Annotated in this window: 302 protein-coding genes, 3 tRNA genes and 5 pseudogenes (1 of these 310 only partly in view); 165 read left to right on the top strand and 145 right to left on the bottom strand. The window is 62.8% G+C overall.

Annotation, left to right across the window (positions count from 1 at the left end):
- Positions 1-1,470 (bottom strand): retention module-containing protein (locus tag FW796_RS16795; protein WP_446439597.1); only part of this gene is annotated, 1,470 nt, incomplete at its 3' end.
- Between the two features lie 363 nt (positions 1,471-1,833).
- On the opposite strand from FW796_RS16795, the gene FW796_RS16790 reads away from it, so the two are divergent.
- From FW796_RS16790 to FW796_RS16725, 14 genes are all read left to right on the top strand, one after another.
- The gene (locus FW796_RS16790) at positions 1,834-3,186 is read left to right on the top strand and encodes a TolC family outer membrane protein (protein WP_346634007.1); all 1,353 of its coding nucleotides are present in this window, start codon (positions 1,834-1,836) and stop codon (positions 3,184-3,186) included.
- Positions 3,187-3,223: 37 nt separating this feature from the next.
- Positions 3,224-5,380, top strand: a complete 2,157-nt coding sequence (locus FW796_RS16785) for a type I secretion system permease/ATPase (protein ID WP_404938003.1) — start codon at positions 3,224-3,226, stop codon at positions 5,378-5,380.
- Entirely contained in the window at positions 5,370-6,737 is a 1,368-nt protein-coding gene (locus tag FW796_RS16780) for an HlyD family type I secretion periplasmic adaptor subunit (RefSeq protein ID WP_346634009.1), read from the top strand. The genes FW796_RS16785 and FW796_RS16780 overlap by 11 nt, the downstream gene beginning before the upstream one ends.
- A gap of 326 nt (positions 6,738-7,063) precedes the next feature.
- The gene (locus FW796_RS16775) at positions 7,064-7,951 is read left to right on the top strand and encodes a TauD/TfdA dioxygenase family protein (protein ID WP_446439596.1); all 888 of its coding nucleotides are present in this window, start codon (positions 7,064-7,066) and stop codon (positions 7,949-7,951) included.
- 26 nt (positions 7,952-7,977) lie between these two features.
- Positions 7,978-9,015: an ABC transporter substrate-binding protein gene (locus FW796_RS16770; protein WP_404938005.1), complete on the top strand. Its 1,038-nt coding sequence runs from the start codon at positions 7,978-7,980 to the stop codon at positions 9,013-9,015.
- 5 nt (positions 9,016-9,020) lie between these two features.
- On the top strand, positions 9,021-9,881 hold the full coding sequence (locus FW796_RS16765) for an ABC transporter ATP-binding protein (RefSeq protein WP_346634011.1): 861 nt from the start codon (positions 9,021-9,023) through the stop codon (positions 9,879-9,881).
- 33 nt (positions 9,882-9,914) lie between these two features.
- Positions 9,915-10,781 (top strand): ABC transporter permease, encoded by an 867-nt coding sequence (locus FW796_RS16760; RefSeq protein ID WP_446439595.1) that lies wholly within the window; start codon positions 9,915-9,917, stop codon positions 10,779-10,781.
- Between the two features lie 219 nt (positions 10,782-11,000).
- Complete coding sequence (locus tag FW796_RS16755) at positions 11,001-11,927, top strand: LysR family transcriptional regulator (RefSeq protein WP_346634013.1); 927 nt, start codon at positions 11,001-11,003, stop codon at positions 11,925-11,927.
- Between the two features lie 177 nt (positions 11,928-12,104).
- Entirely contained in the window at positions 12,105-13,649 is a 1,545-nt protein-coding gene (locus FW796_RS16750) for an MFS transporter (protein WP_446439594.1), read from the top strand.
- Between the two features lie 14 nt (positions 13,650-13,663).
- The gene (locus FW796_RS16745; RefSeq protein WP_404938007.1) at positions 13,664-14,734 is read left to right on the top strand and encodes an HlyD family secretion protein; all 1,071 of its coding nucleotides are present in this window, start codon (positions 13,664-13,666) and stop codon (positions 14,732-14,734) included.
- Complete coding sequence (locus FW796_RS16740) at positions 14,731-16,320, top strand: efflux transporter outer membrane subunit (protein WP_446439593.1); 1,590 nt, start codon at positions 14,731-14,733, stop codon at positions 16,318-16,320. The genes FW796_RS16745 and FW796_RS16740 overlap by 4 nt, the downstream gene beginning before the upstream one ends.
- Before the next feature lie 70 nt (positions 16,321-16,390).
- Positions 16,391-16,900 (top strand): sigma-70 family RNA polymerase sigma factor, encoded by a 510-nt coding sequence (locus tag FW796_RS16735; RefSeq protein ID WP_346634016.1) that lies wholly within the window; start codon positions 16,391-16,393, stop codon positions 16,898-16,900.
- Complete coding sequence (locus tag FW796_RS16730; RefSeq protein WP_404938009.1) at positions 16,897-17,850, top strand: FecR domain-containing protein; 954 nt, start codon at positions 16,897-16,899, stop codon at positions 17,848-17,850. Before FW796_RS16735 ends, FW796_RS16730 begins: the two co-directional genes overlap by 4 nt.
- A 97-nt stretch (positions 17,851-17,947) precedes the next feature.
- Positions 17,948-20,413 carry a TonB-dependent siderophore receptor gene (locus tag FW796_RS16725; protein ID WP_404938010.1) on the top strand — a complete coding sequence of 822 codons (2,466 nt, stop codon included), beginning with the start codon at positions 17,948-17,950 and terminating at the stop codon, positions 20,411-20,413.
- A gap of 11 nt (positions 20,414-20,424) precedes the next feature.
- Here the strand turns inward: FW796_RS16725 and FW796_RS16720 are convergent.
- The 3 genes and pseudogenes from FW796_RS16720 to FW796_RS16710 all read right to left on the bottom strand — a co-directional run bounded on the left by FW796_RS16720 (position 20,425) and on the right by FW796_RS16710 (position 23,919).
- Positions 20,425-20,737: pseudogene (locus FW796_RS16720) on the bottom strand (hypothetical protein).
- A 237-nt stretch (positions 20,738-20,974) separates the two neighbouring features.
- Positions 20,975-21,763: a DUF3142 domain-containing protein gene (locus FW796_RS16715; protein WP_404938011.1), complete on the bottom strand. Its 789-nt coding sequence runs from the start codon at positions 21,761-21,763 to the stop codon at positions 20,975-20,977.
- Positions 21,733-23,919: an outer membrane assembly lipoprotein YfiO gene (locus tag FW796_RS16710; protein ID WP_346634020.1), complete on the bottom strand. Its 2,187-nt coding sequence runs from the start codon at positions 23,917-23,919 to the stop codon at positions 21,733-21,735. The genes FW796_RS16715 and FW796_RS16710 overlap by 31 nt, the downstream gene beginning before the upstream one ends.
- 200 nt (positions 23,920-24,119) lie before the next feature.
- Here FW796_RS16710 and FW796_RS16705 point away from each other — a divergent pair, with 200 nt between their 5' ends.
- From FW796_RS16705 to FW796_RS16695, 3 genes are all read left to right on the top strand, one after another.
- The gene (locus tag FW796_RS16705) at positions 24,120-25,736 is read left to right on the top strand and encodes a glycosyltransferase family 39 protein (RefSeq protein ID WP_346634021.1); all 1,617 of its coding nucleotides are present in this window, start codon (positions 24,120-24,122) and stop codon (positions 25,734-25,736) included.
- Positions 25,737-25,843: 107 nt separating this feature from the next.
- A complete protein-coding gene (locus tag FW796_RS16700) occupies positions 25,844-26,305 on the top strand; it encodes an aminoacyl-tRNA deacylase (protein WP_346634022.1) in 462 nt (153 codons plus the stop codon).
- 14 nt (positions 26,306-26,319) lie between these two features.
- Entirely contained in the window at positions 26,320-26,565 is a 246-nt protein-coding gene (locus FW796_RS16695; protein ID WP_123725423.1) for a DUF2789 domain-containing protein, read from the top strand.
- 42 nt (positions 26,566-26,607) lie between these two features.
- On the opposite strand, the pseudogene FW796_RS16690 reads toward FW796_RS16695, so the two are convergent.
- Positions 26,608-26,887, bottom strand: a pseudogene (locus tag FW796_RS16690) (antitoxin of toxin-antitoxin stability system).
- Positions 26,888-27,084: 197 nt separating this feature from the next.
- Here FW796_RS16690 and FW796_RS16685 point away from each other — a divergent pair.
- The 7 genes from FW796_RS16685 to FW796_RS16655 all read left to right on the top strand — a co-directional run bounded on the left by FW796_RS16685 (position 27,085) and on the right by FW796_RS16655 (position 34,576).
- A complete protein-coding gene (locus FW796_RS16685; protein WP_346634024.1) occupies positions 27,085-27,513 on the top strand; it encodes a MarR family winged helix-turn-helix transcriptional regulator in 429 nt (142 codons plus the stop codon).
- Positions 27,510-29,597 (top strand): FUSC family protein, encoded by a 2,088-nt coding sequence (locus FW796_RS16680; protein WP_446439592.1) that lies wholly within the window; start codon positions 27,510-27,512, stop codon positions 29,595-29,597. Before FW796_RS16685 ends, FW796_RS16680 begins: the two co-directional genes overlap by 4 nt.
- Entirely contained in the window at positions 29,594-29,803 is a 210-nt protein-coding gene (locus FW796_RS16675) for a DUF1656 domain-containing protein (RefSeq protein WP_011058538.1), read from the top strand. Before FW796_RS16680 ends, FW796_RS16675 begins: the two co-directional genes overlap by 4 nt.
- Positions 29,800-30,690 carry an HlyD family secretion protein gene (locus FW796_RS16670; protein WP_346634026.1) on the top strand — a complete coding sequence of 297 codons (891 nt, stop codon included), beginning with the start codon at positions 29,800-29,802 and terminating at the stop codon, positions 30,688-30,690. The genes FW796_RS16675 and FW796_RS16670 overlap by 4 nt, the downstream gene beginning before the upstream one ends.
- Entirely contained in the window at positions 30,687-32,135 is a 1,449-nt protein-coding gene (locus FW796_RS16665) for an efflux transporter outer membrane subunit (protein ID WP_346634027.1), read from the top strand. Before FW796_RS16670 ends, FW796_RS16665 begins: the two co-directional genes overlap by 4 nt.
- A gap of 93 nt (positions 32,136-32,228) precedes the next feature.
- Positions 32,229-32,864, top strand: a complete 636-nt coding sequence (locus tag FW796_RS16660; RefSeq protein ID WP_346634028.1) for an NADH:ubiquinone oxidoreductase subunit N — start codon at positions 32,229-32,231, stop codon at positions 32,862-32,864.
- Between the two features lie 209 nt (positions 32,865-33,073).
- Positions 33,074-34,576 (top strand): YdgA family protein, encoded by a 1,503-nt coding sequence (locus tag FW796_RS16655; RefSeq protein WP_446439591.1) that lies wholly within the window; start codon positions 33,074-33,076, stop codon positions 34,574-34,576.
- A gap of 173 nt (positions 34,577-34,749) precedes the next feature.
- Here the strand turns inward: FW796_RS16655 and FW796_RS16650 are convergent, their stop codons facing one another.
- Positions 34,750-35,343, bottom strand: a complete 594-nt coding sequence (locus FW796_RS16650) for a DUF4291 domain-containing protein (protein WP_446439590.1) — start codon at positions 35,341-35,343, stop codon at positions 34,750-34,752.
- Positions 35,344-35,391: 48 nt separating this feature from the next.
- Positions 35,392-35,661, bottom strand: a complete 270-nt coding sequence (locus FW796_RS16645; protein WP_446439589.1) for a hypothetical protein — start codon at positions 35,659-35,661, stop codon at positions 35,392-35,394.
- Between the two features lie 418 nt (positions 35,662-36,079).
- Here FW796_RS16645 and FW796_RS16640 point away from each other — a divergent pair, with 418 nt between their 5' ends.
- The 7 genes from FW796_RS16640 (at position 36,080) to FW796_RS16610 (ending at position 40,795) form a co-directional block, all read left to right on the top strand.
- Positions 36,080-36,358 (top strand): BrnT family toxin, encoded by a 279-nt coding sequence (locus tag FW796_RS16640; protein WP_346634031.1) that lies wholly within the window; start codon positions 36,080-36,082, stop codon positions 36,356-36,358.
- A complete protein-coding gene (locus FW796_RS16635) occupies positions 36,336-36,599 on the top strand; it encodes a BrnA antitoxin family protein (RefSeq protein ID WP_404938017.1) in 264 nt (87 codons plus the stop codon). The genes FW796_RS16640 and FW796_RS16635 overlap by 23 nt, the downstream gene beginning before the upstream one ends.
- A 220-nt stretch (positions 36,600-36,819) precedes the next feature.
- Positions 36,820-37,380, top strand: a complete 561-nt coding sequence (locus FW796_RS16630) for a YbhB/YbcL family Raf kinase inhibitor-like protein (protein ID WP_446439588.1) — start codon at positions 36,820-36,822, stop codon at positions 37,378-37,380.
- 88 nt (positions 37,381-37,468) lie between these two features.
- Positions 37,469-39,238, top strand: coding sequence for a vWA domain-containing protein (locus tag FW796_RS16625; protein WP_404938018.1), 1,770 nt, complete (start codon positions 37,469-37,471; stop codon positions 39,236-39,238).
- A gap of 37 nt (positions 39,239-39,275) precedes the next feature.
- Entirely contained in the window at positions 39,276-39,857 is a 582-nt protein-coding gene (locus FW796_RS16620) for an RNA polymerase sigma factor (protein ID WP_346634035.1), read from the top strand.
- The gene (locus tag FW796_RS16615) at positions 39,854-40,534 is read left to right on the top strand and encodes a hypothetical protein (RefSeq protein ID WP_446439587.1); all 681 of its coding nucleotides are present in this window, start codon (positions 39,854-39,856) and stop codon (positions 40,532-40,534) included. The genes FW796_RS16620 and FW796_RS16615 overlap by 4 nt, the downstream gene beginning before the upstream one ends.
- Positions 40,535-40,606: 72 nt before the next feature.
- Positions 40,607-40,795, top strand: coding sequence for a hypothetical protein (locus tag FW796_RS16610; protein ID WP_346634037.1), 189 nt, complete (start codon positions 40,607-40,609; stop codon positions 40,793-40,795).
- 18 nt (positions 40,796-40,813) lie between these two features.
- Here the strand turns inward: FW796_RS16610 and FW796_RS16605 are convergent, their stop codons facing one another.
- The 3 genes from FW796_RS16605 to FW796_RS16595 form a co-directional block, all read right to left on the bottom strand.
- Positions 40,814-41,278, bottom strand: a complete 465-nt coding sequence (locus tag FW796_RS16605) for a hypothetical protein (RefSeq protein ID WP_346634038.1) — start codon at positions 41,276-41,278, stop codon at positions 40,814-40,816.
- Positions 41,262-42,113 carry a hypothetical protein gene (locus FW796_RS16600; protein ID WP_446439586.1) on the bottom strand — a complete coding sequence of 284 codons (852 nt, stop codon included), beginning with the start codon at positions 42,111-42,113 and terminating at the stop codon, positions 41,262-41,264. Before FW796_RS16600 ends, FW796_RS16605 begins: the two co-directional genes overlap by 17 nt.
- Before the next feature lie 175 nt (positions 42,114-42,288).
- A tRNA-Arg gene (locus FW796_RS16595) sits at positions 42,289-42,365 on the bottom strand.
- A gap of 188 nt (positions 42,366-42,553) precedes the next feature.
- Here FW796_RS16595 and FW796_RS16590 point away from each other — a divergent pair.
- The 9 genes from FW796_RS16590 (at position 42,554) to FW796_RS16550 (ending at position 50,215) form a co-directional block, all read left to right on the top strand.
- Positions 42,554-43,096: an RNA polymerase sigma factor gene (locus tag FW796_RS16590; protein ID WP_346634040.1), complete on the top strand. Its 543-nt coding sequence runs from the start codon at positions 42,554-42,556 to the stop codon at positions 43,094-43,096.
- A 118-nt stretch (positions 43,097-43,214) separates the two neighbouring features.
- A complete protein-coding gene (locus FW796_RS16585) occupies positions 43,215-43,442 on the top strand; it encodes a RebB family R body protein (protein ID WP_011058560.1) in 228 nt (75 codons plus the stop codon).
- A gap of 24 nt (positions 43,443-43,466) precedes the next feature.
- Entirely contained in the window at positions 43,467-44,129 is a 663-nt protein-coding gene (locus FW796_RS16580; protein ID WP_346634041.1) for a hypothetical protein, read from the top strand.
- Positions 44,130-44,275: 146 nt separating this feature from the next.
- Positions 44,276-44,785, top strand: a complete 510-nt coding sequence (locus tag FW796_RS16575; protein WP_346634042.1) for a hypothetical protein — start codon at positions 44,276-44,278, stop codon at positions 44,783-44,785.
- A 112-nt stretch (positions 44,786-44,897) separates the two neighbouring features.
- Entirely contained in the window at positions 44,898-45,212 is a 315-nt protein-coding gene (locus FW796_RS16570) for a RebB family R body protein (RefSeq protein WP_025128569.1), read from the top strand.
- A 55-nt stretch (positions 45,213-45,267) separates the two neighbouring features.
- Positions 45,268-45,582 (top strand): RebB family R body protein, encoded by a 315-nt coding sequence (locus FW796_RS16565; protein WP_092318458.1) that lies wholly within the window; start codon positions 45,268-45,270, stop codon positions 45,580-45,582.
- Positions 45,583-45,960: 378 nt separating this feature from the next.
- A complete protein-coding gene (gabD, locus tag FW796_RS16560; protein ID WP_102882696.1) occupies positions 45,961-47,403 on the top strand; it encodes an NADP-dependent succinate-semialdehyde dehydrogenase in 1,443 nt (480 codons plus the stop codon).
- Positions 47,404-47,580: 177 nt separating this feature from the next.
- Positions 47,581-48,858: a 4-aminobutyrate--2-oxoglutarate transaminase gene (gene gabT, locus FW796_RS16555; RefSeq protein WP_346634043.1), complete on the top strand. Its 1,278-nt coding sequence runs from the start codon at positions 47,581-47,583 to the stop codon at positions 48,856-48,858.
- A 142-nt stretch (positions 48,859-49,000) separates the two neighbouring features.
- Positions 49,001-50,215: a response regulator gene (locus FW796_RS16550; protein WP_346634044.1), complete on the top strand. Its 1,215-nt coding sequence runs from the start codon at positions 49,001-49,003 to the stop codon at positions 50,213-50,215.
- Positions 50,216-50,313: 98 nt separating this feature from the next.
- Here the strand turns inward: FW796_RS16550 and FW796_RS16545 are convergent, their stop codons facing one another.
- Together FW796_RS16545 and desA are read right to left on the bottom strand one after the other, a co-directional pair.
- Positions 50,314-51,306, bottom strand: coding sequence for a GGDEF domain-containing protein (locus tag FW796_RS16545; RefSeq protein WP_346634045.1), 993 nt, complete (start codon positions 51,304-51,306; stop codon positions 50,314-50,316).
- A gap of 187 nt (positions 51,307-51,493) precedes the next feature.
- Positions 51,494-52,678 (bottom strand): delta-9 fatty acid desaturase DesA, encoded by a 1,185-nt coding sequence (gene desA / locus FW796_RS16540; protein WP_346634046.1) that lies wholly within the window; start codon positions 52,676-52,678, stop codon positions 51,494-51,496.
- 146 nt (positions 52,679-52,824) lie between these two features.
- Here desA and dibA point away from each other — a divergent pair, with 146 nt between their 5' ends.
- From dibA to FW796_RS16495, 9 genes are all read left to right on the top strand, one after another.
- Positions 52,825-54,744 (top strand): phosphodiesterase DibA, encoded by a 1,920-nt coding sequence (gene dibA, locus FW796_RS16535; protein ID WP_346634047.1) that lies wholly within the window; start codon positions 52,825-52,827, stop codon positions 54,742-54,744.
- A gap of 198 nt (positions 54,745-54,942) precedes the next feature.
- Positions 54,943-55,125, top strand: a complete 183-nt coding sequence (oscA, locus tag FW796_RS16530; protein ID WP_022643503.1) for a sulfur starvation response protein OscA — start codon at positions 54,943-54,945, stop codon at positions 55,123-55,125.
- Positions 55,126-55,282: 157 nt separating this feature from the next.
- Positions 55,283-56,293, top strand: coding sequence for a sulfate ABC transporter substrate-binding protein (locus FW796_RS16525; protein WP_346634048.1), 1,011 nt, complete (start codon positions 55,283-55,285; stop codon positions 56,291-56,293).
- A 155-nt stretch (positions 56,294-56,448) separates the two neighbouring features.
- Positions 56,449-57,267, top strand: a complete 819-nt coding sequence (gene cysT, locus FW796_RS16520; protein WP_346634049.1) for a sulfate ABC transporter permease subunit CysT — start codon at positions 56,449-56,451, stop codon at positions 57,265-57,267.
- A gap of 12 nt (positions 57,268-57,279) precedes the next feature.
- Entirely contained in the window at positions 57,280-58,152 is an 873-nt protein-coding gene (gene cysW, locus FW796_RS16515) for a sulfate ABC transporter permease subunit CysW (protein WP_346634050.1), read from the top strand.
- A 3-nt stretch (positions 58,153-58,155) separates the two neighbouring features.
- Positions 58,156-59,145 (top strand): sulfate/molybdate ABC transporter ATP-binding protein, encoded by a 990-nt coding sequence (locus FW796_RS16510; protein WP_346634051.1) that lies wholly within the window; start codon positions 58,156-58,158, stop codon positions 59,143-59,145.
- Positions 59,146-59,455: 310 nt separating this feature from the next.
- A complete protein-coding gene (locus tag FW796_RS16505) occupies positions 59,456-60,832 on the top strand; it encodes a cytochrome C (RefSeq protein ID WP_346634052.1) in 1,377 nt (458 codons plus the stop codon).
- Positions 60,829-61,341: a sorbitol dehydrogenase gene (locus FW796_RS16500; protein WP_346634053.1), complete on the top strand. Its 513-nt coding sequence runs from the start codon at positions 60,829-60,831 to the stop codon at positions 61,339-61,341. Before FW796_RS16505 ends, FW796_RS16500 begins: the two co-directional genes overlap by 4 nt.
- Positions 61,338-63,575 (top strand): GMC family oxidoreductase, encoded by a 2,238-nt coding sequence (locus FW796_RS16495; RefSeq protein WP_346634054.1) that lies wholly within the window; start codon positions 61,338-61,340, stop codon positions 63,573-63,575. The genes FW796_RS16500 and FW796_RS16495 overlap by 4 nt, the downstream gene beginning before the upstream one ends.
- Positions 63,576-63,619: 44 nt before the next feature.
- Here FW796_RS16495 and FW796_RS16490 read toward each other — a convergent pair whose 3' ends face one another.
- Positions 63,620-64,144: an Mpo1 family 2-hydroxy fatty acid dioxygenase gene (locus FW796_RS16490; protein ID WP_346634055.1), complete on the bottom strand. Its 525-nt coding sequence runs from the start codon at positions 64,142-64,144 to the stop codon at positions 63,620-63,622.
- Positions 64,145-64,246: 102 nt separating this feature from the next.
- On the opposite strand from FW796_RS16490, the gene FW796_RS16485 reads away from it, so the two are divergent.
- Positions 64,247-64,936: a Crp/Fnr family transcriptional regulator gene (locus FW796_RS16485; protein WP_346634056.1), complete on the top strand. Its 690-nt coding sequence runs from the start codon at positions 64,247-64,249 to the stop codon at positions 64,934-64,936.
- 147 nt (positions 64,937-65,083) lie between these two features.
- On the opposite strand, the gene uraH is transcribed toward FW796_RS16485, so the two are convergent.
- Both uraH and FW796_RS16475 read right to left on the bottom strand, forming a co-directional pair.
- Positions 65,084-65,494: a hydroxyisourate hydrolase gene (uraH, locus tag FW796_RS16480; protein ID WP_346634057.1), complete on the bottom strand. Its 411-nt coding sequence runs from the start codon at positions 65,492-65,494 to the stop codon at positions 65,084-65,086.
- Positions 65,495-65,542: 48 nt separating this feature from the next.
- Positions 65,543-66,034 (bottom strand): GlcG/HbpS family heme-binding protein, encoded by a 492-nt coding sequence (locus FW796_RS16475; RefSeq protein ID WP_346634058.1) that lies wholly within the window; start codon positions 66,032-66,034, stop codon positions 65,543-65,545.
- Between the two features lie 135 nt (positions 66,035-66,169).
- Between FW796_RS16475 and FW796_RS16470 the strand changes: the two genes are divergently transcribed.
- Positions 66,170-66,850, top strand: coding sequence for a heavy metal response regulator transcription factor (locus tag FW796_RS16470; protein ID WP_110722539.1), 681 nt, complete (start codon positions 66,170-66,172; stop codon positions 66,848-66,850).
- On the top strand, positions 66,837-68,225 hold the full coding sequence (locus FW796_RS16465; RefSeq protein WP_446439585.1) for a heavy metal sensor histidine kinase: 1,389 nt from the start codon (positions 66,837-66,839) through the stop codon (positions 68,223-68,225). The genes FW796_RS16470 and FW796_RS16465 overlap by 14 nt, the downstream gene beginning before the upstream one ends.
- Positions 68,226-68,236: 11 nt before the next feature.
- Here FW796_RS16465 and FW796_RS16460 read toward each other — a convergent pair whose 3' ends face one another.
- The 3 genes from FW796_RS16460 to FW796_RS16450 form a co-directional block, all read right to left on the bottom strand.
- Entirely contained in the window at positions 68,237-69,457 is a 1,221-nt protein-coding gene (locus FW796_RS16460; RefSeq protein WP_446439584.1) for a type II toxin-antitoxin system HipA family toxin, read from the bottom strand.
- On the bottom strand, positions 69,450-69,698 hold the full coding sequence (locus FW796_RS16455; RefSeq protein ID WP_346634061.1) for a helix-turn-helix domain-containing protein: 249 nt from the start codon (positions 69,696-69,698) through the stop codon (positions 69,450-69,452). The genes FW796_RS16460 and FW796_RS16455 overlap by 8 nt, the downstream gene beginning before the upstream one ends.
- 154 nt (positions 69,699-69,852) lie before the next feature.
- Positions 69,853-70,857, bottom strand: coding sequence for an AraC family transcriptional regulator (locus tag FW796_RS16450; RefSeq protein WP_346634062.1), 1,005 nt, complete (start codon positions 70,855-70,857; stop codon positions 69,853-69,855).
- A gap of 99 nt (positions 70,858-70,956) precedes the next feature.
- On the opposite strand from FW796_RS16450, the gene FW796_RS16445 reads away from it, so the two are divergent.
- Positions 70,957-72,030, top strand: a complete 1,074-nt coding sequence (locus tag FW796_RS16445) for a fatty acid desaturase (protein WP_446439583.1) — start codon at positions 70,957-70,959, stop codon at positions 72,028-72,030.
- Positions 72,031-72,142: 112 nt separating this feature from the next.
- On the top strand, positions 72,143-72,589 hold the full coding sequence (locus tag FW796_RS16440; RefSeq protein WP_346634064.1) for a hypothetical protein: 447 nt from the start codon (positions 72,143-72,145) through the stop codon (positions 72,587-72,589).
- An 82-nt stretch (positions 72,590-72,671) separates the two neighbouring features.
- Here the strand turns inward: FW796_RS16440 and FW796_RS16435 are convergent, their stop codons facing one another.
- Genes FW796_RS16435 through FW796_RS16425 form a run of 3 tightly spaced genes read right to left on the bottom strand, consistent with a single transcriptional unit; the run spans position 72,672 to position 76,704 of the window.
- Positions 72,672-74,282: an arylsulfatase gene (locus FW796_RS16435; protein WP_446439582.1), complete on the bottom strand. Its 1,611-nt coding sequence runs from the start codon at positions 74,280-74,282 to the stop codon at positions 72,672-72,674.
- 14 nt (positions 74,283-74,296) lie between these two features.
- A complete protein-coding gene (locus tag FW796_RS16430) occupies positions 74,297-75,112 on the bottom strand; it encodes an ABC transporter ATP-binding protein (protein WP_446439581.1) in 816 nt (271 codons plus the stop codon).
- Entirely contained in the window at positions 75,109-76,704 is a 1,596-nt protein-coding gene (locus tag FW796_RS16425; RefSeq protein WP_346634067.1) for an ABC transporter permease, read from the bottom strand. Before FW796_RS16425 ends, FW796_RS16430 begins: the two co-directional genes overlap by 4 nt.
- A gap of 386 nt (positions 76,705-77,090) precedes the next feature.
- On the opposite strand from FW796_RS16425, the gene FW796_RS16420 reads away from it, so the two are divergent.
- Entirely contained in the window at positions 77,091-78,113 is a 1,023-nt protein-coding gene (locus tag FW796_RS16420) for an ABC transporter substrate-binding protein (RefSeq protein WP_346634069.1), read from the top strand.
- Positions 78,114-78,181: 68 nt separating this feature from the next.
- Here the strand turns inward: FW796_RS16420 and FW796_RS16415 are convergent, their stop codons facing one another.
- Positions 78,182-79,102, bottom strand: coding sequence for a LysR family transcriptional regulator (locus tag FW796_RS16415; RefSeq protein WP_253130215.1), 921 nt, complete (start codon positions 79,100-79,102; stop codon positions 78,182-78,184).
- 183 nt (positions 79,103-79,285) lie between these two features.
- Between FW796_RS16415 and FW796_RS16410 the strand changes: the two genes are divergently transcribed.
- Positions 79,286-80,191, top strand: coding sequence for a TauD/TfdA dioxygenase family protein (locus tag FW796_RS16410; RefSeq protein ID WP_446439580.1), 906 nt, complete (start codon positions 79,286-79,288; stop codon positions 80,189-80,191).
- Between the two features lie 141 nt (positions 80,192-80,332).
- Here the strand turns inward: FW796_RS16410 and FW796_RS16405 are convergent, their stop codons facing one another.
- The gene (locus FW796_RS16405; protein ID WP_446439579.1) at positions 80,333-81,949 is read right to left on the bottom strand and encodes an alkaline phosphatase family protein; all 1,617 of its coding nucleotides are present in this window, start codon (positions 81,947-81,949) and stop codon (positions 80,333-80,335) included.
- Between the two features lie 240 nt (positions 81,950-82,189).
- A complete protein-coding gene (locus tag FW796_RS16400; protein ID WP_346634072.1) occupies positions 82,190-83,134 on the bottom strand; it encodes a LysR family transcriptional regulator in 945 nt (314 codons plus the stop codon).
- A 154-nt stretch (positions 83,135-83,288) separates the two neighbouring features.
- Here FW796_RS16400 and FW796_RS16395 point away from each other — a divergent pair, with 154 nt between their 5' ends.
- Positions 83,289-85,661 carry a TonB-dependent receptor gene (locus FW796_RS16395; protein ID WP_346634073.1) on the top strand — a complete coding sequence of 791 codons (2,373 nt, stop codon included), beginning with the start codon at positions 83,289-83,291 and terminating at the stop codon, positions 85,659-85,661.
- 66 nt (positions 85,662-85,727) lie between these two features.
- A complete protein-coding gene (locus FW796_RS16390; protein WP_346634074.1) occupies positions 85,728-87,077 on the top strand; it encodes an aryl-sulfate sulfotransferase in 1,350 nt (449 codons plus the stop codon).
- 102 nt (positions 87,078-87,179) lie between these two features.
- Here the strand turns inward: FW796_RS16390 and FW796_RS16385 are convergent, their stop codons facing one another.
- The 9 genes from FW796_RS16385 to FW796_RS16345 all read right to left on the bottom strand — a co-directional run bounded on the left by FW796_RS16385 (position 87,180) and on the right by FW796_RS16345 (position 93,070).
- Positions 87,180-87,521: a hypothetical protein gene (locus FW796_RS16385; RefSeq protein ID WP_446439578.1), complete on the bottom strand. Its 342-nt coding sequence runs from the start codon at positions 87,519-87,521 to the stop codon at positions 87,180-87,182.
- Positions 87,518-87,955, bottom strand: a complete 438-nt coding sequence (locus FW796_RS16380) for an SMI1/KNR4 family protein (RefSeq protein WP_404938031.1) — start codon at positions 87,953-87,955, stop codon at positions 87,518-87,520. Before FW796_RS16380 ends, FW796_RS16385 begins: the two co-directional genes overlap by 4 nt.
- 95 nt (positions 87,956-88,050) lie before the next feature.
- Positions 88,051-88,716: a hypothetical protein gene (locus tag FW796_RS16375; protein ID WP_346634077.1), complete on the bottom strand. Its 666-nt coding sequence runs from the start codon at positions 88,714-88,716 to the stop codon at positions 88,051-88,053.
- Between the two features lie 75 nt (positions 88,717-88,791).
- Positions 88,792-89,007: a helix-turn-helix domain-containing protein gene (locus tag FW796_RS16370; RefSeq protein ID WP_016963103.1), complete on the bottom strand. Its 216-nt coding sequence runs from the start codon at positions 89,005-89,007 to the stop codon at positions 88,792-88,794.
- 9 nt (positions 89,008-89,016) lie between these two features.
- Entirely contained in the window at positions 89,017-89,595 is a 579-nt protein-coding gene (locus FW796_RS16365; protein ID WP_123725363.1) for a hypothetical protein, read from the bottom strand.
- A 508-nt stretch (positions 89,596-90,103) separates the two neighbouring features.
- The gene (locus FW796_RS16360) at positions 90,104-90,580 is read right to left on the bottom strand and encodes a DUF6392 family protein (protein WP_346634078.1); all 477 of its coding nucleotides are present in this window, start codon (positions 90,578-90,580) and stop codon (positions 90,104-90,106) included.
- Positions 90,581-90,730: 150 nt separating this feature from the next.
- Positions 90,731-91,936: a CynX/NimT family MFS transporter gene (locus tag FW796_RS16355; RefSeq protein ID WP_346634079.1), complete on the bottom strand. Its 1,206-nt coding sequence runs from the start codon at positions 91,934-91,936 to the stop codon at positions 90,731-90,733.
- Entirely contained in the window at positions 91,923-92,384 is a 462-nt protein-coding gene (locus tag FW796_RS16350; protein ID WP_346634080.1) for a nucleoside deaminase, read from the bottom strand. Before FW796_RS16350 ends, FW796_RS16355 begins: the two co-directional genes overlap by 14 nt.
- Before the next feature lie 23 nt (positions 92,385-92,407).
- Positions 92,408-93,070, bottom strand: coding sequence for an ankyrin repeat domain-containing protein (locus FW796_RS16345; RefSeq protein WP_446439577.1), 663 nt, complete (start codon positions 93,068-93,070; stop codon positions 92,408-92,410).
- A 108-nt stretch (positions 93,071-93,178) separates the two neighbouring features.
- Between FW796_RS16345 and FW796_RS16340 the strand changes: the two genes are divergently transcribed.
- The 12 genes from FW796_RS16340 to FW796_RS16285 all read left to right on the top strand — a co-directional run bounded on the left by FW796_RS16340 (position 93,179) and on the right by FW796_RS16285 (position 103,472).
- The gene (locus tag FW796_RS16340; protein WP_404938034.1) at positions 93,179-94,033 is read left to right on the top strand and encodes a LysR family transcriptional regulator; all 855 of its coding nucleotides are present in this window, start codon (positions 93,179-93,181) and stop codon (positions 94,031-94,033) included.
- A gap of 197 nt (positions 94,034-94,230) precedes the next feature.
- The gene (locus FW796_RS16335; RefSeq protein WP_016963092.1) at positions 94,231-94,554 is read left to right on the top strand and encodes a hypothetical protein; all 324 of its coding nucleotides are present in this window, start codon (positions 94,231-94,233) and stop codon (positions 94,552-94,554) included.
- A gap of 416 nt (positions 94,555-94,970) precedes the next feature.
- Positions 94,971-95,786 carry an energy transducer TonB gene (locus tag FW796_RS16330; protein WP_265531645.1) on the top strand — a complete coding sequence of 272 codons (816 nt, stop codon included), beginning with the start codon at positions 94,971-94,973 and terminating at the stop codon, positions 95,784-95,786.
- A 55-nt stretch (positions 95,787-95,841) separates the two neighbouring features.
- Positions 95,842-96,567, top strand: coding sequence for a MotA/TolQ/ExbB proton channel family protein (locus FW796_RS16325; protein ID WP_123725356.1), 726 nt, complete (start codon positions 95,842-95,844; stop codon positions 96,565-96,567).
- A 1-nt stretch (position 96,568) separates the two neighbouring features.
- The gene (locus FW796_RS16320; protein ID WP_346634083.1) at positions 96,569-96,970 is read left to right on the top strand and encodes an ExbD/TolR family protein; all 402 of its coding nucleotides are present in this window, start codon (positions 96,569-96,571) and stop codon (positions 96,968-96,970) included.
- 390 nt (positions 96,971-97,360) lie between these two features.
- On the top strand, positions 97,361-97,942 hold the full coding sequence (locus tag FW796_RS16315; protein WP_253166919.1) for an alpha/beta hydrolase: 582 nt from the start codon (positions 97,361-97,363) through the stop codon (positions 97,940-97,942).
- Between the two features lie 58 nt (positions 97,943-98,000).
- Positions 98,001-98,933: a sigma 54-interacting transcriptional regulator gene (locus tag FW796_RS16310; RefSeq protein ID WP_346634084.1), complete on the top strand. Its 933-nt coding sequence runs from the start codon at positions 98,001-98,003 to the stop codon at positions 98,931-98,933.
- 317 nt (positions 98,934-99,250) lie between these two features.
- On the top strand, positions 99,251-100,033 hold the full coding sequence (locus tag FW796_RS16305; protein WP_346634085.1) for a MetQ/NlpA family ABC transporter substrate-binding protein: 783 nt from the start codon (positions 99,251-99,253) through the stop codon (positions 100,031-100,033).
- Between the two features lie 473 nt (positions 100,034-100,506).
- Positions 100,507-101,172, top strand: a complete 666-nt coding sequence (locus FW796_RS16300; RefSeq protein WP_011058611.1) for an amino acid ABC transporter permease — start codon at positions 100,507-100,509, stop codon at positions 101,170-101,172.
- Positions 101,153-101,812 (top strand): amino acid ABC transporter permease, encoded by a 660-nt coding sequence (locus FW796_RS16295; protein ID WP_346634086.1) that lies wholly within the window; start codon positions 101,153-101,155, stop codon positions 101,810-101,812. The genes FW796_RS16300 and FW796_RS16295 overlap by 20 nt, the downstream gene beginning before the upstream one ends.
- A complete protein-coding gene (locus FW796_RS16290) occupies positions 101,809-102,591 on the top strand; it encodes an amino acid ABC transporter ATP-binding protein (protein WP_253166916.1) in 783 nt (260 codons plus the stop codon). Before FW796_RS16295 ends, FW796_RS16290 begins: the two co-directional genes overlap by 4 nt.
- On the top strand, positions 102,588-103,472 hold the full coding sequence (locus tag FW796_RS16285) for a transporter substrate-binding domain-containing protein (protein WP_346634087.1): 885 nt from the start codon (positions 102,588-102,590) through the stop codon (positions 103,470-103,472). The genes FW796_RS16290 and FW796_RS16285 overlap by 4 nt, the downstream gene beginning before the upstream one ends.
- 244 nt (positions 103,473-103,716) lie before the next feature.
- Here the strand turns inward: FW796_RS16285 and FW796_RS16280 are convergent, their stop codons facing one another.
- On the bottom strand, positions 103,717-104,877 hold the full coding sequence (locus FW796_RS16280; RefSeq protein ID WP_346634088.1) for an AAA family ATPase: 1,161 nt from the start codon (positions 104,875-104,877) through the stop codon (positions 103,717-103,719).
- A gap of 259 nt (positions 104,878-105,136) precedes the next feature.
- Here FW796_RS16280 and FW796_RS16275 point away from each other — a divergent pair, with 259 nt between their 5' ends.
- The 3 genes from FW796_RS16275 to FW796_RS16265 are packed head-to-tail and all read left to right on the top strand — an operon-like array spanning position 105,137 to position 110,381.
- Complete coding sequence (locus FW796_RS16275) at positions 105,137-106,231, top strand: efflux RND transporter periplasmic adaptor subunit (protein WP_446439576.1); 1,095 nt, start codon at positions 105,137-105,139, stop codon at positions 106,229-106,231.
- Positions 106,228-107,298: an efflux RND transporter periplasmic adaptor subunit gene (locus FW796_RS16270; RefSeq protein ID WP_346634090.1), complete on the top strand. Its 1,071-nt coding sequence runs from the start codon at positions 106,228-106,230 to the stop codon at positions 107,296-107,298. Before FW796_RS16275 ends, FW796_RS16270 begins: the two co-directional genes overlap by 4 nt.
- Entirely contained in the window at positions 107,295-110,381 is a 3,087-nt protein-coding gene (locus FW796_RS16265) for an efflux RND transporter permease subunit (protein ID WP_404938035.1), read from the top strand. Before FW796_RS16270 ends, FW796_RS16265 begins: the two co-directional genes overlap by 4 nt.
- Positions 110,382-110,589: 208 nt before the next feature.
- On the opposite strand, the gene FW796_RS16260 is transcribed toward FW796_RS16265, so the two are convergent.
- From FW796_RS16260 to FW796_RS16205, 12 genes are all read right to left on the bottom strand, one after another.
- The gene (locus tag FW796_RS16260; RefSeq protein WP_446439575.1) at positions 110,590-111,216 is read right to left on the bottom strand and encodes a class I SAM-dependent methyltransferase; all 627 of its coding nucleotides are present in this window, start codon (positions 111,214-111,216) and stop codon (positions 110,590-110,592) included.
- A gap of 154 nt (positions 111,217-111,370) precedes the next feature.
- Positions 111,371-112,015: a methionine ABC transporter permease gene (locus FW796_RS16255; protein ID WP_404938036.1), complete on the bottom strand. Its 645-nt coding sequence runs from the start codon at positions 112,013-112,015 to the stop codon at positions 111,371-111,373.
- On the bottom strand, positions 112,005-113,129 hold the full coding sequence (locus FW796_RS16250) for a methionine ABC transporter ATP-binding protein (protein WP_346634094.1): 1,125 nt from the start codon (positions 113,127-113,129) through the stop codon (positions 112,005-112,007). The genes FW796_RS16255 and FW796_RS16250 overlap by 11 nt, the downstream gene beginning before the upstream one ends.
- Position 113,130: 1 nt before the next feature.
- The gene (locus FW796_RS16245) at positions 113,131-113,940 is read right to left on the bottom strand and encodes a MetQ/NlpA family ABC transporter substrate-binding protein (RefSeq protein ID WP_446439574.1); all 810 of its coding nucleotides are present in this window, start codon (positions 113,938-113,940) and stop codon (positions 113,131-113,133) included.
- A gap of 113 nt (positions 113,941-114,053) precedes the next feature.
- The gene (locus FW796_RS16240) at positions 114,054-115,421 is read right to left on the bottom strand and encodes an LLM class flavin-dependent oxidoreductase (RefSeq protein WP_346634096.1); all 1,368 of its coding nucleotides are present in this window, start codon (positions 115,419-115,421) and stop codon (positions 114,054-114,056) included.
- Positions 115,421-116,620 carry an SfnB family sulfur acquisition oxidoreductase gene (locus FW796_RS16235; protein WP_346634097.1) on the bottom strand — a complete coding sequence of 400 codons (1,200 nt, stop codon included), beginning with the start codon at positions 116,618-116,620 and terminating at the stop codon, positions 115,421-115,423. The genes FW796_RS16240 and FW796_RS16235 overlap by 1 nt, the downstream gene beginning before the upstream one ends.
- A 39-nt stretch (positions 116,621-116,659) precedes the next feature.
- Positions 116,660-117,901: an SfnB family sulfur acquisition oxidoreductase gene (locus FW796_RS16230; protein ID WP_446439573.1), complete on the bottom strand. Its 1,242-nt coding sequence runs from the start codon at positions 117,899-117,901 to the stop codon at positions 116,660-116,662.
- Between the two features lie 374 nt (positions 117,902-118,275).
- Entirely contained in the window at positions 118,276-118,656 is a 381-nt protein-coding gene (locus FW796_RS16225; protein WP_346634099.1) for a DUF2750 domain-containing protein, read from the bottom strand.
- A gap of 55 nt (positions 118,657-118,711) precedes the next feature.
- Complete coding sequence (gene tcyN / locus FW796_RS16220) at positions 118,712-119,464, bottom strand: L-cystine ABC transporter ATP-binding protein TcyN (RefSeq protein WP_346634100.1); 753 nt, start codon at positions 119,462-119,464, stop codon at positions 118,712-118,714.
- Between the two features lie 4 nt (positions 119,465-119,468).
- Positions 119,469-120,134, bottom strand: a complete 666-nt coding sequence (gene tcyL / locus FW796_RS16215; RefSeq protein WP_123724242.1) for a cystine ABC transporter permease — start codon at positions 120,132-120,134, stop codon at positions 119,469-119,471.
- The gene (tcyJ, locus tag FW796_RS16210; protein WP_346634101.1) at positions 120,134-120,931 is read right to left on the bottom strand and encodes a cystine ABC transporter substrate-binding protein; all 798 of its coding nucleotides are present in this window, start codon (positions 120,929-120,931) and stop codon (positions 120,134-120,136) included. Before tcyJ ends, tcyL begins: the two co-directional genes overlap by 1 nt.
- A 481-nt stretch (positions 120,932-121,412) precedes the next feature.
- A complete protein-coding gene (locus tag FW796_RS16205) occupies positions 121,413-122,408 on the bottom strand; it encodes a D-cysteine desulfhydrase (protein WP_346634102.1) in 996 nt (331 codons plus the stop codon).
- 189 nt (positions 122,409-122,597) lie between these two features.
- Here FW796_RS16205 and epsC point away from each other — a divergent pair, with 189 nt between their 5' ends.
- Together epsC and betT are read left to right on the top strand one after the other, a co-directional pair.
- On the top strand, positions 122,598-123,524 hold the full coding sequence (gene epsC, locus FW796_RS16200; RefSeq protein ID WP_041115170.1) for a serine O-acetyltransferase EpsC: 927 nt from the start codon (positions 122,598-122,600) through the stop codon (positions 123,522-123,524).
- Positions 123,525-123,912: 388 nt separating this feature from the next.
- Positions 123,913-125,874 carry a choline transporter BetT gene (betT, locus tag FW796_RS16195; protein WP_185073422.1) on the top strand — a complete coding sequence of 654 codons (1,962 nt, stop codon included), beginning with the start codon at positions 123,913-123,915 and terminating at the stop codon, positions 125,872-125,874.
- Between the two features lie 9 nt (positions 125,875-125,883).
- Here the strand turns inward: betT and FW796_RS16190 are convergent, their stop codons facing one another.
- On the bottom strand, positions 125,884-126,141 hold the full coding sequence (locus FW796_RS16190; protein ID WP_346634103.1) for a hypothetical protein: 258 nt from the start codon (positions 126,139-126,141) through the stop codon (positions 125,884-125,886).
- 294 nt (positions 126,142-126,435) lie between these two features.
- Between FW796_RS16190 and FW796_RS16185 the strand changes: the two are divergent.
- Positions 126,436-126,684, top strand: a pseudogene (locus FW796_RS16185) (type II toxin-antitoxin system HicB family antitoxin); the annotation flags it as partial.
- 2 nt (positions 126,685-126,686) lie between these two features.
- On the opposite strand, the gene FW796_RS16180 reads toward FW796_RS16185, so the two are convergent.
- Complete coding sequence (locus FW796_RS16180) at positions 126,687-127,733, bottom strand: LacI family DNA-binding transcriptional regulator (protein WP_446439572.1); 1,047 nt, start codon at positions 127,731-127,733, stop codon at positions 126,687-126,689.
- Positions 127,734-127,938: 205 nt separating this feature from the next.
- Between FW796_RS16180 and FW796_RS16175 the strand changes: the two genes are divergently transcribed.
- The 3 genes from FW796_RS16175 (at position 127,939) to mgrA (ending at position 132,990) form a co-directional block, all read left to right on the top strand.
- The gene (locus tag FW796_RS16175) at positions 127,939-130,197 is read left to right on the top strand and encodes a TonB-dependent receptor (RefSeq protein WP_346634105.1); all 2,259 of its coding nucleotides are present in this window, start codon (positions 127,939-127,941) and stop codon (positions 130,195-130,197) included.
- Positions 130,198-130,470: 273 nt separating this feature from the next.
- Positions 130,471-131,799: an LLM class flavin-dependent oxidoreductase gene (locus FW796_RS16170; protein ID WP_446439571.1), complete on the top strand. Its 1,329-nt coding sequence runs from the start codon at positions 130,471-130,473 to the stop codon at positions 131,797-131,799.
- A 153-nt stretch (positions 131,800-131,952) separates the two neighbouring features.
- A complete protein-coding gene (mgrA, locus tag FW796_RS16165) occupies positions 131,953-132,990 on the top strand; it encodes an L-glyceraldehyde 3-phosphate reductase (RefSeq protein ID WP_346634107.1) in 1,038 nt (345 codons plus the stop codon).
- Positions 132,991-133,093: 103 nt separating this feature from the next.
- On the opposite strand, the gene FW796_RS16160 is transcribed toward mgrA, so the two are convergent.
- The gene (locus FW796_RS16160) at positions 133,094-134,293 is read right to left on the bottom strand and encodes an HlyD family secretion protein (protein ID WP_404938039.1); all 1,200 of its coding nucleotides are present in this window, start codon (positions 134,291-134,293) and stop codon (positions 133,094-133,096) included.
- A gap of 77 nt (positions 134,294-134,370) precedes the next feature.
- Here FW796_RS16160 and FW796_RS16155 point away from each other — a divergent pair, with 77 nt between their 5' ends.
- Positions 134,371-135,966 (top strand): DHA2 family efflux MFS transporter permease subunit, encoded by a 1,596-nt coding sequence (locus FW796_RS16155; RefSeq protein ID WP_446439570.1) that lies wholly within the window; start codon positions 134,371-134,373, stop codon positions 135,964-135,966.
- Between the two features lie 19 nt (positions 135,967-135,985).
- Here the strand turns inward: FW796_RS16155 and FW796_RS16150 are convergent, their stop codons facing one another.
- Positions 135,986-137,032, bottom strand: a complete 1,047-nt coding sequence (locus FW796_RS16150; RefSeq protein ID WP_346634110.1) for a GlxA family transcriptional regulator — start codon at positions 137,030-137,032, stop codon at positions 135,986-135,988.
- A gap of 292 nt (positions 137,033-137,324) precedes the next feature.
- Here FW796_RS16150 and FW796_RS16145 point away from each other — a divergent pair, with 292 nt between their 5' ends.
- The 8 genes from FW796_RS16145 to lpdA are packed head-to-tail and all read left to right on the top strand — an operon-like array spanning position 137,325 to position 146,109.
- Positions 137,325-139,196, top strand: coding sequence for a fatty acyl-AMP ligase (locus FW796_RS16145; protein ID WP_404938041.1), 1,872 nt, complete (start codon positions 137,325-137,327; stop codon positions 139,194-139,196).
- On the top strand, positions 139,193-140,101 hold the full coding sequence (locus FW796_RS16140) for an acyl-CoA desaturase (protein WP_346634112.1): 909 nt from the start codon (positions 139,193-139,195) through the stop codon (positions 140,099-140,101). Before FW796_RS16145 ends, FW796_RS16140 begins: the two co-directional genes overlap by 4 nt.
- Before the next feature lie 31 nt (positions 140,102-140,132).
- Positions 140,133-141,089 carry an acyl-CoA desaturase gene (locus tag FW796_RS16135; protein ID WP_346634113.1) on the top strand — a complete coding sequence of 319 codons (957 nt, stop codon included), beginning with the start codon at positions 140,133-140,135 and terminating at the stop codon, positions 141,087-141,089.
- A gap of 51 nt (positions 141,090-141,140) precedes the next feature.
- On the top strand, positions 141,141-141,461 hold the full coding sequence (locus FW796_RS16130) for an acyl carrier protein (RefSeq protein ID WP_123724225.1): 321 nt from the start codon (positions 141,141-141,143) through the stop codon (positions 141,459-141,461).
- Positions 141,462-141,479: 18 nt separating this feature from the next.
- A complete protein-coding gene (locus FW796_RS16125) occupies positions 141,480-143,459 on the top strand; it encodes an alpha/beta fold hydrolase (protein ID WP_346634114.1) in 1,980 nt (659 codons plus the stop codon).
- Positions 143,460-143,496: 37 nt separating this feature from the next.
- Positions 143,497-143,694, top strand: a complete 198-nt coding sequence (locus FW796_RS16120) for a rubredoxin (protein WP_123724223.1) — start codon at positions 143,497-143,499, stop codon at positions 143,692-143,694.
- Between the two features lie 37 nt (positions 143,695-143,731).
- Positions 143,732-144,658, top strand: coding sequence for an alpha/beta hydrolase (locus FW796_RS16115; protein ID WP_446439569.1), 927 nt, complete (start codon positions 143,732-143,734; stop codon positions 144,656-144,658).
- Positions 144,655-146,109 (top strand): dihydrolipoyl dehydrogenase, encoded by a 1,455-nt coding sequence (gene lpdA / locus FW796_RS16110; RefSeq protein ID WP_346634116.1) that lies wholly within the window; start codon positions 144,655-144,657, stop codon positions 146,107-146,109. Before FW796_RS16115 ends, lpdA begins: the two co-directional genes overlap by 4 nt.
- Before the next feature lie 59 nt (positions 146,110-146,168).
- Here lpdA and tauD read toward each other — a convergent pair whose 3' ends face one another.
- The 7 genes from tauD to FW796_RS16075 all read right to left on the bottom strand — a co-directional run bounded on the left by tauD (position 146,169) and on the right by FW796_RS16075 (position 154,454).
- A complete protein-coding gene (tauD, locus tag FW796_RS16105) occupies positions 146,169-147,008 on the bottom strand; it encodes a taurine dioxygenase (protein ID WP_446439568.1) in 840 nt (279 codons plus the stop codon).
- 141 nt (positions 147,009-147,149) lie between these two features.
- Positions 147,150-147,989: a taurine ABC transporter permease TauC gene (tauC, locus tag FW796_RS16100; protein ID WP_404938044.1), complete on the bottom strand. Its 840-nt coding sequence runs from the start codon at positions 147,987-147,989 to the stop codon at positions 147,150-147,152.
- Positions 147,986-148,780, bottom strand: a complete 795-nt coding sequence (gene tauB / locus FW796_RS16095; protein WP_346634119.1) for a taurine ABC transporter ATP-binding subunit — start codon at positions 148,778-148,780, stop codon at positions 147,986-147,988. Before tauB ends, tauC begins: the two co-directional genes overlap by 4 nt.
- Before the next feature lie 27 nt (positions 148,781-148,807).
- On the bottom strand, positions 148,808-149,785 hold the full coding sequence (gene tauA / locus FW796_RS16090) for a taurine ABC transporter substrate-binding protein (RefSeq protein WP_404938045.1): 978 nt from the start codon (positions 149,783-149,785) through the stop codon (positions 148,808-148,810).
- A 161-nt stretch (positions 149,786-149,946) separates the two neighbouring features.
- Positions 149,947-151,530, bottom strand: a complete 1,584-nt coding sequence (gshA, locus tag FW796_RS16085; RefSeq protein WP_346634121.1) for a glutamate--cysteine ligase — start codon at positions 151,528-151,530, stop codon at positions 149,947-149,949.
- A 216-nt stretch (positions 151,531-151,746) separates the two neighbouring features.
- Complete coding sequence (locus tag FW796_RS16080; RefSeq protein ID WP_011058654.1) at positions 151,747-152,130, bottom strand: PaaI family thioesterase; 384 nt, start codon at positions 152,128-152,130, stop codon at positions 151,747-151,749.
- Positions 152,130-154,454 (bottom strand): Tex family protein, encoded by a 2,325-nt coding sequence (locus tag FW796_RS16075; protein ID WP_346634122.1) that lies wholly within the window; start codon positions 154,452-154,454, stop codon positions 152,130-152,132. Before FW796_RS16075 ends, FW796_RS16080 begins: the two co-directional genes overlap by 1 nt.
- A 360-nt stretch (positions 154,455-154,814) precedes the next feature.
- Here FW796_RS16075 and ompR point away from each other — a divergent pair, with 360 nt between their 5' ends.
- On the top strand, positions 154,815-155,555 hold the full coding sequence (gene ompR, locus FW796_RS16070; RefSeq protein ID WP_016966992.1) for an osmolarity response regulator transcription factor OmpR: 741 nt from the start codon (positions 154,815-154,817) through the stop codon (positions 155,553-155,555).
- 105 nt (positions 155,556-155,660) lie between these two features.
- The gene (locus FW796_RS16065; protein WP_123724213.1) at positions 155,661-156,974 is read left to right on the top strand and encodes an ATP-binding protein; all 1,314 of its coding nucleotides are present in this window, start codon (positions 155,661-155,663) and stop codon (positions 156,972-156,974) included.
- Between the two features lie 75 nt (positions 156,975-157,049).
- On the opposite strand, the gene rimK is transcribed toward FW796_RS16065, so the two are convergent.
- The 3 genes from rimK to rimA are packed head-to-tail and all read right to left on the bottom strand — an operon-like array spanning position 157,050 to position 159,231.
- Positions 157,050-157,955 (bottom strand): 30S ribosomal protein S6--L-glutamate ligase, encoded by a 906-nt coding sequence (rimK, locus tag FW796_RS16060; protein ID WP_007931744.1) that lies wholly within the window; start codon positions 157,953-157,955, stop codon positions 157,050-157,052.
- Positions 157,952-158,434 (bottom strand): retropepsin-like aspartic endopeptidase RimB, encoded by a 483-nt coding sequence (rimB, locus tag FW796_RS16055; RefSeq protein ID WP_007931742.1) that lies wholly within the window; start codon positions 158,432-158,434, stop codon positions 157,952-157,954. The genes rimK and rimB overlap by 4 nt, the downstream gene beginning before the upstream one ends.
- 17 nt (positions 158,435-158,451) lie before the next feature.
- Positions 158,452-159,231: a S6 modification regulatory phosphodiesterase RimA gene (gene rimA / locus FW796_RS16050; RefSeq protein WP_346634123.1), complete on the bottom strand. Its 780-nt coding sequence runs from the start codon at positions 159,229-159,231 to the stop codon at positions 158,452-158,454.
- A gap of 115 nt (positions 159,232-159,346) precedes the next feature.
- Here rimA and FW796_RS16045 point away from each other — a divergent pair, with 115 nt between their 5' ends.
- On the top strand, positions 159,347-159,751 hold the full coding sequence (locus FW796_RS16045; protein WP_016966989.1) for an RNA-binding S4 domain-containing protein: 405 nt from the start codon (positions 159,347-159,349) through the stop codon (positions 159,749-159,751).
- Positions 159,752-159,827: 76 nt separating this feature from the next.
- On the opposite strand, the gene FW796_RS16040 is transcribed toward FW796_RS16045, so the two are convergent.
- A complete protein-coding gene (locus FW796_RS16040) occupies positions 159,828-160,640 on the bottom strand; it encodes a phosphatase PAP2 family protein (RefSeq protein ID WP_346634124.1) in 813 nt (270 codons plus the stop codon).
- Between the two features lie 99 nt (positions 160,641-160,739).
- Here FW796_RS16040 and hslO point away from each other — a divergent pair, with 99 nt between their 5' ends.
- Positions 160,740-161,642: an Hsp33 family molecular chaperone HslO gene (gene hslO / locus FW796_RS16035; protein ID WP_404938046.1), complete on the top strand. Its 903-nt coding sequence runs from the start codon at positions 160,740-160,742 to the stop codon at positions 161,640-161,642.
- A gap of 179 nt (positions 161,643-161,821) precedes the next feature.
- Positions 161,822-163,363: a phosphoenolpyruvate carboxykinase gene (locus FW796_RS16030; protein ID WP_446439567.1), complete on the top strand. Its 1,542-nt coding sequence runs from the start codon at positions 161,822-161,824 to the stop codon at positions 163,361-163,363.
- A gap of 62 nt (positions 163,364-163,425) precedes the next feature.
- On the opposite strand, the gene FW796_RS16025 is transcribed toward FW796_RS16030, so the two are convergent.
- From FW796_RS16025 to FW796_RS16010, 4 genes are all read right to left on the bottom strand, one after another.
- Positions 163,426-164,280 (bottom strand): DMT family transporter, encoded by an 855-nt coding sequence (locus FW796_RS16025; RefSeq protein ID WP_346634212.1) that lies wholly within the window; start codon positions 164,278-164,280, stop codon positions 163,426-163,428.
- 62 nt (positions 164,281-164,342) lie between these two features.
- Positions 164,343-165,614, bottom strand: coding sequence for a type II toxin-antitoxin system HipA family toxin (locus FW796_RS16020; RefSeq protein WP_103740882.1), 1,272 nt, complete (start codon positions 165,612-165,614; stop codon positions 164,343-164,345).
- On the bottom strand, positions 165,611-166,105 hold the full coding sequence (locus tag FW796_RS16015; protein ID WP_404938049.1) for a helix-turn-helix domain-containing protein: 495 nt from the start codon (positions 166,103-166,105) through the stop codon (positions 165,611-165,613). Before FW796_RS16015 ends, FW796_RS16020 begins: the two co-directional genes overlap by 4 nt.
- A 135-nt stretch (positions 166,106-166,240) precedes the next feature.
- The gene (locus FW796_RS16010) at positions 166,241-166,594 is read right to left on the bottom strand and encodes a DUF1493 family protein (RefSeq protein ID WP_446439566.1); all 354 of its coding nucleotides are present in this window, start codon (positions 166,592-166,594) and stop codon (positions 166,241-166,243) included.
- 233 nt (positions 166,595-166,827) lie between these two features.
- On the opposite strand from FW796_RS16010, the gene FW796_RS16005 reads away from it, so the two are divergent.
- The 4 genes from FW796_RS16005 (at position 166,828) to FW796_RS15990 (ending at position 171,801) form a co-directional block, all read left to right on the top strand.
- On the top strand, positions 166,828-168,000 hold the full coding sequence (locus FW796_RS16005) for a tetratricopeptide repeat protein (protein WP_446439565.1): 1,173 nt from the start codon (positions 166,828-166,830) through the stop codon (positions 167,998-168,000).
- Positions 168,001-168,067: 67 nt separating this feature from the next.
- Positions 168,068-169,198 (top strand): polysaccharide deacetylase family protein, encoded by a 1,131-nt coding sequence (locus FW796_RS16000; RefSeq protein ID WP_446439564.1) that lies wholly within the window; start codon positions 168,068-168,070, stop codon positions 169,196-169,198.
- A 120-nt stretch (positions 169,199-169,318) separates the two neighbouring features.
- Positions 169,319-171,253, top strand: coding sequence for a RecQ family ATP-dependent DNA helicase (locus FW796_RS15995; protein ID WP_446439563.1), 1,935 nt, complete (start codon positions 169,319-169,321; stop codon positions 171,251-171,253).
- A 113-nt stretch (positions 171,254-171,366) separates the two neighbouring features.
- Positions 171,367-171,801, top strand: coding sequence for an acyl-CoA thioesterase (locus FW796_RS15990; protein ID WP_123724201.1), 435 nt, complete (start codon positions 171,367-171,369; stop codon positions 171,799-171,801).
- Positions 171,802-171,822: 21 nt separating this feature from the next.
- Here FW796_RS15990 and FW796_RS15985 read toward each other — a convergent pair whose 3' ends face one another.
- The 3 genes from FW796_RS15985 to FW796_RS15975 form a co-directional block, all read right to left on the bottom strand.
- On the bottom strand, positions 171,823-172,296 hold the full coding sequence (locus FW796_RS15985; RefSeq protein WP_123724200.1) for a YMGG-like glycine zipper-containing protein: 474 nt from the start codon (positions 172,294-172,296) through the stop codon (positions 171,823-171,825).
- Positions 172,297-172,595: 299 nt separating this feature from the next.
- Positions 172,596-174,944 (bottom strand): FdhF/YdeP family oxidoreductase, encoded by a 2,349-nt coding sequence (locus FW796_RS15980; RefSeq protein ID WP_446439562.1) that lies wholly within the window; start codon positions 174,942-174,944, stop codon positions 172,596-172,598.
- A gap of 280 nt (positions 174,945-175,224) precedes the next feature.
- On the bottom strand, positions 175,225-176,112 hold the full coding sequence (locus tag FW796_RS15975) for a LysR family transcriptional regulator (RefSeq protein WP_346634133.1): 888 nt from the start codon (positions 176,110-176,112) through the stop codon (positions 175,225-175,227).
- A 136-nt stretch (positions 176,113-176,248) separates the two neighbouring features.
- Here FW796_RS15975 and lysM point away from each other — a divergent pair, with 136 nt between their 5' ends.
- Positions 176,249-176,689, top strand: coding sequence for a peptidoglycan-binding protein LysM (lysM, locus tag FW796_RS15970; protein WP_402893056.1), 441 nt, complete (start codon positions 176,249-176,251; stop codon positions 176,687-176,689).
- A gap of 70 nt (positions 176,690-176,759) precedes the next feature.
- Here lysM and yrfG read toward each other — a convergent pair whose 3' ends face one another.
- Positions 176,760-177,422 (bottom strand): GMP/IMP nucleotidase, encoded by a 663-nt coding sequence (gene yrfG / locus FW796_RS15965; RefSeq protein ID WP_346634135.1) that lies wholly within the window; start codon positions 177,420-177,422, stop codon positions 176,760-176,762.
- Positions 177,423-177,487: 65 nt separating this feature from the next.
- Between yrfG and nudE the strand changes: the two genes are divergently transcribed.
- On the top strand, positions 177,488-178,054 hold the full coding sequence (gene nudE, locus FW796_RS15960; protein ID WP_060837055.1) for an ADP compounds hydrolase NudE: 567 nt from the start codon (positions 177,488-177,490) through the stop codon (positions 178,052-178,054).
- Between the two features lie 11 nt (positions 178,055-178,065).
- Complete coding sequence (gene cysQ, locus FW796_RS15955) at positions 178,066-178,893, top strand: 3'(2'),5'-bisphosphate nucleotidase CysQ (protein WP_446439601.1); 828 nt, start codon at positions 178,066-178,068, stop codon at positions 178,891-178,893.
- 142 nt (positions 178,894-179,035) lie between these two features.
- Here the strand turns inward: cysQ and FW796_RS15950 are convergent, their stop codons facing one another.
- From FW796_RS15950 to rfbB, 7 genes are all read right to left on the bottom strand, one after another.
- On the bottom strand, positions 179,036-179,491 hold the full coding sequence (locus tag FW796_RS15950) for a YiiD C-terminal domain-containing protein (protein WP_346634136.1): 456 nt from the start codon (positions 179,489-179,491) through the stop codon (positions 179,036-179,038).
- 37 nt (positions 179,492-179,528) lie between these two features.
- On the bottom strand, positions 179,529-180,935 hold the full coding sequence (locus FW796_RS15945; protein WP_446439561.1) for a sigma-54-dependent transcriptional regulator: 1,407 nt from the start codon (positions 180,933-180,935) through the stop codon (positions 179,529-179,531).
- A 74-nt stretch (positions 180,936-181,009) separates the two neighbouring features.
- Positions 181,010-182,818, bottom strand: coding sequence for a sensor histidine kinase (locus FW796_RS15940; protein ID WP_446439560.1), 1,809 nt, complete (start codon positions 182,816-182,818; stop codon positions 181,010-181,012).
- A gap of 34 nt (positions 182,819-182,852) precedes the next feature.
- Positions 182,853-183,734, bottom strand: a complete 882-nt coding sequence (gene rfbD, locus FW796_RS15935) for a dTDP-4-dehydrorhamnose reductase (RefSeq protein ID WP_446439559.1) — start codon at positions 183,732-183,734, stop codon at positions 182,853-182,855.
- Complete coding sequence (gene rfbC, locus FW796_RS15930; RefSeq protein WP_123724190.1) at positions 183,731-184,276, bottom strand: dTDP-4-dehydrorhamnose 3,5-epimerase; 546 nt, start codon at positions 184,274-184,276, stop codon at positions 183,731-183,733. Before rfbC ends, rfbD begins: the two co-directional genes overlap by 4 nt.
- Positions 184,273-185,148, bottom strand: a complete 876-nt coding sequence (gene rfbA, locus FW796_RS15925; RefSeq protein WP_346634141.1) for a glucose-1-phosphate thymidylyltransferase RfbA — start codon at positions 185,146-185,148, stop codon at positions 184,273-184,275. The genes rfbC and rfbA overlap by 4 nt, the downstream gene beginning before the upstream one ends.
- On the bottom strand, positions 185,145-186,227 hold the full coding sequence (gene rfbB / locus FW796_RS15920; protein WP_346634142.1) for a dTDP-glucose 4,6-dehydratase: 1,083 nt from the start codon (positions 186,225-186,227) through the stop codon (positions 185,145-185,147). Before rfbB ends, rfbA begins: the two co-directional genes overlap by 4 nt.
- A 241-nt stretch (positions 186,228-186,468) precedes the next feature.
- Here rfbB and FW796_RS15915 point away from each other — a divergent pair, with 241 nt between their 5' ends.
- The 4 genes from FW796_RS15915 (at position 186,469) to FW796_RS15900 (ending at position 192,095) form a co-directional block, all read left to right on the top strand.
- Positions 186,469-189,387, top strand: coding sequence for an aminotransferase (locus FW796_RS15915; RefSeq protein WP_446439558.1), 2,919 nt, complete (start codon positions 186,469-186,471; stop codon positions 189,385-189,387).
- A gap of 269 nt (positions 189,388-189,656) precedes the next feature.
- Positions 189,657-190,535, top strand: a complete 879-nt coding sequence (aguB, locus tag FW796_RS15910; protein ID WP_402893077.1) for an N-carbamoylputrescine amidase — start codon at positions 189,657-189,659, stop codon at positions 190,533-190,535.
- 5 nt (positions 190,536-190,540) lie between these two features.
- Positions 190,541-191,647 carry an agmatine deiminase gene (gene aguA / locus FW796_RS15905; RefSeq protein ID WP_346634145.1) on the top strand — a complete coding sequence of 369 codons (1,107 nt, stop codon included), beginning with the start codon at positions 190,541-190,543 and terminating at the stop codon, positions 191,645-191,647.
- A 247-nt stretch (positions 191,648-191,894) separates the two neighbouring features.
- Positions 191,895-192,095, top strand: coding sequence for a hypothetical protein (locus tag FW796_RS15900; protein ID WP_123724184.1), 201 nt, complete (start codon positions 191,895-191,897; stop codon positions 192,093-192,095).
- Positions 192,096-192,155: 60 nt separating this feature from the next.
- Here FW796_RS15900 and FW796_RS15895 read toward each other — a convergent pair whose 3' ends face one another.
- Entirely contained in the window at positions 192,156-194,255 is a 2,100-nt protein-coding gene (locus FW796_RS15895) for a TonB-dependent receptor (protein ID WP_446439557.1), read from the bottom strand.
- 262 nt (positions 194,256-194,517) lie between these two features.
- Here FW796_RS15895 and FW796_RS15890 point away from each other — a divergent pair, with 262 nt between their 5' ends.
- The 6 genes from FW796_RS15890 (at position 194,518) to FW796_RS15865 (ending at position 201,028) form a co-directional block, all read left to right on the top strand.
- Complete coding sequence (locus FW796_RS15890; RefSeq protein ID WP_446439556.1) at positions 194,518-195,213, top strand: DsbA family protein; 696 nt, start codon at positions 194,518-194,520, stop codon at positions 195,211-195,213.
- A 27-nt stretch (positions 195,214-195,240) separates the two neighbouring features.
- Entirely contained in the window at positions 195,241-195,630 is a 390-nt protein-coding gene (locus tag FW796_RS15885) for a nuclear transport factor 2 family protein (protein ID WP_402893089.1), read from the top strand.
- A 239-nt stretch (positions 195,631-195,869) separates the two neighbouring features.
- Positions 195,870-197,156, top strand: a complete 1,287-nt coding sequence (locus FW796_RS15880) for an OprD family porin (protein ID WP_346634149.1) — start codon at positions 195,870-195,872, stop codon at positions 197,154-197,156.
- Positions 197,157-197,491: 335 nt separating this feature from the next.
- Positions 197,492-199,525 carry a multicopper oxidase family protein gene (locus FW796_RS15875; RefSeq protein WP_446439555.1) on the top strand — a complete coding sequence of 678 codons (2,034 nt, stop codon included), beginning with the start codon at positions 197,492-197,494 and terminating at the stop codon, positions 199,523-199,525.
- 136 nt (positions 199,526-199,661) lie between these two features.
- Positions 199,662-200,327: a hypothetical protein gene (locus tag FW796_RS15870; protein WP_446439554.1), complete on the top strand. Its 666-nt coding sequence runs from the start codon at positions 199,662-199,664 to the stop codon at positions 200,325-200,327.
- 5 nt (positions 200,328-200,332) lie between these two features.
- Positions 200,333-201,028 (top strand): tetratricopeptide repeat protein, encoded by a 696-nt coding sequence (locus tag FW796_RS15865; protein ID WP_446439553.1) that lies wholly within the window; start codon positions 200,333-200,335, stop codon positions 201,026-201,028.
- A 68-nt stretch (positions 201,029-201,096) separates the two neighbouring features.
- Here FW796_RS15865 and FW796_RS15860 read toward each other — a convergent pair whose 3' ends face one another.
- The 11 genes from FW796_RS15860 to FW796_RS15810 form a co-directional block, all read right to left on the bottom strand.
- Positions 201,097-202,227 (bottom strand): lysozyme inhibitor LprI family protein, encoded by a 1,131-nt coding sequence (locus FW796_RS15860; protein ID WP_346634153.1) that lies wholly within the window; start codon positions 202,225-202,227, stop codon positions 201,097-201,099.
- A 31-nt stretch (positions 202,228-202,258) separates the two neighbouring features.
- Complete coding sequence (locus FW796_RS15855; protein WP_346634154.1) at positions 202,259-202,645, bottom strand: cytochrome c family protein; 387 nt, start codon at positions 202,643-202,645, stop codon at positions 202,259-202,261.
- Positions 202,646-202,750: 105 nt separating this feature from the next.
- Positions 202,751-203,545, bottom strand: a complete 795-nt coding sequence (locus FW796_RS15850) for a hypothetical protein (protein WP_446439552.1) — start codon at positions 203,543-203,545, stop codon at positions 202,751-202,753.
- A gap of 13 nt (positions 203,546-203,558) precedes the next feature.
- Positions 203,559-204,386 carry an acid phosphatase gene (locus FW796_RS15845; RefSeq protein WP_346634156.1) on the bottom strand — a complete coding sequence of 276 codons (828 nt, stop codon included), beginning with the start codon at positions 204,384-204,386 and terminating at the stop codon, positions 203,559-203,561.
- A gap of 53 nt (positions 204,387-204,439) precedes the next feature.
- Complete coding sequence (locus FW796_RS15840) at positions 204,440-205,273, bottom strand: MipA/OmpV family protein (RefSeq protein WP_446439551.1); 834 nt, start codon at positions 205,271-205,273, stop codon at positions 204,440-204,442.
- Positions 205,274-205,396: 123 nt separating this feature from the next.
- Positions 205,397-206,431, bottom strand: a complete 1,035-nt coding sequence (locus FW796_RS15835) for a DUF1254 domain-containing protein (protein WP_446439550.1) — start codon at positions 206,429-206,431, stop codon at positions 205,397-205,399.
- Positions 206,432-206,603: 172 nt separating this feature from the next.
- Positions 206,604-207,587 carry a helix-turn-helix domain-containing protein gene (locus tag FW796_RS15830; RefSeq protein ID WP_446439549.1) on the bottom strand — a complete coding sequence of 328 codons (984 nt, stop codon included), beginning with the start codon at positions 207,585-207,587 and terminating at the stop codon, positions 206,604-206,606.
- Between the two features lie 438 nt (positions 207,588-208,025).
- Positions 208,026-208,101: transfer RNA gene (locus tag FW796_RS15825), tRNA-Thr, on the bottom strand.
- Positions 208,102-208,317: 216 nt separating this feature from the next.
- Positions 208,318-209,850, bottom strand: a complete 1,533-nt coding sequence (locus FW796_RS15820; protein ID WP_346634159.1) for an aldehyde dehydrogenase family protein — start codon at positions 209,848-209,850, stop codon at positions 208,318-208,320.
- Positions 209,851-209,900: 50 nt separating this feature from the next.
- Positions 209,901-210,245: a cupin domain-containing protein gene (locus tag FW796_RS15815; RefSeq protein ID WP_346634160.1), complete on the bottom strand. Its 345-nt coding sequence runs from the start codon at positions 210,243-210,245 to the stop codon at positions 209,901-209,903.
- Positions 210,242-211,573, bottom strand: a complete 1,332-nt coding sequence (locus FW796_RS15810; protein WP_446439548.1) for a nucleotide disphospho-sugar-binding domain-containing protein — start codon at positions 211,571-211,573, stop codon at positions 210,242-210,244. The genes FW796_RS15815 and FW796_RS15810 overlap by 4 nt, the downstream gene beginning before the upstream one ends.
- A 497-nt stretch (positions 211,574-212,070) precedes the next feature.
- On the opposite strand from FW796_RS15810, the gene FW796_RS15805 reads away from it, so the two are divergent.
- Positions 212,071-212,715 (top strand): amidase, encoded by a 645-nt coding sequence (locus FW796_RS15805; RefSeq protein WP_346634162.1) that lies wholly within the window; start codon positions 212,071-212,073, stop codon positions 212,713-212,715.
- 40 nt (positions 212,716-212,755) lie between these two features.
- On the opposite strand, the gene FW796_RS15800 is transcribed toward FW796_RS15805, so the two are convergent.
- The 9 genes from FW796_RS15800 to FW796_RS15760 all read right to left on the bottom strand — a co-directional run bounded on the left by FW796_RS15800 (position 212,756) and on the right by FW796_RS15760 (position 223,356).
- Complete coding sequence (locus FW796_RS15800) at positions 212,756-212,977, bottom strand: formate dehydrogenase subunit delta (RefSeq protein ID WP_123724168.1); 222 nt, start codon at positions 212,975-212,977, stop codon at positions 212,756-212,758.
- Positions 212,974-215,871 (bottom strand): formate dehydrogenase subunit alpha, encoded by a 2,898-nt coding sequence (gene fdhF / locus FW796_RS15795; RefSeq protein ID WP_446439547.1) that lies wholly within the window; start codon positions 215,869-215,871, stop codon positions 212,974-212,976. The genes FW796_RS15800 and fdhF overlap by 4 nt, the downstream gene beginning before the upstream one ends.
- Positions 215,868-217,427 carry an NADH-ubiquinone oxidoreductase-F iron-sulfur binding region domain-containing protein gene (locus FW796_RS15790; protein ID WP_446439546.1) on the bottom strand — a complete coding sequence of 520 codons (1,560 nt, stop codon included), beginning with the start codon at positions 217,425-217,427 and terminating at the stop codon, positions 215,868-215,870. Before FW796_RS15790 ends, fdhF begins: the two co-directional genes overlap by 4 nt.
- Positions 217,427-217,903, bottom strand: a complete 477-nt coding sequence (locus tag FW796_RS15785) for a formate dehydrogenase subunit gamma (protein WP_123724165.1) — start codon at positions 217,901-217,903, stop codon at positions 217,427-217,429. Before FW796_RS15785 ends, FW796_RS15790 begins: the two co-directional genes overlap by 1 nt.
- A 420-nt stretch (positions 217,904-218,323) precedes the next feature.
- A complete protein-coding gene (locus FW796_RS15780; protein WP_077933215.1) occupies positions 218,324-219,139 on the bottom strand; it encodes an ABC transporter permease in 816 nt (271 codons plus the stop codon).
- A gap of 7 nt (positions 219,140-219,146) precedes the next feature.
- A complete protein-coding gene (locus tag FW796_RS15775) occupies positions 219,147-219,983 on the bottom strand; it encodes an ABC transporter permease (RefSeq protein WP_102882151.1) in 837 nt (278 codons plus the stop codon).
- Between the two features lie 10 nt (positions 219,984-219,993).
- Entirely contained in the window at positions 219,994-221,106 is a 1,113-nt protein-coding gene (locus FW796_RS15770) for an ABC transporter substrate-binding protein (protein WP_346634166.1), read from the bottom strand.
- A gap of 91 nt (positions 221,107-221,197) precedes the next feature.
- Positions 221,198-222,289, bottom strand: a complete 1,092-nt coding sequence (locus FW796_RS15765) for an ABC transporter ATP-binding protein (RefSeq protein WP_346634167.1) — start codon at positions 222,287-222,289, stop codon at positions 221,198-221,200.
- Between the two features lie 149 nt (positions 222,290-222,438).
- Positions 222,439-223,356 (bottom strand): LysR substrate-binding domain-containing protein, encoded by a 918-nt coding sequence (locus FW796_RS15760; RefSeq protein WP_346634168.1) that lies wholly within the window; start codon positions 223,354-223,356, stop codon positions 222,439-222,441.
- 315 nt (positions 223,357-223,671) lie between these two features.
- Between FW796_RS15760 and FW796_RS15755 the strand changes: the two genes are divergently transcribed.
- Positions 223,672-225,255, top strand: a complete 1,584-nt coding sequence (locus tag FW796_RS15755) for an amidohydrolase (RefSeq protein WP_404938066.1) — start codon at positions 223,672-223,674, stop codon at positions 225,253-225,255.
- Positions 225,256-225,638: 383 nt separating this feature from the next.
- Here the strand turns inward: FW796_RS15755 and FW796_RS15750 are convergent, their stop codons facing one another.
- The 6 genes from FW796_RS15750 to FW796_RS15725 form a co-directional block, all read right to left on the bottom strand.
- Positions 225,639-227,270, bottom strand: a complete 1,632-nt coding sequence (locus FW796_RS15750; protein WP_346634170.1) for a BBE domain-containing protein — start codon at positions 227,268-227,270, stop codon at positions 225,639-225,641.
- A gap of 285 nt (positions 227,271-227,555) precedes the next feature.
- Complete coding sequence (locus tag FW796_RS15745) at positions 227,556-228,767, bottom strand: methyltransferase (protein ID WP_346634171.1); 1,212 nt, start codon at positions 228,765-228,767, stop codon at positions 227,556-227,558.
- Between the two features lie 48 nt (positions 228,768-228,815).
- On the bottom strand, positions 228,816-229,505 hold the full coding sequence (locus tag FW796_RS15740) for an ABC transporter permease (protein ID WP_170002027.1): 690 nt from the start codon (positions 229,503-229,505) through the stop codon (positions 228,816-228,818).
- Entirely contained in the window at positions 229,502-230,197 is a 696-nt protein-coding gene (locus FW796_RS15735) for an ABC transporter permease (protein WP_233321811.1), read from the bottom strand. The genes FW796_RS15740 and FW796_RS15735 overlap by 4 nt, the downstream gene beginning before the upstream one ends.
- 65 nt (positions 230,198-230,262) lie before the next feature.
- Positions 230,263-231,015, bottom strand: a complete 753-nt coding sequence (locus FW796_RS15730) for an ABC transporter substrate-binding protein (RefSeq protein ID WP_233321810.1) — start codon at positions 231,013-231,015, stop codon at positions 230,263-230,265.
- Between the two features lie 13 nt (positions 231,016-231,028).
- A complete protein-coding gene (locus FW796_RS15725; protein WP_346634172.1) occupies positions 231,029-231,802 on the bottom strand; it encodes an ABC transporter ATP-binding protein in 774 nt (257 codons plus the stop codon).
- Positions 231,803-232,367: 565 nt separating this feature from the next.
- On the opposite strand from FW796_RS15725, the gene gabP reads away from it, so the two are divergent.
- The 3 genes from gabP to FW796_RS15710 all read left to right on the top strand — a co-directional run bounded on the left by gabP (position 232,368) and on the right by FW796_RS15710 (position 236,665).
- Positions 232,368-233,759 (top strand): GABA permease, encoded by a 1,392-nt coding sequence (gene gabP / locus FW796_RS15720; protein ID WP_346634173.1) that lies wholly within the window; start codon positions 232,368-232,370, stop codon positions 233,757-233,759.
- A gap of 187 nt (positions 233,760-233,946) precedes the next feature.
- A complete protein-coding gene (locus FW796_RS15715) occupies positions 233,947-235,977 on the top strand; it encodes a DKNYY domain-containing protein (RefSeq protein ID WP_446439545.1) in 2,031 nt (676 codons plus the stop codon).
- Between the two features lie 250 nt (positions 235,978-236,227).
- Positions 236,228-236,665, top strand: a complete 438-nt coding sequence (locus FW796_RS15710) for a hypothetical protein (RefSeq protein WP_430962727.1) — start codon at positions 236,228-236,230, stop codon at positions 236,663-236,665.
- Positions 236,666-236,746: 81 nt separating this feature from the next.
- Here the strand turns inward: FW796_RS15710 and FW796_RS15705 are convergent, their stop codons facing one another.
- Both FW796_RS15705 and FW796_RS15700 read right to left on the bottom strand, forming a co-directional pair.
- Positions 236,747-237,157, bottom strand: a complete 411-nt coding sequence (locus FW796_RS15705; protein WP_346634175.1) for a hypothetical protein — start codon at positions 237,155-237,157, stop codon at positions 236,747-236,749.
- Between the two features lie 124 nt (positions 237,158-237,281).
- Positions 237,282-238,256 (bottom strand): alpha/beta hydrolase family protein, encoded by a 975-nt coding sequence (locus tag FW796_RS15700; protein ID WP_404938069.1) that lies wholly within the window; start codon positions 238,254-238,256, stop codon positions 237,282-237,284.
- Positions 238,257-238,457: 201 nt separating this feature from the next.
- Between FW796_RS15700 and FW796_RS15695 the strand changes: the two genes are divergently transcribed.
- The 4 genes from FW796_RS15695 to FW796_RS15680 all read left to right on the top strand — a co-directional run bounded on the left by FW796_RS15695 (position 238,458) and on the right by FW796_RS15680 (position 240,835).
- Positions 238,458-238,778, top strand: coding sequence for an isochorismate lyase (locus FW796_RS15695; protein ID WP_346634177.1), 321 nt, complete (start codon positions 238,458-238,460; stop codon positions 238,776-238,778).
- A 110-nt stretch (positions 238,779-238,888) separates the two neighbouring features.
- Complete coding sequence (locus tag FW796_RS15690; protein WP_446439544.1) at positions 238,889-239,479, top strand: hypothetical protein; 591 nt, start codon at positions 238,889-238,891, stop codon at positions 239,477-239,479.
- 91 nt (positions 239,480-239,570) lie between these two features.
- Positions 239,571-240,611: a DMT family transporter gene (locus tag FW796_RS15685; RefSeq protein ID WP_446439543.1), complete on the top strand. Its 1,041-nt coding sequence runs from the start codon at positions 239,571-239,573 to the stop codon at positions 240,609-240,611.
- 71 nt (positions 240,612-240,682) lie between these two features.
- Positions 240,683-240,835 carry a hypothetical protein gene (locus FW796_RS15680; protein ID WP_446439542.1) on the top strand — a complete coding sequence of 51 codons (153 nt, stop codon included), beginning with the start codon at positions 240,683-240,685 and terminating at the stop codon, positions 240,833-240,835.
- A 73-nt stretch (positions 240,836-240,908) separates the two neighbouring features.
- Here FW796_RS15680 and FW796_RS15675 read toward each other — a convergent pair whose 3' ends face one another.
- From FW796_RS15675 to FW796_RS15655, 5 genes are all read right to left on the bottom strand, one after another.
- Positions 240,909-242,063 (bottom strand): Fic family protein, encoded by a 1,155-nt coding sequence (locus FW796_RS15675; RefSeq protein ID WP_446439541.1) that lies wholly within the window; start codon positions 242,061-242,063, stop codon positions 240,909-240,911.
- Positions 242,064-242,383: 320 nt separating this feature from the next.
- Positions 242,384-242,459: transfer RNA gene (locus FW796_RS15670), tRNA-Phe, on the bottom strand.
- A 105-nt stretch (positions 242,460-242,564) separates the two neighbouring features.
- A complete protein-coding gene (locus tag FW796_RS15665) occupies positions 242,565-242,837 on the bottom strand; it encodes an oxidative damage protection protein (protein WP_446439600.1) in 273 nt (90 codons plus the stop codon).
- Positions 242,838-242,848: 11 nt separating this feature from the next.
- On the bottom strand, positions 242,849-243,916 hold the full coding sequence (gene mutY / locus FW796_RS15660) for an A/G-specific adenine glycosylase (RefSeq protein WP_446439540.1): 1,068 nt from the start codon (positions 243,914-243,916) through the stop codon (positions 242,849-242,851).
- A complete protein-coding gene (locus FW796_RS15655) occupies positions 243,913-246,138 on the bottom strand; it encodes an AsmA family protein (protein ID WP_346634183.1) in 2,226 nt (741 codons plus the stop codon). Before FW796_RS15655 ends, mutY begins: the two co-directional genes overlap by 4 nt.
- A 344-nt stretch (positions 246,139-246,482) precedes the next feature.
- Between FW796_RS15655 and FW796_RS15650 the strand changes: the two genes are divergently transcribed.
- From FW796_RS15650 to FW796_RS15620, 7 genes are all read left to right on the top strand, one after another.
- Positions 246,483-248,144, top strand: coding sequence for an OFA family MFS transporter (locus tag FW796_RS15650; protein WP_346634184.1), 1,662 nt, complete (start codon positions 246,483-246,485; stop codon positions 248,142-248,144).
- 192 nt (positions 248,145-248,336) lie between these two features.
- Complete coding sequence (gene hisB, locus FW796_RS15645) at positions 248,337-248,930, top strand: imidazoleglycerol-phosphate dehydratase HisB (protein WP_011058736.1); 594 nt, start codon at positions 248,337-248,339, stop codon at positions 248,928-248,930.
- The gene (gene hisH / locus FW796_RS15640) at positions 248,930-249,568 is read left to right on the top strand and encodes an imidazole glycerol phosphate synthase subunit HisH (RefSeq protein ID WP_123724144.1); all 639 of its coding nucleotides are present in this window, start codon (positions 248,930-248,932) and stop codon (positions 249,566-249,568) included. Before hisB ends, hisH begins: the two co-directional genes overlap by 1 nt.
- Complete coding sequence (locus tag FW796_RS15635) at positions 249,568-249,828, top strand: DUF2164 domain-containing protein (RefSeq protein ID WP_123724143.1); 261 nt, start codon at positions 249,568-249,570, stop codon at positions 249,826-249,828. The genes hisH and FW796_RS15635 overlap by 1 nt, the downstream gene beginning before the upstream one ends.
- 42 nt (positions 249,829-249,870) lie before the next feature.
- Complete coding sequence (gene hisA, locus FW796_RS15630; protein ID WP_019093879.1) at positions 249,871-250,608, top strand: 1-(5-phosphoribosyl)-5-[(5-phosphoribosylamino)methylideneamino]imidazole-4-carboxamide isomerase; 738 nt, start codon at positions 249,871-249,873, stop codon at positions 250,606-250,608.
- 9 nt (positions 250,609-250,617) lie between these two features.
- Positions 250,618-251,388, top strand: coding sequence for an imidazole glycerol phosphate synthase subunit HisF (gene hisF, locus FW796_RS15625; RefSeq protein WP_015633827.1), 771 nt, complete (start codon positions 250,618-250,620; stop codon positions 251,386-251,388).
- Positions 251,389-251,451: 63 nt separating this feature from the next.
- A complete protein-coding gene (locus FW796_RS15620) occupies positions 251,452-252,207 on the top strand; it encodes a substrate-binding periplasmic protein (RefSeq protein ID WP_446439539.1) in 756 nt (251 codons plus the stop codon).
- Positions 252,208-252,245: 38 nt separating this feature from the next.
- Here FW796_RS15620 and FW796_RS15615 read toward each other — a convergent pair whose 3' ends face one another.
- The 5 genes from FW796_RS15615 to gpmI form a co-directional block, all read right to left on the bottom strand.
- A complete protein-coding gene (locus FW796_RS15615; RefSeq protein ID WP_346634186.1) occupies positions 252,246-253,052 on the bottom strand; it encodes a divergent polysaccharide deacetylase family protein in 807 nt (268 codons plus the stop codon).
- 117 nt (positions 253,053-253,169) lie between these two features.
- Positions 253,170-254,480 (bottom strand): S41 family peptidase, encoded by a 1,311-nt coding sequence (locus tag FW796_RS15610; protein ID WP_110595366.1) that lies wholly within the window; start codon positions 254,478-254,480, stop codon positions 253,170-253,172.
- Positions 254,481-254,511: 31 nt separating this feature from the next.
- Positions 254,512-255,798 (bottom strand): murein hydrolase activator EnvC family protein, encoded by a 1,287-nt coding sequence (locus tag FW796_RS15605; protein WP_446439538.1) that lies wholly within the window; start codon positions 255,796-255,798, stop codon positions 254,512-254,514.
- Between the two features lie 220 nt (positions 255,799-256,018).
- The gene (locus tag FW796_RS15600; RefSeq protein ID WP_346634188.1) at positions 256,019-256,939 is read right to left on the bottom strand and encodes a DUF1460 domain-containing protein; all 921 of its coding nucleotides are present in this window, start codon (positions 256,937-256,939) and stop codon (positions 256,019-256,021) included.
- Positions 256,940-257,124: 185 nt separating this feature from the next.
- Entirely contained in the window at positions 257,125-258,660 is a 1,536-nt protein-coding gene (gpmI, locus tag FW796_RS15595; protein ID WP_346634189.1) for a 2,3-bisphosphoglycerate-independent phosphoglycerate mutase, read from the bottom strand.
- Between the two features lie 165 nt (positions 258,661-258,825).
- Here gpmI and FW796_RS15590 point away from each other — a divergent pair, with 165 nt between their 5' ends.
- From FW796_RS15590 to secB, 3 genes are all read left to right on the top strand, one after another.
- Positions 258,826-259,239, top strand: coding sequence for a rhodanese-like domain-containing protein (locus FW796_RS15590; protein ID WP_346634190.1), 414 nt, complete (start codon positions 258,826-258,828; stop codon positions 259,237-259,239).
- Positions 259,239-259,493 carry a glutaredoxin 3 gene (grxC, locus tag FW796_RS15585; protein WP_102882126.1) on the top strand — a complete coding sequence of 85 codons (255 nt, stop codon included), beginning with the start codon at positions 259,239-259,241 and terminating at the stop codon, positions 259,491-259,493. Before FW796_RS15590 ends, grxC begins: the two co-directional genes overlap by 1 nt.
- Before the next feature lie 184 nt (positions 259,494-259,677).
- Positions 259,678-260,160 (top strand): protein-export chaperone SecB, encoded by a 483-nt coding sequence (secB, locus tag FW796_RS15580; protein WP_016963308.1) that lies wholly within the window; start codon positions 259,678-259,680, stop codon positions 260,158-260,160.
- A gap of 96 nt (positions 260,161-260,256) precedes the next feature.
- Here secB and trmL read toward each other — a convergent pair whose 3' ends face one another.
- Positions 260,257-260,712, bottom strand: a complete 456-nt coding sequence (trmL, locus tag FW796_RS15575; protein WP_011058750.1) for a tRNA (uridine(34)/cytosine(34)/5-carboxymethylaminomethyluridine(34)-2'-O)-methyltransferase TrmL — start codon at positions 260,710-260,712, stop codon at positions 260,257-260,259.
- On the opposite strand from trmL, the gene FW796_RS15570 reads away from it, so the two are divergent.
- Entirely contained in the window at positions 260,711-261,151 is a 441-nt protein-coding gene (locus tag FW796_RS15570; RefSeq protein WP_346634191.1) for a hypothetical protein, read from the top strand. The two genes, trmL and FW796_RS15570, sit on opposite strands and share 2 nt — an antisense overlap.
- A gap of 700 nt (positions 261,152-261,851) precedes the next feature.
- On the opposite strand, the gene ntrC is transcribed toward FW796_RS15570, so the two are convergent.
- Complete coding sequence (ntrC, locus tag FW796_RS15565; RefSeq protein ID WP_346634192.1) at positions 261,852-263,288, bottom strand: nitrogen regulation protein NR(I); 1,437 nt, start codon at positions 263,286-263,288, stop codon at positions 261,852-261,854.
- Positions 263,285-264,370: a nitrogen regulation protein NR(II) gene (gene glnL / locus FW796_RS15560; RefSeq protein WP_346634193.1), complete on the bottom strand. Its 1,086-nt coding sequence runs from the start codon at positions 264,368-264,370 to the stop codon at positions 263,285-263,287. The genes ntrC and glnL overlap by 4 nt, the downstream gene beginning before the upstream one ends.
- Before the next feature lie 370 nt (positions 264,371-264,740).
- On the opposite strand from glnL, the gene FW796_RS15555 reads away from it, so the two are divergent.
- The gene (locus FW796_RS15555) at positions 264,741-265,835 is read left to right on the top strand and encodes a bifunctional transcriptional activator/DNA repair enzyme AdaA (protein WP_446439537.1); all 1,095 of its coding nucleotides are present in this window, start codon (positions 264,741-264,743) and stop codon (positions 265,833-265,835) included.
- On the opposite strand, the gene FW796_RS15550 is transcribed toward FW796_RS15555, so the two are convergent.
- Positions 265,818-267,239: an MFS transporter gene (locus tag FW796_RS15550; protein ID WP_446439536.1), complete on the bottom strand. Its 1,422-nt coding sequence runs from the start codon at positions 267,237-267,239 to the stop codon at positions 265,818-265,820. The two genes, FW796_RS15555 and FW796_RS15550, sit on opposite strands and share 18 nt — an antisense overlap.
- A 155-nt stretch (positions 267,240-267,394) precedes the next feature.
- The gene (locus FW796_RS15545; protein ID WP_346634196.1) at positions 267,395-268,294 is read right to left on the bottom strand and encodes a LysR family transcriptional regulator; all 900 of its coding nucleotides are present in this window, start codon (positions 268,292-268,294) and stop codon (positions 267,395-267,397) included.
- Positions 268,295-268,403: 109 nt separating this feature from the next.
- On the opposite strand from FW796_RS15545, the gene FW796_RS15540 reads away from it, so the two are divergent.
- Both FW796_RS15540 and FW796_RS15535 read left to right on the top strand, forming a co-directional pair.
- Positions 268,404-270,125 (top strand): acyl-CoA dehydrogenase family protein, encoded by a 1,722-nt coding sequence (locus tag FW796_RS15540; RefSeq protein WP_446439535.1) that lies wholly within the window; start codon positions 268,404-268,406, stop codon positions 270,123-270,125.
- A 34-nt stretch (positions 270,126-270,159) separates the two neighbouring features.
- Positions 270,160-271,347 (top strand): CaiB/BaiF CoA transferase family protein, encoded by a 1,188-nt coding sequence (locus FW796_RS15535; RefSeq protein ID WP_446439534.1) that lies wholly within the window; start codon positions 270,160-270,162, stop codon positions 271,345-271,347.
- A gap of 9 nt (positions 271,348-271,356) precedes the next feature.
- On the opposite strand, the gene FW796_RS15530 is transcribed toward FW796_RS15535, so the two are convergent.
- The 3 genes from FW796_RS15530 to glnA all read right to left on the bottom strand — a co-directional run bounded on the left by FW796_RS15530 (position 271,357) and on the right by glnA (position 273,868).
- On the bottom strand, positions 271,357-271,704 hold the full coding sequence (locus tag FW796_RS15530) for a hypothetical protein (RefSeq protein ID WP_346634199.1): 348 nt from the start codon (positions 271,702-271,704) through the stop codon (positions 271,357-271,359).
- A gap of 78 nt (positions 271,705-271,782) precedes the next feature.
- Positions 271,783-272,337 (bottom strand): chorismate mutase, encoded by a 555-nt coding sequence (locus FW796_RS15525; RefSeq protein ID WP_446439533.1) that lies wholly within the window; start codon positions 272,335-272,337, stop codon positions 271,783-271,785.
- A gap of 124 nt (positions 272,338-272,461) precedes the next feature.
- A complete protein-coding gene (gene glnA, locus FW796_RS15520; RefSeq protein WP_016965623.1) occupies positions 272,462-273,868 on the bottom strand; it encodes a glutamate--ammonia ligase in 1,407 nt (468 codons plus the stop codon).
- Between the two features lie 332 nt (positions 273,869-274,200).
- On the opposite strand from glnA, the gene thiI reads away from it, so the two are divergent.
- The gene (gene thiI / locus FW796_RS15515; protein WP_346634201.1) at positions 274,201-275,655 is read left to right on the top strand and encodes a tRNA uracil 4-sulfurtransferase ThiI; all 1,455 of its coding nucleotides are present in this window, start codon (positions 274,201-274,203) and stop codon (positions 275,653-275,655) included.
- Positions 275,656-275,794: 139 nt separating this feature from the next.
- A complete protein-coding gene (gene typA / locus FW796_RS15510) occupies positions 275,795-277,615 on the top strand; it encodes a translational GTPase TypA (RefSeq protein WP_041751915.1) in 1,821 nt (606 codons plus the stop codon).
- Positions 277,616-277,721: 106 nt separating this feature from the next.
- Here typA and FW796_RS15505 read toward each other — a convergent pair whose 3' ends face one another.
- A complete protein-coding gene (locus tag FW796_RS15505) occupies positions 277,722-278,165 on the bottom strand; it encodes a YkgJ family cysteine cluster protein (RefSeq protein ID WP_170002055.1) in 444 nt (147 codons plus the stop codon).
- Between the two features lie 265 nt (positions 278,166-278,430).
- Here FW796_RS15505 and FW796_RS15500 point away from each other — a divergent pair, with 265 nt between their 5' ends.
- The 5 genes from FW796_RS15500 to FW796_RS15480 all read left to right on the top strand — a co-directional run bounded on the left by FW796_RS15500 (position 278,431) and on the right by FW796_RS15480 (position 287,936).
- A complete protein-coding gene (locus FW796_RS15500; RefSeq protein WP_346634202.1) occupies positions 278,431-280,881 on the top strand; it encodes a glycogen/starch/alpha-glucan phosphorylase in 2,451 nt (816 codons plus the stop codon).
- 239 nt (positions 280,882-281,120) lie between these two features.
- Positions 281,121-284,762: a DUF2339 domain-containing protein gene (locus FW796_RS15495; protein WP_446439532.1), complete on the top strand. Its 3,642-nt coding sequence runs from the start codon at positions 281,121-281,123 to the stop codon at positions 284,760-284,762.
- The gene (locus tag FW796_RS15490; protein ID WP_446439531.1) at positions 284,759-286,132 is read left to right on the top strand and encodes a DUF3999 domain-containing protein; all 1,374 of its coding nucleotides are present in this window, start codon (positions 284,759-284,761) and stop codon (positions 286,130-286,132) included. Before FW796_RS15495 ends, FW796_RS15490 begins: the two co-directional genes overlap by 4 nt.
- Positions 286,133-286,319: 187 nt before the next feature.
- The gene (locus tag FW796_RS15485) at positions 286,320-287,330 is read left to right on the top strand and encodes a class 1 fructose-bisphosphatase (RefSeq protein WP_346634205.1); all 1,011 of its coding nucleotides are present in this window, start codon (positions 286,320-286,322) and stop codon (positions 287,328-287,330) included.
- A gap of 3 nt (positions 287,331-287,333) precedes the next feature.
- On the top strand, positions 287,334-287,936 hold the full coding sequence (locus FW796_RS15480) for a DUF924 family protein (RefSeq protein ID WP_346634206.1): 603 nt from the start codon (positions 287,334-287,336) through the stop codon (positions 287,934-287,936).
- A gap of 70 nt (positions 287,937-288,006) precedes the next feature.
- On the opposite strand, the gene FW796_RS15475 is transcribed toward FW796_RS15480, so the two are convergent.
- Entirely contained in the window at positions 288,007-288,771 is a 765-nt protein-coding gene (locus tag FW796_RS15475) for a methyl-accepting chemotaxis protein (protein ID WP_404942744.1), read from the bottom strand.
- A 93-nt stretch (positions 288,772-288,864) separates the two neighbouring features.
- A pseudogene (locus FW796_RS15470) lies at positions 288,865-289,764 on the bottom strand (HAMP domain-containing protein); the annotation flags it as partial.
- Positions 289,765-289,902: 138 nt separating this feature from the next.
- On the opposite strand from FW796_RS15470, the gene FW796_RS15465 reads away from it, so the two are divergent.
- From FW796_RS15465 to FW796_RS15455, 3 genes are read left to right on the top strand one after another with little or no spacing between them, the layout of a single operon-like run.
- Positions 289,903-290,148 (top strand): hypothetical protein, encoded by a 246-nt coding sequence (locus FW796_RS15465; RefSeq protein ID WP_446439530.1) that lies wholly within the window; start codon positions 289,903-289,905, stop codon positions 290,146-290,148.
- A gap of 32 nt (positions 290,149-290,180) precedes the next feature.
- The gene (locus FW796_RS15460) at positions 290,181-290,435 is read left to right on the top strand and encodes a hypothetical protein (protein ID WP_011058771.1); all 255 of its coding nucleotides are present in this window, start codon (positions 290,181-290,183) and stop codon (positions 290,433-290,435) included.
- A gap of 33 nt (positions 290,436-290,468) precedes the next feature.
- A complete protein-coding gene (locus FW796_RS15455; RefSeq protein ID WP_346634209.1) occupies positions 290,469-291,038 on the top strand; it encodes a lipocalin family protein in 570 nt (189 codons plus the stop codon).
- 77 nt (positions 291,039-291,115) lie between these two features.
- Here FW796_RS15455 and FW796_RS15450 read toward each other — a convergent pair whose 3' ends face one another.
- Entirely contained in the window at positions 291,116-292,480 is a 1,365-nt protein-coding gene (locus FW796_RS15450; protein ID WP_446439529.1) for a formimidoylglutamate deiminase, read from the bottom strand.
- Between the two features lie 107 nt (positions 292,481-292,587).
- On the opposite strand from FW796_RS15450, the gene hutC reads away from it, so the two are divergent.
- The 19 genes from hutC to FW796_RS15355 all read left to right on the top strand — a co-directional run bounded on the left by hutC (position 292,588) and on the right by FW796_RS15355 (position 316,351).
- The gene (gene hutC, locus FW796_RS15445; protein WP_123724121.1) at positions 292,588-293,337 is read left to right on the top strand and encodes a histidine utilization repressor; all 750 of its coding nucleotides are present in this window, start codon (positions 292,588-292,590) and stop codon (positions 293,335-293,337) included.
- A complete protein-coding gene (locus tag FW796_RS15440) occupies positions 293,334-293,906 on the top strand; it encodes a HutD/Ves family protein (RefSeq protein ID WP_346634434.1) in 573 nt (190 codons plus the stop codon). Before hutC ends, FW796_RS15440 begins: the two co-directional genes overlap by 4 nt.
- Positions 293,907-294,322: 416 nt before the next feature.
- Positions 294,323-296,005, top strand: coding sequence for a urocanate hydratase (hutU, locus tag FW796_RS15435; protein WP_346634435.1), 1,683 nt, complete (start codon positions 294,323-294,325; stop codon positions 296,003-296,005).
- A gap of 129 nt (positions 296,006-296,134) precedes the next feature.
- A complete protein-coding gene (locus FW796_RS15430) occupies positions 296,135-297,604 on the top strand; it encodes a purine-cytosine permease family protein (RefSeq protein WP_404938085.1) in 1,470 nt (489 codons plus the stop codon).
- Between the two features lie 75 nt (positions 297,605-297,679).
- The gene (locus FW796_RS15425) at positions 297,680-298,645 is read left to right on the top strand and encodes an ABC transporter substrate-binding protein (protein ID WP_404938086.1); all 966 of its coding nucleotides are present in this window, start codon (positions 297,680-297,682) and stop codon (positions 298,643-298,645) included.
- Between the two features lie 72 nt (positions 298,646-298,717).
- The gene (locus FW796_RS15420) at positions 298,718-299,569 is read left to right on the top strand and encodes an ABC transporter permease (RefSeq protein WP_346634438.1); all 852 of its coding nucleotides are present in this window, start codon (positions 298,718-298,720) and stop codon (positions 299,567-299,569) included.
- Positions 299,566-300,396, top strand: a complete 831-nt coding sequence (locus FW796_RS15415) for a quaternary amine ABC transporter ATP-binding protein (protein ID WP_346634439.1) — start codon at positions 299,566-299,568, stop codon at positions 300,394-300,396. The genes FW796_RS15420 and FW796_RS15415 overlap by 4 nt, the downstream gene beginning before the upstream one ends.
- 69 nt (positions 300,397-300,465) lie before the next feature.
- Complete coding sequence (locus FW796_RS15410; protein WP_446439528.1) at positions 300,466-301,989, top strand: HAL/PAL/TAL family ammonia-lyase; 1,524 nt, start codon at positions 300,466-300,468, stop codon at positions 301,987-301,989.
- Positions 301,990-302,105: 116 nt separating this feature from the next.
- The gene (gene hutH / locus FW796_RS15405; RefSeq protein ID WP_346634441.1) at positions 302,106-303,644 is read left to right on the top strand and encodes a histidine ammonia-lyase; all 1,539 of its coding nucleotides are present in this window, start codon (positions 302,106-302,108) and stop codon (positions 303,642-303,644) included.
- A gap of 126 nt (positions 303,645-303,770) precedes the next feature.
- A complete protein-coding gene (locus tag FW796_RS15400; RefSeq protein WP_346634442.1) occupies positions 303,771-305,183 on the top strand; it encodes an amino acid permease in 1,413 nt (470 codons plus the stop codon).
- A 12-nt stretch (positions 305,184-305,195) separates the two neighbouring features.
- The gene (hutI, locus tag FW796_RS15395; protein ID WP_404938088.1) at positions 305,196-306,401 is read left to right on the top strand and encodes an imidazolonepropionase; all 1,206 of its coding nucleotides are present in this window, start codon (positions 305,196-305,198) and stop codon (positions 306,399-306,401) included.
- Positions 306,402-306,411: 10 nt separating this feature from the next.
- Positions 306,412-307,212 (top strand): N-formylglutamate deformylase, encoded by an 801-nt coding sequence (gene hutG, locus FW796_RS15390; protein ID WP_404938089.1) that lies wholly within the window; start codon positions 306,412-306,414, stop codon positions 307,210-307,212.
- 216 nt (positions 307,213-307,428) lie between these two features.
- Positions 307,429-308,400, top strand: a complete 972-nt coding sequence (gene pip, locus FW796_RS15385) for a prolyl aminopeptidase (RefSeq protein ID WP_346634445.1) — start codon at positions 307,429-307,431, stop codon at positions 308,398-308,400.
- Positions 308,397-308,834 (top strand): D-aminoacyl-tRNA deacylase, encoded by a 438-nt coding sequence (gene dtd / locus FW796_RS15380; RefSeq protein WP_346634446.1) that lies wholly within the window; start codon positions 308,397-308,399, stop codon positions 308,832-308,834. Before pip ends, dtd begins: the two co-directional genes overlap by 4 nt.
- Positions 308,835-309,110: 276 nt before the next feature.
- The gene (locus FW796_RS15375) at positions 309,111-310,931 is read left to right on the top strand and encodes a glucan biosynthesis protein G (protein WP_346634447.1); all 1,821 of its coding nucleotides are present in this window, start codon (positions 309,111-309,113) and stop codon (positions 310,929-310,931) included.
- On the top strand, positions 310,924-313,494 hold the full coding sequence (gene mdoH, locus FW796_RS15370) for a glucans biosynthesis glucosyltransferase MdoH (RefSeq protein ID WP_446439527.1): 2,571 nt from the start codon (positions 310,924-310,926) through the stop codon (positions 313,492-313,494). The genes FW796_RS15375 and mdoH overlap by 8 nt, the downstream gene beginning before the upstream one ends.
- 224 nt (positions 313,495-313,718) lie before the next feature.
- The gene (locus tag FW796_RS15365) at positions 313,719-314,516 is read left to right on the top strand and encodes a transporter substrate-binding domain-containing protein (RefSeq protein WP_015633853.1); all 798 of its coding nucleotides are present in this window, start codon (positions 313,719-313,721) and stop codon (positions 314,514-314,516) included.
- A 145-nt stretch (positions 314,517-314,661) separates the two neighbouring features.
- Positions 314,662-315,624, top strand: coding sequence for an amino acid ABC transporter permease (locus FW796_RS15360; protein ID WP_346634449.1), 963 nt, complete (start codon positions 314,662-314,664; stop codon positions 315,622-315,624).
- Positions 315,617-316,351, top strand: coding sequence for an amino acid ABC transporter ATP-binding protein (locus FW796_RS15355; protein WP_446439526.1), 735 nt, complete (start codon positions 315,617-315,619; stop codon positions 316,349-316,351). The genes FW796_RS15360 and FW796_RS15355 overlap by 8 nt, the downstream gene beginning before the upstream one ends.
- A gap of 55 nt (positions 316,352-316,406) precedes the next feature.
- Here FW796_RS15355 and FW796_RS15350 read toward each other — a convergent pair whose 3' ends face one another.
- From FW796_RS15350 to ubiE, 11 genes and pseudogenes are all read right to left on the bottom strand, one after another.
- Positions 316,407-317,120, bottom strand: a complete 714-nt coding sequence (locus FW796_RS15350) for a methyl-accepting chemotaxis protein (protein ID WP_370511284.1) — start codon at positions 317,118-317,120, stop codon at positions 316,407-316,409.
- A gap of 144 nt (positions 317,121-317,264) precedes the next feature.
- Positions 317,265-318,323 (bottom strand): annotated as a pseudogene (locus FW796_RS15345) (methyl-accepting chemotaxis protein); the annotation flags it as partial.
- A gap of 123 nt (positions 318,324-318,446) precedes the next feature.
- Positions 318,447-319,154, bottom strand: a complete 708-nt coding sequence (locus FW796_RS15340; protein WP_123724104.1) for a 16S rRNA (uracil(1498)-N(3))-methyltransferase — start codon at positions 319,152-319,154, stop codon at positions 318,447-318,449.
- Positions 319,151-319,945, bottom strand: coding sequence for a twin-arginine translocase subunit TatC (gene tatC / locus FW796_RS15335; RefSeq protein ID WP_123724103.1), 795 nt, complete (start codon positions 319,943-319,945; stop codon positions 319,151-319,153). Before tatC ends, FW796_RS15340 begins: the two co-directional genes overlap by 4 nt.
- Positions 319,942-320,382 carry a Sec-independent protein translocase protein TatB gene (gene tatB, locus FW796_RS15330; protein ID WP_346634452.1) on the bottom strand — a complete coding sequence of 147 codons (441 nt, stop codon included), beginning with the start codon at positions 320,380-320,382 and terminating at the stop codon, positions 319,942-319,944. Before tatB ends, tatC begins: the two co-directional genes overlap by 4 nt.
- Positions 320,383-320,392: 10 nt before the next feature.
- Entirely contained in the window at positions 320,393-320,674 is a 282-nt protein-coding gene (locus tag FW796_RS15325; RefSeq protein WP_011058797.1) for a twin-arginine translocase TatA/TatE family subunit, read from the bottom strand.
- 25 nt (positions 320,675-320,699) lie between these two features.
- Positions 320,700-321,032 carry a phosphoribosyl-ATP diphosphatase gene (locus FW796_RS15320; RefSeq protein ID WP_011058798.1) on the bottom strand — a complete coding sequence of 111 codons (333 nt, stop codon included), beginning with the start codon at positions 321,030-321,032 and terminating at the stop codon, positions 320,700-320,702.
- A 1-nt stretch (position 321,033) separates the two neighbouring features.
- Complete coding sequence (gene hisI, locus FW796_RS15315; RefSeq protein WP_011058799.1) at positions 321,034-321,426, bottom strand: phosphoribosyl-AMP cyclohydrolase; 393 nt, start codon at positions 321,424-321,426, stop codon at positions 321,034-321,036.
- Between the two features lie 80 nt (positions 321,427-321,506).
- Positions 321,507-323,111 (bottom strand): ubiquinone biosynthesis regulatory protein kinase UbiB, encoded by a 1,605-nt coding sequence (ubiB, locus tag FW796_RS15310; protein WP_346634453.1) that lies wholly within the window; start codon positions 323,109-323,111, stop codon positions 321,507-321,509.
- Entirely contained in the window at positions 323,108-323,731 is a 624-nt protein-coding gene (locus FW796_RS15305; RefSeq protein ID WP_404938092.1) for a ubiquinone biosynthesis accessory factor UbiJ, read from the bottom strand. Before FW796_RS15305 ends, ubiB begins: the two co-directional genes overlap by 4 nt.
- A complete protein-coding gene (gene ubiE / locus FW796_RS15300) occupies positions 323,731-324,501 on the bottom strand; it encodes a bifunctional demethylmenaquinone methyltransferase/2-methoxy-6-polyprenyl-1,4-benzoquinol methylase UbiE (protein ID WP_011058802.1) in 771 nt (256 codons plus the stop codon). Before ubiE ends, FW796_RS15305 begins: the two co-directional genes overlap by 1 nt.
- A gap of 155 nt (positions 324,502-324,656) precedes the next feature.
- On the opposite strand from ubiE, the gene FW796_RS15295 reads away from it, so the two are divergent.
- The 3 genes from FW796_RS15295 (at position 324,657) to FW796_RS15285 (ending at position 326,418) form a co-directional block, all read left to right on the top strand.
- Positions 324,657-324,932, top strand: a complete 276-nt coding sequence (locus FW796_RS15295) for a polyhydroxyalkanoic acid system family protein (protein ID WP_346634455.1) — start codon at positions 324,657-324,659, stop codon at positions 324,930-324,932.
- Between the two features lie 198 nt (positions 324,933-325,130).
- Positions 325,131-325,553 carry a phasin family protein gene (locus FW796_RS15290; RefSeq protein ID WP_102862787.1) on the top strand — a complete coding sequence of 141 codons (423 nt, stop codon included), beginning with the start codon at positions 325,131-325,133 and terminating at the stop codon, positions 325,551-325,553.
- A gap of 10 nt (positions 325,554-325,563) precedes the next feature.
- A complete protein-coding gene (locus FW796_RS15285; RefSeq protein WP_446439525.1) occupies positions 325,564-326,418 on the top strand; it encodes a phasin family protein in 855 nt (284 codons plus the stop codon).
- 67 nt (positions 326,419-326,485) lie between these two features.
- Here the strand turns inward: FW796_RS15285 and FW796_RS15280 are convergent, their stop codons facing one another.
- The 7 genes from FW796_RS15280 to hslV all read right to left on the bottom strand — a co-directional run.
- Entirely contained in the window at positions 326,486-327,106 is a 621-nt protein-coding gene (locus FW796_RS15280) for a TetR/AcrR family transcriptional regulator (protein WP_123725054.1), read from the bottom strand.
- Between the two features lie 64 nt (positions 327,107-327,170).
- Positions 327,171-328,853 (bottom strand): class II poly(R)-hydroxyalkanoic acid synthase, encoded by a 1,683-nt coding sequence (gene phaC, locus FW796_RS15275; RefSeq protein ID WP_346634457.1) that lies wholly within the window; start codon positions 328,851-328,853, stop codon positions 327,171-327,173.
- Positions 328,854-328,961: 108 nt separating this feature from the next.
- Positions 328,962-329,822 carry a poly(3-hydroxyalkanoate) depolymerase gene (gene phaZ, locus FW796_RS15270; RefSeq protein WP_346634458.1) on the bottom strand — a complete coding sequence of 287 codons (861 nt, stop codon included), beginning with the start codon at positions 329,820-329,822 and terminating at the stop codon, positions 328,962-328,964.
- 130 nt (positions 329,823-329,952) lie between these two features.
- Positions 329,953-331,632: a class II poly(R)-hydroxyalkanoic acid synthase gene (phaC, locus tag FW796_RS15265; protein ID WP_346634459.1), complete on the bottom strand. Its 1,680-nt coding sequence runs from the start codon at positions 331,630-331,632 to the stop codon at positions 329,953-329,955.
- A 258-nt stretch (positions 331,633-331,890) separates the two neighbouring features.
- Entirely contained in the window at positions 331,891-332,268 is a 378-nt protein-coding gene (locus FW796_RS15260) for a DUF971 domain-containing protein (protein WP_346634460.1), read from the bottom strand.
- A 94-nt stretch (positions 332,269-332,362) separates the two neighbouring features.
- Complete coding sequence (gene hslU, locus FW796_RS15255; protein ID WP_404938094.1) at positions 332,363-333,700, bottom strand: ATP-dependent protease ATPase subunit HslU; 1,338 nt, start codon at positions 333,698-333,700, stop codon at positions 332,363-332,365.
- A gap of 57 nt (positions 333,701-333,757) precedes the next feature.
- Positions 333,758-333,840, bottom strand: the 3' portion of a protein-coding gene (gene hslV / locus FW796_RS15250) for an ATP-dependent protease subunit HslV (protein ID WP_003186641.1). 448 nt of this gene lie beyond the right edge of the window; the window shows 83 of its 531 coding nt (coding positions 449-531); its start codon lies beyond the right edge, outside the window — the gene reads right to left on this strand; its stop codon occupies positions 333,758-333,760.

Below are 333,840 nucleotides of genomic sequence, written 5' to 3'. Positions count from 1 at the left end.
TGTGGCGGTCAGGCTGACTGTCGAGGTATCGATGGTGTCGGTGACGTCAGTGACGGCAGGGGCTGGATTGGTGACCAGGTTTTCGAAGTTGCCGCCATCGGTCTTGGTGATGGTGACTTCGACCTTGCCCGCGTCCTTATAGACGTCATCAGCCGGGGCCGCGACGGTGGCGGTGCCGGAAGTGGCGCCAGCAGCGATGGTAATCACCGCGCCGTTGCTCAGGGTGACGGTCAGCGCAGTCCCGGCAGGATTGGTCAGGGTCGCGGTGTAGACGATGGAACCGCCTTCGGCCACGGTGCCGGTGGCCGACAGGCTCAGGCCGGTATCGTCAATGGTGTCGGTGACTGTAGTCACGGCCTTGTCGGTGCTGGGCACCAGGCTCTCGAAGTTGCCGCCCTCAGCCTTGGTGATGCCGACCTCGAGGGTGCTGCCGTTCTTGTAGACATCGTTGGCCGGGGCCGCGACGTCGATCGAGCCGCTGGACTTGCCCGCTTCGATGGTGATGACCGAACCGTTGGACAGGGTAATGGTCACCGGCGTCTGCGCCGGGTTGGTCAGGGTGGCGGTGTAGGTGATCTGTCCGCCTTCGGTGACGTTGGCATCGGCTGTCAGGGTGACGGTGGTGGTGTCGATAGTGTCGGTGACCTGGGTCACCGCCGGGGTCGGGTTGACGGTCACCAGCAGGCCGCCGCCGCCAGCAGTGCCGGTCACGCTAACGCTGATCTGGCCGGGGTCGATATAGACGTTGTCATGGGGCGCCAGAGGGACCTGCACGCTGCCAGTGGTTTGGCCGGCGCCGATCACGATGACCGCGCCATTGGACAGGGTGACGGTCAGGTCGGTCAGCGGTGCCTGGGTCAGAGTGGCGGTATACACCAGCACACCACCGGCTTCGGTGATGGTCGGGGTGGCGCCCAGGGTCAGGGTCGCCGGGCGCAGCGAATCACTGCCACTGCCGTTGCCATTGGCCAGGCCATTATTGTTGGTCAGCCCGCCAATGGTGTTGTCCTGGGCCGAATTGGCCAGCCCCAGGCCGGCGGTCGGGAAGCCGATGGTCGGGTCCACCCGGCCTGCAGTTTCCTCAAGCTGGACGAAGCTGTGGCCGCCCCCGGCAGCACCACCCGTACCTGCTGCGGACGGGCCGGCAGCGGTGGCTTCCAGGTCGGTGGTCGGGTCGACACCGGCGGCAATGGCCTGCTGCAGTTCAGCCACCGAGGGCGCGGCTTGCGCGCTGGCCTGGGCCAGGTCGGTGCTGGAGTCCGGGGCGGCACCGCTCCATTGAGTGTCGCGGCCAAGGTCGAGGGTACGCCCGTCGGTCAACTCCAGAGTGACGGCACCCGCCGGGCCGGTATCCACCTGGTCACCCACGAACAGGCGGTCGCCTTCGATGAGTACGCGCCGGATTCCTTCCGGGGAAACTACGAAAACCTGACCGACAATGCTTTTGACGATGGCAACAACACTGCTCATTGGGGACTCTCCGGTGTACCGCTCAGTTGACATCCATGTACCGGCTTGGGCGCGGGCCGCAACTCAGTCTGGAGGTACATTGCTGTGTAATTGGAAACGGGTATTTGACAGTATGGCTGTCAATATTTTGGCTAGATTTTTTCGAGATTAACTTTATGCCAAACTATTGACCTTATGGATGCCATCCTAAACAATCGCCGGATTAATGTCACATTGATATTTATGCAATAACCTGACTTGAAGTATGTGAACCAGTTCTTAGTTTGAGCTTTCCGACGGACGGTCGTTGTGCTTGTAATCATTCGATGTGGCACCACGTTAATGACGTGTTTCTGGACATGCTGTCCGAGGGAAATTCTTACCATGCGTTTTCACCTGTTCAAGGCCCTGCCGTTCGCCTTAGCCGCCAGTTTCGTGCAGGCACAAACACTCCCCGAAGCCATGCAGAAAGCACTGGATGTGCATCCGGAAATACAAGCCGGGGTAAACAGCCGTCTAGCCGCTGACTATCAACTCAAAGCGGCCAAGGGTGGCTATTTGCCGCGCGTCGATATGCTCGCTGGCTACGGCCGTGAAGGCACGGATAACCCTAGTACTCGTGCGGGTACTGGCAGTAATCACTGGGAAACCTTGAACCGCGGAGAGTCAAGTTTACGTCTCCAGCAGATGGTTTTTGACGGTTTTGCCACGTCCAGCGAAGTGGGGCGTCAACAAGCCACCGTCAACTCTCGGGCTTATTCCCTGCTGGGCACTTCCGAGCGCACCGCGCTGACCGTGGCCCAGGTGTACCTGGATGTGTTGACCCGTCGTCAGTTTGTGCAGTTGGCAGAAGACAATCTACGTAATCACGAACGCATCTACGACCAGATCAAACTGCGCACCCAGCGTGGCGTAGGCAGTGGTGCCGACCTTGACCAGGCCGAAGCGCGCATGGCCCAGGCCCGCAACAATCTGATCACCGAGCAGACCAACCTGGCCGATGCCCAGACCAACTACCTGAGTGCTGTGGGAGAGATGCCGGATCAATTGGAGCGACCAGCCAGTTTTATGGCGCTGCTGCCGGCCAACCTCGATGAAGCCCGACGCCAGATGCTGGAAAACAGCCCGATCCTGCGCTCCGCCGAGTCCGATATCGTCGCTGCCGAGAAGCAGTACGACGCCGCCAAGTCGGCTTTCTACCCGCGTTTCGATGCTGAGCTGGGCCGCACCGCCGATAACGACCTCGACGGTCAGAACGGCCATAACAATGAATGGCAGGCCATGCTGCGCATGCGCTTCAACCTGTTCGCCGGCGGCAGCAACAAGGCCGACCTGGAATCCAAGGCCTACCAGTCGAACCAGGCCCTGGATATTCGCAACAACGCCCTGCGGGTTCTGAACGAAGAACTGGGCCTGGCCTGGAACGCCCAGAACAACGCCAACGCCCAGGTGCCGATCGCCCAGCAATATGTCGACCGCAGCACTGCGGTGCGCACCGCTTACCAGAAACAGTTCAGCCTGGGCGAACGTACTCTGCTGGACTTGCTCGACAGTGAAAACGAACTGTTCACCGCTTCCCGGCGTTTGGCCGAGATCCAGAACATTCAGTTATTTACTCAGTATCGAATCAAGGCGACCATGGGCGAGTTGCTCAAGAGCCAGGGAGTGGTCGCACCTATGGCTTCGGTCGTGCAGAACGATGCGAAGCCCAAGGTCCAGCTGCCTGGGATGAATTGAGCTACTTTCATCCTATTGCCAGCCAAGAGTGTCCAGCGTGGAATCAGAAGTCAGTCGTGTGCAACTCAGTCATGATCCGCGCGGCATGCATGACGATCCCTTGCTGGATGGGTTGCTGACCCTTTGCTTCCTGCATCAAAAACCTGCCAGTGCGGCCATGCTGACCACGGGTCTGCCATTGCCGTCACAGCGCTTGAGCGCCGAGCTGCTGCCCCGTGCGGCGGCTCGGGCCGGGCTGCAGGGGCGGGTGTTACGCCGCAAGCTCGAACAGATTCCAACCATCGCGATGCCCGCCCTGCTATTGCTCAAGGACGGCCGCAGCGCCGTGCTCCTGGGCTGGCAGGGCGAGGACCAGGCGCGGCTGCTGCTCAGCGAAAGCGATGGCGGTGAAGTCTGCGTCAATCGCCAATTGCTGGCCGACGACTACAGCGGCCAGGTGTTCTTTGCCCAGCCCCAGCACAAGTTCGATGTCAATCACGGGTCGCTGATTCCCCGGGCCCGCTCCTGGTTCCGCGACACCCTCAAGCGTTCGCGCTGGCTGTATGCCGACGCCATCGCCGCGAGCCTGCTGATCAACATCATCGCCATGGCCGCGCCGCTGTTCGTGATGAACGTCTACGACCGGGTGGTGCCCAACCAGGCCACCTCGACCCTGTGGGTGCTGTCCATTGGCATCATGGGCGCCTACATCTTCGACCTGATCCTCAAGAGTCTGCGCAGCCTGTGCCTGGACCTGGCGGGGAAAAAGACCGACCTGATCATTTCCGCCACGCTGTTCGAGCGCATCGTCGGCATGGCCATGAAGTACCGCCCGGCTCGGGTCGGCAGCTTCGCCCAGAACATCCATGAGTTTCAGAGCCTGCGGGACTTTCTCGCGTCCCTGACCCTCACCAGCCTCATCGACCTGCCGTTTACCCTGCTGATCTTCCTGGTGATCGCCATCCTTGGCGGGCACCTGGTGTGGATCCCGGTGCTGGCGTTCCCCATTGCCCTGGGTATCGGCTACGCCTTGCAGAAGCCCCTGGTGGCGACCATGGAGAAAACCATGGCCCTGGGTGCCGAGCGCCAGTCGAGCCTGATCGAAACCCTGGCCGGGCTGGATGCGGTCAAGGTCAATAACGCCGAAAGCGAGCGTCAGTATCAATGGGAGCAGACCATCGGCACCCTCAGCCGCCTGGAACTGCGGGTGAAGATGCTCTCCAGCCTGGCGATGAACATCACCTTGCTGATCCAGCAACTGGCCGGGGTGGTCATGATCGTCTTCGGCGTGTACCAGATCATCGACGGCAACCTCAGCATGGGCGGGCTGATCGCTTGCTACATGCTCAGCGGCCGGGCCTTGAGCCCACTGGCCTCGCTGTCCGGTTTGCTGACTCGCTACCAGCAGGCCCGCGTCACCATGACCTCGGTGGACCAGATGATGGAACTGCCCCAGGAGCGCAATTTCGACGAGCGCCCTCTGAGTCGCAGCGTGCTGCAGGGCGCCATCGAATGCCGGCAACTGAACTTCACCTACCCGGGTCAGCAGAATCCGGCGCTGAAGAACATCAACCTGGTGATCAAGCCGGGCGAGAAGGTCGGCATCATCGGCCGCAGTGGCTCGGGCAAAAGCTCCCTGGCCAAGCTGCTGGTGGGGCTCTATCAGCCGGACTCCGGTGCCTTGCTGGTGGACGGTGTGGACATCCGCCAGATCGATGTCAGCGAATTGCGCCACAACATTGGCTACGTGCCCCAGGACATCCAGCTGCTGGCCGGCACCCTGCGCGACAACCTGACCTCCGGTGCCCGCTACGTCGAAGACGAGCTGGTGCTGCAAGCCGCCGAACTGGCAGGGGTTCACGAATTCGCCCGGCTGCACCCGCAAGGCTATGAACTGCAGGTGGGCGAACGCGGACAGAACCTCTCCGGTGGCCAGCGACAGAACGTCGCCCTGGCTCGTGCCCTGTTGCTCAACCCGCAGATCCTATTGCTTGACGAGCCCACTAGTGCCATGGACAACACCGGTGAAGAACGCTTGAAACAGCGCCTGGAAGCAGTGGTGCAGAACAAGACCGTGGTCCTGGTCACTCACCGGGCGTCGCTGTTGTCGCTGGTGGACCGGCTGTTGGTGGTGGACCGTGGACAGATCCTGGCCGATGGCCCGAAAGCGGTAGTGATGGAAGCGTTGAAGAAGGGGCAGATCAGTGTTGCTTAAGTCGGGATTCAAGGACTCGATCCGCCGCTATTTCAAAGGCACCGATTCTCTCCAGGGGCAGCCGTTGCCCGAGGTCAACAAGGCCCTGATCGAAGATGCGCCACGGGTCATTCGCCTGACCATCTGGGGCATCATCGCGTTTTTCCTGTTCCTGGTGCTGTGGGCCAACTTCGCGGTCATCGACGAAGTGACCAAAGGCGAGGGCAAGGCCATTCCTTCGTCCAAGGTGCAGAAGATCCAGAACCTGGAAGGCGGGATCGTCTCCGAGCTGTACGTCAAGGAAGGCCAGGTGGTGGAGGCCGGCGCGCCGTTGATCCGCCTGGATGACACGCGCTTCCAGTCCAACGTCGGCGAGACCGAGACCGTGCGCCTGTCCATGTTGCTGCGGGTGGAGCGCCTGAGCGCCGAGGTCGATGACCGTGCGTTGAATTTCCCGGAGCAAGCGCTCAAGGACGCACCGGGCCAGGCCGCCAGCGAAAAATCCCTGTACGAGAGCCGCCGTCAGCAACTGCATGACGAAATCGGCGGCCTCCAGGAACAGCTGATCCAGAAACAGCAGGAACTGCGGGAGTTTACTTCCAAGCAGGCCCAGTACCGTCAGCAACTGGGCTTGCAACGCCAGGAAATTGCCATGTCCGAGCCCCTGGTGGCCCAGGGCGCGGTATCGCCGGTGGAAGTGCTGCGGCTCAAGCGTGCCGAAGTGGAAACCCGTGGCCAGTTGGACGCCACCACCCTGGCGATTCCCCGTGCCGAATCGGCGATCAAGGAAGTGCAGCGCAAGATTGATGAAACCCGCGGCAAGTTCCGCAGCGAGGCCCTGACCCAGCTCAATGAGGCGCGCACCGAACTGAACAAGGCCAGCGCCACCGGCAAGGCACTGGAAGACCGGGTCAGCCGGACCCTGGTCACCTCGCCGGTGCGCGGCATCGTCAAGCAACTGATGGTCAACACCATTGGCGGCGTGATCCAGCCGGGCAGCGACATGGTGGAAATCGTGCCCCTGGACGACACCCTGTTGGTGGAGGCCAAGATCCGTCCCCAGGACATTGCCTTCCTGCACCCGGGCCAGGAAGCGGTGGTCAAGTTCAGCGCCTATGACTACACCATCTATGGCGGCCTCAAGGCCCGCCTGGAACAGATCGGCGCCGACACCATCACCGACGAAGACAAGAAAACCACCTACTACATGATCAAGCTGCGCACCGACCGCAGCCACCTGGGCACCGATGACAAGCCGCTGCTGATCATTCCCGGGATGGTCGCCTCGGTGGACATCATCACCGGCAAGAAGAGCATCCTCAGCTATCTGCTCAAGCCGATCATCCGCGCCCGCGCCGAAGCCCTGCACGAACGCTGATCCGTGTAAAAAGCGACCTTGCCAGCCTTGTAGGAGCTGGCTTGCCGGCGAAGGGGCCCGTGAGAGCGCCTTCGCCGGCAAGCCGGCTCCTACAGTTCGTCTCATCGAGCCGTCGACAGCGCAGCGTCCCCAGGTATCGCACCGCCCGAATCAACATATCGTTATTCGCTAACGGTATTTAAATTCGCTTTCTTATATCTATAAAGTTGACTCCCTGCGTACCTGCCGACCAATCGGCGCGCCGCACGAAATGAACCCACACGGGATCTCCGTGAGTTTCTGATCGACGCGCGCGCCCTGGGCGCGCCTGCGCGGGAGTTTCAGTCATGTCTGCATCAGCCAGTGCCGCGCCCATCGCCGCACAAGCCTTCGAAATCCGTCCCTTCAGTGGCGCCGTGGGCGCCGAGATCATCGGCCTGGATCTGTCCCGGCCGGTCAACGATGGGGACTTCGCCCGCATCCACCGCGCCCACCTGGATCACCATGTGCTGGTGTTCCGTGACCAGCGCATCAGCCCGGAACAGCAGATCGCCTTCAGCCGCCGTTTCGGCGTGCTGCAGATCCATGTGCTCAAGCAGTTCCTGCTGGCCGGGCACCCGGAAATCCTCATCGTTTCCAACATCATCGAGAACGGTCAGTCCATCGGCCTGGGTGACGCCGGCAAGTTCTGGCACTCGGACCTCTCTTACAAGGAACTGCCCAGCCTGGGCTCGATGCTGCATGCCCAGGAGTTACCGGCCGAAGGTGGCGACACCCTGTTCGCCGACATGCACAAAGCCTGGGACAACCTGCCCGAGGCCCTGCGCAAGGCGGTCGAGGGCCGCAGCGCCGCCCACTCCTACACGGCCCGCTACAGCGAGACCAAGTTCGAGGGCAACTGGCGCCCGACCCTGACCCCGGAACAACTGGCCCAGGTCGCCGAGGTGGTGCACCCCATCGTCCGTACCCACCCGGAAAACGGCCGCAAGGCGCTGTTCGTCAGCGAGGGTTTCACCACCCGCATCGTTGGCCTGCCGGAAGACGAAAGCGCCCAATTGCTGGCCGAGTTGTATGCCCACAGCGTGCTGCCGGAAAACATCTACCGCCATCAATGGCAGCCCCACGATCTGGTGTTCTGGGACAACCGCTCGCTGATCCACCTGGCCGCCGGTTGCCCGAGCCATCTGCGCCGCAAGCTGTATCGCACCACCATCCAGGGCGACGCCCCTTACTGATCGCCAGGCACGGCAGGAGAATCATCATGTCTTTATCCATTCCCTTCATTCCCCGCCTCGGCAAACTGGCCACGGCCATCGGCCTGGGTTTCAGCCTGCTGGCCGGCAGCCTGGTCGCCCCTACAGCGGCCCATGCCGAAGGCGAGATCCGCATCGCTGAACAGTTCGGCATCGTCTATTTGCTGCTCAACGTAGTGCGCGACCAGAACCTGATCGAGAAGCACGGCAAGGAAGAGGGCATCGACATCAAGGTCGACTGGACCCAACTGTCCGGCGGCGCAGCGGTCAACGACGCGTTGCTGTCGGGCTCTATCGACATTGCCGGAGCCGGCGTCGGCCCGCTGTTGACCATCTGGGATCGCACCCACGGCCGGCAGAACGTCAAGGCCGTGGCGTCCCTGGGCAACTTCCCCTACTACCTGGTGAGCAACAATCCCAAGGTCAAGACCATCGCCGACTTCACCGAAAAGGACCGCATCGCGGTGCCGGCGGTGGGCGTCTCGGTGCAGTCGCGCTTCCTGCAATACGCTGCGGCCAAGCAATGGGGCGACAAGGAATTCAATCGCCTGGATAAGTACACCATCGCCGTGCCGCACCCGGACGCCACCGCCGCGCTGATTGCCGGCGGCACCGAGCTGACCGGGCACTTCTCCAACCCGCCGTTCCAGGATCAGGCCCTGGAGAACCCCAACGTGCATGTGGTGCTCAATACCTACGACCTGCTGGGCCCGAACTCGCCAACGGTGCTGTTCGCCACCGAGAAATTCCGCAACGACAACCCGAAAACCTACAAGGCCTTCGTCGAAGCCCTGGCTGAAGCTGCCGAGTTCGCCCAGAACGACAAAGGCGCGGCCGCCGACACTTACATCCGCGTGACCAAGGCCAAGATCGACCGCGCCACGCTGCTGAAGATCATCGACAACCCGCAGTTCGAATTCAGCGTGACGCCGAAAAACACCTACCCGCTGGCGGAGTTCCTGTACCGGGTCGGCGCCATCAAGAACAAGCCGGAATCGTGGAAGGACTACTTCTTCCAGGACGCCAAGCCGCTGCAAGGGAGCTGATGGCCATGAACGCCCCTTTGCCAGGCCACACGGCCAGCAACCCCACCGCCACCGCCGAAACGCTGTTGGCGGTGGATCAAGTCAGCCTGGAGTACCGCACCCCGCAGCGCGTGGTACGGGCCACCCACCAGGTGAGTTTCGAGGTTGATCCGGCCGATCGTTTTGTCCTGCTGGGGCCTTCGGGCTGCGGCAAGTCGACCCTGCTCAAGGCGGTGGCCGGGTTCATCCAGCCTTGCGAGGGCGAGATTCGCCTGCAGGGTCGGCGAGTCAGTCAGCCTGGGCCGGATCGCATCGTAGTGTTCCAGGAGTTCGACCAACTGCCGCCCTGGAAAACCGTGAAGCAGAACGTGATGTTTCCGCTGCTGGCGTCGAAAACCCTCGGCCGTCGCGAAGCCGAAGAGCGCGCCCTGCACTACCTGGCCAAGGTCGGCCTGGCGGCTTTCGCCGATGCCTATCCGCACACCCTGTCCGGTGGCATGAAGGCCCGGGTGGCGATTGCCCGCGCCCTGGCCATGCAGCCGAAGATCCTGCTGATGGACGAGCCCTTCGCGGCCCTCGACGCCCTGACCCGGCGCAAGATGCAGGAGGAGTTGCTGCTGCTCTGGGAGGAGGTGCGCTTCACCTTGCTGTTCGTTACCCACTCCATTGAAGAGGCGCTGGTGGTGGGCAATCGCATCCTCCTGCTGTCGCCGCATCCGGGGCGGGTGCGGGCGCAAGTCCACAGCCACCAGTACGACCTGCAAAGCCTTGGCGGCGTGGCGTTCCAGCAGACGGCACAGCGCATTCATCGCTTGTTGTTCGATGAAGGCCAGGGGCCTGAAACCGAAACCGAGCTGGATTTCGCCGATATCCGTATCGCCTATTGAGCCGTCAGGCTGTCGTTGAACGAGGAACGCCCGATGAGCCAGTCATCCCCTGTGCGCGAAGAATTCGAAGTAGTCCTGCAACCCTTGCTGCAAGTCCCGCTGGAACGAGAGCTGCCCCTGGGCCAGCGACTCTGGCAACAGGGCTGGCTGCGCAAGGGCCTGATCCTGATCCTCCTGGCAGTGCTCTGGGAAGCCGTGGCCCGCTACCAGAACAATGACCTGTTGCTGCCCAGCTTTGTGCAGACCGCCGGCGCCCTGTACCAGGGCCTGATCAGTGGTGAACTGCTGGGCAAGGTGGGCATTTCCCTGGTGGTGCTGCTCAAGGGCTACCTGATCGGTATTGTCCTGGCGTTCGCCCTGACCACCCTGGCGGTCTCGACCCAGTTCGGCCGTGACCTGCTGAGCACCCTGACCTCGATGTTCAACCCGCTGCCGGCCATTGCCCTGTTGCCCCTGGCGCTGCTGTGGTTCGGCCTGGGACAGAACAGCCTGATTTTCGTGCTGGTGCATTCGGTGCTCTGGGCCCTGGCCCTGAATACCTACGCCGGGTTTCTCGGGGTTTCCGAAACCCTGCGCATGGCCGGGCGCAACTATGGCCTCAAGGGCCTGCGACTGGTGCTGTTCATCCTGATCCCGGCGGCGCTGCCGTCGATTCTCGCCGGGCTGAAGATCGGTTGGGCCTTCGCCTGGCGCACCTTGATCGCTGCTGAGTTGGTGTTCGGCGCCACCAGCGGCAAGGGCGGCCTGGGCTGGTACATCTTCCAGAACCGCAACGAGCTGTACACCGACAAGGTGTTTGCCGGCTTGGCGGTGGTGATCCTCATCGGCCTGCTGGTGGAGAACCTGATCTTCGACACCCTGGAGCGCGTCACGGTGAAACGCTGGGGCATGCAGCGCTGAATGGCCCCGCCACCGGAACCACCCCCGACCGTAGGAGCTGGCTTGCCAGCGAAGGCGGCCTCAAGGGCGATGCAAGGTTCGAAGACCCCATTCGCCGGCAAGCCGGCTCCTACGCGGGTAGTGGGTTCACGGGTATGGATTGATCTCCCTCATTTTCCTCGGCGCCAAGCCTGCTAGCATTGCGTCCGGATCATCCCTGATCAGTCATGAGTGCTCAGTATGCAACTCCCGGATATGAACCTTCTGGTCGCCCTCGATGCCCTGCTGGACGAGGGCAGTGTGGTCGGCGCCGCGCGGCGCATGAACCTCAGCCCGGCGGCCATGAGCCGTACCCTGACGCGGATTCGCGAAGCCCTGGGTGACCCGGTGCTGGTGCGGGCCGGACGTGGCCTGGTGCCCACCCCCAAGGCTCTGGAGCTGCGTAGTCAGGTGCGTGATCTGGTGGAGCAGGCCGCGCTGTTGTTCCGTTCGGCGGATCAGGTGGACCTGCTTTCGTTGCGACGGCGCTTCAATGTGCGCGCCAACGATTTTTTCGTCGGTGTCTATGGCGGTCGCCTCATCGATACCCTGGAGCGTCAGGCGCCGTTATGCGAACTGCGCTTCGTGCCGGAAGGCGATGGCGATGACGAGGCCCTGCGGGAGGGGCGGATCGACCTGCGGATCAGCAACACCCGGCCCCTGACCCCGGAAGTGAAGGTGCAGAATCTGTTCACTACCGCCTTTGTCGGCCTGGTGCGCGAAGACCATCCACTGTTGGACGAGGACATCACCGCCGAGCGTTTTGCCGCGTTTCCCCATATCAGCATGTCTCGCCGGGGCATCGCCCGTGGCCCTATCGATGCGGCGCTGGCGGAGCAGGGCCTGGAGCGTCGGGTGTCGCTGATTGCCCCGAGCTTTCACGCCGCGATGTTCATGCTGCCGGATTCGGACCTGATCCTGCCGGTGCCTCAGGAAACCCTGCTCAGCGTCTCGCGCCTGGGCCTGCGTCTGCGCTCCTTCGTCCTGCCGATTTCTCTGCCGACCCTGGTCCTGACCCAGGCCTGGCACCCGCGCTACGACAAGGACCCGGCGCACAAATGGTTTCGCGAAACCCTGCGCAGCTCCTGCCAGGCCACCTGGCAAGAAGCCCAGCCGACCTCTTCGTAGGAGCCGGCTTGCCGGCGAATGCGGTCTTGGGGGCCTCTTCGCTGGCAAGCCAGCTCCTACGATTAACAGGGGATGATCGTTGCGTTTGGTGCATTTATAAACTGTCGATAAGTCAGTTTTCGTCAGCACTGGCTGTTCATAAACTGCTCTGGTTTTCTTGTCTGGAGCAGTATTTCCATGAGTTCCCTTGCTGTCGCTGCGCCTGCTTCGGTTGAAGCCGCCAGCAAGCCGGCAGCCATTGCACCACCGATCTTCGGGCCGCGAATCATCATCGGTCTGGTCGGTGTGTTGTTGGCGGTGCTGGTCTCCGGTCTCAACGAGATGGTGACCAAGATCGCCCTGGCGGATATCCGCGGTGCGTTGTTCATCGGATTCGACGAAGGCACCTGGCTGGTGGCGTGCTACACCGCCACCTCGGTGGCGGCCATGGCCTTCGCGCCCTGGTGCTCGGTGACCTTTTCCCTGCGGCGTTTCACCCTGTGTGCCATTGGCCTGTTCACCCTGCTGGGGGTGCTGTGCCCCTTCGCCCCGAACTACCAGAGCCTGTTGCTGCTGCGCACGCTGCAAGGCCTGGCCGGAGGCGCGCTGCCGCCGATGCTGATGACCGTCGCCCTGCGGTTCCTGCCGGCCAACGTCAAGCTCTACGGCCTGGCCGGCTATGCCCTGACAGCCACCTTCGGCCCCAGCCTGGGTACGCCCCTGGCGGCACTGTGGACCGAGTACGTGGGCTGGCGCTGGGCCTTCTGGCAGGTGGTGGCGCCCTGTCTGCTGGCCATGGCGGCGGTGGCTTACGGCCTGCCCCAGGACCCGTTGCGTCTGGAGCGTTTCAAGCAGTTCAACTGGCGTGGGCTGCTGTTGGGCTTCCCGGCGATCTGCATGCTGGTGATCGGCATCCTCCAGGGCAATCGTCTGGACTGGTTCGAGTCGCCGCTGATCAGTGTGCTGCTGGTCGGCGGGCTGGTGTTGCTGGTGCTGTTCATGATCAACGAATGGTCGCAGCCGATTCCCTTCTTCAAGCTGCAGATGCTCGGCATCCGCAACCTGTCCTTCGCCCTGTTGACCCTGGCCGGGGTGCTGGTGGTACTGACCGCGGTGATCATCATCCCATCGGCGTACCTGGCTCAGGTCCAGGGCTATCGCCCGTTGCAGACCGCCCCGGTGATGCTGGTGATGGCCCTGCCGCAACTGCTGGCCCTGCCGCTGGTGGCGGCCCTGTGCAACCTGCGCTGGGTCGACTGCCGCTGGGTGCTGGGGATCGGCCTGGGCATGCTGGTGCTGTCTTGCCTGGGGGGCACGCACCTGACCTCGGCCTGGATTCGTGACGATTTCTATGTGCTGCAACTGCTGCAGATCTTCGGCCAACCGATGGCGGTGCTGCCGTTGCTGATGCTCTCCACCGGCAGCATCACTCCGCTGGAAGGGCCCTTCGCTTCGGCCTGGTTCAACACCGTGAAAGGCCTGGCGGCGGTGATCGCCACCGGGGTGCTGGATGTGCTCACCACTCACCGGTTGCATTTCCACTCGACGATGCTGGTGGACAGCCTGGGCAACTCCCCCCTGGTGGATGACCGGGTAGCCGGGCTGGCCCAGCGCCTGCACCAGCAAGCCGTGGTGCTGACCTCCGCCGATCTCTATTTCTGCATGGCAGGGGTGGCCGCTGCGCTGATCCTGCTGATTTTCTGGCTGCCGACGCGGATCTATCCACCGCGGGCGCCCACTTGAACGAGAAGGTTTTTATGACGATCCAGAGCAAAGACAAAATCGCCGTCGCTGTGGCGACGGTAGCGGCCCTTGGCGTGCTGGCTTATCTGGTGGCGCCGGGTCTGTTTGGCCGCTCCAGCGAGCAAAGCACCAACGACGCCTTCATCGCCGCCGACTACACCCTGGTGGCGCCACGCGTGGCCGGGTTCATCAAGGAAGTGCTGGTGGAGGACAACCAGCAGGTCAAGGCCGGGCAACTGCTGGCGCTGATCGATGACCGTGACCTGCGGGCCGCGGCGCAGGCGGCGGATGCCGAAACCCTGGTGGCCCAGGCCCAGTTGCAGAACGCCCGGGCCACCCTGGACCGGCAGAGTTCGGTGATTGCCCAGGCCCAGGCGGCACTGGGGGCGGCTCGCGCCGAAATGGCCTTTGCCGAGCACGAGCTCAATCGCTACAACCACCTGGCAGGGGTCGGCGCCGGCACCGTGCAGAACGCCCAGCAGGCCAAGACCCGCATCGACCAGGCCAGCGCCCGGCTGGCCACGGCCACTGCGGCCCTGGCAGCGGAGCGCAAGCAGGTGGAGATCCTCACTGCCCAGCGCGACGCGGCCGAAGGCGGCTTGAAGCGGGCCCAGGCCGCCCTGGAAATGGCCAGCTACGAGCTGTCGTATACGCGCATCGTCGCCCCAGTGGATGGCATGGTCGGCGAACGTGCGGTACGGGTCGGCGCCTATGTCACTCCCGGCAGCAAGATCCTCGCCGTGGTGCCCCTGCAGCAGGCCTATGTGCTGGCCAACTTCCAGGAAACCCAGCTCACCGCCATGCACGCCGGGCAGACGGTCGAAGTGCGCGTCGACAGCCTGGGCGGCGAGACCCTGCACGGCCGCGTCGAGAGTCTGGCCCCGGCCACCGGCGTGACGTTCGCGGCGGTGAAACCGGACAACGCCACCGGCAACTTCACCAAGGTGGTGCAGCGCATTCCGGTGAAGATTCTCCTGGACCCCAACCAGCCCATGGCCGAGCGCCTGCGGGTCGGCATGTCGGTGGAAGCCAGCGTGGATACCCACAGCTCTGCCACCAGTGCACGTGAGGTGACCCAGCGATGAGTATCGAACGCAGCTGGCACAGACGCTTCCCGCTGGGTAGCGCAGCTACCGCGGAAGCGATTGATGCGGTGGCCCAGGGCTTCAGTGAAAGCCGCTTTGCGAGTGCTGCGCACTCGAACGGGAGCAAGCTCCCTCGCCACGGGGGCAGGGCGCTGCTGGTGCTTGGCTTGCTGGCGTTGGGCGCCTGCAGCGTCGGCCCGGATTTCCAGCGGCCCCAGGCGACCCAGGTCCAGGCCTGGTCGACACCTGCACAGGCCGCCGCCAGCCAGGCGGTGGACAGCGCCATGCAAGAGCGCTGGTGGGAGGTGTTCAATGATCCGCAACTGTCGGCCCTGAGTCGCCGGGCCCTGAGCGACAACCTCGATCTGCAACTGGCCAGCAGCCGCTTGCAACAGAGCCGGGCGGCGCGCCAGGTGATCACCGCCGAGCGCTACCCGAGCACCTCTGCCAATGGCGGCTACGGGCGCAAGCGCAACAGCGCCGAAGGCTTGAACGACCCGTCGGGGAACAACGGCAGGTCCGCCTTCAATCTCTGGGAAGCCGGCTTCTCGGCTTCCTGGGAACTGGATTTCTGGGGCCGGGTCCGGCGTGAAACCGAAGCGGCCGACGCCACCCTGGAAGTGGCGGAGAACGATCGGCGTGGCGTGCTGTTGTCGGTGCTGGCGGAAACCGCCCAGGACTATATCCAACTGCGTGGCGTGCAGAGCACCCGGGCCGTTACCGAGCAGAACCTCGACGTCGCGCGTCACAGTCTGAAGCTCTCGCAACTGCGCCTGGCCGATGGCGTGGCCACTGATCTGGATGTGGCCGAAGCGGCGGCCCAGGTCGCTACCATCGAGGCCCGGCTGCCGGAGTTGCAGCAGCGCCAGGCGCAGTTGATCAATGCCCTGAGCCTGCTGCTGGGCGAGCCGCCCCAGGCCCTGCACCAGGAGTTGGCCAGTGACGCGCCGGTGCCCCAACCCCCGAGCCAAGTGGCCATCGGCCTGCCGTCGCAGTTGGCCGAACGCCGCCCCGATATCCGTCAGGCCGAGGCCCGGCTGCATGCGGCGACGGCCAGCATTGGCGTAGCCAAGGGGGATTTCTATCCGCGCATTACCTTGTCCGGCAACTTCGGCTCCCAGGCCATGCAATTGGCAGACTTCGGTTCCTGGAGCTCCCGGCAGTTCGGCATCGGCCCGCAGTTCAGCCTGCCGCTGTTCGACGGTGGTCGTTTGCGCGGCATGCTCCAGTTGCGCGAGGCCCAGCAGCAGGAAGCAGCCCTGGCCTATCAGCAGACCGTGCTGCGGGCCTGGCACGAAATCGACGACCAGTTGACTCGCTACAACGCCAGCCAGTTGCGCCGCGACAGCCTGGCCGAAGCGGTGCGGCAAAATCAGATCGCCTTGCGCACCGCGCAGCAGCAATACGTCGAAGGGGTGGTGGATTTCGTCAACGTCCTGACCGTGCAGGGCGCCTTGCTGGCCACCCAGGAGCAACTGGTGGAAAGCTCGGCGGGGGTGTCCCTGTCCATGGTCGGTTTGTACAAGGCGCTGGGGGGAGGCTGGGAGTCGGTGTATCCGCTGCACGCCGCCAGCCCGGTGCGCTGAAAGCCTTTTTGCCTGGATTGAGAAAAAAGTGTAATGATAATTGCTCTCAATCATGTGTGCAGTTTCATTCATGGAAGCAACCACTGACGGTAACGCCCAGCTCCATCGCCTGTATCGAGATCATCACGGCTGGCTGCAGAGTTGGTTGCGCAAGCGCCTGGGCGATCGCGAGCATGCGGCGGATGTGGCGCAGGACACTTTCCTGCGCCTGTTGCTGTCGGGGCGCTTTCCCGGGCACCAGGAAAGCCGCAGTTACCTGGCGCAGATCGCGCGCAACCTGGTGATCGACCAGTGGCGCCGGTTGCGCATCGAGCGCGCTTACCTGGAAAGCATCGCCCACCTGCCGGAACCCCAGACGCCCTCCCTGGAAAGCCGCGCACTGATCCTCGAAACCCTGATGCAGATCGATGCCATGCTCGATCGCATGCCGGACAAGGTGCGCCAGGCCTTTCTCATGTCGCAGTTCGAAGGGTTGGGGTATGCGCAGATTGCCGAGCGCCTGGAGGTTTCCGTGAGTTCGGTGCAGAAGTACATGATCCGTGCGATCCAGGCTTGTTATCAGGTGCTTTACGAAGAATGAAGGTCCATCAGGCACCCATTGCTCCTGCCATCGTCGAGCAGGCCAGTGAATGGCTGATGCTGCATTGGGGCGGTGAGCTCGATGCGCAGCAGCGCGAGGCGTTCGTGGCTTGGCAGCAGGCTGATTCCGAACACCGTCGGGCCTGGCAGCGCTTGCAGCAACTGCAGCAGACCCTGGGCGGGGTGCCGGAGCACAGTGCCCATGTGCTGCTGGCCCAGGCCCCGGACCCGCAACGACGTGCGGCGCTGAAACTGTTGGGCTTGCTGTTGGTGGCCGGGGGCAGCGGTTATCTGGTCCAGGACAGCCAGCCTTGGCGGGCGGCCTTTGCTGGGCAGCGTACGGCCACCGGGGAAATTCGCCACCTGACCCTGAGCGACGGCAGTCGCCTGGACCTCAACAGCGCCAGTGCCGTCGACCTGCTGTTCAGTGCCAGTGAGCGGCGCATCCGCTTGATCCAGGGCGAGATCCTGCTCACCAGCGGGCATGATTCCTCGCGGCCGCTGATCGTCGAAACCGCCGCCGGAGATATCCAGGCCCTGGGCACGCGCTTTGCCGTGCGCGAGCTGGACGGCGGCACTCGGGTCGATCTTTACGAAGGTGCGCTGCGGGTCAGCCCCCGGCATGCCCAGGCTGTGCAACTCAATGCCGGCGAGCGCCTGTGGTTCAGCGCCGGACGGGTTTCGGCGCGGCAAGTGGCTGAAGTCAATGCCAGCAGTTGGAGCCAGGGCCGGCTGATTGCCGAACGCCAGCCCCTGGGGCAGTTCGTCACCGAGCTGGCGCGTTATCGCCCGGGGCTGTTGCGTTGTGACGAGCAGGTGGCCGGCCTGTTGCTCACCGGGGTCTTTCCCCTGGCGGACAGCGACGCGGTACTCGCGGCCCTGGAACGTTCGCTGCCGGTGCGGGCGCACGCGGTGACCCGCTACTGGGTGACCCTCAAGCCGCGGAGCTGATTGCAAAAAAAATTTCTGCGCGATTGTCGATTCTGCCGAGCTGTCCGGGATACCCCATGAAAGCCGATCAAGACGCATTCTCATGGGGAGTTCAGGAATGCCTTACCAGACCACAGCATCCATTTTGACCCTGGGCACCGCCGCCCGCCGCCGCGCCTTTGTCGCGCTGCTGGCCATGGCCCCGGTGTTGCCGGGCATGGCCCAGGCCGACAGCGGCAGCCAGAGCCAGGCGCGGGACTACCAGATTGCCGCCGGCAATCTCGATCAGGTCCTGAATCGTTTCGCCAGTGCCGCGGGGATTCTCCTGTCGGTGGATGCGAGCATGACTGCCGGCAAGCACAGTGCCGGCCTGCATGGGCGTTACGAGGTCGCACAGGGCCTGCAGACGTTGCTGGCCGGCAGTGGTTTGCAGGCGGTGCAGACCGGTGCCAGCTGGGGCCTGCAACCCTTGGCCGAGAACGGCGCGCTGCAGCTGGCGCCAACCCGGATCGGCGCCACGCAGATGACCGAGGATGCCTGGGGCGCGGTACCGGGAATCGTCGCCAAGCGCAGTGCCACAGGGAGCAAGACCGACTCGGCACTGGTGGAGATTCCGCAGACCATCAACGTGATCGGCGCCAAGGAGATCAAGGCTCGCGGCGCTCATAGCGTGACCGAAGCGCTGCTCTACACCCCGGGCATGACCGGTGGTGGCTTTTCCGACCGGGTGAAGATTTTCGACGAGCCGACCTCCCGTGGTTTTTCCCCGACGCCGATGTACCTCGATGGCCTGCACTTGCCCTATGGCGGCGGCAGTACCGGCGGTGCCCTGCAGATCGAGCCCTATGCCCTGGAGCGCATCGAAGTGCTCAAGGGGCCGGCTTCGGTGCTCTACGGGCAGAACCAGCCGGGCGGCATCGTCAACATGGTCAGCAAGCGGCCCACCGAAACCCCGCTGCACCAGCTGGTGCTGGAAGCCGGCAGCTATGACCACAAGAGCATCGCCCTGGACCTGGGTGGCCCGCTGGATGAACAGGGGCAGTTCCTCTATCGCCTGACCGGGCTGGCCAGCGACAGCCAGGACGCCATCGATTACGTCCAGCAGCAGCGGCAGTTCATCGCCCCGAGCCTGACCTGGCGGCCCGATGACGACACCCAGCTGACGCTGTTCGCCCAGTACCAGAAGGACAACGACGTGCCCGAGGCCCAGGGCCTGCCCAGCGTGGGCACGGTGTTCGCCAACCCCAATGGCAAGATCGACCGCGACCTGTTTCTCGGCGAGCCCGGGGTCAATGCCTACGACCGCGACCAGTTCGTCCTCGGCTACGAGTTCTCCCATCGCCTGAACGATGTCTGGACCCTGAAGCAGAACGCCCGCTACGCCGACGTCGATGACCGCTACCGCGCGCCGCTGCACGGCTACAGGTTCGTCACCAATCCCAGGACCGGCCTCAACGATCAGCGCTACATGACCCGCTACGGTGTGGATTGGAAGCAGCACAACAAGGTTTACGGTGTGGATAGCATCGCCCAGGCCGAGTTCAACACCGGACCCTTCAGCCACACCTTGGTGACGGGGCTGGACTATTACCACTTCAACTCGAAGTTCCATGGCAAGTACGACTTCAACCCGCCGATTCTCGACATGTTCACCCCGACTTACGGCCAGTCGCTGAATTTCGGCAATCCTTACCAGTGGGACAACACCATCATCCAGACCGGCCTGTATGTGCAGGATCAGATCAAGTACGAGAAGTGGGTGCTGGTTCTGGGCGGTCGCAACGATTGGGCGGAAACCGATAACAAGACGCCGCTCAACGGTGGTCATACCAATGCCAAGAGCCAGTCCTTCACCGGGCGCGGCGGGCTGGTGTACTTGTTCGACAACGGGCTGGCGCCCTTTGTCAGCTATTCGGAATCCTTCCTGCCGTTGAGTGGCACCAGTCGCCAGGGCGGCGCTTTCGAGCCGTCCAGCGGCAAGCAGTACGAAGTGGGGGTGAAATACCAGCCGCCGGGCCAGGAGAGCTTCGTCCAGGTATCGGCCTACCAACTGGACCAGGAAAACATCCTGACCTCCGACCTGGCCAACCCCGGGTTCAGCGTCCAGAGTGGCGCGGTGCGCTCCCGGGGGATCGAGCTGGAAGCCAAGGCCAGCCTCAGCGAATCGCTGGACGTGATTGCCTCGGCGTCGCGCAACGACATCAAGTACACCAAGGACAACGACGGGCGCGAAGGGCGTCATCCGGCAGGGATGCCGCCGTTGACCGCGTCGCTGTGGCTCAACTACACGATCCTCGGCGACACGCCGCTGGCGGGCCTGGGCGCAGGCGTCGGCACCCGCTACGTCAAGGGCAGCTATGGCACCGATTACGACGGCGCCTTCCAGATCCCGTCCTACACCGTGTACGACGCCAGCCTGTCCTACGACCTGGAGAAATCGCCGTTGCAATGGAAGGGCGTGAAGCTGGCACTGAACGTGAAGAACCTCACCGACAAGACCTACGTCGCCAATTGCACCACCATCTGGGACTGCTATTACGGCGAAGGCCGGACCATGGTGTCGAGTTTGACCTATGACTGGTAAGGGGAGCGGATTCACCAGTAGTCCGGTTTGATCGCGGGCGCCTTGTGGGTCGTGACTCGCTCGGGGAACTGGTGTTTTTGCAGTTCTTCGGCGGTGATGACCCGGCGCATCCAATGGGCCAGTGCTTTCAGTGAGCCGGGTTGCGGACGTTGGTACTCGGGCCTGTGAGGCAGGATGACGCCGAGGGTCAACTCGGCGACTGGCGGGGTTCTCGATCTGCACGATATGGATCAGCAGCCTGGGCAGATCGAGCCATTTGAATCGAGTGTCAGCTAGTAACCCGTAAAACAGGTTGTAGCCGTCGACGAAGAATGCCGTGCGCACTATTCCATTCCCTGGAAACGAAAAAACCGGCCGGAGCCGGTTTTTTCACCCCAACGGCCAGTGAACTTAATCTCTGCGTACGGGGTTGAGTAGTGAGCCCGATCCTATTGCCTGCTTTCGTCGTGGTCAATCCTTGTCCGACGAGAGTGTGGGTCGATCCATGGCTGTGCTGAACATCAACTCCCCGTGAACCGTTTTGCATGAGCAGGCTTTCAGGATCAAGGTTGTCGACGCGTACTACTGTGAACGCGTGTTACGCCGTAGTTGAGGCTCGATTTGAGGATTCTGCAAAAACACCACATACCCCTTGAACCAGGCACTGTCACGCAGCGCCTGGGGCTCTTGCCAGTCACCGCCCTGGATCAGACCGACCTTGTAAGGCAGGCCCATGCGATCCAGGCGCGGCAGGTAGGCTGCGTAGTTGGGAATGCTATGGCGACCCTGGTAGGTCTGCACCACTACTTCATCCACTATGCCCTTGAGCTGGCCGATGGCTTGCGGGTCGGCGTTGCTGCCCCAGTCCATCAGGCCGGTGATGCTCAGGCGGTAGTGCGCCGGCAGGCGCTGGCGCAGGTCGCGCAGGAAACTCACGTAGCGTTCGAGGTCGCGGGTGCTGCTGTCGAAATCGATCTGGATGCCCATTACCGCAGTGCCCGTGGCATGCCAGCGGTGCACCTGGCCAAGCAACTGGCGATACAGCGACTCCGGCCAGGCCAGGGTGTGGGCGCGGTAGACCACCCAGACCTGTTCCTGGGGCAGCTGCGACACCGGCAGGCCCTGGGCGATGAGCTCGACACCGCGCCCGGGATGGCGCCGCGAGCGACTGATCTGCCCCTGGAGGATGTACAGGGTCTTGGCCTGGGCCAGCACTGGCTGGGTCTTGACCCCGCTCCACAGCCAGAAGGCGTCGTAGTGCGCCGCGTCAACGGTGGCGCCTGCCGGTACTGCCCAGTACAGGCACAGTGACAGCAGGCAGCAGGCCAGGCGTTTTGGATTCACCAGTAGTAACGCAGCGACTGGCCCCATTGGGTGTCCCCCAACTTGCCCTTGAGCTGGCGGAACCAGGCCTTGCGCACGGCCGGTTCGACACCGGCGCCGCCACAACGGTTGTTGCCGGAGGAGGCGTAGCAGTAGATCGCCCGGTACAAGGCATAGGCGCGTTCGTCACGGCTGGCCTTGGGGTTGTTGATTACCACCTGATAACCATCGAGTCGCGAGAAGGGCTTGCCTGGGAAGTTGTCTTGGGTGCCGCCCAGGGATTGGGCGTTGGGCGGTGTATCCAGGGGCATCTGGTCGAAGTTGTTCAGGCGCATGAACTCTCCGAGGCAGAGCAGGCCGGCCGGGCTTTTCGGGTCCTGTTGCAGGGCCGCGGCGCTGTCCTTGATGCTCGGGCAGGCATAGCTGCTCTCTTCGCCACTGTCAGGCTTGCCGTACCACTGGAATACCGCCAGTGAGGGGCCATAGTCGAAGAGGTAGCCCAGGCCGCGGCTGAGGGTTTCTTCGGGCAGGGGGCTGGGTTGTTGCTTGAAGTCTTCGCCAAAGGCTGCGTACTGGCCGCGGGTCAGGTCCTTGTACAGCAGCACGAACCAGGCGGTGTTGCGCTCGGTGGCAGAGTCGGCCTGCCGTGCCTGCTGGCGCAGCAGCTTGGGCGAGGCCACCTGGCGCAGGAGAATGTCGCGGACCTGGGTGGTCTTGATCGGTGAGTCGGCGGCAAACACCTTGGCCAGTTGGCCGCTGCGTTCGTAGTTGAAGGCCAGGGCCAGTTCCAGCTGTTCCCGTTGCAGGGGTTGCTTGGCCAGGGGCAGCAGTTGCAGCCACAGCGCTTCGGCGCCTTTCCAGTCCTGTTGGGCCTGCAGGGCCAGGCCGCGCAGGGTCTGCTGGCTGAAGCTCAGGTAGTCCAGTTGCGTCGGCAACTGGGTCGGCAGTTGTTTGAGCGCCGCGGCCGGTTGCTGCTCCACATACAGGCTGAAGGCCGCCAGCAGATAGTCGAACAATGCCGGTTGTCCTTCGAACAGGGCCTTCTGCTGTTGCAGGGCTTCGCGGGTCAATGCCGGAGGCGTCTCAGCGCGCATGCGCATCAGGTCCCTGACCGCCAGCAGCAGCGGGGCCTGGAAGTTGTCGCCGGGAATGCTCAGCAGTTTGTAGTCGACCTCTTCCACCACGTCTTCCAGGCGCATGTTGCGTGGCGTACCCGGAGCCTGGGTCAATTGCTGGGCATAGTCGTCGGCCAGCGCCTGGTAATCCCCCGCCAGCCAGTGCACCCGCCGGATCAGGCCCTTGGCGGACACGGCGTAACGTCCCTGTGGATAAGTTTTCAGGTAGGCCTCGAAACCGCTTCCGGCCTGTTGCAGGACGGCTTTGTCCACATGCTCCAGGCTGACCATGCTCCATTCATCGAAGGCGTTCTGTTGGGCCAGGTTGAGCGTGGTGCGCGGGCCCATGTAGGCCGCAGTTTCGGCCAGCCAGGGCTGGGCATTGTCCTTGAGGGCGGCAAAACCGTTGCCGGCTTCGCTGAAACGGCCACTATAGAAGTCGGCGGCAGCCTGCAGGTAGCGGGCGAACGCCTTGGCCTCTGCCGAGTTCAGGTTGCCCGGCAGCAGCCTGTTCATTTCGCTGGCGTTCCAGTCGCAGCTGGCCAGCAGTTGCACCCGGGCCTCGGCCAGGGCCTGGCGCTCCTCGTCGCTGAGTTGCGTCTTGTTGAGCTGTTCGACAAACGCCAGGGCGCTGGCGTCCGAGTTGCTGCGACAGCGGCTGCCCTCTCCGGACAAAAAAGCGTCGCCGGCGGTGTCCTTGCTATCGCGCCTCAGGCCCAGGGCCTGCAATAGGTTGTCGAGCTGCTCGGTGGCGGGTGCCGGAGTGGCCTTGGACTCGCTACTGGTATCGGGATCTGCCGGGCGCAGGCGATAGGCCGGGAAGGGCACGGGGCCAAAACCCAGGCCCAGGTCATCCTGGGTCAAGGCCCGGGGAGTCAAAGGCAGACTGCCCTGGTCGGCCAGCAGCAGGCGCAGGTTGACCCGGCTGTCGTTGCCCGGGCTGAGAAAAGGCAGGTTGCTGCAGGCATCCAGCTGGTTGGAGTAGAGCTTCCAGCTCGGGAAGCACATGTCATCGGAGCTGGCCTGGGCCAGGGCGGCAAACAAGGTGCCCAGGGCCAGGGTCAATGATGGAAGAAGACCGATACGCATGAATTGTCCTTAATTCGCAAAGCCGCGAGGGAGCACCTTGAAGATGGGCGAATCATACAGAAGGCGCTAGAGGCGCACCTATGCAGTCAGCGAAGATTCCGATGTTTTGCAACGGCTGTCGGGCCTTTGCGGTTTTCCAGGCAAAAGAAGATGCTGTGTCGGTCATTGCAGCCACGTCATGCGGGTGAGGGGAGCAGGGAATGGAATTTCGCAAAGCGCCGGATCTGGTCGGGCGTTTGTCGGAGCAGGCGCACGTGCAGCAGGGCGCAGGGTGGCAGCGGCTGGCTCGTCGGGTGCTGGAGTATGGGTTGCTGCCGATCTTGCTGCTGGCCGCCGGCGTCCGCTTCTATGACCTGACTGCGGCAGCCATCTGGGGCGACGAAGGCTCCAGTCTGTTGCTCAGTCAGTATTCCCTGGTGGAGATCTGGTGGCATGCCGCTCACGATGTCCACCCACCACTGTATTTCATGCTGCTGCATGGCTGGATCGAATTGTTCGGCGACGGCATTTTGTCGGTGCGGATGTTCAGCGCCGTGCCGGGGATTGTCACAGTGGGACTGGGTGTCTGGCTGGTGGCACTGCTGGCTGGCCGACGAGCGGCGATTATCGCCGGGGTGCTCCTGGCGTTGCTGCCCACCGCCGTGCGCTACAGCCAGGAAGTGCGCATGTATGCCCTGCTGGGCATGTTGCTGCTGGGGGCGACCCTGGCCCTGGCGTACTGGGTGCGCCAACCCCGGCGCTGGCGCTACCTGCTGATCTACAGCCTGTTGCTGGCGCTGGCGTTCTACACCCATTACTTCACGGTGCTCTGTGTTCTGGCCCATTGGCTGTACCTGGCGTTATCGGGAGCCCGAGCCGAGGACGGTCGGCGTTTGCTCGGTCGGCCGGTCTGGTGGCTGGCCAATGCCTGCGTCGTGGTGCTGTATCTGCCCTGGGTTCCCGAACTGCTGGAACTGCTGCGGCACCTGGACGAGTTGAAGGCCGGTGGCGATGTCGGTTGGGAGCCTGCGGTGACCTGGTCGTCCCTGCCGGCGATGACCTGGCAGCTGTTGCTCCAGGACGAAGGCGACAGCCTGCCCTGGCCGCTGTTCGTGGGGTTGCCGCTGCTGATGCTGCTGGTCTGCCTGGTGCCGGTGTGGCGTGACCACTCGCGAACCAGGCTGGGCGGGCTGCTGACGAGTTTTACCCTGTTGCCGCTGTTGCTGGTGTTTGCGGTGTCGTTCATTTCCCCGGTGTTCATCGAACGCTACCTGACCGCCTATGCCCTGGGCCTGCCGTTGATCGTGGCGATGGTCATCGACCGCTGGCTGCGAACGGCTCGACTGCTGGCCCTGGCCCTGTTGCTGGTCTTCGTGGGGATCGAAGCCCAGGGGCTGCGAAACAACACCGATGTCGACGTCAACGACCAGATCAGCGTGATGGTGGATTACGTCAACACCCACTACGCCCCGGGCGACCGCATCGTCATCAGCGACATGCTCTGGTACTTGAGCTACGTCTACTACAACCGTACCGACGCCCAGCCGTTGCTGTATACGCCGCCGTTGCCGGGGGGCGCCTCCGGCAGGCCGAACGCCTATGGTTTCGGCACCCTGATCGACCAACCGGATGAGGTCTACCTGGATCAACTGGGCTCGTTGCCAGTGGGCAGCGGCCGGGTCTGGCTGGTGGGTACCGACGATCAACCCGAGGAGTTCGCGCCGTTGCCGGCCGGCTGGCACAAAGTCACCGAGTTCGCCGCTGGCAGCACCCGGGCCCGGCTGTTTGTCATGTGCGCCTCTGTGGCAACGCCTTGCAGCTCGCCCAGAGCGAATTGAATGCCGTTCGGAAGTTGCGCGGTGCGGCAACCCTGGCCCGACCTAGACTCATTTGAGGGAACGTCAACCTGTCGCCTCGAATCGGTTTCGGGGCACCGAGGTGCATCATGCGTATGGCAAGAACCGTGCAACGCAGCCTGGAGCTGGCGCATTGCGAATTTGATCTGGTGACTCACCCTCACTCGGCCAGCAGCCTGGAGACCGCACGCGTGGCGGGGGTTCCCGCGGAGCGGGTGGCCAAGTCGGTGATTCTCGACGATCACCACGGCCACTACCTGATGGCGGTATTGCCCGCCAGCCGTCATCTGGATTTGAGCAAGGTCCGCGGCAGCGGTGAGTGGCAGATCACCCGGGAAAGCACCCTGGCCCATCTGTTCAACGACTGCGAGCGCGGCGCGGTGCCGGCCCTTGGCGAATCCTATGGCCTGGATGTTGTCATCGACCCTTGGCTGACCCGGCAGAAAGACATCTATCTGGAGGCCGGTAATCACCACAACCTGGTGCACATGAGCATGGCTCAGTACCTGAAAATGGTGCCCCACGCTCAGGTTTGCGAAGTTTCTCACTGATCAGGAGCCAGACCATGGAATCACCGACCCACAATCTGCCGGCGCTGTTCAAGCAGCTGGGGCTGGCCGATGACCCGGTGAGCATCGATCGATTCATCGCTACCCATTCCCCGCTGAAACCGGAGTTGCACCTGGCGGACGCGTTCTTCTGGAGCAAGAGCCAGGCCGACTTTCTGCGCGATGAACTGCTCGACGATGCCGATTGGGCGGAGGTGGTGGATCAGTTGGATGTGTTGTTGCGCAGGGGGCGAGGGGGCTAGCTCGGCGGTGGCCATTGGCGAGAAGAGACCCAAAGACGATGTTCATTCGAGCCTCGATGCCCGGGCGCGCCTGGCAGCGAACTCGGCTTCTATTGCTTCATGGCTGGGCCCGTGCTGAGCCTCCATAGAGGCTCGGGCGAGCTGAGCTTTCTGCTGCAAAAAAGCTTCGTACTCCCTGGATTCGTGCTGCTTCTGGACGAAATCGCGCATCATTTCGCGAATGATCTGCGAGGCCGGACGGTGACAGGCTTGTGCTTGCGCCATGAACTGATCCCGCAGTTCAGTTTCGAGTTTCATGGTTAAAGACGGCGTGCTTGGGCATGAGCGATCTCCGCAAAAAGTCATGAAAAAACAGATACCTTTTCAGTATCCGTTTTGGTTAGGGGCGGATCAGCAAAACGCTTGGCCTGGGTAATTGTTACAAAACTTGACTGGATTTAGCCGTGGATGCCATATTGATAGTTAGCAAACTAACAGTGTGCGAACAGTCTTGTGTCCAACTCCCTTGAATCACTCCACATGAACATCAGCAGTGGCATGGTGGTCGCGTCCCGGCATTGGCGGCGGATCTGCCAGACCACCCTGGTCAACTTTGGAATCTCCGAAGCCTGCGCGGTGCCCCTGCTGATGATCGGGCGCCTGGGCGAGGGCGTGCGCCAGGTCACGGTGGCCCAGGCCGCGGGGATGGAAAGCCCATCCCTGGTGCGTTTGCTGGATCAACTGTGCAGCGCCGGCTACGTGTGCCGCAGTGAAGACCCCCACGACCGCCGAGCCAAATGCCTGAGCCTGACCGACACCGGCCGCGAGCTGGTGCAAGCCGTGGAGAGCGAGTTGGTGCGCCTGCGCCATGAAGTCCTCGAAGGCATCAGCGCCAGCGACCTGGAAGCGGCACTGCGGGTGATTCGCGCCTTCGAGTCCGCCAGCCATGTTCCGGTGCTGTCATCTTGAAAGGCTTTTTCACTGGCATGCCCCCCGCGCGCGACTGGTTCTACGGCGTGCGCACCTTCGCTGCTTCGATGATCGCTCTGTACATCGCCATGCTGATGCAGATGCCGCGTCCCTATTGGGCCATGGCCACGGTGTACATCGTCTCCAGCCCCTTTGTCGGCCCCACCAGTTCCAAGGCCTTGTACCGGGCGATCGGTACCTTTCTCGGCGCGGCGGCTGCGGTGCTGCTGGTGCCGATGTTCGTGCAGAGCCCCTATCTGCTGGTGGTGATCATCGCCCTGTGGACCGGGATCCTGTTGTTCCTGTCCATGCACCTGCGCACCGCCAACAACTACGCCCTGATGCTGGCCGGCTACACCCTGCCGCTGATTGCCCTGCCGGTGGTGGACAACCCCTTGGCGGTGTGGGATGTGGCCGAGGCACGAACCGAGGAAATCTTCCTCGGCATCATTTGCGCTGCGGTCATTGGCAGCATGTTCTGGCCCCGGCGGCTGGCCCCGGTGTTCGTCGATTCCGCCGGCAAGTGGTTCGCCGATGCCGCGGTCTACAGCCAGCGCTTCCTGGCGCGCAATGTGCAGCCTGAAGAAGTCAGCGCCCTGCGCACATCGATGGTGGGCACCTTCAACACCCTGGAGTTGATGATCGGCCAGTTGCCCCACGAAGGCGCCCGGCCGCAGACGGTGCGCAACACCAAGGAACTGCGCGGGCGGATGATCAACCTGCTGCCGGTGGTGGATGCTCTGGACGATGCTCTGTACGCCCTGGAACGGCGTACCCCGGAACTGGTTGCGCAGTTCGCCCCCTTGCTGGCCAAGGCCGAGGAATGGCTGCAAGGCACCGCCCGGGATGCCTCAGTGGAACGCTGGCAAGCTCTGCGCGATGAGCTTGAAACCCTGCAACCAAGCCCTGAAGCCCTGGATGACCGGCGCCAGCTGCTGCTGTCCAACGCCCTGTATCGCCTCGGCGAGTGGATCGATCTGTGGCAAGACTGCCGCAGCCTGCAGCACGCCATCCAGAGCGAAAGTCAGGCTCCCTGGCGCGCGGTCTACCGGCATTGGCGCCTGGGCCGGCTGACGCCGTTTCTTGACCGCGGGCTGATGCTGTATTCGGCGGGCTCGACGGTGCTCGCGATCATCGTCGCCTCGGTGCTGTGGATCCTCCTTGGCTGGACCGACGGCGGCAGCGCGGTGATCCTGGCGGCGGTGGCCTGCAGCTTCTTCGCCTCCATGGACGACCCCGCGCCGCAGATCTACCGGTTCTTTTTCTGGACCGCGATGTCGGTGCTGTTCGCCAGCCTCTACCTGTTCCTGATCCTGCCCAACCTGCACGACTTCCCGATGCTGGTGCTGGCCTTTGCCGTGCCCTTCATCTGTGTGGGCACCCTGACGGTACAGCCGCGGTTCTACCTGGGTATGCTCCTGACCATCGTCAACACCTCGTCCTTCATCAGCATCCAGGGCGCCTACGACGCGGACTTTCTGAGCTTCGCCAACTCCAACCTGGCCGGGCCCATGGGCCTGCTCTTTGCCTTTGTCTGGACCCTGATTGCCCGGCCGTTCGGCTCGGAACTGGCGGCCAAGCGCCTGACCCGCTTCAGTTGGCGCGACATTGTCAGCCTCTCCGAGCCGGCAACCCTGGCCGAGCACCGGCACATGGGGGCGCAGATGCTCGACCGGCTGATGCAGCACCTGCCGCGCCTGGCCATGACCGGCCAGGACACCGGTGCCGCCCTGCGGGAGTTGCGTGTTGCGCTCAATGTCCTGGACCTGCAGGCCTATGCGCCGCGGGTGCAGGGGCTGGCTCAGTCCCTGCTGCGCCAGGTGGTGGCCGAGGTCGGCGAATACTTCAAGGCCTGCCTCAAGGCCGGCGAACGCCTGCCCGCCCCCAGTGCGTTGTTGATGACCCTGGACCGCACCCGGCGTGCGCTCAACAGCCAGGGCCTGCAAGGCGACGACGAAACCCGCCTGCACCTGCTGCACGCCCTCAGTGGCCTGCGCCTGGCGCTGCTGCCGGGGGTGGAATTCGTCGCCACCAGCGAGCTTGAAGAACCCCTTCCCCATGGCATCGATGGAGCGCCCCTATGATCGGTGATCTGGATATCAGCGGGGTGTTCCTGCCCACGCTGCTGGTGCTGATGGGCATCACTTATGGCTTGTACCTGTTGGTGCACGGGGTGCTGACGCGCTTGCACTTTTATCGTCTGGTCTGGCACCGGGCGCTGTTCAACGTGGGTCTCTACGCTCTGCTACTGGGCGCCGTGGACTCTCTCAGTCGATACCTGATGACATGAAAAAACCTTTATTGACCATTGGCCGTGTGGTCCTGACGTTACTGGTGGTGACCTTCGCGGTCGTGGTGGTCTGGCGCATGGTGATGTACTACATGTTCGCGCCCTGGACCCGGGATGGGCATATCCGTGCCGACATCGTGCAGATCGCACCAGACGTGTCCGGACTGATCCAGTTGGTGGAAGTGCGCGACAACCAGTTGGTCAAGCGCGGCCAGGTGTTGTTCAGCATCGATCAGGACCGTTTCAAGCTGGCCCTGCGCCAGGCCAAGGCCGCCCTGGCCGACCGTCAGGAAACCCTGGCCCAGGCCCAGCGCGAAGCCAAGCGCAACCGTGGCCTGGGCAATCTGGTGCCGCGCGAGCAACTGGAAGAGAGCCAGTCCCGCGAAGCCCGTGCCCAGTCGGCCCTGGCCGAGGCCCAGGTGGCGGTGGACAGCGCCCAGCTCAACCTCGACCGTTCGGTGGTACGCAGCCCGGTGGACGGCTACGTCAACGACCGCGCACCGCGGACCCAGGAGTTCGTTACCGCCGGTCGCCCGGTGCTCTCGGTGGTGGACAGCAACTCCTTCCATATCGATGGCTATTTCGAAGAGACCAAGCTCGACGGCATCCATGTCGGTCAGGCCGTGGACATCCGCGTGATCGGTGACCGCGCGCGGCTGCGCGGGCATGTGGAAAGCATCGTCGCCGGGATCGAGGACCGCGATCGCAGCAGCGGCTCCAATCTGCTGCCCAACGTCAACCCGGCCTTTAGCTGGGTGCGGCTGGCCCAGCGGATTCCGGTGCGCATCGCTTTCGATGAGGTGCCGGCGGACTTCCGCATGATCGCCGGGCGCACCGCCACGGTGTCGATCCTCGACGACCAGGCCAAGCGGGAGCCCGGGCAATGAACAGCGGCGCACGTTTGGCCCTGGCCGGGCTCGGCCTGCTGCTCTCGGCCTGTCAGATGGTCGGGCCGGATTACCGCCTGCCCAAGGACGCGGCGCTGCAACGCCAGGATCTGCAGGGCGAATTGACCGCCAAAGGTGCCAATGTGGTGTCGGCGCCGGTGCCTGTAGACTGGTGGCGCCTGTATCAGGACCCGCGCCTGGACCAGTTGGTGCAGCAGGCACTGGCCTCCAACACCGATTTGCGGGTGGCGGCGGCCAACCTGGCCCGTGCCCGTGCCCAAGTGGATGAGGCCCAGGCCGCCGGTGGCTGGAGCGGCGGGGTCAAGGCCGGGGTCGAGCGTCTGCAGGAGTCCGGCGAAGCCTTCCTGCTGCCGGAAAAAGTACCGGTGGCCAACGTCGGCAACCTGTCCATCAGCACCTCTTATCAATTCGACCTGTTCGGCACCTTGCAACGGGGCATCGAGGCAGCCAAGGCCAATGCCGATGCCACCCAGGCGGCGGCAGATACGGCGCGTATCACCTTGGTGGCAGACGTGGTACGCGCCTATACCCAGGTCTGCGCGGCCAACGAAGAGCGGGAAATCGCCGAACACTCCCTGAGCCTGCAAGCCCAGAGCACCGAGCTCACCCAGCGCTTGCGCGATGCCGGGCGCGGTGACGAAACCCAGGTCACCCGATCCCAGACCCAGTTCAAGTCCCTGCGCGCCGAACTGCCGCGTTATGAAGCCGCGCGCCAGTCGGGGCTGTTCCGCCTGTCGATGCTGCTGGCCAAACCGGTGGAGCAACTGCCCGCCGGCACCGCCCGTTGCGCCGAGCTGCCCCATATCGCCCAGTTGCTGCCGGTGGGCGACGGCGCGGCACTGCTCAAGCGTCGTCCCGATGTACGCCAGGCCGAGCGCCGGCTGGCCGCCGCCACCGCAGAAATCGGCGTCGCCACCGGAGCTCTTTATCCCGATATCAGCATCGGTGCCACGGTTGGCACCGTGGGCATTCTCGACAACCTCGGCAAGCCTTCCACCAACCGCTGGGGCTTCGGCCCGCTGATCAGCTGGACCGTACCGGCCAACGGCGCCCGTGAACGCATTCATGAGGCCGAAGCGGCGAGCCAGGGCGCCCTGGCCCATTTCGACGGGGTGGTGCTCAACGCCATTCGTGAAACCCAGACCGGCCTGGCCCAGTACAGTGCCCAGCTGCAACGCCGCGATGCCCTGGCGGATGCCGAGCAGTCGGCGCAACTGGCGGCGGACCAGACTCACCGTTTTTTCCAGGCCGGACGCGCTTCCTTCCTCGCCGATCTGCAAGCCACCCGTACCTACACCGATATGCGCGCGCAGCTGGCGGCGGCCAATACTCAGGTGGCGATGAGCCAGATCGATCTGTTCCTGGCCCTGGGCGGCGGTTGGGAAAGCGGACGAACGCAAGGCTCGCAACCCGCGAAACCCTGAGGCCGTTGCTATGCTTTGATCAGTTGGAAACGTCCTGCGTGCAATGGGCTTTCCAGCCGATCAAAGCATGTGATGGTCATGGGGATTCCAATAATGAAAAACCCTTATGCTCCGGGCTTCTGGTGTGCGCTCTGTGCACTGGTGCTGCTGTCTGCCACCTACTTCTACGGCATCATGCTGGCCCATCAGATCGACAAGGCCATGGTGTTCCTCGACAGCGCCAGCGCGCTGATCGCGGTGATGGCCATCGGCGTGGTGGCCTGGGCCTCGTTGCAGAGTCAGAAAATCAAGAAAAGACAGCTCGAACAGAGCAAGACCCTGGTGATGATCTGGGACACCAAGGTGGCTCTGCGCCGGGTTGAAACCGTGTTCGACCGTTACTTCTGGGGGAGCTACTGGCAGCCGGGGCGGACCTTCGCCGAAGTCATGGGCGAACTCACCGGCACCCCTCTGGAAAAGAGCCTGGAAGCCCTGAAAAAGCAGTGCATCCTGCTGGACAAACAGGCCGATGACGGGCGCCATTGGCTGAACAATGCCCGGGAACTGTCGGATGTCGCCACCGCCATGGCGCGGGAGCGTTACCAGCTGGATTTCTGTGATCCCCGTGGCGAGTCCCGTGGCAACAGCCCGGTGATTGACCGGGATTTCGAAGTGCTGGTCTACACCTGGAGCGCCCGTCTCAAGAGCTTCGACCATCAGCTCGATGCCCTGGAAGTCGAATACTCCTGAAACCTGCCTCCCGGCCCTGTAGCCGCTGCCGGTCAGCGGCTGCAGGCCCCGCGTCCCCGCGCTCCACGGTTTTTCACATTCAAAGATTGGGCTCGCGCTAGCCGCCAGTGGTAATCTGCGCCGGTTTTACGCGGAGTCGAGCCGCAACCCGTCATGGGTTCAGGGAAGACGACCACACCTTCAAACAACGGATATTGATCGGGTCAGACATGAATAAATCAGCAGGCGTACTGTTAGGAATCGTCGTCGCGGTAGGTGCCATCAGTGTCGGCGGCGCCTGGTACACCGGCACCAAGCTGGAAGGCGTTGTGCAGCAGCAGATCGTCGAGAGCAACAAAGAGTTGCAGGCGGCGCTGATCGGTTATGACGCCACCGCGACCATCGAACTGGTGTCCCTGGAGCGTGGCCTGTTCAGCAGCACCGCTCACTATCGCCTCAAGGGCCAGGGTGATGTGTTCCAAGGCGATCTGGAATTGCTGGTCACCGATCACATCGAGCACGGCCCACTGCCTTTCTCCCGCCTGGTGCGCCTGAAGTGGCTGCCGGTCATGGCTACCAGCCATTACGAACTGGAGAAGAGCCCGCAGACCGACAAATGGTTTGCCGCCACCAAAGGTGTGGCTCCGTTCAAGGGCGTGGTCAATGTCGGCTACGACCTGTCCGCCGAGGGCACCCTGGATTTCGCTCCGATGGAACTGGCCCTGGATGAGCAGAGCAGCCTGAAGTTCTCCGGCCTGAACTCCACCTTCAGCGTCAGCGACAACCGCCAGAAAGCCAAGGTCGACGGCTACATGGACAGCCTGAGCCTCTCGCTCAGCTCGCCGGACAAGGCCCCGGGCAAGCTGGAAATCAGCGGCTTGACCCTGGCCAGCAACCTGAAAAAGAGCAGCTTCGGCTACTACATGGGCCAGAACACCCTGGAGCTCACCAGCACCAAGGCCACCTTCGGTGACAAGCAATCGGTGCTGACCCTGAAGAACTTCGAACAGAAGACCTTCAGCGAAGAAACCGGCAGCACAGTGGCGGGTCGCGCGGATTACCGAGTGGGCGAAATCGCCTTCGACGGCAAGACCGTGGGTTCGGCCGAGATGCTCTGGAGCATGAAGAACCTCGACAGCCAGGGCATGCTCGATCTGGTCCAGGTCTACCAGACCGTGCTGCAGCCGTATCAGAAGGCGGCCACCGAGGCCACTGCCGAGGGCGAACCGGCTCCGGAACTGCAAATGTCCGACGCCGAGCAGGTCAAGGTACGTGCCGCGGTGAACAAGGTCCTGGAAGCCAAACCACAGATCGCCCTTGAAAGCCTGGCCTTCAAGACCGCCGGTGGTGAAAGCCGTTTCAGCCTGAGCCTGGATCTGGCCAAGCCGCAGAGCCTGGAGCTGCCGCCGGCTGAGCTGGGCAAGCAACTGATCAGTCAGCTGGACGCCAAACTGTCGCTGTCCAAGCCGATGGTGGCGGACGTGGCTGCCTTGCAGGCCCAGGCCGAAGGCCAGACTGATGCCAAGCAGATCGCCGAGCAAAGCGCCGCTACCGCGGAAATGCTCAGCGCCATGGCTCTGGCCACTCAGTTGGCCAAGCTGGAAGGCAATGCGGTGGTGTCGTCGCTGCACTACGCCAATAACGAAGTGAATTTCAACGGCCAGAAGATGACCGTCGAGCAGTTCGTTGGTTTTGTCATGAGCAAAATGGGTGGCGCTGGCGCTCTGCAGTAAGCCCTAGGTGAGGGCGTCTTTGGCGTCCTCCGACCGTAAAGCTCAACGCCCGGCGCTGTTCGACAGCCCGGGCGTTTTGCTGTCTGGAGAGTGGTTGTCATGCGGTGTTTGCGCCTCAGTCCTGAGGATGTACGGCAGGCGTCGCTGATGGTTGAGCTGCCGCCAAGGGCGATTCATTGATACTCGCGGGGAGTGGGATATTCCTGTTCTTGCGGAATCAGGCGGTGGGCGCCGTCCAAATCACCTTGCTGGATGAGCCGATGAATCGAGTGCGCCAGGGGCGTGACATCGGTGATGCGCTTGATCCACTGGTTCACGTACAGCTGCACGGCCTCCTTGCTCAGGCCGATCTGGATCGCTCGGTGTTCCTGTGGCCGCAAGTACAGATCCCGTTCCGGGTCCCATTGAATGCGCACCGGTGACTGGTCTTTCAACTTCAACCACTCTTCCTTGCTCATGGACTCGTCGGCATGGCTCAGGCAGCCGTTCGCCAGTGCCCATTCGAAGCCTTCGCGGCTGATGTCGATGGCCAGGATGCGCGCTTGTCCGGCGTCCTTAAAACCCCAGCCGGCGCGGTACATCATCCACAGGAAGGACGGCTTTATCCAGGTCATGCGCTCCATCTTGAACGGTGGGGAAACGAAGGTGCCGTGGGCCAGGGCGGCGTCGGCGATGCTCTCGGAGTAGGCCTGGTAGACGCGGATGGTGGTGTCGTCGTAGAGCGCGCGGATCTGGCGCTGGGGGAGTTCTGTTGGGGGTTTATGCATGGCATTTCCTTATGAAAAGCGGGCGGCCGGGAAGCCGCCCTGGGGTGTTTAAAGTTCGGCCTGCGGTTGCAGGCGCCGTGATGTCACATCCAGCAGATCACAGCCATCGCGCAGCAGGATGCTGCACACCAGGGTCAGTTCCTGCAAAACCACCGGTTCACTGCGCAGAGTATCGGCGGCGAAGTTCTCCAGCAGTTGGGCGGCGGCGCGGATGCGAAAGGCTGCGGCGTCGTGCAGCACATCGATGGGCGCCTGGGTGTCGATCAGCAGGGAAGGAATCAGGCAGTCGTGGCCGGTTATCGGCATGTAGCGGTTCATTGGCACATCTCGTTTGATTGGTAGAAAGCTACCGTTTAATCGTCGCCAAACGAATGGGTGGCAGCTGTACGCAGGTTGGCGAGCCGGCAACGAGAAACCGGCAGACCCGAAGGTCTCCCGCGCACAGCTGCCATAAAGCAGCGTTGCGGGTGCAAAAGAGCCTGCAAACAAGCAAACAGCTTTCGCATTCGTTATTCCGGTCGCCAAACCAGGTCGCCATATGGGCGACGGCCGGACTATAAGCCGCGGGCTTGCGACGGTGCAAGGCAAGTGTGGTGGCGTCTTTTCCGAGAACGTTGTAGGGCTTTTTTCGTACACATCCATCCCGCTTGCGACTGTATTTCCAGGTGTTTACCCAGGGCGCTTTTGGCTACCGGTCGGCTAGCCTGTATGTACATTTGTAAATACGAAAGTGCTCATGTACTTTGAATGGGACGAGGCCAAGAATCACGCCAACCTCCTCAAGCACGGCATCGATTTCAACGATGCCGTGCTGATGTTCCAGCGCCCGGTGCTGTCCTTGCGCGATGAGCGCCTGGATTATGGCGAGGAACGCTGGATCAGCCTTGGTTGGATCAGGACCCTGGTGGGCGTGGTGGTCCATACCGAGCGGCGGGGTCATGCGGTGCGCATCATCTCGGCGCGTAAAGCCACTAAACGGGAGGCTAAATACTATGTCCAACGGATCGAAAACTGACGGATCGAAAACTGACTGGGATCGCCTGGCGAAAACCGATGACCAGAGCATCGATACTTCAGATATCCCCGAGCTGGATGACGATTTCTTTCGCCGAGCTGAGGTGCATCTGCCGGGCAAGAAGGCCGTGACCATCCGCCTGGACGCCGATGTGCTGGAATGGTTCAAGGGCCAGGGCGCGGGTTACCAGACGCGGATCAACCAATTGCTGCGCCAGTACATGCAGGCCCACCAGGGCTGAGGTCTGCGCATCATTTCAGGAGGCGGGCGGGTGGCCCGCCGCCCTTTCTGGCCGGCGGTGGATTGTGCTCGCTATTGCGATTTCTGTCTGAAATATTCATTTACAATTACCCCATCCTCAAGCTCAATCTCTCCCGCGCCGCGCACAAAGCGGCGCGCTCTTTGGTGCAGGCTATAGTCTTGTGGCCCCCTCGATCTCATCCGCAAAAAGGTGCTTTCGTATGTCTCGCTTTGCCTCCCGCAATACTTGGCTGGCCGCTGGTGCCGTGCTGCTGTGCCTGCAGTTTCCCGTGCAGGCCCAGGAGCGTTTCACCCTGAATATCCCTGGGGTCTCGGATGACCGGCTGTTCACCACCGGCAACGCCAGTGATGCCAAAGGCTGTGGCGGGCACAACAACTCTCCGGCCTTGAACTGGACCGCGGGCCCCAGCGGGACCTTGAGCTATGCCATCGTCATGCACGATCCGGACGGCGCCAAGGGCCAGGGTGTGGATCACTGGGTGCACTACGGCATCAAGCCCACCACTCGGCAGATTCCGGCCGGCGCCGGCACCAAGCCGAATCTGGAAGGGCTGGCCGGGCTCAACAGCCGTAACGGCACCGCCTACATGGGCCCATGCCCGCCAGTGGGCGACAGCGCGCACCATTACATCATCCAGATCTATGCCCTGGACCTGGCGCCGGAAGCCCTGCCTGCCGGGCTGAGCCGGGCCCAGTTGCTGGAGAAGATCAACGGCCACGTGTTGCGTAACAGCAGTGTGGTACGCCGCTACTCCCGTTGAGTGAAATTTTTTTGGGGGCTTAACCCGAATCGCCAAGGGGCTTCGTCTGAAGGGGGGAATGGATCATTTCTTTCCGAGGTCAGCCCCCATGTCCCTTCCTCTGCATTTTCTTCGTCCGGCCGCCCAGGGTTTCGCCGCCGGCCTGTTGCTGGCGGTTGCCGGCTGCGGTGTATCGTCCAAGCCTGAATCCGCCGCAGGGGCTTCGACCCAGGGGGCGCTGCAGGCTGAGCCCGAAGTGCAGTACGAGGCGCAGCACGCCGATGCCGCCATGGCCAAGCGCGTTGCGCATCCCATGAGGTTGTCGGCACCGATGCCGGCGCCCATCGCCGCCGGTGATTCGATCATGGCCGGCTACCGTGACGAGGCCCGTGAGCAGTATCAGAAACTGCCGGACAATCCGATCCACAGCGTTGCCCAAGCACCGGTCTCGACCTTCAGCGCCGACGTCGATACCGGCGCCTATGCCAACGTCCGCCGTTTGCTCAACCAGGGCAGCCTGCCGCCGGAAGGCGCGGTGCGCCTGGAGGAGTTGGTCAATTACTTCCCCTACGATTACGCCCTGCCCAGCGACGGCTCGCCCTTCGGCGTGACCACCGAGCTGGCGCCCTCGCCGTGGAACCCCCACACCCGCTTGCTGCGCATCGGCATCAAGGCTTCGGACCGCGCGGTGGCAGAGTTGGCCCCGGCCAATCTGGTGTTCCTGGTGGATGTCTCCGGCTCCATGGATCGCCGCGAAGGCCTGCCCCTGGTGAAAAGCACCCTCAAGCTGCTGGTGGATCAACTGCGGGATCAGGATCGGGTGTCGCTGGTGGTCTACGCCGGTGAATCGCGGGTGGTGCTGGAGCCCACTTCCGGACGTGACAAAGCGAAGATTCGCACCGCCATCGACCAGCTCACCGCGGGTGGTTCCACGGCGGGCGCCTCGGGTATCCAGCTGGCCTATCAGATGGCCCAGCAGGGTTTTATCCACAAGGGCATCAACCGCATCCTGCTGGCCACCGACGGCGACTTCAACGTCGGCGTCAGCGACTTCGACAGCCTCAAGGCCATGGCCGCCGAGAAGCGCAAGAGCGGCGTATCCCTGACCACCCTGGGTTTCGGTGTGGATAACTACAACGAGCACCTGATGGAGCAACTGGCCGATGCCGGTGACGGCAACTACGCCTACATCGACAACCTGCGCGAAGCGCGCAAGGTGCTGGTGGACCAGCTCAGCTCGACCCTGGCAGTGGTGGCCAAGGACGTGAAACTGCAAGTGGAGTTCAACCCGGCCCAGGTCAGCGAGTACCGCCTGCTGGGGTATGAGAACCGTGCCCTCAAGCGTGAAGACTTCAGCAACGACAAGGTCGACGCCGGGGAAATCGGCGCCGGGCATACGGTTACCGCGCTGTATGAAATCGTCCCAGCGGGCGAGAAGGGCTGGTTGGAGCCGCTGCGTTATACCCAGGCCAAGGCGCCGGAACAGAGTGGCAGGAATGGCGAACTGGCGATGCTGCGGGTGCGCTACAAGGCGCCGGAAGGTGGCAGCAGCCGCTTGATCGAACGGCCGATCAGCGCGCAGCAGCCGGCTAAACTGGCTGAGGCCAGCCCGGACCTGCGCTTCGCCGCTGCGGTGGCGGCGTTTTCCCAGCAACTCAAGGACGGCCGCTACACCGGCAACTTCAGCCTGACCGACACCGCCAAGCTGGCCCGTGGCGCCAAGGGCGACGATCCTTACGGGCTGCGGGGCGAGTTCGTGCAACTGGTGGAACTGGCGCAAAGTCTGCAAACTCAGGCGCCGAAAACCCAGACTGGGAATGCCGCCCAGGTCGAGGCTCAGCCGGTGGACATGAGCCAAGTGCAGAGCCGCCTTGAATAGACCCATAACGAGCAGTGAACAGGAGTTCATCCGCCCTATGTCTGCTCCCCAAGTGTCCACCGATGCCAGCAGCGATGAAGCGCTGCTGGCGCGTTATCGCGCCGGAGAGCCTGCGGCCTTCGAGGTGCTGTACCAGCGCCATCGCCAGGGCCTGTATCGCTTCGTACTGGGCCTGTGCAATAAGGCCGAGCTGGCGGAGGAGATCTACCAGGAAACCTGGCTCAGCCTGATCCGCAGTGCCAGCCAGCCCCAGGGCCGGGCCAGCTTTCGTACCTGGCTGTATCAGATCGCGCGCAACCGGCTGATCGATCACTGGCGCAAGCACGGCCAGCGCAACCCGCTGCACGACAGCTACGACGAACAACTGCATGGCGAAACCGACCACGCTCCCGGTCCCGAACAGCAACTGAGCCTGTGCCGCGACCAGCAACGTATCGAAGCCGCCCTGCAGGATTTGCCCGAAGACCAGCGCGAGGTGTTCCTGCTGCGGGCCCACGGCGACCTGGAACTGCCAGAGATCGCCAGCCTGACCCAAACGCCGCTGGAAACGGTGAAAAGCCGTTTCCGCTATGCGCTGAAAAAATTGCGTCGGCTCCTGGCCGAGGAGGTACTCACATGACTGACGCCCGACAGACCCCATCAGCCGAAGAGCAGATGCTGGCGCATATTCGCGAACACAGTGCCCAAGAACCGCCGGCGCATCTGGACGCCATGATCCTGGCCACCGCGCGCCGCGAAGCCCCCGCGCCCAAACCCAGTCTCTGGCAGCGCTGGGTGCGGGCCTGCCAACGGCCGCGCTATCAACTGGCCTTTGCCAGCCTGTTTGGCGTGGCGCTGGTCATCGGTTTGCTGCGGCCTTCTCCGCAGCACTATCCACAGGAGCAGGCCTTTGTCCCCGAGCCCGCTCCAGCTCCTGCTGCGCCCATGGCGCGCCTGGCTGCGCATTCCACCGAGCTGGCCGGGGCCTTGAGTGCCCCGGCGCCTGCCGCCCCTGCGCCCATGGATCCTGCGGCCCCTGTCGGCAGTTTTACCGCGGCGCCACAGATGGAAGCGTCCAGCGACCAAGCGCCTCCTGCGATGGCCAAGCCCAGGGCCGAGTCGAGCAAGATGGCCAAGCGCATGTCGGCCGCGGTCGAGCCCCGGACGATCCAGCGATTGGATGAGCAGCTGCAGACGGTATTGCGTCTGTGGGATGACGGCCAGAGCCGTGAGGCGGCCGAGCTGCTGCTCCAACTGCATGAAAAGTATCCACAGGAGGATCTGGACGCACGCCTGCAAGCCTTGCGTCGTCAATAAAGTGCGGGGGTTGGCTGTCGTCATGGAAAGCGCGCACTATCTGCCCAGTTTCCAGAAAGTGAGAGGCCGGTCATGGCACCCCGCATCGACCGTATAGCGGCAATGTTGAACTGCCCGATCAAGGGCGCGGATATCCGTCAGGCCATCAAGGAAAGTCGCAAGGACTTCGGCCTTGAAGAGGCTGAAGAGGGCGACGATCTAGAGGCGCCGGACGATGCCGAGCCATTGGAGCAAGATGCTGCAGCCGCCGAGGATGAATGATCCCGGCGGCCGCCGGGTTCAGCTGTAGGGCAAGGCGGGCAGGTCGATGAACTCGGCGCAGGCACCGTCCGCGGTCATGCGCCGGGCCCGTTCCGGCAGCAACCGGGCGTGGTTTTCCACTTGCCAGCGATACCAGCTCAGGCGTTGGACGATGCGCCGCCGGCAAGGCTCCGGCAACTGCGCCAGCAGATCACTGCTGTCGGGCGCCCAGCGGGTCCGGGTCGAGTAATAGCCGAACAGGTTTTCCCGCAGGCCGAAGCAATCCTCGATGGTTTCCACGACGCTGTACACGTAGAGCTCGAAGGCGCTGCTCAGCTGTTGTGCGCCGTCGGCGTGGTCCCGCAGGTAAGCGAAAATCCCCGGCCAGTTGATGCAGTACAGGTGCTCGTCCCAATCGCCGTCCCGAGTCAGGTACGGGCCCTGGCCGCGAAAAAATTGGGGTATCTCCTGACGCTCCAGGGCCTCTTCAAAGTTGCTTTTCATCTGCTGTTCCCTTGACGTCAGTGATGCTCACGGACAGCGCCACGCATTCGATCACGCAGTCCAAACCGATTTCCAGGCGCAGGTGATAACCGGGGTTGAGGCGGGTGAGTTGGGTGCGCATGCCCCCGTCGAACCGGCTGCCACTGGCGGCCAGTTCGCTAATGCCCCGGACGTTGAGCTGCAAGCTGCAATGGGTTGGGGCCTGGCTCGCCGGCCAGTTGCCAGGTACGGACAGCCGCCCCAGGGCTCCGGACAGGCGCAGGCTCAGTTGCTCGCCTTGAAACACTGGGCCTGGGGTATTCAGGTCATAGGGTGTGGCCGCCTCATTGAAGACCGCTCTCCAGGCCTCGCTGTTGTCGATGCTGAACAGCCAGTCACGGGGGCCCCGGTCCCGAGCGGGGATCGCCCGGCACTCTGCCAGTGAAGGTAACTGCGCGCGGGTCAGGTCTTCGTACCACAGCTCCCGGGCCGCGATCAGCAGACGCTGGAAGAAGTCCCGACTGTCGTCGAGCACCCCCGGCCAACTGCTGGGCCATTGATCGTCCTCGTAGTCATCCTCGCTGGGCTCCCAGACCTGTTCGAAGTCGTAGTCCGGATCATCCAGGGCCGCTTGCAGGACCTCTACCAGCAGTTGTCGATGACGGAAATTTTCCTGGGGGTAGTCCCGCGCCAGCACGTAATGGCGGATCAGGTATTCACGGTCTTCGGGATCATTGGGGTTGTAGCGGCTCAGTTCGGCATTGAGTGCCGCAGGCATGTCATAGCCCATGAAGCAGGTGACCCAATGACGTACTGCTGGCTCGAAGGGTGGGTTGAACGGCGGATGGTGCAGCATGGGGACCTCCTGTCCGGGGGGCTGCGAATGTAGCAAGTCGCGCCCCACCGGGACAGCCTCCAATTGCGAGGTGACGTCCTGGATCAGGTGGTTAATGAGGCTTCTGCCGGCAACGCCGGTACAACGGAAACAAAAAAGCCCCAGGTCATCAGACCTGGGGCTTTCTCGTTAAAGCTGGTGCACCCGGCGGGATTCGAACCCACGACCCCTGCCTTCGGAGGGCAGTACTCTATCCAGCTGAGCTACGGATGCAGTGCGGGCGACATCATACCTATGTCGACTCGAGGCGTCCACGCCGGCTTGCATCCCTTTTCCATGGCCCTGTGCAATCCCCGGAAACCCGGGCCGTAGCGGCAGTTTTTCCCGCTGCATCGGCCGTTCGGCCCAGCGCACCCTGCAGCCATATCCGTGCAGTCACGGGGCACAGGGAGGTGCGGGAGATGAATTGTTCCATGCAAGACGGTCTGCAGGCAGCGCTGGCGGACCATCTGTTTGAGGAGAGCTGGAAGGCGGTGCTCCCCGGGTTGCAGCGCCGCGCCCGGAAGCTGGCGCGGGGCAATGCCGATGGCGCCCAGGAGTGGCTGGCGGCCACGGCGATCAAGGCGCTGCTGTTCTTTCGCCGTTCGCCGGAGCGGATTCGCGACCCTCAGGGTTTTCTGTTCCTGATCCTCGATCATGTGTTTGTCGACAGTTGCCGCCGACGGGCTCGGGAGCAGCGCCTATTTGTGGATTTCGCCGATTTCGAAGAGGACCCTCTGCAGCAGTTGGAGGCCCCGCAGATGTCGGTGCTGGAGCAGGTGGAGTTGCTGGAAACCCTGGCCCTGTTGAGTCGACGGGTGGCGCAATTGCCCCTCAAGAAGCGCCGACTGTTTGAACTGAAGTTTGTCGACGATCTGCCCTATCCACACATTGCCGCCGAGCTGGGAATGAACCAGCCCTTGGCGCGCAAGCATGTGCAGCTGTTACGGGCGGCGTTGCGTTGAAGCATCCGCAAGATTCACAGCAGGCCCGCTGGGGCGTTCTTGTTCAGTGAGCCTGTTTTCGACGCTGTAGCCGGCGCCGCCGTCCCTGCGGTGGGCCATTCCATCTAAGGAGAGATGTATGCCAGATCCAATGGTCAACTCGCAGATCACCGATGCCGTCACCCAGACCAACGTCAAGGTGGTGGCCGAAGCCCCGGCCCAGGCCATCGCCTCGTTGTATCAGGTGGCCAGTCACTCGGCGGGCCTGTCGTTGCAGAACGCGGTCAACAGCCAGCAGGCGCTCAATCAGATTTCCAACGCGGTGGTGTCCAAGGCCGTGGCGCTGATCATGGCGATCGGCGAGTAGGGCTGATAGCCCGGGAGAATCGTCATGGCGTGGTTCAAGAAGAAAACCCCACCCGCAGCCGCGGCCGATGAATCCGCGAGCGCGGCTGCCGGGCCCGGTATGGCGGCTGAAACGGCCGCCTCTCAGGCGGCGAGTGAGCCTGCGTCGACGGGCACCGATTCGGCGCCCGACCCTGCGTCAGCACCGCCGCCCGCCGCTGCAGCGCAACCTTCGGTGATGGAGACGATGAACGCGCAGTTGCTGAAGCAGGCCGGCACGCCCAGCACCGACAGCACCGATGCCCTGAACAGTCAGATCGTCCAGGCGGTGCAGTTCACTAATGCCCAGACCTTCAGCTATGCCCCGGCGCAGATCGCGATAGCCCCCGACATGATGATCAGCCAGGCTGCCGGCCTGGTGGCGCAGTCGGCCGCGGGGTATTTCGACGGAGTCAGCAAGCTGGCCCTGGCAGCTCAGGCGGTGCTGCTCAAGCAGATGACCGAGAACATCGTCAAAGAGAACGTGAAAGGCGCCGCCGAGGATGCGCTCGGCGTCCTCGCCACCGATCTGATGGTGGGCGCGGCGGCCGCGGTGGCCGCCGCTGCGGGCGCCATGGAAGCCGAAGCTGCGAGTGTGGCCATCGACAAGATTGACGCGAGTATCGCCAAGTACAGCGCCACCCTGGCCAATCGACCGTCGTCATCCTGAACACGTCCCCCGGGCGCGCAAGGCGCTCGGGGGTGATGTGTCCGAGAGGCGTGTGTCCATGCGTCCTCTCTTGTCACCCCTGGCGTTGAAGTTCGACGGACACGGTGCCCAGCCCTTCAACGTCATTCATCAATAAGGAGCATGAAATGGCGAATGAAGACCCCAAGGCGGTAGCGACGATCCTCAGTTTTGCCGAAACCTATTTGAAGCGCCCGTTGACTGTTGTCGAACGCCAGGTGCTGGAGGCCTTTGTGCAGAACAAGTCGGTGGATCTGGTCCAGGCCTCGCAGAACAGCATTGATCAGGCCCGTCAGCGTGCCCTGGATGTGATTCAGGCGGACGAGCAACGCACCCGGCAGCTGATCGAGCAGTTGGCTGGACCCGCAGCCCCCGGTCCCGACAATCCCCAGACCCGCGACCTGCTGCTTCAGCAATTGCTTAGCGCGGCCGGCTCCCAGGCGCAGGTCCAGGCCGCGGCTTCTGCCCCTGCTCCGGCGTCACCGCCCCCGGCCCCGGCGGATGATCCGGCGCTCAAGGCATTGATCGGCACCCTGGTACAGCAGGAGGTGAAAGCCGCCATCGAAGCGCGAATGGCCGAGCTGGCGCAAAAGGTCGAGGACACCCTCAAGCAAGTGACTGCCGGCAGTGGGCAATAAGCCCCCCCTGAAATAAGCCGAGGGTCCCAGGCCCCACGGTTCACAGCAAAACGACTGCCGCGTTCACTCAATGACACGGAATGCTCCGTGTACTAACAAAGGAAGTTGAGCCATGCCACTTGTAAACGAACAAATCACCGATGCCGTCACCCAGACCAACGTCAAAGTCGTCGCCGAAGCGCCGGCCATGGCGATGGGCACCATCTACCAATCCATGGCCCAGGCCACCGCGATCCTGTTCCAGAACTCGGTCTCGGCGCAGCAGCAACAAAACACCCTGGCCCAGGCCGCGACCAACCAGGGCGTGATGCAGATCTACAGCGTCGACACCACCGCCGGCGCCGCCGCGACCGAGAAGGTTGCCCAGGGCGGGGTCTCCGACAACCTCACCAGCCTGCTGACAGTACTCAAGTCCTTCCAGGGCTGAGTGGCTGAAAGGCTGATCCCCCGTTGAACTTTCCTGCTAAAAAAATGGAGTTTTTATGAGCACAGTCAGTCCGCAAATCACCGATGCCGTCACCCAGACCAACGTCAAGGTCGTTGCCGAAGCACCGGCCATGGCGATGGGTACCGTCTACCAGTCCATGGGCCAATCCGTGGCCATCCTGTTCCAGAACTCGGTTTCGGCCCAGCAGCAGCAAAACACCCTGGCCCAGGCCGCGACCAACCAGGGCGTGATGCAGATCTACAGCGTCGACACCACTGCCGGTGCGTCGGCCACCGAAAAAGTCGCCCAGGGCGGCGTGGCCGACAACCTCACCAGTCTGCTGACGGTGCTCAAGTCGTTCAGTAGCTGATCCTTCCTCTGGCGTCACGCCAACGCCCCCGCGGTCTGCAGGCCCCGGGGGCGTTGTCTTTTGCCCGGCAGCATGGGAGGTTGATGCGGATTTTTTACCGCTAGGCGCCTTTACGTTCTTTTTTTCGAACAGCCTATTGTCCTTTACCCCCGTTGACCCTAGGATTCGTTTGAGATTTCAAACGCTCTTGCCTGGGTGCCCAAGCGCACGTCTATCCTTGTGTGCGACATTTTCGTGCTTTTACCCAGTGAACGATTTTCCTGACGGCAGCTTTGTCCAAGGCTTGCAGACGCGCCAGCGCGGTCCATGCCTGACAGGGCGCCTTTTTTACAATCACAATTCGCCCCGCGTATGCGCGGTGCTGTTAAGGAAGCCGACATGCAGCTCAAAGACGCCCAGTTGTTCCGCCAACAAGCCTTCATCGATGGAGCTTGGGTCGACGCGGACAACGGTCAGACGATCAAGGTCAACAACCCCGCTACCGGTGAAATCCTCGGTACCGTACCCAAGATGGGCGCCGCCGAAACCCGCCGCGCCATCGAAGCCGCCGACAAGGCCCTGCCGGCCTGGCGTGCCCTGACCGCCAAGGAGCGCGCCACCAAGCTGCGCCGCTGGTATGAATTGCTGATCGAAAACCAGGACGACCTGGGTCGCCTGATGACCCTGGAGCAGGGCAAGCCGCTGGCCGAAGCCAAGGGCGAAATCGCCTACGCCGCCTCCTTCATCGAATGGTTCGCCGAAGAAGCCAAGCGCATCTACGGTGACGTGATCCCTGGTCACCAGCCTGACAAGCGCCTGATCGTGATCAAGCAGCCGATCGGCGTGACCGCGGCCATCACCCCGTGGAACTTCCCGGCGGCGATGATCACCCGTAAAGCCGGCCCGGCCCTGGCCGCCGGTTGCACCATGGTCATCAAGCCCGCTTCGCAAACCCCGTTCTCGGCCCTGGCCCTGGTGGAACTGGCGCACCGCGCCGGGATTCCGAAAGGCGTGCTCAGCGTGGTTACCGGCAGTGCCGGCGACATCGGCGGCGAGCTGACCAGCAACCCGATCGTGCGCAAGCTGTCGTTCACCGGCTCCACCGAGATTGGTCGCCAACTGATGGCCGAATGCGCCAAGGACATCAAGAAAGTGTCCCTGGAACTGGGCGGTAACGCGCCGTTCATCGTGTTCGACGACGCCGATCTGGATAAGGCCGTCGAAGGCGCGATCATCTCCAAGTACCGCAACAACGGCCAGACCTGCGTCTGCGCCAACCGCCTGTACATCCAGGACTCGGTCTACGACGCCTTCGCCGAGAAGCTGAAAGTGGCCGTGGCCAAGCTGAAGATCGGTAACGGTCTGGAAGAAGGCACCACCACCGGCCCGCTGATCGATGAAAAAGCCGTGGCCAAGGTCCAGGAACACATCGCCGACGCCCTGAAAAAAGGCGCGACCCTGCTGGCCGGTGGCAAGTCCATGGAAGGCAATTTCTTCGAGCCGACCATTCTGGTCAACGTGCCCAAAGACGCTGCCGTGGCCAAGGAAGAAACCTTCGGCCCGCTGGCGCCGCTATTCCGCTTCAAAGACGAAGCTGAAGTCATCGCCATGTCCAACGACACCGAGTTCGGCCTGGCTTCGTACTTCTATGCCCGCGACCTGGGTCGTGTGTTCCGCGTGGCCGAGGCTCTGGAGTACGGCATGGTCGGGGTCAACACCGGCCTGATCTCCAACGAAGTGGCGCCGTTTGGCGGCATCAAGGCCTCGGGCCTGGGCCGTGAAGGCTCCAAGTACGGCATCGAGGACTACCTGGAAATCAAGTACCTCTGCCTGGGCATCTGATTTCGCTTCAAGCGCAGAGGGCACGAGAGCGCTGTCCCTTTGCGCCGCTGTAAAAAACGTAATTTTCAAGGTGGCCCGGGAAGGCTCCGGCAGTCGATCATCGCATGCTGTCGCAGGCGCTTCCCCGCCCCGCAACCCTTGAATCACACCGCTGTAGCAGCGGTGAATGAGGACACTATGAGCAAGACCAACGCATCCCTGATGAAACGCCGTGAAGCCGCTGTACCGCGCGGTGTTGGCCAGATTCACCCGATCTTCGCCGACAGCGCGAAGAACGCCACCGTCACCGACGTTGAAGGCCGCGAATTCATCGACTTCGCCGGCGGCATCGCCGTGCTGAACACCGGTCACGTACACCCGAAAATCATCGCCGCGGTGACCGAGCAGCTGAACAAGCTGACCCACACCTGCTTCCAGGTCCTGGCCTACGAGCCTTACGTGGAACTGTGCGAGAAAATCAACGCCAAGGTTCCAGGTGACTTCGCCAAGAAAACCCTGCTGGTGACCACCGGTTCCGAAGCCGTGGAAAACGCCGTGAAGATTGCCCGTGCCGCCACTGGCCGCGCCGGCGTGATCGCCTTCACCGGCGCCTACCACGGCCGCACCATGATGACCCTGGGCCTGACCGGCAAAGTCGTGCCGTACTCGGCCGGCATGGGCCTGATGCCAGGCGGCATCTTCCGCGCGCTGTACCCCAACGAACTGCATGGCGTGAGCATCGACGACTCCATCGCCAGCATCGAGCGCATCTTCAAGAACGACGCCGAGCCACGTGATATCGCTGCGATCATCATCGAGCCGGTACAAGGCGAAGGCGGCTTCTACGTCGCGCCCAAAGAGTTCATGAAGCGCCTGCGCGCCCTGTGCGACCAGCACGGCATCCTGCTGATCGCTGACGAAGTGCAGACTGGCGCCGGCCGTACCGGCACCTTCTTCGCCATGGAACAGATGGGCGTTGCCGCCGACCTGACCACCTTCGCCAAATCCATCGCTGGCGGCTTCCCGCTGGCCGGTGTCTGCGGCAAGGCCGAATACATGGACGCCATCGCTCCAGGCGGCCTGGGCGGTACCTACGCCGGTAGCCCGATCGCTTGTGCAGCCGCTCTGGCGGTGATGGAAGTGTTCGAAGAAGAGCACCTGCTGGACCGCTGCAAGGCCGTGGGCGAGCGCCTGGTCAGCGGCTTGAAAGCCATCCAGGCCAAGTACCCGGTGATCGGTGAAGTGCGTGCCCTGGGCGCGATGATCGCGGTCGAGCTGTTCGAGAACGGCGACAGCCACAAGCCGAACGCCGCTGCTGTGGCGCAGGTCGTGGCCAAGGCTCGCGACAAGGGTCTGATCCTGCTGTCGTGCGGCACCTACGGCAACGTACTGCGGGTTCTGGTTCCACTGACCTCGCCGGACGAGCAGTTGGACAAAGGCCTGGCCATCATCGAAGAGTGCTTCGCTGAACTCTGAGTTGACGGTGTTGTGACCTGATCGACAAAAAAACCCGCTTCGGCGGGTTTTTTTCATCCCCAGGCGGTCCATAGGGGATTTGCGCTGTATGGAAGCCCGCGCATTGACTAAGGTGCAAAGGATTGCCTAGGGAGCGTGCTGCATGACCGCTGTTGATTTACCCGCTGTACCTCGTGTGCTGATTGCCGAGGCCGATCCCTGGTCCCGCGATTTGCTCAAGCAAGTGCTACTCAACGTTCGCTGTGACGCACGCCTGGATCTGTGTGCCGACGGTCAGGAAGCCCTGGAACTGTTGAGTGCCAAACCCTATGACCTGATCATTGCCGACTGGGAGTTGCCGGGCATCGACGGTCTCGCCTTGCTGCGCTCCGTGCGCCAGCGCAAGCGCAACCCATTGCAGCCATTCATTTTGCTCAGCGTGCGCAGCGACAGTGCCAGCGTGCGCGAGGCCTTGCCTCTGGCGCCCACTGCCTACCTGACCAAACCCTTGAACATGGAAGGCCTGACCCAGCGTCTGCAGGGGCTGCTGCTGGATGCTGGCCAGGAGGTTTCCTGCGAGGTGCCGACCCTGGCCCCGGGCATGACCCTGTGGACCTTTCTTGAACGCCGTCGCGAGATCGCCGACGGCGCCCCGTTGCTGACCGATGTGCAATTGGCGGTCAAGCGCAGCCTCAACCCCGACGGGCTGGACCTCAAGCTGCTGGAGGAGGAGATCCGCACCGACCCCCAAATCACTGCCGTGCTGATCTGCGCCGCCAACAGTGCCGCGCAACACAACGGTGAAGGCGTACAGACCCTGTCCCAGGCCCTGCACCGGCTGGGTACCGGGCAGAGCATGAACCTGATTCTCGGCCTGGCCCTCAAGCGCAGCGCGCGCCTGAGCGATCCGGCCCTTGCGGACTATGCCGAGCGCTACTGGGAGCTGTCGCTGCACACGGCGGAATATGGTCGGACCCTGGCCCGCCTGTTGGACCTGGATCAGGAGCGTTGCTATTGCGCGGGCCTGTTGCACCGCCTGGGCGACCTGGCGTTGCTGCGCTGTCTGCAAGAGTGGCAGCAGGCCGGTGGCGAACTGGATGAGCAGGAAGAAATCGGTGATGCCCTGGAGCGCTTCGGTGCCGCCTATGGCTCGGCGCTGCGCACCCGCTGGCGCATGCCGCTGGAACTGCGTGAACTGATCGCCTCGATCTACCAGTTGGGCGGCGGCGTCTATTCCCGCGAAGCCCTGGTGATGAACCTGGCGGCGCAACTGGCACGGCTGACCGAACATGAAGGCGTGGAGGAGGTGGCTCGCAGCAAGACGGCGCGTCTGCTGAAAGTCGGCTTGCCTGAGCTTTCCCGCCTGCGCAAAGGCTGAACCGCCGCAGGAACCGGCTTGCCGACGAAGGGGCCTTCGAGCTTTGTGCAAGCCTCAGGAGTGCCTTCGCTGGCAACCCAGCTCCTACGGGATGGCGGTCAGCCGCTGACGATGCGGTTCTTGCCCTGACGCTTGGCTTCGTACATGGCCGTATCGGCGCGGGCGAACAGGCTGTCGAGGCTTTCGTCTTCCCGCCGCAGGCTGGTCAGGCCCTGGCTGACGGTGATGCTGAAGACCTGACCCTGATGGCTGAAGCTCTGGCGCTGAATCTCCCGCTGCAGGCGCTCGGCCACCTGGCGTGCCATGTCCGCGGCGCACCCTGGAAACACCGCAGCAAACTCTTCACCGCCGATGCGTCCGAACAGGTCGCCCCGACGCAGTGCTGCACGTCCGCTCTCGGCAATGCGCTGCAGAACGATGTCGCCTTCGGGATGGCCGTAGGTGTCGTTGACTACCTTGAAGTCATCGATATCCAGCAACAGGAAGGCCAGGGGCGAGCCCTGCAATCGGGCCTGTTCGAACTCGCGGTTGGCACACTCGAAGAAGTGTCGGCGATTGCTGCTCTGGGTCAGCACGTCAGTGGTGGCCAGGCGTTGCAGCTCGGCCTCCAGCTGTTTCTTGTCGGTGATGTCTTCGGCGATGCCCACCACGATCAGGCGCTGGCCGGGCTCGGCATTGCGGTTGATGAAGCACTTGTCGCTGAGCCAGCGCACCTGGCCTTCGGCGTCGATGATGCGGTACTCGCGATCTTCCACCGCGCCCTTTTCCAGCACTTGGGCCAGGCTGCGCTCGGCGTATTCGAGGTCATCGGGATAGATGCTGTTGCGCCATTGGTTGTAGTCCGCCAATAGCAGGCCTGCGGGGCGCCCGAAAATGCGCTCATAGGCCGGGCTGACATAGAGCACCTGGCGATGTTCCCAGTCATAGGCCCAGAGCACCGCGTTGACGCTGACCAGCAAGGAGCTGAACAGCTGCTCGCGCTCGGTCAGGCGAGCGACTTCGCCCTGTGCGTGCATCAGGGCCATTAGGGTTTGCGCGGCCTCGGGCCACTGGGGAAGCGAAGATGGAATGTGTGGGTTCTTATTGACCATCGGCACAGATCTCAAAGGGCGTGCCGCGCCAAGTTCGACAGCGGCTACAACCAAGCCCGCCTGGGTGGCGAAGTGTTGCTTGAGATAGGGGATCGGACGCTAAGTTCCCGGCCGTGACGGCGATACTGCGAGCGCCCGCCAGACGGTCGGAGCCGCCCCTCGCCAGCCTGTGGCGAGGGGCTTTGGCTTAGGCTGCGTTGGGGCGCAGGGAGTAGGTTTTCAGTTGATTGGCGAAGTCCCGCAGGGACTGGATACCGCTGGCCTCGGCCTCGTGGACCCAGTCCTTGATCGCCGCCAGCATGTCGTGGCCGTTGGCGCTGGTCTTGACCCAGATCTGTTGCAGGGCCAGGCGTTTCTCGTAGATCACTTTCAACGCCTGGCTGTGCTCCAGCATGTTCTGGATACGCAGGTGGTGACGGTCTTCCAGCAGGCTGGTTTCCCGGGACAGCAGGCGCTTGGCACGGTGGAACTGGTGGCGTACCGAGTGATCGACCTTGGCCAGCTCCTGCTTCACCAGCGGGCCGATCACCAGCTTGCGGTACTGGGCCATGATCTGGAACCGGTTGTTGAGGATGGCCATGGCGGTGTCCATGTCCAGGTGCCCCTTGCCTTCGACCCGGTGGGCGATGGGGGCCACGCGCTGGACCTTGGCCAGCCCCAGCAGGCTGAACAGCTTGATCCAGGCCCAGCCCATGTCGAACTCCCACTTCTTCACCGAGAGCTTGGCCGAGTTGGGATAGGTGTGATGGTTGTTATGCAGTTCTTCGCCGCCGACGATGATGCCCCAGGGCACCAGGTTGGTGGCGGCGTCGCGGCATTCGAAGTTGCGGTAGCCGACGGCGTGGCCCAGGCCGTTGATCACGCCGGCGGCCCAGAACGGAATCCACATCATCTGAATCGCCCAGATGGTGATGCCGATGGTGCCGAACAGCAGCAGATCGATGACCGCCATCAGCGCGATACCGCCCAGCTTGTAGCGGCTGTACAGGTTGCGTTCGATCCAGTCTTCCGGGCAGTTCTTGCCGTAGATACGCAGGGTTTCCGGGTTCTTGGCTTCTTCGCGATACAGCTCCGCGCCCTTGCGCAGCACCGTGGACAGGCCTTTGATCACCGGGCTGTGGGGGTCGTCGACGGTCTCGCACTTGGCGTGGTGCTTGCGGTGGATGGCGGTCCACTCGCGAGTGTTCTGCGCCGTGGTCAGCCACAGCCAGAAGCGGAAGAAGTGTTTCAGGCCGGCGTTGAGTTCCAGGGAACGGTGCGCGGAATAGCGATGCAGATAGATCGTGACCGCAACGATGGTCACGTGAGTCATCAACAGGGTGACTGCCACCAGTTGCCAGGCGGACAAGCCAAGTAAACCTTCATACCACATAGGCGATAAGGCCCTCGATAAAGAAAAAAACAGCTCAGGCATTATCACTAAGCTCACTGAGAAAACCAGTCGCCCTTTCAGATAAGAGTGGCGGAATGTTTCTTCCTCTATAATCCCAAACTTTTCGTGTGGAAATAGACGGGCTTATGTCGGTTTCTTATCGCAATGGTTTGCGTGCCGCGCTGCTTTACCTGCTGCTGTCATTGGTGTGGCTGCAGTTCAGTGGTTATTTATTGAGCAGTTTCTTCGATGAATTCGCTGACCAGGCCCACTGGCAGATGATCAGTGGTTACGTCTGGGCGGTGGTCAGCGCGGTGCTGATCTTCTTTGCCCGGGCGCGTTTGCTGCGGGTGCTGGGAGCCGACCGCTGGCTGCGCCATCAGCAGAAGGACCGCGAACGCCTGCGTCAGGCCGCAGCGGTATTCGACTGCACCCGCGAGGGCGTGCTGGTGAGCGATACCCAAGGCCAGATCGTCCACGTCAATCGGGCCTTCATCGAGATCACCGGCTATCAGCGCGAAGAAGTGCTGGGTCGCCAGCCGAGCCTGTTCAAGTCCGGTCACCATTCGCCGGACTTCTACAAGGCGATGTTCGACTCGCTGCAGAAAACCGGCGAATGGAGTGGCGAAATCTGGAATCGGCGCAAGAGCGGTGAGATCTACCCGCAATGGCAGAGCATTCGCGCGATCCGCGACGAGCAAGGCGAGCTCACCCACTATGTCGCGGTGTTCTCCGACATCAGTGCCATCAAGGATTCCGAGCACGAACTGGCCCACCTGGCCCACCACGACCCCTTGACCGACCTGCCCAACCGCCTGCTGTTCACCGATCGCGCCGAACAGGCCCTGGCGTCGGCGCAGATCCACAAGCGCGGCTGCGCCATGCTGATGATCGACCTGGATCATTTCAAGATGATCAACGACAGCCTCGGCCACAACGTCGGCGACCAGTTGCTCAAGGCCGTGGCCGGGCGCCTGGGGGCCATGTTCGGCCCGGGCATGACCCTGGCGCGCCTGGGGGGCGACGAGTTCGCAGTGCTGGCGGAAAGCTGCCCGCAACTGGTGCAGGCCGCGGCCCTGGCCCAGCGCATCATCGACGGCCTCAAGGAGCCCTTCCAGCTGGGTGAACAGCAGGTGGTGATCAACGCCAGCATCGGCATCAGCCTGTTCCCCAGTGATGCCCTGAGCGCCAGTCAGTTGCTGCGCAACGCCGACGCGGCGCTGTTCAAGGCCAAGAGTGCCGGGCGCAACGGTTATGCCCTGTACACCGAAGAACTCACCGCCCATGCCCAGCAACGGGTGGAGATTGCCTTCGAACTGCGCCGGGCCCTGGAGCAGCAGGAGCTGCGGGTTTACTACCAGCCCGTGCACGATCTCAAGAGCAGCCGCCTGATCGGCGTCGAGGCCCTGGTGCGCTGGGAACATCCCGAACGCGGCCTGGTGTCGCCGGCGGAATTCATACCGATTGCCGAGCGCACCGGGATGATTGGCGAGATCGACGCCTGGGTCATGCAGCAGGCGTGTCGGCAGATGTGCCAGTGGCAGGCTGAGGGCGTGGTGCTGTCGTTTGTTGCAGTGAATGTCTCGACTCGTCTGTTCGCTCGCAGCGAGCTGTACCAGCAGGTGGCCCAGGTGCTGCACGACACGGGCCTGGATCCGGCCTACCTGGAACTGGAGGTCACCGAGAGTGCGGTCATGGACGATCCCGAAGTGGCACTGGAGCAGATGCACCGCCTGCGTGAACTGGGCATTCGCCTGGCTATCGACGACTTCGGTACGGGCTATTCCTCCTTGCTGCGGCTCAAGCGCCTGCCGGTGCAGAAACTCAAGATCGACCAGGGTTTTGTCGCCGGCCTGCCGTTCGATGAAGACGATGCGGCGATCTCCCGGGTGATCATCGCCCTGGCCCAGAGCATGGGCATGCAGGTTCACGCCGAGGGTATCGAGCAAGCGGAGCAGGCGCGGTTCCTGCTCGAACATGGCTGCGATCTGGGCCAGGGCTACTGGTTCGGAAGGCCGGTGCCCGCTGAACAACTGGTCTGGAGCAACGCTCCGCAGATCCGCTGATGGCCGCCCCTGTAGCCGTTGCGGCGACGGTTGCAGGGGGCTCTTGCGGCGTAAGCCCGTGTCCCGCCAAATAATTTCTTCTGGTTATATAAACATTCTTAAATAGTATTTTTAAGAATATCCGCGCCTATCTACTATTGCTCCCACGCCGCAAGCAGTGCCGCCACTGCCAGGCACATCTCACTCAGGAGCAGCACCATGAGCGCATCTCTACGTAGCGTTGACGGCCAGGACGAAGCAACCATCTTGCGGGAAATTCAAAGCGCCCTGCGCGACCTGCGTTTCGGTGCGGTGGAAATCACCGTGCACAACGCCCAGGTCGTGCAGATCGAACGCAAGGAAAAATTCCGTCTGCAGCAGCCCGGCAACAAACCCAGCTGAACGCCGCATCACCCTCTCGTGATCGAGAGGCCCGACTGGATAACCGGAGGGCGTCATCCATGACCCCCAGCCTGAACCCCAGCGTTCGCCCGCGAATGCGGGACTGATTCGCCATAAGAAAAATGCCAGCACATTAAAAAATTTCGGGAGCTCCATCATGTCGTCGATTCGCCGTTATGCCCTGGCCGCCCTCGCCAGTGCCGTTTTTGCCGGTTCCGCCGTTGCCAAGGATTACGAACTGCTCAACGTGTCCTACGACCCGACCCGCGAGCTGTACCAGGACTACAACGCCGAGTTCACCAGCTTCTGGAAGAAAGAGCATCCCGGCGACAACGTGAAGATCCAGCAATCCCACGGTGGTTCCGGCAAACAGGGCCGGGCGGTGATCGACGGCCTGCGCGCCGACGTGGTGACCCTGGCCCTGGCCGGTGACATCGATGAAATCGCCAAGCTCGGCAAGACCCTGCCGGCGGACTGGCAGAAACGCCTGCCCGACGCCAGCACCCCCTACACCTCGACCATCGTGTTCCTGGTGCGCAAGGGCAATCCCAAAGGCATCAAGGACTGGGGCGACCTGATCAAGAAAGACGTCTCGGTGATCACCCCGAACCCGAAAACCTCCGGCGGCGCCCGCTGGAACTTTCTTGCCGCCTGGGCCTACGGCCTGAAAGCCGGTGGCAGCGAAGCCAAGGCTCAGGAATACGTGAAGGAGCTGTTCAAGCACGTGCCTGTGCTGGATACCGGTGCTCGCGGCTCGACCATCACCTTCGTCAACAACGGTCAGGGCGATGTGCTGCTGGCCTGGGAAAACGAAGCCTTCCTGGCCCTCAAGGAAGACGGCGGCGCCGACAAGTTCGACATCGTCGTGCCTTCGCTGTCGATCCTTGCCGAGCCGCCGGTGGCGGTGGTGGACAAGAACGCCGAGAAGAAAGGCAACACCGAGATCGCCGAGGCCTACCTCAAGCACCTGTACAGCCCGGCCGGCCAGGAAATCGCCGCGAAGAACTTCTACCGTCCCCGGGACAAGGACGTAGCCGCCAAATATGCCCAGCAGTTCCCCAAACTGGACCTGGTGACTATCGACAAGGACTTCGGCGGCTGGAAAACTGCCCAACCGAAATTCTTCAATGACGGTGGTGTCTTCGACCAGATCTACACGGCCCAGTAAACCCGACCCTCCGTAGGAGCTGGCTTGCCAGCGAAGGCGTCCTGAAGGGCAATGCACGACTTGCAGGCCCTTTCGCCGGCAAGCCGGCTCCTACAAGGTAGAGCCCGCATTCAGTTGCGGGTTTTGCGTATCGGTTCCGCTAACCAAGGACTCTTATGTCGCGTCGTATCTCCCCCGTCATACCCGGCTTCGGGCTGACGCTGGGCTACACCTTGGTGTACCTCAGCCTGATTGTGCTCATCCCCCTGGCGGCGATGTTCGTACATGCCGCGCAACTCACCTGGGAACAGTTCTGGGCGATCATTTCGGCGCCACGGGTGCTCGCCGCGCTCAAGCTGAGCTTCGGTACCGCGCTGTATGCGGCCATCATCAACGGCATCATCGGTACCCTGCTGGCCTGGGTCCTGGTGCGTTACACCTTCCCCGGGCGCAAGATCATCGATGCCATGATCGACCTGCCATTCGCCCTGCCCACTGCCGTGGCGGGCATCGCCCTGACTGCGCTCTACGCGCCCACCGGCCTGGTGGGACAGTTCGCTACCGACCTGGGTTTCAAGATTGCCTACACGCCCCTGGGCATCACCCTGGCACTGACCTTCGTCACCCTGCCATTCGTGGTGCGCACGGTGCAGCCGGTGCTGGCGGACATTCCCCGTGAAGTGGAAGAGGCCGCCGCCTGCCTTGGGGCCAAGCCCTGGCAGGTGTTTCGCCATATCCTGGTGCCGGCCCTGCTGCCGGCCTGGCTCACCGGCTTTGCTCTGGCCTTCGCCCGGGGCGTCGGCGAGTACGGCTCGGTGATCTTCATCGCCGGCAACATGCCGATGAAGACCGAAATCCTGCCACTGCTGATCATGGTCAAGCTCGACCAGTACGATTACACCGGCGCCACTTCCATCGGCGTGCTGATGCTGGTGGTTTCCTTTGTCCTGTTGCTGCTGATCAACCTGCTGCAGCGGCGCATCGAACGACCCTAAGGAGGCGCGAACATGTCCCAATCGTCTATTTCTGCAGCGTCCTCCGCCAACGCCGCCCGCCGTGGCAGTGCCACCTCGCGACGGGTGCTGATTGGCCTGGGCTGGCTGATTTTCGCCCTGTTCCTGCTGTTGCCGTTGTTCATCGTGGTGTCCCAGGGCTTGAAGCTGGGCATCGGTGCGTTCTTTGAAGCGATCTTCGAACCCGATGCTTTGTCGGCGTTGAAGCTCACGGTGATCGCGGTACTGATTTCGGTGCCCTTGAACCTGGTGTTCGGGGTCAGTGCCGCCTGGTGCGTGAGCAAGTACTCGTTCCGTGGCAAGAGTATTCTGGTGACCCTGATCGACCTGCCGTTCTCGGTGTCGCCGGTGATCGCCGGCCTGGTCTATGTGCTGATGTTCGGCGCCCAGGGCCTGTTCGGCCCGTGGCTTTCGGATCACGACATCCAGATCGTCTTCGCCTTGCCCGGTATCGTCCTGGCCACCATCTTCGTCACCGTGCCCTTCGTCGCCCGTGAGCTGATCCCGCTGATGCAGGAGCAGGGCACCCAGGAAGAGGAAGCCGCCAGGTTGCTGGGGGCCAATGGCTGGCAGATGTTCTGGCACGTCACCGTGCCCAATATCAAATGGGGCCTGATCTACGGCGTGGTGCTCTGTACCGCCCGGGCCATGGGCGAATTCGGTGCGGTATCGGTGGTGTCCGGGCACATCCGTGGGGTCACCAACACCCTGCCGCTGCACGTGGAAATCCTCTACAACGAGTACAACCACGTGGCCGCCTTCGCCGTCGCCAGCCTGTTGCTGATCCTTGCGCTGTTCATCCTGCTGCTCAAGCAGTGGAGCGAATCCCGAATCAACCGCCTGCGCGCCAGCGCCGCGGAGGAATAAGTCATGTCGATCGAAGTCCGTAACGTCAGCAAGAACTTCAACGCCTTCAAGGCGCTGAACAGCATCAACCTGGATATCCACAGCGGCGAGCTGGTGGCGTTGCTCGGCCCGTCCGGCTGCGGCAAGACCACCCTGCTGCGGATCATCGCCGGCCTGGAAACCCCGGACGACGGCAGCATCGTCTTCCACGGTGAGGACGTTTCCGGCCACGACGTGCGTGATCGCAACGTCGGTTTCGTGTTCCAGCACTACGCCCTGTTCCGCCACATGAGCGTGTTCGACAACGTTGCCTTCGGCTTGCGCATGAAGCCCAAGAACCAGCGTCCCAGCGAGAGCAAGATCGCCGAGAAGGTCCATGAGTTGCTGAACATGGTGCAACTGGACTGGCTTTCCGATCGCTACCCGGAGCAACTGTCCGGCGGCCAGCGCCAGCGTATCGCCCTGGCCCGCGCCCTGGCGGTGGAACCCAAGGTGCTGCTGCTGGACGAACCCTTCGGCGCCCTCGACGCCAAGGTGCGCAAGGAGCTGCGACGCTGGCTGGCGCGGCTGCACGAAGACATCAACCTGACTTCGGTGTTTGTCACCCACGACCAGGAAGAAGCCATGGAGGTGGCGGACCGCATCGTGGTGATGAACAAGGGCGTGATCGAACAGATCGGCTCCCCGGGGGAGGTCTACGAGAACCCGGCCAGCGACTTCGTCTACCACTTCCTCGGTGACTCCAACCGCCTGCACCTGGGGGAGGACAACCACGTGCTGTTCCGTCCCCACGAAGTGTCGCTGTCGCGTTCGGAACTGGAAGACCACCACGCCGCCGAAGTGCGCGACATCCGTCCCCTGGGCGCCACCACCCGGGTCACCCTCAAGGTCGAAGGCCAGAGCGAACTGATCGAAGCCGAAGTGGTGAAAGACCACGACAGCCTGATCGGCCTGGCCCGTGGCGAGACCCTGTTCTTCAAGCCCAAGGTCTGGCAGAAACACTCCAGCCTCTGACTCCAGCCGGCACCTCCTGCGAGCCCCACGTCTCGCAGGGGGCTGGCTTGCCAGCGAAAGCGTCCGCCAGGTTTGCAGCCGGCTTGGGGGCCTCTTCGCCGGCAAGCCGGCTCCTACGGAGAGTGTGTCGCGTATCGACGGCGGGTGATGGCGTTCGGCTATTGCTGCTAGCTCGATTCGATCTATGGCCCGTCCCCTGGCCGCAACATTCCTTATCTACGCTGGAAATGGTGCCAGGAGGGCGCAATTGAAGAGTCCATGAAGGACCGGCGTTCTGTCTCCTGGCCAGCCTGATGCCAAGGAGACAAGCATGAAAAAGGAAGTCTATCGGCCCGGTCCGAGGTTCGGTTGTGCACTATGCGGTGCACTGCTCAGCCCTTTGGCCCTGGCGCTCGCGCCACCTGACCTGTCCTCGCGCATACCCTACGACGTCGCAGTGACCGCCCCTCCCGCACCGACCCTGGAAAGCCTGCAGCGGGATTTTGACGTGCTGTCCTGGCAGACCTTCATCGCCCTCAACTGGCCGGCCCAGGAAGACGGCAGTCCCGGCACTGGCCCCATCGGCAAGGAGGACGGCCCCACCGTCTGGGAAGGCTGGAAAGAGAGCTATCAGATCTTCCGGGCCAAGGGCGAGAAGCCCTTGGCCTGGGATGCCCCGGCGATCCTTCCCAAGCCCTGTGAGGGGCTCAAGTCCGGGCGCCTGCTGCAACAGATGGGCAAGGTCGCGGGTGTCCTCGACGAATTCATCCAGCCGTTCCAGAGCGGCCCGTTGGTGGACCAGAGCGGCACCTACACCCGCAACGAAATCGTGGTCAACCGGCCGATGTTCAACGATATCGTCGACAAGGGCCTGTACAGCGTCCAGGGCCAGCAGGCGTATTTCGCCGCCAGTCCGAACAACCGCGTGGCCTTCAGTTGCAGCTCCAGTCCCCACCAGAAGCTCGGCGCAATCATGGTCAAGGCCTCGTGGAAGGTGCTGGACGGCAACGACCAGCGCAGCCGCTTCCATACGGTGGACGCCCTGGTCTATACCCCCGGCAACAGCGATCCGACCCATGGGCCCATCGTGGAAGAGTCGTGCAAGGCCGAGTCGGTAGGACTGGTGGGCCTGCACATCGTGCACAAGACCGCGCTGGCGCCGCAGTGGGTCTGGTCGACCTTCGAACACGTGGACAACGTGCCGGAAAAAACCACCCCACCGGAGCAGCGCAAAGGTCCGTACCTGTTCTACAACGCTGCCAGCCCGGCCAAGGTCAACGAGCCGCCGCCCCGGCCCTGGAACCCGGCGGTCAAGGCCACTCCGTCGCAGATCGTCCGCGACATCCCGCTGACCGAGGCCGCCAAGGCGCTGAACAGCACCTACCAGGCGCTGCTGCGCACGGCCAATCCTCAGAGTGTCTGGGCCAACTACCAGATGATCGACACTCAATGGCCCGCCGATCCGGCCCCCGACTGCGAGACGCCGTCGCCGACCAATCCCCTGGGCAGCCCAGCCCCGACCTTCCTCGCCAACGCCACCCTGGAAACCTTTATCCAGGGCACGGTGCCCCAGGCGTCCTCCAGTTGCATGGACTGCCACAACAACGCGACGACCCGGGTCACCCAGAACCCCCGCACCACTTTCGCCGACTTCACCTATCTGTTGGAGCGTGCCCAATCCACTGGCGCCGCAGGGAGCAAACCATGAGCACCGAGCGTGAGAACTTTGTCGGCCTGTCCTCGGCGTTGCTGGGGATCGGCACGGCCTTGCTGGCGCCGTCGATCGACCCCATCGACCTGCCCAGCCAGTTTCTGGCCTATATCCGCCCGAAGATGACCGAGGCCCAACTCAATGACCTGCTGAGCCAATACGCCGGCCTGGTGGCCGACCAGCAGAGCCCGGAACAGATCGCCCGGGCGTTGCTGATGAGCAACGGCCAGCCGGCGGCCACACCTGCGGCCAAGGCCTGTCGTTCGATCATGAAAATGTGGCTGCTGGGGGTCTGGTACCAGCCTTATGACGCCAGCAGCTTCAAGGCCGGGCAACAGTGGGTCGTGTCCGACCTGGCGTACCAGCAAAGCTGGGCCTGGAAGGCCGCCCAGGCCCATCCCATGGGCTACAGCCAGTTTCATTTCGGCTACTGGAACGAGACGCCGCCGAGCCTGGAGGCCTTTACCGGTGTGCCCGCCAAGGGGCAGCAAGGAGCTTCGTCATGAGCACAGAACAAGCGGATGTGGTGATAGTCGGCGCCGGCCTGGCCGGCAGCATCATCGCCTATCAACTGGGTCTGGCCGGGATCAAGGTCCTGGTGCTGGAGTCCGGGCCGAGCATTCCGGCCAATCGCACGCAATACATGGAGCGCTTCTACAACGCCACCCTGAAGACCCCGGAGTCGCCCTATCCTCCGGCCAGCAACCTGCAGCCGCAGCTTTATCCGGAACTGCAGCCGGCCCAGCAGAATGCGCCACGGCCGACCATTGCCGACCTGATCAACGGCTGGCAGAACCCACAGACCAGTTACCTGGTGCAGAAAGGCCCGCTGGCCTTCACCAGCACCTATGAGCGTGTGGGCGGCGGCACCACCTGGCACTGGGTCGCCACCTGCCTGCGCATGCTGCCCAATGACTTTCGCCTCAAGTCGCTGTACGGCGTCGGGGTCGACTGGCCCATCGGCTATCAGGATCTGCAAAGCGCCTACTGCCGCGCCGAGGCGGAGATCGGCGTGGCGGCGGATGTGGGTGACCAGGACTACCTGGGCATGACCTTTCCCGAGGACTACCAATTCCCCATGCACAGCATTCCTCTGTCCCTGGTGGACGAGCGTTTCGTCAAGGCGCTCAAGGGCCATTCGTTCGCCGGCATGCCGCTGCTGGTGAGCCCGACGCCGGCCGGGCGCAACTCCGAGCCCTACGCCGGGCGCCGGGTCTGTGCGGGCAATACCAACTGCACGCCGATCTGCCCGATCCAGGCCAAGTACGACGCCACGGTGACCCTGAACAAGGCCTTGGAGACCGGCAATGTTCGGGTGCTGTACAAGAGCGTGGCGAGCAAGGTCCGGGTCGATGGCAAGTCCAGCATCAGCGGTATCGAGTTCATCCAGTACCAGCTGGGGGACGGCCCGCCCACCGCCAATGGCGTGGCCCTCGGGCAGCACTATGTGATCGCCGCCCACGCCATCGAGACCCCCAAGCTGTTGCTCAACTCAGCCTGTCCCGAGGCACCCAATGGCGTGGCCAACAGCAGTGGCCAGGTCGGGCGCAGCCTGTCGGACCACCCGATCTACCTGGCTTGGGGGCTGATGCCGCCGGGGCAGACGGTGTTCCCTTATCGTGGGCCGGTGTCCACGGCGGGCATCGAGAGCCTGCGCGATGGGGCCTTTCGCAGCCGCCGGGCGGCCTGGCGCATTGAGATTGGCAACGAGGGCCTGAACTGGCCGATCGGCGATCCCTACACCACGGTGTGCGACCTGATCGACGGCCAGAACAACAGCCACACCAACCCGTTGCCGGGGGACAAGCATGATCCCCAGGCGTTGTTTGGAGCGGACCTGATCCGTGCCCTCAACGACCGCCTGATCCGCCAGTTCCGCATTGCCTTCCTGGTGGAACAGGTGGAGAAGGATCCGGATCACGCCGACTGCTACATCCTGCCTTCCACCGAGTACAAGGATCGCCTGGGTATCCCCCGTCCGGAGATTCACTACGACCTGTCGGACTACACCAAGGAGGGTTTCAAGCAGGCCCGGCAGGCCGCCACCTACATCATCACCGAGCTGCTGGGGGCTACCGAACTCACTGATCTCAAACCGACACGGGAGAAGAACCCCGGGTTCTTCATCTACGATGAAGAGCCCTACAGCTTCCAGGGGGCCGGGCACCTGATGGGCACTTATCGCATGGGCACCGACCGCAAGTATTCGGTGGTGGACAAGCATCAGCGCAGTTGGGACCACCCCAATCTGTTCCTGGTGGGAGACGGGGTATTTCCCAGCAGCGGCACGTCCAATCCGAGCCTGACCATCGCCGCGCTGTCGTTCCAGGCCGCCGACGTGCTCGCCAACGAGCTCAAGGCCAGTACGCTGACGGTCCAGGCCAATCAGCCTTGGCAAGGCACCGGGGTGCAACTCAATGGGATCAGTGCGCAGCGGGTGCGCTACGTCAGTGGGCACTGGTCCGCCAGTCCGGCGGGGGGCATGGTGGACGGCCAGGGTAATCCGGCCTACATCGCCAAGTCCGGCTATACCTTGCCGGGGGCCAGTGAGGGGGCACTGATCGGCCGCGTCGGGAGCGCAGGCACGCCCTTTCTGATCGGCGATCTGGCGCAGATTCCGGCGGGCCAGCGCGGAGAGTTGCAGCTGTGCATCAATGACGACCTGGACGGACGTTACGGTGTCGGCCTGCAGGACAACCAGGGCGCACTGACGGTGCGAGTGGAGTTTGGCGGTTTGTGACCCATCCTGGCCGGGTGTGCAGTCGGCACGCCTGGCCGGGGACTTCAGATCATGGCTTTTTTCTGGCGCAGGGCCACGGGACCCGAACGCTGCTCGATGGCCTGTTTCAAGTCATGGCGCAGCCCCAGCAGGAACGCCAGTTCGGCCACCACGAACAGTGGGCCGACGATCAGGCCCGACAGATCATCGACAAAGGCCGGCTTGCGACCCTCGTAGTAATGGCCGATGAACTGGATCACCCAGCCGATCACGAACAGGCCCAGGCCGCTGCTCAACCAGAGTCCGGTGCTTTGCGCTGCAAGCGCCTGCCCGGCCCAGACCGACAGGCCCATCAGCACACTCATCAACACCCCCAGGCGCAACTCCAGGCGCAGGTAGAACACGGCCGAGGCCAGGGCCAGCAGCACGGCCGGCGACACCACCATCCCCGCCAGTGGCCAGGTGGGCCGGGACAGCAGCACCGCCACTGCCACCACGATCATGGGAATGCCGATAAAGTGGCTGGCGATATTGCGCGGGTCGCGGTGGTAGGCGGCGTATTGACTGAGATGATCAACGAGGCTTTTCATTGTTGTTCCTCCGTTAGGGTGGCTGGATCATGCCCGGCCACCGATCACGGCACTGTCAGCTAGGCGACAATCACGCCGATGCCTTGAGGAAAAGACCTGTTCATGGACATGCAGCAGTGGCGTGAATGCCTGATGACCGGCCAGTGGTTCAGCCACCTGCCGGATTCCTTACAGAATAGTTTGCTCGCCGGTGCCCGCCTGCGCCGCTTGGCGCCGGGGCAATGCCTGTTCCTGCGGGGTGATCCGCCTTGCGGTTTGTACGCGGTGCTGGAAGGGACGGTACGGGTGGGAGCGGTCAGCGAACAGGGCAAGGAAGCCTTGCTCAGTCTGATGCAAGCGCCCCACTGGTTTGGCGAGATCTGCCTGTTCGACGGCCAGCCGCGCACCCACGATGCCTATGCCGAGGGTGCTTGCACCTTGCTTCAGGTGCCGCAGTCGACCTTGTTGCAACTGCTGGAGCAACAGCCGCAGTACTGGCGCCAGTTTGCCCTGTTGATGAGCCACAAACTGCGCCTGGCCTTCATCAACCTGGAACAGCTGAGCCTGATGCCGGCGCCGGCCCGTGTGGCCAGTCGCCTGCTGGCGATCGCTGCCGGCTATGGCGAAGTGGCCCAGCGCCGCAACCTGCTGCAACTGCCCCAGGAGCAACTGGCGCTGATGCTTTCGCTCTCGCGCCAGACCACCAACCAGATCCTCAAGGACCTGCAGAACCAGGGCATCCTGCGCCTGAGTTATGGCGAGATCGAAATCCTCGACACCGACCGCCTGCGCGCCCTCGCTGGCCCCCCGTAGGCGCGGGCTTGCCAGCGAAGGGGCCCTCAAGACCGCCTTCGCCGGCAAGCCGGCTCCTACAAAATCCCCCGCGATGTCTCTGCCTACCGTAGGAGCTGGCTTGCCAGCGAAGAGGCCCTCAAGACCGCCTTCGCCGGCAGTCAGCTCCTACGAACCACGATAGGTCGAGAATCCATACGGGCTGAGCAACAACGGAATGTGGTAATGCTGCTCGGTCTGCTTGACCTCGAAGATCACCGGAATTTCCGGAAAGAAGGTCTCGCGCTTGGCCTGCTTGAAGTATTCACCGGTCTTGAACACCACCCGATATTCGCCAGCAGTCAGGGCCTGGCCCGCGGGAAACAGCTCGCTGATCCGCCCCTGCTCGTTGGTCACACCGCTGGACAAGGCTTTCCAGTCCTGGCCCACATGCTGCTCCAGGGTCACCTTGACCCCCGGCGAGGGCAAACCGTTCTCCAGGTTGAGCACGTGCACGCTCAAGGGATTGCCCGCCGCCAAGGCCAGGCTCGACAGACCGCAGAGGCCGACAGCGGCCAGGCCATTACGCAAAAAGTTCATGAAAGACTCCTCAGTGCATTGATCAAAAAAACAACAACCCGGCGCGCCTCACAGTGCGGCACGCAAACCGACTTTCTGCGCCGCCTTGAGCGCACATTCCTCGTCCTGCGCGGCCCCCCCGGCACCGGCAATCCCTATCGCGCCCACCAGCTCCTGGCCGGCGAACAACGGAATGCCGCCACCGAGCAACAACAGCTCCGGCAAGGTATTGAGATTGGCCGCGTCGGGGTTATTGCGCGCCCGTTCGGCGAACAGCCGGCTCGGGGTCTTGGTGGACAGCGCGGTATAGGCCTTGCGCTGGCTGGCGACGGTGTTGTGCGGGCCTACGCCATCGCTGCGCAAGGTCACCAGCAGGTTGCCGCCTCGGTCCAGGACCGACACCACGGCCGTGCACTGGGCCAGACTGGCGTCTGCCAACTGACGGGCGGTGGCCAGGTCCAGCTCGGTGTGACGGGGCAGTTCCAGGGCGGCCAGGGCGTTGCCGGCAAGGCCCAGACCAAGGCCCAGACCAAGACTTAGAACAAGGGTTTTGCAGATCATGGGAAGGTTCCGTAAAGACAGGCCGCCACCTTAGCCAGCCGTCCTCGTCAGAACCTCGTCAGTTGGATTACAAGTTTGTAATGGGCAAGCGCGCCACAGGCGCCTAGCCTGTGCCGATCATTCCCGAGGTGCACCATGCGTTTGCTGGTAGTTGAAGACGAAGCCAAAACCGCGAATTTCCTTGCCAAGGGGCTCGGAGAGTCCGGATTCGCCGTGGACGTGGCCCTGAACGGCCTGGACGGGCGCTATTTCATCGAGCAGCAGGAATACGACCTGATCATCCTCGACGTGATGCTCCCCGGCCTCAACGGTTGGCAGTTGCTGCAGTTGATCCGCCAGCGCGGCGCCACCCCGGTGCTGTTCCTCACCGCCAAGGACGCCATCGAAGACCGGGTCCGTGGCCTGGAGCTGGGCGCCGACGACTACCTGCTCAAGCCCTTCGCCTTTGCCGAGCTGCTGGCTCGGGTCCGCACCCTGCTGCGCCGCGGACCGCTGCGTGAAGCCGAATCCTTCAGCATCGCTGACCTGGAGATCGACGTGCTGCGCCGTCGCGTCAGTCGCGGCGGCCAGCGCATCGCCCTGACCAACAAGGAATTCGCCCTGCTGCACCTGTTGGCCAGCCGCCAGGGTGAAGTGCTGTCGCGGACCCTGATCGCTTCCCAGGTGTGGAACCTGAATTTCGACAGCGACACCAACATGGTGGAAGTTGCGGTGCGGCGCCTGCGGGCCAAGGTCGACGATCCCTACATGCCCAAGCTGATCCACACCGTGCGTGGCGTCGGTTACCAGCTGGAAGCCCCGGATGCAGCGCTCTAGTTCCATTGCCTGGCGGTTGGCCCTGTCGTTTGCCGCCGTCTGCGCCCTGGTGCTCAGTGGCATCGGGGTGTTTCTCTACCGCTCCCTGGCCGGGGAGATCGCCTACCGTGACGATCTCGCCCTGATGGGCCGTCTGGAACAGGTACGCGCCTTGCTCCAGGACAGTGACAGCCTCGATGCCCTGCAAGCCCGGCCGCGGCTGTACCAGAACATGCTGGGCAATCAGCAGAGCCTGTTGCTGGTGCTGCGGGCCGATGGCTCGACAGTGATCGGCATCAATCCCCGACAACAGCACTTGCCCGAGTTGAGGCCGATTGCCCAGGAGCTGCGTCCGCAACGCGGGGATGTCAGCCTCTGGGCGGGCACCGATGAGGTCCCGGTGGCCCTGATCGCGGGCCAGGCCAACGGTCCCGAGGGCGAGGCCCTGACCGTGGTGGCCGGCAAGATCCTCAGCGAGCGTGAGCAGATACTCGCCAGTTACCGCCTGCGCTTGTACCTGGCCGTGGGGCTGGGGGCGGTGCTGGCGTTTGCCCTGGGGCTGCTGTTGTTGCGTCGCGGTTTGCTACCCCTGCGCCAGCTCAGCGAATCGGTACGCCAGATCGACCTGCGCAGTCTTGACCGACGCTTGCACACCACCGGCATCCCCGCCGAGTTCCATGAGCCGGTGCAGGCCCTGAATGCCATGCTGGCGCGCCTGGAAGAGAGCTTTCAGCGCCTGTCACAATTCTCCGCGGACCTCGCTCACGAGATCCGTACCCCCTTGCACAACCTGCTGGGCAGCAATGGCCTGGCCCTGAACCAGCCCCGCAGCGCAGCGGAATACCAGGAAGTGCTGGCCTCGAACATGGAAGAATTCGAACGGCTCACGCGCATGGCCCAGAACCTGTTGTTCCTGGCCCGTGCCGAACAGGCCGAGCAGGTGCTGGATCTGCGCCCGCTATCGCTGGCCGGGGTTGGCGCCGAGTTGTGCGACTACTTCGAAGCCCTGGCCGATGACCGACAGATCCGCCTGGAGAACGGCTTTTCCGGTGAACTGCGGGCCGACCAGCAACTGCTGCAACGGGCCCTGGGCAACCTGCTGGCCAATGCCGTGCGGCATGCTGATGCGGATTCTGTGATCCATCTGCGCCGTCGCAACGAACCGGGCTGGTGCTGGCTGCAGGTACACAACCAGGGCCCGGCGATTGCCCCTGAGCATCTGCCCCGGTTGTTCGACCGCTTCTACCGGGTCGATCCGTCCCGGGCCGAACCGGGAGATTCCGGCGGCCTGGGTTTGGCGATCGTGCGCTCGATCATGCTGCTGCATGGCGGCCAGGTGCGGGTGACCAGTGAGGCCCGGGCAACGGTGTTCGAACTGGGTTTCCCCGTTCTTTAACGGTGATCGGATCAGCTCCTCAGACTGCGTACCACACCGGTTTTCCAGGCCGCGCTCATGGCCTCGGCCATGCCCTTGAACGCGGGATGGGCAGCGCTATAGACCTGCATCTCGCCCATCGCCTGTGCCATGCCGTGCTCGACCTGTTGCAACAGTTCATGGCTGCGACCTTCGCTGAGGTTGCAGGCCGTGCGGGCGAAGCGCAGCAGCGCCTTGCGTTTGGGCCAGGCCTTGGAGCCTCCCAGCAATAGCGCCAGGCTGTCCGCCTTGATGTAGACCGAGGTGGTGACCAGATCAAAGGCCGGGGCCAGACTGACGGGTGCATCCACATCCGTGTCGGGGTACAGCACGCCGAAGTTCTTCAGATGAGCATCGCCATTTCTCAGTCCGGCCGACAACGCCACGATCTTGAAGAACGACTCCAGGGCCTGGTTCAGTAGAGGGGGTGAGACAAAGGCCTTGATCTGTTTCGCCGCGCCTTCGTAGGAGCCGTCGTACTTGGCCTTGGCCGGCCAGGCGTTGAGCACGCAGAAATCCTCGAAACCCAGGTAGCCCTGGGCGTTCAGGTCGAAACGTTTGACCACCAGGAACTGGCCATTCTGGCTGAGCTCGATCTGCGGTACTTGCAGGCCGGCATGCAGCGCCGCACGCATGCAGAAGAATTCGTTGGCGGCCAGGTGCGGGTATTGATCCGCGCGAAAAGCCTTCACCAAATGAGTGGCGCCGCGATGGGTCAGGCGTTCGACGCTGTTGGTGCTGTCGCGGATCAGGACTTTGGGCTGCACCCCGGAAACGCCTGAGTACTGGCCATAGGTCGCCAATAGATCCTCGAACAGGCCCTCGGCACCGTCATGCACCAACAGGTCCTCCAGGCTGGTTTCCGGCAGGGGGACCTGGGGTGATGGTGCTGTGCTGATGGCCACCCGGCCCAGTTGGTGCGGCCCCACGATCGATAGCAGGGCGAAATCATCGAAACCCCGCACCGCCTTGCTGAAACGGCGCAGTAGTTCATCACGCAGCGAGCCTTCCGGCAGGTGCATATCGAACACCGGTAGCAGGCCCCGGTCCCAGTCATAGCTCGCCAGGCGTGGCGGCATGGTCAGGGAGATCGCGTCACGGGGCGAGGTGCTTGCACTGTAGGTGAACACCGAATCCGCCTGTGCCTGACCACGGCCGAGGGTGCCCACCATCGTGTTGGCCACACGGATGTGCAGCCGCTGTTCCTCAGTCATGGAAATGCGCCTGTTTCAGGCCGTCCAGGGTCGGGCGTTGCCGAGGGCGGGGCACGGCGCTGAGCTCGTAGCCAAAACCATTGAGAATGGCTTCGACCTTGCGCAGGCCGATTTCCGTAATGGTGTTGTTTTCAATCCCCGAGATGGTGGCGCGGCTCATGCCGTACTGCTCTGCCAACGCTTGCTGCGAAAGTTTTCGCTCTTTGCGCAGGGTTCGGATCAGTTGTCCAAGGCTTTCCATGGGCGCTATTCCGCATCATATACAGTGCTTTTTTAATAAAAATTCTCTAATGCATCATATTTGATGCATTTTTTAGTGTAGGCCAGGTGGGCGTTTCGCGACGACTTTTGTGGGGGACGTTTTCATCGGCCGCTTCGACTGCCGGCGCAGGGGCTCAACGCATCCCATCCCGGAACTGCCCCGGGGTCATTCCGGTCCAGCGCTTGAATGCCCGACTGAAGCTGCTGGCGTCGGCAAAGCCCAGCAGGTAGCTGATCTCGCTCAGGGAGCATTCCAGGTCCCGCAGGTGCAGCAGGGCGAGGTTCTCCCGGCATTCATTGAGCAGGGTGTCGAAACGCGTGCCTTCATCTGCCAGGTGCCGCTGCAGGCTGCGCAAACTCAGGTGCAGGGCCTGGGCCACCCGTTCCGCGGAGGGTTCGCCTTCCGGCAATTGGGCTTCGATCACTCCGCGGACCTTGCGCTCCCAGGTCAGGGGGCGCAGTTGCAACAGGGTGCGCTTGAGCACGGCTTCGTTGTGCTCGGCCAGTTCCGGGTTGGCGTCGTCCAGATGGCTGTCGAAATCATGCAGGCCGAATTCCAGGCAGTCGTCGGCCGCGGCAAATTGCACCGGGCAACGAAACACCTTGTGCCATTGGCTGGGGTCCTCCGGGGCGGGGCGCCGCAGTTGCACGGCGAGTGGCGCGTAGTCGCGACCCAGGCGGTTGCGGCAGGTGCGCACGTAGATCGCGGCAAAGGCGTCGATGGCCTCGAAGGCCGGTTGCGGCGAGCCTTCCGGCACCTTGAGGAAGAACCGGTAGCGGTCCGCTTCCCGGGTCAGGGCCAGTTCCAGGGCGTCGCTGACCACCTGGTGATAACGCACGATGCGCTCGAAGACTTCCCGCAGGCTGCCGCTGGCCACCAGGGCGTAGCCCAGGGCATGGAAGGTGGTGGGGCTGACAAAACGCGAGACTCGCAGGCCAATGGCCGGATCGCCGCTGGCCTTGACTGCGAGATGCCACAGGCGGGTGGTGGCCGACAGCGGGTAGCGGGCGTTGGGGTCGTCCATCAATTGCGGGTCGAGTCCGGCCTCGCGGCACAGCGCGCCGCTGTCGAGGTCGAGGGCGTCCAGTTGCTTGCGCAAGGCGCGGGTCCAGCTGGCAAGGGAAGTGGCTTCGGTCATGCGATTGGCGCGTCCGGTCAACAGGTTGGCGTTTACGGCTAGCGCCCGGAGCCGGGGCCCGGGGCAGGATGCACACATCACTGATCAGAGGATGGAATCATGCAAGGTACTTGCGCAAGCCCCGAACGGATGAACGCACAACAGCGAGCCGCGCATATCCGCCAGGTAGTCTTGGCCCGGGGCGATGAATTGCGCCAGCGCTTCCCCGTGTTGCGGCATCAGGACGCCCTGGGCGCTGGGGTTCTGGTATTTGCCCTGTCCGGGATGCTGGGGGCAGCGGCGCTCTATGTCGGCGGTTACCTGGCCGGTTGGGCCTGCCTGCTGCTCAATGCCTTTTTCGCCTCGCTGACCCACGAGCTGGAACACGACCTGATCCACAGCATGTACTTCCGCAAGCAGCGCCTGCCCCACAACCTGATGCTGGCGCTGGTCTGGCTGGCGCGGCCGAGCACCATCAACCCTTGGGTGCGGCGTCATCTGCACCTGAATCACCACAAGGTGTCGGGCAGCGAAACCGATATCGAGGAGCGCGCCATCACCAACGGCGAGCCCTGGGGCATCGTCCGGCTGCTGATGGTGGGGGACAACATGATGGCGGCTTTCATCCGCCTGCTGCGGGCGCCGGGGGCCAAGCGCAAGCTGGGCATCCTCAGCCGTACCCTGGCGGTGTACGCGCCGCTGGCATTGCTGCATTGGGGCGCCTGGTATGTGTTCCTCGGCTTCCACGGGGCCAATGGCGTCGCCGCGTTGCTCGGCAGCCCGATCCAGTGGTCACAAGACACCTTGGCGCTGATGCACTACATCGATATCGCCGTGGTGGTGATCATCGGTCCCAACGTGCTGCGCACCTTCTGCCTGCATTTCGTCAGCTCCAACATGCACTACTACGGCGATATCGAACCGGGCAACGTGATCCAGCAGACCCAGGTGCTCAACCCCTGGTGGATGTGGCCGCTGCAGGCCTTCTGCTGCAACTTCGGCAGCACCCACGGCATCCATCATTTCGTGGTCAAGGAACCCTTCTACATTCGCCAGCTGACGGCATCGGTGGCACACAAAGTGATGGCCGAGATGGGGGTGCGCTTCAATGATTTTGGCACCTTTGCCCGGGCCAACCGTTTTACCCGTGAGGAGCAGGCGGCGCCGCAAACGGCGCATAAGGCCCGGGCCTGAGTGGGCATACCCTCTTCTGGTTAAATATCCAAGGATCGATAACGTTAAGCCAAGGTAACGTGGCGCCGGGAACAGACCAGTGCCCGTGGATGGGCATCGACAGGGAGAGGGTATGAACAGTGCGGTAAGGCTATTGATTGCCGGTGCCTTGATGAGTGTGGGCAGCCTGTCGCTGGCCGACTCGGTGGCAACTGGCAGCGACGAGGCGCTGGCGCTGAGTATCTTGAAGCATCTGGAAGTGAACGGCTTTCGCAATTCCTTAAGGCCGAGGCACTACCCGGACGGCACCACGCTGGGCCAGACGCCCTATCGGGTCTACGAGAAGGATGCAGGCGCCGAGGGCAGTTACAGCGCGGTAGATGAAGAACAAAGCTGGATCTACAGCGTCAGGGTGATGGAGCGGGGGAGCCAGGGCATCACCATCTGTTTTGTCGACCAGAACCTGCACGGCAGCTACTTGTTCGCTTCGCCGTTGCTGGTCAAGAAAAACCGGGCGGGGCATTACGTCGTGGTCAAGGAGCTGCCGACAACCCCGGCCTGCGCCATCACCCGAGGCTGAGGCCTGCGCCATGGCACAGCCCGCTCCTCCACAAGCGGGCTCCTCCAGGTGCCGGTTCATAGACAAGCCGGTTCCCACAGGGTCAGTCCGGCTGGAACGGCGATTCGCTGAGGATCACCCCGGTTTCATCCACATAGCGCTGCCATTCCTCCAGCAGCGTGCGCAGTTTTTCCGGTTGGCGCTGGGCCAGGTCGTGAATCTCCCCCGGGTCCTGGCCCAGGTCATACAGTTGCCAGGTCGCCGGGCCCACCGGCCCGGGGATGTACACCGCCTTCCACTGGCCCTGGCGAATCGCCCGGCGGCCGAACAGTTCCCAGCCGGTCACCGTGTGTTCGTCATGCACCCGGGCGGTCTCGCCGGAGAGGAAACCCAGCCAGGACTTGCCCCGCAGTGGCGCCACATCGCGCCCGCGCCAGCGCTTGCCGGGGTGGCGCACGCCGGCCAGGTCGAGCAGGGTCGGGGCGATGTCCATCACCGTGCCGAAGCCATGGCTGATCTGCCCCTTGAGCGGCAACTGCGGGTAGTGCAGCAGCGCCGGCACACGAATCCCGCCTTGGGTGGTGAAGGCCTTGAACAGCCGTGACGGCGCCGTGGCGGCCTGAGCCCAGGCCGGGCCGTACCAGACGTAGGAGTTGGCCCGGCCGATGTTCTCCAGGCGGTTGTCGTAGTGCTGGTTGAGGTAGGTCAAAAGCTCCGGGCCGAACTTGGGGAAGGCCTCCAGCAGCGCGCCTTCGGCGCCGTTATCGGACATGAACAGGATCAGGGTGTTGTCCAGCTGCCCCTGCTGGCGCAGGTAATCCACCACTCGGCCGATGTTCCAGTCCATGCGCTCGACCATCGCCGCATACACCTCCATGGCCCGTGCCGAAACCTGCCGCTGTTCATCGCTCAGGGCGTCCCATTCGGCGTTCAGATTGATCAGTGGGTGGGGCTCAACCTCGGCATCGATCAGGCCCAGGGCCCTGAGTCTTTCCAGGCGTTCCAGGCGTAGCACCTCGGGGCCGGCGTCATAGCGGCCACGGTATCTGGCGACGATGTCCTCGGGGGCCTGCAGCGGCCAGTGGGGCGCCGAGAACGGCAGATAGGCGAAGAACGGCCGGCTCTGGTCGCGCTCCTTGAGGTACTGCAAGAGCTTGTCGCCGAAGGCGTCGGAGGAATAGAAATCCGCCGGCAGTTCATCGATGAAACGGTCGTCCTCGATGTACAGCGCCGGAGTGGATTTCAGCAGCCCGGGGGTGTGTTCGTCGTAGGTGGGCTCGAAGCCGTAGTGGTTGGCCGCTCCTGGCAATAGCGAGAACGAACGCTCGAAACCCCGGGCATGGGGCGCGCGCTCTGCGGTCAGCCCCAGGTGCCATTTGCCGCTCATCAGGGTCTGGTAGCCGGCTTCGCGCAGCAGCTCCGGCAGGGCCACCACGCGGTCATTGAGGTAACCCTCGTAGCCCGGCTTGCCGATCAGTTCGGGGGTCAGGGCTTCGGCCATGGTGCCGATCCCGGCGATGTGATGGTCGGTGCCGGTGAGCAGCATGGAGCGGGTCGGCGAGCACGTGGGGGCGGTGTGAAAATCGGTCAGGCGCAGGCCGTTGAAGGCCAGGGCATCGAGGTTCGGCGTGGCGATCTCGCCGCCAAAGGCACCGAGGTCGGAGAAGCCCAGGTCGTCGGCCAGGATCACTAGAAAGTTGGGACGTTGCGGCATCGTGGCACTCCTGTTCAGCAAGCAATGAAGGTCAAGGGCAGGTCGCGGATCTGCACCGGCTGCGGCGCCTGGTAGTGATCATCGCTGGTGAGTTCGTGGAGCAGTTCTTCACGCAGTTGGTGGAAGTCGAAACTGCTGCGTTGGCGTGGGTGCGCCAACGCCACCTGGACCACACGCTTGATCCGTCCCGGGCGCGGCGCCATCACCACCACCCGGTCGGCGAGGAAGATCGCTTCCTCGACATCGTGGGTCACCAGCACCGTGGTGATTCTTGCCCGCTCGCGGATCGCCAGCAGTTCGTCCTGCATCTGCTGGCGGGTCAGGGCATCGAGGGCGCCGAAAGGTTCGTCCAGCAGCAGAATGCGCGGGCTGGCCACCAGCCCACGGGCAATGGCCACCCGTTGCGCCATGCCGCCGGAGAGCTGATGGGGATAGGCCCGGGTAAAGTCCTTGAGCCCTACCAGCTCGATGAAATCATCGATCCGCCGCTGGCGCTCGGCAGCGCTCAGGGGCTCGTTGACCAGGCCCAGGCCGATGTTCTCGGCGACGGTCAGCCAGGGGAACAAACGGTGCTCCTGGAACACGATGCCGCGTTCGCTGCCGATGCCACTGACGGCCTGGCCATCGACCCGGATCTCGCCGCGAAACTCGGTATCCAGGCCGATCAGCAGGCGCAGCAGGGTGGACTTGCCGCAGCCGCTGGAGCCGACGATGGCGACAAATTCGCCGTCGGCGATGTCCAGGTTGAATTCGCGGATCGCCTCCAGCTCGCCACCGACGACGGGGAAGCTCTTGCCCACGTGATTGAAGCTGACCAGGGGTGCGTTCATGCGTGTCTCCAGCGGGTGGCGCGGGTTTCGAGTTGTTGGCCCAGCAGGTTGAGCAGGGCCCCGGTAAGGCCCACCAGCAGCATGCCGGCCATGATCAGGTCCATGCGCAGCAGTTGCTGGGCGCTGATCATCTGGCTGCCGATGCCGCCGTTGGACGGCATGAAGTATTCCGCGCCGATGGTGCCCATCCAGGCGTAGATCAGGCTGATGCGCAGGCCGGCGAAAATCCCCGGCGCCGCGCCGGGCAGCACCAGGCGCCGCAAGCGCTGCCAGAGGTTCAGGCGCAGCACCTGGGCGGCCTCCGCCAGTTGTGGCGAAAGCTGGGCAACGCTGCGCTGGGTGGCAATGAACAACGGGAAGAAGGCAGCCAGGGCGACGAACACCCACTTGGCCAGTTCCCCCAGGCCGAACCAGGCGGTGAGCAACGGCACCCAGGCGAAAATGGCGATCTGGCGAATGGCGGCCAGGGTCGGGCCCAGCAGCCGTTCACTGAGGCGCGACAGCCCCAGCAGCAAGCCAAAGGCCAAGCCCAGTCCGCCACCCAGGGCCAGGCCGCCGAGGGCGCGGCCCAGGCTCAGGCCCATGCCTCCCAGCAAGCTGCCGTCCAGAAGACCGTCGACGGTGGTGGCGAGGACCGCCAGCGGGCTCACCAGGATGTTGGCATCGACCCACTGCCGATCGCTCGCCACTTGCCACAGGGCCAGCAAGGCCAGGGGCAGCAGCCAGGGTTGCAGGCGCTGCCAGCCTGCATAGCGCGGGCCACGGCGCAGTGCAGCGGTGGCCGGGTGCGGCCAGTGCACCAGCTGGCGATCCAGCCAGCCGATGCCGCGGTCCATGAACACCCCCAGCACGCCGATCACCAGGATGCACACGAAGACGATATCCAGCATGAACAGCTGCCGCGCCCAGACCATCAAGTAGCCGATGCCCTCGCTGGAGGCCAGCAGTTCCACCGCCAGCAACGAGGTCCAGCCGGTGGCCAGGGCCAGGCGTACCCCGGCCATGAACGCCGGTAGCGCGGCCGGCAGCACCAGGCGGCGGATCAGCAAGGCCGGGGGCAGGCGCAGCACTGCGGCGGCTTCCCGCAGTTTGGGCTGGGCATCACGCACGCCCACCAGGGTGTGCAGGGTCACGGGGACCACGATGGCCTTGATCAGCACCACCAGCTTGAGCACTTCGCCGATGCCGAAAAACACCATGAACAAGGGAATCCAGGCCAGGGTCGGGATCTGCGCCAGGGCGCCGAAGGTCGGGAACAGCAAACGCTCCAGGCGCCGGCTGAAGCCCAGGGCACCCCCCAGCAGGGCGCCGGCGGCGATGCCTGCCAACAAGCCCCAGGACAGCCGTTGCAGGCTGATTGCCAGATGGCTCCACAGCTCGCCGTGGGCCAGCTCCAGAGCACTGCTCCAGACCAGGGCCGGGGCCGGCAGGATCTGCTCGCTCATCCATTGATTGCGGCTGGCCAGCCACCACAGGACGAACAGGCTCAGGGGCAGCAGCCAGGGCAACAGGCGCTGATGGATTACGGTCCAGCCCGGGCGTCCATCGGACGGCGCCGCCAGGGGCAGGCTGAGCAGGGAAACACGGGCCATGGATGACCTCCGTCGTCGGGTACTGCATGGCGTTGGTCGATGCCGTAGGAGCTGGCTTGCCAGCGAATCAGCCCTTGCGGGCGATGCAGGGTTGGCGGGCCTCGTCGCCGGCAAACCGGCTTCTACGTGATATGCGTTTGCGATCTATTAAAATTTTTATCAATTCTATTAAGAGATAAGAGAAGCCATTTAAGGCTTCTAGCCGACACGCATCCAATGCATTTGAAGAATATTTTTCATGCATTTCATGCATGTCCCCGGGGACGCCCGTGACAACTGGTTTATTCAATATGGTTATTAAAATGTGAATTTATAGTATTTAAATGTTGATCGATTCCGTGCCTACCTTCTGCTCCTCACAGCCTTTGTCAGCAGGAGCCGCACCCATGAACCTTCCCTTCAAACGCGTCATCAGCTTGTTCGCCGCGCCGGCCCTGGCGGGACTGTTGGGCTGCCTGCCGCTGCTGGCCCAGGCCGCCGAGCTCAAGGAAATCCGCATCGCCGTGCCCGACCTCAGCGCCGGCACCCAGCACAGCGGTGGCGGGGTGGTGGATGTGCTGCGCCAGCAACAGATCTTTGAAAAGGCCTTTGCCGACCAGGGCATCAAGATCCAGTGGAATTTCTTCAAGGGCGCCGGGCCCGTGATCAACGAGGCCTTCGCCAACGGTCAGGTCGACCTGGCCTATCTCGGGGATCTGGCGGCCATCATCGGCAAGTCCAATGGCCTGGATACGCGTCTGCTCAGCGCCTCGGCCCGTGGGGTCAAGCACTACCTGGGCGTGGTGCCGGGCTCGGGAATCAAGACCCTGGAAGACCTCAAGGGCAAGCGTGTAGCGGTGTTCCGTGGCACGGCTACCCAGCTCTCGTTCGATGCGGCCCTGGCCAGCCGGGGCTTGAGCGAGAAGGACCTGAAAGTGGTCAACCTCGACTTCAACGCGGCGGTGGCGGCCCTGGCGGCCAAGCAGATCGATGCGTCCTGGGGCAGCACCGGGCTTTCGGCCCTGCGCAGCAAGGGGCTGGCTGAGCTGCCCCTGAGCACCAAGGACCTGGGCGGCGCCGGCAGCGTGCAGAGCGTGCTGGTGGGCGCCGGCAAGTTTGTCGACGAGCATCCAGAGGCCGTGGAAAAACTGCTCAAGGCTCAGCAGCAGGCCGTGCAGTGGCTGACCCAGGACAGCAACAAGGACGCCTATATCCAGCTGGTCTCGGGGCTGGCCAGTTACCCGCCGGTAATCTTGCAGGATGATTTGAAGGATCAGCGCTTGAGCGAGATCTTCCCTTCGACCCTGGACCCGGTGTTCCTTGGCAAACTGCAGGACTCGGTGGATCTGGCGGCCAAGGAACGGTTGATCCGCAAGTCCTTCAAGGTGGATGCCTGGGTTGCACCGCAGTTGGCCGCTGCCGGTCTTTGAGGTCGGCACCATTCGCCGGCAAGCAGGCTCCTGCGTAACTCCGGAGCCGGCTTGCCGGCGAAGCTGTTCTACACGGCGATGGCGTGCCCCTGCCGATCCACCGCCACCAATACCTCGATCAACTTGCGCGCCGCCGGCGACAGGCGGAAACCGCTGCGGCTGACGATGCCGCAGCGGGCATTCAGGCTGTCGATGTTCTGCGGCAGGTTGCGCCAGTGCAGCAACGCCAGCGAACCCTGCTCGATGTCTTCGGCAAAGGCCTCGGCGGTGCCTACGCCGATGGCATTGGACTGACGGACGATCTTCACCAGGGCCGGGAAATGCTCGGTTTCGATAGTGGGTGAAAAATCGATGCGCCCGCTGAGGTTGGCCAGCAGCTTGCGAATCCCCGGGGGGATCAGGGTGGTGGCCAGGGGGTAGTCGAACATGTCGTTGGTGGACAGGCTCTCCTTGGCCAGCAGCGGATGCCCGGGACGGCAGAAGAACACCCCGCGCTTGGGCGTCAGGGGCTGGGTCTGGTAGTTCGGATCGGCCTCGAAATGGCGGATGTCGGCGATAAAGAATTCGATCTCTTCGCGGTTCAGGCTGCGGCTGAGTTTTTCCCAGTTGTCCACGGCAAAGCAGGTGCGCACTTTCGGATGAGCGCTGGTGAACTGCGCCACTGCATCGGGCACCAGCTTCACCGCCGGCGCCGGGCCGCAGCCGAAGCGCACCTCACCGGCATCGAGCTTGGTCATCTGGGTCACTTCACTGCTGAGCAAGGCCGCGCCCTGGACCAGGCTCAAGGCGTGCTGCAGCACCACCTGGCCTTCCGGGGTGGGGCGCAGATCCTTGTTGCCACGGTCCACCAGCACGCAGCCGAACTCCTGCTCCAGGCCCTGGATACTGCGGCTGAACGCCGGTTGTGTGATGCCCATGGCGTCGGCGGCGCGGACAAAACTGCGGTGTTCATTGAGGGCGATGAAGTAACGCAATTGGCGAAGATCCATATGCTTTCCCGGCATCCGAAAAATAGCTCGAAGGCATTTGCGACGAGTGAGGAATGAGGTTTTAAATGCAAGCTCTTATTCCGTCAACGAAGCATGTAGTTATCTATTAGATCTAAATTGAATATAGATAGAGCGTTGTTTCGCGGCGGTTCCAACCGTAAGCAGTCGATGAGGGTGTACCTGATGAGCAATGCCGTCTTAGCCGTTAAACCCGCTGTTCATGCCCTTGATATCCACCCGGTGGCCGGTCGCATCGGCGCCGAGATCCGTGGCGTGCAACTCTCCGGCGAGCTCGACGCCGCCACCGTGGAAGCCATCCAGCAGGCGCTGGTGCAGTACAAGGTGATTTTCTTCCGTGGCCAGACCCACCTCGACGACCAGAGCCAGGAAGCCTTCTCCCACCTGCTGGGCGAGCCCGTGGCCCACCCCACCGTGCCGGTGCGCGACGGTACCCGCTACCTGCTGGAGCTGGACGGTGCCGAGGGCCAGCGCGCCAACTCCTGGCACACCGACGTGACTTTCGTCGACGCCTACCCTAAAGCCTCGATCCTGCGCTCGGTGGTGGCCCCGGCTTCCGGCGGCGACACGGTGTGGGCCAACACCGCCACTGCCTACAACGAACTTTCGGCGGAACTGCGGGAACTGGCGGACAAGCTCTGGGCGGTGCACAGCAACGAATACGACTACGCAGGAGCCAAGCCGGACGTTTCGGCGGAGAAGCTGGAGCGCTATCGCAAAGTGTTCACCTCCACAGTGTTCGAGACCGAGCACCCGATCGTTCGCGTGCACCCCGAGAGCGGCGAAAAGAGTCTGGTGCTGGGGCATTTCGTGAAGCGCATCAAGGGCTATTCCCAGGCTGATTCGGCGCACCTGTTCGGCCTGCTGCAGAGCCACGTCACCCGCTTGGAAAACACCGTACGCTGGCGCTGGAGCGCGGGTGACGTCGCGATCTGGGACAACCGCTCGACCCAGCACTACGCCGTGGACGACTACGGCACCCAGGACCGCATCGTGCGCCGCGTGACCCTCAAGGGCGACGTTCCGGTGGGCGTCCACGGCCAACGCAGCCAGACCCTCAAAGGCCTCTGAGCGCCCCTACGGAAATTTATGCGATGAACCTGCCCGCTGTAGGAGCTGGCTTGCCAGCGAAAGCGCCCCTGAGAGTGCTGCAAGACTTGAGGGCCTCTTCGCCGGCAAGCCGGCTCCTACGGGATGGAAGGTTGCCGGGGGTTACCACACGCCGATCTGCACCAGCTTCTCGCTTTCCGGTTCGCCATAGCGAAAACGCTGGCCGCGCAGGTCGATTTCTTCATGGCTGATGGTGGTGCGGCGTTTCAGGCCGCGCAGCCATTGCAGCAGATACCCCAGGTGTTCCTCACGCACCGCGGCATAGGCCGGGTCGGCCCCCAGGTCATGCAGCTCCTGTGGGTCGTTGTGCAGGTCGAACAGCTGCGGGCGCAAGCCGTCATAGGCCAGGTACTTCCAGCGTTCGCTGCGCACCATGGTCATGCGGCAGCGGTCGATGGGCTGGCCCAGGCGCTCCCGCGCAGGCGCCTGGAAGGCGTAGTCGTATTCGCTGATGGCGTAGCGGCGCCAGTCCGCTTCGGCGCCGTGCAGCAGCGGGATCAGCGAGCGTCCTTCCAGGCGATGTTCGGCCCCCGGCAGCCCCAGGGCATCGAGGAAGGTCGGCAGGGCGTCGATGGTTTCCACCAGGCGTTCATCCACGCTGCCGCGGCTGGTGTCCGCCGCTGTGCGCGGGTCGCGAACGATCAACGGCACGCCCACCGCCGGCTCCAGTAGAAACTCCTTTTCCCCCAGGTAATGGTCGCCGAGGAAGTCGCCGTGATCGCTGGTGAAGACGATCAACGTGTCGTCCCAACGGCCGTTGCTCTGGAGGAAATCGAACAGTCGGCCCAGTTGATCGTCCACCTGCTTGATCAGCCCCATGTAGGTCGGCACCACGTTCAGGCGCACCTCATCCCGGGAAAAGTTCAGGCTTTCCTCATGCTGGCGGAAGGCGGCGTAGACCGGGTGATCGCTGAGTTGCCCGGGCTCGGCGCGCACCGCCGGGATCACCTGCTCCGGGCCATACAGGGCGTGGTAGGGCGCGGGTGCGATATAGGGCCAGTGGGGCTTGATGTAGGACAGGTGCAGGCACCAGGGCCGCTCGCCCTGTTCGCTGATGAAGTCGATGGCGCGGTCGGTGGTGTAGACGGTTTCCGAATGCTCTTGCGCGACTCGGGCCGGCAGGTGGGCGTTGCGCATCTTCCAGCCGCTGAGGATTTGTCCCTGCTCGCCGGCCCCGGCGTTGGCCCAGTCGTGCCAGGGGTTGCGGCCGTCGTAGCCCAGATTGCGCAAGTAGTGGGTGTAGGGCGCCGCATCGCGCTTGTCGTCGAAGATCGGGTCGTCGGGGTAGATGCCGTCGTGGCGCAAGTAGGGCTCGAAGCCGACCTCGTTCAGCGCCTCGGCCTGTGGGCTTTCGGGGTCGATGGCCAGGCGTTGCAGGGCGTCGACATTGGGCGTGGCGTGGGTCTTGCCCACCAGCGCGGTGCGAATGCCGTGGGGCCGCAGGTAGTCGCCCAGGGTCAGCTCCTCCAGGGGCAGGGGCACGGCGTTCCAGGCCACCTGGTGGCTGCTGACATAGCGCCCGGTGTAGGCCGACATGCGCGATGGACCGCAGATGGTGCCCTGGGTGTAGGCGCGGCTGAAGCGCACCCCGGCAGCGGCCAGACGATCGATGTTCGGGGTGTGCAGATGGGGGTGGCCGTAGCAGGACAGGTAATCCCGGCGCAGCTGGTCGCACATGATGTAGAGCACATTGCGCACGGGTGGAAGGGTATTGGACATGGGGTTCACCGAGGGGAAGACAGGCGAGGTTTTTCGCCTCCGGCGGTGGTTTCCGGCAAGCGCATTTGCCGAATAGTTTCGATGCGTTTTATGCAATGCCGACCGGCCCCCCACGCCGTGTGCGGACGGCCTGGCCTTGTAGGAGCTGGCTTGCCAGCGAAGGCGTCCCTGAGAGCGCTGCAAGGCTCAAGGGCCTCTTCGCCGGCAAGCCGGCTCCTACGGTGAGAGCATGCAGGTGGCTCAGACTGCCAGGTTGTCCAGGCTGCACAGGTCCTCGTCCTGTTCGTCGATGGCCTTGATCTCTTCGATCATCGCCGCGGCCAGGGGCGATAGGCGATAGCCGGCGCGGCTGACGATGCCGTAGCGGGTGTAGAGCTCTTCCAGGTCATCGGCCAGGCCGTCGATCTTCAGGCACACCAGTTCGCCCTTGGCGTTGTGCAACGCGTCGCTGTAGGAGCCGACGATGCCGATGGCGTCCGAGCGCATGACCACCCCCAGCAGGCTGTAGCTGTTTTCGCATTCCACATTGGGGGTGAAGTCCGGCTTGCCGCAGAGGTCGACGATGACCTTGCGCAGGTTGGGCGGGCGGATGGTCACCGCCAGTGGGTAGCTCATCAGTTCTCCGGCGCTGACGCTGGCGCGCTGGGCCAGGGGATGCCCGGCACGGCAGCAGAAATGCCATTTGCGTGGGCGCAGGCGCTGGGTCAGGTAGTCCGGATCGGCCTCGAAGTGCCGGGTGTCGGCGACGAAGAACTCGAACTCTTCGCTGAGCAGGCGCTTGCTCAGGCTTTGCCAATCATCCACCTGGAACTGCACCCGGGCCTTGGGGTAACGCCCGATAAAGCTGCCGATGGCTCGGGGAATCAATCCCGAGGCCGGTGCCGGGCCGCAGCCGAAGCGCAGTTCGCCGGCCTCCAGGCCATTGAACTGGCTGATCTCGTTGGCCATCTGCTGGGCCCCGCTGACCAGCCGGCGCGCATGTTCCAGCAGCAACTGGCCCTGTTTGGTGGGCGCCAGGTCCTTGCGCCCGCGATCCACCAACTGGCAACCGACGCTGTGTTCCAGAGCCTGAATGCTGCGGCTGAAGGCTGATTGCGAGAGGTTCACCGCCGCTGCAGCGGCGACAAAGCTGCGCTGTTCAGCGAGGGCGATGAAGTGACGGAGCTGGCGCAGATCGATATGCATTTTTCACATAAAAAATATCGGGGAAATGCATTGGCTATGCATTAGGTCGACTCCTTATAAAGGCAATCTCTTATGCAGTAAATCTTTGTAAAAACATAAATAAATAACTTTAAGGAATATACAAGGCTGTATATTTTCTGACCAGGAGCCGCCCATGAGCCCGTTGTCCCTTGCTTCACCCCTCTCGCACCGGCGGCTCAAGCGCCTGCCCCTGGCGCTGTTGCTGGCCGGCAGCGCGAGCTGGACGCCCAGCTGGGCCGAAGACGCCGCGGCGCCGCAAGCCGCCCCGGCCAAGAGCAGCGCCAACAAGGCCAAGGCCGACGACGGCCAATTGCAGACGGTGACCGTGACCGCCCGGCGTCGCGAGGAAAGCTCGCAGAGCGTGCCCACGCCCATGAGCGTAGTCAGCGGCCAGGCCCTGGAGAGCCAGCGGGTCTATCGCATCCAGGACCTGCAGCAACTGGTGCCCAGCGTCAACGTCGCCTACATGCATGCGCGCCAGTCCAGCGTGTCGATCCGTGGCCTGGGCAACAACCCGGCCAGCGACGGCCTGGAAGGCAGCGTCGGGCTGTACATTGACAACGTCTACCTCGGAAGGCCGGGGATGGCAGTGTTCGACCTGATGGACATCGAACAGCTGGAAGTGCTGCGCGGTCCCCAGGGCACCCTGTTCGGCAAGAACACCACCGCCGGGGTGATCAACATCAGCACCCGGGCGCCGAGCTTCACCCCGGAGCGCAGCATCGAAACCTCCCTCGGCGAGGACGGCTACTTCCAGACCAAGGGCACCATTTCCGGGCCGCTGACCGATGAGCTGGCGGGGCGTTTTTCCGCCTATCGCACCCGCAGCGACGGCGACATCAAGAACGAATTCGACGGCCATGACCTCAACGGCGGATCACGCCAGGGCTTTCGCGGACAGTTGCTGTACAAGCCCAATGACAGCTTCAACCTGCGCTGGATCGGCGACTACAACGAAGAGGACTCCAGTGCCGGCACCCGAGTGCTGTACAGCACCGGGCCGACCATCAATGGCACCAATGTCTATGAGTCGCGTGCGGCGGCGGCCGGGGCGACCCTGGTCAACGGTTCGCACCGCAAGGTCAACCTGGACAACGACCAGCATGTCACGGTGTTCCAGGGCGGCACGTCCCTGGAGGCCAACTGGACCCTGCCCAGCGACTTCACCCTGACTTCGGTCAGCTCCTACCGCTGGTGGAATTTCACCCCGCGCAACGACGATGGCCTCAACGTGGCGGCCACCTACAACGCCGGGGTGTCGGTGGAGGACAAACAGTGGTCCCAGGAATTCCGTCTGGCCTCGCCCACGGGTGGTTTCTTCGACTACGTGCTCGGGGCCTACTACTTCGGCTCCGACCTGGACAACAAATCCTTCGCCTATTACGGACCCAAGGCGGACATCTGGAACGGCACCCCGGCCGGCGCCCTGAGCAACGTCAGCAGCGTCGGCAACGGGCACATCCAGACCAACAGCTTCGCTCTGTTCGCCCAGGGCACCTGGCACCTCACCGAGCGCCTGGATTTCACTGCCGGCCTGCGCGGCACCTACGAGGAAAAAAGTGCCTGGGTCAGCCGCAACGCACCGCTGGGTGGCGCGGCGGTGGCCGGGGCTGCCGCCAACGCTCGCCGCGGGCGCACCGGGGCCTATGACTCCGGCGACCTCAACCAGTACAGCACCAGCCCTTCGGGCCTGCTCAACCTCAGCTACCGCATCACCGACGACTTGCTGGGCTACGCCACCCTGTCCCACGGTGAAAAATCCGGCGGGGTCAACCTGACGGTGGGCTCGGCGCCCACCGCCGGCGCCGATTCGCTGCTGATCGGCACCGAGCGCGCCAACAACGCGGAACTGGGCTTCAAGAGCACCCTGTGGGACCGCCGCCTGCAACTCAACGCCAACCTGTTCTGGACCCAGGTCAATGGCTACCAGACCAACGCCTACGACGATGCCAACCGCGTGCAGTACCTGACCAACGCCGGTTCGGTGCGCTCGCGGGGGGTGGAAGTGGAAAGCACCCTGGTGCCGATTCGTGGCCTGACCCTGAACCTCAACGGCTCCTACAACGACGTGCGTTACCTGTCCTACAAGGACGCGCCATGCCCGCCGGAAGTCAGCCTGCGCCCCGGCGCCCCGGCCTCGTGCGACCTCAGCGGCCACCAGGTGGTGGGCGCCTCGAAATGGATCGGCAACGCCAACGGCGAATACAAGTGGAACCTGGACAACGGCCTGGAAGAGTACGTCACCGCCAGCTACGCGTTCCGCTCCAAGGCCGTGGGCACCGTGGAGGATTCCCAGTACGGGCAGATCCCCAGCTACGCCGTGGTCAACCTCTCCACCGGCCTGCGCGGCAACTACGAACAGGGCCAGTGGGACGTCTCGCTGTGGCTGAAGAACGCCTTCGACAAGACCTACTACACCACCCTCTGGACCGGCGGCAACGGCGGTTACGAAGGCCTGCTGGGCACACCGCGAACCCTGGGCGTCACTGGCCGCTACGACTTCTGAAACCCGGCTTCACGCACCTTGCGCCGGGTTATCCGGCGCCCTTCGACCTGAACAGGAGTGCTCGTCATGCTGCGCGTCAAAACCTCTTTGCCTTTGTTGATCTGCGCCACCTTGCTGGCCTCGGCGGTGCAGGCCGCCCCCAGCGTCTATCCCACCGGAGTGACCCGTTACGACCCGGACAAGGCCTTCAATCAGTACGTGATTTTCAGCGGCGCCGATAAACAGACGCACCTGATCGACATGAACGGCAACGAGGTCAAGAATTGGCCCCAGGCGGGTTTCCCCGCGGCCATCATCGACCCGCAACTGGTGAACGGCGAGCGCGGCCGGGTGCTGTTACAGCTCAAGGACAAGGAGCCGGGGCCGCTGGGTTCGGCGGGCAACGGCCTGGGCAACCAGAGCGTCGGCGAGCTGGATTGGAGCGGCAAGGTGGTCTGGCAGTGGGGCGACCAGGCACCCGGTGGCGCCGCCCAGCAGCACCACGACCAGCGCCGCCTGAGCAATGGCAACACCCTGGTGCTGGCCAACAAGGTGCACAAGGTAGCGGGCTTCAAGGTGCCTCAGGTGATCGACGATGCGATCTATGAAGTCAGCCCCGACGGCCAGGTCAAATGGCAGTGGCTGGCCTCCGAGCACCTCAAGGAATTCGGTTTCACTGCGGCGCAATTGAAGCTGGTGTACGGCACCGATAACCCCGACTACTTGCACATCAACAACCTCAGCGTGGTGGGCCCCAATCAGTGGTTCGACGCGGGTGACAAACGCTTCGCCCCGGACAACCTGCTGATCGATTCCCGCAACGCCAACTTCATTGCCATCCTCGACAAGCACAGCGGCAAGGTGGTCTGGCGTCTGGGGCCAAACCTGGCGCCGATCAACCCCAAGACCGTGGCCAAGGTGCCGCGTCCGGTGGACCAGTTCGTCGGCCAGCATGATGCCCACATCATTCCTGCCGGCTTGCCGGGGGCAGGTCACTTGCTGGTGTTCGACAACCAGGGCACGGCAGGCTATCCCTCGGTGCCCCTGGGGCTGATCGCCGGTTCCCGGGTGTTGGAGATCGACCCGATCAAGAACCAGATTGTCTGGCAGTACAGCGCTGCCAGTTCCCGGCAGCCGGGTTGGGCTTTCTACAGCTCGTTCATCAGCAGCGCGCGGCGCTTGCCCAACGGCAACACGCTGATCGACGAGGGCATGAACGGGCGTTTCTTCCAGGTCACTGCCAGCGGCGAAATCGTCTGGGAATACGTCAGCCCTTACCTGGGCAAGGCTCCGGGCAGCGAGGCCATCAGCAACTGGGTGTACCGCGCCTTGCCGGTGGGCTACGACTGGGTGCCCCAGGGCACACCGCGTTCGGAAACGGCGGTGAGCGTGCCGGAGTCGGGGCTGAAACAGGCCAGTGCCAGCGCGGGGATCTGAGCTTGAGGCCGTGCTGCGGCTCCGGTCAGGTCGGGCTGGCGCCCCAGCGGGAGCAAGCGCCCTGGCCACAAATGAGCTGCGGGAGCCGCTCTGGGGAGGACCTCAGAAGTAGAAGAACAGGCCGGTGTCCCGTTCCAGGGCCAGTCGATTCAGGGCGATGAGCTTGTGGATAAGTTCATCCTCCGCCGTCGCGGTCTGGGTAAGGATCGACAACGCCGTGGCCAGGGCGGCCTGACCCTGGATCGAGGTGTCTTCGTAGTCGTCGATCAGAGTGCCCAGGGCGCGGTTCAAGTTCGGTAGCAGGTCGCTGCGCGACAGGGTCGTCCACTGTGCTGCGGACAGCGCCAGCTCCTCCAGGTCGCCCGGCAGGCACTGGTCCAGATCCAGGCGCTGTTGGGCGTCTTTGCTGGTGGGCACGACTATCCATTTACGCGGTGTATTCATGCTTGCCACAGCTCGACAAAGGCCTGGAAGTCGGCAGCCACCGGGTAGCGGCCGGCGCTCTCGGGGTCGAAGATTTCTACCGCTACGCCCGGGCTGTTGAAGTCCAGGCAGATCAGCAGACCGCCAGCGTCCCGGGCAATCGGCAGGCAACCTGCGGCCAGCCCCGGCACACGGCCGGGGCTGGCGTACCAGAGCAGGGTCCAGGGTTGGTTGTTCAGGCTGAAATCGAAGAACTCGCTGAGGCAGGCGTAGCCGTTGCCATAGGGGAAGGTGCCGATCCCCGGCGTGGCGGCCGCGGCGTACTGCACCAGCTGCAGATACAGCGGCGGGAATTCGACGCCGAGGCGTTGCTGCACCTGGGCGATCAGTTGTTCGTCCACCGCCGATCCGGGTTCTATTTCCCAGGCATTCCAATCCAGGGTCATGCTCGACATACGCCTTGTCGTTGAGGGGCCGCGCCCGCCCGATGGGGGATCGGGCGGGCGTCGAGGGGCGATTGTAGGCGTGTCGCCCGGTGGGTGGTAGGCGCTTAGTTGCAGCTTTGGCCTTCGGGCAGGGTGACGGTGTATTTGCGCTGCACCCGGTTGCGCAAGTCCAGGTTGTCCAGGCTCTCCTGCACCAGGAAATCCTCGACCTTGGCGTCCTGGCAGTCCTCGTTGTAGGACGAGGCCCGCAGCAGGAATACCGTGCGCCGGCTCTGCTCGTCCTTGGCCTGGATGTTGAAGGTCGAAAGGGTGGTGTAGCCGGTGCGTTCCGAGGAGCCGATAGCGCGGTAGGACATCGTTGGGGTGCTGGTGCACACGGTCTGTTGGTGCTTGCCGGGCATGCACGTGGTTTTAGTGCTGCTGGGCACCTGGCCGTAGTCGGTGGCGGTGTAGCGATAGCTGGTCTTTTTACTGCCCACATCAAGGGCAATGTTCATGCGAAACGGCGGGTGGTTTTTCGGCAGCGACGATTCGGTATACACCTGCGTAAATCCCATGCCATGAAGGGCGGCGACCATGTCGCGCAGGTAGTAGCTGGCTTTGAGGCCCTGGGCCTCCTTGGCGCTGTTGACGGTCACCAGCACCGGAGCCTTTGGATCGAAGTAGTAGTCTTGGGCCGGAGTGGCGTCGATGGCCACTTCGAGTTTGTTGGCGCAGCCGGTCAAAAGCAGGACGAACAGAAACAGCGGGCAGAGCAGGTAACGAGTCATGAATAAGCCAACGTGCAACGTGATGAATGGATAAGGCTTTAACGATCGGGACTCGGATCAAACAAACGCGGGGGGTTACGCGGGCTCGCTCGCCTGGTATTCCAGCAAGTCGCCGGGTTGGCAGTCGAGTGCGGCGCAGAGTTTGTCCAGGGTCTCGATTTTCATCCCCTTGACCTTGCCATTTTTCAGCAACGACAGATTGGCCTCGGTAATGCCCAGGATGGCGGCCAACTCTTTCGAGCGAATCTTGTTTTTAGCCATGACAACGTCAAGCCGAACGATAATGGTCATCTCATTGTTCTATATGTAGTGACTGTGCTCATCACTGAGGACTTTGGCGTCGCGCATGATAATGGAAAATGAGCAGAGCAAGATTCCTTTGACCACCTCGTAGGCCGCGTAGGACGAGAAACCAGCAGAAATCTGCAGAATCCGCTGGCCCGCTGGCAGGTCGATGGACAGGGCCAGGCCTTGCAGGGTTTCCACCATGGGGAAAGTGGCCGGGGCGACGATCCACAGCATGCCCACGCGCCAGAGGATGCGGATGTTGCGATCGCTCCAGGTTTCGCCGCGGGACAGGCGCAGGAAGAACACCCCGGTCAGCCAGAGGGCGAAGCTCGACAGCAGCAGGGGCAGGAAGTCGAGGATCACCAGCAGGGTGAAACTTGCGGACGAGAGTTTGAAGTCGGCTTCCAGCAGGCGTGGCGAATGGTCGGCGAATACGCTGAGCAGGGCGCTCAGGACCTGGTCTTTGCTGTAGATCCAGAGTCCGGCGTTGCCGCCAAGCTCCACCACGCCCATGACCCAGGCCAGGATCGCGGCCAGCAGGCCGACCCGTCGTAAGCGGTATTGGGCTGAGCCATTTATTTGGGGGTTCATGCGTCATTCCTTGCAAAACTTGGGGGGTGGTGAATTATTGATAAGTAATTATCGAATTACAATAATTTATTTCTTTGTGAATGCCTTGGGGCTATAGCTTGGAATGATGATGTGGCGAGGGAGCTTGCTCCCGCCCGGGCGGCCGGCGTCCCGGCGCGTAGCGACCGTAAAATCTGAGGTTGCGGTGTTATGGGTGTACATATCCGTTGCTGCGGGTGTGGCGGCTGGCGGTTTCGCCCTTACGGCGAGTCACTTTGGGGCCCCAAAGTAACCAAAGGGCTTTGCCCCTCCACTCGGCGCCTCGCCTAGGCTCGGCGTGCCCTCTCTCCGGCATTGATCCGTGGGCCGCCGCCACAGGCCATCCATGGCCTGGGGCGGCTAACCCGGCGTCCTGCCGGGTTACCCACGGCTCAATGCCTGCGTTCGGCCATCGTGTCTAAGGGGGCAAGAAGATCAAGATCAAAATCTGACGGCGGCCTGCCGGCCGGCCTGAAGACGGGGCGGCGGGTCAGTCGCGATGGGGTTCCAGTAAGTCAAACGACAGGACCTTGATCTGCATGTCGGCGCTATAGACGAATCCAACCCGCGCACTGGGATGCAGAGGCTCCGGCAGGCGGTAGCTCTCCCAGGCGTTGAGCGTGCGTTGCCCATCGGCTGATGGCCTGCGTTCCCCCGAGCGCAGGGGCGTGCCCAACAGCTCGCGAATGTCGGCGCGGGTCATGCTGCGTGAGAACGGGGCGGGCAGTTCGCCGCTGTAGAACGAGCGCCCCTCTTCAAGGGGCATGAGCTCGATCAGTACCTTTTCCAGGGCCAGGCTGTCTTCCCAGAAGTCCAGCATCAGGCCGGGCTCGACGGTCACGGTCAGCCATTCGAATTCGTCGTAGATCTTGTCCGTCGGGGGCTTGATACGCTCTCCCCGGGCGACCAGTTCTGCATGGCTGAGCCCGAGGCTGTTTACCCAGCGGCCGATCGTTGCAGCGTCCATCGCTTCTCCAGTGTCCTGAGTTGAGTCTGTGCCAGTTGGGGTGAGTGGCGTCGGCGGCCGATCTTAGCCGGTTGAAAAGGATAGTGGTGCTGTGGAGACATAAAGAAAGCCACCTGCTGCGCTGGCAGGCGGCTGGTTTGAGGACCGCTGTCAGGCCGGTTGTGGCGCTGTGTCGAGCTGGACACAGGCCTGATAACTGGCCGGGCTGAAGATTCGCGTCAACAGCAGCATCGCCAGTACGCCGACGATCAGCACCCACCAGGCGCTGACAAAGCTGCCGGTGACTTGCCGCAGCCAGCCGCTCAGCCACGGTGAGATGGCGTTGATCAGAAAGCCCACGCCCTGGACGAAGGCCGCCAGTTGTCCGGCTTCCCGGGGATCACGGCGGTGATCCAGGGTCAGGATCAGGCTCAGGGCAAAGCACGCTCCGAGGCCGAAGCCGATCAAGGCTACCCACAGGTGTGGGCTCTGCAAGGGCCACAGCAGCAACCCGAGAAAGCCCACGGCCTGGGCCGCGAGGCTGATGCCCAGCAGCGGTCGGCGGTCGACGCTGCGTTGGGCCAGGGCCGGCATCAGCAGCGCGGCGGTCACTTGGAACAGGGTCATGAAGGCCAGCAACGAGCCGCTTTGGGTGGCGCTCCAGCCCAGTTGCAGGTAGTAGGCCGGCAGCCAGGCCACCATGCTCATGTAGCCGCAGTTCACCAGGCCAAAATACAGCGCCAGCAGCCAGGCGCGACGGTTGCCCCAGAGCTTGATGGTCGGCGCTACGGCGCCTGTGCGGCGCCCGGCTCCCAGTGGCAGGCACAGCCACAGCAGCAGCGCGGCCAGGGCCGGCAGTAGCCAGATGCCAAGCCCCACTTGCCAGTTGGCGAAGTGGCTGGCCACCTGCGGGCTGAGCAGGGCGGCAATGCCGCCACCGCCCATCAGCGAGGCCGAGTAGACGCCCATGGCCAGGGCCACGCGCTGTTGAAATTGGCGCTTGATCAGCGCCGGCACCAGGGCCTGGATCAAGGCCACTCCGGCGCCGCCGAGCAGGGCGGTGGCGAGCAAGGCCGCGGCCTGGCCGAAGAACAGCCGCACCAGGCAGGCCAGCAACACCAGCAGCAAACCCAGGGACACACCGCGGCGTTCGCCGAGGCGGGCTTCGATTCGCACGCCCAGCAGGGCCACCAGGCCCATGCAAATCACTGGCAGGCTGGTGAGCCAGGCGCTGCTCTGGAAGCTCATGCCGGTGGCGCCGCGAATTTCGTTGAGCAATGGGCTGACCGAGCTGAGGATCGGCCGCAGGTTCAGGCCCAGGCACACCAGCAGCGCCCAGCCGGCGAGGGTCTTGAATATCGATTCAGTTCGCTGCATGGCGCTCCTGCCAGTCCTGGTAGAGGGCGGCCATTGCCGCCTGGGGCAGGTGCAGCATCGGCAGGCGCTGTGCCTCAAGGGGCTGGCTCAGCTCTTGGTAGATGGCTGCGGTAGAGAGGCCGAACGGTTGCGCCTGTTCATTGCTGGCGGCGAACACCGCGCGGGAGACGCCGCACAGGTACATGGCGGCCAGGCACATGGGGCAGGGCTGGCCGCTGGCGTAGATCACGCAGTCGTCCAGGCGCGGACCCAGTTGCCGGCTGGCGCTGCGGATCGCCAGCATTTCAGCGTGGGCGGTGGGGTCCTGGCTGAGGTGGATTTCATTCACCGCTTCGGCCAGCACCCGGCCGTTGCGCACCAGTAGTGCGCCGAACGGACGGCCGCCCTGTTCGACATTGTGCCGGGCCAGTTCAACGGCCCGTTGCAGGTAGTGTTGATCGTCGTGCATGCAAGGTTCCTAAAAAGGGGGCTTCAGGCAGCGCCGGCATCGCGCAGCAGCTTGGCAATGGCGCGCTGGCCACGGCGTTCGGCCTGTTGCAGCGGGCTGAGGCCGGCGCGGTCCGGCAGGTTCAGGTCGGCGCCAGCGGCAATCAGTTGGGCGACGATCTGCTGGTGTGGCGGGCCGCCGTCGGACAGCACGATGGCTTCCATCAGGCAGGTCCAGCCCAGGTGGTTGACGTGGTTCAGGTCGACGCCGGCTTTGATCAGCAGACGTACGGTTTCCACATGGCCGCGTTCGCAGGCCGGGATCAGGGCGGTGCCGCCGTAGCGGTTGGTGCTCTTGAGGTCGGCGCCATGGGCCGGGGTCAGCTTGAGGATTTCGTTGTGACCGCTGGCGCCGGCCAGCAGGTAGGGGCTGTCCTGGATCAGGTTCTTGCGGTTGACGTCGGCCCCGGCCTCGATCAGCGCCCGGGCGATCTCGATACGGTTATCCCGGGTGGCCACCAGCAGCGGGCTGCTGCCGTCCAGGCCACGATCGTCGAGGGCTACGCCTTGCTGGATCAGTTGCTGCACTTGCTCTAACCGACCCTTGTGTACTGCATCCAGCAGCGAGTTGTCGCTGGCCATGACCACCCCCGCCGTTAGCAGACCCATGGCCATCAGGCCGCGTTTGAAGGACAGCTTGAGCTGCATGGGAACCTCCCGTTCCTGCTGATGAAAGGGGAGTATGGTGAAGCTCGTTAGTATTCTGAAATTAAATATAATCATGCCAATCAGTGGCGATCAGGATGGTGGTGAGCAATGTTCGATCCCGTGTTGCTGCGCAGTTTTGTGGCGGTTGCCGACTGCCAGAACTTCACCCGCGCGGCCGAGCGCCTGCACTTGACCCAGTCCACCGTGAGCCAGCAGGTGCGGCGCCTGGAGGAGAGCCTGGGTTGCCAGTTGCTTGACCGCGATCAGCGCCGGGTGGTGGCCACGGTGGAGGGCGAGCGCCTGCTGGCCTATGCCCGGCGCATCCTGGCTCTGCATGAGGAGGCCAGTGATGTCTTGATCAACCAGCGCGGCGAGGAAGTGCTGCGCCTGGGGGTGCCGGAAGACTTCGCCGCCGAGCGCCTGATGCCGATGCTCTCGCGCTTTGGTCGCGACTATCCGGCGGTGCGCCTGGAGGTCACCAGTGGTCTGGGACCGGAATTGCTGCGCCAGTTCCGCCGTGGCGAGTTCGACCTGCTGCTGGTCAAGCAGATGGGCCACAGCGACGACTGCCTGGACTCCTGGCCCGAGCCGCTGTGCTGGGTCGACAGCCTGCGCCAGCCGGCCTTTGGCCGTGATCCGCTGCCATTGGTGGCGTTTCCGGTGGGTGGCCTGTATCGCCAGGAAATGCTCCACCACCTGGAAGTCGGCGGCTGGCCGTGGCGCATCGCCTATTCCAGCGCCAGCCTGGCCAGTGTCTGCTCGGCGGTGGCGGCGGGCCTGGGCATCAGCCTGCTGCCGGTGCGGGTGCTGGGCAAGGGGCATCGGATGCTCGACGCCGACAGCGGTTTGCCGGATATCCAGGGCGTGCGCCTGGCGTTGTACGCCGGCAGCGGCTTGAGTCGGGCCGGCAAGGCATTACAGGAGCAGTTGCGAGCAGTGGCCAGCGTCAAGCCGCAAGTTTAAAACACGGGGGAGTTATAAATGCTTTAGTTTCGGTCATAACTTATAGAGAGCCGATTGCAGGCTATAGCTATTTAATTAGTTATTGCTAAAGTTTGTTTTGGACAGAGTTATAAACGCCGACCATGCTGGGTTTGTGAGTTCCGGGAGGAACTTGCTTCATTGGACGAAACATTCAATCGCATAAGGAAACCCGCATTATGTCGAGCATCAATGGAACCTATGTAAACTCCAACGCTGACGCCCGTCTGGTCGTGACCGACGGCAACGACTCCAACGGTTCGTTCAGCGGTGAGTTGACCCAGGCCGGGGTCAAGTACAGCGTCGCCGGGCATTACCACTTCCAGAACAGCACCGGGCAGCCGACCATCATCAATGTATCTGGCTACAACGATGGCTACGGCTACCAGGCCTGGGCACTGTTCTCTCCCGATCACAACTATTCCCGGTTGCGTGCCTCCGGTGCCCGCAGCAACTTCAGTGGCGATGTGGTCGGCCTGAGCGGCGAGTTCGTCAAGCAATAACACGTTCGATAACAAACAGCCGCTGAATACGCGCTGCCTTATATAGGGCCGCGGGCTATTTCAGCGGCTTTGTCGTGTGCGCTTGTAAAGTTTATTAAGTGCATGGCCACTGAAGTGAGTTGCGAGTGCAATGGAGTTCTATTGTTTTCTGCACTAACAGGCCTGTTTCGATGCTTTGCGGGAATATTTTCAATGCCTGCAAGGCATGACGTTTTTTCCTCTTGGCTACAGCCCTTGAATCACGGGGCCTGGGCTGTTTCTGGTGAGTCCAATATTCCGTTTCGATCTATCTATAACTTGAAAGATTACTTTAAGAGATAAGCGTGGGGCACTGATCATTGACCCGCGGCACCGTTGCGTGGGGGTTGTTCAAACGCCGGTGTCGGGTTTTTCAAAAGATCGTAGGGAGTGAATCCATGGGCAATGTCCAGACCGCCGCCAGTGCACACGAGGTGCTGTGGCGCCAGGCACCGAGCGGCGAGTTGGTCGACCTCGGCCGGCCTCACCGCTCGCCGCTGGGCCAATTACGTCTGCAACGGACGCCCAAGGGGGTATTGCGTCGTCGTGAGGCGATTCTCCTGGGCGTCGCGGCTCTGGTATTGCACGGTGCAGTGATCTACTGGCTGAGCCAGAAACCGACCCCGGTGCTGCCCATCGTGCCGCCGGAAATTCCGCCCATGACCATCGAATTTTCGCACCCGGCACCGCCCGTGGTGGAGCCGCCTCCGCCTGTGCCGGTACAACCGGTGGTGGAGCCGCCGCCTCCGGTGGAGGACGAGCTGGCGGTCAAGCCGCCACCGCCCAAGCCGGTGCCTAAACCCAAGCCCAAACCGGTACCCAAGCCCGAGCCGAAACCGGCGCCCAAGCCGGTGCAGCAGACCCCGGCGGCGCCGCAACCTGCGGCGCCAGTAGCCGCCCCGGCAGCGCCCGCGCCACCGGCCCCGGCCCCCGTGACCCCGGCTTCCGCCAGCGCCGCGTACCTGAAGAACCCGGCGCCGGAGTACCCGTCACTGGCTCAGCGCCGGGGTTGGGAAGGCACGGTGCTGCTGCGGGTGCATGTGCTGGCCAGCGGCAAGCCCGGAGAGATCCAGATTCAGAAGAGCAGCGGTCGCCAGCAACTCGACGATGCGGCCCTGGCTGCGGTCAAGCGCTGGAGTTTCGTCCCGGCCAAGCAGGGCGATGTGGCCCAAGACGGCTGGGTCAGCGTACCCATCGATTTCAAGATTCATTGAGCCGCAAGGCCGATCAAATAACGCGCGCTAAACGCTTACACAGAGGGAACACATCATGACGTTACTGGCATCTCCACTGGAATCCATCGAAAGCGCGGTGATCTGGCTGTTGGTGGTCTTCTCCGTCGCCACCTGGGGCCTGGCCCTGGTCAAGGGCGTGCAGTTCGCCCGCCTCAAGTCCCAGGATCGCAAGTTCCACAATCAGTTCTGGGCGGCGTCCAGCCTCGACTCCGCCGCCTCCCTGAGTGAAACCCAGCCCGGCGCGGCGGCCCGCGTGGCCCAGGCCGGCTATGCGGCGATCCAGGTCGGCGAAGCGCCCCATGCCGCGGACCTGAGCCAGGCGATCAACCATCAGGACCGTCTCGAACGCGCCCTGCGCCAGCAGATCGTGCGTGAGCGCCGCTCCCTGGAAACCGGCTTGGCGGTGGTCGCCAGTATCGGTAGCACCTCGCCCTTTATCGGTCTGTTCGGCACCGTGTGGGGGATCATGGAAGCCTTGAAAGGCATCAGCGCGGCGGGCTCTGCCAGCCTGGAAACCGTGGCCGGGCCGATCGGCGCGGCCCTGGTGGCCACCGGCGTGGGGATCGCCGTCGCGGTGCCGGCGGTGCTGGTTTACAACTACTTCCTGCGGCGCCTGAAGCTCACGGCTGCGGACCTGGATGACTTTGCCCACGACTTCTACAGCCTGGCGCAGAAGAACTCGTTCCGTGTGCTGATCCACCCGAGCGTGCACAAGGCTGCGGCCCAGGGCAGTCAACAGAAAGTGAAGGAGGCGTCCTGATATGGCCTTCTCCACCCAAGACAGCGATGAGGTGCTGAGCGAGATCAACGTCACCCCGCTGGTGGACGTGATGCTGGTACTGCTGGTGGTGTTCATCGTCACCGCGCCGCTGCTGACCAACGCCATTCCCATCAACCTGCCCAAGACCGAGGCCGTGGCCCCGGTGGAGCAGAAGGACCCGCTGGTGGTGAGCATCGACGGCGCCGGCAAACTCTTTATCAACAAGGACGAGATCCAGCCGGATCTGCTGGAAACCAATTTGCAAGCGGCCAAGCTCAAGGACCCGCAAGTGCGGGTCCAACTGCAGGCCGACGATGGCGTCAACTACGGGGAAGTGGCCCGGGCCATGGCGTCCATCGAGCGTGCGGGCATCACCAAGCTGTCGGTGATTACCGCGCGCTGAAACCGAGCAACAAAGCCACGACTTTTCAGGCCGTCTCCTTGGCAGGGTGCGGCCTTTTTTTTGCCTGACGAAAACCCACCTGCAAAGCCCCCCACCGACATGCCCTCCCGTTGGCCCCTTCGCCGGCAAGAACACCACCGAAATCGCGCCAGCTGAAGGAGCTGGCTTGCCAGCGAAGGCGTCCTTGAGAGCGGCGCAAGGCTTGAGGGGCCTCTTCGCCGGCAAGCCGGCTCCTACAAGACCGCCAGCGAAATCGCGTCGGCTCCTGCGGAGGGCGAAGGGATTTTCATATTCATTTAAGGTATTAATAAATAGCTTCTTATTCCTTAACGAATATAAATCCCCTCCCTATACTCGTCCGGGAACAGACACGCAGCAGGAGAGTTCCCCATGCGCAACGAATCCATTCGCTACTTGATTGTGCCGGGCTGGCAAGGATCGCCAGAAGATCATTGGCAAACCCATTGGCAGAACAGCCTGCCCAACAGTGCGCGGGTGGAGCAGGCCGATTGGCTGACGCCGCGTCGCGAAGACTGGGTAGCGGCCCTGGCGGAAGCCATCGCCATCGACGACACGCCGGTGATCCTGATTGCCCACAGCCTGGGTTGCATCACCGTGGCTCACTGGGCGGCTCGCGCGCCCGTAGCGGCGCTGCGCCAGGTACGCGGTGCGCTGTTGGTGGCGCCGGCGGATGTCGAGCGCCCGGCCTGTGCGCCGGCCCTGCGCAATTTCGCGCCTATCCCTCGGGACCTGTTGCCGTTCCCCAGCCAGGTGGTGAGCTCGGACAACGACAGCGCCGTCAGTGCGCCGCGTGCCTTGGAGCTGGCCCGCGACTGGGGCGCCGAAGCCGGGATTCTGGCGGGAGCCGGGCATATCAACGTCAAGTCCGGCCACCAGCGCTGGGAGCAGGGATTCGCCTATCTCTATCGCCTGCAGAACCGCATGGAACAACACGCCCTGCGTCGTGCCTGACCGTCTTTTTCTTGTTTAAACGCCCCCGTCCTCAGGCGGTTTTGGGCGGGAGTCTGCCATGAGTCCTCACACCCCTTTCGGTCAGCCGCTGCTGACCTTTCCCGATGCGGAAAAAAGCCCCCTGAGCATCCGCGCCAAGGCGCTGGTGTTCGTCGATCCGCGTTCGCGGCAACTGCGTGAAGAGCTGGAGCAACTGGCGCCCCGGGCGATCTCGGTGCTGATCCGTGGTGAAACCGGGACCGGCAAGGAGCTGCTGGCCCGGCATATCCACCGTGCCAGTGATCGCGGCGGGTTGTTCGTCTCGGTCAACTGCGGAGCCATCAGCCCCACCTACGCCGACGCCGAACTGTTCGGCTATGCCGCCGGCAGTTTCAGCGGTTCTGCCAGCAGCCGTGCCGGCTGGTTCGGTTCGGCCAATGGCGGAACCCTGTACCTGGACGAGATCGGCGACTTGCCGCTGCCGATCCAGACCAAGCTGCTGGCAGCCCTGGAGAACCACGAAGTGACCAGGGTCGGCGCCCAGCAACCGAGCCCGGTGGATGTGCGCCTGGTGGCGGCCACCAGCATCGACCTGGCCCAGGCGGTGGCGGCGGGCAAGTTTCATGAGCGCCTGTACCGCTACCTCAGCGAGGGCCAGCTGGAATTGCCAGCGCTGCGCGAGCGGGTCGGGGATATCGAATCCCTGGCCGAGTACTTCCTGGGGATCTACAGCCAGCGCCTGGACCTGCCGGTGCCGCTGATCAGCGAAACTGCGCAGCAAGCTTTGGAACGCCACAGCTGGCCGGGCAATACCCGGGAGCTGGAAAACGTTATTCACTTTGCGCTGCTGGTCAGTGGTGGCGAGGAGATCCTGCCGGAGCATCTCAACCTGCCACCGACGCCTTCGCCGCTGGAGCAGATCGAGCAGCTGCTGCGGCAGATCGGCGACAGCGGATCCGCTGCCGAGCGCCAGGCGCTGCACCTGTTGCTGCAACGCACCGCCCTGACCTGAAACCCCGGCCACCGTAGGAGCTGGCTTGCCAGCGAAGGCGTGCGCAAGGGCGATGCAAGGCTGAGGGCCTGTTCGCCGGCAAGCGCAGCGCCGCCCGGCCGGCTCCTACGAAAGGTTGGTCCGGCAGGCGGGAAATCGCAGGCCAGAGCGCTGGGATGCTGTATGAACAAAATGGAATATGAACGTGAACAAAAGATATTGTTCGGGAATAAAAAATCTCGGTATTGTCCGCTCCACGCCAGCAGTGGCACATCACTGGCACCTTGATAAGCACCTTATTTGAAGCCGTCGTCGATTCCGACACCTAAGGACCTTGCATGAAAAAAGTTCTGTTGTTTACCGCACTGGCGGCAGCCCTGAGCGCAGGTATTGCCCAGGCCGGCGAGAAGCTGGTCGTAGCCGCGACCCCGGTGCCCCACGCCGAGATTCTCGAGCTGATCAAGCCAACCCTGGCCAAGGAAGGCGTGGACCTGGAAATCAAAGTCTTCACCGACTACGTGCAACCCAACGTGCAGGTCGATCAGAAGCGTCTGGACGCCAACTACTTCCAGACCCTGCCGTACCTGAAGAGCTTCAACGAAGGCAAGGGCACCCACCTGGAAACCGTGATCGGTGTGCACGTCGAACCTTTCGGCGGCTACTCGAAGAAGGTCAAGTCCCTGGCCGAGCTGAAAGATGGCGCTACCATTGCCATTCCCAACGAAGGCAGCAACAGCGGCCGCGCCCTGATTCTGCTGCAGAAGGCCGGTCTGATCGAGCTCAAGGACCCGAAGAACGCCGTGTCCACGCCGAAGGACATCGCCAAGAACCCGCACAACTTCAAGTTCAAGGAGCTTGAGTCGGCCATGCTGCCACGGGTCCTGGATCAGGTTGACCTGGACATGATCAACACCAACTACGCCCTGGAAGCCGGTCTGAACCCGGCGAAGGATGCGCTGATCATCGAAGGTTCCGATTCGCCTTACGTGAACTACCTGGTGGCCCGTCCGGACAACAAGAACAGCCCGGCCATCCAGAAGCTGGCCAAGGCCCTGACCAGCCCAGAGGTCAAAGCCTTTATCGAGAAGAAATACAGCGGTGCAGTACTGCCGGCGTTCTGATGAACTAGGCTACTGACGCGACAAACCCCTTCAAGGTTTGAACGCCGACGGCTATCACAGCGTCGGCGTTTTTTATTGCGCCCGCGAAAGTCGTAGAAGCCAGCTCCTACACAAGTGGAGCGTTTTTGGCGGTGGGTTGGGTGGCGCGGCGCAATGCCGTCAGCCATTTCATCAATTCGTGGGGGTCCAGCGGTTGCGGGGTCTTTGCATCGGCCATGACGGTCGTCCTTGAGAGGTGCAGCGTCCAGTGGGGGGGTGTGGGCGCGAAAGCTCCGTTCGACCCGGTAGAAAAGGTAGTAGCCCTGCGCCAGCCCGGCAAATCCGCGGGTTAGGTTTTTGGGTGATATCAATATGCTTTAACGGTATTTAAAATCTTGTTTTTATAGCTATAAAGTTGCCGCAGCCGGGCGGTTACCCATCGCCCCATGGACTGCACCACCGCCGCTGTACCCCAGCGGCGTCCAGGACTTTCAATGACCCTCGATTACGCTTTTATCCTCAGCACCTTGCCGGCCTTTCTCAAGGCCGTGGGGGTGACCCTGCAGGTCGGCTTGATCGCCATCGGCACTTCCTTGCTGGTGGCCCTGATCAACGCCACGCTTCTGGTGTTTCGCACCCCTTATCTGCACCGGCTGATTGGCCTGTACGTGGAGCTGGCGCGTAATACACCGCTGCTGATCCAGCTGTTCTTCGTCTACTTCGCCTTGCCGGCCCTGGGAATCAAGGTCTCCGGCTTCACCGCGGCGATCATCACCATGACGTTTCTCGGCGGTGCCTACCTCACCGAAGTGCTGCGGGCCGGCGTGGAAGCCGTACCCCAGGCGCAGTTGGAATCGGGGCGCTCCATTGGCCTGTCGCAGTGGCAGTTGCTGCGCTACGTGATCCTGCCCCAGGCCGGGATTCTCAGCCTGCCGTCGCTGTTCGCCAATTTCATTTTCCTGCTCAAGGAAACCACCGTGGTCTCGGCGGTGGCGGTGCCGGAAATTCTCTACACCACCAAGAGCTACATCGCCCTGTACTACAAGACCTACGAAATGCTCGCGGTGCTGACGCTGATCTGCGTGCTGTTGTTCCTGCCGTTGTCGCTGTTGCTCAGCCGTCTGGAAAGGAGGCTGCAACATGGCCAGTTCGGGTCTTGAGTTACTGCTGGTGTCCTTGCCGCAACTGGCCCGGGGCGCTGCGCAGACCTTGTCGATTTCCCTGCTGAGCATTGCCTTCAGCACCCTGGGCGGGGTGCTCTACGGTGTGCTGCGCAGCCTGCAACGCAAGGTGCTGGACGTGCCGCTGCGGATCTACCTGGAGCTGTTCCGGGCGATCCCGGTGCTGGTCTGGCTGTACCTGCTGTTCTTCGGCTTTCCGATCTTCTTCGGCATCAGCATTCCCAGCTTCACCTGCGCGGTGCTGGTGCTGTCGCTGTGGGGCGCCAGCGAAGTCGGCGAGGTGGTGCGCGGGGCCCTGCAATCCCTGCCCCGGGGCCAGCGTGAAGCGGGCCTGTCCATCGGTCTTTCCGGTGTCCAGTTGTACGGCTACGTATTGCTGCCCCAGGCGCTGAAACGCATGACGCCGCCGACCATCAACGTCTACACGCGAATCATCAAGACCAGTTCCCTGGCGGTGCTGATCGGCGTGGTGGACGTGATCAAGGTTGGCCAGCAGATCATCGAGCGCACCTACGAATCGGTGCTGATCTACGGCGTTCTGTTCCTGTTTTTCTTCTTTATCTGCTACCCGTTGTCGGCCGCCTCTCGCGTGCTGGAACGGCGCTGGACGCAAGCATGAGCGCATTGATCGAGTTCCAGGGTTTCAACAAATTCTTTGGCCCGCAGCAGGTGCTCAAGGAGGTCGACCTCAGCGTGGCCGCAGGGGAGGTGATCGTCATTCTCGGCCCCAGCGGCTGCGGCAAGAGCACCCTGCTGCGCTGCCTCAACGGCCTGGAAACCGCCCACAGCGGCCACCTGCGTTTCGCCGGGCGCGAGCTGCTCAGCCCCGGCACTGACTGGCGTCTGGTGCGCCAGCAGATCGGCATGGTGTTCCAGAGTTACCACCTGTTCCCCCACATGAATGTGCTGGACAACATCCTCCTCGGGCCGCTCAAGGTGCAAAAGCGCGAACCCCGCGAAGCCCGGGCTCAGGCCGAAACGCTGCTGGAGCGGGTGGGCCTGCTGGACAAGCGCGAAGCCTTTCCCCGGCAGTTGTCCGGCGGCCAGCAGCAACGCATCGCCATCGTCCGCTCGTTGTGCATGAACCCCCAGGTGATGCTGTTCGATGAGGTCACCGCGGCCCTTGATCCGGAGATGGTCAAGGAAGTGCTGCAGGTGATCCAGGGCCTGGCCCGGGACGGCATGACCCTGTTGATCGTCACCCATGAAATGGCCTTCGCCCGGGCCGTGGCCGACCGCATCGTGTTCATGGATGGCGGGCGCATCGTGGAACAGAACACCCCCGAGGCTTTCTTCACGAACCCGCAGAGCGCACGCGCGCAGCAGTTCCTGGAGAAGTTCTCCTTCGTTGAAGCACTGCCCAAGAAAGCCCCTAAAAAGGAACTGGAGCTCTTATGAAAACTGCCAAGTCTTCGCTGTTGTTACTGCCGCTGTTCGGTCTGGCCCTGCTGGCCGGCTGCGATAAATCCGCCGAGGCACCCAAGCCTGCGGCCACCGCTGCCAGCGCCGCGCCGGCGGCCGGCTACCTGGACAAGATCAAGGCCCGGGACAAGCTGATCGTCGGTGTATTCACCGACAAGCCGCCGTTCGGTTTCGTCGATGAAACCGGGCGCTATGTGGGTTTTGATACCGACATCGGCCGGCGACTGGCCAAGGACCTGCTGGGGGACGAGAACAAAGTCGAATTCGTCGCCGTGGAACCGGCCAGCCGCATTCCCTTCCTGCAGAGCGACAAGGTCGACCTGATCCTGGCCAACATGACCGTGACCCCGGAGCGCAAGGAAGCGGTGGAATTCACCAACCCCAACCTCAAGGTGGCGGTACAGGCCCTGGTGCCTGAAGGCAGCGTGGTGAAGAGCCTGGATGACCTGGCGAGCCGCACCACCATCGTCACCACCGGCACCACTGCGGACATCTGGCTGACCCAGAACCACCCGGACTGGAAACTGCTCAAGTTCGAGAAGAACACCGAGTCCCTGCAAGCCCTGGCCAATGGCCGTGGCGATGCCTATGCCCAGGACAACCTGATTCTGTTCAGCTGGTCCAAGCAGAACCCGGGCTACCGTGTACTGCCGCAGACTCTGGGCGAGCAGGCGCCGATTGCCCCGGCGGTGAAGAAGGGCAACATCGAACTGCGGGACTGGGTGAATGCCGAACTGGCCAAGCTGGGCGAAGAGAAGTACCTGCTCAAGCTGTATGACCAGTACGTGCGCAAAGAGCTGAGCGACGACACCAAGCCTGAGAGCGTGATTGTCGAAGGCGGCAAATGGCAGGGCTGACCCTCCTCCCTTCGCGTAGGAGCTGGCTGGCCAGCGAAGGCGTCCGTGAGGGCGATGCAGGGCTTGAGGGCCTATTCGCCAGCAAGCTGGCTCCTACGGGGGGGGGCGTATTGCGTTTGAGCCTTGTAGGAGCTGGCTTGCCAGCGAAGGCGTCCGCGAGGGCGATGCAAGGGCTTGAGGGCCTCTTCGCCAGCAAGCTGGCTCCTACGACGGGGGCATGGCAATCGGGGCCGGCGGGGAGGGTTCAATCGGGCCAGTACCAGGCCGGTTCGTCGAGCAGGCGCTGGCCGACGATGCCGGTCTGGCCCAGCTCTTTCTCCAGCACGATGCAGTTGCACTCGGGGTCTTCCTGCAAGGCTGCGATCAGGCGCCGGGCGTGGGACACCACCCACACCTGGCACTGCTCTGAAGCCCTGATGATCAAGCGCGCCAGGGCCGGCAACAGGTCCGGGTGCAGGCTGGTCTCCGGTTCGTTGAGCACCATCAGGCTCGGCGGGCGCGGGGTCAGCAGGGCCGCTACCAGCAACAGATAGCGCAAGGTGCCGTCCGACAGTTCCGCCGCCGACAACGGCCGCAACAATCCCTCCTGATAGAACTCGATGGCAAAGCGTCCACCCTGCAGCGGGGCAATGTTCAGCCGTGCGCCGGGGAAGGCGTCGCTGATGGCTGCCTGTAATGCCTCGGGGTCGCCGATCTCGCGAATGGTCTGCAACGCCGCCGCCAGGTCGCGGCCATCGTGATGCAGCACCGGAGTGCGGGTACCCAGCTGCGGCTGGCGCACCGGGGCTTCGCTGTCGCTGCGAAAGTGATCGTAGAAACGCCAGCGACGAATGAACTCGCGCATCTGCAGCACTTCCGGCGAGCCGCGCAGGCTGCCCACCTGATCGAACAGGCTGTCGAAGTCCGGCGTGTGCTGGGCCAGCACATCCCAGCTGCGGCCCTGACGCGCGCGGATCAGCGGGCCGTCGCGGTCCACCAGCAGGCTCGCGGGACGGTAGAAGGGGCCGGACCAGATGCATTCCTTCTTGATCTGCGGGTCCAGGGAAAACACCGAGCGGCTGGGCTCCGGCAAACCCAGGGCGATGGCGTAGCTGAAGTCTTCTGCGGCAAAGCCCAGGCGCAGGCGCTTGCTGGAAGAGCGCACGCTGGCCTCGATCGGCACTTCGCCGTTGCGCATGCGCCGGGTGAGGGTTTCCGGCCCGGCCCAGAAGGTCGAATCCAGCCCGCCTTCCCGGGCCAGGGCGTTGACCACGCCGCCCTGTGCGGTCTCTGCCAGCAGGCGCAGGGCCCGGTACAGGTTGGACTTGCCGCTGCCATTGGCGCCGGTGATCAGGTTCAGTCGCCCGAGGGGAATCACCAGTTTGTTGATGGAGCGGTAATTGGCCACCGCCAGGGTCTTGAGCATGCCGGGTCTCCTGTTGCGTGGTGCGCAGTGTGCCTGATTTGTAGAGCGGGAGCTTGCTTGCGGCGGCCCTCGAAACCGAGGTTGTGCTTGCCAGGATAGAGCGCGTCGAGGGCCGTTGCGGCTGCTGCGCAGCCGAGCGGGAGCAAGCTCCCTCGCCACCGAAGCCCTCACTGATGAGACCGGCGTGCAAGGGTTGAACCCTGTTCTAAGCTCACAGTCGTAACGTCACTGGCGCGACGATCAAGCACAAGGAGCCTGCATGGCTGGTCTCAAATCGAGGTGGATAGTGGGGCTGAGTCTGCTGGCTCTGCTCGGCGGTTGCGGAGCGGAAAAGCAGACCGAGAAGGAGCGCCCGCGGGTGCGTATCCAGGAAGTGCAGAGCAGCGATTTTGCCCCGTCGGTGACCCTCACCGGTGACGTCCAGGCCCGGGTGCAGACCGAATTGTCGTTCCGTGTCGGCGGCAAGATCATCCAGCGTCTGGTGGATGTCGGCGACCGGGTTTCCGCCCAGCAGGTGTTGGCCCGGCTCGATCCCAAGGATTTGCAGACCAATGTCGACTCCGCCGCTGCCGCGGTGTTTGCCGAACAGGCACGGGTCAAGCAGGCCAGCGCAGCCTTCGTCCGCCAGCAGAAACTCTTGCCCAAGGGCTACACCAGCCAGAGCGAATACGATTCGGCCCAGGCCGCCCTGCGTAGCAGCCAGAGCGCTTTGAGCGCGGCCCAGGCGCAGTTGGCCAATGCCCGGGAGCAGTTGAGCTACACCGAGCTGGTGGCCGAGGCGCCGGGGGTGATCACCGCGCGCCAGGCCGAGGTGGGCCAGGTGGTGCAGGCCACCATGCCGATCTTCAGCCTGGCCCGGGACGGCGAGCGCGATGCGGTATTCAACGTCTATGAATCGCTGCTGATGCAGCCGCCGGGCCAGGAAACCATCCACATCAGCCTGCTGGACAACCCCAAGGTGGCGACCACCGGCAAAGTCCGCGAGGTGACCCCGGTGGTCTCGGCCCAGAGCGGTACGGTGCAGGTCAAGGTGGTGCTCGATTCACTGCCGGCGGGCATGGACCTGGGCTCGGTGGTCAGTGCCACCGCCCGGGCCCATGGCAAGGCCACGGTGGTGCTGCCTTGGTCAGCCTTGACCAAGAATCTCAGCGAGCCGGCGGTGTGGCTGGTGGGCGAGGACGGCAAGACCGTGCTGCACAGCGTCAAGGTCGGGCGTTACCTGACCGGCAAGGTGATCATCAGCGACGGCCTCAAGGGGGGCGAGAAAGTGGTGGTGGCCGGAGGGCAGTTGTTGCACCCGGGGATGTTCGTCGAGATTGCCTCGGCCACCCAGGGTCAGGGAGCACAACCATGAAGCGCCTGTTGCCGTTGTTATGGGTCAGCACCTTGCTACTGGGCTGCTCCAAGGAAGAACCGGCGCCGGAGCCGGTGCGTCCGGTGCTGTCGATCCAGGTGGCACCGCAATCCGAGGAAAGCCTGGGGCGCTTTGCCGGCAACATCCAGGCCCGTTATGAAACCAACCTGGGCTTCCGGGTGCCGGGGCGGATTGCCAACCGCAATGTCGATGTCGGCGCCGAAGTGGGTCCCGGGGACTTGCTGGCGACCCTGGACCCCACCGATCAGCAGAACCAGCTGCGGGCCGCCCAGGGCGATCTGGCCAAGGTCCAGGCGCAGTGGATCAACGCCCAGGCCAATGCCCGGCGCCAGCAGGAGCTGTTCGACCGTGGTGTCGGCGCCCAGGCGCAACTGGACATCGCCCAGACCGACCTGAAGACCACCGGCGCGTCCCTGGATCAGGCCAAGGCTTCCGTACGCCAGGCCCAGGACCAGCTCAACTACAGCCAACTGCGCAGCGATCACGGCGGCGTGGTCACCGCCTGGAACGCCGAAGCCGGGCAGGTGGTGACCGCCGGCCAGCAGGTGGTGACCCTGGCCCGGCCGGAGATCAAGGAAGCGGTGATCGACCTGCCGGCGACCCTGGTGGATCAACTGCCGGCGGACGTGGAGTTCAAGGTCGCGGCCCAGCTCGATCCAAGCATCAGCACCACGGCCACGGTGCGCGAGATCGAGCCCCAGGCCCAGAGCGCGACCCGTACCCGTCGCGCCCGCCTGACCCTCAAGGACACCCCCGAGGCCTTTCGCCTGGGCACCGCCATCAGCGTGACCCTGAGCTCCGCCATCGAGCCGCGCACCGAGTTGCCCCTGACGGCCCTGCAAGAGGTGGATGGCCAGACCCGGATCTGGGTCATCGATCTGCAGAGCCAGACTGTTGCCCCCCGGGAGATCAAGGTGCTCAGCCGCGACAGCGATTCGGCGCTGATTAGCCAGGGGGTCAAGCCCGGCGAGCGCATCGTCAGTGCCGGGGTCAACAGCCTCAAGCCGGGGCAGAAAGTCAAAATCGATGAGGACCGCGCACAATGACGCCTGACAGCAAAGGGAGCTTCAACCTGTCCGAGTGGGCGATCAAGCATCAGTCCTTCGTCTGGTACCTGATGTTCGTTGCGCTGCTGATGGGCGTGTTTTCCTACATGAACCTGGGGCGTGAGGAAGACCCGTCCTTCACCATCAAGACCATGGTGATCCAGACCCGCTGGCCCGGCGCGACCCAGGAAGAAACCCTGAAGCAGGTCACCGACCGCATCGAGAAAAAACTCGAGGAGCTGGACTCTCTCGACTACGTGAAAAGCTACACCCGCCCCGGCGAATCGACGGTGTTCGTCTACCTGCGCGACACCACCAGTGCCAAGGACATCCCCGAGATCTGGTACCAGGTGCGCAAGAAGATCAACGACATCCGCGGCGACTTTCCCCAGGGTTTGCAGGGGCCGGGTTTCAACGATGAATTCGGCGATGTGTTCGGCTCGGTCTATGCCTTCACCGCTGATGGTCTGAGCATGCGCCAGCTGCGCGACTACGTGGAACAGGTACGGGCGCAGATCCGCGAAGTGCCGAACCTGGGCAAAGTGGAGATGGTCGGCGAGCAGGACGAAGTCATCTACCTGAACTTCTCCACGCGCAAGCTGGCGGCCCTGGGCATCGACCAGCGCCAGGTCCTGCAAAGCCTGCAAGCGCAGAACGCGGTGACCCCGGCCGGGGTGATCGAGGCCGGGCCGGAGCGGATCTCGGTGCGCACTTCGGGGCAGTTCGCCTCGGAGAAGGACCTGGCCACGGTCAACCTGCGCCTCAACGACCGCTTCTATCGCCTGGCGGACATCGCCGACATCAGTCGCGGCTACGTCGACCCTTCTACACCGCTGTTCCGTTTCAACGGCCAGCCGGCCATCGGCCTGGCCATTGCCATGAAGAAGGGCGGCAACATCCAGGACTTCGGCAAGGCCCTGCATGCGCGCATGGACCAACTGACCGCCGACCTGCCGATCGGCATCGGCGTGCACAAGGTGTCCGATCAGGCCGAGGTGGTGCAGGAGGCGGTGGGCGGTTTCACCAGCGCCTTGTTCGAGGCGGTGATCATCGTGCTGGTGGTGAGCTTCATCAGCCTCGGGGTGCGCGCCGGGCTGGTGGTGGCCTGCTCGATCCCGCTGGTGCTGGCCATGGTTTTCGTGTTCATGGAGTACAGCGGCATCACCATGCAGCGGATCTCCCTGGGGGCGCTGATCATTGCCCTGGGGCTGTTGGTGGACGACGCCATGATCACCGTGGAGATGATGGTCACGCGCCTGGAGAAGGGCGAAAGCAAGGAGCAGGCGGCGACCTTCGCCTACACCTCCACCGCCTTCCCGATGCTCACCGGTACCCTGGTGACCGTGGCCGGCTTCGTGCCCATCGGCCTCAACGCCAGCTCCGCTGGTGAGTACACCTTCACCCTGTTCGCGGTGATCGCCGTGGCCATGCTGGTGTCGTGGATAGTCGCGGTGCTGTTTGCCCCGGTGATCGGCATCCACATCCTCAGCACCAACGTCAAACCCCACTCCGAGGAGCCGGGGCGCGTCGGTCGCGCCTTCAATGGCGGCTTGCTCTGGGCCATGCGCAACCGCTGGTGGGCGATTGGCATCACCGTGCTGCTGTTTTTCGCCTCGGTGTTCTGCATGCGTTTCGTGCAGAACCAGTTCTTTCCGTCTTCCGATCGGCCGGAGATCCTGGTGGACCTCAACCTGCCGCAGAACGCCTCGATCAACGAGACCCGCATGGCCGTGGACCGGCTGGAAGCGACCCTCAAGGACGACCCGGACATCGAGCGCTGGAGCACCTACATCGGCGAGGGCGCGATCCGTTTCTACCTGCCCCTGGACCAGCAACTGCAGAACCCCTACTACGCCCAACTGGTGATCGTCAGCAAGGGCCTGGAGCAGCGCACGGCGCTGACCCAGCGCTTGCAGAAGCGCCTGCGCGAAGATTTCGTCGGCATCGGCAGCTATGTGCAGGCCCTGGAAATGGGCCCGCCAGTGGGGCGGCCGATTCAGTACCGGGTCAGCGGCAAGGACATCGACCAGGTGCGCAAGCACGCCATCGACCTGGCCACTGAACTGGACAAGAACCCGCACATCGGCGAGATCATCTACGACTGGAACGAACCCGGCAAAGTGCTGCGCATCGACATCGCCCAGGACAAGGCGCGGCAACTGGGGCTGTCCTCCGAAGACGTGGCGCAACTGATGAACAGCATCGTCAGCGGCTCCACCGTGACCCAGGTGCATGACGACATCTACCTGATCAACGTGGTCGGCCGTGCCGACGACAGTGAACGCGACTCACCGGAAACCCTGCAGAACCTGCAGATCGTCACCCCCAATGGCACCTCGATTCCGCTGCTGGCCTTCGCCACGGTGCGCTACGAACTGGAGCAGCCGCTGGTGTGGCGCCGCGACCGCAAACCCACCATCACCATCAAGGCCGCAGTGCGCGACGCGATCCAGCCCACGGATCTGGTCAAGCAACTGAAGCCGGACATCGAGCAGTTTGCCGCGCAGTTGCCGGCCGGCTACTCGGTGGCCACCGGCGGCACCGTGGAGGAAAGCGGCAAGGCCCAGGGGCCGATCGCCAAAGTGGTGCCGCTGATGCTGTTCCTCATGGCGACCTTTCTGATGATCCAGCTGCACAGCGTGCAGAAGCTGTTCCTGGTGGCCAGCGTTGCGCCCCTCGGGCTGATCGGCGTGGTCCTGGCCCTGGTGCCCACGGGCACGCCCATGGGCTTTGTGGCGATCCTCGGGATTCTTGCGCTGATCGGCATCATCATCCGCAACTCGGTGATCCTGGTGACCCAGATCGACGAATACGAGCGCGAGGGTTATCACCCTTGGGACGCGGTACTGGAAGCCACCCACCATCGGCGTCGACCTATCCTGCTGACCGCCGCGGCGGCCAGCCTGGGGATGATCCCGATTGCCCGCGAAGTGTTCTGGGGGCCGATGGCCTACGCCATGATTGGCGGCATCATCGTTGCCACCTTGCTGACCTTGCTGTTCCTCCCGGCGCTGTACGTGGCCTGGTACAAGATCAAGGAGCCGAGCCAAGACACCGACCGCAACCGCCCCACCGCCCCGTAGGAGCTGGCTATTTCAGTAGGAGCTGGCTTGCCAGCGAAGAGGCCCGAGAGGCGGGCGCCTGATCCGGAAACGCCTTCGCCGGCAAGCCGGCTCCTACAGAGGATTTGTGCAGTTCCGTAGGAGCTGGCTTGCCAGCGAAGGGGCCCGCAAGGCAGGCGCTTGATTTTCAGACGTCTTCGCCGGCAAGCCGGGCGGTGTTGTGGGTAGATCAGGCCTTGCGCCAGACGCTGGCCAGCCACGGTTGCTGTTCGCGAGGCAGGCCGGCGGGGCGGTAGTAGTGCTCCAGTTCGACAAACCCGGCATCAGTCAGCAGTGCCTGCCAGGCCGCCAGGTCGTGGTAGGCGCCATAGCGCGGGCCGTTCCAGCCTTCCTGGTTTTCCCCTCGCGGATTGGAGCTGAACAGCACGCCGCCGTCCTTCAGGCTGGCATGCAGCTGCTTGAGTATCCGCGGCAGTTCCTGGCTCGGGATATGAAACAGCACCGCGTTGGCGAAGATGCCGTCGAAGTGACCCGCCGGCAGATCGAGCTTGAGAAAGTCCTGTTGCCAGACTTCGCAACCGCTGTCCTCCCGGGCCATCTGGGCAAAGCGCTCGCAACCGTCGAGGCCGATGGCCACGTGGCCCAGGCGGGTGAAGGTTTGCAGATCACGCCCCGGACCGCAGCCCAAGTCCAGCACGGTGAAGGGCGTCGGGCCCTGGATATGCCGCAGCAGCGCGTCGATGTTCTGGCTGACGTCGTGGTCGCGGGTGCCTTCACGAAAACCTTCGGCTACCTGGTTGTAGTGGCCGAGAGTGGTTGCAGTGATGGTTTCAAGATCGTCGGGGGCGAGTTTCATGGCGGGCTGCGGGGGTTGAGGGCAGGGTGGCCAATATAACGCCAATGGCGACCTTGCGGGCCCAATCGCGAGCAAGCTCGCGCCTACACAGGGCGCTGATCGACCCGTAGCAGCGAGCTTGCTCGCGAAGGCGTGCGAACGGACACCACAATCCTCAACGCTTGTTCAACACCCGCGCCAGACGGTCGCCACCCAGCTGGATCGCCGCCACCAGGATCACCAGTAGCACGATCACCGTGAGCATGATCTGGCTGTCGAAACGCTGGTAGCCGTAGCGGTAGGCAATGTCCCCGAGCCCACCCGCGCCAATCGCGCCGGCCATCGCCGAGGAATTGATCATGGTCACCAGGGTGATGGTGAAACCGCCGACGATGCCCGGCAACGCTTCGGGCAGCAGCACGTGCCAGACAATGTGCCAACGGCGGCAGCCCATGGCCTGGGCGGCTTCGATCAGGCCGTGATCGACCTCCCGCAGGCTGACTTCGGCGATGCGCGCAAAGAACGGCGTAGCGGCGATGGTCAGCGGCACTACTGCCGCCCACACGCCGTAGGTGGTGCCGACGATAAGCCGGGTAAAGGGAATCAGCGCCACCATCAGGATCAGGAACGGGATCGAGCGGAACAGGTTCACAAAGGCCCCCAGGGCCCGGTTCAGGGTCGGTGCCTCGTAGATCCCGCCCTTGCCGCTGGTGACCAGGATCACCGCCAGGGGAATCCCCGCCAGCAGGGCAATCAGCGAGGACACGCCGACCATCAGCAGGGTGTCGAGAATGCCCTGCAACAAGCGATCAAACCACATAGCCCAGTACCTCCACCTGTTGTGCCCAGTGCCCCGCGCGCTGGCGCAGTTCCTCGGCGCCCAGAGGCGAGCCCTGGACCGCCAGCAGCAGTTGCCCCAGGGCGTGGCCCTGGATCCGTTCCACCCCGCCTTGCAGCAGGCGCACGCGACCGCCCAGGGCGCCGAACAGCGCCGCCAGGTCCGGCTCTTCATGCTTGACGCCGGTGAAACGCAGGCTCAGCACCAGCGCCGCGTCGGCCGCCGTCGGCTGGCTGTGCAGGCGGTTTTGCAGCTCTTGCGGCAGGCCGTGCTGCAAGGGCGCCAGCAGGGTCTTGCTGACCTCGTGTTGCGGGTTGCCGAAGACTTCCCAGACCGGGCCCTGCTCGACAATGCGTCCATGTTCCAGCACCACCACCCGGTCGCAGATGTCGCGGATCACCGCCATCTCGTGGGTGATGAGGATGATGGTCAGGCCCAGGCGCTGATTGATCTCCTTGAGCAGGCCGAGGATCGACTGGGTGGTTTCCGGGTCCAGGGCCGACGTGGCTTCGTCGCACAGCAGGATGTCGGGATCGTGGACCAGGGCCCGGGCGATCCCCACGCGTTGTTTCTGGCCGCCGGACAGCTGCGCCGGGTAGGCCTTGTGCTTGTCCTTGAGACCCACCAGTTCCAGCAGCTCGCGGACCTTGCGCTCGCGCTCGGCCCTGGGCACGCCGGCCACCTTCAGCGGCAGCTCGACGTTGTGCCATACGGTCTTGGCCGACATCAGGTTGAAGTGCTGGAAGATCATGCCGATGCGCCGGCGCAGGGCGACCAGGCGGTCTTCGTCGAAGTCGCCGATGTCCACCTGATCAATCAGCACCCGGCCGCTGCTGGGTTGTTCCAGGCGGTTGATGGTGCGGATCAGCGACGACTTGCCGGCGCCGCTGCGGCCGATGATGCCGAACACTTCGCCGCGCTGGATCGCCAGGTCGATGCCGTGCAGGGCCTGCACCGGCCCCTGCTGGCCCTGGTAGGTCTTGCCCAGGCCGATAAAACGCACCTGGGCCCGGTTCAGGTCAGGGTGCAGCTCGGTCTGCCCGGAGCGTTGGGGCGCAGCTTCTGGCAGCTTGCGCTGGAGCGTCGCGACACTCATTTCAACCTTCCCAGCCGGCTTGGTAGAGCTTGCCGTGGGCCTTGTCCAGGGCGGCGCGAACGGCTGGCGAGTGCTGGTAGATATCGACGAACTTGATCAGCCGCGGGTCGTTCTTGCTCTTGGGCTGGATCACGAACTGAATCACGTATTCCTTGTGGTCCAGGCCGTCGAACAGCAGCGCCGAGCCGGCATCGAAGGTCTTGGCCAGGCGGATGTAGGCCGGGTAGCCCTGGACCAGATCGGCGTCGTCATAGGCACGCACCAGTTGCACGGCTTCGACCTGGAGGATCTTGATTTTCTTCGGGTTGCTGACGATGTCTTCTTCGGTGGCCTTGTAGCCCACGCCCGGCTTGAGGGTGATCAGACCGGCCTTGGCCAGCAGTTGCAGGCCGCGCCCGCTGTTGATCGGGTCGTTGGCGATGGCCACGCTGGCGCCTTGTGGCAGTTCGGCGAAGCTTTTGTATTTTTTCGAGTACAGGCCGACGTTGTTGATGATGCCCGGGGCGAAGGGCTCCAGATTGAAACCGGCGGCGGCCTTGGCGTTTTCCAGGAAGGGAATGTGCTGGAAGTAGTTCACGTCGATATCGCCGGCGGCCAGGCTGACGTTGGGCGCGATCCAGTCGGTGAACTCCACCAGCTCCACCTTCAGGCCCTGCTTGCCGGCCTCTTCCACGGCGGCCTCCAGGGGAATGGCGAAGGCGGCGGTGGTGCCGACCTTGAGCGGCGCGTCAGCGGCGAAGACGGCGCTGCTTAACAGGCCGAGGGCGAGGGCCAGGGCTTTGACCGGGTGGCGCAGGCGTTTGGTTTTCATGTGGGTCAGGATCCAAGTCGGGGCGAGGGAATGTGCAGGTTTTGCTGGCCTCTTCGCTGGCAAGCCAGCGCCTACAGGTGAGGTGTGTAGGAGCCGGCTTGCCGGCGCAGCGGTTAGCGGCGGTAGGCCGCGCCGGTGTGTCGTTCAGGCAGTTTGCGGCCTTCGTGGAACAGTTTTTCCCGCAGGGTGCCGTCGTCGTAGGCGGTCTTGTAGGAGCCGCGGCGCTGCAGTTCGGGGATCACCAGGTCGATGAAGTCGACGTAGCTTTCCGGGGTGACGATGCGGGTCAGGTTGAAGCCGTCCAGGCCGGTCTCGGCGATCCAGGACTCCAGGTCGTCGGCCACCTGCTGCGGCGAGCCGACCACGGTGAAGTAGCGGCCGCCCAGTGCGTGCTGGTCCAGCAGCTTGCGCCGGGTCCAGTCGTTGTTCTGCAGGTTCTTGGTGGCCGACTGGATGGCATTGCTCTTCACGTACTGGATGGGTTCGTCGATCTCGTACTGGGAAAAATCGATCCCGGTGGACGCGGAAAAATGCGCCACTCCGGCTTCGGCGCTGGCGTGGCTGCGGTACTCGGCGTGCTTCTTCCAGGCCAGTTCCTCGGTCTCGCCGACGATCACGTTGAGGCCCATGAACACCTTGATGTCCTCGGGGTTGCGTCCGGCGGCCACGGCGCTGGCGCGGACCTTGTCCACCTGGGCCTTGGTCGCCGCCTTGTTCTGTCCGCTGATGAACACGCACTCGGCGTGGCGCCCGGCGAACAGCAGGCCGCGATCCGAGCTGCCGGCCTGGAACAGCACCGGGGTGCGTTGCGGCGACGGTTCGCACAGGTGGTAACCACTGACCTGGTAGAACTCGCCCTGGTGCTCGACCTTGTGCACTTTTTCCGGCTGGGCATAGATGCGTTGCTCGCGGTCATTGAGTACCGCGTCGTCTTCCCAGCTGCCTTCCCAGAGTTTGTACAGCACCTCCAGGTACTCGTCGGCCTGGTCGTAGCGGCGGTCGTGCTCGATCTGCTCCTTGAGCCCCATGGCCTGGGCGGCGCTGTCCAGGTAGCCGGTGACGATGTTCCAGCCGACTCGGCCACGGCTCAGGTGGTCGAGGGTGGAAAGGCGCCGGGCGAACAGGTAGGGCGCCTCGTAGGTGAGGTTGGCGGTGAGGCCGAAGCCCAGGTTCTTGGTGACAGCGGCCATGGCCGAAACCAGCAGCAGCGGGTCGTTCACCGGCAGTTGGATCGACTCCTTGAGGGGCACGTCCACCGAGTTCTGGTAGACGTCGTAGACCCCGACGATGTCAGCGATGAACAGCCCGTCGAACAGCCCGCGCTCCAGCAGTTGGGCCAGTTCGGTCCAGTATTCGAGGGTCTTGTACTGGGTCGAATTGTCCCGCGGGTGGGTCCACAGGCCGTGGTTGATGTGCCCGATGCAGTTCATGTTGAAGGCGTTGAGCAGGATCTTTTTCTTCACCGTTTCAGGAGCGGCCATCAAATGGTCCCCCGCAGCGGCGGGTTCTGCTGATTCAGGTAGTAGTTGCCCACCGCGTGGTACTTCCAGCGCACCGGGTCGTGCAGGGTGTGCACCCTGGCGTTGCGCCAGTGGCGGTCCAGGCCATGTTCGGCCAGGGTTGCCTGGCTGCCTGCCAGTTCGAACAGGGTGCTGCCGGCGGCCAGGGAGATTTCCGTGCTCAGGGCGCGGACCTCAGCCACGGCGATGGACGCGGCGGCCACGGTGTCGGCGTTGGTCTCGGCCTGGGCCTTGTCGAGGAATTCCCCGGCGCGCTCCAGCAGGGCCTCGGTGGCGTGCAGGCGGATGCTCAGGTGGCCGAAGCTCTTGATGGTCAGCGGGTCTTCAGTGGCCTTGTCGTGGCCGGAGTCGATCCATGGCCGGGTCTTGGTGCGCACGAAGCGCAGGGCGTCCTCGTAGGCGGCGCGGGCGATGCCGGTGTCGATGGCGGCGTGGAGAATCTGCGCCAAGGGGCCGACCGGGGTCGGGCGTTCGAAGGCGCTCTGGAACGGCACCACGTCGGCCTCGTCCACCCACACGTTTTCGAACTGCACCGAGCCGCTGCCGGTGGTGCGCTGGCCGAAGCCGCTCCAGTCGTCGATCACGTTCAGGCCCTGGGCGTCGGCGGGGACGAAGGCCAGTTGCTGCACGCCGTGCTCATCCACCACCGAGGTGGGAATGCGCTGGGCATAGATGGCGCCGGTGGCGTAGAACTTGCGCCCGTCGATGCGGTAGCCCTGGTCGCTGCTGTCGCGGCTCAGGCGGGTGGTGCGGTCGTGGGCGGTCTTGGTGCCGAGCTCGGCCAGGGCATTGCCGAAACGGCGGCCGGCCAGGACTTCGGCGTACAGCCGCTGTTTCTGCTGAGGGCTGCCGTTCACCCGTAGCACTTCCAGGGCGTAGAAATGGTTTTGCGGAATCTGCCCCAGGGAGGCGTCGGCCTCGGCGATCAGGGCAATGACCTTGGCCAGGGTGACGTTGGACACACCGGCGCCGCCGTATTCCTTAGGCACGCTGATGCCCCACAGGCCAGAGCGGGTGAAGGCTTCCAGCTCGGGGTGCGGCAGGCGCCGTTCGCGGTCGCGCAGGGCGCTGTCGCGTTTGAAATCTTCCGCCAGGTCGCTGGCGACAATCAGGGCTTGTTCATCGCTGGTGATGACCGCGACGTGTTGAGAAAGAGACATGTGTTTCTCCAGAGATCTGGTCAAAAGCGTTCTGGGCGGTTAAATCCAGGAATGCCGAGCCGGCAGCGTGCCGTTCAGGTGGTAGGCGCCGACAGCGTGGTACTTCCAGCGCACCGGGTCGTGCAGGGTGTGCACCCGGGCGTTGCGCCAGTGACGGTCGAGGTTGAATTCGGCGAGGGTGGCGCGGCTGCCGGCCAGCTCGAAGAGCTTTTCGCTGGCCAGCAGCGAGATCTCGGTGGTCAGCACCTTGGCTTCGGCCACGGCGATGGATGCGCGGGCGGCGGACTCGGCGGTAATCGGCGCCGCGCTGACCTGATCCAGCACCTGCCCGGCCTTGCGCAGCAGGGCTTCGGCGGCGTGCAGTTCGATCTGCAGCTTGCCGATGTCGGCGATCACATACAGGTCATCGCTGGCCCGCTCGACGTTGGCGTCGATCCACGGGCGGGCACGTTCACGGACAAAGGCGATGGCATCGGCCACGGCTTCCCGGGCAATGCCGGCGTCGATGGCGGCCTGGATCAGTTGGGAAACCGCACCCTGGATATTGGGCGACTCGTTGATCCGCCAGTTGTCCAGCACCAACTCGGACTCGACCCGCACATCGTTGAGCAGGATGGTGCCGCTGGCGGTGGTGCGCTGACCGAAGCCGGACCAGTCGTCGACGATGCGCAAGCCTGGGGTGCCACGGCGGACGAAGGCCAGCACCTGGCGGCCTTCCTCGTTGAGTGCCTTGACCGCTACCCAGTGGGCGAACAGGGCGCCGGTGGAGTAGAACTTCTGGCCATTGATCACATGGCCGTCGGCGTCGGCGGTGATCCGCGCCTTGAGTTCCAGGGTGTTCTTGGTGCCGCGTTCCGGCCCGGCATTGCCGATGCGCCAGCCTTCCAGGACGCTCTGCAGCAGCTGTTTTTTCTGCCGCTCGGTGCCGCAGCCGAGAATCAGGTTGAGAATGCCGAACTGGTTCTGCGGGATCTGTCCCAGGGCCGGGTCGGCCGCGGAAACGATGGCGAAGACCTCAGCCAGGGTGACGAAGGAAACCTGTGGCCCGCCGTAGGCGCGGGGGATGGAAATACTGCCCAGGCCGCTGCGGGTGAACTGTTCGATCTGCGCCCAGGGCAGCTTGCGCTGACGGTCACGTTGGGCGGCTTGCTGGCGGGCAACGTCCGCCAGTTCATGGGCGGCCTGAAGGGCTTCGGCGTCGTTGCGCAAAACCCGTGCGGGCAACAAAAGGGGAGCAATATCCAGGTCACTCTGGACCTGAGCTTCGACCAGACTGGACATCAGCGCCACTCCTTGGCTGCACGCAATGCCCTGGCGATCTGCACTGGGGTGATTGTGTTCCGGACCATACCTACCTCACATCTCATGGATATGCCGCGTTCGTGCGGCGAAATCAGAATCAAGAATGTCCGGTGGTCCGGTGCATATACCCTATGCGCGTATAAAAATTAAATAAACTAACTTTTAGGAATATGAATAGAAGGGGTTTACGTATACGGCAGGATGGCCGGTTGCGGCCCAGTGGCTGCGGGCTGGCGCGGTGTGCGGCAGAGGTCGGCGAGCATTTTTCGTCGGCAGAAAAGAACACGGACAGGGGGATAGAAACACGCGAAGTGAGGCGCTCAGCGGTGAACTTTAAGGCTGCGCCGCAGGCGTTACTGGTACTGATCCAGCTCGTGGGTGAGCGATTGCAGCAGTGACTCGGGGGGCAGCAACAGGCCTTGTCCGTGCACATCCGCAAACACCAGGCAGAGCGTGGCGTCGCGCTGCATGCCGGGCAGCCAGTGAGAGAGGAAATGGCTCAGCTCAATGGGCTTGGGTTCAAAGCCGTGCCATGGGCCATGGGCACACAAGGCGGCGAAGTCCGCCTCCGGCCAGAACGCGATGGCGCTGGCCTGGGCAGAGCCGGCGGTGGCCCAGCCGTCAGCGAACAGCCCCCAGATGACCTGGAAATCCGCCACCTTGCGAATCAGGTAGTCGCACCGGGCCTGGGGCGAGAGCCGGAGCAGGTTGTGGATTTTCTGTGGCGCCAGCATCAGGCCTCCATGGCCTGGAGTGGGAGCGGGCAGCCGGCGATGGGGGATTGAAGCTTCATGTGCCGGGTTGGAGAAACTTGCTCAGAAACTGTCGCGTGCGCTCTTGCTGAGGGTTGGCGAACAGCGCCTTGGCTTCGCCCTGTTCGACGATCACGCCCTTGTCGAAGAAGATCACTCGGTTGGCCACGTCCCGGGCGAAGCTCATCTCGTGGGTGACGATGACCATGGTGCGTTTCTCTTCGGCCAGGCTGCGGATGGTGGCCAGTACTTCGCCCACCAGCTCCGGATCGAGGGCCGAGGTGGGCTCGTCGAACAGAATCACCCGGGGTTCCATGGCCAGGGCCCGGGCAATCGCCACACGCTGTTGCTGGCCGCCGGACAGGCGCCTGGGGTAGCTGTCTTCCTTGCCCGCCAGGCCGACCTTGGCCAATAGCTTGCGGCCCAGGGTCAGGGCCTGGTCCCGTGGGGTTTTCTTTACCACCAGCGGGCCTTCGATGACGTTCTCCAGGGCGGTGCGGTGGGGGAACAGGTTGAAGTTCTGGAACACGAAACCCACTTGCTGGCGCAACTGGCGTATCCGGCCTTGTTGCTGGTTGAGGGGGATCTGGCTGTCGATGGCAATGTCGCCGATCCTGATGCGTCCGCTGGTCGGTTCTTCAAGAAAATTGAGGCAGCGCAGGAAGGTGGTCTTGCCCGAGCCGCTGGGGCCGATGATGGCAACCACTTCGCCTTCCTTGACCTCCAGGTCGATGCCGTTGAGTACGGTCTGGCCCTTGAACTGCTTGGTCAGTTTTTCCACCACGATCATGGCTTCAAGACTCCTGGTCGTGCCGATTGACCCGCTCTTCCAGCCGGTTCTGCAGGTGCGCGAGCACGCTGGCGAGAATCCAGTAGATCAGAGCGGCGGCAAGATACATGGTGAAAATTTCGAAGGTGCGGGCGGTGATCAGCTGCGCCTGGCGGAACAGTTCCGGCACCTGGATGGTGGCGGCCAGGGCCGTATCCTTGACCAGGGAAATGAAACTGTTGCCCAGCGGCGGCAAGGCGGTGCGCATGGCTTGCGGGAGGATAGCCCGGCGTAGCGTCTGGGCCCGGGTCATGCCTATGCTGGCGGCCGCTTCCCATTGGCCGCGTTCGATGGAGCCGATGGCGGCCCTGAGGATTTCACAGGCGTAGGCCGCCATGTTCAGGGAAAAACCGATCAGCGCTGCGGGCAACGGGTCCAGTTCCAGCCCCAGTTGCGGCAGGCCGTAATAGATCACGAAGAGTTGCACCAACAGCGGCGTGCCGCGAAAGAACGACACGTAGACTCGGGCAATCCAGCTCAGCAGCTTGAAGCGCGACAGCCGCATCAAGGCCAGGCCAAAGCCCAGCAGCAGTCCGAAGAACATGCCGCCGAGGCTGAGGATGACCGTGTAATACGCGCCCTTCAGGAGAAATGGCGCCGAATCCAGCGCCAGTTGCAGACCTGCTTCCATTATTGGGTGACGTCAGCGTTGAAGTATTTCTCCGAGAGCTTTTTCAGCGTGCCGTCGGCCCGCAGCTCTTCGATCGCCTTGTTCACCGCTGCCAGCAGCTCGGGTTCACCTTTGCGCAGGGCCACACCGGCTTCCTGGCGGGAGAAGGGTTCGCCGGAAACCACCAGGGTGTCCTTGGTTTTCTTGATCAACTCGAAGGCGGCCAGACGGTCCACCAGGATGGCGTCGATACGGCCTACGCGCAGGTCCTGGTACTTGGTCGGATCATCGTCGTAGGTCTTGATGATGGCGGTGGGGACGTTGTCCTTGAGCCATTGTTCGTAGTTGGTGCCCAGGCCCACGCCGACCTTGTGGCCACCCAGGTCGGCGGCAGTCTTGAACTTGCCTTCATCCTTTTTCTGGGTCAGGGCCTGGATCCCGGAGACGGTGTAGGGGGTGGAGAAATCGTACTTTTTCTTGCGCTCTTCAGAGATGGTCACCTGATTGACGACCGCGTCCAGGCGCTTGGACTCCAGGGCGGCGAGGATGCCGTCCCATTTGGTCGGTTGCAGCTTGACCTTGACCCCGAGCTTGTTCGCCAGGGCTTCGGAGAACTCCACTTCGAAGCCGGCCAGCTTGCCGTTTTCGTCGACGAAGCTGAACGGTGGATACGTGCCTTCCAGGCCAACGTTGATCACTCCCGCATCCTTGATTTTCTGCAGTTGCTCGCCGGCAACCGCTTGTCCCATCAATCCGGCACCGAGGGCCAGGCCCAGTGTGCCGATCAGCAGATTTCGACGCAGTACGGAAAAATTCATGACAAGCCCCTGTGATTTCTTATGCACGATGCGGGTGGGAGATGCAGGCCAATCGGTGAGCCGAAAGTAACGCTTTATCCTGCCTTAAATGCAGCTTATGCGTCTCGCGGCAAATGAGCCTGCGGCGCGACTATAAAGTGATGTATATAGGTTTAAAAATAATATAAATTCACTTTGTTATTCCATTTGGTTTTATATCGCATGAACGACTCACCCCTCGTAGGAGCTGGCTTGCCAGCGAAGGCGTCTTCGAGGGCGACGCCAGGTTTGCGGGCCTGTTCGCCGGCAAGCCGGCTCCTACAAAAAACCTTCACGGCGCACATCCCGTAGGAGCTGGCTTGCCAGCGAAGGCGTCTTCGAGGGCGACGCCAGGTTTGCGGGCCTGTTCGCCGGCAAGCCGGCTCCTACAAAAAGCCTTCACGGCGCACATCCCGTAGGAACTGGCTTGCCAGCGAAGGCGTCCTCGGGGCGGCGCAAAGGATCAGGCGAAGGCGCCGGCATAGGCGAACAGCGCCGGGGCTCCACCGGTGTGCAGGAAGATGATCGGACCTTCGTTGAAACGCTGGCGACCGACGCCGTCCAGCAAGCCGGCCATGGCCTTGCCGGTGTATACCGGGTCCAGCAGCAGGCCTTCCTGGCTGGCCAGCAGCTTGACCGCCGCCAGGGTCCCGGCATTGGGTTCGCCGTAACGGGGAGCGAAGTACTCGTCCCACAACTGCACGTTGAAAGCCTCGGGCAGCTTCACTCCCAGCAGTTCGGCGGTGCGTTCGGCCAGGCCCTGGACCTTGGGCCGTTGGTCCTCGTCGCTGCGGGACACGGTCACGCCGATCACCGGCAGTTGCGGCAGTACTTCGCTCAAGGCCAGGGCCAGGCCGCTGTGGGTGCCGGCGCTGCCGGAGGCCAGCACCACCGCGGCAAACTCCAGGCCGCTGTCTTCGATCTGCTGTGCCAGTTCCAGGCCGGCACGCACGTAACCCAGGGCGCCCAGGGCATTGGAGCCGCCGATGGGCACAACGTAGGGTTTCTTGCCGTTGCTGCGCAGGCGCGCGGCCAGAGCGTGCAACTGTTCATCAGCCTGGTCGAGGTTTTCCACCAATTCGACCTTGGCGTCGAACAGGTCCAGCAGCAGGCGGTTGCCGTTGCCCAGGTAGTTGGGGTCTTCGGTGCCGATGGGATTTTCCAGCAGGGCCACGCAGCCCAGCCCCAGCTTGGCGGCCAGGGCTGCGGTCTGGCGTACGTGGTTGGACTGCAGGGCGCCGGCGGTAATCAGGGTATCGGCACCCTGGGCCAGGGCGTCGGCGGCCAGGTATTCGAGCTTGCGCAACTTGTTGCCGCCCATGGCCAGGGGGGTGGTGTCGTCGCGTTTGACGTAGATGTCGCGTCCGATCCAGGCTGACAGGCGTTCGAGTTTTTCCAGGGCGGTGGTAGAACCGAGCAGGTCGAGACGGTTAAAGCGGGCAAGCTGTTGTTTGATCATGAGTCCGCACGGAACAGGGAAGGTGCAAGGACTATAGGCAGCGATATTTGCCCGGGCAACCGCCAATCGCTTATGCGAAAAAGTGCTTGAAGCCACACAATTAGTTCTTAAGCGCGGCCCTGGCGGGGCGTAAAGTGATCGCCGTTTGCGCGGCCAGATTGTCCGGCTGCCCGAGTAAGGAGTCTTATCGTGAGCGAGCGTTCCAGCCATTGGCAATTGCAGACCATCGTGGGGCAATTGCGTGATGCCCGTGATCAGTGGCGTACCCGCAACGGTCGGGTCAGTGGCGAGCAGGGCGGGCGCGAATTGCCGTCGCGAGCGGCCATGGCGGAGATCCTGGAAGCCCTGTGCGGTGCTCTGTTCCCCATGCGCCTGGGGCCGGTGGACTTGCGCGAAGAGAGTGAAGACTTTTACGTCGGCCACACCCTGGACGCGGCGCTCAATGCCTTGCTGGCTCAGGCGCGCCTGGAGCTGCGTTATGTGGCGCGGCAGAACGGCGAGGCGGACGCCGAGGTCAACGCCAGGGCGATCCGCCTGATCCAGGATTTCGCCCTGGCCCTGCCGGGCCTGCGGGTGTTGCTGGACACCGACGTGCTGGCGGCCTACCACGGTGACCCGGCGGCCCGCAGTGTGGATGAAGTGCTGCTGTGCTACCCGGGCATCCTGGCGGTGATTCACCACCGCCTGGCGCACCATCTGTATCGCGCCGGCCTGCCGTTGCTGGCGCGGATCAGCTCGGAAATCGCTCACTCGGCCACCGGCATCGACATTCACCCCGGGGCGCAGATCGGCCGCAGCTTCTTCATCGACCATGGCACGGGCGTGGTGATCGGCGAGACCGCGATCATCGGCGAGCGGGTGCGTATCTACCAGGCGGTGACCCTGGGCGCCAAGCGCTTCCCGGCGGACGAAGATGGCCAGTTGCAGAAGGGCCACCCGCGCCACCCGATCGTCGAGGACGATGTGGTGATCTATGCCGGCGCGACCATCCTGGGGCGCATCACCATCGGCAAGGGCTCGACCATTGGCGGCAACGTCTGGCTGACCCGCAGCGTGCCGGCCGGTTGCAACCTGACCCAAGCCAACCTGCAGCACGACGACGGCTCGCAGAAGTAGGCGCTGGCTTGTGTAGGAGCTGGCTTGCCAGCGAAGGCGTCCCTGAGAGCGATGCAGGACTTGCCGGCCTCTTCGCCGGCAAGCCGGCTCCTACGGGAGTGAGGCCGTTTCCGAGCAGGGGCTTTTTCGGGCGGAACGATTGCGTGCGACATACGTCATACCCTTCCTTGAGCTAGCGTACTGACAGTACCGCTGAGCCCTGCGATTAGTCCTCGAGCGCCTATCCATGTTTAACTTGAACGCTCGTTCAAGTTAAACCGGTGGTTCGCTGCCCGCTCACAACAGGAGGCTTGCCTTTGCTGAGTCCGTACATTTCAGCCATGTTTCATCCCTTCGAGGTGCACCCTTCATGAGTGCGCCATCCACCTCCGCGAATACTCTGATTCGCATGAACCCTCCGGTGTTCTACTTCGCCGCGAGCTTTATCCTGATCTTCGGCGTGGTGGTGATTTCCATGCCGGAACAGGCCGGCGCCTGGCTCCTGGCGGCGCAAAACTGGGCGGCCAACACGGTCGGCTGGTACTACATGCTGGCGATGACCCTGTACCTGGTCTTCGTGGTGGTCACCGCCTTGTCCGGCTACGGCAAGATCAAGCTCGGTGCCGACCACGACGAACCCGAGTTCAGTTACCTGTCCTGGGCCGGCATGCTGTTCGCCGCCGGGATCAGCATCACCCTGTTCTTCTTCTGCGTCTCCGAGCCCCTGACCCATATGCTGCAACCGCCCCAGGGCGAGGCCGGCACTGCCGAGGCGGCACGTCAGGGCATGCAGTTGCTGTTTCTGCACTGGGGGCTGCATGGCTGGGGGGTGTTCGCGTTCGTTGGCATGGCCCTGGCCTATTTCGCCTACCGGCATAACCTGCCGCTGGCTCTGCGTTCGGCGCTGTATCCGCTGATCGGCAAGCGCATCAACGGTCCTATCGGCTACGCGGTGGACGGCTTCGGCATCATCGCCACGGTGTTCGGCCTGGGCGCCGACATGGGCTTTGGCGTGCTGCACCTGAACTCCGGTCTCGACTACCTGTTTGGCATTGCCCACACCCAGTGGATTCAGGTCGGCCTGATCACCTTGATGATGGGGGCGGCGATCATTGTTGCGGTGTCGGGTGTCGACAAGGGCGTGCGGGTGATGTCCGACATCAACATGCTGCTAGCGGTGGCGCTGCTGCTGTTCGTGCTGTTCGCCGGCCCTACCCAGCACCTGCTCAACACCCTGATCCAGAATCTTGGGGACTACCTGGGCGCTCTGCCGACCAAGAGTTTCGACGTCTATGCCTATAACAAGCCCAGCGACTGGCTGGGCGGCTGGACGGTGTTCTACTGGGCCTGGTGGATTGCATGGTCGCCGTTCGTGGGCCTGTTCATCGCGCGGATTTCCCGTGGCCGGACCATTCGTGAGTTCGTCTTCGGCGTGCTGTTGATTCCCCTGGGCTTCACCCTGGCGTGGATGTCGATCTTCGGTAACAGCGCCATCGACCAGGTGCTCAACCACGGCATGAGTGCCCTGGGCATGTCGGCCATCGACAACCCGTCGATGACCCTCTACCTGCTGCTGGAAACCTATCCCTGGAGCAAGACCGTGATCGCGGTCACGGTGTTCATCAGCTTCGTGTTCTTCGTCACCTCGGCGGACTCCGGCACCGTGGTGCTCTCGACCCTGTCGGCCAAAGGCGGCAACGCTGATGAGGATGGGCCGAAATGGCTGCGGGTGTTCTGGGGCGCGATGACCGCCCTGGTCACCAGTGCGCTGTTGTTCGCCGGCAGCATCGACTCGCTGAAGTCGGCGGTGGTGCTGACCTCGCTGCCGTTCTCGCTGATTCTGCTGTTGATGATGTGGGGGTTGCACAAGGCGTTCTACCTGGAGTCCCAGCGGCGTATCGCCCAACTGCATTCCCTGGCACCGGTAGCGCCTTCGCGACGGGGTAAGGGCGGTTGGCGCCAGCGCTTGAGCCAGGCGGTGCATTTCCCGTCCCGTGACGAGGTGTATCGCTTCCTCGATCAGACGGTGCGCCCGGCCATCGAAGAGGTAACCGCGGTGTTCGTCGAGAAAGGCCTGAACGTGGTGACCCAGCCGGACCCGGCCAATGACAATGTCAGCCTGGAAATCGGCCATGGCGACCAGCATCCGTTCATCTATCAGGTGCAGATGCGCGGGTACTTCACCCCGTCCTTCGCCCGTGGCGGCATGGGCCCCAAAGAGCTGCGCAACCGCCGTTACTACCGGGCCGAGGTGCACCTGGCCGAGGGCAGTCAGGACTACGATCTGATGGGCTACACCAAGGAGCAGATCATCAACGACATCCTCGACCAGTACGAACGCCACATGCAGTTCCTGCATCTGGTGCGCTGAGCCAGGCGCTCAGGCCCTGGTGAACAGCAGGTAGAGCACCAGGGCCAGTACCGGCACCGCAAACACCAGGCTGCCGACCATCAGCTCCGATCTCAGGGGCTGATGGGCGGTGACCATCCCCACTGCGCCGTTGATCACCGTCAACGCCAGCCACAATCCGATAAATCCATAGCTCAATGTCTGTCGGGCAAAGCCCAGTCGTTCGCCGATAAACAGCAGCAGCGCCAGCAGAATCAGGCCGAAGGTGATGATGATGGTGGTGTGCATGGAAAGCGTCTCCTGCAGGAGCGGTCGGACGATGTCGCGTCAGCCGGCACGGAGTGTTTGCCGGCCTGTTCATGGAGCATAGGTGGCAAATCAGAGCATCTGATGCAACGAGACGGGTCTCTTGGTCGGCAAGCCGTCTCCTGTGCTCACGAGCAGGCATTGGGCTATCTGCGTATTGATTAACCAAGTGTGTACAGTGTGTATCTCGGCGTGCTTGGTTGGATAAGGTGCGTGATGGTTCGGTATCCACAGGGCAGGGTTATGCGCTGTCGGGAGATGGTCGGCAAGATTGAGGCGGACGGCGAGCCCTTGCCTCAGGTGCACGAGATCGATGATCACCTGGATAACCCCGACTACGTCGGGGGCGTATGGGGCGTGGTGGAGTTCGACGTGACGCCGTATTTCGGCAAGTCGGTGCGCTTCAATGCCACCCTGCCGGAACACCTGCTGGAGCGCATCGACCAGACGGTCAAGCGTGACCAGCGCTACCGCTCGCGCTCCGGGTTCCTGGCTGCCGCGGCGCTGCGCGAACTGTCGGCCTGAGGCTAGGTGCTTTCACGCTCGATCACCTGGCATTGCAGCAGGTTCAGGCGCTGCACTTCGGTGTGGGTTGGCAGTACCCCGAGACTCTCCAGGACCCGGGTTGCGGCCAGTACGCCGATCTCCAGTGCCGGTGGTTTGATGGTGCTCAGGCTCGGCAGCAGCATCTCGGCAAAGGGGTAGTCGCCAAAGCCCAGCACCGCGCATTCTTCGGGAATCCTCAGCCCGGCTCGTTGCCCCGCCAGCAGTCCGCCAGCGGCCAGATTGTCGTTGGCGAAGATGATCGCGTCGGGGCGCTCTGAGCCGTCCATCAGGGTTTCCATGGCCTGTTTTCCGGCCTCGAAGGGGGCACGGTCGGCATCCGGGGCGAACACCCGGGACGGCAACTTAAGCTCGGCCAGCGTCGCCAGGTAGCCGTCGCGCCGTTCAAGGGCGCTGAAATCGCCAGGCGCGCTGTTCTGCACGAAGGCGATACGCCGATAGCCCTTGGCGTGCAGGTGGCGAACCGCGCTGACCCCCACCTGAAAGTGGGAAAAACCTATCTGCATGGGCTGGCGCTGTGGCTGGTAATCCCAGGTTTCGATCAGCGGGATCTCGGTTTCGGCGAGCATTTTTTCCGTGCCCGGGCTGTGGAAGTGGCTGGTCAGCACCAGAGCCGCCGGGGACCAGCCGAGAAAGGCCCGTACCGCGCTTTCTTCCTGTTTCGCGTCGAAGTAGCTGGACGCCAGCAGCAACTGATAGCCATGGCGGCTGAGGGTGTCGCTGAAGCCCTGGATGGTCTGGGCGAAGATCGGTCCGGAAATGTTCGGAATGACCATGGCGACGATCCTGCCCCGGGCCGACGCCAGCCCGCCGGCCACCAGATTGGGCACATAGCCGAGTTCGGCCACCACGGCGGCGATGCGTTCCCGGCGTTCGGGGGAGACGCTGTCCGGCTGGTTGAAGTAGCGCGATACGGTGATCGCCGAAACCCCGGCTTGGCGGGCCACGGTGTTCAGGGTCACGCGGCCGGCGCCGCGGCGCTTGCGCACAGGCGTTGGGTCAGTGGTCATGAGCGCTTTCCTTGGACTGAACCAAAAGGCATATAAAAGTAATTTTTCAGTATTGGACGCTCTATGAAGTGCTTGTCGATACTGGCGATGTTAGCGCTAACAAGGCGCCATGTCTGCTACTCGCTCGAGCGAATGCCCAAGACAGATTTCAGGCGCTGCCGGCGCAGATCGGCAGCGGTTCGGGGCATTTTCCAGCAGGTGCAGCATGCAGAATTTTCTTGGGGAACAGTTCAGGCTCCGGCAATCGATTCGTGCCGCTACGCCATTTCGTCCACATCTGGGCTGGCTATTGGCGGGGTTGGCTGCGGTGCCGTTACCGGGGGCCTACGCCGCCCAAAGCGCGGTAACGGCGCAGGATCAGGAGCCGACGCTGAAGTCGGTGACGGTCACCGCCACCCGCCGCGAAGAGTCGCTGCAGAAAGTGCCAGTGGCGGTTTCGGTGGTGGATGGCGAGCAGTTGGAGCGGGACAATCGCAACGGCGTGGCGAGCATCGTGCAGCAGGTGCCATCGCTGAATTTTCGTACCGGTGCTTCGAACAAGGACACTTCGCTGTTCATCCGCGGCGTGGGCACTATTTCCACGTCGCCCGGGGTCGAGCCGACGGTGGCCACGGTGATTGACGGTGTGGTTTACGGCCGGCCCGGGCAGGCCACCCTGGATTTGCTGGACCTGGAACGGATCGAGGTGCTGCGCGGTCCCCAGGGCACCCTGTTCGGCAAGAACGCCTCGGCCGGGGTGCTGAATATCGTCACCAGAGCCCCCACTGCCCAGACCCACGGCTACATCGATCAGTCCTACTACAGCGGCAATGAAAGTCGCACCCGCTTCGGCATTGGCGGCAGCCTGATTCCCGACACCCTCAAAGGCTCTGTCACCACCTTGTTCGGCAGCTACGACGGCAATGTGGATAACCGCCACAACGGCCAGGAGGTCAACGGCTACAACCGCAAGGGCGTGCGCGGCAAGTTGGAGTTCACCCCCGGCGCGGACCTCAAGTTCACCCTGTCCGCGGACTACATGCAGTCTCATGACGACGCGCCCAATGGCGTGGTCAGCAAGGCCCTGACTCCGGCCTTCGCCAATGCCCTGAACCCGGTCCGAGCCAGCAGCGACAACCGCGATATCAACACCGATACCCGGACCCACGTGGAGGACGTCAACAAGGGCTTGTCCGGGCAGCTGGACTGGAATCTGGGTGACTACACCCTGACTTCCATCACCGCCTGGCGTGGCTGGAACAACACCCAGTATCAGGATGGCGACCGACTCGGGAGCGTGACGGCAGCCTTCCCAGGGACCGCCGACAAGGGCGACCTGGACTACAACCAGTACTCGCAGGAATTACGCCTGGCGTCGCCCAAGGGGCAGTTCCTGGAGTATGTCGGTGGCCTGTTCTACATGCATGGCAAGGACGAGGAGACCTACCAGCGCACCCTGACCACGACCACTGGCGTCAACCGCGGAATTGCCGACTACAGCACCACCAATGACAGCTATGCGGTCTTTGGTGAAAGCACGCTGAATTTCACCGAGGATTTTCGGGGCATTGCCGGCTTGCGCTGGACCCATGACGACCTGAAATACGACCACCGGCGGGTCTCGACTTCGGCCACCACGGTCAGTGGTATCCAGCCGGGTACCCGCAGCTCCGGCTCGGTGGACGAAGATGGCTGGTCGGGTCGCCTGGGGCTGCAATACGACCTCAGCGACAGCATCACCAGCTACCTGACCTATTCCCGAGGCTACAAGGGGCCGGCCTACAACGTCTTCTTCAACATGCAGCCCCGGGACACCGACGCGCTGAAGCCCGAGACTTCCAACACCTGGGAAGCCGGGATCAAGGCCAGCAGTTGGAACAATCGCCTGACCACCAATCTGGCGGTGTTCCACAGCGAGTACGACAACTACCAGGCCAACTTCTTCGACACCGTGGCCGGGCAGGTGGTGACTCGGCTGATCAACGCCGGCAGCGTCAGCACTGAAGGCGTCGAATTGGACTACGCCTTGCAGGCCACCCAGCAACTGAAGTTCTCTGGAGCCTTGGCCTACACCCGGGCGCGGATCGACGAGTTTGCCTGCCCGCCAGGGGCGGCTGCCTCGTGCAACGTCAATGGCAAACCCTTGCCCTTCAGCCCGGACTGGAAAAGCTACGTACGGGCCGACTACAGCATCCCGCTGGATAACGGCCTGGATATCGAGTTGGGCACCGACTACAGCTGGCAGAGCGAAGTGCAGTACGACATCAGCCAGAACCTCGACACCCGGCAGGGCGCCTACGGTATCTGGAACGCCAGCATCGCCCTGGCGGATTACAACGACGGTTGGCGCGTGGCCTTGCTGGGCAAGAACCTCGCCGACAAATCCTATTCGCCCTTGCTGGCCAGTGGCGGCAACTACATCTATCGCGCGGTGCCTCGCGATGACGAACGTTATTTCGGCGTACAGCTGCGCAAAGACTTCTGATGCCCTTGCCGTTGTAGGAGCCGGCTTGCCGGCGAATGGGTCAGCGAGATGGGCGCAGGTCTTGAGGGTGCTTTCGCTGGCAAGCCAGCTCCTACGGTGGAGGCGGTGATAGCGGCCGTTGTGTCTGTCACCAACAGGCTGTTGTAGGAGCCGGCTTGCCGGCGAATGGGCTAGCGAGATGGGCGCAGGTCTTGAGGGCGCTTTCGCTGGCAAGCCAGCTCCTACGGTGGGCGTTGGGGTGTCTCTTTTGCAGGATGAAACAAGGAGTGATCCATGTCCCGTTCCACTCGCCAGCTCAAGCTCGGCGCCTTTCTCATGGCCACTGGTCACCACGTTGCCGCCTGGCGTCATCCGGATGTGCCGGCCCAGGCAGGGCTGGATTTTGCAGTCTATAAAGAACTGGCGCAGATCGCCGAAGCCGCTCGCTTCGATGCACTGTTTGTCGCCGACAGCCTGGCAGCCGCTACGGGCACCATCGCCAGCCGCATGGCGCGCTCCGACTACTTCGAACCCTTGACTTTGCTTTCGGCCCTGGCGGCTGTGACCGAGCGTATAGGGCTTATTGCCACTAGCACTACGAGCTATAACGTACCGTACCACGTAGCACGTAAATTCGCTTCGCTGGACCATCTTTCAGGGGGGCGGGCGGGGTGGAATCTGGTGACTTCCGACAATGCCGCCGAAGCGCAGAACTTCGGTCGTGACGAACATTTCGGACATGCCGAACGTTATCGCAGAGCCCGTGAGTTCTATCAGGTGGTCACCGGGCTCTGGGACAGTTGGGAGGACGATGCTTTTGTCAGGAACCAGGCCAGTGGCGAGTATTTCGATCAGAATAAGCAGCATTTACTGGAGCATCGCGGCGAATTCTTTCGGGTCAAAGGGCCGTTGAATGTGGCGCGTCCGCCGCAGGGTTATCCGGTGATCGTTCAGGCCGGCTCTTCCGAGAGCGGTCGTCAGCTGGCGGCCCAGACTGCTGAAGTGGTGTTCACTGCGCAGCCCTCCCTGGCCGCCGCACAGGCCTTTTATGCCGACCTGAAAGGGCGTCTTGAGCAGTACGATCGTAGTACGGAATCGCTGAAAATCATGCCCGGGGTGTTCGTGGTAGTGGGGGACAGCGAAAACCAGGCCCGGGAAAAGTTCGAATCTTTCCAGGAGCTGGTGGAGCCCGAAGTGGGGGTGGCTCTGCTTGGGCGGATGCTGGGCAATTTCGATTTGTCTGGTTTTGCGCTGGATGCACCTTTGCCGCCATTGCCGCTGACCGACAGCGGTCAGCAGAGCCGCCAGAAGCTGCTCACCGAACTGGCCGGCAAGGACAACCTGACCCTGGCCCAGCTAGGGCGCAAGATTGCCGGCGGCCGTGGGCATTACAGCCTGATCGGTACACCCGCGCAGATTGCCGATGAGCTGCAAGCCTGGTTCGAGGAGGGCGCGGCCGATGGTTTCAATGTGCTGGTGCCGCATCTGCCTGGCGGGTTACGCGACGTTGCCGACCGGGTGATTCCGGAACTGCAGCGGCGCGGGCTGTTCAGAACTGAATATGAAGGCCGCACGCTGCGGGAAAACCTGGGGTTGGCACGGCCGAAGAATCAGTTTGTGTAACAACGGTTTGTTGTGGGGGCTGGCTTGCCAACGAAGGTGCTCGTTAGGGCGGTGCCAGGCTTGAAGGCTTGTTCGCCGGCAAGCCGGCTCCTACAGGAATGTGAATTTATCGACGTTAGTCGTTTTGCAAAGATCTGACCCAGAGAGGATTCGATGACTTACATAGCTGCCGAAAACCGTTACGACTCCATTCCCTATCGCCGTGTCGGCCGCAGTGGCCTGGTGCTGCCGGCGCTGTCCCTGGGGCTTTGGCACAACTTTGGCGACAGCACGCCCATCGACACCCAGCGCGCCTTGCTGCGCACGGCTTTTGACCTGGGTATCAATCACTTCGATCTGGCCAACAACTATGGGCCGCCCTATGGCAGCGCCGAGATCAATTTCGGCCGGCTGCTGCGGGAAGATTTCAAGGCCTATCGCGATGAGTTGATCATCTCCAGCAAGGCCGGTTGGGACATGTGGCCGGGGCCTTACGGCCAGGGCGGAGGTTCGCGCAAGTATGTGCTGGCCAGCCTGGACCAGAGCCTGCAGCGCCTGGGTGTGGATTATGTGGATATCTTCTATTCCCATCGTTTCGACCCGGATACCCCGCTGGAGGAAACCGCCAGTGCCCTGGCCAGCGCAGTGCAACAGGGCAAGGCGTTGTACATCGGCATTTCTTCCTACTCCGGGGTGAAAACCCGGGAAATCGCCGCGCTGCTCAAGGAGTGGAAGGTGCCGCTGCTGATCCATCAGCCGGCCTACAACATGCTCAACCGCTGGGTGGAGAAGGATTTGCTGGATACCACCGACGAGCTTGGGGTTGGGGTCATCGCCTTTACGCCGCTGGCCCAGGGGCTGCTCACCGACAAATACCTCAATGGCATTCCCGAGGATGCGCGAGTCAATCGTCCGGGCGGTGGTTCGTTGCAGGCCGCTCATTTGTCCGAGGCCAATATCGCCCACGTGCGGGCCCTCAACGAGATCGCCAGGAATCGCGGCCAGAGCCTGGCGCAGTTGGCCCTGGCGTGGACCCTGCGCGATCCGCGGGTGACGTCGGCGCTGATTGGGGCGAGCCGGCCGGAGCAGATCATCGAGAACGTCGGAGCCTTGCAGAATCTGAGTTTTACCGTGGAGGAACTGGCGGAAATCGATCATTTCGCCAAAGAGGGTCGGATCAACCTGTGGGAAAGACCATCGACGGCAGAGTAGGACCTTCAGGATCTGCGCTGAGCAAACAGCCCCCAACAGAGCCATCTGTAGGGGGCTGTCTGGCCGCCTGGAGCGGGGCGGTGGGTGAAGCTCTCGGACTCAGTCATTGCGCTGGAGCGGGGGTGTTGGCGCTGACTTTCAGCGAGGTCTGGGTGCTGGCTACGGCCCGATCCTGAGAGTCGTCCAGGTCGACTTTCGCGGTGACCGACAGGCCCGGTCGCAGGCGCTCGAGACCCGGTTGGTCGGCGTTGAAGCGAATGCGCACCGGAACCCGCTGCACTATCTTGGTGAAGTTGCCGGTTCCCGGTTCAAAGGGCAGCAGGGCGAAGGTCGAACCTGAACCCGGCGCCAGACTTTCCACGGTGCCGACGATGCTCACGCCCGGCAAGGCATCGATCTTGATGCGGGTGGATTGGCCCGGGTACATGTGCTGAGTCTGGGTTTCCTTGAAGTTGGCCAGTACATAAAGGTCATGCAGCGGCACCAGGGTCAGCATGCGTGAGCCCGGTTGCACATAGTCCCCTACTTGAATCTGCCGATTGCCTACGGTGCCATCCATTGGCGCATAGACCGTGGTGTGTCGCAGGTCCTGTTGCGCCAGCTCCAGTCGGGCCTTCGCTGTCACCACCTTGGCCTTGGCCATTTGCAGCTGCGCCTGCAGGCGTTCGCGTTGGGCTGAAGTGACGGCAAGGTCGTTTTCCGCCACTTGCAGCATGGCCTGGGCATAGGCAAGACCTTGCTCTGCCGAGATCGCCTGGGTGCTGTACTTCTCTACTTCGTTGCGCGCCACGGCGCCGGTCGTGACCAGGGTATCGAAACGGTTGCGTTCAGCCCCTGCGCGCTTGGACTCGGCCTGGTTGGTGCGGATTGAGGTGCGGGCCGCCAGTACCCGAGCGTTGGCCAGGCGCTGCTCGGCATCCTGGATCGTCAGGGCTGCTTGGGCCAGGGCGACCTGGGCTTGATTGTCGGCGAGATCGCCTTCGGCCAGGGCGACTCGGCTATCGAACTCTTCGCTGTTGATGCGCACCAGGGGCTGTCCGGCAGTCACAGTCTGGTGGTCCTTGACCAGGACTTCGGTCACCAGGCCATGAACCCGTGGCGCGACGGAGGTGGCATCGGCAGCGATGTAGGCGTCGTCCGTGGCTTCAGTTGAAGGCGCCATCAGCACCCAGCCCACCCCGACCGCCACCAATGTCATGGCGATGGCGCCAGCGATCAGAGGGCGTTTGGAGCGCTTGCGCGGCTTTTCCGTCTCTTGCGCGGCTTGCAGGATGGCGTTCTGAGTCTGGGTGCTCTGCTCCATGTTGAAGCTCCATGCTGTTTTGAATTACGATCATAATATTCATATGGCGGTCGCAATACTACAGGGAAGTACCTACCGTGACGACAAGCGTATCCGACCTCCCTGACGCAGGCGCACAGCCTGGTCAACAGTCCACCCGACGCAAGTTTCTGGTCTTCACCATCATGGCTTTTGGCATGTTCATGGCGTTGATCGATATCCAGATCGTGGCGGCATCCCTGAACGATGTGCAGGCCGGACTCAGTGCCGGTCCTGATGAAGTGAGCTGGGTGCAGACCGCCTATCTGATCGCCGAACTGATCATGATTCCCTTCTCGGCCTTCCTCGCCCAGGCGATTTCCACCCGCTGGCTGTTCTCTGCCAGTGCGGCATTCTTTACCCTGTTCAGCATTGGCTGCGGGATGGCCTGGAACATCGAGTCGATGATTGTATTGCGGGCCCTGCAGGGCTTCGCCGGCGGGGCCATGGTGCCTACGGTGTTTGCCGTGGGTTTCGTGCTGTTCGAGGGCAAGCAACGGGCGATGGTCCCGGCCATTCTCGGCATGACCGCGGTGCTGGCGCCGACGCTGGGCCCCACGGTGGGCGGGTTGGTGACCTTCTACCTGGACTGGCGCTGGATCTTCTTTATCAACGTGCTGCCAGGGCTGCTGATCTGTATTGGCGCTGCGCTGCTGATCGATGTGGATCGTCCCGATCTGTCGATGTTGCGGCGTATCGACTGGCTGCACTTTGTGGCCATGGCCCTGGCATTGGGCTGCTTCGAGTACGTGTTGGAGGAGGGGCCGCGCAAGGACTGGTTCAGCGATAGCGCGATTGTCATTGCGGCCTGGGTTTCCATTGTCTCCTTTGGTTTGTTTATTGAGCGCTCGCTGTATTCGAATAATCCGATTGTGTCGTTGGTGCCCTTTCGCGACCGGACCTTTTCCATTGCTTGCCTGTTGAACCTGGTGATTGGCTTCGGCCTGTACTCCTCGACTTATCTGGTCCCGGTGTTTCTCGGGCGTGTGCGGGGCTTCGACAGCCTGGAAATCGGCACCACGGTTTTCGTCGTGGGGATCGGGCAACTGGTGAGTACCATCATTGCCGCCCGGGCTTCGGAGAAGGTTGATCGACGCTTGATCATCTCGGTGGGCTTTCTGGGGCTGGCACTGAGCCTGTGGCTGACTTCCCGGGTCACGTCCAACTGGGGATTCGATGAGCTGCTGGTTCCTCAAGTTGCCCGGGGCCTGTTCCTGATGCTCTGCATCGTTCCCAGCGTGAACATGGCCTTGAGTTCTTTCCAGGGCGTCGAATTGCGTCAGGCCTCCGGTCTGTTCAACTTGATGCGCAACCTGGGAGGCGCCATTGGCATCGCAACGGTCAATACCTGGCTGCAGGACGACGCCCGAACCCAGGTGCTGCGTCTGTCGGAATCTTTGGGTGCCAAGGCTGTTGCGGCCCAGGAACTGATGGGGCAACTGGCCCTGAAGATCGCTGCCGATACTCCCGACTCCAGCCACGCATTCCTGATGGCCCAGGGCATTCTTGGCAGATTGGTGGGGCGTGAAGCCCTGACCCTGGCGTTTGGCGATGTATTTCGCCTGATGGCCATGATGTTCGTGGTGGCGCTGTTGCTGGTGCCGCTGTGCAAGGTTCCCCCGGCCGCACCAGGCACGGCCGAGGATGAGAAGTGATGGCTCCAGTGCTTGCTGATTAGATGATCGGTGGGCCGGACCTGGCCTTGCGCAACTGGCTCGGAGTGCAGCCCATGCTCTTCCACATCAATCGACGTAGTGCCGTCGCGTCGGAATAGCCCACTTTAAAGGCAACTTCTTCAATGCTCATATTGGTAGTTTCCAATAAACTTTGAACATGTTGCAGGCGAACTTTCTGAATGAAGGCCATGGGCGGCTTACCCGTGGCGCTGCGGATTCTGCGCGATAAGGTCTTCTCGGTGATCCGTAAATGCTCGGCAATGGTGCTCAATGGCGGAACGTTGGGCAGGCAGTCCTCGATGAACTTCTCCAGCATCAGTACTTCGCGATTTTCTGTTTGTAAGTTGGATAGGGCCATGTAGTGATATTGCGCAGGTCGCCCATCTATCAGTAGATAGCGCATGGTCAGTTCGGCAATTTGATTGCCCATCTTATTGCGCAGTACATAGAGCATCAGGTCCATTTGCGACATGCCTGCGCCTGCAGTAATCATATTTCCGTCATGAATAAGCATGCGCTTTGTGTCGAGTATCGCCTCGGGATATCGCTGCTTGAAGGTGTCGTACAGTTGCCAGTGAGTGGTGACGGTCCGGCCCTCGAGAATCCCTGCCTCCCCCAGAACGAAAACCGCCGAGCAGGACGCCGCAGTCTCTTGCCCGCGCAGGTGATGTTCTTGCACCAGCTTGCTCAGCTTGCGGATGTCGTTGTGCCCGAGCCGGTCAATGAGCTCGGTGGACTGACTGAGGCCCGGCTGCCTCTTTTCCCGGCGACAGCCAAAGAAATCCAGCTCCTGGGTGTTTTCCAGCCCCAGCCCAGGGATGACCAGCATGCTGCCTTCAATGGTCTGGGCCTTGTCCAGCGGCAGTGCATCCAGGCGCATGCCATTGCGCATTCGTACGGACTCACTGCTGCCGATGATCTTCCAGGTAATGGTGGGGCGTCCCATGACTTCGGCGACCTGGTTGGCAGTACGCAGCACATCCAGGGTGATCGCCACACTTGACCCCATGGCTCCTTCCAGCGCGATCAACGTGAGCACATCCATGTCCATTTTCTCCCTGTAAGTGTCCATTTGTGCATTAGCAAAATATACAAGCTGATGGCAGACTTCTCAACGCGTCCAAATCTAACTTTCTCTGCCCACGCTATTCCCAGTGGGACATATAAGAAAAAATGCATTCATCAAGTGAATGCTTCGCTCTGTCAATAAAATGACATCTTGTCTACTGCCTAGTAAGAGCTCCCCTTCTTAGGGGCGTTTGTTCGGTTCCTTAGTGCTGAAAATAATAAACGACCATTAGGTCAATATATGGCTCTCCATTTAAAAAGGATTTTGAATGAACTACGCCGTGCCTCGTGATTATCTAAATGATGTCAATCAAACCTTCTCGGCGCATCTAGCAGTGGATGATCTGGCGCTGGCCGGCACCCTGGGAATCGAATGTTTAAGTTCGGTTACCGAAGTACTGGCTTATCGCGCCTGGCTTCAACCTGATGCGACAGCCTTTATTCACTTGCTCGATGGCGAGCAAGAGGAGGCGCCCATCAGCTACGCCGAACTGTGGCAGCGTAGTCAACGATTGGCCGCGGCGCTGCAGATTTTCGAGCCCCGGGGAAAACGGGTGCTGATGCTGTTCGAGACCGGTATCGACTACATCGTTTCGCTGTTCGGTCTGTTCCTGGCCGGTGCGGTGGCGATTCCCGCTTTCCCGCCAGTGGGGACCCGAGGCCTGGAGCGTCTGGCGTTGATCTGTGCCGACGCCCATCCGCAGATCGTGCTGACCAGCTCGCGTTTCATGCGCTCCCAGGAGCGGGTCAACGCCTTGCTGCAGGGTGATGTGCCCGCGCCGCAATGGGTCGATCCGCAAGAGCTGGCCACAGAGAATTCATCTTGGCAGGGGCAGGCTGTGACCCCCGGTCAATTGGCCCTGCTGCAATACACCTCGGGTTCCACCTCCGCGCCCAAGGGCGTGATGCTGACCCACGCCAACCTCTACAGCAATTGCCGCAGCGCCAGCCAATGGATGGGCGAGGCCAAGGATCGCGTGGGCTGCAGCTGGCTGCCGCCCTACCACGACATGGGCCTGATGGGCGGCATATTGCAGCCGATCTACGACGCCTTTCCCACCGTGCTCATCAGCCCCGGGCATTTTGTCCAGCGGCCATTGCGCTGGCTGGATGCGGTGTCCAGGTATGGCGCCGACGTCACCATCGCGCCGAACTTCGCCTTTGATCTGTGTGTTGAAAACATCACCGATGACGAGCTGGCAGCCCTCGATCTGAGCAAACTCAAGGCCATCTACTGTGGGGCCGAACCGGTCCGGCAAAGCACCCTGGCGCGTTTCTCCGAGCGCTTTGCCGCCGCCGGCTTCAACCCTGCGGCCCTGGGCCCCTGCTATGGGCTGGCCGAGGCGACGGTGCTGGTTTCGGGCAAACCCCATGACGAACCGGCATTCAATACCCAGGTGGATCGGGACCAGCTCGCCACCGGGACCTTGGCCATTGTCGACGCCGAGGATGGGTTCGCGCTGCCATTGGTCAGCAGCGGACGGGTGGCCCCGGGCTTGCGCCTGGCGATTGTCGATCCCGTCAGCCTGCAGCCGGTCGCCGACGGCCAGATCGGTGAGATCTGGGTCCAGGGCGACAACGTGGGGGCCGGTTACTGGGGCAAGGAAGTGTTGAGCGAGCAAGTGTTCCGCGCCAAGTTGCCGGGCGTCGACGGACACTTCATGCGCACCGGCGACCTGGGGGCCTTGTATCGGGATGAACTGTTCGTCACCGGCCGCCTCAAGGATCTGATCATCATCGCCGGTCGCAACCTGTATCCCCAGGACCTGGAGCTGGCGGTCGAGAGCGCAGACCCGCGCATCCGCAGCAATGGTTGTGTGGCGGTGGGCGTGGATAACGGCCAGCAGGAGCAGTTGGCGATCGTGGTCGAGATCAAGCGCAGCGAAAAGCTCGACGAAGCCCAGCAGGAACAACTGCGCCAGCTGATCACCAGCACCCTGGTCAGCCAGTTTGGCGTGTCCCCGGCGCGTATCCATCTGGCGCCCATGGGCGGCATCCCGCTGACCACCAGCGGCAAGGTCCAGCGTCAGGCCACCCGGCAGGCCCTGCTCAACGACAGCCTGGCGCGTTACGGAGCCGGACGTTCGGCTGCAGCGGCCTCGGCACAACCCCTTAAAACCCCTACGGATGCTCTGTCATGACGGCCATGAATCCTCATATCGACCGTACCGGTCATCGCGAGCGTCAACTGGCCTGGCTGACCGTGGGTGTGCCGGCGGTGGGCACCGTGGTCGCTCTGGTCCTGGCCTGGCAGCAGGGCATTGGCTGGCTGGAATTTGCTGCGCTGGCCAGCATGTACCTGCTGACCGCTCTGGGGGTGGAAGTGGGGATGCACCGCTTCTTTTCCCACCATGCGTTCAAGGCCGGCCCGGTGGTCACTGCGTTGTTCGGTATCGCCGGTTCGATGGCGGCCCAGGGCCCGATCCTGTTCTGGGCGGCCACCCATCGCCAGCATCACGCCTTCACCGACAAGGAAGGCGACCCGCACTCGCCGCGTCCGCTCAAGGAAGGCTTTGTCGGCAATATCCAAGGCTGGTGGCACGCCCATCTGGGCTGGCTGTTCAGCCTGAGAAAGCAGAACTGGAGCCAGTTCGTTCCCGACCTGATTCGCGACCGACTGATCATGCAGATCAACCAGCGCTACTACCTGTGGATCATTCTCGGCCTGCTGCTTCCTACCTTGGTGTGCGGGCTGATTACCCGCAGTTGGGAAGGCGCACTGAGTGGCCTGTTGTGGGGCGGTTTTGTGCGGATCTTCCTGGTGGACCACGCCACCTGGTGCATCAACTCCTTCGCCCATCGGGTCGGCGGCCGTGACCATCCGACTCGGGACACCAGCCGCAATGTGTTCTGGCTGGCGATTCCAACGGTCGGCGGCGGTTGGCACAACAACCACCACGCCTTTCCGGCGCTGGCTCACGCCGGGCTCAAGCCCTGGCAGCTGGACATCGGTGGCTGGTTCATCGAGTTGCTGGCCTTGTGCGGTCTGGCTTGGGACGTGAAGCGTCCTGGTGCGCCCGCCGCTGCAGAACCTACAGAAAGCTGATTGCCGGTACTTACCTCACAGGAAGCTATTCATGGACGAGATCCTCACAACCACAGCAACTCCAGAGATCAACGGGGTCGCGCAGCTGAGTCCGGCAGCCGCCAGAACCAAGGCGCGCATTGCGCTGGCGGTGATGCTGGTTCCCTTGTTCGGTGCCTTCGAGGCGATCCGCCTGTGGGTCACCGGTCAGGTGCACGCCCTGGACTTCATCCTCTTCGGGGTGTTCTACGCGATCCAGATGTTCGGCGTCTCCATGGGCTATCACCGCTACCTGGCCCATCGCGCCTTCAAGACCTCGCGCCTGATGAGCAGCCTGATGCTGATCGCCGGCTCCATGGCGGCCCAGGGTCCGATCCTGTTCTGGGTCACCACCCATCGCCGGCATCACACCTACAGCGACCAGCACGGTGATCCGCATTCGCCGAACCTGATGGGCCAGAGCCGCCTGGAGCGCGCCAAGGGCCTGTGGCATGCGCACATGCCGTGGATGCTGGCGCCGGACATGTCGAGCTGGAACTTCTTCGCCCCCGACATCCTGCGTGACCGTCGTTTGTTCTTCTACAACCAGACCTACCTGTTCTGGGTCGCTCTGGGCGTGGTGCTGCCGGGGATCATTGGCGGCCTGGTCACCCAGAGCTGGTCCGGTGCCTGGAGCGGCCTGATTTTTGGCGGCCTGGCGCGGATCTTCGTTGCCAACCAGGCGGCCTGGTGCGTGGGCTCCATTTGCCACCGCTATGGCGCCCGGCCGTTCGTGACCCACGACCAGAGCACCAACAACTGGATTGTCGCGTTCCTCACCTTTGGCGAGGGGCTGCAAAACAATCACCACGCATTCCCTGCCTGGTACCGGCATGGCGTGCATTGGTGGGAGCCCGACTTGTCGGGCTGGACACTGGCGTTAATGGGCAAGCTGAGACTGGTCTCAGACCTGCGTTCACCGTCCCAGGCAATGATCGACAAAGTCCGTAAGCGTCAGGCCGCATCCTGAGCAACGGGATCGTCTGATCTGTAAACCATCCTACTCATCAAGGAAGATCCTATGGCCAACTTCATTTCCAATTTGCTGAGCACTCTGAGCTTCTCGGAGAAAAAACAGGCGGCGGTCGAACTCAACGAAGAGAGCATCAAGCATTGGCTGGTGCAGAAAATGGGTGCGCTGCTGAAGATCGATCCGTCCCAGGTCGATACCGCCCGCAGCTTCGAGTCCTACGGCCTCGACTCGCTGGTGGCGGTGAAGGTGGCGGGCGACCTGGAGAAGTTCATGGAGCAGCGCCTGTCCCCGGCCCTGCTGTTCGAATACTCCAGCATCGATGACTTGTCCAAATACCTGGCCAACGAACTGACCACATCCGAAGTTTGACTTCGCAGGAGCTTGGCCATGGCCATTGCACAGATGCCTTCGCAAAAAAACGATAAATTCAATGACCTGCTCCGACGCTCACAGGAGATCGAAGGCCTGCGTCTGACTGACGCAATCCCCAAGCACCTGTATCAGCCTCGGGTATGGCGCGGGATGCTCAGCTTCGTCGTCAGCTACATGCTCTACATCGGTGCGATAGTGGCGGTCGCCCACGTGCACTGGATGTTCTACCTGCCGCTGTGGCTGGTGGCGGGCCTGGGCGGCTGGGGCTTGTTCTGTGTGGCTCACGATTGCGGGCACAACTCGTTCTCGCGCAATCGCAGCTTCAACCACATCCTCGGGCATATCGCCTTGCTGCCGTTGCTGTACCCGTTCCACGGCTGGCGCCACATGCACAACATGCACCACGCCAACACCAACAACCTGGAAATGGACGTCGACTGGCGCCCGGTACTGCGCGTGCAATACGACGCCATGCCCTGGTGGGACAAGCTGGTCTACAGCAGCACCCGCACCTGGCTGTTCTGGCTGGGCACGGTCAACTACCAGCGTCACTCGGGCTTTCGCCCGTCGATGTTCCACAAGCTCGAAGCGCGCAACGAAGTGCGTCGTTCGATCCTGTTCATGGTGGTGGCTGCGCTGATCTACCTGCCGACCCTGGTGTACTTCACCGGCTTCACCGGGCTGTTCCTGTACTTCGTCGCCCCGTGGCTGGCGACCCATGCCTGGTTCAGCCTGACCACCATGATGCATCACATCAGCGATGAGACTCCGTTCCTGACCAAGGAGCACTGGAGCTTCAACAGCAGCCGACTGCTGCTGACCACTGACTACATGTACCCCAAGTGGTTGCTGTTCCTGACTCACTACATTTCGGTGCACACCGCGCACCACGTGGCGCCGATCATTCCCCACTACAACCTGCCCGAAGCCCAGGCAGCGCTGAAGACCGCCTTCCCGGGCATGGTCCGCGAGAAGCCCATGACCGTGCAGGATGTATGGCACGTGGCGCGCAATTGCCACCTGTACGACCCGGTCAATGGCTTCTATGAGTCCTTTGACCAGCCGGCCCAGGCGACCGGGGACCTGAGCACGCCAGGCGCCAAGGCGGCCAACAGCCCGCTGACCCTGAAGCAGCAAATGCTGCGCAGCTACATGGGCGTGCTGGGGACACTCTCGGTGGACACCGCCGGCGCCAAGGCCACGGACCTGTTCGGCTATACCCGGGAATACATCAAACAGCCGGACAAGGAAATGAGCCCCCTGGGCGCCCAGCGTTTCCATATCAAGGGCATTGCGGGCGTTCCCCATGGCTACCAGTGGGGCACGGGCGACCAGACCATTCTCCTGGTCCATGGCTGGGGGGCGGACAGTCGCAGCCTGTACTCCTTTACTCGTGCACTGCAGCGCCAGGGCTTCAAGGTCGCGACCTTCGATGCCCCGGCCCACGGCATCTCGCCGGGCTCGCTGAGCACCATGACCGAGTTCAAGGATGCGGTGAAAGCGGCCATTGTCGCCCTGGGCGATGTGGTGGGGATCGTCGCTCACTCCCTGGGCGGTATCGCCGCCACCGGTGCCCTGGCCGAACTGGCCGAGACCCATCGGATCAAGGCCCTGTGCCTGCTGGGTTCGCCGGCCAACCTGCCGGTGGTGATCCAGCGCTGGGCCAATGGCTACCTCAAACTCAAGCCGCAAATCGTCGATGCCATGCACCGCGAACTGTGGAAGCGCAATGGTGTGCCGGTCCAGCATTGGGACATCCCGGCGCTGGGCAATGCCCTGCAACTGCCGACGCTGGTGCTGCATGATCTCAACGACCCGATCGTGCCGTTCTGCGAGGCGCAGCAGATCACCACGCTGATGCCTTGGGCGAAGCTGGAGCCGGTGTCCGGGCTCGGCCACGTGCGCATCCTCTCCGATGCTGCAGTGGTGGAGCAGGTGGCGCAGTTCCTGGCACAGAACATCAAGGTGGCCGAAGTGGCTCAGGCCAGCGCATGAGAACAACGCACAACCCTTTGATGATGGTTAACCACCCATGACGACCTATGCTGAAAACGCTGTGGCCGAGTCCGGCCTGTGGATGTGCCTGATTTGCGGCTGGATCTACGATCAACGGCTTGGCGATCCCGATTCGGGGGTGCCTCCGGGCACCGCCTGGGACGACATTGCCGAAGACTGGACCTGCCCGGAATGTGGCGTGAGCAAGTTGGACTTCAACATGGTGAAGCTGTAAGCCAACGCTTGAACCCTGTAGTCGATGAGGAAGGAAGATGGCGACCCAAGAGCAACCGTCGGCACCTGCCAAGGGCCGGCGCCGCAGCTTCAGGAAAATGCTCTTCAAGGGCATTTATAACGGGGTTCTGGGGCTGCTGCGTTGCAGTTTCTGGATTGAGTCGCGGCTGCTTCCTCGGCGTGCTGCGGTGCGGGCGCTGAAGATGTTCACCACACCGCAACGGCTGCGCCAGCATTTTCCGCTGACGCTGCCCAGCGCCACGGTGCAGGACCTGGACACCGAGGAAGGGCGGCTGCGTTGCTTCCGCTGGACCCCGCAACAGGTCCGCCGGCGGGTGGTGCTGGTGCATGGCTGGAGTGGCGCCAGTACCCAGTGGCAGTACCTTATTCCGCTGTTGTTGGAGGAGGGCTGTGAAGTGCTGTCCTTCGACTGCATCGGCCATGGCGGTAGCGGTGGCCGGCAAGCCTCGCTGCCGACCTTCGTCAGCATGCTGGATCAGGTGCAGAAACAACTGGGGCCGTTTGATACGGTGATCGGGCATTCCCTGGGCGGCGCTGCCGCCGGGTATGCCTTGAGCACCCCGGTCGGCAAGGACTTCCAGCGTGCAGTACTGGTTGCCGCGCCGGCCGACATCGAAAACGTCGTACGGCGTTTTGCGGCCTTTCTGTGGATCAACGATGACGTCAGACAACGCATGCAACTTCTGGTTGAGCAACGCTATCAGAAGGACATGAGCAGCCTGGCGGTCAGTCGTTATGGCCACCAGGTGGATATCCCGGTGCTGCTGGTGCATGACCAGCAGGATCAGGAAGTCCCGGCAGATGACCTGCAATCCTTCGCTGAAGGCTTGCGTCACCGGCAAGTCCTGCAAACCCGCGGGCTTGGCCACCTGAAAATTCTCAAGGACAACGCGACCATGGGAGCCGTGGTCGATTTTGTCTGTGCAAAGGACGGCAATCAATGAGTGAAAAATACGATGTGATCGTTATCGGCGCGGGTCCCGGCGGCTACGTCGCGGCGATCCGAGCTGCGCAACTGGGACTGAAGACGGTCTGTATCGAGCGCTACAAGGGCAAGGACGGCAAGACCGCTCTGGGCGGCACCTGCCTCAATGTGGGCTGCATTCCCTCCAAGGCGCTGCTGGACAGCTCCCATCACTATTACGAGGCGCGCAACGGTTTCGAGGTGCACGGCATCGGCATCAGCAATCCGCAGATGGACGTGCCGGCCATGCTGGCGCGCAAGGACGGCGTGGTACGCAATTTCAACGGCGGCATCGCCTCGCTGTTCAAGGCCAATGGCGTGGCCCTGCTGGAAGGTCACGGCAAGTTGCTGGCCAACAAGGAAGTGGAGGTCACCGCGGCCGATGGCAGCACCCAGCGCATCAGCGCCACCAGCATCATTCTCGCCCCCGGCTCACGGCCTATCGATATCGCCGCCGCGCCGCTGACGGACAAGGTGATCGTCGACTCCACCGGAGCCCTGGAATTCACCAGCGTGCCCAAGCGCCTGGGGGTGATCGGCGCCGGTGTCATCGGTCTGGAGCTGGGCTCGGTCTGGGCCCGCCTGGGCGCCGAAGTGACGGTACTCGAAGCCCTCGACAGCTTCCTGCCGGCAGTGGACGTACAGATCGCCAAGGAAGCGCAGAAGATCCTTGGCAAGCAAGGCCTGGATATCCGTCTGGGTGCCCGGGTGACGGCGTCCGAAGTGCAGGGCGACAGCGTCAAGGTCAGCCTCAGCGAGGCCGGCGAAGACAAGCAGCAGACCTTCGACCGCCTGATCGTCGCCGTGGGTCGTCGGCCCCTGACCACCGACCTGTTGGCGCCTGACAGTGGCGTACAGCTGGATGAGCGCGGCTTCATCCACGTCGACGGTCAGTGCCTGACCAGTGTGCCCGGGGTGTTCGCCATTGGCGACGTGGTACGCGGCCCGATGCTGGCGCACAAGGCTTCGGAAGAAGGGGTGATGGTGGCCGAGAGCCTTGCCGGGCATCACCATCCGCTCAATTACGAACTGATCCCGTCAGTGATCTACACCCACCCGGAAATCGCCTGGGTCGGCCAGACCGAACAGGCCCTCAAGGCCCAGGGCATCGAGCTGAACATCGGCACCTTCCCGTTCTCCGCCAGCAGCCGCGCCATGGCGGCCAACGACACCGCCGGCTTGGTCAAGGTCATTGCCGATGCGGGCACCGACCGGGTACTTGGGGTGCATGTGATAGGACCGGGCGCTGCGGAACTGGTCCAGGAAGGCGCGATCGGCATGGAGTTCGGCACCAGCGCCGAAGACCTGGGGATGATGGTGTTCTCCCACCCGACCCTGTCCGAAGCCCTGCATGAAGCCGCCCTGTCGGTGAATGGCCAGGCGATTCATATCGGCAATCGCAAGAAGAAAGCTCCCGCCAGCGTGAAATAGCCAGCTTTCCCCGACCTCGCTCATTCAGCGGGGCCGGGGCTTGCTGCATCCCCCGCGTTTCAGCGAAAGAACGGTACATCCCCAAGAATGGTCGCGCGGTGCATGACTCGGCGCTGTGGACGGTAGTCGTCCACCGCATAGTGCTGGGTCACGCGGTTGTCCCAGAACGCCACGTCATTTTCCTGCCAGCGCCAGCGGATGGTGAATTCCGGGCGGGTGGCGTGGGTGAACAGCAGCTTGAGGATGGCTGCGCTTTCGCTCTCGGACAGTTCGTTGATCTTGGTGGTGAAGCCGTCGTTGACGAACAGCGACTTGCGTCCGCTCACCGGATGGGTGCGGATCACCGGGTGCGACAGCGGTGGGTTCTTGCGTCGGGTTTCCTCCCAGCGCGCCAGGTCTTCGGGGGTGTTGCCGAAGCGCTCCAGAGGGAAGGACTTGATGAACTCGTGGGTGGCGGTCAGGCCCTGCAGCAGGTTTTTCATCGGCTCGGACAAGGCTTCGTAGGCGGCGATGCCGCTGGCCCACAGCGTGTCGCCGCCAAATTCCGGCAGCAGCTTGGCGCTGAGCACCGCGCCCATGGCGGGGGTCGGCAGGAAGGTTACGTCGGTGTGCCAGATGGCGTTGTCGCGCACGTCGGTTTCGGCGGTGTCGAGGATCAGCACTTGCGGTTGGTCCGGCACATTGGGGTAGATCGGGTGAATGTGCAGGTCACCGAAGTGGGTGGCAAAGCGCGCCTGTTGCTGTGGGTTGATCGGCTGGTCGCGGAAGAACAGCACCTGGTGCTTGAGCAGTGCCTGCTCGATGGCATCGCGCTGCTCGACGCTGAGCGGCTGGCTGATATCGACGCCACTGATCTGGGCGCCGAGGGCGGAGCTTAAAGGGGTGAGGGTCAGGCTCATGGTCGTTCTCGTATTCGCTGTGTGTAGGAGCCGGCCGGGAGGTGTTCCGCTTGTCGGCGAAGGCAGCCGAGAGGCGGGTATGAGGCTTGCGGGCCTCTTCGCTGGCAAGCCGGCTCCTACACAGGAGAGGGGGGGTTGTTGTCAGTGGGATTGGCCGTGCCAGGGCACCAGCTTGCGTTGCAGGGCGCGCAGGCCCATCTCCATGGCGAAGGCGATCAGGGCAATCACCAGTATCCCCAGCACCACCACATCGGTGACCAGGAATTGCGCGGCGGACTGCACCATGAAACCCAGGCCACTGGTGGCGGCAATCAGCTCCGCCGCCACCAGGGTCGACCAGCCCACGCCCAGGCCGATGCGCACGCCGGTGAGGATGTCCGGCAAGGCACTGGGCAGGATCACGTGGCGAATCAGCTGCGCCCGGGTCGCGCCCAGGGACTGGGCGGCGCGCAGCTTGGCCGGGTCGACGGTGCGCACGCCGGTGGCGGTGGCGATGGCGATCGGGGCGAAGATGGCGAGGTAGATCAGCAGCACCTTGGACAGCTCGCCAATGCCGCACCAGATAACGATCAGCGGCAGATAGGCCAGTGGCGGTATCGGCCGGTAGAACTCGATCAGTGGGTCCAGCACGCCACGGGCGATGCGGTTGGCGCCAATGGCGATGCCCACCGGAATGGCCGTCAGCACGGCAAAGCCCAGGGCCAGGCCGATGCGTTGCAGGCTTGCCGCCAGGTGCTGCCAGAGGGTGGAATCCATGTAGCCGCTGGTGGCCAGCAACCAACCTTTTTGCAGAACGGCGGCCGGTGGCGGCAGGAACAGCGGTTCGATCAGGCCGGTGGCGGTCACCGCCCACCACAGGGCCAGCAGGATGATCAGGGTCAGCACGCTGATCCAGCGGGTGCTCAGGCTGCGGCGCACCGGCAATGGCGCTTTCGGGTTGGCATCGCGGGTGGCGGTGGCGGGAATCTCGTAGCTGCTCATGGGCGCTCCTGCTGCTGGGTGGCGCTGCGTTGGGAGAACACCCGGGACAGCACGTGTTCGCGGGTTTCGATGAACAACGGGTCGGACTTGATCGCCCGCGCCGATTCGCCGGCGGCGTAGCGCTGGCCGAAGTCCAGGTTCAGGCGTTCGACGATCTGCCCCGGGTTGGGGGCCAGGAGGATCAGGTCGGTGGCCAGGAACACCGCTTCTTCGATGTCGTGGGTAATCAGGAATACCGGCTTGGCGGTGCGGCGCCAGACTTGCAGCAACAGTTCCTGCATCTGCTCGCGGGTGAAGGCATCCAGGGCACCGAAGGGTTCGTCCATCAGCAGCACTCGCGGGTCGGCGGCCAGGGCGCGGGCCAGGCCCACGCGCTGTTTCTGCCCACCGGAGAGCTGCCAGACACGGCGCTTTTCGAAACCGGCAAGGTCCACCAGGGCGAGCATCTCCCGAGCCCGGGCTTCACGCCGGTCTCGAGCTACTCCGGCCAGCTCCAGGCCGAAGGCGACATTGGCCAGCACGTCCTGCCAGGGCAGCAGGGCGTCGTCCTGGAACACTACGCCACGCTCGGCGCTGGGGCCCTTGACCGGCACGCCGTCGAGGCTGATGCGCCCGGCGCTGGGGTCGACGAACCCGGCAATCAGGTTCAGCAGCGAAGTCTTGCCGCTGCCGGAGGGGCCCAGGGCGACCAGCAGTTGCTGTGGCCCCAGGGTCAGGGAAATATCCGCCAGCACCGGTTCGGCGGCGCCGGGGTACTGTGCGCTGATGCGCTCCAGTTGTAGCAAGGCCATGACGGCTATCTCCTGTCCGGTCGCGGGTTATTCAGTGATGAACTTGGCGCTGACGTAAGGGGCGTAGTCCGGCAGTACCGCCTCGACCTTGCCTTGCTCCTTGAGGAACACCGCGGTGTCGGTGATGGCCTTGGTGGTCGGGGCGCCGAGGCTGACCACCTGATCGGCGGCCAGTGGGTAGACGTTGCCTTGCAGCAGCAGCGGGATATCGCTGGCCTTGGCCCCGGAGAGCTTCACCAGTTTGTCGACGTTGCCCTGGTTGGCCAGCCAGGCTTGCGGGTCTTTGCGGTATTGGGCATAGGCATCCAGGGTCACCTTGGCGAAAGCCGTGACAATTTCCGGGTGCTTCTCGGCGAAGTCCTTGCGCACGATCCAGGCATCGAAGGTCGGCGCGCCGAACTTGGCCAGCTCACCGGAGGTGATCAGCACCTTGCCGTTTTCCTTGGCCACACCCAGGGCTGGGTCCCACACGTAGGTGGCATCGATATCGCCGCGTTTCCAGGCGGCAATGATCGCCGGTGGCGCGAGGTTGAGGATCTGCACTTTCGAGGAGTCGATGTTCCAGTGTTTCAGCGCCGCCAGCAGGCTGTAGTGGCCGGTGGAAACGAACGGCACGGCGACCTTCTTGCCGACCAGATCCTGAGGGCTCTTGATCCCGGAACCGTCGCGGGCCACCAGGGCTTCGGCGGCGCCGATCTGGGTGGCGATGAGGAAGGTTTCCACCGGCACCTTGCGGGTGATGGCGGCGGTCAGCGGGCTGGAGCCCAGGTAGCCGATCTGCACATCGCCGGAAGCGATGGCAGCGATGACGTCGGCACCGTTATCGAATTTGCGCCAGTTGATCTTGGCCTGGGTGGCTTTTTCATAGCTGCCGTCGGCTTGGGCGACCTTGGCCGGGTCGACGGTGGTCTGATAGGCGACGGTAACGTCGGCCGCCTGGGCAAAGAAACTCGCAGCGGCCAGGGACGCGGCCGCCAGGAGGCGAAGGGGGAAATGCAGCTTCATGGGGGTGCTCCTCATAGGCGGCCGGTGATCGGCGTGGGAGGAGACTAAATGATCTAAGAATGCAGAAATAAATAACTTATTTGCATTAGCTTATGAGGGGAAATTCGTGGGCCTGGCCCGCAGGCTATTGTGGCGAGGGAGCAAGCTCCCTCGCCACGGATCTAGTTGCTGATGGCCAGGATGCTGGCCTGGTAGGCGCCGACGAACACGTCGAAATCACCCACTTCGTTTTGCTCAAGCTCGGTTTGCTGTTCCAGGGATTTGCGCGCCGCGTCTTCGAAGGCGGCTTGTTCTTCCTTGGCCAGGGGCTGGCTGCGGAAGTACTCGGCATGCACCTGACTCTGGCGCAGGGAGAACTGGCTGAAGCTTTCCTTGTGTTCGCTCATGGCCGCCAGCACCTGGGCCGAAGGCGTCAGGGACGAGTCCTTGACCTTGGCCAGTTGGGCGTCCAGCGCCTTGCTGTGCACGTCGCTGCCGTGGCTCTGGTCGAGCAGGGCGGCCAACGGCGCGATCTGCTCCAGCAGTTCGGCGGCCCACTCTTTCATTTCCACCGGCTGGCCCCGGCGTTGCAGTTGCAGGCCCGGGCGGCGGCCTTCCTTGACCACGGCGAGGAAGTTCGAGGTGGCGTTGCCGCACTCGTTGTTCTCGAACAGCGGGCTGTCGTTCAAGGCGCAATACAGCAGGAAGGCGTCGAGGAAACGGGCTTCCTGGACATCGATGCCCAGGGGCAGGAAGGGGTTGATGTCCAGGCAACGGACTTCGACGTACTGGATGCCCCGGGCCATCAGCGCCTGGATCGGCCGTTCGCCGGTGTAGGTCACGCGTTTGGGGCGGATGTTGGAGTAGTACTCGTTTTCGATCTGCAGGATGTTGGTGTTGAGCTGAACCCACTCGCCATCCTTGTGGGTGCCGACCTCCACGTAAGGCGCGTAAGGCGTGGCCACGGCCTTGCGCAGGCTGTCGGTGTAGCTGTTCAGATCGTTGTAGCAAGGGGTCAGGCCGGCCTGGGCCTGGCTCTGGTAGCCCAGGTCGCTCATGCGCAGGCTGGTGGCGTAGGGCAGGTACAGGGTTTCGGCGTCCAACTGTTCCAGCTGGTGCGAACGGCCGCGCAGGAAGCCCGCGTCCAGGGCCGGCGAGGCACCGAACAGGTACATCAAGAGCCAGCTGTAGCGACGGAAATTGCGGATCAACGCGATATAGGCCGAGGACTGGTAGTCACGGTCGCTGCCGACAAAGCCTTCCGCGTCCTTGAGCAGCGGCCACAGCTGTTCCGGCAGGGAGAAGTTGTAGTGGATGCCGGCAATGCACTGCATGGTCTTGCCGTAGCGCAGGGCCAGGCCCTTGCGGTACACGTACTTGAGCTGACCGATGTTGGAGGTGCCGTAATAGGCGATCGGGATGTCTTCCTCGGCCGGCAACGGGCACGGCATCGATGGACTCCACAGGTACTCGTTGCCGAGCTTGCTGTAGGCGAAGCGATGAATCTTGTCGAGGCTGGCCAAGGTGTCCGCCGGGTCCGCGAGGGCCGGGGTGATGAATTCCAGCAGCGACTCGGAGTAGTCGGTGGTGATCTGTTCGTTGGTCAGCGCGGAACCCAGTTCTTCCGGGTGCGGGGTCTGTGCCAGGCGGCCTTCGCCGGTGACACGCAGGCATTCACGTTCGATACCGTGCAGGCACTGCTCGAGCAGGGAGAGGTTAGCGCGCTCGCCGAGCAGAGCCAGGCGGCGGTTGAGAAGTTCGCTCAAGTTGGATTCCTTCACGCGTCAGTCGCCCCAATATGGGGGTGGGCAGGACGGTCTACAAGGGTGAAGTTAAAACTGGCGTTTTCGCCTTGTTTTTGAGTCAAGCCGACTCGCCTGGAAACGCCAACACTCCATCCTTGAATCTGGCTTCAGCGCGGGCAAGAAAACCCCGACGCCGCTTTCGCAGCGCCGAAATTAACCCAATTTGAGGGCAGGCAGCTATAGGACCGCGAAGGTGCCTTGTGCTTTTGCGACCAGTTTGTCGCCCTGGATCACATCCGCTTCCACCACCAGGGTGCGGCGGCCGGGGTGGATCACCTTGGCCCGGCACAGCACCTCGCCCTCGGCCACGGCGCGGATGTAGTTGATCTTGCACTCGATGGTGGCGCTCTGCTGGTCAAAGCCGTGGGTGCTGGAACAGGCCAGCCCCATGGCAATGTCCACCAGGCTGAAGATCGCCCCGCCGTGGAGCTTCTGCCCGCGATTGCGCAACTGCGGGGTCAGCTCCAGAGCGACGTCCGCCTCGCCTGTTTCCAAGCGTTGCAGACGGCAACCGAGCAATTGGCTGAAGGCGCTTTCGGTCAGACCGGCGGGGATCTGCATCAGCGTTTCTTCAACTGCTTGGCGTTGGCGAACAGCGAGGCCATGGCGTTGTTGCTTGGAGCGGCAGCGGTGGTTTCCTTGCGTGGCGCATTGCCCTGGGAGGAGCGGGGCGCCGAGCCTGGACGAGAACCGCGGGCACCGTCGATCTTCTCGCCCGGGGTGTCGCTCATGCGCATCGACAGGCCCACGCGTTTACGCGGGATGTCGACTTCCATGACCTTGACCTTGACCACGTCGCCGGCCTTCACCGCTTCACGCGGGTCCTTGATGAACTTCTCCGACAGCGCCGAGATGTGCACCAGGCCGTCCTGGTGCACGCCGATGTCGACGAAGGCGCCGAAGTTGGTGACGTTGGTCACCACGCCTTCGAGGATCATCCCCAGTTGCAGGTCCTTGAGGTCTTCGACGCCGTCCTGGAACTCGGCAGTCTTGAACTCCGGACGCGGGTCGCGGCCGGGCTTGTCCAGTTCCTGGAGGATGTCGGTGACGGTGGGCAGGCCGAAGGTTTCGTCGGTGAATTTCTTCGGGTCCAGGCGCTTGAGGAAGCCGCTGTCGCCGATCAGCGAGCGAATGTCACGGCCGGTGTCGGCGGCGATGCGCTGCACCAGCGGGTAGGCTTCCGGGTGGACCGCCGAGGCGTCCAGCGGGTTGTCGCCGTTCATGACGCGCAGGAAGCCGGCGGCCTGTTCGAAGGTCTTTTCACCCAGGCGGGCGACCTTTTTCAGCGCGGCGCGGGTCTTGAAGGCACCGTGTTCGTCGCGGTGACTGACGATGTTCTGCGCCAGGGTCGCGTTGAGGCCGGAGATCCGCGCCAGCAGGGCCACGGAAGCGGTGTTGACGTCGACGCCGACGGCGTTCACGCAGTCCTCGACCACGGCGTCCAGGCCGCGGGCCAGTTTCAGCTGCGACACATCGTGCTGGTACTGGCCGACACCGATGGATTTCGGGTCGATCTTCACCAGTTCCGCCAGTGGATCCTGCAGGCGGCGGGCGATGGACACCGCGCCACGGATCGACACGTCCAGGTCCGGAAATTCCTTGGCCGCCAGTTCCGAGGCCGAGTACACCGATGCACCGGCTTCGGAAACCATGACCTTGGTCATTTTCATGGCTGGGTATTTTTTGATCAGCTCGGCGGCCAGCTTGTCGGTCTCGCGGCTGGCGGTGCCGTTGCCGATGGCGATCAGGTCCACCGCGTGCTTGGCGCACAAGGCGGCCAGGGTGGCCAGGGTCTGGTCCCACTTGTTGTGGGGTACGTGCGGGTAGACCGTGGCGTGATCCAGCAGCTTGCCGGTGGCATCCACCACCGCCACCTTGCAGCCGGTGCGCAGGCCCGGATCCAGGCCCAGGGTGGCGCGCGGGCCGGCCGGGGCGGCCAGCAGCAGGTCGTGCAGGTTGTGGGCAAAAACGTTGATCGCCTCGGTTTCCGCGCCGTCGCGCAGCTCGCCCAGCAGGTCGGTTTCCAGGTGGGTGTAGAGCTTGACCTTCCAGGTCCAGCGCACCACTTCACCGAGCCATTTGTCGGCGGGGCGGTTCTGGTTCTGGATACCGAATTGCTGGCCGATCATGCCTTCGCATGGGTGCATGGTGCCCGGCAGCTCGTCACCGACTTTCAGGGCGGAGCTGAGAATGCCTTCGTTGCGGCCACGGAAAATCGCCAGGGCGCGGTGCGACGGCATGCTTTTCAGCGGTTCGTCGTGTTCGAAGTAGTCGCGGAACTTGGCGCCTTCCTCTTCCTTGCCGGCGACCACGCGGGCGCTGAGGGTGGCCTCCTGCTTGAGGAAGTTGCGCAGCTTGTCCAGCAGGCCGGCGTCCTCGGCGAAGCGCTCCATGAGGATGTACTTGGCGCCTTCCAGGGCGGCCTTGACGTCGGCTACGCCTTTCTCGGCGTTGACGAAGCGGGCGGCTTCGGCTTCCGGGGCCAGGTTCGGGTCGTTGAACAGGCCGTCCGCCAGTTCGCCGAGGCCGGCTTCCAGGGCGATCTGGCCCTTGGTGCGGCGCTTCTGCTTATAGGGCAGGTAAAGGTCTTCGAGGCGGGTCTTGGTGTCGGCCAGTTTGATGTCGCGGGCCAATTCCGGGGTCAGTTTGCCTTGTTCCTCGATGCTGGCGAGGATGCTGATCCGCCGTTCGTCGAGCTCTCGCAGGTAGCGCAGGCGCTCTTCCAGATGACGCAGTTGGGTGTCATCGAGGCTGCCGGTGACTTCTTTCCGGTAGCGGGCGATGAAGGGCACGGTGGAGCCTTCATCCAATAGAGCGACGGCCGCTTCGACCTGTTGTGGGCGTACGCCGAGTTCCTCGGCAATGCGGCTGTTGATGCTGTCCATAAAACCACCTGACAAATGTGTGAAAGCAGGCCCGCGGGCACGAAAATAAGGCCCGGCGAGTCTGGTTGAGCGGCCTGGCCCGCGCCGCCACCTGGATCAAAAGGCTGCCTGTTGACCCGTGAAATCGAAAAAATACTGCCGGCCCAGACAAATAAATAAACCGGCCGAAGTCGTACTGATCAGATATTGCCCAACACAAAAGGCGGCGCATTATACCCAGCGTTAGCCGTTGCGGGGTGATCGCCAGCCTCAGGCCGACAGCGGGTTTGCTGGCGATAGAGGAAAAATCTGCTAACAATGCACACGGTGCGTATAACGGCAGCTACGCCATAATGCGCACCGAGATTAGAGGAGCATCCAATGAGCAGCACTGCACAAACTGCTGAAGGCGAAAAAATTCTTATTGTTGACGACGATCCGGGTCTGAGCAGCCTGCTGGAGCGTTTCTTCGTCAGCAAGGGCTACCGTGCCCGTGCTGTACCGAACACCGAGCAAATGGACCGTCTGTTGGGTCGCGAAGTGTTCAATCTGGTGGTTCTCGACCTGATGCTGCCCGGCGAAGACGGCTTGACCGCATGCCGCCGCCTGCGCAGCGCCAACAACCAGATCCCGATCATCATGCTCACCGCCAAGGGCGACGAGCTGAGCCGCATCAAGGGCCTGGAACTGGGCGCCGACGATTACCTGGCCAAGCCGTTCAACCCTGACGAGCTGATGGCTCGGGTCAAGGCCGTGCTGCGTCGCCAGTCGGCTCCGGTGCCGGGTGCGCCGGGCAGCGAAGACGAAAGCGTGACCTTCGGTGACTACGAACTGTCCCTGGCCACTCGCGAGCTCAAGCGTGGCGATGAAGTGCACATGCTTACCACCGGTGAGTTTGCGGTGCTCAAGGCGCTGGTGATGAACGCCCGCCAACCGCTGACCCGGGACAAACTGATGAACCTGGCCCGTGGCCGCGAGTGGGATGCCCTTGAGCGTTCCATCGACGTGCAGATCTCCCGCCTGCGGCGGATGATCGAACCCGATCCTTCCAAGCCGCGCTATATCCAGACCGTCTGGGGCGTGGGTTATGTCTTCGTGCCGGATGGCACCGCGACCAAGTGATAGGTGATTTGTAGGAGCGAACGCCCGGGCCGGCAACGACCCGGGCGTTCGCATTCCGCAACTGTGCGAGCGCGAGTCGCTCCTGCAAAGTGTGTATTGGCTGTTATGAAAACCCCGTTGTGGTTCCCCCAGAGTTTCTTCTCCCGCACCCTGTGGCTGGTGCTGATCGTGGTGCTGTTTTCCAAGGCATTGACCCTGGTTTATCTGTTGATGAACGAGGACGTGCTGGTGGACCGGCAATACAGCCACGGTGTGGCCCTGACCCTGCGCGCCTACTGGGCCGCCGACGAATCCAACCGCGACCAGATCGCCGAGGCCGCAGGGCTGATCAAGGTGGTGGGCAGCGGCGTGCCGGCCGGCGAGCAGCACTGGCCCTACAGTGAGATTTATCAGCGGCAGATGCAGGCTGAACTGGGTGCCGACACCGAAGTGCGCCTGCGCATGCATGCACCTCCGGCACTTTGGGTACGGGCGCCGAGCCTGGGGGATGGCTGGCTCAAGGTGCCGCTGTATCCCCACCCGCTGCGAGGGCAGAAGATCTGGAGCGTGCTGGGCTGGTTCCTGGCCATCGGCCTGCTTTCCACCGCCTCGGCGTGGATCTTCGTCAGCCAGCTCAACCAGCCCCTCAAGCGTCTCGTCTACGCCGCTCGGCAACTGGGCCAGGGGCGCAGTGTGCGCCTGCCCATCAGCGACACACCGAGCGAGATGACCGAGGTCTATCGCGCCTTCAACCAGATGGCCGAAGACGTGGAGCAGGCGGGGCGTGAACGGGAGCTGATGCTGGCCGGGGTATCTCATGACTTGCGCACGCCGCTGACCCGCCTGCGGCTGTCACTGGAATTGATGGGCGCTCACACCGACCTGACCGACGATATGGTCCGGGATATCGAGGACATGGATGCGATCCTCGACCAGTTCCTGGCGTTTATCCGCGACGGTCGCGACGAGTCGGTGGAAGAGGTCGATCTCAGCGATCTGGTGCGCGAAGTGGCAGCGCCCTACAACCAGAATGAAGAGCGGGTGCACCTGCGCCTGGAGCCGATCCAGCCGTTCCCGCTGCGTCGGGTGTCGATGAAGCGTCTGCTCAACAACCTGATCGGCAACGCCTTGAATCACGCGGGCACGGAAGTCGAAGTGGCGGCCTATGTGTCCGGCGACACCAATGCCCCTTACGTGGTGCTGAGCGTGATGGATCGCGGTGCGGGGATCGACCCTTCGGAGCTGGAAGCGATCTTCAACCCCTTCACCCGTGGCGACCGTGCCCGGGGTGGCAAGGGCACCGGCCTGGGGTTGGCCATCGTCAAACGGATTGCCGCCATGCATGGCGGCAATGTGGAGCTGCGCAACCGCCCCGACGGCGGCCTGGAAGCGCGGGTGCGCTTGCCATTGGGGCTGCTGCTGCCCCGTGATGCGGATTGATCAGGGCTTCGCTCCTATAGGCAGCACATCGCCCGTAGGAGCTGGCTTGCCAGCGAAAGGCCGGCAACGCGATCCCTAGCCTTTGCCCTTGGTCCGGGTCATATTCGGCCCGCCATTCTTCTCGATGTGTTCAATGATGATCCCCGCCACGTTCTTGCCGGTGGTGGTCTCGATCCCTTCCAGGCCCGGTGAGGAATTGACTTCCATCACCAGCGGCCCGTGATTGGAGCGCAGGATATCCACCCCCGCCACGCTCAGGCCCATGACCTTGGCCGCCCGTAGCGCGGTCATGCGTTCTTCCGGGGTGATCTTGATCAGGCTGGCGCTGCCGCCACGATGCAGATTGGAGCGGAACTCCCCTGGTTTGGCCTGACGTTTCATTGCCGCAATCACCTTGTCCCCCACCACGAAGCAGCGAATGTCGGCGCCGCCGGCTTCCTTGATGTACTCCTGGACCATGATGTTCTGCTTCAGGCCCATGAAGGCCTCGATCACCGACTCCGCCGCGGTGGCGGTTTCGCACAGCACCACGCCGATACCCTGGGTGCCTTCCAAGACTTTGATCACCAGGGGCGCGCCGTTGACCATTTCGATCAGGTCGGGAATGTCGTCCGGCGAGTGGGCAAAGCCGGTCACGGGCAGGCCGATGCCGCGCCGCGACAGCAGCTGCAGCGAACGCAGCTTGTCCCGGGAGCGGGCGATGGCCACCGACTCATTGAGGGGGAACACCCCCATCATTTCGAATTGGCGCAGCACTGCGCAGCCGTAGAATGTCACCGAGGCGCCGATGCGCGGGATCACCGCGTCGAAGCCCTCCAGGGGCTTGCCGCGATAGTGGATCTGCGGCTTGTGGCTGGCGATGTTCATATAGGCGCGCAGGGTGTCGACCACTACCATTTCATGGCCACGCTCGGTGCCGGCCTCGACCAGACGACGAGTGGAATACAGACGCGGGTTACGCGACAGCACAGCGATCTTCATGCAACACCTGTGGCAGAGGTAGTGGATACCGGGAACACCGGTTTGTCTTGTACGTACTTGATGCCCGGATTGACCACCAACTGGCCGTCGATCAGGGCCTTGGAACCCAGCAGCAGGCGATAGCGCATGGCCTTGCGGCAGGCGAGGGTAAATTCCACCCGCCACACGCGATCCCCCAGGGCCAGGGTGGTGCTGATCACATAGCGCACCTGGGCCTGGCCGTTGGAGCTTTTAATGGTTTTCATCGCCACCAGCGGCGCTTCGCAGCGCCGGTGACGCAACTGCACCACACTGCCCAAGTGAGCATTGAAGCGCACCCACTGCTCACCGTCGCGCTCGAAGGGCTCGATCTCGGTGGCATGCAGGCTGGAGGTACTGGCCCCGGTATCGATCTTGGCGCGCAGGCCGGCCACTCCTAGATCAGGAAGCGCCACCCATTCGCGCAGACCGACAACGGTCAAATGGTCAAAAGTCTTCAAATATGGGAAATCCGCAATTAGCTTTTCCAGGCCGCAGCCGGAACCTCGGCCAGGGCTTTGAATGCAGGTTTGGCGAACCAGTAACCCTGCATCAGATAAATTCCACAGTCGCCGAGAAAGTCCCGTTCATCGGCGCTTTCAACGCCTTCGGCAATGACTGTAACCCCCAACTCCGCACACATTGTGACAATCGCGCGGATGATCGCCTGGCGTACGCGATCCTGATGGACATCGCGCACCAGCGCCATGTCGAGCTTGATCAGGTCGGGTTGGAAATCCGCCAGCAGGTTCAGCCCCGAGTACCCCGCGCCGAAGTCATCGATGGCGGTCTTGAAGCCGAATTCGCGGTATTCACGCAGAATATTGGTCAAATGGCGACTGTTATCTACGTGCTGGCTTTCCAGGGTTTCGAAAATCAGCCGGTCCAGGGGAAAGTGCTGGGCGCGGGCGGCTTCCAGGGTGCTGCGGATACACAGTTCCGGCCGGTACACGGCGTTGGGCATGAAGTTGATCGACAGGTGGCTTTGCATCCCCAACTGTGCGGCTGTGGTAATGGCCTGGGTACGGCAAAGCTGGTCGAAACGGTAGCGATTGCTGTCGGTGACCTGATCCAGCACCGTTGCGGCGCCTTCGCCATTGGTTCCGCGCACCAGGGCCTCGTGGGCAAAGACCGACTGGTCCCGCAGATCGACTATGGGTTGGTAGGCGAAGGAAAAATCGAAGCCCAGGGGTTGGCTTTGCTGGCAACCTTCGCAGCGATTGCCGGGCGAGGTCAGGGTAGTGGGGAAGTCAGTCACAGGGACTCCTCGCGTATCAGGGCGCAACCTGGGTTATTTTAGGTGAGCGGCAGGATTTATGAGAGCCCGTAGGCGGGCTGTACAGTTGCGACATTTTTCACCGAGAGGAATTCCAGTGGCGCACAAGCAGGAAGAAGAGGACAAGGTTCGTCTGGATAAATGGCTGTGGGCAGCGCGCTTCTACAAGACTCGTGCCCTGGCCAAGGCGGCCATCGAAAGTGGCAAGGTGCATCACCGTGGCGAGCGCTGCAAACCGGGCAAGGAGCCGCGGGTAGGCGATGAATACCAGATTCGCGCCGGCTTCGACGAACGTACCGTGGTGGTCCAGGCCCTTTCCATTGTCCGTCGTGGCGCTCCCGAGGCGCAGACGCTCTACACGGAAACCGAAGCCAGCATCGCCAAGCGAGAAACCGCGGCGGCCCAGCGCAAGGCTGGTGCCCTGGGGGTCAGCACCGATGGCAAACCGAGCAAGAAACAGCGCCGTGATCTATTCAAATTCCACGGCAGCAGTCACGAATGAAACCGTAGGAGCCGGCTTGCCGGCGAATGGGCCCTTGAGGACGCCTTCGCCAGCCAGCCGCCTCCTGCAGGTCTGATCAGCGCAGCAGGCTGCTGGAACGGACCACGCTCATGCGCGATAGCACCGGCATCCGGGTCATCAGCTTGAACAGCGGGTGCGTCAGGCGCAGCAGGAAGTTCGACATCCGCGCCGCATACGGCGTGTAGTAGCCCCAGCCCAGGGCCAGCACCGCCAGCAGCACGCCGCCGATGTAGTCGTCCTGGCCCCAGTGCGCGCCCGCCACCAGGCGCGGCATCATGAACAGCAGGGTCAGGCCCCAAACGATCAGGAACTGGCCAGCGCTGCGGCTGAAGATCCCCATGAACAGGCCCCAGATCAGCAGCACCGAAGCGTGGTCGCCGGGGAAGCTCTGGCTGGAGCGGTCCTTGAGTTCCCAGGTCTTTTCCCAGCCGGGGAAGTAGTCGCTCATGTGCACGGCGCCTTCGAGCACCATGGACGGGCTGTTGTGTTGCCAGTTCATCAGCGCCACCAGCTTGGAAAACAGTGCGCGAATCACCACCATGAGAATCAGGATCGACAGGAAGCCGAAAAACGCGCGGCGCACGTCCACCGCCTTGAACACCCAGTCACCGCGAATCAGCAGGCTGAGCATGATCAGGCCGACCACGATATCGAAGGGGCGCAGGCTGGCCACGGCCCAGATGTGCAGCCAGGTGGAGTTTGTTGCCAGGGGAGTGTTGAGGTGACGGAACAGCCACTCGTCGAACATCAGGCAGTACATCTGCCCGGTCGGCCACAACCAGAATCCCAGCAGGGCCAAAGGGAGTAAATTGCACAGAACCAGCTTGCCGAGGTTCCACCTTGCTTGGAACAAACCCGGATTGTTCATAAAATATCTCCAATCACCGCAAAAACTGCACCTTCATGGTGCAAAATCGTAATTTTCGGTGCTTGTAACCTTTTTGTCATCATTCAGATACCCAGACCTATGACTGATTTGCCGGATACCGACTTCACTCAACGCTTCATCTTTGATGAGAACGACACCCGCGGCGAGCTGGTGGCGCTGGAGCGCAGTTACGCGGAAGTCCTCGCCAAACACCCCTATCCCGAGCCGGTTGCACAGTTGCTCGGCGAACTGATGGCGGCGGCATCGTTGCTGGTCGGCACCCTGAAATTCGATGGCTTGCTGATTCTCCAGGCCCGCTCCGAAGGCCCGGTGCCGCTGCTGATGATCGAGTGCTCCAGTGAGCGCGAGATCCGTGGCCTGGCCCGTTACGACGCGGCGCAGATCGCCCCCGACGCGACCCTCGCCGACCTGATGCCCAACGGCGTCCTGGCCCTGACCGTGGACCCGACGCATGGCCAGCGCTACCAGGGCATTGTCGACCTGGACGGCGCCAGCCTGGCGGAATGCTTCACTAACTACTTCGTCATGTCGCAACAGACCGGTACCCGTTTCTGGCTCTACGCCGACGGCCGCAGTGCCCGTGGCCTGCTCCTGCAACAACTGCCCGCCGACCGCCTGCGCGATCAGGAAGAGCGCGACGCCAACTGGCAGCATCTCACCGCCCTGGCCAGCACCCTGACCGCCGATGAACTGCTGAGCCTGGACAACGAAACCGTGCTGCACCGCCTGTACCACGAAGAAGCCGTGCGCCTGTTCGACGTGCAACCGCTGCGTTTCCGCTGCAGTTGCTCCCGTGAGCGCTCGGGCAATGCGCTGGTCAGCCTGGGGCTGGAAGATGCTCAGGAGCTGGTGGTGGAGCATGGCGGCAGCATCGAGATCGATTGCCAGTTCTGCAACGAGCGTTATCTGTTTGATGCCGCCGATATCGCGCAATTGTTTGCTGGAGCAGGCGTCGACACACCGTCAGATACTCGTCACTAAAACGGTTCAGCGCAGGTAAATCACCTGGCAAACGCCGGAATTACGCCGTACTGACGGGAGGACCCTACTATTTTTGGGCTTTTCTGGCATAATCCGGCGCACTTTTTTCGCGGTAGTAGTGCGCGAGTTTCTACTACAAAACGTTTGGAGCACTCGGCCAATGGCCGACGGGGAACCTCATGACGCAAGCCAATAACGCCGTGTACACCGATCTGAGTGTGGATGATCTGGTCAAAGAAGCCCTGAACCGCGGTGAGGGCGAACTGGCCGATACCGGCGCTCTGGTGGTTCGCACCGGTCATCGTACCGGCCGTTCGCCAGTGGACCGTTTCATCGTTGAAGAGCCCAGCACCCAGGACGCTATCGCCTGGGGCCCGATCAACCGCAAGTTCCCGGCGGCCAAGTTCGACGCCCTGTGGGACCGCGTTGAAGCCTACCTGGGCGAGCGCGAGCGTTTTGTTTCCCACGTGCATGTAGGTTCCGATCCGGCGCACTACCTGCCAGTGAAAATGACCACCGAGACTGCCTGGCACAACCTGTTCGGTCGTTGCCTGTTCATCAACCCCGAGCAGTACAACGCCGGTGGCAAAGACGAGTGGCAGATCCTCAACGCGCCAAACTTCGTTTGCGAGCCAGAGCGTGATGGCACCAACTCCGACGGCACCGTGATCATCAACTTCGCGGCCAAGAAAGTGCTGATCGCCGGCATGCGCTACGCCGGTGAAATGAAGAAAGCCCTGTTCTCCGTGCAGAACTTCCTGCTGCCAGCTGCCGACGTACTGCCGATGCACTGCGCCGCCAACATGGGCGAAGAAGGCGATGTGACCCTGTTCTTCGGTCTGTCGGGCACCGGCAAGACCACCCTGTCCGCCGACGAAAGCCGTTACCTGATCGGTGACGACGAACACGGCTGGGGCGTGGGCGTGGTGTTCAACATCGAAGGCGGTTGCTATGCCAAGTGCATCGACCTGTCGGAGAAGAACGAGCCGGTGATCTGGAAAGCCATCCAGCACGGCGCCGTACTGGAAAACGTCGTTCTGGATGCCAACAAAAAGGCCGACTACGCCGACGACAGCCTGACCCAGAACAGCCGTGCCGCTTACCCGCGCGAGCTGATCGAAAAACGCGCACCGAAGAACCTCGGTGGCGAGCCTAACGCCGTGATCTTCCTGACCTGCGACCTGACCGGCGTACTGCCGCCGGTCTCGATCCTCAGCGAAGAACAAGCCGCCTACCACTTCCTGTCCGGCTACACCGCTCTGGTGGGCTCGACTGAAATGGGTTCGGGCTCGGGCATCAAGTCGACCTTCTCCACCTGCTTCGGCGCCCCGTTCTTCCCGCGTCCGGCGGGCGAGTACGCCGAGCTGCTGATCAAGCGCATCCGCGGCTTCGGCTCCAAGGTCTACCTGGTCAACACCGGCTGGACCGGCGGTGGCTACGGCGTGGGCAAACGCTTCAACATCCCCACCACCCGTGGCGTGATTGCAGCGATCCAGAGCGGCGCGCTGATCGGTGCCGAGACCGAGCACCTGGACATCATCAACCTGGACGTGCCGAAAGCCGTACCGGGCGTCGAAACCGGCCTGCTCAACCCACGCAACACCTGGGCTGACAAAGCTGCCTACGACGAAGCCGCCAAAGCACTGGCCGGCCTGTTCATCGAGAACTTCAAGAAGTTCGACGTGAGCGACGCGATCAAGGCTGCAGGTCCAAAGCTGTAAGCTTCGACCTGCCATGAAAAAGCCGCCCTTCGGGGCGGCTTTTTTGTGGGCTACAGAAAGGCTCACGTCTTCAAGTGCAACACCAACGCCCCCAACAACACCAGCACCACCCCGGTCACTTGCACCGCCGTCAGCCGCTCCTTGAAGAACACATAGCCCAGTACCGCAGCGATGCCGCCGGACAGGGTGCTGATCACCGTCACCACCGACACCGAGCCGCTCATGGCGCCCCAGGAAAAGGCGAAGAAGGCGCCGAGGTTCATCAGGCTGGTGGAGGCCAGCAGGCCGCAGTTTTTCAGCGGTGGGATCTTCAGCCCGTCCGCGACTTTGAGCACCATCAGCAGCATTACGCCGCTGCCGACTGCGTAACCCAGCCAGAGCATGCTGATCGGCCCCAGTTGCGGCAGGGTGTAGCGGCCCTGCAGCCAGAAGCTGGTGCCATACAGAACGGCCGAGAGCAGGGCGAAGAAGATCGAGCGGCCGGCGGCGGTGCTGTGGGGCAGTTTGCTGTCCGAGTGCAGGCTGGAGAGGATCACGCCGATCACGCATAACAGGATGCACATGAGTTGCAGCAGGCTGATCTGTTCGCCGCTGGCCCAGGACAGCAAGGTGGTGACCACGCCATAGGAGGTCACCAAAGGGGCGACGATGGAGGCTTTGCCCAGGGCGAAGGCCTTGCCCAGAGCCAGGGCGCCGGAGACGGTAAAGGCCGCGGCGAGCACGCCCATCAGCCAGACCTGCGCGGGCGCGGCCATGGCCTTGTAGAGGATGGCGGGAAAGATCGCCAGCAGCAGGCTCATCAGGGTGAAGCCCAGGGACTGGCTGAAGAACACCGCACGTTTCACGCCCACGGCGCGCACGTTGAGCCCCACGAGAAAATCGGTGCCGCCCCAGAGTAGGGCGGCGAGCAAGCCCATCAATACGTCCACTGACTGTCCTTGTCGATTGACGGGTTGGCGGAGCCCAACGGCCGTGCTGTTTACTGCTGTGCGAGTCGAAACGCCGGGGCCATGCGTTCTTGTTCACGCCGTGACAGCCCCAGGGCCTGGGCCAGGGTGGGCCATTGGCGAACCACGCTCTGGCAGTGTTCGATGATGCCTTCTGCCTCTGCACGACCGAGGCGGAAATATGCCGCTACTTCCCGTGCCAGTTCAAGGTCCAGCGCATTGTCGGCTTCGCTGATGTTGAGTTTCAGCCCGCTGGCGTGGGCGCAGGGGTTCATGTCGTAGGCCGGTGACAGGCGCCAGCCGCGCCCGGGTTCGAGCATGAAGCCATGGTTGCGCAGGTGGTCGTCGCTGTTGGACACCAGCAGGTTGAAGACCATGCGCGACCACAGCTCACGCAAATCGGCACGGGTTTGCGCACCGTGGGCGATCAGCACTTCGGCCAGTTCCAGGTAGCTGGCGCCAGTGGAGGCGTCGTCGCCGTCGCTGCGATCGGTGAGGGTCATGGCCGAGGCAAAGTGCAGTCGGCCGCCCGCTTCGGTGCGGTCGAAGCGCTTGACCATGAAACAGTGCTGGTCGCTGGCGAAGCGTTGCGCCATGGCCTCGGGAACTCGCAAGCCGCAATGGCTGGCCAGGGCGTTGAGGAGCATCTCCCAGGCGCCGACGTCATGTTCGTCGCGGACGCTGGGAAACTTGGCGATCCACAGGTGGCCCTTGTCGTCGGCGACGCTGGCTTTGGGGCGGGCGCCGCCCAGTGATCCCCCCGGGGCGATCAGCATGCGCAACCATTGGCCGCCGTCGGCGGCGCTGTTGTGCGGATCGTTTTCCAGGGCGCGGCTGGCCTGTTCCAGGGCCCGCAGTTCGACGAAGGGCGGCGCCGCGAGGCCGTCGCGATCATCCAGGAACGGGCCTTGGTCATCGAGGCGGTAGCGCAGGGCGCCGACGCGATACAGATCATGCACCCCCAGCAGCAGGTCGGCGTCCTGCAGGCGGGTGCCGGCGGGCGCCAGGCCTTCGCGAATGTCCCGTTCCAGCCGGCGTTGCATCAGTAGATGGCCCCAGCGATCGGGGCTTGAGTCGGCAAACACGCCAAAGCGGTTTTGCTGCTGGCCGCTGAATTGCCGGCCGGCGAATCGCCCGATGCGCGGGTCCAGGGCAATGCTGGTCAGCTCGGGATCGAGCAGTGCGGCGGGGTCATATTCGAACTCGAAGACGCTGGCAGCGCGGACTGTCCCGACATGCAGCCAGCCCAGGCGCCTTGGCCCGCCCAAAGACTCCCAATCGGCATATACAGCGATCAGGGTCATGGCTCATCGATCCTGGGTGTGCGCTTTTTCGCGGGCTTCAGGAGGCTGCTCAGCGACTGGGTATTGATCGGAAAGTCCGCCGAGGGCGGCGCTGGGGGGATCGGCTCGGCCGCGGCTTCATGCAGGGTCAGGCCGGCAGCAGGCGCCTTGGTCGAACGCAGGCTGGGGGCGCGGCTTGCTTTGCCTGGTGCGTTGCTGTCTCCCGGCAAGAGCCGGGCATCTTGCAACTGGCGGCCCAGCTCATCGCGGGCTGCCAGTTGCTCCAGGTCCTTTTCCAGCCCCAGCACCTGCATCACCGACAGGTAGGCACCCATGGTCACGCCGGACCCGCCCGATTCCAGGGAACGCAATGTGGTCAGTGACATGCCCGCGCGTTCGGCCACTTGCTTGGCGGTCAGCTTGCGCCGCAGTCGAGCCAGTTTCAGGCGTTCGCCAAAGGCATCGAGCAGCTTGCTTGTGGCCGGCAGGAGTGGGGCGGTTTTCTTAGCCATGTGCCATTATTCCTGTGTTTTTTAACTAAAACTGCCAGAATATTAGCACTTAATTTTGGGTGCGCCAGTTCGTTACTGAGCGAGTCAGGCCGCTGCTGCGGATGTTTTTCGAGGGCGGATTTGACCCTGCCGGGGTTAGAGCGCTTCCAGCACCTGGGTGTCCCAGCGCTGTTGCCTGATCGCCTGGTACAGCATGCCGATGGTCAGCGGCACCTTGTCGCCCCGGCCCTTGGCCCGGCGTTTCTGAAACGGGTCGAAGCCTTCGGGCTGGAAGTAGCGATAGCTGTCGAAGTCGATAAAGTCGATACCGAACTGCTCTTCCAGGGCGTGCAGCAAATGCCGGGCATCGGCGCCGTCGCAGCCCAGGTCGAGATTGATGGCGGTGCTCAGGCGCAGGGTCTTGCGCTCAGGCAGGCCGATTTCTTCATGCAGCAACTGCATCAGTTGGCGCATGGTGGCGTCGTCGGGAAAGCCAGGGGCCAGTTGCATGATCGGAGTTCACTTGCGGCGTTTGAGAAGGTGGAGTGTACGGCGATTCTCCGGCTGAGTTGCAAGTCACCAAGTGGTTGCGCCAGTGGGCCATTTCGAGAGCTTGGCACTGTTTTTTTGCCCGGTATTTCCCTGGTTGGACCGAGCATTGGCGGGCAAAACTGTGTATGGTTCGCCGCTGGCTGGTGGGCCGGGGCAGAGGCCCGGTCACCCTTATCTACAGGGATTTTGTTATGGCTTTTTTTCGCCTCGCGGCGCTGTTGTGGCTAGGGATGCTGGCGAGCTCGGTACAGGCTCAGGCGCTGTCGATCCAGGTGCTGGATGCGCTGGCCAAGGGCGCGCCGCTGGCCGATGCCCAGGTGCAGGTGCAACAGGGCGCGACTCAGGTTTCAGGAAGCACCGATGCCCAGGGCCGGGTAACCCTGACGGCCCAGGTAGCCGATTCGCCGGCCAGTGAGTTGCTGATCCGTAAAGCCGGCTACGCCGACCTGCGGGTCAAGTGCCCGTGCCAGGGCTTGAATTACGCCCTGAGTCCGGTGCTGGACAACCCCGAAAGCCTGCGCGTGGTGGTGAGTTGGAGTGCGCCGGGTGAAGACCTCGATGCTCATCTGAGTTATCCCCACAAGCTGTTGTACTTCGCCACCGGCAAGGGGCCGGGAGCCCGTCTGGAGGCAGACAGCAGCGACAGCAGCCGCCCGGAAACCATCACCATCGATGAGCGTGTGCCGGGCGACGCCTACGTCTTTGCCGTGCACGACTTCACCAACAGCACCAACTACGAAGCGTTGCGCCTGGGCCGCAGCCAGGCGCGGGTCTTTGTCTATAAAGGCGCTGCGCTGATCCGCAGCTACCGCGTGCCGCAGAACCGCAAGGGCAATCTGTGGGTGGTGTTTCGCCTGACTGCCGATGGCCGCCTGCAGGATATCGATCGGCTGCTGCTAGGCAGCGAGGAGCCGGAATCGGTCATGAGCGCGCTCGACCCGCTGCTGGAAAATGCCAAGTCCATCGATGAAGTGGTGGGCAAGGACTTCGGGCCGGTGGATGCCAAGAGCCTCAATCTCAAAGGCGAGGAGTCCTACCGCAAGGGCGATTTCGGCGGGGCGCGGATCTTCTACAGCGAAGCCATCGAGCTCGACCCGGGCTTTGCCCAGGCCTACAGCAACCTGGCCCTGGCCAATCGCAAGAACAGCCGTCCGGATGAGGCCATTGCCGCTGATCGCAAGGCCATCGCCCTGGCCATCGGCCCGGCCGCATCGACCATTCGCGCCAGTGCCTACTACGACATGGCGCGCATCTACGAGGACGCCGGGCAGTTGGCCACGGCGCTTGAACACTACCAAAAAGCCCGGGAGCAGAAGGCCAACCCGGTGTACGACAAGGCCATAGAGCGGCTGCAAAACCGCTGATCACACAGGCACAAGTTATCTCCACAACGCGCCGGCAGTGGCGCGTTGTGCATTTATGGAGGTTGGTATGCGATTTCGTGTTTTCCCCTGGTTGCTGGCGCTGTGCCTGTCCGGCGGCGTGGCCCAGGCGGCCGGGCCGCAGGTGTTCGCCACCATCGACCGCAGTGGCTGGCCGAATGCCCTGACCAGCGCCGCGGAATTCGACACTGCCTCACGGGGCGAGATTCTGATGTTTGGCAAGGCGCTGCTGGCCAGCGAAGCCTTGGACGAACAGGCCTTGAAGCAGCGGCTCGGAGTCAGGCAGCTGGATCTGAAGTCAGTGAATCAGGTGCGTCAGCGCTTCTGGGAGTTGTTGCTGAACAACTACCGCCTGGCCAGCCAGGACTGCGAAGGTGCACCGTTCTGCCTGCCGGTGCGCAACCTCGGCGAGCTGCGGCAGTTGGTGGTCAGTTTCACCGGTGGCAGCAAGGCCACTTATGGCAGCTGGGCCGAGGCCAGTGCGCTGTTTCATCTTCAGTACCTGAATGAGCAGTTGCGCTTGGCGGCGCTGTTCCCGAGCGTCAGCAGCGAGATCCAGCGCATGGACCCGACAGAGCGGCTGGGCGATGAACTGGCTGACCGTCAGTTCCTGCTGACCTTCGACGACGGCCCGAGCATGTACGACGGGCGTACAGACCAACTGATCGATGTGCTGCGTGCCCAGGATCTGCATGGCCTGTTCTTTGTCCTGGGAGACTCTTTTCAGGCGCGTCTGAGCCATTCATCGGCTGTGCAGATGCGCGAGTTGTACGACGGTCAGTGCGTTGGCGTACATGGCTGGGAGCACAAATCCCACTCCTCATGGCGCGAGTGGCAGAACTCGGTGATCCACAGCGCCAACCTGGTCAATCGCACCCTGACGGATGAATACCAGCCCTTGTTTCGTCCGCCCTACGGGCAAAGACGCAGCGACAGCGCCGCGTTCTTCAAGGCCCAGGGGCTGCAACTGATGTTGTGGAACATCGACTCCCAGGACTGGAGCAAGAAGGTCAGTGCGCCGGCTGCCGTCCAGCGGGTGCAGACCCTGATGCTGCTCTGGCGGCGTGGCATCATCCTGTTCCATGACACCCACGCCAAGGCGCCCCAGGCGGTGCCGGCACTGCTCGAGGCCAATCGGCACAATGGCGTGCAATGGCTGGACTGCCGAAGCTTGCGTTAGGTCCTGTCGTCCCCTTCGCCCGGTATCATCCGGTATCTGTTTTTCCACGACCTTTTCTCGAACCGCCGACCTGTGCCGCTAGTCTTCAAGGACAGGTCAGCGGTCAAAGGAGTGACCCTTATGCACAGCACCCTCGAACAGGTCTTCGGTTATCCACAGTTTCGTCCGGGCCAGGAGGCCGCGGTCAGCGCGGTGTTGGCCGGGCGCTCGGCGGCGGCGATCTTTCCCACTGGCTCCGGTAAGTCCCTGTGCTACCAGTTGCCGGCCTTGCTGCTGCCGCATCTGACCCTGGTGGTCTCGCCGCTGCTGGCGTTGATGCAGGATCAGTTGGCCTTTCTCCAGCGCCACGGCATCGCTGCCGCCAGCATCGATTCGGCACAGAGCCGCGATGACGCCAATGACGTCATGGCTCGGGCCCGCTCCGGTGAGCTGAAGATCCTGATGATCTCGGTGGAGCGTTTGAAGAACGAGCGCTTCCGTAACTTTTTGCAGCAGGTGCCGATTTCCCTGCTGGTGGTGGACGAGGCCCACTGCATCTCCGAATGGGGCCACAACTTTCGTCCCGACTACCTGAAGCTGCCGGACTACCAGCGCCAGTTCAACATTCCCCAGGCCCTGCTGCTGACGGCCACGGCGACGCCTAAGGTGATCGCCGACATGCAGGCCAAGTTCGCCATCGACGTGGCCGACGTGGTGACCACCGGCTTCTACCGGCCCAACCTCAACCTGCTGGTGGAACCGGTGCGCGGCGCCGACAAGCGCCGGCGCCTGGTGCAGTGGATGGGTGAGCGGGCCGGGCAGCCAAGCATTGTCTACGTGACTCTGCAAAAGACCGCCGAGCAGATCGCCGAGCACTTGAGCCGCCAGGGCATCGCCGCCGAGGCCTACCACGCGGGGCTGCCCCATGAGCAACGCGAGTCGATCCAGCGGCGGTTCATGGAAGGGCGCAGCAACTGCATCGTCGCCACCATCGCCTTCGGCATGGGCATCGACAAGAGCGACATCCGTAACGTGGTGCACTTCGATCTGCCCAAGTCCATCGAGAACTACAGCCAGGAGATTGGCCGTGCCGGGCGCGACGGCCAGCCTTCGGATTGCCTGGTGCTGGCCAACCGCGACAGCCTCAACGTGCTGGAGAATTTCGTCTACGGCGACACTCCTGAGTTGAGCGGTATTCGCTGTGTGCTGGATGAATTGCAGGCGTCGGTGCCGGAAGGACAATGGGAGTTTCTGCTCGGGCCTCTGGCGGACCAGAGCAACATCCGCCAGTTGCCACTCAAGACCCTGCTGGTGCAGTTGGAGTTGCGGGGCCTGATCGCCCCACGCTATGCCTACTTCGCTGAGTACCGCTTCAAGTTCCTGCTGGAGCCCGAGGCCTTGCTGGCGCGTTTCGAAGGCGAGCGCCGGGACTTTGTCCAGGCCGTCATCAACACCTCCAGCCGGGCCCGGACCTGGGCCACGGTGAATTTCGACGCGCTCTACGAGCAGTACCAGGCGCCGCGCAACCGGGTGGTCAAGGCCCTGGATTATTTCCAGGAGAAGGGTTGGGTGGAGCTGGAAAGCAAGCAGATGACCGAGGTCTACAGCCTGCTGCAAACCGACTTTGATGCCGGTGCCTTGAGCACAGACTTGCACGCTTACTTCACCCGGCATGAGGGCAGCGAGATTGCGCGGATTCACGCCATGCTCGACCTGTTTGCCACCGAGCAGTGTCTGGGGCATCGGCTGGCGCAGTATTTTGGTGACGATCAGGCGCCCCAGCGTTGTGGGCATTGTTCGGTCTGTCATGGCCAGGTAGCACGACTGCCGGAACCACCCGTATTGCCCGTGCTTGTGGATAAAAACTTCAACGGGCTGTGCGGCGACTTTATCCACAGGCATCAGCAGCACACCGGCGATGTGCCGGGAGCGGAGCGACTGACGCGCTTTCTCTGCGGCATCAGCGTGCCCTTGTTCACCAAACTCAAGGCGCGCAGTATCCCGGGGTTCGCGGCACTGGAGGACTATCCATACGCTGCCGTGCGTGAGTGGTGCGAGGCTCATCTGGCCGCCTGACAAGCCACCGGCGCAAGGGGCGCAAAAGGATTTGCCCAGGCTTGGGTGTCTGCGGTGAAATGCCGGGCGATCAATCGATCGTCCGGCCTTCAATCCATGGGAGAGAGCCCCCGATGTCCGAGCCTATGCCGCAACGTGGCGACTATCGCCACTTCCAGCCGATCATCACCCGCTGGCACGACAACGACGTCTACGGCCATGTGAACAACGTCACCTACTACAGCTTCTTCGACACGGCGGTGAACACCTACCTGATCGAACAGGGCGGGCTGGATATCCATGACGGCGAGGTGGTGGGATTCGTGGTCAGCTCGGCCTGCGACTACTTCGCTTCCATCGCCTTTCCCGAGCGTATCGAGATCGGCCTGCGGGTCGGCAAGCTGGGCAACAGTTCGGTGCAGTACGAACTGGCGGTGTTCAAGGCGGGAGAAGCGGATGCCTGTGCGGCGGGGCGTTTCGTCCATGTGTTCGTGGATCGGCGGTCAAACCAGCCGGTGCCGATTCCGCCCGCGTTGCGAGCGGCCCTGGAGCACCTGCTGGTGGTTTGACCCCGATACCTGTCGGCCAGATCAGTCGCGATAGTGACGGTGTTTGCGATGCCCGTAGGCATGGCCACGGCCACGGTGGCCGTCGCGGTAGTAGCGGCGGTCGTCGCGGCCACGGTAGTCGCGATCTTCCCGGGCGCTTTCATTGCCCATGTAGTTGCCCAATGCGCCGCCGGCGCCACCGCCTGCCGCGGCCCCGATCAGGCTGCCGGTATTGCCGCCCATGCTGCGGCCGACCACGTTGCCGCCGGCTGCACCCAGGGCACCGCCAATGGCTGCCTGGCCACGGCTGCGTTTGTCCGCACCCACCGCACTGCCGCCTGCGCCGCCCAGGGCCGCGCCGATGGCCGAACCGGTATTGCCGCCGATCTGCTGACCGACCACCGAGCCTAGAACCCCGCCCAATGCGCCGCCCACACCTGCTTCAGTGGTGCCACCAGCAGAGGCGATGCCGCTGACCAGGCCAAGGGACAACAAGAGAATCGAGGAGAACTTCATACATGAGCCTCAAAGGGATGACGGCGCGATCCTGAGGCTGTACCACGGCGCTTACAAACGAAATCCGACGAATAGCACGAGTTGTACACAATCTCGTAACTTATTGTTTTTATTGCGGAACTTAAGTGGTTTTTACGGGTCTTTAGCTACTTCGGAACGGCCGCTTTTATGCAAGAGCGGCCTTTTTTGTGTCCGCGATTCAGAGTCGTGGGGAAGCGTTCGCCGGCAAGCCGGCTCCTACGGCTTACCTGTCAACCGTAGGGGCTGGCTTGCCAGCGAAGAGGCCCTCAAGTCAGGCATCAGGCCGAGCGAGCCATGATCAGGCCGTTGTCGCTGGCCGCTTCCAGGCGGATGGCGATGAACTTGGACGTTGGGGTGTGGCTGCCATCGCCGGTGCTTTCCAACGGTACCAGCGGGTTCACTTCCGGGTAGTAGGCCGCAGCCTGGCCGGCCGGGATGTCGAAGGCCAGCAAGGTGAAGCCCTTGACCCGACGCTCGCGGCCGTCATCCCACAGGGAAACGATGTCGGCTTTCTGCCCCGGCTTGAAGCCCAGGCGGATGATGTCCGCTTCGTTGGCGAACAGCACGTCACGCTGCCCCTTGACCCCGCGGTAGCGGTCATCGAGGCCGTAGATGGTGGTGTTGTACTGATCGTGGGAACGCATGGACTGCAGGATCAGGTCCGGCAGTTGCCCGGTGGCCCGGGTGCGTTCGTGGATCAGGTCCTTGGGCAGCAGGTTGGCGCGGAAATTGGCGCGTCCCGAAGGGGTGTTCCACTGGCGCGAGCCGGCGCTGTTGCCCAGGTAGAAACCGCCCGGGTGCTTGAGCCGTTCATTGAAGTCCTTGAAGCCGGGAATGGTGTCGGCGATCAGGTCACGGATGCGCCCGTAATCCGCTGCCAGCCAGTTCCAGTCCACCGGTTGGCTGCCCAGGGTCGCGGCAGCCATCCCGGCGAGGATCCATGGCTCGGAGCGCATCTGCGACGACAGCGGCTGCAACTGGCCGTTGGAGGCGTGGACCATGCTGAAGGAATCTTCCACGGTCACCGCTTGCGGGCCGCCGGCCTGCTGGTCGATGTCGGTGCGACCCAGGCATGGCAGGATCAGCGCGTCCTTGCCGTGGGCCAGGTGGCTGCGGTTGAGCTTGGTGCTGATCTGCACGGTGAGGTCGCAATTGCTCAGGGCCTGGAAGGTCCGCGGGCTGTCCGGAGTGGCTTGGGCGAAGTTGCCCCCCAGGCCGATGAATACCTTCGAGCGGCCTTCGAGCATGGCGTGGATCGCCTCGACCACGTTGTGGCCGTTGTCCCGAGGAACCTTGAACTGGAAGCGCCGCTCCAGGGCATCGAGGAATGTCACAGGCGGGCGTTCGTTGATGCCCATGGTGCGGTCGCCCTGCACGTTGCTGTGGCCACGCACCGGACACAACCCGGCGCCAGGCCTGCCGACGTTGCCCCGCAGCAGCATCAGGTTGGCGATTTCCTGGATGGTCGGCACCGAGTGGCGGTGCTGGGTGATGCCCATGGCCCAGCACATGATCACGTTCTTGCCCTTGGCGTACATGCGTGCCGCTTGCTCGATTTCCACCAGGGTCAGGCCGGACTGCTCGACAATCTGCTCCCAGGGGGTGTCGTCGATGGTGCCCAGGTAATCGAGGACGTGGGCGGTGTGGGCGTTGAGGAAGTCATGGTCGAACACCGACGCCGTCCCGGCTTTCTGCGCATCGCGCTCCCACTGCAAAAGGAACTTGGCCATACCCCGCAGCAGCGCCATGTCGCCGCCCAGGGCCGGGCGGAAGTAGGCGGTGTTGGTCGGTCGATTGCCGTTGGTGAGCATTTCAAGCGGATTCTGCGGGTGTTGGAAGCGTTCCAGGCCGCGCTCCTTCAACGGGTTGACGCATACCACCTGGGCGCCGCGCTTGACTGCTTCGCGCAGCGGTTCGAGCATCCGCGGGTGGTTGGTGCCGGGGTTCTGGCCCCAGACGAAAATCGCGTCCGCGTGTTCGAAATCGTCAAAGGTCACGGTGCCCTTGCCGACCCCGACGCTTTGCGCCAGGGCTACGCCGCTGGCCTCGTGGCACATGTTCGAACAGTCGGGGAAGTTGTTGGTGCCGTAGGCGCGCACGAACAGTTGATACAGGTACGCCGCTTCGTTGCTGGCCCGGCCCGAGGTATAGAACTCGGCCATGTCCGGGCTGGGCAGGTTGCGCAGGTGCTTGGCGATCAGGCTGAAGGCATTTTCCCAGCTGATGGGCTGGTAGCGGTCGGTTTCGGCGTTGTAGCGCATTGGCTCGGTCAGCCGGCCCTGGTACTCCAGCCAGTAGTCACTTTGCTCCAGCAGGGAGGTGACGCTGTGCTTGGCGAAGAAGGCCGCGTCCACCCGGCGCTTGGTGGCTTCCCAGTTCACCGCCTTGGCGCCGTTCTCGCAGAATTTGACCATGCCGCTTTCCGGCGAATCGCCCCAGGCGCAGCCCGGACAGTCGAAGCCGCCGTTCTGGTTAGTCTTGAGCATCATGCGGATGTTCTTCAGCGCGTTGTCGCTGGTCAGCCAGGCCTGGGCCACGCTGATCAGGGCACCCCAGCCACCGGCCGGGCCCTTGTAGGGCTTGTAGCGGGCAACGGGTGTCTGATCGGCTTGGTTGTGTGTACTCACAGGGCTTCTCCATCGCGGGGCTGTGGACCCGCGGCGCACAGTTCTGCGGCAGGTGGGCAAGGTTGAGGCGGTGATGACGCGGCCATTGCACGGGCCTGGCGGGTGTCATCCGCTGACGGGCGCTCTGGGTGGTTGTGGGGCTGGCGGGCGCCGAGCGCGGCTGCGGGAGTTGCCAGGGCTGGCATTGAGTGAGGGACCAGCGGTCATCGGGTCCCAAGACTAAGCGCGGCATTGTGTCGCGTCTAATTGCTAGTACTGATCTATTGATAGATGGCGTCGATCAACAATGGCTGAAGGATTCCTGGTAGAGGCTGAAACAGGCTTGCGCCAGGGCCGAACGCGGCGCGCTGCGGCGCATGATCAGGCCCAGGCGTGCCAGGGTCTGCGCGTCGGCGATGGGGTGGAGGCGCAAGTGTTCGGTGAGGATCTCCAGGCCACTGTCCAGGGGCATCACTGCGCAGCACAGGCCGCCGTGGACCATGCGCACGAGTTGATGGACGGCGTCGGTTTGCAGCACCGGCTGCGGCTGCAGCCCGCGAACATGGAAGTGGTGGTCGATGGACTGGCGAAAGTGCATGCCGCTGGTGAGCAGGCCCAGGGGCAGTTCGATCAGCGCCTCCCAGCTCAGGGGCTGTTCGCCGAAGCTGAAATACCGCTGGTCATAGAGCAGGCCCATGTGGGTCGGGTCCAGGGTCAGGGCGTCGAAGAGCTCGCTGTCCAGGCGATCCAGGTAGGACACGCCGAGGTCCAGGCGATTGCTCGCCAACTGTTCGAGGATCTGCTCCGAGCTCAGGGACGAGAGTTCGAAGCGCAGGTTGGGGTGTTCGGCATGCAGGCGCTGCATCAGCGGCAGAGGGTCGAAGCTCGATAGCGGCACCACCCCCAGGCGCAGGGTGCCCACCAGATTGCCCCGGCACGCAGCGGCCTCTGCCAGCAAGCCGTCATAGGCGGTCATGACGCTCCGGGCCCAGGCCAGCACCCGTTCGCCGGGTGCGGTAAAGCCTTCGAAGCGCTGACCACGGTTGACCAGGGGCAGGTCGAGCTCTTCCTCGAGGCTGCGCAGGCGCATGGACAGGGTTGGCTGGGTGATATGGCAGCGCGCGGCGGCCTGGCCGAAGTGGCGGGTTTCGTCGAGGGCGATGAGGAATTTCAGCTGCTTGAGGTCCATCTTCGCTCCGGAGCGGCAAAAGCCCGGGATTCTACCGTGCCGGCAGGGCCTTGGGTCACTGGTCGCCCGGGAACCTCATTGCCCCAGGCTGGTCTAGTCTTTCGCGTCTGGATCTATCAACCAAGGAGTGTGCGACATGAGCATTTTCAGCTTTGTGAAAGAAGCCGGTGAAAAACTGATCGACCTGCTGACCCCGGGCAACGCCAATGCCAGCGAGCAGCTCAAGGAGCACATCGAAAAGGTCGGCCTGGGCAATCCCAATGTTCACGCCACGGTGGAAGGTGACAAGGTCACGGTGAGCGGTGAAGTGGCGACCCAGGAAGAGAAGGAAAAAATCCTCCTGGCCCTGGGCAACATCGCCGGTGTCGGCAGTGTCGAGGACCAGATAACGGTGACCGGTCCCGTGGCGGTTTCTGCGGTCTTCGTCACCGTGAAGAAGGGCGACACCCTGAGCGCCATCGCCAAGGTGCAATACGGCGACGCCAACAAGTACAACAAGATTTTCGAGGCCAACAAGCCGCTGCTGTCCCACCCGGACAAGATCTACCCGGGCCAGGTGCTGCGCATTCCTGAATGATCGACCCTCTTCTTCGCGGGCAAGCCCGCTCCTACGGGTTCTGTAGGAGCGGGCTTGCCCGCGAAGGGCTTCACAACCCTTCGATCAACGCCCGGTAATCCCCCACTGCCGCGAACTCGGCCGTGTCCTTCAGCCCTTTGCGGCTGTCCGGCTGGCTCACCGCGAGCAACTGCGCCACGCCGAAATCCCGCGCGCTGCGCAGAATTGGCAGGGTGTCGTCGATAAACAGGCTGCGGGCCGGATCGAATTGAATATCGGCCTGCAGTGCATCCCAGAACTGTGGATTCTCCTTGGGGAACCCGTAGTCGTGGGAACTGATCAGGCGCTCGAAGTAAGGCGCCAGTTCGATCCGCTCCAGCTTCAACGACAAGGAGTCACGATGAGCGTTGGTGATCAGTATCACCCGCTTGCCGGCCTTCTTGATCGCCGCGAGAAAAGTGTCGGCGTCCGGCCGCAGGGCGATCAGGTGAGCCGTCTCCAGCTTCAGTTCACGCACCGAGAGCTTGAGCTCGGCGCTCCAGAAGTCCAGGCAATACCACTGCAATTGGCCGGCGTTGCGTTCGAACAGCGGTTGCAGTTCCAGCTCGGCCATGGCCCGGCTGACCCCGTGCAACTCGGCGTAACGCTGGGGCAAGTGTTCCATCCAGAAGTGGTTGTCGTAGTGCAGGTCCAGCAGGGTGCCGTCCATATCCAGCAGGACGGTATCGATATCGCACCAGGGCAGCAGGGCCATTGAACACTTCTCCAGCGGTAAGAAAACAGCCTGTATAGTAACCCGCTATCGCCAAGGAGCCCGCTATGCGCCAGAAACCCACTGTACTCGCCCGCGAGATCGTCGCCACCAGTCGTCTGTTCTGTGTCGAAGAGGTGCAGTTGCGGTTCTCCAATGGCGTCGAGCGCACCTATGAGCGGCTGGTGGGCAAGGGGGCGGGTTACGGCGCGGTGATGATCGTGGCCATGCTCGATGCGGAGCATGCGGTGCTGGTGGAGGAGTATTGCGGCGGCACCGACGCCTACGAGCTGTCCCTGCCCAAGGGGCTGATCGAGCCGGGGGAAGATGTGCTGGCGGCGGCCGAGCGTGAGCTCAAGGAAGAGGCCGGTTTTGGCGCACGGCAACTGGAGCACCTGACCGAGCTGTCGCTGTCCCCGGGCTACATGAGCCAGAAAATCCAGGTGGTACTGGCCACCGATCTGTATGAAGAGCGCCTGGAGGGCGACGAGCCTGAGCCGATGCGGGTCGACAAGATCAACCTGCGCGAACTGGCCAGCCTGGCGCAGAATCCGCAATTCAGCGAAGGCCGGGCCCTGGCGGCGCTGTACCTGACCCGCGACCTGCTAAGCCAGCGCGGAGCCTTTCCAGCATGAGCATGACCTCGATGAACTTTCCCCATCCTTTATTGGCGCCAGTGGCCGAGTTGGCCTTGCGCGCCGGCGAGGCGATCCTGCCGTTCTGGCGTGCCGATGTGGCGGTCGAGCACAAGGCCGACGAGTCGCCGGTGACCGCTGCCGACCTCGCGGCCCATCACCTGATCGTGGCAGGCCTGACGGCACTGGACCCAAGCATTCCGGTGCTGTCCGAAGAAGATGCCGATATTCCCCAGGCCACTCGCGCCGGTTGGCAGCGCTGGTGGCTGGTGGACCCGCTGGACGGCACCAAGGAGTTCATTTCCGGCAGTGAAGAGTTCACCGTCAACATCGCCCTGATCGAACAGGGACGTGTGGTGTTTGGCGTGGTGTCGATGCCCACCAATGGCCGCTGCTACCTGGGCGGTGCCGGCCTGGGGGCCTGGCGCGTGGATCAGGGGCAGCCGCCGCGAGCGATCCAGGTGCGTGAGCAGCCGGGGCCGGGCGCAGCCTTTACCGTGGTGGCCAGTCGGCGCCATTCAAGCCCGGAGCAGGAGCGCTTGCTCAGTGGTTTGAGCGCTGCCCTGGGTGAGTTGCAATTGGCCAATATCGGCAGTTCGCTGAAGTTCTGCCTGCTGGCCGAAGGCGCGGCGGACTGTTATCCGCGCCTGGCACCGACTTCCCAATGGGACACCGCGGCGGCCCAGGGTGTACTCGAAGGGGCGGGTGGAGAAGTGCTGGATCTTGCGGGCGCACCGTTCTGCTATCCACCCCGGGAGTCCTTGCTCAACGGCTTCTTCCTGGCGCTGCCGGCCAAGGCGCCGTGGCGCGGAAAACTGCTGGAGCTGGCCCGCTCCTGATCGCCCCGCGGCGACTTGCCTCTGCCGCCCCTTGTGTAGGAGCCGGCTTGCCGGCGAAGGGGCCCTTGAGTCCTGTGCAAGAATTTTCGGCCTCTTCGCTGGCAAGCCAGCTCCTACAGATGCGAGCCGGCTCCGAAACGGGTTAGCGGTGCAGGACGTACTGGCCGGCAAAGCGTACGGCGTCTTCTTCGCTGCCGGCGTTGACCACGCGGCTGTGCAAGGTCAGGCGGGCACGACCGTAGCGCTGGTACATCGAGAGGAATTTCTTCCAGACCTTGTCATCAGGTGCAGTGCAGATCGCCACGGCATCGCCGGTTACCGGTAGCGGGTAGCTGATCTGCCCTTCCTGGATGACGATATGCCCGTCATCTATCCCTTGCTCCTTGAGCCGCAAATGCAGCCAGCCCCAACCGGCCAGCACGGCGCCGCAGTACAGGCTGCCGCCGAACATGGTGCTCTTGTGGTTGACGTTGGCGTCCAGCGGCAGTTGCAGGCGCAGTCGTTGAGCCTGCCAGTCGAGCACCTTCAGGCCCATGTCCCGGGTCAGGGGAATGTCGTGGTGAAGGATGGATTCCAGGTAGCGACTGTCGCGGTTCATGCACGGGCCTCAAGGGTCGAAGGGTTGACGGTGCGGCTCATTCGGATTCATCGCTGGCGTGGCTGGTGCCGCCGTCGGCGAAGCTCAAGCCGTGTTTGCGCAGCTTGTCGTGCAGGGTCTTGCGCGGTATTCCCAGGGCTTGGGCAAGGCTGCGCATCGAACTGTGGGGTTGCGTCAGTTCAGCGGCGATCAGGCTCTTTTCGAAGTGTTCCACCTGTTCGCTCAGGCCGCCGGCGATCAGCGTCGGAGCGGCGATGGCAGGGTGGTCCGGCTCGTTGTTGTCCAGGGCCAGTTCCAGGCCCAGGGCGAAGCGTTCAGCGGCGTTCTGCAGTTCCCGCACGTTGCCCGGCCAGCTATGCCGCAACAGCAGGGCACGATGTCCGGGTTGCAGTTCCTGGGGCGGCAGGCCGTGGCGGGTACTGGCTTCGTCGGCGAAGTGCTGGAACAGCATCAGCGCGTCTTCGCCGCGTTCGCGCAGCGGTGGAATGCGCAGCGGTGCCACATTCAGGCGGTAGTAAAGGTCGGCGCGAAAGCGCCCCTGGTCCGCGGCCTGGCGCAGGTCTTCCTTGGTCGCGGCGATGATGCGGATATCCAGGGGGATCAGCTGGTTGCCCCCCAGGCGCTCCACCACTCGCTCCTGGAGCAGGCGCAGCAACTTGACCTGGACATCCAGGCTCATGCTCTCGATTTCGTCGAGGAACAGGGTGCCGCCGTTGGCAAATTCGAACTTGCCGATGCGGCGTTTCTGCGCGCCGGTGAAGGCTCCCGGTTCGTGGCCGAACAGTTCGCTTTCCACCACCGACTCGGCCAATGCCCCGGCGTTGATCGCCACGAACGGTCCGTTGCGCCGCCCGGAAAGATCGTGCAGAGCGCGGGCTACCACTTCTTTGCCGGCGCCGGTTTCGCCCAGGATCAGCACATCGGCCCGGGTCGCCGCCAGGGCGCCGATCTGCTGGCGCAGACGCAGCATCGGCGCTGACTGGCCCACCAGCCGCGCGCTCAGTTCCTGGCGGTCACTGAGGGCCAGGCGCAGGCTGCGGTTGTCCAGCACCAGGCGCCGCCAGTCCAGGGCGCGGCGTACGCTGTCGAGCAGGGCATCGCTGGCGAAAGGCTTCTCCAGAAAGTCATAGGCGCCAGCGCGCATCGCCTGCACGGCCAGGGGCACATCGCCGTGACCGGTGATCAGCAACACCGGCAACTCGGAGTCCTGGGCATGCAATTGGGTGAGCAGTTCCAGGCCGTCCATGCCGGGCATGCGGATGTCGCTGACCACCACCCCCGGCCAGTCCCGCTCCAGGCGCGGGGCCAGGCCCTGGGCTTGGGCCAGGGACAGCACCTTGAGGCCGGCCAGGTCCAGGGTCTGGCTCAGGGCCTGGCGCAGGTGAGGATCGTCGTCGATCAACACCACTTGCAGCTGAGGGTCGAGGCTGTCGGGACGGGTCATCGGTCACTTTCCAGGTTGTGTCGTGGCCGGCATCGCTGGGCCGGGCGTGGTTGCTAACGAATGGCCGCTGCGCTTCATACCCCGCGATCCTCGGAGGGCTGCAGGCTCACTCCGGGGGCCCCGGCGCGCAGGCGCAGGGTAATCAGGGCGCCGCCTTCGCGGTGGTTGGCGAACGACAATTCACCGCCGAAGGCGCGCATCAGGGTGTCGCAGATCGCCAGTCCCAGGCCCAGGCCCTGGGTCCGTGTCTTGGTGGTGTAGAACGGCTCTCCGGCGCGTCCCAGAGCCTCCATGCAGAAGCCCGGGCCATTGTCGCGGATGTACAGATTGACGCCTGTGGCGGTGGATTCGGCACTCAGCCAGAGTTTGCGCGGCGGACCCTTTTCGGTCAGGGCATCGAGGGCGTTGGCCAGCAGGTTACCGAGCACCTGGCGCAGACGGGTTTCCCCGGCCTCGACCCACAGGGTGGCGGCCGGCAGGTCGCGGATCAGCTCCACTTCCATGGCCCGGCGGCGCTTGGCCAGCAGGGCCAGGGCATCGTCCAGGGCCGGTTGCAGGGCGACGCTTTCCGGGGCGTGGTGATCGCGCCGGGCGAAGGCTCGCAGGTGGGCGATGATCGAGGCCATGCGCCCGGTCAGTTCGCTGATCAGCTTGAGGTTGCCCCGGGCGTCATCGGTGCGTTGATGGTCCAGCAGCACTTCGGCGTTTTCCGCGTAGCTGCGGATGGCCGCCAGGGGCTGGTTGAGTTCGTGGCTGATGCTCGCGGACATGGTGCCCAGGGCCGAGAGCTTGCCGGCCTGGACCAGATTGTCCTGGGCGCGCACCAGCTCCTGTTGAGCGGTTTCGCGCTCCAGCACTTCCTGTTTCAAGCGCCGGTTGAGGCTCTCCAGATCGCTGGTGCGCTCGGCCACGCGCCTCTCCAGCTCGCGTCGGGCCTTGGCTTCGAAGGCGATCCGCTCCAGGTAGTGGCGGCGGCGCTGCATCATCAGGCCGAGCAGCAGCATCAGCACCAGTAGCGCAGCGGCGCCGACCGCCACCACGGTGCGGACCGGGCGATCGATCAGGGTGCGCGGGGCGAGGATGCTGACGCTCCAGCGGGTTTCCTCGATCTGTTGCGTCTGGGTCAGCCAGGCATCGGGATTGAGGTTCAGTGGGCGCGGGTCCCGGGTTGGGTAGGGCTGGATGGCGACGATGGCCTGGCGTTCCTCGTCGCTCAGAGGACGGGTCGCACGAAAGCGCCATTCAGGGCGCGAGGTGAGGATCACCACACCATTGTGGTCGGTCATCAACAGCTGTTCCGGGGTTTTGCCCCACAGGCTTTCGGTGTGGTCCAGGTCTACCTTGACCACCAGCACGCCGAGTATCCGTTCGCCGTCGCGCACCGCAGCGGCGAAGAAGTAGCCACGCTTGGCCGAGGTAGTGCCCAGGCCGAAGAAGCGTCCCAGGCGTCCGGCCATGGCTTCGCTGAAGTAGGGGCGGAAGGCGAAATTGCGCCCGACGAAACTGTCGTGCTTGTCCCAGTTGGAGGCCGCCAGGGTCTTGCCGCTGGTGTCCATCAGGTACATGACTTCGGCGCCGGTCTGGGCGCTGATGTTTTTCAGCAGGCGGTTGGCGTTGCCCTGGGTCACGCCGTCGTCCGGGGCGCCCAGCACCGCCCGCAGCGCCGGCAGGTCGCCGAGGATCTGCGGCAGCACTTCGTAGCGGTGCAGGGTGCCCAGCAGGTTGGCCACGTAGAGGTCGAGGGTCTGGCGATTCTGGCTGGTCAGCTCGTTGCGATAGTAGCGCTCGGCCAAGTGCTCCAGCGGCCACAGCAACGGCGCCAGGCACAGGGCCAGCAGGGCCAGGCTGCGCCAGCGGGGACGACGGGGAAGAGGTGCGGTCATGGAAATGGCGCCTGTGGATACAGGCGCATTATGCCTAGCCCTGCTCGGCAAGACACTCGCGCAGTGCGCTGTGCCAGTCCGGCTGGATCACGCCCCACTCCCGAGCCAGGCGGCTGCAGTCCAGGCGTGAGTTCAGCGGCCGGGGAGCCGGGGTCGGGTAAGCGCTGGAGGGGATGGCTTCGAGCACCGCGCAAGGCTTGTCCAGGGCCAGCAACTGCTCGCCGATGGCCTGGGCGAAACCGAACCAGGAAGTCTCGCCGTGGGCGGTGAGGTGGTAGGTGCCCCAGGCGCCGTGATTCCCGGACTGCCAGCGTTCGATCAGGGCGCGGGTGCTGTTGGCGATGGTGCCGGCCCAGGTGGGCGCGCCGATCTGGTCGGCCACCACCCGCAGCTCGGGTCGTTCCTGCAGCAGGCGCTGCATGGTCAGCAGGAAATTCTTGCCGTGGCTGGAATAGACCCAGCTGGTGCGCAGGATCAGGTGCTGGCCCTGTACCTGGTTGATGGCCCGTTCGCCCGCCAGCTTGCTCTGGCCGTAGACCCCCAGCGGATTGGGCTCGTCCTCCTCCACGTAGGGCGTGGCCTTGCGGCCGTCGAACACGTAGTCGGTGGAGTAGTGAATCAGTGGCACACCCAGCGCCAGGGCCTCCTCGGCGAAGATCCCGGGAGCGCTGGCATTGATCGCAAAGGCCAGCTCCGGCTCGCTTTCGGCCTGATCGACGGCGGTGTGGGCGGCGGCGTTGATGATCAGGTGCGGACGAATGGTGCGGAGCTGCTGGCGGATCTGTTCCGGGTGGCTCAGGTCCAACTGGTCTCGACCAAGGACCACCAGTTCGCCCAGGTCGCCGAGCCGCTGCTGCAGCTCGCGGGAAACCTGGCCGTGCTGGCCGCTGATGAGGATTTTCAGGGGAGTGTTCATGGGAACAGATCGGCCTCGCTCAGCAGGGTGCCAGCCTGATCCTTGGCGGACAGTTGCGGGGGCTCGGTGAGCTCCCAGTCGATGGCCAGGGTCGGATCGTCCCAGCGAATGCTGCGCTCGGCGGACGGGGTGTAATAGTCGGTGGTCTTGTAGAGAAACTCGGCAAAGTCGCTGAGCACCACGAAACCGTGGGCGAACCCTTCGGGAACCCAGAGCTGGCGATGATTTTCGGCCGAGAGGCGTACGGCTACCCATTGACCAAAGTGCGCCGAGCTGCGACGGATATCGACAGCCACATCGAGCACTTCGCCCTGGGTCACGCGCACCAGTTTTCCCTGGGTGTTCTGCAACTGATAGTGCAGGCCACGCAGCACGCCTTTCTGCGAGCGTGAATGGTTGTCCTGGACGAACTGAGTATCCAGGCCTGTGGCTTCGGCGAAGGCCTTGGCATTGAAACTCTCATAGAAAAACCCACGCTCGTCGCCGAACACCTTGGGCTCGATGATCAGCACGCCGGGCAGGTCGGTAGGGATGACCTTCATTGTGCCTCCCCGGCCAGGGTGAACAGGTACTGGCCATAGCCGGTCTTGCCGAAGTAGGCGGCGCGCTCCAGCAGGTGCTCACGGCTGATCCATTGGTTCTGGTAGGCGATTTCCTCCAGGCAGGCGACCTTCAAACCCTGGCGGTGCTCGATGGTCTGCACGTACTGCGAAGCCTCCAGCAGGCTATCGTGGGTGCCGGTGTCGAGCCAGGCAAAGCCCCGGCCAAAACGCTCCACATGCAGATCGCCACGCTTGAGGTAGGCGTTGTTGACGTCGGTGATCTCCAGTTCGCCGCGGGGCGACGGCTTGACCGCCTTGGCGATCTGCACCACGTCGTTGTCATAGAAATACAGGCCGGTGACGGCATAGCTGGATTTTGGGTTCTTGGGTTTCTCTTCGATGGACAGGGCGCGGCCTTCGCTGTCGAAGTCGATGACCCCGAAGCGCTCCGGGTCCTTGACCCAGTAACCGAATACCGTAGCGCCGGAGCTGCGTTTGGCGGCATCGCACAGTTGTTCGCCGAAGTACTGTCCGTGAAAGATGTTGTCACCCAGGATCAGGCACACCGGGTCATTGCCGATGAACTCTTCACCAATCAGGAATGCCTGGGCCAGGCCATCCGGCGAAGGCTGTTCGGCATAGCTGAAGCGCACGCCGAACTGGCTGCCGTCACCCAGCAGGTTGCGGTACTGCGGCAAGTCCTGGGGGGTGGAGATAATCAGGATGTCCTGGATGCCGGCCAGCATCAGTACCGAGATCGGGTAATAGATCATCGGCTTGTCGTAGATCGGCAGCAGCTGCTTGGAGACACCGAGGGTGATGGGGTGCAGACGGGTGCCGGAGCCGCCCGCCAGAACAATGCCTTTAATCATGCAATCAGATCCTTGATATCGGTGGAACCCAGGCGTTCGCCCTGGTAGCTGCCGTCTTGTACCCGGCGGCACCACTCGAGGTTTTCCAGGTACCACTGCACAGTCTTGCGCAGTCCGCTGGTGAAGGTTTCGTCCGGCACCCAGCCCAGCTCCCGCTCGATCTTGCCGGCGTCGATGGCGTAGCGCAGATCGTGGCCGGGGCGGTCCTGGACGAAGGTGATCAGGTCGGCGTATTGCGCGACACCCTGGGGTTTGTGCGGGGCCAGTTCTTCCAGCAGGCTGCAGATGCCGCGTACCACGTCGATGTTCTTCTGCTCGTTATGGCCACCGATGTTGTAGGTCTCACCGACCACGCCCTCGGTCACCACCTTGAACAGCGCCCGGGCGTGATCCTCGACGTACAGCCAGTCGCGTACCTGCAGGCCATTGCCATAGACCGGCAGCGGTTTGCCTGCCAGGGCATTGAGAATCACCAGGGGGATCAACTTCTCGGGAAAGTGGAACGGGCCATAGTTGTTGGAACAGTTGGTGATCAGCACCGGCAGGCCATAGGTGCGCTGCCAGGCGCGGACCAGATGGTCGGACGCGGCCTTGCTGGCGGAGTAGGGCGAGCTGGGGGCGTAGGGCGTGGTTTCGGTGAACAGGTCGTCGACGCCATGCAGGTCGCCATAGACCTCGTCGGTGGAAATATGGTGGAAGCGGAAAGCGGCCTTTTCCGCTTCGGGCAGTTTGTGCCAGTACGCGCGGGTTGCCTCCAGCAGGCTGTAGGTGCCGACGATATTGGTCTGGATGAAGTCGGACGGCCCGTCGATGGAGCGGTCGACATGGGACTCGGCCGCCAGGTGCATGATCGCGTGGGGCTGGAAGCGTGCGAGCACGGCGCTGACGGTGGCCTGGTCGACGATATCGGCCTTGACGAATTCGTAGCGGCTGTCGCTGGCGATGCTCTGCAGCGATTCCAGGTTGCCTGCGTAGGTCAGTTTGTCCAGGTTCAGCACTTCGTGTTCTGTGTGCTGGATCAGATGGCGGACCAGAGCCGAGCCGATGAATCCGGCTCCGCCGGTGACGAGAATGCGCATGTTGGAGGGCCTGTGTCCTTGAAAACGATCATTTACCGCAAAAAATGCAGCATAGCTTGTCGACACGGCGCCTGAGGTGCAATAGGCGCCATCAGTCGATTTCACCGCGTACGGTCGGAAATTTCGCAAAGTGCAGCTTTGAAGCGGGGAAGGTGCCTGTCTGTTTCCCGTTCTTTGGGGTTGCGTAACGCCTTGGGCAATGGCGATATAAGCGGCTTATAACAATTCCAGGGATCGTTGTATGTTGCTCGCCACCTTGATCCACCGCGCCAGTCTGCCCAGCCCTCAGGTCACCGCACAGCAAGCGCTGGAGCTGCTGGAAACCCATTACGGCCTGCAAGGCAGCGTGCAGTCCCTGGGGAGCCAGCAAGACCTCAACTATCGCCTCGACAGTCCCCAGGGCCGCTTTGTCCTGAAGATCTGCCGCGGCGACTATTCAGCCCTGGAGTTGCAGGCGCAGCACGCGGGCCTCCAGCATCTGCAGCAATACCCCGAATTGCGAGTACCCAGGGTGATTCCGGCGAAAAACGGTGCGGACCTGCTGTCCCTAGAGATTGCCGGGCAAGCGCTGCACGTGCGGCTGCTGGATTATATAGAGGGCCGCTCCCTGACCCACCTGCCGCACCTGGGGGACGAACTGGTGGCAGGCCTGGGCCGGCTCTGCGGGCAGATGGACCTGGCCCTGGAAGGTTTTCAGCATCCGGGGCTCGAGCGCACCCTGCAATGGGATGCCCGGCATGCCCAGGCGCTGATCGGGCACCTGTTACCGGTCATCCAGGACCCGCAGCAACGGGCCTTGATCGCAGACACCGCGCAGCGTGCCGAACGTCGCCTGCAGCCCTTGCAGGAGCTGTTGCCGGTGCAGGCGATCCACATGGACATCACCGATGACAACGTGGTCTGGCAGCGGGATGCCGCGCGCCATTGGCAGCTGCAGGGGGTGATCGATTTCGGCGACCTGATCCGGACCTGGCGCATCACCGATCTGTCGGTGACGTGCGCTGCACTGCTGCATCACGCCGAGGGCGATCCGCTGCGCATCCTGCCGGCGATCCAGGCCTATCACCAGATCAACCCGCTGCAACGGGCCGAGTTGCTGGCGCTCTGGCCATTGATCGTGGCCCGGGCCGCGGTGCTGGTGCTCAGTGGCGAGCAGCAGGTCGGCATCGACCCGGGCAACGCCTACAGCCGCGCCAATCTGCTGCACGAGTGGGAGATTTTCCGGGTCGCCAGCGCCGTGTCTTTCGAGCTCATGGAAGCGGCGATCCTCAGCGCTGTCGGGGAGTCCTTGCCGGCCATTGGCAGTGACGGGTTCGTTCCGCTGCTGCCGAGCCTGGTGGGTCGCGAGTTCGCCCTGATCGACCTGGGAGTGCTCAGCCCGCACTTCGAAGCCGGTAATTGGGAGCAGCCGGGGATCGATGATCGCCTGTTGGCCGAAGCCGGTGTTGCCCATGGCCTGGCCGCCAGTCGCTACGGCCAATACCGTTTGTCGCGGACCTGTCCCGACAGCGCCCAGGAACCGCAAACCTGCCCGTTGCATGTGCAATTGCAAGTGCCGGCAGGCACGCCGGTAGAGGCGCCGTTCGCCGGTGTGCTGCACCGTGCCGAAAACGGCCTGTTGCGCCTGGATGGTCCGGCGCTGAGCGTGCGCCTGTGGGGCGTCGAGCCGTCGTTGCAGTCGGGCGCGGCCCTGGTCAAGGGGCAGGTACTGGGCGCCGTGGTAGCCGATGGCCGGCTCAAGGTGCAGCTGTGCCGAGCGGCTGAGCTGGAACCGCCGCTGTTCTGTAGCCCTTCCCGGGCGCCTGCCTGGCAAGCGTTGTGCCCTTCTCCGGCAGCCCTGCTGGGGCTGGCCTGCGATGCCGAGCCGGAACTGGACCCGCAGACCCTGCTGGAGCGTCGCGACGCCAGCTTTGCCCGCTCGCAAAAGCACTATTACGTCGACCCGCCGCGGATCGAGCGGGGCTGGCGCAATCACCTGATCGACATGCAAGGGCGCTCCTACCTGGACATGCTCAACAACGTCGCGGTGCTCGGCCACGGTCACCCACGCATGGCCGCCGAGGCGGCGCGCCAATGGTCGCTGCTCAATACCAACTCGCGTTTTCACTATGCCGCGATCGCCGAGTTCTCCGAGCGCCTGCTGGCCCTGGCGCCGGATTCCATGGACCGGGTGTTCCTGGTCAATAGCGGCACCGAGGCCAACGACCTGGCGATTCGCCTGGCCTGGGCCTACAGCGGTGGGCGCGACATGCTCAGCGTGCTGGAGGCCTATCACGGCTGGTCGGTGGCGGCCGATGCGGTGTCCACCTCCATCGCCGACAACCCCCAGGCGCTGACCAGCCGTCCGGACTGGGTGCACCCGGTAACGGCGCCCAATACCTATCGCGGCGAGTTTCGCGGCCAGGACAGTACAGCGCAGTACCTGCGCAGCGTTGACCAGCAGTTGCACAAGCTGGACGAGCAGCATCGCCAGTTGGCCGGGTTTATCTGTGAGCCGGTGTATGGCAACGCAGGGGGCATTTCCCTGCCGCCGGGTTATCTGCAGGAAGTCTACGAGCGGGTTCGGGCCCGGGGTGGCGTATGCATCGCCGATGAGGTCCAGGTGGGCTATGGACGCATGGGCAAGTTCTTCTGGGGCTTCGAAGAGCAGGGCGTGGTGCCGGACATCATCACCATGGCCAAGGGCATGGGTAACGGCCAGCCTCTTGGGGCGGTGATCACCCGTCGCGAGATTGCCGAGGCGCTGGAGGCCGAGGGCTATTTCTTCTCTTCATCCGGCGGCAGCCCGGTCAGTTGCCGCATCGGCATCGCAGTGCTGGATGTGATGCAGGAGGAGGGCCTCTGGGAGAACGCCCAGGTGGTCGGTGAGCATTTCAGGCAGCGCCTGGAAGCGCTCAAGGATCTGCATCCCCTGGTGGGGGCGGTGCATGGCTCCGGTTTCTACCTGGGGCTGGAGCTGATCCGCAATCACCAGACCCTGGAGCCGGCCACCGAGGAGACCACTTTGCTGTGTGATCGTCTGCGACAACTGGGGATCTTCATGCAGCCCACCGGGGATCATTTGAACATCCTCAAGATCAAGCCGCCGATGGTCACCAGCCGGCGGAGCGTGGACTTCTTTGTCGACATGCTGTCGAAGGTGCTGGGCGAGGATCTGTAAGGCTTCGTCGTTCGCTTGCGTTCATTTCCATTCGCCGGCAAGCCGGCTCCTACACCTTTCTGTGGGGGCCGGCTGGCCGGCGAATGTGTTTATGCTTACTCGATTGTTATCGGTATTTTGTCGAATATTTTTTTGTTTAACGATTCTTCTGGCTTCTAAAGTCGATATTTATCGGATATAAAGTGGCCATCGCCGGGCGCAAGTTCATCGTGCCTTGCCCTTTTCCTATCCGTTGTCATCGACCGCGTCCATTGCCCGGGAGTTGTTCCATGAGCCGTATCGTTACTGTCGCCGCTACCCAGATGGCTTGTTCCTGGGACCTTGAGGCCAATCTGGAAACCGCAGAAAAACTGGTCCGTGAAGCCGCCGCCAAGGGCGCGCAGATCATCCTGATCCAGGAGTTGTTCGAGGCACCGTACTTCTGCCAGAAGCCCAACCCGGACTACCTGCAACTGGCCACCACGGTCGATAGCAACGTCGCCATCGCGCACTTCCAGAAAGTTGCCAGGGAGTTGCAAGTGGTGCTGCCCATCAGCTTCTACGAGCTGGCGGGGCGCGCGCGATTCAACAGCATCGCGATCATCGATGCCGATGGCAGCAACCTCGGGATTTATCGGAAGAGCCATATCCCGGACGGTCCCGGCTACCACGAGAAGTACTACTTCAACCCGGGCGACACCGGCTTCAAGGTGTGGAACACCCGCTACGCGAAGATCGGCGTGGGCATCTGCTGGGACCAGTGGTTCCCCGAGTGCGCCCGCAGCATGGCGTTGCAAGGTGCGGAAATCCTCTTCTACCCCACCGCCATCGGCAGTGAGCCCCATGACAAGAGCATTTCCTCCCGCGACCACTGGCAGCGAGTGCAACAGGGCCACGCCGGGGCCAACCTGATGCCGTTGATCGCCAGCAACCGCATCGGCAATGAAGAGCAGGACGGCTACGACATCACCTTCTACGGTTCATCCTTCATCGCCAATCAGTTCGGCGAGAAGGTTCAGGAGCTCAACCAAACCGAAGAAGGTATCCTTGTGCACAGCTTCGACCTCGACGAGCTCGAGCACATCCGCAGCGCCTGGGGCAGTTTCCGTGACCGTCGTCCGAACCTCTATGGCGCGCTGAAAACCCTCGACGGTTCCCTGGAGTCCTGAACACTATGAGCACTTTGCACAGCACGCCGCGTGCCGACGGTTTCTACATGCCGGCCGAATGGGCGACCCAGACCCAGACCTGGATGATCTGGCCCGAGCGTCCGGACAACTGGCGTCTGGGCGGTAAGCCGGCCCAGGCTGCCCACGCGGCGGTGGCCAAGGCCATCGCCCGCTTCGAACCGGTGACCGTGGCCGTGTCCGCGGCCCAGTATGAAAATGCCCGGGCGCGCCTGGACGTACCCAATATCCGTGTAGTGGAGATGTCCAGCGACGACGCCTGGGTCCGCGACACCGGTCCGACCTTCGTCATCAACCACAGCGGCGAAGTGCGCGGTGTGCACTGGGGCTTCAACTCTTGGGGCGGCTTCGAAGGCGGCCTCTACGCGCCGTGGAACCGTGACGAGCAGGTGGCCAGCAAGGTGCTGGAGATCGAGCGTTGCCAGGAGTACCGCACCGAAGGCTTCGTGCTCGAAGGCGGTTCGATTCACGTCGACGGCGAAGGCACGCTGATCACCACCGAAGAATGCCTGCTCAATCACAACCGCAACCCGCATCTGTCCCGTGAGCAGATCGAGGCGGTGCTGCGCGAGCACCTGGCGGTGGAGCAGATCGTCTGGCTGCCGGATGGCCTGTACAACGACGAAACCGACGGTCATGTGGATAACTTCTGCTGCTACGTGCGCCCGGGCGAAGTGCTGCTGGCCTGGACCGACGACCCCCAGGACCCGAACTATCCTCGCTGCCAGGCAGCCATGCAGGTGCTGGAAAACACCCGCGACGCCAAGGGCCGCACTTTCAAGGTGCACAAGATGCCGATTCCCGGTCCGCTATATGCCACCGAAGAGGAATGTGCTGGTGTGGATGCGGTGCAAGGCAGCCAGGAGCGCAATCCTTCAGTGCGCCTGGCGGGTTCCTACGTGAACTTCCTGATCGTCAACGGTGGGATCATTGCACCGAGCTTTGACGACCCGATGGATGCCCAGGCCAAGGCCATTCTGCAGGAGCTGTTTCCCGAGCATGAAGTGGTGATGGTGCCAGGGCGCGAACTGTTACTGGGTGGCGGCAATATCCATTGCCTTACCCAACAACAGCCCGCGCCGCAGCGGAATTGAGTGCCGTTGTAACAGATGTTGTCGCCTGTTTGACGGCGTCGGACCGGTTCCGCCGCTGACGCTTTTCAGCGAGCCCGCAGCCCAGATGGGTTGCGGGCTTTTTCATGGCCGTATGTCGAGCCACCTGGCACTTTGGCATAGCTCTTGTATCTGTCTCGTGGTGATTCTGAGACAGGTGGAACTTTTGTTGTTCTGTCATAAACCTTGGATAAGTTAGGCCGCTCAGGAACCAGGAGAGAGCGCTGGAATGAATATGGTCAGCGAGCGGGCACCCCATCCCTTGGCAATGAATAACGAGTCGCTGCAGGTGCTGGTGCAATGGTTGAAGTCCAATGGAACGCGTCAGATCAGGGAACCTGATCCGCGCCGGATCATCATTGATCGTTACCCCGCTGGATTGCTCAGCGAGGCGGAACTGCAAGCACTGTGGGATGTGGTGAAAGGATAGAAAGACAATGGATTGTAAAAAGCGCTGCCGGGATGGCAGCGCTTTTTTTTGGCCGCTCTTTTAGAAGCGGTAGTTGCCGGTGACCACCAGGCTGCGGGGCTCCCCCGGCTGGATCTGGAAGGCACTGGTGGCGGAGCTGTAGTACTCGCGGTCGGCAATGTTGTTCAACGCCGCGCGCACGTCCCAGTCCTTGTGCCGGTAGCCGGCCAGGGCATCCCAGCGGCCGTAGCCCGGTAGCACCACGGTGTTGGCGCCATCGGCGTAGCGGTCGCCCACCAGGGTCAGGCCGGTCTCGGCGTACCAGCCCAGTTCCGGTTTCCAGGTGATGAACAGGCTGCCATTGCGCTTGGCCACGTTATTCACCCGCTTGTCTTCGAAACCGTTGTTGTCCTTGACCACCACCGCGTCCTGCAGGCCGATGCCGCCACGCAGGTACCAGTTGCCGACGATCTTGCCGTTGGCAGTCAACTCGATACCCCGGGAGCGTTGCAGGCCGGTCATCAGGATGATGTTGCGATCCAGCGGATCGGTGGTGCGACGGTTGTAGAGCTCCAGCTCATACACCGCCAGGGTGGTGCTCAGGCGTTCGCCCAGCCAGTCGCTCTTGACCCCGACTTCCTTCTGTCGGGTCAGCTCCGGGCTCAGGTCGTTGCCGTTGCCGGCCGCGTTCGGGGTGATGCCGATCAGGCCGCCGCCTACCGGTGAGAACGATTTGCTCCACGAGGCATAGAACGAGTGGTGCTCCAGCGGCGTCCAGACTGCCCCCAGGCGCGGACTGACGCTATGACTGTCGCGGCTGTCGGACACCCCGGTACGGCGGTTGGTGGTCTCGACATCGAAGTTGTCGTAGCGCAGGCCGGCGAGCAATTGCCATTGATCGTTCAGGCGCAGTTGGTCCTGCACGTAAAGCGCTCGGCTTTCGACCTCGGTGTGGTTGTTGCTGGAGACCTGCATGCGGCCGGTGTGGCTCTGGTACGGATTGGGGTTGTACAGATCCACGGCGGGCACCGCCTGGCTGCCCGGTCCGGAAGTGGCGGCGTTGTAGAGGATCGGGTCGCGGCGCTGGCTGCCGATCTCGATGCCGGTGAGCAGGCGGTGTTCCAGGCCAAAGGTGTCGAAGCGGCCTTCGAGCTCGGTGTTGTTGTAGATGTTGCGAGTCTTCAGGTCCTGCTGCCAGCGCTGGCGCTGTACTTTGCCGGTGTTGGCGTTGTAGCCGGTCTGGTAGGTGTTGTCGAAGTCGCTGTCGAGCTTGAACACGGCCAGTGTGTGGCGCAGTTGCCAGTTGTCGTTGAGCTCGTAGGTCAGCTTGGAGCGCAAGGACTGGGATTTGTCGTCGATGTAATCGCGGTGGTCGCCGTAGGTGGTTTCCCGGCCGACGTTCGCCGGACGTCCGTTGAGGCTGGTGATACCGCGGTCCGGGGTGCGGTTGTAGCGGCTGTATTCGTACTGCACCAGCCAGTTCAAGTCCGGGGTCAGTTGCCAGCTCATGGACGGTGCAAACAGCTGGCGGTTGCCACTGACGCCGTCGCGGAAACTGTTTTGGTCCTGGTTGCCCAGGTTCAGGCGCAGGCTGATGTTTTCTGCCGGATCGGCACTGAGGTCGGCGTACAGGCTGCGCAGATCCTGGCTGCCGCCCTGGACCTCGACGCTGGAGCGGCGGCCGAATTCCGGCAGCTTGCTCACCCGGTTGACGATGCCGCCCTGGCTGCCACGACCGTAGAGCACTGCCGCTGGGCCCTTGAGTACTTCGATGCGCTCGATGTTGTGCAGATCGCGCACGTATTGGCTGTCGTCGCGGACGCCGTCCAGGTAGAAGTCGTTGCTGGCATCGAAACCCCGAATCCGCAGGCTGTCGAAGCGGGTGTCGGAGCCGCTGCTGACGTTGGGAATGCCGCTTAGGGCGCTGCCCAGATCGTTGTGGCCGTAGTCCAGTACGTTGGCGGTCTTGATCGTGTCGATGGCCTGGGGCACATAGCGCGCTGCGGTGGCGGTGCGGGTCGCGGTGCTGACTTCCTTGACCCGGGGATCGTCGGGGTCGGCCTCGGCTTCGGCGCTGATGGAGGTCGTTGGCAGGGTGGTGCTGGCGGCACAGGCAAAACCGGCAGTCAGCAGGGTGCAGAGTCCCAGTGACAGGGGCGTAAGGCGGAAATGGGCAGGCATCTGAAGCGCATCCGAAAGGAAGGTGAGTCGAGGGGTGCGAATGATAATGCGTGCTATTTACTTATGTTAATTATTCGCTAAAAGTTCCCTTGCTCTATTGTTTCTAATTGTGTCGACGGCGTATCTGCCCGCATACACAGGCTAAACGGACCGATTCGACCGGATACAGCAACAGACTAAAAACCATTTCGAGGTTTTTTCCCTGACGTCCGGGGCATAGTCTGCGTGCCATCGAATTCTCAAGATCCTGTTGGAGTCCCCCATGTCCTCGGCCACCCTTCACTACATTTATGACCCGCTGTGCGGTTGGTGCTATGGCGCCAAGCCACTGGTCCAGGCTGCCCAGGCAGTGCTGCCGGTGGTGGCCCATGCCGGGGGCATGATGACCGGCCGCAACCGCCAGTCGGTGTCGCCGCAGCTGCGTGATTACGTCATGCCCCATGACCGGCGCATCGCCGAGTACACCGGGCAACCTTTTGGCGAGGCTTATTTCGAGGGCTTGTTGCGTGACCACTCGGCGGTTTTCGACTCGGCACCGCCGATCGCCGCTGTATTGGCGGCCGAAGCCTTGGGCGGTCGTGGACTGGAGTTGCTGGGGCGCCTGCAGACGGCCCACTACCTGGAAGGCCGGCGGATTGCCGATCGCGACGTCCTGCTGGAACTGGCGCAGAACCTGGGTTTTGCCCCGCAGCCGTTCGCCGTCGCCTACGATCAGGCGGTGGCCCTTGAGCTGGATGAGCATATAAAGAGCAGCCGGGCGCTGTTGGCCAAAGTCGGCGGCCAGGGTTTCCCGACCCTGGCGCTGGAGCGGGACGGCCGCTTTCAGTTGCTCGATGTCAGCCCCTGGCTGGGCAAGCCCGAGGCCTTCGCGCAGTGGCTGAAGGCTTCCCAGGGCGCCAGTAGCGACCCTCAACATGGCGCGCTCCAGGCCTGTGGCCTGGACGGTTGCGCGCTCTGATCTCACCTGACCTGTGTGGAGTCACCCATGGATAACCTAGCGTTGATCAAAAGCACCTACGAAGGTGCCAACTCCCAGGAAAATGCGCGCAACACAGCGGCGGCCCTGGCCCCCGATGCGCGCTGGACCGAAGCGGCGGGCTTTCCCTATGCCGGCACCTACGTCGGTTTCGAGGCGGTGCTGGAGCATGTTTTCAAGCGCCTGGGATCGGAGTGGCAGGACTTCACCTTCAAGGTGGAAAACTATGTGGCCCAGGGCGACAAGGTGTTCGCCTATGGCAACTATCAGGGCATCTATAAAGGCTCGGGCAAGCCTATTGATGTGCGAGTGGCCCATCTATGGACGCTGAAAGAGGGCAAGGTCACCCATTTCGAACAGTTCGTCGACAGTCACAGTGTGCAGCTGGCAATGCTCTAGCCCGCAGTTCTTAGAATATTTTCAGCTATTCAAAGACGATTCACGAAATTGACACGTTGTTAAAGGCGCGGATAGGATTCGCCCCAACGCCTGTGGCCAAGAGCCATATTTCAGAATAATAAAAGGCCCGCCGCGATCACCCGCGGTCGGGCTTTTTTGTTTCGACGGTAGAAGAGCGTGCAAACGCCATAGCCAAAAGAGCTCACAGCGCGTCATCAAACCGTAATAAGGAAAATAAAATGTCGAAACAGCGGATCTGCTTGATTGCACTGGGGATTTTGAGCGCTACACAGGCCATGGCCGACGGCCAGGCCGATGCCAAGGGCTTCGTCGAAGACAGCAGCCTGAAAGTGCTGCTGCGCAACGCCTACATCAACCGTGACTACAAAGACGGTAACAAGGACAAGGCCGAGTGGGGCCAGGCTGCCATCGGCACCTTCTCCTCGGGTTTCACTCAGGGCACCGTGGGCGTGGGCGTTGACGCCTTCGGCCTGTACGCACTGCGTCTGGACGGTGGCAAGGGCCGCAGCGGTGCTGGCGGTATCGACTTCTTCAAGCAAGGCGACAGCGGCAACGCCGCCGATGACCTGAGCAAGTTCGGTGCAGCGGTCAAGTTCCGCCTGTCCAACACTGTGCTGACCTACGGTGATCAGATGCCGGCCCTGCCGGTGCTGAACTACGACAACTCGCGTCTGCTGCCGGAAAGCTACACCGGTACCCTGATCACCTCCAAGGAGATCAAGGGCCTGGAGCTGAACGCCGGTCACTTCACCGCCGAATCGCGCAAGAGCGCCGAAGGCCGTGACAGTGGTGGCCTGAAGTCGATCAACGTATTGGGCGGTAGCTACCAGTTCACCGAACAGTTCAAGGGCGCGCTGTACGCTTCCGACGTCGAAGACGTGCTGAAGAAACAATACGTGAACCTGAACTACGTGTTCCCACTGGCCACCGACCAGTCCCTGACCCTGGACTTCAACGGTTACCGTACCGAGCTGGACAAGTCCTACGCGCAGAAAGCCAAGGCCGGCGGCGAAGACAACAAGATCTGGAGCCTGGCAGCCACTTTCGCCACTGGCCCGCATTCCTTCACCCTGGCGCACCAGCGCAGCACCGGCGACAGCCACCTGGGCTATGCCTACGGCGGCTACCAGCGTGGTCAGAACCGCGTGGGCGATGGCGGCAACACCATCTACCTGGCCAACTCCTACTGGTCCGACTTCAACGCTGAAGACGAGCGCAGCTGGCAGCTGGGCTACGGTCTGGACTTCGGCGCCTTCGGCGTACCGGGCCTGACCTACAACGTGGCCTACGTGCGTGGCGACAACATCACCACCTCGACCACCACTGGCGGCAGCGAGCGTGAAATCTTCAACCAGCTGAAGTACGTGGTACAGAGCGGCCCAGCCAAGGACCTGAGTGTGAAAGTACGTAGCTCGGTACTGCGGGTTTCGCAGAAGTCTTCCGAGTACAACGTGGGTGGCAACGAACTGCGTGTGTTCGTCGACTACCCGATCAACGTGTTCTGATGAACGCCTGATCACCGCCTGACTTCAGGTGGCGCAATGGAAAAAGCCCCGACTGGTTCGGGGCTTTTTTGTGCCTGCGATCTGAGCGCAATGAGGCCGCCAGAGTGGGGGAGGGGCGTGGTCGGGACGAATGTGCGGTGAACGGGCGTGTCGCGTTGCTTTTCGGGCGTTTCCCACTAGCTTTATGCCATCAGGGATGAGGTTTCAGCCGCAATGGATGCGGGACAAGTTGCTGCGTAACGCCGATCCCTGTGCTTGGCCGATGTTGTTTCGTCCTGCCGCCGCTCTGCTGCGGGTCGTCCGGTCTCTACCTTCCTGGAGCACAGGAGAACACCATGAAAGCAACCCAGCCGATCAACGCCTTGGGCACAGGAATCCTGTTGTCAGTGGCGTGCGCTATTACCCCTGCAACGGCCGAAGCAGCCGCACGGACATTCGAGAATCCCGGCAGCCTGGAACAGCAGACGCCGCGACAGAAAACCGGAGAAACCACACTGCTGATGTCGTCCAAGGCCACTGTCTTGAGCACTCTTCCAGCATCCTCCCAGGGCGGTATCGAACGCGCTCTGATCCTGAACATCGATTACACCAAGAGCACGATTTTTGACCCGGCCACCGGGCGCAATGTGCCAGTGAACCTGCGCAGCTATCAGGGCACCGGGGTCAATCCCCAGGCCCCCTTCGTGGCCCCGACCATCGATGTGACGCCGGGCGACACCGTACGCATCACCCTCAACAACAAGCTCAAGGCCAAGGACGACCAGCCGTGCAGTGCCCATTCCGCCGAGCCCGACAAGCCCCAGTGCTTCAACAGCACCAACCTGCACTCCCATGGTTTGTGGGTCAGTCCCGCCGGTAACAGCGACAACGTGCTGTTGTCGATCAATCCCCAGATCAGCTTCCAGTACGAGTACAACATCCCCGCCGACCACCCGGCCGGAACCTTCTGGTACCACCCCCATCGGCATGGTTCCACCGCGTTGCAGGTCGCCAGTGGCATGGCCGGAGCGTTGATCATCCACGGCAGCCGGCTGCCGAGTGGGCAAGCCAACGGTGATATCGACACCTTGCTCAAGTCGGCCGATGGCCAGGCCTTTACCGAGCGCCTGCTGGTATTGCAGCAAATTCCCTATGCCTGCAAAGGGGTCAAGACCGACCCTGTGACGGGCGACAAGAGCGTGGATTGGCAATGCGATCCGGGCGAGGTCGGCGTGGTCGAGGACTTTGCCCAGTTCACGCCGAAGAGCTGGGGCCAGTCGGGGCGCTACACCAGTATCAATGGCCAGGTGCAGCCGATCTTCGACAAGGCCCGCACCGGTCAGGTGGAACGTTGGCGCCTGGTCCATGCGGGCATACGCGACACCATCAAGCTGGAGTTTCGCAAGCTCGCCGACAGCGCCCTGCAAAAGAGCAATGCGGGCGTTGCCGCAGCGGATGCCGATGCTTTCGTCAGTCAGCAATGCGTCGGCGAACCGGTGGACTATCAAGTCATCGCTGCCGATGGTCTGACCCTGGGCCAGGCGCAAACACTTAGCCAGGTCACCTTGCAGCCCGGCTATCGCAACGACCTGCTGATGCTCTTCCCGCAAGCCGGACGCTACTGCGTGGTCGACGCTGCGCAAACGGCCAATGGCGGCGTGTCCCAGGCAGCGAGTGGCCGGCAGATACTCGGGTTTGTCGATGTCGAGCAAGGCACCGAGGTCAAGGACAGCAATGCCTACTTGACCCAGGTGCTGGTGGATTCGGCGCAGCGCAATATGCCGTCCGATGTGCAGAGCCAGATCGTCAATGACCTCAAGAGCGGGATGAAGCTGACCCGGTTCGTTCCTCACGAGAGCGTCCGCGACGAGGAAGTGAAGGACCGGCCGGAGGAGCGGCTGATGTTCTACATCAACCGAGATGACGAGAAAAATCCCAAGTTCGAGGTGGGCACCAGCATGGACGACGTCAAGCCGTATGAGCCAGGAACCATCAATCGCCACCTGACCCTGGGCACGGCGCAAACCTGGGTGCTGAGTTCCGGTTATGCCAGCCACCCGTTCCACATTCACGTCAATCCGTTCCAGGTGGTGAAGATCATCGGTCCGGACGGCACCGACCTCAGCGAGCCGGGGGCGATCGACCCGACCGACCCCACCGATAAGCAGTACGCCGGGCTCAAGGGCGTGTGGAAAGACACCCTGTTCGTCAAGGGACCGGACAAGCAGGGGCGCCCTTACACCCTGTACACGCGCACTCGGTATGAACGTTACATCGGCGAGTTCGTCCTGCACTGCCACATCCTCGATCACGAGGACCAGGGCATGATGCAGAACGTCAGCATCGAGCTGTCCGATGGTCAGGGCGGTACCGCGCCCATGCACCATTGATCGCCTGACAGGCGGCAAGGGAGGGCGCCTGCGGGGGCGTCCTCTCATGCATTGCGCTGCATGGCATAGGGCGGCCCCGCGCCTGACCCTTCTTTGTTAAAGTTCCACTCCCTCTTTTGCATCACGGATGATTTCGATGTTCCGTACCCTGCTATCCGGCCTGTGCCTGCTGAGCGTCGCCAGCATCGCCCACGGCCAGCAAGCGACTGCGTCCGAGCAGCTGCTGAGCGAGTTTTCCCGCTGCGATGGGCAATTCTTCCAGAGCCTGAACACGGCCCGGCTACCGGCGGGCACCCTGAGCCTGGCCCGATACGGCGCAGTGAGTGCGCCCAAGGTCATGAATCCCTTGCAGGAAGGCGGTCGCTACCAGGCCTTCGACCGGCCGCTGCTGGTCAACGGTGTACGCCTGGTGGGCTACTACAACGAGGCCCAGTCGCTGAAGTCGGTGGGCAACCTGCTGTTCTGGGGCTTTGTCGCCGAGGGCGAGCCCAAGGATGTGGCCGCGGCGCTCAAGCCATTGTTGCGCGACAACAGCCGCCTGAAAGCCGATCGCAGCGCCATGACCCGGGTGGAGATCCGCCGTGTCGGCGATCCGATCGACCAGTGGCGTACCGAAGGCTTGGCGGGAGGTGGCGTGGCCACGCCGTTCGGTTTCGTCGAGCGGGTATTGAGCATCGACAAAGGCATCGCCAGCGCGCCGATCTCGGGTCGCACCACGATCTTCTGCAGCCTGCAGGGCACGGTCACCGCGCCGCTGCTGCAGGTCTATCGCCCTGACCTCAACGCTCACCTGCTGGATTGAAAAACATGCCTTCATTGTCTGTTCGCGGGTCGATCCTGCTGCTGTGCATTCTCGCTGTCACCGGCTGCGCCAGCCTGCAGAGCCAGGACCAGATCAACTACGCCCATTGCCGTCTGGTGGGCCAGGCCTCCAAGGCCGAGAAGTTCGATGTGGTGCTGCAAGAGGCCGATCTGTGCCTGTCGAAAAACCAACTGTCCAAGCCGATGCAGAGCCTTGTGTACTGGTTGCAGTCCGATGCCTACGCCAGCTTCAAGCGTTACCCGGAAGCCATCAGCGCCAAGGAAAAATCCATCGAGCTGGGCCCCAAGCCCGATGCCCGTGCGGTGCTGGACCTGAGCCGTCTTTATCGTGAGTCGGGCAACCCGCAAAAGGCCCTGGAACTGGTGCAATCCAACCTCGACGCCAACCTGGGCGAGGCGGGCAAGGGCACCGGCTTCAACATGCCGACCTACTACCACCTGGGCCAGACCCTCTACGACCTGGGCCAATACCGCGAGGCGGCCGAAGCCTACAGCGCCGGCCTGCAGAAGCAGCCGGACTATGCCTGGGCCTTCTACCACCGGGGTTTGGCCTACGACAAACTGGGCCTGACCGACGATGCCCGCGCCGACTTTACCCAGTTCGCCAAGCGGGTGAACCCGAAGTACGTCGAACCGCAGCACCAGGCCAAGCTGGCCGAATACAAGATCAGCCTGCCCTGAGCAGAGCCTTGCCGGCGCCATGAAAAAGGCTCGCCGTTTGGCGAGCCTTTTTTCAGCAACCTGGCCCTTCAGTCATCCGGATTGATCGCGAACTTCAGCTGATCGCCTTCCAGGTACACCACTGCCTCACGACCATGGATATCCACAGGACGGGCTGAAATCGCCTCATGCTCGGGGACGATCTTGGACAGCACCTTGTACTGCACGTCGACCCGCCAGATGCAGGCCCGCGGCCCTTCGTTGTCGAAGTACATCACCGGGCGGGTTTCGCTCCAGGTGGGATTGACGATGCTCCAGCCGGCCTCGACGTCATTGTGCTCGGTGACGTTCTCGGTGTAGGTGTTGTTGCTCTGCTGGTCGTAGTCCAGGGACAGGCTGTAGTTCTCCTGATTGAGATCCTGGCCGACCCGCGCCCGGGCATGGCGCAGGGTGTTGGAGAGCGACTGGAACACCTGCTGGCTGGCTTCGGGAGCACTGCGCGAGCCCAGGCGATAGCTCATGCCTTGCTGCAGTTCGCCGCCGCTGCGCTGGCGGTAATAGAGCACGCCATCGACGATGCCGGCGAGGCGCTGGCCCTGATCGTTGGCCCCCGGAGAGGCCCAGCCGACAAAGCCGATATCCCGGGCAATGGGATGCAGACCGGGCTGGTCATCGGCGTATTCGTAGAGTGTGCCGACATAGCCTTCCCGCCCTTTCTGGTACTGACCGACGAACAGCACCACGTGCAGCACGCCATCAAGCACCTGGGCGTCGACGATCTGCTGATCGCCCTGGGCAGGAGCGGCGGTGAACCTGGCCAGGGTGAAGCGCTGCCAGTCTTCAGGGTCCTGCAGGCGGTACTGCCGGGTGGGGTCCATCGGCAGCAGCTCGCCCTTGCCGGGTGCCGGAGGAAGGGGCAACAGCGTGAGCATCTTCACCTGGGCCCGATAGGCCCCCTCCAGACAGTCGCTGTCGATACAGGTGTCGCGTACCTCCCGCAGCCACTGGGCTTGCAACAGGCGAAACACCTGCAGGTGCTTGAGCGCCTTGTAGCGGCGGTTCAGTTCATCGTCCTTGGCGGACAGGGTCGGTGTGTCGCAGACGGTTTTCTCCACCCGGGTCGAGGCCTTGGCGCAGTCGAAACCGGCGGCCTGCAACTGGGGCATGAACGCAGCCAGGGCCAGGCCCGTGGCGGCAAGCGACAGCAGAGGAAACTTCATCAAAACATCCTTGTAGGCAAACGAGCTTGGATCAGGGGGAGGGGAAGGTCTGCAGATAGGCCAACAGATTATCGATTTTTTCTTCATCGCTCAGCCCCCAGAAAATCATCCGGGTGCCGGGTACCACGGCTTTCGGGTCTTCCAGGTACTGGATGAGCTTGTCCCGGGTCCAGACGATGCCCGACGACTTCATCGCCGTCGAATACTGGTAGTCCTGGGCACTGCCTGCCGGGCGATCGATGATGCCGTTGAGCTGCGGCCCGAACGAACTGCGCACTGAAGGCCCGATATTGTGGCAGCCGCTGCACAGGCGCTTGAACAGCTTGCCACCGGCTTCGGCATCGCCGGCCAGGGCGGGGGAGGTAAGGAGCGTGGAACTGACCAGCAGGGCCAGGATCGATACGGCGATGCGCTTCATGTTCAGCCTGTGTGTCACTGGAATCGGCGGCTATTTGATCATGAAGAGCGTCTGTTTGGGGCAGTGACAGCTCCTGCACGGAGTGGCAGTTTTACTGTGAAGGCCTCAGAAGCGCCCGCTAATACCCAGCAGTGGCCCCTTCTGGACAATGTCGTAGACGAAACCGTCATGGCGATAGTTCACTCCCATGGCCCGGTAACCAACCACCGCAGAAAAGCCCGGCAAGAACTCCCAGCCCGCCAGCGCGGCCAGATCCCAGTCTTCCCGAGACTGTCCCGCGCCCGCCATTCCCCATGACGACAACCAGAAGCGCTCATTCACCGCATAGTGCCCACGCAGCCCCGCCATGGCATCGGCCCAGGTAGCCCGGTCGGATCCGGACAGGCCGCCGGCAGGCCCGCCATGCAGGCTGATGGTGGTGCTGCTGTACCAGACACGCACTCCGCCGGCCACGTCCAGCCGATGACTTTCATCACCCAAGACGGTGTACCCGCCTCCCAGAAATCCGGAAGCCGTCTTGCCTTCCACCTCAAGCTTGGAGGCCGGGGCGCCCGCTGGCAGGCGGTTGCGGGTATCGGTGTCGATGTACATCAGGTCGGTGAGCACGCTGTAGGGCCCGCGTCGCGCCTCGCCCATCAGCATCACCGACATATCGACAGTGCGCGCGATGTCTGAGAAGTCGGACTTTATAAACTGGGTCCCGGTGCTGCGGTGGCCTACGTGTCCGCGAATACCGGCGCCCCACAGGTAGGGACCGCCGTTGAAGTGCCAGTCATCGCTGTCTGCCGCCATGGCCACAGTCGGCAGACTGTAGCCGGCTGTGGCGAAGGCGCCAACCAGCAGTGCCAAGCGGGCGCGCTTGCGCAGCAAAGGCGAGCGGAGGTTGTCGCTATGCATCATGGGGTTTCTCCGATCAGTGCTGGGTCAGCGAGAGCGCGACGCGCTCTGCCGCACAGTCCTCTGTCGGCTTCAGACCGGCCTTCTGGGCCGTCTTGACTTCCTCTTTCGCGGCCGCCAGATCCGCCAGGAACTCCGGATTGCCATGCAGGCTCGCCACCGTGGCGGCGCCCATGATGCGGCCTGCATCCACGTCGCTCTGCCAGTGTGCATCGCAGATGACCCGGCTCTGGCCGTATGCCAACCCGCGGGTCATCAGTTCGGTGGCACGCTCAGGCTGAATCTCGGCGAGAACCAAGCCCCAGGCCCAGCCGGCGGCAGAGTGGCCGGACGGCCAGGAACCGTCCGTGAGCAACAGCGGTTCCATGTCCTTGCGGCACGTTCCTTCCTCATGCACCACGAAGGGACGGGGACGGTTGTAGGCATTCTTCCCGGCATAGGTAGAACCGCCGGCATCGCTCAGGGTGCGTTGCATCAAGCGATAAAGATGCGGTGTATTTTCCTCGGTGATTGGCGTATCCAGGGCGCAGGAAAATGTTTTCGCCGGGCCTGGGAACGACAGTTCCGCATCCGTTGCCGCGAGTTTCTCCCGGGCGGTGCCGCGCAGCGCCAGCGCTGCACGCCGGGCTTCTTCATCCCGCGCCAGCGCTGCAGAATCTGGCTTGGGGGGCGCGCCGAGCAGCGCCAGGCGTACAGGCAAGTCAGCCGGGTCCAGGTAGCCTGGGGCCAGCTTGAAGTTCGGGTCCGTGACCGTGGTGGCGGCATCTTCGGCGAACACCGATCCCGACCCGAACAGGCCGGCCAGGGACAGGATCATCCCCCACGGCTTATGTAGTTTTTTCATCGATTGCTCCTTGATCTATCCCTGTATCGAATGGCGCCGATATCTCCGGTCGATCAAAACCGGTACAGCGCGTTCAGATAGGCGCCTGCGCCCACCTTTTCTCCCGTCAGCGGGCTGTTGCGGGCATCGGAGACCAGCGCGTAGGTCTTGATGCCGCCCTCTAGCGCCAACTGTGGTTGCCATTGCCAGGTGAGGCCCAGTTTCAGGGTCACGTCGCGCATCCCGCCGCCTGGGTGGTATTCATCGAACCGGGTACGTGCCGCTTGCTGAGCGGTGACGCCGAAGCGCGCCATCATGTCGTTCTCGTTGCTCCAGGTGCCGTACAGCGTCGAGTCCAGGGTCAAGGTCGAGGACAATGCATAGTCCGTGGCAACCCCGGCCTCCAGGTACGCGGTACGGCCCAGGTGTTCGCCACCGTAATTTCGGCTTTGGCTCGATTGCAGGCCGCGCACGAACAGGCGGCCGGCCGGCAGGATCCAATAGACTTCCGCTCCCACCAGGGCGGTGCTGTCCAGATTGCCCATGCCTTTCAAGTAGTCGTCACGGCCGTCCAGGGTATGAATCCGCTCCTTGCGCCCCTGGTCATAGCCAATCAACAGCGCCACCCCGAAAGGCGACAGCCCCGGCAAGTCCCAACGCAGTCCCTCTGGGAAGGCCGCGGTAAAGGTGCCCCAGTCTTGGGTAGGCAAGACCGCCTCGAGTTTCAGCGAAGGGAAAGCGGCGTACCGTGAGGAACCTTCGTACAAGGGACCAACGGCCAATCCGCCGCCTACTGTCACGGACGCAGTGCCGTTTGCATCGTCCGCCTGTGCCGGCAATACCGTGGCCAAGGCGCTAATGAGCAGCAGTTGATGCAGCAAGAAGTGATAAGCACCTTGGGTTGTCATTGTTTATTTCCTTGGCTGTAGAACTCTTCAAGGCAGAGATGCCCCCGACTTGATTGGCACTATCGGGCGTGGCGGCGTTTGCGCTTATTTGTAAGTTTCAGCACTTCTTAGTGGATGCCTTGACTAGAGCCCGATGGGCTGCGGCTGGGGAAAACTCCACTGGCCATTGAGTATTTCGTTGCTTGGCCGATAGAGCCTGACCGTATAGTTCCAACCGGGCGTGGTCGGCAGGCAATTGACGATCTTGGCGTCGCAAGCCCCGAACTGGATGACAATCGAGCCGTCATCACTTTTCTGGGCCGTGAGGTTATTCAGTGAATAGACGTCATATGGGTTTTTCTGGAAGTACCCGTCGGCGTTATACACACTCACCGACCAGAAACTGTTGACCGGCACCTGCCCGACCTTGAGGCGGTAAACGGTTTTTCCATCGTTGCGCGGTATCACGCCGCCGAGGTAGATGGCGTCCTTGCTGGGATTTCCGCCCCAGCCGGTCGCTGTTCCGATCAGGTGATGGATCGGATTGACCCTGCCCTTGGGGCCAAAGGACTGGTTGTAGTTGGGTATTGTCGAACCCAGGACAGCCAGGGCATCGCGCATCTGTTTCTGGCTGGCCTGATCCCACTTGGGCACCACGAATTCCCCGGCCTTGGCCTGGCTGACCCTGATTGCGTCCTGCAGTACATGCACCTGCTCAAGGTCTTTGCGCTCCGTGGGATCGAAGAACAGGCGGACGGCGACGAAGACATAGCGGGTACCGATCACCTCTTTCGTCAGCGTATGGTCGCCGGCACCGTAAATGACCGCGGGTACGTAGTGGTCTTCATTGACCAATTGCATCGACATGAACCGCCCGCCGGCTTCAGGCAATGTGATGGTGACCGGGCCGGCATCGAGGTCGAACACGGCCGACGAATACAGCGTGTCGCGATTCATGCGGATGACATTCTGCGCGTCGATGGGAACCGGTTCGCGGTTATGTACAAACCGACCCAGGCCGCCATCCGCGACGGTCTTGCCCATGTAGAGGTCGGACTCGGCACGGATAAAATTGTCGACACCCACCAAGAGCGTCGTATCAGCGGACGGCTGAGCATTAACGCTGCCGAAAGTTGCCAATGTCAGAGCGACAATGCAGGCCGTGGATGAACAGGACATTTAAACCTCGTGGGCGTTTAAGTGGGCATCAGCTGTTCAAACTTTATAAGAACACCCTGCTGGAAACTTGCCATTTGGTGCCAAAAGCCAAGCGAGCGCGTGCCGCGAAGACGGACTTGGAAGTCAGCCAGTTACTTGGGCGCAAGAGGGGCGAGGGAGGAAGAAAAGTCAGTTAGCGATCGTGTTTCAAGATGGCGCGATAGCGCGACGGTGAACTCCCGGTCCAACGCTTGAAGGCACGGGTGAAGTGCGCTTGATCGCTGTAGCCCACCATGTAGGCAATTTCGGTCGCGGTGTATCTACCGCTGGCAATGAGTTGCAGTGCTTCACTGCGGCGAGTCTCGTCACGCAAGTCTTCGAAGTCGATACCGCAGGATTTAAGACGCCGCTGCAATGTTCGAGAAGACAGCCCCATGTTCCTCGAGATCACGCCAAGTTTGGATTGATCCTGGTCCGCTATCCGCTCGATGAGCACCCCTGCTGCTTGCGCTGTCGACCTCAAGGCTTCGGTGACTTTCCAGGCATCATCCCGACCGGGCTGCAGGGGGGTGTCGAGCAGCTCACGGTCGAATTCGATCATGTTGTGCTGCGCGTTCATTTCCAGATGAGGCCCCAGGTACTCCTCCAGCGCCTCATCTCCTCTTTCCCTTGGGTTTTGCAGATGCACGCGTATGGCGCCAGGCTCACCGGACATGAGCGGTACTTTTCTGAGCAGCGCCAGCGTGCCGAGAATGACCTGCTTCGGATCCGCCCCGTGCTGCCCGGTAAATCGGTGGATCAGTTTCGTCGTACGGCCTTCGGTGACGATTCTGACTTCTCCTCCCTGATGCAGTAAGTCCGTGTGGATCGACGCCACTGCACAGGCCTGAGCGAGGTTGCTTGAGCCCAATATCAATTCGCCCCAGGCGCCGAGTGAGCGTACTTCGATCAGGTGTCCCACACAGGCCCCCCCGAAAGGGTCCTGGGCGATAGCAGCCATTTCGTTGGCTATGTGAAAGCAGACCGCCCGGGGTACCCAGGCATCAGGGTTTTGAAAAACATGAGGAGAAATGCCGTAACGCCGAAAGAACTCCAGCGGCGACACCCCACGCAGGCTCAGGTAGGGGGCAATTTGCCGAAGAGTACTGAGTTTGATGGATGGCGTAGCGTTCGTCATAAGCGGTTGCCCCTTTTTAAAGGCCATGCGCGTGAACGCCCTCCTGGCCCGCAGGGAAACACTAGCGCAAAACTTTTGCCGAAGTCGTGCTAACTGCAACGCAGCGAACACAATGGTTTCGCCCTTCGCACCGCAGCGCGCATATAGGGAGTTCAAGGAGCAAGCTGTTTTAGAAAGGACAAGGCTAGGTGGATGGTGAGTGTTATCTGGGAACGAGGTCCTGGTGACCTTGCGAGCCATCGGCCACTGATCTCGCTTTGTGAGAACCAAACAGGGCGTGGCTGAGCCTTAAAGATGCTGGCTGCCTGAATGGCGCTCGAAGACAGCCGTTGTTCTATCTATTCTGCGGCTGTGGATAACTTGAGCGGGCGTCTATGAAATTACCCAGGATCCAGAAACAACAAAGCCCCTGCATTTCTGCAGGGGCTTCGTTTTGTATGGTGCCGGCACCAGGAGTCGAACCCGGGACCTACTGATTACAAGTCAGTTGCTCTACCAACTGAGCTATACCGGCGTGTTAGGGCGACGATTATAGCGATTGGCGGGGTTCTGTAAACCCCTGAAATCTGACTATTTTTGCGTGGCCTGTTGAGGGCGCTGGCCGCGCTCCTCGGTGAGTCCTGTCGAGCGGGAAGATTGAGCGCTGCGCCCCTCTGGGCTGAGGGGCGTCGCAAGGCTCTGTGGCCAGGGTGGGCGTTGTGCCAGGAGGAGGCGGGCCTTGCCGCGTTGGCTATGCCTTGTCCTGTTTCTCCAGCTCGCTCTGGGCGTCATGGAACACGCTGTCGGGATAGGGGTACCACCAGCTCTGAATCCGTGGTTTGTGGTCGATGATGACCATCTTCGAACGGCGAAACGCGTCCAGTCCCTGGCGGCCCAGTTCGCTGCCGATCCCTGACATTTTCCAGCCGCTCAATGGCAGGGCGTCGTTGTCCACCAGGGGGTTGTTGATCCATACCATGCCCGCTTCAAGGCGTTCGGCCGCTTCCATCGATTCGGTCAGGTTGGTGGAAAACAGTGAGGCTCCCAGGCCGAATGGCGAGTCGTTGGCGCGGCGGATGGCCTCGTCGAAATCGGCGACGCGACAGACCGCCGCCACTGGCCCGAAGCATTCCTCTTGCAGGATCGCCATGTCACCGGTGACGCCACTGAGGATGGTCGGCTCGTAGAACCAGCCGACAGGGCGGTCCTGTGGGATGCGCCCGCCGCACAGCACGCGGGCGCCTTTGGACACGGCGTCTTCCACCAGGCGTATGACTTTGTCGCGTGCCGCTTCGCTGACCAGCGGTCCGATCTCGGAGCGCTCCAGGCCGTGGCCAATCCGCAGTTGGCGGGTCTGCTCGACGAAGCGGGCGACAAATGCCTCATAGATGTCGTCGACCACGTACAGGCGTTCGGCCGAGGTGCAGATCTGTCCGCTCAGATGAAAGGCGGCGGTCACTGCGCCCGCTACCGCGACATCCAAAGGTGCGTGTTTGGAGATGATCATCGGATCGCTGCCACCGGCCTCGATCACGCAAGGCTTCATCAGATCGGCACAGGTCACGGCCACGGCGTGGGCAGCGGCGATACCTCCGGTAAAGGCCACCGCGTGGGTGCCGGATGATTGCACCAGCAATTGGGCGGTGAGGGCATCCCCCGGTACGCAACACACCAAGCCTGGCAACAGGCGGGTGAAGTGGCTGAGAAATTTCAGGGTGCAGAGGGTGGCGCTTTCCGCCGGTTTGATGATGCAGGCGTTGCCCGCAGCCAGGGAGGCCGCGACGGTCCAGCACATCAGCAGAATGGGGTAGTTGAAGGGCATGATGTGCACGCTGACCCCATAGGGCTCATAGCGCACATGCTGGAATGAGCCGGTTTGCGTGGTACCTGCCACTTTGCCGGCATCGTCTCGTGCCATCTCCGCGTAGTAGCGGAAAACCGACGCACAGTTGGCCAGCTCGCCCATGGCTTCCGGAAAGGGCTTGCCGGTCTCCAGGGTCATCAGCCGCGCCACTTCACGGTTGAGGCCAGCCGCTTTCTCTATGCTCTCGGCCAGTTCGTGCAGGCGTGCGGCCCGGCTTCGGGTATCCACTCTGGCCCATTGCTGTTGCGCCGCATTGGCGGCATTCACGGCAGCTTGCACATCAGCCTTTTCGCCGAGGCCCATGCGCCCGACGCGCTCCAGGGTCGCCGGGTCGAAGACTTCGCGGAGCCGGCCGCTGGCGGGTGTCAGGTAGTGGGGATTGATAAAGTACAAAGCGCTTTCACAGGTAAAACTGGTCATTGTTCTGTCCTTGAAACCCTGGGTGAATGAAGAGCCCTCAGTAACGGCTTTCAGCGAATCATGTAGACCTTCTTGATCGTCTGGTGGACGGTGCAGGTGCCTTTCCAGTCCTGGCGAAAGAACGCGCTGCTGCCCGGGCGGATTTCGATCACTTCCCCGGACTCATGGACATAGGTGCAGCGCCCTTCAAGAAAGTGACAGAACTCATCCCGGGTCACATGGCACCTCCACTTGCCGGGAGTGCAGCGCCACAGGCCGCATTCCGACTGGCCTTGTGCACCCTTGTGCAGAAGCACGCCGGCAACCCGTGACTGGCCTTCCAGCATCTCTGGTATCTCGCCCCAATCCTGCAGCTCGGTGATCTGCAGCGGGTCCTGTAGCAGCGGTGTGTTCATCGGTCGCGCTCCTTGTGTTGCACTCCCTTTCGAAGGTTGGGCCGGACCTCGCGCTTGAGGAGGTCATCGAGCAGGCGTGCGGCTTCTTCGGTGCCCTGGCGTGATTGCATCTGGGCGCTGGTGCGTTGCAGGCGTTGGCGCAGCACGCTGTCGTTGAGGCAGGCGCTCAGGGCTTCGGCCAGTTGCGCTTCGGTCCATTGGTAACGGTCGAGCCGGAAGCCGTGGCCGGTTTCCTGGGCCCGCATGGCGTTGTCATGGCCGTCCCAGACGTAGGGCATGACGATGGCCGGCTTACCGAAGTACAGGCACTCGGTGAAGCTGTTGTTGCCACCGTGGTGGATGACCACGTCCACCTGGGCGATCACCGAGGGCTGCGGCAGCCAGTCGGCAATCTGTACGTTGTCCGGCAATACCGGGTACTGGTCCAAGTGCTCGCCGACATTGACCAGGGCTCGATAGGGCAGTTTGCCGAGGGCGTCTATCAGGCGTTTGAGCAAGGGGATGTCACTGCTGCCCAGGCTGCCGAAGCTCACGTACAGCAATGGCTGGTGGCGTTGTACCGGGAACTCGGGGATCTCATAGGGGCTGTCCTTGCGCACGCTGCCTTGCAGGTAGTGGAAGCGCTCGGCAGGCAATGGGTGGCGTCGCTTGAAGCGGACGGCATCGGGATAGAGCAGCAGGTTCATGAACGGCGAGGGTTCGCAGAAGGTGCCCAGGGGATAGGGTTTCTCGCCCTGGGCCTGGAGGAAAAGGTTGAAGTCCTCGTGGATCGGGCGGATCACTTCCTCGAAGCGCGCTCGGAAACCGTCATGACCGGCTTTGTCCTGAACGCTCATCCCGGACAGGTGCGGCGGGATGTCCGGGTCGCCGATTTCATTCTCCGAGCAGGAAATGATGCGCACCCAGGGCGCGCGGTACTGCTTGATCGCGGGAAACATGACGACGTTGTCGACGCAGATCAGATCGGGTTCGACCCTCGCCAGCACCGCAGGCAGTTCCTTCTGTGCCCATTTCGCCGTATCGACGATCGCTGCCCAGCATTCCTTCACATAGGTGTCGATCTGCTCCAGGGGTGTTTTGCGAAAGTTCGGCAGGTGGCCGTTGATGAAGTCGATCCAGTAACGGGCCATCTCTGCGGCCGGCATCGGCGCGGACATGTTCACCCGGTGTTCCTCAAAGCCGAACCTGGCATACACGCCTTGCATGCCAGGGTCCGTGAGGAATACGGCCTTGTGCCCGAGTGCCTCGCAGGCCTGGGCGATACCCACAGAGTTCAACGCCGGCCCGTAGGCGGCTTCAGGAAAGAAGGCGATCACTTTTTGTGACATGGATAGAGGCTCCCGCCCGGGCATCAGCCGGGCTCGCTAGTCCTTTAGGGGGTTCCTATCGCGCACTGCAGCGCTCTCCAGAGCGAAGCGTTCCAGGTGTGTAAACGAAGATCAGTGAGACGCAGCAACGAACACGCCAGGGGTGTTCGGCAAGAGGCGCTTAATAGGGCGGGACGAGCGTTGGCAGCGATCTGTTCATGCCGCGACGGCAAATCGGGCGCAGAAGGCGCCGAGTGCGCAGGGCAAGGGGAGCCGGTTGCCGGGGGCACACTGCAGTGCGCGGAGGGGGCTGGTTGTGGTGCAAGGGATTGGGCTTGAGCACTGGGTTCACCTGAGTTTTTGGTTGCTGACTCAAAGGCACGGCCTTGGAAGCTAGTGCCGACTCAGGCGCCTGTCAAACAGCGGTTGCCTGGCCGATGATTCAGTGCAGACTGCCTTCACTCGGCCGATAGCCTGCTCAGCCGCTTATGCCGCTTCAGACAAAGGAAAGATCAGTCATGAAACCCGGAAATATCCCCTTGCTGGCGCTGCTGTCGTTGCTCGGCGCCTGCAGCGTCAAGCCGGTGCTGCCTTATTCGGAACCGCCCCTTGGCGTGCCGACGGCGCAGTTGCGGGTGATCACCAATGGCGAGGTGCGCGGTGAGGCCTATGCCGGTTGCCAGGGTGACAGCAAGCGCCTGGCCAAGGCCGGGCGTTTCGGCAGCGATCAACAGGCGAACATCAACTATCCGCAGTTCCCGCTGCAGCCGAGGCAGATCGACATGTTGCCGCGTTTCGCGCCGAAGCTGCCGTCCTATGTGGGTGCGATCCGTATGGGCGAGGGGGCTTACACCGAGGTCGTCACCGAGTATCGGGTGCCCGCCGGCAGGCCTTTTCTGCTGGAAGGGGGAGGTGTGGCTGCAGGCAGTTATGGCAGTACCTATCGCACCTGTGCGCCGGTGAAGAAGGTGGTGCTGTTCGAGCCGGGCAAGAGTTACGAAGCCTTTGTCGGCTTGAATTACATCCCGGTGGCCGGAGGCGAGGTGCAGGCGATGTGTGCGTTTGCGGTGTACCAGTTGCTGCCGCTGAGCAAACCGGGGGCAACCTTGCCGCTGGCGGTCCAGTCCAGGCCTCCAGCGGATCAGCGTTGCCCCGGTCAGTGAATGTCCCCGGCCGGCGTTCAGCCGTTCGGGGAGCCTTTGCCTAGGCCTCCCATCCTGCGTGGCTGACGGCTTTCTGCACCAGAGGGTGCAGGTCCGCTCCTTGCTGCTCGGTCTGCCAGGCCAGCAGTTCCTTGCGCATGGCCGGGGTCCAGTACATTTGCATGTGGTTGCGCACGTTGAGCACCGCCTGGTCCTGATTGGGCTCGTTGACGAAGTAGGCGGCGATCTGGTTGGCCATCTTGATCAGGTTGGCGGTGCTCATCGGCGCACCTCCGCCTTGCCATCCCGGGAGCGGCCGCGCTTGTCCAGCAGGCGATGCTGTTCATCGCTGAAGGCCTGGTAGCGTTTCTGCCATTCGGAAGGGTGATAGACGCGGCTGACTTCCACCGCCGTGACCTTGTACTCCGGACAGTTGGTGGCCCAGTCGGAGTTGTCGGTGGTGATCACGTTGGCCCCCGATTCGGGGAAGTGGAAGGTGGTGTAGACCACCCCCGGCGCCACTCGCTCGGTAACCCGGGCCCGCAGCACGGTCTGCCCGGCGCGGCTGCCGATGCCGACCCAGTCGCCTTCGTTGATGCCCCGGCTCTCGGCGTCGGTGGGGTGGATTTCCAGGCGGTCCTCGGCGTGCCAGGCGACGTTGTCGGTACGCCGGGTCTGGGCACCGACGTTGTACTGGCTGAGGATGCGCCCGGTGGTCAGCAGCAGCGGGTAGCGGCCATTGACCTTCTCGTCGGTGGGCACGTAGCCGGTGAGCATGAAGCGCCCCTTGCCGCGCACGAACTCGTCGATGTGCATGGTCGGCGTGCCGTCCGGCGCGGCGTCGTTGCACGGCCATTGCAGGCTGCCGTGGCGGTCCAGGCTGGCGTAGCTGACGCCGGTGAAGGTCGGGGTCAGGCGGGCGATTTCATCCATGATCTGCGAAGGATGGTTGTAGTGCATCGGGTAGCCCAGGGCCGCGGCCAGGGCCAGGGTGCCTTCCCAGTCGGCCTTGCCACCCAGGGGCTCCATGACCTTGCGCACCCGGGAGATGCGCCGTTCGGCGTTGGTGAAAGTGCCGTCCTTTTCCAGGAACGAGGAGCCCGGCAGGAACACGTGGGCGAACTTGGCGGTTTCGTTGAGGAAGATGTCCTGCACCACCACGCATTCCATGGCCGACAGGGCCGCGGTCACGTGCTGGGTATTGGGGTCGCTCTGGGCGATGTCCTCGCCCTGGCAGTACAGGCCCTTGAAGCTGCCGCCCAGGGCCGCTTCGAACATGTTGGGAATGCGCAGGCCGGGGTCGGCTTGCAGGGTGACGTTCCAGGCCTGCTCGAACTCCTGGCGCACCGCCTGGTTGGAGATGTGCCGATAGCCCGGCAGCTCGTGGGGGAAGGAGCCCATGTCGCAGGAGCCCTGGACGTTGTTCTGCCCCCGTAGCGGGTTCACCCCGACCCCTTCGCGACCGATGTTGCCGGTGACCATGGCCAGGTTGGCGATGCCCATCACCGAGGTGCTGCCCTGGCTGTGCTCGGTGACGCCCAGGCCGTAGTAAATCGCGGCGTTGCCGCCGGTGGCGTACAGGCGCGCGGCAGCGCGGATGTCGGCGGCGGGGACGCCGCAGATGGCGCCGAGCACTTCCGGCGAGTTGTCGGCGCGGCTGACGAAGGCGCTCCACTGGGCAAAGGCTTCCGGCTCGCAGCGGGCGTCGACGAACCCCTGGTTGACCAGCCCTTCGGTGACGATCACATGGGCCAGGGCATTGAGCATGGCGACGTTGGTGCCCGGGCGCAGAGCCAGGTGCAGCTCGGCGCGGGCGTGTACCGAGTCCACCAGATCGATGCGTCGCGGATCGATGACGATCAGCTTGGCCCCTTCACGCAGACGCCGCTTGAGTTGGGAGCCGAACACCGGGTGGGCGTCGCTGGGGTTGGCGCCCATTACCAGGATCACGTCGGCCTGCATCACCGAGTCGAAGCTCTGGGTCCCGGCGGATTCCCCCAGGGTCTGTTTGAGACCGTAGCCGGTGGGCGAGTGGCAGACCCGCGCACAGGTGTCGACGTTGTTGTTGCCGAAGGCTGCCCGCACCAGTTTCTGCACCAGGTAGGTTTCTTCGTTGGTGCAGCGGCTGGAGGTGATACCGCCGATGGAGTCGCGGCCGTACTTGAACTGGATGCGCCGCAGCTCGCTGGCGGCGTAGGTCACCGCTTCGTCCCAGCTGACTTCCTGCCACGGGTCGCTGATGTGTTTGCGGATCATCGGTTTGGTGATGCGGTCAGGGTGAGTGGCGTAGCCCCAGGCGAAGCGGCCCTTGACGCAGGAATGGCCGTGGTTGGCCTGGCCGTTCTTGTCCGGAACCATGCGCACCAGCTGGTCGCCCTTCATCTCGGCGCGGAACGAGCAGCCCACCCCGCAGTAGGCGCAGGTGGTGATCACCGCCCGCTCCGGCTGGCCGATTTCCACCACGCTTTTTTCCATCAGGGTCGCCGTCGGGCAGGCCTGCACGCAGGCGCCGCAGGACACGCATTCGGAGTCGAGGAAGTTGTCGCCTCCGGCTGCCGCGACCCGGGATTCGAAGCCGCGGCCGCTGATGGTCAGGGCGAAGGTGCCCTGGGTTTCCTCGCAGGCGCGCACGCAGCGGTTGCAGACGATGCACTTGCTCGGGTCGTAGTCGAAGTAGGGGTTGGAGGTGTCTTTCTGATCGTCCAGGTGGTTGGCGCCGTCATAGCCGTAGCGCACTTCCCGCAGGCCCACCTGGCCGGCCACGGTCTGCAGTTCGCAGTTGCCGTTGGCCGAGCAGGTCAGGCAGTCGAGCGGGTGGTCGGAGATGTACAGCTCCATCACGTTGCGGCGCAGGGTCGCCAGCTTTGGCGTTTGCGTATGCACCACCATGCCTTCGCTGACCGGGGTGGTGCAGGAAGCCGGGTAGCCGCGCATGCCGTCGATTTCCACCAGGCACATGCGGCACGAGCCGAAGGCTTCCAGGCTGTCGGTGGCGCAGAGCTTGGGGATGGTGGTGCCCAGCAGGGCGGCGGCGCGCATCACCGAGGTGCCCTGGGGCACGCTGATGTTGCGTCCGTCGATGTTCAGGCTGACTTGCACCTGGCTGTCGCGGGCTGGGGTGCCGAAGTCCACGGCATTGAGGTCGATGTCTGTGGCTGGGTCGAAAATACTGATCATTGGTCGGCCTCCGAGGGCTGCAGACCGAAGTCGGCGGGAAAGTGCTTCAGGGCGCTGGCCACCGGATAGGACGTCATCCCGCCCAGGGCGCACAGCGAGCCGTATTGCAGGGTGTCGCACAGGTCTTTGAGGATCAGCGCCTGCTCATCGCGCCGGCCTTGATCGGGGGCTGCCAGCAGGCGGTCGATGACCTCCACGCCGCGGGTCGAACCGATGCGGCACGGGGTGCATTTGCCACAGGATTCCTCGGCGCAGAATTGCAGGGCGAAGCGCGCCATGTGGGCCATGTCCAGGCTGTCATCGGCCACCACCACACCGCCGTGGCCGAGCATCGCGCCCATGGCGGCGAAGGCTTCGTAATCCAGCGGCGTATCGAACTGTGCAGGGGGCACCCAGGCGCCGAGCGGGCCGCCGACTTGCGCAGCCTTCAGCGGCCGACCGCTGGCGGTGCCGCCGCCGTAGCCTTCCACCAGCTCGCGCAGGGTCAGGCCGAAGGCCCGTTCCACCAGGCCGCCGTGACGCACATTGCCCGCCAGTTGGAAGGGCATGGTGCCCAGGGAGCGGCCCATGCCGTAGTCGCGATAAAACGGCGCGCCCTTTTCCAGGATCAGTGGCACCGAGGCCAGGGTCAGCACGTTGTGCACCAGGGTCGGCTGGCCGAACAGGCCTTGCAGCGCCGGGATCGGCGGCTTGGCGCGAACGATGCCGCGCTTGCCTTCCAGGGAGTCCAGCAGGGCGGTTTCTTCGCCGCAGATATAAGCCCCGGCACCGACCCGCACCTCCATGTCGAACGCCTGGCCGCTACCGCCGGCATTGGCCCCGAGATAACCGGCATCCCGGGCGATTTCCAGGGCTTCGCGCAGGGTCGCCACCGCCTGGGGATATTCCGAGCGCACGTAGATGTAGCCGTAGCTGGCGCCGACCGCGATACCGGCAATGGCCATGCCTTCGATCAGCAGGAACGGGTCGCCTTCCATCAGCATGCGGTCGGCGAAGGTGCCGGAGTCGCCCTCGTCGGCGTTGCACACCACGTACTTCTGCTGCTGCGGCGTGTCGCGCACGGTGCGCCATTTGATCCCGGCGGGGAAGGCCGCGCCGCCGCGGCCCCGCAGGCCGGAGTCGAGCACCGCGGCCACGGTCTGGTCACCGCCCAGGGCGACGGCGCGGCTCAGGCCCTCGAAGCCGCCGTGGGCCCGATAGTCCGCCAGGGACAGCGGCCGGGTAATGCCGGCGCGGGCGAACAGCAGGCGTTGCTGGCTCTTCAGGTAGGGCAGGTCTTCCACCCGGCCCAGGGCCAGGGGATGGCTGGCGGGAGCGTCTTGCAGGGCGTTCAGCAGCGAGGGTACGTCGGCGACGCTCACCGGGCCGAAGCCCAGGCGTCCATCCGGGGTATCGACTTCCAGCAGCGGTTCCAGCCAGTACAGGCCACGGGAGCTGGTGCGTTGCAGTTGCAGCGGTAGTTGGTGCTGCTCGGCCTGGGCGGCGATGGCGTCGGCCACCGCGTCGGCGCCCACGGCCCGGGCCAGGGAATCACAGGGCAGATAGAGGCTTGGCATCACGCGTCCTCCCGGCAACTGTCCAGCAGCGCATCCAGACGTTCGGCGCTGACCCGGGCATGCAACTGTCCGTCCAGCTCCAGGGCCGGCGAACAGGCACAGGCCCCCAGGCAGTACACCGGCCGCAGGCTGATGGAGCCGTCGGCGCTGCTACCGTGGTCATCCAGTTGCAGGCGTGCGCGCAGTTGCGCCGCCAGCTGCTCGGAGCCGCGGCTCTGGCAGGACTCGGCGCGGCACAGGCGCAGGATGTGGCGCGCCGGCGGTGCAGTACGAAAATCATGGTAGAAGCTGATCACCCCGCGCACTTCCGCCTGGCTCTGATTGAGCGCATGGGCGATTTCGGGGACGGCCAGATCGGGGATGTAGCCGAGCTCTTCCTGGATCTGGTGGAGAATCGGCAACAGCGCACCCGGGGAGCCTTTGTGACGCTCCAGCAGGGTGTGGATCAACGGCAGATGCAGTGTTTCATCAGGCATACAGCAATTCCTCACGGTCACGGACAAACCTGGTGGTTGTCGGCTGTCCGAAAGTGTCGGCTGCGGCACTTGTTGCCACGTCACGGTAGCGCGGCGTTTCAGGCCGTTGGCCATGCACCCTGAATGGGTATCTTGTTGTACCCGGTGCGGTCGTTGCCGCACCTGTTCAGGGCATAAAGGGCAGCTTGACACGCTGCCTCTGATTGATCCGCACGAAAGCGACTTGCTCAGTTCCGAATACGACCACCCGTTGAGTCTAGAAGAGCCTGGGCAACCGAGTGAGCGAGCTGCGCACTATCGGACAAAACCGAGGGGACTAGGCATGACTTCGGTCAGCTCGGTGGCGAATAGCCGGACGCGGGGGAGGGCTGTGGAGGGGCTGTGTGGCGAGGCCGCTTGCTCCCTCGCCACAGGGGGCAATCAGGAGCGGGCGCGGCGCTGGGCGGCGTACTGCAGGGCCAGGCGGCCCATGAGCACCAGCAGGGTCAGGCCGATCAGCAGCACCGAGATCGCCGCCACGCTAGGATCGACGTTATCCCGCAGGCCGCTCCAGATCCGCCGGGGCAGGGTGTTGACGTCGACACTGGTGATGAACAGGGTCACCGCCACCTCCTCCCAGGACAGGGCAAAGCTCAGCAGCGCGGTGGAGAAGATCCCCAGCTTGAGGTTCGGCAGCATCACCAGGAAGGTGGTCTGCATCAGGCTGGCCCCCAGGTTGCGCGAGGCCAGCTCGATGCGCCGGTCCACTTGGCTCAGGGCCACCAGCATGGTCACCACGCCGTAGGGCACCACCATCACCACGTGGGCGATCACCACCCCGGGCAGGGTGTCGTAGCCCCAGCCCGGGGCGATGCGCCCGAGGTTGGTTTCCATGAAGTACAGCACCAGCGCCGAGATCACCGGCGGAATGGCCATGGGCAGCAGCACCAGGCCGATCAGCAGGGTTGCCAGGCGCGAGCGCAGGTACCAGATGCCGAGGCTGAAGCTCACCGCCAGCAAGGTGGCGATCAGGCTGGTGGCACTGGCGATGGCCAGGCTCTGGCCGATGCTCGACAGCCAGTCGGGGTTGCTCAGTAATGCCTCGTAGTGACGCAGCGACCAGTTGCCCTCGGGCATCGACAGGTAGCGCTTGGCGGTGAAGGACACCGGGATCACCGTCAGCAGCGGGAACAGCATGAAGGCCATGGCGACCACGGCGATCAGCCGGGTACTCAATGCAGTGCGATGTGTATTCATAGTGACCTCAACCCACCAGTCGATTGACACGGGTGATGCGCAGCAGCAGCCAGATCAGCGCGCTGACCAGGGTCAGCAGCACCAGGCTCAGGGCCGCGCCCAGACCCCAGTTGCTGGTCTGGAACATCTGCAGGAACACGTACTCGGCGATCATCACCGTCTGCCCGCCACCCAGCAGCACCGGGGTGATGAAGAAGCCCAGGCAGAACACGAACACCATGATGAAAGCCCCCAGCAGCCCTGGCAGGGTCTGGGGCAGCAGCACTTGCCAGAAGGTCCGCAGCGCACCGGCCCCCAGGCCGCGGGAGGCCAGCAGCACCCGTTGATCCAGCTGGCGCATGCTCGACAGCAGCGGGAACAGCGCATAGGGGATCATGAAGTGCAGCATGCCGATCACCACCCCCAGTTCGTTGCGGGTCAGTTGCAAGGGGTGATCGATCCAGCCCAGGGACAGCAGGCTGTCGTTGACCACGCCATTGCTGCGCAGGGCGATCAGCCAGCCGAAGGCCCGCACCAGCACCGAGATCCAGAACGGGATGAACACGCAGATTTCCACCATGCGCTGCCAGAACGGCGGGCTGAACACCCAGCAGTAGGCCAGCAGGTAGCCGATCACCAGGGCCAGCAGGCTCACGGTCAGGCACAGGCGCAGGGTGCGCAGGAGCATGTCGTGGATCGCCGGGTCCGTGGCGATGCGCTGGTACTGCTCGATCCCGGGCTCGGGCAGGGTGAAGCTCCAGCTCACCACGCCGAAGAACGGTAACAGGTAGAACACCACCAGCAGCAACGGCAGGGGAAACAGCAGCAGGCTGCGTTCCAGGCGTGCGGTTCGGGTTGCACTCATGGTCGACGGCTCACTTGGACAGGTGGGTCAGGTACTGCTCCAGGGTGCTGGAGTAGTGGTCGGCGTACCACTGGGTGTTGAGGAAGATCTGCTTCTTCATGTTGGCTTCGGAGGCGCAGTTGATCTCCCGCTGTTCGGCGCTCATCAACTGTTGCGTGGCGGCGTTGGACGGGCCGTTGCCCAGGGCTTCGAACAGCTTCAGCTGCCCGGCGGGCTGCAAGGCGTGCTGGATGAACTGCATGGCCGGCGCGGCGCCTGCCGGGTTGTCCTTGAGCACGCCCCAGCTGCTGGCGTTGAGGAAGGCATTGTCGAAGCCCCACTTGATGCGGCCCTCGCTGTCCTCATGGAGCAGGGTGGCGCGGGTGTGCCAGATGGCGCCCATGGAGGCTTCGCCTTCGATCATCAACTGCTGGCTTTCGGCGCCCGAGCCCCAGAATGAAAGGACGTGGGGCTTGAGTTCATCGATCTTGCGCAAGGCCCGAGGCACGTCCAGCGGGTACAGCTGGTCAGCGGCCACGCCGTCGGCCAGCAGCGCAGCCTCGAGCATGCCGTTCATCCACTTGTAGAGGGTGCGCTTGCCGGGGAATTTCTCGACGTTCCAGAAATCCGCCCAATCCTTGGGGCCGTTGTTGCCGTATTTCTGACTGTCCCAGGCGATCACGTAGCTGAACAGGTAACCGGCGACGCCGTGTTCGTGGGACAGCTCCGGGGCCACCAGATCCCGTTGCACCACGCTGTAGTCCAGGGGCTGGAGGACCTTGTCGCGGCCCAGGGTCATGGCGCTGTAGCTGTCCACGTCCACCACGTCCCAGCTCGGCCGGCCACTGGCCAGCTGCGAACGGATCGCCCCTTCGGTGGGGCCGGCGCCGTCGATGCGCACCGGGATGCCGGTGCTCTGGGTGAAGCTGTCGGTCCAGGCACTGCGGAAGGCGTTGAGCGCATCGCCGCCCCAGTTGACCACCACCAGGGGTTTGTCCGCCGCCCAGCTGATGCCACTGCGCAGCGCCAGGGGCACTGCGGCCAGCAGCCCCATGGCCTGGATGAAAGTGCGGCGGCTGACCTGCCCGCCACGGGCTTTTTCGATAAGGATTTCGATGCAGTCGCGTTGATGGTGCTGGCTCATGGGGCAAGTCCTCGCGAGGCCGACGTGCAAGGCGCCGGCCGATATTGTTATTGGCTTTCTACGAAAACGATCGACAGAGAGCGTGGCCGGTTCAGGCTTCCAGCAGGAAGCTGTGGCGCACCGGCCAGCTCAGCCACACCGGGGTGCCACTGGGCAAGCGGGCGCCGGGATGATCGCCGGGCACCGAAAGGTTCACCGGCGCCAGTTCCGGGCTGATATTCAGCGCCAGGTGGGTGCTGGAGCCCTGGTACACCCGGTCACCGAGGCAGGCGGGCAGCACGTTGTGCTCGCCCGCTTGCGGTCGCTCGGTGTGCAGCGTCATGTGTTCCGGACGCACCGCCAGCAACTGCGGCTGGCTGCTGATTTCCCCGTTTGTGGTGGCGTGCAGCGGGCTGTCGCCAAAGCGCCCGCTGGCCTGGCTGCCGTTGCGGGAGAGGCCCTGCAGCGGAAACAGGTTCATCTTGCCGAGGAACTCGGCGACGAAGCGGTTTTTCGGCCGGTCGTAGATGGCTTCCGGGGTGTCGATCTGCGCCAGCCGTCCCTGGTTGAAGATGGCGATCCGGGTCGACAGGGCCAGGGCTTCGCCCTGGTCGTGGGTGACGAAGACGAAGCTGGTGCCGACCTGGCGGTGGATGCGCTGCAGCTCGGTCTGCAGTTGTTCGCGCAGGTTCTTGTCCAGGGCCGACAGCGGCTCGTCCAGCAGCAACATGTCCGGTTCGAATACCAGAGCCCGGGCGATGGCCACCCGTTGCTGCTGGCCGCCGGACAGCTCGGAAGGTTTCTTGTGCAGGTGAGCTCCCAGGCCCACCACTTCGAGGATGTGCTTGACCCGGCGCTGGCGCTCCTCGGCCTTCACCCCACGAATGCGCAGCGGGTAGGCGACGTTGTCGGCCACGCTCATGTGCGGGAACAGGGCGTAGCCCTGGAACACCATGCCGTAGTTGCGTTTCTCTGCCGGGCGCCGGCTGATGTCGATGCCACGCTCCAGCAGCTTGCCGGCGCTGGGGGTGAGAAAGCCCGCGAGGATCATCAACAACGTGGTCTTGCCTGAGCCGGAAGGGCCCAGCAGGGTGAGGAATTCGCCTTGGCGAACGTCCAGATCGATGCCGTCCAGGGCAGTGAAGTTGCCGTAATACTGGCTGATTCCTTGGGCGCTGAGTTGAGTCGAGGGGCTGCTGGACACTACAGAGATCTCCCGGAAACCCACCTGCACGATTGAGTTTTTATTGTGTGTGCAGCAGGTGGTGGACTCATTATTGTGAAAAGCAACGCCACATCAATGGAATAATTTTTGCCTCATTGGTGAGTGAAATTTCCCAGTCGTTGCCCCCTTCAAGGGTCGATCAGCGGGTTGTCACTGATGCTTTGGGCACTGATCTGCAGCTGGTTTTTCAGCCAGTCGCTGAACGCCTGGACCGCCGGCCGCTCGGCCTTGGCCGGATCGATCACCAGGAAATAACCGCGCAGGGCGCTGATGCTGATATCGAACGGGCGCACCAGCAGCCCCCGGGCCAGGGCGTCGCCGCTGAGCAGGTTGTCGCCGATGGCCACGCCCTGGGCGGCGATGCAGGCGGACTGCGCGCAATGGGCGTCGGAGAAGGTAATGCCACGGTCAGGGTTGACCTGGCTGGCACCGGCGGCCGCCAGCCAGACCCGCCAGTCGCTGGTGTCGCTCATGTGGATCAACGGGAAGTCCTTGAGGTCCAGCGGGCTCTTCAGGCCGCCGATGGCATGGATCAGGCGCGGGCTGCAGACCGGTGAAAAGCGCAGGGTGACGATCTGCTCCACCAGCAGCCCCGGCCAGTCGCCGATGCCATAGGCGATGAACAGGTCGGCCTCGGCGTCGCTGGTGTCGTCCTGGGCCCGAGGGCTGACCACCTGCAACTGCACCTGGGGGTATTGGCGCAGGAAGCCGTTGATGTGATTGCACAGCCAGAAACTGGCGAACCCCGGGTTGCAGCTGATGCGCAATTTGCCCGACACCGCCAGGCCGTCGAAGCGCCGTCCGGCGTCCTGGATATCCGCCAGGATGCGCCGCACTTCCCGGGCATAGCACTCGCCCTGGTAGGTCAGGCCGATGCCGCGTCCCACCCGTTCGGTGAGGGCAAAACCCAGGCTCTGTTCGAGGCTGATGATCTGGTGGCTGATGGCGCTGCGGGTCAGGCTCAACTGCTGGGCGGCAGCGGTCACGCTACCGAGCCGGGCCACGGCGTCGAGGGCGCGCAGGGCAGTGATCGAGGGATAGCGCATGCAAACTCCGGGTCAAGGAAACCTGTCTTCGAAGGGAACCGGCCGGTGCCAGGATGCTGCCCAGGCAGGACCCCGAGAGGGGCTGGCCGCGTCGCAGTATGGGCCGTGGCGGCACCGAACTGGTCAATTTTCTTTGACATTGCTGGCGAAAAAATTCGATTGATGTCATCACCGCTTCACCAATACTGGACCTCGATCCGGGCTGCAACCGACCGGACCATCCCTATAACAACAAGAGGTCCTGCAGGTCTTGCGCGGGCGCCGAGGCGTCCTGGCAGCGGCCGGCCGGAACCTGGATAACCAGGAGTGCCGCGGATGTCCCGCTACAAAGAATTCGCTCTCGATTGGGTTGAACGCCACCGCCAGCAACTGTCGGACTGGCACCAGATCATCTGGCATTACGCCGAGCCGGCGTTCCGTGAATACAAGTCCTGCGCCTGGTATGTCGAGCTGCTGGAGGCCGAGGGTTTCATCGTCGAGCGCGGCAGTGGCGGCATGCCCACGGCCTTCTGCGCCACCTTTACCCAAGGCCAGGGACCGCTGCTGGCCACCTATGGCGAGTACGATGCGGTGCCCGGCAACTGCCAGGCGGCCACCACTCGCAAACAGCCCCGGGACGGCCTGTCGCGTTTCGCCCCGGGGCACACCGATCCGCACTCGGCCCTGGGCATCAGCGCCCTCGGTGGGGCCCTGGCGGCCAAGGCGACCATGGTGGAATTCGGCTTGCAGGGCAGCATCAGGTTCTTCGGCGAGCCGGCGGAAAAGCTCCGCGCCTCCAAGCCGGTCCACGCCGCCAAGGGTTATTACGACGACCTCGACGCCGCCATCAGCTTTCACCCCACCTACATGTTGCCGCTGAACAACACCACCACCTGGGACACCCACTGCGGCATCGCCTACGCCTACATCTACAGCTTCACCTGCGAAGACCCGCAGAACTGGATCGCTGCCGATCGCTACAGCCCCATTCCGCAGAATCACTTGGCGGCCCGGGCTCCGGGGGCCAACGATGCCCTGGTGCATTTCTATACCCTCAACGAAAGCCTGCGCCGCTCGACCCTGCCGTTCACCGGCCTGTGGAGCTACAACGAGGCGATCCTCACCGCCGGCCAGGCCACCGCCGACAACCTGCCGCCGCACCTGTCGCAGATCCAGTACCTGCTGCGTTGCGACTCCATCGAACAGGCTGAAACCATCTCCCAAGTGATGGACAACAACGCCGCTGCCGCGGCCATGGCCACCGGTTGTCGCTGGAAAAAGACCTGGGTCTGCAAGTCCCGGGGCGGCCTGCCCAACCACGTCATGGCCCAGGCCACCTACGACAACCTGGCGGCGGTGGGCGCCCCGCAGTGGGACGAAGAAGCCCGAGAAATCGCCCGCGAGATCCAGCGCAACCTCGGTCTGGAAGCCATGGAACGACCCTTCCTGCCGGCCACCGAAGCCTTGATCGAGCCCCAGGAATGCGAGCGCCAGATGCGTCTGCAGATGCCGGCCTGGCAGAACTACCTGACCTCCGACGACTACCCGGAATACACCTGGCACTGCCCGACCGTGCGCCTGCTGGTGGCCCGACCGATGCTCAGCGCGCCGTCGGGGACGGTCTATCCGGACTGGGTGTCCAACGCCCTGGGGGGCATCCGCCAGACCATCGATCCGATGATCGAGGTCGCCGCCAAGACCATTGCCGCGACTCTGGTGGACCTGCTCACCGACGAGGCGTTGCTCAGCGCGGCCAAGGCCGAGTTCATCGAGCGCACCGGTGGCGGCATCGGCGGCAGTCGCTGGCAGGCGCCGCTGCTGCCCAAGGACTTCCAGGTACCCCACGACTTCCGCTGGCCGGAATACATCAGCACGGCCCGAGGCGAAGAGTGGTGGATTCCGGCGCGGGCCGATGAGTAGGAGCCGGTATCAGGCCCTTGCCTGAGGTCGTTGCAAGGCACCTGAGCGAAGGTCGTTATGCCCGTTCGCTCAGGTGTTTATGCACAACGGATGGGTTGCCAGGGTCGGGAACTGTCGGATTTGTGGAGCCGTTCTCATCTTTATGCAACTGGCTGTTTTTTCGGGCTTTTATTTTGTGAGCAAAAAATGACCAGCCTGTGAAGGGGCTCCAGCGCCATGCATTACAAGGCTTTGTCAGGATTCCATCAACAGACTTATCCACAGGTCGCGACAGCCTGTCGCAGAAACGCACAGCCTGCTCATCAAGCCAATGGCGCACGGCTGCCGGGAGGCTCGACCGAGCACGCTGTGGTTAGGCCCCTGCGTTGGGTCCGGGCCGGAACCTAGTCGGCCTTTGTGGCCGGGATGGACATTTCATGACGAAACAGGTTGTTGGGGTCAATTGAGGCCTTCAGGTTGCAAAGTGTGTTGATGAGTTGTGTGTTCCAGCCGTAGTACAAGTTCAACCAGTTGGGGTCTACAGCGCCCGCATCGGTGTACTTCATGTCGACATCGGGGTAGTTGATATAGCAGCCATCGTAGGCGGGTCTTTTCGGCTTGCCGCCGTGCACGGCATTGAAGATGTTGCGAATCCAGGCTAGTTGCACCGAGTCATCGGCAGCATGGGTCCAGTACGTCTGGTATTGGGTTTTAAGCAGTGAGCTTCTTTGAGGAACGGCGGTGGTTCCCATGCCCTTTTTATTGATCGCCCCGCCGTAGGAGTCGATCTGTACCAGGGACTGGCTGAAGCGCTTGTCTGGCGTAGCTTCGGTCAGGTGGGTCAGCAACGCGTTGCAGGCCTGCTCGGAGAATTGTTCGACCTGATAATCAGACTTGTATTTGCCCCGCTGATTGTTGCCCGAGCCGTTGATCATTTGAGTGACGTATAGCCAATCCATCGCGGTGTGTTCAGCCACCGCCCCTCTGAACTTCCTGCCGGCAAGCGGGTGCCTGAGCGGTGCAATGTTGGGTGCGATGAAACCGTCATGGAGGGTCGGCGTAATGCCCGCCGCGGCATTCATCTTGCTGATGAAGTCGTTGAGCGGTATATCGTTTGCGCCGCCGACCAGGCCATTAGGACCGGTGTATTGGATCGCCAGCACCACATGGTCGGAGGTATCCACATGGTTCAGTTTCAGCAGGGTGAACAATCCGCCGTTGCCTACGCCTTCCACCGGGCTGGTCGCGTTGGCGTCGTTATCCGAGAACCATTGCCAATAGGCTCGCAGGAAGTTCGAGAAGTTGGGAATCAGCTCTTTCCACGGGTAGGCCAGGGGAATCCAGTAGGCTTTTTGCGGGGCTTGGGGGAGTTGGTCGAAGTAGTAGCCGATGATGATGCCGAAGTTGCCACCGCCGGCCCCGCAACAGGCGGTAAACAATGCCTTGTCTTCGTTTGATGGACTGTCTGCGCGAACATGCCGGAACTTCAGTTGCCGCGAGTTTTCCACAGGCACAAGCATGTCGACGCCGGTTACCCAGTCCACGGTCAAGCCCTGAAGGCGCGATAACAAACCGTAACCGCCGCCGCTGATGTGCCCGCCCAAACCGACCGAATAGCATGAGCCGCCAGGAATGGTGCGCCCGGCCTGCTTGTACAGCGACAGGTAACCGTCCCAGTTCTGATTGCCGGTCAATGCCATGAATCGATACTGCTTGTTCTGGCTGTCCCAGGGAGACGTGATGGATTGGCTTTCGTCGTACTTCAGGCCTTTCATTTCACCGATGTCGATAATTGCCAGGCTTTCTGTCTCGCCGCTCAACTTGTTGGAAACAAAACCCTCGTAGCAGTGGCCGCCACTGCGCACTGTGATGCGATAGCCATCACGCAGTGCTGTATTGGCTGCCGCCAGAACTTCATCGGGTGTTGTACATACATAAATCCGCTGTGCGCCCTGTTCGATACTGGGCGGCCAGCGCAAGTTGAACCCCTTTTGCAGGGTTTCGTAGGTGTGTGACTGAGGGTCTATGACGTTCATGGTTAACTCCCTGTATGTGTGGGTGGACTTGGCGACTTCCTGTCGAAAAATGACCGCTTTAGTTGCGCCAGAGCTGTGGCTTGAGTGCTGCACATGTCCAGCTCGCCTTAGAGACTAGTAGGCGTAATGAGCTTGGTTTTTTTCTTTCGTGAAGTTGAGGGGCATCCCCCGGCGTGATCGGCGACTTTCAATGGGGTGCGGGTTTCCCATGGGGTGTCCGATGTCCGTTAGTGAGGTCACTGGCCGCAGTGGTTATGCACAACGGGCCTGGGTCGGCGCAGGCGGTTACCGGCGCTCTGCCAGCAGCAGCAGATTGCGCGGGGTCAAGGGGGCTTCGCAGAAGGTTCCAAGGCGCACGGCATAGCCCTGCTCTTGCAGGAACAGCCCGCGATCCAGCACCAGCCACAATTCCAGGGGGCGGCGGAACAGGCCCCGCAGCAGTTCCAGGTTGCGCACCTGGGCCAGGCGCTGCCAGCCGGCGACTTCCAGCGCGGCCCAATCCTGGCAATCGACTGTGGATAAGTCCTTGAGGGCGGCGAGGTCGCGGCAGTAGTCGGCGAAGGGTTTGTCCAGCCAGTGGCTGGGCAGGGAGGGTGTCGGCAGGTATTCGTCGAGGCCACGCACTTGCCGTTGCAGCAGGTCGAATGCCAGGCGCCGGGCCATGGAAGTGTCGCGCTGGCGCCGGACTCGGGCGCCGGCAGTGACGGTTTCGCTCATGGGCAGGGCCAGGTCTTCCAGGGACAGTTCCAGGCCTGATGCCAGCGCGGCTGTGGATAAGCCCTGGTAGCGGCTGGCGCGGGTGCGGTTGTAGCAGCAGGGGGCAATGGCCAGCTGTGGACAACCCTGCTGGCTGGCCAGCTGGATCAAGCGCACATGCAGATCGCCGCACGCGTGCAGGGCCACCGGGCTGTGCTCGGCGCGCAGGTGCTGGGCCGTGTCATCGGCCAGCACGTCCTGTTGCCGATGGCGGGCGGGCAAACCGTGGTGCCGGCTCAGTTGCTCGCCACTCTCGATCAGCGCCGGGTCGTATTCCAGGCAAGTCAGTTGCTGCTCGGGTTGCAGCAGGCGCCTGCCGAGGTGGCCCTTGCCGGAGCACCAGTCGAGCCAGTGAGTCGGCGTGCGGTCGAATTGCAGGCAGGTGGCGAAGGCTTCGATCTGCTGCCATTTGCGCCCGGGCACGTCGACCTTGAGGCGTTGGTTTGGCGCGGGCAGTGCCTTTATGGGGAGTGCGCCCACCGCGCCGAGTGCTCGGGCCTGTTCCGCCAGTTGGGCAAAGGGCGCCGGTGCCTGGAGTTGCTCCGGGTGGTTGTGGGCCGCTTCGGCGTCTTCCAGGGAGCGCTGGCGCAACCACTGGGCCAGTTCGGGATGAGCGGTTTCCCACGGCAGTTGCAGATGGTTGAACGGACGCGGGCGCCAGAGCATCTGGTGTTCAAGCAGGAAGCCGTCCAGGGCCTGGAAACGATCGAGCAGCGCGGGGCCTTGGAGGATCGAGGGCATGGGCGGTGGGTCCGGGCAGGCCCGCTCCCGCGCGGGAGCGGGGGAAGGTCAGCGTCCCTGGCAGGCGTCGACCCGCAGCCAGCGTTCCAGCAGCTTGAAGCCGCGTACCAGAACGTAGGCCATCACCAGGTAGAACAGCCCGGCGGCGAAGAAGATCTCCACCGGTAGGTAGGTGCGGGCAATGATGGTGCGTGCCATGCCGGTCAGTTCCAGCAGGGTCACGGTGCTGGCCAGGGCACTGGCCTTGAGCATCAGGATCACTTCGTTGCTGTAGGCCGGCAGGCCGATCCGCGCAGCGCGCGGCAGGATGATGTAGAACAAAGCCTTGGGTCGGGACATGCCCAGGGCCCGCGCAGCCTCGATTTCACCCGGCGGGATGGCCTGGATCGCACCGCGCAGGATCTCGGCGATGTAGGCCGCGGTGTGCAGGGTCATGGTCACGGTGGCGCACCAGAACGGATCGCGCAGGTAGGGCCACAGAGCGCTTTCACGCACCGCATCGAACTGTGCCAGCCCGTAGTACACCAAAAACAGCTGCACCAGCAGCGGCGTGCCGCGGAAGAAGAAAATGTAGGCGTAGGGCAGGGCGCGCACGTACCACAGCCGTGATGAGCGGGCGATGCCCAGGGGGATCGCCAGCAACAGGCCGGCGATGACCGCAATGGCCACCAGCTCCAGGGTCAGGGTTGCGCCCTGAGCCAGTTTCGGCAGCCATTTGATGATCACTTCCCAGTTCATTGGGCGCTCCTTGCGAAGCCGCGAGCGGCGCGTTTTTCCAGGAAGTGCATGCCGGTCATGGCCAGTACGGTCAGGCCCAGGTACATGAAGGCGGCCACCATGTAGAAGGTGAACGGCTGCTTGGAAACGGTCACTGCAATCTGCGAGTGACGCATGATTTCTTCCAGGCCGATCACCGACACCAGGGCGGTGTCCTTCATCAGGATCATGAACAGGTTGCCCAGGCCCGGCAGGGCGATGCGCCACATCTGCGGCATGATCAGCCGGGTGAAGATCCGCCATTTCGACAGGCCCAGGGCCATGCCAGCCTCGCGGTGACCCTTGGGAATGGCCAGGATCGCGCCGCGGAACACTTCGGTGGCGTAGGCGCCGAAGCACAGGCCAAGGGCGATCACCCCGGCGGCGAAGGCGTTGAGTTCAAGTTCGGGGTTGCCGAAGAACTCGCCCAGGGCCCGCATCAGGTTGACCGTGCCGAAGTAGATGAGCAGGACCCAGAGCAGCTCGGGAACGCCGCGCACCAGGGTCGAATAAGCGCCGCCAAGCCATTGCAGCGGCTTGTACGGAGAAGTCTTGGCCAAGGCGCCGAGCAGACCGAGCACCAGTCCCAGGCATAACGCCGAGAGGGCCAGCTTGACGGTCATCAGCGCGCCGGCGGCGAGCGCCGGGCCGAATCCGTAGAGATCGATATTCATGGGGTCTGGATGGCTTTGCTAAGGACCGGCGCCCAGGGGGCGAGCGCCGGTCAGGCAAGTCAGTATCAATAGATGCTGAACGGGAAGTACTTGTCGTTGATCTTCTTGTAAGTGCCGTCGGCCACGATTTCCTTCAGGGCGGCGTTCAGCTTCTCGCGCAGAGGATCTTTCTTGCGTACGGCAATGCCGATCTTGTCGCTTTCTTCAACCGGATCGCCTTTGAACTCGTAAGGCTTGCCGGCTTCGCTCTTGAGCCACTCGTAGTTGACGTATTTGTCGGCCAGGATCGCGTCCAGGCGGCCAGACGTCAGGTCCAGGTAGGCGTTTTCCTGGGTGTCGTAGAGCTTGATGGTGATGTCGTCGCCCAGTTGGTCTTCCAGCCAGGTGCCGGCCAGGGTCGCCCGTTGCGCGCCGATGATCTTGCCTTTGAGCGAGGCTTTGTCGGTCTTGAACTCGGTCTTGGCCTTGGGCGCAATGAACTGCAGCTTGTTGGAGTAGTACGGGTCGGTGAAGTCCACCGCTTGCTTGCGCTCGTCGGTGATCGACAGCGAGGAGATCAGGAAGTCGAACTTCTTCGCGTTCAGGGCCGGGATGATGCCGTCCCAGTCGGAAGTGACCACGGTGCATTCGACTTTCATCTTGGCGCACAGGGCGTCGCCGATGTCCTTGTCGAAGCCGACCACTTGGCCGCTGGCATCCTTGTTGTTGAACGGTGGGTAGGCGGCCTCGATGCCCATTTTCAGGGTTTCGGCGGCAGCGCTGGCGCTGAAAGCCAGAGTGACGGCAGCGGCCAGGAGGATCTTCTTATAGCTCTGCATGCGTGTAGCTCCGTTAGCGGTTGCTGGACATGAATTGTTTGCAGCGTGCCGAAAGCGGGTTCTCGAAGACCTGCTGTGGCGATCCCTGCTCTTCGATCAGGCCCTGGTGAAGGAACACCACTTCACTGGAGACCTGGCGGGCAAAGCTCATTTCATGGGTGACCAGCAGCATGGTACGGCCTTCGTCGGCCAGGGCGCGGATCACATTGAGGACTTCCTGGACCATTTCCGGGTCCAGGGCCGAGGTCGGCTCGTCGAACAGGATGACTTTGGGTTGCATCGCCAGGGTGCGGGCGATGGCGGCGCGTTGCTGCTGGCCGCCGGACAGTTGGGCCGGGTAGGCGTGGCGCTTGTCGGCGATGCCGACCTTGGCCAGCAGCGCCTCGGCCACTTCGATGGCCTCGGCCTTGCTCTGGCCCAGCACCCGGCGCGGAGCCTCGATGATGTTGTCGAGGACGCTCATGTGCGGCCAGAGATTGAAATTCTGGAAGACGAAACCGATTTCGCTGCGCAGTCGGTTGATCTGCTTGCCGTCGGCGGCCACCAGCTCGCCGTTTTTCGCGGCCTTGAGCTTGAGCTCTTCGCCGGCCACCAGGATCTGGCCCTGGTGCGGGTTTTCCAGCAGGTTGATGCAACGCAGGAAAGTGGACTTGCCGGAGCCGGAGGAACCCAGGATCGATATCACGTCACCGTCGCGTGCGGTCAGCGAGATACCTTTGAGTACCTCCTGAGAGCCGTAGCGTTTGTGCAAGTTGCGGATTTCAAGCGCGGGCGTGGCCTCAGCCATGTGCGGTCCTCATAGAGTTCATTGTGCTCCTGCTGTTGGCGGCCTTCCTGGCGAGGCGCCAAGCTAGCATAGGGTTCGAATCGCAGCCAACAGCGCTACCGGAGGTAAACAGACGGCGTGTGGCAGGTTGTCGCATCAGCACAGAAGACTGTCGCCCCATCAACAACCGAACGCCCGTTTGAACCCAGAAACCGCCTGAAATCCGGTAGGTGTCGCGTAAAAAAAGGCGCGATGGTGCCAGCTTTGGCCGGGTGTTGGAAGGGTTAACGGGCCAAAGGTCACGGATCTGCTTGCTAATTGTGCATCAGGCACTTTGGGGGTGTGTTTCTGGTGCATTGTTTCGTCCTACAAAGTGAGTCACCCGGTAACGAAATGGCGAAATGCCATTGTTCTCAATGACTTGGGATTTCCATCGGTCGGCTCGCCAACCCCTATTGCCCGGGACTCTGTAACATTTTGGCGCAATTCTTGCGTACGAAATAAAGAACGCCCTGTTGAATTCTTTTTACGAGAACGAATGCAGACCGGGTGGAGTTACTCTTTTTTCGTTGCAAAGGTGCTTTTCATGAGCGGTACGCAACTCTCCAATGACCTCGAGCAGGGGCTCAAACCACGGCATGTGACCATGCTGTCGATCGCCGGCGTTATCGGCGCGGGTCTCTTCGTCGGCTCCGGCCACGCCATCGCCGAGGCCGGTCCGGCCGTGCTGCTGGCTTATGCCGCCGCCGGTACCCTGGTGGTACTGGTGATGCGCATGCTGGCGGAAATGGCCGTCGCCTCGCCGGATACCGGGTCGTTCTCGACCTACGCCGATCGCGCCATTGGCCACTGGGCCGGTTTCACCATCGGTTGGCTGTACTGGTGGTTCTGGGTGCTGGTGATCCCGCTGGAAGCCAACGCCGCTGCAACCATCCTGCATGCCTGGTTCCCCAACGTGGCGATCTGGGTCTTTACCCTGGTGATTACCCTGCTGCTGACCGCCACCAACCTGTTCAGCGTGAAGAACTATGGCGAATTCGAGTTCTGGTTTGCCCTGATCAAGGTCGTGGCCATCATCGGCTTCGTGATCCTCGGCCTGGCGGCCATTTGCGGCTTGCTGCCCAACAGCCAGGTCAGCGGCGTCTCGCATCTGGTGGACACCCAGGGCTTCATGCCCAACGGCATGGGCGCGGTGCTGGCCGCCATGCTGACCACCATGTTCTCCTTCATGGGCACCGAGATCGTCACCATCGCTGCGGCGGAATCCCATAACCCGGGCAAACAGATCTCCAAGGCCACCAACTCGGTGATCTGGCGGATTGGTCTGTTCTATCTGGTGTCGATCTTCATCGTTGTGGCCCTGGTGCCGTGGAACGACCCAAGCCTGGCCCAGGTCGGCTCCTACCAGACCGTGCTCGATCGCATGGGCATCCCCAACGCCAAGCTGATCGTTGATCTGGTGGTGCTGGTGGCGGTGACCAGTTGCCTGAACTCGGCGCTCTACACCGCCTCGCGCATGCTCTTCTCCCTGGGCAAGCGGGGCGATGCTCCAGCGGTCGCCAAGCGCACCAATGCCAGTGGCACGCCTTACTGGGCGGTGATCCTGTCCACTGCAGCAGCCTTCCTTGCGGTGTTCGCCAACTATGTAGCTCCGGCTGCGGTGTTCGAGTTCCTGCTGGCCAGTTCCGGCGCCATCGCCTTGCTGGTGTACCTGGTGATTGCCGTATCGCAACTGCGCATGCGCCAGAAGCGCATGGCCGCCGGCGAGAAAATCGCCTTCCGCATGTGGCTGTTCCCTGGCCTGACCTACGCGGTGATCGTGTTCATCGTCGCGATCCTGGGCATCATGCTGTTCCAGGAAGAGCATCGGGTGGAGATCCTCGCCACCGGCCTGCTGAGTGTCATCGTCATCGCTGCGGGCCTGTTGGTGGCCCGTCGGCGCAAGGCCGAGCGCAATGGTGCCCTGGCGCTGAGCTGACGGTTTGCTCCACTGCTTGTAAAAAAGGCCGCGCTCAGAGATGACCGCGGCCTTTTTCATGTCCGAATGCAATTTGGCGTGTCTGTTTGTGGCGGGCTGATGCTCAGTCGCGGTCTGGCGACGGGGCGCTTTACGCTTGCAAGTTGCCTACTGATAATCCACCGCTCGGTCAGCTTGGGATGCAGCGATGAAGGACTTGGACATGGATTTTGCCGAGTGGGAAATGCTCGACCTTGAGTGGCATCAGGGGTTCGCTTTCGTGGAGGGCGCGCTGTTGGTGGAAGAGCGCGCCCGGGACGTCTACCTCATGCTGCAGCTTGAAGGGCGGACGCCGGCTGAGCAGGCTTCTCAGGCCGCGGCCGAGCAGTTCCCGGTTTCCCTCCTGGTAGAGGGCGAATCGCTCTGGCGCCATCGTGTTCATCGGCACCTGCTGCGTGATGCGCGGGCCGACTATTATGGCTTGCCCCGCTACTTCGCCCGTTATGGCTACCACCCGTTGCAGACGTTGCCGATGCGTGTGTGCCGCGGGTTGCGGAGCCTGGGCCATGACCATTGGTGCGATCAGCAGCGTGCCTACTTTTGTCACGACTACGGGTTGGCGGTGATCGAGGGCGCGCAGCCTGAGCGCCTGGCACTGTTGCACCCGGTGCCGGAGAACTGGCCTTCATCCGCGGTGCTGTTCAGTGACGGGGCCAAGATCTTCCTGGGCGCACGGGCGATCGCCAGCGCCGAGGACCGGGTGCGTGGCAGCAACCATCCGGCTTATCAGGTGATCAACGATCAGGTCTGTCGGGGCGGTGTGCCGTTGCACCAGAAGGACGGCTCGCCGTTACCGATAGCCAATCCGCAGGGCTTTCAGATGCTGGCCCAGCGCTGGGGCACCGACGGGTATTCGGTGATCGTCCAGGCGCAGCAGGGCTCAAGCATTGCCTACGAGTATTTCTACCGCATCGACAACGTCGATCTGGCCACCTTCAGTGTGCTCAACGAGCGCTACGCCAAGGACGCACAGCGGGCCTACTTCCTGACCGGAAAAACCCTGCGCTATGTCGGCGACTTTCGCCTGCTGAATCGCGTTCAGTCCGTGTTCGATGCTGCCGGCCGAGTCTTGAGCCGCAGTGAAACTCCGGACCCGTACGTGGCCGTGGATGACCAGTTCGTCTACTGCAATGGCACCCGCCTGCGTGGAGCCCACGCCCCGAGTTTTCGTCACCTGGGATTCCATTACTACGCCGACGAGCATCGCGCCTACCTGTTCAACAAGCCGCTGGATGTGGATGTGCAGAGCTTTGTGGTAACCCAGCTGGAGCGCGGTGAACACCACCACTCGCCGGTGCTGGTGGGCGACAAGCACGGCCCTCTCGGTTCGGGTGGGGTGATCGATGACGGGATGCTGCAGGAGTGGGCCGCGTTCTTCGAGGCTCACCCGCAGTTGCAGGGCTACTGGTGGCACCGTCTGCAGGAGCCCAGCGTGTCAGCGTCGACAACGCCAGCCCTGCGCGCCATCGGCTTGGGGTTTGAGCTGGGGCACCAGGTGCACTTTCATGGTCGCGCTATCAATGGTCTGGATGCCGGCAGTTTCAAGCTGCTGGACACACACCTGTGCGGTGATGCCAACGGCTTGTACCTGATCCCCTTTCATCGTGCCGAGACCCAGGTGCCGGAGCGATTTTCTTCAGCCTCCGTCGACCAGTACCGTGCCCTGGGCGGGCCTTACCTGGCCGATGGCCGGACGGTTTTTTGCCACAGGATCTTTTACCAGGCGCCTGAGCCGCTGGGTAAGGCGGATCTGGCCAGCTTCGAGTCCTGCGGGCATGGCTGGGCCAGGGATAAGGGCGCGGTGTACTACTACAGCGAAAGAAAAAGGAACCTCGACCCGGCCCACACGCGCTTCATGGGCAGCTACGCCTTCAGCGCGACGCAGATGTTTTCTGCCGGCAAGGCGCTGGAGGTGGAGTTCAGCCCGGAAGAAGTGAGGGTTCCTCATCCGGATTTCTTGCAGTTGGGCACGCGCAAGCTGTTCTGTGGCCGGCGCCCGGTGAGTGCCAAGCGCATCGACCTGGCCAGCCTGGAGTTTGTCGCGGACCGCTATGCTCGGGATAAGCAGCGTTTTTACCAGTACGACGGCTACGCGACTCTCAGCGAAATCAGTGCCGAGCAGTATTACCAGGCAACGACGAAGGCCCCGGCCGGGGATGCTGAAAATTTGGCTGTTTGAGCGGCAAAAAGATGGCTGTCAGCATTGACGGTGGCCTTTTTTGTCGGAACTGTGACTTGTTACATGGCGTTTCATGGACAGCCCGCTGGCGAAATAGTAGCCTGCGCGCTCTTCGATAAGAGCTCTTGCGTGCCAGCGTGAGAGGAGCTAAGGAATAGCGCTGTATTGCAAGGGACTGAATGCTTGTCGGGGCTCTGAATCCGTCTTCGCCTCTCTCCCTTGATCCGTGCGCACTAGCCCTGGTTCCTGATTGTCCGCGCCTGCCTGCGGCATGCCCGACAGTCCCGGCTCGAAGAACGAGCATTCAGGGTTCAATGGTGATCGCCCGGCCATTGGTCTCTCAAAAAAGGGCGGCAAGGAGACGCGCATGGCGTTCACTAAAATTATCTTCAAAAACCCGAACACCGGCGCCATGAAAGTAGCGCCAGTCGGCTTCTCATGGACCGTGCTCCTTTTCGGCTTCATTCCGGCCTTGTTCCGTTCCGACTGGAAATGGGCTGCCATCATGTTCGCCGTGGGCTTCTTCACCTTTGGCTTCAGCAACTTTGTGTTCTGCTTCATCTACAACAAGATGCACGTTCGCGATCTGATCGGTGAAGGCTACAAGGCTCAATCCATTGCCAGCGGCGACCTGGGCTTCGCCAGTGCCAACGTCGGCATGGAAATCCCTCGGCTGGAAGCTGCCTGAGCATCACGCCAGGCTGTTTAGCTGAAACGGAAAAGGGCGCATTCATTGCTGAATGCGCCCTTTTTCATGCCCGGATGAAACTCAGCCTTCGGCGCTGAACAGTGCCTGGGATGCGGCCATGTAGTCGGCCTGGAAGGCCTCGGACTCGATCCAGGCCAGGGCCGTGGCCTCGTCGGCCTCGGTGGACCAGTTGCGGTACTCCATCAGCGCCGCAAGGATGAAGTCCGTGGCGCCCTGTTCGCCTTCCTGCTCATAGACCAGCTCCAGCAGCGGGTCCGAGAGGAAGACCGTGCACAGCGCCTGCTGGCTGGTTTTTTCGGCATCGCGCATTTTCACGAACAGTTCGGTCAGGTCCACCGATTCGAAGTCGATGCGGCTGTCGTTGGGGTCCAGTTCCAGCTCAGAGGTCGGTGCAGTGCGCTTGGCGCGGTTTTGCTTGGCCTTGGTTTTCGCCCGCTGGGCCCTTTTGTGTTGCTTGTTCGCAGATGCCATGGGCGTCTTACCTTGATGCTTGGAGGTGTGTCGCGTGGGTCGCCAGACAGCGGCGACCTTTCAGGCGGCCAAGGATGCCAGTAAATGCCGGCCGGGGCATCTGCCACCGGGCGAGAAGGGTGGTTCAGGCGCGTGGGATTACTCGTCCCGGGCTGCGGCTGTCGAGTTCGCCGTGACGCAGCCAGCCCAGGATGATGGGCCAGAGCCGCGTGTCGAAACGGCTGTGGAAGAAGGCGAAATGGCCGACCGCGGTTTCGCCGATTTCCTGCGGGGCGATGCGCAAGTGAGTGCGTGGACTGTTGTTGAAGTAAGCCAGCAGGCGTTCGATGGCCGGCACGGTGCCGAAGGGATCGTCGCTGAGGCTGATGGCGAGGATCGCTGCCGTGACTTGGGCGAAGGGCTGGCCGTTGCGCTCTCCAGCGAGCCTGCGGCCACTGGGGCGGCCTTCGTAGCGCGTGTGTGGGGTGCACCAGTCGCTGACCACGCCGGCGGGGGTGTCCTCCATCCAGCCCAGGCGCTTGCCGGGAAAGTAGCCGTAGAGACAGGTCAGCAGGGGCATCAGCACGTGCCATTTGCCCAGCATGCGCCAGCGCAGCCTGGGTTCGTAGTCGCGCCAGTAGGCGAACTGTGCGCCCATGGTGGCCACGCGGCGGATCACCCCGGCAGAGGCCGCCAGGCCCACGGCGCAACCGCCGAAGCTGTGGCCCACGACATCGATCGGCTGCCCGGGAAACTCGCGCTGGGCTCGTTGCAGCATGGCTTCGAAGTCCAGCGCAGCCCAATCCGACCAGGACGCCTTGAAGCCCTTGAGGGAGCCCGTGCGCGACTCGCCGATGCCGCGGTAGTCGTAAGTCATCACGTCGAAGCCGTTGGCGAACAGGTAGTCGGCGAAACGGAAGTAATAACGGCAGCGCACCGAGGTCGCGGCGTTGATGATCACCACCGGTCGCGCTGGATCGGCTTGCGGGTGGCGCCAGGCACAGCCACCGATCAGGTAACCGTCCGCCGCCGGTTCGTTGAAGGTTTCGCTGGGGCCAGGTGTCGGCCCGGCAATGGCGGGTTGTGCGGCAGGCAGGTCGGGCGAGGACAGCAGGGACATGGACGGTTGTTCCTTGGCGGCTGCAATGTGCCGGAGCGGCATTCGGCGTCAGCGATATTTTTTTGTGTGCCCATTAATACCCGGCCGATCCACGGCGCGGCAACTGCCAGCGCGTCCAACAGCCGGGTGGCGCCGGCATCTTTACTCTCGCTGCGGCCCGTGAGAATAATCCGGGCCCCTGACCCCGATGGAGTGTTGAGCATGGAAGTGAAAAATCAGATGAGCCCGGAACAATGCCAGGGCATGGAAGACATCCGCCGGGAAATCGATGCCCTGGATCGAGCGGTCATTGCGCTGCTGGGTGCACGTTTCAAGTACGTGCTGGCAGCGTCGAAGTTCAAGACCTCGGCGGCCACGGTGCGGGCCGAGGAGCGCTTCAAGGCGATGCTCGCCACCCGCCGCGAGTGGGCAGAGGCCGAAGGCCTGAGCGCAGATGCCATCGAGAAGCTGTACAGCGATCTGGTGCAGCACTTTATCGCCGAGGAGATGAAGCATTGGCAGGCGGCGCAGGCGCCTGCCTGAGGCTGATTGCCGGCGCTCAGTGTTGATCGGGTTCTGCTGCTGATGGCGGCCCGTTCCCTGGATCAGCATCGGCGCGGGTATGCTGGCGGCCTTTTTTCGAGGGATCAGGGATGACAATGATGCAATTTCGCTCATGGACAGGGTTGGCGCTGGCGGTGCTATTGGCCGCGACCGGGCAGGTGCAGGCGAGCGAGCCTTCCTCGGTGTATCTGCGTTGCAGCATGACGCCCGAGCACTACGCCCAAGCCATGGCCGCGCCGCCACGCCCGGCGATCGCCTACAACGATTGGCAGAAGTGGTTCGACAGCAAGGACATGTACGGCTCGGCCCGGGTCGATGCCGAGTCGCTGGAGGATTCTGGTGCGAAGAGCCTGCAGGAAGTGGCGCAGATGTGGGCGGGGGCGGGCGGCACCTCTCACTACGACCCGCAGACAGGGCGTTGGCAGTTTGTCTTGCTGCAGTTCACTGAAAACTATGGCGAGATGATCCAGTTGCTGGCGCCGCTGCGCAGCGTCGCCCCTTACTGCCAGCCCGGCTCCGACAGTTTTCTGCTGATCTACTCCTACATCTGGGGCGATGGCGACAACGCCTACCTGACCCTCAACAAGCAGCGCAGCCGATTTGCCGTCAAACCCACCAAGGCACAACGTGCCGAGGCCGATGCGGCGCTCAAGGTGTTGATGGATGCCGCTTCGGGGTGAAGCGGTTGCGTCGCTCCGGTTCACGGCATTTCTACATGGACAGGGTCATCATGTTCAGCGTCTTGCAATGAGCCTGAAGGGTGATCCGACCATGAGCTTGAGTGTTCTCTGCGCGCTGGCGGCGGCCGCCTTGTTCGGCGCCAGCACACCACTGGCCAAACTGCTGGGGCTGAATGTTCCGCCAATGCTCCTGGCTGGGCTGCTGTATCTGGGCAGTGGTGTGGGCCTGGCAATTGTTCGTTGCGTTCGCGATCGGGGTTGGCAGCCGGCGGGGCTGACGGCGCGCGAGTGGCCCTGGCTGCTGGGAGCGATCCTGTTTGGCGGTGTGCTGGCGCCGGTCGCGCTGATGTTCGGCCTGACGCGGACCGCGGGCGCCAGCGCTTCGTTGCTGCTCAACCTGGAGTCGGTACTCACCGCGGTGCTGGCGTGGCTGGTGTTCAAGGAGAACGCCGATCGGCGGATCGTCATCGGCATGCTCGCGATCGTGTTGGGTGGAGTCGTCCTGTCGTGGCCGCAGCAGCACGCCGGTACTGATGACTGGCTGGGACCGCTGGCCGTGGCCTTCGCCTGCCTGTGCTGGGCCATCGATAACAACCTGACCCGCAAGGTCTCGGCCTCCGACGTGCTGTTCATCGCCGGCAGCAAGGGGTTGGTGGCGGGTGTGGTCAATACCGGCCTGGCCGTGCTCATTGGCGCGCAACTGCCTGCCGTTGCCACACTGGGGTCGATACTCGTGGTGGGTTTTTTGGGCTACGGCGTCAGCCTGGTGTTGTTCGTCCTGGCCTTGCGTGGGCTGGGCAGTGCGCGCACCGGAGCCTACTTCTCCACGGCGCCTTTCCTTGGCGCAGCGCTCTCGATTCTGATCCTCGGCGAGTCGGTTTCCCTGTGGTTTCTGCTGGCTGCGGCACTGATGGCCATCGGCGTGTGGATTCACTTGATGGAACACCACGTTCACGAGCATCAGCACGAGCCTCTCGCGCACAACCATCGCCATAGGCATGACGAGCACCACCAGCATGAACACGGCTTTGAGTGGGACGGCTCGGAGCCCCACAGCCATCCCCACGAACACGCACCGATCCGGCATAGCCATGCGCACTTCCCTGATGTTCATCATCGGCACAAGCACTGAGTGGGCGGGTTGCTTTCAGTCACCAGGTGAGGGCTTGCGCTGATCAGCGCATACGCGCCCTTCACAAACTGATGAACAGCCTGTCCTGCATGACCGCGCAAACGGCTGATGCCAGCGACCTGTTCCAGATCGCCGACATCGCCGCGCTGTTGCTCGGTGATGGCGTGGCTCTGCTCGATGTGGCACAGGGGCTGGCGATGGAGCGGGCGGATAAGGCCTTCTGATTGGCGCGGGCGCTGCGCCAGCGCGCCCAGGATCAGTTTGATTCTGGGCGCCCTTGGAGAGCCCGAGAGAGTGTCATGGCGCCTCAAGCGGTGCCGGTATGAACCCTTGCTCTCGAAGCGCCTTGATCATTCCTCTGATGAGGTAGCTGTTGGAGAAACCGATGGTGTATTGCCGGGCGTTGGCGCTGATGGGCAATAGCATGCCCTGGTCCACCAGTTTCTTTATTTGATAGGTCCTTTGTCCGGCAGTCAGCTTGGGCAGTACCTGAGCGATGTCGTTCGACTTAACAACGCCTGACTTGATCGCTGTGGTCAGTACCGTTTCTTCCGCTGCAGTGATCCATTGTCGATCCCGAGCAAAGGTAATGGCAGGAGCCAGGATGTGCCGGGTCAGGTAGCGGTAGTCGGTGAGGCGATTGACCTTTTCCAGGTCGTCCCTAATGCCCTCTAGAACGTAAGTGCACCAGGTCTCCAGCCCGGCCTTGGTTCCTTGGTCCGCGGTGGCGAGCATGGCGTAGTAACGTTCCCGATCATTGAAGAAAACAGCGGTAGGGTTGAGTACACGGCCACCCGTATCGACGTTGAAGCCATATTTCATCAGCTGTGCATAAGTCAGGAGGCGCACCACGCGGCCATTGCCGTTGCCAAATGGGTGAATCCAACCAAACCGGTGATGGGTCAAGGCCACTTTCATCAGGTCGTATTTGGGGAGGTCCTCCCGATTGACGAACTCCACCAGCTCTTGCATGTAGCTGGGTACCATCAGGGCATCAGGAGGTAGGTGGGCGGCCTGAGCGATCTGTACTTCGCCCTGGCGATACGCTCCAGGCGTCTTATCGCCTTCTCGCTCCAGGTCCTGGACGGTCATCGCGTGCAGCTCTCTGATGGTGAGCTCGGTGATTGGTGTTCCCGGGCCAATGGTTTGCTCGATGTAATCCATGGCTTTTTCGATGTTCGCCACTTCGCGTAACGGGTCGGAGTCCTGGGCTGTGCCTTCCACCTTGCTCTCGATGTAGTCGGCAAGCGTTGTGTGGTTGCCCTCGATGCGCGCCGAACCCAGGCTTTCCAGGATGTGGAAGATCGTTTTCAGCTGATAGAAGACCGCAGGAGGCGTATCGCCTTCCAATCGCAAGCGCCGAAGGTGCTCAAGCTCGCTCAGCACGTCCACCAGAGGGGAGTCGAAGGATGGGTTTAGCAGCTCAAGATCGTGATGGAAGAATGCAGGCATTGTGCAAACATCTCGAAAGCCGAAAAAATTATCTATGATTTTTTTGCCATAGGCCCTGTTCTATAGGGGTTCTGCTCGAATATCAAAAGATGATTATCTCAAAATGGTACTTCGCTTAAGTGAACGCTTGAGAAAAAGCGAGGCGTGATGCGCTGTGTGGGTGGCGTGATGGTCGCGCAGCGGCTTGGTTGTGCAGGAAAGAAGGCCGGGGTGTCGAGCAGGGGGAAGGGAAGGGCTGAATGACAGGCAACAAAAAACCCGCACTAGGCGGGTTTTCTGGTTGCTTTCACGTGATGTAAACACCACCTGAAAGCTGAAGGTGGTGCCCAGAGACGGAATCGAACCGCCGACACGGGGATTTTCAATCCCCTGCTCTACCGACTGAGCTATCTGGGCAACGGGGCGCATTAAACGGGTTTTTCAGGGGGGCGTCAAGCAAGTTTTGAAAAAAATGTTTAATTATTACCGTCGCTTACGTTCCACCCCCGATTTTCAGCGGGTTTACTCAGCCGGTGGCACGTAGCCGTCGGCCTTGGCGTATTCCTCGCCGGAGAAAAATTTGTCCATCTCGCCCTGCAGATATTTGCGATCTTCGGCATTCATCATGTTCAGGCGCTTTTCGTTGATCAGCAGGGTCTGGTGTTTCTGCCAGTCAGCCCAGGCCTTGGCCGAAACGTGTTCGAAAATATCCTGGCCTTTGGCGCCCGGGTACGGGGGGCGTTCCAGGCCTGGTAGTTCTTCCTGGTATTTGCGGCACATTACGGTGCGGCACATTACGGTGCGGGTCATGACGACTCTCCTGCATTCAAGACTTCGGCCGCGCGTTTGAGCAGTGTCTTCACCGGGGCGGCAAGGCCCAGGCGCGGCGGGGTGGCGAGGTTATACCAGAGCCAGTCGGCCTCGGCGACGTGCAGCGCCGACTCTTCGACCCGGACCAGCCAGGGCTCGATGGCCAATTGGAAGTGGCTAAAGGTGTGCACCAGGCCGGGCATTTGCTGTTGCTGACCCAGTTCCAGGGAGTGCTGCAGGGCCAGGTGCTGGATGTCTTGCAGGTCGTCCAGCTCCGGCAGGCTCCAGAGGCCGCCCCAGAGCCCGCTGGAGGGGCGTCGGTAGAGCAGGATGGCGCCTTCGCGGTTAGCCAGCAACGGCATCAGGGTGCGCTTCTGCGGCACCTCCTTGCGCGGCTTGGGAATCGGGTAGCGGGTTTCCAGGCCGAGCATGTGGGCTTCGCAGCCGCGCTCCAGAGGGCACAACAGGCAGCTGGGCTTGCTCCGGGTACAGAGGGTCGCCCCCAGGTCCATCATCGCCTGGGTGTAGTGGTTGACCCGGCTGTGGGGCGTGAAGCGTTCTGCGGCGGCCCACAGCTGCTTGGCCACCTTGGGTTCCCCCGGGTAGCCCTCCTGGGCGGTGAAGCGGGCCAGCACCCGCTTGACGTTGCCGTCGAGAATCGGTGCCCGCAGGCCCATGCTGATGCTGGCGATGGCGCCGGCGGTGGACAGGCCGATGCCCGGCAACTCGGTGAGTTGCTCCACGTCCCGGGGAAACTCGCCGCCGTATTCGGCCATGACGATCTTCGCGGTCTTTTGCAGGTTGCGCGCCCGGGTGTAGTAGCCCAGGCCGGTCCACAGGTGCAGCACTTCGTCTTCCGGGGCCTCGGCCAGGGCCTGCACCGTGGGTAGTGAGGTCATGAAGCGGTCGAAGTAGTTGAGCACGGTGCTGACCTGGGTCTGTTGCAGCATGATCTCCGAGACCCACACCCGATACGGGTTGATGTCCTGCTGCCAGGGCAGGTCGTGGCGACCATGGCGGTCGTACCAGTCCAGCACCGCCGGTGCAAAGGCCTCGGCTCTCATCGCTTGAACAACCCCTTGAGTGCGTTCTTCAGTTCCGGGCTGACCTTGTCACCGAGTTTCTCGTCGATCTTCTGCTGCAGCCGGTCACCGGCCAGCTTGGCGGCAACCTGGCCCAGGCCGTCCTTGTCCAAGCGGCAGGCCTTGGCCCCCAGCTCCAGCGGGCCCCGGCAGCGCAGCGGCAGTTCAACACCAGTAAAGCGTTCGCCGACCTGGCAGGCCGGGTCCGGATTGTCGCTGAGGTCGCCCTCGACGACGATGCCGACCCGGTAGTCCATGCCCAGCACCCGCAGGTCGATATCACCATTGCCGTTGACGGTCATGCCGGGGATGCGCACTTTCAGGTCCGGGTTGCTGGCCACGCCGTTGCGAAACGTCAGGTTGCCCTTGAGCTCCTGGAACGGTGTGTCCTTGCCCCGTGGCGTGCTGCTGAGGTTCTTGCGGTTGAGCACCGCGATGCCTTGGCAAAGCTGCTGTTCGATGTTGGCGTTGAGCAGCACGCCGTTGTTGATCACGAAGCTGGCAGTACCGTTGAGGCTATCGATCAGCGCTTTCTGGCTGTTGCCGCTGCCACTGAGGTTGCTGTTAAGAGTCACCAGGCCTTTGACCGGAGGATTCTGGCCCTGGCTTTCCAGGATGCGTTCCACCGGTACGCGGTTGATCTTGGTCTGCAGGCTCAACTGCGGTGTGCTCTGGCGCACATCGAGATTGCCGCTGGCTTCGAAACTGCCGTTGTACAGCTCGCCCCGCAGGCTGGAAAGCTTGAGCAGGCCGCCCTGGCCGCTGGCCTTGAGCGCGGCGTTCTGGATCGGCAGCTTGTCCAGGGTCAACTGGCCAAAACTCAGGTCGGCATCGACGTCGAGTTTGCTCAGGCGCTCCACTGGCAGCAGCTTGTCGGTGCTCCAGGCGCCCTTGGTCGGGGCGTTGGGCAGCGGCGTGGTGCCGGCGCCGGCCATGGCGTCGGCTTCGCTGCTTTGCACCTCAGCCTTGCGTGCTGTGGCGGCACTGTTGGCTGCGGCGGATTTGGGCGGCAGGTAGCGGTCGACATTGAAGGTGTCGCCCTTGAGCTGAGCGCGCAGGGATTGCTTGTCGAAGTCCTCGATGGCCAGGCGGCCACTGAAGGCGCTGTCGTCGAGCTTCAGGTTCAGGTCTTCCAGGGCCAGGCTGCTGGGCGTGCCTTGCAGGCGGCTGACCAGCTCGACCTTGCTCAGGCTGCCTTCGGCCATGGCCGGCAGGGTCTGGCCGATGCTGTCGACGAATTTCGCCAGGTCGAACTGGGCAATGGAAATCCCGCCGCTGATCTGCGGGGTCTTGTCCAGGTCATTGACCTTGAGTTCGCCCAGGGCGCGCAGCTGGTTGAGGGAGACTTTCAGGCCGGTCCACTGGCCGACGTTGGCGGCCTTGTCCAGCAACAGCTGGCCCTGGGCAGCGAAGGTCAGGGTCTTGCCTTGCAGCGGGTCACCGGTAGCTTCGCCGGACAGGCGCATGTCTTCGAACTGGTAGCGCTGCAGGGCGCGGTCGAAGCGCAGCTCGCCATTGAGTTCGGTGCGCACGCGCACGGCGGGCTGGGTGCTGGCGAGGAAGGCGGTGAGCTTGACCGGGGTGTTGCTGGCTTCGTGGATCGGCCCGGTGCTCAGTTGGATGCTTTCGGCGGTGAACTGCTTGCCTGTCTGCTCATCGTTGTACTCAACCCGGGCGTTGTTCACGGTCAGGCTGTCGATGTCCAGGCGGATCGGTTGCGAGGGCTTGTCTGCGCCGACGCTTGGCTGGCCCGCTTCGCCGGTGCTGGTGGCCGGGGTTGCGGCCTGCTTGTCGGTAGGAGCGGTCTTGCCGATGTCCTGCCAGTTGCCGTGGCCATCCTTGTCGCGGTTCAGGCGCAGGTTGAGGCCTTCGACCCGCACATCGCTCATCTGCACTTCACGGCGCAGCAGCGGTAATACCCGGACCGACAGACCAAGCATCTGCAGGTCGGCGAAAGGTTGGGTCGGGTTGGCCAGGGTGGCCACGCCGGCGTCGTGCAGTTCCAGTCCGAGCCAGGGGAACAGGCTCCAGCCGATGTCGCCATTGAGCGTCAGCTCGATGTGGGCCTTGTCGCGGGCAATCTGGCGAATCTCTTCTTTGTAGTCGTTGGGATCAAACAGGTGGGTCAAGGCGAAGCCGAGAGCCACGATGATCAGCAACAGCCCGAGAATTACCAGACCCAGGATTTTGCCGAACGCTTTCATGGGCGAGTCCTTGTATGTCGAATTCAAAATTTAGCGAGGGAGTATAACGCTCTGAACCTGACGACTGGTCACCCATTGCAGTTAGAGGTTTTTTCGTCGTGGCGGCCATTTTTTTTGCCAGTGGCCTGGCCTGCGGGCGAAGCAGTTGCGGGAAAAAAGGTAATGTCAGTTTGGTTTTTTAGTTTGTCGCAAATGGTAACCTCTCGCGGTTCGTTCGCCCTTGTGCGACTTAATGTCGCGTCTGCCCAAATGGAGCTTTACTCAATAAAACGACCGCGCCCGCGTGCCAAGGTCGTCGCAGATGAGTGGCCGATGAACAATTCTAATAATTGGGGGAAACATCCATGAGCTCTAGCAACGCGGCGGCCAGTCCGTCTGCTCAGCCAGCGTTCTTGTCCAAAGAACGCATCATTGCCAAGCCCGGCTTCAACCGTTGGCTGGTCCCACCGGCCGCTCTGGCCATTCATCTGTGCATCGGCATGGCCTACGGCTTTTCGGTGTTCTGGCTGCCGCTGTCCAAGGCGCTGGGCATCGGTGCGCCAGTGGCGTGTGCGCCGGGCATGGGTTTTATCGAGCAGGTCTTTTCGTCCCAGTGTGACTGGCCGATCTCCATGCTCGGCTGGATCTACACCCTGTTCTTCATCTTCCTGGGCTGCTCGGCAGCGATCTGGGGCGGCTGGCTGGAACATGCCGGGCCGCGCAAGGCAGGGGTGGTTTCCGCGCTGTGCTGGTGCGGCGGCCTGCTGATTTCGGCGTTGGGGATCTACACCCACCAGATCTGGCTGATGTGGATCGGCTCCGGGGTCATCGGCGGTATTGGCCTGGGCCTGGGCTACATTTCCCCGGTGTCGACCCTGATCAAGTGGTTCCCGGACAAGCGCGGCATGGCCACCGGCATGGCGATCATGGGCTTTGGCGGTGGCGCCATGGTGGGCGCGCCCCTGGCGGCAGCCCTGATGAGCTACTTCGCCACGCCTACCAGCGTCGGCGTGTGGCAGAGCTTTTTGGTGATGGCCGCGATCTACTTCGTGTTCATGATCGGCGGCGCCCTGGCCTATCGGGTTCCGCCGACCGGCTGGAAACCTGAAGGTTGGACTGCGCCGGCGAAGAAAGCCGCCAATGCGATGATCACCCACCGCCATGTGCACGTGAACGTGGCCTGGAAGACTCCGCAGTTCCGCCTGGTCTGGCTGGTGCTGTGCCTCAACGTATCGGCCGGTATCGGCATCCTCGGCATGGCGTCGCCGCTGCTGCAGGAAGTGTTCGCCGGCAAGTTGCTGGGCAACGACCTGACCTTCAGCCAGCTGGATGCCGGGCAACTGGCGCAGATCGCCGCCATCGCTGCCGGCTTCACCGGTCTGTTGAGCCTGTTCAACATCGGCGGGCGGTTCTTCTGGGCGTCGTTCTCCGACTACCTGGGTCGCAAGAACACCTACTTCGTGTTCTTCGCCCTGGGCTTTGCCCTCTACGCGCTGATTCCGAACCTCGGCCACCTGGGCAACATCGCCCTGTTCGTGGCGGCGTTCTGCATCATCCTGTCGATGTACGGCGGTGGTTTCGCCACAGTTCCGGCCTACCTGGCGGACCTGTTCGGGACACAAATGGTGGGTGCGATCCACGGTCGCCTGCTGACTGCCTGGGCGGCGGCGGGCGTACTGGGCCCGGTGCTGGTGAACTACCTGCGTGAGTATCAGCTGAGCATCGGCGTCGAACGCGCCGCGGCCTACGACATCACCCTGTACATCCTCGCCGGCCTGCTGGTGCTGGGCTTCCTGTGCAACCTGCTGGTGCGCCCGGTAGCCGACAAGTACTTCATGACCGACGAGCAACTGGCGGCCGAGCAGGCTCTGGGCCACGACAAGGGCGCTGACAGCAGCGTCGTGCTGGAGTGGAAAGCTTCGTCCGCCAGCCAGCCGCTGGTGATCGCTGCCTGGCTGGCCGTGGGCATTCCCCTGGCGTGGGGCGTGTGGGTCACCCTGCAGAAGACGGCGGTGCTGTTCCATTAAGGGCTTGGCTGGCCAGCCAGCTCCTACGTAGGAGCCGGCTGGCCGGCGAACGCTTCGCCGCTTGTCATGACAGGTACAGCCCCGTAGCCATTGGCTGGCGCCCGTCAGGATATTGTCCAGCGTGTTTCTGTTTGGCCGCCGTCGGGCCTATACTATTCGCCTTTTTCGCCCAATGATTTTGCGGAGCTGGTGATGGCCGAACGTAAGGCATCTGTCGAGCGCGACACTCTGGAAACCCAGATCAAAGCCTCGATCAACCTGGATGGCACCGGAAAGGCCCGATTCGATATCGGCGTGCCCTTCCTTGAGCACATGCTGGACCAGATCGCCCGGCACGGGCTGATCGACCTGGACATCGAAAGCAAGGGCGACCTGCATATCGACGACCACCACACCGTGGAGGATGTCGGTATCACTCTCGGCCAGGCGTTCAGCAAGGCCATCGGCGACAAGAAGGGCATCCGTCGCTACGGTCACGCCTATGTGCCGCTGGATGAAGCCCTGTCCCGCGTGGTAATCGACTTCTCTGGCCGTCCCGGCCTGCAGATGCACGTACCCTTCACCCGCGCCACTGTCGGCGGTTTCGACGTTGACCTGTTCCAGGAATTCTTCCAGGGCTTCGTCAACCACGCCAACGTGACCCTGCACATCGATACCCTGCGCGGCACCAACACGCACCACCAGATCGAGACCGTGTTCAAGGCCTTCGGCCGTGCACTGCGCATGGCGGTGGAGCTGGACGAGCGTATGGCCGGCCAGATGCCGTCCACCAAGGGCGTGCTGTAATGCAGACCGTCGCCGTTATCGACTACGGCATGGGCAACCTGCACTCGGTGGCCAAGGCCCTGGAGCACGTGGGCGCCGGCAAGGTGTTGATCACCAGTGATGCCAACGTGATTCGCGAAGCCGACCGGGTGGTGTTTCCCGGCGTGGGTGCCATTCGCGATTGCATGGCCGAGATCCGTCGCCTGGGCTTCGACGCCCTGGTGCGTGAAGTCAGCCAGGATCGTCCTTTCCTCGGCATCTGCGTGGGCATGCAAGCCTTGCTCGACCACAGCGAAGAGAACGAGGGTGTTGACTGCATCGGCCTGTTTCCCGGCCAGGTGAAGTTCTTCGGCAAGGGCCTGATCGAGGATGGCGAACACCTGAAGGTGCCGCACATGGGCTGGAACGAGGTGAAGCAGGCGGTGGACCATCCGCTGTGGCACAACATTGCGGACCTGGCGCGCTTCTACTTCGTGCACAGCTACTACATCAATGCCGGCAATGCCCGGCAGGTGGTAGGCAGCGGTCACTATGGCGTGGACTTTGCCGCAGCGCTGGCCGACGGCTCGCGTTTCGCCGTGCAGTTCCACCCGGAGAAGAGCCATACCCACGGCCTGCAGTTGCTGCAGAACTTCGCGGCCTGGGACGGTCGCTGGTAATGGCGATCAAGAAGTCCAAGCCGCCGATCCTGACCCTCACTACCGAACAGGAGAGTGAGGCGACGCACAAGATCAAGCGCTTCATGGAGGACCGTTTCGAGCTCGACCTGGGCTCGTTCGAGGCGGCGGAAATTCTTGAGCTGTTTACCCGCGAAATTGCTCCGCACTATTACAACCGGGCGATTTTCGATGTGCAGACGCACCTCAAAGAGAGGTTCGAGAGCATCGAAAGCGACCTGTGGGCGCTCGAGAAAAATTGATTTTCGAGTGAAGCTGAACAATCGAATTTGAAGGTTTGCCAGATGCTGATTATTCCCGCTATCGATCTTAAAGACGGTGCCTGTGTACGTCTGCGCCAGGGCCGCATGGAAGATTCCACGGTGTTCTCCGATGACCCGGTGAGCATGGCTGCCAAGTGGGTTGAAGGCGGTTGCCGTCGTCTGCATCTGGTGGACCTCAACGGTGCCTTCGAAGGCCAGCCAGTGAACGGCGAGGTGGTGACCGCGATCGCCAAGCGTTACCCGAATCTGCCGATCCAGATCGGTGGCGGCATCCGCTCCCTGGAAACCATCGAACACTATGTGAAGGCCGGCGTGAGCTACGTGATCATCGGCACCAAGGCGGTCAAGGAGCCGGAGTTCGTTGCCCAGGCTTGCCGCGCTTTCCCGGGCAAGGTCATCGTTGGCCTGGACGCCAAGGATGGCTTCGTCGCCACCGATGGCTGGGCTGAAGTCAGCAGCGTGCAAGTGATCGACCTGGCCAAGCGTTTCGAAGCCGACGGCGTGTCCGCCATCGTTTATACCGACATCGCCAAAGACGGCATGATGCAGGGCTGCAACGTGCCGTTCACCGCAGCCCTGGCGGCGGCCACCAAGATCCCGGTGATCGCTTCCGGCGGTATCCACAACCTGGGCGACATCAAGGCCCTGCTGGATGCCAAGGCTCCAGGAATCATCGGCGCCATTACTGGCCGCGCGATCTATGAAGGCACCCTCGATGTCGCAGAAGCCCAGGCTTTCTGCGATTCGTACCAAGGCTGAGGACTCGCCATGGCACTGGCCAAACGCATCATCCCTTGCCTGGACGTGGACAACGGCCGGGTGGTCAAGGGCGTCAAGTTCGAGAACATCCGTGACGCCGGCGATCCGGTGGAAATCGCTCGACGCTACGACGAGCAGGGCGCCGACGAGATCACCTTCCTCGATATCACCGCCAGCGTCGATGGGCGCGATACCACCCTGCATACCGTCGAGCGCATGGCCAGCCAGGTGTTCATCCCGCTGACCGTGGGCGGTGGTGTGCGCACCGTGCAGGACATCCGCAACTTGCTCAATGCCGGCGCGGACAAGGTTTCGATCAACACCGCAGCAGTGTTCAACCCCGAGTTCGTCGGCGAAGCGGCGCAGCACTTCGGTTCCCAGTGCATCGTGGTCGCCATCGACGCGAAGAAAGTCTCCGGCCCGGGCGAAACCCCGCGCTGGGAGATCTTCACCCATGGCGGGCGCAAGCCCACCGGGCTGGACGCGGTGGAGTGGGCGAAGAAGATGGAAGGCCTGGGTGCCGGCGAAATCCTCCTGACCAGCATGGATCAGGACGGCATGAAAAACGGCTTTGACCTGGGCGTGACCCGGGCCATCAGTGATGCGCTGGGTATTCCGGTGATCGCTTCCGGCGGCGTCGGCAACCTCCAGCACCTGGCCGACGGCATCATTGAAGGCCACGCCAGTGCAGTGCTGGCGGCGAGCATTTTCCACTTCGGCGAATACACGGTTCCCGAGGCCAAGGCCTATATGGCCCAGCGCGGGATTGTTGTGCGATAGCCACTGGACAGCATGGCGTGCTCGCGGCACTCTTGAGCACGCCATGGATTCTGGTAACCCGTCATGTTCAAACGTCTTCTTGTGGTTGTCGCCAGCGCTTCGCTGCTCCTTGGCAGCCTGGCCCGCGCCGCTGAAACCGCCGACACCTCCCTGGTGCTGCTGACGGAAAACTTTCCCCCCTACAACATGGCCAAGAACGGCAAGAACTTCGCTCAAGGCGAGAATATCGATGGCATTGCCGTGGATATCGTCCGCGAAATGTTCAAGCGTGCCGGGGTCAACTACAGCCTGACCCTGCGCTTCCCCTGGGAGCGCATCTACAAGATGGCCCTGGAGCAACCGGGCTATGGCGTGTTCGTCATGGCGCGTCTGCCGGACCGCGAACCGCTGTTCAAGTGGGTCGGCCCCATTGGCCCGGATGACTGGATCATGCTGGCCAAGGCCGGCAGCAAGATCACCCTCGAATCCCTGGAACAGGCGCGCAAATACAAGATCGGCGCCTATAAGGGCGATGCCATTGCCGAGACCCTGACCAAGCAGGGCCTGACACCCCAGGTGGTGCTGCGGGACCAGGACAATGCCAAGAAGCTGGTGGCGGGGCAGATCGACCTCTGGGCCACCGGCGACCCGGCCGGCCGTTATCTGGCCAAGCAGGAAGGCATCACCGGCCTCAAGACCGTGCTGCGCTTCAATAGCGCCGAGCTGTACCTGGCCCTGAACAAGGACGTGCCTGACGAGGTTGTGGCCAAGCTGCAGGCGGCCCTGGAGCAGATGCGCAAAGAGGGAGTGGTGGAAGAGATCATGGGGCGTTATCTGTAGGCGCTTCGCTGGCAAGCCAGCTCCTACGGCGAAGGGCTTTAGCGATAAACCCCATTCTTGCCATGCCCCGCCATGGCCTGGTTGCTGCGCAGACTGATCATCGACTTGATATCGATCCACTCGATGCCCTGGGCCTTGAGCTTGGGCAGTTCGCGCTCGAGCACCGCCAGGGTCTGTGGATAAGGGTGGCCGATCATCACCGCCGAACCCTGTTTGCGGGCCAGCTTGATCGCTGTCTGTAGCTGCTGGGCAATCGCCGCTTCGGTGCGCTCGTCATCCAGGAATACATCCCGGGAAACACTGGCCAGGCCAATCTTCTGCGCTTCGGCGGCGGCGACTGTCTGGGCGCTGGTGCGGCTGTCGACGAAGAACTTGTGGCGGCGCTGCAAGTCAGCCATCAGCCAGGCCATGGCCTGGGGTTGGGCGGTCATGCGGCTGCCCATATGGTTGTTGATGCCGCTGGTGTAGGGCACGGCCTGGAAGGCGGCTTCCAGGCGTTTTTGCAACTCTTCGATGGGCAATTCGGGGTGCCAGGCGAACGGCCCGGTGGCCGGGTCCATGGGCATGTGCAGGATGACGATCTTGCCGGCGCGATGGGCCTCGCGGGCGAATTCGGCAGCGTGGGGCGTGTCGGGCATGATCGCCGTGGTTACCGGGCCGGGCAGGGCCAGTACGCGACGGTCACGGGGCAGGTTCTGGCCGAGGTCGTCGATGATCAGGCTCAGGTAGGCCTTGGGTGCGGCGGCTGTGGGTTCGGCGGCTTGGGTTGCAAGGGGCAAGAGGCACAGCAGGGTGAGCAGCGGGGCCCGGAGTGAGCGGAACAGGGGTGAGCAGCGGGAAATCATGGGGATCGGGGTCAGGCCTTTAGGGGGGATTGGCGCCCTGGCGGGCGCTTCGCGGGCAAGCCAGCTCCTACACAAACCGGCTCCTGATAGGAGCCGGTTTGCCAGCGAAGGGTTCAATCACTTGCCGCGGGTGATGCTCAGCCCCTTGAGCAGGCTCAGGGCCTGGGCCAGCTGGTAGTCGTCATCTTGTGGCATCGGCTTGGCCTTGCTCGACGAGCCGCTTGGCTTGTCGGCACCACCGTTGCCGTTGCCCAGGTGGCCCTGCAGGTCGGCTTCCTTGAAGTACTCGCCGTCCTGGGCCTCGCTGGTGATCTTGGCGCGGCGCACTTCGATGTCCGGAACGATGCCCTGGGCCTGGATCGAGCGGCCGTTGGGGGTGAAGTACAGGGCGGTGGTGATCTTCAGCGCACGGTCGTTGTTCAGCGGCAGCACGGTCTGTACCGAGCCTTTGCCGAAGCTGGTGGTGCCCATCAGCACCGCGCGTTTCTGGTCCTGCAGGGCGCCGGCGACGATTTCCGAAGCCGAGGCGCTGCCGCCGTTGATCAGCACCACCATCGGCACGGCTTCGCTCTCGTCCTTGCCGGTGGCGGAGAAGCGCAGCTCGGAGTTGGCGATGCGGCCCTTGGTGTAGACGATCAGGCCCTTGGTGATGAAGTGGTCCACCACTTCCACGGCGGCCTGCAGCACGCCGCCCGGGTTGTTGCGCAGGTCGAGGATGATGCCGTTGAGCTTCTTGCCGTTGTCCTTGCGCAGCTTGGCCAGGGCCTTGGAGACTTCCTCGCCGGTCTTAACCTGGAACTGGGTGATGCGGATGTAGCCGTAGCCCGATTCCAGCAACTGGCTCTTCACGCTTTTCACCTGGATGGTGGCGCGGGCCAGGGTCACGTCGAACGGCGTACCGCCGTCGCGCACCAGGGTCAGGGTGATTTTCTGGCCGATCTTGCCGCGCATCTTGTCCACGGCTTCGGTCATGGTCTGGCCGCGGGTCGGCTGGCCGTTGATCTTGACGATCAGGTCGCCGGCCTGGATGCCGGCCTTGGAGGCCGGGGTGTCGTCGATGGGCGAGACCACTTTGATAAAGCCGTCTTCGGCACCGACTTCAATGCCCAGGCCGCCGAATTCGCCGCTGGTGCTTTCCTGCAGCTCGGCGAAGTCTTCCGGCCCCAGGTAGGCCGAGTGCGGGTCGAGGTTGCTGAGCATGCCCTTGATGGCATTTTCCAGCAGGGTCTTGTCATCCACGGGTTCGACATAGGCCGCCTTGATCCGGTCCATGACCTCGGCAAAGGTGCGCAGTTCTTCCAGCGGCAGAGGTGCCTTGGTGGTCGCGGCGGTCGCTGATTGAGCGGTTTCGGCGGCAAACGCCAGAGGCGCTCCGATCACCAGGGCGATCGTCAGGGCCAGCGAGGTAAGGCGGGACAAATGCAGCATGTCGAACGAACTCCTAATTTAGATGCAGCGCTTATCCTTGCGCGTGGCACCACTGTGCCGGGTCGCTGGGGCGGCCCTGCTGACGAATTGCAAAGTACAGCGCAGGAGTGTCCTGTCCGCCACTATTGCCCACTGTGGAGATGGACTCTCCGGCCTTGACCACATCACCGGCTTCTTTGAGCAGGGTCTGGTTGTGTCCGTAGAGGCTCAGGTAACCGTTGCCATGATCGAGGATCACCAGCAGCCCGGCACCGCGCAGCCAGTCGGCGAACACTACCCGGCCACCGTGTACGGCGTGCACCTGGCTGCCGGCAGCGGCGCTGATCATCACCCCGTCCCACTTGGAACGGGAGTCGTCGCCACGGGTTTCCCCAAAGCGTGCCAGCAGTCGACCATCAACGGGCCATGGAAGTTTTCCCCGGGCCGCAGCAAATGCACCACCGAAGGAAGGACCGGCGCTGGAAACCAAGGCACCGGGGCTTGATCTGACGGGCTTGCGCGGGGCATCGCTGGCGTCGGCCTGGGCCTCACGTAAACGCTTTTTTTCGGTTTCCTGCTGGGCGATCAGCGCTTTCTGGCGCGCTTCCTCTGCCTCACGGGCCTGGCGGGCCAGGGTTTCTTCAATGGTTTTCAGGACCTTGGCCAGGTCGGCCTGGTCCTGTTCGCGGGCCTTGAGCTTGTCGTCCCGGGCCTTCACGTCGTCATTGAGCTTGGCCAGGGCCAGTTGCCGCTCTTTGCGGACCTTGTCGAGTTCTGCACGCTGGGTGTCGAGGCTGCTTTTCTGCACCAGCAACTGGGCCTGTTGCAGGGAGATGTCCTTTTCCACATTGGCCAGCTGACGCAGGGTCTCGTTGAAATTCTTCAGCTGCTCCAGGCGCGCCTGGCTCAGGTAGTCGTAGTAGGTCAGGGTGCGGGCAAATTTTTCCGGATTCTGCTGGTTGAGCAGCAGCTTGAGGTATTCCTGACGGCCGTTCTGGTAGGCCGCGCGGGCCTGGATGGCGATCAGTCGTTGCTGTTCAGTGCGCGCGCTCTGGAGTTTTTTTTTCTCCTCATCGAGTCGCTGCAGCTCGGATTCGCTTTTTTTCAGCTCTTTCTGCAGGGCTTCGACCTGCTTCTCCAGCTTGCCCATCTCGGTCTCGGTGCCGCGCAGGTCTTTCTGCACGCCGGACTTCTCTTCCTGCAGCTTGCCCAGCAGCTTTTTCAGCTCGGCAATGTCCTGACGCGTGGCGTCCAACTGTTGTTGGGTTTGCGCGCGCTCATCGGCAAAAGCCGGTTGGAGCAGGCAGATCAGAGCAAGGGCAATCAGGGCGCGAAGCATAGAGGCGGGCGACACCAGGGAAAGGGACGGTCTAGTATGCCCGCCCATCGCTGCAAAAAAAACGCCTCAAAGCCAACTGCTTTGAGGCGTTCGTCATAAAAAGCCGTTTCCGGCCCATTATTGGGCCTTTTGCTATCAGGATGCAGGCGGTTATTGCCGCCGACCCCGATCGAGCCGGGCCCGTTCGCTGGCGTGGCTGGCGGCCGATCGCCGTTGGCCATCAGCCGTGAGTGAGCGCCTGGCTTGGTTGCCGTGCTGATTGCGCGTCGATATTCGGCACCGACTGCGGTGTGAAAGCCTGGCCGTCTTGTCGGGTGCGCAACACCACGATGCCCGGGATGTTCTGCACGTATTCCATGAAGGGTGAATCCATGACCTCGCGTTGCATCTTCTTGGACGATGCATTGCGCAGCACGGGGCCGTTGGCGGTTTTGATGAAGAGCCCGGTATGGGTGACGTCCAGGCCCGCAAGATGGGTGTAGATGCCGATGTAGTCGCCAGTGTGCAGGCGGCTGAGCAACTGCTCGTCAATCGACGTGCTGGGTATGTAGGTTATGTCGCGTTCAACCAGGGGCAGGCCTGGCAGGTATAGGTCGCCGTTAGCCTTTTGGTTGAGGTGTTTAGTCACGGTCACCGCATCCGCGCTCAGCTGCGCCGTCAGGTCTTCGGTCAGCGGTTGCCCGGCATGCGCCCAATCCGTGAAGAAGTGCCGGCGGTCTGCATAGTGCACGCCGTCGCCGACATAGCGGGTCTGGATGAGGTTCTTGATGAAGCTGTCCTGGTCGGTGGATTTTCGCAGGGCCTCGACGTAATCCAGGTAGGTGAAGCAATCCAGGCCCCTGAAGTCGACGACCAGCTTCTCCGCCAGGGTCGCCGAGCCCTGCAACATGTTCGCTGCATAAGGCGTGTGCATGAACTCCCGTGAAATCTGCTCGCTCAGTTGGCCCATGCTGTCTGCCTCGGACTGTTGGCGGAGCTTGAGCAGGGCGCTCAGTTTCTCGGCGGTGTAGCTATCCATTTCCACCGAGGGACGCTGATCTTCGAGTGCAGCCACTTCAGGTGTGTGTCTGTGTTCAACATGGGCAGGGTTGGCGCAACCTGCGAGGACGGAGGCTAAAAAAAATACAGCGGTCTTGTTCATTCGATTTCTCCAGATGCTGCGCAATCGTAACTGATAACTATTACTATTTGTGCGGCAGTGCTGAGGATTGTGCTGCCCGGATGCGCTCATCAGCTGGAGAGGCTGCGAGGCAATGGCTGCTGCTGATACACAAACGCCCGATACGGTGTATCGGGCGTTTGTGCAGGAAACAGCCAGCTTCAGTTTCAGGCGTCCAGCAGTATCGACTTGCCGGTCATCTCTTCAGGCTGCGCCAGGCCCAGCAGTTTGAGCATGGTGGGCGCCACGTCTGCCAGGACCCCGCCTTCGCGGACTTTCAGCGCACGCTTGCCCACATAGATGAAAGGCACCGGCTCGGTGGTGTGGGCCGTGTGGGCCTGGCCGGTGGACTCGTCGGACATCTGCTCGACGTTGCCGTGGTCGGCGGTGATCAGCGCTTCGCCGCCGACTTTTTCCAGAGCATCGACGATGCGACCGACACACAGGTCCAGGCATTCAACGGCTTTCACCGCGGCTTCGAACACACCGCTGTGGCCGACCATGTCGCCGTTGGCGTAGTTGACGATGATCACGTCGTAACGCTGGTGCTCGATGGCATCGACGATCTTGTCAGTGACTTCCGGAGCGCTCATTTCCGGCTGCAGGTCGTAGGTGGCGACTTTTGGCGACGGAATCAGGATGCGCTCTTCGCCCGGGAACGGCTCTTCACGGCCGCCGGAGAAGAAGAAGGTCACGTGAGCGTATTTCTCGGTTTCGGCAATGCGCAGCTGGGTCTTGCCGTTTTTCGCCAAATAGTCGCCCAACACGTTTTCCAGGCTGCCCGGAGCGAAGGCCGACGGCGCGGGAATGCTGGCGGCGTACTGGGTGAGCATGACAAAGCCGGCCAGCTTTGGCTGGCGCGCACGCTCGAAGTCCTTGAAGTCGTCCTCGACGAAGACCCGGGTCAGCTCGCGGGCCCGGTCGGCGCGGAAGTTCATGAACACCACGGCATCGCCGTCTTCGACCTTGACCGGCTCACCGATGGTGGTGGCCTTGACGAATTCGTCGCTCTCTTCACGGGCGTAGGCAGCTTGCAGACCTTCCTGGGCGGTGGCGGCGTTGAACTGGCCCTGGCCGTCGACGATCAGGTTGTAGGCCTGGGCCACGCGGTCCCAGCGATTGTCGCGGTCCATGGCGAAGTAACGGCCGATCAGGCTGGCGATGCGGCCCTTGCCCAGGGTCTTGAAAGTCTCATCCAGCAGTTCGATGGACGACTGGGCGCTTTTCGGCGGCGTGTCGCGACCGTCGAGGAAGGCGTGCAGGTAGATTTTCTCGGCGCCGCGCTTGAAGGCCAGTTCGGCCATGGCGATCAGGTGGTCCTGGTGGCTGTGCACGCCGCCGTCCGACAGCAGGCCGAGGATGTGCACGGCCTTGTCGGCGGCCACGGCCTTGTCCACGGCCGCGCAAATGGTCGGGTTCTCGAAGAACTCACCGTCACGGATGGCCTTGGTCACCCGGGTGAAGTCCTGATACACCACGCGACCGGCACCCAGGTTCATGTGGCCTACTTCGGAGTTGCCCATCTGCCCGTCCGGCAGGCCGACGTCCATGCCCGAGCCGGAGATCAGGCCGTTGGGCATGCTGGCGCACAAGCGGTCCAGGACTGGCTTCTTGGCCGCATAGACGGCGTTGGATTCGTGGCTCTCGCTGTGACCGAAGCCATCCAGAATCATCAGGACCAAAGGTTTAGGCGTGGTAGTCATGGCGTCCACTCGTGGCTGGATAGGAAAGTGTTGAAAAGGGAGGTGTTGAAAAAGGGAGTGGCAGTTTAAAGCGAAGTTCCGGTGGCGTCACCGCCGGGCGGGGTTTGGCCGACCTTGAGGGCTGTGTATACTGGCCGACATTTTAACGCCCTGGAACCTCCTTAGATGGTTGCTCACCTGATTCAATTCGCCACTGAACACTACTTGCTCGTCGGCGCCTTCGCCATCCTGCTGGCTCTGTTGATCGCTCATGAATTGAGCCGCGGTGGCCGCAGCCTCAGCACCCGTGAACTGACCGCACTGGTCAACAGCGAGCAGGGCGTAGTGATCGATATCCGTCCGTCCAAGGACTTCGCTGCCGGCCACATCGTCGGCGCGCTGAACATTCCCCAGGACAAGCTGACCGCCCGCGTCGGCGAGCTGGAGAAGCACAAGGCCAAGACCATCATCCTGGTGGACGCCCAAGGCCAGCACGCCGGCACTCATGCCCGTGAACTGATGAAGTCCGGTTTCACCGCGGCCAAACTGTCCGGCGGCGTGTCCAGCTGGAAAGCCGACAACCTGCCATTGGTGAAGTAATGCCCAAGGTCATCGTCTACTCCAGTGATTACTGCCCTTACTGCTCGCGGGCCAAGCATCTGCTCGGGAGCAAAGGCGTAGCCTTCGAAGAGATCAAGGTCGATGGCAAGCCGCAGGTGCGCGCCGATATGGCCCAGAAGGCCGGACGCACGTCCGTGCCGCAGATCTGGATCGGTGCCACCCATGTAGGTGGTTGTGATGATTTGTTTGCCCTGGAGCGCGCCGGCAAGCTCGACGCGCTGCTGGCGGCCTGAAATTCCTAGGTTCGTATGGAAACTCGCCGAGCGAAGATCAGGCAAGGCAAAAACAGGCGAGGAAGCGGAGTGTAGGGGCCTACATGAGCATTCCGAGCCTGTTTTGAACGCAGCATGGTCGAAGCGCAGGCAGTTTGCGTACAGAACCTAACCCTATAGACCCAAGATCAAGAAGGATCATGAGATGACTGACCAACAGAACACTGCTGCTGCCGAAGACGAAAGCGCACCGCAATTCTCCCTGCAGCGCATCTACGTGCGTGACCTGTCCTTCGAAGCGCCGAAAAGCCCGGCCATCTTCCGCCAGCAGTGGGAACCAAGCGTCGGCCTGGACCTGAACACCCGTCAGAAAGCCCTGGAAGCCGACTTCCACGAAGTGGTGCTGACCCTGTCCGTGACCGTGAAGAACGGCGACGAAGTGGCCTTCATCGCTGAAGTGCAACAAGCCGGCATCTTCCTGATCAAGAACCTGGACGAGGCTTCCATGAGCCACACCCTGGGTGCCTTCTGCCCGAACATCCTGTTCCCTTACGCTCGCGAAGCGCTGGACAGCCTGGTGACCCGTGGTTCGTTCCCGGCCCTGATGCTGGCCCCGGTGAACTTCGACGCGCTGTACGCCCAGGAACTGCAACGTCTGCAGTCCGCCGGCGAGAACACCGTTCAATAAGAGCGTCGCCCGAGCATGAAAAAAGCGCCTGTAATGGCGCTTTTTTCATGCTCGGGCAAAACCTGTAGGGGCGGGCTTGCCCGCGACCCCCAGGCCCTACTTGAACCCCAACTGCCGCCAGCCTTCATAGACGGCCACGGCCACGGTGTTGGACAGATTCAGGCTGCGGCAACCTTCGCGCATGGGCAGGCGCAGGCGCTGCTCGCCCGGCAGGGCGTCCAGTACGTCCGCCGGCAGCCCGCGGCTCTCGGGGCCGAACAGGAAGGCGTCGCCCTCCTGGAAGCTGGCGTCATGGAAGGGGCGCGAGCCCTTGGTGGTGAAGGCGAACAGGCGCGGATGGCCAAGACTCTCCAGACAGCTGGCAAGGTCGGCATGGCGTTGCAGTGTGGCGTATTCGTGATAGTCGAGGCCGGCACGGCGCAGGCGCTTGTCGTCCATTTCGAAACCCAGCGGCTCGATCAAATGCAGGTGGCAGCCGCTGTTGGCGCATAGCCTGATAACGTTGCCGGTATTCGGCGGAATTTCTGGTTGAAAGAGGATGACGTGAAACATGCACGGCTCCGAAGAGAAAGACAGGCTGCATTCTACGCCTGAAGCGTACTCGCGACCGAAGCTAATGCTGCGGGTATTCGGCTCCCTGGCGATTGTCGGGATGATGGTGGGGCTGATGATCGGCCGCCTGACCCAGCCCGATCCTGTGGAACTGCAGCAGGTCGAGGTGGCCCCTGATGGCCTGGTGCTGTGGTTCAACCATGAACCCAAGGTTCACGGCGAACATATCGACGGCGCCGTGGCGTTGCTGTTCGACGCCCAGGGGCGCGTGCAGAACGGCCAGCTACAGGTCAATCAGAAGAATGTGAACTGGCGGGTGCGCCTGGCGGACCAGGGCTTGCTACTGAACCTGGTGGCCGCCCGGCCGTTGCGGGGCGATTGGGCGGGTAGCGAGGTGGAGGGGCGCTGGCGCCTGGCGATCCACCTGCGGGAGGAATAAAAGAGGGAAACCCCGGCCTGCCTGTACCAAGGCCCCCAAAAGCGGGAGGGGCTGATCGCCTTGGGGGCGATGAGTCCCGGTGTAAAGAAGGGGATTCCCGGCCTGCCTGTACCAGGGTCCCCGAAAGGGTTGTGGGCGCGTCGTTCACAACGTGATGAGCCCGGTGTTAAAGAGGGAAGCCCCAGCCTGCCTGTACTGAGGTTCCCGAAACCTTGGGCTCGTCGCGATGCGCTTGATGAGCCCGGTGTTAAAGAGGGAATTCCCGGCCTGCCTGTACCGAGGTTCCCGAAAGCTTGGCCCGTCGCTGTGAGCGTGGTGGGCCGGGTGTTAAAGAGGGGAATCCCCGGCCTGCCTGTACCAAGGTCCCCGAAACTGGGTAGTGATGGAGTTATTGCAGGGGGCGTGCCAACTCTGGTCGGTCGTGTATGAATTGCCTGGATAAAAAGCCGAAAGCCCCGGATTCCGGGGCTTTTGCGTTTTCGAAGGGCAAATTTTCAGATTTGAAGGCCAGGCCTCGAATGATCGCGCTGTGCTCGATTGCGGTTCATCGCGCCTTCGGGCAGTGCATGCACCCCATCCTGGTGCACGCCCATCCTCGTCGTAGGAGCCGGCTTGCCGGCGAAAGCGCCGGTCAGCGCTCTGCAAGGCTCAGGGGCCTTTTCGCTGGCAAGCCAGCTCCTACGTGCCGTGGGGCGGGGCTTCAGCCTTCTTCGCTTTCGTCCTCGTCGCCACCGTCCACCTTCATTCCCAGCTCCTTGATCTTGCGGGTCAGGGTGTTGCGGCCCCAACCCAGCAGGACTGCAGCGTCGCGGCGGCGGCCGGCAGTGTGCTTGAGGGCGGTCTCGATCATGATCCGCTCGAAACTCGGTACCGCGCTGTCCAGCAGGCTCGATTGCCCACGGGCCAGGGCTTGGTCGGCCCACTGGCGCAGGGCCTGTTCCCAGTTGGTCACCGGCGCCGAGTCCTGGGGCAGGCTCAACAGCTCCGGCGGCAGGTCGCTGATGTGCACCTCGCGCCCCGACGCCATGACGGTGATCCAGCGGCAGGTGTTCTCCAGCTGGCGCACGTTGCCCGGCCAGGGCAGGTTCTTCAGGTATTCCTCGGTTTCGTTTTTCAGCAGTTTGGGTTCCACCGCCAGTTCCTGGGCGGCACGGCTGAGGAAGTGCTTGGCCAGGGTCGGGATGTCTTCACGACGGTCCGACAGGCGCGGAATATGGATGCGGATCACGTTGAGGCGGTGGAACAGGTCCTCACGGAACTTGCCGGCATGCACCAGGGTTTCCAGGTTCTGGTGGGTGGCGGCGATGATCCGTACATCGACCTTGACCGGAGTATGTCCACCGACCCGGTAGAACTCGCCATCGGCCAGAACCCGCAGCAGGCGAGTCTGGGTATCGGCGGGCATATCCCCGATTTCGTCGAGGAACAGGGTGCCGCCATCGGCTTGCTCGAAACGTCCACGGCGCAGGTTGGCGGCGCCGGTGAAGGCGCCTTTTTCATGGCCGAACAGCTCGGACTCCATCAGGTCCTTGGGAATCGCCGCCATGTTCAGGGCGATGAACGGCGAAGCCGCCCGCGGGCTGTGGCGATGCAGGGCGTGGGCCACCAGTTCCTTGCCGGTGCCCGACTCGCCGTTGATCAACACCGTGATGTTGGAGTGGCTCAAGCGGCCGATGGCGCGGAACACCTCCTGCATCGCCGGTGCTTCACCGATGATTTCCGGGGTACGGGTCAGAGTCGGCGCCACTTCCAGGCCTTGCTGTTCCTGGGCGTGCTGGTTGGCGCGCTTGACCAGGGACACCGCCTCATCCACATCGAATGGCTTGGGCAGGTACTCGAAGGCCCCGCCCTGGTAGGAGGCGACGGCGCTGTCCAGGTCCGAATGCGCGGTCATGATGATCACCGGCAGGCGCGGGTGCAGCTCGCGAATCCGCGCCAGCAGGTCGAGGCCGCTGGCACCGGGCATACGGATATCGGAGATGATCACGTCCGGCTGCTGGCGTGCCAGGCGACTCATCACCCCATCGGCGCTGTCGAAGCTCTGGGTGGTCATGCCTTCCTGTTGCAAGGCTTTTTCCAGGACCCAACGGATAGAACGGTCGTCATCGACGATCCACACGGTTTCACTACGGCTCATGTCGATGGGGCTCCTTGTTCCAGAGGCAGAAAGATCGAGAAGGTGGTGTGGCCGGGATGGCTGTCACATTCGATCAGGCCCTGGTGCTGGCTGATGATGTTCTGGGTAATGGCCAGACCCAGCCCGGTACCGTCCGGCCGGCCACTGACCATGGGGAAGAAGAGGGTGTCCTGCAGCTCTGCGGGGATGCCCGGGCCGTTGTCGATGATCTCGATCTTGGTCACCAGGCGATGGCGCACATGGCCGATGGTGAACTGGCGCATGGTGCGGCTGCGCAGGGTGATGCGCCCCAGGCGCATTTCGTTCTGGGTGCTGATGGCCTGCATGGCGTTGCGCACGATGTTGAGCACCGCCTGGATCATCTGCTCGCGGTCGATCAAAACGTCGGGGATGCTCGGGTCGTAATCGCGTACCAGGGTGATGCAGCCCTGGCTTTCGGCTTCCACCAGGCTGCTGACCCGCTCCAGCACTTCATGGATGTTGGTCGGTGCCAGGGATGGCAACTTGTTCGAGCCCAGCATGCGGTCCACCAGGTTTCGCAGGCGGTCGGCCTCTTCGATGATGACGTTGGTGTAGTCCTTGAGGCTTTCCTCGGGCAGCTCCCGGGCCAGCAATTGTGCGGCGCCGCGAATCCCTCCCAGGGGGTTCTTGATCTCGTGGGCCAGGCCGCGCACCAGCATCTTGCTGGTTTCTTGCTTGGACAGCTGGGCCTCTTCCTTGGTGATGCGCAGCAGCCGGTCCCGGGGGTGGACTTCCAGCAGCAACAGGGTGTCGCCATTGCTGAGGATCGGCGTCACCGCGTAGTCGACGGTCAGGGTCTGGCCGGTCAGGGCGGTGAGCATGGCTTCGCGCTTGGTGAACGGGTGCGCCTGTTCCACTGCCTGGCGCAGGGAGCTCAAGGCTTCGGCGGATTCAGTGAACAGCTCGCTGATGAATTGCCCATGGCTACGCTGGCCGCTGATGGCCAGGAGCATCTCCGCCGCCGGATTCATGTACTCAAGGCGCAGGTCGGCGTTGAGCAGGATGGTGGCGGTGGTCAGGTTGTCCAGAAGCAGACGGTGCAGTGGGTCGCTGATGGTCATGGGTAAAGGGTGACCTCTTTTGAAGCAAGACAATCCGGGGCCGGTCCCGAATTGCGCGCGCGGGTAAGGCGCTGATGTGGAGAAAATGCAAAAACCAAACCAAGGCTCCGAAAAGAAGCGTCCAAGCCCTGAAACAGCTGTTTGAAGCTCGATTGCGTGGCGCTTTGCCAGCCCTGGCGGGTATTTTCGAACCAAAATGGGCTGGGAATGGCCCCTGAGTGCAAGGTGTTGCACCAATATAGTGCATGAATCTGTATGGTGCTTGCGACTGTTCGGTGGTGTGGGAATCAACGCCCGTTTTTCAGCGGCCGCTGTCAGGGAGCGGGTTTAAAGTGCTCGAACCCAATGCTTCAAGGTTTAGGATGCGGCCATGGAAAACGCCCCCCTGCTGTTCCAGCTCCCCGATGACGACACCCTGTACCAGGCCCTTCTGGATCGCGACCCGGCCTATGAAGGCTTTGCCTTTGTCGGGGTCAAAAGTACCGGCGTGTTCTGTCGCCTGACCTGTGCCGCACGCAAGCCCAAGCGTGAGAACACGGTGTTCTTCAGCTCTATCAAGGGCTGCGTCGAAGCGGGATTCCGCGCCTGTCTGCGTTGTCGCCCCCTGGAGCGGTCCGGAGTGCAGGAGCCCTGGGTGCAAACCCTGCTGGATCAGTTGCAAAGCGATCCCGAACGCCGCTGGTACGAAGATGACCTGAGCCGCCAGGGGCTGGACCCGTCCACGGTGCGTCGCGCGTTCAAGCGCTACTTTGGGGTGACCTTCCTGGAAATGGCCCGCCTGCGACGCATGGGCCAAGGCATGCAGCAGCTGTCCTGCGGAGAGTCGGTGATCGAGGCGCAGATCAGCGCCGGCTTTGACTCCGATAGTGGCTTTCGTCGTGCCTTTGCCCGCCTGGCCGGCCAGCCGCCGTCGAACCTGCGGGGGCGCGAGCTGCTCAAGGTGGACTGGCTACAGACCCCCATTGGCGTGATGCTGGCGGTGGCGGATGCCCAGGTCCTGCATCTGCTGGAGTTTTTCGATCGTCCGGCCCTGGCCAATGAACTGCAAAACCTGCAAAAGAGCAGCGGTTCCAGCATAGGGTTCGGACGTTTCGCCCCCATCGATCAAATCGAGGCCGAGCTGCAGCGCTACTTCGCCGGAGAGTCCGCCGGCTTCCATACCCCTCTGGCGATGAACGCCTCGCCCTTTACCCGAACGGTGTGGCAGGCCTTGCGCGCCATCCCCTTGGGCAGCACCTGCAGTTATGCCGAAGTGGCGAGCCGGATCGGCTCGCCGTCAGCGGTGCGTGCCGTGGCCCGAGCCAACGGCGCCAATCAGATCTCCATCGTCATCGCCTGCCACCGAGTCATTGGTAGCGATGGCGCGCTGACCGGCTACGGCGGCGGGCTGTGGCGCAAACGCTGGCTGCTGGAGCATGAGCGCCGCATGTCCAGGCCCCGGGGCGATTCAGTGAGCGGGCTGTAGCGGCTTGCCTGAAGGACCCGGGCCGGCTTGCTCCGGGATATCCACAGGTCGCTGCAGCCGGTTGTCTGTCTGGCGCGCCAGTTCATCGGCATCCGCCTGCTCCGCCGTGGACAGCTCGGCAGCGTTGTGGCCGATGCGCTTGAGCAGCGCCAGCATGCACAGCAGCGAAACCAGGGTGTAGCAGGCCGAGGCGATGGCCACGCCGACGATGCTGCCGGTGCCGTTGAGGATGCTCTGGGCCAGTACCGGGGTGGCGCCCCCCACCAGCAGCGAGCACAGCTGATAGGAAATCGACAGCCCGCTGTAGCGCACCCGGGTCGGAAAGGCCCGGGCCAGGATGCCGCCCACCGCGCCATAGAACATCGAATGGGGCACGGTGGCCAGGCACATGCCGAGTACGGCGATCCAGTAGCTGCCGGTTTCCACGGCGAAGAACATCGCCGGCATCAGCACCAGTTCCGGCACCACCATCAACACCATGGCCTTGCGCATGTCGATGCGTGAAACCAGCACCGCCCCCAGGGGCTGGGTGATGAACTGCACCACCAGGGCCATGACGATCACGCTGAGAAAGCTGCCCTGGGTGTAGCCCAGTTCCTTGGTGGCCCAGGACAGGGCGAAGGTGCTCTTGAAGTAGGTGACGTGGATGATCGGCAGCACTCCGGCGCCCAGCAGCACCAGCCGCCAGTGGTTGCGCAGCACTTCGAGAATCGGCAGCTTGACGGTCTTCTTCTGCGCGATCAGGCGCTGCATGTCATCGGACTCTTCGAGCTTGAGGCGAATGATCATGCCGACGATCACCAGCAGCGCCGAGAGCAGGAACGGGATGCGCCAGCCCCAGAGCAGGAAGTCCGGCGCGGGCAGGGCGCTGAGGCCGAAGAACACCAGGGTCGCCAGCAGGTTGCCGGCCGGTGAGCCCTGTTGGGCAAAGGCGGCATAGAGAATGCCCTTGCCCTTGGGCGCGCTCTCGCTGGCGATCAGGATCGCCCCGCCCCATTCGCCGCCCACCGCGATGCCCTGGATGATGCGCAAGGTCACCAGGGCAATCGGCGCCCAGATGCCGATCTGCAGGTAGCTGGGCAGCAGGCCGATGCAGGTGGTGGCCACGCCCATCATGATCAGGGTGATCACCAGGGTGGTCTTGCGGCCGATCTTGTCGCCCATGTGGCCGAAGATGATGCCGCCGATGGGGCGTGCGATAAAGCCGGCCCACAGGGTCAGGAAGGACAGCAGGGTAGCGGTGCCCGGGGGCAGGTCGGCGGGGAAGAAGACTTTGCCGAACACCAGGGCGGCGGCGATTCCGTAGGCGTAGAAGTCATACCACTCGATGGTGGTGCCGATGAACGAGGCGATGCCCGCCTTGCGGGCTTTCTTGTGGGCGGCAGCTTCCAGGGCGGCGGTCATGTGCAACTCCTGCTTGTTATTGTTATGGGCACCCGCGCAGGGCACGTGGGCTTCATGCAAGGCCCGACCGCTGGGAGCCTATACAGGCAGGAATCGAAAAATATAATGATTAAATCTTATGGTTTGATACGTGATTTCGTATCGCCGCGTGGCGCTCACTCCCCTGTGATTGCCGGTTGCAGCAAGGCCCGGAACATGGCGAGGAAGCTGTCGGCTGCGGCCGAAGGCTGGTCCGCCAGATGGATCGCCAGGATCTCTGAAGGCGCGCCCTTGCCTTCGATCTCGCAGTAACGCACTCCCGGTTGGCCGAGCAGGGCCAGGGTCTGGGGCACCAGCGCCACCCCCATCTCATGGGCCACCATCGCCACCACGGTTTGCCAGAGCCGAGTCTCGTGACGGATGCGCGGGCTGAATCCGGCGGCCACGCAGCGGGCGATGATCAGGTCGTGGTAGTGGGGCGAGACCTCCCGTGGAAACAGGATGAAGTCATCATTGGCCAATTGCCCCAGGTCGACTTGCGCCTGTCGGGCCAGCCGGTGGCCCTGGGGCAGGCAGCAGAGAAAGGGTTCGGCCAGCAGTGTCTCGCTGTGGATGCCGGCGGCGAAGGTGCCACCGTGGACGAAACCGATATCGATCTGGCCCCGCTGCAGGGCCTGGGCCTGAGCGGCGCTGTTCATTTCCATCAGCACGATCTCGGTGTCCGGATGATCGCGCTCGAAGGCCTTGACCGTCTGGGGCAGGCCGCGGTGCAGGATCGAGTTGACGAAACCCACACTCAGGCGTCCGGCAAAGCCTTCGGCCGAACGCTGGGTCAGGCGTCGTGCCTGGTCGGCCCGCAGCAGCAGGTAGCGCGCCTCGCCCAGCAGCACCTGACCGGCGTTGGTCAGGCTCACTGACTTGTTGTTGCGGTTGAGCAACTGGAGATCCAGTTGCCCTTCAAGCTTCTTGATATCGAAACTCAGCGCCGGTTGTGAAATGCACAGGCGCGCTGCGGCCCGCCCGAAGTGCAGTTCCTCGGCCACGGCGACGAAGTAGCGCAGCTGTTTGAGGTCCATGTGATCCTGCCTCTACGATCTGGATTACTTATCGTAGTTGATCAATTTTGTATTAGATACTTATCGAAGGCGGCTCTAGTCTCGGCCTACAAAAATCAGGAGACGCGCCATGACCGCCGAGCCCCGCCCTATTGAAGACAGCCTGAACATCCCCGACAGCCGTGGTATCAACCTGTTTGAATGCGACGCCGGCCTGGGCGCATTGCTCAAGGTCTACCTGCCGCCGGAGGTCTGCCAGCAGTGGCTGCCGACCTTGCAGCGCCTGGGCGCCCGGGCCGGTGGCGAGCTGGATGCATTGGCCCTGTCCGCCGACAAGCACCCGCCCGTGTTGCAGCCCCGCACCCGCCGCGGCGAGAACCTGCAAAGCATTGCCAAGCACCCGGACTATGTCGCCCTGGAGCGGGTGGCCTACGCCGAGCTGGGCCTGGCCTCCATGAGCCATCGCCCTGACGGGCCGCTGCCGCTGGTCAAGTACGCCCTGACCTATCTGTTCGTCCAGGCGGAATTTGGCCTGTGCTGCCCGGTGAGCATGACCGACTCCCTGGCCCGCACCCTGCGCAAGTTCGGCGCGCCTGAGCTGGTGCAGCGTTATCTGCCGCAGCTGCAGTCCCAGGATTTCGACGAGCTGTTCCAGGGGGCGATGTTCATGACCGAGCAGGCCGCCGGCTCCGATGTCTCGCGCACCGAAACCCGCGCCCGGCTGGAAGACGGCCAATGGCGGCTGTACGGCGAGAAATGGTTCTGCTCCAACCCGGATGCCGACCTGGCCATGGTCCTGGCGCGCCCGGAACAGGCGCCTGCGGGCATGGCCGGGGTCACCCTGTTTCTGCTGCCGAAAGTCCTGGCCGACGGTTCGCGCAACCACTATCGGATTCAGCGCCTGAAGGACAAGCTGGGCAGCCGCTCCATGGCCAGTGGCGAGATCACCCTGGAAGGCGCCAGCGCCTACCTGATCGGCGAGGTCGGTCGTGGCTTCCAGCAGATGGCCGACATGGTCAACATGTCGCGGCTGTCCAACGGCGTGCGGGCGGCGGGGCTGATGCGCCGCGGGGTCAACGAAGCGTTGTTCATCGCCCGCCAGCGCCGGGCCTTCGGCAAGTACCTGATCGAGATGCCGCTGATGCAGCGGCAGTTGCTGAAGATGATGCTGCCCACCGAGCAGGCGCGCTCGATGTTCATGCAGATCGCCAGCTTGCTGCACCGGGCCGATGGCGGTGACGAGGCGGCGCGCAAATGTGTGCGGATTCTCACCCCGCTGATCAAGTTCCGCGCCTGCCGCGACGCTCGGCGGGTCACCGGCGATGCCATGGAGGTGCGAGGTGGGGTCGGCTACATCGAGGAGTGGAGCGATGCCCGGCTGGTACGCGATGCCCATCTGGGTTCGATCTGGGAGGGCACCAGCAATATCGTCGCGCTGGACATTGCCCGGGCGGTGACCCGTGAGCAGGCGCTGGAATCCTTGCAAGGCTATCTGACGGCACTGCTGGCCGAGGCCGATCTGCCGGACGTCAGCCGCCGGCTGTTCGATTCGGCCCTGCTGCGCACGGTCACTGGCTTCAGTGCGGTGGCGCAACAACGGCGGGATGAGCAGGTGCGGCAGTTCGGCAGCGTGCTGTATCACCTGACCAGCGCGATCTTCATGGCCTGGGAGGCCGTGCGCCAGGCTCCGGATTATCGACGCCTGGCCCTGGCTCATCTGGTGCTGGCGCACAAGGTGCTGCCACGGGACCCCTTGAGCCTGGAGCCGGCCATCGATGCCGAATTGCTGGCGCGCCTGGCCAATGAGAGCCCGCTGTCGCAAGCCGAGGCCATGCAGTTGCTGCCGGCCTGATTGGCCGTCCCTTTCCGATGTGCGGAGTACCTAGATGAAGCTTGCCCAAGGGGCCCTGGCGGGCCTGAAAGTCATCGATCTGAGTCGCGTGCTGGGCGGTCCCTACTGTACCCAGGCCCTGGCCGACCATGGCGCCGAAGTCATCAAGCTGGAGCCTTTGAGTGGCGATGAGACCCGGGGTTGGGGGCCGCCGTTCGAAGGCGACGACGCCTCGTACTTTCGCGGCATCAACCGTAACAAGCAGGGGATTGCCGTCGACCTGTCGCGCCCCGAGGGCCTGGCCCTGCTGATGCAATTGCTGGAAGGCGCCGACGTGCTGGTGGAGAACTTCAAGCCCGGCACCCTGCAACGCTGGGGCATCGGTTTTCAGGAGGTGCTGAGCCCGCGTTTCCCGGGGTTGATCCATTGCGCGATCTCCGGCTTTGGCGCCGATGGCCCCCTGGGCGGTTTGCCCGGCTATGACGCGGTGATCCAGGCCATGGCCGGCTTGATGAGTGTCAACGGTGAAGGCGAGGGCGGGCCATTGCGCATCGGCCTGCCGATCGTCGATATGGTCACCGGGCTCAATGCTCTGGCGGGGATTCTCCTGGCCCTCAACGAACGTCAGCGCAGTGGCCTTGGGCAGTCTCTGGATATTTCCCTGTATGACTGCGGTGTCTCCCTGCTGCACCCTCATCTGCCGAACTACTTCGCCTCCGGCAAGCCCCCGAAACGCACTGGAAATGCCCATCCCAACATTGCCCCTTACGACAGCTATTGCACGGCTGGCGAACCGATCTTCCTCGCGGTTGGCAATGATCGACAGTTCGCCAGGCTGTGCCAGGAACTGGGGGCCAGCGAGTTGCTGGAAGACCCGCGGTTTGCCGATAACGGCCAGCGCTCGGTCAATCGCCAGGCCTTGAAGCAGGCGCTGGAGCGGCATCTGGCTGCCCACGATGGGGCCTCGCTGGCGCCGCGGCTGATTGGCCTGGGAGTGCCTTGCGGTTCGATTGCCACGGTGGATCAGGTGGTGGCTCATCCCCATACCCGGCATCGCGGCCTGTTGGTGGAGATGGGGGATTATCGGGGTGTGGGTTCACCGGTGAAGCTTTCGCGCACGCCGGCCAGTTATCGCAGTGCGCCGCCGGCCCTGGGCCAGGACACCCGCGCGGTGCTGCAGGGGTTGGGGCTGGATGAGTCAACTATCGCCAAGCTGTTGGCCAGCGGGGTGGTGCGCGGTTGAGGTTTGCGCTCAACGACGATGGGCTCGCAGCAGGCTGAAGGTGATGCTCGGACTCTGTTGCAGCACCCGCGCGCCGTCGAGGATCTGCACCGCCAGGCGATGTTGGCCGCGGTCGATATTCACCAGCGGCAGCTCGGGGCCTCGGCTGGGGCTTCCATAAGGCTGGTCGTCCAGCAGCAGACGCAGGCGATGCTGCGGCTGCAAGTCCGGGGCTAGCGTCACCTGCACATTGAAGCTGCCGTTGTTGGCCCGCAGCGCGCCGTGGTCTGGCACGCCCTGCAACTGCAGTTGTGTGTAAGGCTCTGCGCTGGCGGGCAGCGCCGTTATCCACAGCAGGCAAAAAACAGCGATGCGCATCACGGTGATTCCAGCCCATTACGGGTGTGCGGTTGAAAGGCTCAGCATAGGGCGGCGTGAGGCTGGGCGCGGGCGCGGTTAACCTTTGAACACACATAACTCAGCGGTAGCGCGAATCATTGCCAGCCGCCGCAACGGGTCGCTGCTGGCGGCCTGATTGGCCTGGGCCAGCCATTGCGGGCATTGGCGATCACCGCGATGGGAGCTGAAGTCGGCCAGTTGCTGCAGCAGGCGTTTTTGTAACTGATCGAGTTGTGGGCGGATCTGTCCGGCCAGGTCCTGGCGCGGCGTTTCCGGCGCCAGGCCTTGCAGGTGCCAGCTGGACAGCCTGGCGTACTGCAGCAGTTTGTTGGCTTCGATCTGGGCGGCGAAGAACTGCCCGACCGTTTCCTCACTCAGGTGATAGGTGGCGGCCTGGGCCGTAGCGCCGGCAATCACCTGCTGTTCCCGAGGACGGTCCTCCACCGCCTTGTGGCTGTCCCATTTGCTCAGGGCCACCTGATCGGCAATTGCCAGGCGTTCGCCGATGCTGTCCAGCAATGGGGCGAGAGCGGCGGGAGCTTCGGTGGCGCAGGCGGCTGTAGTGAGCAGGCTGCAGGTCAGGGCGAGGCACAGATTGAGGCGCGAAGTCATGGGTGGGCTCGGCTGATAAGAGAAGGTCGGCGCCCATGATGCACGCAACCACCCCGGGCAGGGCAAATGCGCGGGCATAAAAAAGGCCTCCCGAAGGAGGCCTCTTGATCACGCGGCTTGCGGATCAGCAGCTGTAGTACAGCTCGTATTCGAGTGGGTGTACGAAGGTACGGACCTTGATCTCTTCTTCGCTTTTCAGGGCGATGTAAGCGTCGATGAAGTCGTCGCTGAAAACGCCGCCTTTGGTCAGGAACGCACGACCTTTGTCCAGCTCTTCCAGGGCTTCCTTCAGGCTGCCGCAAACTTGTGGAATCTCTTTGGCCTCTTCAGGCGGCAGGTCATACAGGTTTTTGTCAGCAGCGTCGCCAGGGTGAATCTTGTTCTGGATACCGTCCAGGCCGGCCATCAGCAGAGCAGCGAAGGCCAGGTACGGGTTGGCAGCCGGGTCCGGGAAACGGGCTTCGATACGGCGGGCTTTAGGGCTCGACACGTAAGGAATACGGATCGAAGCGGAGCGGTTGCGCGCCGAGTAGGCCAGCATGACCGGGGCTTCGAAGCCTGGAACCAGACGCTTGTAGGAGTTGGTTGCCGGGTTGGTGAAGCCGTTCAGAGCCTTACCGTGCTTGATGATGCCGCCGATGAAGTACAGGGCGGTATCGGACAGGCCGGCATAGCCTTCACCAGCGAAGGTGTTCTTGCCGTCTTTCCAGATGGACATGTGCACGTGCATGCCCGAGCCGTTGTCGCCGTACAGTGGCTTAGGCATGAAAGTGGCGGTGCGACCGTAGGCGTCGGCCACGTTGTGCACGACGTATTTCAGGGTCTGGGTTTCGTCGGCTTTCTTCACCAGGGTGTTGAACTTGACGCCGATTTCATTCTGGCCGGCAGTCGCCACTTCGTGGTGGTGAACTTCAACGGTCAGGCCCATTTCTTCCAGTGCGTTGCACATGGAGGTACGGATTTCGTGGTCGTGGTCGAACGGTGGAACCGGGAAGTAGCCGCCTTTGACGCCTGGACGGTGGCCCTTGTTGCCGCCTTCGATGTCCTGGTCGGACATCCAGGAACCTTGTTCGGAGTAGATCTTGAACATCGAGCCGGAGATGTCGGACTTGAATTTCACTTGGTCGAAGATGAAGAACTCTGGCTCTGGACCGGCGAATACGGTGTCGCCGATGCCGGTGGCTTTCAGGTGCTCTTCGGCGCGCTTGGCGATGGCGCGTGGGTCGCGGTCGTAACCTTGCATGCTCGAAGGTTCGATGATGTCGCAGACCAGAATCAGGGTCGGTTCTTCGGTGAACGGGTCCAGCACGGCGGTTTCGTCGTCCGGCATCAGGATCATGTCGGAGGCTTCGATGCCTTTCCAGCCAGCAATGGAGGAGCCGTCGAACATCTTGCCGGATTCGAAGAAGTCTTCATCCAGCGCATCACGAGCCGGCATGGTCACGTGATGTTGAGTGCCCTTGGTGTCAGTGAAGCGCAGATCAATCCATTTGACGTCATGATCTTTGATGAGTTGAACCGACTTCGACATAGTGTCCTCCGGGGTGGCTTCGGGCTTGGTGTTGGAGTGCCCTTAGAATGTGGGTGATGCCGGCGCGAATACTCTGCCATGGCAACCTGCCTCACAAGGGAGCAAATTGCATGCCAGTGCCCCGAGATGGGTTTTCTGCCCCAAAATCACGCTTTCTGCAGCGGATTTGGCGTAATGCCGGCATTTGGCGCACTGCAATGTAGCGTCTTCTTTGATAAATGACCCGTTTTGGTGCATTGAAAACCTTCTGCACATTAACTGGTTAAACCTTGAGCAATTTCCGCTATAATCCGCGCCCCCCTTTTTCGGCTGGCCCAGCGCGCGCTGTTTTCATGAAACTAATCGTTAAAGTTTTCCCGGAAATCACCATCAAGAGCCGCCCGGTACGGACGCGTTTCATCCGTCAGTTGGCCAAGAACATCCGTGCCGTGCTCCGCGATCTGGACCCGGCCGTGGTGGTCAATGGTGTGTGGGACAACCTCGAACTGGAAACCGCCCTCAGCGAGCCCAAGGCCCTGAAGGACCTGACCGAGCGCCTGAGCTGCATGCCCGGCATCGCACATTTCCTGCAGGTCGACGAGTACCCTCTGGGCGACTTCGACGACATCGTTGCCAAGTGCAAGCAGCACTTCGGCGAGGCCTTGCCCGGGAAGATTTTTTCGGTGCGCTGCAAGCGCGCCGGCAAGCATGAATTCAGCTCCATGGATGTGGAAAAGTACGTTGGCAGCCAACTGCGTCGGCAGTGCGGCGCCGCCGGCATTTCCCTGAAAGAGCCGGAAATCGAAGTGCGGATGGAAATTCGCGACCAACGGTTGTTCGTGATCCACAGCCAGCACAATGGCATCGGCGGCTACCCGCTAGGCGCCCTGGAACAGACCCTGGTGCTGATGTCCGGCGGTTTCGATTCCACCGTGGCGGCCTACCAGATCATGCGCCGCGGCCTGATGGGGCATTTCTGCTTCTTCAATCTGGGCGGACGTGCCCACGAACTGGGCGTGATGGAAGTCGCGCACTATATATGGAAGAAGTACGGCAGCTCCCAGCGGGTGCTGTTCGTCAGCGTGCCGTTCGAGGAAGTGCTCGGGGAAATCCTTGGCAAAGTCGACAACAGTCATATGGGCGTCATTTTGAAGCGTATGATGTTGCGTGCCGCGTCGAGCATCGCCGACCGCCTGCACATCGACGCGCTGGTGACCGGCGAGGCGATTTCCCAGGTGTCCAGCCAGACCCTGCCGAACCTGTCGGTAATCGACTGCGTGACCGAGAAGCTGGTACTGCGTCCGCTGATCGCCAGCCACAAGCAGGACATCATCGACCTGGCCGTCGAAATCGGTACCGCCGACTTCGCCAAGCACATGCCGGAGTACTGCGGGGTCATCTCGGTGAACCCCAAGACCCATGCCAAGCGCCATCGCGTCGAGCATGAAGAGAAAGAATTCGATATGGCGGTGCTCGAGCGTGCGATCGAGCGGGCCAAACTGGTGCCGATCGATCGAGTGATCGACGAGTTGGGCCAGGATTTGCAGATTGAAGAAGTCAGTGAAGCGCTGGCCGGTCAGATCGTCATCGACATCCGTCACCCGGATGCCGAGGAAGATGACCCGCTGCAGCTGCCTGGCGTCGAAGTAAAAGCGCTGCCGTTCTATGCATTGAACGCCCGCTTCAAGGAACTGGACCCTACGCGCCAGTACCTGCTGTATTGCGACAAAGGCGTCATGAGTCGCCTGCATGCTCACCATCTGCTCAGTGAGGGACATGCCAATGTGCGCGTTTATAGACCGAGCTAAGTGCCCGGGGATGTTCGCCTGTGGCTTGCGTCACCGGCCCCCCGACGCCGCCGTCCAGCTGTAACGGCCAGGCCTGAATCTATTGTTAATCGCTGCCAGCATTTGTCAGCACACCGAATCCTCTGATCGAGATACACAAGTGATCGAAAATCTACGCAACATCGCCATCATTGCCCACGTTGACCATGGTAAGACCACCCTGGTAGACAAACTCCTGCGTCAATCCGGCACCCTGGAGCGCAACGAGCTCAACGACGAGCGCGTGATGGACTCCAACGACCAGGAAAAAGAACGCGGCATTACCATCCTGGCCAAAAACACCGCCATCAACTGGAACGGCTACCACATCAACATCGTGGACACCCCGGGCCACGCCGACTTCGGCGGCGAAGTTGAGCGCGTAATGTCCATGGTCGACTCCGTGCTGCTGCTGGTCGACGCTCAAGACGGCCCTATGCCGCAAACCCGTTTCGTGACCAAGAAGGCTTTCGAAGCCGGCCTGCGTCCAATCGTGGTGATCAACAAGGTTGACCGTCCGGGCGCGCGTCCTGACTGGGTTCTGGACCAGATCTTCGACCTGTTCGACAACCTGGGCGCCACTGAAGAACAGCTGGACTTCAAAGTCGTCTACGCCTCGGCCCTGAACGGCATTGCCGGTCTGGACCACACCGAAATGGCTGAAGACATGACCCCGCTGTACCAGTCGATCGTCGACAACGTACCTGCGCCGGCTGTTGACCGTGACGGTCCGTTCCAGATGCAGATCTCCGCACTGGACTACAACAGCTTCCTGGGTGTGATCGGCGTTGGCCGTATCGCTCGTGGTCGGGTCAAGCCGAACACTCCAGTCGTGGCTATCGACGCCACTGGCAAGAAGCGTAACGGTCGTATCCTCAAGCTGATGGGTCACCACGGTCTGCACCGTGTGGACGTTGAAGAAGCGGCTGCAGGCGACATCGTGTGCATCAGCGGTATGGACTCGCTGTTCATCTCCGACACCCTGTGCCACCCGGACACCGTCGAGGCGATGAAGCCTCTGACCGTTGACGAGCCAACCGTTTCCATGACCTTCCAGGTCAACGACTCGCCATTCTGCGGTAAAGAAGGCAAGTTCGTGACGTCCCGTAACATCAAGGAACGTCTGGACAAAGAGCTGCTGTACAACGTTGCTCTGCGCGTTGAAGAAGGCGACTCGGCCGACAAGTTCAAGGTTTCCGGCCGTGGTGAGCTGCACCTCTCGGTACTGATCGAAACCATGCGTCGCGAAGGCTTCGAAATGGCTGTAGGCCGTCCAGAAGTGATCATCCGTCTGGTTGACGGCGTGAAGCACGAACCGTTCGAAAACGTCACCATCGACCTGCCGGAAGAATCCCAGGGCAAGGTGATGGAAGAGATGGGCCTGCGTAAGGGCGACCTGACCAACATGGTGCCGGATGGCAAGGGCCGTGTACGTCTGGAATACAACATCCCTGCTCGCGGTCTGATCGGTTTCCGTAACCAGTTCCTGACCCTGACCAACGGTGCTGGCATCCTGACCTCGATCTTCGATCGTTACGACGTGATGAAGTCCGGCGACATGTCCGGCCGTCAGAACGGCGTTCTGGTTTCGGTTGAAACCGGCAAGGCACTGACCTACTCCCTGGAAACCCTGCAGGCGCGTGGCAAGCTGTTCGTTGAACACGGTCAGGAAATCTACAACGGTCAGATCGTTGGTCTGAACAGCCGTGACAACGACCTGGGTGTGAACCCAACCAAAGGCAAGAAGCTCGACAACATGCGTGCTTCGGGCAAGGACGAAACCATCGCCCTGGTTCCACCTGTTCGCTTCACCCTGGAACAGGCTCTGGAATTCATCCAGGACGACGAGCTGTGCGAAGTGACGCCTAAGTCCATCCGTCTTCGCAAGAAGATCCTGGATGAAAGCGAGCGTACCCGCGCTGCCAAGAAAGCCAAGAACTGAGTCTTTAGTTCCGGCTGAATGAAAACGCCCCCGGCCTTGCGGTCGGGGGCGTTTTTTTTGTGCCGGTTTTTTGTGCGCGGGGAGGGCTCCCGCTAGCCGATCGGGCTCAGAAGCGTTCCAGGGTCCGACTGCTGGTATTGGTCGGGCGCTCCTGGGGCTTGGGCTTGTAGGCACAGTAGCCCGGACGTGGACCGATCTTCGGGTGGTTGCGGCAGGTGTCCGGGCGCTTGTCATAAATGGTGCACAGGCGGCTTTTACGATCCAGATACAGGCAGTCGTTGTTGCTCATGCGCTGCAGGGTGAAGATTTCCGACTTCTGGTTGTAGCGCTCGACGATGCCTTCTTTCTGCAGGCGCTTGGCGATGTTCTTCGCCGGTTCGCCGCGCTCGAATTCGTCGACGATGCCAATGCGGATCAGGTCCTTGATCTTCACTTCCACCGGCAGGGTGCAGCAGCTGGACATGCAGGAACCGCACATGGGCGCGGTGTATTTGGCCCAGGTATCGAGACGGTCGATTTCCGCGGCGGCGATCAGGTTGGACTTCATCAAGGTGGTGGTTCCGGCATGTTCCAGGGCGCGCGATCATACCGGGACTGGTGGATTTTTGAACGACTTTAGGTCGGATTTTTCTTTCGTGCTTGGTGATTAGTCCCTGGCGGCACGGCATCTGCATCTTTTTCCCCGCAGGCGCAGAAGACTCCCTCTTGAGCCGAGCCATTTGAAACAGCGCCGAACCAGAGCCTTCGCTCCGTGTCAGACCGACTAGGCTCAGACCATTCCATGCTCACTGTGTATCTCGTCAGAGGTCGTATCGATGACTCAGGAATCCCTTGTTCGCGACGCTGAGGTGGCCGCCTTTCGCGAAGCCGTCTTGACCAAACTCACCTACGCGGTAGGCAAAGACCCGGATCACGCCTTCGACCACGACTGGTTCGAGGCCATTGCCCTGGCTGCGCGGGACCATATGGTCGACCACTGGATGGATCACACGCGACAGATGTATCGCAAGGGGCAGAAGCGGGTGTACTACCTGTCCCTGGAGTTCCTGATCGGCCGCTTGCTGTTCGATAGCCTGAGCAATCTTGGCCTGCTGGACGTGGCCCGTGAGGCCCTCACCGATCTGGGGGTGGACCTGGAGCGCATCCGCTTGCTGGAGCCCGATGCGGCCCTGGGCAACGGCGGCCTGGGTCGCCTGGCGGCGTGTTTCATGGAGAGCATGTCGACTCTGGGCCTCGCCGGTCACGGCTACGGTATCCGTTACGAGCACGGTCTGTTCCGCCAGGCGATTGTCGACGGCTGGCAGCAGGAGCAGACCGAACACTGGCTGGATTTCGGCAACCCCTGGGAGTTCGAGCGCCCCGAGGTGATCTACTCCATCGGCTTTGGCGGCAGCGTCGACACTGTGACCGACGAGGCGGGCAACACTCGCCAGGTCTGGTGGCCGGCGGAAACCGTACGGGCAGTGGCCTACGACACCCCGGTGGTGGGCTGGCGTGGGGCCAGTGTCAACACCCTGCGTCTGTGGCGAGCCCGGGCCATGGAGGATTTGCACCTGGAGCGTTTCAACGCCGGAGACCACCTGGGCGCCGTGGCAGAAGTGGCCCGGGCCGAGAGCATCTCCCGGGTGCTGTACCCGGCCGACAGCACCGAGGCGGGCCAGGAGCTGCGCCTGCGCCAGGAGTATTTCTTCGTCTCGGCGTCGTTGCAGGATTTGCTGCGGCGCCACAAGAACATGCACGACTCGGTGCTCAGCCTCGGCGAGCACGCGGCCATCCAGCTCAATGACACCCACCCGTCGATCGCTGTGGCCGAGCTGATGCGCCAATTGGTGGACCTGCACGGCATCGCCTGGGACGCGGCGTGGCAGATCACCGTGGAAACCCTGTCCTACACCAACCACACCCTGTTGCCCGAGGCCCTGGAAACCTGGCCGGTGGGCCTGATGGAACGCATGCTGCCACGGCACATGCAGATCATCTATTTGATCAACGCCCAGCACATCGACTCCTTGCGGGCCAAGGGCCTGCATGATTTCGACGTACTGCGGGCGGTGTCGCTGATCGAGGAAGACAACGGTCGCCGGGTGCGCATGGGCAACCTGGCATTTCTCGGCTCCCACAGCGTCAATGGCGTCTCCGGACTGCACACCCAGTTGATGCGCAGCACGGTGTTCTCCGAGCTGCACAAGCTGTACCCCGAGCGGATCAACAACAAGACCAACGGCATCACTTTCCGCCGCTGGCTATACCAGGCCAACCCGCAACTGACCGAAATGCTGGTGGACGCCCTGGGCCCCGAACTGCTGGACAATCCCGAGGAACTGCTACTGGGTCTTGAGCCCTTTGCCGAGAAAGCGGCCTTTCGCAAGCAGTTCGCCGAACAGCGGCTGCACAGCAAGCGCGCCCTGGCGGCAATCATCCATGAGCGTCTGGGAATCGCGGTCAACCCGGCGGCGATGTTCGATGTGCAGGTCAAGCGCATTCACGAGTACAAGCGCCAATTGCTCAACCTGCTGCATACCGTGGCGCTGTACCAGGCGATCCGCGCCGAGCCGGAAACCGACTGGGTGCCCCGGGTGAAGATCTTCGCCGGCAAGGCAGCCGCCAGTTATCACCAGGCCAAGCTGATCATCAAACTGACCAACGACATCGCCCGTACGGTAAACAACGACCCGACAGTGCGCGGCCTGCTCAAAGTGGTGTTCCTGCCCAACTACAACGTCAGCCTGGCGGAAAGCATCATTCCCGCCGCCGACCTGTCGGAGCAGATCTCCACCGCCGGCTTCGAGGCTTCGGGCACCAGCAACATGAAGTTCGGCCTCAACGGCGCCCTGACCATCGGCACCCTGGATGGCGCCAACGTCGAAATGTGCGAGCAGGTGGGCGCCGAACACATGTTCATTTTTGGCCTCAGCGCCCAGCAGGTTGAGGCGCGCAAGCGCAATGGCGAATTCAGCGCGGTGCCGGATATCGCTGCCTCCCATCGGCTCAACGATGTGCTGCAGGCGATTCGTGGCGGGGTGTTCTCTCCAGATGATCCGTCGCGCTACATCGGGCTGATCGATTCCCTGATCGACTACGACCGGTTCCTGGTCTGTGCCGATTTCGATGCTTACTGGAGTGCCCAGGCCCGAGTCGAGGAGCGTTGGCACGACTCCAAGGAGTGGTGGCGCTCTGCGGTGCTCAACACGGCGCGCATGGGCTGGTTTTCTTCGGACCGGACCATCCGTGAATACGCCACGCAGATCTGGAAGGCGCTGGAGTGAGGCGTTCTGGAAAATGTTCGAACTGTGCACAAGGCCCAACGTTTATTGGGCCGGGTCGATATACTGAGCGGCGATTTTATCTCCCGGATGGTGTCTTTTGAGCCGCGCTCAGCTTCCAATCGGGGACCGGCCTTCGCCGGCAAACCGGCACCTACAATCTCCGTAGGAGCCAGTTTGCCGGCGAAAGCGTCAACACAGCTGTACCTGTCCTTTAGTGGACCGCTTAGGGATATCGACACATGCAATGGATGTTCATGCTGTTGGGGATGGTGCTGGGGTGGATCGTTGATGAGTCCATCAGCGATGCCCTGATAGGTGCGCTGCTGGGCCTGGCCGTCGGCCTGGCCATTCGTTTCGGCGCCCTGCAGCGACAAGTTGTCGACCAGCACCGCGAGCTGGAACAGGCGAAAAAGGCCTTGACCACGCTGGGCCAGCGTCTGGCCCTGCTGGAAAGCAACGGTGGCTCCGCTGCCGAACCCGCGTCAGCTCCCCCGAGTGCCCCGCTTGCCGAGGCCAGCGCAAGCATGAGCGCCGCGTCGGAACGCGAAGAGCTGCCTGAATTCATTCTGGATGAAGTCCAGCCTGTGGAGCCGGTGCCGGTGGCCCCCGAGCTGGTCTGGGAGTTGCCCGCTGCGGTGCGCCCTGTCGCGGCAATGGAAGCCAGCCAGCCGGTGCCGGATTCGGTCTGGCAACCCGCGCCCCAGGCGACGTCCCGGGAGCCGCAGCAGCCTGCGGCCCCTGTGGATCTGCAACCGAACCTGATCGAGCGCGCCATCAGCGGTGCGCGCACCTGGCTGTTTGGTGGCAACACCGTGCTGCGGGTCGGTGTGGTGCTGCTGTTCCTCGGCCTGGCCTTCCTCCTGCGCTACGCCACCGAAGGCATGGTGGTGCCCATCGAACTGCGTTATGCCGGGGTGGCGGCCAGCTCCCTGGGGCTGCTGGGACTGGGTTGGTGGCTGCGGCGACGCAACAGCAACTACGCGCTGATGCTGCAGGGCACCGGCATCGCCGTGCTCTACCTGACGGTGTTTGCAGCCATGCGCCTGCATCCGTTGCTCGACCCTTCCGCGGCCTTGGGCCTGCTGGTGGCCGTGACCGTGTTTTCGGCGATCCTGGCCATTACCCAGGATGCCCTGGCCCTGGCGGCGGCCGCCGCCCTGGGCGGTTTTGCCGCGCCGATCCTGACGTCCACTGGCGCCGGCAGCCATGTGGCGCTGTTCAGCTACTTCGCCTTGCTCAACGCCGGTATCCTCGCCATTGCCTGGTTCAAGGCCTGGCGCCTGCTCAACCTGATCGGCTTTGTCGGCACCTTCGGCATCGGTTTCGCCTGGGGCCTGCGTTCCTATACTCCGGAGCTGCTGTGGAGCACCGAGCCGTTCCTGATCTTGTTCTTCCTCATGTACCTGGCCATCGGCCTGCTGTTCACCCGGCGCAAACTGCTGGAAATGACCGATGCTCCGGTGGGCGCCGATCGTCAGGCGCTGCTGCACTGGTCCGCGCGCCAGGGCGACTACGTCGACGGCAGCATGCTCTTCGGCCCGCCGCTGGTGGGCTTCGGCCTGCAGCTGGCGCTGGTCCAGCATCTGGAATTCGCTGCCTCCTTCAGCGCCCTGGCCCTGGGCCTGATCTACATGGTCCTGGCGCGGGTGCTGATGGGCGGCCGCGCTCTGTTGCTGGGTGAAACCTGCCTGGCCCTGGGGGTGATTTTCGCCAGTCTGGCCATTCCACTGGGACTCGATGCCCGCTGGACCTCGGCCGCCTGGGCCGTGGAGGGCGCGGGGATCTTCTGGCTCGGCCTGCGCCAGCAGCGCCCATTGGCCCGGGCCTTCGCCTTGCTGTTGCAGGTGGGCTCGGCCCTGGCCTTCCTCAGTGAGCTGCGGCCTGGCGAATCCAGTCTGTTGGACGGTGCGCCGTTGGGCGCACTGTTGCTCGGTATCGCGTTGCTGTTCAGCTTCGACCAGTTGCGGCGGGCGCAGAAGACCCAGGTATCGAGTTGGGAGCAGGGCATTGCGCCGATCCTGGCGGTTGCCGGGCTGGCTTTCCTGTACCTGCTGGCGCCGCTGTTCCTGTTCACCCAGGGCACGGCCATCAGTTGGGCACTGGCCGGGCTGGCAACGCTGTTTGTCGGCCTGCGTCTGCAATCACGGACCTTCCTGTTCACCGCCTTCGCCGTGCAGCTGTTGGGCGGTGCACTGTTCCTGATGCGCCTGCAAGGCGCGGACGGCGATGCCGGTGCAGTGTTCAGCGCCGGCTGGAGCGGCCTGATGAGCGCTTCGCTGATCGGCCTGGCGCTGATCGGCGGCATGCTCCTGGCCGCCCGCAATCACATGGTGCGCAGTGATCCGCGGTTGCTGCGAGGCCTGTCCCTGGTGCTGCTGGCCGGGTTGATGATGATCAACCTGGCGGTGCTGTTCGTTCTGCCGTGGAGCACGGCCAGTGGTGTCTGGGCTGCCAGTGGCCTGCTGATCATCTGGCTCAGCCTGTACTTGCAGCAGCGGGCCAGTTTTGTCTTCGGCCTGGTGCTCCAGGTGATTGGCGGCAGCACCTTCCTGCTGGCCGGTTCGGACTGGTATTTCGTGGCGGCGGACGCTGCACGGCCCCTGGCCAATGGCGACTTCTGGACGCCGATGGTGCTGGCCCTGGCGGCCCTGGTGGGCGCCTGGCGTCTGCAGCGGGGCAATCATGGTTCGGCTTTCGATGCCTTGAGCCTGGGCCACCTGTCCGATCTGTTGCTGGCCTGGGGCGCGTGCTGGTGGGCCTTTACCTGGCTCAAGGAAGTACTGCGCTTCGCCCCGGCCCATTGGCAGGCGAGCCTGTTGCTGCTGATCACCGCGGCCAGTGTGCTGCTCTGCGCGCTGCTGGCGGTGCGACTGCAGTGGAAGTCCCTGGGGCTGGTGTGCAGCCTGCTGATACCGGCGGGGGCACTGGTGCTGCTGGCGGCTTGGGCGCCGCGTTATCACCCGGCGGCGGATCTGGGCTGGTTGGCCTGGGCCCTGCTGTTCGCCGTGCACTTCTTCAGTTTGCGGCGCCTGGCGGCATGGCTGCCGACGCGGATCCTGAGCATTGCCCATGTGCTGGGTTGCTGGCTGCTGATCGGCGTGCTGGCCCTGGAGCTGCGTTATGGCCTGCTGCTGTTGTCCGAGCAGTACAACGCCTGGCGCTGGTTGGGTTGGGCGATCCTGCCGAGCCTGTATCTGGTGGCCATGGCTGCGCCGCGCCATTGGCCGTGGCCGGTTGCCGCGCATTCCCGGGAGTACCGCCTGTATGCCGCGCTGCCTCTGGCGGTATTGATGCTGGGCTGGTTCTGGCTGGCCAATACCTTCAGCGATGGCCGGGCCGAGCCGCTGCCTTATCTGCCATTGCTCAATCCCCTGGAGCTGGGGCTGCTGTTTGCCTTGTTCGGGGTTTATGTGTGGTCTCGCAGTGCAGTGCAGGAGCTGGCGATCCGCGCCGATTACGCCGAGCGCGCCACGCAACTGGTGGCGGGGCTGTCGCTGTTCGCCTTCTTTACCGTGCTGGTGATGCGGGCCGCCCACCATTGGAGCGGTGTGCCGTTCCAGGCGGATGCCTTGCTTGAGTCGATGATGGTCCAGGCCGGGCTGTCCATCGTCTGGACCCTGATTGCCCTGAGCCTGATGATCGGCGGCCATCTGCGCCATCGCCGCGAAGTGTGGCTGATTGGTGCGGTGCTGATCGCCGTGGTGGTGGCCAAGCTGTTCCTGGTGGAATTGAGCAACCGTGGCGGGCTGGCGCGGATCGTCTCGTTCATCGGGGTGGGAGTATTGCTGCTGGTGGTGGGCTATTTCGCCCCATTGCCGCCCAAGCGCGCCGAGGCTGAAGCCGAGCCCGGCAAACCGTTGAATGAAGGAGTGTCATCGTGAGTGCGAAGCTGAGCCTGGGCTGGTTGGGGGCTGTTGGCCTGTGTGTGGCGCTGTCCGCCGCGGCCCAGGACAAACCGGGGGATTTCAGGTCTCTGGCGCCCCTGAGCCTGAGCGGCGAAGGCCCCTGGTATCGCCTGGAGTTGCCGTTGGCGGTGCAACTGCACGCCAGCCAGACCGACCTGCGGGACATCCGTGTATTCAACGCCGCCGGCGAGCCCCAGGCCTATGCCCTGGCGCGCCAGCAGGCGCAGACCACCGAGCAGCGCAAGCTCAGTGATGTGAAGTGGTTCCCGCTGTACAACTCGGCGGACGCCGCCGACAGCATCCCCAGCGTGCGGGTGCAGTCCACCACCAATGGCACCTTGGTGGAGGTCCAGCCTTCCACGCAGATGGAGGCCGGGGAGGAAGTCCTGCGCGGCTGGTTGCTGGATGCCAGCGCGATCAAGGCACCGTTGCAGCAATTGGTGCTGGACTGGAACAGCGAGCGCGACGGCTTCCAGCGGTTCAGCATCGAGGCCAGTGACGACTTGCAGCACTGGCAGCCCTGGGGCGAAGGCCAGGTGGCGCGCCTGTCGTTCGCCGACGAGCGGGTCGAGCAGCATGAAGTGGCCTTGCCCGGGCAGACGGCGCGCTACCTGCGCCTGTTGTGGAACACCCCGCAAGCGGCGCCGGTGCTGACCTCGGCCCAGTTGCAGAGCAGCACTACCAGCAGCCTGCCATCGCCGCTGGTGTGGTCGCAGCCCCTGGGAGGCAGCAGTGGCAAGGCCGGCGAGTACACCTGGCAGTTGCCCATGGGCCTGAACCTGGAACGGGTACGGATTGCCCTCACCCAGGCCAACAGCCTGGCCCCGGCCACGCTGTATGGGCGCCGTGAAAGCAGCCTGCCGTGGCAGCCCCTGGGCAATGGTCTGCTGTACCGCCTGACCCAGAACGGCCAGGACGTGCAACAGAACGAACTGCAATTGCCGGGGCAGACTGTGCAGCAACTCAAGCTGGTGGTGGACGAGCGCGGCGGCGGTCTGGGCGCCGAGGCCCCGAGCCTGGAGTTCGCCGTGCGCGGCACCCAACTGGTATTCCTGGCCCGGGGTGCCGGGCCTTACACTCTGGCCCTGGGCAACCCCACTGCGAGTGCGGCCAACCTGCCGCTGGCGACCCTGATCCCCGACTACAGCCCGCAACGCCTCAAGCAATTGGGCCAGGCCAAGGTCGAGGGCGCGGCGCAACTGGCCTCGGCCACTGCCGCTCCTGCTGCTGCCGTGGCGGCCAGCGGGCCGGACTGGAAGAAAATCGGCCTGTGGGCGGTATTGCTCTTGGGGGTGCTGGCCCTGGGCGGCATGGCCTTCAGCATGTTGCGCAAACCCGCGGCCTGAGGCGGGCGCTTGTGGCGAGGGAGCAAGCTCTCTCGCCACGGACGCCCATCCTGCCTGCGGTTTTGTGGCTACGCTGAAGCGGGCGCCTGAACTCTATCTGCCGGTTCCCTGTCTGAGAGGAGGAAATGCGCCCCGACTCGCGTTAAACTGCGCGGGTTTTTAGCCCCCCATTCCTCCGGAGCCTTCCATGTCCCGCGTTACCCTGAGTCGCTATTTGATTGAGCAGACCCGCAGCAACAACACTCCTGCCGATCTGCGCTTCCTGATCGAAGTGGTGGCGCGTGCTTGCAAGGAGATCAGCCACGCAGTGTCCAAAGGCGCCCTGGGTGGTGTTCTGGGCAGCATGGGCACGGAAAACGTGCAGGGCGAAGTGCAGAAGAAGCTCGACGTGATCTCCAACGAGATCCTCCTCGAAGCCAACGAATGGGGCGGTCACCTGGCCGGCATGGCGTCCGAGGAAATGGACAATGCCTACCAGATCCCGGGCAAATACCCGAAAGGCGCCTACCTGCTGGTGTTCGACCCACTGGACGGTTCGTCCAACATCGACATCAACGCACCGGTTGGCACCATCTTCTCGGTACTGCGCTGCCCTAACGAATACCTGAGCCAGAACGAAGCCCTGAACGAAAAGGCCTTCCTGCAGCCGGGCACCCAGCAGGTCGCTGCCGGTTACGCCATCTACGGCCCACAGACCATGCTGGTGCTGACCCTGGGCGACGGCGTCAAAGGCTTCACCCTGGACCGTGAAATGGGCAGCTTCGTGCTGACTCACGAAGACATCAAGATCCCGGAATCCACCCAGGAATTCGCCATCAACATGTCCAACGAGCGTCACTGGGAAGCCCCGGTCAAGCGCTACGTTGATGAGCTGCTGGCCGGTGATACCGGTCCACTGAAAAAGAACTACAACATGCGCTGGGTCGCGGCCATGGTGGCCGACGTGCACCGTATCCTGACCCGTGGCGGCCTGTTCATGTACCCACGTGACAGCCGCGAACCGGAGAAGCCGGGCAAGCTGCGCCTGATGTACGAAGCCAACCCGATGTCGTTCCTGGTGGAACAGGCCGGCGGCGCGTCCACCGATGGCCACAAGCGCATTCTCGACATTCAGCCTGAAGGCCTGCACCAGCGTGTGGCAGTGTTCCTGGGTTCGAAGGAAGAAGTGGCTCGCGTCACCGCGTACCACAAGGAATAAAACATGGCCGCGCCCTGGCAGCCCTTGCTCGATTGGTGGTTCGGTTCAGCCGACAAACCGGCGGACATCGTGGCGGAAAAGGGCCTGCTGTGGTTCGGCAAGCGTGACAGTCAGGACCTTGAGGCGCGTGAGCGCTTCGGGGCCCTGGTGGAGCAGGCACTGGCCGGCGGATTGACCGGGTGGACGCAAAGTCCCCAAGGTTGGCTGGCCCTGGTGCTGTTGCTCGATCAACTGCCACGCATGATCTATCGCGATACTCCCAAGGCGTTCTCCGGCGATACCCGTGCCCAGGCACTGGTGGCCCAGGGCATTGCCGCGGACCTCGACCGGCAATTACCGGCCATGCAGCGCAGCTTCATCTACCTGGTGTTCGAGCATTGCGAGCACCTGGCGGTGCAGAACGAAGGGGTTTCACGTTTTGCTGCCCTGCATGACGCACAGCCGGAGGAAGATCGTCCGGTGTTCGCCGATCATCTGGACTACGCCGAACGGCACCAGAAAGTTATTGCCCGCTTCGGGCGCTTTCCCCATCGCAACGCCATCCTCGGCCGTGAGTCCACTGCCCAAGAGCTGGCTTTCCTGCGCGAGCCCGGTTCGCGTTTTTAAGATCGCTTTCGCCGGCAACTCGGCTCCTACGCAATTGCGGTAGGAGCCGGCTTGCCGGCGAAGCTGTTCCTTAGATACGGAAGCTGCCCACCAGATGCTGCAGGCGTTTGGCCTGTTGTTCCAGGTCGGCGCAGGCGCGCAGGGTGGCTTGCAGGTTTTCCACCCCTTCCTGATTGAGGGTGTTGATCTCGGTGATGTCGACGTTGATCGACTCCACCACGGCGGTCTGCTCTTCGGTGGCGGTGGCCACCGACTGGTTCATGCCGTCGATCTCGCCGATACGCTGGGTCACACTGCCCAGGCGTTCGCCGGCCTGGTTGGCGATGCCGACGCTGCTTTCGCTCTCGCGCTGGCTCTCGGTCATGGTGCCCACCGCTTCACGGGCGCCCACTTGCAGCTCCTCGATCATCTTCTGCACTTGCTGCGCCGAGTCCTGGGTGCGGTGGGCGAGGTTGCGCACCTCGTCCGCCACCACCGCGAAACCGCGACCGGCTTCCCCGGCCCGTGCCGCTTCGATGGCGGCGTTGAGGGCCAGCAGGTTGGTCTGCTGAGAAATGCTGGTGATGACTTCGAGGATCTGCCCGATGTTCACCGTGTTGCTGTTGAGGGTCTCGATGTTGTCGCAGGAGCTGCTGATCTTCGCCGACAGCTGCTGCATGGCGGCGATGGTCTTGTCCACCACCTGCTGGCCGTCTTCCGCCAGGCTGCGGGCATCGCTGGAGTGTTGCGAAGCCAGGGCGGCGTTCTGGGCGATTTCCTGGGCAGCGGCGCCCAACTGGTTGATGGCGGCGGCCACGCTGCTGGTGCGGGAGGCTTGCTGGTCGGAGTTGAACATCGACGAGTTGGAGGCGGCGACCACCCGCAGGGCCACTTCGTTGACCTGGCCGGTGGCCGAGGAGACTTCGCGGATCGAGCTGTGGATCCGCTCGACGAAACGGTTGAACGACATACCCAGGGTGCCGAACTCGTCGTGGCCGTGGATTACCAGACGCTTGGTCAGGTCGCCTTCGCCTTCGGCGATGTCGTGCATGGCTCGGCCCATCAGATGCAGCGGCTGCATCAGTATGCGGATCAGCATGCCCAGCAGGCTGATGATGATCACCACCGCGATCAGCATGGCGATGATCGCCGAGGTGCGAAATTCGCTGAGCACGGCGAAGGCGGTGTCCTTGTCCAGGACCAGAGCCACGTACCAGTCGGCCGAGGGTACGCCGTTGACGTGGGTGAAGGAGATGAACTGGGTCTTGCCGTTCAGTTGCACTTCTTTCAGACCGGGGCTGATGCTCGGCGCGCCAGTGGGATAGGCCTCGGCGAGGCTCTTGAGTACCAGCTTGCTGTCGGGATGGATGAGGATCTTGCCGTCGGCGCTGACGATGAAAGCCTGGCCATGGCCGCCGAAGTTCAGTGAATTGATGATGGCGCTGATGCTCGACAGATCGATATCGGCACCGGCCACGCCGATCATCTGGTTCTGATGTTGCACCGGAGTGGCGACGGTGATCACCAGCTTGCCGGACGAGGCGGCGATATAGGGTTCGGTGACTATGGTTTGTTGGGCGCTGTTGGCCGCCTTGTACCAGCCCCGGGCGCGGGGGTCGTAGTCGGCGGCGCGGTTGCCGGCCGGTACCGAGAACATCACGCCGTCCTGGCCACCGAAGTAGCTGAGCTGGAAGTTGCTGGTGTAGGCGGGCAGGCCGACGCTGCGTTTCAGGCTGTCGGCGCCGTTGCCGTCCACGGCGATCTGCTGGGCCAAAGATTGCAGGAGCTGGATGCGGCTTTCCAGCCAGGTCTGGATATTGCTGGTGGTCAGGCTACCCAGTTCCTGCATGGTGGACTCGGTGCTGCTGCGCAGGGCCTCACGCTGTCGGTAGTCATTGAACAGAATAAAACAGGCGAACGCGACGGCCACCACAAGGGCGGCGGCAAGCAGGATCTTGTGGCTGAATTTCATATTGCTGGTCATTAAGTGAACTACCGCGATGGGCTGGTCAACGAGGGGCGTCAATTTGCCACAGTGGAGGGCTTTACGCTGCAGTTATGTCGACTGGCCATTACTGAAGATGAGGCCTCGTGGAGAAAAACCGACGAACAGCAGGGCAAGGCGAAAAGGTGTTTGATTTACCGGGAAAATGCCCACAGAGCCGGGCAAGAAATACCCGGCTCTCCGGGGAACCAGAAGGGGCTTTTCTCTTCTAAGCTTCTGGTTGGCTGACAGGCCTTCCCCCTTTCGTCCAGGAGTTCACCATGTCCCTGCGTTCTCTCGCTCTGTTGTCGTTCTGCGTGCTGCTGGCTGCGTGCAGCAAGGTCAATCAGGAAAACTATTCCAAGCTCTCGGCGGGCATGCCCAAGGCCGAGGTTGAACAACTCCTGGGCAAGCCGACTGACTGTTCGGGCGCGCTGGGCATGTCCAGTTGCACCTGGGGTGACAAGAACAGCTTTATCAGCGTGCAGTATGCCGGTGACAAGGTTCTGATGTTTTCCGGGCAAGGCCTGAAGTAAAAACCGGGGCTTCGGGCCCGCGGGAGAAAAATAATGATGCGTTTTGTTTTCACTCTTCTGGTCGGCCTGCTCTTGGCCGGCTGCGCCACGTCCCGGGACGATTCGCTGGCGCCCAAGACTATCAACCACGTCGATCTCAAGCGCTATCAGGGGACCTGGTACGAGTTGGCGCGGTTGCCGATGTATTTCCAGCGTAACTGCGCGCAATCCGAGGCCCGCTATACCTTGCTGCCGGATGGCACCGTGGCGGTGCTCAACCGCTGCCTGACTCCGGAGTGGAAGTGGGAGGAGGCTCGTGGCACGGCAACGCCTCAGGTACCGGGCAAGACCGACAAGCTCTGGGTCGAGTTCGATAACTGGTTCTCGCGACTGCTGCCGGGGGCAACCAAGGGCGACTATTGGGTGTTGTATGTCAGCGATGACTACAAGACCGCCATTGTCGGCAATCCGAACCGCCGTTACCTGTGGTTGCTGTCGCGCACGCCGGAGGTCAACGAGACGGTGCGTGAAGAGTTGCTGAGCAAGGCGCGTCAGCAGGGTTATGACACCACGCGGTTGATCTGGCGGGTGTCGGACTCGGCCATGGCCCAGACCTCGAAATAGACCTGTAGGAGCCGGCTTGCCAGCGAAGGCGCTCTCATGGACGCTTTCGCCGGCAAGCCGGCTCCTATGCCTATGGGTCAGTTGAGCAGGTCGCGCAGGACCTGGGTGAAGGCCTGGTTACTGTCTTCTTCGGCGGCGTGACGGCCGTCAAGCACGACCCATTGGCCACCCACCATCACATCCCGTACCTGGCGGTCGCCGCCGGCAAACAGCCAGCGGTTGAGAATCCCGTCGCCATCCGCCGTGGCCAGGTAAGGGTCGTTGCCATCCAGTACCAGCCAGTCGGCACGCTTGCCCACGGCCAATGTACCTATGGGTTGCCCCAGCGCCTGGGCACCGCCATCGAGCGCGGCATCGTACAAAGTGCGGCCGACCATGGGCTGGTCCGCGCGGTACAGACGGTTGCGACGCTGGTCCCGCAGGCGTTGGCCGTACTCCAGCCAGCGCAGTTCTTCCACCACGCTCAAAGACACATGGCTGTCAGAGCCGATGCCCAGGCGTCCGCCTTGGGCGAGGAACTCCACCGCCGGGAAGATGCCGTCGCCCAGGTTGGCCTCGGTGGTCAGGCACAGGCCGGCAATGGCCCGGCTTTCGGCCATGAGGCTGACTTCTTGCGGATTGGCGTGAGTGGCGTGGACCAGGCACCAGCGTTGATCCACCTCGACGTTTTCATACAACCATTGCAGTGGGCGAAGTCCGCTCCAGGTCAGGCAGTCGTCGACTTCCTTCTGCTGTTCGGCAATGTGGATGTGCACCGGGCACTGGCGGTCACTGGCGGCCAGGACTTCGCTGATCTGCTGTGGCGTGACCGCGCGCAACGAGTGAAAGCACAGGCCCAGTTGCTGGTTGGCCTGTTGCGCCAGCAGAGGCTGCAAGCGCTGTTGCAGCTGGAGGTAGTTTTCCGTGCTGTTGATAAAGCGGCGTTGGCCGTCATTGGGGGCCTGGCCGCCGAATCCCGAATGGCTGTACAGCACGGGCAGCAAGGTCAGTCCGATACCGGTGCCGGCGGCGGCCTGGCTGATGCGTCGGGACAGCTCGGCAGGGTCGGCGTAGGGTTGGCCGTCGGTGTCGTGATGCACGTAGTGGAATTCCGCCACCGAGGTGTAGCCGGCCTTGAGCATTTCGATGTACAGCTGGCGGGCGATGATCTCCAATTGTTCAGGGCTGATCTTGCCCACCAGGCGGTACATCAGGTCGCGCCAGGTCCAGAAGCTGTCGTTGGGATTGCCGGCCACTTCCGCCAGCCCGGCCATGGCTCGCTGGAAAGCGTGGGAGTGCAGGTTGGGCATGCCGGGTAGCAGCGGGCCCTTGAGCCGCTCTGCACCTTCCGCACTGGCGTTGGCCTGGATGTGAGTCAGCAGGCCGTCGGCGCTGACTTCAAGACGTACATCGTTGGCCCATCCGTTAGGCAGCAGCGCGCGTTCGGCGAAGAAGGCGGACATGGTTCAAGCACCCCATCGTGTGTTATTTGTATATACATATACAGACGTTTGCCTGCTCGGTAAACTCCGGCAAGCTAGTCACCTTTTTTGCTCAACAAGGATTTCCCGTGCCGACTCCGCCTGCCAAATCGCCGCTGGCTGCCCATCTGGGCGATAGTCCGGCGCCCTTGTATGCCCGCGTCAAACAGATGATCACCCAGCAGATCGAGAGCGGAAACTGGCCGCCGCATTACCGCGTTCCCTCGGAAAGCGAACTGGTCAATCAGCTGGGCTTCAGCCGCATGACCATCAACCGCGCGCTGCGGGAAATGACCGCTGAGGGCATGCTGGTGCGCATGCAGGGCGTGGGGACCTTCGTCGCCGAACCCAAGAGCCAGTCGGCCTTGTTCGAAGTGCATAACATTGCCGACGAGATCGCCTCCCGCGGTCATCGCCACACCTGCCAGGTCGTCACCCTGGGCGAAGAGGCTGCCGGTTCCGAGCGCGCCCTGGCCCTGGACATGCGCGAAGGCCAGAGGGTTTTCCACTCGCTGATCGTGCATTTCGAGAACGACATCCCGGTGCAGATTGAGGATCGCTTCGTCAACGCCCTGGTGGCGCCGGAGTACCTCAAGCAGGACTTCACCCTGCAAACCCCCTACGCCTATCTGTCCCAGGTCGCCCCATTGACCGAGGGCGAGCATGTGGTGGAGGCGATTCTCGCCGAGCCTGAAGAGTGCGAGCTGCTGCAGATCGAGCGTGGCGAGCCGTGCCTGTTGATTCGGCGTCGCACCTGGTCCGGGCGCCAGCCGGTGACCGCCGCCCGCTTGATCCACCCCGGTTCCCGTCATCGTCTGGAAGGGCGCTTTCATAAATGATCCAGTCCACTTTGTTACGCGCCGCCGACTACCCGCGCATGCCGTGGAAAAACGGCGGCGGCAGCACCGAAGAAATCACTCGTGATGCCGGCACTGGCCTCGAAGGGTTTGGCTGGCGCCTGTCGATTGCCGATATCGGCGAATCCGGCGGCTTTTCCAGCTTTGCCGGTTATCAGCGGATCATCACCGTGCTGCAGGGTGCGGGTATGCAACTGACGGTCGATGGCGAAGAGGTACGGCCCTTGCTGCCCCTGGACCCCTTTGCCTTCAGCGGTGCCAGCCAGGTGAATTGCACCCTGCTGGAGGGGGCGATCCGCGATTTCAACCTGATCTACTGCCCTGAGCGTTACGTCGCTCGCTTGCAGTGGTTCGATGGTCAGCAACGTTTCTTCACCCAGGCACACACCGTGCTGGTGTTCAGTGCTGCCGAACAGGCCTGGGTGGACACGGGTAGCACTCCGGTGCAGGCATTGGGGCGTTATGACTGCCTGCGCCTGGATGACAATGCCGGGGTTGTGGAAATCGCCACCGATGGACGCTGCTGTGTCATCGAGCTCACCGCCATCTGATCATTGTGGGTGGGTGCAGGCCGGGATACGGCCTGCGCCTGCTGCCGGCTTCTCTCTTCTATTCGCTCCCTCGCTGCGCCAGAACCCCAGTGCGCACCTGTCGTGCAGAACGGGCGCACATTTCCCTGCAGTTGCTGTTTCTCTCGCGCACCAGTTTGTTACCGAACGCCCCAGCACAGCGCAAAACCGAGTTTTGGTAACAGCTTCGTTGCGGCCAAAAATCTCTTCTAGAAAATTCTCGCCCTGTTGAAAGCCTTGTCCAGCAAGGCCTGCGGTTTTCTCCCAAGGTTTTTCAGTTACGTCTCAAGCGAGTTGGCCGCTTGATTGCATATGCTTGTATGTACAAGTAAATATGTGTGCGTAAGAGTCGATGGAATCCTCTTCGCACCTTGGACTCATCGCCGAGGAGTTTTTCCGTGACTGACAGCAAACCCACCAAATTCCGCAATGTCGAAATTCGCGCCGCACGCGGCAACAAGCTGACCGCCAAGAGCTGGCTGACCGAAGCGCCGCTGCGCATGCTGATGAACAACCTCGACCCGGAAGTTGCCGAGAACCCCAAGGAACTGGTGGTCTACGGCGGCATTGGTCGCGCCGCGCGCAACTGGGAGTGCTACGACAAGATCGTCGAAGCCCTGACTCAGCTGAATGACGACGAGACCCTGCTGGTGCAATCCGGTAAGCCGGTGGGCGTGTTCAAGACCCACAGCAACGCGCCACGGGTCCTGATCGCCAACTCCAACCTGGTGCCGCACTGGGCCAGTTGGGAGCACTTCAATGAGCTGGACGCCAAGGGCCTGGCCATGTACGGCCAGATGACCGCCGGCAGCTGGATCTATATCGGTAGCCAGGGCATCGTCCAGGGTACCTACGAAACCTTCGTTGAAGCCGGTCGCCAGCACTATGATTCCAACCTCAAGGGTCGCTGGGTTCTGACCGCCGGCCTCGGCGGCATGGGCGGCGCACAACCGCTGGCCGCGACCCTGGCCGGGGCTTGCTCGCTGAACATCGAGTGCCAGCAGATCAGCATCGACTTCCGCCTCAAGACGCGCTACGTCGACGAGCAGGCCACTGACCTGGACGACGCCCTGGCGCGGATCAAGAAGTACACCGCCGAAGGCCGCGCGATCTCCATCGCCCTGTGCGGCAACGCCGCTGAAATCCTTCCGGAACTGGTACGCCGTGGCGTGCGTCCGGACATGGTCACCGACCAGACCAGCGCCCACGATCCGCTCAACGGCTACCTGCCCAAAGGCTGGACCTGGGAGCAGTATCGCGACCGCGCCAAGACCGAGCCTGCTGCCGTGATCAAGGCCGCCAAGCAGTCCATGGCCGAGCACGTCAAAGCCATGTTGGCCTTCCAGAAAATGGGCGTTCCGACCTTCGACTATGGCAACAACATCCGCCAGATGGCCCAGGAAGAGGGCGTGGAAAACGCTTTCGACTTCCCAGGTTTCGTCCCGGCCTATATCCGTCCGCTGTTCTGCCGCGGCATCGGCCCGTTCCGTTGGGCGGCGCTGTCCGGTGATCCTCAGGACATCTACAAGACCGACGCCAAGGTCAAGGAACTGATCCCCGACGACGCCCACCTGCACAACTGGCTGGACATGGCGCGTGAGCGCATCAGCTTCCAGGGCCTGCCGGCGCGGATCTGCTGGGTCGGCCTGGGCCAGCGCGCCAAGCTGGGTCTGGCGTTCAACGAGATGGTGCGCAGCGGCGAGTTGTCGGCGCCGATCGTCATTGGTCGCGATCACCTGGACTCCGGCTCCGTAGCCAGCCCGAACCGTGAAACCGAATCCATGCAGGACGGTTCCGACGCCGTGTCCGACTGGCCGCTGCTCAACGCCCTGTTGAACACCGCCAGTGGCGCGACCTGGGTTTCCCTGCACCATGGCGGTGGCGTTGGCATGGGCTTCTCCCAGCATTCGGGGATGGTCATCGTCTGCGACGGTACCGATGAGGCAGCCGAGCGGATTGCCCGGGTACTGCACAACGATCCGGCCACCGGGGTCATGCGGCATGCCGACGCCGGTTATCAGATTGCTATCGATTGCGCCAAGGAACAGGGCCTGAACCTGCCGATGATCACCGGCAAATAACCACCCCTCCCTGTCGGAGCCAGCTTGCTGGCGAAGCAAGCACCGCGGTGCATCAGCTACACCGCCTCGCGAGCAAGCGCGCTCCTACAGTGGAAATCGTCTGCAGTGCCCATTAGAGGTTTGACGTCCATGGCTTCATCGAATGATCGTGCAAGCAACAAGCCGTTGATCGAAAGGCGTTCGATCGACTACATCCCGGAAGCGGAAAGACACGGTCGTCTATTGAGCCAGTTCACCCTGTGGCTGGGTGCCAACCTGCAGATCACGGCTATCGTCACCGGCGCTCTGGCGGTGGTGTTGGGCGGTGATGTGTTCTGGTCGTTGATCGGTCTGTTGATCGGGCAACTGCTGGGCGGCGGGGTGATGGCGCTGCATGCGGCGCAAGGGCCGCAACTGGGGCTGCCGCAGATGATCTCCAGCCGCGTGCAGTTCGGTGTGTATGGCGCGGTGATTCCTCTGGTGCTGGTGTGCCTGATGTACGTCGGCTTTTCCGCCAGCGGCTCGTTGCTGGCCGGGCAGGCGGTGGCGCAATTGCTGCACGTCGAGGACTGGGTCGGCATTGTGCTGTTCGCCGGCTCGATCATGGTCTTCACCATTTTTGGCTACCGGGTGATCCACGGTATCGGTCGTATCGCCAGCGTGCTTGGCGTGGTGGCTTTCATCTATCTGTTCTACAAGCTGCTGGCAGGCAACGATATCGCGGCCTTGCTCGGCAACAAGCATTTCTCACTGGCCAGCTTCCTGTTGGCGGTGTCGCTGTCGGCCTCTTGGCAGATTGCCTTTGGCCCCTATGTGGCCGATTACTCGCGTTATCTGCCGCGCAGCACTTCGGCGGCAAAAACCTTCTGGGCGGTTGGCCTGGGTTCGGTGATCGGCGCCCAGGCCTCAATGGTCTTCGGGGTGTTTGCCGCGGCGCTGGCCGGTTCCCAGTTCGCCCATCATGAGGTGTCGTTCATCGTCAGCCTCGGTGGTACCGGGATCGTCGCCGGCCTGCTGTATTTTGCGGTGGCCTTCGGCAAGGTCACGGTGACCACCCTGAACGCCTACGGCAGCTTCATGTCGATCGCCACCATCATCAGCGGCTTCCGCGGCAGCCGGCATATCGGCAGTGGCGTGCGCCTGCTCTACATCTTCCTCATGGTGTCGATCGCCGCGGCGCTGGCACTGCTGGGCAAGGACTCGTTCCTCAAGGACTTCTCCGCCTTCATCCTGTTCCTGCTGGCGTTCTTCACGCCCTGGAGCGCGATCAACCTGGTGGACTTCTATTGCATCACCAAAGAGCGCTATGACATCCCGGCCCTGTCCAACCCGGACGGCCGCTACGGGCGCTGGAATGCCATGGGCATCTCCATTTATGTGTTCGGCGTGCTGATCCAGATGCCGTTCATCTCCACCCACTTCTATACCGGCCCCCTGGTGGCGAGTCTTGGCGATACCGATATCTCCTGGATCATCGGCCTGGTGGTGCCCGCGGCGTTGTACTACGTCTGCGCGAAGAAGTGGCATGGCGCGGTGCCCGAGCACCTGATCCTGCCGGTAGAGCAGGACGCGCCCAACGAACAAAAGCTGAGTCAGGCCCGTCGCGCTGCTGCGGTGTGAGTCTTGACGGGACGTGGACAGGGCTGGATGCCTCTTAACTGCCGTAAGCCAACTCATGATTAGGAGCGTCACACAATGAAAATGCATAAGACCCTGCTGACCACGTTGCTGTCCTTGGGCTTGCTGGCCGCTTCCGGCGCCCAGGCGGCCGGCTGGTGCGAGTCGGGCAAAACGGTGAAGTTCGCCGGTCTGAATTGGGAAAGCGGCATGTTGCTGACCGACGTCCTGCAGTTTGTTCTGGAGAAGGGCTACGACTGCAAGACCGACAGCCTGCCGGGCAACTCCATCACCATGGAGAACGCCCTGGGCAGCAATGACATCCAGGTCTTCGCCGAAGAGTGGGTGGGCCGCAGCGAGGTGTGGAACAAGGCCGAGAAGGCCGGCAAGGTCGTGGGTGTCGGCGCACCGGTGGTGGGCGCCGTCGAAGGCTGGTATGTGCCGCGTTATGTGATCGAGGGCGACGCCAAGCGCAAGCTCGAAGCCAAGGCGCCGGACTTGCAGAACATCGCCGACCTGGGCAAGTACGCCAGCGTGTTCAAGGACCCGGAAGAGCCGACCAAGGGCCGCTTCTACAATTGCCCGGCCGGCTGGACCTGTGAGCTGGACAACAGCGAGATGCTCAAGAGCTACGGCCTGGAAAGCAGCTACACCAACTTCCGTCCGGGCACCGGCCCGGCCCTGGATGCGGCGGTGCTGTCGAGCTACAAGCGTGGCGAACCGATTCTCTTCTACTACTGGTCGCCGACCCCGCTGATGGGCCAGGTGGATCTGGTCAAGCTGGATGAGAAACCCGGCGTCGACAAGAGCGTGAGCATCAAGGTCGGCCTGTCCAAGACCTTCCACGACGAAGCCCCGGAGTTGGTGGCGGTACTGGCCAAGGCCAACCTGCCCATCGACCTGCTTAACCAGAACCTCGCGCGCATGACCCGCGAGCGCATCGAGTCGCCGAAACTGGCGAAAATCTTCCTCAAGGAACATCCTGAAGTCTGGCACGCATGGGTGAGTGACGACGCAGCCAGGAAAATCGACGCGGCCTTGTAGGTCGGGCTTTTCCGGCGGTTCACAAGAGCCGTCGGAGGCTGGACCACAACCTCCTTTGATCGAGAATTTCTTATGTTTCCAGAAAGCTTCACCTTTTCCATCGCCGACTGGGTCAACGGCTGGGTCGACTCCCTGGTGACCCACTACGGCGATGTGTTCCGGCACATCTCCGACACCCTGTTGTGGGCCATCGTCAACCTTGAAGGCCTGCTGCGCGCGGCGCCCTGGTGGCTGATGCTGGCGATTGTCGGCGGCATCGCCTGGCATTCCACCCGCAAGCTGCTGACCACGGCGGTGATTGTCGGCCTGCTGTTCCTGGTGGGCGCCGTCGGCCTGTGGGACAAGCTGATGCAGACCCTGGCGCTGATGCTGGTGGCGACGGTGATCTCAGTGCTGATCGGCATTCCCCTGGGGATCCTCTCGGCCCGCAGCAACCGCCTGCGTTCGGTATTGATGCCGCTGCTGGACATCATGCAGACCATGCCCAGCTTCGTGTACCTGATCCCGGTGCTGATGCTGTTTGGCCTGGGCAAGGTGCCGGCGATCTTCGCCACGGTGATCTACGCCGCACCGCCGCTGATTCGTCTCACCGACCTGGGCATCCGCCAGGTGGACGGTGAAGTGATGGAGGCGATCAACGCCTTCGGTGCCAACCGCTGGCAACAGCTGTTCGGCGTACAACTGCCCCTGGCCCTGCCGAGCATCATGGCGGGGATCAACCAGACCACCATGATGGCCCTGTCGATGGTGGTGATCGCCTCGATGATCGGCGCCCGTGGCCTGGGCGAGGATGTGCTGGTGGGGATCCAGACCCTCAACGTCGGGCGCGGCCTGGAAGCCGGGTTGGCGATCGTGATTCTGGCGGTGGTGATCGACCGCATTACCCAGGCCTATGGTCGTCCACGCCATGAGGTGAACAAATGAACAACGCTGCCGTCAGCAAGATCGAAGTCAAGAACGTCTTCAAGATATTCGGCAACCGTTCCGCCGACGCCCTGGCGATGATTGGCCAAGGCAAGGGCAAGGACCAGGTGCTGGCCGAAACCGGTTGCGTAGTGGGGGTCAACGACCTGTCCTTGAGCATCGGCACCGGTGAGATCTTCGTCATCATGGGCCTGTCCGGTTCCGGCAAGTCGACTCTGGTGCGTCACTTCAACCGCCTGATCGACCCCACCAGTGGGGCGATCCTGGTGGATGGCGAAGACATCCTGCAATACGACATGGAAGCCCTGCGCCAATTCCGTCGACACAAGATCAGCATGGTGTTCCAGAGCTTCGGTCTGCTGCCCCACCGCAATGTCCAGGACAACGTCGCCTACGGCCTCAAGGTGCGTGGCGAGAGCAAGTCGGTGTGCGCCGAGCGGGCCTTGCACTGGATCAACACCGTGGGCCTCAAGGGTTACGAGAAGAAGTACCCGCACCAGCTGTCCGGCGGCATGCGCCAGCGCGTCGGCCTGGCCCGGGCCCTGGCTGCAGACACCGACATCATCCTCATGGACGAAGCCTTCAGCGCCCTGGACCCGTTGATCCGTGCCGAGATGCAGGACCAGTTGCTCGAGCTGCAGAAGACCCTGCACAAGACCATCGTCTTCATCACCCACGACCTGGACGAGGCGGTACGCATCGGCAATCGCATCGCGATTCTCAAGGACGGCCGCCTGATCCAGGTGGGGACGCCGAAGGAGATCCTGCATTCGCCAGCGGATGAATACGTCGATCGTTTCGTCCAGCGTCGCGCCGCCACAGTGTAGGAGCCGGCTTGCCGGCGAAAGGTCCGGCAAAGCGGCAGACAACCCAAGGTTTGCAAGAAGAGGTCCCCGATGTCCCAGGCTGAAAAAATCGTTATCGCCGACGCCCCCCTGGGTTGGCAGGATGTAGTCGCCGTCGCCCGTCATGGCGCGCAGCTCGAGCTGTCGGCCCAGGCCTGGGCGCGTATCGACAATGCCCAGGCCATCGTCCGCCAGGTGGTGAACAGCGGCGAGCGCGCCTATGGCATCAGCACGGGCCTTGGCGCCTTGTGCAACGTGGTGCTGGCCGGTGAGCAACTCAGCCAGCTATCGCGCAATACCTTGCTCAGCCATGCCTGCGGTGTCGGGCCGGCGCTGGCCGACGAACAGACTCGGGCGATCCTCTGCGCCGCCATCATCAACTACAGCCATGGTAAATCCGGTATCCACCGGCAGGTGGTCGAGGCGTTGCTGGCCTTGCTCAATCGCGGCATCACCCCACAAGTGCCGTCCCAGGGGTCGGTGGGTTATCTGACCCATATGGCCCACATTGGCATCGCCTTGCTGGGCGTCGGTCAGGTCAGCTATCGCGGTCGCATTGTTTGCGCCGAACAGGCCCTGGCCGAAGAGGGGCTGCAGCCGGTGCAACTGGGGGCCAAGGATGGCTTGTGCCTGGTCAACGGCACGCCGTGCATGACGGGTCTGAGCTGTCTGGCCCTGGCCGATGCCAGCCGCCTGTTGCAGTGGGCCGACGTGATCGGCGCCATGAGCTTCGAAGCCCAGCGGGGCCAGATCGACGCCTTCGATGCCGAGATCATCGCCCTCAAGGCGCACCCCGGCATGCAGGTGGTGGGCAGCAATCTGCGGGCCTTGCTCGATGGCAGTGAAGTCATCGCCGCTAGCCGCGGCATTCGCACCCAGGACGCCTTGAGTATCCGCTCCATTCCCCAGGTACATGGTGCAGCCCGGGATCAGTTGGCCCATGCGATCAAGCAGGTAGAAACCGAGCTCAATGGAGCTACCGACAACCCGTTGCTGCTGGGCACCCCGGATCACTATCGGGTGGTGTCTCAGGCCAACCCTCACGGGCAATCGGTGGCTCTGGCGGCGGATCTGCTGGCCATCGCCATGGCCGAGGTCGGCTCCATTGCCGAACGTCGCCTGGACCGCTTGATCAACCCCCATGTCAGCGGCTTGCCGGCATTCCTGGTGAGCGAGCCCGGGGTCAACTCCGGAATGATGATCGTGCAGTACGTGGCGGCCTCGCTGTGTGCGCAGAACCGTCAGTTGGCCCAGCCGGCGGTGCTGGACAACTACGTGACTTCGGGCCTGCAGGAGGACCACTTGAGCCTGGGCACCAACGCCGCGCTGAAGCTGCATCAGGTGCTGGAGAACTGCACCCAGATCCTGGCCATCGAGTACCTGCTGGCCGCCCAGGCCTTCGAATTTCTCAAGGAGCAGCGCTTCGGCACCGGCACCGGTATCGCCTGGTGCCTGCTGCGCGAGCGGATTGCGGCCTATGACCAGGACCGCTGGCTGGCGCCGGACATTGCCGGCGCCGCGGCGCTGCTCAAGGACCCTTTGCTGCTGCCCAAACGTTTTTCCAAAGTGCAATAAACCGTTTTTCCCATAACCAGCGTGCCAAGGCGTCACTCGCTCGATACTGCGAGTGACGACGGATAACGGAAGCTTCCGGAGCGACTGGTAGTTATTACAAAACTCTCAAAAGGAGCATGAATGTGACTGCGCTAAACCTGATTCCCGGCCAACTGACCTTGGCCCAACTGCGGGCCATCTATCAGCAGCCGCTGACCCTGACCCTGGATGACAGCGCCTCGGCGCAGATCGACGCCAGCGTCGCTTGTGTCGAGCAGATTCTCGCCGAGAACCGCACCGCCTACGGGATCAACACCGGGTTTGGCCTGCTGGCTTCGACCCGCATCGCCAGCGCCGACCTGGAAAACCTCCAGCGTTCCCTGGTGCTGTCCCATGCCGCCGGCGTGGGCGAGCCCATCAGCGACGATCTGGTGCGTCTGATCATGGTGCTCAAGGTCAACAGCCTGAGCCGCGGTTTCTCAGGCATCCGCCGTCAGGTGATCGATGCCCTGATCGCCCTGATCAACGCCGAGGTCTATCCGCATATTCCACTCAAGGGCTCGGTGGGCGCTTCCGGCGACCTGGCGCCTTTGGCCCACATGTCCCTGGTGCTGCTGGGTGAGGGCAAGGCGCGCTACAAAGGCCAATGGCTGGAAGCGACCGCAGCCCTGGAAATCGCCGGCCTCAAGCCGCTGACCCTGGCCGCCAAGGAGGGCCTGGCGCTGCTCAACGGCACCCAGGTGTCCACCGCATACGCCCTGCGCGGTCTGTTCGAAGGCGAAGACCTGTTCGCCGGTGCCCTGGTCTGTGGCGGCCTGACGGTGGAAGCCGTGCTGGGTTCGCGCTCGCCGTTCGATCCACGGATTCACGCCGCTCGCGGCCAGCGCGGGCAGATCGATACCGCTGCGGCCTATCGCGCCTTGCTGGGAGACAGCACCGAGGTGTCCGCCTCGCACCAGAACTGCGACAAGGTTCAGGACCCGTACTCCCTGCGTTGCCAGCCGCAAGTGATGGGCGCCTGCCTGACCCAGTTCCGCCAGGCGGCCGAAGTGCTGGTGGTCGAAGCCAACGCCGTGTCCGATAACCCGCTGGTGTTCGCAGCCGAAGGCGATGTGATTTCCGGTGGCAACTTCCACGCCGAACCCGTTGCCATGGCGGCCGACAACATGGCTCTGGCCATCGCCGAGATCGCTTCCCTGAGCGAGCGCCGTATCTCGCTGATGATGGACAAGCACATGTCCCAGCTGCCGCCGTTCCTGGTGGCCAATGGCGGGGTCAACTCCGGCTTCATGATCGCCCAGGTGACCGCTGCGGCCCTGGCCAGCGAGAACAAGGCCCTGGCCCACCCGCACTCGGTGGACAGCATTCCCACCTCCGCCAACCAGGAAGACCACGTGTCCATGGCTCCGGCCGCCGGCAAGCGCCTGTGGGAAATGGCCGAGAACACCCGCGGTGTTCTGGCCGTGGAATGGCTGGCGGCCTGTCAGGGCCTGGACCTGCGCGAAGGCCTGAAAACCTCGCCGACCCTGGAAAAAGCCCGTGCCACCCTGCGCGAGAAAGTGGCGTATTACGAGAAGGACCGTTTCTTTGCACCGGATATCAACGCGGCCAGCGAATTGTTGGCTTCGCGGTGCCTGAACGACCTGTTGCCGGCTCAGTTGCTGCCGAGCCTCTAAGACACTTTCGCCGGCCAGCGGGCTCCTGCGGGGGTTGCGCGTCGGCGAAATCTTTGGGTGGGCCGGGCCTTGGCTATTGAGGGTCGGTCCACCGCTTTCTCTGATAAGAATAATTAGGGACGAGAAATGACACAGCAAACCCAAGGATTGAAACGCGGGCTGACGGCCCGCCACATTCGCTTCATGGCCCTGGGGTCGGCCATTGGCACCGGGTTGTTCTACGGGTCGGCCTCCGCCATCCAGATGGCCGGCCCGGCCGTGCTGCTGGCCTACCTGATTGGTGGCGCAGCGGTGTTCATGGTGATGCGCGCCCTGGGGGAGATGGCCGTGCACAACCCGGTGTCCGGCTCCTTCGGGCAGTACGCCAGTCAGTACCTGGGGCCTTTGCCGGGCTTTATCCTGGGCTGGACCTACGCGTTCGAGATGCTCATCGTCTGTCTGGCGGACGTCACTGCCTTTGGCATCTATATGGGCTTCTGGTTTCCCGAAGTAGCACGCTGGATCTGGGTACTGGGCATCGTCCTGCTGATCGGCGGCCTCAACCTGTGCAGCGTCAAGGTCTTCGGCGAGATGGAGTTCTGGTTGTCGCTGCTCAAGGTCGGGGCGATCGTCGCCATGATCCTCGGCGGGTTCGGCATCATGATGTTCGGTATCGGCAGTGCGGCCACCGAGCAGGCCACCGGCGCCAGCAACCTCTGGGCCCATGGCGGCTTCATGCCCAATGGCATTGGTGGGGTGATCGCGTCCTTTGCGGTGGTGATGTTCGCCTTTGGCGGTATCGAGATCATCGGTGTCACCGCCGGCGAGGCCAAGGACCCGCAGCGGGTCATCCCCAAGGCGATCAACGCGGTGCCTCTGCGCATCTTGCTGTTCTACGTACTGACCCTGTTCGTGCTGATGTCGATTTTCCCCTGGCCGCAGATTGGCACCCAGGGCAGCCCCTTCGTGCAGATCTTCGACAGCCTGGGCATCAGTTCGGCAGCCACCATCCTCAATATCGTGGTGATTTCGGCGGCGGTATCGGCGATCAACAGCGATATCTTTGGTGCCGGGCGCATGATGTACGGCCTGGCCCAGCAAGGACAGGCGCCCAAGGGCTTTGCCCAGGTGTCCAAGGCCGGCGTGCCGTGGATGACCGTGGTGGTGATGGCCGTGACGCTGTTGGGCGGCGTGGTATTGAACTACCTGATCCCGGAAAACATCTTCCTGCTGATCGCGTCCCTGGCCACCTTCGCCACGGTCTGGGTGTGGCTGATGATTCTTCTGACCCACGTGGCGATGCGTCGCTCCATGAGCGCCGAGCAAGTGGCCCGGTTGCAGTTCAAGGTGCCGTTCTGGCCTTGGGCGCCGGCAGCGGCGATTGCCTTCATGCTGTTCATCTTCGGCGTCCTGGGCTATTTCCCGAAAACCCAGGCGGCGCTGATGGTGGGCGTGGTGTGGATCGTTCTGCTGGTGGTGGCCTATATGCTGTGGGTCAAGCCGGTGGCGGGGCAGGCTCAGCAGATCCGCGTCGATTCTTCTTTACCTACTGATCATTAACGGAGGCCCTGGATGAAAACTCTTTGGCAACACTGCAACGTCGCCAGCATGGCCTCGGGTATCTACTCGATCATCGAGGACGCGGCCATGGTGACGTCAGGGGCGCACATCGAGTGGATCGGCCGGCGCTCGGAGGCGCCGGCCGGCGACTACGCCCAGGTCAAGGACCTGGCTGGAGCCTGGGTAACCCCGGGCTTTATCGATTGCCACACCCACACGGTATTTGGCGGCAACCGCAGCGGCGAGTTCGAGCAGCGCCTGCAGGGCGTGAGCTACGCCGAGATCGCCGCGGCCGGTGGCGGTATCGCCAGCACCGTACGGGCGACCCGCGCAGCCACTGAAGAGGAACTGTTCGTCAGCGCCCGCAAGCGTCTGCTGAGCCTGCTGCGGGACGGTGTCACCAGCGTCGAGATCAAGTCCGGCTACGGCCTGGACCTGGCCAGCGAGCGCAAGATCCTGCGGGTGATCCGCCGTCTCGGCGAGGAGTTGCCGGTCAGTGTGCGCAGCACCTGCCTGGCGGCCCACGCCCTGCCGCCGGAATATGCCGAGCGCAGTGACGACTACATCGAGCATATCTGCAGCGAGATGCTCCCGGCCCTGGCGGCCGAGGGGCTGGTGGATGCCGTGGATGCCTTCTGTGAGTACCTGGCGTTCTCCCCGGCCCAGGTGGAGCGGGTATTCATTGCCGCGCACAAGCTCGACCTGCCGGTGAAACTGCATGCCGAACAATTGTCGTCCTTGCATGGCTCGAGCCTGGCAGCGCGCTACCGGGCGCTGTCTGCCGATCACCTGGAGTTCATGACCGAGGACGATGCCATTGCCATGGCGACATCGGGGACCGTGGCCGTGCTGCTGCCGGGTGCGTTCTATTTCCTCCGGGAAACTCAGTTGCCACCGATGGATGCCCTGCGCAAGCACGGGGTGAAGATTGCCGTGGCCAGCGACCTCAATCCCGGGACTTCGCCGGTGCTGTCGCTGCGCCTGATGCTGAACATGGCCTGCACCTGTTTGCGTATGACGCCGGAGGAGGCGTTGGCCGGGGTCACCTTGCACGCGGCCCAGGCCCTGGGCATGGCGCAGACCCATGGTTCGCTGGAAGTGGGCAAGGTGGCGGACTTTGTCGCCTGGCAGATCGATCGTCCCGCCGACCTGGCCTACTGGCTGGGCGGTGACCTGGAAAAACGCGTCGTGCGACACGGCGTTGAAGTGACTGTTTAGGAGACGGGTTGTGGATAAGGTTCTGACATTCAAACAAGGCCGGGTGCCCCTGCTGATCAGCATGCCCCATGCCGGTACGCGCCTGACGCCGGCAGTGATGGCCGGTCTGGTTCCACAGGCGCAAAGCCTGCCGGACACCGACTGGCACATTCCACGGCTGTATCAGTTCGCCGAGGAGCTGGGGGCCAGCACCCTGGCGGCCGAATATTCGCGTTTCGTCATCGACCTGAACCGGCCTTCCGATGACAAACCGCTGTACGTCGGTGCTACCACTGGCCTGTATCCGGCGACGCTGTTCGATGGCGAGCCGTTGTTCGTCGAAGGGCAGGCGCCGTCCAAAGAAGAGCGGCAGCAATACCTGGAGCAGGTCTGGGGGCCCTATCACCGTACCCTGCAAGAGGAGCTGGCGCGGCTCAAGGCCGAGTTCGGCTATGCCTTGCTGTTCGATGCCCACTCCATTCGTTCGCTGATCCCTCATCTGTTCGAGGGCAAGCTGCCGGACTTCAACCTTGGCACCTTCAACGGCGCCAGCTGCGATGCGCAACTGGCCAGCCGTCTGGAGAGCATCTGCGCCGCCCATGGCGATTACACCCACGTGCTCAACGGTCGGTTCAAGGGGGGGCATATCACCCGGCATTACGGTAACCCGGCCGAGCACATTCATGCGGTGCAACTGGAACTGGCGCAGAGCGCCTATATGGAGGAGTTCGAGCCGTTCCGCTATCGCGAGGACCTGGCGGCACCGACCCAGGTGGTGCTCAAGGCATTGCTGCAGGGGCTGCTGGCCTGGGGGCAGGAGCGTTACCGCTGACATTGCTTTGGCCAGCAAGCTGGCTCCTACCGCGGATGCACGCCTTTATATAGGAGCGAGCTTGCTCGCCAAGCGCCCTGCGCGACTCGTCGCAATCCCCTGAACAACCCTGTTTTCTTCAAGGACATGCTCATTGCGTAATTCGGGTTTATGATGCCAAACGGCAGAATAAATGAAGTCCCACCAGGGATGAACCCGACCTCCACGGAGCGCGTAATGCAGACTTTGTACCCGCAGATCAAACCCTATGCCCGGCACGATCTGGCCGTCGACAAGCCCCATGTGCTGTATGTCGACGAAAGTGGTTCACCGGAAGGTTTGCCGGTGGTGTTCATTCACGGTGGTCCGGGCGCGGGCTGTGATGGGGCGAGTCGCTGCTATTTCGACCCGAACCTGTACCGCATCGTCACCTTCGACCAGCGCGGTTGCGGACGTTCCACCCCCCACGCCAGTCTGGAAAACAACACCACCTGGGACCTAGTGGCGGACCTGGAGCGGATTCGCCAGCACCTGGGCATCGACAAATGGGTGCTGTTCGGCGGCTCCTGGGGTTCGACTCTGGCCCTGGCCTATGCCCAGGCCCACCCGGATCGAGTGCTGGGCCTGATCGTGCGGGGCATCTTCCTGGCCCGTCCCCAGGAAATCCAGTGGTACTACCAGTGCGGCGCCAGCCGTCTGTTCCCGGATTACTGGCAGGACTATGTGGCGCCGATTCCCCTGGAGGAGCGGCATGACCTGGTCAGCGCCTTCCACAAGCGCCTGACCGGCAATGACCAGATCGCCCAGATGCATGCCGCCAAGGCCTGGTCGGGTTGGGAAGGGCGCACCGCGACCCTGCGTCCGAACCCGCTGGTGGTGGACCGCTTCTCCGAGCCGCAGCGGGCGCTGTCGATTGCCCGGATCGAATGCCATTACTTCATCAACAACGCTTTCCTCGAACCCGACCAACTGATCCGCGACATGGGCAAGATCGCCCATCTGCCCGGGGTCATCATCCACGGTCGCTACGACGTGATCTGCCCCCTGGACAACGCCTGGGAGCTGCATCAGGCCTGGCCCAACAGCGAGTTGCAGGTGATTCGCGATGCGGGTCATGCCGCCTCCGAACCGGGCATCACCGACGCCCTGGTACGAGCCACTGATCAGATGGCTCGCCGCCTACTCGACCTGCCGCCTGAAGAAGCATGAAGGGGCTGTTGCAGCGCGTAACCGGCGCGCGGGTTGAAGTGGCCGGGGAAATAGTCGGTGCGGTGGACCAGGGTTTGCTGGTGCTGGTGGCGGTGGAGCCCGAGGACACTCGGGCCAGCGCCGACAAACTCCTGCATAAGCTGCTTAACTATCGGGTGTTCAGCGATGCTGAAGGCAAGATGAACCTGTCCCTGACGGATGTGCAGGGCGGGCTGCTGCTGGTGTCGCAGTTCACCTTGGCGGCAGACACCAAAAGCGGGTTGCGTCCGAGCTTTTCCACGGCTGCGCCACCTGCACTCGGTGAGGAGCTTTTTGACTACCTGATAGCGAAGGCGCAACAGTTGCATAGCAAAGTGGCATCAGGGCGTTTTGGCGCGGACATGCAGGTGCATCTGGTCAATGATGGCCCGGTAACCTTCCTGTTACAGACCTGAAAGCGCCTGAAACATCTTTTTCCACCGATTTGGGCCGGAAACTGCTGTTTTTCGCGATAAATACTTTGTTACCCCTGATGCGTTGTAACGCGGGCTACTAGATAATCGCGCGCTACGGGGATCAGCGTTCGTTGGTCCATTTTGACTTTAGTAGAGACTTGTCCACGGCCGCTTGGGGAATCATTTAGCCCCATCGGAGTCGGAACAATGCTCGCCAACCTGGCATATAGATAGCTGGCCGTTGGTTTTTTGATCTGTTTTCGGCGAGGGTTGCTCGTGATTGTTAGTCCCTGTAATGCACCAAACTTGTTTGCCAAACGGTTACGAAACGCACTGGTGACGGGCTCTGCGCTGGTCTGCCTGTTCGGCGCCGGTCAACTCATGGCATTCAATCTGGATGATGTGTCGGCCAAGGCCAAGGACTTGGCCGGGCAGAAGTACGAGGCCCCGCGCAGTAACCTGCCGAACGAATTCCGTGAGATGAAGTTTGCGGATTACCAGAAAATCCGCTTCCTCAGCGAAAAAGCCGAATGGGCCGATCAGAAGACCCCATTCAAGCTGTCGTTCTATCACCAGGGCATGCACTTCGACACGCCGGTGAAGATCAACGAGATCAGCGCCAACACCGTATCCGAGATCAAGTACGACCCGAATCGCTTCGATTTCGGCGACGTCAAGTTCGATCCCAAGGCCACCGAAAAGCTCGGCTATGCCGGTTTCCGTGTGCTGTACCCGATCAACAAGGCTGATAAGCAAGACGAGATCATGACCATGCTGGGCGCGAGCTACTTCCGCGTCGTCGGCAAAGGCCACACTTATGGCCTGTCCGCCCGTGGTCTGGCGATCGACACCGCCCTGCCGTCCGGCGAAGAGTTCCCGCGCTTCAGCGAGTTCTGGATCCAACAGCCCAAACCAACCGACAAGCATCTGGTGATCTACGCCCTGCTGGATTCGCCACGGGCCACTGGCGCCTACCGCCTGACCCTGCGTCCGGGCGCCGACACCATTGTCGACGTCAAGGCTCGGGTGTTCCTGCGTGACAAGGTCGGCAAGCTGGGCCTGGCCCCGCTGACCAGCATGTACCTGTTCGGCGCCAACCAGCCGTCAAAAGTCCTCAACTACCGTCGCGAGCTGCACGACTCCAGCGGTCTGTCGATCCATGCCGGCAACGGCGAATGGATCTGGCGTCCCCTGAACAACCCGAAACACCTGGCCGTGAGCAACTTCTCGGTAGAGAACCCGCGTGGTTTCGGCCTGCTGCAGCGTGGCCGTGACTTCAGCCACTACGAAGACCTCGATGACCGCTACGACAAGCGCCCAAGCGCCTGGATCGAGCCCAAGGGCGACTGGGGCAAAGGTACCGTCGATCTGGTAGAGATCCCGACTGCGGACGAAACCAACGACAACATCGTGGCGTTCTGGAACCCGGAAAAGCAGCCTGAGCCAGGCCAGCCGCTGGATTATGCCTACCGCCTGCACTGGACCATCGACGAAGCCGCCCTGCATTCCCCCGACAGCGCCTGGGTGCAACAGACCCTGCGCTCCACCGGTGACGTCAAGCAATCCAACCTGATCCGTCAGCCTGATGGCAGCGTTGCCTACCTGGTGGACTTCGAAGGCCCATCCCTGGCGGCATTGCCGGAAAGCGCCGAAGTTCGCAGCCAGGTGAGTGTTGGCGACAACGCCGAGCTGGTGGAAAACAGCGTTCGCTACAACCCGGAAACCAAAGGCTGGCGCCTGACCCTGCGGATGAAGATCAAGGATGCGAGCAAGGCCACCGAGATGCGTGCCGCGCTGGTGCGCAACATCCCGGTAGCCGAGCCGGTCAAGGCTTCGACCCCTAACTCCAACTCCTCCGTTGCCAAGGCCGACAAGATCGCCGCCAAGCAACAGGAGAAGAAGGAGAAGGAAGCCGCTGCGGCAGCGGCCAAGCAGACTGAAGCCAAGCCGGCCAAAGACGCCAAGAATGCCAAGGACAAGGACCACAAAGACGCCAAGCAGCCTGCTGCCGAGGCGGCCCCAGCCACACCGGAACCGGTTAAAACTGAACAAGTCCTGACCGAGACCTGGAGCTACCAGTTGCCTGCCGATGAGTAACTCTCAACTACAGCCAGAGTCTCTTGCCGAGTACCTGGCGCACTTGCCGATGTCGGACCAGCAGCGCGCGGAACTCGCGGGCTGCCAGTCTTTCAGCGAACTGCACCAACGTTTGTCGTCAACGACCTTCGACGCTCCAACCGATGCCGCCCAGGTATCGGTGGGCCAGCGCCTGTCCTTGAGCACCGCCGCGGAACTCGAAGAAGCGGAAATGCTTGCGGTCGACGCCGAAGGCCGGGTCTGCCTCAAGGCCACGCCGCCGATCCGCCGCACCAAGGTGGTACCGGAGCCGTGGCGCACCAATATCCTGGTGCGTGGCTGGCGGCGACTGACCGGGCGCACCAACCCGCCCGCGCCGCCGAAGGACGAACGTGTGCTGCCGGCTGCGCGCTGGCGCACCGTGGGTTCGATCCGTCGCTACATCCTGCTGGTGCTGATGCTCGGCCAGACCATCGTCGCCGGCTGGTACATGAAAGGCATCATGCCGTACCAAGGCTGGTCCTTCGTCGACCTGGAAGAGGTCCTGCACCAGCCGCTGATGCAGACCGCGACCCAAGTGCTGCCCTATGCCCTGCAAACCAGCATCCTGATTCTTTTCGGCATCCTCTTCTGCTGGGTCTCGGCGGGTTTCTGGACTGCGTTGATGGGCTTCCTGGAGCTGTTGACTGGTCACGACAAGTACCGCATCTCCGGGGCCAGCGCCGGTAACGAGCCGATTCCCAAGGACGCACGTACCGCACTGGTGATGCCGATCTGCAACGAAGACGTGCCCCGGGTGTTTGCCGGTCTGCGGGCGACCTTCGAGTCGGTAGCGGCCACCGGTGACCTGGACCGCTTCGATTTCTTCGTGCTCAGCGACAGTAACGACAGTGATATCTGCGTGGCCGAGCAGCAGGCCTGGCTGGATGTCTGCCGGGAAGCCAAGGGCTTCGGCAAGATTTTCTACCGCCGTCGCCGTCGCCGTGTGAAGCGCAAGAGCGGCAACCTCGACGACTTCTGCCGTCGTTGGGGCGGTGACTACAAGTACATGGTGGTGCTCGACGCCGACAGCGTGATGAGCGGCGAATGCCTGACCAGCCTGGTGCGCTTGATGGAAGCCACGCCGGACGCGGGGATCATCCAGACCGCGCCACGGGCGTCGGGCATGGACACCCTGTATGCGCGCATGCAGCAGTTCGCCACCCGAGTCTACGGCCCGCTGTTCACCGCCGGCCTGCACTTCTGGCAGTTGGGTGAGTCCCACTACTGGGGCCACAACGCGATCATCCGCATGAAGCCGTTCATCGAGCACTGCGCCCTGGCGCCATTGCCCGGTAAAGGCGCCTTCGCCGGTGCGATCCTGTCCCACGACTTCGTCGAAGCCGCGCTGATGCGCCGTGCCGGCTGGGGCGTGTGGATTGCCTACGACCTGCCGGGCAGCTACGAAGAGCTGCCGCCTAACCTGCTGGACGAACTCAAACGTGACCGTCGCTGGTGCCACGGCAACCTGATGAACTTCCGCCTGTTCCTGGTCAAGGGCATGCACCCGGTGCACCGTGCGGTGTTCCTCACCGGGGTGATGTCCTACCTTTCGGCACCGCTGTGGTTCTTCTTCCTGGTGCTGTCCACGGCTCTGCTGGCGGTCAATACCCTGATGGAGCCGCAGTACTTCCTCGAACCACGGCAGCTGTATCCGCTGTGGCCGCAGTGGCACCCGGACAAGGCCATCGCGCTGTTCTCCACGACTATCGTGCTGCTGTTCCTGCCGAAGTTGTTGAGCATCATCCTGATCTGGGCCAAGGGCGCGAAAGAGTTCGGCGGCAAGTTCAAGGTGACCCTGTCGATGCTCCTGGAGATGCTGTTCTCCATGCTGCTGGCGCCGGTGCGGATGATTTTCCACACCCGTTTCGTGCTGGCTGCATTCCTCGGCTGGGCCGCGACCTGGAACTCGCCACAACGTGACGACGACTCCACGCCGTGGAGTGAAGCCGTGCGCCGCCACGGTCCGCAGACCCTGCTGGGCTTCTGCTGGGCCCTGCTGGTGATCTGGCTGAACCCCAGCTTCCTCTGGTGGCTGGTGCCGATTGTCGGTTCTCTGATGCTGTCGATCCCGGTGTCGGTGATCTCCAGTCGTGTCGGTCTGGGCCTGAAGTCCCGTGACGAGAGTCTGTTCCTGATTCCCGAGGAATACGCTCCGCCCCAGGCGCTGCTGGCCACCGACCAGTACACCCACGAGAACCGCTGGCATGCGCTCAACGACGGCTTTGTCCGAGCCGTGGTGGACCCGCAGCAGAACGCTCTGGCCTATGCCCTGGCCACATCCCGCCACACCCAGGCCGAGCCGATCGAATGGCTGCGCCAGGAGCGGGTGCGGCATGCACTGAAAGTCGGCCCGGCGGCCCTGAACAACAGCGAGCGCCTGGCGCTGTTGAGCGATCCGGTGGCCCTGGGGCGCCTGCACCAGCAAGTCTGGAGCGAGGGTCACAGCGATTGGCTGGACGCCTGGCGCCAGTCGGTGGATGCTGACCCCCATGCGCCGCTGCTGCCCTTGCAGCCGCTGATGGCGGCGCCGCAACCGGCCTGAAGCCAACGCCCTTGAGCCTCCACTCAAGGGCGTTTTGCTTTCTGCTGCCAATAGCCCCGCATCCCCCCTTGTAACAACAAAAATCCTTGTGCAAACGGCCGAGTGCGTTAGCATCGCTCCCGCAAATTTCTGTGCGTGATCGACAACGGCTTGATATCCGAAGATTTTCATTCCAGGCCCGCGGCGCGCAGACACCACAATAAAATGGCTTCAGGGGACTTGAGATGAAGAAGTATCTTTCGCTGCTGCTGGCAGGCGCCGCCGCCATGCTGGCGGTCACTACCGCCCAGGCCGGCGCCATCGATGACGCGGTCAAGCGCGGTACGCTGAAAGTCGGCATGGACCCGACCTACATGCCGTTCGAAATGACCAACAAGCGTGGCGAAATCATCGGTTTCGAAGTCGATCTGCTCAAGGCCATGGCCAAGTCCATGGGGGTCAAGCTGGAGATGGTTTCCACTGGCTACGACGGCATCATCCCAGCCCTGCTCACCGACAAGTTCGACATGATCGGCAGCGGCATGACCCTGACCCAGGAACGCAACCTGCGCCTGAATTTCAGCGAACCCTTCATCGTGGTCGGCCAGACGCTGCTGATCCGTAAGGATCTGGAAGGCACCATCAAGTCCTACAAGGACCTGAACAGCGCCGACTACCGCATCACCTCCAAGCTGGGCACCACCGGGGAAATGGTCGCCAAGAAGCTGATTGCCAAGGCCAAGTACCACGGCTACGACAATGAGCAGGAAGCGGTGCTGGACGTGGTCAACGGCAAAGCCGACGCCTTTATCTACGACGCCCCGTACAACGTGGTGGCGGTGAACAAGGTGGGTAATGGCAAACTGGTGTTCCTCGACAAGCCGTTCACCTATGAGCCTCTGGCCTTCGGCCTGAAGAAGGGTGACTACGACAGCATCAACTTCATCAACAACTTCCTGCACCAGATCCACGAAGACGGCACCTACGATCGCATCCATGACAAGTGGTTCAAGAGCACCGAGTGGCTCAAGGACATGGAATAGGCGTCAGGCAACTGATTGGCGGTTGATCGCGAGCAAGCTCGCTCCTACAGGGCGTACAGCGTTTTTGTAGGAGCGAGCTTGCTCGCGATGATGCCCGCCCGAGCTCTGCCGAACCTCCCCGCTGCAAACCGCTGGAACCTGCAAAGTGAACAAACAGAAGAAAGCCCAATGGCCCTGGCACGTATTGACCGTGCTGGTGCTGATCGGCCTGGCCGGCGCCCTGTACTACGCCACCTCGCTGATGTCCTACGAATGGCGCTGGAACCGTGTCCCCCAGTACTTCGCCTACCAGGCCGAAGAATCCCAGCGGGCGGCGGAGATCTCCACCGTCGCCGAGGTTGTGCGCCAGGGCGGCAAGGCTCAAGTCACGCTGCGCGGTGACTCGGGTGCCGAGCAGCATCTGAGTGTCGATGAAAGCAGCCTGCAGGTGGCTAGCGGCGATGACGTGGCCGAAGGCGATGTGATTGGCGTGACCCGGCACTGGGCGGCGGGCCCCCTGTTGTGGGGCTTGTGGACTACCTTGTGGCTGTCGGTGGTGTCTGGGGTGTTGGGCCTGCTCATCGGCCTCGGCACCGGCCTGTGCCGGCTGTCCAGCAACCCGACCCTGCGTGACCTGTCGACGCTCTATGTCGAGCTGGTGCGGGGTACGCCGCTGCTGGTGCAGATCTTCATTTTCTATTTCTTCATCGGCACGGTGCTCAACCTGTCCCGGGAGTTCGCCGGGATCGCCGCGCTGTCGCTGTTCACCGGGGCCTATGTGGCGGAAATCGTCCGTGCCGGGGTGCAGTCCATTACCCGTGGGCAGAACGAGGCTGCCCGCTCGTTGGGGCTCAGCGCCGGCCAGTCGATGCGTCACGTGGTGCTGCCACAGGCGTTCAAACGGGTGTTGCCGCCCCTGGCCGGGCAGTTCATCAGCCTGGTCAAGGACACGTCGCTGGTGTCGGTGATCGCCATCACCGAGCTGCTCAAGAGCGGCCGGGAAGTCATCACCACCTCGTTCTCGCCGTTCGAGATCCTGTTCTGCGTGGCGGGCCTGTATCTGTTGATCAACCTGCCGCTGTCGAAGATGGCCAGTCGGCTTGAGCGGAGGCTCGCGCAAAGTGATTGAAGTTCGCGATCTGGTAAAAGTCTTCGACACCCGCGGCCAGGTGGTGCGTGCGGTGGACAACGTCACCACTCAGGTGGCCAAGGGTGAAGTGCTGGTGGTGATCGGTCCGTCCGGTTCCGGCAAGTCCACCTTTTTGCGTTGCCTCAATGGCCTGGAAGAGTTCGATTCCGGCTCGGTGAGCATCGACGGCCTGCAACTGACCGACCCCAAGACCGATGTGAACGCCTATCGCCGGGAAGTCGGCATGGTGTTCCAGCATTTCAACCTGTTCCCCCACATGACCGTGCTGGAGAACCTCTGCCTGGCGCAGAAAGTGGTGCGCAAGCGTGGCAAGCAGGAGCGCGAGGCCAAGGCCCTGGCGTTGCTGGAAAAGGTCGGCATTGCGCAGAAGGCCAATGAGTTTCCGTCGCGCCTGTCCGGTGGCCAGCAGCAGCGGGTGGCGATCGCCCGGGCATTGGCCATGGAGCCCAAGGTCATGCTGTTCGATGAGCCGACCTCGGCCCTGGACCCGGAAATGGTCGGCGAAGTGCTGGACGTGATGAAGACCCTGGCCCTGGAAGGCATGACCATGGTCTGTGTAACCCACGAAATGGGCTTTGCCCGGGAAGTGGCGGATCGGGTGCTGTTCTTCGATCACGGCAAGCTGCTGGAGGATGCGGCGCCGGATGTGTTCTTCGCGGCGCCGAAAGATCCTCGGGCCCAGGCTTTCCTGCGCCAGGTACTGTGAGGCCTTCGCCGGCTCCTGCATTCCCTTGTAGGAGCCGGCTTGCCAGCGAAGCGATTCAGACCCGGAAGCGCCCCACCAGGCTTTGCAGGTGAATCCCCAACCGCGCCAGTTCGGCGCTGGAGGCCGCGGTTTCTTCGCTGGCCGATGAAGTCTGTTCAGACACATCACGCACATTCAACACGCTGCGGTTGATCTCTTCCGCTACGGCGCTCTGTTGCTCGGCTGCCGCGGCAATCTGCTGGTTCATCGCCTGGATGGCCGACACAGTGCGAGTGATGTTCTCCAGCGACCCCCCGGCCCGGCGGGTCAGTTCGACGCTGCTGTCAGTGAGGCTGCGGCTGGTGTCCAGGGTGCTGGCTACTTGCTGTGTGCCGCTTTGCAGGCCGACGATCAGCTCGGCGATTTCTTCGGTGGATTGCTGGGTGCGCTGTGCCAGGCTGCGCACTTCGTCCGCAACCACGGCGAAACCACGCCCGGCTTCACCGGCACGTGCCGCTTCGATGGCGGCGTTGAGGGCCAACAGATTGGTCTGCTGGGCCACCGACTTGATCACATCCAGCACGCTGCCGATCTTGTCGCTTTCCTGCTTGAGGTGGCCCATGGCTTCGGTGGAGTGGCCCACCTCGCTGGCCAGACGCTCGATCTGGGCAATGGCTTCGTTCACCACGCGATCACCCTCGCGGGCCTGCTGATCGGCGGCTACAGCGGCCTCTGAGGCTTCTTCGGCATTGCGCGCGACTTCCTGCACTGTGGCGGCCATTTCGTTCATGGCCGTGGCTACCTGATCGGTTTCCACCTTCTGGCTGTTGACCCCGGCGCTGGTCTGCTCGGTGACGGCCGACAATTGTTCGGCGGCGCTGGCGATCTGGGTCACGCCGTCGCTGATGCCGCCGATCAGTTCCCGCAAGCCGAGGGTCATGCGCTGCATGGCTTTCTGCAGTTGGCCAAGCTCGTCGCGGCGATCCACCGCCAGGTTCTGGCTGAGATCGCCGGCTGCCACGCGTTCGGCGGCCTTGAGGGTCTGCTGCAGCGGTTGGATGATCTGCCGGGTGATGGCCCAGGCGGCAATCAGACCAAACACCAAGGCCAGTACTGTGGCGATCAGCAGGGTGCTTTTGGCCTGGCTGGCATCGCTGTCACGCTTGGCGGTCTGTGCGCTAGTCAATTGGTTGCTCAGGTCCATCAGTCGGTCGCCTTGGGCGGCCATGCGCTTGAGCGCGGCAGCACTGGCCTCTTCGGCGTCGCTGAAGCCGCTGACGGCCGCTCGGTAGGCTTTGAGCGAGTCGCTGGCTTGCTGCAGGTTGGCAATGTGCTGCTCCGGCAGGTGGGTCGGTAGGCTGGTGAGGTGGTTCAGCGCGTTATCGATGGCATCCAGGGCCGGTTGCTTGGCTTCCGGTTTGGCGCTGTAGGTGTAGCCACGCACCTGGAAGCGTGCCTGCTGGATCAGTTTGGAGAGGTCGATGACGCTGTTGAACTGAGCCACGCTGTCGCCTTGCAGCAGCGATTTCTCGACCTCGGCCACCCGGGCCACGGCATTGTCGGCACTGGCGCCGAGCTGGGCCCGGGCAGCCTCGCGGCTGGCGGTGGCACGGGTCATGTCGGCAAAGGCTTTCTGGTATTCGGCCACGGCGCTCAGTTGCTGGTCCAGCATGGCGATGCTTTCAGGTTGCTGCAGTTGCTCACGGGCGGCCCGTAGACCTTCGTCGAGTTGTTTGAGTATGTCGTTGACTGCCGCCGGGCCTTGGTCGCCATGGTGCATCTCGTAGTTGAGACGGGCGATGCGCAGGTCCTTGGTCATGCCATAGAGCGTGGAGATGTTGCCCAGTTTGTCGCCACGGTCGATCACTCGGCCCAGGCCGGTCCAGCCTGTGGCAGTGATCAATAGGGTCAGAAGCAGTACCAGGCCGAAGCCGATACCGAGTTTGCGGCTGACGCTTACATTTCCCAGGTTCCTGGCTAGCCAACGGTACATGCTGCGAACTCCCTTTTAGCAATATGGGCTTAACCATAGGCTATCGGCGGGAGCGGTGGATTCTGTAGGTAGGTGGCGATTTGATATTGCAGGCGAAAGCTCCGGCTGGCACGGAGCCTTTGCTCAAAACAGGCGTGAGAGGAGGGCTGTGACGGCGGTTTCGACCCGCAGGATGCGTTCGCCCAGTTGCACCGGTTGCAGGCCGGCCTTGGCCAACAGATCGATCTCGTAGGGGATCCAGCCACCTTCGGGGCCGATGGCCAGGGTTACCGGTTCATCCAGGCCGCGAGGGCAGGGTGGGTACTGGCCGGGGTGACCCACCAGTCCCAGGGTGCCTGCGCTAAGGGCCGGCAGACGATCCTCGACGAAGGGCTTGAAGCGTTTTTCGATGACCACTTCGGGTAGCACGCTGTCGCGAGCCTGTTCCAGGCCGAGAATCAGCTGTTCACGAATGGCCTCGGGTTCCAGGAACGGGGTTTGCCAGAAGCTTTTTTCCACCCGGTAGCTGTTGACCAGCACCAGCCGTGGCACGCCCATGGCGGCGACGGTCTGCAGCACTCGACGAAGCATCTTCGGGCGTGGCAGGGCCAGCACCATGGTTAGCGGCAGCTTGGCCGGTGGTGGCTGGTCCAGGGTGATTTGCAGCTCGGCTTCGGTGGGTTCCAGGCGCAGCACCCGGGCTGAGCCCATCAGCCCGCCGATACGCCCGACCCGCAGGCTGTCGCCCACCGCAACCCGATGCACTTCCTGCATGTGAGTCAGGCGCCGGTCGCGCAGCACCACCAGGTCGGCCGCGATGAAGTCGGCCTCTTCCAGAAGCAGCAGGTTCACGCTTGGGTCGCTGGCGGCTGGTCGTTGTGATCGTCAGCCGGCGCATCGTCCGGGTGGTCGCCGCGCTTGCTGATCAGCCCACCGAACAGCACGCCGATTTCGAACAGCAGCCACATGGGTACGGCCAGCAAGGTCTGGGAGAAGATATCCGGCGGGGTGAGAATCATGCCGACCACAAAGCAGCCGATGATCACGTAAGGCCGGATCTTCCTCAGGTAGGCCACGTTGACCACGCCGATCCATACCAGCAGCACCACAGCCACCGGAATCTCGAAAGCCACGCCGAACGCGAAGAACAGGGTCATGACGAAATCGAGGTAGCTGGTGATGTCGGTCATCATCTCCACGCCGGCCGGAGTGGCGGCAGCGAAGAACTTGAAGATCAGCGGAAACACCAGGAAGTAGGCGAAGGCCATGCCGATGTAGAACAGCAGGATGCTCGACACCAACAGTGGCACCGCGATGCGCTTCTCATGCTTGTACAGCCCGGGTGCGATAAAGCCCCAGATCTGATGCAGGATCACCGGGATCGCCAGGAACAGCGAAACCATCATGGTCAGTTTCAGCGGGGTGAGAAACGGCGAGGCGACGTCGGTGGCGATCATCGTTGCACCCACCGGCAGGTACTCGCGCAGGGGGGTGGAGACGATGGTGTAGATCTGCTGGGTGAAGGCGAACAACCCGGCGAAGATGATGAAGATCGCCGCTACGCAGCGCAGCAGGCGGGTACGCAGCTCGGTGAGGTGCGACACCAGCGGCATGTGTTGGTCGTTCTCTGGGATATCGCTCATGGGGCTCGCGGCGGCAAAGTGGGGTCGTGGGGGGCCGTGGTGACGGGTGTCGCCACCGGGGCCGCAGGCTCGGCAACCGGCGTCGTGGGTAGCGGCGCTTCGCTCACAGGGACCGTTTCAGCTACCGGGGCGGAGCTTGGCGAGTGATTCGTCTGCTCGGCTATCGGTTCGACCGGAGTCGGTTGCTGCTGGGTCGGGGCGAGGATCTTCCGCGCCTCCTGCTCCAGGGACAGAATGTGCTCGTTGTGCAGTTGCCGGCGGATCTCGTCGGCCCCGATTTCACGTTCAACTTCCTGTTTTATCGCGTTGAAGCTGCGCTTCAGGCGCCCGACCCACAGGCCGGCGGTGCGCGCCGCGCCAGGCAGGCGCTCGGGGCCGAGCACCAGCAGGGCCACGAGGCCCACCAGCAGCAGTTCAGAGAAGCTGATACCAAACATTAGTCAGTGCTCACGAGTCTTTGCGGGTCGGCTCTTCGACTTTTTGTGCCTGCACGTCGATGGTGTGCGGCTGGTTCAGCGGTGCGCTTTGCTGCGGCTGAACCGGTGGCACGGGCTGTGCCGCTGGCGGTACTACGGGCTCGGCCGGCTTTTCGTCGTCGTTCATGGCCTTGCGGAAGCCCTTGATCGATTCGCCGACGTCAGTGCCCAGGTTCTTGAGCTTCTTGGTGCCGAATACCAGTACCACGACCACCAGGATGACGATCCAGTGTTTCCAGTCAAAAATGCCCATGCTGCGTTTCCTCTTAGAAAGTTGTTCAGGCGGACGGACGCGAGGCTTTCTCGGCGTGTCCGGACAGACCGAAGCGGCGATCCAGTTCATCGAGCACGGCCTGGGGGTGCTGCCCTAGCTGCGCCAGCATGACCAGGGTATGGAACCACAGGTCTGCGGTTTCATAGATCACATCGCTGCAGTCACCGCTGATGGCGGCGTCCTTGGCGGCGATGATGGTTTCCACCGACTCTTCGCCGACTTTTTCCAGAATCTTGTTCAGGCCCTTGTGATACAGGCTGGCCACATAGGAGCTGTCGGCTGCGGCGTCTTTACGCTCTTCCAGCACTTGGGCCAGACGGGTGAGGGTATCGCTCATGTCAGTGTCCTGCAGAATAAATCGCGTGCGGGTCCTTGAGGACCGGTTCGACGGTTTTCCACTCGCCGTCTTCGTAGACGCGGTAGAAACAGCTGTGGCGGCCGGTGTGACAGGCAATGTCGCCGATCTGCTCGACCATCAGGATGATCACGTCAGCGTCGCAGTCCAGGCGCATTTCATGAAGCTTCTGCACGTGCCCGGACTCTTCGCCCTTGCGCCATAGCTTGCCACGGGAACGTGACCAATAGATGGCGCGATTCTCGGCGGCGGTCAGGCTCAGAGCCTCGCGGTTCATCCAGGCCATCATCAGCACGCGCCCGGTCTTGTGATCCTGGGCGATGGCCGGCACCAGGCCGTCCGCATCCCATTTGATCTGGTCCAGCCAATCTTTCATTTTCGACTCCGACAACCGGGCTCAACCCGCTGGTGACGCCTCGGCGATTTCGACAGTTTGCCAGCAGGTCGCGCCACTGGCTATCGGCGAACGATCAGATACAGACCCACCGCAATCATGATGCCGGCAGGCCAGTGGCCCAGCTCATGCAGCGGACCGCCGGCGGCCAGAACGGCGCCGCCACCCAAATGGGCGGTGCCCAGCAGGCGCAGGAACCAGTCGTCCTTGCGCTTGTGCCAGGGCGCCGGAGGGTCGGCCGCGTGTGGCTGCGACATGCGTTCCAGCAGGTCGCGAGTCATGTTGGCCAGGTGGGGGAGCTGTTCGATCTGGCTGTGGATATTACCGAGCACGGCTTTCGGGCTGACCCGTTCGCGCATCCAGCGTTCGAGGAAGGGTTGCGCGGTGTTCCACAGGTCCAGGTCCGGGTACAGCTGGCGACCCAGGCCTTCAATATTGAGCAGGGTCTTCTGCAACAGCACCAGTTGCGGCTGGACTTCCATATTGAAGCGCCGAGCGGTCTGGAATAGACGCATCAGCACCTGGCCGAAGGAAATATCCTTCAACGGCTTTTCAAAGATCGGTTCGCAGACCGTGCGGATCGCCGCTTCGAATTCGTTGAGTTTGGTTTCCGCGGGGACCCAGCCGGAATCGATGTGCAACTGGGCCACGCGGCGGTAGTCGCGCTTGAAGAAGGCGAACAGGTTGCGTGCCAGGTAGTCCTGGTCTTCCGGGGTCAGGCTGCCGACGATGCCGCAATCGATGGCAATGTACTGCGGGCTCCAGGGCTGCACGGTGCTGACGAAGATGTTGCCCGGGTGCATGTCGGCGTGGAAGAAACTGTCGCGGAACACCTGGGTGAAGAAGATCTCCACACCCCGTTCGGCGAGCATTTTCATGTCGGTGCGCTGGTCGGCCAGGGTCGCCAGGTCAGTGACCTGGATGCCGTAGATGCGCTCCATCACCAGTACTTTCGGCCGGCACCAATCCCAGTAGACCTGGGGTACGTACAGCAGCGGCGAACCTTCGAAGTTGCGCTTGAGCTGGCTGGCGTTGGCCGCCTCGCGCAGCAGGTCGAGTTCGTCGTAGATGGTTTTCTCGTAGTCGCTGACCACATCCACCGGATGCAGCAGGCGGGCGTCGGCCGAAAGCTTTTCCGCGGCCCGGGCGAGGATGAACAGCCATGCCAGGTCCTGGGCGATGATTGGCTTGAGCCCGGGGCGGATCACCTTGACCACCACTTCTTCACCGGTCTTGAGCTTGGCGGCGTGGACCTGGGCTACCGAGGCCGAGGCCAGCGGCTCAATGTCAAAGCGGCTGAACACGTCGCTGATCTTCTTGCCCAGCTGTTCTTCGATCAGGGCCACGGACTTCTGCGAATCGAACGGTGGTACCCGGTCCTGCAGCAGCATCAGTTCGTCGGCGATGTCTTCCGGCAACAGGTCGCGGCGGGTGGAGAGGATCTGCCCGAACTTGATGAAGATCGGTCCCAGGTCCTGCAGTGCAAGGCGCAGCCGGGCACCGCGGCTCAGCTCCAGCGGCTTGCGCGGGAACCAGCGCCAGGGCAAGGCGAAGCGCAGGGCCAGGAGAAACCAGGGCAGGGGCAAGGCGAACAGCAGGTCATCGAGGCGGTAACGGATCACGACGCGCTGGATGCGCAACAGACGGCGGACGGCAAGCAGCTTCATGCGTTATCGCTTGGTTCAAGGGATCGGGAAAGGCGCTCGAAGCGCGCCTCGAGACGTTCCAGGTCGAGTTTGGCCTGATCCAGCTCACGAAAGCGCGCTTCGGCTTCGCGCTGGCCCACCAGGGTGCGTGATTCTTCGGCGAGGAACTCGGCGAGGTTCTGATTCAGGCTGGCAAATCCTTGCTGATACCAGCGGGCGCGGCTGCGCACATGGCCGCTGAACAGTTGGGTGGCCACCGGGCCCAGCCACCGGGACAGTTCGTATTCCCAGTCCAGCTCCAGGTCCTGGAGGATGGCCGCCAGATCCAGCAGCACGCCGCTGTCGCCTTCCAGCTCCACTTCCGGAGCGTGCAGAACCGCAGTCTTGTCCTTGCTCAGGGCCAGGCGCACCAGGCTTGAGGCCGGTGCACGTAGCGTGCAGTCAGGGTCCGCGGCCCATTGGGCGGCCAGTATCAGGCCTTCGTCGCTGGGCAGGATGAATAGCTGCAATGCCGGGTTGCGGCAATCCACGGCGATCACCTTGCCATTGAGGTGCTGCAGGCGCGGCAGGGCCGTGCTGTCCAGACGCAGCACCCGATTGATGCCGGTCTCGACGCTGGCGAGCAGGCCGCTGAGCAGCATCAGGGCTTGATGCCGCGGTGCAGGGCGACGATGCCTGCGGTCATGTTGTGATAGGTCACGCGGTCGAAGCCGGCCTCGACCATCATCGACTTCAGGGTTTCCTGGTTGGGGTGCATGCGGATCGATTCGGCCAGGTAGCGGTAGCTTTCCGAGTCGTTGGTGATCAGCTTGCCGGCCAGGGGCATGAAGGCAAACGAATAGGCGTCGTAGACCTTGGACATCAGCGCATTGGTCGGTTTGGAGAATTCCAGCACCAGCAGCCGGCCGCCGGGCTTGAGCACCCGCAGCATGGAGCGCAGGGCGTCCTCTTTATGGGTAACGTTGCGCAGACCGAAGGCAATGGTGACGCAATCGAAATGGTTGTCCGGGAAAGGCAGCTTTTCCGCATCGGCCTGGACGAATTCGACGTTGCCGGCCACACCCAGGTCCAGCAGGCGATCGCGACCGACCTTGAGCATGGACTCGTTGATGTCGGCCAGTACCACTTGGCCAGTAGGGCCTACCAGGTGGGAGAAGCGCTTGGTCAGGTCGCCAGTGCCGCCGGCGATGTCCAATACGCGATTGCCGGCGCGCACGCCTGACAGCTCGATGGTGAAGCGTTTCCACAAACGGTGCATGCCGCCTGAGAGTACGTCGTTCATCAGGTCGTACTTGGCCGCTACCGAGTGGAATACTTCGGCGACTTTTTCCGCCTTCTGGCTTTCAGGAACGTTCTTGAAGCCGAAGTGCGTGGTGGGTTCGGCATCGCTGCCTTTGCGCTGATCAGTCATATCGCTGTCACCAAAAGAGAATGCGGGACATTCTAATGCCGGTGGCGGTCTTTGTCTTGGCAAGGCTGAATGTAAGATAGCGATCCGCCGGGACGTTTTGACGCACTCAGGGTCAAGATGCTTCAGGCAAGTCCCGAAACAGCAGGAGTCCTTCAATGGCCCGTATTAGTGTTGAACGTGCCCATGGCCTGGGTAAGCAGGTGGCCCGTGAAAAGGCCGACAAACTGGCGCAGAAACTCGCCGATCAGTATGGCCTGGAGCCGCAATGGGCAGGGGATACCCTGAACCTCAAGCGCTCAGGCGTCAAAGGCGCGGTGCATGTGGGCGAAGAGTCGATCCGTATCGATGTGGAGCTGGGGCTGTTGATGTCGGCCATGAGCGGCACCATCAAGTCGGAAATCGAAAAGGCCCTGGACAAGGCCCTGGCCTGAGCCCACCGGTAGGAGCCGGCTTGCCGGCGAATCGCAGGCACTGCAACGGTGCCAGGCAAAGAGCCTTTCCGGCGAGCAGGCTCCTACATGATTTCATGACATTCGTTAGGGTGCCGATTCTAATTTTTCTCTTTAGGTTGTGCCTCAGGTCCTCTTTCCGAGGGCAGTTCCTCAAACCTTCTGAGCGTGAGGTGCACCATGGCCAAAGTAATTCTGAAGAAAAAAGTTGATGTTCAATCGACTGCTCTGAGCGAAGTCAAATCCTATGCCCGCAAGATCTGGCTGGCAGGCCTGGGTGCCTACGCCAAAGTTGGTCAGGAAGGCAGCGACTACTTTCAGGAGCTGATCAAGGCTGGTCAATCCGTTGAAAAGAAAGGCAAAAAAGTTGTCACTGAACAACTTGAAGCTGCCAACAGTCAGATTGATAGCGTTAAAGGGGATGTCAGCACTCTTAAAGGCAAAGTCGAAGTGCAACTGGATAAAGTCGAGAAGGCTTTTGACACGCGCGTCGCCAGTGCCTTGAATCGTATCGGCATTCCGTCTAAACATGACGTTGAGACACTCTCTGCTAAGCTCGATGAGCTGACGGCGTTGCTCGAACGTGTCGCGCGTAAACATTAAGGAGAACGGGATGGCTGGTAAAAAGAATACTGAAAAAGAAGGCAGCTCGTGGATCGGGAAAGTCGAAGAGTACTCCCGTAAAATTTGGCTTGCTGGTTTAGGCGTGTACTCGAAAATCGACTCTGACGGCAGCAAGCTTTTCGAGACACTGGTCAAGGATGGTGAGAAAGCCGAGAAGCTGACCAAGAGCGTAGTTGGCAAGAAGGTTGATGCTGCCAAAGACTCCGCAAGTTCCGCCAAGTCGCGTATCAGCGACGTCAAGGACCGCGCTTTGGGCAAGTGGGACGAACTGGAAGGCGCTTTCGACAAGCGCTTGAACAGTGCCATCTCGCGTCTGGGCGTACCGAGCCGCAATGAGGTGAAGGCGCTGCATGACAAGGTCGATACCCTGACCAAGCAGATCGAGAAACTCACAGGTGCCAAGGTCGCGCCGGTTGCAGCCAAGACCGCTGCCGCCAAGCCGGCGGCAAAACCTGCTGCCAAGCCACTGGCCAAGCCTGCCGCCAAGCCTGCCGCCAAACCGGCAGTCAAGGCCGCCGCCAAGCCAGCAGCGAAAACCGCGGCCGCCAAACCGGCAGCCAAACCCGCCGCCAAGCCTGTTGCAGCCAAGCTAGCGGCCAAACCCGCTGCCAAACCAGCGGTGAAAGCGGCCGCCAAACCTGCTGCGAAGCCGGCCGTGGCGAAAAAACCTGTAGCCAAGAAGCCTGTAGCAGCCAAACCGGCAGCCAAGCCCGCTGTAGCAGCCAAGCCTGCAACTGCGGCACCAGTGGCCTCGGCCAGCTCGGCGAACTCCGCCGCAGCACCTGGCCCGGCTGTAACTCCAACTGCAGCGCCGGCTCCAGCGACGCCAAGCAGCCAGTCCTGATTACATCAGGCACACAAAAAACGCCCGGCCTGCGAAGGTCGGGCGTTTTTTTATGGCGCGCTGCTGGCTATCCCTGTTCATCCAGGTAACGCAGGGCCATCTGTTCCGTGGCCAGCTTTGCCGGTGGCAGCAAGTGCGGCGCCACCAGCATCATGATCTGGTAGACCACCAGACGCACTTCGCCTTCGCGATCGAGAATCCGTTGGTAATCCAGTGAGAACAGCAAGGTCATGGTGATCTGTTCCACCAGCTGGCCCAGGGCTTGGGTGCCGCTGACCAGTTGGCCTAGAGTCTTGAGCCGGGCCAGCAGGGAAGCCAGGGTGCGCTTGAGGGCGTTGAGCAGGTTGCGAATGCCTTTGGCCAGTTTCGGCAAGCGTCCCGCAAGGTTGGAGAGGTCCTGGAACAGAAAGCGGTAGTGGGCCAGGCGCTCGACAATCAGGTGTAGAAACAACCAATAGTCCTCCGGCGCCAGCTGGGCATCGGACGGAGGGTCCAGCAGTGGTGTCAGCTCGTTCTGGAAACGCTCGAACAGGCCGAGCACCAGAGGTTCCTTGCCATGGAAGTGGTAGTAGAGGTTGCCGGGGCTGATCCCCATTTCATTGGCCACCTCCATGGTGGAGACATTGGGCTCGCCCTTCTGGTTGAACAGTTGCAGGGCACATTCGAGTATCCGGTCGCGGGTCTTCATCCTGACTTCTTGTCGGTCCATTGAGGGGTACGACTCCAGCGCGGAGTCGGGCTGCAAAGTGTCTTTAGCGCACGCGCACGTAAGTGCCTGGAGCGGCCTCCATCGGTGGGTAGTTCTGGTTGCCCAGGGTGGCCAGGGTTTCGCGCTGCGCTCCGGAGTGTTCCTGAACCCAGGCCAGCCATTGGCTCCACCAACTGCCGTCGACATGTTTGGCGTCGTAGTACCAGGCTCGAGGGTCGCTGCTGAGCTTGTGGTTCTCCACGTAGTTGGCCTTGGGGTTGCTCGGTGGGTTGAGGATGCTCTGCACATGCCCGCTATTGGACAGTACAAAGCGTTTATCGCCTCCCAGCAGCAGGGTCGAGCGGTACACCGCGTCCCAGGGCGTGATGTGGTCGTTGATCCCGGCCACGCTGAAGCTGTCCACCGTGACCTTCTGCAAATCGATCGGTGTGCCGCAGACTTCCAGTCCACCCTCGTGGCTCAGCGGGTTGTGCTTGAAGAAGTCCAGCAGGTCGCCGTGCAAGGCCGCGGGCAAGCGGGTGCTGTCGTTGTTCCAGTACAGGATGTCGAAGACCGGCGGCTCCTTGCCCAGCAGGTAGTTGTTGACCCAGTAGTTCCAGATCAGGTCGTTGGGGCGCATCCAGGCAAACACCTTGGCCATGTCGCGGCCGTCCAGCACCCCTTGCTGGTAGGAACGACGCTTGGCCGCCTCCAGAGTTTTCTCATCGGCGAACAAGGTGGCCGGGCTATCCAGCTGGCTGTCCAGCAGGCTCACCAGATAGGTGGCGCTGGCGACCCGACGCAGTTGCCGCTTGGCCTGCAGGTGGCCTTGCAGGGCGGCAATGGTCAGGCCGCCAGCGCAGGCACCCACCAGGTTGACTTCCCGACTGCCGGTAATGGCACGGGCGACATTCAGTGCCTCTTCGGCCGCTTCCACATAGCTCGACAGGCCCCACTCGCGATGGCGCACGTCCGGGTTGCGCCAACTGACCATGAACACCTGCAGGCCGTTCTTCAGCGCGTACTGGACGAAGCTGTTGCCCGGGCTGAGGTCGAAAATGTAGTACTTGTTGATCTGTGGCGGCACGATCAGCACGGGCTTGGCGTACTGCTTTTCGCTCATGGGACTGTACTGGATCAATTCCAGCAGTTCATTGCGAAACACCACCGAGCCTGGGGTCACGGCCAGGTTGCGGCCGATTTCGAAGGCGTGCTTGGTCACCTGACTGGGCAGCCCGTTGTTGTGCAGCAGGTCATCCACCAGGTTGCTGATGCCGCGCACCACGCTGTTGCCACCGGTGTTGAAAATCTCCTTGAGGGCCAGGGGGTTGAGCAAGGTGTTGGAAGGCGCCACGGCGTCATTGAGCAGGGAAAAGGCAAAGTGCGCCCGGGCCCGGTCGTCCTCGCTCATTCCGCTGTCGTCGATCCAGCTCCGGACCTGCTTTTGCCAGCTCAGGTAAGCCTGCAGACCCCGTTTGTAAAAAGGGTTGAGGGTCCAGGCCGGGTCGGCGAAACGGTTGTCCTTGGGGTTGGGTTTGTGCAGGGTTTCCCCCAGCAACACGCGTCCTAGCTGGCCGCCCAGGGCTAAAGTATGACGGGCGCTTTGCAACGGGTTACGGAGACTGTGGACCGCGAGGCTGCGCAACGTGGAGAGCAGATCCCGACCGCGCAGACCGGTGATCGCACTCTGTGCGTTGATATAGGCTGCGGGGGAGGGCAGCGAGCCCTGCGCAGGTTTGTCTTGCATGAGTCAACACTCCTTCGTCAAACCACTAACAAGCAGACCAATCCAAGACAGACAACATAGTCGGTCCTGGCCCTTCTTGCGCGCGACGATCCTGTCGACAGGTATCTTTTACTTCATGGGACGCAAAGGTTCGGGATGGGGGTGCATCACGGCCCTTTGTCGCTCCTCCTGGAGGAACTTCATGATAATGGGGGCGACGGCCTCGGCCCGGGTGATCAGGAACAGGTGGCCGTCATCGATGATATGCAGCTGGGCGTTGGGAATTCGCCAGGCCAGCATGCGCATGTTGATCAAGGGGATCAGCGGGTCGTCATCACCGGCCAGCACCAGGGTCGGCTGGTGGATCTTGTGCAGCCAGTGAATGCTGGTCCAGCCCAGGCCGGCGAACAGCTGCCAGTAGTAGCCCAGTTTGCCGGCCGAGCGCACCTTGGCCGCGTGTTCGGCGGCCAGGTTCGGGTCGCGGCGGAAGGAGCCACCGTAGATCAGCGGGGCGATGCGCATTACGTGGGAGGGCTGCACGTAGCGCCGTGGGCTGGCCATCATCCACAGCACTTTGGGTTTGCCGGGGACCATGAAAGCGCCGGCCGCGGTGGCTGCCAGCACCAGCTTCTTGCAGCGCTCCGGGTAGTCGTAGGCGAATTGCTGGGCCAGGGCGCCGCCCCATGACACGCCCACCGCGTTGACCTGGCCATAGTCCAGGTAATCGAGCATGCGTGCAGTCAGCTTGGCCAGGCCCGGGAACCGATAAGGCCGGCTCGGGGTCGAGGAGCCGCCAACCCCCGGGACGTCGAAGGCAATGACCTCCAGGTCCGGGTCCAGGGCCTGGACGAAGGGGAACACCAGCTCCAGGTTGGCGCCGATACCGTTGAAGATCAGCAGTGGCGTCAAGTGAGGCTTGCCGGGGCGTACCGCAGTGCGGATGGTCTGGCCGTCCAGATCAACGGTGCGGAAGATGAAAGAGTGTGGCATGCCGTAGCCCTGTGAAGTGAACCATTGGAGGCGCCTTCCCGGGCGTCCTCCGGATTTCCTGAGGCCAGGCCTCGTACCAAGAATAGGGCTTGGCGGCACCTCCTGGCGCCGCGTCGTTTAATGCCTGGGCTCAACGCTCGTGGACGTAGGTCCCCGGCGCGGCTTCGGCGGCTGCGTATTTCTTGTTGCCCAGAACGCTGGGTGCTGGTTTCAGCTCGCCCGAGCGCTCCGCTTGCCAGGCTTGCCAGTGCAGCCACCAGGAGTCGGTGTGCTTGACCGAGTTTTCCTGCCACTGATCGGGACAGGCAGGGATATCGCTGCTGGTCATGTAGCGCGCTTTCGGGTTGCCTGGCGGATTGAGGATGCTCTGGATATGACCGCTGCTGGACAGCACGAACTCCACATTGCCACCGAACAATTGTGCCGACTTGTAGCAGGACTTCCACGGGGTAATGTGATCGTTGGTCCCGGCCAGTGAGAAAATATCGGCCGTGACCTGCTTCAGGTCGATCGGCGTCCCGCACACTTCCAGTGCATTGGGGCGGATCAGCGGATTGTTCTTGAACATCTCGATCAGATCGCCGTGGAACGCGGCAGGCAGGCGCGTGGTGTCGTTGTTCCAGAACAGGATGTCGAACACCGGCGGCTCATTGCCCAGCAGGTAGTTGTTGACCCAGTAGTTCCAGATCAGATCGTTGGGGCGCATCCAGGCGAACACTTTGGCCATGTCCCGGCCTTCTAGGACACCGGCCTGATAGGAGTGGCGCTTGGCCGCCTCCAGGGTCTGCTCGTCGACGAACAGGGCTACCTGGGTATCCAGGGTGGTATCGAGCACGCTGACCAACAGGGTCAGGGCATTGACCTTCTTCTCCCCCAGCGCTGCATAGTGGCCCAGCAAGGCAGTGCAGGTGATGCCCCCGGAGCAGGCACCGAGCATGTTCACGTCCTTGCTACCGGTGATCGCGGTCACCACGTCGACGGCTTCTTTCAGGGCCTCGATATAGGTGGACAGGCCCCATTCCCTTTGTGCCTTGGTGGGGTTGCGCCAGCTGACGATGAAGGTTTGCACATTGTTGCGCAGGCAGAACCGCGCCAGGCTCTTGTCCGGGCTGAGGTCGAAGACATAGAACTTGTTGATCTGTGGCGGTACCACCAGCAGCGGTCGCTCGTGAACCTGCTCGGTGATCGGCCGGTACTGGATCAGTTCCAGTACATCGTTGCGAAACACCACAGCCCCTTCGCTGGTGCCGAGGTTCTTGCCGACTTCGAAGGCGTCCATGTTCACCTGGCTGGGCATGCCGCCGTTGTGCACCAGGTCCTTGGCCAGGTGTGACAGGCCGTCCAGGAGGCTCTTGCCGCCGGTTTCGAAGAAGCGCTTGACTGCAGCAGGGTTGGCCGCGCTGTTGGTCGGGGCCATGGCCTCGGTCATCAGGTTGATCACGAAGTGGCCCCGGCTGATGTCCTGTTCCGACAGGCTACTGTCGCCGATCCAGTCGTGGAGTTCCTTGCGCCACGCCAGATAGGTTTGCAGGTAACGTTTGTACAGCGGGTTCTGGCTCCAGGCCGGATCGTTGAAACGACGGTCGTCGCTCTCCGGTTGCAGCGTCGACTTGCCGAACATCACGTTCTTCAGTTCGAGGCCGAAATGAGCAACGTGCTTGACGCTGTGGATGGGTTGTTTGATGGCCTGGGCAAGCACCATTCGAGCAGAGGTAAGCAGATCCTTTCTACGCAAGCCGATGACCGGATTGAGCCCCAGGGTGTTTTCCGAGGCTTGGCGTTTCAGGTCATCGTTATTCTTGTTACTCATCTACGACGCTCCATTGTCCTGAGACGAGTACCGGACCTGCTGTGCAGTCACACAGCACGATGCCAGGTACTACTGCTCGGGTGACCGTTAATTGCGCACCGCTGCCTTACAGGCTCGCAAAACTCTGCAGGGAACTTGCCAGCTCCATTGGTTACCCGAGTTTAATTTTTTTCGCAAGCAGGCCATTCATTGGCCATACAGCGCAGCATTCAAACAGATGGAATTAGAAAATGCCCTCTAAACAGCCGGAGGCTTGAGCTAGAGCATCAGCTTGATGACGGACTCATTCGGGTCGCGGGACTTTCCGGCAGCTTTGAGTTCCGCCAGATAATCGCTCCACAGATCGTCCTGGCGCAGCGCCAACTGATACAGGTAGTCCCAGGTGAACAATCCGCTGTCATGGCCGTCATCGAAGGTCAATTTCAGTGCGTACTGGCCAGCCGGTTCAACCTTGCTCAGGCCAACGCCAAGCTTGCCGAACTGAAGGATGGGTTTGCCGTGGCCCTGGACCTCGGCAGAGGGGGAGTGCACCCGCAGGAATTCCGCGGGCAACTGATAGACCTCGTCTGGCCCATAGGTCAGGGTCAGGGTTTTCGATGCTTTATGCAGGTTGATGCCGGTGGGGAGTTTGCTCATGACCTGTAGTCCTTCCGGTAGGAGCCGGCTTGCCGGCGATCGGGGCGGGTGGCCCTGTCGCTGGCAAGCCGGCTCCTACGTGGGTAGTGAAGGCTTACAGGATATAACGGGACAGGTCTTCGTTCTGTGCCAATTCGCCCAGGTGGCTGTTGACGTAGGCGGCATCGATGCGGATCGGCTCTTCGCTGTGAGCACTGGCCAGATCACCGGCGCTGAACGACACCTCTTCCAGCAGGCGCTCCAGCAGGGTGTGCAGGCGACGAGCACCGATGTTCTCGGTCTTCTCGTTGACCTGCCAGGCAATCTCCGCCAGGCGCTTGATGCCGTCGGGCAGGAACTCGATATTCAGGCCTTCGGTCTTCAGCAGCTCACGGTACTGCTCGGTCAGCGAAGCGTGGGGCTCGCTGAGGATGCGCTCGAAGTCTTCCGGCGACAGTGCCTTGAGCTCCACACGGATCGGCAGGCGGCCTTGCAGCTCGGGCACCAGATCGCTTGGCTTGCTCAGGTGGAAGGCACCGGAGGCAATGAACAGGATGTGGTCGGTCTTGACCATACCCAGCTTGGTGTTGACGGTGCAGCCTTCGATTAGTGGCAGCAGGTCGCGCTGTACGCCTTCGCGGGACACGTCGACGCCGCCGGAGTTGCCACGCTTGGCCACCTTGTCGATCTCGTCGATGAACACGATGCCATGCTGCTCGACGGCCTCCAGGGCCTTGGCTTTGAGTTCCTCATCGTTGACCAGGCGGCTGGCCTCTTCGTCGCGCACCAGTTTCAGCGCTTCCTTGACCTTGAGCTTGCGGCTCTTGCGCTTGCCCTTGCCCATGTTGGCGAACAGGCTCTGCAGCTGGTTGGTCATTTCTTCCATGCCCGGTGGCGCAGAAATGTCGACACCGCTGACTTCCGCCACTTCGATCTCGATTTCCTTGTCGTCCAGCTGGCCCTCGCGCAGGCGCTTGCGGAACAGCTGGCGGGTGTTGGAGTCCTGGGCCGGAGCCTCATCGCCGCTGAAGCCCGTGCGTGCCGGTGGCAGCAGGGCATCGAGGATGCGTTCTTCGGCGGCGTCCTCGGCGCGGTGGCGAACCCGGACCATTTCCTGTTCGCGGAACATCTTGATTGCCGCATCGGCCAGGTCACGAATGATCGATTCAACGTCGCGGCCGACATAGCCGACCTCGGTGAATTTGGTGGCTTCGACCTTGATAAAGGGGGCATTGGCCAGCTTGGCCAGGCGCCGGGCGATTTCGGTCTTGCCGACACCGGTCGGGCCGATCATCAGGATGTTCTTGGGGGTCACTTCAACGCGCAGCTCGGCCGGCAGTTGCATCCGGCGCCAGCGGTTACGCAGAGCGATAGCGACGGCGCGCTTGGCATCGTCCTGGCCGATGATATGGCGGTTGAGTTCGTGGACGATTTCGCGGGGTGTCATGGACATAGTAATTGGCGGTCCTCAAGCAAGAATGAATGCCGTGGCGCGAACGCCGCAACAGGCTTATTCCGCGAGATCCTGCTCCTCGATGGTTTGAGTGTGGTTGGTGAATACACAGATGTCGCCGGCGATACCCAGGGCGGTCT

The organism is Pseudomonas sp. 910_21 (genome assembly GCF_052850735.1).
This window is presented reverse-complemented; position numbering and strand designations above follow the sequence as displayed.

Coding starts and splice junctions, on each gene's coding strand:
- FW796_RS16755 (WP_346634013.1), top strand. CDS start 11,001: ATGCAACTCCCGGATATGAACCTTCTGGTCGCCCTCGATGCCCTGCTG.
- FW796_RS15890 (WP_446439556.1), top strand. CDS start 194,518: ATGTCCTCGGCCACCCTTCACTACATTTATGACCCGCTGTGCGGTTGG.
- FW796_RS16570 (WP_025128569.1), top strand. CDS start 44,898: ATGCCACTTGTAAACGAACAAATCACCGATGCCGTCACCCAGACCAAC.
- FW796_RS16435 (WP_446439582.1), bottom strand. CDS start 74,282: ATGCCGCAACGTCCCAACTTTCTAGTGATCCTGGCCGACGACCTGGGC.
- FW796_RS16450 (WP_346634062.1), bottom strand. CDS start 70,857: ATGACCGAAGCCACTTCCCTTGCCAGCTGGACCCGCGCCTTGCGCAAG.
- FW796_RS16650 (WP_446439590.1), bottom strand. CDS start 35,343: ATGCATAAACCCCCAACAGAACTCCCCCAGCGCCAGATCCGCGCGCTC.
- FW796_RS15540 (WP_446439535.1), top strand. CDS start 268,404: ATGACCGCCGAGCCCCGCCCTATTGAAGACAGCCTGAACATCCCCGAC.
- FW796_RS16235 (WP_346634097.1), bottom strand. CDS start 116,620: ATGTCTCTTTCTCAACACGTCGCGGTCATCACCAGCGATGAACAAGCC.
- FW796_RS16180 (WP_446439572.1), bottom strand. CDS start 127,733: ATGACCACTGACCCAACGCCTGTGCGCAAGCGCCGCGGCGCCGGCCGC.
- FW796_RS16490 (WP_346634055.1), bottom strand. CDS start 64,144: ATGAAAAGCCTCGTTGATCATCTCAGTCAATACGCCGCCTACCACCGC.
- FW796_RS16660 (WP_346634028.1), top strand. CDS start 32,229: ATGAAAAACCCTTATGCTCCGGGCTTCTGGTGTGCGCTCTGTGCACTG.
- aguA (WP_346634145.1), top strand. CDS start 190,541: ATGAGCACTTTGCACAGCACGCCGCGTGCCGACGGTTTCTACATGCCG.
- FW796_RS16470 (WP_110722539.1), top strand. CDS start 66,170: ATGCGTTTGCTGGTAGTTGAAGACGAAGCCAAAACCGCGAATTTCCTT.
- FW796_RS16275 (WP_446439576.1), top strand. CDS start 105,137: ATGGCTGGTCTCAAATCGAGGTGGATAGTGGGGCTGAGTCTGCTGGCT.
- FW796_RS16300 (WP_011058611.1), top strand. CDS start 100,507: ATGACCCTCGATTACGCTTTTATCCTCAGCACCTTGCCGGCCTTTCTC.
- FW796_RS16405 (WP_446439579.1), bottom strand. CDS start 81,949: ATGTCCAATACCCTTCCACCCGTGCGCAATGTGCTCTACATCATGTGC.
- FW796_RS15700 (WP_404938069.1), bottom strand. CDS start 238,256: ATGTCCCTGCTGTCCTCGCCCGACCTGCCTGCCGCACAACCCGCCATT.
- FW796_RS15600 (WP_346634188.1), bottom strand. CDS start 256,939: ATGAACAAGACCGCTGTATTTTTTTTAGCCTCCGTCCTCGCAGGTTGC.
- fdhF (WP_446439547.1), bottom strand. CDS start 215,871: ATGATCAGTATTTTCGACCCAGCCACAGACATCGACCTCAATGCCGTG.
- FW796_RS16250 (WP_346634094.1), bottom strand. CDS start 113,129: ATGAGTGTCGCGACGCTCCAGCGCAAGCTGCCAGAAGCTGCGCCCCAA.
- FW796_RS15455 (WP_346634209.1), top strand. CDS start 290,469: ATGATGCGTTTTGTTTTCACTCTTCTGGTCGGCCTGCTCTTGGCCGGC.
- glnA (WP_016965623.1), bottom strand. CDS start 273,868: ATGTCGAAGTCGGTTCAACTCATCAAAGATCATGACGTCAAATGGATT.
- thiI (WP_346634201.1), top strand. CDS start 274,201: ATGAAACTAATCGTTAAAGTTTTCCCGGAAATCACCATCAAGAGCCGC.
- FW796_RS16145 (WP_404938041.1), top strand. CDS start 137,325: ATGAACTACGCCGTGCCTCGTGATTATCTAAATGATGTCAATCAAACC.
- ntrC (WP_346634192.1), bottom strand. CDS start 263,288: ATGAGCCGTAGTGAAACCGTGTGGATCGTCGATGACGACCGTTCTATC.
- FW796_RS15290 (WP_102862787.1), top strand. CDS start 325,131: ATGGCCAAAGTAATTCTGAAGAAAAAAGTTGATGTTCAATCGACTGCT.
- FW796_RS15995 (WP_446439563.1), top strand. CDS start 169,319: ATGCACAGCACCCTCGAACAGGTCTTCGGTTATCCACAGTTTCGTCCG.
- FW796_RS16385 (WP_446439578.1), bottom strand. CDS start 87,521: ATGAATACACCGCGTAAATGGATAGTCGTGCCCACCAGCAAAGACGCC.
- FW796_RS16390 (WP_346634074.1), top strand. CDS start 85,728: ATGCTGCGCGTCAAAACCTCTTTGCCTTTGTTGATCTGCGCCACCTTG.
- FW796_RS16525 (WP_346634048.1), top strand. CDS start 55,283: ATGTCGTCGATTCGCCGTTATGCCCTGGCCGCCCTCGCCAGTGCCGTT.
- tcyL (WP_123724242.1), bottom strand. CDS start 120,134: ATGGAAGCAGGTCTGCAACTGGCGCTGGATTCGGCGCCATTTCTCCTG.
- FW796_RS15850 (WP_446439552.1), bottom strand. CDS start 203,545: ATGATGCATAGCGACAACCTCCGCTCGCCTTTGCTGCGCAAGCGCGCC.
- FW796_RS16635 (WP_404938017.1), top strand. CDS start 36,336: ATGTCCAACGGATCGAAAACTGACGGATCGAAAACTGACTGGGATCGC.
- FW796_RS16605 (WP_346634038.1), bottom strand. CDS start 41,278: ATGAAAAGCAACTTTGAAGAGGCCCTGGAGCGTCAGGAGATACCCCAA.
- FW796_RS16340 (WP_404938034.1), top strand. CDS start 93,179: ATGTTCGATCCCGTGTTGCTGCGCAGTTTTGTGGCGGTTGCCGACTGC.
- FW796_RS16420 (WP_346634069.1), top strand. CDS start 77,091: ATGAACCTTCCCTTCAAACGCGTCATCAGCTTGTTCGCCGCGCCGGCC.
- FW796_RS15835 (WP_446439550.1), bottom strand. CDS start 206,431: ATGTCCTGTTCATCCACGGCCTGCATTGTCGCTCTGACATTGGCAACT.
- hisI (WP_011058799.1), bottom strand. CDS start 321,426: ATGAAAGATTGGCTGGACCAGATCAAATGGGATGCGGACGGCCTGGTG.
- yrfG (WP_346634135.1), bottom strand. CDS start 177,422: ATGGCCCTGCTGCCCTGGTGCGATATCGATACCGTCCTGCTGGATATG.
- FW796_RS16125 (WP_346634114.1), top strand. CDS start 141,480: ATGGCCATTGCACAGATGCCTTCGCAAAAAAACGATAAATTCAATGAC.
- pip (WP_346634445.1), top strand. CDS start 307,429: ATGCAGACTTTGTACCCGCAGATCAAACCCTATGCCCGGCACGATCTG.
- lysM (WP_402893056.1), top strand. CDS start 176,249: ATGAGCATTTTCAGCTTTGTGAAAGAAGCCGGTGAAAAACTGATCGAC.
- glnL (WP_346634193.1), bottom strand. CDS start 264,370: ATGACCATCAGCGACCCACTGCACCGTCTGCTTCTGGACAACCTGACC.
- rfbC (WP_123724190.1), bottom strand. CDS start 184,276: ATGAAGGTCATCCCTACCGACCTGCCCGGCGTGCTGATCATCGAGCCC.
- FW796_RS15450 (WP_446439529.1), bottom strand. CDS start 292,480: ATGTCCGCCTTCTTCGCCGAACGCGCGCTGCTGCCTAACGGATGGGCC.
- cysT (WP_346634049.1), top strand. CDS start 56,449: ATGTCGCGTCGTATCTCCCCCGTCATACCCGGCTTCGGGCTGACGCTG.
- FW796_RS16375 (WP_346634077.1), bottom strand. CDS start 88,716: ATGACTCGTTACCTGCTCTGCCCGCTGTTTCTGTTCGTCCTGCTTTTG.
- FW796_RS15800 (WP_123724168.1), bottom strand. CDS start 212,977: ATGAGCACCGCCAACCTGATCAAGATGGCCAACCAGATCGCCGCCTAC.
- FW796_RS16345 (WP_446439577.1), bottom strand. CDS start 93,070: ATGCAGCTCAAGCTGTCCTTCAAACGCGGCCTGATGGCCATGGGTCTG.
- FW796_RS15545 (WP_346634196.1), bottom strand. CDS start 268,294: ATGGACCTCAAACAGCTGCGCTACTTCGTCGCCGTGGCCGAGGAACTG.
- gabP (WP_346634173.1), top strand. CDS start 232,368: ATGAGCGGTACGCAACTCTCCAATGACCTCGAGCAGGGGCTCAAACCA.
- rimK (WP_007931744.1), bottom strand. CDS start 157,955: ATGAAGATCGCTGTGCTGTCGCGTAACCCGCGTCTGTATTCCACTCGT.
- FW796_RS16255 (WP_404938036.1), bottom strand. CDS start 112,015: ATGTGGTTTGATCGCTTGTTGCAGGGCATTCTCGACACCCTGCTGATG.
- FW796_RS15365 (WP_015633853.1), top strand. CDS start 313,719: ATGAAGAAGTATCTTTCGCTGCTGCTGGCAGGCGCCGCCGCCATGCTG.
- FW796_RS16325 (WP_123725356.1), top strand. CDS start 95,842: ATGACGTTACTGGCATCTCCACTGGAATCCATCGAAAGCGCGGTGATC.
- FW796_RS15440 (WP_346634434.1), top strand. CDS start 293,334: ATGATCCAGTCCACTTTGTTACGCGCCGCCGACTACCCGCGCATGCCG.
- FW796_RS16170 (WP_446439571.1), top strand. CDS start 130,471: ATGTCCCGTTCCACTCGCCAGCTCAAGCTCGGCGCCTTTCTCATGGCC.
- FW796_RS16360 (WP_346634078.1), bottom strand. CDS start 90,580: ATGGACGCTGCAACGATCGGCCGCTGGGTAAACAGCCTCGGGCTCAGC.
- FW796_RS15550 (WP_446439536.1), bottom strand. CDS start 267,239: ATGACCGCCGCCCTGGAAGCTGCCGCCCACAAGAAAGCCCGCAAGGCG.
- FW796_RS16465 (WP_446439585.1), top strand. CDS start 66,837: ATGCAGCGCTCTAGTTCCATTGCCTGGCGGTTGGCCCTGTCGTTTGCC.
- FW796_RS15730 (WP_233321810.1), bottom strand. CDS start 231,015: ATGCAGAGCTATAAGAAGATCCTCCTGGCCGCTGCCGTCACTCTGGCT.
- FW796_RS15475 (WP_404942744.1), bottom strand. CDS start 288,771: ATGTTCAACTCCGACCAGCAAGCCTCCCGCACCAGCAGCGTGGCCGCC.
- FW796_RS15280 (WP_123725054.1), bottom strand. CDS start 327,106: ATGAAGACCCGCGACCGGATACTCGAATGTGCCCTGCAACTGTTCAAC.
- FW796_RS16775 (WP_446439596.1), top strand. CDS start 7,064: ATGTCTGCATCAGCCAGTGCCGCGCCCATCGCCGCACAAGCCTTCGAA.
- hisA (WP_019093879.1), top strand. CDS start 249,871: ATGCTGATTATTCCCGCTATCGATCTTAAAGACGGTGCCTGTGTACGT.
- FW796_RS16590 (WP_346634040.1), top strand. CDS start 42,554: ATGAATTGTTCCATGCAAGACGGTCTGCAGGCAGCGCTGGCGGACCAT.
- FW796_RS16725 (WP_404938010.1), top strand. CDS start 17,948: ATGCCTTACCAGACCACAGCATCCATTTTGACCCTGGGCACCGCCGCC.
- FW796_RS15945 (WP_446439561.1), bottom strand. CDS start 180,935: ATGACCCGTCCCGACAGCCTCGACCCTCAGCTGCAAGTGGTGTTGATC.
- FW796_RS16020 (WP_103740882.1), bottom strand. CDS start 165,614: ATGACCCTGATCGCTGTATATGCCGATTGGGAGTCTTTGGGCGGGCCA.
- FW796_RS16620 (WP_346634035.1), top strand. CDS start 39,276: ATGTCTGCTCCCCAAGTGTCCACCGATGCCAGCAGCGATGAAGCGCTG.
- FW796_RS16740 (WP_446439593.1), top strand. CDS start 14,731: ATGAGTATCGAACGCAGCTGGCACAGACGCTTCCCGCTGGGTAGCGCA.
- FW796_RS16765 (WP_346634011.1), top strand. CDS start 9,021: ATGAACGCCCCTTTGCCAGGCCACACGGCCAGCAACCCCACCGCCACC.
- FW796_RS15320 (WP_011058798.1), bottom strand. CDS start 321,032: ATGAGCGATACCCTCACCCGTCTGGCCCAAGTGCTGGAAGAGCGTAAA.
- FW796_RS15755 (WP_404938066.1), top strand. CDS start 223,672: ATGTCCCGCTACAAAGAATTCGCTCTCGATTGGGTTGAACGCCACCGC.
- FW796_RS16710 (WP_346634020.1), bottom strand. CDS start 23,919: ATGCGTATCGGTCTTCTTCCATCATTGACCCTGGCCCTGGGCACCTTG.
- FW796_RS15810 (WP_446439548.1), bottom strand. CDS start 211,573: ATGTCACAAAAAGTGATCGCCTTCTTTCCTGAAGCCGCCTACGGGCCG.
- FW796_RS15975 (WP_346634133.1), bottom strand. CDS start 176,112: ATGGACCTCAAGCAGCTGAAATTCCTCATCGCCCTCGACGAAACCCGC.
- FW796_RS15635 (WP_123724143.1), top strand. CDS start 249,568: ATGGCGATCAAGAAGTCCAAGCCGCCGATCCTGACCCTCACTACCGAA.
- FW796_RS16445 (WP_446439583.1), top strand. CDS start 70,957: ATGCAAGGTACTTGCGCAAGCCCCGAACGGATGAACGCACAACAGCGA.
- FW796_RS15845 (WP_346634156.1), bottom strand. CDS start 204,386: ATGAAAAAACTACATAAGCCGTGGGGGATGATCCTGTCCCTGGCCGGC.
- FW796_RS16500 (WP_346634053.1), top strand. CDS start 60,829: ATGAGCACCGAGCGTGAGAACTTTGTCGGCCTGTCCTCGGCGTTGCTG.
- FW796_RS16380 (WP_404938031.1), bottom strand. CDS start 87,955: ATGTCGAGCATGACCCTGGATTGGAATGCCTGGGAAATAGAACCCGGA.
- FW796_RS16430 (WP_446439581.1), bottom strand. CDS start 75,112: ATGAACGCACCCCTGGTCAGCTTCAATCACGTGGGCAAGAGCTTCCCC.
- FW796_RS15950 (WP_346634136.1), bottom strand. CDS start 179,491: ATGAACCGCGACAGTCGCTACCTGGAATCCATCCTTCACCACGACATT.
- FW796_RS16280 (WP_346634088.1), bottom strand. CDS start 104,877: ATGCTCAAGACCCTGGCGGTGGCCAATTACCGCTCCATCAACAAACTG.
- FW796_RS16140 (WP_346634112.1), top strand. CDS start 139,193: ATGACGGCCATGAATCCTCATATCGACCGTACCGGTCATCGCGAGCGT.
- FW796_RS15760 (WP_346634168.1), bottom strand. CDS start 223,356: ATGCGCTATCCCTCGATCACTGCCCTGCGCGCCCTCGACGCCGTGGCC.
- FW796_RS16320 (WP_346634083.1), top strand. CDS start 96,569: ATGGCCTTCTCCACCCAAGACAGCGATGAGGTGCTGAGCGAGATCAAC.
- FW796_RS16790 (WP_346634007.1), top strand. CDS start 1,834: ATGCGTTTTCACCTGTTCAAGGCCCTGCCGTTCGCCTTAGCCGCCAGT.
- FW796_RS15590 (WP_346634190.1), top strand. CDS start 258,826: ATGGTTGCTCACCTGATTCAATTCGCCACTGAACACTACTTGCTCGTC.
- FW796_RS16245 (WP_446439574.1), bottom strand. CDS start 113,940: ATGAAAACCAAACGCCTGCGCCACCCGGTCAAAGCCCTGGCCCTCGCC.
- tatC (WP_123724103.1), bottom strand. CDS start 319,945: ATGAGCGATATCCCAGAGAACGACCAACACATGCCGCTGGTGTCGCAC.
- FW796_RS16475 (WP_346634058.1), bottom strand. CDS start 66,034: ATGATCTGCAAAACCCTTGTTCTAAGTCTTGGTCTGGGCCTTGGTCTG.
- FW796_RS16685 (WP_346634024.1), top strand. CDS start 27,085: ATGAACATCAGCAGTGGCATGGTGGTCGCGTCCCGGCATTGGCGGCGG.
- FW796_RS16355 (WP_346634079.1), bottom strand. CDS start 91,936: ATGCAGCGAACTGAATCGATATTCAAGACCCTCGCCGGCTGGGCGCTG.
- FW796_RS15665 (WP_446439600.1), bottom strand. CDS start 242,837: ATGTGCCGCACCGTAATGTGCCGCAAATACCAGGAAGAACTACCAGGC.
- FW796_RS16440 (WP_346634064.1), top strand. CDS start 72,143: ATGAACAGTGCGGTAAGGCTATTGATTGCCGGTGCCTTGATGAGTGTG.
- FW796_RS16040 (WP_346634124.1), bottom strand. CDS start 160,640: ATGAACAATCCGGGTTTGTTCCAAGCAAGGTGGAACCTCGGCAAGCTG.
- FW796_RS16630 (WP_446439588.1), top strand. CDS start 36,820: ATGTCTCGCTTTGCCTCCCGCAATACTTGGCTGGCCGCTGGTGCCGTG.
- FW796_RS16455 (WP_346634061.1), bottom strand. CDS start 69,698: ATGGAAAGCCTTGGACAACTGATCCGAACCCTGCGCAAAGAGCGAAAA.
- FW796_RS16330 (WP_265531645.1), top strand. CDS start 94,971: ATGGGCAATGTCCAGACCGCCGCCAGTGCACACGAGGTGCTGTGGCGC.
- FW796_RS15615 (WP_346634186.1), bottom strand. CDS start 253,052: ATGATTTCCCGCTGCTCACCCCTGTTCCGCTCACTCCGGGCCCCGCTG.
- FW796_RS15295 (WP_346634455.1), top strand. CDS start 324,657: ATGGCCCGTATTAGTGTTGAACGTGCCCATGGCCTGGGTAAGCAGGTG.
- FW796_RS15820 (WP_346634159.1), bottom strand. CDS start 209,850: ATGACCAGTTTTACCTGTGAAAGCGCTTTGTACTTTATCAATCCCCAC.
- FW796_RS16115 (WP_446439569.1), top strand. CDS start 143,732: ATGGCGACCCAAGAGCAACCGTCGGCACCTGCCAAGGGCCGGCGCCGC.
- FW796_RS15400 (WP_346634442.1), top strand. CDS start 303,771: ATGACACAGCAAACCCAAGGATTGAAACGCGGGCTGACGGCCCGCCAC.
- tauC (WP_404938044.1), bottom strand. CDS start 147,989: ATGAGCAGCTACGAGATTCCCGCCACCGCCACCCGCGATGCCAACCCG.
- FW796_RS15605 (WP_446439538.1), bottom strand. CDS start 255,798: ATGCTTCGCGCCCTGATTGCCCTTGCTCTGATCTGCCTGCTCCAACCG.
- FW796_RS16770 (WP_404938005.1), top strand. CDS start 7,978: ATGTCTTTATCCATTCCCTTCATTCCCCGCCTCGGCAAACTGGCCACG.
- FW796_RS15870 (WP_446439554.1), top strand. CDS start 199,662: ATGTTCCGTACCCTGCTATCCGGCCTGTGCCTGCTGAGCGTCGCCAGC.
- FW796_RS16760 (WP_446439595.1), top strand. CDS start 9,915: ATGAGCCAGTCATCCCCTGTGCGCGAAGAATTCGAAGTAGTCCTGCAA.
- FW796_RS15480 (WP_346634206.1), top strand. CDS start 287,334: ATGGCCGCGCCCTGGCAGCCCTTGCTCGATTGGTGGTTCGGTTCAGCC.
- lpdA (WP_346634116.1), top strand. CDS start 144,655: ATGAGTGAAAAATACGATGTGATCGTTATCGGCGCGGGTCCCGGCGGC.
- FW796_RS15985 (WP_123724200.1), bottom strand. CDS start 172,296: ATGAAGTTCTCCTCGATTCTCTTGTTGTCCCTTGGCCTGGTCAGCGGC.
- FW796_RS15690 (WP_446439544.1), top strand. CDS start 238,889: ATGACAATGATGCAATTTCGCTCATGGACAGGGTTGGCGCTGGCGGTG.
- hutI (WP_404938088.1), top strand. CDS start 305,196: ATGAAAACTCTTTGGCAACACTGCAACGTCGCCAGCATGGCCTCGGGT.
- FW796_RS16205 (WP_346634102.1), bottom strand. CDS start 122,408: ATGATCAAACAACAGCTTGCCCGCTTTAACCGTCTCGACCTGCTCGGT.
- FW796_RS16120 (WP_123724223.1), top strand. CDS start 143,497: ATGACGACCTATGCTGAAAACGCTGTGGCCGAGTCCGGCCTGTGGATG.
- FW796_RS16700 (WP_346634022.1), top strand. CDS start 25,844: ATGCGTATGGCAAGAACCGTGCAACGCAGCCTGGAGCTGGCGCATTGC.
- FW796_RS15740 (WP_170002027.1), bottom strand. CDS start 229,505: ATGAACTGGGAAGTGATCATCAAATGGCTGCCGAAACTGGCTCAGGGC.
- tatB (WP_346634452.1), bottom strand. CDS start 320,382: ATGTTTGGTATCAGCTTCTCTGAACTGCTGCTGGTGGGCCTCGTGGCC.
- FW796_RS15420 (WP_346634438.1), top strand. CDS start 298,718: ATGTTTCCAGAAAGCTTCACCTTTTCCATCGCCGACTGGGTCAACGGC.
- ubiE (WP_011058802.1), bottom strand. CDS start 324,501: ATGACTGATCAGCGCAAAGGCAGCGATGCCGAACCCACCACGCACTTC.
- cysW (WP_346634050.1), top strand. CDS start 57,280: ATGTCCCAATCGTCTATTTCTGCAGCGTCCTCCGCCAACGCCGCCCGC.
- FW796_RS15705 (WP_346634175.1), bottom strand. CDS start 237,157: ATGGCATCTGCGAACAAGCAACACAAAAGGGCCCAGCGGGCGAAAACC.
- hslU (WP_404938094.1), bottom strand. CDS start 333,700: ATGTCCATGACACCCCGCGAAATCGTCCACGAACTCAACCGCCATATC.
- uraH (WP_346634057.1), bottom strand. CDS start 65,494: ATGAACTTTTTGCGTAATGGCCTGGCCGCTGTCGGCCTCTGCGGTCTG.
- FW796_RS15865 (WP_446439553.1), top strand. CDS start 200,333: ATGCCTTCATTGTCTGTTCGCGGGTCGATCCTGCTGCTGTGCATTCTC.
- FW796_RS15830 (WP_446439549.1), bottom strand. CDS start 207,587: ATGACGAACGCTACGCCATCCATCAAACTCAGTACTCTTCGGCAAATT.
- FW796_RS16665 (WP_346634027.1), top strand. CDS start 30,687: ATGAACAGCGGCGCACGTTTGGCCCTGGCCGGGCTCGGCCTGCTGCTC.
- FW796_RS16000 (WP_446439564.1), top strand. CDS start 168,068: ATGCGATTTCGTGTTTTCCCCTGGTTGCTGGCGCTGTGCCTGTCCGGC.
- FW796_RS16350 (WP_346634080.1), bottom strand. CDS start 92,384: ATGCACGACGATCAACACTACCTGCAACGGGCCGTTGAACTGGCCCGG.
- FW796_RS15875 (WP_446439555.1), top strand. CDS start 197,492: ATGAAAGCAACCCAGCCGATCAACGCCTTGGGCACAGGAATCCTGTTG.
- ompR (WP_016966992.1), top strand. CDS start 154,815: ATGAGCAGCACTGCACAAACTGCTGAAGGCGAAAAAATTCTTATTGTT.
- FW796_RS16150 (WP_346634110.1), bottom strand. CDS start 137,032: ATGGATGTGCTCACGTTGATCGCGCTGGAAGGAGCCATGGGGTCAAGT.
- FW796_RS15990 (WP_123724201.1), top strand. CDS start 171,367: ATGTCCGAGCCTATGCCGCAACGTGGCGACTATCGCCACTTCCAGCCG.
- FW796_RS15680 (WP_446439542.1), top strand. CDS start 240,683: ATGAACAGCCTGTCCTGCATGACCGCGCAAACGGCTGATGCCAGCGAC.
- hslO (WP_404938046.1), top strand. CDS start 160,740: ATGACTGATTTGCCGGATACCGACTTCACTCAACGCTTCATCTTTGAT.
- FW796_RS16295 (WP_346634086.1), top strand. CDS start 101,153: ATGGCCAGTTCGGGTCTTGAGTTACTGCTGGTGTCCTTGCCGCAACTG.
- hisB (WP_011058736.1), top strand. CDS start 248,337: ATGGCCGAACGTAAGGCATCTGTCGAGCGCGACACTCTGGAAACCCAG.
- hisF (WP_015633827.1), top strand. CDS start 250,618: ATGGCACTGGCCAAACGCATCATCCCTTGCCTGGACGTGGACAACGGC.
- FW796_RS15745 (WP_346634171.1), bottom strand. CDS start 228,767: ATGCCCTCGATCCTCCAAGGCCCCGCGCTGCTCGATCGTTTCCAGGCC.
- FW796_RS15880 (WP_346634149.1), top strand. CDS start 195,870: ATGTCGAAACAGCGGATCTGCTTGATTGCACTGGGGATTTTGAGCGCT.
- FW796_RS15495 (WP_446439532.1), top strand. CDS start 281,121: ATGCAATGGATGTTCATGCTGTTGGGGATGGTGCTGGGGTGGATCGTT.
- FW796_RS15655 (WP_346634183.1), bottom strand. CDS start 246,138: ATGAAAGCGTTCGGCAAAATCCTGGGTCTGGTAATTCTCGGGCTGTTG.
- FW796_RS15525 (WP_446439533.1), bottom strand. CDS start 272,337: ATGACTTCGCGCCTCAATCTGTGCCTCGCCCTGACCTGCAGCCTGCTC.
- FW796_RS16745 (WP_404938007.1), top strand. CDS start 13,664: ATGACGATCCAGAGCAAAGACAAAATCGCCGTCGCTGTGGCGACGGTA.
- FW796_RS16005 (WP_446439565.1), top strand. CDS start 166,828: ATGGCTTTTTTTCGCCTCGCGGCGCTGTTGTGGCTAGGGATGCTGGCG.
- FW796_RS15410 (WP_446439528.1), top strand. CDS start 300,466: ATGTCCCAGGCTGAAAAAATCGTTATCGCCGACGCCCCCCTGGGTTGG.
- FW796_RS15895 (WP_446439557.1), bottom strand. CDS start 194,255: ATGCCTGCCCATTTCCGCCTTACGCCCCTGTCACTGGGACTCTGCACC.
- FW796_RS15675 (WP_446439541.1), bottom strand. CDS start 242,063: ATGCCTGCATTCTTCCATCACGATCTTGAGCTGCTAAACCCATCCTTC.
- FW796_RS16400 (WP_346634072.1), bottom strand. CDS start 83,134: ATGCATATCGATCTGCGCCAGCTCCGTCACTTCATCGCCCTCGCTGAA.
- betT (WP_185073422.1), top strand. CDS start 123,913: ATGAACCCTCCGGTGTTCTACTTCGCCGCGAGCTTTATCCTGATCTTC.
- FW796_RS16240 (WP_346634096.1), bottom strand. CDS start 115,421: ATGGCCGCTCCTGAAACGGTGAAGAAAAAGATCCTGCTCAACGCCTTC.
- FW796_RS15430 (WP_404938085.1), top strand. CDS start 296,135: ATGGCTTCATCGAATGATCGTGCAAGCAACAAGCCGTTGATCGAAAGG.
- FW796_RS16260 (WP_446439575.1), bottom strand. CDS start 111,216: ATGAAACTCGCCCCCGACGATCTTGAAACCATCACTGCAACCACTCTC.
- FW796_RS15790 (WP_446439546.1), bottom strand. CDS start 217,427: ATGCCAAGCCTCTATCTGCCCTGTGATTCCCTGGCCCGGGCCGTGGGC.
- FW796_RS16640 (WP_346634031.1), top strand. CDS start 36,080: ATGTACTTTGAATGGGACGAGGCCAAGAATCACGCCAACCTCCTCAAG.
- FW796_RS16655 (WP_446439591.1), top strand. CDS start 33,074: ATGAATAAATCAGCAGGCGTACTGTTAGGAATCGTCGTCGCGGTAGGT.
- FW796_RS16310 (WP_346634084.1), top strand. CDS start 98,001: ATGAGTCCTCACACCCCTTTCGGTCAGCCGCTGCTGACCTTTCCCGAT.
- FW796_RS16550 (WP_346634044.1), top strand. CDS start 49,001: ATGACCGCTGTTGATTTACCCGCTGTACCTCGTGTGCTGATTGCCGAG.
- cysQ (WP_446439601.1), top strand. CDS start 178,066: ATGAACTTTCCCCATCCTTTATTGGCGCCAGTGGCCGAGTTGGCCTTG.
- FW796_RS15750 (WP_346634170.1), bottom strand. CDS start 227,270: ATGAACGTCATAGACCCTCAGTCACACACCTACGAAACCCTGCAAAAG.
- FW796_RS16065 (WP_123724213.1), top strand. CDS start 155,661: ATGAAAACCCCGTTGTGGTTCCCCCAGAGTTTCTTCTCCCGCACCCTG.
- rfbA (WP_346634141.1), bottom strand. CDS start 185,148: ATGATTAAAGGCATTGTTCTGGCGGGCGGCTCCGGCACCCGTCTGCAC.
- FW796_RS16675 (WP_011058538.1), top strand. CDS start 29,594: ATGATCGGTGATCTGGATATCAGCGGGGTGTTCCTGCCCACGCTGCTG.
- FW796_RS16495 (WP_346634054.1), top strand. CDS start 61,338: ATGAGCACAGAACAAGCGGATGTGGTGATAGTCGGCGCCGGCCTGGCC.
- FW796_RS15770 (WP_346634166.1), bottom strand. CDS start 221,106: ATGAGCCAGCACCATCAACGCGACTGCATCGAAATCCTTATCGAAAAA.
- FW796_RS15725 (WP_346634172.1), bottom strand. CDS start 231,802: ATGGCTGAGGCCACGCCCGCGCTTGAAATCCGCAACTTGCACAAACGC.
- FW796_RS15840 (WP_446439551.1), bottom strand. CDS start 205,273: ATGACAACCCAAGGTGCTTATCACTTCTTGCTGCATCAACTGCTGCTC.
- FW796_RS16080 (WP_011058654.1), bottom strand. CDS start 152,130: ATGCAGATCCCCGCCGGTCTGACCGAAAGCGCCTTCAGCCAATTGCTC.
- FW796_RS15780 (WP_077933215.1), bottom strand. CDS start 219,139: ATGAATACACATCGCACTGCATTGAGTACCCGGCTGATCGCCGTGGTC.
- gpmI (WP_346634189.1), bottom strand. CDS start 258,660: ATGACTACCACGCCTAAACCTTTGGTCCTGATGATTCTGGATGGCTTC.
- FW796_RS16370 (WP_016963103.1), bottom strand. CDS start 89,007: ATGACCATTATCGTTCGGCTTGACGTTGTCATGGCTAAAAACAAGATT.
- FW796_RS15695 (WP_346634177.1), top strand. CDS start 238,458: ATGGAAGTGAAAAATCAGATGAGCCCGGAACAATGCCAGGGCATGGAA.
- FW796_RS16175 (WP_346634105.1), top strand. CDS start 127,939: ATGCAGAATTTTCTTGGGGAACAGTTCAGGCTCCGGCAATCGATTCGT.
- FW796_RS16285 (WP_346634087.1), top strand. CDS start 102,588: ATGAAAACTGCCAAGTCTTCGCTGTTGTTACTGCCGCTGTTCGGTCTG.
- rfbB (WP_346634142.1), bottom strand. CDS start 186,227: ATGCGCATTCTCGTCACCGGCGGAGCCGGATTCATCGGCTCGGCTCTG.
- FW796_RS16305 (WP_346634085.1), top strand. CDS start 99,251: ATGAAAAAAGTTCTGTTGTTTACCGCACTGGCGGCAGCCCTGAGCGCA.
- FW796_RS16135 (WP_346634113.1), top strand. CDS start 140,133: ATGGACGAGATCCTCACAACCACAGCAACTCCAGAGATCAACGGGGTC.
- ubiB (WP_346634453.1), bottom strand. CDS start 323,111: ATGAAGCTGCTTGCCGTCCGCCGTCTGTTGCGCATCCAGCGCGTCGTG.
- FW796_RS16415 (WP_253130215.1), bottom strand. CDS start 79,102: ATGGATCTTCGCCAATTGCGTTACTTCATCGCCCTCAATGAACACCGC.
- FW796_RS16130 (WP_123724225.1), top strand. CDS start 141,141: ATGGCCAACTTCATTTCCAATTTGCTGAGCACTCTGAGCTTCTCGGAG.
- FW796_RS16015 (WP_404938049.1), bottom strand. CDS start 166,105: ATGGCTAAGAAAACCGCCCCACTCCTGCCGGCCACAAGCAAGCTGCTC.
- FW796_RS15555 (WP_446439537.1), top strand. CDS start 264,741: ATGGAAAACGCCCCCCTGCTGTTCCAGCTCCCCGATGACGACACCCTG.
- FW796_RS16225 (WP_346634099.1), bottom strand. CDS start 118,656: ATGCTGGCGCCACAGAAAATCCACAACCTGCTCCGGCTCTCGCCCCAG.
- FW796_RS16580 (WP_346634041.1), top strand. CDS start 43,467: ATGGCGTGGTTCAAGAAGAAAACCCCACCCGCAGCCGCGGCCGATGAA.
- mutY (WP_446439540.1), bottom strand. CDS start 243,916: ATGAGAGCCGAGGCCTTTGCACCGGCGGTGCTGGACTGGTACGACCGC.
- tcyN (WP_346634100.1), bottom strand. CDS start 119,464: ATGATCGTGGTGGAAAAACTGACCAAGCAGTTCAAGGGCCAGACCGTA.
- FW796_RS15460 (WP_011058771.1), top strand. CDS start 290,181: ATGTCCCTGCGTTCTCTCGCTCTGTTGTCGTTCTGCGTGCTGCTGGCT.
- FW796_RS15535 (WP_446439534.1), top strand. CDS start 270,160: ATGAAGCTTGCCCAAGGGGCCCTGGCGGGCCTGAAAGTCATCGATCTG.
- FW796_RS15610 (WP_110595366.1), bottom strand. CDS start 254,480: ATGCTGCATTTGTCCCGCCTTACCTCGCTGGCCCTGACGATCGCCCTG.
- FW796_RS15815 (WP_346634160.1), bottom strand. CDS start 210,245: ATGAACACACCGCTGCTACAGGACCCGCTGCAGATCACCGAGCTGCAG.
- FW796_RS15940 (WP_446439560.1), bottom strand. CDS start 182,818: ATGACCGCACCTCTTCCCCGTCGTCCCCGCTGGCGCAGCCTGGCCCTG.
- FW796_RS16610 (WP_346634037.1), top strand. CDS start 40,607: ATGGCACCCCGCATCGACCGTATAGCGGCAATGTTGAACTGCCCGATC.
- FW796_RS15425 (WP_404938086.1), top strand. CDS start 297,680: ATGAAAATGCATAAGACCCTGCTGACCACGTTGCTGTCCTTGGGCTTG.
- dibA (WP_346634047.1), top strand. CDS start 52,825: ATGTCGGTTTCTTATCGCAATGGTTTGCGTGCCGCGCTGCTTTACCTG.
- FW796_RS16575 (WP_346634042.1), top strand. CDS start 44,276: ATGGCGAATGAAGACCCCAAGGCGGTAGCGACGATCCTCAGTTTTGCC.
- FW796_RS15805 (WP_346634162.1), top strand. CDS start 212,071: ATGAAACCCGGAAATATCCCCTTGCTGGCGCTGCTGTCGTTGCTCGGC.
- tcyJ (WP_346634101.1), bottom strand. CDS start 120,931: ATGAATTTTTCCGTACTGCGTCGAAATCTGCTGATCGGCACACTGGGC.
- FW796_RS16160 (WP_404938039.1), bottom strand. CDS start 134,293: ATGGAGCAGAGCACCCAGACTCAGAACGCCATCCTGCAAGCCGCGCAA.
- tauD (WP_446439568.1), bottom strand. CDS start 147,008: ATGAGCCTGACCCTCACCCCTTTAAGCTCCGCCCTCGGCGCCCAGATC.
- FW796_RS16615 (WP_446439587.1), top strand. CDS start 39,854: ATGACTGACGCCCGACAGACCCCATCAGCCGAAGAGCAGATGCTGGCG.
- FW796_RS15415 (WP_346634439.1), top strand. CDS start 299,566: ATGAACAACGCTGCCGTCAGCAAGATCGAAGTCAAGAACGTCTTCAAG.
- gabD (WP_102882696.1), top strand. CDS start 45,961: ATGCAGCTCAAAGACGCCCAGTTGTTCCGCCAACAAGCCTTCATCGAT.
- FW796_RS16365 (WP_123725363.1), bottom strand. CDS start 89,595: ATGAACCCCCAAATAAATGGCTCAGCCCAATACCGCTTACGACGGGTC.
- FW796_RS16315 (WP_253166919.1), top strand. CDS start 97,361: ATGCGCAACGAATCCATTCGCTACTTGATTGTGCCGGGCTGGCAAGGA.
- FW796_RS16585 (WP_011058560.1), top strand. CDS start 43,215: ATGCCAGATCCAATGGTCAACTCGCAGATCACCGATGCCGTCACCCAG.
- FW796_RS16335 (WP_016963092.1), top strand. CDS start 94,231: ATGTCGAGCATCAATGGAACCTATGTAAACTCCAACGCTGACGCCCGT.
- FW796_RS16695 (WP_123725423.1), top strand. CDS start 26,320: ATGGAATCACCGACCCACAATCTGCCGGCGCTGTTCAAGCAGCTGGGG.
- FW796_RS15855 (WP_346634154.1), bottom strand. CDS start 202,645: ATGAAGCGCATCGCCGTATCGATCCTGGCCCTGCTGGTCAGTTCCACG.
- gabT (WP_346634043.1), top strand. CDS start 47,581: ATGAGCAAGACCAACGCATCCCTGATGAAACGCCGTGAAGCCGCTGTA.
- FW796_RS15500 (WP_346634202.1), top strand. CDS start 278,431: ATGACTCAGGAATCCCTTGTTCGCGACGCTGAGGTGGCCGCCTTTCGC.
- mgrA (WP_346634107.1), top strand. CDS start 131,953: ATGACTTACATAGCTGCCGAAAACCGTTACGACTCCATTCCCTATCGC.
- FW796_RS15715 (WP_446439545.1), top strand. CDS start 233,947: ATGAAGGACTTGGACATGGATTTTGCCGAGTGGGAAATGCTCGACCTT.
- rfbD (WP_446439559.1), bottom strand. CDS start 183,734: ATGAACACTCCCCTGAAAATCCTCATCAGCGGCCAGCACGGCCAGGTT.
- FW796_RS15325 (WP_011058797.1), bottom strand. CDS start 320,674: ATGGGCATTTTTGACTGGAAACACTGGATCGTCATCCTGGTGGTCGTG.
- hisH (WP_123724144.1), top strand. CDS start 248,930: ATGCAGACCGTCGCCGTTATCGACTACGGCATGGGCAACCTGCACTCG.
- secB (WP_016963308.1), top strand. CDS start 259,678: ATGACTGACCAACAGAACACTGCTGCTGCCGAAGACGAAAGCGCACCG.
- FW796_RS16460 (WP_446439584.1), bottom strand. CDS start 69,457: ATGACTGAGGAACAGCGGCTGCACATCCGTGTGGCCAACACGATGGTG.
- FW796_RS16730 (WP_404938009.1), top strand. CDS start 16,897: ATGAAGGTCCATCAGGCACCCATTGCTCCTGCCATCGTCGAGCAGGCC.
- FW796_RS16715 (WP_404938011.1), bottom strand. CDS start 21,763: ATGGGGCCAGTCGCTGCGTTACTACTGGTGAATCCAAAACGCCTGGCC.
- FW796_RS16290 (WP_253166916.1), top strand. CDS start 101,809: ATGAGCGCATTGATCGAGTTCCAGGGTTTCAACAAATTCTTTGGCCCG.
- FW796_RS15260 (WP_346634460.1), bottom strand. CDS start 332,268: ATGAGCAAACTCCCCACCGGCATCAACCTGCATAAAGCATCGAAAACC.
- FW796_RS16010 (WP_446439566.1), bottom strand. CDS start 166,594: ATGCAACTGGCCCCTGGCTTTCCCGACGACGCCACCATGCGCCAACTG.
- FW796_RS16600 (WP_446439586.1), bottom strand. CDS start 42,113: ATGCTGCACCATCCGCCGTTCAACCCACCCTTCGAGCCAGCAGTACGT.
- FW796_RS16025 (WP_346634212.1), bottom strand. CDS start 164,280: ATGGGCTTGCTCGCCGCCCTACTCTGGGGCGGCACCGATTTTCTCGTG.
- FW796_RS16735 (WP_346634016.1), top strand. CDS start 16,391: ATGGAAGCAACCACTGACGGTAACGCCCAGCTCCATCGCCTGTATCGA.
- FW796_RS15570 (WP_346634191.1), top strand. CDS start 260,711: ATGCACGGCTCCGAAGAGAAAGACAGGCTGCATTCTACGCCTGAAGCG.
- phaC (WP_346634457.1), bottom strand. CDS start 328,853: ATGCAAGACAAACCTGCGCAGGGCTCGCTGCCCTCCCCCGCAGCCTAT.
- FW796_RS16625 (WP_404938018.1), top strand. CDS start 37,469: ATGTCCCTTCCTCTGCATTTTCTTCGTCCGGCCGCCCAGGGTTTCGCC.
- hutH (WP_346634441.1), top strand. CDS start 302,106: ATGAATGTGACTGCGCTAAACCTGATTCCCGGCCAACTGACCTTGGCC.
- FW796_RS15775 (WP_102882151.1), bottom strand. CDS start 219,983: ATGAGTGCAACCCGAACCGCACGCCTGGAACGCAGCCTGCTGCTGTTT.
- FW796_RS16565 (WP_092318458.1), top strand. CDS start 45,268: ATGAGCACAGTCAGTCCGCAAATCACCGATGCCGTCACCCAGACCAAC.
- aguB (WP_402893077.1), top strand. CDS start 189,657: ATGAGCCGTATCGTTACTGTCGCCGCTACCCAGATGGCTTGTTCCTGG.
- trmL (WP_011058750.1), bottom strand. CDS start 260,712: ATGTTTCACGTCATCCTCTTTCAACCAGAAATTCCGCCGAATACCGGC.
- FW796_RS16750 (WP_446439594.1), top strand. CDS start 12,105: ATGAGTTCCCTTGCTGTCGCTGCGCCTGCTTCGGTTGAAGCCGCCAGC.
- phaZ (WP_346634458.1), bottom strand. CDS start 329,822: ATGCCACACTCTTTCATCTTCCGCACCGTTGATCTGGACGGCCAGACC.
- FW796_RS16265 (WP_404938035.1), top strand. CDS start 107,295: ATGACGCCTGACAGCAAAGGGAGCTTCAACCTGTCCGAGTGGGCGATC.
- FW796_RS16670 (WP_346634026.1), top strand. CDS start 29,800: ATGAAAAAACCTTTATTGACCATTGGCCGTGTGGTCCTGACGTTACTG.
- FW796_RS15885 (WP_402893089.1), top strand. CDS start 195,241: ATGGATAACCTAGCGTTGATCAAAAGCACCTACGAAGGTGCCAACTCC.
- FW796_RS16395 (WP_346634073.1), top strand. CDS start 83,289: ATGAGCCCGTTGTCCCTTGCTTCACCCCTCTCGCACCGGCGGCTCAAG.
- FW796_RS15735 (WP_233321811.1), bottom strand. CDS start 230,197: ATGAATATCGATCTCTACGGATTCGGCCCGGCGCTCGCCGCCGGCGCG.
- dtd (WP_346634446.1), top strand. CDS start 308,397: ATGAAGGGGCTGTTGCAGCGCGTAACCGGCGCGCGGGTTGAAGTGGCC.
- FW796_RS16505 (WP_346634052.1), top strand. CDS start 59,456: ATGAAAAAGGAAGTCTATCGGCCCGGTCCGAGGTTCGGTTGTGCACTA.
- FW796_RS15685 (WP_446439543.1), top strand. CDS start 239,571: ATGAGCTTGAGTGTTCTCTGCGCGCTGGCGGCGGCCGCCTTGTTCGGC.
- FW796_RS16410 (WP_446439580.1), top strand. CDS start 79,286: ATGAGCAATGCCGTCTTAGCCGTTAAACCCGCTGTTCATGCCCTTGAT.
- oscA (WP_022643503.1), top strand. CDS start 54,943: ATGAGCGCATCTCTACGTAGCGTTGACGGCCAGGACGAAGCAACCATC.
- FW796_RS16510 (WP_346634051.1), top strand. CDS start 58,156: ATGTCGATCGAAGTCCGTAACGTCAGCAAGAACTTCAACGCCTTCAAG.
- FW796_RS16425 (WP_346634067.1), bottom strand. CDS start 76,704: ATGGCCCGTGTTTCCCTGCTCAGCCTGCCCCTGGCGGCGCCGTCCGAT.
- phaC (WP_346634459.1), bottom strand. CDS start 331,632: ATGAGTAACAAGAATAACGATGACCTGAAACGCCAAGCCTCGGAAAAC.
- FW796_RS15900 (WP_123724184.1), top strand. CDS start 191,895: ATGAATATGGTCAGCGAGCGGGCACCCCATCCCTTGGCAATGAATAAC.
- mdoH (WP_446439527.1), top strand. CDS start 310,924: ATGAGTAACTCTCAACTACAGCCAGAGTCTCTTGCCGAGTACCTGGCG.
- FW796_RS15285 (WP_446439525.1), top strand. CDS start 325,564: ATGGCTGGTAAAAAGAATACTGAAAAAGAAGGCAGCTCGTGGATCGGG.
- FW796_RS16075 (WP_346634122.1), bottom strand. CDS start 154,454: ATGGACAGCATCAACAGCCGCATTGCCGAGGAACTCGGCGTACGCCCA.
- FW796_RS16030 (WP_446439567.1), top strand. CDS start 161,822: ATGACGCAAGCCAATAACGCCGTGTACACCGATCTGAGTGTGGATGAT.
- FW796_RS16705 (WP_346634021.1), top strand. CDS start 24,120: ATGGAATTTCGCAAAGCGCCGGATCTGGTCGGGCGTTTGTCGGAGCAG.
- FW796_RS16645 (WP_446439589.1), bottom strand. CDS start 35,661: ATGAACCGCTACATGCCGATAACCGGCCACGACTGCCTGATTCCTTCC.
- FW796_RS15785 (WP_123724165.1), bottom strand. CDS start 217,903: ATGCCTGATGAAACACTGCATCTGCCGTTGATCCACACCCTGCTGGAG.
- nudE (WP_060837055.1), top strand. CDS start 177,488: ATGCGCCAGAAACCCACTGTACTCGCCCGCGAGATCGTCGCCACCAGT.
- FW796_RS16545 (WP_346634045.1), bottom strand. CDS start 51,306: ATGGTCAATAAGAACCCACACATTCCATCTTCGCTTCCCCAGTGGCCC.
- desA (WP_346634046.1), bottom strand. CDS start 52,678: ATGTGGTATGAAGGTTTACTTGGCTTGTCCGCCTGGCAACTGGTGGCA.
- FW796_RS15860 (WP_346634153.1), bottom strand. CDS start 202,227: ATGAAGTTTCCTCTGCTGTCGCTTGCCGCCACGGGCCTGGCCCTGGCT.
- FW796_RS16485 (WP_346634056.1), top strand. CDS start 64,247: ATGGACATGCAGCAGTGGCGTGAATGCCTGATGACCGGCCAGTGGTTC.
- FW796_RS15485 (WP_346634205.1), top strand. CDS start 286,320: ATGTCCCGCGTTACCCTGAGTCGCTATTTGATTGAGCAGACCCGCAGC.
- FW796_RS15650 (WP_346634184.1), top strand. CDS start 246,483: ATGAGCTCTAGCAACGCGGCGGCCAGTCCGTCTGCTCAGCCAGCGTTC.
- FW796_RS16230 (WP_446439573.1), bottom strand. CDS start 117,901: ATGTCCAGTCTGGTCGAAGCTCAGGTCCAGAGTGACCTGGATATTGCT.
- FW796_RS15915 (WP_446439558.1), top strand. CDS start 186,469: ATGTTGCTCGCCACCTTGATCCACCGCGCCAGTCTGCCCAGCCCTCAG.
- FW796_RS15620 (WP_446439539.1), top strand. CDS start 251,452: ATGTTCAAACGTCTTCTTGTGGTTGTCGCCAGCGCTTCGCTGCTCCTT.
- grxC (WP_102882126.1), top strand. CDS start 259,239: ATGCCCAAGGTCATCGTCTACTCCAGTGATTACTGCCCTTACTGCTCG.
- FW796_RS16270 (WP_346634090.1), top strand. CDS start 106,228: ATGAAGCGCCTGTTGCCGTTGTTATGGGTCAGCACCTTGCTACTGGGC.
- FW796_RS15530 (WP_346634199.1), bottom strand. CDS start 271,704: ATGCGCATCGCTGTTTTTTGCCTGCTGTGGATAACGGCGCTGCCCGCC.
- FW796_RS15350 (WP_370511284.1), bottom strand. CDS start 317,120: ATGAACGAAATGGCCGCCACAGTGCAGGAAGTCGCGCGCAATGCCGAA.
- tauA (WP_404938045.1), bottom strand. CDS start 149,785: ATGAAGCTGCATTTCCCCCTTCGCCTCCTGGCGGCCGCGTCCCTGGCC.
- FW796_RS15305 (WP_404938092.1), bottom strand. CDS start 323,731: ATGCTGCTCAGCGGCCTGCTCGCCAGCGTCGAGACCGGCATCAATCGG.
- FW796_RS16190 (WP_346634103.1), bottom strand. CDS start 126,141: ATGCACACCACCATCATCATCACCTTCGGCCTGATTCTGCTGGCGCTG.
- tauB (WP_346634119.1), bottom strand. CDS start 148,780: ATGGCCTTGCTACAACTGGAGCGCATCAGCGCACAGTACCCCGGCGCC.